Source organism: Streptomyces sp. P13-3-3 (assembly GCF_050571355.1).
GTDB classification, from domain to species: Bacteria; Actinomycetota; Actinomycetes; order Streptomycetales; family Streptomycetaceae; genus Streptomyces; species Streptomyces althioticus.
The window spans coordinates 4033441-4487402 of record NZ_CP192228.1; the positions used below are offsets into that span (position 1 = coordinate 4033441).

Below are 453962 nucleotides of genomic sequence, written 5' to 3' on the forward strand. Positions count from 1 at the left end.
ACCTCCTGGAGCTGCCCGCCCCGCACAGCACGCACGACCAGGCGATGGAGGCCATGTCCACCGAGCAGGCCCTCGCCCTCGTCGGCCGGCTGCCCCGCGACCAGGCCGAGGCGGTGCTGCTGCGCGTCGTCGTGGGCCTCGACGGGCCCGCCGCCGCCCGCGTGCTCGGCAAGCGGCCGGGCGCGGTACGGACGGCCGCGCACCGCGGTCTGCGGCGCCTGGCGCGGCAGCTCGCGGCCGACGGTGTGACGGATGAGGCCCCCACGACGCTGGGTGAGTCGACGTGACCGTGGGCCGGAACGGCGGTCACGCCGCACGGCACGGCCTCGACGGCCGCTGAGGCGGCTGAACGGGCCGGGCGGACGGAACGTATCCGTTTGTCCGGGACCCGCACGGCACCCCGCTGGTGGGAGGGGGTGCGCCGTCCGTCGGGCCTCGGACACGGGGCCGCGGGGCCGACGGACGGAACCGGGCAGGCCGGACAGGCCGGACACGAGCGAGCAGGGACGGAAACGGACATGGGTGAACGGCAGAGCGACGGCGGGCGGGCCGGCCGCCGGCGTGTGCACCCAGAGCGTTCCGCGTGCTCCGTGGGCGTGTCGGCCGCGTCCGGGCGTGCCGTACCCGTCTCCGTCGAGGGGTCGGCCGGTGACACGGCCCGGCTGGAGGCGCTGCTCGTCACCGCTCTGGTGCGTGACGGCGTGGACGCCGGGGCCGAGCAGCGGGCCGTCGCCGCGTTCGTGGCCGCCCGGGAGTCGGGGGCGCATGGCGCGCGCACCCGCCGCCGGGACGACTGGCGGGCCTCTCGACGGCGGTTCGGCGGGCGGTCGCTGCGGGCGACGCTGGGGGCGCTGGTCGCGGGCTGTGCCCTCAGCGGGGTGGCCTGGGCCGGGATCCAGGCGGCGGGCGTGCCGGGCGGTGGGAGGTCCGAGGACACGGGGCCGACCCGGGCGCCGTCCGCGAGCTCCGCGCCTGTCGTTCCGGACGCGTCCGGTGGCTCCGGCGCCTCCGGTGCCGGTGGGGTCCCGGAGGAGTCGGCATCGGCGTCCGCCGCGGAGACGGGGCGTGACGGTGCGCGGCGCGGCTCGGGGCCGACGGAGTCCGCGGGGGGCGTGGGGACCGCTGGAGCTGCGGGGGGTATCGAGGCGCAGTGCCGGGCGTACGAGCGGATCGCCGGGCAGGGGCGGGCGGCGGACGCGCCGGCCTGGGAGCGGCTGGTCGCCGCTGCGGGGGGCGCGGGGAAGGTCGAGGCGTACTGCGCGGGGCGGGGCGGGGGCGGGCGGCCCACGACTTCCGTGTCGGCGCCGGTGGGTGTTCCTCGCGAGACGGGGGCTGAAGCGGGTGCCGGCCGCCCCACGGGGGAGGCGGCCGACACCGACCCTTCCGACCTGGTCAAGGGGAAGGTGCGGAGGCCCTGAGGGCTGACGTGGGTCACCTGAACAGGGGTGTTCTCGCAGCCCGGCGCTCGCGGCGTGCCGTTGCCTGTGCGGCACGCATGCCCGAAGTTGCGGACGCCTCAGGGGCGCGGGGAACTGCGCGATCGGCCACGGACTGCCCGCACCCGTCACTCACGGGTGCTGCCCGCCTTCGCACCTGCCGCCCCGAGTGGAACGGCGTCGCGGAGACGGCCGGGGCCGCCACCCCCCACAGGAGAGGCCCCGGCCGTCGCGCGGTACGGGCCGCGCGCGACCCGTATCTTCTACAGCGCCGGGCATGCGTTTTCTGTCACACGTCCCGTGCCACGAGTTAGTTGCGTCTTGTACGGTCATGGACGGGGACCGGTTTCAGGTCGTAACGTGCCTTTCGCGCCAGGCCGCGGGAGGCAAACGACCACAACCTCCGCGAGCGGCCTTGAGACCGCAACGACCGACTTGAGCTATGACGACGGCGAGCAACCCGGTCCGCGAGAGCGGCGCCGGCTTAGGCGCAGAAGGGCGCACGCGTGCTGGGGGACGACGCGGAGCTGACCGCCGCGGTGCGCGCGGCACAGGACGGGGACGAGACCGCGTTCCGGACCGTGTACCGCGCCGTGCACCCGCGGCTGCTCGGGTACGTCCGGACCCTGGTCGGCGAGCCCGACGCCGAGGACGTCGCGTCCGAGGCCTGGCTGCAGATAGCCCGTGATCTGGAGCGCTTCTCCGGCGACGCGGACCGCTTCCGCGGCTGGGCCGCCCGCATCGCCCGCAACCGCGCGCTCGACCACATCCGCATGCGTGGCCGCCGCCCGTCGATAGGCGGCGACGAGACCGAGCTCACCGGACGGCCCGCCGAGTCCGACACGGCCGGCGAGGCGATCGAGGCGCTCGCCACCGACGGCGCCTTCACCCTCATCTCCCGGCTGCCGCAGGACCAGGCCGAGGCCGTCGTGCTGCGCGTGGTCGTCGGCCTCGACGCCAAGACGGCCGCGCAGACCCTGGGCAAGCGCCCCGGCGCCGTACGGACGGCCGCGCACCGCGGCCTGCGCCGCCTCGCCGAACTGCTCGGCGACGATCCGGACGGCCATCCGGAATCCGCGGGTGTGCTCGACGCCCTTCCACCCCAAAGAGAACCACGCCGTCGTACGGTGACGTCCGCGAGTGTGACGCAGTTGCGAGCGCGGACGCAGAAGGACTTGTGATGGCCGATGAGCGGTACAGGTGGCTGGACGCGGAGGCGGCGGAGCGCCTGCTGAGCGGAGAGCCGCCCAGGGCTGCCGATCCACCCGCCGGTGACCAGGCCGAACAACTCGCCGGAGTGCTCCGCGCGCTGTCCGCGCCTCCGCCCACGGCCGAGGACGAACTCCCCGGGGAGGCGGCCGCGCTGGCCGCCTTCCGCACGTCGAGGGACGAACGGACAGGACAGGCCGACTCGGCCCCGCACACCGGTCACGGCACCGGCACCGGGGACTCCGACGTCGGCCTGATCCGTCTCCACGCCCCGCGCACCGGCCGTAACGGAACGCCCGGCGGAGCCCGCGGACCGCGTCCCGCCCGGCTCGTGCTGGCCGCCGCGCTGGTCGCCGGCATGGTCGGCGGCACCGCCGTGCTCGCCGGGACCGGGCTGCTGCGCACACCCTTCGACGACTCCCGCTCCGGCCCCGCGGGTGCCGCCACGGCGACGCACCCCCAGCGCCCGCTGATCTCCCCGCCCGCCCAGGGCGTCACCCCGGACGACCGTCACGAGGACGACCTCGCCGACGGGGGCCGTGACGGCGCCCAGGGCGGCGAGGACCCCGGTCACACACCCGGGGCCCCGCCGCCCGGCGACGGCAAGGCCGCCCACGGAGCCCGCTGGAAACTCGTGGTCTCCGCGTGCCGGTCCTGGCACCAGGGCAGGCCGGTGAACGGCGAACGCCGTCGCGCCCTGCACGAGGCGGCCGGCGGCGCCTCCCGCGTCGCCGCGTACTGCCGCGGCGTCACCGCCAAGGAAGGCGCGGGCACCAAGGACGGCACGGCCGGCAAGGACGACAAGGGCGCCGGGGGCGGCATGCACGAGGCCGAGACACGCCTCGACGCCGACGAGGGCGAGCAGGAGAACACCCTCCCGGGCCAGGAAGCCGACCGCCCGGACACCGGCGACGGCGGTGAGGGCAAGGGCGACAACGGCAGCGGCAAGGGGAACGGGAAGGGCAAGGGGAACGGCGGCGGCCCCGGCAACAGCGGCTCGCACGCCGACGACCACCCCTCCAAGAGCCAGGGCAACGGGAACGGGAGCGGGAAGGGCAACGGGAACAACAGCCCCGGTAACGGGAACGGAAGCGGCAAGGGCAACGGGAACGGCAAGCAGGACCAGTAGGCGGGCAGGAATCCCGTCACCCCTCTGACCTGCATCAACGGCCCCGCGTCCCCCTTACGTACCGACGGGTGTGACACTTCCGGCCCTCGTGACGCAGTACTGAGTGAGCCGACTGGTCATCGGCCGTAGCACTGAGCCGGGGTTCCCCCCGTACCAACGGCTCGTGCACCTGGCGCGGGCGGGACACGTTCCCCCGGTCCCGCCCGCGCCCCTCTCTCCTCAGGTCGCGTCGCCCGCCTCGGGTCTCACCAGTGGACGACGACCTTGTCGCCGTCCCGCACCTGCTCGTACAGCCGCGCGATCGCGTCCTCGTCGCGTACGTTCACGCAGCCGTGCGAGGCGCCGGCGTAGCCCCGGGCGGCGAAGTCGGACGAGAAGTGCACCGCCTGCCCGCCGCTGAAGAACATCGCGTACGGCATCGGCGAGTCGTACAGCGTCGACACGTGGTGCCTGGACTTCCAGTAGACGCGGAAGACGCCCTCACGGGTCGGCGTGTACTCGGAGCCGAAGCGGACCGGCATCGTCGACACCGTGCGGCCGTCGACCATCCAGCGCAGGGTGCGGCTGGACTTGCTGATGCACATCACCCGGCCGGTCATGCAGCGCGGGTCGGGCGGGTCGGCCGGCTGGCCGCCCATCAGGTACAGGTCCCAGCGGCCCGGCTCCCGCGTCATCGCCAGCAGTCGCTGCCAGGTCACCGTGTCCGTCACGCCGGTCTGCGGCAGGCCGCGCTTGCCCTGGAAGCCGCGGACCGCTTCCGCCGTCAGGTCGTCGTAGGTGCCGGTGGGGCCGTGGAAGATCCAGGCGACCTGCCGCAACCGCGCCTGGAGTTCACGGATGTCCCGCCCCTTGTCGCCCGGTGACCACAGCACCCGGGCCGGCGTGGGACTGCTCGACGGCTTCGCGGGCGGAGCGGACGGCGACGGCTTCGCGGGCGCCTCCGGTGTCCGGCTCGGCGACGCGGGCCCGTCCGGCGCGTCCGGCGTCCGGGACGGCACCTCGACCCGCACCGGCGGCGCGCCCTTCCCGTCCGCACCGGCCGGCTGCACCGTGCACCCCGCCGTACCCACGGCCACCGCGCCCAGCACCGCCAGCACGGCTATGCCTGTTCCCCCCATGCCTGTCCCGCGCACCTCGGTCCCCCGTCGTCCCGCCGCACCGGGCCCGCCCGGTTGTCACCCCGTGTTTCTACCCCGGACGTGACCGGAGCGGAACAAGGAGGCAAGGTGGGGAGTGACCGGACGGGACGGCCGCCGGGGAAAGGCCTTGTGAGCGGGGTCCCACGGAGGTTGTGAGGAAGGTCCCAGCGTGTGACCCTCCACCAGGCCGCACGCGCACCGCTACAGTCCGTCGAAGGGTCGGCCTGTACTGGTGAGTAACCGGCGAGTGACCGGCGATCGGATCGAGCAACGCTGCTCAGCGGGAGGCATGCACATCATGGCGCGTGAGTCGGAGTCCGGACTGCCCATCGAACCGGTCTACGGGCCGGAGGCTCTCGAGGGCTGGGACCCGGCGGAGAAGCTGGGTGAGCCGGGCTCGTACCCGTTCACGCGGGGTGTGTACCCGACGATGTACACGGGCCGTCCGTGGACGATGCGCCAGTACGCCGGTTTCGGCACGGCGACGGAGTCCAACGCCCGGTACAAGCAGCTGATCGCGAACGGCACGATGGGTCTGTCGGTCGCCTTCGACCTGCCGACGCAGATGGGTCACGACTCCGACGCGCCGATCGCCTCGGGCGAGGTCGGCAAGGTGGGTGTGGCGATCGACTCGATCGACGACATGCGGGTGCTGTTCGGCGGGATCCCGCTGGACAAGGTGTCGACGTCGATGACGATCAACGCGCCCGCCGCGCTGCTGCTGCTCCTGTACCAACTGGTCGCCGAGGAGCAGGGCGTGAGCGCCGACAAGCTCACCGGCACGATCCAGAACGACGTGCTGAAGGAGTACATCGCCCGCGGCACGTACATCTTCCCGCCGAAGCCGTCGCTGCGGCTGATCGCGGACATCTTCAAGTACTGCAAGGCCGAGATCCCGAAGTGGAACACGATCTCGATCTCCGGCTACCACATGGCGGAGGCGGGTGCCTCGCCGGCGCAGGAGATCGCGTTCACGCTGGCCGACGGCATCGAGTACGTGCGTACGGCGGTCGCGGCCGGCATGGACGTCGACGACTTCGCCCCGCGCCTGTCGTTCTTCTTCGTGGCCCGCACCACGATCCTGGAGGAGGTCGCCAAGTTCCGTGCGGCCCGCCGGATCTGGGCGCGGGTGATGAAGGAGGAGTTCGGCGCGAAGAACCCCAAGTCGCTGATGCTGCGTTTCCACACGCAGACGGCCGGGGTGCAGCTGACGGCCCAGCAGCCCGAGGTGAACCTGGTGCGTGTCGCCGTGCAGGGCCTGGCGGCGGTGCTGGGCGGCACGCAGTCGCTGCACACCAACTCCTTCGACGAGGCGATCGCGCTGCCGACGGACAAGTCCGCCCGGCTCGCGCTGCGCACGCAGCAGGTCCTCGCCTACGAGACCGATGTGACCGCCACGGTCGACCCGTTCGCCGGCTCCTACGTCATCGAGAAGATGACCGACGACGTGGAGGCCGCCGCGAGGGAGCTGATGGAGAAGGTCGAGGACCTCGGCGGCGCGGTCAACGCCATCGAGCGCGGCTTCCAGAAGAACGAGATCGAGCGCTCCGCCTACCGCATCGCCCAGGAGACCGACTCCGGCGAGCGGGTCGTGGTCGGCGTCAACCGCTTCCAGCTCGACGAGGAGGAGCCCTACGAGCCGCTCCGCGTCGACCCGGCCATCGAGGCCCAGCAGGCCGAACGCCTCGCCAAGCTGCGCGCCGAGCGCGACCAGGAGGCGGTCGACACGGCGCTGGCCGCGCTGAAGAAGGCCGCCGAGGGCGAGGACAACGTCCTCTACCCGATGAAGGACGCCCTCAAGGCCCGCGCCACCGTCGGCGAGGTCTGCAACGCCCTGCGCGAGGTGTGGGGCACCTACGTGCCGAGCGACGCCTTCTAGGGGGCGTTCTCGCAGGTCGAGACGGTAGCGAGGAGTGTCGCACGGCGTGCGACACTCCTCGCTATGTTCGGTGTCGTCGACCTTCCCACCTACCTCGCGGGCCTGGTGCTGATCATCCTGCTGCCCGGGCCCAACTCGCTGTACGTCCTGTCCGTCGCCGCCCGCCGCGGAGTGCGCTCCGGCTACACGGCCGCCGCCGGCGTCTGGTGCGGGGACGCCGTCCTGATGACGCTGTCGGCCGCGGGTGTCGCCTCCCTGCTCCAGGCGAACGCCGTGCTGTTCGGCATCGTGAAGTACGCGGGCGCCGGCTATCTGGCGTGGCTGGCCGTCGGGATGCTGCGCGCCGCGTGGGGCATGTGGCGCGGGCGCGGCGAGGAACGCCCGGAGGAGACCGCCCCGGCCGCCGCGCCCGGTGAGCGTCCGTTCCGCCGGGCGCTGGTCGTCAGCCTGCTGAACCCGAAGGCGATCCTGTTCTTCATCGCCTTCTTCGTGCAGTTCGTCGACCCCGCCTACGCCTATCCGGCGCTGTCCTTCGTGGTGCTGGGGGTGTTCGCGCAGATCGCCAGCGTGCTCTACCTCAGCGCGCTGATCTTCAGCGGAACCCGGCTCGCCGCCGCGTTCCGCCGTCGCCGCCGGCTGTCGGCGGGCGCCACCTCGGCGGCGGGCGCCCTGTTCCTGGGCTTCGCGGCGAAGCTGTCCACGGCGAGCGCGTAGAGCCTGTCCGGCGGATCATGTCGGGGGTGCGCACAACCCGCCTGTGGTGCCGGCCGCGTGCGAACCAAGTCCCGGTGGGCGTCGGTCCGCACCTTCGCCTCGCGGCCGGGGGCCCGGACCCGGTGCACCTGGACGTGCCCGTCAGCGCGTCCCGAACCGGGCCAGGTAGGCGCCGAGCCCGTCCGGGGTGTCCCCGGTCCAGCCCACGTAACCGTCCGGGCGCACCAGGAACAGGCCGGTGCCGTACGTACGGTGGGACGGGCCGCGCACGAGCCGTACGCCCGCGGGCGGTTCGGGGGCGTCCGTGCCCAGCGCCAGCAGGGTCCAGTGCGGGCCGCGGAAGGCGTCGAAGAGGCGTGTGCCGTCCACGCGGCCGTCCGGGGCCCGGTCGCCCGCGCGCACCGGTCCCGGTTCGGTGCGGGTCTCCGCGCTGAGCGAGGAGTCCCGGTAGCCGAGGTCCAGTTGCAGGGTGGCCCCGCCGCGCCTCGCCTCGCCCCGGTGGATGCGGGTGGACAGGCCGAGCATGTCCGCGGCGACCGCCCGGCGCTCCTCCTCGTAGCTGTCGAGGAGGGACGGGTCCGCCCCGTCGGACAGCACCGCCCCCAGCTTCCAGCCCAGGTTGTAGGCGTCCTGCACGGAGGTGTTGAGGCCCTGGCCGCCGGCCGGGGAGTGCACGTGCGCCGCGTCCCCCGCGAGGAACACCCGGCCCGCGCGGAAGCGGTCGGCGAGCGCGGCGCGCGGCCGGAAGTCGGAGGCCCACAGGACCTCGGTGACGTCCTCGGCGGCGAGGTGCGTGCGGGCGGCCACGACCTGCCGTACGGCGTCGGGGGAGAGGTCCACCCGGGTGCCCTCGGTGAACCGGGCGACCAGCTGGAAGTCGTCCGTACCGGCGAGCGGGCAGAGGGTGAGGAACTCGTCGCGGCCCTCGCGGGGCGGGAACATGTGCCACCAGTCCCGGTCCAGGCCGGCGATCCGGACGTCCGCCACCAGCATCGGCAGCGGGTCGACGGCCTCGCCGGTCATGCCGGTGCCGACCGCCCGGCGCACCGCGGACCGTCCGCCGTCGGCCGCCACGAGGTACCGGGCGCGCAGCGGCGGCCCGGCGGCGAAGTGGGCGGTCACGACGTCCTCGTCCTGGGTGACGTCCGTGAGCTCGCGGCCGTAGGCGATCTTGCCGCCCAGTTCCTCCAGGCGGTCCCGCAGGATCCGCTGGGTGCGCCACTGCGGGATCATCAGGCCCTCGTACGGCGCCTCCTCGGTGGGCTCCACGGGCGGCGCCAGATGGTGCTCGCCGAGCTGCTCGCCGTCGCGCCAGAGCATGCCGACCGGGTAGCGGCCGCCGCCCGCCCGGACGGCGTCCAGCACGCCGAGGTCGTCGAAGACCTCCATGGTGCGCGGCTGGAGGCCCTTGCCGCGCGATCCGGGGAACAGTCCGTCCTCCCGTTCCACGACCAGCGCCGGGACTCCGCGCCGGGCGAGGTCGATGCCGAGGGTGAGGCCGGTCGGCCCCGCGCCCACGATCAGGACAGGGGTGTCGTTCATGATCCGTCTCCTTAACGCTGTTAAGTGACCCGCCGTCCGAGCGTCTCTCTAACGGTGTTAAGTTGTCAAGCGTGAGCACGGAACGACGCGCGCCGCTGGACCGCCGACGGGTCGCCGGGACGGCGCTGAAGCTGCTGAACGAGGTCGGCCTCGACGGGCTGACCCTGCGCGCCATCGCCAAGGAGCTCGACGTCAAGGCGCCCGCCCTGTACTGGCACTTCAAGGACAAGCAGGCGCTGCTGGACGAGATGGCGACCGAGATGTTCCGCCGGATGACCGACGGGGTCGAACTCGCCGCCGACGACACCTGGCAGGAGCGGCTGCTCAGGAGCAACCGGGTGCTGCGGCGGACGCTGCTCGCCTACCGCGACGGGGCGAAGGTGTTCAGCGGTACGCGGTTCACCGGTCTGGAGCACGCGGAGCAGCAGGAGGCGAACCTCCGGCTGCTCACGTCCGCGGGGCTCACCCTGGCCCAGGCGGCCCGGGCGCTGCAGACGACGTTCCTGTACACGCTCGGGTTCGTCGCGGAGGAGCAGGGGGTCGAGCCGGTGCCGGGGGAGCGGCGCGAGGGGTTCGACGTGGAGGCGCGTGCCCGTCTAATGGCCGATCATCCGCTCGCCGCGGAGGCGGGGGCGGCGCTCTTCGGCGACTACGACGAACAGTTCGAGGAGGGCCTCGCCCTGATCGTCACCGGCATCGAGTCCCGCTACGGGACGAACTGAGCGGGGTGGGCGGCCGTTCGCGCAGTTCCCCGCGCCCCTTTTGGGCGCGCTGCCCGACCGGCGCCCTGAAGGGGCGCGGGGAACTGCGCGAGGAACCCCCACCGGGCGTCGGCCGGGTGTCAACCGGGCGTGAAGTCGCCCCGAAGGGGCGCGGGGAACGGCGCGACCAGCCCTTACGGGCCCGCAGCCGAAGTGGCTCCCCGGGCCATGGGCGAGTGCGGGCCGGTGGGGGTCGCTCGCGTAGTTCCCCGCGCCCCTTCGGGCGCCCCCCGCCCCCGCCTACCGCCGGCCGCCCCGCCGCACCACCCGCCCCACCCTCCGCCTCGCCCGCGCAGCCCGCACCCTCGCCCGGGCCCCCGGGCCGCTGCCCGGGAGGCCCAGCTCGGCCAGGCGCAGGGCCGGGAAATACGGCGCGGGACTCCCCGCGAGACAGTCGCGCAGCCACGCCTCCGCGGATTCCCGCAGCGCCGGATACGTCCGCGGCTGCATGCAGAACCCCATCGTCCGCACCAGCGGCTCCAGCGACGCGGGCACCGCGCCCAGCACCGCCGGGGCCTCGTCCCGCTCCAGGTCCGGGACCAGGTGGTCGACCAGGGCCAGCGGGATGCGGTTGCTGTTCTCGTAGGGCCGCAGGCGGTCGAGGACCAGCGCCGTCCCCACCCGCGCCACGGGCACGCCGTAGTGGACGGACGCGGTCACCATCGCCGTGGAGAAGCAGCCGACGACCAGTTCCGGGCGGACCCGGTCGTACAGCGTCTCCGCGAGCAGCGGCGCGTCCAGCACGGTGAGCCGTACGCCCGCGTCGGCGGCCGCCTTGTGCAGGGCCGCCGAGTAACCGGCGGGGGCCGTCGGATGGGGCTTGAAGACGAGCGAGCGGTGCCCCGCCCGCACCGCCCCGGCGAGCATGCGGACGTGCAGGTCCTCCTCCTCGTCCGCGCCCAGGATGCCGAGCGCCGCGAGGTACTGCCCGAGCAGCACGGCCGTCGGCGCCTCCTCCCGTACGGGTGCGAGCCGCGGGTCGTCCGCCGCCTCCCGGGCGACCTCGTCCAGCACCGCGCGGAACGCCCCGTCCGGCACGACGACCGGCTCCACGCCGTACTCGGACAGCAGCATCGGGCGCAGACCGGGCAGCAGGTCGAGGTGCAGCAGGCGACGGACGCGCCGGCCGAGGGTCAGCGGCAGCTTCTCCCGGGTCGGGCCGTAGCTCATCAGCCCGTCCGCGTAGACGTCGACGGACGCCTCGGAGAAGATCGCGACCAGCGCGCGGGCCGGGTTGGCCTGGATCGACTCGACGGCCAGGTCGACCCGTTCGTCCTCGCCGATGCCCCACAGCAGCCGCAGCGCCCGCTGCCACAGCACCGTGTCGGCGCCGCGCGGCCCCCAGGCGCTCGGGTGGTACGGGCTGATCGCCTCGTTCCAGCTCACCACCTCGTCGAAGCGGGCGGCGAGCGGCCCGTAGCCGTGCATCTCGTCCAGGCGCATCGCGGTCTCCGGGACGGCGGCGTTGTGCGAGACCAGCAGGATCCGGCGGGACGGCCCCGCCGGTCCGAACAGGCCCGCGTCCAGCGCCGCCGCCAGGGTCGCGGCGCCGTACAGGGTCGAGACCTGGAAGATCTGGGTCGTGCGGTGCGTGCGGTGCATGGGTCAGGCAGCCTTCCGCCCGTCGCGCAGGCGGCCGAGCAGCCTGCTCCGGGTGCTGTCGAGGGTGGCCAGGGTCTCCTCCAGCGCGCCCTGCGGCATCCGCAGCAGCGCCTCCCGCGCCTCCTGCCGCAGCCGCCGCGCCGCCGACGGCTCGTACGCGTCCGCCTTGCCCAGATGAAAGGCGATCATGGCGCAGTAGGTGCGCACGGCCTTCGGCAGGAAGCGGTCGCACTCCGGGTCGGCCCGCACGTCCCGCAGCAGCAGGTCGTAGGCCGGGATGAAGTCGAGCTGGCGGGAGTCCTTGATCTGGGTGAGGGAGGTCGCGACGCCCCGCCGGTAGAACACCCCGTGCAGCCCGAGGGAGGCGTAGCTGCGCGCCGTGAGGTGCAGCCGCCAGATCCACAGCCGGTCCTCGGCGGTGCGCAGTTCGGTGACGAAGCGCATCCCGCCGTCGTCGAAGAGGTGCCGGCGGTAGACGCCCGCCCAGACGAACGGGTAGTCGACCATGGTCTCCGTGTCGGCGGGCGTGATCCCGTCACGCGGGTCCATCACCGCGTCGCGCACCGGGGCGGGAGGTCGCCTGACCACCCGTTCCGTGCCGGTGACCTGCACATGGTCGGTGCGGGCGAAGTCGCAGCCCAGCTCGTCCATCGCCCGCACCAGCGCGGCGAGGTGACCGGGCCCGTACCAGTCGTCGCCGTCGAGGAACGCCAGGTACTCCCCGTCCGCCGCGTCGATGCCGGAGTTCCGCGCCTGCGCGATGCCCTGGTTGGTGTCGTGCCGGATCACCCGCGCGCCCGGCAGCTTCTCCGCCCACCGGTCGATCACCCAGGGCGTGGCGTCCGTGGAGCAGTCGTCGACGATCAGGAACTCGACGTCCGGGTGCGCGTTGGCGGCGAGACCGCGCAGGGTGCTCTCCGCGAACGCCTCCACGTTGTGCATCGGGACGACGACGGACAGCTTGGGCACCTGAACCTCTTTCTCGGGCGACGGGCTACGGACCACGGCTACGGCTATGAACGACGGGCCGCGAACGACGGGCTGCGGGCGAATGTGCCCCGGCCGGGCGGTCCACCGGTGGCGCCCGGGTGGACACGGGGTGAACAGTCCCCGGCCAACGGCGAACCCGCCGCCGGGCGTTCGTACTCAGACGGCGCCCCACCGGGCCGGGCGCGGATACCCAGCCGCTTCTGAGCGCGTTCGCCCTGCCGGACCGGCTCCGCCCCCGGAACCGTGGTGACCGGCGGGACGGTCGACGGAGGGGGCGGGGCGCATGACGGCCAGGACGTGGCTGCGGATGCTGGCGGCCGGAGTGGCACTGCTCGGTCTGACCGGGTGCGGCGCGGCGGACAGGGCGGTGCTGGGCGCGCCCCCGTGCCCCGACGGGCCCGCCGCCCGCCCCGAGCCGCGGCCCGCCCGGCCGGGCGCCGTCTGGGCCTGGGCCCCGATGGACGGCGCCCCCGAGGGAACGGAGGCGCCGGCACCGGTGCCGGGCCTGACCGACGTCGTGTCCGTCGCGGACGGCCGCTTCACCACCGCCGCGGTCCGCGCCGACGGCACCGTCTGGACCTACGGCACCGACATCAAGGGCTCCCTCGGCCAGGGCGCCGCGGAACGCCGATACGCCGCCGTCCCCCGGCAGGTCCCCGGCGTGGACGACGTCCGAGCGGTGTACGCCGTCGGCCCCACGTTCTTCGTCGTACGGCGCGACGGCACCGTGTGGGCCTGGGGCGACGACCGCTTCCTCGTCGACGCGGGGAAGCGCGACGGACACGCGGGGGTGACCCGGCCGCGGGCCGTGCCCGGGGTGAAGGACGTCGTCTCGGTGGCGCCGGGCCCCCTCAACGCCTTCACCCTGCGCTCCGACGGCCGGGTGCAGGGCTGGGGCGTCAACCTCACGCAGGTCCTCGGCGAGTCGAACGGCACCCGGCTGACCACGATCAACGGGGTCCGCGGGGTCGTCGACGTGGCTCCGGCGGGCGGCGCGGTGGTCGCCGCCCGCGCGGACGGGCTGGTCTGCGCATGGGGGAACAACGCACACGGCCTCCTGGGCGTCGAGCCGCGCGGCGGCCAGACCGGCCGCCCGGTCCACGTCACCGGGCTGACCGGCGTCATCCAGGTCGCGGGCGGCCACGACACCGCCTACGCCCTGGACCGCGACGGGGTGGTGCACGCCTGGGGCCGGGGCGCCGGGGGAGCGCTGGGCGACGGCGACACCTCGGACCACAGCTCCGCCACCCCGGTGCGCGTGACGGGCCTGCCCCCGATACACGGGATCACCGCGTACGGGCTCGCGGGCCTGGCCGTCGACGTGCGCGGCGGGCTGTGGGCGTGGGGCTCGGGCCTCGCCCTCGACGGCGGCCCCGCCGCCCGCCCGGTGCGCGTCCGTCTCCCCGCGCCGGCCCTGGACGTCTCGGGCCGCCACGTGATCCTGGCGGACGCCGGTGCCTGACCGGGCTCAGCCCTTCACGGTCCTCAGCCCCCACGGCCCTCAGCCCCTCTCAGCTCTCAGCCCCACGGCCCTCAGCCCCCCCACGACTCTCAGCCCCTCACGGCCCTCAGCCCCTCACGGCCCTCCGCACCACCCGGGCCGCCCGCCGCGCGGCCCGGTTCCGCGCCAGGGACACCAACTGCCGTGGGACACCCCCGGGCAGCCCCAGCGCGGTGAGCCGTCGGCGCGGGAACCACCGCCGGTCCCACGCCCCCGCCGCGAGATACCGCTCGGCGTCCGTCCGCAGCGCGGGACGCACCTGCGGCCGCATGGTGAACGCGAGGGCGCTCAGCAGACCCCGCAGGTCCACGCCCACGGCCGTGTCACGCACCGCCTCCGCCAGCACCAAGGCGGCGCGCCGGGGGTGGTGATACGGCGTCAGCCCCTCCAACAGCCGCCCGGTGCCGACGCGTGCGACCGGCAGGCCGTACAGGGCGGACGCCGTGAACACGGCCGCCGACGCGCAGCCGACGACCAGCGCCGGGCGGGCCCCCTCGTACAGCGCCTCCACGGGGACGGGCGTGTCCAGGACGGTGAGGTCCACGCCCAGGCGTTCGGCCTCCGCTCGCACCGCGCCCGCGTGCCGTGACGGGGAGGCGGGGTGCGGCACGAACACCACGCGGTCGTGGCCGCGTCCGACGGCCGTCCGCACCATCTCCGCGTGCAGTGCGTCCTCCTCGCCCGCCGTGTCCGACGGCCGCTCCCCGACGACCAGCGCCGCCCCCTCCGGCACCCCCGTCACCGCCGAGGCGACCTCCCCCGTCACCGCGCGGAAGGCCTCCGCCGGAATCACCCTCGCGGGCGTACCGAACTCGGCGAGCAGCGCTGGTGTCAGACCCGGTATCAGCTCCAGGTGCAGCACCTGCCGCACCCGCGTGCCGAGCAGCGGGTCCAGCTTGCCGCGCGTGGGTCCGTAGTCCGCCGGTCCGCCCGCGCACACGTGCAGGGGCGCGCCCGTGAACACTCGGGCCACCGCCTGCGCCGGCGGGGTGTCCGGGGCGCCGAGGACCAGCTCCACCCGCTCGTCCCCGAGCCCCCACAACCGCCGCAGGTGCCGTTCCAGGAGGGGCACGTCCTCCGTGCGAGGCGTCCAGGCCGCAGGGTGGAAGGGCCGTATCGCCTCGTTCCAGGACAGGACCGCGTCGAAGCGGGCCCGCAGTCGCGCGAAGCCCGGCACCTCGTCCCAGGGCGGGGCCGCCTCGGGGACCGGCGCGTCGTCGCACACCAGCAGCACCCGCCGCCCCGCCTCCGGCAGCAGCCCCGCCTCGGCCGCCGCGGCCATCAGCACCACCGCCGACGGTCCGCTCGCGCAGAACACCTGCGTACCGACCGCCCTCACGCGGCCCCCCTCCCCGCGCGCAGGGGCGTCCTGCGCAGCCGTCGCAGCCGCGCCGCCCGCCCCGCGTCCATCGCGTCCAGCACCTCGTCCAGCACGTCCCGCGGCAGCCGCCGCAGCGCGTCCGCGCACAGCGCCCGCAGCCGCGCGGCCACCGCCGGCTCGAACTTGTCCCGCTCGGCCAGGTGACGGTCGATCACCGCGCAGTACGTGCGCACCGCCTTTGGCAGCAGCCGGTCCGCGTCCCGGTCCGCCGCCGTCTCCGCCACCACCCGGTCGAAGGCGGGCACGAAGTCCAGCTGCCGCTCGTCGCCGACACGGGTGAGGGAGGAGGCGACACCCTTCCGGTAGAACACGCCCAGCAGACCCACCACGGCGAACGACTCCGCCTCCCGGTGCAGCCGCCAGATCCACGGCCGGTCCTCCGCCGTGCGCAGCCCGTCCGGGAAGCGCAGCAGCCCCCGCTCCAGCAGTCGCCGGTGGTAGATCCCGGCCCACGCCTGCGGGTGGTCCACCGCGGTCGTCCGGTCGGCGGGCAGGATCGCCTCCCGCGGGTCCAGCACCTCGTCCCGCAGCCCCACCGGCACCCGGCGCACGGTCCGGGCGCGCCCGGTGACCCGGACGTGGTCCGTGCGCAGGAAGTCGCAGCCCAACCCCTCCGCCGCCGCCACCAGCCGGGGCAGATGCCCGGGGGCGTACCAGTCGTCACCGTCCAGGAAGGTCAGGTACTCGCCCTCCGCCACGTCCAGCCCGGCGTTGCGCGCGGTGGCGATCCCGCCGGGGCGCTCCCGGCGGACGACGCGCACCCGTGCGAGCCGGGACAGTTCCTCGGCGCCCCGCTCCACCAGGTCCGGGGTGTCGTCCTGCGAACCGTCGTCGACCAGAACGAACTCGAAATCCGGGCGGGCGTTCGCGCGCAGACTTCTCAGCGCGTCCGGCGCGTACGGCCGGACGTCACGGAAAGGGACGATCACGGAAAGCTTCGGCACGCGGAAAACACTAGAAGGCCGCCCGGCGCGCTTTCTTTCCGTCGGCCGTACGGACGGTGAACTCGATGTGTCGGTCCGGTGGACCGCTTCTTCCTCCGGACTTTTCCCAGGCCGGTTCGGTTCTCGGTGGGGTGTTGTTAACTTTTCGTTGAGGCGCGGTTGGGCAGTTCGCGGAATTCGATTCCTAGCGTCCCGGGTGTGCCAGCAAGTGCAAACAAGCCCCTCAGGGTGGCGGTCCTCGCGGATTCCGACACCCGCTGGAAATGGGGCACGCTCACCGCGAAACGCATCGCGCCGCGTGACATCCGCCTGGACGGATTCCTGCTGCGGGGCCGCGCCACGCCCACCGCCCGCCAGCTCGGCGAGGTCGGGGTCCGCGCGGACTCCTTGCGGGAGGTCACCGCGGCCGAGTTCCTGCGCGCCATGGACGAGGAGCCCTGTGACGTCCTCGTGCTCGCGCTGGTCGGCGGAGGGGTGCAGGCGATGCTGCACGGGCTGCGCCGCGTCTGGCAGGACAGGCCCCGCCGGCCGGTCGTCGTCACCGGCTACGTCGGCGTCGTCTACGAGAAGCTCACCGACGGCCTGCTGCTGCGCCACGGCGCCGACCTGGTGCTGGCCAACTCCCGCCAGGACGCGGAGCGTTTCCGCGCCGTGTACGAGGGCGTCGGCGCCGGCGCGGACGCGGTCACCGAGGTCGCGCTGCCGTTCCTCGGGGGAGCGCCCCACACCGGCGGCCACGCGCCGTACACGGTGGTGTTCGCCGCCCAGCCGTCCGTGCCGGACACCCGCGCGGACCGCACGTACCTGCTGAACCGGCTGGTGGAGCACGCCCGCCGGCACCCCGGGCGCGAGGTGCTGCTGAAGCTGCGCTCCCGGCCCGGCGAACACACCACGCACATCGAGGAACTGCCCTACCAGAAGCTGGCCCGCGGCCTCGGCCTGCCCGCCAACCTGCGCCTGGTGCACGGGCACATGGGCGAGGTCCTGGACCGCACCGACCTGCTCGTCACCGTCAGTTCGACGGCCGCCCTGGAGGCCCTGCACCGGCGCATCCCCACCGCGGTGCTCACCGACCTCGGCATCCGCGAGGCGCTCGGCAACCACCACTTCGTCGGCTCCGGGTGCCTCGCCTCCTGGGACCAGCTCGACGCCGGACACCTCCCGGCGCCCGACGAGACGTGGCTGGCCCGGCAGGGCGTCACCGCGGACGGCACGTACGAGACGGCCTTCGACACCGCGCGCGCCCGCATCGCCGCACTGCTCGACGAACCCGGCGGACTCCCGCCGCTCACCCCGTACTACACGCCCGTCACCGCGCCCGGCTATCTGCCCGGCGTCCTCGCCCGTCACCACCTCGGCCCCGACGGGACGCCGCTGCCCGGCGCGCCCGCCGCGGACCGGCAGCCGGGCCCGGTCCGGCGGATCGTGCGCCGCACCGCACGCGGCGCCTACCGCCACGGCGTGCAGCGCGTGGCCCCCGCGATCCGCCGCATGGGCGAGCTGTGACCGCCCCGCCCCCGTCCCAGGAGCTGACCCCATGTCCGACTCAACGCCCGCCGTCCGCCGGGTGCTCGCCGTGATCCCCGCACGCGGCGGCTCCAAGGGCGTCCCCGCGAAGAACCTCGCCCCCGTCGGCGGCGTGCCCCTGGTGGCCCGCGCCGTACGGGAGTGCCGCGCCGCCCGGCACGTCACGGACGTGGTCGTCTCCACCGACGACGCGGCCATCGCCGAGACCGCGCGGCAGGCGGGTGCCGAGGTCGTGCTGCGGCCCGCCGACCTCGCCGGGGACACCGCCACCTCCGAGGCGGCCGTGCTGCACGCCCTGGACGCCCACGAGGCACTGCACGGCGTCCGCGTGGACGTCGTCCTGCTCGTCCAGTGCACCAGCCCCTTCCTCACCCGCGAGGACGTCGACGGGGTGGCCGCCGCGGTCGCCCACGGCGACGCCGACACGGCGGTGACGGTCGCCCCGTTCCACGGCTTCGTCTGGCGCGAGACGGCCGCCGGGACGGCCGGCGCGACGGCCGGCGCGACGGCCAGTGGACCGGCCGGGACCGGCACTGCGGCCGCCGAGACCGCCGTGGTCACGGCCGAGTCCGCCGCCGGGAGCGCGGGGGGTGGAGCCCTGGCCGCCGGGCGAGCCGCGGGGCCGGCCGTGACCGCCGTGGTCACGGCCGAGTCCGCCGCCGGGCCGGCCGATACGACTTCCGGGCCGGCCGCGATCGCCGTGGGCACGGCCGGAACCGCCGCCGGGACCGCAGGGGGTGGAGCCCGGGCCGCCGGGCGAGCCGCGGGGCCGGCCGTGACCGCCGCGGTCACGGCCGAGTCCGCCGCCGGGCCGGCCGATACGACTTCCGGGCCGGCCGCGATCGCCGTGGGCACGGCCGGGACCGACGCCGGGACCGCGGGGGGTGGAGCCCTGGCCGCCGGGCGAGCCGCGGGGCCGGCCGAGACGGCCGTGGGCACGGCCGAGTCCGCCGCCGGGCCGGCCGGGACAGTCTCCGGGCCGGCCGAGTCCGCCGCCGCGACGGGCGCGCGGACCACCGGAGAAGGAGCCGCGGCGGTCCGCGGAGGCCACGGCGTCAACCACGACAAGTCCTTCCGCCCCCGCCGCCAGGACCGCCCCCAGGACTTCCTGGAGACCGGCGCCGCCTACGCCATGGACGCCGCCGGGCTGCGCGAGCACGGCCACCGCTTCTTCGGCCGCACCGGCCTCGTGCGCACCGACCCCGCGCGCGTCCTGGAGGTCGACGACCCGCACGACCTCGCCCGGGCCCGCGCCCTCGCGCCGCTCCTCGACGCCGGGCGCACCGGCCTGCCCACCGCCGACGACATCGACGCGGTGGTCCTCGACTTCGACGGCACCCAGACCGACGACCGGGTGCTGATCGACGCGGACGGACGGGAGTTCGTCTCCGTGCACCGCGGCGACGGCCTCGGCGTCGCCGCCCTGCGCCGCGGCGGCCTGAAGCTGCTGATCCTGTCCACCGAGCAGAACCCGGTCGTCGCCGCCCGCGCACGCAAGCTCCGGATCCCCGTGCTGCACGGCGTCGACCGCAAGGACCTCGCCCTCAAGCAGTGGTGCGAGGAACAGGGCATCGCGCCCGAACGCGTGCTCTACGTCGGCAACGACGTCAACGACCTCCCGTGCTTCGCCCTCGTCGGCTGGCCCGTGGCGGTCGCGAGCGCCCACGACGCCGTACGCGGCGCCGCCCGCGCGGTCACCACCGTCCCCGGCGGTGCCGGCGCGGTCCGAGAGATCGCCGGCTGGATCCTCGGTCCCTCTCTCGATTCCCTCCCCCAGTAAGGAAACCCCTGGTCATGAGCGACTCCCGTATCCGCACCCTCGGCAACCGCGAGGCCGGCCCCGGCCGCCCCGTCTACGTCACCGGCGAGATCGGCATCAACCACAACGGCGACCTCGACAACGCCTTCAAGCTGATCGACGCCGCCGCCGACGCCGGCTGCGACGCCGTCAAGTTCCAGAAGCGCACCCCGGAGATCTGCACCCCGCGCGACCAGTGGGACATCGAACGGGACACCCCGTGGGGCCGGATGACGTACATCGACTACCGGCACCGCGTGGAGTTCGGGGAGGACGAGTACCGGCAGATCGACGCGTACTGCAAGGAGAAGGGCATCGACTGGTTCGCCTCCCCGTGGGACACCGAGGCCGTCGCCTTCCTGGAGAAGTTCGACGTGCCCGCGCACAAGGTGGCCTCCGCGTCCCTCACCGACGACGAGTTGCTGCGCGAACTGCGCGCCACCGGCCGCACGGTGATCCTCTCGACCGGCATGTCCACCCCCAAGCAGATCCGGCACGCCGTCGAGGTGCTCGGCAGCGACAACATCCTGCTCTGCCACGCCACCTCCACCTACCCGGCCAAGGCGGAGGAGCTGAACCTGCGCGTCATCAACACCCTTCAGCAGGAGTACCCGAACGTCCCGATCGGCTACTCCGGCCACGAGACCGGCCTGCAGACCACGCTGGCCGCCGTCGCCCTCGGCGCGGTCTTCGTCGAGCGTCACATCACCCTCGACCGCGCCATGTGGGGCTCCGACCAGGCCGCCTCCGTCGAACCCCAGGGCCTCCAGCGCCTGGTACGCGACATCCGCGCCGTCGAGGCCTCCCTCGGCGACGGCGTGAAGAAGGTCTACGACTCCGAGCTCGGCCCGATGAAGAAGCTCCGCCGGGTGGCCGGTGTCGTCGCCGAGGCGGAGATCGCCACGGCCGCCGGCGAGCCCGTGTCGGTCTGACCCGCCCTCACCTCCACCCCTACGACGGGAACGGTCGTACGTCGATGAGCCCCCGCGCCGGCCGCAGCGGCCCTCGCACGCTCGCCTTCGTGGAGAGCCCGGTCCAGCTGCTCAACGTGCTGGAGTGGGCGCACGCCCACGCGCCCGGCGCGGGACTCGCCCTCGTGGTGCTGTCCCCGGTCGACCCGATGACCCGCGGCCAGCTCCGCCGCATGGCCGAACTGGCCCGCGAGGAGGGGCACGACGTCCGCTGGGAGGAGGCGCGCGGGGGAGTGTCCGCCCCGCTGCGCACCATGGGCGGCCTCGCCGTGCCGCTGCGCCGGGCGCGGCGGGTCGTCCTCGGCGACCCGTTCTCCCGCTACGTGCAGCTGCTGCTGACCATCACCCGGGCGCCCGAGGTGGTGGTCGTCGACGACGGCACGGCGACCATGGAGTTCGCCGGCCAGCTCGCCCGCGGCGAACGCCTGGTGCGCTGGCACCGCAAGGGCGGCCGCCCCGGGCCCCGCGACCTGGTCCTCGCCCCGGTGTCCGCCGCCGCCCGGCGCCGGCTCACCCCCGGCGGCGAACGCACCGTGGAGGTGTTCACCTCCATGCCGATGGCGGACGTCCCACCCGGTGTCACCGTCCGCGCCCACGCCTTCGCCTGGACCCGCGACCGTTTCGGACCGCCGCGCGTCACCCGCGGGGCCGACCTGGTGGGCACCTCCCTGGTCGAGACGGGCGTGGTCGACGCCGACGCCTACGTGGCGGCGGTCGGCGCCCTCGCCCGGACCCACGGCGCCCGGCGCTACTTCGCGCACCGCCGCGAGACCACCGAGAAGCTGCATCGACTGGCCGTCGAGACGGGCCTGGAGATCGTCCGTCCCGAACTGCCCCTGGAACTCGTCGCCCGCCGCGGCCCCGTGGGACGCACGGTCGTCAGCTTCCCCTCCACCGTCGTCCACACCCTGCCGCTCGCCCTGGCCGGAACAGACGTGCGGATCGCGGTGTGCGACATCGACCCGGAGTGGCTCACCGCCCATGCCTCCCCGCGCGCCCGGGGCTTCCTCGCCGACGTCGTCGGCACCGCGCGCGGCGCCCACCCCCTGCGCCCCGCCGCGCCCCCGGACACCGGCCCGCTGTCCGCCAGATGAACCGCTCGGCGTGGGTTGGGCCGGACGTGGTAACCGTGGAAGGACGGAAGGTGCCGACGCCCGCGCGGGGGCTGTGACCGACCTCATGGCCCGGCAGGCCGAGCGCCCCTACCCTCACAAAAGGGCGGTGAGTGTACCCATCTCGCTGAACGGCTATGCGTAGGGCGGCCGGATTTTCTCCCTCCAACGGGCTGATTTTTCTTGATCAGGGGTCGGTGGAGCGCTTCGGAGCCCTACTCTTCAAAGGGTGAAGCCACTGATGTCACTGGAGTCCGAGATCGATCTCCCCGGGGGAGCGGTGCTCCCCGGCGCGCTGCCCGAGGCACTGCGCGCGGAACTCGTGGCGTTCCGGCGAGACCTCCACATGCACCCGGAGCTGGGCAACCAGGAGTTCCGTACGACCGCCGCGATCAAGGAGCGCCTGCAGCGCGCGGGCCTGCGCCCCCGCGTACTGTCCAGCGGGACCGGGGTGATCTGTGACATCGGGACGGACGAGGAAGCCGGCACCGACGCCGCCATGCTCGCCCTGCGCGCGGACATCGACGCCCTGCCCATCCCCGACATGAAGGCCGGCTGCGCCTACCGGTCCACCGTGCCCGACCGCGCCCACGCCTGCGGTCACGACGTGCACACCACCGTGGTGCTCGGCGCCGGCCTCGTGCTGGCCGAACTGCACCGCCAGGGCCTGCTGCCCCGACCGGTCCGGCTGATCTTCCAGCCCGCCGAGGAGGTGCTGCCCGGCGGCGCCGCCGACGTCATCGCCGACGGCGCGCTGGAGGGCGTCGGCCGGATCCTGGCCGTGCACTGCGACCCGCGCGTCGACGCCGGGAAGATCGGGCTGCGCCAGGGCGCCATCACCTCCGCCTGCGACCGGCTGGAGATCGCCCTGGAGGGCCCCGGCGGCCACACCGCCCGCCCGCACCTGACCACCGACCTCGTCACCGCCGCCGCCCGGGTCGTCACCGACGTGCCCGCGCTGGTCGGCCGCCGGGTCGACACCCGCAGCGGGCTCGCCGTCACCTGGGGCCGGATCGAGTCCGGCCACGCGCCCAACGTCATCCCGCAGCACGCCGTACTCTCCGGCACCGTCCGCTGCCTGGACCTGGAGACCTGGCGGCAGGCGCCGGACGTCGTGGTCGCCGCCATCGACGAGGTGGCCAACCTGCACCGGGCCAAGTCGGAGATCAACTACGTGCGGGGCGTCCCGCCGGTCGTCAACGAGGCCGGGGCCACCGAGCTGCTGCGCGACGCGATGACCGCCCGCCGTGGCACGGAGGCCGTCGAGGGCACCGAACAGAGCCTGGGCGGGGAGGACTTCTCCTGGTACCTGGAGCGCGTCCCCGGCGCCATGGCCCGCCTCGGCGTCCGCACCCCCGGCGAGCGCATCGTGCGCGACCTGCACCAGGGCGACTTCGACGTGGACGAGCACGCCATCACCGTCGGCGTGGAGCTGTTCACCGCGGCGGCCCTGCTGGACGCGCTGCGCTAGACGGCGTACGCGTTCGCGCGGTTCCCCGCACGGTTGAGGGGCGTACCGCCCCAGCTGCGGGCAGTCGTGCCGCGGGGCGGCACGGGTGGGCGCGGCGGCACCTCTGCAGCACCGTGTGCGGGGCCTCCGTGGCTGAGCGCGCAGTTCCCCGCGCCCCTTAGGGGTGCTTCCCCCACGGTGGGCAGTCGTGCCGCGGGGGCGGCATGGGTGGGCGCGGCGGCATCGTTTCAGCGCCGTGTGCGGGCCGTCCGTGGCTGAGCGCGCAGTTCCCCGCGCCCCTCGGGGTGCTGATCGCACAGTTCCCCGCGCCCCTGAGGGGTGTGCACTGAACGGTGCCTGGAGGCGCCCTTTCGTATCGCACCTCCCCGGCCCATTCCGCTTGCGGCCCGCTCCCCGGAGGTGCAGCGTGGGGCGCGTGCAGACGCGTATGCCCGATTCGCCTCCCTGCGACCCCCTGGTTCACAAGGGCGTAACCGGCCATCGGCACGAATGGATAACGGCCCCGCACGACCCCGTTCCCAGGAGTGTCTACGCGCGTTAATGTGCGCCGAACCGAGCACCCGCTGCGGGGCTTTGGAGAATGGGGAACTTCAGATGCGTCGGATATCCAAACTGACCCGCGTAGCGGTGGGGGTCGCTTCGCTCGCGCTCGCCGCCACCGCCTGCGGCGGAACCAGCAGTGACAACGGTGACAGCGGCGGTTCCAAGGACGACCTCGGCGTCGCCATCGCCTACGACATCGGCGGCAAGGGCGACCAGTCCTTCAACGACGCCGCATTCGCCGGCCTCACCAAGGCCAAGGACGAATTCGGCTTCAAGACCGCCGACGTCGAGCCCACCGAGGGCGAGACCGACGCGGACAAGGAGCAGCGCCTGGCCTCGCTGGCCCGCCAGGGCTACAACCCGGTCATCGGCGTGGGCTTCGCCTACGGCCCCGCGATGGAGGCCGTCGCCGCCAAGTACCCCGACACCACGTTCGGCATCGTCGACTCCGTCGTCGAGGGCGAGAACGTCGCCTCCCTGGTCTTCGCCGAGGAGCAGGCCTCCTACCTCGCCGGTGTCGCCGCCGCCAAGGCCACCAAGAGCGACACCGTCGGCTTCGTCGGCGGCGTGGACATCCCGCTGATCCACAAGTTCCAGGCGGGCTTCGAGCAGGGCGTCAAGGACACCGACGCCAAGGTCAAGGTCGTCTCGCAGTACCTGACGCAGACCGCGGAGGAGGGCGGCTTCTCCAGCCCCGACAAGGGCAAGGCCGCCGCCGAGGGCCAGATCGAGAAGGGCGCGGACGTCATCTACCAGGCGGCCGGCCTCTCCGGCCAGGGCGTCATCGAGGCCGCGGCCAAGGCCAAGGTCTGGGCGATCGGCGTGGACTCCGACCAGTACAACCAGGAAGCCCTCGCCGGCTACAAGGACTTCATCCTCACCTCCGCCCTGAAGGACGTCGGCGGCGCGGTCTACACGCTGACCAAGTCCGTCCAGGACGGCAAGCCGCTCACCGGCACCCAGGTCTTCGACCTCAAGGTCAACGGCGTCGGCCTGTCCGACAGCAACCCCAAGATGGCCGAGATCCCGGGCCTGAAGGAGGCCGTGGACGAGGCCAAGAAGGGCATCACCGACGGCAGCATCAAGGTCAACACGGAGTGACCCCGACGCCGGACCCGGTCCGGCGTCGGCCTCCCGTACGCAGCGGGCGGGCGCACCTCGCGCCCGCCCGCTGCGGCGTACTCCCGGAAGAGGCCGTCCGGAAGCCGCCGGGAGGCTCCGGGCGCTCACCCACCGCCACCTTCCGTTCGCGAACAGCAACGCCCCGTCCCGGCAGGCGGAACCGGCTTGAACACGGGCGCATAACAAGGTGGACAGAAGGGGTTTTCAGGCAGGTCTACGCGCGTTAATCTGCGGCGAAGCCAGCGCCGTAGCCCGTACCGTTTCCCGGCGCTTGTACGACTAGGAGCACCACACATGCGCCGGATTTCCCGGATCACGGTCGCAGGCGCAGCGACCGCCTCCCTGGCCCTCGCCCTCTCCGCCTGCGGCGGCACCTCGACCTCCTCGGGCTCCTCGGAGTCGAAGGAGGGCAAGGGCCTCGCCATCGCCTACGACGTCGGCGGCAAGGGCGACCAGTCCTTCAACGACGCCGCGTTCGCGGGCCTGGAGAAGGCGAAGAAGGAGTTCGGCTACGAGACGGCCGACGTCGAGCCCACCGACGGTGAGACCGACGCCGACAAGGAGCAGCGCCTCGTCTCGCTGGCGAAGCAGGGCTACAACCCGATCGTCGGCGTCGGCTACGCCTACGCGTCCGCCGTGAAGGGCGCCGCGGAGAAGTTCCCCGACACCACCTTCGGCATCGTCGACGACGCCACCGTCGAGGCGAAGAACGTCGCCGACCTGGTGTTCTCCGAGGAGCAGGCCTCCTACCTGGCCGGTGTCGCGGCCGCCAAGAGCACCAAGACCGACGTCGTCGGCTTCGTGGGCGGTGTGGACATCCCGCTGATCCACAAGTTCCGCGCCGGCTTCGAGCAGGGCGTCAAGGACACCGACCCCAAGGTCAAGGTCATCTCCCAGTTCCTCACGCAGACCGCGGAGGAGGGCGGCTTCTCCAGCCCCGACAAGGGCAAGAGCGCCGCCGAGGGCCAGATCGAGAAGAAGGCCGACGTCGTCTACGCGGCCGCCGGTCTGTCCGGTCAGGGTGTCATCGAGGCCGCCGCCGCCAACAAGGTGTGGGCGATCGGTGTCGACTCCGACCAGTACCAGCAGGAAGCCCTCGCCAAGTACAAGGACTCGATCCTGACCTCGGCGATGAAGGACGTCGCCAAGGCGGTCTACAACCTGGCGAAGTCGGTCGAGGACGGCAAGCCCGCGACCGGTATCGTCAAGGGCGATCTCAAGACGGGTGAGGTGAGCCTGTCGAACTCCAACCCGAAGTTCGCGGACGACGCCGAGCTCCAGAAAGCCATCGAGACGGCCAAGGAGAAGATCATCAGCGGCGAGATCAAGGTCAAGTCGAGCTGAGTCACACCCTGAACCACCGCGGGGTCGCGACCGCTCGACGGGGTGCGAGGAGCCTGGCTCCTCGCACCCCGTCGGTCAGGTGTGCCACCCCTTTGTATGCCGAAGGGGCGCTACGCGCGTAGACGGCCCCCGTCCCCAGGAGAGTGCGTCATCAACGCGTCCAGCAGCCCTCCGGCCGGAGCGGCGGTCCACAAGACGGTGACCGCCGTGGAGCTCGCCGGGATCACCAAGCGCTTCCCCGGTGTCGTCGCCAACCACGACATCCACCTCACCGTCCGCAAGGGCACCGTCCACGCCCTCGTCGGCGAGAACGGCGCCGGCAAGTCGACCCTGATGAAGATCCTCTACGGCATGCAGAAGCCGGACGAGGGCACCATCACGGTCCACGGCGAACAGGTGAACTTCTCCTCGCCCGCCGACGCCATCGCGCGCGGCATCGGCATGGTGCACCAGCACTTCATGCTGGCCGACAACCTCACCGTCCTGGAGAACGTCGTCCTCGGCAGCGAGAAGCTCCACGGCATCGGCGGCAAGGCCCGCCGCCGCATCAAGGAGCTCTCGGAGCGCTACGGCCTGGAGGTCCGCCCCGACGTCCTGGTCGAGGAGCTGGGCGTCGCCGCCCGCCAGCGCGTGGAGATCCTCAAGGTCCTCTACCGCGGCGCCACCACCCTGATCCTCGACGAGCCGACCGCCGTGCTCGTCCCGCAGGAGGTCGACGCGCTCTTCGACAACCTGCGCGAGCTCAAGGCCGAGGGCCTGTCGGTCATCTTCATCTCCCACAAGCTGGGCGAGGTGCTGTCCGTCGCCGACGACATCACCGTCATCCGCCGCGGCACCACGGTCGGCACCGCCGTGCCCTCCGAGACCACCCCGCGCCAGCTCGCCGAGCTGATGGTCGGCAGCGAGCTGCCCACCCCGGAGACGGCCGAGTCCACGGTCACCGACCGGCCCGTCATCACCGTCGACAAGCTGCGCCTGGCCGCCCCCGGCGGCAAGGCCCTCCTCGACGACATCTCCTTCACCATCCACGAGGGCGAGATCCTGGGCATCGCCGGCGTCGAGGGCAACGGCCAGACCGAACTGGTCGACGCCCTCATCGGCCTGCGCCACGCCGACTCCGGCGTCATCCGGCTGGCCGACGAGGACATCACCGCCTGGGCCACCCGCAAGCGCCGCGAGGAGGGCATCGGCTACATCCCCGAGGACCGCCACCGCCACGGCCTGCTGCTCGAGGCGCCCCTCTGGGAGAACCGCATCCTCGGCCACGTCACCGAGAAGCCCAACGCCAAGGGCGTCTGGCTGGACCCGAAGGCCGCGCAGGAGGACACCCGCCGGATCGTCACCGAGTACGACGTCCGCACCCCCGGCATCGACGTCACCGCCGCCTCCCTGTCCGGCGGCAACCAGCAGAAGCTGATCGTCGGCCGCGAGATGAGCCACAAGCCGCGCTTCCTGATCGCCGCCCACCCCACCCGCGGTGTGGACGTCGGCGCGCAGGCCGCGATCTGGGACCACATCCGCGAGGCCCGCCGCGAGGGCCTGGCCGTGCTGCTGATCTCCGCCGACCTGGACGAGCTGATCGGCCTGTCCGACACCCTCCGCGTGATCTACGACGGCAAGCTGGTCGCCGACGCCGACCCGGCCACCATCACCCCGGAGGAACTCGGCACCGCCATGACCGGCGCCGCCGAGGGCCACCTCGAACACGAAGAGACCCCTGCCGAGACCCAGGCCGACGTGTCCAAGTCCGCCGAGTCTCCGGAAGACGAGGCCCGCTGATGAAGAAGTTCGACAAGGAGCGCGTGCTCCTCGCGGTGGCCGGCCCGGTCATCGCGCTCGCCGTGGCCTTCGTGCTGAGCGCGATCGTGCTGATCGCCTCCGGCAAGAACCCCGTCGAGCCGTTCGCCCTCATGTTCGAGCAGGCCGGGTACGCGGACGTCCAGGTGCTGATCCTCAACCAGGCCTCGATGTACTACATCGCGGCCCTGGCCGTGGCCATCGGCTTCCGGATGAACCTGTTCAACATCGGCGTCGACGGCCAGTACCAGCTCGGCGCGATGATGGCCGCCATCGTCGGCGCGCACGCCAGCCTGCCCGCGTTCCTCCAGGTGCCGCTGCTGCTGCTGACCGCCGTCTTCACCGGCGCCTTCTGGGCCGGCATCGCCGGCTTCCTCAAGGTCACCCGCGGCGTCAGCGAGGTCGTCGCCACGATCATGCTCAACGCGATCGCCACCTCGCTGATCGTCTACATGTGGAAGCCGGACGTCTTCGGCGTCAAGATCGGCAACAACAGCACCACCGGCGAGATGCACGAGTCCGGCTGGATCCCGGGCATCGACCTCGGCGCGGCCGGCGAGATCTACGGCCTGGTGATCCTCGCCGTGCTCCTCGGCATCGGCTACTGGGTCACCCTCAACCGCACCCGCTTCGGCTTCGACCTGCGCGCCTCCGGCGCGTCCAGCTCCGCCGCGGCCGCCAGCGGCGTCGACCCCAAGCGCATGGTCCTCACCGCCATGCTGCTCTCCGGCGCCATCGCCGGCCTGGCGGGCCTGCCGATCCTGCTCGGCGACTCGCACACGTACAACCTGAACTTCCCCACCGGCATCGGCTTCCTCGGCATCGGCATCGCCCTGCTCGGCCGCAACAGCCCGGTCGGGATCGTCTTCGCCGCCCTGCTGTGGGCCTGGCTCGACAAGGCGTCGCCCGAGCTGGACTTCCACGGCTACGACAAGGAGATCGCGGTCATCATGCAGGGCCTGATCGTCCTCTCCGTGGTCGTCTCCTACGAGGCCGTCCGCGAGTGGGGTCTGCGCCGCCAGCAGCGCCGGGTCGGCGCGGAGCTCGCCGCCGGTCACGTCCTCGGCGCCAACAACACCACGAAGGAGGTGGCCGGCCGATGACCGCTCCGACCACAGCGACCGACGTCAACCAGCCGTCGCTGGAACACGCCCCGAAGACCGGCCGCCGCCTGTCGCTGCCCGTCCTGATGCTGATCATCGCCGGAGCCCTGGCGCTGACCTCGATCGTGCGCCTGATCACCGGTGCCGACGGCATCACCAACGTCAGCCAGATGTCCACCGCCCTCCAGCTCGCCGTGCCGATCGGCCTCGCCGGCCTCGGCGGCCTGTGGGCCGAACGCGCGGGCGTGGTGAACATCGGCCTCGAGGGCATGATGATCCTCGGCACCTGGTTCGGCGCCTGGGCCGGATTCCAGTGGGGCCCGTGGACCGGCGTCCTCGTCGGCCTGATCGGCGGCTGCCTCGGCGGTCTGCTGCACGCCATCGTGACCGTCACGTTCAACGTCAACCACATCGTCTCCGGTGTGGCGATCAACATCCTCGCCCTCGGCGCCACCCGCTACCTGGCCCCCCTCGCCTTCGAGGGCCACCAGGGCGGCTCCGCCAAGCAGTCCCCGGCGGTCGAGTCCCTCGGCCACTTCACCGTGCCAGGACTGTCCGACTGGCTGACCGACCTCAACGCCAAGGGCTGGTTCTTCGTCTCCGACATCGCCGGCCTGCTCGGCGGCCTGGTCACCAACGTCTCCTGGCTGACCCTGATCGCCGTGGCGCTGATCCCCGGCACCTGGTGGATCCTCTGGCGCACCCCGTTCGGTCTGCGGCTGCGCTCCTGCGGCGAGAACCCGGTGGCCGCCGAGTCCCTCGGCGTCAACGTCTACAAGTACAAGTACCTCGCCGTGATCATCTCCGGCGGACTGGCCGGCCTCGGCGGCGTCTTCCTCTCCATCGTGGCCAACCCCTTCTACCTGGAGGGCCAGACCAGCGGCCGCGGCTACATCGGCCTCGCCGCGATGATCTTCGGCAACTGGATGCCGGGCGGCCTCGCCATCGGCGCCGGCCTCTTCGGCTACACCGACAGCCTCAACCTGCGCGGCGGCTCCACCAACGTGCACGCCCTGCTGCTGCTCGGCGCGCTGCTCCTGGTGATCGGCGCGATCTGGCTGGCGATCCGCAAGAAGTACGTGCAGGCGGCCGTCACCCTGGTCGTCGGCGCCCTCGTCTTCGCCTGGTACGCCGGCACCAACGAGGTCCCGAGCCAGGTCGTCGCCGCCACGCCGTACGTCGTCACCCTGGTCGTCCTCGCCCTCTCCGCCCAGCGGCTTCGCATGCCCAAGGCGGACGGCATGCCGTACCGGAAGGGACAGGGCAAGTGACCGCGGCCGCCGACGTCGACTGGGAGGCCCTGCGCGCGGCGGCGCGGGACGCCATGTCCCACGCCTACGCCCCCTACTCGGGGTACCCGGTCGGCGTCGCGGCACGGGTCGACGACGGACGCACGGTCACCGGCTGCAACGTCGAGAACGCGTCGTACGGACTGGGCCTGTGCGCCGAGTGCGGACTGGTCTCGGAGCTGCAGCGCACCGGGGGCGGCCGGCTCACGCACTTCACGTGCGTGGACGGCGGCGGCGAGATCCTCGTCCCGTGCGGCCGCTGCCGTCAGCTGCTGTACGAGTTCGGCGGGCCCGGACTGCTGCTGGAGACGCCCGAGGGCATCCTGCCCCTGTCCGAGATGCTGCCCCAGGCCTTCGGCCCTCAGCACCTCACCAAGTAACTCCCGTGCGGCCCCTCCCGACGACGCCCGGCACCCCGGGCGCCGTCGAGCGGAGGGGCCGTGCTCTTCGCACCCCGGAAGGAACGCCAGCCATGGCCATGGACGTCATCTCCGTCATCCGCACCAAGCGGGACCGCGGCGAACTCACCGACGAGCAGATCGACTGGGTCATCGACGCGTACACCCGCGGGGAGGTGGCCGACGAGCAGATGTCGGCCCTCGCCATGGCGATCCTGCTCAACGGCATGAACCGCCGGGAGATCGCCCGCTGGACCGCCGCGATGATCGCCTCCGGCGAGCGCATGGACTTCTCGTCCCTGTCCCGCCCCACCGCCGACAAGCACTCCACCGGCGGCGTCGGCGACAAGATCACCCTGCCGCTCGCACCGCTCGTCGCCGCCTGCGGCGCGGCCGTCCCGCAGCTCTCCGGCCGCGGCCTCGGCCACACCGGCGGCACCCTCGACAAGCTGGAGTCGATCCCCGGCTGGCGGGCCCTGCTCTCCAACGAGGAGATGCTGTCCGTGCTGGACACCACCGGCGCGGTGATCTGCGCGGCCGGCGACGGACTCGCCCCCGCCGACAAGAAGCTCTACGCCCTGCGCGACGTCACCGGCACGGTCGAGGCGATCCCGCTGATCGCGTCCTCGATCATGTCGAAGAAGATCGCCGAGGGCACCGGCTCGCTGGTCCTGGACGTGAAGGTCGGCTCCGGCGCCTTCATGAAGACGATCGAGGACGCCCGCGAGCTGGCCTCCACCATGGTGGGCCTCGGCACCGACCACGGCGTGAAGACGGTCGCCCTGCTCACCGACATGTCCACCCCCCTCGGCCTCACGGCGGGCAACGCCCTGGAGGTCCGCGAGTCGGTCGAGGTCCTCGCGGGCGGCGGCCCTTCGGACGTCGTCGAGCTGACGATCGCGCTGGCCCGCGAGATGCTGGACGCGGCCGGCATCCGCGACGCCGACCCTGCGAAGGCCCTCGCCGACGGCTCCGCGATGGACGTCTGGCGCCGCATGATCGCCGCACAGGGCGGCGACCCGGACGCGCACCTCCCGGTCGCCCGCGAGCAGCACGTCGTGAAGGCCCCGGCGTCGGGCGTCCTCACCCGCCTGGACGCCTACGACATCGGCGTCGCCGCCTGGCGTCTCGGCGCGGGCCGCGCCCGCAAGGAGGACCCGGTGCAGGCGGGCGCGGGCGTCCAGATGCACGCCAAGCCCGGCGACCAGGTCACCGAGGGCCAGCCCCTCCTCACCCTCCACACGGACACCCCGGACCGCTTCGACTACGCGCTCCAGTCCCTGGAGAACTCCTTCGACATCGGCTCCGGCACGGACTTCACCGCCACGCCGGTGGTCCGGGAGCGCATCGCCTGACCAGGGCTTTCTCCTTTCGGGTGAACGGGACCGGTGGACCCCTGCCGGTCCCGTTCGTCATGCTGTACTCGGCGACGTACCGATAGGAGACCGCCGTGAGCGCACTCACCGTGAGCCAGGACCCCGAGCAGAGCTGGGACGACCTCGTCCGGTTCTGGGAGGAGATGGAGTGGCCCGAGGGCAGCAAGGTGGAGATCATCGAGGGGATCGTCACCGTGTCACCCGCTCCCGCGTATCGCCACAACGTGATCGCGGCCCGTATTCAGCGCCGCCTCTACTCCGCGATCCCCGATGACTGGGAGATCTTCCAGACCCTTGCCATCGCCGTGCCGTCGCGCCTGGGCATGCTCATCCCGGATCTCATGGTCGCGCCCGTGCACGAGCACACCGAGTCCGAGACCCACATCCCCGCCGGTCTGGCCGAACTGGTCGTCGAGGTCACCTCCAAGTCCAACGCCCGCCACGACCGCGTCAGCAAGCCCGCCGCCTACGCCGCCGCCGGCATCCCCCTCTACCTGTTGGTCGACGCCTGGGCCCCCGACGGCCCGACCGTGACGCTCTACGGCGAGCCGAAGGACGACGTCTACCGGCCCCTGAAGAGCGTGAAGTTCGGCGAGCCGATCGAACTCCCCGCCCCCTTCGACCTGGTCATCGACACGGCCGAGTTCCCCGAGGCCTGATCACCTACCCCAGCACCGCCGCCACCGTCACCAGTACCGGTACCGACAGGGCCGTCGAGACGAGGATGGACTCGCGGGCCAGGCGCTCGCCGATGCCGTAGCTGCTCGCGTAGGTGAAGAGGTTCTGGGCGGCCGGGAGGGCCGAGGTGACCACCACGTCCAGGAGGTGGGCGCCGTGCAGGCCGAAGACGCCGGCGGCCAGGGCCCAGGCGGCCAGGGGCTGGCCCACCGCCTTCAGACCCACGGCCAGCAGCACCGCGCCCCGGTCACCGTTCCGCAGCGGCAGGGCACTGCCCCGCAGCGAGATGCCGAAGGCGAGCAGCACCGCCGGGACCGCCATGTTGCCGATGAGCTGCACCGGGTCCCACACCGGGCCGGGGATCTCCACCCTCGCCGCCGACACCGCGACCCCCGCGAGCGACCCCAGCGCGACCGGGTTGCGCAAAGGGGTCAGCAGCCGCCGCCACAGGGGCTGTTTCCCGCCCGCCGTGGACAGGTCGAGGATCGTCAGCGCGACCGGCGTGACCCCGACCAGCTGGAACAGCAGCACCGGCGCCACCAGCGAGGCGTCCCCCAGTACGTACACGGCGATGGGGATGCCCAGGTTGCCGGAGTTGACGTAGCTGGAGCAGAGGGCGCCGATGGTGGTGCGGCCCACGCCCCAGCCGCGCGCCACGCCCACCGCGACGAAGACGCCCGCCACCGCCGCCGTGCTCAGCGCGGTGACCAGCAGCCGCCCGGAGAAGACCACCGACAGATCCGCGCGGGCGAGCGTGGTGCACAGCAAGGCCGGGGACGCCACATGGAACGCCAGCTTGGTCAGCACCTCACTGCCCTGCGCGCCGAGATTCCCCCGCCGTCCGATGACGTAGCCGACGCCGATGACGACGGCGATCACCAGGAAGCCGCTCAGCACCCCCTGCACGGCGGCTCCCCGTGACGGCCGGGGGCACGGGACACCAGCGGGGACGATGATCTGTGGCGCATACAGGCAACCCTCCGGGGAGGGCCGCGCCCAGGTCAATGTGATCCTCGGCGCCGGGCGGCGGGACGCCGCCCGATGAGTTACGGGCGCCCGCCCGGTCTACCGCTCGTGGACGCCATGACACCGCCCGTACTCGTGCTCTGCGGCCCCCTCACCCCCGGAGAGGTGAGCGGGCCGTGCGAGGCGCTGCGCGCCCTGCTGGACGGCGGGGGGAGCGGCCGTGTCGTGGTGTGCGACGTCGCCGGGCTGGGGCCGCCGGGGCTGGCCGCCGTGAACCTGCTGGCCCGGCTGCAGCTCACCGCCCGCCGGGCCGGCGGGCGGATACGGCTGCGCGACCCCTCACCCGCGCTGTGCGCCCTGCTCGACCTCGTCGGCCTCCGCTTCGAGACGGAGGGGCAGCCCGAACAGAGGGAACCACCGCTGCGTGTCCAGGAAGCAGTGGAACCCGGTGATCCGGCCGTCTGAGATCTCCAGCGCCTGGATCGCCCACGGGACGAAGCCGCCGTTCTCCGGGTCGGGCTTGTACTGCGCGAACCCGGGCAGGCCGTTGACCCGCACCGGCACCAGCCGGGAGCCGGCGCACGGGGCGCCCAGCGTCGTGATGAAGCCCGTGATGTCGGCGGCGCCGGTGAGCCACAGGTCGAACGGCGGCATCGTCATGATGGCGTCCTCGTGCAGCAGCGCCGTGAGCGCCGACATGTCGTAGCCCTCGAAGGCGGCCACGTACCGGTCGAGGAGCTTCTTCTGGTCCTCGTCCAGCGGGTCGGAGACCGACGCGTCGGCACCCGGCTCCCGCCGCTCGGCAAGCGTCGCCCGGGCCCGCTGCAGCGCGCTGTTCACCGACGCGACGGACGTGTCCAGCAGCTCGGCGACCTCGCTCGCCTTCCACGCCAGCACCTCGCGCAGGATCAGCACCGCCCGCTGCTTGGCGGGCAGCCGCTGCAGCGCCGCCATGAACGCCAGCCGCACGGACTCCTTGGCGACCGCGGCCTCCGCCGGGTCGGCGGGCGTGGGCAGCACCCGGTCGTCGGGCATCGGCTCCAGCCAGGTGTGGTCCGGGCGGGGGGACAGGGCGGCCTGCGCGAGGGGCGTGGTCTCCGTGAGGTCCATCGGACGGGCGCGCTTGTTGCCCGCGGACAGCATGTCCAGGCAGACGTTCGTCGCGATGCGGTAGAGCCAGGAACGGAGACTGGAGCGCCCTTCGAACTTGTCGAGGCTGCGCCAGGCACGGATCATCGTGTCCTGCACCGCGTCCTCGGCCTCGAAGGACGAACCGAGCATCCGGTAGCAGTACCCGGTGAGCTCCACCCGGTACCGCTCCAGCGTGGCGTCCAGGTCCGTCGTCGCCGTGCCGTTCGTCATCGTCCACCCACCCCAAGCGGCCTCATGGCGGCGCGCCGTCGCGCCCACCACCTCGGAAGCTACCGCAGCCCACCGACAACGGCCCCCCGAGTGGACGAATCCGCAGGTAAAGGGTGGTGCGGACCGGCCGGGCGCGCGCCCCCGGCCCGCCGTCAGGCGGGGGCGGCCTCCCCGGTCCGCGCCGCCGCCCGGGTCCCGGCCAGGGTGATCGCCGCGACGCCCGCCACGGCCACCAGACCGACCGCCACCGTCCCGGACCAGCCGCCCGCGTGGAAGGCCAGCGCACCCACCGCGCTGCCCGCGCTCGACCCGATGTAGTACGCGGACTGGTACAGCGCGGCCGCCTGCGCCCGGCCCTCCGTCGCGGTCCTGCCCACCGCCGACGAGGCCACCGCGTGCCCCGCGAAGAACCCCGCCGTGATCAGCACCAGACCCAGCAGCACCAGCGGCAGCGTGTCCGCCAGCGACAGCAGCAGCCCGGCCGCGGTCGTCGCGCCGCCCGCGTACAGGGTGCCCCGGCGGCCCAGCCGGCCCACCAGCCGTCCGGCCGCGGACGCCGACACCGTGCCCACCAGGTACACCAGGAACACCGACCCGGCGACGCCCTGCGGCAGCGAGAACGGCTCCTCGGTCAGCCGGTACCCGATGACCGTGTACACGCCCCCGAACACCGTCATGAACAGCGCGCCGATCGCGAACAGCCGCCGCAGCAGCGGGTTCCCGAGGTGCCGGCGGACGGTGCCGGCCAGCACGCGCGGCGCGAGCGACCCGGCCTCGAAGTGCCGCGGCACCGGCAACAGCATCCGGAACGCCACCGAGCACGCCACCGCGACCAGCCCGATGACGCCGACGGCGGCCCGCCAGCCCCACTCCTGCGCCACCCAGCCGGTGATCACCCGGCCGCTCATCCCGCCGACGCTGTTGCCGGCCACGAACAGCCCGATCGCCGTCACCAGCGCCCTCGGCGTGACCTCCTCCGCGAGGTACGCCGTCGCCGAGGCGGGCAGCCCGGCCAGCGCCGCGCCCTGCAGCGCCCGCAGCGCCACCAGCGCCCCGAGCGACGGGGCGAACGGCACCAGCAGTCCGAGGGTGACCGCGACGGCCAGCGACGCGGTCATGACCGTACGCCGCCCGAACCGCTCGGACAGGGCGCTCATCGGCAGCACGAACAGCGCCAGGCCGCCGGTCGCCGCCGACACGGTCCAGCTCGCGTCGCTCGCGCTGACGGCGAAGTCGGAGGAGACCAGCGGCAGAAGGGCCTGGGTGGAGTAGAGGAGCGCGAAGGTCGCGACGCCCGCGAGGAACAGGGCGAGACTCATCCGGCGGTAACCGGGACCGCCCGGGGACATCCGGGTCTCGACGGAGGGCTGCGGGGCGGAGGGAACGGATGCGACGGCGTCCACGCGGGTGGACGCCCCGGTACTGGCGGGAGTCATGCCTCGAACGTACGGAGGTCTCCGCTGATCCGTCCAATGCATGGAATCGCCATAATCGTTCCCATGGAGCATCAGCAGAGGTCAGGCGGTCGCCTGTCACAGACCGGTGACACACGAGACAGGGAAGAGACGGCACGGCTGCTCGCCCCGCGCCTCGCCCACTTCGCCGGGGTGGCCCGCACCGAGCACGTCACGCGGGCCGCGCAGGAGATGCAGGTGCCGCAGTCCACCCTCTCCCGCGCCCTGGTCCGCCTCGAGGAGGACCTGGGCGTCGACCTGTTCGCCCGGCACGGCCGCACCGTCTCCCTCACCCCGGCGGGCCGCACCTTCTACGCCTCCGTCGACCGCGCCCTGGACGAGATCGGCCGCGCCGCCGAGGCGGTCCGCGCCGACGCCGACCCCGCCACCGGCAAGGTCGCCTTCGGCTTCCTGCACACCATGGGCGCCGAGACCGTGCCGGGCCTGCTGCACGCCTTCCGCGCCGACCACCCCGGCATCCGCTTCAGCCTCGTCCAGAACCACGGCGAGGCCATGCTGGAGGGGCTGCGCGGCGGCGAGCTGGACCTGTGCCTGACCTCGCCGGTGCCGTCCGCCCCGGACCTGGTGGCGCGCCGCCTCGACGAGCAGAAGCTGCGCCTCGTCGTCCCCGCCGACCACCGCCTCGCCTCCCGCCGCCGGGTCCGCCTGGCGGAGGCGTCCGACGAGACGTTCGTGACGCTGGAACCGGGCTACGGGCTGCGCCGCATCACCGACGACCTGTGCGCCGAGGCAGGCTTCGCCCCGCGCATCGCCTTCGAGGGCGAGGAGGCCGAGACCCTGCGGGGGCTGGTCGCGGCGGGCCTGGGCGTCGCCCTGCTGCCCCCGCCGCCCTTCCCGCGCCCCGGCGTGGTCGAACTGACGGTGACCGCCCCCAGGGCGGCCCGGGAGATCGGCGTGGCCTGGCTCGCGGGCCGCCCGGACACCCCGCCGGTGGCGGCGTTCAAGAAGTTCCTGCTGTCGAAGCGCGGGAGCCTGCTGCCGGGGTAGCGGGCCGGACTCAGTGCCGTAACGTCGTCCCGAACCCCGCCGCCAGCGGCATCCGCAGCCCCAGCGGCGGGGGAGCGGCCAGCGCGTCCTGCACCGGGCGGGAGAAGCCCCGGCCGAACAGCACGCCCATCGAGAAGTCCTCGGTCAGCGCCAGCACTTCGTCCCGGTACTGGTTCAACCCGTGTCCGTCCGCGTGCACTTCGAAGCGGCACACCTCGCGGTTCGCCTTCTTCGCGCGTGCCGCGAGACGGAACGACAGCTCGGGGTCGGTGCGCGCGTCGTTCGTGCCGTGCACGATCAGCACATGGCGGCCCGCGAGCTGCCTCACCGGCTCCGCCGGGGCCGTCCCGTCCTCCTCCGGCAGCCAGGGGGACAGCGCCACCACGGAGTTGACCGCGTCGTGGCCCGCCGCGCGCAGCGCCGCCCTGCCGCCCATGCCGAGGCCCACCAGGCAGACGGGCACGTCCCCGTAGCGCCGTACGGCCTCGTCGGCGGCCCAGGCGGCGTCGTGCGCGAGGTGCGCCTCGTCGCCGTTCCAGCCGCGGTAGCGGTAGTGGACGACATGCGTGGCCAGATGCTGGTCGCGACCCGCGCGGGCCAGGCGGCGGCCCAGGCCGCGTACGGAGACCGCGGCCAGCGGTGACGGTCTGCGGGCGGAGGACTCCTCGCCGTTCGGGAGCAGCAGCGCCACCCCGTTCACCGTGGCCGGCTCCGAGCCGAGCGCCCTCCCCAGCCGGGCCGTGCGTAGCGGCGTCGCTTGCTGTGCCATGGCAGAACATTCTCAGAAGACGCGGTGGACGCGACCCGTCCGTGCGGTCACCTTTCCGTATCGGCGCTTCCGGGCGCCGGGTGATCTACGCGCGTAGGAGTTATGGTGCGGAAATGACGAGCCAGACCATCGCGAACGCCCCCACCTCGGACCAGATCCGCCGGGCGCCCAAGGTTCTGCTGCACGACCACCTCGACGGCGGACTGCGCCCCGGCACCGTCGTCGACCTGGCCCGCGGGACGGGCTACACCGACCTGCCCCACACCGACCCCGACAAACTCGCCCTCTGGTTCCACCAGGCCGCCGACTCCGGCTCCCTGGAACGCTATCTGGAGACCTTCACGCACACCGTCGGCGTCATGCAGACGCGTGACGCGCTCGTCCGGGTCGCCGCCGAGTGCGCCGAGGACCTCGCCGAGGACGGCGTCGTCTACGCCGAGGTGCGCTACGCGCCCGAGCAGCACCTCGAAGGCGGGCTGACGCTCGAGGAGGTCGTCGAGGCCGTCAACGAGGGGTTCCGCCAGGGCGAGCGGCGGGCCAGGGAGAACGGCCACCGCATCCGCGTCGGCGCCCTGCTCACCGCGATGCGGCACGCCGCCCGCGCCCTGGAGATCGCCGAACTCGCCAACGCCTATCGCGACCAGGGCGTCGTCGGCTTCGACATCGCGGGCGCCGAGGCCGGCCACCCGCCCACCCGGCACCTCGACGCCTTCGAGTACCTGAAGCGGGAGAACAACCACTTCACCATCCACGCCGGCGAGGCGTTCGGGCTGCCGTCCATCTGGCAGGCGCTCCAGTGGTGCGGCGCCGACCGGCTCGGGCACGGCGTGCGGATCATCGACGACATCCAGGTACGCGACGACGGCACGGTCGAGCTCGGCCGGCTCGCCGCCTACGTCCGCGACAAGCGCGTCCCGTTGGAGCTGTGCCCCAGCTCCAACCTCCAGACCGGCGCCGCCTCCTCGTACGCCGACCACCCGATCGGGCTGCTGCGGCGGCTGCACTTCCGCGCCACGGTGAACACGGACAACCGGCTGATGTCCCACACCAGCATGAGCCGCGAGTTCGAGCACCTGGTCGAGGCTTTCGGATACACGCTCGACGACATGCAGTGGTTCACCGTCAATGCGATGAAGTCCGCATTCATTCCTTTCGATGAACGACTGGCCATGATCAATGACGTGATCAAGCCCGGATACGCAGAACTGAAATCCGAATGGCTGTTCCGTCAGACCGCTTCCACCAGCGCTTCTTCCCTCACGGAGGGCTGAAAGGGGCATCACTGGGAAAGGTGAACGCGCAACGCTTTCACCATCCGTCCGCATTTCGATGTTTGCGGCGGACCGGGGCGCCTGATTACGGTCGCAGCACCGCTCACATCCCCGTATCCCATTTCGAGGACGCCTTTCATGAAGCAGTCTGCTGCCAAGACCCTCGGTGTCGCCGCTCTCGGCGCCGCCTTCGCCGCCGCCGGTGCGGGCGCCGCCCAGGCGGCCCCGGCCCTCCCGGCCGCCCCGGGGCTGGACACCGTCACCCAGGCGCTGCCGACGGACCAGGCGGCCGCGCTGCCCGGCGCGGCCGAGGCGCTGACGACGGGCCAGGACGTGGCCGGCAAGGGGCTCGGCACCGCCGCGCCGGTCGCCGGCGAGCTCGGCTCCAAGGTGCCGGGCGCCGGCCTCCTCGGCGGGCTGCCGGTGAACCAGCTGCCGACCAAGGGCGTGAACGTCAACGGCCTTCCGCTCGGCGGCTGACCCTCCGGCCGGAGACAGGCCGATGGGGCGCACCCGGAAACGGGTCGCGCCCCATCGGTGTGCTCGGAGGTCCACGGTCCCGCGCGAGGCCTCAGGGAGATGATGCCGCGCAGGAACCGGGAGGCCGGCGTCGTACGGCGCCTCGGGGGTGAGGGCGCCGCGCGGGCCGCCCTACCAGGCCGTGCGGGCCTTGTCCTCCGAGGGCAGCAGGACCCACAGGGCCAGGTACAGCAGGAACTGCGGGCCCGGCAGCAGGCACGAGACCAGGAACACGACACGCATCGTCTTCGCGGAGGTGCCGAACCGCCGGGCCAGCCCGGCGCAGACACCGCCGATCATGCGGCCGTCGGTGGGGCGGGCGAGGCTGCTCATCGCGACTCCTTCGTGAACGGTGCGAGGCATCCCGTGCGGCTGCCCCCGTACCTCCACGTTACGGAGACGAAGGGGGCAAAGCGTCGCTCCACGGGGCGATCCCGACCCTGGGAATCGTCGGGGTCCGCCCCTGAAGGGCCTCCTCCCTCCGGACGGCCCCGTCCGCCGCCGGGAGGAGCGTCCGCCGGCGCAGCCAGGCGCGCCCGGCGGGCACCACGGCGGCGTGGGCCAGCGCGGCGCCCGCCGTGTTCAGCAGCAGCGAGTCGACGTCCACCACCTGGCCCGGCACCCCGGTCTGCAGCAGCTCCACGGCCAGCGACACCAGGGCGGTCGCGGCCGTGGTGCGGACCAGCGAACCCAGCCGGGACACCGACGGCCGGCCCCCGGCCATCGGCAGCAGCACGCCCAGCGGCGCGAGCAGCGCCATCGACTCCAGGGTGCGGCGCAGCCCCGTCGCCCAGCCCAGCGCGAAGTCGGCGCGGATCCCGTCCAGCGGCCGCAGATTGGCGGGCATCACCCACGGGACGTCCAGGGGGCGCAGCGTGTACCAGGCGACGAACGCCAGATGTGCGGCCAGGAGAACGCCTCCGGTCACACGGATACGGGATGCGGCGGTGCCGCCGATGAAGCCTTGACGCTGCACGATCCCCAAGACGCGGCGTGCGCCTCGGCCGGTTCCGGGATGTCACCCGTTCAACCGCTGAGGCGTGCACCACACTGCGGCGCCGCCCCGGCGGGCGCCCGCCGGGTCAGCTTCCGGTGGCCTCGGTGGACGGCGGCTTCCCGGCCCCCGGACGGGCCCGTACGTCGTCGGTGCAGCGGTAGCGGCGCGGTGCCGCGTCGTCGGGGCCGCCGAGGATCACCGAGCCGTTGCCCTCGGCCGCCGCCGAGTCGGAGAAGGTGCACACGATCTGGGCGAGCGCCGTCGCGGACAGCTCGGCGGGCGGGGTGCTCAGCCGCAGGGTGTCCTCCGGGTCGCCGGCCCGCGGCCCGGTCACGGTCGTGCCCTGCCGCACCCGTGTGGTGTAGCCGGCCTCCCGCTCGGGATCCGTCGGCTCCCGCGTCAGCTCGTCCATCAGGCCCTGCGCGACCAGCACCCGGCGCGCGTCCGTGGCCCCGTCGGCCACCCGCACCGCCCGGTCCACGGCCACCAGGGACGGCCCGCACACCAGGAACACCTGCACCGGCAGCCCGCGCTCGCCCTGGCCCGCGCCCTCGGGCTCGCCCAGCGAACAGCGCACCCGGGAGGGCGCGGGACCGAAGTCGGTCGGCACCTCGGTCGCCCGGATCCCGCACCCCGACAGCAGCGCGCCCAGCGCCACGACCCCCGCGAGGGCCGGCAGCGCGGCCCGGCGTCGTCCGTGTCGTCCGTTCATCAGGCGTCCCCCTCGGCGCCCTCGTCCCCGGCGTCGCCGGCCTTCTCCCCCTGCTCCGCCGCGGACACGTCCCGCGGCAGCCGCAGGGTGAACACGGCACCGCCCTCGTCCGAGTTGGCCGCCGTGATCTCACCGCCGTGGATGTGCGCGTTCTCCAGCGCGATGGACAGGCCGAGACCGCTGCCCTCGGAGCGCGGACGGGAGGCGCTGGCCTTGTAGAAGCGGTCGAAGACGTGCGGCAGGACCTCCTCCGGGATGCCCGGACCGTGGTCCCGCACCTGGATGACGACCGAGCCGCCCGACGCGTCCCCGTCGTCGCCCGGCTCCTCCCGCACCGCGACCCGCACCGGCGAGCCGCCGTGCTTGAGGGCGTTGCCGATGAGGTTGGCGAGGATGACGTCCAGGCGGCGCGGGTCGATCCGGGCGTGGATGCCGCGCGCGGCGTCCAGCTCCACCGCGTCCAGCCAGGCGCGCGCGTCGATGCAGGCGGTGATCTGGTCGGCGACGTCGACGTCGTCGAGCACCAGACGGGCGGTGCCCGCGTCGAAGCGGGTGACCTCCATCAGGTTCTCCACCAGGTCGTTCAGCCGCCGGGTCTCGCTCACCACCAACCGCACCGCGGGCTGGATCATCGGGTCGATGCCGCCGCCCTCGAACTCCAGCTCCTCCTCGAGGACTTCCGTCACGGCGGTGATGGCGGTCAGCGGGGTGCGCAGCTCGTGGCTCATGTCCGCGACGAACCGGCGGGACGCCTCGTCCCGCGCCGCCATGTCCGCGACGCGCTTCTCCAGCGCCTCGGCCGCCTTGTTGAACGTGCGTGACAGATCGGCCAGTTCGTCGGTGCCCGACACCCTCAGCCGGGTGTCCAGCTTCCCCTCCCCGAGCCGCCGCGCCGCGGTCCCCAGCCGCTGCACCGGCTTCAGCACGGTCGTCGCGGCGGCGTGCGCGAGGAGGGCGGAACCTATCAGCGCCAGCCCGGTGGCAATCCCCAGCGACCAGGCCAGCGAGCTGAGGTCCTTCGCCTCCGGCTCCAGCGACTTCAGCATGTAGCCGGTGGTGCCGCCGCCGATCAGCTCGGTCCCCGCCACCAGGTACGGGGTGTCGTCCTCGACGATCCGCTGCCAGTACAGATGGTGCGGGTACTTGTTGTTCGACGTGACCTTCTGCCGCTCGGTCACCGCCTCGCGCAGCGACTCCGGCACGTCCCCCAGCGAGAACCCGTTCAGCCCGCCCGAACTGCCGTACACCGTCTGGCCCTCGGGGTTCTCGGCGACGAGCAGCACGGTGAAGCGCTGACTGCTGTTGGCCATCTGGCCCGCCGTGCGCTGCAGTTCGTCCTGCGTGGGGTGCTCGGGCAGCGCGCCCGCGCGGTTCTGCATCTCCTGCTCGAAGGCGCGCAGCACCGCGTCCTGCGTACGCGTCAGCACCGACTCGCGGTTCAGCCAGTACGCGATCCCGGACGCGGACACGGCGGCCGTCAGCGCGACCAGGCCGAACACGACGACCAGCCGCAGGCGCAGGCTCGTGAAGCGCAGCCGCGACCAGACTCCCTTGCGTGCCGCGGACCAGCCGCGGCCTCCCCCTTGGTGCTCCTGTGTCACTGAGGCGGATCCAGCCGGTAGCCGACACCGCGGACGGTACGGATCAGCGTCGGGGACGACGGCACGTCCTCGACCTTGGCGCGCAGCCGCTGGACGCAGGCGTCCACCAGCCGCGAGTCGCCCAGGTAGTCGTGCTCCCACACCAGCCGCAGCAGCTGCTGCCGGGACAGCGCCTGTCCGGGCCGCCGGCTCAGCTCGAGGAGCAGCCGCAGCTCCGTCGGCGTGAGCTGGAGGTCCTCGCCGTTCTTCGTCACCGTCATCGCCGAACGGTCGATGACCAGACTGCCGAAGGTCGCCGAGTCGTTGGACTCGCGTTCCCCGCGCCGCAGCACCGCACGGATCCGGGCGTCCAGCACCCGGCCCTGCACGGGCTTGACCACGTAGTCGTCGGCGCCGGACTCCAGGCCGACCACGACGTCGATGTCGTCGCTGCGCGCGGTGAGCAGGATGATCGGCAGCTGGTCCGTGCGCCGGATGCGACGGCACACCTCGAAGCCGTCGATGCCGGGCAGCATCACGTCCAGCACGATCAAGTCCGGCCGCTGCTCGCGCAGGAGCTTCAGACCGTCCTCACCACTGGCAGCGGTCGCCACGCGATGACCCTGGCGCGTCAGTGAGAGCTCCAGGGCCGTGCGGATGGCGTCGTCGTCCTCGATCAGCAACAGGGAAGGCACGCGCTCATTCTGGCCCATGGAGGGCTTCCTGTTCGACCCGTGCGCGACGGGTGCCCCTTGGGCCCGGATACGTGCCGCTTTCGCCCCCGCCGAGCTGTGGAGGAAGTGTGCGGTCACGGTGACCGACCCCTGTGACACGTCTGTGACAGTCGGCGGACACGGCCATGAAGGTGGCGCGGCAAGCTTTTCGGCACAGCACAACCGCAGGCGGAAACACCGGAAGTCCACGACGGGGGGCGCGAGATGAACACGCTGCACGGCACCACCACCAGCGCAGTTGTCACGCGTCTGCACGACGTGCACCGGGGTTCCGAGAAGTCCGGCGCCGCGGGCATGCGGGGGTGCGCTCGCGGCGCCGGGCGTCAGCACACCGCGATCATGACGGTGGTTGACGCGTCCACGGGGGACACCGACGGGGGAAGCGCGTACAGGGAGGAACCGGGGGAGCGCCGCTCGGTGAGCGAGGCGGAGTTCACCGCCTACGTCCAGGAGCGCCGCGCCTCCCTGTACGCCACCGCCTACCACCTGACCGGCGACCGCTTCGAGGCCGAGGACCTGCTGCAGAGCGCGCTGTTCTCGACCTACCGGGCGTGGGACCGGATCAGCGACAAGGCGGCGGTCGGCGGATACCTCCGCCGCACCATGACCAACCTGCACATCAGCGCGTGGCGCCGCCGCAAGCTGAACGAGTACCCGACCGAGGAGCTGCCGGAGACGGCCGGCGACACGGACGCGATGCGCGGCACCGAGCTGCGCGCGGTCCTGTGGCAGGCACTGGCCCGGCTGCCCGAACTCCAGCGCACCATGCTGGTCCTGCGCTACTACGAGGGCCGCACGGACCCGGAGATCGCGGACATCCTCAACATCAGTGTCGGCACGGTGAAGTCCAGCATCTGGCGGTCGCTCCGCCGGCTGCGCGAGGACGAGGTCCTCAGCTTCGGCCGTGACGAGGAGAACGCCTTCGGGGAGCTCGTGGCCTGAAGGTCCGGGGGCAGGGGGAGCCCCGGGGGGGCTTCCAGGCCGGGGGGCCCGGGAGTGAGGGACGGGGGAGCCGTCAGGACGTCGGGGGGGGCGTCCGCGCGGTGGAACGGGGGATCGGGGGATCCGGGGGAACGCAAGAAGGGGGAACGGGGGAACACGGGGGGCACCACGGGGGTGCGGAAACAGCGGGACTGCGAGGGGCCGGGGGGCCCGTCACGCGGTCCCGCTTTTTCGTTGCGTCACGGCGCGCCCGTGGGCGCGGGCCGGCCGGCGACCGCCGCCGTGGCCAGCCGGCTGAGCGCCTCGTCGCGGTCACACGCGTGCGCGCCCAGCGCCGTCTGACGGGCGATGATCGACCGCTCCATACGCATCAGCCGCCAGCCGCGCCGCAGCAGGAACGGCACCGACTTGCGGCCCTCCTTCAGGTCCCGGAGGAACCGGCGCCGGAAGGTCCGCACCGGACCGCGGCTCAGGCACAGCGCGTCGGCCAGCAGACCCCGTTCGCGGCAGCGCTCCACGATCTCCGCCGCGAAGATGCCCTCGGCGATGAACAGCGGCGTCCCGCCGATGTCCACGGCCGCCTCACCGGTGCGGGCGCTCAACGAGATGTCGTACACCGGGACCTGCGTCGCGCGCGTCCTGCACAGCCGATCGATCGCGGCGACCGCGGCATCCGCGTCCCACGAGGCGGGGTCGTCCCAGTCGATGTCGGAGGTGCCCGCCACCAGCGGCAGCGTCGGGTCGTCGCCCTCCTTGTAGAAGTCGTCCAGGCGCAGCACCGGAAGGCCGGAGCGGGCCGAGACGAGGGACTTGCCGGAGCCGGAAGGGCCGCAGAGCAGCACGACTCGCGCGGATATGGGCGACTGGGAACTCACGGGACACCAGTGTGAGGCATCGCGCGGGTGGCGTACGACCCGGCGGCCCGACTTTGAAGCGCGCGTCACATGTCAACTACGCTGCGCGTCTGACCGTTGACCCTGCGAAGTCAAGAGGTGGCACAGCGATGGCCCGACACAAGGCACCCAGGACGCCCGTCGTCCGGCGCTCCATGGCCGTACTCGCGACGGCGGGAGCGGCACTCGGCGTCGCGGCGGCGGCAGCGTCCGCCGCGGAGGCGAACGTGCTGCCCGACAGCCCCGGGCAGGTCGTGGGGACGGTCGCGGACCTCAAGCCCAACCCGCTCGCCGGCACGGGCGTGGACCCGTTGGACAACGGCGTCGGCACGCAGGTCGCCGACTTCCGTGGGCTGGACTCCCGCGAGGTGACCGGCCCGGTCGCCCAGGCGGAGTCGGTCGGCTCCATCCCCGGGGTGGGCACGGTGACGGACGCCCTGCGCGGCTGACGCGCGCGTACGGCACGACGGAGCGCCGTGCCCGCTCCCGGACGGGGGAGGGGCACGGCGCTCCCGCCGTGGGGTCTGCGTGCGGCTCAGTAGGAGGAGCCGGACGCGCCCAGCGAACCCGTGGGGTGCCAGACCGTCTTGGTCTCCAGGAAGGCCGTCATGCGGTCCGTGCCGGGCGCGTCCGCCCAATCGTCCACAGGCTGTGGACGGAGCACGCGCTTCAGGTTGTCCGCCGCCGCGATCTCCAGCTCCTTCGCCAGCGCCTCGTCGGCGCCCGCGAGGTCGATCGCGTTGACGTCCTGGTGCGCGGCGAGCGGCGCGGCGATCTCCGCCGTGCGGCCGGAGAGGATGTTCACCACACCGCCCGGCAGGTCGGACGTGGCCAGCACCTCGCCGAGGGAGAGGGCGGGGAGAGGGGCCCTCTCGGACGCGATCACCACGGCCGTGTTGCCCGTCGCGATCACCGGAGCGACAACCGAGACCAGGCCCAGGAACGACGACTCCTGCGGGGCCAGGACGGTCACCACACCGGTCGGCTCCGGGGACGACAGGTTGAAGAACGGGCCCGCGACCGGGTTGCCGCCGCCCACCACCTGGGCGATCTTGTCGGTCCAGCCCGCGTACCAGACCCAGCGGTCGACCGCCGCGTCCACCTGGGCCGCCGCCTTCGACCTCGACAGGCCCTCGGCCTCGCCGACCTCCCGGACGTACTGGTCCCGGCGGCCCTCCAGCATCTCCGCGATCCGGTACAGGATTTGCCCGCGGTTGTACGCCGTCGCGCCGGACCAGGCGCCGAACGCCTTGCGGGCCGCGACCACCGCGTCACGGGCGTCCTTGCGGGACGACTGCGGTGCGTTGGCCAGCCACTTGCCCTTGGCGTCAGTCACCTCGTACACCCGGCCGCTCTCGGAACGCGGGAACTTCCCGCCGACGTACAGCTTGTAGGTCTTGAAGACGGAGAGGCGCTCGTTCTTCTCGGTCTTCTCGTTCTTGTCAGACATCGAGGTACGCCTCCAGGCCGTGGCGGCCGCCCTCGCGGCCGAAGCCCGACTCCTTGTAACCGCCGAACGGCGAGGTCGGGTCGAACTTGTTGAACGTGTTGGACCAGATCACGCCCGCGCGCAGCTTGTTCGCCACCGCCAGGATCCGCGACCCCTTCTCGGTCCAGATGCCCGCCGACAGGCCGTACGGCGTGTTGTTGGCCTTGGCGACCGCCTCGTCCGGCGTGCGGAACGTCAGGACGGACAGGACCGGGCCGAAGATCTCGTCGCGGGCGATCGTGTGCGCCTGGGTGACGTTCGTGAACAGCGTCGGGGCGAACCAGTAGCCGTTCTCCGGCAGGTCGCAGGCCGGGGACCAGCGCTCGGCGCCCTCCGCCTCGCCCTGTTCGGCCAGCGCGGTGATCCGCGCCAGCTGCTCGGCCGAGTTGATCGCGCCGATGTCGGTGTTCTTGTCCAGCGGGTCGCCGAGGCGCAGCGTGGACAGCCGGCGCTTCAGGGAGTCGAGCAGCTCGTCGTGGATCGACTCCTGCACCAGCAGGCGCGAGCCCGCGCAGCAGACCTGGCCCTGGTTGAAGAAGATGCCGTTGACGATGCCCTCGACGGCCTGGTCGATCGGCGCGTCGTCGAAGACGATGTTGGCGCCCTTGCCGCCCAGTTCGAGGGTGAGCTTCTTGCGGGTGCCCGCGACCGTGCGCGCGATCTCCTTGCCGACGGCGGTCGATCCGGTGAAGGCGACCTTGTTCACGTCGGGGTGGGCGACCAGCGCGGCTCCGGCGCGGCCGTCGCCGGTGATGATGTTGACGACGCCCTTCGGCAGGCCCGCCTGGCGGCAGATGTCCGCGAAGAACAGGGCGGACAGGGGCGTGGTCTCGGCGGGCTTCAGGACGACCGTGTTGCCGGTCGCGAGCGCCGGGGCGATCTTCCACGCCAGCATCAGGAGCGGGAAGTTCCAGGGGATGACCTGGCCGGCGACGCCGAGCGGCTTCGGGTTCGCGCCGTAGCCGGCGTGCTCCAGCTTGTCGGCCCAGCCCGCGTAGTAGAAGAAGTGCGCGGCGACCAGGGGGAGGTCCGCGTCGCGGGTCTCCTTGATCGGCTTGCCGTTGTCCAGGGTCTCCAGGACGGCCAGCTCGCGGCTGCGCTCCTGGATGATCCGGGCGATGCGGAAGAGGTACTTCGCGCGCTCCGAGCCGGGCAGCGCGGACCACTTCTCGAAGGCCTTGCGGGCCGCCCGCACCGCGCGGTCCACGTCCTCCTCGGACGCCTCGGCGACCTCGGACAGGACCTCCTCGGAGGAGGGGGAGACGGTCTTGAAGACCTTGCCGCCGGCCGCCTCGGTGAACTCGCCGTCGATGAAGAGGCCGTAGGACGGGGCGATGTCGACGACCGAGCGGGACTCGGGCGCCGGGGCGTAGTCGAAAACAGGTGCCATGGTGATCAGTCCACCGTCACGTAGTCGGGGCCGGAGTAGCGGCCGGTGGCCAGCTTCTGACGCTGCAGCAGCAGGTCGTTCAGCAGCGAGGAGGCGCCGAAGCGGAACCAGTGGTTGTCCAGCCAGTCCTCGCCCGCGGTCTCGTTGACCAGGACCAGGAACTTGATCGCGTCCTTGCTGGTGCGGATGCCGCCGGCCGGCTTCACGCCGACCTGGATCCCGGTCTGCGCGCGGAAGTCGCGCACCGCCTCCAGCATCAGGAGGGTGTTCGCCGGGGTCGCGTTCACCGCGACCTTGCCCGTCGAGGTCTTGATGAAGTCCGCCCCGGCCAGCATGCCGAGCCAGCTCGCCCGGCGGATGTTGTCGTACGTCGACAGCTCGCCCGTCTCGAAGATGACCTTCAGGCGGGCGTCCGTCCCGCAGGCCTCCTTCACGGCGGTGATCTCGTCGTACACCTTCATGTAGTTCCCCGCGAGGAACGCGCCGCGGTCGATGACCATGTCGATCTCGTCGGCGCCGGCGGCGACGGCCTCACGGACGTCCGCCAGCTTCACGGAGAGCGGGGCGCGGCCCGCCGGGAAGGCGGTGGCGACGGAGGCGACCTTGACGGTCGAACCGGCGACGGCCTCCTTCGCCGTGGCCACCATGTCGGGGTAGACGCAGACCGCGGCCGTGGCGGGCGCCGAGCGGTCGGTCGGGTCGGGGCGGACCGCCTTCGCGCCGAGCGCCCGGACCTTGCCCGGGGTGTCCGCGCCTTCCAGCGTCGTCAGGTCGACCATCGAGATGGCGAGGTCGATGGCGTACGCCTTCGCGGTCGTCTTGATCGAGCGGGTACCGAGGGAGGCGGCACGCGCCTCCAGGCCGACCGCGTCGACGCCGGGCAGCCCGTGGAGGAAACGGCGCAGCGTGCTGTCGGACGCGGTGACGTCGCTCAGAGCGTGGGGTGCAGTGGTGGGCATGGTCACCAGACGAGCATATCTACGCGCGTAGCGGCTGTACAGCCCCGGAACGGAAACGGAGCGGTGGGGTCCGGCCGGGAGGCCGAGGGGAGGGGGCGTGGGAGGGGGCGGGACGAGCGGCCTTCGGGTCCGGGGCGGGGGTCGTGCAGAATCGGGGGCATGACGACCCCCGACCCGTCGCGCGAGCCGGAGCCCACGAAGCCCGCCGGGACCGCGACGACGACCCCGTACAAGGACCGCGTCTACCGCTCGCCCGCAGGCGTCGTCGGAGGCGTGCTGGTGCTCGCCATCGTCGCCTGGCTCGGCATCGACGCGGTCGTCGTCGGCGAGGGCCGCACGCCGTGGCTCGCGCTCGCCGTCATGCTCTTCCTCGGGCCCGTGGTGTTCGCCTACACCCTGCGGCCCGCCGTGTTCGTCAACGACGACCGGCTGCGCATCCGCAACCCGCTGCGGCTGATCGTGCTGCCGTGGGGGCAGGTCGCCTCGCTGCGGTCCGGGTTCTCCAACGAGGTCGTCGACGAGTCCGGCACCAAGTACCAGCTGTGGGCGCTGCCCGTCTCCCTGCGGGCGCGCAGCAAGGCGGCGCGGCAGGACGCGCGGGCCGCTCGGGCGGCCGCGCGGGCGGACGCCCGTGGCGGGCAGGGTGGGTCCGGGTCCGGGCGCGGGCGAGGGGGCGCCGTGGGCGGGGGTGCCGTGGGCGCCGCCGATCTGGGGGCGGGCGCCGCCCTGGCCGCCGGCGGGCCGCGTCGGGCCGAGACGGACCGGGCCATGGACGAACTGCGTGAGCTGCACGAGCGGCGGCAGGGGGAGCCGGGGACGCAGGGGGAGGTCACCGTGCGGTGGGCCTACGAGATCATCGCGCCTGCGGTGGCGGGAGCCGTGCTGCTGGGTGTGTTGTGGGGGCTGGGCTGAGCGGGCGGTTGCGAGCAGGCGGTTGCTGTGAGCTGTGAGCTGTGAGCTGGGAGTTGTGAGCTCTGAGCTGGGAGTTGTGAGCTCTGAGCTCTGAGCTGTGCCGTTAGCTACGGCGGGGGCGGTCCGGGATCGGGCCGCCCCCGCTTGCTCAGATGCCCGCGGCTTCGGACAGGTCCCGCTTGATCGCGGTCAGGAGGGCCGTCGCCCTGGTGCGGGCCTCGGGGAGGTCCGCCTTGGCCGCCACCGGGATCACGACCTCCAAGTAGCACTTCAGCTTGGGCTCGGTGCCGCTCGGGCGGACGACGACCCGCGCGCCGTCCAGGGTGTAGCGGAGGCCGTCGGTGGGCGGAAGCGTGTCCGTGCCCTCGGTGAGGTCCTCGGTCCTGGTGATGCGCAGGCCCGCCAGTCCGGTGGGGGGCTGCTCGCGCAGGCGGCGCATCGCGGCGGCGATCAGCCCCAGGTCCTTCACGCGGACGCTCAGCTGGTCCGTGGCGTGCAGGCCGTGCTCCACGGCGAGGTCGTCGAGGAGGTCGAGGAGGGTGCGGTTCTCGGCTTTGAGCTCGGACGCCAGTTCCGTGAGGAGGAGCGCCGCCGTGATGCCGTCCTTGTCGCGTACGCCGTCCGGGTCCACGCAGTAGCCGAGGGCCTCCTCGTAGCCGTAGCGCAGGCCGTCGACGCGGGCGATCCACTTGAAGCCGGTCAGGGTCTCCTCGTACGGGAGGCCCGCCTTCTCGGCGATGCGGCCGAGGAGGGACGACGAGACGATCGACTCCGCGAACGTGCCGGTCGCGCCGCGGCGGACCAGGTGGGCGGCGAGGAGCGCGCCGACCTCGTCGCCGCGGAGCATGCGCCAGTCGTCGCCGTCCTTCACGGCGGCGGCGCAGCGGTCGGCGTCCGGGTCGTTGGCGACGACCAGGTCCGGGTCCGTCTCGCGGGCCTTCGCGAAGGCGAGGTCCATCGCGCCGGGCTCCTCCGGGTTGGGGAACGCGACGGTCGGGAAGTCCGGGTCGGGGTCGGCCTGCTCGGCGACGAGGTCGGGGGCGGGGAAGCCCGCGCGGGCGAAGGCGGCGAGGAGGACGTCCTTGCCGACGCCGTGCATGGCCGTGTAGACGGTGCGGGCCGTGCGGGGGGAGCCCTTGGACAGGACGGCGTCCGTGCGGGCGAGGTAGGCGTCCAGGACGGTGTCGTCGAGGGTGTCCCAGCCGGTGGTGAGGCGGGGGACGGTGGTGAGTGACGCCACGGCGTCGATCTCCGCGGCGATCTCGGCGTCCGCCGGGGGGACGATCTGGGAGCCGTCGCCCAGGTACACCTTGTAGCCGTTGTCGCGGGGCGGGTTGTGGCTGGCGGTGACCTCCACGCCGGCGACCGCGCCGAGGTGCCTGATGGCGAAGGCGAGGACGGGGGTGGGGAGGGGGCGGGGGAGCACCGCGGCGCGGAGGCCGGCGCCGGTCATGACGGCGGCGGTGTCCTCGGCGAAGGTGTGCGACTTGTGGCGGGCGTCGTAGCCGATGACGACGAGGCCGTTGTCGTGGCCCTGCTTCTTGAGGTACGCGGCGAGGCCGGCTGCGGCGCGGATGACCACGGAGCGGTTCATACGGAGGGGGCCGGCGCCGAGCTCGCCGCGGAGGCCGGCGGTGCCGAACTGGAGGGTGCCGGCGAAGCGGGCGGTGAGTTCGGCGTGGTTGCCGTCGTCGATGAGGCGGGCGAGTTCCTCGCGGGTGTCCGGGTCGGGGTCCTCGGCGAGCCATGCCTGGGCCTGTGCGATGAGCGCGTCGTGTTCCACGGTTCGGTCGGCCTCTCTCGGTCGGTGTGGTGTCAGGTTCGCATGGGGGAGGGGTGGGCTCCGCCCGGTGGGGGCTTGGGTCTGACGCCTGCGGCGCAGGGTTCTGTTCGGTGGGGGTTGCTGTAGCGCCTACGGGCGGTGGGTGGTGCGGGGCCGCGGTGGGGGCGGTCGTCCTCGGTCTGGCGCGATGAGGGTGCTTACGAGGGGGAGGGCGTGGACGCGCCAGCCGCTGCGGGCGCCCACCCCCACCCCGTCCCCTCCCGCCGTACGCGGCAACACCGACACCGGTGGCGCGCGGCGGCCGCATATGCGCCAGCCGTTGGGCGGGCGGCGGCCGCAACTGTCGCCAACCGCGGGCAATCGTGCCGCTGGGGCGGCACGGGTGGGCGCGGCGGCACCTCGTTGGCGCCGAGGTGCGCCGACTCCCCCCGGCCCGCACCATCGCCGGTGCCATCGGGGTAGGGGTGTGGCAGCACCCCTTGTGCGCGGGTGGTGTCGACGCCCCCGGCCTGCACCCGCGCCGGGTGTTACTGAACCCGCCCCCGCTGGTGCACAGCCCCGCTGTGAAGGAGGGGGTTACAGGCGGCCCAGCACCTGGGTGAGCAGTTCGCCCATGCGTGTCGCCGAGTCGCGTCCCGCCTGGAGGACCTCCTCGTGGTTCAGCGGCTCGCCGGTCATACCGGCGGCGAGGTTGGTGACCAGGGAGATGCCCAGCACCTCCGCGCCCGCCTCACGCGCGGCGATCGCCTCCAGGACCGTGGACATGCCCACCAGGTCCGCCCCGATGACACGCGCCATACGGATCTCCGCCGGCGTCTCGTAGTGCGGGCCGGGGAACTGGGCGTAGACGCCCTCCTCGAGGGAGGGGTCGATCTCCTTGCACAGCGTGCGCAGACGCGGCGAGTAGAGGTCCGTGAGGTCGACGAAGTTCGCGCCGACGATCGGCGACGTCGCCGTCAGGTTGATGTGGTCGCTGATCAGGACCGGCTGCCCGGGGCGCATGCCCTCACGCAGGCCGCCGCAGCCGTTGGTCAGCACGATCGTCTTCGCGCCCGCCGCCACGGCCGTACGGACGCCGTGCGCGACGGCGGCCACCCCGCGGCCCTCGTAGTAGTGGGTGCGGCCCAGGAAGACCAGGGCACGCTTCTGCCCGATGCGGTAGGAGCGGATCTTGCCTCCGTGGCCCTCGACCGCCGGCGGCGGGAAGCCGGGCAGCTCGGTGACCGGGTGCTCGGCCTCGGGGGTGCCGAGCGCGTCCGCTGCCGGGGCCCACCCGGAGCCCATCACGAGGGCGACGTCGTGGGTCTCGGCGCCTGTGAGTTCGCGCAGGCGGGCTGCGGCGGCGTCGGCTGCGGCGTACGGGTCGCCCTGGATGTCGTCCGGAAGAAGAGAAGCGTTCACGTCGACGAGGGTAGCCGCAATTCGCCTACGCGCGTAGATGTGGGAGGTGACGGGATGGCGATCGTTGTCTTGTCGTTTCCGTCAGCAGGGGCGCTTACGGAGCTCCATCACGTAGTCGTGGGGTGCCCCCGCGGACTCCGCCGCGTCGGCGATCTCGCCCAGGTAGCGGGCGGAGGGCAGGCCGCCCTCGTAGGAGTTCAGGACGTACGTCCAGGCGTGTTCCTCGCCGTCCAGGGTGTGCGCCCGGACCCGCGTGCGGCGGTAGATGTCCAGGCCCGTGCCCTCCCAGCGGTCCAGGGACTCCTCGTCCATGGGCGCGATGTCGTAGAGGGCGACGAAGACCTGGGAGAGCGGGTCCTCGACCAGGGTCGCGAGAGCGCCCTCCCAGCCCATGTGCTCGCCCCCGAACGTCAGCCGCCAGCCGTTGAGCCAGCCGGTGGCCCGCAGCGGCGAGTGCGGGGCGCGGCGGGACATCAGCCGGGCGTCGAGGTTGCCGGCGTAAGCGGCGTAGAGCGACATGGGGGAAGGGTACGGCAGGGGGTGCCGCGACGGTCGTGGCTCAGGGGATGCACCCCCGGGCGGGCGCACGGTGAAGTGTGCGGGACAATGGAGTACGTGACTCGGATCGTGATCATCGGTGGCGGACCCGGCGGATACGAAGCGGCGCTGGTCGCCGCGCAGCTCGGCGCGGAGGTGACCGTCGTCGACTGCGACGGCCTGGGCGGTGCGTCGGTGCTGACCGACTGCGTGCCGTCCAAGACCCTGATCGCCACGGCCGAGGTGATGACCACCTTCGACTCCTCCTACGAGGAGCTGGGGATCATCGTCGCGGACGACACCCCGCCGCTGGAGCAGGCCGCCCGGGTGGTCGGTGTGGACCTCGGGAAGGTCAACCGCCGTGTGAAGCGGCTCGCTCTCGCGCAGTCGCACGACATCACCGCCTCCGTGACGCGTGCCGGCGCGCGTGTCATGCGCGGGCGCGGGCGGCTGGACGGGATGCAGGCGCTCGACGGGTCGCGCAAGGTCGTCGTGACCGCCGCCGACGGGAGCGAGGAGACGCTCACCGCGGACGCCGTGCTCATCGCGACCGGCGGGCATCCCCGTGAGCTGCCGGACGCGCAGCCCGACGGGGAGCGGATCCTGAACTGGACCCAGGTGTACGACCTGGACGAGCTCCCCGAGGAGCTCATCGTGGTCGGTTCCGGTGTCACGGGCGCCGAGTTCGCGGGCGCCTACCAGGCCCTCGGGTCGCGGGTCACGCTGGTGTCCTCGCGTGACCGCGTGCTTCCGGGCGAGGACCCGGACGCCGCCGCCGTGCTGGAGGACGTCTTCCGTCGGCGCGGCATGAACGTGATGGCGCGGTCGCGGGCGCAGTCCGCCAAGCGGGTCGGGGACCGGGTCGAGGTGACCCTGGCCGACGGGCGCGTCATCACCGGCACGCACTGTCTGATGGCCGTCGGTGCCATCCCGAACTCCGCGGGCATGGGCCTGGAGGAGGCCGGCGTGCGGCTGCGGGAGTCCGGGCACATCTGGACCGACAAGGTCTCGCGGACCACCGCTCCCGGTGTGTACGCGGCCGGTGACGTCACCGGTGTCTTCGCCCTCGCCTCGGTGGCCGCCATGCAGGGGCGGATCGCCATGTACCACTTCCTCGGCGACGCGGTCGCTCCGCTCAATCTGAAGACGGTGTCGTCGAACGTCTTCACCGACCCGGAGATCGCCACCGTCGGCTACTCGCAGGCCGACGTGGACGGCGGGAAGATCGACGCACGGGTCGTGAAGCTGCCGCTGCTGCGCAACCCGCGCGCCAAGATGCAGGGCATCCGCGACGGCTTCGTCAAGATCTTCTGCCGCCCCGGCACCGGCATCGTCGTCGGCGGTGTCGTCGTGGCGCCGCGCGCCTCGGAACTCATCCACCCCATCTCGATCGCGGTCGACAACAACCTGACCGTCGAACAGATCGCGAACGCCTTCACCGTGTATCCGTCGCTGTCTGGCTCGATCGCCGAGGTGGCGCGGCAGTTGCACACGCGGAAGGCGGGCGGCGAGGCCTGACCCGGCCCTATACCACTTGCTGTGGGGCCGTGCGAACAACTTCTGCTATTCAGCGCAAACTGCTGAAAGCAGACGGTCGTCGGCGTTACTGTCAGTTTCGTGTTCGCTGCAGAACGTCGCCAATTGATCCTCGAAATGGTGCGAGCGAACGGGGCCGTGTCGCTCCGTGAACTCGCCCGCGTCGTCCAGACCTCCGAAGTGACCGTACGGCGGGACGTGCGCGCGCTGGAGGCAGAAGGACTCCTCGACCGCCGGCACGGCGGTGCGGTGCTGCCGGGCGGTTTCACACGCGAGTCCGGCTTCCCGCAGAAGTCGCATCTCGCCACCGCCGAGAAGACCGCCATCGCCGACCTCGCCGCGAACTTCGTGGAGGAGGGTGAGGCCATCGTGGTCGGCGCGGGCACCACCACGCAGGAGCTGGCCCGCCGGCTCGCCCGGGTCCCCGGGCTGACGGTCGTCACCAACTCCCTGCTGGTCGCCCAGGCGCTCGCCCACGCCAACCGGGTCGAGGTCGTGATGACCGGCGGCACGCTGCGCGGCTCCAACTACGCCCTCGTCGGCAGCGGCGCCGAGCAGTCCCTGCAGGGGCTGCGGGTGTCCCGGGCGTTCCTCTCGGGCAGCGGGCTGACCGCGGAGCGCGGGCTGTCCACGTCCAACATGCTGTCGGCGTCCGTCGACCGGGCGCTGGTGCAGGCCGCCGCCGAGGTGGTGGTCCTCGCCGACCACACCAAGCTCGGCACGGACACCATGTTCCAGACGGTGCCCACGGACCTCATCACCCGGCTGGTCACCGACGAGCCGCCCCCGCACGACGACCGCGCGGCGACCGAGCTCCAGGCCCTCGCCGACCAGGGCGTGCAGATCGCCGTCGCGGGGGCGCCGGGGGGAAACGGCAGCGCGGGAGGTGACGGCCCTCCGTCGGGGCGGCAGCGCCGTGACGTTCCGCTGCCCGGCCCGAGGCGCCAGGCCCCCGGCCTGCGCACGGCCGTCGCGCTGGGCGCCGCGTCCGACCAGGGACAGGGTGCCGAGCGGGCCGCCCGGGTGGCGGACATGCGGCGGCGCTGAACGGCGTACACGAAAGCGCCCGGCGCCCCCCGTGGGAGGACGCCGGGCGCTGTGACGTGAGCGTCAGTCCTTGATCTCGCAGATCGCCGCGCCGGACGTGACCGAGCCGCCGACCTCGGCGTTCAGGCCCTTGACGGTGCCGGAGCGGTGGGCGTTGATGGGCTGCTCCATCTTCATCGCCTCCAGGACGACGACCAGGTCGCCCTCCTTGACCTCCTGGCCCTCCTCGACCGCGACCTTGACGATCGTGCCCTGCATCGGGGAGGCGAGGGTGTCGCCGGAGGCCGCGGGGCCCGACTTGCGGGCGGCGCGGCGCTTCGGCTTGGCGCCGGCGGCCAGACCCGTGCGCGCCAGGCTCATGCCGAGCGACGCGGGCAGGGAGACCTCCAGGCGCTTGCCGCCGACCTCCACGACGACCGTCTCGCGGCCGGCCTCCTCCTCGGCGTCCGCGTCCACGGGCGAGGCGAAGGGCTTCAGGTCGTTGACGAACTCGGTCTCGATCCAGCGGGTGTGGACCGTGAAGGGCTCGCCGGAGCCGGTCAGTTCGGGGGCGAACGCCGGGTCCTTGACCACCGCGCGGTGGAACGGGATGGCCGTGGCCATGCCCTCCACCGTGAACTCCTCCAGGGCGCGCGAGGCGCGCTGCAGGGCCTGCTCGCGGGTGGCGCCGGTGACGATCAGCTTCGCCAGCAGGGAGTCCCACGCCGGGCCGATCACACTGCCGGACTCCACGCCCGCGTCCAGCCGGACACCCGGGCCGGACGGCGGGGCGAACGTGGTGACGGTGCCGGGGGCGGGCAGGAAGTTGCGGCCCGGGTCCTCGCCGTTGATGCGGAACTCGAAGGAGTGACCACGCAGCGGCGGGTCGTCGTAGCCGAGCTCCTCGCCGTCGGCGATGCGGAACATCTCGCGCACCAGGTCGATGCCGGAGACCTCCTCGGTCACCGGGTGCTCCACCTGGAGGCGCGTGTTGACCTCGAGGAAGGAGATCGTGCCGTCGTTGCCGACGAGGAACTCCACGGTGCCCGCGCCGACGTAACCGGCCTCCTTGAGGATGGCCTTGGAGGCGCGGTACAGCTCGGCGTTCTGCTCCTCCGACAGGAACGGCGCCGGGGCCTCCTCCACCAGCTTCTGGTGGCGGCGCTGCAGCGAGCAGTCACGGGTGGAGACCACGACCACGTTGCCGTGGCTGTCGGCCAGGCACTGGGTCTCCACGTGGCGCGGCTTGTCCAGGTAGCGCTCGACGAAGCACTCGCCGCGGCCGAAGGCGGCGACCGCCTCGCGCACGGCCGAGTCGTACAGCTCGGGGACCTCTTCCAGGGTCCGGGCGACCTTCAGGCCGCGTCCGCCGCCGCCGAAGGCGGCCTTGATGGCGATCGGCAGGCCGTGCTCCTCGGCGAACGCGACGACCTCGTCCGCGCCGGACACCGGGTCGGGCGTGCCCGCCACCAGCGGGGCGCCGGCGCGCTGGGCGATGTGCCGGGCGGCGACCTTGTCACCGAGGTCGCGGATGGCCTGCGGGGGCGGGCCGATCCAGATCAGGCCCGCGTCCAGTACGGCCTGGGCGAACTCGGCGTTCTCCGAGAGGAAGCCGTAACCGGGGTGGATCGCGTCGGCCCCCGACTCCCGCGCGGCCTTCAGCACCTTGTCCATGTCGAGGTAACTGGTGGCCGGAGTGTCACCGCCCAGGGCGAACGCCTCATCCGCGGCGCGGACATGCAGAGCGTCCCGGTCCGGGTCGGCGTAGACGGCAACGCTCGCGATTCCGGCATCCCGGCAGGCCCGGGCAACGCGGACAGCGATTTCGCCACGGTTGGCGATGAGCACCTTGCGCACGATTGAGGCTCCCTCCTTGAAACAAGCCGAGTTTAGGGACTGCCGACACGGCACTTCGACCCGTCCCCAGTGGTGAGCTTGCCCACACGGAGCGTGATGCGAGGCTCGCCCGACCCGCGAAATCCCTTGTCGCACCTCGGTACGCAGGACTCCTCCCGGAAACCCTAGCCCCGTCGTGTGGTCAAGGTCTCTGTGAGAGCGTGCTGCGGCCCACTTCGATTCTTTGTGGAGTCCCTACGAATGGCCCAATGATTCTTTGCCCGCCGCACGCCCCTTGTACCGAGGTTTACCCGTTAGTAGCCTTCGCGTCGTCCCGAACATACTCGGGGTAACCACAGTCGTGCTCGAAAGTGGGTGGGGGCCGGTGGTCCGCAGACCGGTGGCGTGGATCGTCGCGCTCGTGCTGTTCGCCGAGGCGCTGGGCGTACTGGCGGTGAACTGGTTCCTGGGTGTCGTCGTCGACCGGCAGGACATGTCACTGGCCGGCCTCGACCCGGACGTGATGTCGGTGTCGTCGAAGGCCGGCGGGGTGGTCTTCGGGCTCTACTTCGCCCTGTGCGGCGTGGTGGCCCTGCTGGTCGCGCTGCGCGACCGGGCCCCGGCCGGCTTCGGCAAGGTGCTGCTGATCAGCGCCGCCGTGGTGCACGCGCTGCTCGGCGCCTTCGCGTGGGGTCTGATCGGGTGGACGGCGTTCCTCTTCATGGTCGTCGTCCTCACGCTGATCGTGCTGCTCCTGATGACGTACGACGGGCGGCCGGGAAAGTCCGACGAGCCCGTCGACGCCGGGCCGCCCGTCAGTCCTCCCGCGGCGCCCACAGCTCCGTGATGCCGACGCCCAGCTCGGCCAGCAGGCGCCGTACGAGCGGCAGGCTGATGCCGATCACGTTGCCGTGGTCGCCGTCGATGCCGTCGATGAACGGCGCCGAGCGGCCGTCCAGGGTGAACGCCCCCGCCACGTGCAGTGGCTCGCCCGAGGCCACGTAGGCCGCGATCTCCTCGTCCGACGGCTGGCCGAAACGGACCACCGTGGAGGCGGTGGCGGAGGCGTAGCGGCCGCTGACGGTGTCGTGGACGCAGTGGCCGGTCTGGAGCGTGCCCGCGCGGCCCCGCATCGCCTTCCAGCGCGCGGTGGCCTCCTCGGCGTCCTCCGGCTTGCCGAGGGCCTGGCCGTCCAGGTCCAGCACCGAGTCGCAGCCGATCACCAGCGCGCCCTTCACCTCGGGCTTCGCCGCGACCACGGACGCCTTCGCCTCGGCCAGGGCCAGCGCCAGCTCGGCGGGGGTGGGGGCGGAGACGGCGTCCTCGTCGACGCCGCTGACGATCACCTCGGGCGTCAGTCCGGCCTGGCGGAGCAGCCCGAGCCGGGCCGGGGACTGGGAGGCGAGAACGAGGCGGCGACGCGGCTGATCTGTCATGCGGTCAGCGTATCGGCGTCCTCGGGACGGTTCGTCCGGCGTCGGTACGCCGGGTGGGGGCGCGGCTCACCTCACGCCGATCACCAGCATCGCCAGGACCATGGCCAGTGCCATGAGAACGCCCAGCCGCCGCAGCATCTCCTGCGTGTCACGCAGTTCCTTCGGCGGCTTGTTCTCGGGGTCGGACCACAGCATTCCACCAGCGTGCGGCGCAGCCGGCTCAGGGCGCCTGAGTACGCGTACTCAACTTGGCGACGGACGCCCCGGCACGTGCGGACGGGCCGTACGGGGTGCGTACGGCCCGTCCGGGGAGTGGAGCGGGATCAGCCGCCCGGCCAGTACGTCCGTGACCACGACGCCGGGCCGGGCTGGGGCACGCGGCGCGCGGCGATGCGGGACGGGTCGGACCAGGCGTCGGGGACCGTGGGCGGCGCGCCGGACGGCAGGGCGGCCGCCGCCGCGGCGCGCGCCCTGACCACCGCCAGTGCGGCGGCCAGCTCCTCCGGGGTCGGGTTGCCCCGTACGACCTTGATCGTCACAGCGGCTCCTTACAGGGGGATGTTGCCGTGCTTCTTCGGGGGCAGGCTCTCGCGCTTGGTCCGCAGCTGACGCAGCCCGCGGACGATGTGGCGGCGGGTGTCGGACGGCATGATCACCGCGTCGACGTAACCCCGCTCGGCGGCGACGTAGGGGTTGAGGAGGGCGTCCTCGTACTCCTGCATCAGCCGGGCCCGGGTCGCCTCGGCGTCGTCCGACTCGGCGATGGTGCGGCGGTGCAGGATGTTGACGGCGCCCTGCGCGCCCATCACCGCGATCTGGGCCGTCGGCCAGGCCAAATTGAGGTCGGCGCCCAGGTGCTTGGAACCCATGACGTCGTACGCGCCGCCGAACGCCTTGCGCGTGATGACGGTGATCAGCGGGACCGTCGCCTCCGCGTAGGCGTAGATCAGCTTCGCGCCGCGGCGGATGATGCCGTCGTGCTCCTGGTCCACGCCGGGCAGGAAGCCGGGGACGTCGACGAAGGTCAGCACCGGGATGTTGAAGGCGTCGCAGGTCCGCACGAAGCGGGCCGCCTTCTCCGACGCGGTGATGTCCAGGCAGCCGGCGAACTGCATCGGCTGGTTCGCCACGATGCCGACGGGGCGGCCCTCGACGCGGCCGTACCCCGTGAGGATGTTCGGCGCGAACAGGGGCTGCGTCTCGAAGAACTCCGCGTCGTCGAGGACGTGCTCGATGACCGTGTGCATGTCGTACGGCTGGTTCGCCGAGTCCGGCACGATCGTGTCGAGTTCGCGGTCCTCGTCGGTGACCGTCAGGTCCGCCTCCTCCGGGAAGGCGGGCGGCTCCGAGAGGTTGTTCGAGGGCAGGTAGGAGAGGAGCTGCTTGACGTACTCGATCGCGTCCTTCTCGTCGCCCGCCATGTGGTGCGCGACGCCGGAGGTCGAGTTGTGGGTGCGGGCGCCGCCGAGCTCCTCGAAGCCGACGTCCTCGCCGGTGACCGTCTTGATGACGTCCGGGCCGGTGATGAACATGTGGCTGGTCTGGTCGACCATGATCGTGAAGTCGGTGATGGCGGGGGAGTAGACCGCGCCGCCCGCGCAGGGGCCCACGACCAGGCTGATCTGCGGGATCACACCGGACGCGTGCGTGTTGCGGCGGAAGATCTCGCCGTACGCGCCGAGGGAGGCCACGCCCTCCTGGATGCGGGCGCCGCCGGAGTCGTTGATGCCGATGACGGGACAGCCCGTCTTGAGGGCGAAGTCCATCACCTTGACGATCTTCTGGCCGTAGACCTCGCCCAGGGCGCCGCCGAAGACGGTGAAGTCCTGCGAGAAGACGGCGACCGGGCGGCCGTCGACCGTGCCGTAGCCGGTGACGACGCCGTCGCCGTACGGGCGGTTGGCGTCGAGACCGAAGTTGGTGGAGCGGTGCCGGGCGAACTCGTCCAGTTCGACGAAGGAGCCCTCGTCGAGCAGGAGGTCGATCCGCTCACGGGCCGTCAGCTTGCCCTTGGCGTGCTGCTTTTCGACGGCACGTGCGGAGCCGGCGTGCGTCGCCTCTTCGATACGACGCTGGAGATCCGCGAGCTTGCCCGCGGTGGTGTGGATGTCAGGCTGCTGCTCTTCCGGCTCGGACATCGGGATGCGGCTCCCTGCCTGCTCAAAAGGGGGGACGGTTACTCATCCGTAGCGTAGTGGGGGGCTGTGTGTTCGGCAGTGCGGTGTTTCCCACACCTAGTGTGGGTTGCATGACACCCCGAGATGACTCCGAATCCCCTGAGCCGCGTCGTAGTCGGTGGTCCGATCTCGACCGGCCTCCCTTGAACGCCGCCGCGTTGCGGCGGGCTCTGGTGCGGGAGGGGGGTTTGTGGCGGGAGCTGGACGTGGTGCAGCGGACCGGGTCCACGAACTCCGACCTTGTGGCGCGGGCGGCTGCTGGTGGCGGTGGCGGTGGCGGTGGCGGTGGTGGTGCTGGTGGCGCCGGCGGTCGTGGTGGCGGTCGGGGGTTGGGGGAGGGGGTTGTTCTCGTCGCGGAGGAGCAGAGTGCCGCGCGCGGGCGGCTGGACCGGAAGTGGGTGGCTCCCGCTCGGTCCGGGTTGTTCTTCTCCGTGTCGCTGCGGCCCGGGGACGCGGGTGTGCCCATGGAGCGGTGGGGGTGGCTGCCGTTGCTGACGGGGGTCGCCGTGGCCACCGGGCTGGCTCGGGCCGGGGGTGTGGACACGGGGTTGAAGTGGCCCAACGACGTGCTGGTGACGGTGGGGGGAGAGGAGCGGAAGGCCGGGGGGATCCTGGCGGAGGCCACGGGAGACGGGGGAGTGGTGGTGGGCGTGGGGGTGAACGTCAGCCTGCGGGCCGACGAGCTGCCTGTGCCTACGGCGGGGTCGCTGGGGTTGGCGGGGGCGGTGAGCACGGACCGGGATCCGTTGCTGCGGGCTGTGCTGCGGGGGATCGAGGACTGGTACGGGCGGTGGCGGGCCGCTGGTGGTGACGCGGGGGCGTGCGGGTTGCAGGAGGCGTACGCGGCGGGGTGCGCGACGCTGGGGCGGGTCGTGCGGGCGGAGCTGCCCGGGAATCGGGCGTTGGTGGGGGAGGCTGTGGCTGTGGACGGGGACGGGCGGTTGGTGCTGGCTACGGAGGCGGGGGTGCAGGAGCCGGTGGGGGCGGGGGACATCGTGCATCTGCGGGCGGGGTGAGGCGGGGCGCGCCTGCGGCGCATTCACCTGTGCGGTGGGGGTTGTTGTAGCGCCCAGGGTGGGGTGGTGGTGCGGGGCCGCGGTGGGGGTGGTCGTCCTCGGTCTGGCGCGAGAGTGCGTCTCGAGTGGCGGAGGGCGTGGACGCGCCAGCCGCTGCGGGCGCCCACCCCCACCCCGTCCCCTCCCCGCCGCGAGCGGCTACACCGACACCGGTGGCGGGCGTCGCCCCGCCAACTGCGGGCATGCGTGCCGCCTGGGGCGGCACGGGTGGGCGCGGCGGTACCTCGTTGGCGCCGAGGTGCGCCGACAACCCCCGGCCCGCACCCACGCCGGGCGCCCTCGCGGCACCGGGGTGGGCAACACCCCACGCCCGCACAAACCCCGCGCCGGGTGTGCAACACCCACCCCGCCGCACGACCGTGGCTGAAAACGCACCCCCGGGTGCCACCCCCGGCGCGTATGGAGAGGCACGCGCCTCACTCCTCACCCACGGCCCAACCTGACGGAGTGAGCTACCGCACACCTGCCGTAGAGTTGAGCCCGGTCGAGACATGGCCGTGACAGATCGGAAGGGCAGCAACGCGTGAGCGTCGACGACTCGGGTTCCGGTGCGGACGCGCAGGGCGACGGCGAGGATCCGCTTGCTCTGCGCCTCGAGCAGCTCATTCTGGGCGCCGAGCGCCGTTACACGCCGTTCCAGGCGGCCCGCAGCGCCGGCGTCACGATGGAGCTCGCCACCCGCTTCTGGCGTGCCATGGGCTTCGCCGACGTGGGTCAGGCGAAGGCCCTGACGGAGGCGGACGTCCTCGCCCTGCGCCGCCTCGCGGGTCTGGTGGAGGCCGGTCTGCTCAGCGAGGCCATGGCCGTCCAGGTCGCCCGGTCCACCGGTCAGACCACCGCGCGTTTGGCCGAATGGCAGATCGACTCGTTCCTGGAAGGCCTCACGGAGCCGCCCGAGCCCGGCATGACCCGCACCGAGGTCACGTACCCGATCGTCGAGCTGCTCCTGCCCGAGCTGGAGGAGTTCCTGGTCTACGTGTGGCGGCGGCAGCTCGCCGCCTCGGCCGGGCGTGTGGTGCAGGAGGCCGACGACGAGGAGATGGTGGACCGGCGGCTCGCCGTCGCCTTCGCCGACCTCGTGGGCTTCACCCGCCTCACCCGGCGGATGGAGGAGGAGGAGCTCGGCGAGCTGGTCGAGGCCTTCGAGACGACGGCCGCCGATCTGGTCGCGGCGCGCGGCGGGCGGCTGATCAAGACCCTCGGCGACGAGGTGCTGTACGCCGCCGACGACGCCGGGACCGCCGCTGAGATCGCCCTGCGGTTGATAGAGACCATGGCGAACGACGAGACCATGCCGGAACTGCGCGTCGGCATGGCCTTCGGCACCGTCACCACCCGGATGGGCGATGTTTTCGGCACGACCGTCAATCTCGCCTCCCGGCTGACCTCCATAGCCCCCCGCGACGCCGTCCTCGTCGACTCCGACTTCGCCCTGGAGCTCATCCGCACCGGTGACGCGCCGGCCAGTGAGGCCGCCGCCGCCGAGGCGGCGGCCGCAGCGGAGAAGGAGGGCGAGGAGCCGCCGTCGTACCGGTTCGCCCTCCAGCCGATGTACCAGCGGCCCGTCCGTGGTCTCGGCGTGGTCGAGCCCTGGCTGCTCAGCCGGAGGACTCCCCCGGAGGAGGCCCCCGCCGACTGACCGTCGGCGTCGCCCTCAGCCGCCCAGGCAGATGTTCAGCAGGGGGAGGCAGAGCCCGCGGTCGTCGTCCTCGTCCTTGGCCTCGTCGCCGGGCGGCGGGGGCTGAGGCGGGGGTGTCGTGGTCGGCGGTGGCGGTGGTGTCGGCCGGTGTTCCGGTGGAGGTTCGGATGTGTGTGACGTCCGGGGTGCGGGCGGGGGCGTCATCGTGCGGGTGCTCTCCGACGGCGTCCGTGGCGGTGTCGGCTGCTGGGTGAGCGGCTCCCGCGCCTTCCCGCCCTGCGCTTTCGGTGACGTCGGGCGCGGGTCCGGGCGTGGGGTCTGCCGGGGGGTGGGGGCCCTGGAGGGACCCGCCGCCTCCGCATTCTCGCTCGGTGCCGTCGGGGCGCCGCTCTCCTCCGGGGAGGGGAGGGCGGCCGCCCGCGTGTCTCTCGGCGGGGCGTCCGGTGTCGACAGGTGGATGAGCGTCGCCGCGCCCGCCGTCAGGGTCAGGGCGCCCGCGGCCAGGAGGGCGCGGCGGTGGCGGGGTTTTCGGTGGCGTCCTCGGGGGACGGTGCGCGTCTCGTCGGGTGTCATCGTCTGTCTCCCCCCTGCGTGCGCCCCCGGCGCGCGCGGTGTGCGCACGGTATGCGCCGGGGGCGGTGCGGCTCAGGCGAGTCGGTCGTATGTCACTCGAACGGGTGGACCCTTTTCCTCGGTGGCTCGCGGCTGCCATGATCGGGGCGAGCCAAGTTAACCCGCGTTAACCGGAGGGTGTCATGAGTGAGGAACGGTTCGGGGAGTTCGTGCTGGTGCGGCGGCACGAGCGGGGGCATGTCGCGGAGCTCGTCCTCGACCGGCCGAAGGCCATGAACGCGGTGTCGACCGAGATGGCCCGTTCGATCGCCGGCGCCTGTGCGGCGCTGGGCGAGGACCGCGACGTACGGGCGGTGGTGCTGACCTCGTCGCACGAGCGGGCGTTCTGCGTGGGGGCCGATCTGAAGGAGCGGAACTCGTTCAGCGACGCTGATCTCGTGCGGCAGCGGCCTGTGGCGCGGGCTGCCTACACCGGGGTGTTGCAGCTGCCGGTGCCTTCCGTTGCCGCCGTGCACGGGTTCGCCCTGGGCGGTGGGTGCGAGCTCGCTCTGTCGTGCGACGTGATCGTGGCCGACCGTACGGCCGTCATGGGGCTGCCCGAGGTGTCCGTCGGTGTCATCCCGGGCGGGGGCGGTACGCAGTTGCTGCCCCGGCGGGTCGGGTCGGCCAGGGCCGCCGAGCTCATCTTCACCGCGCGGCGGGTCGAGGCCGAGGAGGCCCGGGAGATCGGGCTCGTGGATGTGCTGGTGGACGAGGGACGGGACCGTGAGGACGCGCTCGCCATGGCCGCGCGGATCGCCGGGAACTCGCCCGTGGGGCTGCGGGCCGCCAAGCGGGCGCTGCGTCTGGGACACGGGCTCGACCTGCCGGCCGGTCTCGAGGTCGAGGACGCGGCCTGGCGTTCCGTGGCGTTCTCCGGGGACCGGGCCGAGGGTGTGGCCGCCTTCAACGAGAAGCGGCGGCCGGAGTGGCCCGGCGAGTGACCTCGATGTCTCGATAAGCGGAAAATCTCCCTAATCTGGGGGAATGGGTGAGGAGAGCCGCCTGGCGGCCGTGGTGGCGCTGGCACAGGGCATGGCCGCCGCGCACAGTTCGCGGGAGGCGTGGCGGGCCGCCGCCGGCGGGGCTCGCCGGGCCCTGGGCGGGAGCTTCGCCGCGCTGTCCGTGTGGGAGCGGGAGCTCGGACGGCTGCGGGTGCTGGTGAACGTCGGGGAGCTCGCCGAGGGGGAGGAGGAGTTCCCCGAGGACGAGTCGTACCCGGTGCACCAGTTCGCCGAGATCACCGAGTTCCTGCACGAGCGGTGGGCCGGCGGCGGCGAGCCCGACGCCTGGGTGGAGACCGCGCAGGGCCCCGAGGAGGGGCGCGCCGGGTACTGCCACCAGCGGGTGGCGGCGCTGCGGCGGCGCGGGCGCGGCTGCTGCGTGGTCGCGCCGATCGTGCTGCACGGGCGGGCCTGGGGCGAGCTGTACGTGGCCCGGCCGGTGGGCGAGCCCGTGTTCGGAGGGGCGGACGCCGACTTCGCGACCGTGCTGGCCGCCGTGGTGGCCGCGGGCATCGCGCAGACCGAGCGTCTCGAGGAGGCGCGGCGGCTGGCCTTCACGGACTCGCTGACGGGGCTGGCGAACCGGCGGGCCGTGGACGCCCGGCTGGACGAGGCGGTCGAGCTGCACCGGCGGGACGGGGCCGTCGTCAGCCTGGTGGTGTGCGACGTCAACGGGCTGAAGCGGGTCAACGACACCCTCGGGCACTCCGTGGGGGACCGGCTGCTGGAGCGGTTCGGGAGCGTGCTGTCGCTGTGCGGGGCGATGCTGCCGGGCGCCCTGGCGGCGCGGCTCGGCGGGGACGAGTTCTGTCTGCTGGCGGTGGGACCGTCCGCCGACGAGGTGGTCAAGGCGGCCGACGAGGTGTGCCGGCGAGCCGTGGAGCTGGACATCGGCGACGGTGTGGCGTGCGGGGTGGCGTCCACGGAGGACCCGATCGGGCCGGTGCGCTCGGCGCGGCGGCTGTTCCGGCTGGCGGACGCGGCGCAGTACCGGGCCAAGGCCGAGCGGGCCGCACACCCCGTGGTGGCCGGGCGGGAGGGGCCGGACGACCCCGTGGTGCGGCTCGCGGACGAACCCTCGCGGGAGGCCGACGGGGAGCGGCGCCGGTTCCGCGGGCGGCACGCGCCCGGGTAAGGGGCGCGGCCCGGATCCGGTGGTGACAGTGAGGCATTCACTGCGTAGGCTCCTGAATATGGATATGCACACAGTGGTGGTGGGGACATCGGGCGTGACCGCGTCCGACGTGCTGGCCGTGGCGCGCGACGGCGCCCGCGTCGAACTGTCCGAGGAGGCGGTCGCCGCCCTCGCCGCGTCCCGCGAGATCGTGGACGCCCTGGCCGCCAAGCCGGACCCGGTCTACGGGGTGAGCACCGGCTTCGGCGCCCTGGCGACCCGGCACATCAGCCCGGACCTGCGGGCGCAGCTCCAGCGCAACATCGTCCGCTCGCACGCCGCCGGCATGGGACCGCGGGTGGAGCGGGAGGTCGTCCGCGCGCTGATGTTCCTGCGGCTCAAGACCCTCTGCTCCGGGCACACCGGCGTCCGGCCCGAGGTCGCGCGGACCATGGCCGACGTGCTGAACGCCGGGATCACCCCCGTGGTCCACGAGTACGGCTCCCTCGGCTGCTCCGGCGACCTCGCCCCGCTCTCGCACTGCGCCCTCGCGTTGATGGGCGAGGGGGAGGCGGAGGGCCCCGACGGCACCGTGCGGCCCGCCGGCGACCTGCTGGCCGAGCACGGCATCCGGCCCGTCGAACTGCGCGAGAAGGAAGGGCTCGCCCTCCTCAACGGCACCGACGGCATGCTCGGCATGCTGGTCATGGCCCTCGCCGACCTGGACCTCCTCTACCGGTCCGCCGACGTCACCGCCGCGCTCAGCCTGGAGGCGCTGCTCGGCACCGACAAGGTGCTCGCGCCCGAACTGCACGCCATCCGCCCGCACCCCGGCCAGGCCGCAAGCGCCGCCAACATGCTGGCCGTCCTCGAGGGTTCGGGACTGACGGGGCATCACCAGGACGACGCGCCCCGGGTCCAGGACGCCTACTCCGTGCGCTGCGCCCCGCAGGTCGCCGGCGCCGGGCGCGACACCATCGCACACGCCCGCCTGGTCGCCGAGCGCGAACTCGCGTCGGCCGTGGACAACCCGGTGGTCTTGGCCGACGGCAGGGTGGAGTCCAACGGCAACTTCCACGGCGCCCCCGTCGCCTACGTGCTGGACTTCCTCGCCGTGGCCGTCGCCGACCTCGCCTCCATCACGGAGCGCCGCACCGACCGGCTGCTGGACAAGAACCGCAGCCACGGACTGCCGCCGTTCCTCGCCGACGACCCCGGCGTCGACTCCGGGCTGATGATCGCCCAGTACACGCAGGCCGCCCTGGTCGGCGAGCTGAAGCGGCTCGCCGTGCCGGCGTCGGCGGACTCCATCCCGTCGTCCGCGATGCAGGAGGACCACGTCTCCATGGGCTGGTCCGCGGCGCGCAAGCTGCGTACCGCCGTCGACGGCCTGACCAGGGTCGTCGCCGTGGAGCTGTACGCCGCCGCACGGGCCGTGGAACTGCGCGAGGGCCTCACCCCCGCCCCGGCGACCCGGGAGGTGCTGAAGGCCCTGCGGGAGGCCGGTGTGGGCGGTCCCGGCCCCGACCGGTACCTGGCGCCCGACCTCGCCGCCGCGGAGGCCTTCGTCCGCGACGGGCGGCTGGTCGAGGCCGTGGAGCGGGTCACCGGGCCGCTGAGGTGAGACGGCCGGGGCCCCGCGGACGACTCCGCGGGGCCCCGGTACGCCGTGGCAGGGGCGCTCAGAACTCCAGGCGCTCCCGGCGGACCGAATAGACGACGAAGCCGGCGCCGAGGGCCAGACAGGCCGTGCCGCCGACGATGTACGGGGTGCTGTCGAAGCTGCCGGTGTCCGCGAGGCGGACCTCCTGGCCGGTGCTCTCCAGGTGGGCCGTCGTCGCGCTCGACACGCCTCTCGCCTGCTCGGTGACCTGCGGGGAGGGGCTCGCGGACGGCGCGGTCCTGGCCGGGGCGTCCGAGGTCGCGTTCGCGGACGGGACGAACCACAGGGCGCCGAGCAGGGTGCCCGCGGCGGTGGCGGTCAGCAACGGACGGAGCGCGGATGACACGGAATATCGATCCCCTTGTGGCGCTGGCGAATTGGCCGTGTGGGCTGATGGTAGTGAACCGCGCGGGTCACGGGAAAGTCACGGGAGCCCTTCCCTGTGCGCTCCGGGGCCGAGTCCGTGGAGTATGTGCCTGTTTGCCCGGTTCTGCCTGGAGGGGAGGGCGGGTAGCTGCTGAACAGGCTTGTGTGCAAAGGGTTGTGACCGAGGCCACAGTAAGAATCCCCGCGCTCTCTTACGTGTCCGTTCGTACTGGTCGGCGGGGATGGCGGGGGGCCGGCCGGGGCGGAGGGCGTGCGGCGGCCGGCGGTCGGATCACGACCCGTACTCGCGTGAAGGGGGAAGCGGCGACGAGGATGGCGACCGGTTCGACGAGGGCTGCGAAGACGAGTCCGACGACGAAGAGTCCCACCGCGACGACGCGTCCCCGACGGCGGGTTTCGCGCCGGCTGAGACGACTTGAGGAAATGTTGACCCCGGGAGGCAACCGACGCCCCGGGCCGGCACGTCTCAATCGGCGCACTGACCGGCGTTCCCGCGGTCCGCAACGGCGGACGTGGTGAGTCCCACATGCGTGGGATTCGGGAACCGGATCACCCGGTCGTAGCGTTGATGGTTGTGGACGAGGCGCCTCGGCTCCCGCCAGGGGCCTCGTGGGGTTGGGATTCTGGCAACGATGGAGAAGCGTGTGATGACGGACGGTAAGCGGCGGCGCAGGGGTCTGGCGGCCGCGTCCGCTCTGCTCGGCGGAGTTCTGGTGCTCTCGGCGTGCTCCGGCGGGGACGACGACGCCGCGGGCTCCGACGGCAAGGACACCTCGCAGGCGCAGGTCGACGAGGCGGCGGCCAAGAAGTCCTCCGAGGCGCAGATCAAGATCACGCCCAAGGACGGGTCGAACAACGCCTCCATCAACAACTCGGCCACGGTGACCGTCGACAAGGGCGAGCTCACCGAGGTCACGATGACCACCGCCGACGGCACCGCCGTCGAGGGCCAGATATCGGCCGACAAGAAGAGCTGGAAGCCCAGCGGCCAGCTCGAGCGCGCCACCACCTACAAGCTGTCGGCCTCCGCGAAGGACTCCGAGGGCCTCGTCGCCCACGAGAACGCGTCCTTCACGACGGTCTCCCCGTCCAACAGCTTCATCGGCAACTTCACCCCGGACGACGGCACCACGGTCGGCGTCGGCATGCCCGTGTCGATCAACTTCGACAAGGCCATCACCAACAAGTCCGCCGTGCAGAAGGGCATCGAGGTGTCCTCCAGCAGCGGCCAGGAGGTGGCCTGCCACTGGTTCAACGCCAACCGCATGGACTGCCGCCCCGAGCAGTACTGGCAGGAGGGCTCCACCGTCACCCTGAAGCTGGCGCTCGACGGGGTCGAGGGCGCCGAGGGCGTCTACGGCGTCCAGCAGAAGACGGTCACCTTCAAGATCGGGCGCAACCAGGTCTCCTACGTCGACGCCAAGACCAAGCAGATGAAGGTCACGCAGAACGGCAAGACCGTCAAGACCATCCCGATCTCCGCCGGCGCGCCCGAGAACAAGACGTACGAGGGCCAGATGGTGATCTCCGAGAAGTTCAAGGAGACCCGGATGAACGGCGCCACGGTCGGCTTCACCGACGACGACGGCAAGGGCGAGTACGACATCAAGGACGTGCCCCACGCCATGCGTCTGAGCACCTCCGGCACCTTCATCCACGGCAACTACTGGGGTGCGAAGTCCATCTTCGGCAGCGTCAACACCAGCCACGGCTGCGTGGGCCTCGCCGACGCCAAGGGCGCCAACGACCCGAGCACGCCGGGCGCCTGGTTCTACAACAACTCGATCGTCGGTGACGTCGTGGTCGTGCAGAACACCGGCGACAAGACCATCGCCCCGGACAACGGCCTCAACGGCTGGAACATGAGCTGGGAGCAGTGGAAGGCCGGCTCCGCGGTCTGACGCCCCCTCCGCCACGAGAACCCACACCACACGGCCGATGCCCTCGTCCCCTCCCTCGGGAGCGGTGACGGGGGCATCGGCCGTCCGCGTCCCTCCCGCCCCAACCGCGCGGTTGTGTAACGGAGTTCCGGCGGCCACATCACAGTCACCCGGCGACTTCCCGACCACTGCCGAACCCCCTTGAGCCGCTTGATCACCGGTCGGCATACTCCGAGCACCGGGGGGTGCGCGCAGGCGTACGAGACCACCCCCGGCCGGGTGACGCCTCTGCCGCCCGGGAATCTCGCTAGGGGGAACCTTGCGCAGACAAGTCAACAGAGCATGCGCGGCCACGATCGCCACGGCGACCGCGGTGGCGCTCGCGGCGGGCATGGCCGGCCCCGCGTCGGCGAGCGGGGAGAAGGGCACGGCCGCCGGCCCGTCCGCGAGCGCGGCCGCGCTCAAGGGGAAGCACCGGGTCACCCTCATCACCGGTGACCGGGTCGCACTGGACGCCAAGGGCCGCGTCGTGGGCCTGGAGCCGGCCGAGGGCCGGGAGCACATACCCGTCCAGATCCGTCGCGCCGACGGCCGCACGCTGGTCGTCCCGGCCGACGCCGCCCGGCTGGTCGCGACCGGCCAGCTGGACCAACGCCTCTTCGACGTCACCGAGTTGAACAAGGCGGCGACCCGCACCGCGCACCGCGGCGGTCTGAAGGTCATCGTCGGCTACCGGGGCGCCGCGAAGACCGCCAAGGCCGACGTCCGCGACGCGGGCACGGTCCGCCGGGCGCTGTCGTCCCTGAACGCGGACGCGGTCCAGACGCCGCACGAGGCCACCGCCGAGCTGTGGGACGCCGTCACCGACGGCGACCGCACCGCCTCCGGTGTCGCCCGCGTCTGGCTGGACGGCGTCCGCAAGGCGTCCCTGGACACCTCGGTCGGACAGATCGGCACCCCGAAGGCGTGGGAGGCCGGCTACGACGGCAAGGGCGTCAAGATCGCCGTCCTCGACACCGGTGTGGACGCGACCCACCCGGACCTCAAGGGCCAGGTGACCGCAGCCAAGAACTTCACCTCCGCGCCCGGCACCGGCGACGTGGTCGGCCACGGCACCCACGTCGCGTCCATCGCGGCCGGCACGGGCGCCCAGTCCAAGGGCACGTACAAGGGCGTCGCGCCCGGCGCGAAGATCCTCAACGGCAAGGTCCTCGACGACTCCGGCTTCGGCGACGACTCCGGGATCCTCGCCGGCATGGAGTGGGCGGCCGCCCAGGGCGCCGACATCGTCAACATGAGCCTCGGCGGCATGGACACCCCGGAGACCGACCCGCTGGAGGCGGCGGTCGACAAGCTGTCCGCCGAGAAGGGCATCCTCTTCGCCATCGCGGCGGGCAACGAGGGCCCGCAGTCGATCGGTTCGCCGGGCAGCGCGGACTCCGCCCTCACCGTCGGCGCCGTCGACGACAAGGACAAGCTCGCCGAGTTCTCGTCCACCGGCCCGCGCCTCGGCGACGGCGCCGTCAAGCCGGACCTCACCGCCCCCGGCGTGGACATCACGGCCGCCTCGGCGAAGGGCAACGACATCGCCAAGGAGGTCGGCGAGAAGCCGGCCGGCTACATGACCATCTCCGGCACCTCGATGGCCACCCCGCACGTCGCGGGCGCCGCCGCGCTGCTCAAGCAGCAGCACCCGGAGTGGACGTACGCGGAGCTGAAGGGCGCGCTGACCGCCTCCACCAAGGACGGCAGGTACACCCCGTTCGAGCAGGGCTCGGGCCGCGTCCAGGTGGACAAGGCGATTGCGCAGACCGTGATCGCGGAGCCGGTGTCGCTGAGCTTCGGCGTGCAGCAGTGGCCGCACGCCGACGACAAGCCGGTCACCAAGAAGCTCACCTACCGCAACCTCGGCACCGAGGACGTCACGCTGAAGCTGACGTCGACCGCGACCGGCCCGAGGGGCAAGGCCGCCCCGGCCGGCTTCTTCACCCTCGGCGCCTCCACCCTGACCGTCCCGGCGAACGGCACGGCTTCCGTGGATGTCACCGCCGACACCCGCCTCGGCGGCACGGTCGACGGCACGTACTCGGCGTACGTGGTCGCCACCGGTGCCGGCCAGAGCGTGCGCACCGCCGCCGCGGTGGAGCGCGAGGTCGAGTCCTACACCGTCACGCTGAAGGTCCTCGACCGCTCCGGCAAGGCCACCGCCAACTACACGACGTACCTGTCGGGCCTCAGCGGCCTCGGCAAGGACCGGTCGTTCGCGCCGTACGAGGCCGACGGCACCGTCAGCGTGCGCGTGCCCAAGGGCGGTTACGTCCTGGACGCCAGCGTGTTCGTGGGCGCCGACCCGGAGACGTGGCGGGGCGCCGACTGGCTCGCCCAGCCCAAGCTGGACGTCACCAGGAACACGACCGTGACGCTGGACGCCCGCAAGGCCAAGCCGGTCAAGGTCACCGTGCCCGGCAAGGCCGCCAAGGCGCAGTTCGCCGCGACCGACTTCACGATCGAGACGAACGACGGCGCGGTCTCCTACGGCTGGTGGCTGGACAGCTTCAGCGGCTTCCGCACCGCGCACCTCGGCCCGCAGATCACGAACGGCACGCTGAGCCAGCAGTGGAACGCCCACTACAGCAACGGCGCCAAGGCGCAGTACAGCGCCGTCAGCGGCGGCAAGGTGAAGAAGGTCGCCACCGGTTACACCCGTGCCTTCAAGGCCAAGGAGTTCGCCACCGTCCAGGTCGGCATGGGCGCCGCGGCGAGCGGCAAGAAGGGCGCCGTCAGCGCGTTCGGCTGGCTGCCCGGCGGCTCGGGCGCGTCCGGTTTCTCGCAGGAGCAGAAGCTGCCCAGCACCCGCACGCTGTACCTGTCCACGGTCAACGGCGTGACGTGGGACCTCGACTTCGAGCAGCTCGGCGGGGTCGACGAGGAAGGCTGGCCCGTCTACGAAGCCGGTTACAACATCGGTGCCGGCAGGACCTACAAGGGCGGCAAGACTTACAAGGAGACCGTGAACACGGCCGTCTTCGGCCCGCGTCTCACCTCGTCCTACGGTGTCTTCCGCGACGGCAACGCCATCTACGGCCTGATCCCGCTGTTCTCCGACGGCAAGGGCCACGTGGGCTCCTCCGACCACTCCTCGGCCGTCACGACCCTCTACCGCAACGGCAAGAAGGTCGGCTCCCACAACGACCCGCTGTCCGGCGAGGAGAGCTTCACCGTCCCGTCCGGTGACGCCGCCTACCGGCTGACCACCTCGGTCAGGCGGAGCGCCAAGGTCGCCGCCACGTCCACCCGCATCGACGCGAGCTGGACCTTCCGCTCCAAGAAGACGTCGGCCGAGAAGCAGCTGCCCGTCTCCTCGGCCCGGTTCGCCGCGGTCACGGGGCTGGACAGCAAGGTCCCGGCCGGCAAGAAGGCCACCTTCCCGGTCGTCGTGGAGGGCGCCGCCCAGGGCAAGAACCTCAAGTCCCTCGCGGTGTACGTCTCCTACAACGGCGGCAAGACCTGGCAGAAGACCAAGGTCACGAAGGGCAAGGTCACCGTCAAGAACCCCGCGAAGGGCAAGGCGGTCTCCCTCCGCGCCAAGATCACCGACAAGAAGGGCAACGCGTCCCTGATCACGATCCACAACGCCTACTACGGCAAGTAGTCCGGCGCCGGTGACGGCCCGTCGGAGGCACACGCCTCCGACGGGCCGTTCCCGTTCCCGCTGCCGGATCCGTCCCGCCGCTCAGGCGGCCGGCGTCCGGGGCCCGTCCGCCGGCGCGTCCGCGTTCCAGCTGCCCAGCAGGCGAAGCGCCTCGGCCGAGGGCGACCCGGCCTCCGCGAAGTACGTCACCAGCGACTGCTCGGCCTCGCCGGCCGGGCCGAGCGACTCCCACAGCAGCGTCAGTTCACCGACCAGCGGGTGCCGCAGCCGCTTCACGCCGTGGCTCTTCTCCTTGACGTCGTGCCGTGCCCACAGCGTGCGGAACTCCTCGCTCTTCACGGACAGTTCGCCCACCAGGGCGGACAGCGCGGGGTCGTCCGGGTGCCGTCCCGCGTCCATGCGCAGATAGGCGACCATGTCACAGGCCTTCTGCTCCCACTCCACGAACAGCTCGCGCTGCGCGGGGTCGAGGAAGACCATCCGCGCCCAGTTGCGCTCCTGCGGCGGCAGCGCGCCCCAGTCGCCGAAGACCGCCGTCGCCATCCGGTTCCAGGCGAGGATCTCCGAGCGCCGGCCCACCACGTACGCCGGGACCGTCTCCATCGCGTCCAGCAGCTGCCGCAGTGCGGGGCGGGCCTGACGGCTGCGGGGCTCCGCGCGCTTGCGGCGCCTGCCCGGCCGGGCGAGATGCGTCAGATGCGCGTGCTCGGCGTCGCTCAGCCGCAGCGCGCGGGCGATCGCGTCCAGGACCTCCGTCGACACGTTGCGTCCGTTGCCCTGCTCCAGGCGTGTGTAGTACGCCACGGACACCCCGGCGAGCTGCGCCAGCTCCTCCCGGCGCAGACCGGGCACCCTGCGGTGCCGTCCGAGGTCCGGAAGTCCCACGTCCCGCGGCTTCAGCCGGGCCCGCCGCGTGCGCAGGAACTCGCTCAGCTCGGCACGCGGGTCCAGGCCGCCCCGCATGCCGGCCGGGTCGTCCGTGTGCTCGTCCATATGTCCATGGTGCCCGTTCGTACGCACCATGTGCCTGTCCCCGCCAGTGGTAGGCACAGCGAGCGTAGGCAACCAGGAAGTCTGGGTACGCGCCGCCCGTTGTCGCAGGCTGGACCCCGTGCGGGCCCGGGAGGAACGATTCCGGGCGCACGACCCCCTCAGGAGGAGAAACTTCGTATGACCACTGTCGCCGCGTACGCCGCGCCCGCTGCCAAGGCACCGCTGGAGCGCACCACCATCGAGCGGCGGGCCGTCCGCGAGCACGACGTGCTGATCGACATCAAGTTCGCCGGGATCTGCCACTCGGACATCCACCAGGTCCGTGAGGGCTGGGGCGAGGCGATCTTCCCGATGGTCCCCGGCCACGAGATAGCGGGCGTCGTCTCCGAGGTCGGCCCCGGCGTGACCCGGTTCAAGGTCGGCGACCGGGTGGGCGTGGGCTGCATGGTCGACTCCTGCCGCGAGTGCGAGATGTGCCGGGCGGGCAAGGAGCAGTACTGCCTGAACGGCCAGACCCCGACCTACAACGGCATCGGCCGGGACGGCGAGCCCACCTACGGCGGCTACTCCGAGAAGGTCGTCGTCGACGAGAACTTCGTCGTGCGCATCCCCGACGGGATCGCCCTCGACGTCGCCGCGCCGCTGCTGTGCGCGGGCATCACCCTGTACTCCCCGCTGAAGCGCTTCGGCGCGGGCCCCGGCCGCAAGGTCGCGGTCGTCGGCATGGGCGGCCTGGGCCACATGGGCGTGAAGATCGCGCACGCGATGGGCGCCGAGGTGACGGTGCTGTCGCAGTCCCTGCGGAAGAAGGACGACGGGCTGCGGCTCGGCGCCGACCACTACTACGCCACCAGCGACCCGAAGACCTTCGAGGAGCTGCGCGGCTCCTTCGACCTGATCGTGTCGACGGTGTCGGCGCCGCTGGACTTCGCCGCGTACCTGTCGCTGCTCAAGCCCGAGGGCACCCTGGCGAACGTGGGCGCCCCCGAGGACCCGATCTCCCTGAACCTGTTCTCGCTGATCGGCGGCGGCCGGTCGCTGGCCGGCTCCATGATCGGCGGCATCGCCGAGACGCAGGAGACGCTGGACTTCTGCGCCGAGCACGGCATCGGCGCGGAGATCGAACTGATCGCCGCGTCCGAGATCAACGAGGCCTACGAGCGCGTCGAGAACAGCGACGTCCGCTACCGCTTCGTGATCGACACGGCCACGATCTGAGTCCGCGCACCGGGCCGTCGCGGCCGTGCCGCCGCGACGGCCCGGTGCGGGACGGACTACCGCGCCGTGGCCCGGGAAGGTGGCACGGTGACGAACAGCCCGCCAACCGGCCTTACCCGGCCGCAGCCGTCGCAGGAGGCCCCGGTGCAGGAAGGACCCGCCGCGCCCGAGGACGCGCCCGCCCCTCCCGACGCGGAGGAACCGGAGGAGGAGGGCCTGTCCCTGGACGCCCTGCCGCCCGCCTGGACCGCCTGAGCCGCCCGGCCCTCCTCCGGGAAGCGCCGTGCCCCCGGGCGTCAGGCGTCCGTGTACTCCACGTACAGGGGGCTCGCGACCAGCAGGCCGGGCAGCTTCGCGGCGGCGAAGCCCGTGGTGACGCGCGCGTAGCCGCGCATCGTCGCCGCGGTCTCCGGGTGGGTCTGGGCGTCGATGCGGGCCAGGAGGGCGTGGAGGGCGCCGACCAGCGAGGGACGGCGGCCGTCCGGGCCGGCGCCGAGGTCGTCGGACAGGGCGGCGAGCAGTGCGCCGGGCGCACTGGCGTCGGAGCCCAGCAGATTCCGCACGAGCGTGCCGGACCGGCGGGTCTCGTCGGTGACGCGGGCCGGCGGGCCCGCGATCAGATGGTCCACCGAGCCGTGCAGCAGCAGCCGCACCGAGCGGTCCGGATCCGGGGCGTCGGCGAAGAACACCATCGTCGGGTCGGCGCCGTCCAGGACGAAGTAGTTGAGCGGCGCCTCGAAGGCGATCCACTGCCCCGGCCGCACCCCCTCCTCGGTGTACCAGCGCGCCGACTCCTCGACCCGGCGCACCACCCGCAGCAGATGCCTGCCCCACAGGTCGGACGCGGGGCCGGGCGACGGGTCCACCTCCACTCCGCCGAACGGCGTGGAGACGCTGACCCGCTGCCGGGGCCACGCGGACCGCAGTCCGGGCAGAAACTGCGAGAGTTTCCGGTCGGACAGGTAGATGACTTCCTGCACTACTGCTCCGTTCTTCACACGTCCCCGTTCTTCACACGTCCCCGTTCTTCACACGTCACCGCTCGTCACACGTCACCGCTCGTCACACGTCCTGGAGACCGAGGAACTCGAACGCCGCCGGCGGCAGCAGTTCCGAGGGCCGGTACAGCCCGTCCGGGCCCGGCTCCATGTCCCCCACGATGCGGTCCAGCAGCTCGTCGAGGCCGGGACGCCCGTCCGGGTCCGGCCGCAGACAGGGCGCGACGACGTCCACGAAGGCGTCCGGCACCCCGCTCAGGTCGGGCGCCTCCGTCTGCATGCGGAGCATGGTGCGCACCGGGTCGCTGCCCGGGTACGGGCTGTGCCCGGTCGCGGCGAACACCAGCACCGCGCCCAGCGCGTACACGTCGCTCGCGGACGTCACCTTCCGGGCGTCCAGCGCCTGCTCGGGAGACATGAAGGCCGGCGTCCCCAGCGTGGTGTGCGCGACGGTCAGCTTGCTGGCCGCGGCGGCCGCCGCCAGGGCGAGCCCGAAGTCGATCACGCGCAGGCCGTCCACGCCGACCAGCACGTTGGACGGCTTCAGGTCGCGGTGGACGATGTCCGCCGCGTGCACCGAGCGCAGCGCCTCCACGAGTTGCGCGGCCACCCAGCGCAGCGCCGGCAGCGGCAGCGGCCCGCACGCGTCCACGAGGTCCTTCAGGGACGGTGCCGACACGTACGCCGTGGCCAGCCAGGGGATGTCCCCGGCGGTGTCCGCGTCCACGACGGGTGGTGCGTAGAAACCGTTCACGCCCCGCGCGGCGACCACCTCATGCCGGAAACGCCTGCGGAACTCCAGGTCGTCGGCCAGCTCCTCCTTGACGACCTTGACGGCGAGCAGCCTCCCGGCCGGGGTCCGCCCGAGGAACACCCGGCCCATCGACCCGCTGCCGATCCGCCGCAGCACCGTGTACGGCCCGACCCGGCGCGGGTCTAAGGGCTGCAGCGGCTTCCAGCGGGACGTGGGGTCCCACTCGTGGTGCGTCGGCCGCAGCACCGAACCGGCGGGCGGCGCCGCGGGCGACGGCACCCGGGGCAGGGACGCGGCCGTCTCCTGCACGACACCCAGGGCGTCGATCAGCTCCCGGACCACCGGCGCCTCGACGGTGGCCGACGCCGACCGTACGAAGTGGCCCAGCTCGGTCATCTTGTCCAGGACGACCTTGCTGTCGACCCCGACCTTCTTGGCCAGCTCGTGGACCCGTTCGTTCGCCACACCCGACTCCTCCACCGGAGGCCCGTCCTGGCCTCGCAGGGGTCAAGAATATGGGTGCGGACGGGTCAAAATACGGACAAACACCGGGGCGTCGCGCGGGTGTTGACGTCAGTGCGGCAACGTGGCCGGGCTGCCGCCGTTCGCCTCGTAGCCGGCGACCGCCAGGGCGCGGTACACCGCGAACTCGGCGGCCGGGTCCGGGGAGAGCGTCCACGGCAGGGCGCCGACATGCCCGTCGACGTGTATGAGCTGGTTCATCGCCTCCGCCCAGCGCTCGGCGCGCACCAGGAAGAAGATCAGCATGTGCCGCACGTGCGCGAGCATCGGGTCGTCCGGGCGGGCCGAGTGCGCCGCGTGCAGCGCGCCGTGGATCGCCTTGGAGACGACCTCGGTCTGGTAGAACCCGCTGACCAGGTTCACCTCGGGGAGGTGCTCGAACACCGCGAACAGCGGCATCGCGGCCAGCAGCGACCCCTCGGGCGCCCGCGCCGCCGCGGCCTCCGCGAAGTCGTACGCCTGCTGCCGCGAGCCGTGCCACTTCTCGCACCAGTAGTGCAGCGCGGCCAGGTGCGCGCCCATGTGCGCCGGGGCGCGGTCCAGGATCCTCAGCCAGACCTGCTCGAACTCCGGCCGGGAGTAACCGAGTCCGCGTGCCACGGACAGCTCCACGATGTACGGCACCGGGTCGCCGGGGGCCAGCAGCGCGGCCTCGCCGCACGCCGCCTTCGCCTCCTCCATGATGATCCGGAACTCGTCCGAGCCGGGCGCGGCCGTGCGCCACGCCTGCTGCACCAGGAACTCCGCGTGCACCGCGGCGCCGCCCGCGTCCTTGGGCATCTCGGAGCGCCACACCCGCAGCCACTGGCCGCCCGGCGCCTCGGAGACCCCGCCGGGCCGCTGCGCCAGCTCGAGGGACGCGGCGCCCGCGAACGCCTGCACCCGCTGCCAGCGCTGCTCGCCGTCCGCGGGCGTGCCCGCCAGCAGCTGCTGTGCCGCGCGGTAGTCCTGGGTGCGCTGGACCACGTCGAGGACGTCCAGCAGGTCCTGGTCGGGGCCGGGCATGCGGATGTCCAGCTCCTCCTGGCGCGCGAAGCCGTAGTTCGCCGGGTCCGCCGCGTCCGGGTGGCCGGCCGGGACGAGACCCACGGCGCCGCGCCGGCGCCGCAGGAACGGCAGCAGCACGAAGCCGATCATGAGGAGGGCGATCAGGACCCACAGAATCTCCATGTCACAAGCGAACCAGACCGCGCGGCCGAATGGCCAACCCGTGGCCCGTACCTGTGGAAAAACCCCGCCGCCCGCCCGAAAAGGCCCCTTCGCCCCGCCCGGACCGGCCGCGGACGTCATCACACCGTTCCGCGCACTACCCTCGGGCGCATGAGCGACAGGCACATCAGTCAGCACTTCGAGACGCTCGCGATCCACGCGGGCAACACCGCCGACCCCCTGACGGGCGCGGTCGTCCCGCCGATCTACCAGGTGTCCACCTACAAGCAGGACGGCGTCGGCGGCCTGCGCGGCGGTTACGAGTACAGCCGCAGCGCCAACCCGACCAGGACCGCGCTGGAGGAGAACCTGGCCGCCCTCGAGGGCGGCCGCCGCGGGCTCGCGTTCGCGTCCGGACTGGCGGCCGAGGACTGCCTGTTGCGCACGCTGCTCGCGCCCGGCGACCACGTGGTCATCCCGAACGACGCCTACGGCGGCACGTTCCGCCTGTTCGCGAAGGTCGTGGCGCGCTGGGGCGTGGAATGGTCGGTGGCCGACACCTCCGACCCGGCGGCGGTGCGGGCCGCGATCACCCCGAAGACCAAGGTCATCTGGGTGGAGACCCCCTCCAACCCGCTGCTCGGCATCACCGACATCGCCGCCGTCGCCCAGGTGGCACGGGACGCCGGCGCCCGGCTGGTCGTCGACAACACCTTCGCCACGCCGTACCTCCAGCAGCCGCTGGCGCTCGGCGCGGACGTCGTCGTGCACTCCCTGACCAAGTACATGGGCGGCCACTCCGACGTCGTCGGCGGCGCCCTGGTCACCGCCGACGCGGAACTGGGCGAGGAGCTGGCGTTCCACCAGAACGCGATGGGCGCGGTCGCCGGGCCCTTCGACTCGTGGCTGGTGCTGCGCGGCACCAAGACGCTGTCGGTGCGCATGGACCGCCACAGCGAGAACGCGACCCGCGTCGCCGACATGCTCACCCGCCACCCCCGCGTGACGAGCGTGCTGTACCCGGGCCTGCCCGACCACCCCGGCCACGAGGTCGCCGCCAAGCAGATGCGGTCCTTCGGCGGGATGATCTCCTTCCGCGTCGAAGGCGGCGAGCAGGCGGCCGTCGAGGTCTGCGACCGCGCGAAGGTGTTCACCCTGGGCGAGTCCCTGGGCGGCGTCGAGTCGCTGATCGAGCACCCGGGCCGGATGACGCACGCGTCGGTGGCCGGCTCGCAGCTGGAGGTGCCGGCCGACCTGGTGCGCCTGTCCGTCGGCATCGAGAACGTCGACGACCTGCTCGAGGACCTTCAGCAGGCCCTCGGCCGCTAGAACGCCGCCGGAAGCCGGGAAAGGGCCCGGTCACCAGCCGGTGAGGGGTGGGGTCGTGTCGGACGGCGGCTCCACCCAGGGCCGGGCGGTCAGCGCCCACACGGTGAACGCCACGGCCGCCGCGCACAGCAGCAGCCACAGCACGCGCCGGGCGTAGGTGCGGCGCCGGAGCATACGGGCGCCGCGCCGCACCGCCTCCGCCGCGAGGTCGGGCGGCAGCACCGGCGGGCCCGCCACCATCAGCCTCCGCACCCGCTCCTCACGGTCCGAACGGTTCACCGGCCGTCCGCCTCCCCGGTCATGACGGCACCGTGCCCGCGCGACGGCCCAGCGAGGGGGCAGGCCCGGGCTCGGGACGCAGCACGAGGGCCATCGCACGGTTCTGCACGGCCCGGACGCGCTCCGCCGGCAGGCCCAGCAGGGCCGCCGTCTGGTCCTCGCCGATGCCCTCGTGCAGCCGCATCACGAGGATCAGCCGCTCCTGCGGGCTCAGCCCGGCCAGCGGGCCGCCGGGCGCCGGCCGGAAGGGGAGCCGCGCGCCGTACCGCAGGGTGCCGAGCGCGAACCTGATCATCAGATAGCGCCGGGTGTGGTCGTACGGGTCCTCGCCGTGCAGCCGGTCCCAGCAGGCGTACGTACGGGCCAGGGCGAGGGCGAGCAGGCGCTGGGCGCGCGGGTTGGCGCCCGGGGGCTCGGCGGTCAGCAGGGTCGCGGTGTGCAGCAGGCGTCCGCCCGCGCCCGCCACGTACGCCCGGAACTCCTGGGCGCGACGGACGTCGTCGCACGCATGCCGTGGTCGCACCCGTACCTCCCGAAGCCCCCGCGGAGGGCCGCCCCGCGCCGTGCGGCGGACGGAGCCCTCTCCACATATCAGGCCAGGGCACGCTCCCGGGTCAAGAGGCGCGCACGGAGCGGAGGCGCGGCCGGGTCAGGAGTCGCCGCGGTCGTGCCCGGCCATCCGGGCGGACAGCGCGCCGTTGAACCGGGTGAGCAGCGCGCAGAACGCCTCCCGCTCCTCCGGCGCCCAGTCCTCGGTCAGCTCGGCCATCAACTGCCGCCGGGAGTCGCGTACTTCCTCCAGGCGGGCCTGGCCGCGCGGGGAGAGCTGGAGCACGACGGCGCGGCCGTCGTCGGGATGCGAGGTCCGCGTGACCAGGCCGGTGTCCACGAGCGGCGCCACCTGGCGGGTGACGGTCGAGGAGTCGATCCCCATGCTCGCGGCCAGGGCCTTGACGCCCATCGGGCCTTCCTTGTCGAGCCGGTTGAGCAGCAGGTAGGCGGCGCGGTCCATGGAGTTGCGCACCTGGCCGACCCCGCCGAGCCGGGTCTGTTCGGCACGGCGGGCGAAGAGCGCCACCTCGTGCTGCAGAGTGTCGAGAAGACCGGTGTCGCCGACCGCGGTCAGATCGGGCGTCATGTCCATCGACATTTCAGGTGTAGTGGGCATGGCGGGGGGCTCACTTCGTGATGGGCTGCTGATGGGACGACAGGGTACGCGGCCGGGGCGCGGACCGTACCGGGGCTGTGCAAAGCGGTCGTCCGCGGGTTGGTCACACCGGGGCCGTCCCTGTGGAAACTGCGATGCTGGAGACATGAGCTACAGCACGGCCGACCGGCTGCGCAGCGTCACCCTCGACGACGTGCGCGGCGCTCACAAGATGCTCTCCGGCGTGGCCCGCGCGACCGCGATGGAGGGCAGCCGGCACCTGTCGTCGCAGGTGGGCGCGCCGGTGCTGCTGAAGTGCGAGAACCTCCAGCGCACCGGCTCCTTCAAGCTCCGCGGCGCGTACGTGCGGATCGCCGGGCTGCTCCCCGAGGAGCGGGCCGCGGGGGTCGTGGCGGCGAGCGCGGGCAACCACGCGCAGGGTGTGGCGTTGGCCTCGTCGCTGCTCGGTGTGCGCTCGACGGTGTTCATGCCGAAGGGCGCCCCGCTGCCGAAGATCAGCGCGACCCGGGAGTACGGCGCCGAGGTGCGCCTGCACGGGCAGGTGGTGGACGAGTCGCTGGCCGCGGCGCAGGAGTACGCGCGCGAGACGGGCGCGGTGTTCATCCACCCCTTCGACCACCCGGACGTCATCGCCGGTCAGGGCACGGTGGGTCTGGAGATCCTGGAGCAGTGCCCCGAGGTGCGGACGGTCGTCGTCGGGGTCGGCGGGGGAGGGCTGGCGGCCGGGATCGCGGTCGCGGTGAAGGCGCTGCGGCCGGACGTGCGGATCGTCGGCGTGCAGGCGGAGGGCGCGGCGGCCTACCCGCCGTCGCTGGCCGCCGGGCGCCCGGTGTCGCTGAGCCACCCGGTGACGATGGCCGACGGGATCAAGGTGGGGCGGCCTGGCGACGTGCCGTTCGCACTGGTCGGCGAGCTGGTCGACGAGGTGTGCACGGTCACCGAGGACGAGCTGTCGGCCGCGCTGCTGCTGTGTCTGGAGCGGGCCAAGCTGGTCGTCGAGCCGGCCGGGGCGAGCCCGGTCGCGGCGCTGCTGAGCCGGCCGGAGGCCTTCGAGGGGCCGGTGGTCGCGGTGCTGTCCGGCGGGAACGTGGACCCGGTGCTCATGGAGCGGGTGCTGCGGCACGGCATGGCGGCGCAGGGCCGCTACCTGGCCGTACGGCTGCGGCTGACCGACCGTCCTGGCGCCCTGGCCTCGCTTCTGGGGGCGTTGTCAGTGGTCGACGCTAACGTCCTCGACGTGGGCCACGTGCGGACGAACCCGCGCCTCGGACTCACGGAGGCGGAGGTCGAGCTGCACCTGGAGACCAAGGGACCGGCGCACTGCGCCGAGGTTCAGCAGGCCCTGCGCGACGCGGGTTACACGGTCATGGGCTGACGCCGCACGAGGCTTCACCCCTTCGGGTAATCCCATGGAGATACGCGATACATCGCGTTATGGTGTGTGCTCTGTCACGGTGTGCCCGTCGGCGATCCCCGGCTTCCTCGCGGGGCGGCGCCCGGCACGCGGAGGCACACGAACCTAGGCTTTTCCGAAGAATCACGATGACGTGGAGATTCATATGCCAGGTGCCATCCAAGCCGAAGGTCTGGTGAAGACCTTCGGAGACGTCAAGGCACTGGACGGCGTCGACCTCGAGGTCCCGGAGGGGACCGTCCTGGGTCTGCTCGGGCCGAACGGCGCGGGCAAGACCACCACCGTCCGCTGCCTCACCACGCTTCTGCGTCCCGACCGCGGCAGGGCCGTCGTCGCCGGGATCGACGTACTGAAGCACCCCGACGCCGTGCGCCGCTCGATCGGCCTGTCCGGTCAGTTCGCCGCCGTCGACGAGTACCTCACCGGCCGGGAGAACCTCCAGATGGTCGGCCAGCTCTACCAGATGAGGGCCAAGGCCGCCCGGGCCCGCGCGGACGAACTGCTGGAGCAGTTCCACCTGGCGGACGCGGCCGACCGCACGGCCAAGACCTACTCCGGCGGCATGCGCCGCCGCCTCGACCTGGCCGCCGCCCTGGTCGTCCACCCGCCCGTGATGTTCATGGACGAGCCGACGACCGGACTCGATCCGCGCAACCGCCAGCAGCTCTGGGACGTGATCAAGGACCTCGTCTCCGGCGGCACCACGCTGCTGCTGACCACGCAGTACCTGGAGGAGGCCGACCACCTGGCGCACGACATCGCGGTCGTCGACCAGGGCAAGGTCATCGCCCAGGGCACCTCCGACCAGCTCAAGGCCCGCACCGGCGGCGAGCGCGTCGAGGTCGTGGTGCACGACCGCGAGCACATCCGCACCGCGGCCGCCCTCCTCGACAAGTACAGCCTGCGCGGCACCGGCCAGGGCGACACCACGGTCGAGGAGCACATGCGCAAGATCACCACGCCGGTCTCCGGCGGGGCCAAGCTGCTCGCCGAGATCATCCGCGAGCTCGACGCCGACGGCATCGAGATCGACGACATCGGCCTGCGCCGCCCCACCCTCGACGACGTGTTCCTCTCCCTCACCGGCCATGTCGCCGAGTCCGCTCAGTCCGACGACGAGGAGGCCGCGAAGTGAGTGCCGTCACCGAATCCGTGCGGGTCGCGTCCCCCGGGAACGCGTTCGGCCGCTCCGTCCGCGACTCGCTGGTCGTCGCCAAGCGCAACCTGATCCGCATGGTCCGCATCCCCGAGGTGGTCATCTTCGGGCTGATCCAGCCGATCATGTTCGTGGTGCTGTTCTCGTACGTGTTCGGCGGCTCGCTGGACATCGGCGGCTCCACCAGCCCGCAGGTCTACCGCGAGTTCCTGATGGCCGGCATCTTCGCCCAGACCGTCACCTTCGCCACGGCGGGGGCCGGCGCGGGCATCGCCGAGGACATGCACAAGGGGCTCATCGACCGCTTCCGCTCCCTGCCGATGGCGCGCGGCGCGGTGCTCACCGGCCGCACCCTCGCCGACATGGTGCAGACGGCGCTCACCCTGCTCGTGCTCGCCGTCGTCGCCCTGCTGGTCGGCTGGCGCACGCACACCAGCTTCGGCGAGGTGCTCGGCGCGTTCGGCCTGCTGCTGCTCACCGGGTACGCGTTCACCTGGATCGGCGCGGTCATCGGCCTGTCGGTGCGTACGCCCGAGGCGGCGACCTCCGGCGGACTGGTCTGGCTCTTCCCGGTCACGTTCGTGTCGAACGCGTTCGTGGACTCCAGCAACATGACGCCCTGGCTGCGGCACATCGCGGACTGGAACCCGTTCAGCGCCACCGTCCAGGCCTGCCGCGAGCTGTTCGGCAACCCGGGCGTCTCCACCTCGGACGCCTGGCCGATGCAACACCCGGTGTGGGCGTCGGTGATCTACTCGGTGCTGATCATCGCGATCTTCCGCACCCTGGCCGTGCGCAAGTACCGCTCGGCGGCGGCATGACGGAGCCCCCGGCGCCGCTGGGGCGCCGGGGGCCCGTGGAGACTCGCGCGCGGCGGGTCAGCCGCTGTACGGCACGGCCTTGAGGATCTTCACCGAGGCCTTCTTGCCGTTCGGCAGTTCGTACTCCGCCTCGTCGCCGACCTTGTGGCCCATCACGCCGGACCCCAGCGGGGACTGCGGGGAGTAGGTCTCGATGTCGGAGCTCGCGTACTCGCGGGAGGCGAGCAGGAAGGTCAGGGTGTCGTCCTCGTCACCGTCGAAGGCGATCGTGACGACCATGCCGGGCGCCACCTCGCCGTCCGTCGCCGGGGGCGTGCCCACCTTGGCGTTCTCGAGGAGCTGGGTGAGCTGGCGCACACGGAGCTCCTGCTTGCCCTGCTCCTCCTTGGCCGCGTGGTACCCGCCGTTCTCACGCAGGTCGCCCTCCTCACGCGCGGCGGCGATCTTGGCGGCGATCTCCGTGCGCGCGGGACCAGTAAGGTACTCAAGCTCGTCCTTGAGCTTGTTGTACGCCTCCTGGGTCAGCCAGGTGACGTTCTCGCTGGTCTGGGTCACAGGTGCTCCTCGTAGGTACTGGGAATACAAAGCATCGCCCTACCCGGAAGGATGGTCCCCCAGGGACGGGCGAAACCACGAGCCTAACAATTCAGTGCCCGCAGGGGGAGGACATAAGCCACTGTTCTCCCGCCGGCGCAGGTCAGTGGCCGGGTATTCCCCGCCCGGTCATTCGGCGTGACAGCCGACGAGCTCCGCACTGGTGCCGGGGGAGGTGGTGCGCAGCGTGACCACCTGGTCGATGCGGGTGGCGTCGCCGTCGAAGCGGAAGTCGGCCCGGCCGACCTCGGCGCCGTCCGAGGACTGCGAGCGCACGGTGCAGTAGCCGACGACACCGGCGTCCTTGTGCACCTCCAGGTGCACCTTCACCGCGTCCTGGCCGGTCTCGAAGCGGATCAGCTCGGCGCTGATCTCGTTCTGCGCGACGTAGTGGTAGCCGAACCAGCCGATCAGGGCGGTGAACAGGACGGCGAACACACCGCCGACGACCTTGAGGGTGCGGTCGGCACGCTGGTCCGAGGAGCGGCCGTAGCGGCCCTCGGGCAGCCGCGTGCTCGACGTACTCATGATCGTCTCCTCGGAAGGAAGGGACCGGCGTCCCCGGTCCGTCCCCGGGAGCGGCGCTCCGGAATTTTTCGCCCCCCGGTTCCGTCACTATAGAAGCCTGCGACTGCGCCGCCGCACACAGGGCGCCCAACGACTTGAGGATTGAGTCTTGACCGACAAGCTGCGACTGATGGCCGTGCACGCCCACCCCGACGACGAGTCGAGCAAGGGCGCGGCCACCATGGCGAAGTACGTGTCCGAGGGGGTGGACGTGCTGGTGGTGACCTGCACGGGCGGGGAGCGCGGCTCCATCCTCAACCCGAAGCTCCAGGGGGACCCGTACATCGAGGAGCACATCCACGAGGTGCGCAAGAAGGAGATGGACGAGGCCCGCGAGATCCTCGGCGTGAAGCAGGAGTGGCTGGGCTTCGTCGACTCGGGCCTGCCCGAGGGCGACCCGCTGCCGCCGCTGCCGGAGGGCTGCTTCGCCCTGGAGGACGTCGACAAGGCGGCGGGCGAGCTGGTGCGCAAGATCCGCTCCTTCCGGCCGCAGGTGATCACCACCTACGACGAGAACGGCGGCTACCCGCACCCCGACCACATCATGACCCACAAGATCACGATGGTGGCGTTCGAGGGCGCGGCGGACACCGCGAAGTACCCGGAGGACGAGTTCGGCCCGGCGTACCAGCCGCTGAAGGTGTACTACAACCAGGGCTTCAACCGGCCCCGCACCGAGGCGCTGCACAACGCGATGCTGGAGCGCGGGCTGGAGTCGCCGTACGGGGACTGGCTGAAGCGGTGGGACGAGTTCGAGCGCAAGGAGCGCACGCTCACCACGCACGTGCCGTGCGCCGACTTCTTCGAGATCCGGGACAAGGCGCTGATCGCGCACGCCACGCAGATCGACCCCGACGGGGGCTGGTTCCGGGTGCCGCTGGACCTCCAGAAGGAGGTCTGGCCGACGGAGGAGTACGAGCTCGCGAAGTCGCTCGTGGACACCTCCCTCCCCGAGGACGACCTCTTCGCGGGCATCCGGGACAATGGCTGACATGAGCGCAAGCGCAAGCCTGGCAATGACCCACCTGGTCCCCCTCGCCAAGGAGTTCGACGAGGACAAGGTCACCCCCGGTGTCCTCGGCTTCATCGTCTTCGCGGTGATGGCCCTGGCGGTCTGGGGCCTGATGAAGTCGATGAACCGGCACATGGGCCGCGTGAACTTCGCGCAGCCGGACGACAAGGCCGCGGGCGCCGCCGCGTCCGACGCGGACAAGTCCACGGCCTGACACCAGGCCGCGCATGACGGCACCCGGCGACCCGCCGGGTGCCGCAGCCGTGCGCCCGCGGGCGGTTCCGACGGCGGCCCGGGCGATGCCCGGCGCTGCGACGGCCCGTTCCCGTCCGCCTCGCGCGACCACGCCCCCCTGGCCGATCAGGCAAACGGTGCCCCTGCCCGGAAGCGGTGCACCACCATGGGGGAGTGATCTCGACGAACGGCAGTGAGCGCGCGGCGGGCATCAGCCTGTCCAAGGTGCAGGAGAAGGCGCCCGACCTGGTCAGCCTGTACAAGTCGGCCGGTGCCGGCGTGCGCCGGCACGGGCTGGAGGGCGTGCGGGCCGCGGTGTATCTCGTGCTGGACCGCTCCGGGTCGATGCGGCCCTACTACCGGGACGGCACCATGCAGCACCTGGCCGAGCAGGTTCTGTCGCTGTCGGCCCACTTCGACGACGACGGCGTCGTGCCCGTGGTGTTCTTCTCCACCGACGTCGACGGCTCCGCCGAGCTGACGCTCGGCGGGCACCGCGGCCGGATCGACAAGCTGCACGAGAACCTCGGTCACATGGGACGCACCAACTACCACTGGGCCATGGACGAGGTCGTCGACCACTACCTGGCATCCGGCAGCCAGGACCCCGCCCTGGTCGTCTTCCAGACCGACGGCGGCCCCACCAGCAAGTCCGCCGCCGAGCGCTACCTGTGCAAGGCCGCACACCTTCCTCTGTTCTGGCAGTTCATCGGCTTCGGCGACCCCGACGACAACGAGTTCGCGTTCCTGCGCAAGCTGGACACCCTCGCCGTCCCGGCCCGTCGCATCGTCGACAACGCGGGCTTCTTCCACGCCGGCCGCACGCCGAGAGCCGTCCCGGACGACGACCTCTTCGACCAGCTCCTGCAGGAGTTCCCCGACTGGCTGGCCGCCGCCCGCACCGCCGGCATCACGCGGTGAGACCCCCAGGGTCGGCCCCCGCGTTGACTCTCACGCCTCCAGCGTCACAGCCACCCCCATCACCTCCCGGGCGTGGCGGGTGGGGACCAGGCCCAGGTTCCAGGGCTGCCAGCCCGTGTCGAGGCTGACGCCCCGCTCCAGGAGGAGCTGGTAGGCGTCGACGCAGTCGGTGAGCTTCGGGTCGCGGGCCGGGTGGGGCGCGGCGGCCAGTTCCGTGAGTTCCTGCTGGGCCACCGCCGTACCGACCTCCGTGCCGCCCGGCGCCGCGTACGGCAGGAGCGTGCAGCGCAGGAAGCGCGCCCAGTCCTCGCCGCGCCGGTCGCCGTACGAGGCGAACAGCGCGACCGCCTCGTCGCACAGCGCCAGCGCCTGCTGGGTGCGCGCGTTGCCCGCGTCGACGACCGCCAGCTCCAGGCACGTCCACGCCTCGCCGTGCGCCACCCCGATCCGCTGGAAGTCGGCGCGCGCGTCCACCAGCAGCTGCCGGGCGAAGCCGGAGTTGCGCAGCGAGCCCGTCTGCGCCGCCCGCTGGTCGCGGGTGACCCGCGCCGAGTGGTGCCGGGCGCAGGCCAGGCCGTAGACGTCCCGCATGCGGGAGAACATCGTGCGGGCGCGTTCCAGCTCGCGCACCGCCCGGTCCAGGTCGCCGCTCTCCTCCAGGGCCTGCCCCAGGTAGTACAGGGTCCACGCCTCGCCGCGCGCGTCCTCGTTGTCCCGGTGCCGGGCGGCGGCCCGGCGCAGCTCCTCCACCGCGGGGCCCGCGTCCCCGTCGACCAGCCGGGCCCGCGCCAGCTCGGTCAGCGCCCACGCCTCGCCGCGCGCGTCCCGGGTGCGGCCGTACAGGTCGAGGGCGGTGCGCAGCTCGCCCTCCGCGCGCTCCACGTCCCCGCGCCGCAGATGCAGCTGCCCGAGCTGGAAGTGCGCCCACGCCTGCCCGTGCAGGGACTCGCCCGCACGGTGCAGCACCAGCGACTCGGTGAGCAGCGCCAGCGCCTCGGCCAGCCGGGCCCGGTCCCGCTCCACCGCGGCCAGCGCGTGCATCGTCCAGGCCCGGTCGGCGGCCAGCGCGTCGGACGCCTGGAGGTCCAGCGCCTCCCGCAGCCGCTCCGACGCCTCCGTCAGGTTGCCCTGGTGGTGCAGCGTGATGCCGAGCGAGGTCAGCGCCCGCGCCTGACCCGCCTCGTGCTGTGCCTCCCGGTACAGGTCCACCACCGACGTCAGCGTGGTCCGCGCCGTGTCCAGCTCGCCGAGCTGACGCGCCGCGATACCGGTGCGCCACTGCACCGAGCGGACCAGCAGCCCCTCGTCGACGGCCTGCGCCAGCTCGTTGATCTCGCCCAGCCGGTAGAGGTCGCCGCGCAGCAGGCAGTAGTCGCACAGCGCGCCCAGCAGGTTCAGCACCGCCCCCCGGTCGACGCCCTCGGCGTGCCGCAGCGCGGCGGTGATGAAGCTGGACTCGTCGTCCAGCCAGCGCAGCGCCTCGTCCAGCGAGGTGAAGCCGTACGGGCCGAACCGGTCGGAGCGGGTCGACATGTTGCCGTCGACCAGCCGCAGCACCGAGTCGGCGAGCTCGGCGTAGTTGACGATCAGCCGCTCCTGAGCGGCGGCGCGCTCGTCGGGGTCCTCCTCGTCGAGGAGGCGGGCGTACGCGAACGCCCGCACCAGGGCGTGCAGCCGGTACCGGCTGTGCCGGACCCGGTCGATCAGCCCGGCCCGGTGCAGCGCCTCCAGGTTCCGGGTGGCCTCCGCCTCGTCGGTGGACAGCAGCGCCGCCGCGGCGGCCGCGCCCAGCGAGGCGCGCCCGGCCAGCGCCAGCCGCCGCAGCAGCCGCCGTACGGTGTCCGGCTGGTCGGTGTAGCGCAGCCACAGGGCCCGCTCGACCGGCTCGACGGGACCGTAGGCGCCGAGGTCGGTGGCGAGGGCGAGCGTGGAACGCGGACCGAGGGCGGCGCCGGCCAGCCGCAGCGCCAGCGGCAGGCCCCCGCACAGCTCCCGCACCCGCTCCGCGGACTCGGCGTCGTACGGCCCGGAGGCGTCCTGCGCGGCGGCGGTCAGCAGCTCCTCCGCGCCCGCCGCGTCCAGCGGTTCCACCGGCAGCCGGTGCACCTGGGCGGGCAGGTCCTCGGGCAGCCCGAGCGGGGAGCGCGAGGTGACGAGCACCAGGCTGTCGGAGCGCTCCGGGAGGAGCGTGCGCACCTGCTGCGGGTCGGAGGCGTCGTCGAGGACGATCGTGACGGGCGTGCCGGTCAGATGCTGGTGGTACAGCTCGCTCAGCCGCTTGACCTGCTGGTCCGGGGAGGTCCGCTCGCGGAACAGCAGCTGCTCGCGGGGTGCGCCGAGCCGGTTCAGCAGATGCAGCAGCGCGTCCCGTGTGGACAGCGGGGGCTCGCCGGAGCCGTCACCGCGCAGGTCGACCACGCAGGCCCCGCGGAAGTAGTCCTTCAGCTCGTGCGCGGCCCGCACCGCAAGCGTCGTGCGGCCGCTGCCGGGCTCCCCGTGCAGCACCACCACCGTCGGCCGGGTCTCCGTGCTCGCGCGGGCCGACTGCACCCACTGCCGGATCCGCGCCATCTCCTGCCGCCGCCCCGCGAACGGGCCGTGCGGCTCCGGGAGCTGCCCGAACGACTGCTCCAGGACGCTTCTCCCCCGGGCCGCCGCACTCTTGTCGGTGCCGCGCAGCCGCGGCCCGGTCCGCTTGGGCGCCGTGGACGCGGCGAGGACCCGCTGCTGGTCGAGGAAGGGCCGGATGCCCCGCACCTCCAGCGCGGTCAGCCACTGCAGCCGCAGCTGCTCCACCCCGCCCGGCTGGCCCGCCGCGCCGGCGTGGTGGTGGGCGGCGGGCAGGTGCGTCCCGGCGACCTTCACCACGGTCGCCGCCGCCCCGGCCACGCCGACGGCCACCCCCGCGCCCAGCGCGGTCCCGGTGTCCGTGCCGAACGCCAGGTCGGCGACCACCGCCGCGACGCCCGCCACCCCGGCCACCAGTAACGGCGTCCCGCCGCCCTCGCGCGCGTACCGCTGCCGGAACGACAGCCGGCCCGCCTCCGCCGCGTCCAGGGCTCGGGTGTACGCCTCGTACTCCTCGGCCGCCGTGCGAGCCATCGCGTCCAGCGCCCCCCGCGCCCGTGACAGCAGCACCTTTCCGTCGGTACGCCCGCCCGACCGGCGCACCTCCTCCTCCACGGCCCGCGCCAACAGCCGTTCGGCGTCGGCCCGATGACCGTCTCTCATGTCCCGTCCCCCTCCGGCGGCGATCGTGTCGCTACGAGTGTCCTGCGGACACGCCCGCCGCGCGAGGGTGCGACGATCAACGGCCGCCCCGTCACGATCCCTTCACACGGCGGCGCACCCTGGGGGCGCACGACGGGCCGCGTCCCCTCCCGTCCCGCGCCGGGCGGGCGGAGTGCGTCAGGATGGACACATGGCGAACCGACTTGCGCAGGCCACGTCCCCCTACCTCCTCCAGCACGCCGACAACCCCGTCGACTGGTGGACCTGGTCCGAGGAGGCCTTCGAGGAGGCGCGGCGGCGCGACGTGCCGGTGCTGCTGAGCGTCGGCTACTCGAGCTGCCACTGGTGCCACGTCATGGCCCACGAGTCCTTCGAGGACCGGGCCACGGCGGACGCGATGAACGCGCACTTCGTCAGCGTGAAGGTCGACCGCGAGGAGCGGCCGGACGTCGACGCCGTGTACATGGAGGCGGTGCAGGCGGCGACCGGGCACGGCGGCTGGCCGATGACGGTGTTCCTCACCCCGGACGCGGAGCCGTTCTACTTCGGCACGTACTTCCCGCCGGAGCCCCGGCACGGCATGCCGTCGTTCCGGCAGGTGCTGGAGGGCGTCCGGCAGGCCTGGGAGGAGCGGCGGGACGAGGTCGGCGAGGTCGCCGGGAAGATCACGCGGGACCTGGCGGGCCGGGAGCTGTCCGTGGGCGGCGACGAGGTGCCCGGTGAGCAGGAGCTGGCGCAGGCGCTGCTCGGGCTGACCCGGGAGTACGACCCGCAGCGCGGCGGGTTCGGCGGGGCGCCGAAGTTCCCGCCGTCCATGGTGATCGAGTTCCTGCTGCGGCACCATGCCCGCACCGGCGCGGAGGGCGCGCTGCAGATGGCGGCGGACACCTGCGAGCGGATGGCGCGCGGCGGCATCTACGACCAGCTCGGCGGCGGCTTCGCCCGCTACTCCGTGGACCGCGACTGGGTGGTCCCGCACTTCGAGAAGATGCTCTACGACAACGCCCTGCTGTGCCGGGTCTACGCCCACCTGTGGCGGGCCACCGGCTCGGAGCTGGCGCGGCGGGTCGCGCTGGAGACGGCCGACTTCATGGTCCGCGAACTGCGCACACCCGAAGGCGGGTTCGCGTCCGCGCTCGACGCCGACAGCGACGACGGGACCGGGCGGCACGTGGAGGGCGCCTACTACGTGTGGACGCCGGAGCAGCTGCGCGAGGTGCTGGGTGACGCGGACGCCGATCTGGCCGCGCGGTACTTCGGGGTGACCGAGGAGGGCACCTTCGAGGAGGGCGCGTCCGTGCTCCAGCTCCCGCAGCGCGACGAGGTGTTCGACGCGGCCCGGATCGACGGCGTCAGGGAGCGGCTGCTCGCGGCGCGCGACCGGCGGCCCGCGCCCGGCCGGGACGACAAGGTCGTCGCCGCCTGGAACGGCCTGGCGGTCGCCGCGCTCGCCGAGACCGGCGCCTACTTCGACCGGCCGGACCTGGTGGAGGCCGCGGTGGCCGCGGGCGACCTGCTGGTGCGGGTGCACCTGGACGAGCAGGCCCGTATCGCCCGGACCAGCAAGGACGGGCAGGTGGGCGCCAACGCGGGCGTGCTGGAGGACTACGCCGACGTCGCCGAGGGCTTCCTCGCGCTCGCGTCGGTGACCGGCGAGGGCGTGTGGCTGGACTTCGCCGGCCTGCTCGTCGACCACGTCCTGAACCGCTTCCGGGACTCGGAGTCGGGCGCCCTGTACGACACGGCCTCGGACGCGGAGCGGCTGATCCGCCGCCCGCAGGACCCGACGGACAACGCCACCCCGTCCGGCTGGACCGCCGCCGCGGGCGCGCTGCTGGGCTACGCGGCGCACACCGGTTCCGAGCCGCACCGTACGGCCGCCGAGCGTGCCCTGGGCGTGGTGAAGGCGCTCGGCCCGCGGGTGCCGCGGTTCATCGGCTGGGGGCTGGCCGTCGCGGAGGCCGTGCTGGACGGGCCGCGCGAGGTCGCGGTGGTCGGGCGCGGCGCGGACGACCCGGCGACGGCGGAACTGCACCGCACCGCCCTGCTGGGCACGGCGCCCGGCGCGGTCGTCGCCCTGGGCACGGAGGGCAGCGACGAGTTCCCGCTGCTCACCGACCGGCCCCTCGTCGACGGCGCCCCGGCCGCTTACGTCTGCCGCAACTTCACCTGCGACGCCCCGACGACGGACGCGGGCCGGTTGCGCGCGGCGCTCGGAGGCCGGGGGTAGGAATGGCTGCCCTTCGAGGCAGCGGGCGGGCAACGCCCTCCAGAGGCGCGGGGAACTGCGCGAACGGGGGTCCGGGGGCGGAGCCCCGACAACGGGAGGGCAGGACGCCGAAGGCCACCTACGGCACGATCCGCCGGGAACGGAGGCCCGCAGGCGGAAGCCTCAGAGCCCCCGCTCCGCCCGGGACGCCACCGCCCGCTCGACGATCGCCTCCAGCTGCTCGTGGTGCGCGCCCTTCCAGTAGGCGCGCCCGCAGTCGGCGCACTGGGCGAACACGTCGTACGTGCGGTGGGTGCCCTCCTTGAGCTGGTCGGCGACGTCCTCCTTGCCGGCCGCGCGCAGCAGCCCGTTGCAGGCGGTGCAGCGGGTCCAGGGCCGCAGCTCGGGGTCGAAGCGGTCGAGGACGTACGGCAGTTGCTCCTCCGGGCGGGTGCTGTAGACGAAGGCGCCCGCCCACAGCTCGCGGCGGCGCAGCAGGCCCCGGTCGCGGCTCAGCATGACCCGCTTCTCGGCGGCGGAGCGGGCGGCCAGCGCCGGGTCGCCGATGTCGGTCGACTCGTACGCCGTGTCCACGCCCAGCAGCCGCAGCCGGCGGGCGAGGGTGCCGAGGTGGACGTCGAGCAGGAAGCGCAGGGGAGCGCCGGGCACCCGCTGCGGATGCGTGTGGGGGCGGACGGTCACCGACTCGCCCGCGACCGGGACGTGCCCGGTGGGCGTCTCGCGGCCGTCCACCAGCAGGGTGCCGACCTCGGTCAGCGGGACGCCGAGGGACTCGACGACGTGACCGAGGCCGGAGAAGCCGTCGGTGGCCGTCGTGAGGCTGCCCGTGGCGCGCGCCTGAGGGACGAAGACGAGCAGCTCGGGGGCGAACTCGACGTGGATCTCGGGACCGTTCACCGGGTCAGAATGGCATGTCCGACGTGCGTCGTCTCAGGATTTCGCGGCGGGCAGGCCGTGCTCGATCACGTCGATCGCCCGGTCGGCGAGGTCGGCGTAGTCCTCGCGGTGGCCGTGCTCGGCCCAGTACATCGTGGCTTCCAGCAGGCCGCCGATCAGGGACATCGCGTGCACCCGCACCTCCAGCCCGTCGGGGTCGAGCCCGGTGCGGCCGGCGATGGCGTCGGCGAGCGTTCGTCCGATGCCCGTGAGGGTCTCCCGCATCCGCGCGCGTACCGCGGGGACCTCCAGCATCAGCCGGGCGCGCAGCTCGGTGATCTCCGGCTGCTCGGTCATGGCGAGGCGGACGGCCTTGCGGATCACGTACCGGACGGAGTCGGTCCAGGGTTCGTCGGCGGGCCGTGCGGCGAGTTCGGCGAGCAGCGGCTCGTCGTACTCGTCGGTGATGACGATGTCCTCCTTGGTGGGGAAGTAGCGGAAGACGGTCGACGGGGACACCTCGGCGCGCTCGGCGATCTGCTCGATCGTCGTCGAGTCGTACCCCTGCTTCCCGACCAGCGCGTAGGTCGCGCCGCGGATGGCCTCCCGCGTCTTGATCTTCTTGCGTTCGCGCAGTCCGGGGCGCGGCGGGGCGTCGGGGGCGAGGGGGGATCGTGCGGCCGTCATGACGTTCATTGTCGGGCATCGGCCTCCGCCCCGGCCATGTCCTCGTCAGCGGTTCCCGTCGCCTTCGCGGGCCGGTGGTCGGGCAGGAACACCGCCACCAGCAGGGCGGTGACTGTGTAATCGTGACCGCTGGCATGAAATGAGAGTAACTTTCAAAAGATGGTGACTGTCAACGACTGGGGGGCGTGCGGGCACGGAAAAGGCCGCGGCGTCGATGCCGCGGCCTTGTGCGTGCGGGGCGGGGAGCCGCCCCTCGGTGTCTCCTACGCGTGCTGGTAGGCCACCAGGGAGATCCCCACGTAGTGGGCGATGAAGGCGGCCAGGGTGAAGGAATGGAACACCTCGTGGAAGCCGAACCAGCGAGGTGAGGGGTTGGGCTTCTTGATGCCGTAGACGATGCCGCCGGCGCTGTAGAGCAGGCCGCCGACCACGACCAGGACGAGGACGGCGACGCCGCCGGCGTGCATGAAGTCCGGCAGGTAGAACACCGCGGCCCAGCCCATCGCGATGTAGCACGGCGTGTAGAGCCAGCGCGGGGCGCCGACCCAGAAGACGCGGAAGATTATCCCGGCGGCCGCTGCGGCCCAGATGCCCCACAGCAGCCAGCGGCCCTTGGAGTCGGGCAGCAGCAGGATCGTCAGCGGGGTGTAGGTGCCCGCGATGATCAGGAAGATGTTGGCGTGGTCGAGGCGGCGCAGGATCCCGTCCATGCGGGGGCTCCAGTTGCCCCGGTGGTACAGCGCGCTCACGCCGAAGAGGAGGCAGGCGGTCAGGGCGTACACACCGCAGGCGAGGCGGCCGCGGGGGGAGTCGGCGAACGCGGTGAGGGCCAGTCCGGCGACCAGGGCGGCCGGGAACATGCCGAGATGGAGCCAGCCGCGCAACTTCGGTTTCACGGGGTGGGGCAGAGAGGTCGCCACCGGGCCCCGGCCTTCGGCCTGAGGGTCCTTGGGCGTATCGGGGGCGAACGCAGTCATGTCCGCATGGTACCTACGGGACCGTAAGTTACACCTCGGAGTGTCCTGTTGGCCCGCGCCGAGTGGCCATCGTCTCATGGCGGGCCGTGCGGGCCGTCACGCAAAGAATCGGTTTCGTTCACTCAACGTGCGTGTAAAGCCGCACGACAACCGTGGTCAGCGTCACGTTGCTCACCTGTGCGGCCCTCTGGACAGATGGGCGCGCGCGTCGGATGATCAAATGAGTGCGGTCGACACCGGATGAGCGCCAGAGTCACCACTTTCAGCATCCGGGTCGCAGCCCCCACGGGGCCTCCAACCACAAAAACCCCTCATTTAGGAGCAAACGTGGCGCGCGACATCGCGGAACCCGGCGTCCCCACCACCCACCAGGGACTGATCTCCTGGGTCGACGAGATCGCAGAGCTGACGCAGCCGGACCGCGTGGTCTGGTGCGACGGTTCGGAAGCCGAGTACGAGCGCCTGTGCGGGGAGCTCGTCGCCAAGGGCACGTTCACCGAGCTCGACCCCGTCAAGCGCCCCAACTCCTACTACGCCGCCTCCGACCCGACCGACGTCGCGCGGGTCGAGGACCGGACGTTCATCTGCTCCGAGAAGGAGGAGGACGCCGGCCCGACCAACCACTGGAAGGCCCCCGCCGAGATGCGGGAGATCTTCCAGGGCGAGAAGGGCGTCTTCCGCGGCTCCATGCGCGGCCGCACCATGTACGTCGTCCCCTTCTGCATGGGCCCGCTCGGCTCGCCGCTGTCCGCGCTCGGCGTGGAGATCACCGACTCCGCGTACGTCGCCGTCTCCATGCGCACCATGACCCGCATGGGACAGGCCGTCCTCGACGAGCTCGGCGACGACGGCTTCTTCGTCAAAGCCGTGCACTCCGTCGGCGCCCCGCTGGAGCCCGGCCAGGAGGACGTCCCCTGGCCCTGCAACCAGACCAAGTACATCTCGCACTTCCCCGAGGACCGCGAGATCTGGTCCTACGGCTCCGGCTACGGCGGCAACGCCCTGCTCGGCAAGAAGTGCTACGCCCTGCGCATCGCGTCCGTCATGGCCCGCGACGAGGGCTGGCTCGCCGAGCACATGCTGATCCTCAAGCTCACCCCGCCGCAGGGTGAGCCCAAGTACGTCGCCGCGGCCTTCCCGTCCGCCTGCGGCAAGACCAACCTCGCCATGCTGGAGCCGACGATCTCCGGCTGGACGGTCGAGACCATCGGCGACGACATCGCCTGGATGCGCTTCGGCGAGGACGGCCGCCTCTACGCGATCAACCCCGAGGCCGGCTTCTTCGGCGTCGCGCCCGGCACCGGCGAGCACACCAACGCCAACGCCATGAAGACGCTGTGGGGCAACGCGGTCTTCACCAACGTCGCCCTCACCGACGACAACGACGTGTGGTGGGAGGGCATGACGGAGGAGACCCCGGCCCACCTCACCGACTGGAAGGGCAACGACTGGACCCCGGAGTCCGGGACGCCGGCCGCCCACCCCAACGCCCGCTTCACGGTGCCCGCGTCGCAGTGCCCGATCATCGCGCCCGAGTGGGAGAACCCCAAGGGCGTGCCGATCTCCGCGATCCTCTTCGGCGGGCGCCGCGCCACAGCCGTCCCGCTGGTGACGGAGTCCTTCGACTGGAACCACGGTGTCTTCCTCGGCGCCAACGTGGCCTCCGAGAAGACCGCCGCCGCCGAGGGCAAGGTCGGCGAGCTGCGCCGCGACCCGTTCGCCATGCTGCCGTTCTGCGGTTACAACATGGGCGACTACATGGCCCACTGGATCGACGTGGCGAAGGACAAGGACCAGTCCAAGCTGCCGAAGATCTACTACGTCAACTGGTTCCGCAAGAACGACGAAGGCTCGTTCGTCTGGCCCGGCTTCGGCGAGAACTCCCGCGTCCTGAAGTGGATCGTGGAGCGCCTGGAGGGCAAGGCGGAGGGCGTCGAGACCCCGATCGGCGTGCTGCCGACGAAGGACGCCCTCGACACGGACGGCCTCGGCCTCTCCGACGGCGACCTCGACTTCCTGCTCACCGTGGACAAGGAGGTGTGGCGCGAGGAGGCCGCCCTGGTCCCCGAGCACCTCAACACCTTCGGCGACCACACCCCGAAGGAACTGTGGGACCAGCACCGGGCGCTCGTGGAACGCCTGGGCTGACCACGCCCGCACAGACCCCGCGGCCGGCCGGTATGAGGATGCCCTGACCAGCGATCGTCACGCCACGGCCGGCCGCGGAACACACCGGCGGGGCCCCGCACAACGGCGTGCGGGGTACCGGTCCCGGCGCCGCCCCTCCCGTCCGCCCCGACGGGAACCCGCGGCACCGGGCCCACCCCCGCCTCCTTCGGCACGGCCCGCCCAGGGGCTCACGAACGTGCCGAGACCCGACGGACGCCCCGGTCTTCTCAGGCCGGGGCGTCCGGCTGTGCGTGCGCTTTCGCGACGGGCGCTCAGGCCGCGTGATCGTGCGCGGTGAAGGTCACGCGCGTGTCGTCGTCGTCCAGGGCGATGTTCAGCGTCGCGTCGAGTGCCGTCGCCAGCTTGGCGAGCAGCGGCAGCGTCGGGACGGTGTCGGACCCCTCGATCCGGGAAATCTTCGCCTGGGTGAGACCCGCACGGTCGGCCAGCTCGGTCTGGGTCAGTCCGAGCTCGGCCCGACGGTCGTAGACGGCCTTCGCGAGCGCCATGGACAGCCGGATCTCGCGGCGGGCCTCGGCCACGTCCTCCGGCTCGGTCAGACCCTCCGCCAGCTTCCGCTCCCGCAAGCTTTTCCAGCGGCTATGGCTCATTGCCTCACCTCTCCCTGACCGACGGTTCGGATGAACTCCTCGTGCGCCGGTTCGTGTTCCGCCTCGCACACCTTCTGCGCGAGTTTCGCGCGCCTGACTTCGCCGTCCTCCCGCATTCTCGTCTTTCGGAAGACGGTCAGCAGGACCGCGGTGCGCTGAGGTGTGAACCAGTAGGTGACACGTATGGCGGCGCCGTCGAGCGTCGGACGCAGCTCTCGGACACCGTCGCCGAGGTACCGGGCATAGGGCTCGCCCAGCTCAGCACCCTGCTCCGCCAGCAGGCCGACGTACTCGTCGATCTTGAGGAAGTGCTTGGCCGGCAGGGTGTCGAGCCAGTCGCGCACTTCGGGTTCCAGCTCGATGGTGAACAGTTCATCCAGGCCGTCACGCTATATGTCGTCAACGACATACGCAACGCGCGGCAGCGCTCCCGCGCGTTCTCAGATCACGCGGAACAGGTCCGCCGTCGTGTGGACGTCCGTCAGGTCGTCGACCGTGCGGAGGTTGTCGCAGAGGGTCTCGAGGACGGAGCCGGAAGCGGTGGCCGTGTCGGGGGTGGCGATGGCGACGCCGAAGAGGCGGAAGTCCAGACGGCGTTTGATCTCGTTCCACAGACGGGTCCAGTTCTCCGAGACCTCGCAGGCGTCGTCGGTGATCAGGACGATGTCGCCGCGGGCGCGGGACGCGGAGTCGAACTCCTCCTCCAGGATCTTCGCGGCCGTGCCCAGCGGGCGCTGGAAGTCCGTGCCGCCGCCGAGGAACGTCTCCGCGAAGTCCAGCACGTCCGTGACGGGGGCCGGCCGGTCGCCCGGGAAGCGGAAGACCTGGAGCTTGTCGGCGGCGGAGAACAGGATGCCGACGAAGTCCCGTCCCGCGTGGCGCGCCTGGTCCAGCAGCGCCAGTGCGCACGCCTTCGACCACGCCTCCCGGGTGATCCCGCCGGGCCCCTCCGCGTACATGGAGTGCGAGGTGTCCACGCACGCGATCACCGCGCCCTTGCCGGTGCCCTGCTCGCCCCGGCTGTCGTACAGCATCAGCTCGCCGGCGGCGTACCGCGCGGCGAACACCGCGCGCAGTTCCGGCACGCCGAGGACAGCCAGCTCGGAGGGGATGACGCGGGAGAGGTCGTCGCCGAGGGTGACGCCGACCAGTTCGCCGGTGGCGTGCTCCACCTTGCGGGCGCGTTCGCCGGCCGCCATCTGCCGGAAGCGGCCGATCAGTTCGGCCCACCGCGCGAGCCGTCCCGAGCGCAGCCGTTCGGCGAGGCGGGCGCGCTCCTCGAACGGCATCCGTTCCGTCTCGCCCGCGTCCACGCCCCACGCCCGCATCAGCGCGGCCTCCTGCCGGACCGCCTCGGCCGCCGCCGACGCCGCGTTCCGGGCGGCGGACCGGATGCCGGGGACCGCCGCCGCCATCGCCTGCGCGGCGGCACCGTCCTCCAGCCGGGCGCTCTCCTCGGCCTCGCGAGCCGCCTCGGCCGCCCGGCGTACCGCGGCGGCGGCCGGCGCGGGCACCTCGCCCTGCGCGTCGGCCTCCTCGGCGGCCTGCCGCAGCGCCTCGCCGACGGCGGTCGCCGCGGCCTCGGCCTCCTGCCGGGCCCGGTCCGCCCGCCCGGTCCGCTCCCGCGCCTCCCGCGACCGCTCCAGCAGCCCGCGCAGCGCGGACCCCTGGGCGAGTACGGCCATGGCCGCGGCGTAGGCGTCGCCCGCCGTCTCCCGGTGCAGGGGGGCGAAGTCGGGGGACTGCGTCAGCGCGGTGACCACCTGGTGGTGGACCAGGTGGGACGGGGCCATGACGGCGCGCTCCCGCAGACGCGGGGCCGCCTGGTACGCGCACAGGAAGACGTCCGCCAGCAGGTCGGGCGCGTGCGCGTGCCGGGTGAGGAGCTGCGCCGACAGTTCACGCAGCGCCGCCGACCGCGCGTACACGTCCCGCCACGCCACCCGGTCGTACGGGCCCGCCACCACGGCCGTGGTGTGCCGTTCGGCGGGGGCGGCGGACAGGGCCAGCCACCGGCCGGCCTGCCGCGTGAGCGCGTCGAGCCGCTCGGGTTCGTCGTCCACGGGGCGCCTCAGAGCTGGGTCGGCACCATGGACGCGTCCACGCCCAGCGCCTCGGTGAGCACCCGGGCGCGGACCGCGCGCTGGCGGCCGGTCACCCGGTCGATGGTCGCCGTGGACCGTCCGGCGCTCGCCGCCTCCTCCCGCAGCCGCTCCAGCCGCCTGCCCGCCATGGCCAGCTTGTGGTGCGCGTTCTTGATGACCCACTCGCTCAGCGCCTCCCGCGACTGCCCGGCCATCGCGTCGAGCTGCGCCTCCAGTTCCTCGACGACGTCGGCGAGGTCGAGCGCCTCCCGGGCGTCCGGGTTCACCAGGTTCAGCACCTCGCGTTCCACGACCGGGCGCTGGGCGGGGGAGTCCCACAGCACGTGGGTCAGCACGGACAGGTCGGTCTCCGCGACCTCCGTCCGCCCGTCCAGGTACGCGGACGCCTGGAGCAGCCCGACCGCCTGCCGCCACCGCCGGTCGGAGGCGACGAGCTCCTTGCGGCGCAGGGCGGCCCGCAGCGTCACCACCGCGTCCACGATCGCGTCGGGCACCTCCACCGAGGGGACGCCCTCGGTCACCGCACGCTGGAGCGCGGCCAGTTCGAGGGTGGTGCGCGGGGCGGGCTCGGCGGGGCGTCCGACGGCGGACCGTACGAGCGCGGCAAAGTTCGAGGGGTCCTCCAGATAGCCGACCTCGATCCGCACCAGCAGCCGGTCGTAGATCGCGGCCGAGTCCTCCCCGTCCGGGAGTTCGTTGCTCGCGGTGATCGCGCCGATCAGCGGGCAGCGGATCGGGGCGCCGCCGTTCTCGGGGTGGTAGATCCGCTCGTTGAGATAGCCGAGCGTCTCGTTCAACGCGGCCGTGGAGCACTTGAAGATTTCGTCGACGAAGGCGATGTGCGCGGTCGTCGCGCGCCCGTCGTACACCTGCCGGTACTCGCCCCGCGCCAGCGCGGCCACGTCGATCGGCCCGAACATCCGCGTCGGCGCGGTGAACTTCGACAGCAGGATCTCCCAGTACGCGGCCCCGTCGATCCGGCCCGTCAGCTCCCGCGCCAGCTCGGACTTGGCCGTGCCGGGCGGGCCCAGCACCAGCGAGTGCTGCCCGGCCAGCAGCGTCACCACCAGCGTCCGTACGACGTCGTCCCGCTCGAAGAACCGTTCCGACAGCTCCCCGCAGACCGCCCGCAGCCGCCGCGCCGTCTCCTGCGCGTCCCCCGCCATGCCGTGTCCCTCCCCGTGCCCGCCCCGCTCAGGGGCGTCCTCGGTCACCCGTGCGGCCCACGCTACCTACCCCCGGGCCGGTCCGGGCGCGGGAAGCGGGCACGCACCGCGTCGATGCAGGTGTCGCGGGAGGTGGGCCCGCCGAAGCGGAGACGGTCGTATGCCGTGAACGCCGGTTCCAGGGCGTCGAGCTCGTCGACCAGGGCGTGCAGCCGCACCGCGTCGACGTCGGGCTCGTCCAGCGCGGCGCCGATCGCGGCCGTCAGCCGGTCCTTCCGTTGGATGGCGGCCGGGGTCACCGAGTGGAGACACACGTACTGTCCACTGAGGTACGCGTTCCACTCCGCCTTCCCGGCGACCGGGTCGGCCCAGTGGGCGGTGAACCACGCCTCGAGCAGGTCGACGCCGCCGGCCTCGTCGGCGAGCGCGAACAGGTCGGCCGGCACCATCTCGGCGCCGTCGGACCGCAGATAGCCGGGGAGAGGGAGGCGCCCGTCCAGCATCAGCCGCCGCACCGCGTCGGTGTCGCGGCCCCGCGCCGCGCACAGCTCCTCCAGGACGACGAACTGCGCGGTGACGTACGCGTCGTCCGCGGCGGTCATCGGATGGTCGCCGTTGACCTCCCGGAACCGCTCGGCGAGCTGCTGCTTCAGATCCGTCTCCGGCACCGGGCGCCTCCTGCGTCTGGGCGCGGGCGTCTCCCGCGCGGCACTCGGCACGCTACGGGCGGGACGGTTCGGCCATCACCGAACGGTGGACGGAGTCCCTCACATGGACAGACGGGGCGCCGGCGGCAGCGGAGTCGCCGCCTCCGGCGCCGGCGCCGCGCGGAACGCCTCGATGACGTAGGCCGCGTAACGGCGGGACGCGGCGACCCTGGCCGTGCGGGGGGTGTCCTGGAGGCCCCGGTGGGCCATCAGGATCAGCACCAGGTCGTCGACCACGAAGTCCGGCCGCAGCCGGCCGGTCTGCCGTGCCCGGCGGGCCAGTTCGGTCACCGCGCGCAGCGTCCGCTCCCGGTCCTCGGCGAAGTCCATCGCCTCGGGGAACGCCGTCATGAAGGCGTCCGCGAACCCCCGGCTGTGGGCGTGCAGCTCGCAGATCCGCTCGATCAGGTCGCAGAAGCCGTGCCACGGGTCGGGGTCCGCGAGGGCGTCGAGCACAGCCGTGCGACAGGCCCGCCGCTGCTCCGCGAAGGTCTGCGCGAGCAGGTCCCGCTTCGCCGGGAAGTGCCGGTACAGCGTGGCGGGACCGACCCCCGCCCGCCGCGCGACCTCACGCATCGGCGCGCCCAGACCCTCCTCGCCGAACACCGTGCGTGCCGCCTCCAGGATGCGGGCCCGGTTGTCGCGGGCGTCGGAGCGTACGGGGTGGTGAGGCACTTCGGTGGTCATCGTCTCTCACTTCGGTCGAGCGGACGGGGGCGTCCGTTACGTTCCGACGGCGGTGCTGCCACCGACTTTAAGGAGCAGAGATGAAAGCCGTGGTGATCCGGACGTTCGGAGCGCCCGAAGGGCTGGAGGTCGTCGACCTTCCCGCGCCCGTTCCCGGGCCGGGGCAGGTGCTGGTCGCCACCGAGGCGATCGGGGTCGGCGGGGTGGACGCCGTGATCCGCCGGGGTGCGCTCGCCGAGCACGGGTTCCGGGAGGGCCACCTCCTCGGGAGTGAGATCGCGGGGACCGTTACCGCCGTGGGGGAAGGCGTCGACGCCTCCTGGACCGGGCGGCGGGTGTGGGCGTTCACCGGGCTGTCCGGCGGATACGCCGAGCGGGCCGTCGCCCGCGTCGAGGACGTCCTCGCGCTGCCCGACGGGCTGAGCGGGGCGGACGCGGTGACCCTCGGCGGTTCCGGGATCGTCGCCCACTTCGCCCTGCGGAAGGCCCACTTCGCGCCCGGTGAGACCGTGCTCGTGCGCGGGGCGGCGGGAAGCATAGGGATCACGGCCGTCCAGCTCGCCGCACGGGGCGGCGCGGGCGCCGTGGTGGTCACCACCTCGTCCGAGGAGCGGGGCGCACGGCTGCGGGAGCTGGGGGCGACCCACGTGCTCGACCGCTCAGGGAAGAGCGGCGACGCGGGCGGGCCGACCGGCTTCGACGTCGTGATCGACGTGGTCGGCGGACCGGGGATGCCGGACGTCCTGGACGCGCTGCACGCCGACGGGCGGTACGTGCTGGTCGGGGTCGTCGGCGGACAGCCGCCGGAGGACTTCGGCATGCGGCTGATGCACGGCTTCCGCAAGTCGCTGTCGTTCGCCACCTTCAGCGCCGACACCGTGCCCGCCCCCGACCGTCAGGCCGTACGGGCGCGGCAGTTCGCCGAGGCCGCGCGCGGGGAACTGCGGACCGTCGTGCACGACGTGCTGCCGCTGGACCGGGCCGCGGACGCCCACCGCGCGATGGACGCGGGGGAGGTGTTCGGGCGGGTGGTGCTCACTCCGTGAGCCGGGTGGTGCTCACACCCTGAGGGGACGTGAGAGGGGTGAGCCGGGACGTGATGTGGCACCCGGTCCGCGCGTCGCTGCGGGTTGCGCGCGGACCGGGGCCGTACTGGGGGAGCCCGGTGAGGGGCTCAGTGCGCGGTGGACGCGAGCGGGCGCTGCTTCAGCGCCGCCGTGTGCGCGTCCATCCGCTCGGCGGCCAGGATCGCCGCCGCCGTGTCCGCGCGGGACGCGGCGACGACCAGGGCTCGTCCGGCGAGCGCGTGCGCCTTCCGGTGCAGGGCCGTCGCGTCCGGCTCGCGGCCGCGCGTGGACGTGGTCGCACGGGCCGGCGTACGTCCTCCCCGCAGGCGGGTGATCTCCTGGGTGAGCCGCTCGGCCGCCGTGTCCAGATCGGCCGAGGGAGCCGTCACCCGCAGCTCGTCGGTGACGGCGAGCAGCGCGGCGAGATGGCCCGCGAGCTGGATGTCCAGCTCCTCCTCGCGGGACCTGTGGGGGAAGTCGTCAGGGCCGGCCATCGTGCTGTGGACCGACTTGGAGCGGATCGGTTCGTACATGGATGGCCTCCTGGGTGCTGACAGGAAGCCATCCTAGCTTAGATTCTGTCTAAAGTTGAGCCGAGGTCGAAAGTGATCAGGCCTCCGTACGGAGTGCGTGGAGCTCAGTGCTGGCTGTAGCCGTCGAGGAAGCGGGCGATGCGGCCGACCGCGTCCCGCAGGTCCGTGACCGAGGGCAGGGTGACCACGCGGAAGTGGTCCGGTTCCGGCCAGTTGAAGCCGGTGCCCTGCACGACCATGATCTTCTCGCGGCGCAGCAGGTCCAGCACCATCCGCCGGTCGTCCTTGACCTTGAAGACCTCGGGGTCCAGGCGCGGGAACAGATACAGCGCGCCCTTCGGCTTCACGCAGCTCACGCCCGGGATCTGGGTCAGCAGCTCGTACGCCACGTCGCGCTGTTCGCGCAGCCGTCCGCCCGGCAGCACCAGGTCGTTGATCGTCTGGCGGCCGCTGAGCGCGGCGACCACCCCGTGCTGACCCGGCATGTTCGCGCACAGGCGCATGTTCGCCAGGATCGTCAGGCCCTCGATGTAGGAGTCGGCGTGGGCGCGCGGGCCGGAGATCGACATCCAGCCCACCCGGTAGCCGGCCACCCGGTACGCCTTCGACATGCCGTTGAAGGTGAGGGTGAGCAGGTCGGGGGCGACCTTCGCGGTCGGCACGTGCACCGCGTCGTCGTACAGGATCTTGTCGTAGATCTCGTCGGAGCAGACCAGCAGGTTGTGGCGGCGGGCGATGTCGGTGAGGCCCTTGATGACGGCCTCGTCGTAGACCGCGCCGGTCGGGTTGTTCGGGTTGATGATGACGATGGCCTTGGTGCGGTCGGTGACCTTGCGCTCCACGTCGGCCAGGTCCGGCATCCAGTCGGACTGCTCGTCGCAGCGGTAGTGCACCGCCGTGCCGCCGGAGAGGGAGACGGCCGCCGTCCACAGCGGGTAGTCCGGGGCGGGGACCAGCACCTCGTCGCCGTCGTCCAGCAGGCCCTGCATCGCCATCACGATCAGCTCGGACACGCCGTTGCCGATGAAGACGTGCTCGACGTCGGTCTCGATGCCGAGCGTCTGGTTGTGCATGACGACGGCTCGGCGCGCGGCCAGGAGGCCCTTGGCGTCCCCGTAGCCGTGCGCCGACGACACGTTGCGCAGTATGTCCTCGAGGATCTCGGGCGGGCACTCGAAGCCGAACGCCGCCGGGTTGCCCGTGTTCAGCTTGAGGATGCGGTGACCGGCAGCTTCCAGCCGCATCGCCTCCTCGAGCACCGGGCCCCGGATCTCGTAACAGACGTTGGCGAGCTTGGTCGACTGGATCACCTGCATGCTGGGAGCTTACGGCCCGGTATGGCCCTTCGGGCCGTGTTTTCCGCCACGTGAGACGCGTCGGTTCGGGTGGTTTTGTCCTCCGCGTGGCCCTCCGCGTGACGATCAAGGGCGCGCGCCTCCATCACCTCCACACCCAGCCTCCCCACGCCCGGCCCCTCTTTCCGCAGGTCCAGGGGCGACCCTGTAGGCCGTCCCGCGCCCGGTCGCCGGGAGGGCGCGTCGTGCCCGCCGGCCGGGGGACGCGCGCTGCCCGGCAGCCGGGGTGTGCGCCGCCCGGCCGTCACCGGGGAGAGCGCGTCCTTGCCCGCCCGGCGTCCCCGTGCTGACAATGCGCATGACAATTTTGTGGGCGGCCGGAGCGACCCGGCCGCCCGACGCCGCATTGAGGGGACCCCCATGAGAAAACCTCTCGTCGTCGCGCTCTGCGCCCTGGCACTCGCCGGCGCGGGCGCGACCCCCGCGGTCGCCGCCGCGCCTTCCCCCACGGGCGCGGACACGACCACGGGCACGGCCCCGGCCACGTCGCTGACGGACGTCGTCAACGACACGGTCGGGGCCGTCGCGGACACCCTGTCGGGGCTCACCGCGCCGAAGTCGGCCGCGGTGAACTTCGCGGGCACCGTCTCGCTGAGCAACTGCTCCGGCTCCGTCGTCCGCATGCCGGACTCGGCCGCCTCCGACCCGGCGCTGGTGCTGACCAACGGCCACTGCCTGGAGAGCGGCTTCCCCTCGCCCGGGCAGGTCCTCACCGACCGCGCGTCCAGCCGCACCTTCGGCCTGCTGAACGCCTCCGGCGCCAAGGTCGCCACCCTGCGCGCCGACCGGCTGGTCTACGCGACCATGACCGACACCGACGCGGCGATCTACCGCCTGAACACCACGTACGCGCAGATCAAGAGCTCGTACGCGATCGACCCGCTCACCCTCAGCAGCTCCCGCCCGGCCGCCGGCACCGCCATCAGCGTGGTCTCCGGCTACTGGAAGCGGATCTACAGCTGCTCCGTCGACGGCTTCGTCCACCGGCTGAAGGAGGGCGACTGGACCTGGAAGGACTCGGTCCGCTACACCTCCGCCTGCGACACCATCGGCGGCACCTCCGGCTCCCCGGTGGTCGACGACGCCACCGGCAAGGTGGTCGCCGTCAACAACACCGGCAACGAGGACGGCGCCCGCTGCACGGTCAACAACCCGTGCGAGGTCGACGAGAACGGCGGTGTCACGGTCCGCCGGGGCATCAACTACGCCCAGCAGACCTACCCCTTCACCGCCTGCTTCACCACCGGCAACCGCCTCGACCTGAGCGCGAGCGGCTGCACCGTGCCCAAGCCCTGACGGGCCCGGCGGGGCGGGCGGTCAGCGCGGGGTCCTGCGCACCGCCCGCCCCGCCAGCACGTCCGTGCGCCGCCCGTCCTCGATCACGAACCGCCCGTCGACCATGACGTACGGGATGCCCGTGGGCAGCGTGCGCGGCTCGGCGAAGGTCGACCCGGCGTCCACCGTGCGCGGGTCGAACAGCACCAGGTCCGCCTTGTACCCCTCGCGCACCAGCCCCCGGTCCGGAAGCCCGAGCCGCGCCGCCGGCCGCGAGGTCAGATGCGCCACGCACTCCTCCAGCGACAGCACCCCCAGTTCCCGCACGTAGTGGCCGAGATAGCGGGGGAACGTCCCGGACGCGCGCGGGTGCGGCTTGGCGCCCTGCAGGATGCCGTCCGAACCCCCGGTGTGCACCCGGTGGCGCATGATCGCCCGCACGTTCTCCTCGTGGCCCACGTGCTGGAGGATCGTCGGGGCCAGCCTGTCCTTCAGCAGCAGCTCCCGCGCCACCGCCCAGGGCGTCTCGCCGCGCGCCCGCGCCGACTCCAGCACCGTCCGGCCGACGTACTCGTCCAGAGCCGGGTCGCCGACCCCGGAGATCTCGATGGTCTCCCACTCCACCGGCACGCCGTGGCAGCCGTCCGATCCGGTGACCTCCAGGCCGTGCCGGATCCGCTCCGCCGTCGCCTCGTCCGCGAGCCGCCGCAGCACCGCCTCCGGGCCGCCCTCGCTCGCCCAGCTCGGCAGCAGCGCCACGAGAGTCGTGCAGCCGGGGGTGTACGGATAGGTGTCCAGGGTGATGTCGGCGCCCGCGTCCAACGCATCGTCGAGCAGCGCCAGCAGCTCGGGCGCCCGGCCCTTGTTCACCCCGAAGTTCATGGTGGCGTGTGCCAGATGCAGCGGGCAGCCCGCCTCCCTCGTGAGGGCCACCATCTCCGCGTACGCCTCCAGCGCGCCGGCGCCGTAGGACCGGTGGTGCGGGCAGTAGTAGCCGCCGTACGACGCCACCACCCGGCACAGCTCGGTCAGTTCGGCGTCCGGGGCGTACATGCCGGGCGTGTACGTCAGCCCCGACGACATGCCGACCGCTCCCTGCTCCATGCCCTCCGCGACCAACTGCCGCATCCGGTCCAGCTCTTCGGGCGTGGCCTCCCTGTCCTCCCAGCCGACGGCGAGCGCGCGCACCGTGCCCTGAGGGATCAGGTACGCCGCGTTCACCGCGACGCCCCGGTCCAGCCGGTCCAGGTACTCGCCCACCGACCGCCAGTCGACGTCCACGTCGTCACCCGGGCCGTTCCACCCGGCGATCGCCCGCCGCACCTCGCCCAGCGTCCGGTCGTCCACCGGCGCGTACGACAGGCCGTCCTGGCCCAGCACTTCGAGGGTGACGCCCTGCGCGGCCTTCGCGCTGTGGTCGGGATCCCGCAGCAGCGCCAGGTCACTGTGCGCGTGCATGTCGATGAAGCCCGGGGCCAGCACCAGCCCCTCCGCGTCCAGCTCGCGCCGCGCCTTCGGACGCTGGCAGCCCGCGTCCGCCGCCTCCTTGACGATGGAGACGATGCGTCCGCCGTCCACCACCACGTCCGCGCGGTAGGAGTAGTCGCCGGAGCCGTCGACGACGTCCGCGTCCCGGATGACGAGCTCTTCCACGGTCCTGCCTCCTAGAAGAAGGTGCGGATGTAGTCGACGACCGTGCCGTCCGCCTCCGCCACGGGGATGAGCAGCCACTTGTCGAAGGACGTGCAGGGGTGGGACAGCCCGAGCCCCACCCAGTCTCCCACTTCCAGATCCGCCTCCGAAGAGGTGCGCAGCCACGCGTGCTGGTCGGACAGACCGGTCACCTCGATGCCGGTGGCCGGCCGCTCCGCCCCGTCCCGGCGCACCACCCGGGCCACCGGAAGATCCAGGTCGTACGCGGCGTCCCGCTTGCCCGCGTTGGTGAACGCCTGCTCCGCCGACGGCCGCGACACCACCTGCGTCCACAGCCGGAACGCCGGCTCCAGACCGCCCTCGCCCGGCACCCGGTTGAAGGGCGTCAGCCGCTCGTAGTGCCCGTCGTCGTGCGACACGTACGCACCGGACCGCAGGAGCTTCAGCACAGGCGCCGACAGCTCCGGCACCTCCGCGAAGACGTCCGCGACCGCGTCGAACCAGGCGCTGCCGCCCGCGCTCACCACGATCTCGTCCAGCCCCGTGAACCTGCCCGCCTTGTCGAAGTCCACGGCCAGCGCCACCAGCCGCCGCAGCCAGGTCCGCACCCGCTCCGGGTCGGCCTGCGGCACCTCGCCCTCGTACCCGGCGACCCCGACCAGCCGCAGCGCCCGCGCCCCGGCCACGGCGTCGGCGACGGCCGCGCACTCCGCCTCCGTCCGCACGCCCGTGCGCGCGCCCTCGCCGGCCGCCAGCTCGACCACGACGTCCACCGGCCGGGACGCCCCGGTCAGCGCCGCGTCCATCAGCTCGACCCCGCGCACGGAGTCGACGTAGCAGACGAACCGGAACGCCGGGTCCGCGTCCTGTTCGGCGGCGATCCAGCGCAGGGCCGCCGCGTCCACCAGCTCGTTCGCCAGGAAGACCCGCTCGACCCCGAACTCCCGGGCCACGCGCACCTGATGGGGGACGGCGAGCGTGATGCCCCACGCGCCCCGCTCGATCTGGCGGTGGAAGAGCTGCGGCGCCATGGAGGTCTTGCCGTGCGGCGCGAACGCCAGCCCGTGCCGCTCGGCGAACGTCTCCAGCGCCGCCAGGTTGTGCTCGAGACGCTCGGCGGACAGCGCGAGCACCGGGGTGGTGAAGCCGCCGGTGAAAAGGTTCCGGCGCTGCGCGGCCAGCTCCCCGACCGTGAGGTCCGCGGCGTCCGGCGGGAGGCCCTTGAAGCGGTGACCGACCCGTTCCTCGGCGAGGCGGGCGAGAGCATCGAGGACCATGAAGCCTCCCTGATCAGGCGCGTTGCGCATCTTGCAACACTCATTGCGTATATCGCTCACCGCTGTCTAACATCTCCGCCACACGCGGTCAACGGACACCGCGCCCCCCGCCCCGACGAGGAGCCCCGCCATCGTGACCGTCACCGGAACCGGCAACGCCCCCGACGTCGTGGACGTCGTCGCGCTCGGCGAGTCCATGGTGACGTTCCTGCCCGCCCGGCCCGGCCGCCTCGCCGACGTCCCCGCCTTCCACCGGTCGATCGGCGGCGCGGAGTCCAACGTGGCGTGCGCCCTCGCGGCGGCCGGCCACACCACGCGCTGGGTCAGCCGCGTCGGCGCGGACGGCTTCGGCGACCACCTCGTCGAGGCGATCGGCGCGTACGGCGTCGACGTGTCCCACGTCCGCCGCGACCCGTCCCGCCCCACCGGCGTCTACTTCCGCACGGCGGGCGACCGGGCGGACGACGCCCACGAGGTCGCCTACTACCGCGCGGGCTCGGCGGCGTCGGCGATGTCGCCTGCCGGCGTGGACCTGGACGCGGTGCGCGCGGGACGCGTCCTGCACCTGTCGGGCATCACGGCGGCGCTCTCCCCGGACTGCCTGGCCCTGATGCGCGAGCTGACCGCCCCCCGGCCGGGGCGCCCGTTGATCTCCTTCGACGTGAACCACCGCCCGGGGCTGTGGCGCGGGAGGTACGGCCCGGAGGTCCTGCTGGACCTGGCTCGCGGGGCGGACATCGTGTTCGTGGGAGAGGACGAGGCAGAGGAGGCGTGGGGCGTCACGGGCGGCCCGGCGGCCATCCGGGAAGCCCTCCCCGAACCCCCGGTGCTGATCCTCAAGAAGGGCGCAGCAGGGGCGGTCGCCTTCTGTCGCCCCTCCGCGGGCGATCGTGCCGCTGGGGCGGCACGGGCGGGCGCGGACGGCACCCCGCGATCGCCGGGCTGCGACAACACCCCCCGCCCAGCCGCAACCGCCCCCGCCCTGAAAGTCGACGTAGTCGCCACAACCGGCGCAGGCGACGCCTTCGCAGCGGGCTTCCTCTCGGCCACGCTCCGTGGCCTCCCGCTGACAGCACGGCTGAGGCACGGCCACCTCATGGCAGCCGCCACCCTCACCACCCCTGGTGACCTCACCTCACCCCCGCCCCGCCCCCTCGCCGACCGCCTCGCCGCCCTCGACGCCCCCGCATGGGAGACACTGCGACTCGGCCCCGGCTGGACGGACGCCGACGCAGAGGCCGCAGAGGAGGCACCCACCCCATGAGCCAGACCGTAGACCGCGCCCTGAGCATCCTTCCGCTGCTCGCGGAGGGCCCCGCCGACCTCGGCCAGGTCGCCGACCGCCTCGGCGTGCACAAGTCCACGGCCCTGCGCCTGCTCCGCACCCTGCACGAGCACGGCCTGGTCTACCGCCAGTCCGACCAGCGCTACCGCCTCGGCGCCCGCCTCTTCGCCCTCGCCCAGGAGGCGATGGAGAACCTCGACGTGCGCGAGATCGCCCACGCCCACCTCGTACGCCTCAACGAGCAGTGCGGACACACCGTCCACCTCGCCGTGTACGAGGAGAACGAGGTCCTCTACATCGACAAGGTCGAGAGCCGCTACCCGGTCCGCATGTACTCGCGCATCGGCAAACCCGTCGCCATCACCGTCGCGGCCGTGGCCAAGCTGCTCCTCGCCGACCTGCCCGAACACGAGCGCCGCGCCCTCGCGGAGAAGCTCGACTACCCCATGTACACGCCCCGTTCGACGCCCCACGCGGCCGCGTTCCTCCAGGAGCTGGCCGCGGTGCGCGAACAGGGCTGGGCCACCGACCTCGGCGGCCACGAGGAGTCCATCAACTGCGTCGCCGCGCCGATCCGCGGCGCCGACGGCCGGGTGGTCGCCGCGATGTCGGTCTCCGCGCCGAACGTCGTCGTCACCGCCGACGAGCTCCTCACCCTGCTCCCTCTGGTGCGCCGTACCGCGGACGCCATCAGCGGCGAGTACTCCGGCCGGACCCCGGCAGAACCGACGTAAGGACACCCCCGCATGACCGAGAAAGTCGCGCTGACCCCGAAGACCCACACCACCCCGCCCGCGAAGTTCTCGCACGGCGTCCGCAAGGGCAACATCCTCCAGGTCGCCGGCCAGGTCGGCTTCCTGCCGGCCGACGAGGGCAAGCCGCCCACGCCCGCCGGTCCCACCCTGCGCGAGCAGACCCTCCAGACCCTCGCCAACGTCAAGGCGATCCTCGAGGAGGGCGGCGCGAGCTGGGACGACGTGATGATGATCCGCGTCTACCTCACGGACGTGGACCACTTCGCGGAGATGAACGACCTCTACAACACGTACTTCGAGGAGCAGGGCCTCACCCAGCCCCCGGCCGCCCGCACGACCGTCTACGTCGGTCTCCCCGCCGGCCTCCTCATCGAGATCGACGCGCTCGCCGTCCTCGGCTGAGCCGCCTCACCACCCGCACACCGTACGTCGTCACGGCACGGCGCCCCGCACCCCGGGACGCCGTGCCGCGATCCCCCCTGCCCGGCCGTGCCTTCCGGGGGGGGACCCCAGACCCCCGAGACCATGCCCTTACCCAGAGGACCCCCCGATGTCCCATCCGTCCCTCCCGCTCGCCGCCTCCGCGCCCGAGACACCACCGCACACCGGAGGACTGCTCCTCCTGATCGACGGCACCGCCGGCCTGCTCACCGTGGCCGCCATCGGTATCGCCCTGCTGCTCTTCCTGATCATCAAGGTCCGCCTCCAGCCGTTCGTCGCGCTGCTCGGCGTCTCCATAGCCGTCGGCCTGCTCGCGGGACTGTCGGTCACCGAACTCTTCGGCACCGTGCAGAAGTCGGACGCGGTGTCCACCATCGAGTCCGGGATGGGCGGCATCCTCGGCCATGTCGCGATCATCATCGGCCTGGGCACCATGCTCGGCGCGATCCTCGAAGTCAGCGGCGGCGCCGAGGTGCTGGCGTCCCGGCTGCTCGGGCTGTTCGGGGAGAAGCGGGCGCCGCTCGCGATGGGCCTGACGGGCCTCATCTTCGGTATCCCGGTCTTCTTCGACGTCGGCATCTTCGTCCTCGCGCCGATCGTCTACGCGGCCGCCAAGCGGTCCGGCAAGTCGGTCCTCCTCTACTGCCTCCCCCTCCTCGCCGGCCTCTCCGTCACGCACGCCTTCCTGCCCCCGCACCCGGGCCCGGTGGCCGCCGCCGGACTGCTGCACGTCGACCTCGGCTGGGTCATCCTCATGGGCGTCGTCTGCGGCCTCCCCGCCGTCGTCGCCGCGTGGGTGTACTCCGCCTGGATCGGCAAGCGCATCTTCGTCGCCGTGCCGCAGGACATGGTGGAGGCCGCGCAGGAGGCCAAGGACGCCGTCGCCGCCGAACAGCGCGCGTCGGGCGTGCGGCCGCGTGAGACGCCGGTGCCGCTCGGCACGGTCCTCGGCATCATCGGCACGCCGCTCCTGCTCATCCTCGCGGCGACCTTCTCCTCCATCGCGCTGGACGAGTCCACCCTGCGCTCGGTCATCGAGTTCTTCGGCCACCCGTTCGTGGCCCTCACCCTCGCCCTGTTCCTCGCGTACTACCTGCTCGGCATCCGGCGCGGCTGGTCCCGCAAGTCCCTGGAGACGGTGTCCACTTCCTCGCTGAAGCCGGTCGGCAACATCCTGCTGGTGGTCGGTGCGGGCGGCGTCTTCGGTGCCGTCCTCAAGGGAAGTGGGGTCGCGCAGGCGCTGTCCGACACCTTCAACGACGTCGGTCTGCCGGTGATCGTGCTGTCGTACCTGATCTCCGTGGTGCTGCGGGTGGCGCAGGGCTCGGCGACCGTCGCCATCGTCACCACGGCCGGCATCGTGGCGCCGCTGCTCTCCGAGGGCGACCACTCGCAGGCGTTCGTCGCGCTCGTCATCATGGCCATCTCGGCGGGCTCGATCTTCGCCTCGCACGTCAACGACGGCGGGTTCTGGATGGTCGCCAAGTACTTCGGCATCAGCGAGCGGGACACGCTGAAGTCGTGGACCGTGCTGGAAAGCGTGCTGTCCGTCGCCGGGTTCGTGGTCGCGGCGGCGCTGAGCCTGGTGGTGTGACCCCGGCGGGCGCGGTGACGCGTGGTGCCCGTGTAGGCGTCCGATAACGAAGTCGGGGCTGGCTGTGACACGCACAGGATCGTCGACCATACTCCTGCGGTGTGGAGCAGCGCATAGGTTCGAGCAGCAGCAAGCCCCTGGAAGGCGCCGGGGTCGACCCGGCCTTCGTCCCCGGGCTCACCGCGCCCGCGACCGGCCGCGAGGAGGACGCGAAGGACACGAAGGACACGAAGGACGCGCCCGGCACGGACGAGGACGGGGCCGTCGACGGCACCGCGACGGAAGCCGTCACAGAGGCCGAGGAGACCGGTGACGACGAGCCGGAACCCGCCCCCGACGGACCCGCCTTCGAGGCGTCCGACCGCCGTGCCGCCCTCGTCGCCGACCACCGCGGCGTGCGGCTGAAGCTGGACGACCAGGAGTGCGAGTTCCGCTGGGACGAGATCGGCGCGGTGGAGACGGAGACGGCCCGCTTCGGCAAGCGGTTCACCGTCACCGTCCACACCCCCGACCGGCGTTGGTACCCGATCGAGATCGAGGCCGACTCACGCCGCCGGTTCGCCGAGTGGGACGCCGCCCTGGACAAGGTCCTCGACGCGTACTTCGACGACGGCGCCGAGGCGGCGGACGGGTCCGACGACGCCGAGGCTGACGACGACGTCGAGGCGCCGCACGCTTCCGACGACGCCGAGGTCGACGACGACGCCAAGGCCGACGACAACGCCGAGGCGGCCGGCCGCGCCTAACGGCAGTACTGGCCCTCCTTGCCGATCACCCGGTACATGCAGTCGGCGTTCTCCAGGAGCTGGAGGACGGCGTCGCGGTTGCGGGACGTCTCCCGCTCGATGACCTCGTCGGGCGGGTAGAACCCGCCGCCGGACGCCGACCTCGGGTACATCTCGAAGGTGTAGCCGAAGATCTTGTGGGCGCCCCAGAGGTAGTCGTCGATGGACCCGTCGGTGATGTACAGGTCGCTGGACTGCTGGGCCGTGTAGCCGTTGCTCGCGGCCATCTTCTGGCCGACCGCCTTGAACGCGGCGTGGTCGTCGGCCGTCATGCCGGTGGTGGTGTCGGAGTAGGTGTAGCCGAACGGCCACAGCACCAGCTCGCTGTAGGTGTGGAAGTCGATGCCCGCCTTGATCTGCTGCGCCCCGCCGACGACCCGGCTGCGCACGAAGTCGGCGACCACCTTCACCTCGGGGGCCGACTCGGGCGCCGAACCCCGGTACGTCTCCGAGGACTTGCTGCCCGAGGAGCCGCCGCAGCAGCCCCAGCGGTAGTCCCAGTTGCGGTTGAGGTCCGTACCGACGGCTGTGGAACCGGAGTTGGGCTGGCGGTTCTTGCGCCAGGAGCGGTAGGAGCCGGTGGCGATGTCGTACTCGCCGCCGTCCGGGTTGAGGTCGGGGACGATCCAGATCTCCCGCTCCTGCACCATCCTGGTGATGCGGGCGTCGGAGCCGTACCCGGCGCCGAGCTCCCGCAGCAGGTACAGGGCCATCTCGACGGTCAGGTGCTCACGGGCGTGCTGGTGGTGGGTGAAGAGCACCTCGGGCTCGGCCTCGTCGGCGCCGACGTTGTCGCTGACCTTGACCGCGACGATGTCCCGGCCCTGGTAGGACTTCCCGATCACGCGCTTGCTCATGATCGACGGGTACGCCGCGATCCGCTGGTCGATCTCCGCGTTCATCTCGGCGTAGTTGTGATAGCGGGAGTCGGCCGAGGGGAAGTCGAACAGGCGCAGGCCGTCGGCGGCGGTGGAGCGGTCGGGGGCCGTGCCCAGAGGAGTGATCTCGTAGCCCTGGTCGCGGAGTCGGCGGATCTGGTCGGCACGGCCGGAGACGACCACGGTCTCCTCGTCGGCCTCGTCCACGGTGACGCCGGACCGCTGGATCGCCGTACGGGTCACGGGCGTGGTGCGCTGGTGGATCTCGTACTGCCGGATGTCGTCCGCCGAGGGGGCCGCCGCGCGTGCCCCGTCGGCGCCGGCCGGGGCGGCGGCGGTGAGCGACAGGGGTGCGGCGAGCGCGAGGGCGAGGAGAGCGGCGAGCGCGGCGGGGCGTCTGCCGCGGGAACGGAGTCGCATGAATTCTCCTTGTGAGGAGGTGGGGTGGTTCATGGCGACGTGCGTGGTGCGGTGCCGTCATCGTCGATACCTGACATGATCAGGTCAAGAGCGCGTCGGCCGCCCCGCCAGGGGGAACCGGTGAAGATCCCGGCACGCCCTCTTGTGGGACGGGCACCGGTCCGCTTTCTTGACCCCATGGCGGACACCACGGGAAACACCCAGGACATCGGGGCGACGGCCGGGGCCGGACCCCGGCCGCGCAAGTCCAGCTGGCGCTACATCGGCCCTGGCATCGTCGTCGCCGCGACCGGCGTGGGCGCCGGTGACCTCGTGGCCACCCTCATCGCCGGCAGCAACTTCGGCTACACCCTGCTGTGGGCCGCCGTCGTCGGCTGCCTGGTGAAGATCTCCCTCGCGGAGGCGTGCGGCCGGTGGCACCTGTCCACCGGACGCACCCTGTTCGACGGCTGGGCCAGCCTGGGCCCCTGGACCACTTGGTTCTTCGCCGTCTACGCCGTTATCTGGGGCTTCGTCTACGGCGCCGCCGCCATGTCGTCCAGCGCGCTGCCGCTCCAGGCGCTGTTCCCGAGCGTGATGGACCTGGAGTACTGGGGCATGGCCTGCGGCCTGGTGGGCCTGGTCTTCGTCTGGTTCAACAAGTACGCGGTGTTCGAGAAGGTCATGACCGTCCTGGTGGGCGTCATGTTCGTGGTCACCGTGTACCTGGCGTTCCGCGTCACGCCCAACCTGGGCGACGCCTTCGCCGGCCTCCTCCCCGTGGTGCCCGACGAGAAGGACTCCGTCCTCAACACCCTCGGCCTGATCGGCGGCGTCGGCGGCACCATCACACTGGCCGCCTACGGCTACTGGATCAACGCCAAGGGCTGGACCAACAGCGGCTGGATGAAGGTCATGCGGCTGGACAACCGGGTCGCCTACATCACCACCGGCATCTTCGTCGTCGCGATGCTCTTCGTCGGCGCGGAGCTGCTGCACTCGGCGAACATCGCCATCTCCGGCGGCGACCAGGGCCTCGTCCAGCTCGGCGACATTCTGGACGACCGCTACGGCACGACCACCGGCACCCTGTTCCTGGTCGGCTTCTTCGCCGCCTCCTTCACCTCCCTGATCGGCGTCTGGCACGGCGTGAGCCTGATGTTCGCCGACTTCCTCGCCCGGCAGCGCGGCGAGCGGCAGGCGCGCGCCGACGAGCTGGCCTCCGGCCGCCGGGAACGCTCCTGGACCTTCCGCGCGTACCTGCTGTGGCTGACGTTCCCGCCGATGATCCTGCTGTTCCAGGACGAGCCGTTCCGCCTGATCATCATCTACGGCGTGCTGGGCGCGGCGTTCATGCCGTTCCTCGCGCTGACCCTGCTGTGGCTCCTGAACTCCTCCCGCACCCCGCGCGAATGGCGCAACGGGTACCTCAGCAACGGCATGCTGGCGGTCGCGGGCCTGCTGTTCCTGGTCCTGGCGGTCAAGCAGATCTGGGACCAGCCGTGGTCGGAGTTCTTCTGACCGACCCGCCGTCCGGCCCGTCTCACACCCCCGCGTCCCACACCGTGCTCAGCGCGATCTCCCGCAGCTGTTCCATGGTGAGCGCGGGGGTGTCGCGTGTGGCGTCCTGGTGCTGCGCGGGCGTGTTGAAGGCGCTGACGACGACACGCAGTCCGTCGGGGCGCAGGGTGTCCACCGTCCACATGACGACGCCCTCGGCGCCCTTCTCCCCGGGCGACTGCCGGGTGGTGACCAGCCTGCCGTCGGCCAGCTCCTCGGCGTCGTCCCCGAACAGCATGCCGGCCATGTCCGACATGCCGGGCTGCACATTGATCTGCACGAGGCTCCCGCCCTTGCCGTCGTCGACGACGAGGTAGGCGTACTCGCCGCCCGGGCCGCTCCGGCCGGTCACCTTCAGGTTCTCGGGCAGCAGCCCGATCAGCGTCTTGGCGATCGCCCCGGACGGCCTGCCCTCCGGAGATGCCTCGTCGGTCACGGACGGCTCCGGGCTCCGCGGCATGGCGGCGGCGACCCGCTTCCACACCTCGGCGGTGACGACGTCCTCGAGCTGCTCGACGGAGAGCGGGGGCTGCGGCCGGGACACCGGAGCGTCCTTCTGCGCGGGCGCGTTCCACTCGCTCAGGGTCACGTGCACCCCGTCGGGCGTGACCAGTTCGGCGTTCCACCACTTGGTGTCCACCCGCCGGTCCGGGTACTCGTAGCCGCGGAGCACCATGAGCCGCGAGCCGTCCGGCCGTGTGGCGCTGGTGCAGTCGTCGTAGGCGACGATCTTCTTGTCCGGGCACGTCGTCCACTGGGCGGCCTGCTCGCCGCCGGGGTCCATCCGGTCGACGCTCAGCCCGAGTGCCGCCGCGCCCTGGCCGTCGTCGAACACGAGCCGCGCGTTCGGGGGCATGGCCGACCCCGTGCCCTGGGCCTCCTCCTCGCTGTACGTGCCCCGCGGCAGCAGTTCCTTGAGCGCGCGCAGCATGTCGTCGCCCGTGAAGGTCTCGGCGGGTGAGGGGCTCGCCGCCGACGAACTCGCGGTCGCGGCGGGACCGGCCGCCGCGGAGGTCCGCCGGGGGTCGTGCCCGCCGGACGGCAGGAGCAGCGTCGCTCCCACGCCGACCAGGGCGACACCGGTCATCCCGCCCAGCACGGCCGTACGCCGCAGGAGCTGCTTGCGCCGTCCGCGCACCTCGCCCCTGCCGACGAGGGCGGCCGGGTCGTCCGAGCGGAAGCTGTGGCCGGTGTTACGCAGTGCTGCGGCGAACCGGTCCTCGAAGGGGTCCTCGTGCTGGTTCTCGGGCATGACGAACCCACCTTTCTCGCGGGTGTGAGCGTATGAGGTCGTTGAAGCGGCCGGTGTCAGGAGCGGGAGAACTCGCGGAGGTCCTCGCCCAGCAGCTCCCTCAGCCGGCCGAGCGCGCGGACGCACCGGGTGCGCACGGCCGCCGAGCTGACGTTCAGCACGTCGGCGGTCTGCTCCACCGAGCGGTCCTCCCAGTAGCGCAGGACGACGACGGCGCGGTCCTTGGCGGGCAGCCGGGCGAGCGCGGCCATCAGCGTGAGCCGCAGCGGCGCGTCGCCGTCGGCGGCGCCCGGAAGGTCGGGAAAGGTGTCGGTCGCCCGCTCCCGGCTGCTGCGCAGCCGCCGGTGGGCGAGGAAGGTCCGGGTGAGCACGGTCTGCGCGTACGCGGCCGGGTTCTCCGCCCGAGAGACGCGCCCCCAGCGCACGTACAGCCGGCCGAAGGTCTCCTGGACGAGGTCCTCGGCCAGGTACGTGTCCCCGGCGGTGAGCAGGCACGCGGACCGGTACAGGTGTCCCGCCCGGGCGGAGGCGAACTCCGCGTAGTCCGCGCTGCGCTGCTGTCTCATTCCGTCCCCCGTCGTACTCCCCGAACCGCTCTCACCTCATTGATGCGGTGGACCCGGAGAAATGTTTCATGTGGCGGCGGACACACCGTGCGCGGTCCGTTGTCAGTGGCCGCTGCCAGGATGACGGCGTCATCGGCGCACACGAGCGCCGGGCCGTCGACCTGTGGGGGAGCCACCGTGGGCATGATCGGGGAGTACGCGCGCCTGACGGCCGCCGAGTTCGAGCGCGCGGTCGGCGACCCGGACTGGGCGTACGAGCGTGTCCAGGAGTTGAGCGAGCAGGAGTGGGACGCGGGGCTGCCCTGGGACCAGGCGCGCTGCCACGACACCGACAAGATGTGGCACGCCCTGGACTTCCTGCTGCGGCGCGTCGGCTTCCCCGTGGACGTCGTCTTCGGCGAGCAGCGGATACCGGGGGCGGACGACTGGAGCTACGGGCCGCCCCGCTGCCTCACCCCGGACCAGGTCCGTACCGCCGCCGAGGCCTTCGCCGCCACGCCCCCCGCCCGGCTCACCGAGGGTGTCACCCCGGCCGACCTGGCCGCGGCGGAGATCTACCCGACGATCGTCTGGGAGCGCGGTGAGCCGCTGGACGAGGTGACCGCCCACTACGAGGCCCTGGTGCCGTACTTCCGCGCGGCGGCCCGTGACGGGGACGGCGTCCTGCTCTGGATCAGCTGATCCGGAGCAGGACGCCGTCGTGGGGGGAGAGGGACGTGACGGTTACGGCAGTGAGTGGACGTGCGGGCCCACCGCGTTGGACCAGGCGTTGCCCGCCGTGGCGTCCCAGTTGGTGGACCAGGTCATCGCGCCGCGCAGGCCCGGGTAGGTCTTCGACGGCTTGAACGAGCCGCAGTTGGTGCCGCGGGTCAGGCAGTCCAGGGCGGCGTTCACCACGGACGGGGCGACGTAGCCGCTGCCCGCGCCCCGCGTGGAGGCCGGCAGGCCGAGGCCCACCTGGGACGGGTCGAGGCCGTTCTCCAGTTGGATGCAGGCCAGCGCGGTGAGGAAGTCCACCGAGCCCTGGCTGTAGACCTTGCCGTCGCAGCCCAGCATGGAACCGCTGTTGTAGTACTGCATGTTGACGACCGTGAGGATGTCCTTCACGTTCAGCGCCGTCCGGAAGTAGGAGTTGGACGTCGACTGCATGTCGATGGTCTGCGGCGCCATCGTCAGGATCATCGACGGGCCCGCCTTCGCGGACAGCGACCGCAGCGCCTGCGTCATGTACGTCGCGTCGAGGCCGTTCTCCAGGTCGATGTCGACGCCGTCGAAGCCGTACTCCTGCATCACGGCGTACACCGAGTTCGCGAAGTTCGTCGCGGAGGCGGAGTCGTTCACCGCGACGGTGCCCTTCTCGCCGCCCACCGAGATGATGACCTTCTTCCCGGCCGCCTGCTTGGCGCGGACGTCCGCCTTGAACTGGTCGACGGTGTAGCCGTTCAGCCCCGCCGAGTCCAGGTTGAAGGTGACGGCGCCCGGGGTGCCGGTGGCGTCGGCGAAGGCCACCGCGATGATGTCGTACTGGTCGGGCACGTCGGAGATCTTCTGCACGGCCGCGCCGTTGTCGAAGTTCTGCCAGTAGCCGGTCACCGCGTGCCGGGGCAGGTCTCCGCCCCCGCCGCCGCCGTCCTCCCGGGTGCGCACGGACACCGCCGCCGACTTGGCGGACTCACCCGCCGCGTTGGCCGCCGCGACCTGGAAGCTGTACGACGTGGAGGCCGCGAGCCCGGTCACGGTCGCCGAGGTGCCGGTCACGGCGGTCACCCGGGTGCCGTCGCGGTAGACGGTGTAGCCGGTCGCGCCGGACACCGCGTTCCACGTCAGCGTCGCCGACGTCGCCGTCGTGCCGGAGACGGTCAGCCCGCCAGGGGTGGCCGGGACCGTCGGCTCCGGGTCACCGCCGCCGCCCCCGTCGGGTCCGAGGACGGACACGTCGTCGACGTGGTAGGGCTGCTGGCCGTACCAGCCGTGGGTGTACACCGTCACCGACGTGGTGTTCGAGCCGGTGGAGAAGCTGGTCGACAGCTGCTTCCAGGTCGAGGAGTCGGGCGTCCAGGTGGACACGTCCGTCGTGCCGGTGCCGGTCACGCCCAGGTAGGCGTACCCGCCCTGCACCCACCCGGTCAGCCGGTACGTGGAGTCGGGCCGCACCGCGACCGTCTGGGAACAGCGGGCGTTGTCCTGGCCGGCGGGCGTGGCCTTCAGGGCGGCCGCGCCGCCGTGCACGGGGGAGGAGACGACGGCGCCGCTGTTCGCGGAACAGGTCCAGCCGCTCAGGCCCGACTCGAACCCGGCGTTCTTCGCGTTGTTGACGTCGGCCGCGGTCGCCTGGCCCGCTCCGGCGAGCGGGAGGGCGAGGGCCAGGGCGGAGACGAGGGCGGCCGCCCAGGGGCGTCTGCCGCGTCCGGGCGTACGGGGTGCGCGGTCCACTTGGGGCCTCCGGTGGGGGAGTTGGGGAGGGAAGCGACGGTGGCCACCGTTGATGCGTCACACCGTGGTCCAGACCAATCCGCTTGTCAATAGGTCCAGACCGGAAGGTCCGGGCCGGAAACGGGGGCGCCGCGCGCGAGTAGGGCGACGGGCGGCTGGGAAGCGTGGTCCGGAGGGTCCGGAGCGGGTCCGGCGTCAAGCCGGGTGCACCAAACCCACACGCTCGGTGCCGTATTGAGACCGGCGAGATGATCGACCTGCCCCGATTTGGCGCATTGTGAGGAGCAGGAGTTGCTGTCCGGCTGCACAAAGGCTGTTCTCCGGTCACAGACCCGCGGATACAGTGCTGAGGTAGTCACGCAGTGAAGTCACGAGGGTGCACCGGAGTAACACCCGGTGGGCCGACGGGCATGGGGAGAACGGGGAGCCGCGCGTGCCAACCGCCATTGCCGTGACCGGCGCCGACATGGCGCTGCCGGCGCAGGACGAACGGACCCTGCCCGCCGTCGTGCTGCGCGACGTCGACACCCGCCCGCTCGACGAGGTGCTGACCGAACTCCAGGCCGTCGTCGAGGCGCACGGCCATGTCGTCGTCGTGTGCTCCCCGGCCACCCCGGCCCCCGTCCTGCGGCGGCTCCACACCCTGCGCTCCCTGCTGGAGAGCGACCGGATAGCCCTGTTCCGCCCCGACCTGCCGCCGCTCGCCGTGGCCGTACTGGCCCGCCAGTTACGGCAGCTCGCCTCCTGCGACATCGGGCCCGGTGTGCTCGCCTCGGCCGGCCGGCTGCTCACCCACTACCTGCACGCCGGGGCGCTGCTGGGCTCCGTCACCCGCCTCGACCGGGTGCCCGTCGACCTCAAGCAGCACGCCAAGTCGTGGCTGCCCGGCAGCCAGTTCGCCGTCCTCGCCCACCCTCAGCCGCAGCTCGTCCGCCTCGGCCCCGACGCCAGGCTGGACGGGCCCGAGTTCGGCACCTGGATGCTCGTCGCCCGCGGCCAGCTCCCGTCCGACTGGGTCACCGCCACCCTGGCGCCCGCCTGGCGCGTGCAGGGTCTGCACGAGGTCCCGCCGCCCGCCGAGTCGCCCGCCTGGTGGGGCACCGGCAAGCTCGTCGAGTTCTGCACCTTCCTGCCCGACCTGTCCGTGCTCTACCAACTGGTCACGTCCGTACGGCGCGGCACCTGCCACTGGTGCGGCATCGACGTCATCGGCGACCGCTGCGTGTTCTGCTCGGCCACCCCGCCCGCCCCCGAGGCCAGACCGGCCCTCACCCGACGCACCTGACCCGTCCGTCCACCGCACGAGCCCGCATCGTCCCGCTCGACCGCCACCCCCCAACGAGGTTGCACGGTTCATGAACTCCCGTCAGCGCCGCGGCGTCATACTCCTCCTCCTGTCGGTCCTGTGCGCCCTCGGCGCGTTCGCCGGCGTGCTCTCCGTCATCAACGACGTGCGCTCCAAGGTCGGCCCCGAGGTCGCCGCCTACCGGCTGAAGACCGACATCGCGCCCTACACCACGCTCGGCGCCGACCAGTTCGAGCGGATCGAGATGCCCGAGCGCTGGCTGTCGGAGAACGCCGTCACCGACCTCGACGACCTCCGCGGCAAGATCGCCGTCACCACCCTGCGCAAGGGCTCGCTGCTGCAGACCGACATGGTCGTGGACCGCCCCGCCCTCGGGCCGGGACAGCAGGAGGTCGCCATCATGATCGACGCGGCGACCGGCGTGGCCGGCAAGATCACCCCCGGCTCCACGGTCAACGTGTACGCCACCTTCGAGGGACGGCGCGAGGGCGACCCCGACCAGTCGAAGATCATCGTCACGGGCGCCAAGGTCCTCGACGTCGGCCGGCTCACCGCCCTCCAGCCCGACGAGGACGACCGCCGAGGCCCCGCCGACGCCGTCCCCATCACGTTCGCGCTGTCCACCCTCGACGCCCAGCGCATCACCTACGCCGAGTCGTTCGCCCAGCGGGTGCGGCTCGCGCTGGTCGGACCCGGGGGCGACACGGGCGTCCCCGAGAAGGACCGGACGTACGAACTCGCGAAGGACAAGTGAGGGGCCCGCATGTCCACCAGGATCCTCCCGGCAGTCGGTGACGCGGACGCGGTCCGGTCCCTCACCACCCTGATCGGCCAACTCCCCGACGCGGAGCCGCTGGCCCCGGTGACCGACTCCACCCAGCTCGTCGACACCCTCTCCCGGCTGGCCGCCGAGTCCCTGGACGAACTGCCCGAGGTGGTCGTCGTCCACGAGCGGATCGGCCCCGTCCCCGCGCTGGAACTGATCCGCGAGGTCGCCCTGCGCTTCCCCGCCGTCGGCGTCGTCCTCGTCACCTCCGACGCGAGCCCCGTCCTCTTCCAGGCCGCCATGGACCACGGCGCCCGCGGCCTGGCCGCCCTCCCGCTGAGCTACGAGGAACTCGCCAGCCGCGTCCAGGCGGCCGCCCAGTGGTCGGCCGGCGTACGGCGCCACCTCGGCGCCGGCGGCGACCCGCTCCCCGGCGCCGGCGGCACCGTCGTCACCGTCAGCGGCGCCAAGGGCGGGGTCGGCGCCACCCTCACCGCCGTACAGCTCGCGCTCGCCGCGCAGACCTCCGGACGCTCCACCGCCCTGGTCGACATGGACCTCCAGACCGGCGACGTCGCCTCCTACCTGGACGTCCAGTTCCGCCGGTCCGTCGTCGACCTCGCCGCGATCAACGACATCTCCCCGCGCGTCCTCGCCGACGCCGTCTTCCGCCACGACAGCGGACTCGCCCTGCTCCTCGCCCCCGCCGAGGGCGAACGCGGCGAGGAGGTCACCGACCGCGCCGCCCGCCACATCGTCGGCGCGCTGCGCTCCCGCTACGAGGTCGTCGTCGTCGACTGCGGCGCGCAACTCGGCGGCGCGGGCGCGGCGGCCGTGGAGATGGCCGACCGGGCCCTGCTGGTCACCACCCCCGACGTCATCGCCGTACGGGGCGCCAAGCGGACCGTGCGGATGTGGGACCGGCTGCAGATCCGCAAGGCGGAGGAGACCACGGTCGTCGTCAACCGGCACACCCGGTCCACGGAGATCCAGCCGCCGCTCATCGCGCGGATCACCGGCACCGCGGTCGCCGCCACCACGGTCCCCGCCCACTTCAAGGAGCTCCAGGGCGTGGTGGACGCCGGGCGCGTGCACGAACTGGAGGCGAAGAGCACCGTGAAGCAGGCGATGTGGGCGCTGGCCGGCGAACTCGGCCTGGTGCGGGCCCCGCAGGCCGGTCATAAGGGCGGCCGGCCGCGCGGCGACCGGGGCGCGGTCAGCTTCCGGCGGCGCAGGGACGGCACGGGATGAGCGGCGGCAGGCGGGCGAGGGTGACCGGGCCGCACCGCGACCGGGGGCAGGTGACCGTCGAGTTCCTCGGCATGACCCCGACGATCCTCGTCACGCTGGTCGTGCTGTGGCAGCTCGTGCTCGTCGGCTACACCTTCACGCTCGCCGGGAACGCCGCGGACGAGGCGGCGCGGGCCGGCACCGCCGCGTCCCCCGGCGCGCGGCAGGGCGCCTGCCAGGCGGCCGGCACGGACAAGCTGTCGGGCGCCTGGGGCAGCGGCGCCACCGTGACCTGCGCGACCGGCGGCGGCATGGTCACCGCGGACGTGACGGTCAGGGTGCCGATCCTCTTCCCCGGCACCCTGTCGTTCCCGTTCGACGTGACCGGTCACGCGGGCGCGGTCGAGGAGGAGACGGACTGATGGCGCACCGACCCGACGTGCCGTACGCATCCGAGACGCCGTACGCGTCCGACGTGCCGTACGCGTCCGACGTGCCGTACGCGTCCGAGGCGCCGTACGCGTCCGACGTGCCGTACGCACCCGGCCGGCCGGACCGGCGCGGGGACGGCCGCCGCCGTGACTTGGGGCACGTGGCCCGTGACGGGGGGCAGGTGGCCCGTCACGGGGGGCACGTGGCCCGTGACCGGCGGGGCGTGGCGCGCGGCCGACGGGGCGTGGCGCGCGGCCGGCGGGGCGTGGCGCGTGACCGTGGGCAGGTGGCGATCGAGTACCTGGGGTTCCTGCCGGTCCTGCTGATCGTCGCGATGGCCGCGGTACAGCTCGGCCTGATCGCCTACACCGCCCAGCAGGCCGGCACCGCCGCCCGCGCGGGCGCCCGCAGCGCCTCCCTGGACCGGGGCGCCCAGGCCGCCTGCGCGGCCGCCGTCAGCTCCTGGCTGGCCGGCGGCACCTCCTGCGGCACGTCGGGCGGCGGCGACGAGGTCACCGTCACCGCCCGGGTCGACATCCCGTCGATCGTGCCCGGCTGGGACTTCGGAGCGGCGGGGAGGAGCGCCACGATGCCCGTCGACCACTGACCCCACCACCACCGGAGCGCCCGACGAACCAGGACCGGGACGAGGACGACGAGGAGCGAGCCACTCATGAGCCTGCGGGCACGCATCAACTCCCCCGAGGAGAGGACCGGGCGGGGCGAGGACGGCCACCTCGTCGCGTCCTTCCGCGCCAAGCTCCTGGAGGAGATCGACCTCGCGGAGATGAGCGCGCTGTCCCCGGCCGAGCGCCGGGCCCGGCTGGAGCGCGTCCTCGGCCACATCATCAGCCGTGAGGGTCCCGTCCTGTCGACGGTCGAACGCTCCCAGCTGATCCGCCGCGTCGTCGACGAGGCCCTCGGCCTCGGCATCCTCGAACCACTGCTGGAGGACCCCTCCGTCACCGAGATCATGGTGAACGGCCCGGACGCCGTCTTCGTCGAGCGGGGCGGCCGGGTCGAGCAGCTGCCGCTGCGGTTCGCCTCCCACGACCAGCTGATGCAGACCATCGAGCGCATCGTCTCCACCGTGAACCGCCGCGTCGACGAGTCCAACCCCATGGTCGACGCCCGGCTGCCGTCCGGGGAGCGCGTCAACGTCATCATCCCGCCGCTGTCCCTGACCGGCGCGGTCCTCACGATCCGCCGCTTCCCCCGCTCCTTCACCCTCCAGGAGCTGATCGGCCTCGGCTCGCTCGACGAGCCCATGCTGTACCTGCTGGCCGGACTGGTGCAGGCCCGCTTCAACATCATCGTCTCCGGCGCCACCGGCACCGGTAAGACGACCCTCCTCAACGCGCTGTCCGGGCTGATCCCCGAGGGCGAACGCATCATCACCATCGAGGACTCCGCCGAGCTTCAGCTCCAGCAGCCGCACGTCATCCGCCTGGAGTCCCGCCCGCCGAACGTCGAGGGCAAGGGCCGCGTCACCATCCGCGACCTGGTCCGCAACTCCCTCCGGATGCGCCCCGACCGCATCGTCGTCGGCGAGGTCCGCGGCGGCGAGTCCCTGGACATGCTCCAGGCGATGTCCACCGGCCACGACGGCTCCCTCGCCACCGTCCACGCCAACAGCGCCGAGGACGCCCTCACCCGGCTGCAGACCCTCGCCTCCATGTCCGACGTGGAGATCCCCTTCGTCGCCCTGCACGACCAGATCAACAGCGCCGTCGACGTGATCGTCCAGCTCACCCGGTTCGCCGACGGCGCCCGCCGCATCACCGAGATCGCCCTGCTGGAGAGCCACGGCGGGGAGCAGTACCGGCTGGCCACGGTCGCCCGCTTCGACGCGCTGCCCATGACCCACGACGGCCGCGTCCACGGCTCCTTCGTCCACCACCCCCTGCCCCGGCGGACCGCCGACCGCCTGTACATGGCGGGCCAGCCCGTCCCGCAGGCGTTCGGCATCGCCCACTCCGCCGACCAGCTCGCCACCCGAGAAGCCAGGTAGGTACCGCCCCCATGGAGCTGCAGACCCTGATCACGCTGACCACCGGCGTCACCCTGCTGACCTGCGTCCTCGCGGTCGCCGGCGTGCACGTCCACGCGGCCGGACGGGCGCAGCGGCAGGCACTGGTGGACCGGCTGTCGGCCACCGGTGAGCTTCCGTCCGGCGGCCGACGGCGCCGCTTCCCCACGCTGGACCGCCGGCTGCGCCGCACCCGCCTCGGCCGCAAGCTGGAGCTGCGTCTGCTCGCCACCGGACTGGACGTCACACCGGGCGAGTTCTTCGTGGCGATGCTCGTCACCGTCGCCGGACTGTGGATGGCCGGGCAGGCCGCCCTCGCACCCTTCTTCGGCCCGATCGCGGGACTGCTCGGGGTGTGGGCGGCCGTGCAGTTCCTCGACTGGCAGCGGCAGAAGCGCATCGAGCGGTTCATCAACCAGCTTCCCGAGCTGGCCCGCATCCTCGCCAACGCCACCCAGGCGGGCCTCGCCCTGCGCACCGCCATCGGCATCGCCGCGGAGGAGCTGGAGGCCCCGGCCGGCGAGGAACTCGCCAAGGTGGCCAACCAACTGGCGATGGGCGCCTCCATGGAGGACGCCCTCGGTGAACTCTCCGACCGGCTCCCCTCCCGGGAGCTCGTCGTCCTCGTCACCACGCTGGTGCTGGCCAACCGGGCGGGCGGCCAGGTGGTGAGCGCCCTGCGCAACCTCACCGAGACGCTGGAGGAACGCAAGGAGACCCGGCGCGAGGTCCGCACCCAGCTCTCCCAGGTCAGCATGACCTCGTACGCCGTGCCGGTGCTCGGCGTCGGCTCGCTGTTCCTGATGAACGGGGTGAAGGACGGCGCCCTGGAGCGCATGACCGGATCGACGGCCGGGCAGATCGCGGTCCTCGTCGCCTTCGGCCTCTACGCCGTCGGCTTCCTCCTCATCCGCCGCCTGTCCCGCATCGACGTCTGAGCCGGGAAAGGGGACGACGACATGGCACTCCTGCTCGCCGCGCTCATGGCCCTCGCCGTGTGCGGCATCTTCGCCGGCATCCGCATGTACCGGGCGGAGGCGAAACTCCCCGGCGACCTGATGCTCGCCCTGGAGGTCGGCTCCACCCGCACCGGCGCGGTCGACTCCCTCATCGACCGCATGGGCATGCGCTACGCCCCCGCCGTGATGCGCCTCATGGGACCGAAGCAGGTCGCCAGGTACCGGCGCAAGATCGACCTGGCGGGCAACCCCGGCGGCCTCACCATCCACCGTTACGCCGCCCGCCGTGCCGTCTACGGCGCCCTCGGCGGCGTCGGCTGCCTGGTGTTCCTGATGCGCGGCCAGCTGTTCGTGGCGCTGCTGCTGCTCGCGTTCGGCGCGTTCTGGACCGAGGTCGGCATCTGGTCGGCGATCCGTGTCCGCAAGGACGTCATCGAGCGGACCCTGCCCGACTTCCTCGATGTCCTCGCCGTCGTGGTCAGCGCGGGACTCGGCTTCCGGCAGGCCCTGGAACGCGTCTCCTCCCAGTACGAGGGTCCCTGGGCGGACGAACTGCGCATCACCCTGCGCCAGATGGACCTCGGCATGAGCCGTCGGCAGGCCTTCGCCGAACTGCGCCGCCGCAACGACTCGGAGCAGGTCGCCATGTTCGTCACCGCCCTCCAGCAGGGTGAGGAGCTGGGCGCGCCCATCGTCGACACACTGGTGGCGCTCGCCAAGGACATGCGCCGCACGGACGCGCAGAACGCCCGCCGCAAGGCGGCCCGCGCGGTCCCCAAGGCCACCTTGATGATCACCACGTTCATGGTCCCGGCCACGATGATCCTCCTCGGCGCCGGCCTGATCCTCGGCTCCGGCACCGACTTCGGCTCGCTCACGGGCGAGTGACGGGAGGCGCAGTGCGATGACGACGACTCGGACACGCAGCAGGCGGGCCTGGCGGCGGCGCCGCGGCCCGGCCGTTCGGCGGCAGGCGGGGGCGGGACCGTCCACGCCCGCCGGGCAGGGCACGCCGGTCGGGCAGGGCACGCCGGTCGGGCAGGGCACCCCGGCCGGGCAGGGCACCCCGGCCGGGCAGGGCACGCCGGTCGCGCCGGTGGCGGCACGGGCGCGGATGCCGCAGGGGGTGACGGGGGCGGGGGCCTCGGGTGGCGCGCCCGATGCCGCTCGCGTACCTCAGGAGCCGCCCGCCGTACCGGCCCCGCAGACCGTCCCGGACACGCAGCTCCAGGTGAACGCCCTTCAAGCGCTGTGCCGGCAGGCCTTCGGCTTCCGGCTCGCGATGATCGCCGTGGCCGCCCCGTCCGCCCTGCTCAACGCCGGCCCCGGCTGGGGCGTACGCCTGGTCGGCATCGCCGTCGTCGTCACCTTCATGGTGTCGTATGCCCTCTTCCGCGACTGGGAGCGCTTCGGTCCCCTCCTCCTGCGCCACCCCACCCTCCTCGCGGCGGACACCCTCTTCGGCGCCCTGCTGCTGGTCTCCGCCGGCCCCGACACCACCCTCGCCTACGTCAGCGTCTGCACGCCCCTGCTCGCAGGCCTCATCTACGGCTGGCGCGGCGCGGCCGTCTTCGCCTCCCTCCAGGGGGTGATCCTGCTGCTCGTCCACGCCACGCTCGACAACCCGCACACCGCACCCGCCGAGACGCTGATCCTGCCCGGCCTGTGCGTGATCGCGGGGGCGGTCGGCTCCAGCCTGCGCAAACTGATGCTCCACCTCGGCGAGGCGACCCGCGCCCTGGCCGCGGTCCGGGCCCGCCTCGCGGTCACGGAGGCGGTCGACGCCGAACGGGCCAGGCTGGCACGGGAGATGCACGACTCGGTGGCCAAGACGCTGCACGGGGTCGCCCTGGCGGCGGACGGTCTGGCCTGCTCGGCGGGAGCCGCCCGCATGGACCCGGCGCTGGTGAGACGCCAGGCGGAACTGGTGGCCCGGTCCGCGCGCAGGGCGGCAGCGGAGTCGCGGGAACTGCTGGCCGACCTGCGGCGGGAGGGGGAGCCGGGGCGGGAGGTGGACGTGCTGGCCGAACTGGCGTGTGCGGTGCGGGCCTTCAGGGCACGGAGCGGTGCGCCGGTGACGTATGCGAGGACGGGGGAGGAGCGGGCCTTCCCGGTCCCCCCGGCGGTGGCCCGCCAACTCCTCTCCATCACCGAGGAGGCGATGGAGAACGCCCACCGTCACGCGCGGGCGACGCGGGTGGAGGTACGCGCCGGCGTGCGGTGCGGGGTATTGACGGTCGGTGTCCGCGACGACGGCACGGGCCTGCCCGGCCTCCCCGCCGCTCCCGACCTCGACCGCCTCCGCCGCTCGGGCCACTTCGGCCTGGTGGGCATGGCCGAACGGGCCGCCTCCGTCGGGGCGCGCATCAGCTTCGGACGGGGAGAGCGGGGGCGCGGCACGGAGGCGCGTGTGGAGTGGCCACTCGCGTTACGGAGGACGGAGGCCGGCCATGACCGGTGAGGCGAACCCGTTCGGGGAGGCGCGGCCCCCGGAGGCCCTGCGGGTGGTCGTGGCCGACGACAACCCGGTGGTGCGCGCGGGGCTGACCGCCCTCCTGACGGCGAGTGAGGGGGTGGAGGTCGTCGCGGAGGCGGCGGACGGCAGGAAGGCGTACGAGGCGACGCTCGCCCACCGTCCCGACGTGGTCCTGCTGGACGTCCGCATGCCGGGGGTGGACGGCCTCACGGCCCTCCCTCACCTGGTGCCGCTGACGGCCGTGCTGATGCTGACGTACAGCGGTGAGTCGGACATCGTCCACGAGGCACTGCGCCGGGGCGCGAACGGGTATCTGGTGCACGGTGAGTTCACGCCGGACGAGCTGGTGACGGCCGTACGGGACGCGAGGCGGGGGAGGCCGCACTTGACGCCGACCGCGGCGGGAAGATTGCTGGCGCAATTGCGGGAGGGGGGTGCGGAAGATTCCGCTTTCGGTGGTGCGTCGGGCGGTAGTTGGCCGCACTATCCACCTACTTCTACGAAAAACCTTTCGCAACTGCAACCAGATGTGGCACAGTCGGTGTCCGACAGGTCGACGTACGGGCTGAGCGCGAGGGAGGCGGAGATCATGGACCTCATCGCGTCCGGCATGAGCAATCAGCAGATCGCCGCCACCTGCTTCATCAGCGAGAAGACGGTCAAGAACCACATCAACCGCATCTTCGCGAAGCTGCACAGCACGAGCCGCGCCGAGGCCGCGGCGAAGTGGCGCGGCGAGGAACGGAGTTCGGGCCGGGACGGGGGTGACCGGTGGTGAGGCGCACACCGACGACGCGATGGGCCCGCCTTTGGGTCCGGAAATGGGCCCCGGGGCCCTTGAGGGGCCTGACCGACCCCTCGTACGGTGCCGAGGTCGACAGCGGCCCCGCGACCCAGGCCGCCACCGCGTCAGTCGGAGGGGAACACCATGGGCAACTGGATCAACACGACGGTCAGGTACCTCCAGTCCCGCGCATCCCGCCGCGACGACCGGGGGCAGACGGCGGTGGAGTACCTGGGGATCATCGCGGTGGTGGTGGCGATCGTGCTGGCGATCACGGGGACGGACATCGGGCAGACGATCTTCAACGCCATCACCGACAAGATCAGCGAGGTCACCGGAATCTGACCCGTCGACGGCGCTTCGCCGATTCCGGGCAGGCCTTTCCCATCTACATCACGGTGGTGGGAGGTCTGCTCTTTCTCGCGTTCGCGTACCTGGCCGTCGGCCAGGCTGCCGCGAACCGGAACGGCGCACAGACCGCCGCCGACGCTGCGGCTCTCGCAGCCGCACAGGAGCGACGCGATCAGCTGGCCGGGGCGTGGGTGAAGAACCTGCTCGACCCCGAAAAGTGGCAGGACATCTTCGACGGTATGGCGGATGGGCTGACGCCGTCGTGCTGGAGGGCCGAGCAGCTGGCCGCCGCCAACGACGCCACGGCCGTGAGCTGCGAAGCGGACGGTCTTCTCGGCTACACGGTCGAAGTGCAGACGAACAAGACGGTCGGCGATTCCATCGTGCCCGGCACCGAGACGAAGAAGTCGCGGGCAAGGGCCAGCGCGGTGATCGAACCACGCTGTGGCTTCGAGCTCCCCGTTGAGCGCGAGAAAGCCGACGAAGAGGAAAAGCTTCCGGCGCTCAATTGCAAGGGCGGCATTGACTGGGAGCTTGACCTCGAGGCGCCGACGGATCTGCTGCCCAAGCCCGAGGACCTTTTCGACGTTCACCTGGCCGACTGACAAGCTAACGACGAGTGACTGAGGATGCAGGGTATGAGCGTTCGGTTCACAACGAGGGCCCGCAGCAGGGCCGTCGCGCTGGTTGTTGCGGCCGGACTGGCCCTGGGCGTGGCTGGCTGCGGCGGTGGCGGGGACGACGACGGCAAGCCGGAGGGAACCGCGTCCACATCGCAGGAGCGCGGGTCCGAACCGAGCGCTCAGGAGAACGAAGCCACGGAGACACTTGCGGAGCTCAGGGGGCCGGACGGCCTGTTGCTCCAGGTCACCTCGGCCGAGCGGGACGACGGCGGCTTCGTCACGGTCAACGGGACCCTGAAGAACGACAGCGACAAGTCGATGAACCTGCCCGCGCAGCTGAGCGGCAACGAGACAGAGGTCATCCGTAACGGCCGGTCGCTCGGCGGTGCGACGCTGGTCGACAGCAAGGGCAAGAAGCGCTACTACGTCCTGCGTGACACGGACGGCCGTCCGCTGACGACCACCGGCATCACCGGAATCAAGTCGGGTGAGTCGGTGCCGGTCTTCATGCAGTTCCCCGCGCCGCCCACCGACACGGCCGAGGTGTCCCTCCAGTTGCCCATGTTCGCCAGCGGCACCATCCAGATCTCTGGGTGAGGCCGGGATGACACACACGCGCCTCCTCCTCATCGGCACGGTCGCCACCCTGCTGGCCACCGGCCCGGCCGTGGCCCGGGCCGACGACGGTCCGAGCGTCCCGCCGGGCACGGAAGCCAGCGCCTCCGCGCCCGTGGAACTGGACGCCAACGACCCCGACCTGAAACTCCCCGACGGCGCCACCCTCGCCGAGCCCAAGGTGCTGGACATCAAGTCCGTCGTCGAGGACCAGAGCGGGGACGAGCGCCGCGAGGACACCAACACGAGCGTGACGTTCGCCCTCCAGGCGGAGGTCCTCTTCGGCAAGGACAGCGCGAAGATCTCCGCGCAGGCGAGGGCCCGTATCTCCGTCATCGCGAACGAGATCGAGACGCAGAACGCGACGCGCATCCGTGTCTTCGGCTTCACGGACAACCTCGGCTCGTCCGCGCACGGCGACGTGCTGTCCCGCAAGCGGGCCAACGCGGTGCACGGCATCCTCGAGCAGGAGCTGAGCGACGCGAACATCACGTACGTGGTGCGCGGTTACGGCGAGGACTACCCGATCGCGGACAACTCGACGGAGGAGGGCAGGAAGAAGAACCGGCGGGTGGAGATCTCGTTCCCGCGAGGGGCGAACTGAGCCGGCTCAGCGGGGGTCACGCACCTCCACCACCGTCCCCACATCGAGCCCCCACCGCTCCATGGCCCCCGCCTCGGCCTCGATGACATGCCGTGCCCGGACGCGCGGCCGCCCCAGCCGTCCGGGCGGCATGGTGCGCACGGCGAGGACGCGGAGGCGCCGGTCCAGGTAGGCGACGTCGATGGGCATGCGCATACGGAAGGTGTGGATGCTGTTGGCGGGCGAGAGCAGCAGCGCGCCTTCCAGGCGCTCCCGCCCGAGCAGTCCGCGCGTTCGCGCCCGATAGGAGGTCGCGATCTCGAGCGGCACCCGCGCGCTGACGCCCCCGTCCGGCGCCCCCCATACGACCAACTCCCCACGCCCGTCCTGCCACCGCACGACCATGCCTCCCCTCACCCCCGGCGAAGGTAACCCGCAATGCGCGGATGAAAGTGCGGCCAGGGATCCGCGTCCCAATTCGGTATTAGGTGTGTTGCAGTTGCTCCATTCGCTCTGGTGTCCCACTGCGGCCGCTGGATAGCGTTGGCGCACTGATGTGACGCCTCGCCCCACCGGGAGCCGACTGTGAACCGCCGTCCCACCCTGCTCGCAGCGCTTGCGCTGACCGCCACCGCGGCGTTGACGCTGTCCGCGTGCGGAAGCGACGACGACTCTCCCGCGAAGGACAAGGACACGATCGCGGGTGCCGACACAGGACAAGAGAAGTCGGCGTCGCCGAGTGTCTCCGCTTCCGCTTCGGCGGACCGACCCAAGATCGAGCTGCCCTCCGACGTGACCCATAAGTTCGAGTGGCCGAAGACGGGCGACAAGGACAAGGACGCCATCCTCAGCGACTCGGAAGAGCGGATCAAGGCGGTTGACATGGCGATCGCAGAGCAGGATCCGCTCCACGAGGCCTACCGTTTTTACACCGAGGGCACGGCTGCCGCGGGCAGCGAGAAGTTCATCCAGGAGTTCGTCGATCACAAGGCTCGCACCACTGGCGTGACGCGCTTCTACGACGCGAGTGTGACGGTCAATGAAGACGGAACGGCCGGTCTGGTGTACTGCGAGGACCAGGGCAAGGCGTACAACAAGTTCCTCGAAACCGGCAAAACCGATGTCACACCGGTGAGCAAGAACTCGTACGTCATCTATGCAGCCACGCTGCGCCAGAACAAGAACGGTGTGTGGGTAACTGAGCGTCTGACCTCGCAGAGGGGGAGCGAGAAGTGCCAGCCTTGATCAAGGGCAAGCATCTGCTGATGACTGTGGGACTCACCACGGCGATTCTCGTCGGCAGCACGCCCGCGTACGCCGAGACGGGGTTCGGCGGAAGTACGAACGGAGGTGGGGACGCCAATCTGTCCGACGACGGCAACCTCTCCGTCTCCGCCGGAGGCGTCCGTTTCGATCACTCCAAGAACGGCAAGGGCGGCAAGGTCGGCGCGCTCACGTCGAGCACCTCGTGGTCTCCTCCGCCCTGCTGGTACGCGCCCAAGTACTCCCCGGAGGAGCTGCAGGCGTACCTGGAGCCGATCTGGGAGGCCGGTTCGACCGGGCACGAGTGGGACAACGAGCAGCGGAAGAAGTACACGGACCCGGACGACCCGGAGAAGGACTTCAACAAGCACAAGTCCGGCAAGGGGTACTGGTGGGACTCGTACGTTGACAAGAGCTTCCCGCCCGGCTGGGACTCCTGCACCAAGGACTACTTCTGGGTGGACCAGGGTGACCCGCCGCCCGCGGACGTCGAGAACGCCGTCACGCCGGAGGTCCTCGCCGAACTCGCCTACTCCGAGATCCGCGTCCCCGGCACCGAGGTGACCCTCGCTCCCGCGCAGGCGACCAAGGTGAACCTGCCGACCTGGTCGTGGCTGGACGGCGCCGAGTTCCAGCCGGTGTCGGTGACCGCCTCCGTGCCGGAGATCGGCATCTACGCGACGGCCACGGCGGAACCGGTCACTCTGAAGATCGAGCCCGGCACCCCCGACGCCGAGACGTACCCCGCCTCCGGCGTCTGCGAGATCAACAACGGCCGGATCGGCGAGCCGTACGCCAAGGGCAAGGCGAACCGGACGCCTCCGTGCGGGGTGAAGTACCTCCGCTCCTCGGGCGACGGCACCTTCCCGCTGCAGGCGACCGTCACCTGGGAGGTCCACTGGAACGGCTCCGGCGGCGCGGGCGGCGACCTGCCCGACGGTGAGTTCGGAGCGACCCAGGACGTCGTCGTCCAGGAGATCCAGTCCGTCAACCGCTGACCGCACGCACACACGCACACCACCCCCCGCCCGCCCCGGCCGAGGTTTTCCGGGGCGGGCCCCCGTGGGTAGGTACACCCGCATGACGACGACACTCGGCGCCGTGTTCCGCCCCCAGCTCGCCCCCGAGCGGCTGCGTCCCGTCGTGCGTGCCGCCGACGCGGCCGGGCTCGAGGAGCTGTGGCTGTGGGAGGACTGCTTCCGGTCGGGCGGCATCTCCACCGGCGCCGCCGCCCTCGCGTGGAGCGAGCGCCTGCGCGTCGGCGTGGGACTGCTGCCCGTCCCCCTGCGGAACGTCGCCGTGACCGCCATGGAGGCCGCCTCCCTGTACCGGATGTTCCCCGGCCGCCCGATCCTCGGCGTCGGGCACGGCGTGCAGGACTGGATGGGGCAGGTCGGCGCGCGCGCCGGATCGCCCCTCACCCTGCTCCGCGAGCATCTGACCGTCCTCCGCGCCCTGCTGGCCGGCGAGACGGTCACGACCAAGGGCCGCTACGTCGCCCTCGACGGCGTCACGCTCGACTGGCCTCCGCCCGGCCCCGTCGACGTCCTCGCCGGCGGGATGGGCCCCCGCACCGTACGGCTCACCGGGGAGGCCGCCGACGGCACCATCCTCACCGCCGACACCTCCGCCGACGGCGTCCGGCAAGCATGCGCGCTGATCCGGGAGGGCCGCGTCGCGGCGGGGCGTGATCCGGACGGCCACCGTGTCGTCGTCTACCTGCTGACCGCGACCGGCGCCGGGGCGCGCGAGCGGCTGGAGGCCGAGCTGGTCGCCGAGGGGCACGCCGCGGACGCCGACCTCGGGGTCGCCGGGGACGCCCGCGCCGTCGCCGACGCCGTACGGCGGCTGGCCGAGGCGGGCGCCGACACGGTCGTCCTCCAGCCCACCGGCGACGAACCCGACCCGGAGGGCTTCGTCCGCTTCGCCGCGGAGGACGTACGGCCACTCCTCACATAGCCGACTCACATAGCCGACCCACATAGTCGACGCGGAAAAGGGCGCGACGAGCCGGCCCGCCCTCGGGCATCCTCGCCGCATGAGCCGCCCCCGACCCCGCACCCTTCCCCGTACGTTCGACGAACTCCTCGCCGAAGGCGCCTCCGTGCCCACCGAGGGGTGGGACTTCTCCTGGTTCGAGGGGCGCGCGACCGAGGCCCGGCCGTCCTGGGGGTACGCCACCACCGTCGCCCGCAGGCTGGGCCGGGCGGACGGGCCCGTGCTCGACGTCCAGACCGGCGGGGGAGAGGTCCTCGCGTTCTCCCTCGGCCGGGCGTCCCGGCGGCCCCTGCTGGTCGCGGCCACCGAGGGCTGGCCGCCCAACGTCCGCAAGGCCGCGCACACCCTCCGGCCGTACGGCGTGACCGTCGTCGCGGCGGCCGAGGACGCGTCGCTGCCCTTCGCCGACGCGTCCTTCTCCCTCGTCACCAGCCGGCACCCCGTGCGGCCGCTCTGGCACGAGATCGCCCGTGTGCTCCGGCCCGGCGGCGCCTACCTGGCCCAGCACGTCGGGCCCGCCAGCGCCTTCGAACTCGTCGAGTACTTCCTCGGCCCGCTGCCCGAGGAGAGCCGCACCGCGCGCGACCCCGAACGGGAGCGGCGGGACGCCGAGGCGGCCGGGCTGGAGGTGGTGGACCTGCGGGCCGAGCGGCTGCGCATGGAGTTCCACGACATCGCCGCGGTCGTGCACTTCCTGCGCAAGGTGATCTGGATGGTCCCCGGCTTCACGGTCGAGGCGTACCGGCCGCGGCTGCGGGAGCTGCACGAGCGGATCGGGGCCGAGGGCCCCTTCGTCGCCCACAGCTCACGGCACCTCGTCGAAGCCCGCAGGTCAGGGAGCCGGGCCCGCGGTCCACGCGCGTAGTGTCCGCATCGTTACGGTTGAGGGCTGGCCTCCGCGGCGGCGCATCGCTTAGGTTCGGACCAATTGATTCGCGCAAGCAAAGCTGCGCGGAAGGGTCACCGCGCAGTGGAGGGGGCTGCGCGGTGACCGCATTACCGGGCCCGCACCGCCCGCTTCCCCTCCTCCTGCCGCTTCCCCTCCTCTTGTCGCCTCGCCCGCCTCCGGGTCAAGCCGCGGCCTTCGCGGGGGTCACCCGTCGGGGGGACGGCCGGAAGAGTGGCCGGAAAGGTGCAGGGTTGGTGTCACACCGTGCACAGAGTCCCCTCAGCCCTCTTTTCCCGCGCGTTTTCGCCGGGTTCCGGCCACAAAGACCCCCTGAAACGGCCCCTCCGAGGGCATCCGGGCGTCGTCGGGCGGTTTCGGAGAGTAGTTGTGCCGCGCCGATGCACGCAGCATCACTTACGAAGGGTTATGGTGGAAACCCCCCCTCGGGCCGGTCCGTCTCCCCCCCACGGACCGGCCCGTTTTTTCATGCCCGCTTACCGGCCCGTTTCCGGCCCGCTTCCGGTCTGGACCTGGTCCGCTGCCCGGCCCTCCGCCGGACACCCTCCGGCGGCCCGCGGGACACCTCCGGCAGCCCGCCGGGCACCCGCCTGCCGCCCTCCACGTCGCCGCTTCCCCGGGTCGGGCCCCCCGCCCCACGGCCGTCCCCGCCCGCGCCGCGCGAACCGTGATGCTCGCGACGCACGGCCGGGATCGCCGTGCCGCCGTGACCGCCCAAACGGCGTGCTGCCGCAGCACAGCCGACAAAAGGCCGCCAGACCGGACGTTGGGGACCCCTGCCCCGGCGGGGGTACGCTTCGCCCCTGGGGACCGCCATACGGGCAGGGGCCGCCCGCGGCCGAGACCGGGCCGCTTGCCGCGCGACGCGGCGGGGTGCCGCGCCTGTCCGATCCGTACGGAGGGGCTGACGATCACGTGAACCTGCGCGACAAGCTGCGGAGCCTGCTGGTCAGGCTGTACGCGCGCCGGGTGGAAGGCCACCTGGACACCGCTCAGGTGCCGAAGCACATCGGCGTCATCATGGACGGCAACCGCCGCTGGGCGAAGGCCGCGGGTTCCAGCACGGTGCACGGCCACCGGGCGGGCGCCGAGAAGATCGAGGAGTTCCTCGGCTGGTGCTCCGAGACGGACGTCGAGGTGGTCACCCTGTGGCTGCTGTCGACGGACAACTTCGACCGGCCCAAGGAGGAGCTGGTCCCCCTCCTCGGCATCATCGAGGACGTGGTGCGCACCCTCGCCGCCGACGGGCGCTGGCGGGTCCACCACGTGGGCACCCTCGACCTCCTGCCCTCCGGGATGCAGACGGTCCTGAAGGAAGCGGAAGCGGCCACGGCGCACGTCGACGGAATAGTCGTCAACGTCGCCATCGGGTACGGCGGGCGCCAGGAGATCGCCGACGCCGTGCGCTCCATGCTCCTCGAGGCCCACGACAAGGGCGTCCCCATGGACGAGCTCGCCGAGTCCGTGACCGTCGACATGATCGGACGTCACCTGTACACCAAGGCGCAGCCCGACCCGGACCTCGTCATCCGCACGAGCGGGGAACAGCGGCTGTCCGGATTCATGCTCTGGCAGACGGCCCACTCGGAGTACTACTTCTGCGAGGTCTTCTGGCCGGCCTTCCGCAAGGTGGACTTCCTGCGCGCGCTGCGCGACTACGCGGCCCGCCACCGTCGCTTCGGCGGCTGAGCGCCCCACCCGGACCCCACCCGGCTCCCGCTCCCCGCCTCCCGCCCCACGCCTCCCCGCACCACCGCGCCGTCGCGTCACCGTGGGGCACCTCCCGCATCACCCCGCTCCACCCGCGCCCCCCTCGTGTCACCAGGGGTCACGCGCCGTTCACCGGCGCGCCGTCACAGGCCGTGGCATGGCAGCGCTTGTTCGAGGGCATAACTCAGTCAGGTCGACGCCCGAACCACGGGTGTCGGATCTCAGCGGACGGCACGGGAGCCGTCCGCCCGGGAGGCCCTTTGCACCAGCCCGACCGTGCGGTCACGGCACGGAAGAAGCGGCGGAGGGCCGGTTCTCGGCCCGTCGTGCATCAGGGCCGTCGACCGGTCCAGCTCCGCCTCGTCGCTCCCCGACCTCATCCGAGGGGGTTCGTCCTTCCGTGGTGACCAGCGCAAAGCGCCACAAGCCTGACCGGCGCACCTACGTTCTCGACACCAGCGTCCTGCTGGCCGACCCCCATGCCCCGAGCCGCTTCGACGAGCACGAGGTCGTGCTCCCCGTCGTCGTGGTCACGGAGCTGGAGGCCAAGCGGAACCATCCCGAGCTCGGCTACTTCGCCCGTCAGGCCCTGCGCCTGCTGGACGACTACCGGGTGCGGTACGGCCGTCTCGACGCCCCCATCCCCACCGGGGAGCTCGGCGGGACCCTGAGGGTCGAGCTCAACCACTCGGACCCCAGCGTGCTGCCCAGCGGCTACCGCCTGGGGGACAACGACTCCCGCATCCTCGCGGTCGCCCGCAACCTGCAGGCGGAGGGGTTCGACGTCACCGTCGTCTCCAAGGACCTCCCGCTCAGGATCAAGGCGTCCTCCGTGGGCCTCCTCGCCGAGGAGTACCGCGCGGAGCTCGCCATCACGGACTCCTCCGGCTGGACCGGAATGTCCGAACTGACCCTGCCCGGCGAGCAGGTGGACATCCTCTTCGAGGAAGGCCACGTGTATGTGCCGGAGGCGGCCGGGCTGCCCGTGCACACCGGGCTGACCATCCAGTCCGAGCGCGGCAAGGCGCTCGGCCGGGTCACCCCGGAGGGCAACGTCCGTCTGGTGCGCGGCGACCGGGAGGCGTTCGGCATCAAGGGCCGCAGCGCCGAGCAGCGGATCGCGCTCGACCTGCTGCTTGACCCGGACGTCGGGATCGTGTCCATGGGCGGCCGGGCCGGCACCGGCAAGTCCGCGCTCGCGCTGTGCGCGGGCCTGGAGGCCGTGCTGGAGCGGCGGCAGCACCAGAAGGTGATGGTCTTCCGTCCGCTGTACGCGGTGGGCGGGCAGGAGCTGGGCTATCTGCCCGGTTCCGAGGCCGAGAAGATGAGCCCCTGGGCGCAGGCCGTGTTCGACACGCTGTCGGCGGTCACCAGCCGGGAGGTCATCGAGGAGGTCACCGCGCGCGGCATGCTGGAGGTCCTGCCGCTCACCCACATCCGGGGCCGCTCGCTCCACGACGCGTTCGTCATCGTGGACGAGGCCCAGTCGCTGGAGCGGAACGTCCTGCTGACCGTTCTGTCCCGGATCGGGGCCAATTCCCGGGTCGTCCTGACGCACGACGTGGCGCAGCGGGACAATCTGAGGGTCGGCCGGTACGACGGTGTGGTCGCCGTCGTCGAGAAGCTGAAGGGGCATCCGCTGTTCGCCCACGTGACCCTGAACCGGTCCGAGAGGTCCCAGATCGCGGCCCTTGTGACCGAAATGCTCGAAGACGGTCACATCTGACCCTCGCGTCCCAACGCGGGGTGGTTACGCGCGAGTTGGCGCCGTCCGGGAAAGGCGTAGAGCCTAGCCGGGCGGCGTCGGCGCGTGTGCGGTTTTCCGGTAATCCCCAGGGCCAAACGACATGTGAGCTTTCACACGCAACAGAGAATTGCCTTGCGCCGCCCGGTTACGGCAGAGTCTCACTCCTGTCAGGCCCCGCATACGACACAGCTGCACCCCCAGCGGTGCAGAACCACATGAGAACACCGTTTCAACTCCATAGCGTCGTCGTATGCCGCCCGAGCACCACGCGGCGCTCCTGTCGAAGGAGTTGCCCACCGGGCCCGTGCCTCCCGTGACCCGTAGTTGGGGAGGCCAGTGCCAGGGGCACGATTGCGTCCGCGAGGGTCACCGAAGCGGGCGATGCTGGAAGGAAACCGTGTGAGCCGGATCTCGGTCCGGGGATTCGCAGTGGCCTCGGCCACGGCGGTCACCGCTGTCGGAAGCGTCGTCGGCGTTGCCTCGGGCAGCACCGCAGCGCAGAACAACGACGCCGAAGCGACGGCAGCCGGCACCACGCTGCTCGCGGACATCCCCGCAGGGCAGCAGGCGCAGGTGCAGACCGCGTCGCTGACGCAGCAGGCCCAGACGATGGCCATCGCCGCCGACGCGACCGCCAAGAAGGACGCGGAGGAGGCAGCCCGCAAGGCCGCCGCCGAGACCGCGATCGCGAAGAAGAAGGAAGCCGAGAAGGCCGCTCAGGAGGCCAAGGAGCGCGAGGAGCGCGAGAAGGCCGCCAGCCGCTCCGCCGTGCGCGACGCGTCCTCCTTCGCCGCCCAGGGCTCCTACTCGGTCGCCGACGTCCAGGCCATCGCCCGCCAGATGGTGCCCGCCGACCAGTTCCAGTGCTTCAGCAACATCGTGGACCACGAGTCCAGCTGGAACTACCAGGCGTCGAACCCCTCTTCCGGCGCCTACGGCCTCGTGCAGGCCCTGCCGGGCTCCAAGATGGCCTCCGCCGGCGCCGACTGGCAGACCAACCCGGCCACCCAGATCAAGTGGGGCCTCAACTACATGGACAGCCGCTACGGCAGCCCGTGCGGCGCCTGGGAGTTCTGGCAGGCCAACCACTGGTACTAGGTCCTTCGGACCGTCCCGCCGCCCCGCGGCGCGCTCGACTCCGCGACAGCCCCGCACCGTCCTACGGTGCGGGGCTGTCGCCCTGTACCGTCTGACCGACGGCGCCAGGGGGACTGGTGGGCGGAAACGGGGGAAGAGGACGGATCATGTCGCGACTGCCAGGGTGGCTCGACCGGGTCGGAGCCGGACTGACGAAGGTCGGCCAACGGCTGGAGGAGCGCCGCGCCGAAGTCACGCGCGACCAAGGGCCTGACGACGACTCCGCGCGCCACACCGCCGACCCCGACCGGACGTCCCAGCCCTCCGAGTACACCCAGGTGGTGCTCCCGGCGCGCCCCGACCCGGCGCAGGCCGTGCCCTGGGGCGTCAGGGTCGCCGCCGAGGCCGGCTGGCGCCTGCTGATCCTCGCGGGCACCGTCTGGGTGCTGATGCGCATCATCAGCGCCGTCCAGCTGGTGGTCCTGGCGTTCGTCGCCTCGCTGCTCATCACCGCGCTGCTCCAGCCCACCGTCGCCCGGCTGCGGCGGCTCGGGGTGCCGCGCGGACCGGCCACCGCGCTGACCGCGCTGTTCGGCTTCGTCGTGATGGGCCTCATCGGCTGGTTCGTGACCTGGCAGGTCATGGAGAACGTCGACACCCTCGCCGACCAGATCCAGGACGGCATCGACGAACTGCGCAACTGGCTGCTCAACAGCCCGTTCCACGTCACCGACAAGCAGATCAACGAGATCGCCAAGAACCTGCGCGAGGCGGTCGGCGCCAACACCGAGCAGATCACCTCGGCCGGCCTGGAGGGCGTCACGGTCGTCGTCGAGGCGCTCACCGGCATCCTGCTGGCGGTCTTCTCGACGCTGTTCCTGCTCTACGACGGCAAGCGGATCTGGCAGTGGTCGCTGAAGCTGGTCCCGGCCGCGGCCCGTCCGGGCGTCGCCGGCGCCGGTCCGGTCGCCTGGCGCACGCTCACCGCGTACGTGCGGGGCACGGTGGTGGTGGCGCTGATCGACGCCATCTTCATCGGCCTCGGCATCTACTTCCTCGACGTGCCGCTGGCGGTGCCGCTCGCCGTCTTCATCTTCCTGTTCTCGTTCATCCCGCTCGTCGGTGCGGTGGTGTCCGGCGCGCTGGCCGTCGTCGTCGGGCTCGTCACCCAGGGCGTGTTCACCGGTGTGATGGTGCTCGTGGTGGTGCTGGCGGTCCAGCAGATCGAGGGTCACATCCTCCAGCCGTTCATCCTCGGGCGCGCGGTGCGGGTCCACCCGCTCGCGGTGGTGCTGGCGGTGGCCTCCGGCGGTCTGGTGGCGGGCATCGGCGGCGCGGTGGTCGCCGTGCCGCTGGTCGCCGTCTCCAACACCGTCGTCGGCTATCTGCGGGCGTTCTCGCACGAGGCGGCCCTCGTCCAGTCGCCCCGGCCGCGGGGCGCGACGGCCATGTCGGCCCCGGACGCCCCGGTCCCGGCGCACCCCGAACCCGGGCCTCCGGCCACGGAGTCCGAGCGGTCCGGGGAGCCCGACCGGCCCTCGGACGAGCGCTGACGCGGAGCACCGGAGCGCGAGCGGCTGCCGCTCCCGGCGTCCGTCGGCGGGCACGCGCCCTGCGGACCGGTGCCCCCGATACGCGGGGAAACGGCGACGGGCCCGCCCACCCCGGCAGGGTGGACGGGCCCGTACACGACGGGGCGGGCGCGGAGTTACTCCGCGAGGGCCGCCTCGGCGTCGAGGGTCGCGGCGACGGCCTGGACCACCGCGGCGATCTTGAACGCCTCCTGGACGACGTCACGGTCCACGCCGGCCTTGCGCAGCACCTGCTCGTGCGAGTCGAGGCACATGCCGCAGCCGTTGATGGCGGAGACGGCGAAGGACCAGTACTCGAAGTCGACCTTGTCGACGCCGGGGTTGCCGATGACGTTCATCCGCAGACCGGCCCGCAGGTTGCCGTACTCGTGGTCCGACAGCAGGTGGCGGGTGCGGTAGAAGACGTTGTTCATCGCCATCACCGCGGCGGCGGCCTTGGAGGCCGTGTACGCCTCGGGCGACAGGTTCGCCTTGGCCTCCGGCTCCAGCTCGCGCAGCACGATCGGGGAGCGCGAGGCGATCGCGGTCGCCAGCACCGTGCCCCAGAGCTGCTGGGCGGGCAGGTCGGAGTTGCCGATGACCGAGCCCAGGTTGAGCTTCAGGTCCTTGGCGTAGTCCGGTATGCGGGACTTCAGGGAGTCGAGGGACATGTCAGCTCACTCCCCCGACAGCAGCGCGACCGGGTCCAGGGTCTCGTCGCCCTTGGACCAGTTGCACGGGCAGAGCTCGTCGGTCTGCAGGGCGTCCAGGACCCGCAGGACCTCCTTCGGGTTACGGCCGACGGAGCCGGCGGTCACCATGGAGAACTGGATCTCGTTGTTCTGGTCCACGATGAACACGGCGCGCTTGGCGTAGCCGTCCTCGCCCTCGATGCCGAGGTCGCGCATCAGCTCGTGCTTCGGGTCCGCCATCATCGGGAACGGCAGGTCGCGCAGGTCGTCGTGGTCCTTGCGCCAGGCGTGGTGGACGAACTCCGAGTCACCGGAGAAGCCGAGGACCTGGGCGTCGCGGTCGGCGAACTCGTCGTTCAGCTTGCCGAACGCGGCGATCTCGGTCGGGCACACGAAGGTGAAGTCCTTGGGCCAGGCGAAGACGACCTTCCACTTGCCCTCGTAGGTCTTGTGGTCGATCGTCTCGAACTCCTTGCCCTTCTCCAGCGAGACGCAGGCGGTCAGTTCGAACTCGGGGAACTTGTCACCGACAGTGAGCACGCGCTCTCCTTGCAGCGAAGAAACACCCCAATTGCGGGTGTTTCCCATGGGTTGGACTCGGTTGATGTTGGCACAGAGTGCATTGATCAGTGAAATAGCTACACTCGGTCGGGTTGATCGAAGGGACCTATCAGTGACTGTCGGTGACCGGCGCAGGCAGCCGAGCCTGGCCCAGCTGCGGGCGTTCGCGGCGGTGGCCGAGCATCTGCACTTCCGCGACGCCGCCGGAGCCCTGGGGATGAGTCAGCCCGCGCTGTCCGGGGCGCTGTCCGCGCTGGAGGAGACGCTCGGCGTGACGCTCGTGGAGCGTACGACACGCAGAGTGCTGCTCACCCCGGCCGGGGAGCAGCTCGCCGCCCGCGCGAAGTCCGTGCTCGCGGAGGTCGGCGCGCTCAAGGAGGAGGCGGAGGCGCTGCGGGCGCCCTTCACCGGGGTGCTGCGGCTCGGCGTCATCCCGACCGTGGCGCCGTACCTGCTGCCGACCGTGCTGCGGCTGGTGCACGACCGCTATCCCCGGCTCGACCTCCAGGTGCACGAGGAGCACACCGCGAGCCTGCTCGACGGGCTGGCCGCGGGACGGCTGGACCTGCTGCTGCTCGCCGTGCCGCTCGGCGTCGCCGGGGTCACCGAACTACCGCTGTTCGACGAGGACTTCGTGCTGGTCACCCCGCCCGGACACCGGCTCGGCGGACGCGACGGCATACCCCGCACGGTGCTGCGCGAGCTGAACCTGCTGCTGCTCGACGAAGGGCACTGCCTGCGCGACCAGGCCCTCGACATCTGCCGCGAGGCCGGCAGCGCGGGGGTCGCGGCCACCACCACGGCGGCCGGACTCTCCACGCTGGTCCAGCTCGTCGCGGGCGGCCTCGGCGTCACCCTGCTGCCGCGCACCGCCGTCGAGGTGGAGACCAGCCGCGCCGACCGCCTCCTCACCGCGCGCTTCGCCGACCCCGCCCCCAAACGCCGCATCGCCCTCGCCATGCGCACGGGCACGGCGAGGGCGACGGAGTACGAACAGCTGGCGGCGGCGCTCCGCGGGGCGATGCGCGACCTGCCGGTCCGCACGGTGGAGGACGGGGCGGGGGACCGACGCCCCCGCATCACTCCGTACGGAGACCGTCCGGGCGCATCATCTTCAGCAGGGGCGGGAGGCTGAGCAGGGTGACCAGGGCGACCACGCCCGCGCCGACGGCCGCCATCCCTGCCACGCTGCCCCAGTCCACCCGGACCGGTGTCGCGGTCATCCGCAGCAGCACCGCCCCGAGGACCGTGCCCACCAGCGAGGAGAGCACGAGCCCCAGGCCGATCGGAACCGCCGTCTGCCACAGCACCGACAGGCTCAGCGTGCGGCGGCGGGTGCCGAAGGCGACCAGGGCCGACAGCAGCTTGCGGCGCTCCCGCAGCTGTTCGAGCTGCGAGACCAGCAGACTCGTCCCGATGAGGAAGAGCACGGCGGTGGCGCCGACGAACAGGCCGGTGCGGATGGAGTCGAACCGGGTGACGCGCTCGGTGGCGACCCAGGTCGAGGCGTGGGCCAGCGGGTCGACGGAGGCGGCCGTGTTCCGCACCAGCTCCTGCGCGTCGGCCACCGACTCGTCGATGCCGAGCCACAGCCTTCCCGACATCAGCTTGTCGACGCCGGGCGTCACGGCGCCCGGCGTCAGCAGGAAGCCGCTGCTCAGCATCCCGGACGGGTCCTCGACGGCCGCCGCGCTCTTCACACCCTCGGGCACGGTCCAGACGACGTCCCGCTGAGGGGCGGCGGAATCGCCGTTCGGCTGCATGTGCAGGGTGCGGCCGGGCTTGTTGAGGAACGGCGTGTCCGTGTCGTAGTCGACGCCGGTGAGCGCGAAGACGTCACCGTCCCGGCAGTCGGGCAGCTTCGCGAGCGCGCGCAGGTCATCGCAGTCGCCGACGGTCAGCTGCGCCCCCCGCACCGCTTCCTCGGGGTCGTCGGTGAGCTTCTCGTAGGCGTATCCGTGGGACAGCGCCTGGATGTCGCGGACGCCCTCGGTCTTCTCGAACGCCGCCGCGGCCGGGGCCACCGGGACGCCGTCGGGCAGGTCGACCTGCATCTGCGCGCGGGACACGTCCTGTCCCGTGTCGCGGGTGTACTGGCCTTCGATGCCGGTGAACAGCATCTGCAGGGCGATCGCACCGGCCACCGCCACGGCGATGCCGTTGACCATGCGGGCCGCGGTGCCGCTGCTCAGCTGGAGGCGGCGCACAGCGAGCTGCCAGGCCAGACCGCCGGCGCCCAGCCGGGCCACGACCGTCTCCACGATCCACGGCAGCAGGGCCGTGACCCCGACGAGGAGGCACATCACACCGCCGACCACCAGGACCTGGTTGAAGTCGCCGTTGTCGCTGCCCTGGCCGATCATCGGCACGAGCATGGCGACGCCCGCGAGTGGCAGCAGCAGCCGCCACCACAGCCGGCGGCGGGCCGGCCGTGCCGTGCGGACCACGCCGAGCGGCTCGATGACCACGCCGCGCAGCGCGATCAGGGTGACCAGGACCGCGGCGGCCGGCACCGCGACCGCGACCAGCAGCGCAAGCAGCGGCGAGGGGTTGAGGTCACTGGGGAAGACGCTGACGCGGAACAGCTCGATGGATGACGCGAATGCGCGTCCCGCCAGGAAGAACAGGGTGCCGAAGACCAGCCCGAGCACCGCGCCGGCGAGGGCCTCGCCCGCGGCGATCCTCCGGGTCATCCGGCTGTCCGAGCCGACCAGCCGCAGCGCGGCGAGCCTGCGGTCGCGCCGCTCGCCGCCGAACCGCACGGCGGTGGCGATGAACACGCCGACCGGCACCAGCAGCACCACGAAGATGACCAGCGTCAGCATGACGAGGACGGGGTCCAGCGGCTCGGTGTACTGGCTGCGGTCCGCGCCGAAGGCGTCGATCCGCATGACCGTCGGGCCGTCCAGCCGCTCGGCGAGGCCTGTGGTGCCCGCGTAGAAGGCGAGTTCCTGGGAGCCGATCAGGCCGGGTTCGCCGATGGTGCCCACGACGTCGTACGGCAGCCGGTCCCGCAGCAGCTCGCCCTCGTCGGAGGCGAGGAGCTTCTTCAGGGCGGGGGAGACCACCATGGCGCCGGGCTTCGGGAGTTCGCTCACCCCGGGCGGCACCGGGGCGTTCGGGCCCTCGGCCTCCACCAGGCGGCCGCGGATATCGGTCTCCCTGAAGTCGCTGTTGGCGTGCGCGATGAGCAGGGTGTCGTCCGACGGGCGCAGGGTGTCCTGGGAGTACGCGTGGTCCTGGCGGGCGTCCTCCCTCCGGTCGCGTGCGTCGAGCAGGTTCGGCACGGCGGCGGTGAGCAGCAGCAGCGCCACCCCCAGCCCCACGCCCACGGCGGTGAGCAGCGCCCGGGTCCAGCCCTCGCGTCCGCCGGTGAGGGCGAAGCGGGCGCCGAGGGTGAGATCCCGGGCCCACTGACGGGCGCTCATACGGCCCGCTCCATGTCACGCGCCTTGCCGTCGCGGACGACGATCTCGCGGTCGGAGTAGGCGGCGACCCGCGCCTCGTGGGTGACGAGGACGACGGCGGCGTTGGTGGAGCGGGCGGCCTCGGTGAGCAGTTCCATCACGCGCTCGCCGTTCAGCGAGTCCAGCGCGCCGGTCGGCTCGTCGGCGAACACCACCCGCGGTCCCGTGACCAGCGCGCGGGCGACCGCGACCCGCTGGCCCTGACCGCCGGACACCTCGCCGGGCCGCTTGCCGCGGACGTCGTCGACCTCCAGGCGCTGCATCCAGGTGAGGGCGGTGCGCTCGGCCTCCTTGCGGGGGGTGCCGTTCAGCCGGAGCGGCAGCGCGACGTTCTCCACGCAGGTCAGCTCCGGCACGAGCTGGCCGAACTGGAACACGAAGCCGAACTCGGAGCGGCGCAGGGCGCTGCGCTCGGAGTCGTTCATCGCGGTCAGCTCGCGGCCGTTGTACGTGATGGACCCGGCGTCGGGGGTGACGATCCCGGCGAGGCAGTGCAGCAGGGTCGACTTGCCGGAGCCGGAGGGGCCCATGACGGCGACGACCTCGCCCGGGTGGATGGAGAACGCGGCCCCGTCGAGCGCCTTGGTCGGGCCGTACGTCTTCTGCAGGTCCCGAGCGGCGAGCAGGGAACCGGCGGGTGCGGACACGGTCATCGGGCCACCGCCTCACGGAGTTTGTCGAGGCGCGCGGCGGTCAGTTCCAGCCAGCGCAGGTCGGCCTCGAGGTGGAAGAGGGCGTGGTCGCAGATCAGCTGGTCGGCGAGGTCGCCCTTGCGCTTGCGGTCGGTGAGCACGCGCATGCTGCGCAGGTGCTCCGAGCGCTGCGTGTCGAGGATGTCGGCGGCGTCGCGCTCGGTGAGGAGGGCGAGGACGACCTTGGTGTAGAGCGTCGACTGGAGGTACGGCTCGGGCTTCTCGGGCGTGGCGAGCCACTGGGCGACGTCGGTGACGCCGGCCTCGGTGATGGCGTACCGCTTGCGCTCGGGGCCGCCGCCGGCCTCGATGCCGTCGACCTCGACGAGGCCGTTCTTCAGCAGCCGCGACATCGTCGAGTAGACCTGGCCGTAGTGCAGCGGCCGGTCGTGACCGAACTTCGCGTCGAAGGCGCGCTTCAGGTCGTAACCATGACGCGGCCCGGACTCCAGGAGCCCCAAAAGGGTGTGACCGATGGACATGCGGAGCACTCTACACACCGTGTATACGCGGTATGTATACACGCTGTGTGCAGACCACGACCGAACCGAGGACACCGCAGGTGAGGGCCTGTTGTCACGGTTCTGTCACTGGCGTCGGACGTGCGTCCGGCCCCCGCCTCGCGGGGCGGGGGCCGGTTCAGCCGGAGGGCTCGGAGGGCGGGGGGCCGCCCGACGGGGGGCGGGTGGCCGGGGGGCGGCCTCGGCGGGGGAGGGGGCCCGTCTCGCCGGGGAGACGGCCCGCCTCCGCGAGGGCGCGGCGCAGCAGGAACTCGATCTGGGCGTTCGCCGAGCGCAGCTCGTCACCCGCCCAGCGGGCCAGCGCCTCGTACACCGCCGGGTCCAGCCGCAGCAGCACCTGCTTGCGCTGCGGCCGGTGCTGCGGGGCCGGGTCCCCGGACGGTGCGGTCACTGGTAGAGCGTCCCGGTGTTGAGGACCGGCTGCGCCGAGCGGTCACCGCACAGCACGACCATCAGGTTGGACACCATCGCGGCCTTCCGCTCGGGGTCGAGGTCCACGATGTCCTGCTCCTGGATGCGGGCCAGCGCCGTCTCGACCATGCCCACGGCGCCCTCCACGATCTGCTGCCGGGCCGCGACGACCGCGCCGGCCTGCTGCCGCTGGAGCATCGCCGAGGCGATCTCGGGCGCGTAGGCGAGGTGCGTGAAGCGGGACTCGATGATCTGCACGCCGGCGGCCTCGACGCGCGCGTGCAGCTCGACCGCCAGCTTCTCGGTGATCTCCTCGGCGTTGCCGCGCAGCGACAGGCCGTCCTCGTCGTGGGCGTCGTAGGGGTACTCGATGGCGATGTGCCGCACGGCCGCCTCGGTCTGGGTGGAGACGAACTCGACGTAGTCGTCCACCTCGAAAGTGGCCTGCGCGGTGTCCTCGACCCGCCACACCACGACCGCGGCCAGCTCGATCGGGTTGCCGTAGGCGTCGTTCACCTTCAGCACCGCGGTCTCGTGGTTGCGCACCCGGGTGGAGATCTTGGTGCGGGAGGTGAAGGGGTTCACCCAGCGCAGGCCGTCCTGGCGGATGGTGCCCCGGTAGCGGCCGAAGAGCTGCACCACCCGCGCCTCGCCCGGCGCCACCATGTTCAGCCCGCACATCGCGATGAACGAGGCGAGCGCGACGAGGATGCCGCCGGTGATGAGGCCGGCCTTCGCGCCCGTGCCCTCGACCGCCGTGGCCACGATGATCATCGCCACGCCGGCCAGCAGTCCGACCAGGCCCAGCAGCAGGGCCAGTCCGCCGCCGATGCTGTGCGCCGGGGTCTCCCGCACGCGCGGGGCCGGCATCTCGGGCACGTCGGCCGTGACCTGCGGGTCGTGTGTGGTCATGGAGGATCCCCCGCTTCTCCGCGCGCTTCCGCGCGGTCTTCGTGTCTCTGTCGCGCCGTCTATCGACGTTCTAGCTAAGTGATATCACATTATCTGTTCATGGCAACCTCACGCGTCTCTCGTACGTCGGTTCCGTTGGAGCGGGTGCTGATTGTCACGCCCGTAAAGGCCGGATCGGCGGCCCTTTGTCATAGCTCCCGGTGTTAGCTTGCTGAGCTGACCTGAGCGGCGAACGTGTGTGCCGCATGAGCACACGGATACGAAGCGGAGCGGAACAGGCGTATGGGACGAGCGGAAGAAAGACGCGCACGACAGCGCGGCGGGCGCCGTGCGGCACCCAAGGGCCGCGCTGCCGCCGCGGGCGGCCGCACCGGCATACGCCGCCTCTTCACCTGGAAGAAGATCGTCGGCACCTTCTTCGCCCTGTGCCTGCTCGGCATGGGCGCCTTCATCGTGCTGTACATGATGATCGACATCCCGGAGGGGAACGCCGACGCCGAGCTGCAGAGCAACGTCTACGAGTACAGCGACGGCAGCCTCATGGCCCGCGACGGCGACCGCAACCGCGAGATCGTCGACCTCGCCCGGGTCCCCAAGCCCGTGCAGCGCACGTTCGTCGCCGCCGAGAACAAGACGTTCTACAAGGACTCCGGCGTCGACCTGAAGGGCACCGCCCGCGGTGTCCTCAACACCCTGTCCGGCAAGGGCGCGCAGGGCGGCTCGACGATCACCCAGCAGTACGTCAAGAACTACTACCTGACGCAGGAACAGACCGTCTCCCGCAAGCTCAAGGAGCTGGTCATCTCCCTGAAGCTGGACCGGGAGAAGTCCAAGGACTACATCCTCGCCGGGTACATCAACACCAGCTACTACGGCCGCGGCGCCTACGGCATCCAGGCCGCCGCCCAGGCCTACTACCGCGTCGACGCCGAGGACCTCACCGTCGAACAGGGCGCCTACCTCGCCGCGCTGCTCCAGGCGCCCAACCAGTACGACTGGGCCATCGCCAGCGACCGGGGCAAGAAGCTCGTCCAGGAGCGCTGGGACTACGTCCTGGACAACATGGTCGAGCAGAAGTGGCTGAACGCCGGCGAGCGCGCCGGCATGAAGTTCCCCGTGCCGAAGGAACCCAAGGCAGCCCCCGGCATGGAGGGGCAGACCGGCTACCTGGTCGAGGCGGCCAACACGGCCGTCAAGCAGCAGCTCGTCGAGCAGGGCGTCGCCGAGGACCTGGAGCAGGCCAAGGCGCTGCTGGACCGCGGCGGCTACACGATCACGCTGAACATCGACAAGAAGAAGCAGAAGGCGCTGGAGAAGGCGGTCAAGGACCGGCTCACCAGCAAGCTCGACCCGAAGAAGCGGGACGTCGACGCCGACGTCCAGGCCGGCGCCGTCTCCGTCGACCCGAAGACCGGCAAGGTCGTGGCGATGTACGGCGGCGTGGACTACGTGAAGCACTACACCAACAACGCCACCCGCAAGGACTACCAGCCGGCGTCCACGTTCAAGCCGGTGATCCTCGCGTCCGCCCTCGACGAGGGCGCCGAGACCCAGGACGGCGTGCCCATCACGGCCGACACGCTCTACGACGGCGACAGCAAGCGTCCCGTGGTCGAGGACGGCGAGAAGGTCGGCTTCGCCCCGCCCAACGAGGACGACCGCGACTACGGCGACATCACCGTCCAGGAGGCGATGAACAAGTCCGTCAACTCCGTCTTCGCGCAGATGGGCGTCGACGTCGGCATGACCGACGTGATGAAGACCGCGGGCGCGCTCGGCATGGACGAGAACCTCGACCCGTTCCCGGCGCAGACCCTGGGCACCATGGGCGCCAGCCCCATGCAGATGGCCGGCGTCTACGCCACCCTCGCCAACCACGGCAAGCAGGTCACGCCGTCGATCGTGAAGTCGGTCGAGCACAAGGACCGCACGATCGAGATGCCCGACCCGGTCGGCGGGTCGGTCATCAGCCGGCGGGCCGCCGACACGGTCACCTCGGTGCTCACCGGCGTGGTCGACGACGGTACGGCGCAGGCGTCCGTGCGGGACAACCCGCTGCGCGACGGCCAGCAGGTCGCGGGCAAGACCGGCACCTCCGACGACAACAAGTCGGCCTGGTTCACCGGCTACACACCCGATCTGGTCACCTCCGTCGGCCTGTTCGGCGAGGACGCCAAGAACGGCAGGCAGGTCCCGATGTACAAGGCGGGCGGCGTCGACTACCGCGTCAACGGCGGTGGCTTCCCGGCCGAGATCTGGTCCGCGTACACCTTCGGTGTGATGGACGAGGTCTCCACGTTCGACCTGGAGACCGAGCAGGGCGCGGGCGTGGCCCCCACCCGGAGCCCGTCGCAGTCGGAGACGGAGTCCGAGACGCCGTCGCAGACGCCGACGACGGAGGCGCCGACGACGACGGCTCCGCCGACCACCACGTCCCCGCCGGAGACGACGGAACCTCCGTCCCAGACGCCGACGTCACCCCCGCCGTCGCAGACGCAGACGTCCCCGCCCCCCACCTTCGACCTGCCGGGCGGCCCCCCGGACCTCGAGAACAACGACCGCGAATAAGGCACAACACGCGCAGTTCCCCGCGCCCCTGAAGGGGCACGGGGAACTGCGCGAGCAACCCACGACCAGCCGCACCCGCTAACCGTGGTTCAGCTCGAACCACACCACCTTGCCGGTGCTCAGCCGCGTCGCCCCCCACCGCCGGGCCAGGCGGTTGACCAGGTACAACCCACGCCCGCCCTCGTCCGTCGCCCGCGCCTGCCGCAGCCGCGGCAACTGCGGCACGTCGTCCCCGACCTCGCACCGCAGCACATCCGTCCGCAGCAACCGCAGCGTCACCGGCCGCGACGCGTACCGCACGGCGTTCGTCACGACCTCGCTGACCAGCAGCTCCACCGAGTCGCTCAGGTCCTCCAGGCCCCAGCGGGACAGCTGCCGCCGGGCGAGACGCCGGGCCCGGCCGGGCGCCGCGTCCTCCGGCTCCAGGAACCAGTACGCCACGTCGCTCGGCGCGATCCCGTCGAACCGGGCGGCGAGCAGCGCGATGTCGTCGTCCCGGTCGCCCGGGCCGAGCATGTCGAGCACCTCGTCGCAGAGCGCCTCCAGCGGCGGCGGATGATCGGGCCCGGTCAGCTGCGCGGTCGCGGCCAGCTTCTCCCGCAGCTGCTCGATGCCGGTCCACACGTCACGCAGCCGGGACTCCACCAGGCCGTCGGTGTAGAGCAGCAGGGTCGCCCCGGCGGGCGCCTCCAACTCCACGGCCTCGAAGTCCACCCCGCCCACGCCGATCGGGGCGCCCGCGGGCACCCGCAGCACCTCCGCGCGCCCGCCCAGGTGCAGCAGGACGGGCGGCGGATGGCCGGCGTTGGCGACGGTGATGCGGTGCGCGACCGGGTCGTACACCGCGTAGAGGCAGGTCGCCATGCGGTCCACGCCGAGCCGCTGGGCCTGCTCGTCGAGGTGGTGCAGCACCTCCTGCGGCGGCAGGTCGAGCCCGGCGAGGGTCTGCGCGGTGGTGCGCAGCTGGCCCATGATCGCCGCCGACGTCATGGAGTGGCCCATCACGTCGCCGACCACCAGCGCGACCCGGCTGCCGGGCAGCGGGATCGCGTCGTACCAGTCGCCGCCGACCCGGGCGGTCTCCGCGGCCGGCAGGTACCGCGACGCCAGCCGCACGCCGGTGCAGCGCGGCAGCGTCTCCGGCAGCATCGTCCGCTGGAGCTCGTCCGCGATGTACGCCTCACGCCCGTACAGCACCGCCTTGTCGATGCCCAGCGCGCTGTGCGTGGCGAGCTGGGCGGCGACCAGCAGGTCGTCGGCCTCGAACGGGATGCGCTCGGGACGCCGCAGGAACAGCGCCGCGCCGATCACCCGGCGGCGGCCGCGCAGCGGCGCGAGCACCGCCCGCTGGCCGTCGGGGACGGCCGCCGCGCCCTCCTCGCCGAGGAGTTCGGGCAGCGCCGCCCGCGCGGCCGGGGCGTCCGTGAACACCGGCCGGACCCCGCGCAGCACCTCGGCGAGCGCGCTGCCGGGCCGCACCGTGCACAGCTCCTCGCCGACCGCGTCCAGCTCGGACGGCTGCTCCGGCGGCGCGATCGGCATGAACCCGCCGCCCTCGGTGTCCCGTTCGGCCGGGATCCGGTCCGTGCGGCGCAGCCGCAGCACCAGCGGGCCCGTCGGCCGCTCGTCACCGACCGGCAGCGGGTCGCGAAGGTACACCAGGATCGCGTCGGAGAAGGTCGGCACGGTCGCCCGGCACAGCCCCATCACGATCTCGTCCAGGTCGATGCCGCGGGCGATCCGCCGGGTCGCCGCGCCGACGAAGCGCAGCCGGTCCCCGTCCCGCCGCATGGGCGTGGGACGGCCCGGCCGCGTCACCTGGCCGGTGCGGCGGTCGTTGCCGCCCGGGGGCCGGTCCACCCGGCCCTGCCCGTCGGCGGGCTGCACCGGGATGCCGTCCGGAGCGGGCCGCGGACGGGGAGCGTCCGGCTCCGCGTCCGGGCCGGCGCCCGGCTGGGAGTGCTCGGACGCGGGACCGTCCGCCGCGTCGGGCGCGCCCGGGGTGACGGCGCCGGGCGCGGGCGGCTCACCGCCGGAGCGGCCCTGTGCCGGTAAGGCGGCCCCCGTACCGGCCGTGGGAGCCGGGGAACGAGGGAACGCCCCGCGGGGATCCGCGGGGTCCACGCCCGGCTGGGGGCGCTCGAAGGAGGTCGGCTGCTCCGTCACGCGTGTCGAGTCCATCCGTCCGGCGCACGCCGTGCGCGCGGTTCGCTCCGCCGAAACTCCGATACCCGGAACAGGCGCCCCCGGAACGGATTTCGCGTGTGGTCAGAGGTTGTTCCTGCGACGCCGGCCGGCCGTCGTCGGCCCGTGCCGGTGTTTCCGTACCCCTCGCTCACGTCCTGCCGCCCCTCGGTGACGTCCGGTCAAGCTTCGCGCGCGCTCCGGTGGTTGCTGCTCCGCGCCCTTGCGGACGACGATCCTACGTTTCCTGCCCGGGGGCGCAGCAAGGGTCTCACGGGGACGCGTGCGCCGTCGTGCGGTCCCAGTCCTGTGGGAGTGACGGTACCGTCCAGGACGGATCCGGACGCCAGTTCTCCCACCCGTCCGAGAACGGCGGTCCCCAGGCGTCGATCACCGCGACCGCCGCGCGCCCGGCCTCGCGCACCCGCCGGGCCAGCGCGGGGTCCATCAGGCCGTCCCGCTGGGCCTGCGCGAACTCGTCCTCGTCCCGCCAGTGCCAGCCGCCGTCGGGCTGCACGGAGATGTCCAGGAAGTGGTCCTCGGAGTCCACCCCGCCCGCCCAGCGGACGAGCGGCTCCTCCAGGTTCACGTACCAGTTCTTGAACCGCCAGCCCGGCTCCCAGAACAGCCACACCGACCAGGGCTCGCCGGGCCGGGCCAGCTTCAGCACGCCGGTGCCGAACCAGCGGTCCTTCTGCACCGTGCGCGGCCTGGTGTACCGGGTGGCGAGGGGTTCCCGGTGGACCGGGGTGCCGTCGGCGAGGACGGGCTTCACGCACTCGGTGCCCGGCGCCATCCAGACGGCGAGCAGCTCCGAGTCGTCGCGCACGACCGTGACGGGGCGCGCGATGTGGATGCGCGCGCCGCCGTTCTCCCGGTACCGCCACAGGATCGGCGTCCCGGGCTCCCAGTGACGGGCCGCTCCGCCCGCGTGGCCGCGCATCGTGGTTCCACCCTCTGTCATGCGCAGATATTAGGTGGCCGGACCACCCAGCGCTGCGGCACCCGTCACGGTTCACCCCCGGCGCGCCAGGCTTTACGGCCGTGTCATCCGCAGGACATCCAGCGCCTCGTCCAGCTGTTCCACGGTCAGGTCGCCGCGCTCGACATAGCCGCCCTCGAGCACGACCTGACGGATGGTCCTGCGCTCCGCGAGCGACTTCTTGGCCACCTTGGCGGCCTCCTCGTAGCCGATGTACTTGTTCAGCGGGGTGACCACGGACGGCGAGGACTCGGCGTACTCGCGGGCCCGCTCCCGGTCGGCGACGATCCCGTCGACCGTGCGGTCGGCGAGGAGCCGGGAGACGTTGGCGAGCAGCCGCACCGACTCCAGCACGTTCTTGGCGATCACCGGCAGCATCACGTTGAGCTCGAAGTTGCCGGAGGCGCCGGCCGCGGCGACGGTCGCGTCGTTGCCCGTGACCTGGGCGCACACCATCAGCACGGCCTCCGGGATCACCGGGTTGACCTTGCCGGGCATGATCGAGGAGCCGGGCTGGAGATCGGGCAGGGCGATCTCGGCCAGGCCGGTGCGCGGACCGGACGCCATCCACCGCAGATCGTTCGCGATCTTCGTCAGGCCGACGGCGATCGTGCGGAGCTGCCCGCTGGTCTCCACCACGCCGTCCCGGGCGCCCTGCGCCTCGAAGTGGTTCCGCGCCTCGGTCAGCGGCAGCCCGGTCGCCCGCGCCACCTCCTCGATGACGGCGGCGGAGAACCCGGGCGGGGTGTTGATGCCGGTGCCGACGGCGGTGCCGCCCAGCGGCAGCTCGGCCAGCCGGGGCAGCGAGGCACGCAGCCGCTCCACGCCGTACCGCACCTGGGCGGCGTACCCGCCGAACTCCTGGCCCAGCGTGACGGGTGTGGCGTCCATCAGATGGGTGCGCCCGGACTTCACCACGTCCGCGAACTCCTCCGCCTTGCGCTCCAGGGCGGCGGCCAGGTGTTCGAGCGCCGGGACCAGGTCCCGGGTGACCGCGGCGGTGGCCGCGATGTGCAGCGACGAGGGGAAGACGTCGTTGGACGACTGCGAGGCGTTGACGTGGTCGTTGGGGTGGACGTCCCGGCCCAGCCGCTCGGTGGCGAGGGTGGCGATCACCTCGTTGGTGTTCATGTTGGACGAGGTGCCGGACCCGGTCTGGAACACGTCCACCGGGAAGTGGTCGTCCCACCGGCCCTCCGCGACCTCCGCGGCCGCCTCCTGGATCGCCGCGGCGATGTCCTTGTCCAGCACCCCGAGCCGGGCGTTCACCTTGGCCGCGGCGCCCTTGACGCGGGCCAGCGCCTCGATGTGGGCGCGCTCCAGGCGCTGCCCCGAGACGGGGAAGTTCTCCACCGCGCGCTGGGTCTGCGCCCGCCACTTGGCGTCCGCGGGGACCCGCACCTCTCCCATGGAGTCGTGCTCGATGCGGTAGTTCCGGTCGTCGTCCGTCGTCGTCATCGTTACCTCCGTGGAGCACAGCAGCGGTGTCGGACGAGCGTATTCCCCGAAAACGCCGTCCGCCCCGCCGCGCGTCGCGCGGCGGGGCGGGGGACCCGTGGGGGGTGTCAGGCGCTCTGCAGGCTCACGTCGTCCAGCAGGAAGCCGGTCTGCAGGCTGTAGTCCTCGGTGGCGGTGAAGGCCACGGTGACGGTCTGCCCGGCGTACGCGGACAGGTCGGCCGACCGCTGGATCCAGCCCCCGCCCGCGTGCACGTTGGACCAGGTCGCCAGTGTGGACCCGTTCACCCGGACGGTGAAGGTGTCGTACGCCCGGCTGCTCGACTCGGACGTCTCGATCTGCAGCCAGAAGACCAGCGACGCGCGCGTGCAGTCCGCCGGCACGGTCACCGTCTGGCTCAGCGACTCGGTGCTGGTGGAGCCGTTGCCGCCGAGCCAGGCGAAGCGGGTGCCGCCGTGCGCGGTGCGGCCGGAGTGGGCGGCGATGACCGCGGTGGTCCCGGTCCACGGCGAGGTCCCGCTCTCGAACCCGCCGTTGCCGACGGCCCCGGCCGGGTCGCAGGTGCCGCCTCCGCCGCCGGTGCCGACGGCCTGCTGCCACAGCGTGTACGCGATGCCGTCGGCGGCGCGGTCGAGACCGGTGGTGTTGATGTTGGTCAGCGTGTCGCACGCCCGGTGGTAGCAGGGGTCGTACGCCGAGCCGGAGGTGCCGCCCCACTTGGAGGCCTGCGCGGAGGTCTTGCGGGCGCTCGCGCCCATCGCGTAGCCGGACGTGGGGATGGAGTACCGCTCGAAGGAGTAGTCGTCGCTGCGGCCGGCGCCCTCGGTGTTCTCCTCGGGCCGCAGGCCGAGCGAGTCCCAGTACGCCTTCATCGGCGCGGCGGCCGCGGAGGTGATGTGGTTGATGAAGTAGCCGCCGTTGAGCGAGGCGACCATGTCGAAGTTGTAGTACGCCTTGATCCTGGCGCGGTCCGCCGAGGACAGGGTGCGGACGTAGAAGTAGCTGCCGTTGAGGCCCTGCTCCTCGTCGGTCCACCAGGCGAAGCGAACGCGGTTGCGCATGTCCGGGTTCTCCCGGGCGAGCGTCAGGGCGTTCTCCAGCAGGGCGGCGGAGCCGGAGCCGTTGTCGTTCATGCCGGGCCCTGCGGAGACGCCGTCGAGGTGGGCGCCGAACATGTAGACGTTGTTCGCGTCGCCCTTGGGCCATTCGGCGATCAGGTTGGGCCCGGCGCCGCTGGTGCAGCCGGAGGTGCAGGGCTGCTCGGTGACGGTGTAGCCGGCGGCCTGCAGCTTGCCCTTCACGTAGGCGACGGAGTCGCGGTAGCCCTGGGTGGTGGACCTGCGGTTGCCGCCGTTGCGGGCGGCGATGGCGCTGAGCTCGTCGAGGTGGGCCCGGACCGCGGTGACGCTGATGTCGGGGGCGGCGAGGGCGGTGGTGGAGGCGGGGGACGTGCCGGACGGGGTGGCCGCGGCGGGGAGTGTGCCGAAGCCGAGCACGAGGGCGAGCAGGGTGCCCGCCATGGCGAATCTTCGTTTCACCTGGACTCCTCCGGACGGTGGCTGTGGGGTTGCCACGCGGTGGCGAGGCATGGCATGCGCATGCCTGGCTGTCAGGAAGGGTCACAGTGGTTGTTGATCGAATCAACGGCATGGTGCCGGTCAGGCCCAGGTTGTCCGAAAGTGGCACGGGAGATCCGCTATGCGGACACGGGGCGCCGCCCCGGACCCCGCTCCTCGAACGCCGGAGGGGCTGATGGTCAGCCCGTCCGGCGTTTGAGGACGAGGCCCGCAGGGCCGAAGGGGGGTCCGGGGGCGCAGCCCCCGAACGTCAGGCGAGTCCGGGCCCTCGCACCGGAATCGACGTGAACGTCGGCTGGGGCGCCGGGTCCTGGAAGAAGTCGTTCCCCTTGTCGTCGACGACGATGAACGCGGGGAAGTCCTCGACCTCGATCTTCCAGACCGCCTCCATCCCCAGCTCCTCGTACTCGACGACCTCCACCTTCTTGATGCAGTCCTGCGCGAGCCGCGCCGCGGGACCGCCGATGGAGCCCAGGTAGAAACCGCCGTGCGCGGCGCACGCGTCGGTGACCTGCTTGCTGCGGTTGCCCTTCGCCAGCATCACCAGCGAGCCGCCGGCCGCCTGGAACTGCTCCACGTAGGAGTCCATCCGCCCGGCCGTGGTCGGCCCGAAGGAGCCCGACGCGTAGCCCTCCGGCGTCTTCGCGGGGCCGGCGTAGTACACCGGGTGGTCCTTGAGGTACTGCGGCATCTCCTGGCCCGCGTCCAGCCGCTCCTTGATCTTGGCGTGCGCGATGTCGCGCGCCACGACCAGCGGGCCGGACAGCGAGAGCCGGGTCTTCACCGGGTACTTGGACAGCTCGGCGAGGATCGCCTTCATCGGCTGGTTGAGGTCGATCTTCACGACGTCGCCGGACTCGTCGAGCTGCTCGTCCGTCGTCTCCGGCAGGAAGCGCGCCGGGTCCGTCTCCAGCTGCTCCAGGAAGACGCCCTCGGCGGTGATCTTCGCGACGGCCTGGCGGTCGGCGGAGCAGGAGACCGCGATGGCGACGGGGCAGGACGCGCCGTGCCGGGGCAGGCGCACCACGCGCACGTCGTGGCAGAAGTACTTGCCGCCGAACTGCGCGCCGATGCCGATCTTCTGGGTCAGCTCGAAGACCTTCTCCTCGAGCTCCTTGTCCCGGAAGCCGTGCCCGAGCGGGGAGCCCTCGGCCGGGATCTCGTCCAGGTAGTGCGCGGAGGCGTACTTGGCGGTCTTCAGCGCGTACTCGGCGGAGGTGCCGCCGACGACGATCGCCAGGTGGTACGGCGGGCAGGCGGCCGTGCCCAGCGAACGGATCTTCTCCTCCAGGAACTTCATCATGGAGGCCTCGTTCAGGACGGCCTTCGTCTCCTGGTACAGGAACGACTTGTTGGCGGAGCCGCCGCCCTTGGCCATGAAGAGGAACTTGTAGGCGTCGCCGTCCGTCGCGTACAGCTCGATCTGCGCGGGGAGGTTGGATCCGGTGTTCTTCTCCTCCCACATGGTGAGCGGAGCCATCTGCGAGTAGCGCAGGTTGAGCTTCTGGTACGCGTCGTAGATGCCCCGGGACAGGGCCTCCTCGTCGCGGCCCGACGTCAGCACGTTCTGCCCGCGCTTGCCCATGACGATCGCCGTGCCGGTGTCCTGGCACATCGGGAGCACGCCCGCCGCCGCGATGTTCGCGTTCTTCAGCAGGTCCAGCGCGACGAACTTGTCGTTGCCGGATGCCTCGCGGTCGTCGATGATGCGGCGCAGCTGGGCGAGGTGCGCGGGACGCAGGTAGTGCTGGATGTCGCGGATGGCCTCCTCGGCGAGCTTGCGCAGCGCCTCCGGCTCGACCTTGAGGAACGTCCGGCCGTCGGCCTCGAAGGTGGACACACCTTCGGAGGTCACCAGCCGGTAGGGGGTGGTGTCCTCTCCCATGGGGAGCAGATCGGCGTACTCGAACTCAGGCATCTCGCCCATTCCTCACTCGACGGAAGACCGCCCGCCTCCGTCGGCGGGCCTTCCCAGCCTAGGACCTGCCTCGGACGCCGATCCTGCGAGGTTGTCCTCAGTTGCCGGCGCCGCGGGGTAGTCGCGATCTATCGCGTTTCGGTACGCTGCTGCCGTGGACCTTCAGAAGCACGCCCAGCAGCCGGACACGACGCCGCGGAGCACCGAGCTGCGCGCCTCCGACGCCGACCGGGACCGCATCGTCGAGCTGTTGCACGACGCGCACGCCGAGGGCCGGCTCACCGCCGACGAGCACGCCGAGCGCGTCGAGGGTGCGCTGACCGCCAAGACGCTGGGCGAGCTGGAAGGGTTCATCCAGGACCTTCCCGCCGCCCACGAGCGGCGCGCGGCTCCCCTCTCCGCGCCCGGGCGCCCCGCCGCCGGCGTCTTCCCGGCCGACCCCGACGACAACGTCGTCGCGGTGTTCAGCGCCGCCGCCCGCAAGGGCCGCTGGCGCACCGGCCGCCGCATCCACGCGTACGCGGTCTTCGGCAGCGTGGAGATAGACCTCAGCGAGGCGCTGTTCGACCACCAGCAGGTGATGATCAAGGCGTTCTCCGTCTTCGGCAGCGTCGAGATCCGCGTCCCGGAGAACGTGTCGCTGCGCGGCACCGGCGGCGGCGTGCTCGGCGCCTTCGAGGTGGACCCGCAGGACTCGCCCGACGACAACGCCCCCGTGGTCTACGTCGACGGGTGGGCGATCCTCGGCAGCGTCGAGGCCCGGCCCAAGCGCGGCAAGCTCGTGAAGGACATCCTCGACCGCGTGCAGCGCACGGTCGACCGCAGCATGCGCAAGCACCTGGGGCACTGAACACGGCGCCGGCCGAGGCCGGTTGGGGACTCTGTGCATAGGCGCGCGCACATCGGGTAAGCCTTGACGCATCGTCTCCTTGGAGGGCGCCAGGGATTCACGCCGGGCCGACCCGTGTGCATCCACGGCACTCGCCAGCTCGCGAAGCCGTCGTCAGGAGTAGACCGTGCTGCAACCGCCGCATTCGTCCCTGCAGGTAGCCGCCGTTCCGGCCCAGCGAGTGGCAGCACGGGACAGGGACCAGGACGCCCCCTGGCACACCGAGGCGGTGTGCCGGCGTGACGAGGCGGGCCTGTTCTTCGCGCCGTCGAAGGAACCGACCGCCGCGCGGCTGTCCCGCGAGGAGGCGGCCAAACGGGTCTGCGCCCGCTGTCCGGTCATGGTGGAGTGCCGCGAACACGCCCTGCTCCAGCCCGAGCCCTACGGCGTGTGGGGCGGCCTGACCGCGGCGGAGCGCCGTGTCGTCCTGGCCCGCCGCAGGCGCCGCGAGATGGAACTGAAGAAGACCGCCCGCCAGAACCGCATACCCGCGGCAGGCTGACCACCAAGCACCAGAAAGGGCGTCCCCTCCGCACAGGGGACGCCCTTTTCAGCAGCGCTCACTTCCCGACACCGCCCGAAACAGCTCCTTCATGGGCGCGGGGACGCCGACGCTGTCCCGACACCGCCCGGAACAGCTCCCTCAGGGGTGCGGGGACGCCGATGCTGTCCCGACACCGGCCGGAACAGCACCCCCAGGGGCGCGGGGAACTGCGCGACCAACCCCCACGCACCCGCACTCGCCCGGCGCCGCAGGCACCGCGCCGCTACTTGGCGCGATCGAAGTCGATCGCACTGTACGCCCGCAGCTTGCTGAGCCGGTGCTCGGAGTCAATCCTCCGCACCGTCCCCGACTTCGACCGCATCACGATCGAGTCGGTCGTGGCCGTCTCCGACCGGTACCGGACACCCCGCAGCAGCTCGCCGTCCGTGATGCCCGTCGCCACGAAGAACACGTTGTCCCCGGTGACCAGGTCCTCCGTGGTCAGCACCCGGTCCAGATCGTGCCCCGCGTCGATCGCCCGCTGCCGCTCCTCGTCGTCCTTCGGCCACAGCTTGCCCTGGATCGTGCCGCCCAGGCACTTCACCGCACAGGCCGAGATGATGCCCTCGGGCGTCCCGCCGATGCCCAGCAGCAGGTCGATCCCCGTGCCCTCGCGCAGCGCCAGGATCGACCCCGCCACGTCACCGTCCGAGATCAGCTTGATGCGCGCCCCGGTCTCCCGGATCTCCTTGATGATGCCCTCGTGCCGAGGCCGGTCCAGGATCACCACCGTGACGTCCTCGGGGGTGACCCGCTTCGCCTTGGCGACCCGGCGGATGTTCACGCTCACCGGGGCGTTGATGTCGACGAAGTCCGCCGCCTCGGGGCCCGTGACCAGCTTGTCCATGTAGAACACGGCCGACGGGTCGAACATCGAGCCGCGCTCGGCCGCCGCCAGCACCGCGATGGCGTTGGTCATGCCCTTGGCGGTGAGGGTGGTGCCGTCGATCGGGTCGACCGCGATGTCGCACTCGGGGCCCGTGCCGTCGCCGACGCGCTCCCCGTTGAAGAGCATCGGGGCCTCGTCCTTCTCGCCCTCGCCGATGACGACGACGCCGTTCATCGAGACGGTGGAGACCAGCGTGCGCATGGCGCGCACCGCCGCACCGTCGGCGCCGTTCTTGTCGCCGCGCCCTACCCAGCGGCCCGCGGCCATCGCGGCCGCCTCGGTGACCCGTACGAGCTCCAGGGCGAGGTTGCGGTCGGGGGCCTCGGAGGGGACATCGAGCTCGGACGGCAGGTGGTGGTGTTCGGTCATCGGAGCGCACCTTTCTGTACGACGACGGCCGGATGAGGGTGTGGCCATGACTCTATCGCCAGGCAGACAAAATGAGCAGGGGACCCCACGGATGAGCGCTCCGGGCACCTGCGACGATAGGGGGCGTGGCAGGAAACAGCATGCAGAAGACCGCCAGGGACATGGTTCTCTCCCTGGCCCTCATCGTGCTCGCGGCGGGAGTGGTGTGGCTGTTCATCCCGCACACGGACGGTGAGCCCGAGATCAAGCGCGTCGACTACCGCGTCGACCTGCTGACCGCCCGCCGCGCCGCCTCCTACCCCGTGGCCGCGCCGGAGGGGCTGCCCGAGGCCTGGAAGCCCACCTCCGTGCGCTACCGCGGCGCCGAGGACGAGGCCTGGCACCTGGGCTTCCGCACCCCCGAGGGGGAGTACGCGGCGGTCGAGCAGTCCGCGGGCAAGCGCAGGAACTTCATCGAGGACAAGACGCAGCGAGCCGAGGAGACCGGCTCGACGCAGCGCATCGACGGCAAGACCTGGACGCGGTACGAGGGTGAGCAGTACGACGCCCTGGTGCTGGAGGACACCCCGGGCTCGACGACCGTGGTGACCGGCACGGCGTCCTTCGCGGAGATGGCGAAGCTGGCGGAGGCGCTGCGCACGGAGTGACCGGCGCGCACACGCACAGGGGCGGGGCCCCGGATCGGACGATCCGGGGCCCCGCCCCTGCGTGCCGGGCCGCTCGGGCTCAGACGGTGGTGACGACCTGCTCGTAGTCCAGGCGCGGGCTGCGCGGGAACCAGGCGTCGGGGCCGGGGCGGCCGATGTTCACGACCATCAGCGGGGTGTGGTCGTCGTCGAGGAACTCCTTGCGGATCCCCTCCATGTCGCAGCCGGTCATCGGACCGGCGGCCAGACCGGCGGCGCGCACGCCGATGATGAAGTACGCGGCCTGGAGGGCGGCGTTCAGCGCGGCGGAGGCCTCGCGGACCGGGCGCTCGCCGAAGAAGGCGTCCTTGGCCTGCGGGAAGTGCGGGAAGAGCTGCGGCAGCTCCTCGTGGAACTCGTTGTCCGCGGACAGGATCGCGACGAGCGGCGCCACGGCCGTCTTCGGACGGTTGCCCTCCGCCATGTGCTGCACCAGGCGCTCCCGCGCCTCGGGGGAGCGGACCAGCGTGACGCGCAGCGGCGACTGGTTCATGGAGGTGGGGCCGAACTTGACCAGCTCGTAGATCGCCCGCACCTGCTCGTCGGTCACCGGCTCGTCGGTGAACGTGTTGGCGGTGCGCGCCTCGCGGAACAGCAGGTCCTGAGCGGCGGAGTCGAGAACGAGAGACATGCGTGAACCTCATCGGGGATACGGCGGTCCGTAGGGGCATTAGCGGACCGCGGTCCGGTTTACCGCACCGAGAGTACCTCTATGAAGTTCAATGTTCAACAGCCTACTTCTCGCCGTCGTCCGCCTCCCCCTGCTCCTCCTCCGCAAGGGCCGCGTCCAGCCGGGCCCGCGCCCCGTCGAGCCAGCGCCGGCACACCTTCGCCAGCTCCTCGCCCCGCTCCCACAGCGCGAGCGACTCCTCCAGCGACGTACCGCCCGCCTCCAGGCGGCGCACGACCTCGATCAGCTCGTCCCGCGCCTGCTCGTAGCCGAGCGCCTCGGCCACCGCCGTCTGCTCCGTCTTTCCGGTCATTCCGCCCACCCTATGTATCGACCCGTACCGTGAACTCGCCCGCGGACACCCGTGCCCGGAGCACTTCGCCCGCCTCCACCTCGTCCGGCGCGCGCACCGCGTGCCCGTCCTCCCGCTGGAGCACGGCGTACCCCCGCTTCAGCGTGGCGGCGGGGGAGAGGGCCACCACGCGTGCGTGCGTGTGCGTCAGCTCGGAGTCCGCCCGGTCCAGCTGGTGGCGCAGCGCCCGTCGGCCCCGGTCCAGCAGCATCGAGACCTCCTCGGCGCGCGCGTCGATCATCCGGTGCGGGTCCTGTATCGACGGCCGGGCCAGCGCGTGCGCCAGTCCTCGCTCCTCCCGCTCCAGCAGGGCGCCCACACAGCGGCGCGCGCGGTCCCGCAGCATCCGCACCCGCTCGTACTCCTCGCCGACGTCCGGCACCACCTTCTTGGCGGCGTCGGTCGGCGTGGAGGCACGCAGGTCCGCGACCAGGTCCAGCAGCGGGCTGTCCGGCTCGTGCCCGATCGCCGACACGACCGGCGTACGGCAGGCCGCCACCGCCCGCACCAGCTGCTCGTCGGAGAACGGCAGCAGGTCCTCCACGCTGCCCCCGCCCCGCGCGACGACGATCACGTCCACGTCCTCGAGCGCGTCCAGCTCCTTCACGGCCTGGACCACCTGCGGCACCGCGTGCACCCCCTGCACCGCCACGTTCCGCACCTCGAAGCGGACCGCGGGCCAGCGGTGCCGCGCGTTCTCCAGCACGTCCCGCTCGGCCGCCGACGCGCGCCCGCACACCAGCCCGATCAGCTGCGGCAGGAACGGCAGCGGCTTCTTCCGCTCCGGCGCGAACAGCCCCTCCCGCGTCAGCGACTTCTTCAGCTGCTCCAGCCGCGCCAGCAGCTCCCCGACCCCGACCGGGCGGATCTCCGCGGCCCGCAGGGACAGCTGACCCCGGGGCGCGTACCACTCCGGCTTGCAGTGCACGACCACCCGCGCGCCCTCGCTCACGACGTCCGCGACGGCGTCGAACACCTGCCGGTAGCAGGTCACCCCCACCGAGATGTCGTACGACGGGTCGCGCAGCGTCAGGAACACCACGCCCGCGCCCGGACGCCGCGACAGCTGGGTGATCTGCCCCTCCACCCACACCGCGCCGAGCCGGTCGATCCACCCGCCGATGAGCCGCGACACCTCTCCCACCGGCAGGGGGGCTTCCGCGGACGTGTTCACAGCCATGCCGCGAGCGTAGTGCGCCCCGCCGACACCGGTGCGCCGCCACCGACGGCGCACCGTGCCCGGACCCCGCGGACACGGCCCGTACGATGGGACGCATGACCGCTTCGACTGGCCGCCGTGTCCTGCTCGCCGCCCCCCGGGGCTACTGCGCGGGGGTGGACCGCGCCGTGATCGCCGTCGAGAAGGCCCTCGAGCAGTACGGGGCTCCCGTCTACGTACGGCACGAGATCGTGCACAACAAGTACGTCGTGCAGACCCTGGAGAAGAAGGGCGCGATCTTCGTCGAGCGGACGGAGGAGGTGCCCCCGGGCAACATCGTGATGTTCTCCGCGCACGGCGTGGCCCCCGTCGTCCACGAGGAGGCCGAGCGCGGCCGCCTCGCCACCATCGACGCCACCTGCCCGCTGGTCACCAAGGTCCACAAGGAAGCCGTCCGGTTCGCCAACGACGACTACGACATCCTCCTCATCGGCCACGAGGGCCACGAGGAGGTCATCGGCACCTCCGGCGAGGCCCCCGACCACATCCAGCTGGTCGACGGCCCCGGCGACGTGGAGAAGGTCGAGGTCCGCGACCCGTCCAAGGTCGTCTGGCTCTCCCAGACCACGCTCAGCGTCGACGAGACCATGGAGACCGTCGACGCCCTCAAGGAGAAGTTCCCCCAGCTGATCTCGCCGCCCAGCGACGACATCTGCTACGCCACGCAGAACCGCCAGCTCGCGGTGAAGCAGATGGGCGCCGAGGCGGACCTGGTGATCGTCGTCGGCTCCCGCAACTCCTCCAACTCCAAGCGGCTCGTCGAGGTCGCCAAGCTGGCCGGCGCCCGCGAGGCGTACCTGGTGGACTTCGCCGACGAGATCGACGAGGCCTGGCTGGAGGGCGTCACCACGGTCGGCGTGACCTCGGGCGCCTCGGTGCCGGACGTGCTGGTCGAGCAGGTCCTGGAGTGGCTGTCGCAGCGCGGCTTCGAGGACGTGGAGATCGTCAAGGCGGCCGAGGAGTCCATCACCTTCTCCCTGCCGAAGGAGCTCCGCCGCGACCTGCGCGAGGAGGCCGCCGCGCTGGTGGCCGAGCGGGGCGGCGCGGGCAGCGACGCCTAGCACATCGCCCGCCCTCAGGGGCGGTTGCCGCCACGACGACCGGTGGGCTTCCCCCGGTCGTCGTAACGTGGTGCCATGGAGATCTTCGGCGTGGACATCGGCGGATCCGGCATCAAGGGCGCCCCGGTCGACCTCGACAAGGGGGACCTGGCGCAAGAGCGCTGCAAGGTCCTCACCCCGCACCCGGCCACGCCCGACGCGGTGGCCGACGGGGTGAAGCAGGTCGTCGACCACTTCGGCTGGACCGGCCCGGTCGGTGTCACCTTCCCCGGAGTCGTCACCGACGGCGCCACGATCCGCACCGCGGCCAACGTCGACAAGAGCTGGATCGACACCGACGCGCGGGTGCTGCTCGGCGACCGCCTGGGCGGCCTGCCCGTGACGGTCCTCAACGACGCGGACGCGGCCGGCGTCGCCGAGATGCACTTCGGCGCCGGACGCCACCGCAAGGGCACGGTGATCGTGCTGACCTTCGGCACCGGCATCGGCAGCGCCCTCTTCGTGGACGGCGTCCTCGTCCCCAACACGGAGCTGGGCCACCTGGAGCTGAAGGGCCACGACGCGGAGAAGCGGGCCGCCACCAAGGCCAAGGAGGACCACGACCTGTCGTGGGACGAGTGGGCGCGCCGCGTGCGGAAGTACCTCGCCCACGTCGAGATGCTGTTCTCGCCCGAGCTGTTCGTGATCGGCGGCGGCGTCAGCCGCAAGGCGCACAAGTTCCTGCCGAAGCTGGAGGGCATCAAGGCGGAGATCGTCCCGGCCCACCTGCAGAACAACGCGGGCATCGTGGGCGCGGCGATGCGGGCCGCCACGGGGGTGTAGGGAGGCTCAGGCGGGTGCCTTGCCCGCCCCACGGGCCGGCGCCTTGGCCTTCCCCCGGACCGGCGCCTTGCCCGCCCGGTCCGGGGCGGGGCGACGGCCCGCGGTTCTGGCCCGCCGCACCCGGCGCACCCGGCGGACGAGCACCAGCGCGCCCGCCAGCAGCGTCCCGCCGTAGAGCCAGCCGGCCTGGGTGGCGAGGCCGGTCACCATGCCCATCAGCCGGTCAGGCACGCTCCCGCCGCCCTCGTCGGCGACGGGCACCAGACCCACCGCGAAGGCGATCGGCACCACGACGGGCGCGATGAGCAGGTCCCCCTCGCGCACCCACAGCGCGGTCAGCACGCACACCGGCAGGAACAGCACCCCGTAGACGGTCAGGGAGGCGCCGAACAGCGCCTCGGTGAGCAGCCCGAGCGCCAGCATCACGGCCGCGCAGAACAGACCGCCGCCCAACCCGGTGAGCCGGGGCCCCGGCACGCGCCGCTTGGGCGGCGGGGGAGCGGGCCGGCGTCCGGGCGGTCGCGGGGGCCGCTGGGCGCGCGGGGACCGGGCGACCCCGCCGCCCGCCGCCCGTCCCGCCTGCGGGGGCAGGGGAGGGCCGTGCGGCCGTGACGTCCGGGGGGTCCCCGACGGGCCAGGCGCCGGCTCGCGTCGCGGTCCGTGCTGGGCGGGTCGCGTCCTGTGTTGCTCCACTGGACCAACTTAGGTCGTTTTATGTGTCCGGCAGCCCGTCAGACACGCCGGGATCCGGTCGTCGGCCGGGCGTTCGACACAGCGGCGGCTCGGTCGCGGGCACGCCGTAGACTGGTGGATCGGTCCACGCCGGCCGCTCGGCCGGCCCTCGCCCCCCTCCTCACGTACGGGAAGTCGCAACGTGTCGCTCACGATCGGAATCGTCGGTCTGCCGAATGTCGGCAAGTCGACCCTGTTCAACGCCCTGACCAAGAACGACGTGCTGGCGGCCAACTACCCGTTCGCCACGATCGAGCCGAACGTGGGCGTCGTCGGCGTCCCCGACCCCCGGCTGACCAAGCTGGCGGAGATCTTCGGCTCGCAGCGGATCCTCCCGGCCACGGTCGACTTCGTCGACATCGCCGGCATCGTGCGCGGCGCGTCCGAGGGCGAGGGCCTGGGCAACAAGTTCCTCGCGAACATCCGCGAGTCCGACGCGATCTGCCAGGTCATCCGCGCCTTCAAGGACGAGAACGTCGTGCACGTCGACGGCAAGGTCTCGCCGAAGGACGACATCGAGACGATCAACACCGAGCTGATCCTCGCCGACCTCCAGACCATCGAGAAGGTCCTCCCGCGTCTCCAGAAGGAGTCGCGGATCAAGAAGGACGTCGCGCCCAAGGTCAAGGCCGTCGAAGAGGCCAAGGAGATCCTGGAGAAGGGCGACACGCTGTTCTCGCAGGGCATCGTCCAGGGCACGGAGCGGGCGGAGCTCCTCCACGACCTGCACCTGCTCACCACCAAGCCCTTCCTCTACGTCTTCAACGTCGACGAGGACGAGCTGACCGACGAGGACTTCAAGAACGAGCAGCGCGAACTGGTCGCCCCCGCCGAGGCGATCTTCCTCAACGCCAAGCTGGAGGCGGACCTCGCCGAGCTGGACGAGGACGAGGCGCTGGAGCTGCTCCAGTCCGTCGGCCAGGAGGAGCCCGGCCTCGCCACCCTCGCGCACGTCGGCTTCCGCACGCTCGGCCTCCAGACCTACCTGACGGCCGGCCCCAAGGAGTCCCGCGCCTGGACCATCAAGAAGGGCGCCACCGCCCCCGAGGCCGCCGGTGTCATCCACACCGACTTCCAGAAGGGCTTCATCAAGGCGGAGGTCATCTCCTTCGAGGACCTGGTCGAGTCCGGCTCGGTCGCCGAGGCCCGAGCGAAGGGCAAGGCCCGCATGGAGGGCAAGGACTACGTCATGCAGGACGGGGACGTGGTGGAGTTCCGCTTCAACGTGTGACCGCCGCCGGGCCTACTTCTCCGCCCGCCGAGCACAGCCAGGCCTAACGGGGCCGGCCCGACCGAGGGCCGGCCCCGTCGCCGTGGCAGAGGCGGCCGACCCTCCACACACCGCGCGTCTGCGTCCCCGCCAGATCTCACTCACATCAAAGTTACTGACACTCGCGTTGGCCCCCCGCGTCTCACACCCGCCCCACCCGCAGCGCCATCACGTGCCAGTGCGTCTCCACGTCCTCCGGGGCCGACCTGACGCGGTCGTGGAGGGTGGTGGTGAAGGCGTCGGCGACCCTCTCGACGTCCGTCGTCGGGTCGAGGGCGCTCAGGAGGGACGGGGTGAACGCCGCCGTGAAGAAGGCCGTCACCGCGTCCGCGAAGCCGCCGGCGTCTCCCGTTTCGTGGAAGCGGTCCAGGTGGATGTCGGGGAGGCGGATCAGGTCGGACTCCTCCAGGCGGAGGGGCGACGCCGGCGGGCCCGACCCGAACGGGGCCAGGAACTCCTCCCGCGTGCGGTTCCACGTCGGGATCGTCATCCGCTCGTACTCGTCCCGCGTGATCAGGCCCTCGGACGTCAGCTCCCGGAGTGCCGCGTCCGCCGTGTCCATCAGGGCCTCCGCCCCGCTCGCACCGTCGTCCGCCGCCGCTCCGCCGAGGACGACCAGCTGACCGCCGGGGCGCAGTTCCCGGGCCCGGTGCGCGAGGAACCTCTCCCAGTCGACACGGGACTGCTCCCGCAGCGCCTCGCGGACGGCGCCCGTGGCCCGCGTGGAGAAGACGTGGTCCGGGACGGGCGCAGGCACCCGGGACAGCCAGTGCACCGCGATCGAGCTCCACGCCAGGTGCAGGTCGCCCGGCGGGAAGAGCGGCTCGTAGAAGGAACGGGCCTGGGCGTGGACGTGGACCTCCGGTTCGTGGGCGTACGAGCCGGGGGTGTCCATGATCGTGGCGAACGTGGTGTTGAAGTCGTTCGTCAGGATGTCCGTGTGGACCACCGCCACCGGTGTGTTCTCGCCGGTCCGGGCGCGGACGCCTTCCACCACCGTGCGCATCGGGTCCAGGGAGTTCGTCCCCGCGGCCACGCCGAGGTCCGCCGCCCGGAAGGGCGCGCCGTCGACGGGGAGGGGGACGGCCTCCAGGGCGCGGAGCAGCAGGGGCATGCCGTGGTCGGCGGCGCGGTGCTGGACGCGGGAGTGACGGCCGTAGCCGCTGCCCATGGTGCCTTCGGCCGCGGTGGTGGCCGGTCCGCTCATGGCGACCTCGCTCGACGGATACCGGGACCCGGTCGGGCCCCCCGCCGACCACGATAATCGCGGCCCCGCGGGGTGCCACCCGTACGACGGTCCCGCTCAGCGCGCGGAGCGCACCGCACACTCCGCCGCCGCCAGGACCGTGCGCGCCTGGAGGTCCACCTGGTCGCGCACCGGTACCCAGCGCAGGCCCAGGGCGCGGGTGAAGTCCTCGCACCAGGCCGTGAACAGGGCGTGCAGCTCGTCGTGGAGCGCGGGCGCGGCGGGGTCGGCGGACTCCGACAGCAGACGTAGCAGCAGCCCGGCCGCGCGCAGCGGCTGGCGGCGGGCCACCACGTCCAGGGCGAAGACCTGCGCCGTGGTGAGGTGCTCCCCGCCCTCGGCCGCCCGCCGTGCCAACGGCTGCCACGACTCGGCGACCAGGTCGTACAGACCGCCCGCCATCCACTCCAGCACGCGCCGGGCCGCGCTCTCCTCGGGTGGCGGCAGGAAGCCGCGCGCCTTGTCGAGAATCGCGGTCACCTGCTCACCCCCGTCCCGCACCAGCCGGGACAGCCCGCGCAGGGTGCGTACGGCGTCGGGGTGCGGGGAGGGATCGTCGGCCAGGGCGCTCGCCCACATCGGCACCTCGACGATCGCGGTGACACCGCCGTACCGCCGGGGCGCGCACCATGTGGACCGGCCGATGTTCTCGGAACCGGCCGCGAGCCGCCCCGCGCTCTCCGGCGGGGGCAGGACATGGACGCCGGGGGCCGGGTTCTCCCAGTACAGGGCGTCGAAGGTGCCGTGCTGCACCGGGACGGAAAGGCCGGCGGCCGCCGTGTGGAAGCGCTCGGCGAACCCCGGCAGGCCGTCCGTCAGCTGGGCGAAGGCGCCGCCGGCCTCGATGCCGTGCAGGGAGCACTGGAGGACCGGCCGCCGGGCGTCGATCAGGTCGAACAGGGCCCCGCTCTCCGGGAGGCGGGCCGACTCCATCGGCGCCCACTCGGGCTGCTCCGCCGCGACCGGTCGGAACGCGGTGCGGAAGTAACGCTCCAGGGCGGGCGCGGGACCGGCCGTCGCCTCCTCGAGGCCGTCGCTCAGCGCCGCCCCGTCCGGGTCGAGGCACAGCACGACGTCCCAGGTGACGCGCGCCGGATCGGTCGCCGGGGTGGGCCCGTCGCCGCGTGCCACCCGTTCGGCCAGGGCGAGCGCGGTGACGGCGCCGACCGGTTCGTCGGGGTGCGGACGGGCGACCACCAGGACGTGCGCGGGACCGTGCCCGACGGACAGCATCTCCAGCGGACGTCCCGCGCGGGACGTGCCGACACGGCGCAGACGGCCGGGCCCCGGGTACCGGGTGACCAGCCGCCGCGCCGCTGCCGAGACCTCCGCGACCGTGAGGTAGCGGTCGGACGTCATGGGCCGTTCCTCCTGCGGGCGCCGATGGGGGCAGAACCGGACGTTCGCGGGTCGGGCCGTGCTTGTCAACACGCCCTTGCGGCAAGTCGGTTGAGGATCCGACTCAGACCAGCTCGGGCCTGGCGCCCGTCGCGCCGGGGTCCTGGGAGTCGCCGGTCCCGGTGGACGCGGCTCCAGCGGCCCCCACCGCTTCCGCCGCTCCCACCGCCTCCGTCGCTTCCGCCGCTTCGGCCGTTTCCCCCGCCTCCGTCGAGTCGTCCGGCGCCGGCCGCTGCCCCGGCACCTCCGCCTTCGGTGCGCGGTCGCGTGCCGTCCGTGCCGACCGCGCCGTCCGGACGTACGCGTAGATCACCGCGCCCGTCACCAGCAGCAGGAGCGGGCCGTAGAGCCAGGGGCGGGCGGCCATCTCCGTGGGGAGCCAGCGGTACGAGGCCAGCAGGGCGGCGAAGACCGCCGTGCCGAGGGCGACCATGCGGACGCACGCGCGGTCCCAGCCGTGGGCGGAGCAGCGCATCGCCGTCTCGATGGTCAGGGCGAAGACCACACCGGCGAGCAGGTCGGCGCCGTAGTGGTAGCCGAAGCCGAGGGTCGCCGTGAGGGTGCCGGCCAGCCAGAAGGTGCCCGCCCAGCGCATCGCCCGGGAGCCGTCACGGGAGTGGACGAAGAGGGTGACCGCCCACGCGGTGTGCAGGCTGGGCATGCAGTTGCGCGGGGTGATGCCGTCGAACGGGATCGGCTGCGGGTCGGTGACCGGCGGCAGGATGTCCGGCCAGATGTTCGCCGTCGCCCAGGCGCCGCCCTCCGCGCCGTACGCGTAGACGGGGCCGACGACCGGGAAGATCATGTAGATCGCGGGGCCGAACAGGCCGATCACCAGGAAGGTGCGCACCAGGTGATGGGCGGGGAAGCGGCGGTCCACCGCCACCCGGCGCAGCTGGTAGAGGCCGACGAGGGCGGCGGCGAGCGGGAGTTGGCCGTAGACCACGTGCAGGATGCCCGTGCTGACCGGGGCGGTCGCGTTCAGGAAGCGGCCCACCAGCCACGACGGGTCGGCGAGTGCGTGGTCGGCGGCGGCCACGTAGGCGTCGAGGACGGTCGCGCGGGTCTTCGAGGTGATGAGCAGCCAGGTGTCGCCGGTCTTGTGGCCCGCCACCAGCAGCAGGCCGAGACCGGTGCCCTTGAGCAGCAGCAGCCGTTCCCGCCCGGTGCGGCGCGTGACGCCGAGGACCGCGACGCCCAGCACCACCCACAGCGCGCCGTTGCCGAAGTTCATGTCGGCGTCGAGCGCCCACCGCACCAGGAAGAACGCGACGTCCACGCCCGCCGCGATCCCCAGGGCGATCAGCCGCTGCCGCCAGGTGAGCACCACCATCGTCAGCGCCAGGCCGCCGTAGAGCAGCGGACCCGACTCGGGGGCGAAGATCACTTCCCGCGACTGCTCGGTGATCGGTCCCGAGAAGCCGTAGCCGCGCGCCACGATCTCCAGGGCGACGAGGAAGCCCAGGGTCACCACGCCCGCCGTGGTCCACAGGACCACGCGGGGCCGGCGCCACGGGGCGGGCTGCGTCCCGCGGTCGTCGTCCCGCGGCGGTATTCGAGTGGGTTCGGTCATCAAGTGGTCGCCTGGTGATTCGGGTGCGGGCAAGTGGCGCATCGCGCGGGAGGGCAGGGTCTTCCGGTGGACAGCCGGTGAATGAGGACATCCGTCGTGAGTTCGAACATGTTAACGGGGGTGGACGGGGAGTCCATGGGTCGGCTGTGCCGTCTCCGTGCCGGACGTCGGTGCGCGGTGGGGTCGCGGTGCCGGTGTCCGAATCGGAACGGCGAGGTCCGTAGGTCGCCGAGGCACTCTTGTGGAATTCCTGTGGAACCCTCAATCTTTCGGCTGACGCACCCGGACGCGGCGGCCGACCTTGTCATGCTCCCGACATAAAGGAGCCGTGCGCCCCTGCGTCACCGCACCACCCCCCACACGAACGCGCACCACCGATTGAGGAGGAACCCTCCATGGCAGTGATGCGTCACCCCCGGCGAAGACTGGCCGTCCTCGGCGCCGCGGCCTCCGCGGCCCTCGTCGCGAGCCTGGTCTCCGCACTCCCCGCGGGGGCCGCCCCGGCCGCACCCGAAGGCCGCATCCAGTACGCGGGCGCCGCGAACGCCGTCGCCGACAGCTACATCGTCACCCTGAAGGCCGACGCGGCCCGCTCGACCACCGCCAAGGGCCGCGCCCTGGCCGAGAAGTACGGCGCCGCCGTCGAGCGCACCTACTCCAAGGCGCTCAACGGCTACGAGATCGAGGCCTCCGAGGCCGAGGCCAAGCGCCTCGCCGCCGACCCGGCCGTCGCCTCGGTGGTCCAGAACCGCACGTTCACCATCTCCGCGACCCAGTCCAACCCGCCCTCCTGGGGCCTGGACCGCATCGACCAGCGCAACCGTCCGGTCAACAGCGCCTACACCTACCCGGATTCGGCCGGGCAGGGCGTGACGGCGTACATCATCGACACGGGCGTCCGGATCAGCCACAACGACTTCGGCGGCCGCGCCTCCAACGGCTACGACGCCGTCGACCGCGACAACGTCGCCCAGGACGGCAACGGCCACGGCACCCACGTCGCCGGCACCGTCGCGGGCAGCGCGTACGGCGTCGCCAAGAAGGCGAAGATCGTCGGCGTCCGCGTCCTGAACAACTCCGGCTCGGGCACCACCGCCCAGGTCGTCGCCGGCATCGACTGGGTGGCGCGCAACGCGGTCAAGCCCGCCGTCGCCAACATGTCGCTCGGCGGCGGCGCGGACAGCACGCTCGACGCGGCCGTCCGCAACGCCATCGCCGCCGGCGTCACCTTCGTCGTCGCGGCCGGCAACGAGTCGACCAACGCCTCCACCAAGTCCCCGGCCCGGGTGAGCGAGGCGATCACGGTCGGCGCGACCACGTCCTCCGACGCCCGCGCCAGCTACTCCAACTACGGCTCGGTGGTGGACCTGTTCGCGCCCGGTTCCTCCATCACCTCCACCTGGCGCACCAGCGACTCGGCCACCAACACCATCTCCGGCACCTCGATGGCCAGCCCGCACGTCGCCGGCGCCGCCGCGCTGTACCTGGCCGGCAACCCGTCGGCCACCCCGGCGCAGGTCTCGTCCGCGCTGACCTCGTCCGCCACCACCGGCGTGGTCACCAGCCCGGGCAGCGGTTCGCCGAACCGCCTGCTGTACGTGGGCTGAGCACGCAGGTGCCGGCTCCGGCCGGTCCGCGGACCGGCGCCCCGCCCCCGGGAGGCATCCCCGGGGGCGGGGCCCGTCACCGTCCGCTTACGATGCGCGTCGTGTCGATACCTCCGCCCGCCGGGCCGCAGTTCGAAGGCGGCGCCCAGCCGCCGCACTTCCCCCACCAGGGCCCGCCCGGTCCCGGGCCGTACTTCCCCTACGGCCCGTACGGGCCCCGGCCGCCCGCCGCCGTCAACGGTGTCGCCATCGCAGCCCTGGTCTTCGGAGTGCTGTGCTTCCTGCCCGCCGTGGGGCTCGTGCTCGGCGTGATCGCGCTGCTCCAGATCAAACGGCGGGGCGAGCGGGGGAAGGGCATGGCGGTCGCCGGCGTCACGCTGTCCTCGCTCGGGCTGGTGCTGTGGACGGTCGCGCTCGTCACCGGTGGCGCGGCGGCGTTCTGGGAGGGCTTCCAGGAGGGCGCGCGCTCCGACAGCGTCCTGTCCCTGCGCAAGGGCGACTGCTTCACCTCGCCCGGCGGACTGGAGGGCTGGACCGTCAAGGCCCACAAGGTGCCCTGCGCCGACGAGCACGACGGCGAGGTCTTCGCTCTCGTCTCCGTCCCCGGGAGCGACTTCCCCGGCGACGACAGCCTCGTCGAGCTGAGCGAGGACCGCTGCTACGAGCGGCGGAGCGCCTACGTCATGGACGGCTGGTCCCTGCCGGAGGAGATCGCCGTCTACTACTTCGCCCCGTCCGAGCAGAGCTGGGGCTTCGGCGACCGCTCCGTCGCCTGCGTGCTCGGCCAGGAGGACGGGACCCGTTTCAGCGGGTCGCTGCGCAGCGACGCGACCACCCTCGACGCCCATCAGCTGGCCTACCTGGAGGCCGCCGAGGTGCTCAACGTCGCGCTGGACGAGGTGCCCGCGTCCGACTCCTTCGACGACGACGTCAGCGACGACCGGGAGTGGGCCGGGCAGGTCGAGGAGGCGGTCACCGAGCAGGTGCGGCTGCTGCGCGCGCACACGTGGCCGGAGCGGGCGCGGGAGCCGGTGGACGAACTGGTCGCCGACCTGGTCGAGGCGCGGGTCGCCTGGGGGCGCGCGGCGGGTACGGCCGACCCGGACGCGTACTGGATCCGCGAGGAGGAGGCCTGGGAGGCGACCGACCCCTCCCTGTCGATCACCGTGCGCGAAGCTTTGGGGCTGGCCACTTCACCGCCCGCTTACGACGAGGAGGTCGAGCGGGAGCCGGAAGCCGGTGAGATGGAGGTGTGAGCGCCTCCATAGCGGGGAGAAAGTGCCTGCGTAAAGCCCTCCCACGGGAAAGGTCATCACATCGAGTGATTCTCTGGCCTTTGCTTGCTTCGGACAACCCAGGGTTGCCACTCTGTTGCTGTCTGTACAACCTGATGGGAGCGGCCAGTGACATTCGGTGAGCAGCCGGCGTACCTGCGCGTCGCGGGTGATCTCCGCAAGAAGATCGTCGACGGTCAGCTGCCGCCCCACACCCGGCTCCCCTCGCAGGCCCGCATCCGCGAGGAGTACGGCGTCTCGGACACGGTCGCGCTGGAGGCGCGCAAGGTGCTGATGGCCGAGGGGCTCGTCGAGGGCCGCTCGGGGTCGGGGACGTACGTGCGGGAGCGGCCCGTGCCGCGGCGGGTCGCCCGGTCCGGGTTCCGTCCGGAGCGGGGGGCGACGCCGTTCCGGCAGGAGCAGGCCGACATCGGCGTGCGCGGCACCTGGGAGTCCAGCAGCGAGCAGACGGACGCGAGCGCGTCGATCGCCCAGCGGCTGGGCATCGACGCGGGGGACCGCGTGATGCGCACGAAGTACCTGTTCCGGGAGGCCGGCGAGCCGATGATGCTCTCCACGTCCTGGGAGCCCCTCGCCCTGACCGGGCGCACGCCGGTGATGCTGCCCGAGGAGGGCCCGCTGGGCGGCATGGGCGTGGTCGAGCGCATGCGCGCGATCGACGTCGTCGTGGACAACGTGACGGAGGAGGTCGGGGCCCGCCCCGGCCTCGCGGAGGAGCTGATGCTGCTGGGCGGCGTCCCCGGTCACGTCGTCCTGGTCATCCAGCGCACCTACTTCGCGTCGGGTCGCCCGGTGGAGACGGCGGACGTGGTGATCCCGGCGGACCGCTACCGGGCGGCGTACCACCTGCCGGTGAAGTAGCAAGCCACGCCTGTCGGCGTCCGGGGGCCGGCGGTCGCTGAGGATCCGGCCGGCCCGCGCGGCGGCGGCGCCGGGCCGGCGATCTCCGGGCCCCAGCGGGAGAGCCTGCCGCGCTCGCGGCCGGCGACCGCGCGCACCGCGTGCGGGGCGGACGGCAGCAGCCGGAGAAGTCCACGCCGACGAGCGGGCCGCGGCGGTGAGGGCCGGCCACAGCGTGGCGAGCAGGGCTCCGGGCGACCTCCCTCACGTCCTCTTTCACCCCGCCCTGTTTCTCGCCCGTACCGCGGCCTCGCCCGCAGTACGCGCGTCGGCGTCGTCCCGTCCCGCCCAGGGCGCCGCGCCTCCCCAACCGCCCCATCGCCCCCTCGCGCTCCCCTTCGCGCCCCGCGTCCTGGCTCCGCTCCGGCGCGGGGCTCGGTCCGCGCCGGGTGGCGGGCGAAGGGATTTGGCCGTTCTTGCAGGTCGCCCCAGGGCCCGGGCGAGGCGGGCCATACGGCGCTGACCGGACATGTCGCCCCCGGCGCGCGGCGCATCCGCCACCGTGCGCCCCCTCCGTGCTGGCCGGTTGCGTGCCTGTTTGTGAAAAGGCGTATTCGCTCAGTGAAGGTAAGGCGTAGGCTCGGGCATATGCGGACTGCGGTTTCCTTACCGGGCGGGGCGCGGCACAGGTCGCGGAAGGCAAGTGGAGGGGAGCGATGAGCGACGGCACGGTGACTCTTCCCTGGCTCGTCGTGCGTCAGGACGACAACGGCAACCGCTACCGGGTGGGCCGCTACGCGACACGCGCCGAGGCGGAGAAGATCGCGGACAGCCTCGACGGCCGCGGCCACAAGCAGCTCTACTGGGTCGAACGCATCGGCCAGAGCGGCTCCACCGTCGGCCGGTCCGCCACCTGAGCCGTCCCGGAGCGCCGGCCCGTCTCCCGTAGGCTCCGCCGTATGAGCGAGCGGATCGTGGTGGTCGGTGCCGCCCTGTGGCACGAGGGGCGGCTGCTCGCCGCCCGCAGGAGCGCGCCCGCCGAGCTGGCCGGGCTCTGGGAGCTCCCCGGCGGCAAGGTCGAACCGGGCGAGGCCCCGGACGCCGCCGTCGTGCGCGAGCTGCGCGAGGAACTCGGCGTCGACGCCGAGCCCGGGGAGCGCGTCCCGGGTCAGTGGCCCCTGCGGACGCCGTACGTCATGCAGGTGTGGACCGCCCGCCTGCGACCCGGGTCCGCCGCCCCGCGCCCCCTCCAGGACCACGACGAGTTGCGATGGCTCACCCCCGACCGCGTCTGGGACGTCGACTGGATCGAGCACGACGTGCCCGCCGTGCGGGACACCCTCACCCACCTCGGAGCACGCGACGGCGGGTGACGCGATCCCGGCGCACCGCCGTGAGATGACGACCCGTGAGCGCGCCGTCGGCAGACGCCCGCGTGCGGGACGCGCGCCTCGCGCCGTTGTGCGCGGTACTCCGTCCGGGATATCGGGTATGTGGCTATTGACCACATGAAACCGGACACGGTCGGACTGCCTGACTCGCTCGGCGGGGGAGGTGATCCGCGTGACCGACACCGACGGCGACCGGGCCACGTGGACCTTCGCCGCGGACCCGAGCGCGGTGCGGGCCGCCCGTTGCGCCGTGCGCGAACAGCTCCGCCGGTGGGAGCTCGACGGCGTCGCCGATCTCGCGGAACTGCTGGTCAGCGAACTCGTCACCAACGCCCTGCGGCATGCCACCGGACCCGTCGGCGTGTGCCTGACCCGGCCCGCCGGACGGACCGGGGTGCTGCTCGTCGAGGTGTCCGACCCCGTCCCCGAACCGCCCCACGAACGCGTCGCCCGGCCCGACGACGAGGGCGGGCGCGGACTCCAGCTCCTGGCCCTCGCCTCCCGCCGCTGGGGGCACCGGTCCGGGCCGCACGGGAAGACGGTGTGGTGCGAACTCGTGGTCCCCCGGTGAGGTCCCGCACGGCCGTACGCAGGTGTGCGCGGGCCCTCGCCGCACCCCGTGACCGGTAACCGTCCATGACGGTTGTCGAACCGGGGGATTCGACGGCGTGTCCGCTGGTTAGAAGACTGGGAGTGTTCTCACGGCGTGGACCGAAAAGCATCGGGACCGTGCTGTGATCGTGAACACCGTGTTGCGCGGCGCCGTAGTGCTGGATACTGCGGGCAGCCGCCCCCGGTGACCGGTGCCGGACGCGGTGAGCTGGAGGGGACGGTTCGCGTGAGCGAGATACCAGCGAAGGCCACGGAGTCCGAGGACTCGTCGGGCGGCTCGAGGGACGAGGCCGCCGACGGCCTCCTATCCGGCGATGCTCCGTCCGGTGACGCCATGTGGCAGACCGCCCCGCCCGGCTCCATGTACGACTACATCAAGGTGGCGTCCTTCTCGATCGGCCCCGACGGGCTGGTCGACCAGTGGAGTCTGCGCGCCGAGCAGATCTTCGGGATCCCCGCGGAGCGCGCCGTCGGCGCCGACCCCATCGAGGCGTTCCTCGAGCCCGTCCGCAGGGAGCGCGGCCAGCGCAAGATGGCGGAGATCCTCGACGGCCGCGAGTGGACCGGCGTCGTGCCCTTCCGGCTGCCCGCCCACATGGCCGAGGACGACCGCGACCGCGAGGGCATCGCCGAGGTCTACGTCATGCCGACGCGGACCGAGGCGGGCGAGAAGGCCGCCGTCTGCATCGTCGTCGACGTCCGCACCCTGCGCCGCATCGAGACGGATCTGGCCGCCTCGCAGGCCATATTCGGCCAATCTCCCTTCGGCTTCGTGCTGATCGACCGTGACCTGCGGGTCCGCCGCGCCAACGAGCGGTTCGCGTCCCTCTTCGGCGGCGCGCCCGACGACCACCGCGGCAAGGGCGTCCACGACTACCTGCCGCGCGGCGAGGCCGAGCGGGTCGCGGCGACGCTGCGCAGGGTCCTGGAGACCGGCGAGTCCATCACGGACATGCACGTCACCGGGTTCGTCCCCGGCTCCGACGAGCGCCGCCACTGGTCCGTCAACCTCTACCGCGTGCACAGCGGCAGCGGCCGCCCCATCGGCATCGCCTGGCTGGGCATCGACATCACCGCCCGCCGCGCCGCCGCCCGTGAGGCCGCCGCCGCACGGCGCAATCTCGCCCTGCTGAACGAGGCCGGCGCGCGCATCGGCAACTCCCTCGACCTGGAGACCACCGCGCGCGAACTGCTCGACGTGGTCGTCCCCGGCTTCTGCGACCTGGCCACCGTCGACCTCTACCAGGGGCTGCTGGCCGGCGACGAGACCCCGCCCGGCCTCGCCGACGGCAGCGCCGAGGTGCGCCGCGTCGCCTTCGCCAGCGCCGTGTCCGACGGGCCCATCGGCGGCACCGGCGAGCCGGTGAAGCTGGGCGCCGTCCACCACTACCCGTTCAACTCGGCCTGCGCGGACGCCCTGCGCACCGCCCGCCCGCAGACCGTGCCCGGCGAGGACGGCGGCCTGGTGCAGTCCACGCTCGCCGTGCCGATGGTCGCCCACGACACCGTGGTGGGCCTCGCCCAGTTCGCCCGCACCAAGGGCAGCGAGCCGTTCGGCGACCGCGACCGCGACCTCGCCGTGGAACTGGCCGCCCGCGCCGCCGTCTGCATCGACAACGCCCGCCTCTACCGCCGCGAACACGAACGCGCGCTGATACTGCAGCGCTCCCTGCTGCCGCCCGGCGACCCGGAGGCGTCCGGTCTCGACATCGCCTGCCGCTACCTGCCCGGCAACGCGGCGAGCGGCCGCACCGGCGAGGTCGGCGGCGACTGGTTCGACGTCATCGAACTGCCCGGCCACCGCACCGCGCTGGTCGTCGGCGACGTCATGGGCCGCGGCCTGCGCGCCGCCGTCGCCATGGGCGAACTGCGCACCGCCGTACGGACGCTGGCGCAGCTCGACCTCGAACCGGCGGAGGTGCTCAGCCAGCTCGACGAGATCGCCCGCGGCCTGGGCGCTCCCGGCGGCCCTTCCCAGGCGTTCACCGGAGGCGTCCAGCAGGCCACCCGCGCCGCCCGCCGCCCCCGCGAGGCGGACCTCTCCGAGGTGTACCTGGCCACCTGCGTGTACGCCGTCTACGACTCCGTCACCCGCCGCTGCACGTTCGCCAACGCGGGCCATCTGCCGCCCGTCCTGGTCGAGCCGGGGGAGAACGCGCTGATGCTCGACGTGCCGCCCGGCATGCCGCTCGGCGTCGGCGGGGAGCCCTTCGAGGAGGTGGAGGTCGAACTGCCCGAAGGCGCCCTGCTCGCGCTCTACACGGACGGCCTGGTCGAAAGCCGCGACCACCCCCTCGACGAAGGCCTCCAGGCGTTCGTGGGCGCGCTCACCGACCCGTCCGCACCGCTGGAGGACGTCTGCGACCACGTCCTGAACACGCTCGACACCCATCACGGCGAGGACGACATCGCGCTTTTGATGGCACGTGTACAGGGCCTGCCCGCGAACTCCGTGGGCGACTGGACCCTGCCGCGTGAGCCGCGCAGCGTGGGCCGGGCCCGCGAGTACGCCCGCGCCCAGCTCCTCGCCTGGGACATGGAGCCGCTGGTCGACACCACCGAGCTGCTGGTCAGCGAGCTCGTCACCAACGCCCTGCGGTACGGCGAGGGGGAGATCAGACTCCGGCTGCTGCTGGACCGCACCCTGGTGTGCGAGGTCTGGGACTCCGGGTTGGTCCAGCCCCGCCGGCGGCGCGCCCGCGACACCGACGAGGGCGGCCGCGGCCTCCAGCTCGTCGGGCTGCTGAGCGCCGCCTGGGGCTCACGGCGTACGCCCCGGGGCAAGACCGTGTGGTTCGAACTGCCGCTGCCCGGGGCCGACACCGGCCTCACCGACCCGGCGGAGGCGCTGCTCAGCCTGTTCTGACGCCCCGTCGACCCGGCCGTGACCCTTCGTGATCATGAAGCCGTGGACGCAACCGCACCACCCGTTCCCCTCGTCCTCACCCCCAACATCCGACGACGAGGGGAACAGCGGCATGGACCACACGGAGTCGCGGGACGGCACGGACGAGCCCACGGACGGCACCCGGACAACGCCCGCGCCCGGACCCGCGCCTGCGCCCGCGTCCGAGCCCGCGTCGGCGTCGGCGTCCGGCCCCGTTCCCGCGCCCGGACCCGTTCCCGCGTCCGGACGCACCCTCGACCCCGAGCCCCGGCCCGACCCCGCGCCCCAGCCCCAGCCCCAGCCCGCGCCCGAGTCGGCCAAGAAGCGCCGCAGACCCTGGGTGCGCCGCGTCAGACGCACCGTCCTCGTGCTCGCGCTGGTGCTGATCGTGCCGCTCGCCGCCGTCGAGACGGCGCTGCGGGTCAACTACATGGGCGACCCGGCCGACGGCACCCACACCCGCAACCGGGACGCCATGTGGCTCGGCCACGCCTGGGTCGACGGACGCAAGAAGGACGCCGACGTCACCGCCCTCGCCGGCCGCCTCAGAGACACCGGCGTGCGGGACCTGTACGTCCACACCGGCCCACTGGAGCACGACGGCACCCTGCCGACGTCGGTGTATCCGCGCGCCCGCTGGTTCATCGACGCGGTGCACCGTGAGCTGCCCGGCGTCCGCGTCCAGGCGTTCCTCGGGGACGTCCTCGCCAACGGCGGCCCCGAAGGCCTGGAGTTGAGCGACGCCGCCACCCGGGCCGAGGTGGTGCGCAGCGCCGGCCAGGTCCTCGACACCGGCTACGAGGGCGTCCACATGGACCTGGAGCCCTTGCACTCCGACGACGAGCACTACCTCGACCTGCTCGACGACCTGCGGAAACTCACCAAGGACCGGGACGCGCAGCTCTCCGTCGCCGCCCACCAGATCGACCCGCTGCCGCACCTCCACTCCGTCGCGGGCCTCGTCGCCGACCACCCCAAGTGGTGGTCGCAGGAGTTCTTCGGCCAGGTGGCACGGCGCGTCGACCAGATCGCCGTGATGTCGTACGACACCGCGCGGCTCTTCGAGAGCACCTACGGCGGCTACGTGGCCCAGCAGACGTCGCTCGCCCTGGAGGTCACCCCGCCCACCACGCACCTGCTGATGGGGCTGCCCTTCTACTACGAGAACAACCCCAGCCACTGGGGTCACGCCGAGACGGTCGCCGCCGCCGTGCGCGGTGCCCGGCTGGGGCTGTCCCGCACCGACCCCGACCGGGAACTCTTCGGTCTCGCGCCGTACATCGACTTCGCGGCGACGGAGACCAACTGGAAGGAGTTCGAAGACGGCTGGGTCCGCTGACCCGTCAGGACCGGCGGCGGATCTTGTTCCCCAGCCACACCAGCGGGTCGTACTTGCGGTCCACCGCCCGCTCCTTCAGCGGGATCAGCGCGTTGTCCGTGATCTTGATGCCCTCGGGGCAGACCTCCGTGCAGCACTTGGTGATGTTGCAGTAGCCGAGGCCGTGGTCGTCCTGGGCCGTGCGCTTGCGGTCCAGGCCGGACTCCTCGGCCGCGTCCAGCGGGTGCATGTCCAGCTCGGCGACCCGCATCAGGAACCGCGGCCCGGCGAACGCCGGCTTGTTCTCCTCGTGGTCACGGACGACGTGGCAGGTGTCCTGGCACAGGAAGCACTCGATGCACTTGCGGAACTCCTGCGAGCGGTCCACGTCCTCCTGCATCATCCGGTACTCGCCCGGACCCACCCCGGCCGGCGGGACGAACGCCGGGACCTGCCGCGCCTTGGCGTAGTTGAAGCCGACGTCCGTCACCAGGTCCCGGATCACCGGGAACGCCCGCAGCGGCGTCACGGTGATCGTCTCCTCGCGGTCGAACACCGACATGCGGGTCATGCACAGCAGCCGGGGGCGGCCGTTGATCTCCGCCGAGCACGAACCGCACTTGCCGGCCTTGCAGTTCCAGCGCACGGCGAGGTCGGGGGCCTGGGTGGCCTGGAGGCGGTGGATGATGTCGAGGACGACCTCGCCGTCGTTCACCTCGACGCGGAAGTCCTCCAGGCCGCCCCCGTCGACGTCCCCCCGCCACACCTTGAAGCGGGCCTCGTAGCTGCTCACTCGTAGAGCTCCTCTTCGGCCAGGTACTTGACCAGCTCGTCCTTCTCGAAGAGGGCGAGCAGGTCGGGGCGGATGGGTTCGGTCGTCTCACGGGTCAGGGTGATCTGCCCGCGCACCGCGTCGGTGGCGGCGAGGCCTCCGGAGGGGTCGGTGAGCGCGCACAGCAGGTTGACGTTGCGCCAGGCGCGTTCCATGACGGCGTGGTCCTCGCGGGTGTGGCCGCCGCGCGACTCGGTGCGCTCCAGCGCCGCCCGGGCCACGCACTCGCTGACCAGCAGCATGTTCCGCAGGTCCAGCGCGAGGTGCCAGCCCGGGTTGAACTGCCGGTGGCCCTCCACGCCCGCGCGCCGGGCCCGCGCCCGCAGCTCGGCGAGCTCCTCCAGGGCCTGCCGCATCTCGTGCTCCCGGCGGATGATGCCGACCAGGTCGTTCATCGTCTGCTGGAGCTCCTGGTGCAGCGTGTACGGGTTCTCCGGCGGGCCGTCGGCCGGCTCCTCGCCCTCCGCCGAGAACGGCCGCAGCGCTTCCGCCGCGGCCGCGTCGACCTGGGCGTCGTCCGCGTGGGGCCGCGCCCCGGTCCTGGCGAGCGCGTGGTCCGCCGCGTGCCAACCCGCACGGCGCCCGAACACCAGCAGGTCGGACAGCGAGTTCCCGCCCAGCCGGTTGGAGCCGTGCATGCCGCCCGCGACCTCACCGGCCGCGAACAGCCCCGGCACCCCGCGCGCCGCCGCCGAGTCGGAGTCGACGGCGATGCCGCCCATCACGTAGTGGCAGGTCGGGCCGACCTCCATCGGCTCGGCCGTGATGTCGACGTCCGCCAGCTCCTTGAACTGGTGGTACATCGACGGCAGCCGGCGCTTGATCACCTCCGCCGGCATCCGCGTGGACACGTCCAGGAACACCCCGCCGTGCGGGGAGCCGCGGCCCGCCTTGACCTCGGCGTTGATGGCGCGGGCGACCTCGTCCCGGGGGAGCAGCTCGGGCGGGCGGCGGTTGTGGTCCGGGTCGTCGTACCAGCGGTCCGCCTCCTCCTCGGACTGGGCGTACTTCTCCTTGAAGACGTCCGGGACGTAGTCGAACATGAACCGCTTGCCCTCGGAGTTGCGCAGCACCCCGCCGTCGCCGCGCACCGACTCGGTGACGAGGATGCCCTTCACCGACGGCGGCCAGACCATGCCCGTGGGGTGGAACTGCACGAACTCCATGTTCAGCAGCGGCGCCCCCGCGAGCAGCGCCAGCGCGTGCCCGTCGCCCGTGTACTCCCAGGAGTTGGACGTGACCTTGAAGGACTTCCCGATGCCGCCGGTGGCGATCACCACGGCCGGGGCCTCCAGGACGAAGAAGCGGCCGGACTCCCGCTCGTAGCCGAAGACCCCGCTCACCTGGTCGCCGTCCTTCAGCACCCGGGTGACCGTGCACTCCTGGAACACCCTCAGGCGGGACTCGTAGTCGCCGGTCTCGGCGAAGTCCTCCTGCTGGAGCGCGACGATCTTCTGCTGGAGGGTGCGGATCAGCTCCAGGCCGGTGCGGTCGCCGACGTGCGCCAGCCGCGGGTACTCGTGGCCGCCGAAATTGCGCTGGGAGATCCGTCCGTCCTCGGTCCGGTCGAACAGCGCGCCCCAGGTCTCCAGCTCCCACACCCGGGCGGGCGCCTCCTGGGCGTGCAGCTCGGCCATCCGCCACTGGTTGAGGAACTTCCCGCCGCGCATGGTGTCGCGAAAGTGCACCTGCCAGTCGTCGCCGGAGTTGACGTTGCCCATCGCCGCGGCGATGCCGCCCTCGGCCATCACGGTGTGCGCCTTGCCGAACAGCGACTTGCAGATCACGGCCGTACGGGCGCCCCGCTCGCGCGCCTCGATCGCGGCGCGCAGACCGGCGCCGCCGGCCCCGACCACGACGACGTCCCACTCCTGTCGGTCGACCACGGACATGGATGAAGGCCCCCAGCTAGAAGAAGCGCGGGTCGTCGAAGACCCCGGACGCGACGAGATACACGTAGAGGTCGGCGACCGCCACGCTGATGAGCGACGCCCAGGCGAGCTGCATGTGGCGGGCGTTCAGCCGACTCACCCACTGCCACATCCGGTAGCGCACGGGATGCTTCGAGAAGTGCTTGAGCTTCCCGCCGACGATGTGCCGGCAGGAGTGACAGGACAGGGTGTACGCCCAGATCAGGACGATGTTCACCAGGAACACCAGGGTGCCGAGGCCCATGTGGCCCCATGCGTAGTCCTCGTCGCGGAAGGCGAGCACGGTGTCCCAGCTCAGCACGCAGGCGACCAGCAGCGCCGCGTAGAAGAAGTACCGGTGAACGTTCTGCAGGATCAGCGGGAAGCGGGACTCGCCGGTGTACTTCGCGTGCGGTTCGGCGACCGCGCAGGCGGGCGGTGACGCCCAGAAGCTCCGGTAGTAGGCCTTGCGGTAGTAGTAGCAGGTCAGCCGGAAGCCGAGCGGGAAGATCAGAATGATGATCGCCGGCGAGATGCCCCACCAGCCGCCGAACAGCTCCCAGTTCGGGCCGCCGCGCATCGGCTCGCAGTTCTCCGCGAGGCAGGGCGAGTAGAACGGCGACACGTACGGCGCCGCGTAGTAGTCCGCGTCGGCGAAGGCCCGCCAGGTCGAGTAGACGACGAAGGCGAGCAGCCCGGCCGCGGTGGCGGCCGGGGCCAGCCACCAGCGGTCGGTCCGCAGGTGCGGGGCGGAGATCGCGGCGCGCGTGCCGGATCTCACGCCGCCGCGGTGCTCGGGTTCGGTCGCAGGGGGTTCCGTACCAGTGGCCACGTCGTCCACTCCGGTAGGGGTCGGGGGCGCCGGGTCGGCGGGGCGGCGGTCGGGCGGGGGTCAGGGGGCGCGGCGGTCGCGGGCGCCGAGACCCTCGTCGTCGGTGTCCACCCACAGCGACACGTCGTAGGGGGTGTCGGAGATCGTCACGAGGTCGGGCCGCTTGGCCGGGCCCGCCGAGGCGACGGCGGTCTCCCGGAGCAGCGCGAGGCTCTCGCGCAGGTGGTTGGTGTCGGAGCGGACGCGGCGCAGTTCCAGACTGCCGCTGCCCAGCTGTTTCTCCAGGCGCCCCACCGACCTCATCAGGTCGTCGAGACAACGCTGGACGGTCGCCAGTTCATCGTGCACGGACATGACGTGACCTCACTTCCACGGGTCCTTCAGGCCCAAGGCGGTGCAACGGTCATGCGCCTGCGAGTGTTGCGCGTCACACCTTGCGCTGTGAAGGGATGTGCATCGATTGGCCGAGGCGCATGGGTGCATCGTCCGGTGCGCAGCCGCGTGGCGCCGGGTGCGTTGCGCCGCTCGGGTGGGCTTGGCGTCGGCGGCCGCCGTGTCGCCCGTGAATGCAGAACCCTTTCCTCTTCAGTGGGCCGCATACATCGGATGAACGCCCAATACCAAGTGTGATCACCATGCCCGCGGCTTTCCGGAGGTATCCAGAGATGTCCCACGACGGCATCGCCCCGCGCGCGGTCCTGCGCTCGGTCGCCTTCCTCACCGCCGGCATGCTCACGGTGCCCGTTCTGGCCGGATGCGGTTCCGACGATCCCGCGGGCGAGCCCCTCGCGGGCGCGGACACCGCGGGCGCGGACCGGTCCGACATCGCCGACGGCGGGACCCTGCGCTGGGCCGTGGACACCGTCCCGGACACCCTGAACACCTTCCAGGCGGACGCCGACACCACCACCGCCCGGATCGCCGAGGCCGTCCTGCCGTCGATGTACCGCTCCGACGCCCGGGGCCGGGCCGTGCGCAACGCCGACTACCTGGCCTCCGCCGAGGTCGTCGACACCGAGCCCAAGCAGGTCGTCGTCTACCGGCTCGCCCAGCAGGCCGTCTGGAGCGACGGCCGGGAGATCGGCGCCGCCGACTTCGCCGCCCAGTGGCGCGCCCTGTCCGGCAAGGACACCGCCTACTGGACCGCCCGCAACGCCGGCTACGACCGCATCGAGAAGGTCGAGCGGGGCAAGAACGACCTCGAGGTCAAGGTCACCTTCGGCCGCCCCTACGCCGACTGGAAGTCGTTGTTCAGCCCGCTCTACCCCAAGGAGGTCATGGGCACCCCGGACTCCTTCAACGACGGGGCGCGCAAGAAGCTCAAGGTCACGGCCGGGCCGTTCACGGTGGACAAGGTAAACACCAAGGAGGACGAGGTCGTCCTCGCCCGCAATTCCCGATGGTGGGGCGACCCCGCCAAGCTGCAGAAGATCGTCCTGCGCGCCGTGCCGCACGACAAGCGCGTCTCCGCCCTCAGCGACGGCACCCTCGACCTGGCCGAGATCGACCCCGAGGCCGCCCGGCGCATCACGGTCGCCGCCCTCCCGCAGGAGGGGAACACGCCCCTGATGGGCCCCGAGGCCGACCGCTCCGCCGCGGACGCGCTGCGCTCCTGGGCGGTCGCCAACGGCTCCGACGAGGACGCCGCCGACGAGGAGGTCTCCGCCCGCAAGAAGCTGCGCAAGAAGGCGGAGAAGTACGCACGGCAGCAGAAGGCGCTCGGCGGCTTCGAGGTGCGCAAGTCCCTGGAGCCCGCCTACACCCAGCTCGCCCTGAACGGCGCCGAGGGCCCCCTGTCCGACGAGCGGGTCCGCAGGGCCGTGGCCCGCGCCCTGGACCGCAAGGACATCGCCGGGACCGTGCTGAAGCCGCTCGGCCTGCCCGCCGAGCCCGTCGGCAGCCACCTCGCGCTGTCCGGCCAGGCCGCCTACGCCGACAGCAGCGGAGCCCTCGGCAAGCCGGACGCCAAGGAGGCCCGGGCGCTCCTCTCGGACGCCGGGTGGGTGCCGGGCGGCCCGGTCGAGGAGGAGAAGAAGGACACGAAGAAGGACGAGGGCGAGGAGGCGGCCGGCTCCGAGGCGGACAAGGAGGGCAAGGAGGACACGAAGGGCTCGGGCGGCTCGGAGGACTCCGACGACGGCGACGACGGCACGTACATCGTCGGCGAGGACGACGGCAAGAACCACGGGACGGGCGACGGCAAGGCCCCGCACGACTCCGGCACCGGCACCGGTCAGCTCAAGCAGGGCGGCGCCCCCGCGGGCGCCTACGCCCCCAAGGGCACCGCGGCCCCCGCCCGCGCCGACACCGCCCCGGTCGCCAAGGACGGCAAGGCGCTGGTGCTGCGGTTCGTGCTGCCGTCGGGGCCGGGCTCGAAGACCCTGGAGACGGTGGCCGGCCGGATCGCGGCGATGCTGGAGAAGATCGGCATCCGCACCGACATCTCCACGGTCGACGACGACAGCTACTTCAAGGACCACATCGCGTCCGGCGACTTCGACCTGGCCCTCTACTCCTGGCCCGCGACCGCCTTCCCCGCCACCGACGCACGCCCGGTCTACTCCAAGCCGGTCCCGGCCGCCGACGGCTCGCTCAACGTGGAGCAGAACTGGACCCGGGTCGGCACCGACCAGGTCGACCAGCTCTTCGACCAGGCCATCGCCACCCTCGACGACTCCGAGCGCCGCGACCTGATCCGCAAGGCCGACTCCCGGATCTGGGCGGCGGCCGGCTCCATCCCCCTCTACCAGCGCCCGCAGCTGGTCGCGGCCCGCAAGAACCTCGCCAACGCCGGCGCCTTCGGCTTCGCCACCCCCGTCTACGAGGACATGGGCTTCCTGAAGAAGTCGGCGCAGGGCCCGGAGGGCTCACCGGCGTCGAAGAAGGGCGGGTCCGGGAGCTGACCGGAACGGCCGCAGACGCGACGCGGCCCGGCGCCCCCACCAGGGGCGCCGGGCCGCGTCACGTGCGCGGTGCGGTGATCAGCCGTGCTTGGCGCGGCTCGCGGCGCGGGCGCGCTCGCGGGCGTCCAGGTTCACCTTGCGGATGCGGACGGCCTCCGGGGTGACCTCGACGCACTCGTCGTCGCGGCAGAACTCCAGGGACTGCTCCAGAGAGAGCTTGCGCGGCGGGACGATCGACTCGGTCACGTCGGCCGTGGACGACCGCATGTTGGTGAGCTTCTTCTCCTTGGTGATGTTGACGTCCATGTCGTCGGAGCGGGAGTTCTCACCGACGATCATGCCCTCGTACACCTCGGTGCCGGGCTCCGTGAAGAGCACGCCGCGCTCCTGGAGGTTGGTCATCGCGAAGGCGGTGACCGCGCCGGCGCGGTCGGCGACCAGCGAGCCGTTGTTGCGGGTGGTCAGCGTGCCGAACCAGGGCTCGTGGCCCTCGTGGATGGAGTGGGCGATGCCGGTGCCGCGGGTCTGGGTGAGGAACTCCGTCCGGAATCCGATCAGACCGCGGGAGGGCACCACGAACTCCATGCGCACCCAGCCGGAGCCGTGGTTCGACATGTTGTCCATGCGGCCCTTGCGGACGCCCATGAGCTGCGTGACCGCACCCATGTGCTCCTCGGGCACGTCGATGGTCATGCGCTCGACGGGCTCGTAGACCTTGCCGTCGACCTCCTTGGTGACCACCTGGGGCTTGCCGACGGTGAGCTCGTAGCCCTCGCGGCGCATCTGCTCGACCAGGATGGCCAGCGCCAGCTCGCCGCGGCCCTGCACCTCCCAGGCGTCGGGGCGCTCGGTCTCCAGGACGCGGAGCGAGACGTTGCCGATCAGCTCGCGGTCCAGCCGGTCCTTGACCTGGCGGGCGGTGACCTTGCGGTCCTTGACGGCCGCCTTGTTGTCGGCGCCCTTGCCGGTGCCGCCGCGGCCGACCAGCGGGGAGGTGTTGGTGCCGATGGTCATGGAGATCGCCGGCTCGTCCACCGTGATCAGCGGCAGCGCGACCGGGTTCTCCTGGTCGGCCAGGGTCTCGCCGATCATGATGTCCGGGATGCCCGCGACCGCGCAGATGTCACCCGGGCCGGCCTTCTCGGCGGGCTTGCGGGTGAGCGCCTCGGTCATCATCAGCTCGGAGATGCGGACGTTGGAGACGGAGCCGTCGCGCTTCATCCAGGCGACGGTCTGCCCCTTCTTCAGCTCGCCCTGGTGCACGCGCAGCAGCGCGATACGGCCGAGGAAGTTGTCGGCGTCCAGGTTGGTGACGTGGGCCTGGAGCGGGGCGCCCTCCTCGTAGGTGGGGGCGGGGATGTGCTCGAGGATCGTCGAGAAGAAGGGCTCGAGCGAGTCGGAGTCGCCGGGGACCGTGCCGTCGTCGGGCTTGGTCAGCGAGGCGATGCCGTCACGGCCGCAGGCGTAGACGATCGGGAACTCGATCTGCTCCTCGTCCGCGTCCAGGTCGAGGAAGAGGTCGTAGGTCTCGTTGACGACCTCGTCGATCCGGGCGTCGGGACGGTCCGTCTTGTTGATGCACAGGATGATCGGCAGCCGCTGCTGCAGGGCCTTGCGCAGCACGAAGCGGGTCTGCGGCAGCGGGCCCTCGGAGGCGTCCACCAGCAGCACGACACCGTCGACCATCGACAGACCGCGCTCGACCTCGCCGCCGAAGTCGGCGTGGCCGGGGGTGTCGATGATGTTGATCGTGATGGGCTCCCCGCCGTCCTTGGGGTGGTACTTCACCGCCGTGTTCTTGGCGAGGATCGTGATGCCCTTCTCACGCTCCAGGTCGTTCGAGTCCATCATGCGGTCGTCGACCTGGTCGAGCTGGTGGGCGGCGAAGGCGCCGGCCTGCTTGAGCATGCCGTCGACGATGGTGGTCTTGCCGTGGTCGACGTGGGCGACGATGGCGACGTTGCGGATGTCGTGACGCGTTACAGACGGTGCCATGAAAGGCGTACTCCCGGAGGTGGTGAAGGTTGCCCGCCGCAGACGTCTGTGGTGCGAGGGCCCTGCCGGGCTGGACACGCCTCGGCCTGCCTCCATGGTACGGGCCCGCCAGTACGTGTGCCCGCGCCCGCCGGGGGCCGGGGTCCGGGGCCGCCGGGGCCCCGGGGGCGGGGGACGTCTCCGGGCGGTCGCACGTGCTTCCGGCAAACGCAACATCTCGTTCGCATATCGGTGCTCGCGCATGCGGGTTTCGGACATGTAAACCGAAAACGCGCACCTAATGTCCGGATTGTCGAATTCCATTCAGAGGTGTCAAGCGCGCGCAGGTGTCGATCTCTGCAATATTTCCTCAAAAAAACGACGGTAGGGAGATCCCTATGTCGTACGCCCTTGACGCGCGTTGAGTCTCTTGGCGAAAGTTCCCCCAAACCGCAGAACCTGCCGGTATCTGCGCTGCGCTCAACTCTCCAACCCCCCGGGGGACGAACACGATGACCAGTCCAACTAAGGCTGAGGACTCCGGGTCCGCGGCTGTCTTGGACCCTGAGCTCACGGCGACCACCGATGTTGCCAAGGGCGAGAAGCAGCCCGAGGGCCGTTCCCCCGGCCAGTTGATGTGGCAGCGCTTCAAGCGCGACCGTACCGGAGTCGTCTCCGCGTGTGTGGTCATTTTCTTCTTCGTGGTGGCCGCGCTCGCGCCGGTGATCTCCAAGCTGTACGGCAAGGACCCCTACACGCTGTACAGCCAGGAGCCCGAGTACCCGTTCCTGCTCGACGACTTCGGTATGCCGAGCGGTGACTTCGGTGGCATCTCGGGCGACTTCTGGTTCGGTGTAGAGCCCAGGCTCGGCCGCGACGTGTTCAGCATGCTGGTGTACGGAATGCGGACGTCGCTGTACATGGCCGTGCTCGTCACGCTCCTGAGCGTGGTCACGGGTGTGATCATCGGCATGGTCGGCGGCTACTTCGGCGGCCGCGTCGACTACTGGATCGGCCGGGTGACGGACTTCTTCCTGGGCTTCCCCCAGCAGCTGTTCTTCATCGCCTTCATGCCGATCGTCACCGCGATGTTCGTCGACCCGCAGGACGAGACCCCCACCTACCTGCGGGCCGTGGCGATCATCTTGGTGATGTGGTTCCTCGGCTGGATGGGCCTGGCCCGTCTGGTGCGCAGCTCCGTGCTGTCGCTGAGGGACCGTGAGTTCGTCGAGGCGGCCAAGGTGTCCGGCGCCCCTCCCGGCCGCATCGTGCGCAAGGAGATCCTGCCGAACATCGTCACCCCGATCCTGGTGCAGGCCACGTACATCCTGCCCAGCACGATCCTGACCATCGCCTTCCTCTCCTTCATCGGTGTCGGCTTCGTCGAGCCGACCCCCGACTGGGGCCGCATGTTCAAGGTCGGCACCGAGGTGTACGAGCAGGACCCGATGTTCCTGCTCTTCCCCGGAGCGGCGCTGGTGATCTTCGTACTCGCCTTCAACCTTCTCGGAGACTCCGTCCGGGACGCATTCGACCCCAAGACCGGACGCTGATCGTCCATTGGTGGGTGGGGGAGCTGCCGCCCCCGGCCGGGCTACCGGACTGTCAGGCAGCAACTCGTGGACAACTATCGACAGGTAGGTGCATCGGCATCATGAAGCCCATCAGAACGCGTACCGCGCGCGCCATCGCCGTGGCCATCGTGGCGGGGTCCCTGACCCTGACCGCTTGCTCCGGCAGCGACAACGGTGGCGGCAAGGAGAGCGACGCGAAGTCCCAGAAGGACGCCGCCGAGCAGCAGGACCCTGTCGTCTACGGCGACGCGGCCGCGTCGACCGGCCCGGCGAAGGACGTCGCGGGCGCCAAGCCCGGCGGCTTCATCAACGTCTACATGCAGTCGGACCTGTCCCACATGGACCCGGGTCAGATCTACGTCAGCGACGCCGGCCAGTTCTCCAACCTCATCCACCGAGGCCTGACGAACTACCAGGAGGACGCCGAGGGCAACCTCACCGTCGTCGGTGACATCGCCACCGACGCCGGCCAGTCCTCCGAGGGCGGCAAGGTCTGGACGTACAAGCTCAAGGACGGCATCAAGGACGAGGACGGGAACCCGATCACCTCGGCCGACGTCCGCCACACCATCGAGCGTCTGTACTCGAAGGTCATCTTCGACGGCCCGACGTTCGTCCAGTCCTGGCTCTCCGGCAGCGACTACCGCAAGGCGCTGCCCGACGGCCCGTACAAGGGCAAGCACCTGCCGGACACCGTCCTCGAGACGCCGGACGACAAGACCGTCGTCTTCAAGTTCAGCCAGCCGCGTCCTGACCTGCCGCAGGCCCTGGCCATGGCCGGCTACTCCATCGTGCCCGCCAAGCAGGACACGAAGGCGAAGTACGACAAGGCCCCCGCGGCCCTCGGCCCGTACAAGATCGCCGAGTACAAGCCGGGCAAGTCCATGAAGCTGGTCAAGAACGACCAGTGGGACCCGAAGACCGACGCCGTGCGCCACCAGTACGTGGACGGTTGGAACTTCAGCAGCACGGTCTCCCAGCCCAGCCAGACCAAGCGTCTGATCTCGGACCAGGGCGAGGCCAAGAACGCCATCCAGTTCACCGACTCGGTGGACCCGGCGCAGATGGCCGACGTGGTCACCAACGCGGAGACCAAGAAGCGCACCATCGCGGGCTACCAGCCGTACGTGTGGCAGCTCACCTTCAACCTGGACCGCATCAAGGACAAGAAGGTCCGCGACGCGATCACCTACGCGATCCCGAACCAGTCCATGGTTCAGGCGGACGGTGGCCGCTACGGCGGTGAGGTCGCCGGCGGTCTGCTCGCCCCGACCCTGCCCGGCTTCGACGCCACGTACGACCCGTTCGGCAAGCTGAAGAAGCCCAACGGTGACCCGGAGAAGGCCAAGGAGCTGCTGAAGGAGGCGGGCTTCAAGGAGGGCACGAAGATCACCTACGCCTACTCCAACACGCCGCGCGGCCAGGCGCAGCAGGTCATCCTGAAGGACGCCCTGGAGAAGCTCGGCTTCGACGTCCAGTCGAAGGAGATCGACCGCGCCAGCTTCTACGAGCAGGTCGGCAAGCTCAACAACCCGTACGACCTCTACATGACCGGCTGGGGCCAGGACTGGCCGTCCCCGTCCACGGTCATCACCCCGGTCTACGACGGTGAGCTGGTCGCCGACGGTGCGTCGAACTACTCGCACATCAACGACAAGCAGGTCAACGAGCTCATCCAGAAGGCCCTGACGCAGGAGCCCGAGGAGGCGGCCAAGACCTGGGAGCAGGCCCACCACCGCATCGTGGAGGAGATCAACCCGGCTGCCCCGGTCTACTACTCGAAGCAGCTCCAGCTCTACGGGTCGAACATCGGTGGCGCTCGGTACAGCACCGAGTCGAGCTACATCAACATCACCGACCTGTACCTGAAGCAGCCGTAAGCCCTCAGTTCGGCTGACCGCGGGGGTGTGCGCCAGGCGGAGCACACCCCCGCGGACGGTACCCCTCACCTGCCGCCGCGTTTCGAAGAGAGCATCCACCCGCCATGCTTCAGTTCCTCATCCGCAGGCTGACCGGCGCCGTCGTCATCATGTTTTTGATCGGCGCCTTCACGTTCTTCCTGTTCTACACAGTTCCTCAGGACTTCGCTGCGCTGTCCTGCGGCAAGAACTGCTCGCCCCAGAACCTCGCGGTGATCCGCGAGAACCTGGGCCTGGACAAGCCCCTGCCCACCCAGTTCTGGGAGTTCATGTCGGGCATCGTGGCCGGCCGCGACTTCCCGCAGGGGCACTGCTCCGCGCCGTGCCTGGGTATCTCCTTCGAAAGCGGCGAGTTCGTCTGGGACTCCATCATCGACCGCTTCCCGCTGACGCTGTCGCTGACCGTCGGCGGTCTCGTGATCTTCCTGATCCTGGGCCTCGGCTCGGGTCTGCTGGCCGCCTGGAAGCGCGGCACCGTCGTCGACAAGATCGTCAGCGGCACCTCGATCGTGCTCAGCTCCTTCCAGATCTACCTGCTCGGCCCGATCGTCCTCGGCCTGCTGGTCTACAGCACGGGCATCATGGACTTCCCGAAGGAGCACAGCTTCACCGAGGAGCCCGGAGCCTGGTTCCTGGGGCTGCTCATCCCCTGGGTGGTCATGGCCACCATCTTCACCGCGCAGTACACCCGTATGTCCCGCTCGACGATGATCGAGCAGCTCCAGGAGGAGCACGTCCGCACCGCGCGTGCCAAGGGCATGAAGCAGAGCTACGTCTTCTTCCGGTACGCCTGGCGCGGCTCCCTGATCCCGATCGTCACCATCCTCGGCATGGACCTCAGCGCCCTGCTGTCCGGCGCGGTGGTCACCGAGTTCACCTTCGACCTGGCCGGCATCGGCCGTCTCGCGGTGGACTCGTCGCTGACGAAGGACCTGCCGGTGACCATGGGTGTCATGCTGTTCGGAGCCTTCTTCATCCTGCTCCTGAACATCCTCGTCGACCTCGCCTACGCGTACATCGACCCGCGCGTACGGCTCAGCTAGGAGAAACACCGTGACCACACTGACCAAGACCGAAGGCGAGAAGGCCCCGACCGGGCCCGACTCCTTCCTCTCGGTCCGCGACCTGCGGGTGCGGTTCTCCACCGAGGACGGCATCGTCAAGGCGGTCGACGGGCTGTCCTTCGACGTCGAGCGCGGCAAGACCCTGGGCATCGTGGGCGAGTCGGGTTCCGGCAAGTCCGTGACCAACCTGACCGTCCTCGGGCTGCACAACCCCAAGACCAGCACGGTCGAGGGCGAGATCCTCCTCGAGGGCCAGGACCTGGTGACCACTCCTGAGAAGGAGATGGAGAAGCTCCGCGGCAACAAGGTCGCGATGATCTTCCAGGACCCGCTGACGGCGCTCTCGCCGTACTACACGGTGGGCCGTCAGATCGCCGAGCCGTACATGAAGCACACCGGCGCCTCCAAGAAGGAGGCCCGGGACCGGGCCATCGAGATGCTCACCAAGGTCGGCATCCCGCAGCCCAAGACCCGCGTGGACGACTACCCGCACCAGTTCTCCGGCGGTATGCGCCAGCGCGCCATGATCGCCATGGCCCTGGTCTGCGACCCGGACCTGCTGATCGCGGACGAGCCGACCACCGCCCTCGACGTGACCGTCCAGGCCCAGATCCTCGACCTGCTCAAGGACCTCCAGCAGGAGTTCGGGTCGGCGATCATCTTCATCACCCACGACCTCGGCGTCATCTCCGACATGGCCGACGACCTGCTGGTGATGTACTCCGGCCGGGCCGTGGAGCGCGGCAGCGTCCGCGAGGTGCTGCGCGCGCCGCGCCACCCCTACACCTGGGGACTGCTCAGCTCGATGCCGCGCCTTGGCGGCAGCACTTCGCAGCCCCTGATGCCGATCCCCGGCTCGCCGCCCAGCCTGCTCAACCCGCCGTCCGGCTGCCCGTTCCACCCCCGCTGCACGTTCAAGGACCAGGTGTCGGGCGACCGCTGCAGCACCGAGCGGCCCGCGCTGGGCGAGGGACGCGCCAGTGCCTGCCACCTGACGGCGGAGCAGAAGCAGACCATATTCATCGACACGATCCAGCCCCGGCTGCGCTAGGGAGAGATCCGAGACATGAGCGACAACCTCACCCTCCCCGCACAGCAGGGCCCCACCGGCGCGTCCACCGAGGCGCTGCTGAAGGTGGAGGGCCTGACCAAGCACTTCCCGATCTACGGCGGCTTTCCGATCAAGCGGAAGGTCGGCGCCGTCCAGGCGGTCGACAACGTCGACCTGACCGTCGGCGTCGGCGAGAGCGTCGGACTGGTGGGTGAGTCGGGCTGCGGCAAGTCGACCACCGGCCGGCTCATCACCCGGCTTCTGGAGCCGACCGGCGGCAAGATCGAGTACGCGGGCCAGGACATCACGCACGCCAAGCGCAAGCAGCTGGCGCCGGTCCGGTCCGAGATCCAGATGATCTTCCAGGACCCGTACTCCTCGCTGAACCCGCGCCAGACCGTCGGCACGATCATCAAGTCGCCGATGGAGGTCAACGGGATCAACCCCGCGGGCGGCCGGGAGAAGCGGGTCCGCGAGCTGCTCGAGCTCGTCGGCCTGAACCCGGAGCACTACAACCGCTTCCCGCACGAGTTCTCCGGCGGTCAGCGCCAGCGCATCGGCGTCGCCCGCGCGCTCGCGCTCAACCCGAAGCTGATCGTGGCGGACGAGCCGGTCTCCGCGCTCGACGTGTCGATCCAGGCGCAGGTCGTCAACCTGCTGCAGAAGGTCCAGGACGAGCTGGGCATCGCCTTCCTCTTCATCGCCCACGACCTCGCCGTCGTGCGGCACTTCTCGCAGCGTGTGGCCGTCATGTACCTGGGCAAGGTGGTCGAGGTCGGCGACCGCGACTCCATCTACAACCGCCCGCGGCACCCCTACACCCACGCCCTGCTCTCGGCCGTGCCCGAGGTGGCGATGGACGACGAGACGGAGAACCGCGAGCGCATCCGCCTCGCCGGTGACGTCCCCTCGCCGATCTCGCCGCCGTCCGGCTGCCGCTTCCGCACCCGGTGCTGGAAGGCGCAGGACAAGTGCGCCACCGAGGAGCCGCCGCTGCTGCAGATCGGCGGCAACACCGAGGGCCACCTGACGGCGTGCCACTTCCCGGAGGACCCGAGCACCGAGGCCCGCTCCGAGGACGTCGTGATGGACCCGGCCCTGAAGGCGATGGAGAACGACGGGAACGTCTCCAAGAGCTGACCCCTTCCTTCGAAGGACGCACGGCCCTGAGGACCGGGGGCGGGAGGACACCTCCCGCCCCCGGTCCTTTCGCGTGCCCCGGTCCACCCGGGGGGGCCAGTCCGCGCCCCCGCCGTGCGCCCGTCCGGTGGATCTTGCGCCCCGTACGGCCCCGGCGGGCGTGCGCGCCGGGGCCCCCGCTTCCAGGCTGACCCGGTAAGGGACCCGGGTACGAGGAGGCACCCCATGCGCACCACCACGCACGCCAGATGGGCCGTCTGCGCCATGGCGCTCGCCCTCGCCACGGCGGGGTGCGGCGGCGGGGGAGACAGCGGCGACTCCGAGGCCGTGCTGAGCGCCTCGTGGGGTGACCCGCAGAACCCGCTGGAGCCCTCGAACACCAACGAGGTGCAGGGCGGCAAGGTCCTCGACATGATCTTCCGTGGCCTGAAGCGGTACGACCCGGAGACCGGCGAGGCCAAGGACATGCTCGCCGAGAGCATCGAGACCGACGACTCGCAGAACTTCACCATCACCGTCAAGGACGGCTGGACCTTCAGCAACGGCGAGAAGGTCACCGCCCAGTCCTTCGTGGACGCCTGGAACTACGGCGCGAGCCTGCGCAACAACCAGCGCAACGCGTACTTCTTCGGCTACATCGAGGGCTACGACCAGGTGCACCCCGAGGAGGGCGAGCAGACCGCGGACACCATGTCCGGACTGAAGGTCACCGGTGACCGCACCTTCACCGTCAAGCTCACCCAGAAGTTCTCCACCTTCCCCGACACCCTCGGCTACGCGGCCTTCGCGCCCCTGCCGCGGGCGTTCTTCGACGACCACGACGCCTGGGTGAAGAAGCCGGTCGGCAACGGGCCGTACCTGGTCGACTCGTACACCCGCGGTTCGCAGATGGCGCTGCGCAAGTGGGACGACTACCCGGGCGACGACAAGGCGGAGAACGGCGGCGTCGACCTGAAGGTCTACACCGACAACAACACCGCCTACACCGACCTGCTGGCCGGCAACCTCGACCTGGTCGACGACGTGCCCGCCGCGCAGCTCAAGAACGTGAAGAACGACCTGGGCGACCGGTACCTCAACACTCCCGCCGGCATCATCCAGACCCTCGCCTTCCCGTTCTACGACCCGGCGTGGAACACCGAGGACGCCAAGAAGGTCCGCCAGGGCCTGTCCATGGCGATCGACCGCAAGCAGATCACCGACACGATCTTCCAGAAGACCCGCACCCCCGCCACCGACTGGACGTCCCCGGTGCTCGGCGAGGACGGCGGCTTCCAGGACGGACTGTGCGGCGAGTTCTGCGAGTTCAAGCCCGACGAGGCGAAGAAGCTGATCGACGAGGCAGGCGGACTGCCCGGCGGCAAGGTGACCATCACCTTCAACGCCGACACCGGCTCCCACCGCGAGTGGGTCAACGCCGTCTGCAACTCCATCAACAACGCCCTGGACAACGAGCGCGCCTGCACCGCCAACCCGGTCGGCACCTTCGCGGACTTCCGCAACCAGATCACCGACCGCAAGATGACCGGGCCGTTCCGGGCCGGCTGGCAGATGGACTACCCGCTCATCCAGAACTTCCTCCAGCCGCTGTACTACACCAACGCCTCGTCCAACGACGGCAAGTGGTCGAACCAGGAGTTCGACGACCTGGTGAACCGCGCCAACCAGGAGACCGACACCGCCAAGGCCGTCGACCTGTTCCAGCAGGCCGAGGAGGTCGTCCGGGACAACATGGCGGCGATCCCGCTCTGGTACCAGAACGGCAGCGCCGGCTGGTCGGACCGGCTGTCCAACGTCAAGCTGAACCCCTTCAGCGTCCCCGTCTACAACGAGATCAAGGTCAGCTGATCCGCCATGGGACGCTACGTCGTCCGGCGACTGCTCCAGATGATCCCGGTCTTCATCGGGGCCACGCTGCTGATCTTCCTCATGGTCAACGTGATGGGCGACCCCATCGCGGGCCTGTGCGGGGAGCGGGAGTGCGACCCGGCGACGGCCGCCCGCCTCGAGCAGGAGTTCGGCCTCGACAAGCCGGTCTGGCAGCAATACCTGACGTACATGGGGAACCTCTTCACCGGCGACTTCGGTACGGCCTTCAACGGCCAGGAGGTCACCGAGCTGATGGCGACGGCGTTCCCCGTCACGATCCGGCTCACGCTGATCGCGATCCTCTTCGAGATCGTCATCGGCGTCGCCCTCGGCGTGGTCACCGGACTGCGCCGGGGCCGGCCGGTGGACACCGGGGTGCTGCTGCTGACCCTCGTGGTGATCTCCGTGCCCACCTTCGTCACCGGTCTGCTGCTGCAGCTGCTGCTCGGGGTGAAGTGGGGCTGGATCCGGCCCTCGGTGTCCTCCGAGGCGCCCTTCGACGAGCTGATCCTGCCCGGCCTGGTGCTGGCGTCGGTCTCCCTCGCCTACGTCACCCGGCTGACCCGCACCTCCATCGCGGAGAACCGCCGTTCCGACTACGTCCGCACCGCGATCGCCAAGGGCCTGCCCCGGCGCCGGGTCGTCGTCCGGCACCTGCTGCGCAACTCCCTGATCCCCGTGGTCACCTTCATCGGCGCCGACATCGGCTTCCTGATGGGCGGCGCGATCGTCACCGAGCGGATCTTCAACATCCACGGCGTCGGCTACCAGCTCTACCAGGGCATCCTCCGGCAGAACACGCAGACGGTGGTCGGCTTCGTCACCGTGCTGGTGCTGGTCTTCCTCGTCGCCAACCTCGTCGTCGACCTCCTGTACGCCGTACTCGACCCGAGGATCCGCTATGTCTGACCGTCACGAGGAACCCGAGGCCGCCATCGCCGGCACCAGCATGGGCGGCGCCATGGATCTGGGCGTCGACGAGGCCGAGACGCTGGAGAAGACACCGGCCGGCCCGGACGGCGCAGGGCCCGAGGACCGGCCGCGCTCGCTGTGGTCGGACGCCTGGCGGGACCTGCGCCGCAACCCGGTGTTCATCGTCTCCGCGCTGGTCATCCTGTTCCTGGTCTTCATCTCCCTGTGGCCGTCGGCGATCACCTCCGGCTCCCCCCTGAAGTGCGACCTGTCCAAGGCGCAGGAGGGTTCCCAGCCCGGTCATCCCTTCGGTTTCGACGGGCAGGGCTGCGACGTCTACACCCGGACCGTGTACGGGGCCCGCACCTCCGTCGCGGTCGGCGTGCTCGCCACCCTCGGGGTCGCCGTCCTCGGCAGCGTGCTGGGCGCGCTCGCCGGGTTCTTCGGCGGGCTCTCCGACTCGGTCCTGTCCCGGATCACCGACGTCTTCTTCGCCATCCCGGTCGTGCTCGGCGGTCTGGTGCTGCTGTCCGTCATCACCAGCAACACCGTCTGGCCCGTCATCGGCTTCATCGTGCTGCTCGGCTGGCCACAGATCTCCCGCATCGCCCGCGGAGCCGTGATCACCGCCAAGCACAACGACTACGTGCAGGCCGCGCGGGCGCTCGGCGCCTCCAACTCCCGGCTGCTGCTGCGGCACATCGCGCCCAACGCGGTCGCCCCGGTCATCGTCGTCGCGACCATCGCGCTGGGCACGTACATCGCCCTGGAGGCGACCCTGTCGTACCTCGGGGTCGGGCTGAAGCCGCCCAGCGTCTCCTGGGGCATCGACATCTCCTCCGCCTCGCCGTACATCCGCAACGCCCCGCACGCGCTGCTGTGGCCCTCCGGGGCCCTGGCGATCACGGTCCTGGCGTTCATCATGCTCGGCGACGCGGTGCGCGACGCCCTCGACCCGAAGCTGAGGTGAGCCGCGGTGCTGCTGGAAGTGCGCGACCTGCACGTGGAGTTCCGGACCCGGGACGGCGTGGCGAAGGCCGTCAACGGGGTCAGCTACGGTGTGGACGAGGGGGAGACCCTGGCCGTGCTGGGCGAGTCCGGCTCCGGCAAGTCCGTGACGGCCCAGGCGATCATGGGCATCCTCGACGTCCCGCCCGGCCGGATCACCGGCGGCGAGGTCGTCTTCCAGGGCCGGGACCTGCTGAAGCTCAAGGAGGAGGAGCGCCGCAGGGTCCGGGGCGCCGAAATGGCGATGATCTTCCAGGACGCGCTGTCCGCGCTGAACCCGGTGCTCACCGTCGGCGACCAGCTCGCCGAGATGTTCACCGTGCACCGGGGCATGTCCCGCAAGGACGCGCGGGCCAAGGCGGTCGAGCTGATGGACCGGGTGCGCATCCCGGCCGCGCGGGAGCGGGTGCGGCAGTACCCGCACCAGTTCTCCGGCGGCATGCGCCAGCGCATCATGATCGCGATGGCGATCGCCCTGGAGCCGGCGCTGATCATCGCCGACGAGCCGACCACCGCCCTCGACGTCACCGTCCAGGCCCAGGTGATGGAGCTGCTCGCGGAGCTCCAGCGGGAGTACCGGATGGGGCTCATCCTCATCACCCACGACCTGGGCGTGGTCGCCGACGTCGCCGACCGCATCGCCGTGATGTACGCGGGCCGGATCGTGGAGTCGGCGCCGGTGCACGACATCTACAAGGCCCCCGCGCACCCGTACACCCGGGGCCTGCTGGACTCCATCCCGCGCCTGGACCACAAGGGGCGGGAGCTGTACGCCATCAAGGGCCTGCCGCCCAACCTCACCCGCATCCCGCCGGGCTGCCCGTTCCACCCGCGCTGCCCGCTGGCCCGGGACGTGTGCACGACCGACGACCCGCCGCTGTACGAGGTCTCCGGCACGCGCGGGAGCGCCTGCCACTTCTGGAGGGAGTGCCTGGATGGCTGAGCCGATCCTGGAGGTCAGCGGCCTGGTCAAGCACTACCCGCTGACCCGGGGCATCGTCTTCCGCAAGCACGTCGGGGCCGTGAAGGCGGTCGACGGTGTGGACTTCCACCTGGACGCGGGCGAGACGCTGGGCATCGTGGGGGAGTCCGGCTGCGGCAAGTCGACGGTCGCGAAGATGCTGGTCAACCTGGAGCGGCCGACGGCCGGTTCGATCCGCTACAAGGGCGAGGACATCACCCGGCTGTCCGGCAAGGCGCTCAAGGCGGTGCGCCGCAACATCCAGATGGTCTTCCAGGACCCGTACACCTCGCTCAACCCGCGCATGACGGTCGGCGACATCATCGGTGAGCCGTACGACATCCACCCCGAGGTGGCGCCGAAGGGGGACCGGCGGCGGCGGGTGCAGGACCTGCTGGACGTGGTGGGTCTGAACCCGGAGTACATCAACCGCTATCCGCACCAGTTCTCCGGTGGCCAGCGCCAGCGCATCGGCATCGCGCGGGGCCTCGCGCTGCGCCCCGAGGTGATCGTCGCCGACGAGCCGGTGTCCGCGCTGGACGTGTCGGTGCAGGCGCAGGTCATCAACCTGATGGACCGGCTGCAGGACGAGTTCGACCTGTCCTACGTCTTCATCGCGCACGACCTGTCGATCGTGCGGCACATCTCCGACCGGGTCGGGGTGATGTACCTCGGCCGGATCGTGGAGACCGGCACGGACTCCGAGATCTACGACCACCCCACGCACCCCTACACGCAGGCGCTGCTGTCGGCGGTGCCGGTCCCCGACCCGCGGGCGCGGGAGCACCGGGAGCGGATCGTGCTCACCGGGGACGTGCCGTCGCCGACGAACATCCCCTCGGGCTGCCGGTTCCGCACCCGCTGCTGGAAGGCGCGGGAGCGCTGCGCGGTGGAGGTGCCGCTGCTGGCGGTGCCGGAGTGGCTGGAGGGGGGACCCGCGGCGCACGCCTCGGCGTGCCACTTCGCGGAGGAGAAGCACGTGGTGCCGGCGGAGGACGGGCCGAAGTGAGGGCGCCTCGGCCGGGGAACGGGTGACGGGCCGGGGTGACATGGCGCACCCCGGCCCGTTTCACGGCACCCGCACGGCCGTACGCTGACCAGCCTGCCGTGTCCGTATATCGGTACCGCTTCCGTCGAGTTGCCCCGGTGTTAACGCGTGGCGGGTGTGTCCGGGAGGGACAGGGCGCGCCTGAGGAAGCCGAGCTGGAGGCGGAGCAGGTTCTCCGCGACCTCCTCCTGCGGGGTCATGTGCGTGACGCCGGACAGCGGCAGCACCTCGTGGGGGCGGCCGGCCGCGAGCAGTGCGGAGGACAGCCGCAGGGAGTGGGCGACCACCACGTTGTCGTCGGCGAGGCCGTGGATGATCATCATGGGCCGGTGCCGGTCGGCCGCGTCCACCAGACCGGCGTCGTCGATCAGCGAGTTGCGGCGGTAGACCTCCGGCTGCTCGTCCGGGTGCCCGAGGTAGCGCTCCTGGTAGTGGGTGTCGTACAGGCGCAGGTCGGTGACCGGGGCGCCGACCACGGCCGCGTGGAACACGTCGGGGCGGCGCAGGGCGGCGAGGGCGGCCAGGTAGCCGCCGAAGGACCAGCCGCGGATCGCGACCCGGTCCAGGTCCAGCGGGAAGTCCCCGGCGAGCGCCTGGAGCGCGTCGACCTGGTCCTGGAGGACGACGGCCGCGATGTCGTCCTTGACGGACTTCTCCCAGGCGGGGGAGTGTCCCGGGGTGCCGCGCCCGTCGGCGACGACCACCGCGAACCCCTGGTCGGCGAACCACTGGGAGGTCAGGTACGGGTTGTGGGCGGCCGCGACCCGCTGGCCGTGCGGGCCGCCGTAGGGGTCCATGAGCACCGGCAGGGGGGTGTCCCCGGCGTAGTCCCGAGGCATAAGCACGGCGCACGGGATGCGGCGTGCGCCCCCCTGTGTCAGCGTCACGCGAGGGGACATACCGGGGTCTTCGGCGTGACTCGGGACAGTCGCCGTCTGTTTCCCGTCACGGAGCACCCGGACCCGGGAACCTGGCCGATCCAGGGTCGCCGAGACGAGCACCGTGACCCCTCCGGAGCGCACCGCGGTGTGCACGCCGGGCTCCTCCGAGACGCGCTCCACGCCCAGTTCGTTCACCCGGTAGACATGGACCTCGCCAATTTCCGGAGCGGCCGCCTCCGCCCCTGCCGACGCCGAGACCAGCACGTCGTCGTCCGAGACGTCGAGCACCGCACGGATGTGCAACTGCGGTCCGGTGAGCGGACGTTCACCGACGGCGAGGCGTCGGGCGCCCCCCTCGTCGGCGATCCGGACCAGCTGCCCCGAGGGGCTCCAGCAGGGCACACCGGGGAAAAGTTCCAGCCATTCCGGATCTTCGTCGGCGTGCACCATCCGGGTCGCCCCGGTGTCGGGGTCGACGGCCAGGATGAGCTGCGCCCGCTGGTCGCGCGCCTGTACGAGCAGCAGCGGGGCACCCGCCGCTGACCAGTGCACTCGCGCCAGATAGGGGTAGCGCTTGCGGTCCCAGGAGACCTCCGTGCGTGTGCCTTCGAGGTCCACGACGAACAGCCGTACGTCCGCGTTCGGGGTGCCGGCCGCCGGGTAGCGGACGCTGTGCGGTGCACGGTCGGGGTGGGCCGGGTCGGAGATCCACCACTGCCGCACGGGCGTGTCGTCCACCCGTGCCACCAGCAGCCGGTCCGACTCGGGGGACCACCAGAAGCCCCGCGAACGGCTCATCTCCTCGGCCGCGACGAACTCGGCCAGACCGTAGGTCACGTCCTCCGCCTCGGGGGTGGTGAGCGCGCGGTCGGCCGCCCCCTCCGCCGAGACGACCCGCAGGGCGCCCCGCGCGACGTACGCGACATGACGTCCGTCGGGCGACGGACGGGGGTCGATCACCGGTCCCGGCGTGGGCAGTTCACGCGCCGTGCCGGCCCGCAGCTCGGCCGTGTAAAGCCGCCCTGACAAGGCGAAAGCCGCCAACTCCACCGCCGCGTCGGTGGCGTAGCCGACGATGCCGGCGCCTCCCTCACGGCTGCGTTCGCGCCGCGCGCGCTCCTCGGCGGAGAGCTGCTCGGACGCGCCGCCGAGGAGGGCGCGCGGGTCGGCGGCCACGCGCTCCCCGCCCCCGTCCGTGTCGAGCACCCACAGGGCGTTGGCCCGGTCCGTGCCGGAACCCGAGCGGAGGAACACGACTCGTGAGCCGTCGGGCGCCACGCTGAAGGAACGGGGCGCGCCGAGCGTGAAGCGGAGGGTGCGGGCGTGCCGCCGGGGGAAGGAGTCCGTCTCGGTCGTCATGCCTTGACCATATTGGCCATGCGCCCCCTTGTGCGGCCGTGCGCCGATCGATGCGCACGTACGGATAGTTATGATCGTTAGCGCATAGTGGGTATGAACCTGCTGCCTGCTGTGTGGACGTACTGCCCCCATATTCCTGACCCCCCGCGCCCTGGGATCCTTGGAGGTGAGCCGCCGTGGCACTCTCGATTTCGGCGGTGGTGCTGCTGGCGATCATCGTCTTCCTGCTGATCAAGAAGTCGGGACTGAAGGCAGGGCACGCGATCGTGTGCATGCTGCTCGGCTTCTACCTGGCCTCGTCGACGATCGCGCCCACGATCAACGAAGTCACCTCCAACATCGCGGGGATGATCGGCAGCCTCAACTTCTGAGCGCGGCCGTCGCCGGCCTCTCGCGTGTTACCCGTCGGTAAGCAATGATGGGCGGACCAGCATCCACGCGCGCAGGGCGGAGCCGACGGTGACGACATCCGAGGAACAGAGCCAGGGACGCGAGCAGGCGCGGACCACGGTCCACGTCTTCCGTGACGACGCCCTGGGCGACCTGGACGCGGTGGGCCTCGCCGCGGCGATCCGCCGGGGCGAGGTGAGCGCCGCCGAGGTCGCACGGGACGCGGCGGCCCGCGTCCGGGACGCCGACGCCCGGCTCGACGCCGTGCAGGTGCACCTCGACGTCCCGGCCCACCACGACGCGGACGGCGGCGCGTTCGCCGGGGTGCCGACCTTCGTGAAGGACAACACCGACTTCGCGGGGCTGCCCACGGGCCACGGTAGCGCCGCGTTCGTGCCGCGCCCGGCCCGGCGGCACGCCGCGTTCACCCGCCAGTTGCTGAGCACGGGCGTCACGGTGCTGGGCAAGACGCGGCTGCCCGAGTTCGGCTTCAGCCCCTCCACGGAGTTCGAGGAGGGCCCGCCGGTCCGCAACCCCTGGAACACCGCGCATTCGGCGGGCGGTTCGTCCGGTGGCAGCGCGGCCCTGGTCGCCGCGGGCGCCGTGCCGGTCGCGCACGCCAACGACGGCGGGGGCTCCATCCGCATCCCGGCCGCCGCCTGCGGCCTCGTCGGCCTCAAGCCGACCCGCGGCCGGACCGTGCCGAACGCGCAGGGCCGCCAACTGCCCATCGACATCGTGGTGGACGGTGTCGTGAGCCGCACGGTGCGGGACAGCGCGGCGTTCCTCGCGGCGGCGGAGCTGCACCACCGCAACCCGAAGCTGCCCTCTCTCGGGCTGGTCGAGGGCCCCGCGGACCGCCGGCTGCGGATCGGGCTCCTCGTCGACTCCCCGAACGGCGCCCGCACCGACGACGCCACCCGCGCGGCCGTCACCGACACCGCCCGGCGCCTGGAGGGACTGGGCCACACGGTGACCCCGGTCGAGTTGGCCATCGACCCGCGCTTCACCGAGGACTTCCTCACCTACTGGGGCCTGCTGTCGTTCCTCATCGGCGCCACGGGACGCACCATGGGCGCGGAGTTCGACCGCCACCGCATGGACGGCCTGAGCCGCGGCCTGCGCGCCACCTACGTCGCCAACTGGCGCCGTACGCCCGGGGTGGTGCGGCGGCTGCGGCGGACCCGGGAGGCGTACGCGGCGGCGTTCCGGGGTCAGGACGTCATCCTGTCCCCGGTGCTGGCCCACACCACCCCGCCGCTGGGCCACCTCAACCCGTCCGTCCCGTACGCCACGCTGATCGAACGCATCCTGGCCTACGTGGCGTTCACGCCGGTCAACAACGTCGTGGGCACGCCGTCGATCTCCCTCCCGGCCGCGTCCACGACGCCGGACGGCCTGCCGGTCGGCGTGATGTTCTCCGGCCGCCCCGGCGCCGAACGCACGCTGCTGGAGCTGGCCTTCGAACTGGAGGCGGACCGGGCCTTCCCGAGCATCAAGGACGCCTGAGGATCTCGGCGGCGTCCTCGTCACAGGAGGAGCATCACCGCCGCGCCCCAGAGGACCGTCAGGGCGACCAGCGGCGGCCCCACGGGCATGCCCTGGCGGTCGGACGCGGCCTCGCCCGCCGGGCGGAGGTCCGGGCGCAGGAGGAGGGCGCGGAGCTCGTCGACGACGCGTTGCGCGCCGGGCTCGCGGCCCAGGCGGCGCTCCAGCCATGCCCAGCCGGTGGGGGACACACGCACGGCGTCGTCGTCGGCGCGGCCGATGAGGATGCCGTCGTCCCGGAGCGACACGGAGAGGACGGCTTCCCAGGGGACGCGCCGGACGCGCCAGGCCGTCGTCACCCACAGCCCGTCCCGGTCGGCGGTGATCCGCCAGGTGGTCGCCGTCGCCACGGACGTCACCAGCCACGGCAGCGTCACGGCGAGCAGCAGCCAGTGCCAGGACGGCCCGTCCTCCAGCGCGGCCCACACACCCCCGCCCTGCACCACCAGCAGCCCCAGGCCGACCGCCCGTGAGAAGCCGTGCGCCCGCCACACCCGAGGCTCCGCCGAGGGCGTCAGACCGGCGGCGACCTCCTCGACCGGCCGCCGGGGGTGCTTCCGCCCGCGCGCCGACGGTTCGCCCGTGTTCCACAGGGGGACGGCCGGCCTCACCGAGGTGACGCTGCACTCGACCGCGACCTCCGGGTCGTCCTCGTCGTCGCGTGCGACGAAGGCGACCTCCGCGCCGGTGCAGGGGGCGCCGTAGAGGACGGCCTCCCGCAGGGGCGGGGCGGGCGCGTCGGCGCGCAGCACCTGAGCGACCTTGTCCAGGCCGAAGTCGCCGTCGTCGTCGGCCGTTTCGAGGTCGTCCTCGTCCTCCTCACCGCCCTCGGCGTCGGCGTACAGGGAGTGGAACCACAGCACGGGCCGGCGGCCCTCGGTGTCGTCGGCCGCGAACACCCAGGTACGGCCGTCCTCCTCGCCCTCGCGCACCAGCACGCGCAGCACCGGCAGGGGCCCGCGCCGCAGCCGCCGCGCGCCGAGCCGCCCGGCCACGCCGTTCACCAGGAACGCGAGCCCGGTCACCGAGCCGGCCAGCACCAGGACTTCCCACCCGAACGCGTCGTACGGCTCGGCGACCAGCACGGCTCCGTCGCCGTCCACGACGAGATCGACGCGGGTGTCGGCGGGGAAGTCCTCCGGGAAAGCCGTCTCGATGCGGTAGGTCCGCCCCTCGGCGGTCACGGTGAGGAGGCCGTCATCCGCGTCCACGGCGGTGACTTCACCGGAGAGGTGGGAGGCGGTGGCGGCGCGTTTGTCGTACGCGTCGGCGACCCCGAGGGCCCGGTGGACACCGAACCCGGCGACGACAAGGAAGACGGCGGCCGGCACGAGGGACATCCGTCCCCGGCGGAACGTCCGCGCGGCGTCGGGCAACGGCTGCGCGGCAGCCCCGGCCGCCTCCAGCGCCAGCGCCCGCTGCCGCCCGGCGACGGTCAGCCGGTGCACGAGCCCGGCCACGGCGAACCCGGCGGCGGTCAGGTACGCGAGAGCGGACGGCCGGGCGAAGGCGGTGACGCCCTCCTCGACGGCGAGCGCCACCACGGTGACCGCGAGCCCGCCGATCGCGAGCCGGGGCTGCCGCCACACCCAGTACAGCGACAGCACGAGAACGACGGCCACCGCGAGCCCCGGCCAGTCGCTCCCGCACGGCTCGGCCGACGTACAGGCGGGCACGGGAGCGGCCGCCACCTCCCACGCGACGGAGACGGCCAACGCGAGGAAGGCGAACAGCGGGTGGGCCCAACGCGCGGGTACGGCACCGAGCCAGCGGAGGGCGTCGGCGGTCCGCCACGCGGGCGTCCCGGGCGGTATGTGCTCGGCCGGCAACGGCACGGGTTGTCTGGACACCCGCGCATTATGGCCGGACCTGGGGGTCTGTCCGTGTTCGCCTCAGACGACCGTGAAGTACGGCTGCCCGTGCAGGGCCCATACGCACAGGGCGCCGTTCTCCTGCCGGAGTTGCCCGAGGGACTTCTCGCCGTGACGCCGGGTGAGCCGAGCCCACAGGGCGTCGTGCGCAACCTCGACGGTGACCTTCCGCTCGTCGGTGTCCCCGTGCAGCGACTCGCTGATCCCGACGGGGGAGAGCCCGTCCGGCGGCGGGAACGTGCGGTGGATCTCCGCCACTGCGTCCTCGGGATCCCCGTCCGGGGAGAAGACGATGAACGCGGACATCCGGCACGTCATCGACTTCTTGGACGGGCCCGCACCGAAGAGGCTGATGTGGTGGCCACGGACGTCCACGCACTCGTCGCGGATGACGACATCGAGCGGCCGCAGCCACGGCACACCCGCTTCGATCTCCCGCACGCGGGCGAGCAATCCCTCGGCGGCCGCCTCCCGCTCGGCCCGCACCTCGGCGGAGGCGGCGATCCGCCTCAGCTTCCACTTCGGCGGCCAGACACGGGAGAACCCCACGATGGTGAACAGGAGCAGAAGCCCGAACGCCTCACCGGTCCTGCGCCGCAGCGACCTCACGCCGGACCGTCGTGCCCCACGGAGGTGAGAAATCCGGCCCAGGCGGCCGGGGCGAAGGTGAGGCGGGGGCCTTCGGTGTTCTTGGAGTCGCGGACGTGGACGGTGGTGGGGTCCGTGGCGATCTCGACGCAGGAGTCGGTCTCCGCCCCGCTGCTGTAGCTGCTCTTGAACCACGTCAGTTCGCGGATCATGTCTCCCCCAACAGCCGCTCGATGAAGGCGGTCGACTCGAGTGGAGTGAGCGCCTGCGCCCGGATGATGCCGTAGCGCAGTTCCAGGATACGGAGCTGCCGTGGGTCGGTGACCGGGCGACCACCGGCCACTGCCGGGGAGCGCCCGCACGCCGTCCCGTCGTCGAACTTCAGCACTTCGATCCCGCCGTCCGCCCCGGCGTGCTCCTCGCGGTCCATCGGCATCACCTGGATCTCGACGTTGGGCAACTGGGCGACAGTCAGCAGGTGCTCCAGCTGCGCGCGGACAACGTCCAGGCCGCCGAGGCGCCGTCGGAGCGTCCACTCGTCCTGGACGAAGCTCAACTCCGGTGCCGCCTCACGGTCGAAGACCGCCTTGCGGGCCACGCGTGCCGCCACTCCGCGCTCGATCTCCTCCTCCGCGTAGCGCGGTCGCCGCATGCGGAACAGGGCTCGGGCGTACTCAGGCGTCTGCAGAAGCCCGTGAAGGTTCACGGGATCGTAGAGCTGAACCTCCACCGCCCGCGCCTCCATCTGCGCGAGATCCCGCACCTTCTTCGGGTATCGGACCTTCCTCACGTCCTCCTTCATCGCCGCGACGAGACCGCCCGCCCCCAGGACCTCGTCCGCCGTGTCCAGGTACTCGGGGCGGGGGATCCGCTTGCCGCTCTCGATCTTGTAGACGAGGTCCTCGCCGTACCCGACCGCCACCGCGAACTCGGGCACGCGCATGCCCGCGGCCTCCCGCCGGAGCTTCAACTGCCGTCCCACGGTGGCCACCACGGCCAGCGCCCAGTCGTCGTCCGGGTCCACCTCCCAGCCCGGCTCGTCCGCCCGGCCCGTACCGGGTCCGACCCGTACCGCCTCACCGTTCACCGACATGCGCGTGCCCCTCCGTGGTGCCGTTCCGTGATCGCGAGCCCCGCGTGCCAGGACCGGCCGACAGTCCGGACACCCCCGGACAAGCAGTGGACGGTCACTCTACGCAGCGCCGCGATCACTCATCACGGTACGGCCGTTCGGCCACGCTGAGTCACGTGAACCAGAAAATCGCCCTCGCGGGGACCATGCGTCCCGATGGCCAAGTGCGGCACGTCAGCATGCTGTTGTCGTCGACCGCGCGGGGTGCCCGCCTCGCGCGGCTCCTCGCGGTGGACGCGCTGCGGAGCTGGGAGGTCCCGTACGAGACGGCCGGCCAGGTCGTCGCCGAACTGGCCGCCAACGCCGCCACGCACGGGCGCGTGCCCGGCCGCAGCTTCCGGCTGACGCTGTACGTCGTCGGCACCACGCTCCGCATCGAGGTCACCGACACGCGTGGTGACCGCCGGCCCGTCCTGCGCGAGCCCGACGGCATCGAGGAGTCGGGCCGCGGGCTGTTCCTGGTGGACGCGCTCGCCGATCGCTGGGGAGTCGCCGAGGGGCGCCACCCCCGTAAGACGGTGTGGGCGGAGATCGACCTCACGACGTCACCGGAACGCGGAACCTCGCGCTTCGGTGACGTCGGCGGCTAGAAGACCAAAGAACTCGGGGGAAAAGCACCCCACCAAGCCCCACCCCTCCCGCCCGCGATCTCGCTCACTCGGGCGGGTGAACCGTGTCGAACCGGCTGGATTTCCTCGCCGCCCAGGCCCCACGCTCAGCGCAGGGCAACGCACAACGCCCCACCACAACCGCAGACATGAGACGGCCCCCGCCGGGACGGCAATCCCAGGGCGAGGGCCTGACCACCGAGGAAGATAAGGGCTTCCCGTGGGTATCCAGAACCCTAGCGTGCCCCTGCGCACGCCGACCCGCCTTGCGGGCAACAAGCACCCGAACCGGGCCCACCGCACCACCGGCGGGCTCGAGCACGACAACACCCGCCACGCCACCCGCTTCGTGGTGATCGGCAACCACCTGGCCCAGCACCCGGAGCTCTCGCTCCTCGCGATCGGTCTCGGCACCCACATCCAGTCCCTGCCGAAGGGCGCCCCGGCCGACATCAAGACCCTCGCCGCACGCTTCCCCGAGGGGGCCACCCGTATCGCCGCCGCGCTGCGGGAGTTGGAGTCCCACGGCTATCTGCGGCGGGAGCGCGTCCGTACGCCCTCCGGCCGCATCGTCACCCGCACGATCTCCTGCAACCAGCCGGCCGCCGTCCGGCAGCGGGCGGAGCAGCCGTGCCGGGAGAGCACGCCGTCCGCACCGCGCGAGAAGCCTGTCCGGACACGCAAGGCCCTCCCGGCCGTGCCGCGCCCCGCGTACTCCGGCCCCGGACTCCTCCAGGCCGCCACCGACCTCTTGGCCGACCTGCGCCGTCACGACTCCCGCCTGCTCCTCTCGGCCGACGACACCGCCCACCTGGCGCCCGGTGTCGCGGCCTGGCTCGAACGTGACGTGACCCCCGCGGCCGTACGCCGCGCCCTGACGGCCGACCTCCCGCCCGAGGGTCTGCGGCGTCCGGCGGCCCTGCTGGCCCACCGCCTCGCCGCCCAGCTCCCGCCGCCCGCTCCGTTCCGGGCCCAGGCCACCGCCCCGCCGCCGCCCGTCCGCCACCCGCTCCGCACCTGCGACGGCTGCGACCGCGCCTTCCGCGCCCCCGCCCCCACCACCCACTGCCGCGACTGCCGAACCGACCTCCAGGAGGCCGCCTAGCATGAACGTGACGACTCTTGCCCCGGGGACAGACCACGAGGAGCGAGCGCCATGACCACCGCACCCGGCGACGCTCGGCAGAACGCCTCCCACGTGTACCGGGCCATGCGCGACTTCGTGCAGTCGATGGACGACACGCTGCCCGGGAAGTTCGAGATCACCAAGCAGGGGATCGTCCACGACATGGTGGCGCCCGTGAAGCAGCACGAGTTGACCGTGCTGCGTCTCCGGAAGCGGCTGGAGAAGGTCATGCCGGAGGAGATCGTCGCGCACACGGGCGAACCCGATGTGGAGGGCGAACCCGAGGGGATCATGCGCCGCCCCGACGTGATGGTGATCGCCGAGGGGGACATGGAAGGGGACGGCGCCGTCGATCCCCGCACCCTGGTGGCCGCGGTCGAGATCGTCTCCCGGCCCAACCCCGACAACGACTGGGTCGGCAAGACGCGTGACTATCCCCTGCTCGGAGTCCCCGTCTACGCGGTCTTCGACCCCCGCACCGCCACCGGCGCCGTCTTCACGGACATCCACCCGACCCCGCACGGTCCCCGCTACGCCACTCGCAAGGACTTCGTCTACGGCGAGGACGTCACCATCGGCGACTGGACCATCCCCACGGACGGCCTGCATCGCTACCGCGACGAGGAGAGCGGCCAGGCCTCGGCGGCGAGCGGTTGACCCGCCTCCACCGGACGGGGCCGCCGGACGCGCCCCGCGCCACATAGGCTGGAGCCCATGACGGAACTGCCCGAGCGGCGTCTGATGCTGGTGCACGCGCACCCGGACGACGAGTCGATCAACAACGGCGCGACCATGGCGCGTCACGCGGCCGAGGGCGGCCACGTGACACTGGTCACCTGCACCCTCGGTGAGCGCGGCGAGGTCATCCCGCCCGAGCTGCGGCACCTGAGCGGCGCCGCCCTCGGCGGACACCGGCTGGGCGAACTGCGCGAAGCCATGGCCGCGCTCGGCGTCACGGACTTCCGGCTGCTCGGCGGGGCCGGGCGGTACAGCGACTCCGGGATGATGGGGCTGCCCGACAACGACGACCCCGGCTGCTTCTGGCAGGCCGACGTCGACCAGGCCGCCGGACTGCTCGCCGACGTGATCCTCGAGGTGCGCCCCCAGGTGCTGGTCACCTACGACGACAACGGCGGCTACGGCCACCCCGACCACATCCAGGCCCACCGCGTCGCCATGCGCGCCGTCGAACTGGCCGCCGCCCGCGGCTGGGACGTGCCCAAGGTCTACTGGAACCGCGTACCGCGCTCCGTGGCCGAGGAAGCCTTCGCCCGGCTGGAGCGCGACCTGCCCGACCTCCCCTTCGACACGTCGGCCTCGGTCGGCGACGTCCCCGGCGTGGTCGACGACGAGCGGATCACCACCGCCGTCGACGGCACCGCGTACGCCGGCGCGAAGGCCGCCGCCATGCGCGCCCACGCCACCCAGATCACCGTCGCCGACGAGCGGTACTTCATGCTGTCGAACGAGCTCGCGCAGCCGCTGTTCACCACCGAGTACTACGAACTGGTGCGCGGCGAGCGCCCCGCGGGCCGTGAGGACGACCTCTTCGCCGGCGTCACCACGGGAGAGCCGTCGTGAGCGGTGACCGCGCGCCCCTGATGGCGCAGCCCCTGCGCCCCCCGTCCGCGGGACGCGCCGCCGCCCTGCTCGGACTGCTGGTGCTCGGCGCCCTGGTCGGCGTCGCCGGGGCGCTGGTCCAGCCCGCGTGGTTCCCCGGCGGGCTGCTGCTCGCCCTGGCCGGCGAGGCGGGGACGGTGCTCGGAGCGGCGCGGCTGACCCGGAGCCGGTCCGGCGGGATCGCCGTCGCCGCAGGCTGGATGATCATGGTCGTCCTGCTCACGGTCAGCCGTCCGGAAGGCGACTTCCTGTTCGCCGCGGGCAGCGGCTCCTACCTCTTCCTCCTCGGTGGCATCGCCGTGGCTGTGATCTGTGCCACCTTCGGGCCCGGGAAGCAACCGGACGGGGACCCCGCCCGACTTCGCAAGTGACGTACCACTTCGCCGTACCAGGGGCGTGATGGTCCGGTGTGGGTTTCCCCGGCGGTACTGGGATACGGGCCGGATATGGCCAGTAAGGTGGTGCGCGCCGCCGAGCCTCCCTCGAACCCTCGGCCTCGCCCGAGCTGGGAGGACCCCCACCGTGAGGTCGTGACGGGCGGCGGAGCCAACCGGGAGAACCTGCCTTGAGTCGTGAAACTGACACTCCGTCCTCCGGGCCCAACGGGCGCGGCGGAGCCGCCTACCCGTCGGGCACCCCGCCCTACGGGATCCCGGCGATTCCGGACGAGGGCACGGACGCGGGCCGTCCGGCCGCGCGGCCGGAGGAACGCAAGACCGAGACCACGCTGACGACCCGGATCCGGATCAACATCCCCGGGTCGCGCCCGATTCCGCCGGTCGTCGTCCGCAAGCCCGTCACGGACGCGGACGGCAAGAAGGCGGCCGCCGACACCGAGGCAGCCGCCGGGCCCGCTCCCGCCGCACCCGCCGCCGACCCCGTCGAGCCGCCCGCGCGGCCCGAGACGGCCGACAGGCCCGCGGCCGAGGAGAAGCCCGCGAGCGACTGGTTCGCGCCGCGCAAGTCCCCGGCCGGCAAGCCCGGTCAGGCCGGCGGCGCGGCCAACGGCGCGCCCGCGCCCGGCACTTCCGGCGCGCCCTCGGGCGCCGCTCCCGGGACGCCCCCCGGCGCGCCGTCGGGCGCGGCTCCCAAGGCCCCGGGTACTGCTCCCAAGGCCCCGGGCGCCGCTCCCAAGGCCCCGGGCGGCCCGTCCGCCCCGAACGGCTCCGGCGCGGGCCGTCCCGGCGGCGTTGTCGGCTCCATGGGCGCGCCCGGCGGACCCCGGCCCGGCGGCCCGAAGGCGCCCGGACCCACCGGAACGGCCGGCGCGACCGGCGGACCCGTGGCCCCCGGACACGGCGGCGGCACCGGCTCCTTCGACGTGACCGAGGCGCTGGCCGGCGCTCCCGGCGGCAACCGCGCCGACCGCGGCGGCGAACCCCGCCGCGACGACCTGCCGTACTTCGCCGACGACGCCAAGGGCGGCCCCCGGCCGGGTCCCGGCGCCCCCGGCGCCCCCGGAGCCCGCCCGGCCGGCGGCGTGCCCGGGCCCGGGCGTCCCGGCGGCCCGCAGGCGCCCGCCGGGCCCACCGGCGGCCCGGTCACCGGCGACGGCCCGATGACCCCGCCCGGCGGTGGCGCGCCCTTCACGGAGGAGCGCACCGGCTCGCACGCGATGCCCGGCGGCGGCCTGAGCGACGACACCGCGATCCTCACCCCGCAGAAGCCCGCCGTGCCCGGCGACCGCGGCTACCCGCGCCACGACAACGTCTCCGGGCAGACCGTGACCAGCGGCATCCCGGTGATCCCGCCGAGCGCCTCCTTCGACGCGCCCGGCACGGGCCAGAACGCCCCCGGACCGCACACCCCGCCCAAGCTGCCCGAGCCGGTCAGCCCGCCCCCTTCGGGCTCGGCCAAGGCGCCGAAGAAGAAGGGCCGCAGCAAGCTGGTCCTCCTCGCCACCGGCGTCGTCCTCGTCGCCGGCGTCGCCTACGGCGCGGGCCTGCTGATGAACCGTTCCGACGTGCCCAAGGGCACCACGGTGCTCGGCATCGAGATCGGCGGCGGCACCCGCGACGAGGCCGTGAAGAAGCTCGACGGCGCGCTCGACGGACGGCTGAACAAGCCGCTCAAGCTGTCCGTCGACGGCAAGACCTTCGAACTCCAGCCGGACAACGCGGGTCTCCAGGTCGACGTCGACGCCACCGTCGGCAAGGCCGCCACCAGCGACTACAACCCGGTCAACGTGATCGGCTCGCTGTTCGGCCAGTCGCGCGTCGTCGAGCCGGAGATCCCGGTCGACCACGAGAAGCTCCAGGCCGCCCTGGAGAGCGCCGCGGGAGGCGCCGGCACGGTCAAGGAGGGCTCGATCACCTTCGAGTCCGGCAAGGCCGTCCCGGTGTACCCGCAGGCGGGCAAGGGCGTCGACGTCGCCAAGGCGGCCGACGTGGTCGCCGCCGCGTACCGCACGCAGGTGGAGACCGGCACCGCCGCCGCGGTGAACGTGCCGACGACGAGCCGGCAGCCGAAGGTCACCAAGGCCGAGGTCGACCGGATGATGAAGGAGTTCGCCGAGCCCGCGATGTCCGACCGGGTCACCGTGCAGACCGACCCCGCGCACTCGGTGCCGATGAGCCCCGAGAAGTCGCTGTGGAAGTTCCTGCGCGTCGAGGCGGTCAACGGCAAGCTCGTCGAGAAGCCCGACCTGAAGGCCCTGGAGAACCTGTACGGCCAGGCCTTCGACGGCGTGCTCATCACCCGCGGCAACGGCGAGAAGACCCCCGTCACCCCGCAGGACGTCTACGGCGCCCTGCGCCAGGCGCTGGTCAGCAAGGGCGACCGCACGGCCGTCATCGAGACGAACGCGAGCTGACGCAACGACGGAAGCGGCGCCGCACTGTCCCGTGCGGCGCCGCTTCCGTGCGTGCGGGGCCCGCTGCGCGGCGGCGGCCGTACATGACATCCGTCATGCCGGGCCCACGACCGCCGACACTGCCGGGCGCCCGCCCCCGGCCGCGACGATGGCCGCATGACGACGACGGACACGGTCGTGTTCGACCGGGTGACCAAGAGATACGGCGACGTGCGGGCCGTGGACGACCTGACCCTCACCCTGCGGCCCGGGGAGACCGTGGCGCTCCTCGGCCCGAACGGCGCCGGCAAGTCCACCACCCTCGACCTGCTGCTCGGCCTGAAGCGCCCCGACAGCGGCAGCGTCACCGTGCTCGGCACCGGCCCCCGCGAGGCGATCGTCGCCGGACGGGTCGGGGCGATGCTGCAGAGCGGCGGACTGATGGGCGAGGTGACCGTCGCCGAACTGGTGCGGCTCGCCTGCGGACTGCACCCCCGGCCGTACCCCGTCCCCGACGTGCTCGCCCGCGCCGGGCTCACCGCGATCGCCGGCCGCAGGGCCGACAAGCTGTCCGGCGGCCAGGCCCAGCGGGTCCGCTTCGCGCTCGCCACCGCCGGGGACGGCGACCTGATCGTGCTCGACGAACCCACCACCGGCATGGACGTCACCGCCCGCCGGGCCTTCTGGGCGACCATGCGCGACCAGGCCGACCGGGGTCGCACGGTGCTGTTCGCCACGCACTACCTGGAGGAGGCCGACGCGATCGCCGACCGGGTGCTGGTCCTGCACCGGGGCCGGCTGCTGGCCGACGGCACCGCGACCGAGATCAAGGCGAGCACCGGGATGCGGCGCGTCTCCTTCGACCTGCCCGGCGGCACGCCGGACGAGACCGCCCTGCGCCGGCTGCCCGCCGTCACGGCCGTCTCCGTGTCACCCGGCGGCACGGTCAGGATGCGGTCGAAGGACGCCGACGCCACCGTCCACGCCCTGTACGGCCTGGGCTTCTACCCCCGCAACCTGGAGGTCGCCGGGCTCGGGCTCGAGCAGGCCTTCGTCGCCCTCACCGGGACCGAGGAGGCCGTCGCGCCGTGAACGGGCTGATCCGACTCGAGGTGCTGCGCGTCCTGCGCAACCGCAAGTTCCTGTTCTTCTCCGTGATCTACCCGAGTGTGCTGTTCCTGCTGGTCGCGGGCACCGCCGACCCCACCGCGACCCTCGGCGGCACGGGCCTGACCCTGCCCGCCTACATGATGGTTTCCATGGCGTCCTTCGGCGCCCTGACGGCCGTGCTGATGGGCAACAGCGAACGCATCGCCAAGGAACGCGAGAACGGCTGGGTGCGCCAGCTGCGGCTCACGCCCCTGCCCGGCCGGGGGTACGTGCTCGCCAAGACCGCCGGCGCCGCTGTGGGCGCCCTGCCGGCGATCGTGCTGGTCTTCGTCGTCGCCGCCGTGGTGAAGGACGTACGGCTGGACGCCTGGCAGTGGCTCGCGCTGACCGCGGCGATCTGGGCGGGCAGCCTCGTCTTCGCCGCCCTCGGGGTGGCCATCGGCTACGCCGCCACCGGCGACGCCGTACGGCCGATCACGATGATCGTCTACTTCGGGCTGTCCCTGCTGGGCGGCCTGTGGATGCCCACCACCACGTTCCCGCGGTGGCTCCAGGATCTGGCAGCCTGGCTGCCCACCCACGCGTACGCCGCACTGGGTCGGGCGATCGAACAACAGCACGCGCCGGGCGTACGGGACGTCGCCGTCCTGCTGGTCTTCCTCGTCCTCTTCACCGGCTGCGCGGCCCGGCTGTACCGGAAGGACACCTCGCAGGCGTGAGCGGCATCGGCGTCAACATCGGGCAGCGCCCGCGCAACCTCAGGCAGCGGGCCGTCAAGGTGCTGTGGACGGCCATCTGGCTGGTGTACCTGAGCGCGCCCGTCAGCGACCTGCTGCACGGCGGACACCCCGCGGGCGTGCGCGCCCTCGGCTGGCTCGGGCTCGCCGTGTTCGTCACCTGGTACATGCTGCTGGTCTTCCGCGCGGGACGCGGCGACCGCACGGCGCTGGTGCTCGGCTCCCTCGCCGTGCTCACCGCCCAGTCCGCCCTGCTCGCGCTCACCCTGGGCCGCGAGTGGCTGGTGCTGTTCGTGTACGTCTCCATCGCGTCCGGCGCGGCCCTGCCCTCCCGGCTGTCCCGCTGGTCCGTGCCCGGGGCGTGCGCGCTGATGACGGCGGCCGCGTTCGCCGTGCCCGGCGGCAGGGACCTGCTGTGGGGGCTGCTCGTCCCCGCGCTGCTCGGCGGCTTCGCCATGACCGGCGTACGCGAACTCATCCGCACCACGATCGCGCTGCGCGAGGCCCGCGCCACCGTCGCCCACCTCGCCGCCAACGAGGAGCGGCTGCGGCTCGCCCGCGACCTGCACGACCTGCTCGGCCACTCCCTGTCCGTGATCACCCTCAAGAGCGAGCTGGCCGGGCGGATGCTGCCCGACCACCCGGACCGGGCGGCGCGGCAGGTCGCCGACATCGAACAGGTCAGCCGGCAGGCGCTGGTCGACGTCCGGGAGGCCGTCACCGGCTACCGGCGCCTGCGCCTCGCGGGCGAACTGGGCGGTGCGCGGGTGGCGTTGCGCGCGGCGGGGATCGTACCGGAGCTGCCCGGCGCGGACGCCCTCGGCGAGGTCCCCGAGGATGCCGAGTCCGCCCTCGCCTGGGCGCTGCGGGAGGCCGTCACCAACGTCGTCCGGCACAGCGGCGCCCGGCGCTGCACGGTGGAGGTGGCGCGCCGCCACACCCGCGACGGCCAGGTCCTCGAACTCTCCGTGGAGGACAACGGTCCCGGCGGCTCCGCCACCGGCCACGGCAACGGTCTGCGGGGGCTGCGTGAGCGGCTGGCGGCCGTGGGCGGAACACTGGAGGCCGGGCCCGTCCGGCACGGATTCCGGCTGGTGGCCCGCGTACCTGTGGAGACCGCCGCCGGGCGGGGAGGGGGGACCGCGTGATCCGCGTGCTGCTGGCCGAGGACCAGGCCATGGTCCGCGAGGCGCTCGCCGCGCTGCTGGGCCTGGAGCCCGACCTCGAGGTCGTCGCGCAGGTGGCCCGCGGCGACGAGGTCCTGGCGGCGGCCCGCGCCCACGACGTCGACGTGGCGCTCCTCGACATCGAGATGCCGGGCGCGACCGGCATCGAGGCGGCGGCGGTGCTGCACCGCGAACTCCCGGACCTGAAGCTGGTGGTGCTGACCACCTTCGGACGGCCCGGCTATCTGCGCGGCGCGATGGAGTCCGGCGCCGACGCCTTCCTCGTCAAGGACGCCCCGGCGGCGCGGCTCGCGGAGGCGATCCGCCGGGTGCTGGCGGGCGAACGGGTCATCGACCCGGCCCTGGCCGCCGCGGCCCTCGCCGAGGGCGCCAACCCCCTCACCGACCGCGAACGCGAGGTCCTCCGCGCCGCCGCCGACGGCTCCACCAACGCGGACCTCGCCGCCACCCTCCACCTCTCCCCGGGCACGGTCCGCAACTACCTCTCCACCGCCATCCAGAAACTGGCGGCCCGCAACAGAACGGAAGCGGTCCGCATCGCCCGGGACAAGGGCTGGCTGTAGCCGGCCCACGGGGCCCGCGCCGGCCGCCTGCGGCGGGGCTGCGGACGCATGGCGCAACGTCGTCGCCCGCCAGGCAGACCGCCAACCGGACAGATCCCGCACGCCGTCGGCTCCGTCGGCACGGCACGGCGGTGGTGGCGAGGTCAGTTCAGCAGGGCCCGCGCGGCCAGCGCCTCTCCTCGGATGCGGTCCGCGGCCGCCGGGTCCACCGCCGCGACGACCTCCGCGTACGCCTCCAGTTCCGCCGCGCCCGTCGTGAACTCGCCGCGCTGGACGAGGAGCTGGGCGCGTTCGTAGCGCAGGCGGGCCGGGTGGGAGGGGAGGAGCAGGGCGAGGTCCAGGGCCCACAGGCCGACGTCGGTGCGCTCGGGGCGGGTCGCCGCCCAGGCCCGGACGTTGTTCAGGATGCGCGCGACCACCTCCAGCGTCCCCGCCGGGACCAGCATGGACGGCTCCAGCGAGCCCCCGGTGGCCCCGGCGACCAGCAGCTCCGCGTCCGGTCCCGTCAGCACCCGGCCCCCGTCGAACGGGTCGGCCAGCACCTGCCCGGCGCCCGGTCCCTCCGAGGCGCCGAAGCCCACGACGAAGTGCCCGGGCAGCGCCACGCCGTACACCGGCGCGCCCGCCCGCCGGGCCACCTCGATCCACACCACCGACAGCAGGATCGGCAGCCCGCGCCGCCGCCGCAGCACCTCGTGCAGCAGCGAGGACTCCAGCCGCCGGTAGTCGTCCGGCAGGCCGTGGAAGCCGTACCGCTCGCCCAGCAGGTCCCGCAGCGCCACCGCCCACGCGTGCGGCGAGCCCGGCCGGTGCGGCAGCTCGCCCGCCAGCCGGTCCAGCTCGATCTCCACCGCGTCCATGCCGGCCTCGTCGAGCCGGCCGTCGCCCTCCGCGGCCACCAGCAGGCACAGCGCGGACAGGCCGGGCCGCTCGCTGCGCAACTCCTCGGCGAACCGCTCGCGCAGTTCGGCGGAGCGTGCCGGGGGAGGGGGACAGGGGGACGGCATACCCGGTTCGTGCCCGCTCACGACGCCCCGTCACCCACCGGGGCCGACGAATCCGGAGCGGATCCTTCCGATACAGGCTCCTCCGGTGCGCGGTAGTGGTGGTACGCGTGGTGCGGGGCGAAGCCCAGACGGTCGTACAGCGCCCGCCCGCCCTCGTTGTCCGTCTCGACCTGCAGCCAGGCCGCCGAGGCGCCCTCCTCCAGCGCACGGGCGGCCAGCGCCGCCATCACGGCCGTGGCCAGGCCCTCCCGCCGCCGCGCCGGATCCACCTCGACCGCCGCGAACCCCGCCCACCGGCCGTCCACGACACACCGCCCGATCGCGGCCGGCGCCTCGGCGCCCGGCTCGCCCGGCACGGTCGCGAACCACACCGACGGCTCACCCGGGGCCGGGGCGCCCGGGGATCCTCCGCCCAGCACCCGCAGGGCCACCTCGCTCACCCCCTTGCGCCGGTACCGAGCCAGCCACGCCTCGTCCGCGTCCCGGGACAGCAGCACCCCGGACGTGCCGTCACCCAGGTCGGCGACCGGGGCCAGTCCGCCCGTCCACAGCTCGGCGGTCACCTCGCGGACCCACCCGCGCCGCTCCAGCTCGGCGCACAGCAGCTCCTGCGTGCCCTCCGCGCCGGTCGCGGTCTGCACGTACGCCGGCAGCCCCCGGGCCGCGTACCAGCGGCGTACGGCCGTCAGCGCGTCGTCGAGCGGCAGGCCCGGGTCGCCCAGCGGCAGCACCGAGTTGGCCCGCCGCGTGAAACCCGCGGCCGCCCTCAGCTCCCACTCGCCGAGCCGCTCGCTCTCCACCGGCCGCCAGCCGCGCGCGGCCACCCGCGCCAGTTCCCCGTAGGACGCGGCGGGCCCGCGCCGACGCGCCGGGGCGGCCGGAACGACCTTCCCCGCGACCAGCGCCGACTCGGCGACGCGCACACTTTCACCGCTCTTCCTTGTGATCCGCAACACACCGTTGTCCCATGATGTGAGAACCCCGAGCGTGTCGCTGAACTTCTCACCCGAGGGACCATGTTCGATCAAGCTCCTCACGGAGACCCGTTTTCCCACGTCAGCAGCGGTGATACGGACCTCGAGGCGCCCGGCGGCCGATATTTCCACAGGTCAGTTCACCCCTCCTGTTCGGATCATGCTCCGGAACGGAGATACTAGGGGCGGGCATCGACGACGCCGCGCTCCCGCGCGCCAGGCGGCGGAGCCTGAGGAGGCCCGCCAGCGCCCTATCGAGGAGGAACGACAGCGTGACCTACGTCATCGCGCAGCCTTGTGTCGACGTCAAGGACAAGGCGTGCATCGAGGAGTGCCCGGTCGACTGCATCTACGAGGGCCAGCGGTCCTTGTACATCCACCCGGACGAATGCGTCGACTGCGGCGCCTGTGAACCGGTCTGCCCGGTCGAGGCCATCTTCTACGAGGACGACACCCCGGAGGAGTGGAAGGACTACTACAAGGCGAACGTCGAGTTCTTCGACGAGCTCGGCTCCCCGGGCGGCGCCAGCAAGCTCGGGCTGATCGAGCGGGACCACCCGTTCATCGCCGCGCTGCCGCCGCAGGCCTGATCGTCCCGCAGCGGTCCCGCACCGACGCGTCGCCCCCGGTCCCGTACGGCCTGCCCGCCGTACGGGACCGAGGCGTTCGCCGAACCAGAAAGTGAGCCCCCGCCCGTGTCCGCAGTCTCCGACCGGCTGCCCGCCTTCCCCTGGGACAAGCTGGAGCCGTACAAGAAGACGGCCGCCGCGCACCCCGACGGCATCGTCGACCTCTCGGTCGGCACGCCCGTCGACCCGGTGCCCGAGCACATCCAGAAGGCGCTGATCGACGCGGCGGACTCGCCGGGCTATCCCACGGTGTGGGGCACCCCGGAACTGCGGGACGCGCTCACCCGCTGGGTGGAGCACCGGCTCGGCGCCCGCGAGGTCACCCACCGGCACGTCCTGCCGGTCGTCGGCTCCAAGGAACTCGTCGCCTGGCTCCCCACCCAGCTCGGCCTCGGCCCCGGCGACCAGGTCGCCTTCCCGCGCCTGGCCTACCCGACGTACGAGGTCGGCGCCCGCCTGGCGCGCGCCGAGCACGTGGCGTACGACGACCCGACCGAGCTGGACCCCACGCGGCTGAAGCTGCTGTGGCTCAACTCGCCGTCCAACCCGACGGGCCGGGTGCTGTCCAAGGCGGAGCTGACCCGGATCGTCGCCTGGGCCCGCGAGCACGGCGTCCTCGTCCTCTCCGACGAGTGCTACATCGAGCTCGGCTGGGAGGCCGACCCCGTCTCCGTGCTCCACCCGGACGTCAACGGCGGCTCCTACGACGGCATCGTCGCCGTCCACTCCCTGTCCAAGCGGTCCAACCTGGCCGGCTACCGCGCCGCGTTCCTGGCCGGCGACCCGGCCGTGCTCGGCCCGCTGCTCCAGATCCGCAAGCACGGCGGCATGATGACGCCGGCGCCCACCCAGGCGGCCGTGGTGGCGGCCCTCGGTGACGACGAGCACGTCCGCGTCCAGCGCGAGCGGTACGCGGCCCGCCGCACCGCCCTGCGCGACGCGCTGCTCGCCCACGGCTTCCGCATCGAGCACAGCGAGGCCAGCCTCTACCTGTGGGCCACGCGCGACGAGTCCTGCTGGGACACCGTCGCCCACCTCGCCGACCGCGGCATCCTGGTCGCCCCCGGCGACTTCTACGGCCCCGCCGGCGACCGCTTCGTCCGCGTGGCCCTGACCGCGACGGACGAACGGGTCCGGGCGGCGGTCACCCGCCTCACCGCCTGACCGCACCGAGACCGCTCCGGACACACCGAAGGGGCCCGGGGGGAGAGATCCCGGGCCCCTTCGGCTTCGCCGGGGGTCGCCTTCGGCGGAGGGGTCAGCCGAGAGGCAGGCCCTTGACCGGCAGGTTCTTCGTCGGGCCGCCCTTGCCGAGGGAGTCGGTCGGCAGCTCCTTCACCACCGGCACGGCCTTCTTCACGGTCTTGCCCGCGGCCGGGGCCACCTCGGTCGCGTCCGGGGTGGTCTTGCCGACGCCCCGCGTCACGTTGTCCACGGTCTTGCCGGGCGCACCGTCCAGGGCGCTCAGCCCGAGGTTCGGGGCGGACGGCAGCGCCGGCGCCGCGCTCGCGGAACCGGCCGCACCGACCCCGGCGGCCGCTCCCGCAGCGACGAGCAGCGCGGCACGGGCGATCCGACGGGTCAGGGGGAGGGACATGGTGCTCCTTCGACGGCAGACAACGATGGTGTCCGGGCGGCGGGTCAGGACCGGCCGCCCGGACGCACTGATTACCGCCCGACCGCCAAGAAGGTTGCGCGCGTGTCCGGCAAAGAGTCGGCAATGCGGCGCAATGTCGGACCCGCGCAACGCCTCCGGGTGATCACCCGTACGCCTGCTCGGCAACGCCCGCGCGCCTACCGCCCCGTGGTGATGCGGACCGCGTCCGCTTCCCCGTCCGGTCCCGCCGGCGCCTTGCCGTCCAGCGGCCGCCACCGACTGTCGGTGTGCCCGGCGACCCACTCCCGGCCGGCGTAGGAAACACTCCGTATGTGCAGCTCGGAGGCGTTGGCCACGGCCCAGTGGGCCAGCTGCCAGCCCCGCGCCCCGGCGTCCCGCCGGTCGCCGGCCACGGCCGTGACCGGCAGCGTCACGGTGCCGTCGCCGGATTCCGCTTCCGGGGTGGGCGCGGTCGACGAGGACGACTGCCCCTTGCCGTCGTCCACCTCGGCGCCCGCCGGCGCCAGCACGTCCCGCCCGAAGTCCCGGGCCAGCGCGGCCCGCACCGCGTCCGCGCCCTTCGCCCGGGTCGCCGCCGGACGGCCGTCGCACGTCAGCGTCGCCCCCGAGCGCCCGGTGAGGGCGGCGGCGAGCAGCGTGGCGTCCGGCTCGTGCTTGGCGTACGCCTGCGGGAAGCCGCTGCGCTGCACCTTCTGCGCGGCCACGGTGAGCGGCAGCCGCGTGTAACCGGGCACCTTCTCCAGGTGCTCGTAGAACTTCTCCGACGCGTACGCCGGGTCCATGATCTGCTGCGGCGTCCCCCAGCCCTGCGAGGGGCGCTGCTGGAACAGGCCCACCGAGTCGCGGTCGCCGTAGTCGATGTTGCGTAGCGCCGACTCCTGGAGGGCGGTCGCCAGCGCGATGGTCACGGCCCGCTCGGGCAGGTCGCGCGCGGTGCCCACGGCGGTGATCGTCGCCGCGTTCACCGCCTGCTCGGGAGTGAACTCGTAGGTCGCCCCGTCGCCCTTGCCGGACACGACCTTGCAGCCCGGGCCGCCCGTGCCTCCGGTGACGTACTGCACCACGAGGTAACCGGCGACCGCTGACAGCACCGCGAAGGCCGCGCCGCAGCGGAGCAGACGGCCGCGGCGCTTGCGCTGGGGAGTGGGGGACGGCTCTGGCACGCGTACAAGGTACTGGAGAGTACGTTCTTGTGTGAGCCGGGTGTGGACAGTGGTCCGTGAGCCGCCCGCGCTAGGGTCGACGGCATGGCCGACACCGCGCTTGACCTCACGCTGGACGCCGCGCGCCTCACCGCGCAGCTCGTCGACTTCCCCTCCGAGAGCGGCACCGAGAAGCCGCTGGCGGACGCGATCGAGACGGCGCTGCGCGCGCTGCCGCACCTGACGGTCGACCGGCACGGCAACAACGTCGTGGCCCGCACCGGCCTCGGCCGCCCGGAGCGGGTGATCCTCGCCGGCCACATCGACACGGTGCCGATCGCCGGCAACGTGCCCTCGCGCCTCGACGAGGACGGCGTCCTGTGGGGCTGCGGCACCTGCGACATGAAGGCGGGCGTCGCCGTCCAGCTCCGCATCGCGGCCACCGTCCCCGAGCCCAACCGCGACCTCACCTTCGTCTTCTACGACAACGAGGAGGTCGCCGCCGACCTCAACGGCCTGGGGCACGTCGCCGACGCGCACCCCGAGTGGCTGGAGGGCGACTTCGCGGTCCTCCTGGAGCCCTCCGACGGGCAGGTCGAGGGCGGCTGCCAGGGCACCCTGCGCGTGCTGCTGAAGACCTCCGGCGAGCGCGCCCACTCCGCGCGCGGCTGGATGGGCTCCAACGCCATCCACGCCGCCGCCCCGATCCTTCAGCGCCTCGCCTCCTACGAGCCCCGGTGGCCGGTCATCGACGGCCTGGAGTACCGCGAGGGCCTCAACGCGGTCGGCATCTCCGGGGGCGTCGCCGGCAACGTCATCCCCGACGAATGCGTCGTCACGGTGAACTTCCGCTACGCACCCGACCGCACCGAGGAGGAGGCCCTGGCGCACGTCCGGGAGGTCTTCGCGGACTGCGGCGTGACCGACTTCGTCGTCGACGACCACAGCGGCGCGGCCCTGCCCGGCCTGTCCCACCCGGCCGCCGCGGCCTTCATCGAGGCGGTCGGCGGCACCCCGCAGCCCAAGTACGGGTGGACCGACGTCTCCCGCTTCTCCGCGCTGGGCGTCCCCGCCGTGAACTACGGCCCCGGCAACCCCCACCTGGCCCACAGGCGGGACGAGCGCGTCGACACCGCCAAGATCCTCGCGGGGGAGGAACGGCTGCGGTCCTGGCTGACCGCCTGACCCCCGTACGGGCGGGTGCGCGTTTGGAACGCTCTCCCGTGGACATGCTGACGTCCCCCGCACGTAACCCGCGTAGATCTACGCTGAGGCGGTACGACCTGGCAAACGGAGGGAGCGCACATGGCTACGGGCAACCCTGAGGGGAAGCGGCAGCCGCCGGAGGAGAAGCGCCTGGGGCCGGTCCTCCGCCGGCGCGGTCAGGTGGACTCCAGCACCACCGACCAGCGGCTGCTGGACGAGCGCGCGCCGAGCGACTGGGTGCACACCGACCCCTGGCGGGTGCTGCGCATCCAGTCGGAGTTCATCGAGGGCTTCGGCACCCTGGCCGAACTCCCGCCCGCGATCAGCGTCTTCGGCTCCGCCCGCACCCCCGCGGAGTCGCCCGAGTACGAGGCCGGGGTGCGGCTCGGCCGCGGCCTGGTCGAGGCGGGCTTCGCCGTCATCACCGGCGGCGGCCCGGGCGCCATGGAGGCGGCCAACAAGGGCGCCCTGGAGGCCGACGGCGTGTCGGTCGGCCTCGGCATCGAGCTGCCCTTCGAGCAGGGCCTGAACCGGTACGTCGACATCGGCCTGAACTTCCGGTACTTCTTCGTCCGGAAGATGATGTTCGTCAAGTACGCGCAGGGCTTCGTCGTCCTGCCCGGCGGCCTCGGCACGCTCGACGAGCTCTTCGAGGCGCTCACCCTGGTGCAGACGCAGAAGGTCACCCAGTTCCCCATCGTGCTGTTCGGCACGGAGTACTGGGGCGGCCTCGTCGACTGGCTGCGCAAGACGGTCATCGCCCAGGGCAAGGCGGCCGAGAAGGACCTGCTGCTGTTCCACGTCACGGACGACGTGGACGAGGCCGTGGCCCTGGTTTCCAAGGAAGCGGGCCGCTAGGGCCTTTCGTTCGGATCACCCCGGCGTCGCGGGGTCTGGCACGCACTCCCCCACTGCCCTGAACGGGCGTGGGGGTGCCCCCAGCGGCGTTGTCGTCGGTTGCCAACGCTCCGCGTTGACGCCCTCCTCCGCCTTGCAGCTGCACGCACCAGACCCCGCTCGGGTCGGCCAAAGACGCACCGCGTCTCACAACCGGCCTGATCCAAACGAAAGGCCCTAGACGCCCGCGGGGGCGGCCGGGTCGACGACCCCGCCGCCCCGGCTTCCGTCACGCCAGCCCGCGCCGCGCCACCGCCGGCTCCCGGTCCCCGGCGATCGACGACACCATGTCCAGCACCTGACGGGTCTCGGCGACCTCGTGCACCCGGTACACCCGGGCGCCCAGCCACGCCGACACCGCCGTCGTCGCGAGCGTCCCCACGACCCGCTCCTTCACGGGGCGGTCCAGCGTCTCGCCAACGAAATCCTTGTTGGACAGCGACACCAGCACGGGCCAGCCGGTGGCCACCATCTCGCCGAGCCGCCGGGTCGCCTCCAGACTGTGCCGGGTGTTCTTCCCGAAGTCGTGCCCCGGGTCGATCATCACCGACTCCCGCGGCACGCCCAGCTCCACCGCCCGCTCGGCCAGCCCCAGGGTCACGTCGAGGATGTCCGCCATCACGTCGTCGTACGTCGCCCGGTGCGGCCGGGTCCGCGGTTCGGCCCCTCCCGCGTGCGTGCACACCAGCCCCGCGCCGTACCGCGCGGCCACCTCCGCCAGACGCGGGTCCACCCCGCCCCACGCGTCGTTCAGCACGTCCGCGCCCACCTCGCACACGGCCTCGCCGACCTCGTGCCGCCAGGTGTCCACGCTGATCACCACGTCCGGGAAGCGACGGCGCACCTCGGCCACGAAACCGACCGTCCGCCGCACCTCCTCCTCGGCCGACACCTCCTCGCCGGGCCCCGCCTTCACCCCGCCGATGTCGATGATCGCGGCGCCCTCGGCCACCGCGTGCTCCACGCGCGCGAGCGCCGGCTCGTCGCGGAAGGTGGCGCCCTGGTCGTAGAAGGAGTCCGGGGTCCGGTTCACGATCGCCATGATCACCCGCTCGTGCGGTGCGAATTCCCGCCTGCCCAGCCTGAGCATCCCCTGGAACCTCTCCTCGTCCGGCCGTCCGGGCCGCCTCCGTCCGCCCGGCGGTCCCGACTGTCAGACTCGCATGGCACGATCGGAGCCACACATCCGACTCCGACTCATCCGACCGTGGGGGCCCCGGCGATGGTTATGTTCCTGTTCCTGGTCGTCGCGCTGGCCGTCGTGGTGGGCGCGGTGACCCTCGCCGTGGTGGGCGGCGGCGACAACGCCCCGCTGCCCGAGGCGGAGCCGGAGCGGCTTCAGGACTCCCTGCCGCCCGACCGCCCGGTCAGCCGCGCGGACGTCGACCGCCTGCGCTTCCCGCTCGCCGCCCGCGGCTACCGCATGACGGACGTGGACGACGCCCTCGGCCGCCTCGCCGCCGAACTCGCCGAGCGGGACGCCCGGATCGCCGACCTGGAGTCCGCGCTGGCCGGCGCCCGCGCCGCCGCGGCGCACCTGCCCATGGACAAGCCCGCCGCGCACCCGGAGGACGATCACCGGTGAGCGCCCCCGCCGGCGGGACGCCGCTCGGTCCGGACGGCCTGCCGCGCTGCCCCTGGGCGCTGTCCGCCCCGGACTACCTCGCCTACCACGACGAGGAGTGGGGCCGCCCGGTGCACGGCGACGACGCCCTCTTCGAGCGGCTGTGTCTGGAGGCGTTCCAGTCCGGGCTGTCGTGGATCACGATCCTGCGCCGCCGCCCCGGCTTCCGCGCCGCCTTCTCCGGCTTCCGCGTCGCCGACGTCGCCACCTTCACCGACGCCGACCGCGAGCGCCTGCTGGCCGACACGGGCATCATCCGCAACCGCGCGAAGATCGACGCCACACTGGCGAACGCGCGGGTGCTGGCCGAGTGGAAGCCCGGCGAGCTGGACACCCTGATCTGGTCCCACGCCCCCGAGAAGCCCGGCCCGGCCCCCCGCACCCTCGCGGACGTCCCCGCGGTGACGAAGGAGTCCACGGCCCTGGCCAAGACCCTCAAGAAACAGGGCCTCCGCTTCGTGGGCCCCACAACGGCCTACGCCCTGATGCAGGCGTGCGGCCTGGTCAACGACCACCTGACCGATTGCGCGGCAAGAGAAACGCCCTGAAGGGGCGCGGGGACCTGCGCGCCAAGCCACCCCCCAGGGGCGCGGGGAACTGCGCGCCAAGCCACGACGAACCGCCACGCGCGGGCCTGCCGCAGCCCCCACCCCCAGGGGCGCGGGGAACTGCGCGACCAGCCACGACGGAGCCGCACATCCACGACCCCGCCGCAACCACCCCTCACCGCCCCAAATACTCCGGCTTCTCCTTGTTCACGAACGCCCGAACCGCAATCCCGTGATCCTCGGACGACCCCGCCCGACTCTGCAGCTCGTCCTCCTTCTCCAGCGTCTCCTCCAGAGAGTGGCTCATCCCGTAAGCCACCGACTCCTTCAGCGCCGCGAAGGCGACCGTCGGCCCCTGGGCCAGCCCCCGCGCCACCTTCTCCGCCTCCGCGCGCAGCTCGTCCGCCGGCACCACCCGGTTCGCGATCCCCAGCTCGTACGCCTCCTGCGCGGAGATGTTCCGCGGGAACAGCAGCAGATCCGTCGCCCGGCTCGGCCCGATCACCCGCGGCAGCGTCCAGGAGATGCCCGAGTCCGCGGTCAGCGCGACCCCCGCGAACGACGTGTTGAACTTCGCCGTCTCCGCGACGATCCGGTAGTCCGCGGCCAGCGCGAACCCGAACCCGGCCCCCGCCGCCACGCCGTTCACGGCGGCCACCACCGGCTTCGGCGCACCCGCGATCGCCCGCACGATCGGGTTGTAGTGCTCGCGCACCGTGGACATGGTCTGTCCCGACCCGTTCTCCCGGTCGGCGGCCAGCAGCCCGATGTGCTCCTTGAGGTCCTGCCCGACGCAGAACGCCCGCTCGCCGGCCGCGGTCAGCAGCACGGCCCGCACGGCGTCGTCGTCCGCGGCGGCCCTGACCGCGTCCCGGAGGGCGACCTTCGCCGCGACGTTCAGCGCGTTCATCGCCTCGGGGCGGTTCAGCGTGATCGTCGCGAGCCCGTCGCTCACCTCGTAGAGCACGGTGTCGGCCATGGTCGTATCCCTCCGTGTGCGGCTCGGGACGTACTGCTGAGTACGTCCTCTTCCGGAGGACAGCATGACCCAGTTCACGGGTGACGGCCGACGGCCCGGGTGTGACCTGCGTCAAACAATCGTGTCGGGATTCCGGCGCCCGAATGTCCATGCGACGGCGCAGTATGGCAGCCACATCGCCGAATTGAGTGGTTTTGCTCGCGTGCGTTGCCCAAGCGATGCCAACTGATGTTGGTCATCGGGTCCCGCCATGCGGGATAATGGCCTGGAAGCAATGTGTTCGATGCCGGTGGCGTGTGTCCTGCTTCGGGGACCGCAGGTGCCCTTCAGTGGGCCGTCGGCTCAGACGGTTTAGCTGGGTTTCAGGAAGGGGAACGAGCATGGCGGCCATGAAGCCGCGGACGGGTGATGGCCCGCTCGAGGTGACCAAGGAGGGGCGGGGCATCGTCATGCGCGTTCCGCTCGAAGGCGGCGGTCGGCTCGTCGTCGAGCTGACCCCGGACGAGGCCGACGCGCTCGGCGACGCCCTCAAGAAGGTCGTCGGCTGACGCGCAAGCGACCATACCCTTTCAGCCGCCCCGGTGCCGCACGCGGTGCCGGGGCGGCTGTTTGCGCACACGTCCGGGGGAACCGACGGCAGAGGAATGCCGTGACACGGCAGGTCACCGCTTCACGGCGCACAGCAGCCCGTCCCCCACGGGCAGGAGCGACGACACCAGCTCCTGGCTCTCGCGAACGGTCCGCACCAGCTCCCGCAGCCGCAGCACCTCCGTCGGCTGGGGGCCGGAGTCCACGGTGCGCCCGCTCGCGAAGACGCCTTCGAAGGCGACCAGGCCTCCAGGGCGCAGAAGGCGCAACGATTCGGCGAGATAGTCCTGGTACTCCTGCCGGTCGCCGTCGCAGAACACCAGGTCGTAGCCCGAGTCCGCGAGACGGGGCAGCACGTCCAGCGCGGGGCCGGGGATGAAGCGGGCCCGGTTGCCGGCGAAACCGGCCTCACGGAAGGCCTGCCGGGCCGACTGCTGGTGCTCCGGCTCCTGGTCGACCGTCGTCAGCACCCCGTCCGGGCGCATGCCGTGCAGCAGATGGATCCCCGACACGCCGCAGCCGGTGCCGATCTCCGCGACCGCCTTGGCGTCCACGCTGGCCGCGAGCAACCGCAGGGCCGCGCCCGTGCCGGGCGACACCGAGCGCAGGCCGGCCTCACGGGCCCGGTCGCGGGCCCAGTGCAGCGCCTCGTCCTCGGCGACATAGGCGTCGGCGAACGCCCAGCTCGTCTGCCGGTTGGCGGTAATGACCCTCTCCTGTCCCCGTGGTTGCCTGGGCGTGACTGTATCCGTTGGCGTCGGGAACCCGCAGATGGGACCAGTCGTTCAAAGGGACAAGAGAAAGGCGTGTGCCGGAAAGGGGGGGCGAGGAGTGGACGCGGACGCCGAGCAAGTGCGGGCGCAGTCGTACGAGCCGTGGCAGCCCGAATCAAATTCTCGTAAAACCGCTTATCCGGAGCTAACGGGCGAGGTGGCTATGGTAGGGGCTCCACTGGACACCACCAGAGCCGACAGGGGAGGTGCGGCTGCGCCTGTGGATCGTGCAGGAGGGCTGCGGCGCTTCCTCGGATCGGCGGGCAGGCCGAAATCCGTGAACAACACCGCTGCTGACCATGACCGCGCCGGCGACCCGGCCCAGACCGCGACCTTCTCCAGCGACGCGGACGGGCAGGCGTGGACTCCGCCCACGTGGGAGGAGATCGTCAGCATGCACAGCGGCCGGGTCTACCGGCTCGCCTACCGTCTCACGGGCAACCAGCACGACGCCGAGGACCTCACGCAGGAGGTCTTCGTCCGTGTCTTCCGCTCCCTGTCGACGTACACGCCGGGCACCTTCGAGGGCTGGCTGCACCGCATCACCACGAACCTGTTCCTGGACATGGTCCGCCGCAAGCAGCGCATCCGCTTCGACGCGCTCGGGGAGGACGCGGCCGAGCGGCTCGCCAGCAAGGAGCCCTCGCCGCAGCAGGTCTTCAACGACGCGCACTTCGACGCCGACGTCCAGCAGGCCCTCGACACGCTCGCGCCCGAGTTCCGCGCCGCCGTCGTCCTGTGCGACATCGAAGGACTGTCGTACGAGGAGATCGCGGCCACCCTGGGCGTGAAGCTCGGCACCGTCCGGTCCCGTATCCACCGCGGCCGTTCCCAGCTGCGCAAGGCCCTCGCGCACCGTTCGCCCAAGGCGCGCGCGGACCGCCCCTCCTTCGTGCCGCGTGTCCCCGCACTGGGAGGAGGGGGCGCGAGCGCGTGAGCAGTTCACTGCCGAAGTCCCCCGAGGGGCACCTCGCGGAGCATCACCTGGGAGACCGGCTCGCCGCCCTCGTGGACGGGGAGCTGGGTCATGACGCGCGTGAGCGCGTACTGGCGCATGTCGCCACCTGCGCCAAGTGCAAGGCGGAGGTGGACGAGCAGCGCCGCCTGAAGAACGTGTTCGCGGCCGCCGCACCGCCGCCGCCCTCCGAAAGCCTCCTGGCGCGCCTGCAAGGGCTGCCCGCCGGAGGCGGATTCGGCGACGGCGGCTCACCCCTGGGCGGCTCCGCGCTGCCGGGCGGCTCCACCCCGGGCGTTTTCGGGGCGCGGCGCGGCGAGCGCTTCGAGTTCGCCTACGCGCCCGTACGGCGCCACCAGCCCGCGGCCGCCGCTGACGGCCTCGCCGCCGCCCGGCCGTCCTCGCGCGGGCTGCGTCTCGCGTTCGTCGCCGCCGGAGCGGTGTCGCTGGCCGCGATCGCCCTCGGCGGCGTCTCCACGGTCACCCCGGCCGACGCGGAGGCGCGCGGCCAGGGCAAGGGGAGCAACGTGACACCGGCGCGCACGCAGGGCACGGGCGCGGCCACCACGCCGGACTCCCGGCGCCGAGGCGTCGGCCCGCTCCTCGGGCAGGTCGCCGGCGGTCAGAGCGCCCTCGGCTCGGGCCCCGTCGTCCCCACCGGCGTCGCGGCCCCGCTGCTGCCCGGCATCCCGTCGCCCCCGCAGGGCGGCGCCACGGCGGTGTCCCCGCACATACGCCCGCTGAACCCGGCCACGCCGTTCGGACTGGGCGCCTGGGCGTCGGCGGCCGGACTGAAGAGCCCCGGCCTGGTCACGGCCGCGCCGTCACCGGCACCCTCGCCCACGCACGGCGCGCGGACCGCCCGCTGACCGGGCCCCTGCGCGGGGGCGCGCGAACCTGATTAGATTCCGGGTGGCGCGCCCGGGCCCACTGCGGCCGGGCGCCGAGCCGGGCTCCACCGCGCGGGCGGACCGGAGCACGGTGCCGACGATCCGTGCCGGTCCAGCCGTGGGGAGAGCATGAACGAGGGGAAGCCGGGCACGCCCGAGGCGTCCGAAGGACCCGACGGCGACTTCGAACTCGCCCGCCCGAACGGCATGCGGTCCCCCCGCACGGGACCCGACGGCGACTACGAACTGGGCCGCCCCCTGAGCGGGGCCCCCGGCGGCGGTGCGACCGCCGACTCCCCGGCGTGGGACCGCCCCTCGGACTCGGACACGGCACCGGGGCGCGGTACTGCGACCGGCTCGGGCGCGGAGTCCGTCGCGGATCACCCGGCGGGCGCGGCGGACACCACGTCCGGCAGTGAGCCCGGCGCCGCCGGTACGGGCATCGAACACGTCGCCGACGGCGCGGCCGGACAGCCCACCGCGTCCGCCCCACACGCGGCCTCGCCCGAGGCACCCGCCTCCGCCTCCGGCGCCGCAATCCCCGGGCAGGGCGCCGGTACCGTGCCCGCACCGAGCGCGGATGCGCCCACCGCTCCCGCCCCGGCCGCTGAGGCCGCCGGGCCGGGTGTGACCGGTGCCGTGCCTGCCCCGGCCGCTGAGGCCGCCGGGCCGGGTGTGACCGGTGCCGTGTCCGCCCCGGCCGCTGAGGCCGCCGGGCCTGGCGTGACCGGCACCGTGCCTGCCCCGGCCGCCGATGCCTCCGCGCCGGGTGCGACCGGCAGCGTTTCCGCCCCCGCCTCCCACGGCACCCCACCCCCCGCTGGCGAGCAGCCCAAGCCCCTGCATGACCCCGACCCCTACAGCACCCCGCCCTACGGGGAGCCCGGGCCCTGGGCGCCCGCGCCGCCTGTGCAGCATCCGGCCGCTACCCCCGCGCACGGCGTGCCCATGGGCGCGCCTCCCTCGGCCCCGGAGGCCGCCCCGGGCGCGGGCGCGCCCTCCGTGCCCGCGCCGCCTGTGCGGCATCCGGCGGCCACGCCCGCGCACGGCGTGCCCATGGGCGCACCTCCCGCCGCCTCGAAGGCCGCTTCCGGGCCTGGCGGGCCTTCCGTGCCCGCGCCGCCTGTGCAGCATCCGGCGGCCACGCCCGCGCACGGCGTGCCCATGGGCGCACCTCCCGCTGCCCCGGAGGCCGCTTCCGGGCCGGGCGGGCACGCCACGGTGCCGGAGCCCGGCCCCGCGGCTCAGGACGCCCCCGTGGCCGGTCCCTGGGCGCGCTACGACCCCTGGGCAGCCCCGACGGCCGTCGCCCCGTTGCAGCAGGCCGACCCCGTCGAGGAGGACGTGAAGCGGCGGCGCGGCCGCCGCAGGCGCGCGCTGGTCGGCGGCGCCCTGGTCATCGCCCTCGTGTCCGGCGTCGCCGGCGGTGTCGTCGGCGTGCAGCTGGAGCGGAACGGCGGCATCGGCGCCGTGGAGCTGCCGCAGGCCGGTGTGGAGGCGCCCGACCGCGACCCCGACAGCGTCGCCGGGATCGCCGCGCAGGCGCTGCCCAGCGTCGTCACCCTGCACGTCAGCGGCGGCGGCAAGGCCGGCACGGGCACCGGCTTCGTGCTGGACGACCGGGGCCACATCCTCACCAACGACCACGTCGTCGAGCCCGCCGGGAAGAACGGCGACATCACCGTCACCTTCCACAGCGGCGACACCGCCGAGGCGACCGTCGTCGGCCGGGACAGCGGCTACGACCTCGCCGTCGTACGGGTCAAGGGCGTCCGAGGGCTCACCCCCCTGCCGCTCGGCAACTCGGACAACGTGCAGGTCGGCGACCCCGTCGTCGCCATCGGCGCCCCCTTCGACCTGGCCGGCACCGTCACCTCCGGCATCATCAGCGCCCGCGAACGGCCCATCACCGCCGGCGGCGAGGACGGCGACGGCAGCGACGTGTCGTACGTCGACGCCCTGCAGACCGACGCGCCCATCAACCCCGGCAACTCCGGCGGACCGCTGCTCGACGGCAAGGGCCGGGTGGTCGGCATCAACTCGGCCATCCGCTCGGCCGACGGCGGACTGGACCCCGAGGGCGGCCAGTCCGGCTCCATAGGACTCGGCTTCGCCATCCCGATCAACCAGGGCAAGCGGGTCGCGGAGGAACTGATCGAGCACGGCAAGGCCGCGCACCCGGTGATCGGCATCACCCTCGACATGGCGTACAGCGGCGACGGGGCCCGCGTGGCGGCCGAGGGCGGCGACGGCGGGCCACCGGTCAGCACCGGCGGCCCCGGCGCCAAGGCGGGCATCCGCCCCGGCGACGTCATCACCGAGGTCGACGGCCGCCCCGTGCGCTCCGGCGAGGAACTGATCGTGAAGACCCGCGCCCACCGCCCCGGCGACCGGCTGGAGCTGACCCTGGAGCGGAACGGCGAGGAACGCACGGTGTCCCTGGTGCTCGGCTCCTCGGACGGCGACTGATCCACCGGCGGCGACCGGCATGTCACCCGTGCGACGCCGTCGGGACGCCGGGACGGTACCGGTGGTGCGGGAGGTCCGGGTACCGTGGACCCGGCCCGGACCACGGAGGGCGAACGACCGGCACCGAGGGCCGAGGACCGAAGGCATCGCGAGGAGCTTCAGGTGTTCAATGACATAGGACCGCTCGAGCTGGTGACGCTCATCGTCCTCGCCGTGCTCATCTTCGGTCCGGAGAAGCTCCCCAAGGTCATCCAGGACGTGACCCGCACGATCCGGAAGATCAGGGACTTCTCGGAGAGCGCCAAGCAGGACATCCGGCAGGAACTGGGCCCGGAGTTCAAGGACTTCGAGTTCGAGGACCTCAACCCCAAGACGTTCATCCGCAAGCAGCTGGACAACGACGATCTGGGGCTGAAGGAGATCCGCAACGGCTTCGACCTGAAGAAGGAGATGGCCGAGGTCACGGACGCCGTCCACGGGCGCGACACCGATCCGTCCCCCTCGCCCGCCACCCCCGGCGGCCGGGTGGACATGACGAAGAAGCCCGAGAAGCCGGCGGCCGACGACCGTCCGCCCTTCGACATGGACGCCACCTGACCGGTCCCCGGGGCGTGCGCCGGCGCGTACGTGACGCGTTTCATACTCCACCCGAGCTGCGGACGGCCTGATCCGGGCGTCCGAACGCCCTACGCGCCGGGCGGTTTCCCTGCCTGTGGCGGCAGGGTGGTTATGCTGCCGAGTTGTTGTGCGGAACGGACGAGTACGCCCGAAAGGGGGGCGGGCCGCCCGGTCCGACGAGAGCGAGGAGGCGTCCGGGCACATGGAGACGACGAGTTCGGCAGTCGCGCAGGCGCCGGCCGCGGAGGACGGACAACCAGTCCCCTCCGCCCGGCGTACGGTCGACGGCTACCTGCGTGCGCCCTTCCCCTGGTACGGCCTCGACGAGGCCTTCACGGGGCCGCGCTGGCTGATGCAGGTCGGCCTCTCGGCCGACGGGGCCGTGGAGCACGGATCGGTCGGACACGGCGACGAGCCGTCCGTCCGCAGCGAGTTCGCGGCCGGGGGCGACCAGGACGCCAAGGAGAAGTTCGCGGTCGTGGTGACCGTCGCGGCCAACCCGGTCCGCCGCAGCGCCGACGGCACGGGGGTGCTGGAGGCCACCTCGGTGTCCTCCGCCGCCTGGCTCGCCGGGGTGGGGCTGCTGTCCTTCACCTGGCCGGGCCAGATGGACCACTCCCTGCGCGACGACTGGCTGGAGCAGCAGACGGAGACCGCCTGGGTGCTGGCGGACGACCTGGAGGGCGAGGACTGGTCGACGCTCTCCCTGCCCGTGGACGGCGTGCCCACGCCGTTCCACTACCGGGAGTCCGAGTACGGCTGGGTGCTCGCCGGCTCCACCCAGCAGGGCGTCCACGTGGGCGCGTACGGCCGGGGGATGAGCGCGTACGGGCTGGGCTTCGCCGTGGTGAAGGACATCGCCGCCTACCAGGGCTGAGCGAGCCGCCCGGGAACGCCGGAGGGCGCCGTCCGCTGCGGACGGCGCCCTCCGGCGTGTGCACGGGTCTCAGAACTTGTTGCGCGGGGTGATCCCCAGCGACATGCCCGACAGGCCGCGCTGACGGCCGCCCAGCTTGCCGGCGATGGAGCGCAGCGCCGAACCCGCGGGGGAGTCCGGGTCGGACAGCACCACGGGCTTGCCCTCGTCGCCGCCCTCGCGCAGCCGCACGTCGATCGGGATGGCGCCCAGCACGGGCACGTTGGCGCCGGTGGTGCGGGTCAGGCCCTCGGCGACGGTCTGGCCGCCGCCGGTGCCGAACACGTCGACCATCTCACCGCAGTGCGGGCAGGGCAGCCCCGACATGTTCTCCACCACGCCGACGATCTTCTGGTGCGTCTGCACGGCGATGGATCCGGCGCGCTCGGCCACCTCGGCCGCGGCCTGCTGAGGGGTCGTGACGACCAGGATCTCCGCGTTCGGCACGAGCTGCGCGACCGAGATCGCGATGTCGCCGGTGCCGGGCGGCAGGTCGAGCAGCAGCACGTCCAGGTCGCCCCAGTACACGTCCGCGAGGAACTGCTGGAGCGCGCGGTGCAGCATCGGGCCGCGCCACACCACGGGCGCGTTGCCCGGGGTGAACATGCCGATGGAGATCACCTTCACGCCGTGCGCCGACGGCGGCATGATCATGTTCTCGACCTGGGTGGGACGCCCGTCGGCGCCCAGCATGCGCGGCACCGAGTGGCCGTAGATGTCGGCGTCCACGACACCGACCTTCAGCCCGTCGGCCGCCATCGCCGCCGCCAGGTTCACCGTCACCGAGGACTTGCCGACGCCGCCCTTGCCGGACGCCACCGCGTACACCCGGGTGAGGCTGCCCGGCTTGGCGAAGGGCACCTCGCGCTCGGTCTGGCCGCCCCGCAGGGCGTTCGCCAGCTCCTTGCGCTGCTCGTCGCTCATCACGTCCAGCGTCACGTCGACCCGGGTCACGCCCTCGACGCGGGAGACCGCGTCCGTCACGCGCTGCGTGATGGTGTCGCGCATGGGGCAGCCGGAGACCGTCAGGTACACGGTGACCGCGACCGCACCGTCCGCACCGATCTCCACCGATTTGACCATCCCGAGCTCGGTGATGGGCCGGTTGATCTCGGGGTCGTTCACCGTCGCCAGTGCTTCGCGCACCGCGTCTTCCGTAGCCATAAGGACGATGGTACGGCTCCGGGTACACCGGCCGGTAAGGACGTCAGCGGTCGTCTGCGTCACGTCCCGGCGGGTGTTCCGCCCGCATCGCCGGATGCGTACCGTGATGCTCCTTGTGGCCGTTCTGCCGGATCTCCAGCTCCTTGACCAGGTCCTCCAGCTCCGAACGGATCCAGTCCCGGGTGGCCACCTCGCCGAGCCCGATCCGCAGCGCGGCGACCTCACGGGTCAGATACTCGGTGTCGGCGATCGACCGCTCGTTCTGCTTGCGGTCCTGCTCCAGGTTGACCCGGTCGCGGTCGTCCTGCCGGTTCTGCGCGAGCAGGATCAGCGGGGCCGCGTAGGAGGCCTGGAGGGACAGCGCCAGCGTCAGGAAGATGAACGGGTACTCGTCGAACCGCAACTCCTTCGGCGCGGACACGTTCCACAGCACCCACAGGATGATGACGACCGTCATCCAGACGATGAACCGCCCGGTGCCCAGGAAACGCGCGATGCGCTCCGAGAGCCGGCCGAAGGCGTCCGGGTCCCACTCGGGCAGGATCCGCCGCCGGGGAGGGCGCGGCTGGTCCAGCCGCGGCGCGCGCGGCCGTCCCGCCGCCGTGGCCCCGGCCAGGGTCCGCTCCCGCACGGCGTCGCGTTCACCCGCCATCGGGCACCTCCCCCTCCTCCAGGTGGAACTCGGTCTCCCGCCAGTCGCCCGGCAGCATGTGGTCCAGCACGTCGTCCACGGTCACCGCGCCCAGCAGCGACCCGGCCTCGTCCACGACCGGCGCCGCCACCATGTCGTACGTGGCGAAGAACCCGGCGACCACGGGCAGCGTCGCCTCCGGGTCCAGCGGCCGCAGGTCGTCGTCCAGCATCGAGCCGACCAGCGTGTAGGGGGGATCGCGCAGCAGCCGCTGGAAGTGCACCGTGCCCAGGTACTTGCCGGTCGGGGTCTCCTCCGGCGGCCGGCACACGTACACCTGGGCCGCGTGCGCGGGCGACAGGTCGGGCTCGCGGATCCGGGCGAGGGCGTCGGCGACGGTCGCGTCCGGCCGCAGGATGATCGGCTCGGTGGTCATCAGACCGCCCGCGGTGTGCTCCTCGTACGACATCAGACGGCGCATGTCGGCCGCGTCCGCGGGCCGCATCAGGCTCAGCAGGCGCTCCTTGTCCGCCTCCGGCAGCTCGCCCAGCAGGTCGGCCGCGTCGTCGGGGTCCATCGCCTCCAGGACGTCCGCGGCCCGCTCCTCCGCCAGTACGCCCAGCACCTCGATCTGGTCGTCCTCGGGAAGCTCCTCCAGGACGTCCGCGAGCCGCTCGTCGTCCAGGGCCGCGGCGACCTCCGCACGCCGCTTGGGGGAGAGGTGGTGCAGCACGTTGGCCAGGTCGGCGGGGCGCAGTTGTTCGAAGGTGGCGAGCAGGTTCTCCGCGCCCTGCCCGGCCTCCTCCAGCGAGAAGCCGGTGACGGCGGACCACTCCACGGTCAGCGTCTCGCCCTTGCCGCGCCGGAACGCGCCGCCCTTCTTCCCCTTCCGCACGAAGACCCGGTCGATCTCCCACTCGCGCCGCGCCTGCAGTTGATGCACCGACAGGTCCAGGACGGTGACCTCCTCGCCGGTCTCCACGAGGGTGACGCGCCGGTCGAGCAGCTCGCCGAACACCAGCCGCTCCGTCGGCCGCTGCTCGAAGCGGCGGACGTTGAGCACCCCGGTGGTGATGACCTGGCCGGCCTGCACGGAGGTCACGCGGGTCATCGGCAGGAAGATGCGGCGCCGGGTGGAGAGTTCGACCACCAGGCCGAGCAGCCGGGGCGGACGGCGGCCGGGGCGCAGGATGACGACGAGATCGCGCACACGGCCCACCTGGTCACCCGCCGGGTCGAAGACGGCGACGCCGGAGATGTGGGAGACGAAGAACCGGGGTGCGCCCGATGCCATTCCGGCGGCTCCTTTGCGTGCGTGCGGAGGGCTTTCGTGCCGTGTACTGCCTGGTGCGTCTGTGTTCCGGATTGCCCGCTCGGACGGGCTTCAGGCTAGCCCGTCCCGATCGGTGCCGCGCTGGCGGCCGGTCCGGACGGACTGACTCCGTCCCGCCCCACGCGCCCCGGTACTCTGCGGTACGCCGTTCAGGTCCCCCGTCAGAGAGGCAGCCCACCTGTGATTCCGATCTCCCCGGGCCGTTCCCGCAGGGCCACGCTGGCCGGCGCCGTGTGCGCGCTGCTCGTGGCGGGGACGGCGCTCACGGGATGCTCCGAGGATCCGAACGAGGGAACGAACGGCGTCGGCAGGCTCCCCGCCGACCAGATCCAGAACAAGGCGCAGAAGGCGGCGGCGTCCGTGGGCACCGTGCGGCTGCACGGCTCGGTGCGGACGAGCGGCCGCAGCTACACCCTCGACATGCGGCTGAAGCCGCAGGGCGGCATCGGCTCGGTCAGCACGGAGGGGGAGACCTTCCGGCTGCTGCGGGTCGGCCAGGAGCTCTACCTGAAGGCCGACGCCGCCTTCTGGGGCAAGGGCGGGGACGGGGACGGCGACTCCAAGGCGGCGGACAAGCTCGCCTCGAAGTACGTCAAGGTGCCCAAGGGCGACCCCTCGTACACCAAGTTCATCGGCTTCACCGACAAGAACGTGCTGCTCGGCGGGTTGCTGACGCTGCACGGCGAGCTCAGCACGGACGGCCACCACGAGCAGGACGGGACCCGCACGATCCGGGTCACCGGCGACGACGGCGCCGGCGGCACCCTGGACGTCTCCCTCGAAGGCAAGCCGTACCCGCTGCGGCTGGTGCGCGCCGGGGAGGCCGGCACGCTCACCTTCTCCTCCTGGGGCGCCGACTTCAAGCTGGAGAAGCCCGCCAAGGGGGACACCCTCGACTACGGCAAGCAGCTCCCGACGTCCTGACGCGGAACCGGGTCGAGACCGGTCACCAGCCCGTCGGCCGGTGCTGCCCGGCGCCTGGTGGAGATCAGCCGTATGAACCGGACCGGGGCGGGACGACTGCCCCCGTGACCGCGGCCACCTGACGCCGAGCCCGCCCCGCCGGGGGGCATCAGCTGCCGGGCGGGGTCCAGTCCGCGGGCAGGCCGGACTCACTCAGAATCTCAGTCCGGTTGTAGTAGTCATTGCTCGAGTGGATCAGGTTGCCGCGCAGCCGCAGTACGGTCACGAGCGGTACCTCGAACGGTCGGGGTGCGCCGACGATGTGGCCGCTGAACACTCCCTCGACCACGATCCCGTCCCGCCCGCGGAACCCTCCGGTCGCCTCGAACTCGAGGTTCTCGATGAGCTTGTGGGACCCGCTCTCCCACTCCTCGACCCCCTCACGGCCGTGGAACACCAGGTTGACGGCGAGGTCGGTGTAGACGGCGTCCTTGGTGTACAGACGGGCGAGATCGCGGGTGTCGGCCGTCGTCCAAGCGGCAGCCCAGCGCCGCCCTATCGCCGGCACCTCGTCCTTCCCGTGCTTCGCCGCGCCCACGACCTGCTGCACCCCGGCCTGGGCGGCCCGCTGACCGGGCGACGCCTCGGAAGAGGCTGCGGTGCCGGCGCCGGCGGTCCCGGCTGTCAGAGCCGCCGCGGCCACCACGACAGCGAGGCCGGGAACGAGGGTACGTATGCGCATGTGGGTCTCCTTGCCCTGGGACGGCGCGGCGACGGTCCGCCACGTCCATCTAACGCCGTTAGATTTCCTAACGCCGTTAACTTACGGAGCGTCGGGCGACGCCGTCAAGGCGGACCGCACCCGGGCGAGGCGCCGAACCCCGGCACCACAGCCACACCGGCCACCGGCTGAGACCGGCCGGAGGAGACGACAGGCAGGTCGCTGCGGAAGGCGGCACGGGCAGGATCGCCACGGCGGACGACGGGCCAGCCCGAGGGACCGACAACGAGCCCCACGGCGATCAGGCGCACCCGGCCGACAGGCCAGACCTCCTCGCGTCCGGTGAGGGCGAACCGGCCGAGGGCCGCGACCGTGCCCCCGAGCAACCCGCAACCCGCAACCCGCAACCCGGCATGCATCGGGGCCGGTCGCCGTCCGAGGCCGTGACCTGGAGGAGGAGTGCGCCGCGAAGAGAGAGTGGAACGTGCGTCCAGGGGGTCCCCTGAGTGACCCGGGCCGCTGTCGAGCCAGCCGCGCCGCCCGCGCCTGCCCAGCAGGCGCGGCAGCCCGGCCGGCATCGGCGTCCGGGTCGTCGCCGGGGTGGGCAGCGGGGCCGCGGAGAGGTCGCCGTCGGGCAGGACGCCCGTCGCGCCGGTCGGCTCCAGACGCACCACCCGGCACTCGCGGGCCCAGCGCTCCGGCATGGCCTCGCCGTCGGGGGCGTTGAGCCGCTTGCCCTTCAGGGCGTCGACGGCCGCCGTCCACTCCTCGGAGCCGGACGTCAGCGCGCGGACCGTCGCGGTCCAGGTGACCAGCCGGCCGCCCTTGTCCTTGCTGCGCACCGTCACCTCGGCCCGCGCCCCGTCGGCGAGACCCGTCAGGGGCTGTTCACCGGGGCCGTCGCCGACCAGGCAGGCGGCGCCTTCGTGCCACACGTGCCACAGCGGCCGGGCCGGGACGCCGGGGCCTTCGACCCAGATGAGGCCGGACTTCTTCGAGGCCTCCTCGATGAGGGCCCGGTCGAGCAGCTCGCCAGTCATGCGCCCAGCCTATCCAGGCGGGGCGGGCCGTCTCAGAGCCAGCCGTTGCGCTTCAGCGTGCGGTGGATGCCGAGGCAGATGGCGACCGTGACGCCGAGGACCACCGGGTAGCCGTACTTCCAGTGGGTCTCGGGCATGTAGTCGAAGTTCATGCCGTACACCCCGCAGACCATGGTGGGGACGGCGATGATCGCGGCCCACGAGGTGATCTTGCGCATGTCCTCGTTCTGCGCGACGGACGCCTGGGCGAGGTTGGCCTGGAGGATGGAGTTCAGCAGCTCGTCGAAGCCGACGACCTGTTCCTGCACCCGGGCCACGTGGTCGGCGACGTCCCGGAAGTACTTCTGGATCTCCGGGTCGATCAGCCGCATCGGCCGCTCGCTGAGCAGCTGCATCGGCCGCAGCAGCGGCGCCACGGCCCGCTTGAACTCCAGCACCTCGCGCTTGAGCTGGTAGATCTCACCGGCGTCGGTGCCGCGCGGGGTGCCCTTGCGGCCGGGGGAGAAGACCTTGGTCTCGACCTCGTCGATGTCGTCCTGGAGGGCGTCGGCGACCGCGATGTAGCCGTCCACGACGTGGTCGGCGATGGCGTGCAGCACCGCCGAGGGGCCTTTGGCCAGCAGCTCGGGGTCGTCCTGGAGGCGGTGGCGCAGGGCGCGCAGGGAGCCCTGGCCGCCGTGCCGGACGGTGATGAAGAAGTCCCGTCCGGTGAAGCACATGACCTCGCCGGTCTCCACGATCTCGCTGCCGGAGGAGACGCGGTCGTGGTCGAGGTAGTGGACGGTCTTGAAGACCGTGAACAGGGAGTCGTCGTAGCGCTCCAGCTTGGGCCGCTGGTGGGCCTGGACGGCGTCCTCCACGGCCAGCGGGTGCAGCCCGAACTCGGCGGCGATTCCCGCGAATTCGGCCTCCGTGGGCTCGTGCAGGCCGATCCAGACGAAGCCCCCGTCGCGGCGCACCCGGCGCATCGCCTCCTGGGGGCCGAGCGGGCCGTCCTCGTTCTCCAGGCGGCGGCCGTCCCGGTAGACGGCGCAGTCGACGACGGCGGTGGCCGCCGCGCGCTCGCGCGAGGGCTCGTACGGGCCGCTCCCCTTGCGGAGCGAGATGCGGGAGGCGGGACGGACCACGGCGCGCAGGTCGCGGATCATCGACATGGCGGGCTCCTTCGCGAACGGGCAACGAAAGGCGCCGGGGCGACGGGTGGAACAACCCGGAATGAGGACGTCCTGGACTGCGCATGTTTGGCACGTCCACAAAGCGGGGAGCACCGCACCGTCGCGGTGGCGAGCTTCGTCGCTGATACAGCTACTGGGGCAGATCAGTCAGAACGAAACGAGTGCTCTTCCGATGAAGACGCGCGAAGCGAAAGGCGGGAGCCGAAAGGAGAACAGCTGCCTCAGCGGGCGGAAGAGCGGGTGATACTGCACGGTCGACTTCGGTCCATGCCAGCCCCACCTCCTCCGGCCGGTCCCTCGTGAGGGACGATCACGATCCCCTGAGGGGATTCCCCTATGAGCGGGGAGTGTCACACAGGCGTTCAGGCAGTGTCGGAACGCTTGACGCGTGCTGCCCGAACCACCGGCCAAGCGTATCAGCCGACTGCTGTGTCAAGGCTCTGCTTTGCCCGGTGGTGACGAGTTCTATGCTCGCCGCATGGCTGATGTTCTTCCCCTGGTCGAGGCCCGGCTGCGCAGCGCGCTGGGCGAACCGGACGCGCGCGCCGCGGTCACCTTTCTGGGCACGGACCGCATCGAGGTGCTGCGGTTCCACGAGGGGGACATCGTGCGCTACGCGTCCCTCGGCATGTCCGCGCAGCCCATGGCGGACCCCACGGCCGTGATCGCCGACCCCGTGGCGGGGCCCCGGGCCGAGCTGGTGCTGTCCGTGCGCGGCGGCGTCGCCGACACCGACAAGGTGCTGCGTCCGCTCGCCGTGCTCGCCGCGTCCCCGCAGGTCGAGGGCCTCGTCGTGACGCCCGGCGCCTCGCTGGACGTGGGGGAGCCGCTGTGGCCGGGCGCCCCGTTCACCTCGGTGCTGGTCGCCGAGCCGGGCGGCCTGGTGGAGGACCTCGAACTCGACGCGCCCCTGGAGCCCGTGCGCTTCCTGCCGCTGCTGCCGATGACGCCGAACGAGGCCGCCTGGAAACGCGTGCACGGTGCCCAGGCGCTCCAGGAGCGGTGGCTGAACCACGGCACGGACCTCCGGGACCCGTCCCGGAAGTCCGTGCCGCTGGACTAGCGCCTGTCCGGGCACCGGAGTGAGGAAGCTCACCAACGGCCGCCCGGAAAGGCTCAGTTGGCGAAGACGCCCACGCCGTCCTCGGTGGCGTGCACGGGCTGGAGCTCCTCGGCCTCGGCGGTGAGCGACCGGCGCCGCACCAGCACCACCAGCGCTCCCAGCACCGCCGTCACCGCGGCGACCGTGAACGGCATGTGGACGTCGCTCCACTCCTCGATCTTCGGTGCGAAGAACGGCGCCGCGGCGGCGGCGAACCAGCGCACGAAGTTGTACCCGGCGCTCGCCACCGGACGTGGCGCGTCCGACACCCCGAGCGCCAGTTCCGTGTACACCGTGTTGTTCACGCCGATCAGCGCCCCGGACAGCACGGTGCACACGACGGCCGCGGTGTGGCCCCCGTAACCGAGCACCAGCACGTCCGCCGCGAGCAGCACCAGCGAGCCGCCCAGCACCTTCAGCGAACCGAACCGCTTCTGCAGCCGGGGGGCCACGATCACCGAGAACACGGCGAGCAGCACGCCCCAGGCGAAGAACACCGCGCCGGAGCGGTAGGGGGACATGTTCAGCACGAACGGCGTGAAGGCCAGCACGGTGAAGAACGTGTAGTTGTAGAAGAACGCCGAGACGGCCGTGGAGGCCAGCCCGCCGTGCCCGAGCGCCTTGACCGGGTCCAGCAGGGAGGTCTTGCGGGCCGGCCGGGGCTGCTCCTTCAGGAAGGCGGCGATGCACACGAAGCCGACCGCCATCAGGGCGGCCGTGCCGAAGAAGGGGTAGCGCCAGCTCGCGTCGCCGAGCAGCGCGCCCAGCAGCGGGCCGCAGGCCATGCCCAGGCCCAGGGCGGACTCGTACAGCAGGATGGCGGCCGCGCTGCCGCCGGCCGCGGCGCCGACGATGACGGCGAGGGCGGTGGAGACGAACAGCGCGTTGCCCAGTCCCCAGCCGGCGCGGAAGCCGACCAGCTCGCCGACCGACCCCGAGGTGCCGGAGAGCCCGGCGAACACCACGACCAGTGCCAGGCCCAGCAGCAGCGTCTTGCGTCCGCCGATGCGGCTGGAGACGAAGCCGGTCACCAGCATCGCCAGCGCGGTGATCAGGAAGTACGAGGTGAAGAGCAGGGAGACCTGCCCCGCTGTCGCGTCGAGGCCCTCGGCGATGGACGGCAGGATCGGGTCGACGAGGCCGATGCCCATGAAGGCGACGACGGACGCGCCGGCGGTCGCCCACACGGCTTTCGGCTGCTTGAGGATGCTGCCCGATCCCGTGTCGATGGGGTCCATGGGTGCTCCAATCCCGGGACGTGGGGGGAGGACGGCTGCCGGAAGGAAGGCGTCGGCCGTCCGCGAGGAATGATTGGCGTATACACAGGATAGGTTAGCCAATCTAATTAATGCAAGCTACATCTATCTTGGTCCGTGGTCCCCGTTCCGCCCGGTCGGGTGATCGTCCTTGACGTGGCGCCGCGGACCTAGGACCGTGGGGCTCTATGAGGGGCGAACCCAGTTGCCCGAAGTGCGGTGGCCGGGTCAGGGCTCCCGGCCTCTTCTCGGATGCCTGGCAGTGCGACGTGCACGGCACCGTGCACCCGCTGCAGCCCGTGATACCGCCGAGCGTCGAGGCCCTCGAGGTCGTCGTGCACCGCACCAAGGTGCCGGTGTGGATGCCGTGGCCGCTGCCGGTGGGCTGGCTCTTCACCGGTGTCGCGTCCGCGGGGGACGACCGCAGCGGGGGCCGGGCGACGGCCGTCGCGTGCACCGGACCCGGACCGCTCGGCGGGATGGGCGAGCTCATCCTGGTCGCCGAGGAGCTCGGCGTAGGACTCGGCGCGCGGTACGCGGGCATCGACGGCCCGGACCCCGGGCCCTACATGGACGTCGGGAAACCGCCTCAGGCCAAGGTGCTGGCCGCCGGCCGCCCCACCCCGCTCTGGCACGTCGCCCGCACGCCCGACGACCGTGCCGTCTTCGCGGGCGAGGCACTCGGCCTGTGGCTGTGGGCGGTGGTGTGGCCCGAGCAGTCCGGCCTGTTGATGTACGACGAGCTGGTGCTCGCCGACCTGCGGGACGCCGGCGCCGAGGTCGAGCTGGTGCCGTGCGGGGCGCTGTCCCCGCGCCTGCTGGAGAAGTAGCGGGACGCCGTCGGTGATGTAGGGGGCGCCCGCCGGGTTCGGGTGTGACAGGGGTGGCCGAAAATCCGGTTATCCTGGAGCGTCCCCGTCCACCCCGTCCCGCTTGGAGTACCGCGTCGTGCGCATCGACCTGCACACCCACTCCACCGCGTCCGACGGTACGGACACCCCGGCCGAGCTGGTCCGCAAGGCCGCCGCGGCCGGACTCGACGTCGTGGCCCTCACCGACCACGACACCACGCGCGGCCACGCCGAGGCGCTCGCGGCGCTGCCCCAGGGACTCACCCTGGTCACCGGCGCCGAGCTCTCCTGCCGCCTCGACGGCGTCAGCATGCATCTGCTGGCCTACCTCTTCGATCCCGAGGAGCCCGCCCTGCTCGCCGAGCGCGAGCTGGTCAGGGACGACCGGGTGCCGCGCGCCAAGGGCATGATCGCCAAGCTGAACGAGCTGGGCGTGCCCGTCACCTGGGAACAGGTCGCGCGGATCGCCGGGAACGGCTCGGTGGGCCGCCCGCACGTCGCCAGCGCGCTGGTCGAGCTCGGCGTGGTGGACAGCGTGAGTGACGCCTTCACGCCCGAGTGGCTCGCCGACGGCGGCCGGGCGTACGTGCCCAAGCACGAGACCGACCCCTTCGAGGCGGTCCGGCTGGTGAAGAACGCGGGCGGCGTCGCCGTCTTCGCGCACCCCGCCGCGGTGAAGCGGGGCAGGACCGTGCCGGACTCCGCGATCGCGGAACTGGCCCGGGCCGGTCTGGACGGCATCGAGGTCGACCACATGGACCACGACCCCGGCACCCGGGCGCGGCTGCGCGGCCTGGCGGGCGAGCTGGAGCTGCTGGTCACCGGGGCGAGCGACTACCACGGCAGCCGGAAGACCTGCGTCCTCGGCGAGTTCTCCACCGACCCCGAGGTCTACGGCGAGATCACGCGGCGCGCGACCGGGGCGTTCCCGGTGCCGGGGACCGGCGGAGCGGTCTGACAGTCGCGGTGACCGCCAGGTAAGGCCGGCGTCCCGCTCCCACACCCCTGTTCTCTTTCACTTTCGTTCTCGCGCTAGGCAGTCATGTTCGACGTCGCCGTCTTCGGCTCTCTCTTCCTGACCCTTTTCGTCATCATGGATCCCCCCGGGATCACCCCGATCTTCCTCGCGCTGACCGCCGGCCGTCCGGCCAAGGCGCAGCGGCGCATGGCCTTCCAGGCGGTGTGCGTGGCGGGCGGCGTGATCGTCGTCTTCGGTCTGCTCGGCCACCAGATCCTGGACTACCTGCACGTCTCCATCCCGGCGCTGATGATCGCCGGCGGTCTGCTGCTCCTGCTGATCGCGCTGGACCTGCTCACCGGCAAGACCGACGAGCCCCAGCAGACCAAGGACGTCAACGTCGCGCTGGTCCCGCTGGGCATGCCGCTGCTGGCCGGTCCCGGCGCGATCGTGTCGGTCATCCTCGCCGTGGAGAAGGCCGACAGTGTGGCGGGGCAGGTCTCCGTGTGGTCGGCGATCCTCGCCATCCATGTCGTCCTGTGGCTGGTGATGCGCTACTCGCTGCTGATCATCCGGGTCATCAAGGACGGCGGCGTGGTCCTGGTGACGCGGCTCGCGGGCATGATGCTCTCCGCGATCGCCGTGCAGCAGATCATCAACGGCGTCACGCAGGTGATCCAGGGCGCGTGACGTCCGGCCGCGAGCACACCGGAGCCCCCGTACCCGAGTGGTACGGGGGCTCCTCAAGCAAGCGCACAGATTACGAGGCCGGTGTGTCGGCCGGGCGGATCCACAGACGCCGCCCGACGGCGGCAGCCTGCTGAACGATGCGGTTGACGGAGGCGGCGTCCACAACGGTCGAGTCCACGGTCGTGCCGTCGACGTCGTCGAGTCGCATGATTTCGAAGCGCAAGGGCTTCTCCCTTCGTCTGGTCATCCTCCTGAAGGAGAACTACTGGGTGAAGGCTCACGGACCGGACGGGCCCGTGTGCCGCACATGGTTCAACGGGCTGTGTGGTGCAAACATTCCCTACGCTAAGGAAAATTTTCGAGCAACTAAATACTGGCGAGTAAGGTTTTTCGAACGGGACCGACCGGGACCGGTTGTGTTCGTAGCGTGACCGGCGGAACAATAAGAGGCGATGAACGACGACCTCGCGGCCCTGCACGCGCGTATCGACCGTACGAACGAGCTGCTCCAGCGCATGCTCGCCGAGGTGGCCAAGACGCCCTCGACGCACGCGATCTTCGTGGACGCCGGCTACCTCTACGCGGCCGCGGGGCGGCTCGTCGCGGGGACGGAGGACCGCCGCGCCTTCGACCTGGACGCCGAGGGACTGATCGACGCGCTCATCGACCTCGCCCGCACCGTCTTCGCCGACAGCAGGCTGCTGCGCGTCTACTGGTACGACGGCGCCAGGCGCCGCATCCACACCGCCGAGCAGCAGTCCATCGCCGAGCTGCCCGACGTGAAGGTACGCCTCGGCAACCTCAACGCCAACAACCAGCAGAAGGGCGTCGACTCCCTGATCCGCTCCGACCTGGAGTCACTGGCCCGGCACCGCGCCATCAGCGACGCGGCCCTGCTCGGCGGCGACGAGGACCTCGTCTCGGCCGTCGAGGCCGCCCAGGGGTACGGGGCCCGCGTCCACCTGTGGGGCATCGAGGCACCGGAGGGCCGCAACCAGGCCGATCCGCTGCTCTGGGAGGTCGACAGCCAGCGCACCCTCGACCTCGACTTCTTCAAGCCGTACGTCTCCCGCCGCACGGCTGCCGCGTACGAACCGGCGGGCGGCCGGCCCACCCGCGAGGACGTGCGCTTCGTCGGCGCCCAGATCGCCGCGAAGTGGCTGGGCTCGCGCGGACGCGAAACCCTGATGGAGCTGCTCCCCGGCCACCCCTACCTGCCCGGGTCCGTCGACCAGGACCTGCTGGTCGAGGCCGAGGGGCTCCTCCAGTACTCCCTGCGCGGTCAGGCCGACCTGCGCCGCGCCCTCCGCGACGGCTTCTGGGACCACCTGCAGGCGCAGTACTAGGACCCTTCGCCGGGGCCCCGCTGCCAGATGGAGGGGTCCTCCTCCTCGGCTTCTCCCCGGCCGACGGAGCCTGCCCAGGTCACGCCGGGCGGCGCGGTCACGTGCACGGTTCCGGCCAGACGGGCGGCCGGGACGGCGAAGTCGACGCCCCTCTCGGGGAGGTCCCCTCTGTCGCACTGGACCGGGAAGTTCGCGTGGAGTACGGGAACGCGCACCTTGAGGGTCCCGGAGCCCTGGCACCGGAAGGAGAAGCGTATGGAGTCCTCCCGGGCGCCGGGTGCGTCGTAGCTGAAGACCGCGCTGTCACGGGCCGGACCGTACGCGCCGGCTCGGCCGTCGACTCGCGGAGGAGCCACCGTGTCGTTCGGCAGTGGGTCGGGGCTGACACCGGCGGTCGAGGACGCCGGAGGTGAGGAGGCCGGAGGTGAGGAGGCCGGAGGCTCGGGAGCGGCCGCCTCGGACGTGCAGCCGACGGCTGCCGTGAGCAGGAGGAGTACGGCCGCGCCGCGGGCGTGACTCATCGGACCGCCAAGGTGTCGAAGAAGTCGGCGAGGGACTGCGCCGTCGGGGTGGGGCGGTCGATCATAGGGGTGTGGCCGGCGCCCTCGACCACCGTGCGGCGGGCCCCCAGGCGGCGGGCCATGGCGTCGAGGCCGGGGACCGGCCAGGTGTCGTCGTGCGAGCCGGAGAGCACGTGGAACGGCAGCGGGACGGCGGCCAGTTCCGCGACCCGGTCCGGCTCCGCACACAACTGTGCTCCCGTAGCCAGCAGTTGGGCCGGCTTGGTGGACAGCCAGCGGTTCCGGAGCTGCTCGGGACCGCCGATGCCCCGTGCGGGTCCGCCCACTTCCTCCGGCGGACCCATCGCCAGGATCGCCTCCCAGCACTCCTCCATCGACATCACCGCGAGGGCGTCCCGCAGTAACGTCACCCGCTGCTCCTGCGAGGCGGAGATGCGCGCGGCGCCCGAGGAGACGAGCGTCAGCGAGCGGAAAGGGCTGTGGTCCAGAAGCACGGCCGCGCGGGCGATCTGGCCGCCCATCGAATGCCCCACGAGATGCACGGGGGCGTCGACGCAACGCGCCTGCGCCAGCACGTCCTTCGCCAACTCGTCCTGCGCGTAGGCGGCTTCGTCGCCGGCCGGGCCGTCCGATCCGTGCTGGCCGCGCCCGTCCACGGCGACGGCACGATAACCGCGCGCGGCGAGCGGTCCGAGGACCAGCGTGAAGTCCTCCTTGCTGCCGGTGTACCCGGGCAGCAGCAGCACGGTCCCCCGCACTGTCGCACCGGCGGGAGGCGGCACGTCCAGGACGGCGAACTCGCCCCGCGTGGTGAGGAGTCGGCGAGGGCTCAGCTCGGGGAGGTGAACGGGGGAGAGGGCGGTGATCACCCGGGTGAGGGTAGCGGCTGCGCACACGCCGACGGCCCGGCCCCCCACGAGCGGGGACCGGGCCGTCGGCGTCGGTGCTGTGTCAGCTCTCCGCGGACTCCGCGGGAGCCGCGGCCTTACGGGTGCGGCGCGCCTTCGGCTCCGCCGCCTCCGTGGCCTCCGGCGCGGACGCGGCGGCCTTACGGGTCCGGCGACGCGGCGCGGCGGCCGCCTCGGCGACCTCCCCTTCCGGAGCGGTCTGCGCGGGCACCGTCTTGCGGGTGCGGCGCGGCTTGGCCTCGGCGCCCTCGGCCGTGTCGACGGCGGCCTCCGCCTTCTTGGCGGCGGTCTTCCGCGTCCGCTTCGGCTTCTCCTCGGCCTCGGGCGCGGACTGGGCCGGGATCTCCACGGCCTCCGCCTCGGCGGCCTTGCGGGTCCGGCGGCGCGGCTTGGCCTCGGCGCCCTCGGCCGTGTCGACGGCGGCCTCCGCCTTCTTGGCGGCGGTCTTCCGCGTGCGCTTCGGCTTCTCCTCGGCCTCGGGGGCCTCGGTCGCGGCGTCGGCCTCGGCCGCCGCCGCCTTCTTGCGGGTGCGGCGCGGCTTGGCCTCGGCGGGCGTCTCGACGGTGCCTTCGGCGGTGTCGACGGCGGTCTCCGCCTTCGCGGCGGCCTTCCGCGTGCGCTTCGGGGCGGCCTCGGCCGTCTCCGTCGTGCCCTCGGCGGTCTCGACCGCCGTCTCGGCGGCCTGGGCCGCCTTGCGGGTGCGGCGACGACGCGGCGCGGCCTCCTCCACCGGGGCGGACTCCGCCGCGACGGGCTCGGCGGCGGGCGCCGGAACCGACGGCTGCTCCGTCACGGCCGGGGCCTGCTCGGCCGGCCGGCGCGTGCGGCGACGGCGCGGCTTCTCGACGGTCTCCACCGACGGGCCCTCGGCCGTGTCGACGGCGGCCTCCGCGGCCCCCTGCTCCACCGTGCCCACGGCGGCGGTGACCCCGCCACGGGTGCGGCGACGACGGCGCGGGGTGCGCGAGGCCTCACCGGCCTCCGCCTCCTCGGCGCCCACGGCCGCCTGCGCGGCAGGCTGCTGCCCGGCCGCGTCGAGCGGCGCACCGCCACGGGTACGGCGACGGCGGCGCGGCGTACGCGTCGAGGCCTCGCGCTCGTCGGAACGGTCGGAACGCTCGTTGCGGTCGGACCGGCCACCGCGGCGCCCGTCACGGCCGTCCCGGCCGCCGCGCCCGCGCGGCCCGCGACCGCCGACCTCGCCCAGGTCCTCGATCTCCTCCGCGTCCAGACCGGCCCGGGTGCGCTCGGAGCGGGGCAGCGTGCCCTTGGTGCCCTCGGGGATGCTCAGGTCCGTGTACAGGTGCGGAGAGGTGGAGTACGTCTCGGCCGGGTCGCCCAGACCCAGGTCCAGCGCCTTGTTGATCAGCTGCCAGCGCGGGATGTCGTCCCAGTCGACCAGCGTGATCGCCGTACCCTTCGCACCCGCGCGGCCGGTGCGGCCGATGCGGTGCAGGTACGTCTTCTCGTCCTCGGGCGTCTGGTAGTTGACGACGTGCGTGACGCCCTCGACGTCGATGCCGCGCGCGGCGACGTCGGTGCAGACGAGCACGTCCACCTTGCCGTTGCGGAAGGCGCGCAGCGCCTGCTCGCGGGCGCCCTGGCCGAGGTCGCCGTGGACCGCGCCGGAGGCGAAGCCGCGCTGCTTGAGCTGGTCGGCCAGGTCGGCGGCGGTGCGCTTGGTGCGGCAGAAGATCATGGCCAGGCCACGGCCGTCGGCCTGCAGTATCCGCGCGACCATCTCGGGCTTGTCCATGTTGTGCGCGCGGTAGACGAACTGCTTGGTGTTCGCGACCGTGGCGCCCTCGTCGTCCGGCGACGTGGCGCGGATGTGCGTGGGCTGCGACATGTAGCGGCGGGCCAGACCGATGACCGCGCCCGGCATGGTGGCCGAGAACAGCATGGTCTGCCGCTTCACCGGAAGCAGGTTGATGATCTTCTCGACGTCGGGCAGGAAGCCAAGGTCGAGCATCTCGTCGGCCTCGTCCAGGACGAGCGCCCTGACGTGCGACAGGTTGAGCTTCTTCTGCCCGGCGAGGTCGAGCAGGCGGCCCGGGGTGCCGACGACCACGTCGACGCCCTTCTTCAGCGCCTCGACCTGGGGCTCGTAGGCCCGGCCGCCGTAGATCGCGGTGACGCGCACGTTCCGCACCTTGCCGGCGGTCAGCAGGTCGTTGGTGACCTGCGTGCACAGCTCGCGGGTGGGGACGACGACCAGCGCCTGCGGCGTGTCGGTGAGGTCCTCGGGCTTCGCGCGGCCCGCCTCGACGTCGGCGGGGACGGTGACCCGCTCGAGGAGCGGAAGACCGAAGCCGAGCGTCTTGCCGGTGCCGGTCTTGGCCTGGCCGATGACGTCCGTGCCCGTGAGGGCCACGGGGAGCGTCATCTCCTGGATGGGGAAGGGGGTGGTGATGCCGACGGCTTCAAGGGCTTCGGCTGTCTCGGGAAGGATCCCGAGCTCTCGGAACGTCGTAGTCAGGGTGCTGCCTCTTCTGTGTGCGCGGTGCGAGGCGAGCGCGGGGGTCGTGTAGGGACCGTGCCGGGGACGACGGCTGCCATACGGTCGAGGCCGTAGGACACGGGACCACTGCCGACGCTCGAGCGCTCGTACCGCTGAGGTGTCCCTCCGCATCCCGTACGCGATGTGCCGTACGAACAGAGGGCTGTCGGGTCGGAGCCGATCGGGCCACCGACCGGGCATCCTCATACATGCTGCGGCCCGTCGAACACATCCGAGTACGTCAGAGTGCTCAGCAGGCGCATTACCACCATACCCCGGATTCGCGCACACGCCATGGCCGATTTGGTCACGTAGTCGTCGTCACACTGATCGACCAGGACCTTCCGGGGCAGGCCGAGCGGGCTATTGTGCGCTGCATGACGAGCTCTGACAGCCCTGACAACGCCGCGGAAACCCCCGAGACCCCTGCCGCACGGACCGGCGTCGCCGCCATGGACTGGGCGGCCGCCTCCGCCGACCCCCAGTACCGTGCCGCTGTCGTGGATCTGCTCGGCGCGCTCGCGTACGGGGAGCTGGCGGCGTTCGAGCGGCTCGCGGAGGACGCCAAGCTGGCGCCCACGATGGGGGACAAGGCGGAGCTGGCGAAGATGGCCTCGGCCGAGTTCCACCACTTCGAGCGGCTGCGGGACCGGCTCGCCGAGATCGGCGAGGAGCCGACGCAGGCCATGGAGCCGTTCGTGGCCGCCTACGACGGCTTCCACAAGCAGACGGCGCCGTCGGACTGGCTGGAGGGCCTGGTCAAGGCGTACGTGGGCGACTCCATCGCCAGCGACTTCTACCGCGAGGTCGCGGCGCGCCTCGACTCCGACACCCGCGCGCTGGTCCTGGCCGTCCTGGACGACACGGGGCACGGCGGCTTCGCCGTGGAGAAGGTGCGCGCGGCCATCGAGGCCGACCCGCGCGTCGGCGGCCGGCTCGCCCTGTGGGCACGCCGCCTGATGGGCGAGGCCCTGTCCCAGTCCCAGCGCGTGGTCGCCGACCGCGACGCCCTGTCGACGATGCTCGTGGGCGGCGTGGCGGACGGCTTCGACCTGGCCGAGGTCGGCCGCATGTTCTCCCGCATCACGGAGGCGCACACGAAGCGGATGGCAGCACTGGGTCTGGCTGCCTGACGGCAGCCCGCTGTACGACCGAAGACCGTCCGGTCCTCGGGGCCGCACCTCGGGCGCGGCCCGCCGACGGCCCTGCCGCCACGGCCCTCGCCCGCCAGCGCCCGCCCTACGGCCGCTCGGACGGGCCGCGCCCTTGGGCCGGTCCGGGGTGCGGCCTGTCTGCGGCTTTGTCGTCGGAGCTGCCGGGGTGGGTTCATGCCGGACTGCGTGCGCTGTAGGGCCGATCGGACGGGCGCGCTCTTGGGCCGGTTTAGGGTGCGGCGCGTCTGCGGCTTTGTCGTCGGAGCTGCCGGGGGCGGGTTTATGCCGGACTGCGTCTGCTGTAGGGCCGATCGGACGGGCCGCGCCTTTGGGCCGGTTTAGGGTGCGGCGCGTTTACGGCTCTGTCGTCGGAGTTGCCGGGGGCGGGTTTATGCCGGACTGCGTCCGCTGTACGGCTGCTCGGCGTCGGGCCCTGTGGGCAGTTGTGAGCGTGACAGTCCGCCTGGCCAGCGGAGGGAGCCCGGTCCCGCCACCCGGAAGCCGACGGGCCGACCGCCCCGGCAAGACGGGCGGCCCGAGAAGCAGCGCCCGGCGGTCGCCCGTTGGCCGCCAGGCCGGGCAGCACGACCGTTCGCCGGGCCGACGGCGGCCGAGGTGGCCGGGCTGTGGGGCCGTCCGTGGTGGCGGAGTCGGAGCGGCTGGGTCAGGCTGTCGGCGAGTCGGCGCACTGCCGCGGGCGACGGGCCGAGGGCGGTCAGGCCGTGGCCGAGTGGTGGAGTCTGCCCGCCGGGCGCAGCAGCAGGGAGAGGGAGGCGGTCGAGACGATCGCCGCGCCCACCAGCATCGTCAGCAGATTCCCCGCGTCCAGCGCGGTGTTCATGACGAAGGCGCCGAACAGCGCCCCGGCCACACCGGTCGCCAGCACGAGGGCGCGCCGTGGGAGCCGGTGGGACAGGCGGTGGTACGCCCCCCAGGCCAGGGCCAGGCCGAGAATCGCGGAGCTGAGCGCTTCCAGAAGCATGTCGGGGTCCCTCCCACACGGCCGGCCTGCTCGTCCCTGTCTTGGTCCTGTCCCGGTTTACCCCTGACCTGCGGAATCCAATCCTCCCCACAGCGCCTCGCCCGTAGGCCGAACGGGTGTTTCGAGGGCGCCTCCCCTCAGGCACGCAGGCAAGCCGAAGGCACGCAGAAGGGCCCGGCGGTGACAACCGCCGGGCCCTTCTCCCATGCACACAGCCCTACAGCGCGCCGAAGCCCACCTTGCGCGGGGCCGGCTCGCCGATCTCGACGTAGGCGAGACGGTCGGCCGGGACCAGGATCTTGCGGCCGTGCTCGTCCACGAGGCTCAGCAGCTGCGACTTCCCGGCCAGCGCCTCGGCCACCACGCGCTCGACCTCCTCGGCGCTCTGACCGCTCTCCAGAACGATCTCGCGGGGCGCGTGCTGCACGCCGATCTTGACCTCCACGGCTATGTCCCTCCGACGGTCAGTGAAGTGCGCGACCTTCCGCGCCGTACCTGCACACATTAGCCCGGTGAGGGGATCCGTACGCTCAGCCCGGCAACGCCAACAGCGAACAGCCGACGGGAACAAACGACCGTCGGCCGTGCCGGTCAGTGCTGCTGGTCGCTGCCGTGCAGCGGGAACCCGGCGATGCCCCGCCAGGCCAGCGAGGTCAGCAGCTGCACCGCCTGGTCGCGCGGCACGCTGCGGTCGCTGTGCAGCCACGAGCGGGCCACCACCTGGGCCAGCCCGCCGAGCCCCGACGCCAGCAGCATCGACTCCGCCCGCGACAGGCCGGTGTCCTCGGCGATGACGTCGCAGATGGCCTCCGCGCAGTCGTTGGTGACCTTGTCGACCCGCTCGCGCACGGCGGGCTCGTTCGTCAGGTCGGACTCGAAGACCAGGCGGAACGCTCCGCCGTCGTCCTCGACGTACGCGAAGTAGGCGTCCATGGTCGCCCGCACGCGCTGCTTGTTGTCCGAGGTCGACGCCAGCGCGTGCCGCACCGACCGGATCAGCGCCTCGCAGTGCTGGTCCAGCAGCGCCAGGTACAGGTCGAGCTTGCCGGGGAAGTGCTGGTACAGCACCGGCTTGCTGACACCCGCGCGCTCGGCGATGTCGTCCATCGCCGCCGCGTGGTAGCCCTGCGCGACGAAGACCTCCTGGGCGGCGCCCAGCAACTGGTTCCGCCGGGCACGGCGCGGAAGGCGTGTACCCCTCGGGCGTACCGCGTCCGTCTGCTCGATGGCTGTCACGCCGCCTCCCATAGTCGTCCACATGCGGGATCAGCCGCGTCGCCATCGTACTTTTCGGTAATCCTGATGTGCGCGGTGCACGTGCAGAATTTCACGGACCGGACAGCGGGAAAAGCGGCACGGACGGTTTCAGAAGCTGTCAGAGCGGGCAAAACGTGTCCCCTTCCGGACGGCTTTCGCCCCGGCCGGCGCACCTCTCATCGGTAGTCGTCCTCGTCGAGCTGGACGACGCGCGCCTGTTCCACCAGATCCGCCTCGTTCGCGCGGTCGGGGTCGACCTCCTCCAGCGGGTCGTCCTCCTCCGGCCGTACCGCCGTCTGCTGCTCGGCCGCGTCCACGACGGGCGCCTCCACGTCGTACTCCACACCCTCCTGCACGTCCTCGTCCTCCTCGAACGTCTCGGGGTCGGTCGGATCCACGGCCATCACCGGGCTCCCTTCCTGGTCACGCCCCTGAGGCAGGCAGGGGCCACGTACGGGTGCCCTCGGTACGAGGTTAGGAGACACCCGATTCGGACGCCATGCCATCCTGTGACGCCGAACACATGAACCACGGCGTGATCGTCTCGTAACATTGCCGCATGTCTTCGACCGAGCTGCCGTCCGTGCCGCCGACCGGCGTACTGCCCGAACCGGCGGCGGTCCGGGTGGCCGAGGGCGAGCGGCTGAGGTCGGTGCGGGTGCCCGGCGCCACGCTCACGGTCAGATCCCGGCCACCGGCCCGCGAAGGGCTCCCGCCCGCCTTCTACGTCCACGGACTCGGCGGCTCGTCGCTCAACTGGTCGCCCCTGATGGCCCTGCTGGAGGGCGTCGTCGACAGCGAGGCCGTGGACCTCCCCGGCTTCGGCGACTCCCCGCCGCCGGACGACGGCGACTACTCGATCACCGCGCACGCACGCGCGGTGATCCGCTGTCTGGAGGCGTCCGGCCGCGGAGCGGTGCACCTCTTCGGCAACTCCCTCGGCGGCGCGGTCGCCACCCGGGTCGCCGCCGTGCGCCCCGACCTGGTCCGCACCCTCACGCTCGTCTCCCCGGCCCTGCCGGAGCTCCGCGTGCAGCGCTCCGCCGTCCCCACCGGTCTGCTGGCCGTGCCCGGCGTCGCACCCCTGTTCACCCGGCTCACCCGTGAGTGGACGGCCGAGCAGCGCGTCCGAGGCGTCCTGAACCTCTGTTACGGCGACCCGTCACAGGTGACGCCGGAAGGCTTCCGGCACGCCGTGCAGGAGATGGAGCGGCGCCAGCGGCTGCCGTACTTCTGGGACGCGATGGCGCGCTCCGCGCGGGGCCTCGTCAGCTCCTACATGCTCGGTGGCCAGCAAGGACTGTGGCGTCAGGCCGAGCGGGTGCTCGCCCCGACCCTGCTCGTCTACGGTGGCCGCGACCAGCTCGTCGGCTTCCGCATGGCGCAGCGGGCCGCCCGCCACTTCCGGGGTTCCCGGCTCGTGACACTCCCGGACGCGGGCCACGTGGCGATGATGGAGTGTCCCGAGACCGTGGCGTCGGCGTTCCGTGAACTCCTGAGGGACGCGACCGGTCCCGCGGACGAGGGCGATACTGTGCAGCCGGACGCACAAGGCGATCCGGGTCCGTCCGCCGACACCGGTGGCCCGACCGCCACGACCGAGACGACAAGGGGCTGAGGCGCGACGTGGGACGCCACAGCCGGCGCGGGCCCGCCCCCAAGGGCGACACCGCGGACACCACCGCAGCGGACGCCGCCCGCGGCGTACGTGACGCGCCCGAGGCGCGGTACGACGACCGCCGGGGCGATGGCCAGGGCGCGGCGCTGCCGCGGCAGCAGGCGCAGGGCACTCCGCCGTACGGCACGCCACCGCACGGCACCCCGGTCCACGGGTACGGGTCGCCGGGCCGCGGGCCGGCCCCGGGCGTGCCGCCGGTGCCGGACGGATGGCAGCAGAGCGGGACCCCCGCACACGGTGTCCCCCGGTACGGCGGTCAGCCGCAGGGTGCGCCCGGGTACGGCGGTCAGCCGCAGGGCGCCCCCCGGTACGGCGGTCAGGCCGCGGGCGGGCCCGGTCACGGCGACGGCACTCCGCCGCGCGGGGTGCCCCAGTACGGCGAGGGGACTCCCGCACACGGTTTCCCGCGTCACGGGAACGCGGCTCCCGCGCAGGGACAGCCCCGCCCCGGGAGCGGACCCCCTCCGCAGAGCGGACCGCGCCGCGGCGACGGAACTCCTCCGCACGGTGTCCCCAGGTACGGGGACGGGACTCCTCCGCACGGTGTCCCCAGGTACGGGGACGGGACTCCTCCGCACGGTGTCCCCAGGTACGGGGACGGAACTCCTCCGCACGGTGTCCCGAGGTACGGGGACGGAACTCCTCCGCACGGTGTCCCGAGGTACGGGGACGGAACTCCTCCGCACGGTGTCCCCAGGTACGGGGACGGCACCCCTCCGCACGGTGTCCCGCGCCATGCGGACGGCACGCCCGCGCACGGCACCCCCCGGGTCCGCGGCGGGCACCCCGAGCAGCAGGAGACCGGGGGCGGCTGGGGGAACCCGCACGGACGCACCGCCGACGGCGCCGGGTACGGCGCGCCGGCCGCCGGGCAGGGCGTGCCCCTGCCGAGGCAGCGCCAGGCGCCCGCGGGAGGACCGCGCCGGGACTACGTGGAGGCGTTCGACGGGAGCGACGACCTCTTCACCCCGCGCAAGCCCATGACCCGCAGTCCCGCGGACCCCTACGCCGCCGTCACCGACCGGGACGGCGCCCCCGGCTCCGGCGTCCTCTCGGACTCGGACACCGACGCGGACACGGACGCCGGCACCGTCGTCGACGACGGGCCGCCGACGGGCGTCCCCGCGCAGACCAGGGGCGGCAAGGGGCGCGCGTTCACCGGCATAGCGGCCGCCGCCGTCACCACCGTGCTGGCCGTCGTCGTCGCGGGACAGGTCGCCGACGAGCACGACAGCCCGGGTGTCCAGTCGCAGTCCGCCGGCGAGCAGGCGCGCGACGCGCGCGAGCCCGCCTCGCGCGGCGACGACCGGGCGACACCCGGCGCGCCCCCGGCGAAGCCGCTGACGTACGAGCAGCAGATGGACCGCGCGTTCCCGCTGGCCGCCACCCGCGCGGGCACGGGCAAGTTCTACGCCGTCAAGGGGATCGACAAGGCGCCCGGCAAGGGGCGGAAGGTCACCTACCGGGTGGACGTGGAGCGCGGGCTCGACCTGGACGGCGCGCTGTTCGCCGAGGCCGTGCACCGGACGCTCAACGACAGGCGGAGCTGGGCGCACGACGGTCTGGCCTTCGAGCGGATCGAGACCGGCGACGCCGAGTTCGTGATCACCCTGGCCAGTCCCGGGACGACCGCCGACTGGTGCGCCAAGTCGGGCCTGGACACCACCGAGGACAACGTCTCCTGCGACTCCGCGGCCACCGAGCGGGTGATGATCAACGCCTATCGCTGGGCGCGGGGCGCCGAGACGTACGGCGACAAGATGTTCGCGTACCGCCAGATGCTGATCAACCACGAGATCGGCCACCGCCTCGGTCACAACCACGTCACCTGTGACAAGAACGGCGACCTGGCCCCGGTGATGCAGCAGCAGACCAAGTTCCTCGAGTACGACGGGATCAGCTGCCGGCCCAACGCCTGGCCCTACCCCAAGGGCTGACCGGCCCGGCCCTCCACTGCGGGGCGCGCCGGGTGGTGGTCCCGAAGCGGCTCGCGCCCGTCGTGCGCCCGTCGCGCGCCGGTCTCAGCACGGCGAACGCGATCCGCGCGGGAAAGTTACGCGCGTTCACCCCTTTTGGTGGCGTGATGGACAACCGTCCATCACGCCACCGTCCTGTCCGCATACGTTCGTCCCGCTGCGAGCCGCCGGGTCAACGGCGGCTCCCGACGGGAGAACGGGGGTGCACACGTGCGCATCGGACTGCTTACGGAGGGTGGCTATCCGTATGTGGGCGGTGAGGGCGGGGTGTGGTGCGACCGCCTGGTGCGTGGGCTCGACGGACACGAGTTCGACGTCTACGCGTTCAGTGTCGGCCAGGGCCAGGAGGACGCCGGCTGGGTCGAGCTGCCGCCCCAGGTCCGGCGCGTGCGCACGGCGCCGCTGTGGGCCGCCGAGGAGGACGGGGTGGTCCACGGCCGCCGCGCCCGCCGGCGTTTCACCGAGCACTACGGCGAACTGACCGCCGCCCTCTGCACCTCCGCCGAGCCCGGCGCTGCGGAAAAGCCTGGCACCGCTGAGGCGGACCGTTTCGCCAACGCGCTCCACGGGCTCGCCGAGCTCGCCCGCGACGAGGGCGGGCTGGTCGCCGCGCTGCGCTCCGAGCAGGCCGTGCGCGCCCTGGAGCGCGCCTGTCGTGCGCCCGGAGCGCGCCGCGCGGCGCGCGAGGCCCGCGTCTCCGACCTGCTGACCGTCGCCGACCATCTGGAGCGCGCCCTGCGCCCCCTCTCGCTCGACTGGTACGAGGAGGACGGCCTCGGCGCCGTCGACCTCTGCCACGCCGCGTCCGGCGGCATCGCCGCGCTCCCCGGTCTGCTCGCCCGCCACTTCTTCGGCGTCCCGCTGCTGGTCACCGAGTACGGCGTCCGCCTGCGCACCCACTACCTCACGCGCCCCGACGCCTCACCCGCCGTACGGTCCCTGCTCGCCGCCTTCCACGGCCTGCTGACCGCCGAGACCTACCGCGCCGCGTCCTACCTCGTCCCCGGCAACGCCCACGCCCGCCGCTGGCAGGAGCGCTGCGGCGCCGACCGGACCAAACTGCGCACCATCCACCCCGGCCTGGACGCCACGCCCTTCGCGCGCGTCGGCGAGGACCGCCGGGAGGAGGAGCGGGAGAAGAGCGAGAAGCAAGAGAAGCGGGAGACGCGGGGGAAGGGGGAGACGCGGGAGCACGCCGAGCCGCACACCCTCGTCTGGCTCGGCCGGGTGGAGCCCGCCAGGGACCTGGTCTCGCTGCTGCACGCCTTCGCGGAGGTCCGCGCGGCCGAGCCCGGCACCCGGCTGCGCATCGTCGGGCGCCCCTCAGGACCCGAGGGCGAGGCGTACCTCGGCCACTGCCGGGCCCTGGCCGCCCAGCTCTTCCCGGACGAGGCCGACGGCCCGCACGCCGTCGGGCGCAACCCGGTGTCCTTCGAGGAACTCGGCGGCCCCGGCGCGGAGACCACCGCCGACGTCCACGCCGGCGCGACCGTCACGGTGCTGTCCAGCGTCGTCGAGGGGTTCCCGGTCGGGCTGATCGAGGCGATGTTCTGCGGACGCGCGACGGTCTCCACGGACGTCGGCGCGGTCGTCGAGGTGATCGGCGGAACCGGCCTCGTCGTACCGCCGCGCAATCCGCGGGCGCTCGCCGAGGCGTGCGTCTCGCTGCTGCGGGACCCCGAGCGCCGTGCGCGTCTCGGAGCGGCCGCGCGCGCCCGGGCGCTGGAGCTGTTCAGCGTCGAGCAGAACGTCGCGGCGTTCCGCGGCCTCTACCTCGAGACCGTCGCCCGCACCCCGGTACGCCGGCCCGTCCTCGACGGCGCCGGAGACCCGCAGCCCTTCGCCGCGCCCGCCGAGGCCCATGTCCCCGGCCACTGGACCGAACCCACCCCCCGCGCCGTCCCCACCTGGGCCGTGGAGACGCCGGAGCCCGTCACGGAGACCGTCCGATGACCGACCTCAGCGAACTCGACCGCGGCGCCGCCCCCGGAGCGGCCGACCCGGTCAAGGTGCTGCTGCACCGCCACCGCGAGCTGTGCGAACGCGCCGTGGACCCACTGGAGATCGCGGCGGGCCTGGAGGCCCACGGCATCACCGACCGGACCGCCGCCCGCTTCCGCCACCGGGACGTCTTCTCCCTCGCGGAGGAGCTCTACGCCCGCGTCCCGCGCGACGCCGACACCGCGTCCGACGCACCCGCCGCACCGGACGCCCCGGCCCGCGAGAACGACCGCCGCCGGTCCGTCGCCGTGCTCCTGCTCCCGCTGCTGCCCGGCACGCTGTGCGCCGCCGCGCTGATCGCGCTGGCCCGCACCCACGGCCAGACCCGCCTGTACGCGGCCGCCGCCGGCCTGGTCGCCGTCGCCCTCGCCCTGCGGGCCACGCTGCGCCGCGGACCGCTGGCCCTCACCGACGCCCTCGCCTCCCGGTCGGCGACCGGCACCTGGACCTGCCTGCTCCTCGCCTACGCCGTGCTGGGCGACGGCCTGCTGCGCACCGCCGTCACCGGCGGCCCCGACGGACTGCCCGACGGCACCACGGGCGGCGACTGGCCCCTGGCCCTCGCGCCGCTCCTCGCGCTCACCCTCGCCGTGGCGCCCGCTACCTGGACGGCCGGTCTCTTCCTCACCCACGCGCGCCGCAAACTCGCCGCCAGCCGCGGCCTGGAGGACTTCGCCGCCTCCGTCCGGCCCGTACTGCTCGGCACCGTCGCCCTGTTCCTGGGGGCGCTGGCCGCGCTCGTCGCCCTGTGCGCGCCGTTCCTGGACGCGGAGCCCGTCTCCCCGTCGGTCCTCGCCCTGGGCGCCCTCCTTCTCGTCGCCCGGCTGCTCACCGTGCACGGCTTCACCCACGCCCCGCGCGTGATCCTCATGCTCACCGCCGGCGCGCAGGTGCTCGCGCCCGCCACCGTCTTCGCGGCCCGGCTGCCCGGCTGCGCCGCACTGGGCGCGCCGGTGGAGGCCCTCACCGCCGCCTGGGGACCCACCGCCGTACCCGTCCTGGCCTGCGGCGCGGGCGCCTCGATCCTGCTCGTGCACGCCTCCCGCACCCTCGCCCGCGCCTCGGCGCACCTGCGGCCGGAGCAGGCGCGGTGACCGGCCGCGACCGCCGCGCGGCCCGGACGGCCGCGGCCCCCGAGCCCTCGACCCCCCTTGAAGGAGAACCCCGCATGACCTGCCGTCCCGTCACCGACCGCCGCGAAGGAGCCGACCGATGAGGGTCCTGCTGATCGGAGCCAACGGCTACCTCGGCCGCTTCGTCGCCGACCGCCTGCTCGCCGACCCCGCCGTCCAGCTCACCGCCCTCGGCCGGGGCGACGACGCCGACGTCCGCTTCGACCTCGCCACCGGCAGCCCCGGCGCCCTCACCCGCTTCCTCGACGCCGTCCACCCCGGCGTCGTCATCAACTGCGCCGGCGCCACCCGGGGCGGCGCCCGCGAACTCACCCGGCACAACACGGTCGCCGTCGCCACCATCTGCGAGGCGCTGCGCCGCAGCGGCTGCGGGGCGCGGCTCGTCCAGATCGGCTGCGGCTCCGAGTACGGACCCAGCCAGCCGGGATCCTCCACCGCCGAGGACGCCGTCCCCCGCCCCGGCGGCCCGTACGGCGTCAGCAAGCTCGCCGCCACCGAACTGGTCCTCGGCTCCGGCCTGGACGCCGTGGTGCTGCGGGTCTTCTCGCCCGTCGGACCCGGCACCCCGGCCGGCTCCCCGCTCGGCCGCCTCGCCGAGGCGATGCGCCGCGCCATGCAGTCCGGCGACGGCGAGCTGAAGCTCGGCGGCCTCGGCGCCCAGCGCGACTTCGTCGACGTCCGCGACGTGGCCCGCGCCGTGCACGCCGCCTCGCTCTCCGCCGCACAGGGCGTCATCAACATCGGCTCCGGCCGCGCCGTCCGCCTCCGGGACGCCGCCGGGATCCTCGCCCGGGTGGCCGGCTACGGCGGCGCCCTCAACGAACTCGACGGCCTGCCCCACCCCGGACCCGTCCACGCCACCCACACCGCCCACGCGACCCACCTGCGGGCGACCATCGGACACCCGCGCGCCGAGGCGGACCACCACCCCGCCGCCACCTCGCCCGCCGCGTTCCCGTACCCGGACGGGTGCGGGGCCTGGCAGCAGGCCGATGTACGCACCGCCCGCGACCGCCTCGGCTGGCGCCCCCGCATCAACCTCGAGGAGTCCCTCGCGGACATCTGGATGGAGGCGGCGTGCCGTATCTGACCCGGACCAGACAGGGCCCCACCGCCACGGGGTTCGGCACCGGCCTCGGCGTCCCGGGCGTCGCCCACCCGCTCCTCGCCCCCGACGAGTGGAACCGGCTGGGCCGCCCCGGCACGCCCCTGCACTGGGTGGTGCTCGACGTCGCCGACGGCCCCGGCGTCCAGCCCGACCCGCACTGCCTGGAGGCGGCGGGGCGGCTGCGCAACGCGGGCGTCCGCGTCCTCGGGCGCATCGACGCCGCCTACGGGCTGCGCGGCTTCGGGGAGATCGTCTCGGACGCCCACCGCTTCCACGACTGGTACCGGGTCGACGGCTTCCTCCTGGACCGCTGCCCCGCCGGCCGCGAGGACCTGCCCGAGGTACGGCGCTCCGTCGCCACCCTCCGGGTGATCCACGAGGACGCCCACGTCGTCCTCGGGCACGGCACCCATCCGTACCCCGGCTACGCCGAGCACGCCGACCAGCTGGTCACCTTCTCGGGGCCGTGGAGCGACTACCGCTGGTCCCAGGTCGCCGAGTGGACCGCGGACCATCCGCCGGAGCGGTTCTGCCACTTCGTGCACGGCGTGCCCCGGCCGCATCTGGAGGAGGCACTGCGCATCGCCCGCTGGCAGGGCGCCGGAACCATCTACTTCACCGACCACTCGGACCGGGGCTCCGGCCGCGCGGCACCGGCGGACCCGTGGGGAGCGCTGCCCGGCTACTGGGACGACATCGTCTCGCGTGTCGGAACGGGTGTCTCGGAATGAAAAAGGGCATGGCAGTGTTGAGCGGAGAACAACCGTAGTGATTGACCGACCAACGGAGTCCCCGTGTCGCTGCCACCCCTGGTCGAGCCGGCCCCCGAGCTCACCGTAGACGAGGTCCGCAGGTACTCCCGCCACCTGATCATCCCCGACGTGGGCATGGACGGGCAGAAGCGGCTGAAGAACGCCAAGGTGCTCTTTGTGGGCGCCGGCGGCCTGGGCTCGCCGGGGCTGATGTACATGGCCGCGGCGGGCGTGGGCACGCTCGGCATCGTGGAGTTCGACGAGGTCGACGAGTCGAACCTGCAGCGCCAGATCATCCACAGCCAGTCCGACATCGGCCGCCCCAAGGCCGAGTCCGCCCGTGACACGATCAAGGGGATCAACCCCTACGTGAACGTGGTCCTGCATGAGGAGCGGCTCGAGGCCGACAACGTGATGGACCTGTTCAGCCAGTACGACCTGATCGTCGACGGCACGGACAACTTCGCGACCCGCTACCTGGTCAACGACGCCTGCGTCCTGCTGAACAAGCCGTACGTCTGGGGTTCCATCTACCGTTTCGACGGCCAGGCGTCCGTCTTCTGGTCCGAGCACGGCCCTTGCTACCGCTGCCTCTACCCGGAGCCCCCGCCCCCCGGCATGGTCCCCTCCTGCGCCGAGGGCGGCGTCCTGGGCGTGCTCTGCGCGTCCATCGGCTCCATCCAGGCCAACGAGGCCATCAAGCTCCTGGCCGGCATCGGCGAGCCGCTCGTCGGCCGCCTGATGATCTACGACGCCCTGGAGATGCAGTACCGCCAGGTCAAGGTCCGCAAGGACCCCGACTGCGCGATCTGCGGCGAGAACCCGACCGTCACCGAGCTCATCGACTACGAGGCCTTCTGCGGCGTCGTGTCCGAGGAGGCCCAGGCGGCGGCCGCCGACTCCACGATCACTCCCAAGCAGCTCAAGGAGTGGATGGACGACGGCGAGAACATCGAGCTCATCGACGTCCGCGAGCCGAACGAGTTCGAGATCGTCTCCATCCCGGGCGCCCGGCTGATCCCGAAGAACGAGTTCCTCATGGGCAACGCCCTGGAGAGCCTGCCGCAGGACAAGAAGATCGTCTTGAACTGCAAGACGGGTGTCCGCAGTGCGGAAGTCCTCGCCGTCCTGAAGTCCGCGGGCTTCTCCGACGCCGTCCACGTCGGCGGCGGCGTCATCGGCTGGGTCAACCAGATCGAGCCGGAGAAGCCGGTCTACTAGGCCGTACCGGCCGGAAAGGTCCACGCGACCGCTCCGGCCGTCACCGGGTCCTCGTCGGGGGCTCCGGGCACCACCTCGGGGTGTGCCCGGAGCCCCCGACGCCGTTACGGTCGGCGCCGTTACGAGCAGACCTTGCCGTCCTGCGGCACCGTGCCGTCGAGCAGGTAGGCGTTCACCGTCGAGTCGACGCAGTCGCTGCCGCTGCCGTAGGCGCCGTGGCCCTCGCCCTTCCAGGTGAGCATCACCCCGACGCCCTTGCCCAGCTCGTCCGCCATCCGCCGCGCGCCCTCGTAGGGGGTGGCCGGGTCCCCCGTGTTGCCCACGACCAGGATCGGCTCCGCGCCCGGCGCGCTCACCTCCGGCGTCTCGAACTGGCCAGGCACCGGCCAGTCGTGGCACCAGCCCGCCGTGTCCCAGCCCAGGAACGGCCCGAAGACGGGGGAGAGCTTCTCGAACTCGGGCAGCAGCTTCCTGGTCTCCTCGACCGTCGGCCGCTGCTTGTCGTCCAGGCACGATATGACCCGCTGGGCGTGGGTCGTGGTGCCGTAGCCGCCCGAGGCGTCCCGCTCGTTGTACGCGTCCGCGAGGGCCAGCAGCTCCGTCCCGTCGCCGTCCTCGGCCGCCTCCAGCGCGCTGGTCAGCGCCGGCCAGCTGGCCTCGCTGTAGAGGGGAAGCACGATGCCGATGATCGCCAGCGACTGTGTCAGCTCGCGGCCGGAGGAGGACGTCGGCAGCGGTTCGGCGTCGATCCGGTCCAGCAGGTCCGCGATCTCCCGCGAGCCCTCCTCCGGGTCGCGTCCGGTGGACCGCAGGTAGTTGTCGAGGGCGGTCTGGAAGCCGCGGGTCTGGTTCTTGGCGTGGCCGATCGCGTCGGCCGTCGGATCGACCACCGCGTCCAGCGTCATCCGGCCGACCTTGTCGGGGAAGAGATGGGCGTAGACCCCGCCGAGCTCGGTGCCGTAGGAGATGCCGAAGTAGTGCATCCGGTCGTCGCCGAGGGCCTGCCGGATGCGGTCCATGTCACGGGCCGTGTCGGTGGTCGAGACGTGCGCCATCAGCTTCCCGGCGGCCTTCTGGCAGCCCTTGCCGAAGTCGGCCGCGTCCTCGAGGAAGACCCGCTCCTCCGCCGGGGTGTCCGGTGTCCAGTCCACGGCGGACTCGGCGGCCTCGATGGCCTTGTCGTCGCGGCAGCGGACACCGCCGCTCGCGCCCGTCCCGCGCGGGTCCCAGCTCACCAGGTCGTAGCGCTCGCGCAGGTCGGCGGCCATGTCCGCGTACGCGGGGAGGGTGGAGACGCCCGAGCCGCCCGGACCGCCGAAGTTGAACAGCAGGGAGCCGATGCGGTCGTCGCCCGTCGCCTCGGCGCGGATGAGGGCCAGGCCGATCGTCCCGCCGTCCGGCTTCGACCAGTCCAGCGGCACCTCGAGCGTGGCGCACCGCCATGCGTCGCCGGGCGCCGGACCGTCCTCGGTCGCCTCGCAGCGCTTCCAGTCGAGTGCGCTGCCGCCGCTCGCCCTGTCGTCCTTGCCGGAGTCGTCCTTCGACGGTCCGCCCCCGCTGCAGCCGGCCGTCAGCAGCGCGGCGGCGGCGGTCAGGGCCGCCCAGCGTGTGAACCGGGTCATCTGCCACATCCCCCCTCGTGGACCGTCCGCTTCGTGCGGCGAACGGCTGTCCCGACATCGTAGGCACGTCCGGCGTCGGCCGGGGCGGCCTGTGGAAAACCCTCTGAGCTGGGCTTTTGTCGGCGGTCCCGGCGCCACCCGGCCGTCTCACGGCCGGAAGTGCCGGAGCCGGGCGGGTCAGGGGCAGACCGCTCCGGCCTCCGGCACCTTGCCGTCCAGCAGATAGCCGTGGACCGCGTTCCGCACGCAGCGGTCCTCGCTGTTGTAGGCGCCGTGCCCCTGCCCGTTGTACGTGAGTTCCACGCCGACCCCCTCACCGAGCGCCTTCGCCATGCTGCGCGCGCCCTCGTACGGGGTGGCCGGGTCGCCGGTGTTGCCGATCACCAGGATCGGGTCCGCGCCGGGAGCGCTGACGTCCGGATGGTCGGCGGCGCCCGGCACGGCCCAGTCGGTGCAGGTGATCATTCCCCAGGCCATGAAGTCCCCGAAGAGCGGTGACGCCTCCCGGAACTCGGGCAGCAGCCGCTCCACGTCCGCCGGCGTGTAGCGGGGTTTGGCGTCGGCGCAGTTGATGGCGACGTTGGCGGGCACCAGGTTGCTGTACTCGCCGTTCTCGCTGCGTCCGTTCATCGAGTCGGCCAGCACCATCAGGATCGTGCCGTCTCCGTCGTACGCCTGCTCCAGGCCGTCGGTGAGGAAGGGCCAGAAGTCCTTCGAGTACAGGGCCTGGGCGATGCCGCTCGTCGCCATCGTCTCGGTGAGCTGCCGCGGGAAGACACCGGGGATGGACTGCCGGTCCAGGTCCCGCAGCAGCTTGGCGATGCGGTTCTTCACGTCCTCGACGCTGTCGCCGACGGGGCACTCCTCGACCTGGGAGACGCAGTCCTCGGCGTAATTGTCGAGGGCGCGCTGGAAGCCCCGGGCCTGTCCGAGCGAGGCCTGCTCGTAGTCCAGCGCCGGGTCGACGACCGCGTCGAACACCGCCCGGCCCACCTTGTCGGGGAAGAGGTGGGCGTAGACCCCGCCGAGTTCGGTGCCGTAGGAAATGCCGAAGTAGTACAGCTTGTCGTCACCGAGGACCTGGCGCATCAGGTCGAGGTCGCGGGCGGCGTCGGTGGTGCGCACGTGCGGCAGCACGCGCCCGGAGTTGTCCTCGCAGGCCGCGTTGAACTCCTTGGTACTGTCCAGCAGTTCCGTGCGTTCGGCGTTGTCGTCGGGGGTGCCGTCCTGCTGGAAGAACTGGTCGAGCTCCGGGTCGTCCTCGCAGGTGACCGGTGCGCTGCGGCCCACCCCGCGCGGGTCGAAGCTCACCAGGTCGTACCGGGTGCGCAGGGTGGCGTAGTCCTTGCCGAACGCGGGCAGCGTGGTGACGCCCGAGCCGCCGGGCCCGCCGAAGTTGAAGATCAGCGAGCCGATCCGCTCGCCCTCCGGGCCGCTCGACCGGACGCGGATCAGTGCCAGGCCGATGGTGTCACCGTCCGGGTCGTCCCAGTCCAGGGGCGCCTTCATCGTCGCGCACTCCCACCGGCCCCGGGCACCTGGCAGGGGCGACGGCGACGCACCTCCGCCCTGGGCCTCGTCCGGGGCGGGGCAGGCCTTCCAGTCCAGCTTCTGCCGTGTCAGGTCCTGGGCCGGGCCGTCCCCCTCGGCACAGCCCGCCAGCAGTGCGGGCAGCAGGAGGGCACAGGCGGACAGGGCTGCGGCACGGAGCCGGAAGGGGCGGGGCATGTCCCCATCCTGCGGTCGCCCGCGCCGTGGCGCGCGGGACACGGGCCGTCCGAGGGAGGTCGCCGGCCGGCCGCCGTCTCAGCCGGTCACAAGGCCGCTTTGCGGGTGAGGTGGTTGAAGGCGAGCCAGCCCGGCAGCACGGGCAGCCACAGGGTCAGCAGCCGGAAGAGCAGCACGGCGGGCGCGGCGACCTCCTTGGGCAGGCCGACCGCGATCAGACCGACGGTGAGGGTGGCCTCCACGGCGCCCACACCGCCCGGCGTCGGCGCGGCGGAACCGAGGGCGTTGCCCGCGAGGAAGACGACGGCGACGCTGGCGAGGCTCACCGAGGTCGACTCGTCGCCGAACGCCCGGATCGAGGCGTCCAGGCACATCACGAAGCAGGCGGTCAGCAGCAGCATGCCGCCGATGCCGGTGACCAGCTTCTGCGGCCGCTGCAGCACGTCGAGCATGCGCGGCACGACACCCGCGAACAGCGACCGCACGCGCGTGACGACGAACTTCCGCAGGAACGGCACCGAGGTCACCACGAGCACCAGCACCGCGACCGTCAGCAGACCGCCGATGACCGTGCGGGACGGCGACAGCGAGGGCGTCTTCTCGGTACCGGTCAGATAGCCGAACGCCAGCAGCATCAGGATGTGACAGCCGAGCCCGAACAGCTGCGACGCGCCGACGCTCGCCACCGCGAGCCCAGGACGCACCCCCGCGCGCTGGAGGAAGCGGGTGTTCAGCGCGACGCCGCCGACCGCGGCCGGGGCGACGATCTTCACGAAGGAGCCGGCGACCTGCGCCGCCACGGTGCGCGGGAACGGCACCCGTTCCGGCACGAACCCGAGGAGCGCCATCGCGGCCGCCACGTAGCTCAGCGCCGAGAACAGCACCGCCGCGGCCACCCAGCCCCACTCCGCGTTGGAGATCAGCGGGCCGAACTCGATGTGGGTGAGCTGTGTCAGCAGGAAGTACGCGCCGATCGCGCCCGCGATGAGGCTGATCAGCGTGCGGGGGCGCACCCGCTCCAGCCGGGCCGGCTCGACCGGGGCCTGCGGCCTGATCCGCAGCACCTCCTGCCGGATCTGGCTGAGCAGATCCTCCTCGCGTGCCTCGTCGAGAGCCTCGTCGATGGCCCGCTTCTCGGCCCGCTGCTCCGCCCGTACGGCCTTCTTGTCCGCTTTGTCGAGCACGAGGGGGCCGGAGTCGTCCTCCTCGCTCGCGCGGGCCGGACGGGAGTGGCGGGAGGCCTCCAGGACCGCCTCGCGTTCCCGCTCGGCGCGCTCCCGGGCGAGCCGGCGCAGCGTCGCGCGCGTGGAGCGGCTCAGCGCGATCGGCTGGAGCATCGGCAGGCAGTCCGCCACGGCGTCCGGGCCGAGGACGCTCAGCGCGGAGGCCACCGCGCGCTCGGCGCCCACCCGCAGCCCCAGCGTCACCAGCAGCTGCGAGACGTCCATCCGCAGCAGCAGGTCGCCGGCCGCGATCTCCCCGCCGCGCAGGTCGGTGAGGATCACCGTGCCGGAACGATCCACCAGGATGGCGTCGCCCACCAGCCTGCGGTGCGCGATACGGCGGGACTGGAGCGCCTTCACCTGGTGCCAGGTGTCGCGCAGCAGCTCGTCGGTGATCTCCTCGTCGTCCAGCGAGTCCAGCGTGCGCCCGCCGGTGTGCTCGTAGACCAGCATCACCGCGTCGGGGCCCAGCTCCGACGTGGCGATCAGCTTGGGCGCGTTGGCGCCGGCCGCGATGGCCGCGTAGGCCAGCAGGGCCTCCTGCTCCAGCGCCTGGCGCAGCGACTGGAGGCTCCGGCGGGTGGCGAAGCCGCGCAGCGCCAGGTTGCGCCACGCGCGGTAGAAGAAGCCCTGCGCCTGCTGCTCGCGGTCGACGACGGTGACGTCCAGGGGCGGGCCGTCGTCCAGGGTGACGAAGTAGCGCCGCCCCCGGTCGCCTCCCTCGGCCGCGTCGGCCGCCTCCTCGCGGGACGCGGTCACGGGGCGGAAGCCGACCGTGCGGAGGCCCGCCATCAGGGTGCGGCCGGTGGGCCGGACGTTGGGCGAGCCGACGGCGTAGAGCGTGCCGTAGGCGACGGTCCAGCCGATCAGCACCGTGAGGATGATCGAGAACGGGGTGGTGTACCCCGTGACCAGCATCGAGAAGGCGTCGAGCAGCAGCACCACCCACAGGACCGCGCGCCACCGTGGTCTGCGGGACATGCCGACGGCGGTCATGTACGCGATGACCGGCGCGAGGTAGCCGTGCACGGGGTCGGTCAGGGCGTGGATGTCGCCGGGGGAGGGCTGGGTGAGCGCGTCCTGGATCGAGTCGGGGGCGGCCCGCGCGACCCACAGGTCGGTGGCGAGCGTCACCCCGTGCGCCAGCACGGCGGCGAGCACGCCGTCGGCGATCCGCAGCCCGTCCCGTTTGATCAGACGTTCGATCGCGAAGGCGACCGGGACCAGCAGGATCGCGATGCTGGAGGCCAGGCCCGCGATCTTGATGAGCAGGTCGGGCGCCTGTCCGGTGCCCTTGTTGATGTCCTGTTCGAGACCCGAGGTGGTGCCGTGGGCGAACGCGGCGATCGCCAGCAGTACCACGACCGCGAGCAGGCCGCCCACCAGCCGCATGAGGTCGGACGGGCGGTGCACGCGCGCGGGGAGCAGCGGTTCGTCGCCCTCCACCTCGTCGATGTGCGCGACGTCCCGGTGTGCTCCGCCGGGCTCCCGCGCGGTGTCCGGGCGCGACGAGGCGTCAGGGGTGCCCTCCGTGTCCTCGGGGTGCGCACCCTGCTGCTTCATCGTCTCTTCTCGATCTCGTATCACCGGTCACCGCCCGCACGATGGTGGCATGCCGTACCGCCACAAGGGGGCATCAGGGTCCACAAGCGGGGCGGCACAGTCTGCCCGAAGCGGTGCTCGGGGGCGAGTCGCCCGCCCGTGTCCGCGGACGCGCTGCGTTGTCGGTGCGGTGGGGCAGGATGGTCCGGATGAGCCAGGAGAGTCTTCCGTCCGAGGGGGGTCCGGAGCACCCGGACGCCCTGCCGGCGTACGCCGAGCGGGTCCTGGAGGTCGCCGAGCTGATCCCGCCGGGCCGCGTCATGACGTACGGGGACGTGGCCGAGTGGCTGGAGGAGGGCGGGCCCCGGCAGGTGGGGCGTGTGATGGCGCTCTACGGCGGCGCCGTCCCCTGGTGGCGCGTGGTCCGCGCGGACGGCGTGCTGCTGCCCGGACACGAGCTGCGGGCCCTGGGCCACTACCGCGCGGAGGGCACACCTCTGCGGGAGGCGGGCCGGGCGGCGGAGGGCCATGTGCCACGCCTCGACATGAGACGCGCGCGGTGGGACGGCGGCGCGGACACCGGGGGTCACACCTGACAGCTTCCGCCATCCCCGCGGCCGCCGTGTGACGTGTGATCCTTCAGGGGGACATGAGGCACATCCGCGGCATGACGTACGTTCGAGGGTCGAGGGGCGTGGGTGCCAGGAGCGACGGGAGGGAAGAAGCGGAAACGCTGCTTCCGCTCCGGTCCCCGGCGTAGCGTCGGCTGCGCGTGGCCCCCTCACCCTCCGACCACCGCCCCGCACACGCGGCGCAGCGCCCCACAGCACACCCACCAGGACCGGCGAACCACGTGAGCTCCTCTTCCTCCACCAGCGGCCTGTCGCACCCCCCGGTGCGGCGGGGGAGCCGTGGCGCCTATCGACTGGTGCGTACCCCGCCGGCCCGCGTGGATCCCCCTCCACTGGACGCCGCCCAGCGTTCCGTGGTTGAGCACGGCTCCGGGCCGCTGCTCGTCCTCGCCGGTCCCGGCACCGGCAAGACCACCACACTCGTCGAGTCCGTGGCCGCCCGCGTCGCGCGCGGCGGCGACCCCGCGCGCATCCTGGTCCTCACCTTCAGCCGCAAGGCCGCCGTCGAGCTGCGCGACCGCATGGCGCTGCGCATCGGCGCGGCCCGCGCCCCGCAGGCGACCACCTTCCACAGCTTCTGCTACGCCCTGGTCCGCGCCCACCAGGACAGCGACCTGTTCGTGGAGCCGCTGCGGCTGCTCTCCGGACCCGAGCAGGACGTCACCGTGCGCGAGCTGCTCGCCGGCCAGGTGGACCTGGAGCGGCTCGGGCTGTCCCACGTGCGCTGGCCGGACGACCTGCGCGCCTGCCTGACCACCCGCGGCTTCGCCGACGAGGTCCGCGCCGTGCTCGCCCGCAGCCGCGAGCTCGGGCTCGACCCCGACGCCCTGGACGCCTTCGCCCGCCGTATCGGCCGCCCCGACTGGCGCGCCGCGTCCGCCTTCCTCGCCGAGTACCTCGACGTCCTCGACCTCCAGGGCGTCATCGACTACGCCGAGCTCGTCCACCGCGCGGTGCTCCTCGCCCGCCGGCCCGAGACCGCCGGGCAGCTCGCCGACCGCTACGACGCCGTCTACGTCGACGAGTACCAGGACACCGACCCCGCCCAGGTACGGCTGCTGCACGCCCTGGCGTCCGGCGGCCGCACCCTCGTCGCCCTCGGCGACCCCGACCAGTCGATCTACGCGTTCCGGGGCGCCGACGTCGGCGGCATCCTGGAGTTCCCGCACGCCTTCCCGCGCGCGGACGGCCGCCCCGCGCCCGTCCAGGTGCTGCGCACCTCCCGGCGCTCCGGCGCCGCGCTCCTCGAAGCCACCCGGCGGATCACCCGCCGTATGCCGCTGCCCCGGCTGCCCGCCGAGAAGGTCCGCCTGCACCGCGAGCCGGCGCCCGTGCGGGAGGGTGGCCGGGTCGAGGTGTTCACCTACCCGACGGCCGGCACCGAGCTGGACAACATCGCCGACATCCTGCGCCGCGCGCACCTGGAGGACGGCGTCCCCTGGAACGACATGGCGGTCCTGGTCCGCGCGGGCGCCCGCACCCTGCCGGTGGTCCGCCGCGCCCTCACGTCCGCGGGCGTCCCCGTCGACGTCGACGGCGACGACCTGCCCCTGCGGCACGAGCCGGCCGTCGCCCCGCTGCTGACCGCCCTGCGCGCGGTGGCGAGGGCGGAGGAGGAACGCCGGCCGGGCGCAGGGGACGCGGCGGGCGCCGGATCGGGCGCAGTGGACACCGGGTCGGACGCGGCGGATGCCGGTGCCGACGAGGCGGACACCGGGAACGGACCCGGCTGGCTCGACACCGAGACCGCTCTCACCCTCCTCACCTCCCCCCTCGCCGGCATGGACGCCGCCGACCTGCGGCGGCTCGGACGCGCGCTGCGTGAGGAGGAGCGGGCGGCCGGGAACCCCCTGCCGCCGCCCTCGGACGAACTGCTCGCCCGCGCGCTGGCCGAGCCCGAGCGGCTCGCCGTGCACGACCCCGTCTACGCGCGCGGGGCGCAACGGCTCGGCGCCCTGCTGCGCCGGGCCCGCGAGTGCCTGGCCGGCGGCGGCACGGCCGAGGAGGCCCTCTGGGAGCTGTGGGACGGCACCCCCTGGCCGCAGCGCCTGGAGCGCGCGGCCCGGCGCGGCGGCGCGGCCGGGCGCAACGCCGACCGGGACCTCGACGCCGTGTGCGCGCTGTTCGCCACCGCCGCGCGCGCGGAGGAGCGTACGGGCGGGCGCGGCGCCCTCAACTTCCTCGAGGAGATCGAGGCCGAGGACATCGCCGCCGACACCCTCACCCGCCGAGCCGCACGCCCCGACGCCGTACGCCTGATGACCGCGCACCGTTCCAAGGGCCTGGAGTGGGGCCTCGTCGTCGTGGCCGGCGTGCAGGAGGGCCTGTGGCCGGACCTGCGCCGCCGCGGCTCCCTGCTGGAGGCCGACCGCATCGGCCGCGACGGGCTCGCCGAGCCGCTCACCCCGGGCGCGCTGCTCGCCGAGGAGCGCCGCCTGTTCTACGTCGCCGCCACGCGCGCGCGTGACCGCCTGGTGGTGACGGCCGTGAAGGCGCCGTCCGACGACGGCGACCAGCCCTCCCGCTTCCTCACCGAGCTCGGCGTCGAGCCCCGGGACGTCACCGGACGCCCGCGCCGCCCGCTGTCCGTCGCCGCGCTCGTCGCCGAACTGCGCGCCACCACGGTCGACCCCCGCGTCTCGGACGCCCTGCGCGAGGCCGCCGCCCGGCGGCTGGCCCGGCTCGCCGCGCTCGCCGACGAGGACGGCCGCCCCCTGGTGCCGTCCGCGCACCCCTACCGCTGGTGGGGCATGTACGAACCCACGCACAGCAAGGTGCCGCTGCGCGACCGCGACCAGCCCGTGGTGCTCTCCGGCAGCGCCCTCGACCAACTGGCCAACACCTGCGCCCTGCAGTGGTTCCTCGGCCGCGAGGTGAAGGCCGACGCGCCCGCCACCGCCGCCCAGGGCTTCGGCAACGTCGTCCACGTCCTCGCCGACGAGGTCGCCTCCGGGCACACCCCCGCCGACCTCGACGTCCTCATGGAACGCCTCGACTCCGTGTGGAACGCCCTCGCCTTCGACGCGCCCTGGAAGTCGGCGCAGGAGAAGGAGAACGCGCGCGTCGCGCTCGAACGCTTCCTGAAGTGGCACGTCATGGACCGCACCGGCCGCACGCCGGTGGCCAGTGAGCACGACTTCGACGTCACCCTGGAGTCCGGCGACTACCAGGTCCGCATCCGGGGCCAGATGGACCGCGTCGAGGCCGACGGCGAGGGCCGCGCCTACGTCGTCGACTTCAAGACCGGCAAGCAGGCGCCCAGCTCCAAGGAGGTGGAACGCCACCCCCAGCTCGCCGTGTACCAGCTCGCCGTCCGCGAGGGCGCCGTCGACGAGGTCTTCGACGGGACGCGCCCCGAGCCGGGCGGTGCCGAACTCGTCCAGCTCCGGCAGGGCGCAGCCAAGCGGGACGGCGGCGAGACCCTGCCCAAGGTGCAGGCTCAGGAGCCGCTGGAGGGGGAGTGGGTCGGCGACCTGCTGGCCACGGCAGCCGGCAAGGTCCTCGACGAACGCTTCACCCCGACCGCGGGCCAGCACTGCGCGCACTGCGCGTTCCGGGCGTCGTGCAGCGCCCGCCCCGAGGGCCGCCACGTCGTCGAGTGAGGCGTCGGGCGAGACCTCGGGCGAAGCGCTGCAGGGGCGCGCGTGACGTATCGCACCACCCCCGCCGACCTGCGCTTCTTCCCTCACGGCGGGCCCGGTGGGCCCGGGCTGTCGGTGGGCGCCGCTAGATTTTCGGTGTGCCCGCGCGTATCACCCACCCCGACCAGCTCAAGGAGCTGCTCGGGATCCCGTTCACCCCGGAGCAGACGGCCTGCATCATCGCGCCGCCCGCCCCGCAGGTGATCGTGGCCGGAGCGGGTTCCGGAAAGACGACGGTGATGGCGGCCCGCGTGGTCTGGCTGGTCGGCACCGGACAGGTCGCCCCCGAGCAGGTCCTCGGCCTCACGTTCACCAACAAGGCCGCCGGTGAACTCGCCGAGCGCGTCCGCACCGCCCTGATCAAGGCCGGCGTCACCGACCCGGACGCCATCGACCCGGACAACCCCCCGGGCGAGCCGGTGATCTCCACGTACCACGCCTTCGCCGGCCGGCTGCTCACCGACCACGGGCTGCGCATCGGTCTCGAACCGACGTCCCGGCTGCTCGCCGACGCCACCCGCTACCAGCTCGCCGCGCGCGTGCTGCGCGAGGCGCCCGGCCTCTACCCGGCCCTCACCCGTTCCTTCCCCGACCTGGTGGGCGACCTCCTCACCCTCGACTCGGAGCTCTCCGAGCACCTGGTGCGCCCCGAGACCCTGCGCGCCCACGACGCCGAACTGCTGCGCGCCCTGGAGAACGCCAAGCTCAGCAACGCCGACCTGCGCAAGGTCCCCGAGGCCGCCGCCGCCCGCCGTGAACTCGCCGAGCTGGTGGAGCGCTACCGGACCGCCAAACGCGAACGCGATCTGCTCGACTTCGGCGACCAGATCGCCCTGTCCGCCCGGCTCGCCGGCCTGCCCGAGGTGGGCCGCGTGCTGCGCGACGAGTTCAGGGTGGTCCTCCTCGACGAGTACCAGGACACGTCGGTCGCCCAGCGCGTCCTCCTCGCGGGCCTCTTCGGCGGCGGCACCGGCCACCCGGTGACCGCCGTGGGCGACCCCTGCCAGGCCATCTACGGCTGGCGCGGCGCCTCCGTCGCCAACCTCGACGACTTCCCCGAACACTTCCCGCACGCCGACGGCCGCCCCGCCGCCCGCCAGTCGCTCAGCGAGAACCGCCGCAGCGGAGGCCGGCTGCTCGACCTCGCCAACGGCCTCGCCGAGCCGCTGCGCGCCATGCACGCGGGCGTGGAGGCCCTCCGCCCGGCGCCCGGCGCCGAGCGCGACGGCATCGTCCGCTGCGCCCTGCTGCGCACCCACGCCGAGGAGATCGACTGGCTCGCCGACTCGATCGCGCACCTGGTGAACACCGGCAAGGCGCCCGGCGAGATCGCCGTCCTGTGCCGGACGGCGACCGACTTCGGCGAGATCCAGGCCGCGCTGGTCGCCCGGGACGTACCCGTCGAGGTCGTCGGCCTGTCCGGGCTGCTGCACCTGCCGGAGATCGCCGACCTGGTCGCCGTCTGCGAGGTCCTCCAGGACCCCGGCGCCAACGCCTCCCTGGTCCGGCTGCTGACAGGGCCGCGCTGGCGGATCGGCCCCCGCGACCTCGCCCTGCTCGGCCGCCGCGCGCGGCGGCTGGTGTCCCACGCGCGCGTGGACGGCGACGACGACCCCGACCGGCGGCTCGCCGAGGCCGTGGAGGGCGTCGACCCCGCCGAGGTGATCTCCCTCGCCGACGCCCTCGACACCTTCCTGGAGACCCCGATGGAGGGCGGCGGGGACGACGACGGCCTGCCCTTCTCGCCCGACGCGCGCGTCCGCTTCGCCCGCCTCGCCGCCGAGCTGCGCGACCTGCGCCGCTCCCTCGCCGACCCGCTGATGGACGTACTGCACCGGGTGCTCGCCGTCACCGGACTCGAGGTCGAGCTGTCCGCGTCCCCGCACGCGCTGGCCGCCCGTCGCCGGGAGACCCTGTCCAACTTCCTCGACGTCGCCGCGTCCTTCGCCTCCGGAGACAACGAGGCCACCCTGCTCGCCTTCCTCGGCTTCCTGCGCACGGCCGCGCAGTACGAGAAGGGCCTGGACAACGCCCTGCCGGGCGGCGAGAACACCGTCAAGGTGCTCACCGCCCACAAGTCCAAGGGCCTGGAGTGGGACGTCGTCGCCGTCCCCGGCCTGGTCACCGGAGCCTTCCCCAGCGACCGGGGCCGCGAGAAGTGGACGGCGCAGGGCAAGGTGCTGCCGCACGCGCTGCGCGGTGACGCCGACACCCTCCCGGACGTGCCGTCCTGGGACTCGCGCGGCCTGAAGGCCTTCCACGAGGCGATGAAGGAGCACCAGCACACCGAGGAACTGCGCCTCGGCTACGTCACCTTCACCCGCCCCCGCTCCCTGCTGCTCGGCTCCGGCCACTGGTGGGGTCCCAGCCAGAAGAAGCCGCGCGGCCCCTCCGAGTTCCTGCTCGCCCTCCACGACCACTGCGCCGCCGGCTACGGCGAGATCGAGGCGTGGGCGGAGGAGCCCGAGGAGGACGAGGAGAACCCGGCGCTGCGGGAGGCCGGCGACGTCCGGGCGTGGCCGCTGCCCCTGGACGACGCGGCTCTCGCCCGGCGCCGCGCCGCCGCCGCGACCGTCCTCGCCCACCTGGACCGTCTCGCCGCCGGCCCTGACGCCGCTCCGGCCGTCCACGACCCGGGCGCCCACGACGACCCGGACTGGCCGCCCCCGCCGGACGACGAGGAGCCGTACCCGGAGGACCACACCGACGATCCGTACCCGGAGGAGCCCGGCGCGGCGGACGCCGTCGACTGGGACTCCCTGCCCACCGAGCGCCCCGTCGTCCCCCACCAGGCGACCGCCCCGGACGAGTCCGCACGGTCCCGGCCGGACCTGCCCGCGCCCGCCGTGGCGCACCTCACCCCCGAGGAGGCCCGCACCGTCGCCTCCTGGGACCGCGACCTGGACGCCCTCACCGGGGAGCTGCTGCGCGCCCGCGACACCGTCACCGAGGTCCGGCTGCCCGCCTCCCTCACCGCGTCCCAGCTGCTGCGGCTCGCCGACGACCCCGATGCCTTCGCCCGGGAGCTGGCCCGCCCCATGCCGCGGCCGCCCCAGCCCGCCGCGCGCCGGGGCACCCGCTTCCACGCGTGGGTCGAGGCGCGCTTCGAGGAGCTGACCCTGCCCATGCTCGACCCGGACGAGCTGCCCGGTGCCGACGCCGAGATCGCCGACGAGCGCGACCTGGAGGAGCTGAAGGAGGCCTTCGAGCGCACCGAGTACGCCCACCGCACGCCCTACCGCGTGGAGGCGCCGTTCCAGCTGTCGATCGCCGGCCGGGTCGTCCGGGGCCGCATCGACGCCGTGTACCGGCACGAGGATCCCGACGACGGCGACACGGTGACGTACGAGATCGTCGACTGGAAGACCGGCCGGGGCCGCACCGCCGACCCGCTGCAGCTGGCGGTCTACCGGCTCGCCTGGGCCGAGCAGCAGGGCGTCCCCCCGGAGTCGGTCACCGCCGCGTTCCTGTACGTCCGCACCGGCGAGGTGGCCCGCCCGGAGCGGCTGCCCGGCCGTGCCGAGCTGGAGCGGCTGCTGCTCGAGGAACCGGACGACGGGACACCGCACCCCGGACGGTGAGACACCGCACGTCGCACGGTGAGATTCCGCACTCCGAGGACACCCCCGCGTGCCGATAGGCTCGTAGACATGAGCCAGCACGTTGACAATGCCGTCGACGCCGTCCGTACGTACATCGCAGACCACCGCACGGCGTTCCTCGACGACCTCTCCGCGTGGCTCCGCATCCCGTCCGTCTCGGCCCAGCCCGATCACGCCCCGGACGTGCGCCGCAGCGCCGACTGGCTGGTCGCCGCCCTGAAGGACACCGGCTTCCCGGCCGCCGAGGTCTGGGACACCCCCGGCGCCCCGGCCGTCTACGCCGAGTGGCCCAGCGACGACCCCGGGGCGCCGACCGTCCTGGTGTACGGCCACCACGACGTGCAGCCGGCCGCCCGCGAGGACGGCTGGAACAGCGACCCCTTCGAGCCCGTCGTCCGCGGCAACCGCCTCTACGCGCGCGGCGCCGCCGACGACAAGGGCCAGGTCTTCTTCCACACCCTGGGCGTGCGCGCCCACCTCGCCGCCACCGGCCGGACCAGCCCCGCCGTCCACCTCAAGCTGCTGATCGAGGGCGAGGAGGAGTCCGGCTCCCCGCACTTCCGGGAGCTCGTCGAGCGGCACGCGGACCGGCTCGCCGCCGACGCCGTGATCGTCTCCGACACCGGCATGTGGTCCGAGGACACCCCGACCGTGTGCACCGGCATGCGCGGCCTCGCCGAGTGCGAGATCCGCCTGTACGGCCCCGACCAGGACATCCACTCCGGCTCCTTCGGCGGCGCGGTCCCCAACCCGGCCACCGCGGCCGCCCGGCTGGTGGCCGCCCTGCACGACGAGCAGGGCCGGGTGGCGATCCCCGGCTTCTACGACGGGGTCGTCGAGCTCACCGACGAGGAGCGCGAGCTCTTCGCACGGCTTCCCTTCGACGAGCAGCGGTGGCTGCGCACCGCCAAGTCGCACGGCACGGGCGGCGAGGCCGGCTACAGCACCCTGGAGCGTATCTGGGCGCGCCCCACCGCCGAGGTCAACGGCATCGGCGGCGGCTACCAGGGCCCCGGCAGCAAGACGATCATCCCGTCCTCGGCGATGGTGAAGCTGTCCTTCCGGCTGGTCGCGGGCCAGGACCCCGCGCACGTCCGGGACGCGGTCGCCGCCTGGGTGCCCGGCCGGCTGCCCGAGGGCGTCCGGCACGAGATCAGCTTCAGCCCGGCCACCCGCCCCTGCCTCACCCCGCTCGACCACCCCGCCCTCCAGTCGGTCGTCCGCGCGATGGGCCGCGCCTTCGACACACCCGTGCTGTTCACCCGCGAGGGCGGTTCCGGACCGGCCGCCGACCTCCAGGACGTCCTCGGCGCACCGGTGCTCTTCCTGGGCATCTCCGTGCCCTCCGACGGCTGGCACGCCCCCGACGAGAAGGTCGAGCTGGACCTGCTGCTCAAGGGCGCCGAGACCAGCGCCCACCTCTGGGGCGACCTCGCCGAGCACTGGCGGCACGCCCCCTGACCACCCGCGCCGTCCGAAGCGGGCGCCCGCGCGCGGCACACTGGAAGAGCCGCGCCACCGCCGCGCCCGCAGGACCCGGTCCCTCCCGCCCTCGTCCGCCAGACCGCCCGCGACCCGATCCGTTCCCCCGGGGGAGTTGGAAGCACCCGTGACCACCAGGACCGACCACACCGCCGACCGACCCATCTCGCTCACCGCCCCGAGCGGCATCGACCGCGCCGCGCACCACCGGCTCGACGAGGCTTGGCTCGCGGCGGCGTGGAGCCACCCCTCGACCCGCTGCTTCGTGGTCTCCGGCGGCCAGGTCCTCATCGACGAGGCACCGGACGGGCGCACCGAACTCGTCATGACCCCGTCCTTCGAGGCCCCGCTCACCGAGGCCCACCGCTACTTTCTCGGCATCGACGAGGACGGCGTCAGCTACTTCGCCCTGCAGAAGGACTCCCTGCCCGGCCGCATGGACGACTCCGCCCGCCCGGCGGGCCTGCGCGAGGCCGGGCTGCTGCTGTCCCCGCGCGAGGCCGGTCTGATGGTGCACGCCGTGGCGCTGGAGAACTGGCAGCGCCTGCACCGCTTCTGCTCCCGCTGCGGCGAGCGCACCGTCATCGCCGCCGCCGGCCACATCCGCCGCTGCCCCGCCTGCGGCGCCGAGCACTACCCGCGCACCGACCCCGCGGTGATCATGTCGGTGATCGACGACAAGGACCGCATCCTGCTCGGCCGCCAGGTCCACTGGCCCGAGGGCCGTTTCTCCACGCTCGCCGGGTTCGTCGAACCGGGCGAGGCCATCGAGGAGTCGGTGCGCCGCGAGGTGCACGAAGAGGTCGGCATCGCCGTCGGCGAGGTCGAGTACGTCGCCAGCCAGCCCTGGCCGTTCCCCTCCAGCCTGATGCTCGGCTTCGTCGCCCACGCCACCTCCTCCGAGATCAACGTGGACGGCGACGAGATCCACGAGGCCCGCTGGTTCTCCCGCGACGAACTGCGCGCCGCCTTCGAGTCCGGCGAGGTGCTGCCGCCCTACGGCATCTCCATCGCGGCCCGGCTGATCGAGCGCTGGTACGGCGAGGAGCTGCCCACCCGCAGCGCCTTCTGAGCCGGGAGGCCCGCACACGACGAAGCGGGCGGCCGGCCCCGTGAGGGACGGCCGCCCGCTTCGTGCGTCCGCGGGACGCTCAGACGCCGATCTTCTGCTTGACCTGCGCGAGCGAGGGGTTGGTGAGCGTCGAACCGTCGGGGAACAGCACGGTGGGCACCGTCTGGTTGCCGCCGTTCGCCTTCTCCACGAAGGCCGCCGACTCGGGGTCCTGCTCGATGTTGATCTCGGTGTACGCGATGCCCTCACGGTCCATCTGGCTCTTCAGCCGACGGCAGTAGCCGCACCACGTGGTGCTGTACATCGTCACAGTGCCCTGCATGCCTCTCGCGCTCCTTCGGCGGCTCGGGGAAGTCCTCGGTCTGTCGGGGGAACGTACTTGAAAGGGAAGGCATTCCCACCGGCCCCCCTCCGCAGGAGCCGGTGACGTGACGCTTGTCGCATTTGTACGACCGCGAGCCTTTCCCTGTGGACAACCGGCTCACCTGTCCCGGGCGACCTGGCAGCATGGCGGTGTGACAGCAGCAACGCACTCCACCCTCTTCCCGCGGGTCCCGGACTCGGCCGACGCGGTGCTCGAAGGTCTCGACCCCGAGCAGCGCGCCGTCGCCACCGCGCTGCACGGACCGGTGTGCGTGCTGGCGGGCGCCGGCACCGGCAAGACCAGGGCGATCACCCACCGCATCGCCTACGGGGTGCGCGCCGGAATCCTCCAGCCCTCCAGCGTCCTCGCCGTCACGTTCACCAACCGCGCGGCGGGGGAGATGCGCGGCCGCCTGCGCCAGCTCGGGGCCGTCGGCGTCCAGGCGCGGACGTTCCACTCCGCGGCCCTGCGCCAGCTCCAGTACTTCTGGCCCAAGGCCGTCGGCGGAACCCTGCCCCGGCTCGTCGACCGCAAGATCCAGCTGGTCGCCGACGCGGCCGCCGCCTGCCGGATCCGTCTCGACCGGGGCGAGCTGCGGGACGTCACCGCCGAGATCGAGTGGTCCAAGGTCACCCAGACCGTCCCCGCCGACTACACGGCCGCGGCCGCCAAGGCCGACCGGGAGACGCCCCGCGACCCCGCCGAGATCGCCCAGCTCTACACCGCCTACGAGGAGCTCAAGCGCGAGCGCTCCGTCATCGACTTCGAGGACGTCCTGCTGCTCACCGTCGCCGTCCTCCAGGACCGGCCCGACATCGCCGAGCAGGTCAGGGCGCAGTACCAGCACTTCGTCGTCGACGAGTACCAGGACGTCAGCCCCCTCCAGCAGCGCCTGCTGGAGCTGTGGCTCGGCGACAGGGAGAACCTGTGCGTGGTCGGCGACGCCAGCCAGACCATCTACTCCTTCACCGGCGCGACCCCGGACCATCTGCTCGACTTCCGCGTCCGTCACCCGGGCGCCACCGTGGTCAAGCTCGTCCGCGACTACCGCTCGACCCCCCAGGTGGTCCGCCTGGCCAACGGCCTGCTCGCCCAGGCGAAGGGCCGCGCCGCCGACCACCGGCTCGAGCTGGTCTCCCAGCGCCCCGCGGGACCCGAGCCGGTCTTCACCGAGTACACCGACGAGGCCGCCGAGGCCGAGGGCGCCGCCCGCCGCATCCGCGAGCTGATCGACTCGGGCGTCCCGGCGAGCGAGATCGCCGTCCTGTTCCGCACCAACTCCCAGTCCGAGACCTACGAGCAGGCCCTCGCCGATGCGGGCGTGCCCTACCAGCTGCGCGGGGCCGAGCGGTTCTTCGACCGTCCCGAGGTGCGCAACGCCATCACCGCCCTGCGCGCCGCCGCCCGCTTCGGCGGCAACGACGCGCTCCTCGACGACGCCCCCGACCTGCCCTCCCAGGTGCGGGCCGTGCTCTCCGGCAAGGGCTGGACACCCCAGCCGCCCGCCGGGTCGGGCGCGGTGCGGGAGAGCTGGGAGTCCCTCGCCGCCCTGGTGCACCTCGCCCAGGACTTCGCCGCCGCCAGGGCCGGCGCCACGCTCGCCGACCTCGTCGTCGAACTGGACGAACGGGCCGGCGCCCAGCACGCCCCCACGGTGCAGGGCGTCACGCTCGCCTCGCTGCACGCGGCCAAGGGTCTGGAGTGGGACGTCGTCTTCCTGGTCGGCGTCGCCGAAGGCATGATGCCGATCACCTACGCCAAGACGGACGAGCAGATCGAGGAGGAGCGCCGTCTCCTCTATGTCGGCGTCACCCGTGCCCGTGAGCACCTCCACCTCTCCTGGGCGCTCGCCCGCTCCCCGGGCGGCCGCGCGAACCGGCGCCCCAGCCGCTTCCTCACCGGACTGCGCCCCGGCTCGCAGGCCGTCGCCGGCCGCGCGGGCGCGGCGGGAGCGGGCGGAGTGGAGCGCGGCTCCTGGACGGCCGCGGCCACCGCGGTCCCCGAGCAGGCGCCGCGCCGCAGGCAGCGCACGCCCGCCCGCTGCCGCGTCTGCGGCCGCACCCTGACCGACGGCGGCGAGATGAAGCTGATGCGCTGCGAGGACTGCCCCTCCGACATGGACGAGGGCCTGTACGAGCGGCTGCGCGACTGGCGCGGCGAGCAGGCGCGACGCAGCGGCCAGCCGGCCTTCTGCGTCTTCACCGACAAGACGCTGATCGCCATCGCCGAGGCGGTCCCCGACGACGAGCACGAACTGGCCCGCATCCCCGGGGTGGGCATGCGCAAGCTGCGCCGTTACGGCGCGGACGTGCTGGCTCTCTGCGCGGGCCGGGACCCCGCCGAGGGGCAAGATCAGGACTGATCCGAACTCGTCGGAAAAATAGTTTGCGCATGCCCCGGGAATCCCCATAGGTTCTTAGCCACGGGGACAGCGGCCTTCTCGGAGGCCCTGATTCCGTGTTGTACTTGCATATCCGCGGACCGGTTCGCCCGGTCCCCCGAGACGCCGAGAGGAGGCGAGTCCAGTGATCAGCATCAACACCAGCACCAGCGTCAAACTGACCGATCGCTCGGCCGTCTCCCTGTGCATTCTCGGCGCCTCGAACCAGGGCACCGGTCTGTCCGGCATTCGTGCCGTCCGTCCGGCGTCCTCCCTCGCTCCCGCGGGCCTTGTCGTCCGTGAGCGCGATGAGCGACCGACCAAGGCACTGGAAGCAGCAGTAGTGGCACAGGCGCAGGCCTATGCCTTTGCGGCGGCCGGTGCCGGATTCCGGAAGCAGACGACGCAGCACCACCTGATGTGGGCCTTCCGTGGGCCAGAACCCTGGAGTGATCCAGCCTGATGTATCAGGCCGGCGCCTTCAGGGCCGCGGAACCCCACCCGGGATCCGCGGCCCTTCTGTTTGCCCGAACGGGGAGACAGGACAAGGCGCCTCGGGACAAGAAAAGAACCCGGTACCAGCCGCACACCCGGCCGACCGGCCGGAAACGACCAGACGAGGAAGACCAGCCGTGCAACTCGAAGCGCACGCCCCGTCCGTACCGCCTTCCGACACGATCCCCAAGCCCGGCTCCACGGAGGACCCGACCTTGACTCCGCTCACCGCGCTCACCGCGCTCGACGACGCCATCGAGAACCTCGGCGTACCCGTCCCGTGCCGCTCCTACGACCCGGAGGTCTTCTTCGCCGAGTCGCCCGCGGACGTCGAGTACGCCAAGTCCCTCTGCCGTACCTGCCCGCTGGTCGAGGCCTGCCTCGCCGGCGCCAAGGAGCGGCGTGAGCCCTGGGGCGTCTGGGGTGGCGAGCTGTTCGTCCAGGGTGTCGTCGTCGCCCGGAAGCGGCCGCGTGGCCGCCCGCGCAAGAACCCGGTCTCGGCATGAACACCCCCGGAACGATCGACCGCCCCCTCACGCACGACCCCCAGAAGCAGGCCCCGATGACGCCGTCCACCCACGAGCCCGCAGGCTCCGCGACCGAAGACTTCACCACCAGCGGTGCGAACGACTCGCGCCAGAACAGGACCCGAGAGATGCAACTCATCCCAGAAGCCCTGGCTCGTGCGCATATGCACGACCGACTGCAGGAGGCGCAACGGGAGAGGCAGGCCAGCGGCCTGCTGACCGCGCGCCGGATGCAGCGCCGCGCCGAGCGCGCCTCGCGGCGCGCCCGCCGGGCGCTCGCCATGGCGGTCATGCAGTAGGGCACACCGCCTGAAGCGACGGCCTCCCCAGCCGGAGGCCCCGATCTTCCCCGCGGGGGCCGGTCCGTGTGAACGGACCGGCCCCCGCGGTGCGTTGTGGAAGCGGTGCGCTCGGCACGGGGTTATCGTCGCCGCGTGACCAGTCCTCACGAAGGTGACGACGAGGGCTCCGCCGCGGAGACCGAGACGCTTGCCTGCGCCCGGTGCGGTGTCCGCGCCGACGGCCCGCCGCCGACCTGGGCCCTCTCCGTGGAGAACGGCGTCCGTCTGCACTACTGCGAACGCTGCTCCCGCGAGAACCTGCGCGCGATCGAGGGGCGCCTCGACTCGCGGTGGTGGTGAACACCCTGCCCCCCGACTCGGGCCCGCCCGGCCCGGGCGCGGTCAGGCCTGTGCCGCTTCCTCCTCCTCGCCCGGCTCCCCGGCGACGAACTCCGGCAGCCAGTCCTCCAGTTCGTCCCGCAGCCGCACCGTCGCCCCCAGCTGGCACAGCACGCCGATGGTGCTCAGCGTGACCCGGTGGATCAGCAGATAGGCCGGCGGCAGGTTGAGCTGCTTGGCCAGCTGGTGGGCGGGGGAGCGGACGTCCGCTATCCGGGCCGCCTGACTGCGCATCCACCCACGGGTGAAGGTGAACGCCTCGGCCCGGGCCGGCTCGATGATCGGTTCCAGGTAGTCGAGGACCGCGTCCGGGTCCAGTGCGACGGACTCCTTGACGAAGCCCTCCGCGCAGAGCATCTCGTAGACGGCCTCCGCCTCGCCGTCCAGCGTCATCCGCAGCGCCTCGCCGATGGGGGCGGGCAGCCCGCCCGGGAGCCGGTCGACCGTGCCGAAGTCCAGGACGCCCAGGCGCCAGTCGTCCTCGCCGCCGGAGCCTCCGGGCAGCAGACGGAAGTTGCCCGGGTGCGGGTCGGCGTGCAGCAGGCCCGTGCGGGCGGGCCCGGAGAACAGGAAACGGGCCAGGAGCTGTCCGGCCCGGTCGCGCTGCTCGTCGGTGCCGTCGGCGATGACCTCCGACAGCGGGGTGCCGTCGATCCACTCGGTGACCAGCACCTGCTCGCACTGGTGCACCACGTCCGGCACGACCACGTCCGGGTCGCCGGCGAACTCCTCCGCGTGCGCCCGCTGCGCCTGCGCCTCCAGGCCGTAGTCCAGTTCCTCTGAGACCCGGTCCTTCAGCTCCGTGATGAGCGGCTTGACGTCCATGCCGGGGACCAGCGGCCCCAGCAGCCGGGCGAAACGGCTCAGCTGGTTGAGGTCGGACAGCAGGGCCTCGCCGGCGCCCGGGTACTGCACCTTGACCGCGACCTCACGGCCGTCGTGCCACACGGCCCGGTGTACCTGGCCGATGGAGGCCGCCGCGGCCGGCTTGTCGTCGAACGTCCGGAACAGCTCCTGCCAGTCCTCGCCCAGCCGCTCCGCCAGCACCCCGTGGACCGTGCGGGTCGGCATCGGAGGGGCGGCCTCCTGAAGCTTGGTCAGTGCGGCGCGGTAGGGCCCTGCGACCTCCTCGGGCAGGGCCGACTCGAAGACGGACAGGGCCTGGCCGAACTTCATGGCGCCGCCCTTGAGCTCTCCCAGCACCTTGAACAGCTGGTCGGCGGTGCGCTGCTGGAGCTCCCGGCCGACCAGCTCCGCGGACTCGCCCACGATCCGCTTGCCGAGTCCCCAGGTGGCCCGCCCGGCGAAGCCGAGCGGGAGCGCGGCCAGCTTGGCGGTGCGGGTGACCGCCTTGCGGGGAAGATCAGACATGCGCCCTCCAGGTCCCTGCCGGCCGCTCCGCGTCCGCCTGACGGCGCGACTCCTGCGACGGCCCGTGCCCGGCCATTGTCTCGTGCGACCCCCCGTCGGCGGAGGTGTGTTCTCCCTTACCTTTCTCCGGGCCCCCGTCACTCCCGTCCGGTCCGGCGCCCGCGGCTCCGCACGGGCAGCGGCGGTGCGGCGCGACCGGCCGGGGCTGCCCATGGAGCTGAGGCAGGGACACCTCCCAGCGGGCGCCCGCGCTGGACGGGACCCGTCCGTCGAGGAAGGCCAGCGCGTGCGCGGCGGCCAGTCCCGCGACCGTCGCGGCCAGCCCGAGATCGCAGGCGCTCACCCTGCGCTGCCGGCCCGATCGCCACTGGGCCACCAGCCGCGGCCACGCCGGATCCCGGTCGATCCGGCCCTCCTGGAGACAGCCCGCGCACGCCGTCTCACCGGGCAGGACGAGCGGCCCCACCACACCGGTGCCCTCCACCACCCCGGCGTGGAGATGCGGAGTACCCGATGCCAGCAGAGGTTCGGCCGACACCGGATCCGGCGCGTGCACGGCGACGTCGTCCCGCGGGGCGAGCACCACCAGGGAGTGGCCGGTGACATCCTCGGCCAGGGGCGAACGGACCGTCCCGCGCGGAGGGCGGTCCGGCGCGCACCGGCGTACGAGCCGACGGGCCGCCTCCTCCCTGCGCTCGCCGACCGCCTCGGCCGGCAGCCCGCCCGGCGCCACGTCCCACGGCTCCACCCGGCCGACGTCCCGCACCTCGACCTGGCCGACGCCCGCTCCCGACAGCAGCGCCGCCACCGCCGCGCCCACCCGGCCCACACCCCGGACCTGCACCCGCATGCTCCGCCGCGCCGCCAGCACGCGCAGCGGGTCGCCCGGCCCGGCGGTGGTCAGGCCGAGCGACGCCCAGTCCGGACGGAGCCGGTCCAGCACCTCGGGTTCGCCGCGCAGGGCGTCGGCGGCCGGACCGCCGCCCCGGGAGTCGTCCAGCAGCCCCGCCCGGGACAGCCGCCGCACCAGCCGGTCGACATGACCGTCGGGCAGCTCCATGCGCCGGCCCTCCTCGCGCAGCAGCTCCAGTCCTCGTGTGCCGTCGAGCAGCTCGAGCAGGCTGCCCGTGGCCGTGTCCACCGGGCCCAGGGTGAGCGCCTGGGCCGGCGTCATCCCGAACTGCACGGTGTTCCGGTCGCGCCAGCCGCGCCTGAGGGCGGGCTTGAGCATCGGATGCATGACTGACCCCCGTCTGTCCTGAAACGTGCCTGATCCCTCGGCGACCAGGTGTGACACCTCTCACCGGCAACCCGGGTCCGTCACGGGTCCCGGCCGGCGCTGCCAGCATGCCCGGGCCCGTCGACAGGACGTCGAGAGTTGTCCACAGGTGCCCGAATTCGTCGCACAAATCCGGCGCTCGGTGACGGGATCGCCGGAGAAGCGTCCCGGAGCCGGGACTTCCCCCGGTCCAGCGGGTACGGTCGGGACGTGCCCGCCGACCCACTGCACCGCGCCGGAACGTCTCAGCGCAGCGCGAAGAGCCCGCCGACGGACGGCTCACGGGCGAGCGCGATCGAGGTCCGCAGGAGTGCCCGCCGACGCCGGACGGTCTCCGCGTACCGCGAGGGCGATCGCACCGTCGTGCTCATCCCCGCCCGCATGTCCGAGGCGGAGGAGCAGCGCTGGGTGCGCGTCATGCTCGACAAACTCGCCGCCCAGGAGAGCAGGCGGACCCTCGGGGACGCCGAGCTGGCCGAGCGCGCGCGGCGTCTGTCGGAGCAGTACTTCGACGGACGGGCCCGCCCCCGCTCGGTGCGCTGGGTGACCAACCAGAACACGCGCTGGGGTTCCTGCACCCCGTCCGACGGGAGCATCCGCCTGTCCCACCGGCTCCAGGGCATGCCGGAGTACGTCGTCGACTACGTGCTCTGCCACGAGCTGGCGCACCTTCTGGTGCCCGGGCACGGACCCCGGTTCTGGCGGCTCCTCGAGGCGTACCCGCGGACCGAACGGGCCCGCGGATACCTCGAGGGCGTGGTCGCGGCCGAGCGCCTGCCGCACGTCCCCGGCGCCCGGGACGAGTGACACCGCCCCGCACCGGCCCGCCCGGACGCCTCCCGGTGTGAACGCGGAGCGAGGGCTCCTGCGCGTTGTGTACCGGGTCTGTACCGACTTCATCCGCTGTCGGGGATTGCCGTTAGCCTGGCGCGACGCACTCACATACGGGATGGGGGACGGTCGTACGTATGGCCAGGGAATTCCAACGCGGCCACAAGGCCAGGATCAGTGACCTCACCGCGGGCACGGACCTGTACGTCGGGGTACAGATCGCCGGCCCGGGGCTCAGCTTCGACATCAGCTGCTTCGGACTCGACGCCGACGAACGGCTCTCCGACGACCGGTACTTCATCTTCTACAACCAGCCGAAGTCCCCCGAGGAATCCATCCAGCTGCTGGGCGCCCAGGCGGGCGACACGGAGTCCTTCCGCGTGACGCTGGACCGGATCCCGCAGCAGATCAAGAAGCTCTCGTTCACGGCGACCGTCGACGGCGCCGGGCAGATGTCGCAGGTCGGTCCCGGGTACATCCGTATCGTCGCCGGCGGCGAGGAAGTGGCGCGGTACCCGTTCAACGGCTCGGAGTTCAGCACCGAGCGTGCCGTGATGCTCGGCGACTTCTACTTCAAGGACGTGTGGCGGTTCGCCGCCGTCGGACAGGGCTTCGACGGCGGTCTCGACGCGCTCCTGCGGAACTTCGGCGGCGAGGTGGCCGAGGACGAGCCGGCGGCGCCCGAGCCGCAGCAGGCCCCGCAGCCGCAGGCCCCGCAGGCCGCGCCCGGTTTCGCCCCGCCCGCCTTCGGCGCCCCCGGAGGCGGCGCGCCGGCCCCCGCTCCCGCTCCCGAGCCGCAGCCCGCCCAGGGGTTCGCGCCCCCGCCGGCCCCCGCTCCCGCCACGCCGCCGGTGCACTCCGCGCCGACCATCGTGGCGCCCATGCAGACCCCGCCCGGCGGCTCGCCGGTGCCGCCCCCGGCCCCCGCGCCCGCCCCGTACGGCGGCCAGACGCCTCCGCCGCCCCCGGGTTACGGACAGCCGCCCGCCCCGCCGCAGGCCCCTGCCCCGCCACCGGGCTACGGCGGGACCCCGGCCGCGCCGCAGGCCCCCGCGCCTCCGCCCGGCTACGGCATGCCGCCCGCCGCCCCGCAGGCGCCCGCCCCGCCGCCCGGCTACGGACAGCAGCCCCCGCCCGGACAGATGCCGCCGGGTCAGATGCCTCACCAGCAGGCCCCCTACGGCGCACCCCAGGGCATGCCGCACGGCGCACCGCAGGGCATGCCGCCCGCCGCACCGCAGACGCCCGGCGTCCTCGGCGCGCTCCAGCAGTTCAAGGAGACGCCCACCGGACAGCGCTGGACCCAGCAGAACAAGAAGCTGGTCCGCGCCGACCTGAGCATCGGCGGCACCCCCGTGCTGGCCCGCCAGGGCAGCATGGTGCTCTACCAGGGCAAGGTCGACTTCAGCTACAAGGGCGCCGGCTTCACCGGCCGTCTCGTCGGCAACGCCACCGGTCAGGAGATGCAGCTGATGCGCTGCACCGGCCAGGGACAGGTGTTCTTCGCCGAGGACGCCACGATGCTGCACCCGATCGAGCTCCAGGGCGACGCCGTGTGCGTCTCCGCGGAGAACGTCCTCGCCTTCGACGAGGGCCTCCAGTACGAGGTCCGCCGCATCGAGGGGCACGGCATTCCCGGCGGCGCGCTGTTCACGATGCAGTTCCAGGGCACCGGCACGATCGTCGTGAAGACGCACGGCATCCCCGTGGTGCTGCCCGTCACGCCCACCACGTTCGCCGACGCCAACGCCGTCGTGGCGTGGTCGGCCGCCGCCCAGGTGGTCGTCTCCAGCCAGGTGCGGATGCGCCGCGACTCCTACCCGGGCGCCACCGGCGAGAGCGTGAACCTGCAGTTCCGGGGAGCGCCCGGCAACTTCATCGTCGTCCAGCCGTACGAGATCTGAGGGAGCCCGTCATGAACCAGCCACTCGCGGGCTACGCCCCCGCACCCGTCACCGCCCGCATGGAGAACCACGGCAACCACATGCTGAAGGTCGCCATGCAGACCGGGCACGACCTCTTCGCGCGCGTCGGCTCGATGGTCGCCTACGAGGGTTTCATCCAGTACGAGCCCAGCCCGTCCGCCGTCCGCCAGATCGCCAGGGACTGGGTCACGGGTGAGGGCGCGCCCCTCATGAAGTGCACCGGTGACGGCCTGCTGTACCTGGCCGACTACGGCGCCAACGTCGTCGTGATCAACCTCAACGGCGAGGGCATCTCCGTCAACGCCACCAACCTGCTCGCCTTCGACGCGCATCTGACCTGGGGCGTGGAGCGGGTCAAGGGCCTGGCGAAGTTCGCCGGACAGGGCCTGTGGAACACCAAGATCTCCGGCCAGGGCTGGGTCGCGCTGACCTCGCGCGGCAAGCCCATCGTCGTCGACTGCGGAGGCGGCGAGGACGAGACGTACGTCGACCCGGACGCGCTGGTCGCCTGGTCCCCGAACCTCAAGGTCAAGGGCAAGCGCAGCTTCCGCGCCCAGTCGCTGATCGGCCGCGGCAGCGGCGAGGCCTACCAGATGGCCTTCTCCGGTCAGGGCATCGTCGTCGTCCAGCCCAGCGAGGACAGCACCGACCGCCTCCGGGTCCGGGGCTGAGGGGGAACAGCACACCATGCAGAGTCCGCTTTTCGCGCACAACGAGCAGCAGACCCAGGACCGCTGGAGCCTGCAGAACGGGCAGATGCTCAGGGTCGCCCTCGAGGGGACCGACGACATCCTCGCCCGCAAGGGCGCCATGGTCGCCTACCAGGGGCTCGTCGAGTTCGACGCCGAGTACCGGAGCAACCAGCAGGCCCGCGCGCGGGCGCACACCGGTGAGGGCCTGGACCTGATGCGCTGCCACGGGCAGGGCACCGTCTACCTCGCCAACCTCGCCCAGCGCATCCACATCATGGACGTCGAGCAGGACGGCCTGACGGTCGACAGCAGCTACGTCCTGGCGATGGACTCCTCGCTGCACCACGAGGTCATCGCCGTCGACAGCCTCTACGGCATCTCCGGCTCGGGGAAGTACCAGCTCAACATCACCGGCCGGGGCAAGGTCGCGCTGATGACCTCGGGCATGCCGCTGCTGCTCCAGGTGACGCCGGACAAGTACGTCAACTGCGACGCCGACGCCATCGTCGCCTGGTCCACGTCACTGCGGGTGCAGATGCAGGCCCAGACGCACTCCTCCGGGGTGTGGCGGCGCCGCGGCAGCACCGGCGAGGGCTGGGAGCTCAGTTTCATGGGCAACGGGTTCGCGTTGGTCCAGCCGAGTGAACTCCTGCCTCCGCAGAACGCCCAGATCGGCGGCGGCCTCGCCGCGCAGTACGGCATGGGCCAGCAGGGAGCCCGTGGGCAGAACCAGGGCAACGTCTGGAGCTGAGGCCCCGGACATCCGAAAGGGGCCGCGCCTTCCACGAGGCGCGGCCCCTCTCGCGCGTCTCAGGCGCCGAGCCTCGCGCGCGTGGCGTCGAGCAGCCGTACGACCGAGTCGTCCGCCACCTGGGGCACCTCGTCGTACGGGAACCAGCGCACGTCCAGGGACTCGTCGCTGACCGCGTGCACGGCGTCCGGCGTGGCCAGGGCCGCGTACTGCACGTCGAAGTGGAAGTGGCAGGGCGGCGGGATGGGATGCCGGTCCAGCCGCACCGGACCGCCCGGCAGGAGCGTCAGACCCGCGACGCCGGACTCCTCGGTCGCCTCCCGCAGCGCCGCCGCCGCGAGGGTGGCGTCACCGGGCTCGCAGTGGCCGCCCATCTGGAGCCACATCCGCAGCTTCCGGTGCAGGGTCAGCAGCACCCGGCCGCGCTCGGGGTCGACCACCAGCGCGCTCGCCGTGAGATGCCCGGCCCCGCACGCCTTCCACAGGCCGTCCGGATGCGCCGCCAGATGCTCCAGGTAGGCGTCCCTCAGGTCGGTCTGGTCCTCGTACGCCTTGAGGACCAGCACCGCGTCGTCGTGCAGGCTCACTCGGTGCCGTCGCCCTTGCCCTCGTCGCCCTTGCCGTCCTCGTCCGCGGCGTCCGCGTCCTCCCCGGCGTCCTTCTTGCGCAGGTCGGGCCTGTCGGCGGCCTCGCCAAGCATCTTGTCCAGCTCGGAGAAGTCAATCTGCTCCCGGTGCACGAAGCCGTCCGGGTCGTCCAGGTCGGTCGCCGTCGGCAGCATGTCCGGGTGCGCCCACAGCGCGTCCCGGCCGTCCACCCCGCGCGCGTCGGTGAGCGAGGCCCACAGACGCGAGGCGTCGCGCAGCCGGCGCGGACGCAGCTCCAGGCCGATCAGCGTGGCGAACGTCTGCTCGGCGGGACCGCCCGATGCGCGGCGGCGGCGCAGCGTCTCCCGCAGGGCGTCCGCCGACGACAGGCGCGGCTTGGCCGCCGCGTGCACGACCGCGTCCACCCAGCCCTCGACGAGCGCCAGCGCCGTCTCCAGACGGGCCAGGGCGGCCTTCTGCTCGGGCGTGTCCTCCGGCTGGAACATGCCCTGCTGGAGCGCCTCCTGCAGCTGCTCCGGGTTCTGCGGGTCGAACTGGCCGACCACGTCCTCCAGCTTGCCGGTGTCGACCTTGATGCCGCGGGCGTAGCCGTCGACCGCGCCGAACAGGTGCGACCGCAGCCACGGGACGTGCGCGAAGAGACGCTGGTGGGCGGCCTCGCGCAGGGCCAGGTACAGCCGCACCTCCTCCTGCGGGACGCCCAGGTCCTTGCCGAAGGTCTCGATGTTCAGCGGCAGCAGCGCGGCCTTGCCGGCCGGGCCCAGCGGCAGGCCGATGTCGGACGAGCCGACGACCTCGCCGGCGAGCACGCCGACGGCCTGGCCGATCTGCGTGCCGAACATGGCGCCGCCCATGGAGCGCATCATGCCGATCAGCGGGCCGGCCATGGCCTGCATCTCCTCCGGCAGGACGTCGCCCATGGCGTTCCCGACGCGCTCGGCGACCGGGTCGACCAGCTCCCGCCACGCGGGCAGGGTCGCCTCGACCCACTCCGCGCGGCTCCACGCCAGCGCGGAGTTCGCACCGGACGGCAGGGAGGTGGCGTCGTCCAGCCACAGGTCGGCCAGCCGGACGGCGTCCTCCACGGCCCTGCGCTCGGCGGGGCCCACGCTGGCGTCCTTGGAGCCCTGCGCGGTGCCCTGGGCGACCGTCTGGCGGGCGATCTGCTTGGCCATGTCCCAGTTCACCGGCCCGCCCTCGTAGGAGAGCATCTGGCCGAGCTGCTGGAACGCGGCGCCCAGATCGCCCGGGTTCATCGACCCGAACATCGCGGCGAACGGATTGTCCGCGCCGGAGCCGCCAAAGCCGCCCGCCCCGGGCGTGCCGAAGCCGAACGGGTTGGCCGGGCCCTGACCACCGCCGCCCTGCGGGTCCTTCTTCTTGCCTTCGTCGCCGTCGTCCGGCTCCTCCGGCGGAAGGCCGAATCCGAATGGGGTGTCACTCACGGGTTTCCTCGGCTTGTAGGGCCACCGGTTCTTTCCGGCGGCACGGCTGCCCGACAACACCACCCAGCGTAGACACCTGAGACGGTTCGGGCCTCGGTGCTTCGCCGACAGGAGGCCTGCGGCAGGATGGATGCCACCTGGTACGTACGCGTCGCTTGCGCTCGTACTGAAGACAACCGCTGGAGACGCCCGGTGAGTTCCCCAGATCCGCAGGTTCGCGCAGCGCGAAACAAGTCAACCAGTCCTCCGCCCCGCGGGCCCGTCGTGGCGGTCACCGGTGCCGCCTCCGGCGTCGGGGCCCTGCTCACCGAGCGGCTCGCCGCCTCGGAGGAGGTCAAGCAGGTCGTCGCCATCGACGAGCGGCGCGGCGAGTGCGCCGAGGCCGAGTGGCACATCCTGGACGTCCGCGACCCGGCGATCGCGGACCGGCTGCGCGGGGCCGACGTCGTCGTCCACCTGGCCCTCGACCTGGACCTGGAGACCGACGCGGCCGCCCGGACGGCCTACAACGTGCGCGGCACGCAGACCGTGCTCACCGCGGCCGCCGCCGCGGGCGTGCACCGGGTCGTGCTGTGCACGTCGACCATGGTCTACGGGGCGCTGCCCGACAACGAGCTGCCGCTGTCCGAGGACGCGGAGCTGCGCGCCACCGCCGAGGCCACGGGTGTCGGCGACCTCCTGGAGGTGGAACGGCTGGCCCGCCGGGCGCCCCGCGCGCACCCCGGGCTCAACGTCACCGTGGTGCGCCCCGCCGTGCTGGTCGGCGGCACCGACACCGCGCTGACCAGGTACTTCGAGTCGCCGCGGCTGCTGGTGGTGGCCGGTTCCCGGCCGGCCTGGCAGTTCTGCCACGTCGACGACCTGTGCAGCGCCCTGGAGTACGCGGTGCTGGAGAAGGTCGACGGCGAGCTGGCCGTGGGCTGCGACGGCTGGCTGGAACAGGAGGAGGTCGAGGAGCTCAGCGGCATCCGGCGGATGGAGCTGCCGTCGGCGGTGGCGCTCGGCGCGGCCGCCCGGCTGCACCGCATCGGACTCACCCCGTCCCCGGCCGGGGACCTGGCGTACACGATGTACCCCTGGGTGGTCAGCGGCAGCAGGCTGCACGACGCGGGGTGGCGTCCCGCGTACACCAACGAGGAGGTGCTCGCGCAGCTGCTCGACGAGGTGTCCGGACGGCACACGGTCGCGGGCCGCCGCCTGGGCCGCAAGGACGCCACGGCCGCGGGCGCGGCGGGCGCGACGGTCGCGCTGCTCGGCGCGGCGGCGGTGGTGCGCCGGGCCCGGAAGGCGCGCCGCCGGATCTGACCTCGCCGCCGCGGAGGCGTCTCCTTGGAGAACCCTCCGAGGCACCACGCGCGCGTCATGGGCGATCCGGCTGTTCCGCGGTGTCGGCGGGGTGGGGCACGATGGGGGCATGGCACCCGTGACGGACCACCCCGGTGAGCAGCCCGCCCAGGACCCGATCAAGCTGATCGCGATCCGCGACACCGCGCTGTCGGTGGACGAGATCCTGCGCGCGGTCGGCGACGACGCGGCCGGCGGCACGGCACTCTTCGTGGGGACCGTGCGCAACCACGACGGCGGCGTGGACGTGGACGAGCTGGGCTACTCCTGCCATCCGAGCGCCGAGGACGAGATGCGGCGGATCGCGGAGAAGGTCGCCGCGGACTTCCCCGTGCGGGCCCTGGCCGCGGCCCACAGGGTGGGCGACCTGAGGGTGGGGGACCTCGCCGTGGTCGCCGCCGTGTCGTGCGCGCACCGGGGCGAGGCGTTCGAGGCCTGCCGCCGGCTCGTCGACGACATCAAGCACGGGGTGCCCATCTGGAAGCACCAGCGCTTCTCCGACGGCACGGAGGAGTGGGTCGGCGTCTGACACGCCTTCCTTCTCGGTGCGGCACGCCGTTCCCGTGCGGCACGCCCTTGCCGTGCGGTTGCGTAACCGCACCCCTGAGGTGAGCGTTGTCACTGCGGATGGTTAATCTGCTGATCAGTCAGTGTTGCGGACGCTCATGGGGTTGGGAGGTCGGCATGGCGGCGCTTGCCTGGTTGCTGATTCCGCTGGTGGCCGCGGTCGGAGCGGGACTGTGGGGCAGTTGGGCCAATCGGACCCGCAAGGTGCGCAGCGACGGTCCCGAACTCGTCGGCTACGCCCGTTTCCGTGAGGCGATGGAGCGGGAGCGGACGGGCGGCTGATCCCGCACGCCGTGTGCCTGGACGGACTGCGGGGCCGGGGCCGCTCGACCGGGCGGCCCTGACGGTGCGCTGACAGGTCCGTCCCGTACTGTCGAGGCATGCCACGCCGTACGGCGACGATGCTCGCCTCCACCCTGATGCTGATCGCGCTCCTGTGCGCGGGAGTCTTCATCCCCGTGCCCTACGCGGAGATGTCGCCGGGGCCGACGGTGAACACACTGGGCGAGCACGACGGCGAGCCGGTGCTCCAGATCGCGGGACGCAAGACCTACCCGACGGACGGTCACCTCAACATGACCACCGTGCGGGTCACCAGCGCCGACTACCGGATGAACCTGGTCGAGGCCGTGTACGGCTGGCTCGCGCACGACACCAAGGTCGTCCCGCACGACACCCTCTACCCGGACGGCAAGACGGAGGAGGAGTCGACCCAGGAGAACGCCGAGGAGTTCAGCCAGTCCCAGGAGAGCGCCAAGGTGGCGGCCCTGAAGGAGCTGGACATCCCGGTGAAGTCCTGGGTGATCGTCTCCACGGTCGTCAAGGACGCGCCCGCCGAGGGCAAGCTGCACGCGGGCGACGTGATCAAGGCCGTCGACGGCAAGCCGGTGAAGGAGCCCTCCGACGTCGCCGACCTGGTGACCGAGCACCGGCCGGGCGAGGACGTCGTCTTCACCATCGTGCCCGCCAAGGAGCAGGCCGTCGCCGAGAAGGAGAAGCGGACGGCGGTGAAGACGGAGAAGGTCACCATCACCACCCGGGCCTCCGACGACGCCGGCGAGAAGCGCGCCGTCGTCGGCATCTCGGCCGGGACCGACCACACCTTCCCGTTCACCGTCGACATCAAGCTCGCCGACGTCGGCGGCCCGAGCGCCGGCCTGATGTTCGCGCTCGGCATCTACGACAAGCTCACCCCGGGCAGCCTCACCGGCGGTTCGTTCGTCGCGGGCACCGGCACCATCGACGACGAGGGCAAGGTCGGGCCGATCGGCGGCATCGAGATGAAGACGGTCGGCGCGCGCGACAAGGGCGCCGAGTACTTCCTCACGCCCGCCGACAACTGCGCCTCCGCCGCCAAGGACACCCCCGACGGCCTCACCCTGGTGAAGGTCGGCACGATCGACGACGCCCTGGACGCCCTGAAGGACATCCGCTCGGGCGACACCGCCGACCTGCCGACGTGCACCGCGTCCTGATCCCGGGAACTAGTCCTCGAACGTCGCCGTCAGCGCCTGGGCCAGACCCGGCACCAGGTCCGAGCCGGTGAGCACCTCGGTCGGGGAATCCTTCTCCCGCAGCCGCAGCGCCGACTCTCGGGAGCCGTCGCGCAGCACCGCGACCGTCATACGCACCTCCTGACGCTCCGGGTGCTCCGCCACCCACGTGGTGAGGGCGGCCTCGTCGAGGTCCTTCGGCACCTGCGCCTCCGCGGACGGCGGCAGCATCAGCCGCTCCACGGTGAGCGCGCAGCCGGTGACCGCGTCGGGCCAGGCGATGGTGCCGAGGAACTCGTCGAGCGGTTTGCCGGCGGGAATCTCCTCCTGCTCGATCGGGGTGAGGGCGGCGGCCTGCTCCCCGCCGTCGAGGCCGAGGCGGTCCGCGAGGGAGGGCTGTTCCGCCCGAAGCCGGGCAGTGTCTACGAGGGCGAACAGTCGGGCGGGCTGGTCCCAGCCCAGTCCGGACACGTACTCGTCGATCTCGAGCACGGCCCGGGTGAGGGGGTTCGCGGCCATGGGTGTGTTGGACATGGTCACAATCCTCTCTCGTTCCTGGCCGGAATCGGGAACCGAGTAAAGGGTGAGTAAGTTGCATAGGGTGTGGGCCCGCGATCACGGGGGCCCACGACGGTCCGTGAAGACGCGGGCTCGACGAATCAACAGCGAACTTCGAGGTGCCTACCTTGGCTTTCCAGATGCCGGACCGCGGCGGAGGCCCGACGGGGCCACGGATCAGAGTGGGCCGGCCGTCCCGACGGGTCCGGACCCTGCTCATGACACTGGGCGTCCTTGCCGTCCTCGGCATGGTGTTCACCATGTTCGCGGGGTTCTGGACCGACTGGCTGTGGTACCGGTCGGTCGACTACTCGTCGGTCTTCACGACGACCCTGTCGACCAAGATCGGGCTGTTCTTCGTCTTCGGTCTGCTCATGGCCGTCTCGGTCGGCTTCAACATCTGGCTGGCGCACCGCCTGCGGCCCCCGCTGAGCGCCATGTCGATGGAGCAGCAGAACCTCGACCGGTACCGGATGGGGATCGCGCCCTACAAGAAGTGGCTGCTGCTCGGCATCACCGCGCTGGTCGGCCTGATCGCCGGCGCCTCCGCCTCCAGCCAGTGGCGTACGTGGCTGATGTGGGTCAACGGCGTGTCCTTCGGTCAGAAGGACCCGCAGTTCAAGCTGGACGTCTCCTTCTACGCCTTCGACCTGCCCTGGTACCGGTTCCTGCTGGGCTTCGGTTTCGCCGCCGCCATCCTGGGGCTGATCGCCGCCGCGCTCACGCACTACCTGTACGGCGGACTGCGCGTCACCAGCCCGGGCGCGCGCGCCACGGCCGCCGCCACCGGTCACCTGTCGGTGCTGCTCGGCATCTTCGTGGCGTTGAAGGCGGTCGCGTACTGGCTCGACCGGTACGGACTTGCCGTGAAGTCCAGCGACTTCAAGGCCACGGACAGCTGGACGGGTCTGCGCTACGTCGACGCGAACGCCTACCTGCCCGCGAAGACCATCCTGTTCTGCATCGCCGTGATCTGCGCGCTGCTGTTCTTCGCCACCCTGTGGCGGCGCACCTGGCAGCTGCCGGTCATCGGCTTCGGCCTGATGGTGCTGTCGGCGATCCTCATCGGCGGCCTGTACCCGGCGATCGTGCAGAAGTTCCAGGTCCAGCCCAACGAGCAGGCCAAGGAAGCGCCGTACGTCGAGAAGAACCTCGCGGCCACGCGTGAGGCCTACGGCATCGACGACTCGCAGGTCACCGAGTACCCGGGCATCGCCGAGACCAAGGACCAGGCCAAGCTGCGGGACGACGTCGCGAACGCGGCCAGCATCCGCATCATGGACCCGAACATCGTCTCGCCGACGTTCCAGCAGCTCCAGCAGATCAGGAACTACTACGCGTTCCCGACCAACCTGGACGTCGACCGGTACGCCAAGGACGGCAAGGAGCAGGACACCGTCATCGGTCTGCGCGAGCTGAACTACGCGGGCATCCCGAAGCGGAACTGGATCAACGACCACTTCCGCTACACCCACGGCTACGGCGTCGTCGCCGCCGAGGGCACCAGCGCCGACTCCGGCGGACGCCCGGCGTTCACCGAGTCCGACCTGCCGTCCAAGGGCGACCTCGGCACGTACGAGCAGCGCGTCTACTACGGCGAGCGGACGACCACCTACTCGATCGTCGGCGGTCCCCAGAAGGAGATCGACTACTCCGACGACAGCGGCGAGAAGACGTACAGCTACAAGGGCGACAGCGGCGTCAACCTCGACAACCCGGTGAACCGGGCCGCGTACGCGGTCGCGTTCGGCGAGCCGCAGATCCTCTACTCCGGCGCCATCGGCGAGGGTTCGCGGATCCTGTACAACCGCACGCCCAAGGAGCGCGTCGAGGCGATCGCGCCCTGGCTGACCATCGACGGCGACGCCTACCCGGCGGTCGTCGAGGGCCGGATCCAGTGGATCGTCGACGCCTACACGACGACCAACGGCTACCCGTACGCGTCCCGGACGACGCTCGGCGACACCACGGCCGACTCGCTGACCGCCACCAACGACCAGCGCGCGGTGGTGGCCCAGCAGAACCAGGTCAACTACATCCGCAACTCGGTGAAGGCGACCGTCGACGCGTACAGCGGCGAGGTCAAGCTCTACCAGTGGGACACCCAGGACCCCGTCCTGAAGACGTGGATGAAGGCGTTCCCGGACACCGTGGAGCCGCGGAGCGAGATCTCCCAGGACCTGATGGACCACCTGCGGTACCCGCAGGACCTGTTCAAGGTCCAGCGTGAACTGCTCACCCGCTACCACGTGAAGGACGCCAACACGTTCCTCTCCGGCAGCGAGGTCTGGCAGGTGCCGGACGACCCGACGAACAAGACGGGTGAGACGGTTCCGCCGTACTACCTGAGCATGAAGATGCCGGACCAGAACGAGCAGGTGTTCTCGCTCACCACGACGTTCACGCCGAACGGCCGTGACAACCTGAGCGCGTTCATGGCGGTCAACGCCGATCCGGGCACCCAGGACTACGGCAAGATCAGAATTCTGAAACTGCCGACCAGCACCACGGTCTCCGGACCCAAGCAGGTGCAGAGCCAGTTCAACTCCCAGCAGGACATCGCCGAGACGATCAGGCTGCTGCGAGGCGGCGACTCCGAGGTCGAGTACGGCAACCTGCTGACCGTCCCGCTGGACGGCGGACTGCTCTACGTGGAGCCGGTCTACGTACGCGGTGGCGGACTGAAGTACCCGCTGCTGCGCAAGGTGCTGGTGACCTACGGCGGCCAGACGGCGTTCGAGGACACGTTGGAGCAGGCGCTCGACAAGGTCTTCGGCGGCGAGGGCACGCCCGTCGAGCCGCCGGCCGACGAGGGTGAGGACGAAGGCACGGACGAGGGCACCACGCCTCCGCCGCCGAGCACTCAGGAGCCCTCGACCGCCCAGGAGGCCCTGAACGACGCGCAGAAGGCCTTCGAAGCCGGCCAGGAAGCCCTGAAGAACAACGACTGGGAGGCCTACGGCCGGGCGCAGAAGGACCTCGAGGACGCGTTGCGCAGGGCCGAGGACGCGCAGTCCGGCGGGGCCGGCGGCGCACGGAGCAGCCCGAGCGCGACCTCGAGCCCGAGCACCAGCTCGAACAGCTGATCCGAAGGCCTGGTCACAGGCCCACCCCGCGCCGTGCTACGGTTGCAACACAACGGCGCGGGGTGGAGCAGCTCGGTAGCTCGCTGGGCTCATAACCCAGAGGTCGCAGGTTCAAATCCTGTCCCCGCTATTGACGTCGCGACAGCGACACCGAAGGCCCGGATTCCCAAGGGAATCCGGGCCTTTGTGGTGGGCGAACGCATGTGCCCCGCTTCTCGACGGCCCTGCCGCCGACGGGAGTTGAGCGATCTGTGTTTGACTTGTCTCTCTGTGGGCATGTCGACAAAACGCTGTAGTGACCTCACTGACTGCGGTATACCAGGTGTACCCAGGTTGCAGGTGGTGCGACGATGGATGTTATGGGGGACAAGGCAACTCTGTTCGAGTCAGGGCGTTTTGTGCAGTCCTCCCCTCGGGAGGAACATCCCCACGACGACGCCGGGGAAGCGGCCGACGAAGCGGCGGAGGAGCTGCGCCGACGGCTCGCCGCCGAGTCCGGCGACGTCGAGGCGATGAGCGTCCTCGGCGCCATGCTGCTGCGCCGCGGTGACCTCGACGGTGCCGAACCCCATCTGCGTGCCGCCACCGCCGCGGGCGACCGCGCCGCCGCCAACAACCTGGGCGTCCTGCTGCACCAGCGGGGCTACCCCGACGAGGCCGCCGGATGGTGGCGGATCGCCGCCGTCGCCGGTTCCACGGCCGCGGCCCACGCGCTCGGCCGGCACCACCGCGAGCGCGGCGACGAACCCGCCGCCGAGTACTGGCTGCGCCAGTCCGCCGAACAGGGCCACACCCTCGGCGCGTACGCCCTCGCCGATCTCCTGGAGCACCGGGGTGACGCGGAGGGCAGCGAGCGCTGGATGCGGGCCGCCGCCGAGCGCGGCCACCGCGAGGGCGCCTACCGGCTCGCCCGCGCCCTGGACCGCAAGGCCGCGCGGGCGTCCGGCGAGGCCGGCACCGCGCTCGTCGAGGAGGCCGAGCAGTGGTACCGGCAGGCCGCCGCGCGCGGACACCGCCGGGCCGCCCTGCACCTGGGCACGATCCTGGAGAAGCGCGGAGAGCTGAAGGAGGCCGGGCGCTGGTACCTGACCTCCGCCAAGGACGGTGAGCCGCGCGCCGCGTGCGCGCTGGGCTTCCTGCTGCGCGACGCCGGGGACACCGAGAACGCCGCCGTGTGGTGGCTGCGCGCCGCCCAGGACGGCGACGGCAACGCCGCCAACGCGCTGGGCGCCCTGCACGCGGAGCGGGGCGAGACGCAGACCGCCGAGCGGTGGTACCGGTCCGCGATGGACGCGGGCGACATCAACGGCGCGTACAACCTCGGTCTGCTCTGCGCCGACCAGGGCCGCACCACCCAGGCCGAGCAGTGGTACCGCCGCGCCGCCTACGCCGGGCACCGTGAGGCGGCGAACGCGCTGGCGATCCTGCTGCTGCGCGCCGGGGACGAGACCGGCGCGGAGCCGTGGTTCTCCAAGGCCGCGGAGGCCGGCAGCGTCGACGCCGCGTTCAACCTCGGCATCCTGCACGCCGGCCGGGGCGAGGACGTGGCCGCGCTGCGCTGGTACGAGCGTGCCGCGGCCGCCGGGCACACCGAGGCGGCGCTCCAGGTCGGCATGGCGCGGCTGCGGGACGGCGAGGAGGGCGAGGCCGAGCGGTTCCTGCGGTGCGCGGCGGGCGGCGGCAGCGCGGAGGCCGCGTACCGGCTGGCGACCGTGCTGGACGCCCGCCGGCCGCCGGAGCCCGCGCACGAGCTGGGGGAGCCGGTGCACCGGCGCAGCGAGTGCGAGGAGTGGTACGAGCGGGCGGCGTCCCAGGGGCACCGGCGGGCGCAGGTGCGGGTCGGCATGCTGGCGGCGGCCCGCGGGGACGTCGTCGAGGCGGCCCGGTGGTACCGGGAGGCCGCGGAGGCCGGCTCACGCAACGGCGCCTTCAACCTGGGGCTGCTGCTGGCGCGGGAGGGGAGCGAGCCGGAGGCGGCGGTGTGGTGGACCCGGGCGGCGGACGCGGGGCACGGGCGTGCGGCGCTGCGGCTGGCTCTGGTGTACGCCCGGCGGGGCGAGCTCGCGGAGGGGCAGCGGTGGGCGGACCGGGCGGCGGAGCTGGGGCCTCCGGCGGTCACCGAGAGGGCTGCGCGGTTGCGCGACGCGCTTCGGGAGGAGCTGTCGGCCTAGCGCGGGCGGATTCGGGGGCCAGCCCCCGGACCCCCTTCGCGCAGTTCCCCGCGCCCCTGTCGGGCTGAGCTCACGGGCCCCTTGCGCGTGGGCCCCGCGCTCCCTGGAGCGCTGCCCCCAGGTAATGGATTTGCTTCTGTCGAGCACCTTGACGTAGCTTTAAGACATCGCCGCGGGGTGGAGCAGCTCGGTAGCTCGCTGGGCTCATAACCCAGAGGTCGCAGGTTCAAATCCTGTCCCCGCTACTGATGGCCGAGGGCCGGAATCCGAAAGGGTTCCGGCCCTCGGTCGTTTCTGTGCCACGGCCGTTCCCGTGACGCCACACGTCCGGCGTCCGCGCATGACGAAGAGCCCCGGACACTCGGAAGTGGCCGGGGCTTCGTGCGAGCCCTAGGTGCCGGTCAGGCCGACGCGCAGTTGGGGCACAGACCGCGGTACGTCACCTCGACGTCGGACACCGTGAAACCGAACCGCTCCGTGTCGGGCAGGTCGGCCAGCGGGTCGCCGGTCGGGTGGACGTCGCGGATCGACCCGCACTGTGCGCACACCAGGTGGTGGTGCGGACGGTGCGCGTTCGGGTCGTAGCGCTTGGCCCGCTTGTCCGTCGCGACCTCCAGCACCTCGCCGAGCGAGACCAGCTCGCCCAGGGTGTTGTAGACGGTCGCCCGGGAGATCTCGGGCAGCTTGGCGACAGCTCTGGCGTGCACCTCGTCGGCCGTCAGGTGGACGTGTTCGCCGTCGAGGACCTCGGCCACCACACGGCGCTGCGCGGTCATCCGCCAACCGCGTCCGCGAAGTCGTTCCAGAAGGTCACTCATAGGCACCAGCCTAACAGCAGGGGGGAGTCGGATCCCGAACGGGTGTGACTTTGGAGCTCTACTTGACTTAGACAATGTCCATTGTAGGATCGAGCTCGGCTTTAGCCAAGGCACAAGTTGCAGTGATGACGCAGGAGGCGCACGTGACGCAGGGACCGCTTACGACGGAGGCCGGAGCTCCGGTCGCCGACAACCAGAACAGCGAGACCGCGGGCGTCGGCGGCCCCGTCCTCGTCCAGGACCAGCTCCTGCTCGAGAAGCTGGCCCACTTCAACCGTGAGCGCATCCCGGAGCGCGTGGTCCACGCCCGCGGCGCCGGTGCGTACGGCACCTTCAAGGTGACCGCCGACGTCACGAAGTACACCCGGGCCGCGTTCCTGTCCGAGGTGGGCAAGGAGACCGAGGTCTTCCTGCGCTTCTCGACCGTGGCGGGCAACCTCGGTGCCGCCGACGCGGTGCGTGACCCGCGCGGTTTCGCGGTGAAGTTCTACACCGAGGAGGGCAACTACGACCTCGTCGGCAACAACACCCCGGTGTTCTTCATCCGGGACGCCATCAAGTTCCCCGACTTCATCCACACCCAGAAGCGCGACCCGTACACGGGCTCGCAGGAGGCGGACAACGTCTTCGACTTCTGGGGCCTGTCGCCCGAGTCGACCCACCAGGTGACCTGGCTGTTCGGCGACCGCGGCATCCCGGCGTCCTACCGCCACATGGACGGCTTCGGCTCCCACACCTACCAGTGGACCAACGAGGCCGGCGAGGTCTTCTGGGTCAAGTACCACTTCAAGACGGACCAGGGCATCAAGAACCTGACCGCCGAGGAGGCCGAGGTCCTCGCGGGCAAGGACCCCGACTCCCACCAGCGCGACCTGCGCGAGGCCATCGAGCGCGGCGAGTACCCGTCCTGGACGGTCTACGTCCAGGTCATGCCGGCGGCCGAGGCGGCCACCTACCGCTTCAACCCGTTCGACCTGACCAAGGTCTGGCCGCACGCGGACTACCCGCTGATCGAGTTCGGCAAGCTGGAGCTCAACCGCAACCCGGAGAACATCTTCGCCGAGGTCGAGCAGTCGATCTTCAGCCCCGCCCACTTCGTGCCGGGCATCGGTCCCTCCCCGGACAAGATGCTCCAGGGCCGTCTCTTCGCGTACGGCGACGCCCACCGCTACCGCGTCGGCATCAACGCCGACCACCTGCCGGTGAACCGTCCGCACGCCACCGAGGCGCGCACCCATTCCCGTGACGGCTACCTGTACGACGGCCGCCACAAGGGCGCGAAGAACTACGAGCCGAACAGCTTCGGCGGCCCCTTCCAGACGGACCGCGCGCTGTGGCAGGGCGTCCCGGTCACCGGGGTCACCGGCGAGACGGTCACGCCCGTCCACGCCGAGGACAACGACTTCGTCCAGGCGGGCAACCTCTACCGGCTGATGTCGGAGGACGAGAAGGAGCGCCTGGTGAAGAACCTGGCGAACGCCATCTCGGGGGTGACGCGCGACGACATCGCCGAGCGCGCGATCAACAACTTCCGCCAGGCCGACGAGGACTTCGGCAAGCGGCTGGAGGCCGCGGTGCAGGCCCTGCGCGGCTGATTCCAGCGCTGGACCGTTTGCCGATCGACGGGCCGGATCCCCTCACGGGGGTCCGGCCCGTCCTCGTGTCCGTCAGGCGGGCACCTGCGGGGCGGGCACCCGGGCGGGCGCCCAGAGGCGGATGATGTCGCGGACCGACACGATGCCCGCGGGCTCGCCCCGGTCGAGGACGATCAGATGCCGGAAGCCCCCGTGGGCCATGGCGGCCGCCGCCTCCTCGACGGTCCAGGAGGGGGTGGCGAAGACGACGTCGGTGGTGGTGTGGGCGTGGGCGCGCTCCGCGTCCGGGTCCTGGCCCAGGCCCACGGAGTTGAGGACGTCCCGTTCGGTGAGGATGCCGATCCCGGTGCCGTCGGGGTCGAGGACCACGGCCGCGCCCACCCGGCGCGCGGACATCAGGGCGGCGGCCTGGCGGAGCGTATGGGCGGGGCCGATGGTGAGGACCACGGTGCTCATGGCGTCACGGACGAGCATGGATGGAGCCACCTCCTACCGGAAAACACGTGGCCACGGGCTCGGACGCCCGCTCGTTCGCGTTTTCACAAGTTCACAAGTGGGGGGGCTCTCAGAGTGGCAGGCAAAGCGGGGGTCAACAAGGGGGCGTGCGCGGTCGCCGGGGGGCGCGCGATGCGGCCGACCCCGCTGTGGACGCCGCCACGAGCGGGGCCGGCCGGTGTGGTCAGGCGGCCCGGTAGGCCGTCAGCCAGGCGCGTATCTCGTCCGCGTCCATGCGGTCGAGCAGGCCGTTGATCTCCTGGACGAGTTTGGTGTCGCCGGCCTTCTGTGCCGTGCCGAGGAGGACGAAGAGCGCGAACCGGTCGTCCTCGGCTTGTGCGAGCGGGTAGCCGGTTTCGAGCCACTCGCGGATCTCCGCGGGGTCGTTGCGGTCGAGGAGTTCGGTGATCTCCTGGGTGACCCGCTTGTCCCCGTTCTGCCGTGCCGGACCCAGCATGCGGAAGAGGCGGACGAGGTCGTCCTCGGCTTGTGCGAGCGGGTAGCCGGTCTCGAGCCACTCGCGGATCTCCGCGGGGTCGTTGCGGTCGAGGAGTTCGGTGATCTCCTGGGTGACCCGCTTGTCCCCGTTCTGCCGTGCGGGACCCAGCATGCGGAAGAGGCGGACGAGGTCGTCCTCGGCCTGCGCGGCCGGGTAGCCGGTGGTCAGAAACGTCCGCATGTCGTCGACGGTGCCGTTGAGGGCCCGGGTGGCCGCCTCGGTGACGCCCCTGCCGGTGGCCTCGGCCTCCAGGATCGCGGTGATCGCGGCGCGCAGCTCGTCCTCCGTCATCTCGTCCACCGGCGTCTCGGACGAGACCGCCACGGTGGTCGCGGTGGCGGGTGCGGACGACGGGCCGGCGAAGGCCGGGGTGGGGAGAAGGAGGGCCGGGGCCAGGGCCGTGGCCGCGACCAGCAGGAACGCGCGGTGCTGTCTCACGAGTGTGCCTCCCGTTGCGTGGTGGACACCGTGATCTTCACCGATCACACAGCTCGAACACACTGCCGGATTCGGGCAGTGTTCCGGCCCCGTTGTCTGCCTGTGCGCGCGCCGAATGACTAGTAGCGCTGGTATTGAACCGGCTCTCCGGTGGGGTGCGGTGTTCCTCCGCATCCCACCGGAGAGCCGGGCTAATGCTGTTCATGCCTGTCGTCATCTGTTGTCGTCGGCCGCCCTCGGACGGCCCAGAGACGGCCCGAGCGGGGGTGTCGGAGTGCGCCCCTCGATGCGAACTACGGGCGGGGACGTCGTTGCGGTCGGCCGAGCACGTCAGCCGGTCGCCTGCGGCTGGCAACGCTCGGTGGCGGCCGTGGCGGTTGCTGTACTTCCGTGCTGTACAGCACCGAGGCAGGTCGAGTGCGGCAGGATAGGGAACCAACAGGGCTCCTGCACTGGCAGACTGAGGCTTCGAACACCTCACCCAACGGCGGGGGAGACCAGCCCTATCCGTTGCGGGCACCAAGGTCATCACCCGATCGGTGGCCACACTGAAAAGGCTCACTTGTGCGCGGCAAGAGCCCCGTGAGCTTCGGATCAATTACGGATAGCCGCTGTCAAAAGGGGCCCCTGAAGGACTTCTCTGTCGACTGTGATGCCGTAGTTCTCAAAGATGACGTTGGTGAGGGCGGTTATGGCCTGCCGACCCCCTGTATCAGGCTGAAACATTTCCCGAAGGATTTCCGAAATGAGGAAGGGGCCATCGCCGGAGACATCGATCGGATTTCTTGGTTCGAAAGCTTCGAGGCGTCTACCGTTCTTCATTCGTTGGAAGAAGTTTGTTCCATCTCCGCCCTTGAGAATCTCGAGGGTTTCCGTGTTGCGAGAAACGTGTTCGCGCACCTCTTTGGTCATTCCCAGGGGGATTCTGTCTTCGTAGGCGAAAGACCAGCCTTGCAATCCTCCCACTCTGATCAGATGATCTACCTTGTCGTACGGAAAGGCTTCCTCCGCTTCCTCCAGTTTCATCATGTCCCCTATTTTTTGCGGGGGTGCACCGTAGTCTTGAAGGAGCTCTTCCGGTGTTTTTGATCTGGCTAGCACGATGCAAAAACTTGGATAGCGTGATTCAGTGACCCAGCTCCACCCAGCGGACATTCCTTACTCCTTTACGAACCGCTCCGATGCGCCCAGGGGCGGACGCCGTCGGCGTCCGCCCCTTCTGTCATAACAGACTACGCGGGAATGCGTACCGTGTAGGCGTCGAAATCTATCATGCGCTGAGCCTGGACCAGTCGGCCGAGCTCTTGACCGGCCGCCGAGTTCAAGTCGAGCGGCACATGTCCGCGAGAGCACTGAGCTTCCTTGAAGAGAGGCTTGGTCGAATTAGCCTGCGCGTAGATCCACTCTCCATCGACAAGTTCGAATTCAACGTCGTTGCAGTAGGCGCCAGGAGTGCCGCCCTCCAGCGATGCAGCGAAGGGGTATTCGTCGCACGAGTCGTCCGGGATTTTGCTGGACTTGCGGACGAACAGTTCCGGGGTTTCGACGGCTCCCTCTGCTGCGACGACGCATGTCCTGTCGCGGTTCGCCTCCTGCGCATCGAGGTTAGCAAGCCGGTGGAGCGGTTCATCCTTGGTGCCCAGAGGGTGATCTGAGTACTGCTGCTGGAAGAGATACGTCGCCGCAGCTTCCTTGTAGGTACTGAGAGGTAGGACCAGTTCCGGTGTGATGTGCGGGTAGACGCACCCGGGAACGTTGCTCACCTCGTCGTCGCACCGGATGGTGCGGGGGTTCGACCATGTGGCGTTCGGCTGGATGGGGACGGTGCCGGCCTGCATCACGTTGATTTTGTAGTTTGTGGTGATGCCGCCGTTGAATCCAGAATTTGGTGTGGCGACATTGTATTCGACGTCACCCGAGAGCGTCTGCTTGGGTGCGAGGCTGAGATGCCCGGTCCACGGGGAGGCAGTAGTCATCTTGCAGGACTTGTTGCATCCTGCTGTGAAGGCGACGTGGAAGGTGTTGGTGGTCAGCTTACCCTCGAAGGACTCGTACTTGATGCTAATGCTCTCCTTCCAGCTGAGCTTTGCGCGGTCGAGAATCAGGCGCGAGCTGACGTGCAGAAGGGCGCTGCCGACCGGATTACCGTCTTTCAGCTCGGTGAGTTTGATCGGACGGTTCCCAAGACAGGAACCGAACCTGTCATAGGTGTATTCGGTAGGCGCGGTGGAGCAGACCAACTCGTTCGCCCCGCTGTTCGGAGCCGCCTCCGTCAGTGCGACTGCAGAAGCGGTGGTAGCGTGAGGGGAGTTTGTCGCACTGCTTCCCTGTGTGACGCAAAGCTCCCGACCTGCTGTCGTTGGCGAACAGGATGAAGACTCCTCCTTGATCGACGCCGTATCGAACGCAGTCGCCGGGAACTCAGCAGGCCTGAGAATTCCGGATTCCCTATTCGTATTTGGATTCTCGAAAGCGCTGGCCGAACTTGCCGCAAAGCTCACGGTCAAAAGGAACGCAGCTATTCCTACTGCTATTTTTCGCAAGGGGCTCTCTCGCTCTTCCGAATTAGCCATTTCCTTGCCAGGCTATGAATCAATAGGATGCCGAAGCAATGCACTTTTCGGCCATCGATCCACGATGGCCGACCGCAAGGCATAATGTGCCGAATTACGGTAAAAGATCTTGTGGAGATCGGTTTGCTGACCTGAAGAGCCCCCAGGCGCAGTCATGGGGTGCAGCATGCCGTGACTCGCGGCGGCCATGGCTGGTTTCCGTGACGAAGACATGCGACAAGACACGAGTGTCAGCGCGATGCCGGCGCATCGAGAGAGGAAGACCAACAAGGAGCGGCCTACGGCCGCGCGTCCCTTGGCAGCTCGCTGCGCTCGCGTGCCCGCCGCCCGTCCGGGGTGCGAGGCTGCGAGCCTCGTGCATGTACGTGGCCTTCCAGAGGGGATGCGGCAGGACGGGGAGGATAATCGGGCCCGCCCCCGCTTGGAAGGCCCCACGGCTCTTCAGGAGAGGGATGGACAGCCGTTCGTGCTGCGTTGCTGACCCACCTGAAGAGCGCTCCTCCCTCCCTCTCCTGTCCTAGGAGAGTTGAGGGAAGACAGCGTCCGCAGCGTCCGCCGGGCATCCCTCGCTCCTTTTGACCTGCACTGTTCCTGCGGACGCTAAACAAATTGTTGAGCGTCCGCAGTGTCCGGTCACGTTCCGCTACTAGAGCGTGTCTTCGCAGGTCAAGGCCGCTCTTAGACGGGGGAGGGGTGCGGACGCTGAGCGCTCCGAAACGCCGAAGAGGAGCACCCCCGCGCCGGACGGGGGGTGCTCCTCTTCGATGTGCCGCCCGCCACCAGGGGCGCGACGAACGGTCGGAGCTTACGGGCATTGCCGCGCGCGAGCGCAGCGAGCTGCCAAGGATCGCGCGGCCATAGGCCGCACCTTCTATCCCTCGCTTTGCTGGGCAACCTCGTTCAGCGCCTTCATTACCGACTCCGGATCGCCGTTGTACACAAGGTGTGCTTCGTCTGGCTCCGGAGGGACGAACCGGGTGCGGTAGCGGAGCAAGTCGCTTTCGGTGAAGTAGATCGAGTTTGGGTCGGCCGCATGGCGCGCATTCCGCTCGCTGACACGGGCCCACAGTTCCTCGTGGCTTGCTTCTAGGTAGACGAGCAGCGTGACCGCTCCCGCTTCAGCCGCGATCGACCGCCAGTGAGCGCGGTCTCCCGGCGTCCAAAAGCCGTGGTCCACCACTACGTCATGTCCGGCCCGCAGTTGCTCGCTGAGCTCCAGGGCAGTCTCTTCGAGGACCGGGCGTTCGAGGGTCGGGAAGACGCCACGGGGAAAGTCGACCCCGTAGACGCCATGCCGGCGGAACATCTCTTCGTCGGGGCAGAGCCGGAGGAAACCGCGGGCCGTGAGGGCGCGGGAAAGCGTCGTCTTGCCTGAGCCGGGCAGTCCCGCCATGAGGACGCAGGACGGCCGGGCCACGTGGCCAGCGGCCGTCACGGGGTGACTTCCGATTCCGTGCGCCACGTACGACCGGGGCCCCCGAGGTCAACGCCGTACTCCACCACGTTGCTCTCACTGTCAACGAACTTCGCTGTCATCACGACTACGGGATCCGCTGGGGGGTGCGCGGGGTCCAACTCCAGGAGTCGCGCATCCTCAGGCGTAAGGAGGCGTGCCGACGCGGTGTCGATCCGGTGAGTGATCGGGTGGCCCGTGGCCTGCGCGATGAGCTGTAGCGACGTCCCACCGGTCAAGCGGTCGCTCTCCATCAACTGCGGGATCAACCGTCCGTACCGCACGGGGATCCATGACGTGGAGTGCGCGACGATTCCGTGCCGGTCGCGGTACACCCGGCGTCGCCTGATCACCTCGGAACCGGGCGCGATGTCCAGTGCCCCCGCCACATCCGCAGGCGCCGGCACTACGGCGGCCTGGTGGGAGTCGGACCGCTCACCGGATCCCCAACTTGACCCGCTGCGGCGGCCCCGGTCCTGGCGCTGAGAGCCGGACGACATGGGGGAGGGGCGGTCCAGCACCTCTGTTCCGATGCCGTGAATTCCCCTGACCAACCCTTCGGTGCGCAGCTTCCGCAGCGCCTTTTCGGCGGTCGCGGTGCTGACTTTCCACTCCTGCGCGAGGTTCTTGATGCTCGGCAGGAGCGAGCCCGGCACCAGTTCGCCGGACGTGATCAGCTCCGCATAGTGGGCGGCAATCTGCGCGTATGGCGCTCGATTGTCGGCCTGCTCCGACATCTCCGTAGCTCCCTTGTCTGAGTGGACGCCATGCCTACTGTACCCCTTGACACCCTAGGGTGCCCTAGGGAACCTTAGGGATGTGCCCGCCGGTCGGATGGCTCGATCGGAGACCGCCTGTCCGGCGTGCGCTGAACCTCGAAAAGCCCTGGTCAGCCCCAGGGCAAAGCAAGGAGCGGCTCCCTACCGCCAAGCAGATAGCCGCTCCCTGACCCTCGAAGGGCACTCCAATCATGCCTGGAACCATCACGGAACGGACGGCCAGCCAGCGCAAGACGCGTGTGGGCGAGATCGTGCCGTTAACGGCAGAGCAATCGGACCTGCTGGCTTCGCTGTACGAGGAGTACGGGTCCCGGCTGGTGCGCTACGCGTACTCGCAGCTCAGGAAGTGGGACCGCGTGGGCGGGGACGTGTGGACGCTCGCTGAGGACATCGCCCAGGGGACGTGGGTGCAGGTGGCCCGTGAAGGCGCCCGCGGTCCGCTGGGTGAGGCGTCGGTGGAGAACATGGGCGGCCTGCTGTTCTACCGGGTGAGGCAGGAGATCAGCCGCCACTTCAAGCTGTACTCCACTGGTGAGAAGGTCGTGGACTTCGCCGACCCGGTGACCTGCAACTGGCTCTGCCCGATGATGCCGAGCGGGTGTGCCCTGGTCGAGCTGCCCGCCTACCTGGCCGCGATGGTCGAGGCGCTGCCGGAGCAGGAGCGCGCGGCCCTGCTGTTGATGCTGGACGGACTGGACCCGCGTTCCATGGCCGAGCACCTCGGCTGCGGCGACACGGCAGCCGTGCTGCGGGCCAGGGCGGCCGTGCTCCGGCTCCAGATCGACAATCCGGAGCTCTCGCGCGAACCGGTCGCGTTGGCGTCGCTGCCCGAGTGGGAGCGGCGGGCGCTGTCGGAGCTGAGTCCGGCCCGGCGTGAGGCGCTGCTGCGGCTGGAGTCGTCAGAACGTCAGGCGTTGCTGCTCAAAGAGCAGGGGCTGAGCAAGCGGGAGATCAGCGAGCGACTGGGGCTGTCTCATGACGCGGTGGCCGCGGTTATCCGGTGTGTGTCTACTCCCCGCGCCGCACGCAAGCCCAGGGCCACCGGCCGGCGGGCGAACTCGAAGTTTGCTCAGGTCGCCGACGCGCTGCGGGAGGACATCAAGGCTATGCGGCCTGGTGACCGCTTGCCGCGCCGGGTGGACCTCATGGCGCGCTTCGCGGTCGGTAGCCGCACGATCGACAACGCCTGGGCCGTGCTGCGCGGTGAGGGCCTGATCGAGTCCAACGGCCTGTACGGCTACTCCGTCACCCGCAACCAGGACGACATGGAGCAGGCGGCATGAGGCACGGACACCCGCTCAACTCCGCGCGGCGGCGCGTGCGCAAGGAACAGCTCGCGCGCCGCCACGGGCAGCGCTGTGCCTACTGCTGCCGCCCGTTCGCCGACCTGAGCGAAGCCACCCTTGATCACATCGTGCCGTGCTCGCTATGGCGGTCGTGGTCGGTCATGTCGCTGATGCTGGCGTGCGTCGACTGCAACCAGGCCAAGGCGGACCGACTCCCGCTCACGCTCGCACTGATGCTGCTGGGGTGGGCCGACCCGACGCGGCCGATCGTTCGCCCGGTCGACGTGCTGCTGTTGGCTCGACTCGCGCACGTCCGGGAGGCGGCGCTCACCAGTGTGACGACCTGCGTCACACCCCACGTCACGCCCCGACCGGCAGCCGTTGGATCGGCCGACCCGACTGGCGCACGGTCGACCCGCAGCCTGCACGGATCGACTCCGCACTGCCCCGACCGTCGGTCGGCCGTGCGGCCCGACTGTCTACGCACGCCCCGATCGGTGCGGGTGTGCGCGGGCCACTCCGGAGAGGCGGTCCCCGCATGACGGCAACCCGATCCGACCGACCCGTCAACGGTCACAACCGACCCGGCACCAGTCGGGTCGGCCCGACTGATCGAGGCACGAGTCGACCGGCCCACGGCAAGCCGGACGACGGGGGCAAGCAGCCGCCGGCCGCCGCGCGGATCGTGGCCATGGCGCGTGAGGAGTACCGGTTCGTCATGTCCACCGACGGCCGCCCGTATGCGGTCGCCCTGGACGGCCCGAACGTCGCCGTGCCGCTGAGGGGCAAGGCCGGACTACGCCAGCGTCTGGCGCGACGGTTTGCGGACGCCTACCCGGGCGAGGTGGCCTCACAGTCCGCGCTTGCGGACGCGATGACCGTGTTGGAAGGCATTGCCGAGGACAACGACCCGGTGCCGGTGAACCTGCGCGTCGGGCGGGCCCCGGACGGCGCCATCGTGGTCGACCTCGGCAGTGCCGACGGCCGCGCGGTCGTGGTGTCCGGTCTCGGCTGGCAGGTCGTAGAACGCTCCCCAGTGCTCTTCCGCCGCTCCGGTGCCATGGCTCCGATGCCTGAACCGGTGTTGGACGGTGACGGCCTGGCCAAGTTGCACGCGCTGCTGAACATGGACGAGTCCGCGTTCCATCAGCTTGTGGCATGGCTTGTAGCGGCGTGGATTCCTGACATCCCACACCCGGCGGTGGTCTGCAAGGGCGAGCAGGGCACGGGCAAGTCCAAGGCCGCACAGATGTTCATCAACCTCATCGACCCGTCCCCGGCCGCCAAACGCAGCCAACCGCGGGACGAGAAGGCATGGTCCCGGCAGGCGTTCAGCTCTTGGGCGCTGTGCCTGGACAACGTAAGCACGATCCCACCGTGGCTGTCGGACACCCTGTGCAAGGCGGTGACGGGTGACGGCGTGGTCGACCGCGCCTTGTACACCGATGACGACGTCGTGGTCCTCACCTTCAAGCGGGTGTTGGCCATGACCACGATCGACGCGGGAGCTCTCGCCGGAGACCTGGCTGAACGCGTGCTGCTGCTCGACTTGCAACTCATCGACTCCCGCCGCCGTCGCTCCGAGGAAGAGTTGGACGCCACCTTCGAGGCGGTCCGCCCGGCGGTACTCGGGGCTCTGTTCGATGTGCTGGCATGCGCGCTCGCCGTGCTGCCGGCGGTGCGGCTGGAGGCCATGCCGCGCATGGCCGACTTCGCGCGCGTGCTCGCGGCTGTCGACCAGACACAGGGCTGGAACACCCTGGGTGACTACCTGGCGACGTCTGCGAACGTCGCCACGGATGCGCTGGAAGGCGACCCGTTCGCCATGGCCATCGCGACCCTGGTCGACCAGGCGGGAACGTGGCAGGGCACGGCCGGGCAGTTGCTCGACACGCTGCCCGTGCCAGGCCCGGTCCGGCCACCGAACTGGCCCAAGGACGCCACCCGTGCCGGCGGGCGCGTGAAGCGGCTCGCACCGCTGTTGCGGTCCATCGGGATCACCGTGGACGACACGCAGCGTAGCCGTGACCGGACCCGGCACAAGCTGCTGATCCTGTCCCGCGCACCTGACGGCGACGCGTCAGCGTCCGCACCCGACCAAGGCGCGCTCTGGCCGGACGTGGCACCCATCGGACAGGGCAGAACACTGCCTGACCAGACCTGACGTAGCCGGAACACCGCCGGGCCGGGCCGCACATCAGCGGCCCGGACACGTCCCATGCTGCGGACGCTCCAGCCGTCCAGCGTCCGCACTAGCGTCCGCACCCAACACCCACCCTGGCCTGCCCGAATACGGCCGCGCGGACGCTGGGACGCTGCGGACGCTGAAATACACCAACTCTCCAGGACGGCCACCGGCACCACTCCCACGCACCGCCCGACGGACACGAGGAGTCACCACCGCCATGGCCACCACCGAGCCCACCGACCCGCGCGCGATCCTGCGCGGCGGCCTCCCGGACCGCTACCTGACCCCCGAGGACCTGGTCACCATGTTCAGCCTCCCGAGCGTCGAAACCGTCTACCAGTGGCGCCGCAAGCGCATCGGCCCGCCCGGCTTCCGCGTCGGCCGGTACCTGCGCTATGACCCCGCCGCCGTACGCGCCTGGGTGACCGACCAGGGCGCCCTCGACGACGCAGCTTGACGCACCGGCCGGCGGGGAGGGACCCGACGCCGGGCCGGGGAGGCGGGGAGAACTCCCCCTCCGCCTCCCCGGCCCGAACTCCCCCCGCTGAGCAGCGTGAACGGCACTTCGGGGAGGCGGGGAGGCGCCGCCGGAACCACCCCGAAACTCGGCCCGGCAGAGCACTCGGGGCCCCTGCCGTTGCCTCCCCCGCCGGCCTGGAAAGCGCCGCGCGCGACAGGGAGGAGCACTGCCTCGGCCCAGGGAGACAGGGAGAACTCCCTGACCGCCTCCCTGGCCCGCCTCCCTCGCCCTGATCAGCGGAAACAGCCTCTCAGGGAGGCAGGGAGGCACACCCTCAGCACCCCCGAAAACCCCTTCCAGAAGCCACCCGCCACCCCCTGTCGCTGCCTCCCTGAGGCACCGCACCAGAACATCCCAGAGAAGGGACCCCGGCCCCATGGCTGGCCACATCCAAGACCGCTGGTACAAGACCGAAACCAACGCTGACGGCAAGGCCGCTCGCGTCAAGACCGACCGGCACGGCAGTGGCTTGCGCTACCGGGCCCGGTACATCGGCCCCGACGGCACCGAGAAGTCCAAGAGCTTCCCCGACGGACAGAAGCGCCTTGCCGAGAAGTGGCTGAGCGCCATTGAGGCGGACATGACGCGCGGGCAGTACATCGACCCGCGCGCCGGACGCCTCACCGTGCGGCAGCACGCCGAACGGTGGTTGGCGTCGCTCACCATGGACCCCGGCACCTACGTGAGCACCGAGCAGCGGATTCGACTGCATGTCCTGCCGCACCTGGGTAGTCGCTCGCTCGACTCGCTGAGGCCGACGCACGTGCGTGAGTGGCTGCGGAAGCTCCACGACGGGGGAGTGGCCCCCGCCTACCAACGGGTCATCTTCGCGAACCTCAGCGCGATGCTCGCGGCGGCTGTTGACGACCGGTTGATCCCGCATAATCCGTGCCGTTCGTCGTCCGTGAAGGCACCCAAGGCGGAGCCGCGGCGCGTCGTGCCGTGGCGGCCTGAGCGCGTGCTCGCTGTCCGGGCGGAGCTCCCGGAGCGGTACCGGGCCACGGTGGATCTGGCCGGCGGGTGCGGCATGCGGCAAGGCGAAGTGTTCGGCCTGGCCGCCGATGACGTGGACTTCGTCCAAGGAGTCGTTCACGTCGTCCGTCAGGTGAAGCTCATCGCCGGACGACAGGTGTTCGCGTTGCCCAAGGGTGGCAAGACGCGCACGGTCCCGCTGCCCGAAAGCGTCATGCGGTCGCTCGAAGCCCACATCGAGAAGTACCCGCCCATGCCTGTGTCGCTGCCGTGGCGGTCGGTCGACGGCTCCCCGGTCGCGGTGCCGGTCCTTTTCCGCAACGCAGAGGGGCGCGCGGTGAACCGCGTCGTCTTCAACCACAAGGCGTGGCGGCCCGCCCTTGACCGTGCGGGTATCCCGCGTGGCAGGGAGAACGGCATGCACGCGCTGAGGCACTTCTACGCGTCCGTGCTCCTGGACGCGGGCGAGAGCATCAAGGCCCTGTCGGAGTACCTCGGCCACCACGATCCTGGGTTCACGCTGCGGACGTACACGCACTTGATGCCGAGCAGTGAGAAGCGGACGCGGGAGGCGGTGAACCGGGCCTTTGACGACGGCCCGGCCACCGATGACGGCCCCACGACGGCCCAGGGGCACTGAGAATGGAGGGAACGGGCAGGTCAAGCCGCTACTGACGTCAGTAGCGCTGGTTCAGATACCCCAGCAGCTCGTCGTGGAGCAGGCCGTTCGACGCGGCGGCGTTGCCGCTGTGCGGGCCCGGGCGGCCGTCGAGGCCGGTGAAGGCGCCGCCGGCCTCCGTCACCACGATCGCCGTGGCCGCCATGTCCCACAGCGACAGCTCCGGCTCCGCGCAGATGTCCACCGAACCCTCGGCGACCATCATGTACGGCCAGAAGTCGCCGTACGCGCGCGTGCGCCACACCTCGCGGGTGAGGTCGAGGAAGCCGTCCAGCCGTCCCTGCTCCTCCCAGCCGGTGAGCGAGGAGTACGCGAAGGAGGCGTCGGAGATCCGCGAGACGCGGGAGACCTGGAGGCGGGTGGCCGAGGACAGGCTGCGGCCCGCGTAGGCGCCGTGGCCCTTCGCCGCCCACCAGCGGCGGCCCAGGGCGGGCGCGGACACCACGCCGACGACCGGCTGGAAGCCGCCCTCGCCCGCCTCCATCAGCGCGATCAGCGTGGCCCAGACGGGCACGCCGCGCACGTAGTTCTTGGTGCCGTCGATCGGGTCGATCACCCAGCGGCGCGGGCCGGTGCCCTCCACGCCGTACTCCTCGCCCAGCACGGCGTCGCGCGGGCGGGCGCGCTGGAGGTGACCGCGGATCAGCTCCTCGGCGCCCTTGTCCGCCTCGCTCACCGGCGTCATGTCGGGTTTGGTCTCCACCTTGAGGTCGAGAGCCTTGAACCGGTCCATGGTCGCGGCGTCGGCGGCGTCCGCGAGGACATGGGCGAGACGCAGGTCGTCGAGGTAGTCGGGCATGCAACGAACGGTATCGGCCGAGATCGGTCCGGGGCCACCGGGGGCCGGTTCCGCGACCCCTTGACAGCCCCCGACACCCCGTCAAATCTGAACCGCAGGGTCCCGGCCGCTCGCCCCGAGGGAGGCGATGATGCCTGCAGCGCGGGAATCACTGCTGGACGCCGCGTACACCGCTCTCGCCCGCCGTCCGTGGTCCGCCGTGCGGATGGTGGACGTCGCCGCCGCGGCCGGGGTCTCCCGCCAGACCCTCTACAACGAGTTCGGCAGCAAGGACGGTCTCGCGCGGGCCCTCGTCCGCCGGGAGGCCGACGGCTACCTGGCCGGGGTCGACCGGGCCCTCACCGCGCACGCCGACCCCCGGGACCGCCTCACCGCGACCGCGGAGTGGACCGCGCTGAGCGCCCGCGAGAACGTGCTGGTGCGGGCCATGCTCACCGGCTGCTGGAGCGAGCGCCTGCCCACGCCCGGCCTCGCGGCCGTCGCGTCCGGATCACCGGTGCCCGCGCAGCGCCGCGCCGACGGGCCGCTGCCCTCACCCTCCGACCTCGTGCACCTGGTCCGGGACCGGGTCGTCGCCGTGCTCGCCGGTCCGGGGCACGCACGCGCCGACACCGCCGACCTCGCGCGGTCCTGCGAGCTGGTGATCAGACTCGCCGTGTCCTGTGTCGTCGCACCCCCGCCGGACGACGGCGTGGGCGAACTGGTCCGGGGCGCGCTGCACCGGCAGCCGGTGCCGTAGCGAGGGACCCTTCAACGAGTCCTTGCAACTGGTCCCTTTCAGCGGGTCCACCACCCCGGAGGACCGCTCAGTGCGCCGAGCCCGAGAGCTGGAGCCCGATCACCCCGACGATCACGAAGGTGATCGAGATGATCTTCAGGGTGGACACCAGGTCCCCGAGGAACACCATCCCGTAGATGGCCGTCCCCGCCGCCCCGATGCCCGTCCACACCGCGTACGCCGGCCCCACGTCCAGCTTCTTCAGCGCCAGGGTGAGCAGTCCGAAGCTGCCCAGGGCGAACGCGCAGAAGGCGACGGTCGGCCACAGCCGGGTGAACCCGTGCGACAGCTTCAGACACACGGCGAAACCGGTCTCGAGCAGCCCGGCGACGATGACCAGCAGCCACGCCATGTGTGTCCTCCCGCATTCCCCGCGTACAGTGACCGCTTCGTCTGGTTCGTGTCCGGCTCGGTGCGATTATGCACTTACCGACGACACCACGGGGCAAACACGACGCGGGTCAGTCCCCGTCGGTGCGCTCCCGCGCGGCGAGCAGCCGCCGCAGCGAGTACAGCCGCGCCGGGTCCGCGTGACCCTCCGCCACCCAGTCGTCCAGCGCGCAGTCCGGCTCGTCGTGACTGCACGCGCGCGGACAGCCCTCCGTGCCCGGCTCCAGGTCGGGGAAGGCGTGGATGACCCGCGACGGATCGACGTGCGCAAGACCGAACGACCGCACGCCCGGGGTGTCGATCACCCAGCCCTCGGCGCCCGCGAGCGGCAGCGCCAGCGCGGACGTCGTGGTGTGCCGGCCCCGCCCGGTGACCGCGTTGACGTGACCGGTGACGCGCCGCCGCTCCTCCGGCACCAGCGCGTTGACCAGGGTAGTCTTGCCGACGCCCGAGTGACCCACGAACGCCGTGATCCGGCCGTCGAGCTGCTCGCGCACCCGCTCCACCGCCTCGCCGCTCTCCAGCTCCGCGCGGCTGGTGACGACGTACGGGATGTCCAGGTCGCCGTACAGCTCCAGCAGCTTGTCGGGCGGGGCCAGGTCGGACTTGGTCAGCACCAGCAGCGGCTCCAGGCCGCCGTCGTAGGCGGCCACCAGACAGCGGTCGATCAGACGCGGCCGGGGCTCCGGGTCGGCGAGGGCGGTGACCACGGCGAGCTGGTCGGCGTTGGCGACGACCACCCGCTCGTACGGATCGTCGTCGTCGGCGGTGCGGCGCAGCACCGACGAGCGCTCCGCGATGCGCACGATCCGGGCGAGGGTGTCCTTCTTGCCGGACAGATCGCCGACGAGGGCCACCCGGTCGCCCACCACGGCGGCCTTGCGGCCCAGCTCACGGGCCTTCATCGCGGTCACGACACGGTCTCCGACGAGGCAGGTCAGCCGGCCCCGGTCGACCGTGAGCACCATGCCCTCGGCGGCGTCCTCGTGCTTGGGCCTGATGTGGGTGCGCGGCCGGTTGCCCTTGCGGTTGGGGCGCGAGCGGATGTCGTCCTCGTCGGTGTGCTTGCCGTAGCGGCGCATCGTGAACCCCTACGCCCCGAGCATCCCGGTCCACAGCTCGGGGAAGTCCGGCAGGGTCTTCGCCGTGGTCGCCACGTTCTCGATCTGCACGCCGTCGACCGCCAGGCCGATGACCGCGCCGGCGGTGGCCATGCGGTGGTCCTCGTAGGTGTGGAAGACGCCGCCGTGCAGCCGGCGCGGGCGGATGTGCAGGCCGTCGGCCGTCTCGGTGACGTCGCCGCCCAGCTCGTTGATCTCCTTGGTGAGGGCGGCCAGCCGGTCCGTCTCGTGCAGCCGCAGATGGGCCACGCCCCGCAGGGTCGACGGGGAGTCCGCGAGGGCCGCGACCGCCGCGATGCCCGGCGTCAGCTCGCCCACCTCGCCGAGGTCCACGTCGATGCCGTGCACCGCGCCGGAGCCGGTGAACACCAGCCCGTACTCGGTCAGCTCGCAGGAACCGCCCATCTCGGTGAAGATCTCCCGCAGCCGGTCGCCGGGCTGGGTGGTGCGCGCGGGCCAGTCGGGGATCACCACCTTGCCACCGGTGATCAGCGCGGCCGCGAGGAACGGCTGGGCGTTGGACAGGTCCGGCTCGACCGTCAGGTCCCGGCCGAGCAGGGCGCCCGGCGTGACCCGCCAGACGTTCGGCTCGCCGCCCGCCTCGGGGGTGTCCACCTGGGCGCCGACCGCGCGGAGCATGTCGACCGTCATCCGGATGTGCGGCATCGACGGCAGCGTCGACCCCGTGTGCCGCACCTCGACGCCCTGGTTGAAGCGCGGCGCCGACAGCAGCAGGGCGCTGACGAACTGCGACGACGAGGACGCGTCCACCTCGACCGTGCCGCCGTCCAGCGCGCCCCCGCCGTGCACCGTCATCGGCAGGGCGCCCCGCTCGTCGTCGTCGATCCGGGCGCCCAGCCCGCGCAGCGCGTCGATGACGCCGTTCAGGGGACGCTCGTAGGACCGCGGGTCGCCGTCGAAGCGCACCGGGCCGTCCGCCAGGGTGGCCACCGGGGGCAGGAAGCGCATCACCGTGCCCGCGTTGCCCACGTCCACGGTGGCCGGACCGCGCAGACCGGCCGGCACCACACGCCAGGCCTCGCCCGTCCCGTCGGGACCGACGCCCTCCTCGATCTCCACGCCCATCGCGCGCAGCCCGCCCGCCATCAGCAGCGTGTCGCGCGAGCGCAGGGGACGGCGCAGCCAGCCCGGCTCGGAGGCGAGGGCGGCGAGGACGAGAGCACGGTTGGTGACCGACTTGGACCCGGGCACGTGGACCGTCGCGTCGACGGCTCCGCTCGCGTGCGGGGCGGGCCAGAGGGCGGTGTGCGTGGGGTTCGGGGCCATGGGGCCACTTTATAAGGGAGTGAGGAGCCCGGCCGTTCCGTGCCCGCCAGGCGGAACGCCGTCCGGTCGACCGACCGCAGGCCCGGTCACAGACCCAGCAGCCAGCGCCCTCCGCCCAGCAGCGAGCACACCGACACCGCGTGGAAGAGGAACAGCCACAGCCCCGCCGGCACGTGCGTCAGCCGGGACAGCTGGTCCGCGTCCGAGTCCCCGGCGCCCCCGTGCCGCCGCTTGGCCTGGAGCTCGAACGCCGGACGCACCCCGCCCAGCAGCAGGAACCACACCACGGCGTACGCGAACGCCGCCTGCACCTGCGGGCCGGCGAGCCACGACACCAGCACGAACGTACCCCCGGTGACCAGCACCGACACCGCGCCGTAGGCGTTGCGGATCATCACCAGCACCGCCAGCAGCAGCGCGGTGGCCAGCCACAGCAGCAGCGTGATGCGCCCCGCGCCGAGCAGCGCCGCCCCGCCGAGGCCCAGCAGCGGGGGAGCGGTGTAGCCGGCGGCGGCCGTGAGGATCATGCCGATGCCGGTCGGCCTGCCGCGGCTGACGGTCAGGCCGCTGGTGTCGGAGTGCAGGCGTATGCCCGTCAGGGTGCGGCCGGTGAGCAGGGCCACCAGGCCGTGCCCGCCCTCGTGCGCGATGGTGATCGCGTTCCGCGCGATCCGCCAGGGCGCCTGCGGGACCACCACGGCGAGGGCCGCCACCAGGGTCGCGACGACCACCCACAGGTCCGGGTCGGGCTGGGTGCCCGCGACCTCGTCCCAGAGGGAGGCGAGGGACGCGGACGCGGTGCTGACCATGCTCGTCATGTGTGTTGGATCGCTCCCTGTGCGCGTGCGGAGTCTGGCAGTGTTGCACGTATGTGCGGACGGTATGCAGCGAGTCGGAGGCCCGAGGATCTCGCCGGGATCTTCGAGATCGAGAAGTGGGAGCCCGAGGAGACCCTGGAGGCCGACTACAACGTGGCGCCGACCAAGGAGGTCTACGCCGTCCTCGACCGTCCTCTGAAGGACGCGGACGACCCCCGCCCGGTTCGGCAGCTGCGCACGCTCAAGTGGGGACTGGTGCCCTCCTGGTCCAAGACCCCCGAGGGCGGCGCCCGGATGATCAACGCGCGCGCGGAGACCGTCCACGAGAAGCCGTCGTACCGCCGTGCCTTCACCTCCCGCCGCTGCATCCTCCCCGCCGACGGCTACTACGAGTGGGTCACCGGCAAGCAGGAGCGCGACCTGGAGGTCGAGGGCAAGAAGAAGCGGCCCCGCAAGCAGCCCTACTTCGTCACCCCGGCCGACGGCTCGGTCTTCGCGATGGCCGGGCTGTACGAGTTCTGGCGCGACCGCACCCTGCCCGACGACCACCCGCGGGCCTGGTGGGTGACCTGCTCGGTGATCACCACCGAGGCGGAGAGGAGCCCGCTGGCCGTGGCCCCGGCGGAGGGCCCGCACACCCTGGCCGAGATCCACCCGCGGATGCCGCTGATGCTCACCCAGGACCGCTGGGACGCCTGGCTCGACCCCTCCCGCACCGACCCCGAGGACCTGCGCGGCCTGCTCGCCCCGCCGGAGCCCGGCCTGATGCGCGCCTACCCGGTCACCACCGCCGTCAGCAACGTCCGCAACAACGGTCCGGAGCTGCTGAAGGAGCTGGCCGCCCCGGAAGAGGGCACACTCTTCTGACGTGACCACCGAGCCCGCAGCGACCCCCGAGTCCGACGTGACCGACGTGACCACCGAGACGATCCCCACGGACGCCGGCGACGCCCGCATCACCTGGCACCACGCCGGGCGGCCGCGCCTCGTCCTCGCCGCGAGCCACGGCGCGGGCGGCGGCATCGAGGCCCGTGACCTCGTCGCGCTCGCCGCCGTCCTCCCCGCGCACGGCGTGACCGTCGCCCTCGTCGAGCAGCCCTGGCGCGTGGCCGGCAAGAAGGTCGCCCCGGCGCCGAAGACCCTGGACACCGGGTGGCGCGGCGTCTGGCCCGCCCTGACGCAGCCGGGCCTGCCGGTGATCTCCGGCGGGCGCAGCGCCGGCGCCCGCGTCGCCTGCCGCACCGCCGTCGAACTGGACGCGCACGCCGTGCTCGCGCTGAGCTTCCCGCTCCACCCGCCGGGCAGGCCGGAGAAGTCCCGCGCCGACGAACTGCTGGGCGCGGGCGTCCCCACGCTCGTCGTCCAGGGCGGCAACGACCCCTTCGGGAAACCCGCCGAGTTCCCCGCGGGCGACCACGAACTGGTGGAGGTCCCGCGGGCCGACCACGGCTTCGCCGTGCCCAAGCGGGCGGACCTCACACAGGAGGAGGCCCTCCGGGTCGTCACGGACGCGGTCGTGCGGTGGACGGCGGGCCTCGCCTGAGGAGCGCCGGGAATGCGTGGACCGTCCCCGCTGTTGTGGGGTGCGTACGTGCCGGTCGAACGGCACCGCCGCCGTAGGAGAGGAAGTCCACCGCATGGGTTCCACGTTCTGCCCGAGCCGCAGTGCCCGCGCCGACCTCGACTGGACGGTGCTGCACGCGGCCAAGACCGCCCCGATTCGGGCGGCGGGCGGACCGGATCGTCGTCTATCCTCCGATTCGGGTGAGGCCGGTCTCGGTCTCACGACGACACTTGAGGAGGTGGGTCCGGTTCCCGGTACCGACGCAGGGACCGAACACGGCCAGGCGGAGCAGCCCGAGGGCCAGGGCGACACGCGCGCGGAGTCGACCGCGGAGCGCAGCGCGCGCTTCGAACGGGACGCGCTCGAGTTCCTCGACCAGATGTACTCGGCAGCGCTGCGCATGACGCGCAACCCGGCCGACGCCGAGGACCTGGTGCAGGAGACCTACGCCAAGGCGTACGGGTCCTTCCACCAGTTCCGTGAGGGCACCAACCTCAAGGCGTGGCTGTACCGGATCCTGACCAACACCTTCATCAACTCGTACCGCAAGAAGCAGCGCGAACCCCAGCGCTCCGCGGCCGAGGAGATCGAGGACTGGCAGCTCGCGCGCGCCGAGTCGCACATGTCCACGGGTCTGCGCTCCGCCGAGTCGCAGGCGCTGGACCACCTGCCGGACTCGGACGTGAAGGAAGCCCTGCAGGCGATCCCGGAGGAGTTCCGCATCGCGGTCTATCTCGCCGATGTCGAGGGCTTTGCCTACAAGGAGATCGCCGACATCATGGGGACACCCATCGGAACGGTGATGTCCCGCCTCCACCGGGGACGTCGCCAGCTGCGCGGCATGCTCGAGGACTACGCCCGCGAGCGCGGACTGGTCCCGGCCGGTGCCGGAGAGTCGAACGAAGCGAAAGGCTCGGGGTCATGAGCTGCGGAGAGCCGCACGAGACGGATTGCAGCGAAATCCTCGATCATCTCTACGAGTTCCTCGACCGTGAGATGCCGGATGCCGACTGCCAGAAGTTCGAGCACCACTTCGAGGAGTGCTCGCCCTGCCTGGAGAAGTACGGGCTCGAGCAGGCGGTCAAGAAGCTCGTGAAGCGGTGCTGCGGGCAGGACGACGTGCCGGGCGACCTGCGCTCGAAGGTCATGGGCCGCATCGAGCTGATCCGCTCCGGACACAACGTGCCCGAGAAGGACGTCACGGCCGCTCCGCAGGAGTCCTGACACCTCCCCACCCCCGGGGCCGCGTCACCCGATTGTGCTAATCCGCGGGCGGTACGCCCGCGGCGGCGCCCTCCCCCGCCCTAGGCTCCAGGAGCCGGCGGGCGACGGAAGGCGCGCGGCACGGTCGGGGGAGGGGCTCATGGAGGCGTTACCGGCGCGGGCCCGGGTGTATCTCGTCGGCGTCACCCTGCTGGGACTGTGCTGTCTGCTCCCGCTGCCGGGCGTTCCCCGGCCGGGGGTGCTGTCGTCCCTGCCCGACCCGCGTGTCCCCTGGTGGCCGGTCGTCCTGCTCGCCGCCCTGTACGCGGGCTGCGAGCGCCTCGCCCGGTCCCGTCTCGTCGCCGGACCGCACCCCGGGGGCGCCTTCCACCCCGTGCTGCTCGCCGGGGCCTTCCTGCTGCCGCCCACCGCCGCCGCCCTCGTGGCGCTGCCCGGGGCGCTGCTGCTGCCCGTCGAGCACGGTCCGCGTCTCGCGCGCCGGCTGTGGCGCACGGGCCGGCTCGTCGTCGCCGTGTGGGCCGCCAGCCTGGTGCATCTGAAGACCGGCGGCAGGGACGCGGTGGCGCACTGCGACATGCCGGGCGCCCTCGCCACGGCGGGCGTCGCCGTGCTGGCGTTCTGCCTCGTCCTCACCCTGCTCGACGGCGGTGTCCTGGTGCCCGCCCCCGGCGGGCTGCCGCGCAGCCGTCCCGTGGCCGCCTGGTGGCGGCTGTTCCTCGGCTCCCTGGCACCGCTCACCGTGCACGGCCTGGCCGGGCTGATGATGGCCCTGCTGTGGCGCAGCCCCTACGGGCCGGTCGCGGCGCTGCTGGTGCTGCTGCCGATGGGCGTCTCGTGGTGGGCGTTCGCCCAGTACCACCGGGAGCGCGCCGCCCACCAGGCCACGATCCGCGCGCTGGTGCAGGCCGTCGACATCAAGGACGGCTACACGCGCGGTCACAGCGAGCGCGTCGGCCGCGCCTCCATGCTGATCGCGCGCGAACTCGGCATGGACGACGAGCGGGTCGAGACGCTGCGCTTCGCCGGCATCCTGCACGACGTCGGCAAGCTCGGCGTGCCCACCCGGCTGCTCACCAAGAACGGCCCGCTCACCCCCGAGGAGCGGCGGGTCATCGAACTGCACCCCGAGTACGGGCACGAGATGGTGCGCGGCATCTCCTTCCTCGGCGAGGCCCGCGCCGCCGTGCTGCACCACCACGAGCGCCTCGACGGCACCGGCTACCCCTACGGGCTGGCGGGCGGTCAGATCCCGGAGTCCGCGCGGGTGGTCGCGGTCGCCGACGCCTTCGACGCGATGACCTCCACCCGCAGCTACAGCAGGGCGCGCCCGGTGCCCGTGGCGCTGGAGGAGCTCGAGCGGTGCGCGGGCACGCACTTCGACCCGCGGATGGTCAAGGCGCTCGTCACCGCGATCGGCCGCACCGGCTGGCACCCCGCGGTGACCGCCGACGAGCCCCGGCGGACGGCCGTGCCCGGTCCCGCCGGACACGTCACCGGCCGTCCCGGGGCGCGCCGGTGAGGCCCCGCGCGCACACCGTCCCGCTGCACACCGTCGTGCATCTGTGCGCCGCCGTCCTCGCGGCCGGCTCGCTGGGCACGACGCTGTACCACGGCGTGGACGACCGCTCCACCGCCCTGGCCTTCGGCACGCTCGTCGCGGTCGGCGAACTCACCCGGCGGGGCGGCCGGGGGATCCGGGAGCCCGCGCCGGTGGCCGCGGCCGGCTCGCTGGCGTACGCACTGCTCGGCGAGGTCGCGGGGCGGCCCGCCGGGCACGGCGCCGCCCAGGTCGTCACCGTGGTGCTCGCCGCGTCGCTGCTGGGCAGCGTCCCGCACGTCGGGCGCGGCGACGGGCCCGCCCTGGACCCGGTGACCCGCAGGGTGCTGACCGTGGGCTTCGTCGCCGTGTGCTTCCACCCGCTGCACGCCCGGGGCGCGTTCGAGGACTTCAGCGGGCCGGGACACGCGCTGCTGCTGCTCGTCCTGCTGACCCTGACCGCGCTGTGCGACGCGGTGCTCGCCGCCGCGCTGGCCCACTCCCGCACCGGCTGGCCCTTCCCGCCGCTGCTGCGCGACGAGCTGCGGGCCGTGCCCGGCATCGGCGCCGCCGTCGTCGCCACCGGCGCGGTGATGGCGCTGGGCGCGGCGGTCGTGGGGCTGTGGGCGCTGCCCGTGTTCTCCGTGCCGCTGCTGCTCGCGCAGCTGTCCCACCGGAGGTACACGGCGGTGCGCGCCACCTACCGGCAGACCATCGCGTCCCTCGCGCGGGCCACCGAGATCGCCGGGTACACCCCGCACGGGCACTCGCGCCGGGTCGCGGCGCTCAGCCAGGCGGTGGGGCGGGACCTCGGGCTGACCGAGCCGGAGCTGACCGTGCTGGAGTACGCGGCGCTGATGCACGACATCGGGCAGCTCAGCCTCGTCGACCCGGTGCCCGAGGGCGCCACCGCCGGACTGCCGCCCGCCGAGCAGCGGCGGATCGCGCTCCTGGGCGGCGCGGTGGTCCGGCAGACCGGGGTGGACCCCCGGGTCGCCGGGATCGTCGAGCGTCAGGCCGACCCGCACGCCGAGCAGCCGCTCGCCGCCCGTATCGTCCGGGTGGTGAACGCGTACGACGAGAAGTGCAGGGAAGGAGGGCCCGGAGGGCCGCTGACCGCGCTGGAGGAACTGCGGCTGGGGGCCGCCGGGGAGTACGCGCCGGAGGTCGTCGAGGCCCTGGCCAGGGTTCTGTCCCGGGACACGGAGGGGACGCGTGAGCAGGTGGACCGGTCGTGGTGAGAGGGCGGACCGGGCGGTCTGGTTCCCGGCCGAGCTGGGTAACCCATGGGTAATGAGCGCCCTCGCGGCCGTACGTGGTTGGATGCGAAGGAGAGGGTGTCCGGGGGTGCCGATCGCTGCGGCCGGCCCACCGAACGGAACTGGCAGGCGGGAATCGTGAGGATCTTCGGCAAGGGACGTCACCGGCCCTCCGCCTCCTGGCGGCAGGCCACGGACCGCGCGTTCACGCTCATCGGCGACGGCCGGTACGAGGACGCGGGCGCGCTGCTGACCCGGGCCGCCGACCTGGAGCCCTGGCTGTCGGAGTCCTGGTTCAACCTCGCGCTGCTGCACAAGTTTCGGCACGACTGGGAGCAGGCGCGCGCGGCCGGACTGCGCGCCGTCGCCCTGCTCGACCGCGACACCGGCGCCCCGGACTGGTGGAACGTGGGCATCGCGGCCACCGCCCTCCAGGACTGGCCGCTGGCCCGCCGCGCCTGGCAGGCGTACGGGCTGAAGGTGCCCGGCCCCGCGACCGACTCGGGCGAGCCCCTCGGCATGGACCTGGGCAGCGCGGCCGTACGGCTGTCCCCGGAGGGGGAGGCCGAGGTGGTGTGGGGGCGGCGGCTCGACCCCGCCCGCATCGAGGTGCTGTCCATCCCCCTGCCGTCCTCCGGCCGCCGCTGGGGCGAGGTCGTTTTGCACGACGGGGTTCCGCACGGCGAGCGGAGCACCGCCGCCGGGCACACCTACCCGGTGTTCGACGAGATCGAGTTGTGGGCGCCCTCGCCGGTGCCGACCTGGGTGGTGCTGCTGGAGGCCGCGTCCGAGGCCGACCGGGACGCGCTGGAACAGCTCGCCTCCGACGCCGGGTTCGCGGCCGAGGACTGGTCGTCGTCGGTGCGGCTGTTGTGCCGGATGTGCTCGGAGTCGCGGATGCCGTCGGACGAGGGTGACGGGGAGCACCTCGATCCGCACGATCACAGTGAGCCGGGGCATCCCGGGCCGTTGGGGCATCGGACGGACGGGCAGTTGTGGGTGCCGGAGCGGGAGTGCGGCATCGCTGCCCCGGCTTCTCTGGTCCGGGGGTTGCTGGACGGGTGGGTGGCTGACAGCCCTGATTCCAGGGACTGGCGGGATCTCGAAGAGGTTTGTTGAGGCTCGCGGTCGGCTGCGGGGCCGTGGCGGCTGATCGCGCCCACGCGGCGGAGCCGCACGTCGACGCTGCCCCGCGCCCCTTGAAGGAGCGCTGCACTTACCCTTGTCACAGCAGTCTCGGTCATCTCAGGAAGGCACACGTCGGTCATGGCTCAGCAGGACACCGATCAGCAGCACGCGGGCGTGCTCCCCGTCGACGACGAGGGCTACGTCATCGACACGGAGGACTGCGAGAAGCGCGAGGCGGAGTGGCGGGAGCGCGGCACCTCGCGCCCGATCACCGTGGTCGGCAACCCGGTGCTGCACAAGGAGTGCAAGGACGTCACGGACTTCGGCGAGGAGTTCCAGCAGCTCGTCGCCGACATGTTCGCCAGCCAGCGCACCGCCGAGGGCGTGGGTCTGGCCGCCAACCAGATCGGTGTCGACCTGAAGGTCTTCGTCTACGACTGCCCCGACGACGAGGGTGTGCGCCACGTCGGCGTGGTCTGCAACCCCAAGCTGGTCGAACTGCCCGCCGAGCGGCGCCGGCTGGACGACAGCAGCGAGGGCTGCCTGTCGGTGCCCACCGCGTACGCGCCGCTGGCCCGGCCCGACTACGCCGAGGTGACCGGTCAGGACGAGAAGGGCAACCCGATCCGGGTACGCGGGACGGGGTACTTCGCGCGCTGCCTCCAGCACGAGACGGACCACCTGTACGGCTACCTGTACATCGACCGTCTGTCGAAGCGCGAGCGTAAGGCCGCGCTCAAGCAGATGGCCGAGAACGAGCCGCGCTACCCCGTGGTCGCCAACGACTGACCGCCTTCACGGCTCCCCTCACATCCCGCGCACGGCGCCCGATCCGGCACATCCCGGACGGGCGCCGTTCGTCTGTGCGCATCCAAAGGTAGTGAAAGAAGCAAATCCGTTCCCACAACGGTCAGTTGTGGTGCTGAATGGAGGTACGGGGATACGCACGGCGTACGCCCGGCTCGGGGGGCGGGCGCTCAACTGGCGGCTGAGAGGGGAATGTTCGTGCATGCTTTGTCACACGGCTCCACATCGACACCGACCACCATCGCAGTTCCACCGGCGCTGTCTCTTCCGGTGATCGAGGCGGCGTTTCCCCGGCGACTCCACCCGTATTGGCCGAAGCTCCAGAGGGAGACCCGGGCATGGCTGCTCGAAAAGCGGCTCATGACCCCGGAGAAGGTGGAGGAATATGCCGACGGCCTGTGCTACACGGACCTCATGGCGGGCTACTACCTCGGCGCGCCCGACGAGGTCCTCCAGGCGATAGCGGACTACAGCGCCTGGTTCTTCGTCTGGGACGACCGTCACGATCGCGACATCGTGCACGGCCGGCCCGACGCCTGGCGGCGGCTGAAGGACCTGCTGCACAGCGCCCTCGACCGCCCCGGTGACCACCTGGGTCACCAGGACCCCGTGGTCGCGGGCCTCGCCGACAGCGTGCGGCGGCTCCACGCATTCCTTCCGGACACCTGGAACGCGCGGTTCGCGCGTCACTTCCACGCCGTGATCGAGGCGTACGACCGGGAGTTCCACAACCGCACCGAAGGCGTCGTCCCGACCGTCGAGGAATACCTCGAACTGCGCCGCCTCACGTTCGCGCACTGGATCTGGACGGACCTTCTGGAACCGAGCGCGGGGTACGAACTCCCGGACGCGGTGCGGAAGAACCCGGCCTATCGGAAACCGGCGCTGCTCAGTCAGGAATTCGCCGCCTGGTACAACGACCTCTGTTCGCTGCCCAAGGAAATCGCCGGGAACGAGGTGCACAATCTCGGCATCAGTCTCGTCACCCACGAGGGAATGACCCTCGAAGAGGCGATCGCTGACATACGGCGCCGCGTCGAGGAATGCATCAGCGAATTCCTGGACGCGGAACAGGAGGCATTACGGTTCGCCGACCGGCTCGACGACGGGACGGTGGGCGGAAAGGAGACGAGCGCCGCCGTACGCGCCTGCGTCGGCAACATGCGGAACTGGTTCAGTTCCGTCTACTGGTTCCACCACGAGTCCGGCCGGTACCGGGTCGACAGCTGGGACGACCGGTCCACGCCCCCGTACGTCGACAACGCAACGGAAGGTGAGAAATGACCGTCGAGTCCGTACGCCCGGAGGACACCGCCGCGACGGCCGAGCCGCCCGTGGCGGGCGGTGCCGTCCCGCTCCTCGGTCACGGCTGGCGCCTGGTGCGCGACCCGCTGGCCTTCCTGTCCCAGCTGCGCGACCACGGTGACGTGGTGCGCCTGAAACTGGGTCCCAAGACGGTCTACGCCGTCACCACCCCCGCCCTCACCGGAGCGGTGGCGCTCAGCCCGGACTACATCATCGCCGGGCCCCTGTGGGAGTCGCTGGAGAGCCTGCTCGGCAAGGAGGGCGTGGCCACCGCCAACGGCCCGCTGCACCGCCGCCAGCGGCGCACCATCCAGCCGGCGTTCCGGCTCGACGCGATCCCCGCCTACGGTCCGATCATGGCGGAGGAGGCCTACGCGCTCGTGGAGCGCTGGCGGGACGCGGACGGGGTGCTGGACATCACGTACGAGTCGTTCCGCGTGGCCGTGCGGGTCGCCGCCCGCTGCCTGATGCGCGGCGGCTACATGGACGCCCACGCCGACCGCATATGCGCCGACCTCACCACCCTGTTCGCGGGGATGTACCAGCGCATGGTGGTGCCGCTCGGACCGCTCTACAAGATTCCGCTTCCGGCCAATCGGGAATTCAACCGCGCCCTGTCCGATTTGCATGTCCTGGTCGACGAGATCGTGGCCGACCGACGGGCGAGCGGTCAAAAGCCGGACGATTTGCTGACGGCTTTGCTGGAGGCGAAGGACGACAATGGCGACCCCATCGGGGAGCAGGAGATCCATGATCAGGTCATCGCCATCCTGACCCCCGGCGCGGAAACCGTCGGTTCCACGATCATGTCGCTCCTCCTGGTTCTCACCGAGCACCCGGAACTCGGCGACAAGATCCGCGACGAGGTGAAATCCGTGGTCGGCGACCGCCCGGTCGCATTCGAGGACGTGCGGAAGCTGACGTACACCGCGAATGTCGTCACGGAGACCCTGCGGCTGTATCCGGCCGTCTGGATATTGACCCGGCGCGCGGTCGCCGACACAGAACTCGGCGGTTACCGCATTCCGAAGGGTGCGGACCTCATCTACAGCCCGTTCGCGGTCCAGCGCGACCGGCGGTCGTACGAGCGGAACGAGGACTTCGACCCGGACCGCTGGCTCCCGGAGCGGTCGAAGGACGTGCCCAAGTACGCGATGAGCCCGTTCAGCGTGGGCAACCGCAAGTGCCCCAGCGACCACTTCTCCATGGCGGAGCTCACGCTCGTCACCGCCGTGGTCGCCCACGCGTACGGCTTCGAGCACGCGTCGGACTCCGATCCCCGGCCCCGCATCGGCATCACGCTGCGGCCCCGCCGGCTGATGCTGCGGGCGCTGCCCCGCTGACGCCCCGCCGACCGGCGCGCGGTCAGGCGGCCTCCGGGCCCCTGAACGCGCGCCGGTAGGACTGCGGGGTGGTCCCCACCGCGCGCACGAAGTGGTGGCGCAGCGCGGCCGCGTTGCCGAAGCCGGCGCGGCCCGCGATCGCGTCCACCGTCTCGTCCGTCCGCTCCAGCAGATGCTGGGCGAGCAGCACCCGCTGGCGCAGGATCCAGCGGTAGGGCGTGGTGCCGGTCTCCTGCTGGAAGCGGCGGGCGAAGGTGCGCGGCGACATGAGGGCGCGGGCGGCGAGCTGCTCGACGGTGACCTCCTCGTCGAGGTGCTGCTCCATCCACACCAGCACCCCGGCGACCGAGTCGCCCCCGGGCTCCGGCAGCGGACGTTCGATGTACTGGGCCTGCCCGCCGTCGCGGTGCGGGGGCACCACCATCCGGCGGGCGATCCGGTTGGCCACCTCAGGGCCCTGTTCCTTGCGCACCAGGTGCAGACAGGCGTCGATGCCCGCGGCGGTGCCCGCCGAGGTGATCACCGGGTCCTCGTCGACGTAGAGCACGTCGGGTTCGACCGTCAGATGCGGATAGCGGCGGCTCAGCTCCTCCGCGTGCTTCCAGTGCACCGCGGCCCGCCGGCCCTCCAGCAGCCCGGCGGCGGCCAGCACGAACGCCCCGGAGCACACGCTCAGCACCCGCGCGCCCCGGTCCACCGCCCGGCGCAGCGCGTCCAGCATCTCGGGTGGGAACTCCCGGGAGGTGTAGGAGGCGCCGGCGGGCACGGTGATCAGGTCGGCCGCGTCCAGCCGGTCCAGGCCGTGCTCGGTCTGGAGCGTGAAACCGGCGCTGGCGCGCACCGAGGCCCCCTCCGCAGAGACGACCGCGAAGTCGTACACCGGCAGCCCGTCGTCGCTGCGGTCGATGCCGAAGACCTCGCAGACCACGCCGAGTTCGAACGGATTCACGCCGTCGAGCAGGACGGCCGCCACATTCCGGAGCATGGCTCCAGTGTGCCTCGCCGTTGGCAGTAAATCGAGGGTGCACGACAGTCCTGCCACTCCTCGTAAGGAGCGTCCGGCGGCACAGTGGTGTCCATGAACACGACGCAGACAGAAGCACTGATCGCGATGGTGGCCGTTCTCGGCCTGTTCGTCCTCATGGTCGCGCCCGCCGTGATCGGCATCCTGCGCGACCGCCGCATCGACCGGCAGATCCGGCGGGCCCGGGCCACCCTGGTCACCGAGCCGCCCGGTATGCCGGCCGCGTCCCGGCCGGAGCACCGGGCCGCCTCCCGCCGCCACGCACGCGCGGCGTGAGACGGCCCCGGCGCCCGGGCCCTAGAAGTCCTCGTCCAGGTCGACCGTGCCCTCCACGGCGACCTGGTACGCGGACGGACGGCGTTCGAAGAAGTTGGTCAGCTCCTGCACGCCCTGCAGCTCCATGAACGAGAACGGGTTCTCCGAGCCGTACACCGGCGCGAAGCCCAGCCGCACCAGACGCTGGTCGGCGACGCACTCCAGGTACTGCCGCATCGACGCGGTGTTCATGCCGGGCAGCCCGTCCCCGCACAGGTCACGGGCGAACTGCAGCTCCGCCTCGACGGCCTCGCGGAGCATGTCGGTGACCTGCCGCCCGAGCTCCTCGTCGAACAGCTCCGGCTCCTCCTTGCGCACGGTGTCCACCACGTCGAAGGCGAAGCTCATGTGCATCGTCTCGTCGCGGAACACCCAGTTGGTGCCGGTCGCCAGCCCGTGCAGCAGACCCCGGCTGCGGAACCAGTAGACGTAGGCGAAGGCGCCGTAGAAGAACAGCCCTTCGATGCAGGCCGCGAAGCAGATCAGGTTCAGCAGGAAGCGGCGCCGGTCGGCCCGCGACTCCAGCCGGTCGATCTTCTCCACCGAGTCCATCCACCGGAAGCAGAACTCGGCCTTCTCCCGGATGGACGGGATGTTCTCCACGGCCGCGAACGCCGCCGCCCGGTCGTCCGGATCGGGCAGGTAGGTGTCCAGCAGGGTCAGGTAGAACTGGACGTGCACGGCCTCCTCGAACAGCTGCCGTGACAGGTACAGCCGCGCCTCGGGCGAGTTGATGTGCTTGTACAGCGTCAGCACCAGGTTGTTCGCCACGATCGAGTCGCCGGTGGCGAAGAACGCCACGAGCCGGCCGATCAGATGCTGCTCCTCGGGCGTCAGCTTCGCCAGGTCGGCGACGTCCGAGTGCAGGTCCACCTCCTCGACATGCCAGGTGTTCTTGATCGCGTCCCGGTAGCGCTCGTAGAAGTCCGGGTAGCGCATGGGGCGCAGGGTCAGCTCGAAGCCGGGGTCGAGCAGGTTCTTGGTCGTGCTGGTGGTCACTGGCAGGCCTCGCAGGATTCGGGGTTCTCGAGGGAGCAGGCGACGGCCTCGGGGTCGGCCGGCTGCTGGACGGGGACGGCGGCGCGGGCCGCGCGGGCGATCCGGGTCGCCGGACGGGAACGCAGGTAGTAGGTGGTCTTCAGCCCCTGCTTCCAGGCGTAGGCGTACATCGAGGAGAGCTTCCCGATGGTCGGCGTCTCCAGGAACAGGTTGAGCGACTGCGCCTGGTCCAGGAACGGGGTCCGGGCGGCGGCCATGTCGATCAGGCCGCGCTGCGGGATCTCCCACGCCGTGCGGTACAGCCGCCGTACGTCCTCGGGGATCCACGCGAAGTCCTGCACCGAGCCGTTCGCCTCGCGCAGCGCCTCACGGGTGCGCGCGTCCCACACGCCCAGCCGCTTGAGGTCCTCCACCAGGTACGAGTTGACCTGGAGGAACTCCCCGGACAGCGTCTCGCGCTTGAACAGGTTGGACACCTGCGGCTCGATGCACTCGTACACGCCCGCGATCGATGCGATGGTCGCGGTGGGCGCGATCGCCAGCAGCAGCGCGTTGCGCAGGCCCGTCGCGGCGATCCGCGACCGCAGTGCCTCCCAGCGCTCCGGCCAGGCGAGCTCGACTCCGTAGTGGTCGGGGTGCAGCACGCCCCGCGCGGTGCGGGTCTTCTCCCAGGCGGGCAGCGGACCGTGCCGCTCCGCGAGACCGGCGGACGTCTCGTACGCGGCGAGCATGATGCGCTCGGCGATCCGGGTGGACAGCGCCTTCGCCTCGGGGGAGTCGAAGGGCACGCGCAGCCGGAAGAACACGTCCTGCAGCCCCATCACGCCCAGACCCACCGGGCGCCAGCGGCTGTTGGACCGGGACGCCTCCCCGGTCGGGTAGAAGTTGATGTCGACCACCCGGTCCAGGAACGTCACGGCGGTGCGGACCGCCGCGTCCAGGCGCTCCCAGTCCATGCCGTCCGGGCCCGCGAAGGCCGCGAGGTTGACCGAGCCGAGGTTGCAGACCGCCGTCTCCCCGTCGTCGGTGACCTCCAGGATCTCCGTGCACAGGTTGGAGGAGTGGACGACGTGACCCGGTTCGGCGGTCTGGTTGGCGGTGCGGTTGGCGGTGTCCTTGAAGGTCATCCAGCCGTTGCCGGTCTGCGCGAGGGTGCGCATCATCCGGCCGTACAGCTCGCGCGCCGGGAGCGTCCTGCGGGCCAGGCCCTTCGCCTCGGCGGCTCGGTAGGCCGCGTCGAACTCCTCGCCCCACAGGTCGACCAGCTCGGGCACGTCGACGGGGGAGAACAGCGACCATTGGGCGTCTGCGTCGACCCGGCGCATGAACTCGTCCGGGACCCAGTGCGCCAGGTTCAGATTGTGCGTACGGCGGGCGTCCTCACCGGTGTTGTCGCGCAGCTCCAGAAACTCCTCGACGTCCGCGTGCCAGGTCTCCAGGTAGACCGCGGCGGCGCCCTTGCGCCGGCCGCCCTGGTTCACGGCGGCGACCGAGGCGTCCAGCGTCTTCAGGAACGGGACGATGCCGTTGGAGTGCCCGTTGGTGCCGCGGATCAGCGAACCCCGGGCGCGGACGCGGGAGAAGGACAGACCGATGCCGCCGGCGTGCTTCGAGAGGCGGGCGACCTGGTGGTAGCGCTCGTAGAGGGAGTCCAGCTCGTCCTTGGGGGAGTCCAGGAGGTAGCAGGACGACATCTGCGGGTGGCGGGTGCCGGAGTTGAACAGCGTGGGGGAGGAGGGCAGGTAGTCCAGCCGGCTCATCAGCCCGTACAGCGCGGCGACGTCCTCCAGCGCCCGCTCGCTCTCGTCCTCGGCGAGCCCGCAGGCCACCCGCAGCAGGAAGTGCTGGGGCGTCTCGACGACCTTGCGGGTGACCGGGTGGCGCAGCAGGTAGCGGCTGTGCAGGGTGCGCAGGCCGAAGTAGCCGAACCGGTCGTCGGCGTCCGTGTCGACCAGCGCGTCCAGACGGGCCGCGTGGAGCCGGACGAACGCGGCGGTGCGGTCGCCGATCAGGCCCTCCCGGTGACCGGCGGCCACCGAGCCGGTGAACGAGGTGACGCCCTGCGAGGCGGCCTCGGCGCGGATGCCGAGGGTGAGCAGCCGGGCGGCGAGCCGGGAGTAGGCGGGGTCCTCGGAGATCAGCCCGGCCGCCGCCTCGGTGGCCAGGTCCCGCAGCTCCGCCTCGTCGGCGGAGGCGGACCGGCCGCGCAGCGCGGCCGCGGCCACCCGGCCGGCGTCGGCGTCGGGCAGGTCGGCGGTCAGCTGGGTCAGGGTCCGCAGCAGCGCGGCCCCGGGGCCGTCGCTGTCCTCGGTCACGCGGGTCGCTGAAGCCGGATCGGCTGGCGCGATGGTCACGTGTGGCTCTCCCTCGCTCGGCACGGGGGCCTCGAAGAGCGCAGGGGGCAGCACACGAACGCACGCGGCGTCGCGTCCACCGGCCCATTCCGCGAGGCCCGGACGTCAGGGCACCCGGACCGGAAGGGCCGGGCGCACTGTCGGCAGGTCCTCGGACTGACTCCCGTGCGCGCCCGTGGGCAGGCATGGGTACACCGTTGCGGGACAGTTCCGGATTCGCACCGGATTCCCCTGCGGCGACAGCGAGCATGAGCATACATCTTGTGCCGGGTGTCGCCGACGGACCCATATGTTGTGTCGCGCTGGGGTTATGGTGGGGTCGGACGGAAGGGCTGCGCCCGGCCGTCAGAGCGTCAGTTCGTAGACCAGCAGCATGATGTCGTCGAGCTCCGGCAGCGGGTTCCAGTCCCGCCCGGGGGCCCGCGTGAAGCCCAACCGCTCGTACACCCGGTGCGCGGAGTGCATCGTGCGCTGCGTGGACAGCACCATGCGGGTGCGGCCGAGCGCCCGCGCCCGGTCGACGCAGGCGCGCACCAGGGCCTCACCGGCGCCCCGGCCGCGGTGGGCGGGGGAGACGGCCAGCATCCGTATCTCCGCCTCGCCGGGCTCCGCGATGTCGGCCATGGGCCCGGGGCCGGGCACGAAGGTCACCCCGCCCAGCAGCGCGCCGTCCGCCACGGCGACCAGCACCTCGGCGGCCGCCGCCCGCTTGCCCACGTCCCGCAGCTCGTCCAGGTAGGAGTCGGACTCCCCGAAGTCCAGCAGCCCGTCGCCGAGATAGGCCTGAGCGGTGATCTCACCGAGGTCCGCGTGCTCGCCGGGCGTCGCCGGCCGGATGACGATGTCCATGCGGGGGAGTCTGCCGCACGGGCACGACAGCGGGCCGCCGGTTTTCCACCGGCGGCCCGCTGCCCTGTGCGTGAACGGCGTCAGTGCTTGCTGTCCGCCGTGGCCGGCGGGAGCTCCACCTGCACGCCCGGGTCGCCGGCGTCCGCCGTGTAGTCGCGCGGCTCGGTCTCGTCGACGCCGTCCGGCGCCTTGACCGCCCGCATGACGAAGGTCAGGACGACCGTGACCAGCACGTTGATCACGAAGGCGGTGAGACCGATGTAGCCGATCTCCCCGATGCCCGGGATCTCCTTGGCGGAGCCGCCGAAGTGCTTCTGCGTCGGCGACGCCACCCCGTACGCGGCGACCGTGCCGTAGATCATGCCGACCGCCCAGCCGCCGATCAGCGCCCAGCGGTGGAACCAGCGGGTGAACAGGCCGCCCACCAGCGCCGGGAAGGTCTGCAGGATCCAGATGCCGCCCAGCAGCTGGAAGTTGATCGCGACGGTCTTGTCCATGGTCAGGACGAAGACCAGCGCGCCCACCTTCACCAGCAGGGACACGATCTTGGAGACTGCGGTCTCCTGCTTGGGCGTCGCGTCCGGCTTGATGAAGTCCTTGTAGATGTTGCGGGTGAACAGGTTCGCCGCCGCGATCGACATGATCGCCGCCGGCACCAGCGCGCCGATGCCGATCGCCGCGAAAGCCACCCCGGCGAACCAGTCCGGGAACATGTTCTCGAACAGCTGCGGGATGGCCAGCTGGCCGTTCTGCACCTTCACCCCGGCCGCGATCGCCATGAACCCGAGCAGCGCCAGCAGGCCCAGCATCAGCGAGTACAGCGGCAGGATCGTGGTGTTGCGGCGGATCACCTCACGGCTGCGCGAGGACAGCGTCGCGGTGATCGAGTGCGGGTACATGAACAGCGCGAGCGCCGACCCCAGCGCCAGCGTGGCGTACGTCCACTGGCCCGCCTCGCCCGGCACCAGGGCGCCGCGCGGGGCACCGGTGGCCGGGTTGGTCTCGCTGTACGCCTCCTGCGCGGAGGCGAAGATCTCGTCGAACCCGCCCAGTTTGATCGGGATGTAGATGATCGCCACCGCGATCACGATGTAGATCAGCGTGTCCTTGACGAACGCGATCAGCGCGGGCGCCCGCAGCCCCGACGAGTAGGTGTACGCGGCCAGCACACCGAAGGCGAGGAGCAGCGGCAGGTCCTTGATGAACCAGTTGGTGTTCTCGCCGCCGCCGACGCCCATCACGTCCAGCACGGCCTGGATGCCGACCAGTTGCAGCGCGATGTACGGCATCGTCGCCAGGATGCCGGTGACCGCGACGGCCAGCGACAGCCCCTTCGAGCCGAACCGCCCGCGCACGAAGTCGGACGTCGTCACATAGCCGTGCTTGTGCGACACCGACCACAGCCGGGGCAGGAAGGTGAAGATCAGCGGATACACGAGGATCGTGTACGGCACCGCGAAGAAGCCGGCCGCGCCCGCCGCGTAGATCGCCGCCGGGACGGCCACGAAGGTGTACGCGGTGTACAGGTCGCCGCCGAGCAGGAACCAGGTGACCCAGGTGCCGAACGACCGCCCGCCCAGGCCCCATTCGTCGAGAGTGTGCTCGTTGGCGGCCTTGCGCCAGCGTGCGGCCAGGAAGCCCATCACGGTGACGAGCACGAAGAAGAAGATGAAGACGGCGAGTGCCACGCCGTTCACGCCGTCGTTCACTGCTCGGCACCACCCTTCGCGGCGGAGCGGGCGCGCTGGTCACGCTGCCAGAGCTTGTACGCGATCATCGTGAGCGCGGTCGAGATCAGCACCCACAGCATCTGGTACCAGTAGAAGAACGGGATGCCGATGAACACCGGGTCGGTCTTGGCGTAGGACCCGACCCACAGCATGGCGACGAATGGTGCGAGCAGACAGAGGCCGATGACGACGCGCATGGGCGTCACCACCGGCCCTGGTGTTGTTTGCGGGGTTTGCGACATCAGACGGCTCCCGTCCCCTCACTGATCGCCGACGTTGGCTCGCGGCAATGTAGGTGAGGGCGCGGGGCGGTCGTAACCCCCCGTAAGAGGGGCGGTATGCAGCAGCAGCGCAACCGCAAGGCAACAGCAACGAAAATCCTGTCAACCGCCCGGTCTGTCGGGTTTTGCGGTGACGTCGGCGGCTGTCCGTCAGTCCTGGGGGCGCTTGAGGCGCGCGACGAACTTGTACCGGTCGCCCCGGTACACCGACCGCACCCACTCCACGGGCTGCCCGCCCCGGTCCAGCGAGTGCCGGGACAGCATCAGCATCGGCAGGCCCACGTCGGTGCCGAGCAGGCCCGCCTCGCGCGGCGTGGCCAGGGACGTCTCGATGGTCTCCTCGGCCTCCGCGAGATGGACGTCGTACACCTCGGCGAGGGCCGTGTAGAGAGACGTGTACTTGGTCAGGCTGCGGCGCAGCGCCGGGAAGCGCTTGGCGCTGAGGTGGGTGGTCTCGATGGCCATGGGCTCGCCGTTGGCCATGCGCAGCCGCTCGATGCGCAGCACGCGGCCGCCGGCGGTGATGTCGAGCAGCCCGGCCAGCCGGTCGTCGGCCGTGATGTACCCGAGGTCGAGGAGCTGCGAGGTCGGCTCCAGGCCCTGCGCGCGCATGTCCTCGGTGTACGAGGTGAGCTGGAGCGCCTGGGACACCTTGGGCTTGGCGACGAAGGTGCCCTTGCCCTGGATGCGCTCCAGACGTCCCTCGACCACCAGTTCCTGGAGCGCCTGGCGCACGGTGGTGCGGGAGGTGTCGAACTCGGCCGCCAGCGTGCGCTCGGGCGGGACCGGGGTGCCGGGGGGCGCCGTCTCGGTCATGTCGAGCAGATGCTTCTTCAGCCGGTAGTACTTAGGCACGCGTGCCGTACGGACCGCGGTCCCACCCTCGTTCTCCGTACTGCTGACGTCGGTGCTCATGCTCTGCCTTCCCGGCTCCGGCTGCCGAAGCGGCCGACAGACCGTCGGCCACGGCTGACATCGTGGCACGGCTCCGGGCGGGGGCGGGCCCCTCGCGCGCTCCGTGATCCCTTTTGTATACCCCTGTGACCAGTGATGGTCCAGACCACGGGCGGTGGTCAGATGCCCTGCCACTCCGGCTTGTTGACGTAGGCGTGGCGGAAGTAGTCGGCGAGCTTCAGCTTGGAGGCGGCCGCCTCGTCGACCACCACGGTGGCGTGCGGGTGCAGCTGGAGCGCGGACGCCGGGCACACCGCGGCGACCGGGCCCTCGACGGTGGCGGCGACCGCGTCCGCCTTGCCCTCGCCGGTGGCCAGCAGCACCAGGTGCCGGGCCTCCAGGATGGTGCCGATGCCCTGGGTGATGACGTGGTGCGGCACCTGGTCGATGTCGCCGTCGAAGAAGCGGGCGTTGTCCACCCGGGTCTGCTCCGTCAGCGTCTTGATCCGGGTGCGCGAGGCGAGCGAGGAGCACGGCTCGTTGAAGCCGATGTGCCCGTCGGTGCCGATGCCGAGCAGCTGGAGGTCCACGCCGCCGGCCTCGGCCAGCTCACGGTCGTAGCGCTCGCACGCGGCCTGCACGTCCTCGGCCGTGCCGTCGGGACCGAGGAAGGCGTCCATCGGGATGCCGAGCTGTTCGAGGACCTCGCGCTTCACCACGGAGCGGTAGGACTCGGGGTGGTCGGCGGGCAGCCCCACGTACTCGTCGAGCTGGGCCACCCGCGCCCGGGAGGTGTCCACGGCGCCTGAGCGGACCTTGGCGGCCAGTGCCTCGTAGACGGGAAGCGGCGTGGAACCGGTCGCCACGCCGAGGAGGGCGTCGGGCTTGCGTCGCAGCAGCTGTGCCATGGCCTCGGCGACGAGCTCGCCTCCCGCCTGGGCGTCCGCAACGATGACAACTTCCACGGTGGGCCTGCCGATCTTCCGGTGGACTCGACTGGGACGGACCCCGGAGCACCGGGGCCATGTGGTTTAGACCAATCTCAATCTAGCAGAGGGCCGCCCGCCCGCCGAGGCGAAACCGGCACCCGTGCCGAAACCGCTCCCCGCGCCCCGGGTGCCCCGAAAACGTGGCGTCCGACCGGCCCCGCGCACACTCCTGTCGGGTTAGGCTGCGTGGTGGACCCGTCTGCGTCCCCCAGGGGCGCGGGGCGACCGTCGAAGAACGCCGTACGACGCATTTACAGGCGCAGTGGTCTAGTCCACAATGCGTAGCAGGACACACAGACCTGCCTTCCCCGCACAGGAAGGCGGACCGAGGATCCGAGGCTCTCTGCCCTGACTGCCCCGGCTCCTCATCCTTCGGCCGACCGGGACCGCACACCCCACCGGCCGATATTGCTCCGGGCTGCGGTGCCGGGAGGGTTGAGGGTCCCTCCCAGGCGCCGCGGCCCGCGGGTGTTTCCAGGGGTCACAGGCACACAGGTACGCTCGCTGACGTGCCCTCCATGAACGAACTCGTACGCCAGCACACCGCCCTCGACGACACCGACCTCGAGTGGCTCCACCTGCTGGTCTCGGAGTGGCAGCTGCTCTCCGACCTCTCCTTCGCCGACCTGGTCCTGTGGGTCCCCACCCGCGACGGCACGCGCTACGTCTCCGTCGCCCAGATGCGGCCCAACACCGGCCCGACCTCCTACCAGGACGACATGGTCGGTCATCTGGTCCCGCGCGGCCGCCGGCCCATGCTGGACGCGGCCCTGGACGAGGGCCGCATCGTGCGCGAGGGCGACCCGGAGTGGCGCGAGGAGGTCCCGGTCCGCGTCGAGTCCATCCCGGTGCGGCGTGAGGGACGGGTCCTCGGCGTCATCGCGCGCAACACCAACCTGCTCACCGTGCGCACCCCCAGCCGGCTGGAGCTCACGTATCTGCAGAGCGCCTCGGACCTGGCCCAGATGATCGCGGCCGGCGCCTTCCCGTTCGCCAACCAGCAGCTGGAGATGGACGCCTCGCCGCGCGTCGGCGACGGACTGATCCGGGTCGACGCCGACGGCGTCGTCCAGTACGCCTCGCCCAACGCCCTGTCCGCCTACCACCGCCTCGGCCTGGCCGCGGACCTGGTGGGCCATCACCTCGGGCAGACCACCGCCGAACTGGCCCCCTCGCGCGGGCCGGTGGACGAGGCGCTGGCGAAGGTGGCGAGCGGCTGGGCGCCCCGCGAGTTCGAGATCGAGTCCGACGACGGCGTCATCCAGTTCCGCGCGATCCCGCTGAAGCCGAAGGGCACCCGCATCGGCTCCCTGGTGCTCCTCCGGGACGTGACCGAACTGCGCCGCCGCGAACGCGAGTTGATCACCAAGGACGCCACCATCCGGGAGATCCACCACCGGGTGAAGAACAACCTCCAGACCGTGGCCGCCCTGCTGCGGCTCCAGGCCCGCCGCATCGGCTCGGAACGCGGACGGGCGGCGCTGGAGGAAGCCGTGCGGCGGGTGGGGTCCATCGCCATCGTCCACGAGACGCTGTCCCAGAACCTGGACGAGCGTGTGGAGTTCGACGAGATCGCCGACCGGGTGCTCGCCATGGTCGCGGAGATCTCCCCGGGCAAGGTCACCGGCCGGCGGTCGGGCCGCTTCGGGATACTCGACGCCGAGGTGGCCACGCCCCTGTCGATGGTGCTGACCGAAGTGCTGCAGAACGCGCTGGAGCACGGCTTCCGCGAGGGCGAGACGGGAACCGTCGAGGTGTCCGCGGTGCGCGGCGGCACCTCACGGGAGGCGCGCCTGCTGGTCACCGTGCAGGACGACGGCGTGGGCCTGCCCGAGGGCTTCGACCCGCACACCGCGGGCAACCTGGGCCTGCAGATCGTACGGACGCTGGTGGAAGGGGAGTTGGGCGGCACCTTCGACATGGTCCCGGCGCCGGAGCGGGGGACCCGGGTGATCCTCGACATCCCGGTGCAGGCGGACTCCTGACCGCCGGGGCCCGGTGCGCCCGGGCCCCGCACACCCTCAGGCCGGTGACAGGCCCCGGAACAGCAAAAGACCCCGGACCACGGTCCGGGGCTGATGCTCGTTCCTCGCTTCCCCTGCCCGATCGGGACGGGCGTCGGGGGAACTTCGCGCTGCGGCTCGGGGCGGGAGATGCGTGTGCGCCGTCCACGGAATCATCCGGACGGGCGCACACGCGCCGCCAAGCTCAGGCTGTTTGCTGGGGCGGGGTCGTCAGGCGGAGGCCTGACGCGCCCGGTTGCGGGCAGCGCGGCGCTTCATCGCGCGACGCTCGTCCTCGCTGAGACCACCCCAGACGCCGGAGTCCTGACCGGACTCGAGCGCCCACTGCAGGCACTGCTCGATCACCGGGCAGCGGCGGCAGACGGCCTTGGCTTCCTCGATCTGCAGCAGCGCGGGACCGGTGTTGCCGATGGGGAAGAAGAGCTCGGGGTCTTCCTCGCGGCAAACGGCGTTGTGACGCCAGTCCATGGCTGCTACCTCTCCTTGGTATTACTGCAGGTGCTTGTGAATGTGAACGCTTTCACGAATCCCCCAACAAGTGAAGGGCCGACCGCCAGGGTGCCTGGCGTGGTCCTTGGGTCTGAAGAGGGGTTCCGGTGATCTGTGGAGGCCGGTGTTGCGGGCCGTCCCGATCGCCAAGAAGAGACTCGCAAACCTCGGCGGCGGATACAACCCCTTCCGGAAAGTTTTTTTTGATTCTTCGGTGTCGACTAGGTCACAGCCGTACTTCCATGGGGTGGACCCTGGCCTAAACGTTCGACTGAAAGGACTTTGGCCCTTTCTGCTCACACAATCACACGCAGTGCACGGCGAACGCCTGTGAACGTCACGCTGGTACGCAGCCCCAGGTGGTCACCGTCCATCTGAAGGGGCAGCGGCACCTTCGAATGCAAGGTGAAGCGTGTCAGATCGTGCCGCGTCACGGCGTGCTTGCCGCGGGGTCCGCGCTCCGGGGACGAAGTGAGCAACTGCGTGCCATACCGGGCAACCGCGGGGGTGGACATCCGGGTGAGACCGAAGAGATCGAGTCCCGTGTCGAACGACGCCCGCGGCGAGGCGTAGATCGGACGGTTGCCGAGGAACGTCCACGGCGAGGTGTTCGAGACTATGGACAGCACCAGGTCCTCGACCGGCTCCTCGCCCTCGAGGTCCAGCGTGATCACGCCGTTGCGGCGGTGCGGGTCGCCCAGCAGCTGACGCACCACCTGGCGCATGTACAGCGCGTGCGTCGACCGCCGGCCGCGCTCCCGCTGCTGCTCCACCCGGCCGACCACGCCGGCGTCGAAGCCCAGCCCCGCGTTGAAGGTGAACCAGCGGGCGGGCACCGCCTCGTCCTCGGTGCCCGGCGTGCCCGAGGTCAGCCCCAGACCCACCGTCCGCTCCCGGCCCTCGCGCAGCGCGTCCAGCAGCGCGCCGGTCGCCTCCACGGGCTGGTTGGGAAGACCGAGGGCGCGGGCGAAGACGTTGGTGGAGCCGCCGGGGACCACGGCGAGACCGGGCAGGTGCTCCGGGTCGGGCCCCGCGTGCAGCAGGCCGTTGACGACCTCGTTCACCGTGCCGTCGCCGCCCAGGGCGACCACCAGGTCGACCTCGCCGCTCTCCGCCGCCTGCCGGCCCAGGTCGCGGGCGTGACCGCGGTACTCCGTGGTCACCGCGTCGAGTTTCATCTCACTGGCGAGCGCGTGGATCAGCACGTCGCGCGTGCGCGCACTGGTGGTGGTTGCCGCCGGGTTGACCACGAGAAGTGCACGCATGACGTGCAGGGTACCTACTCAGCGGTACCCGGCCCAGAGAGAGGTCCTTCCCTGTGGACGGCGCGGGCGTGAACCTCGCCACGGGACGGCTCCCCGGCGGCGGCTACCCTGCAGGGGTGAGCAGCGAGCAGACCCCCGTCACCGGCCCCGACGACACCGGCGCCCGTCCGCGCCGCCTGACGTACGCCGCGGTCCTCGCCGCGCTGGAGGGGCTCGCGCTGGTCGTCGGCGGTGTCTGGCTGCTGGCGCTCGGTCTCGCGGGCGAGCCGGACGACCGGCAGCAGTCCGTCACCGGCGGGGTCACGCTGATCGTGCTGGCGCTGCTGCCGCTGCTGGCCGCGCGCGGCCTGTTCGCCCGGCGGAGCTGGAGCCGCGGGCCCGCCGTCATCACGCAGCTCGTGGCGCTGCCCGTCGCCTACAACATGCTGATGTCGGACGGCGCGGCCATCCCCGCCGGAATCGTGCTCGCCGTCGTCGCCGTGACCGCGCTGGTGCTGCTGATCAACGCCGAGACCACCCGGGCCCTCGGCATCCGCGGACCCGGGAACGCGGGCGACGCCGCGAAGTGACGCGCCGCGCCGGCGCCTACTCCTCCACGAGCAGCTTCTCCCGCAGCTGGGCCAGGGTGCGGGCCAGCAGCCGGGAGACGTGCATCTGCGAGATGCCGACCTCCTGCGCGATCTGGGACTGGGTCATGTTGCCGAAGAAGCGCAGCAGCAGGATCCGCTTCTCGCGCGGCGGGAGGTCCTCCAGCAGCGGCTTGAGCGACTCCCGGTACTCCACGCCCTCCAGCGCCTCGTCCTCCGCGCCGAGGGTGTCGGCGACCGCCGGGGACTCGTCGTCGGTGTCGGGGACGTCCAGGGACAGCGTGGAGTAGGCGTTCGCCGACTCCAGGCCCTCCAGGACCTCCTCCTCCGAGATCGCCAGCTTCTCGGCGAGCTCGTGCACCGTGGGGGAGCGGCCGTGCAGCTGGGACAGCTCCGCCGTGGCCGTGGTGAGCGCCAGCCGCAGCTCCTGGAGCCGCCGCGGCACCCGCACCGCCCAGCCCTTGTCGCGGAAGTGCCGCTTGATCTCGCCGACGACCGTAGGGGTGGCGTACGTGGAGAACTCCACGCCCCGGTCCGGGTCGAAGCGGTCGACGGACTTGATCAGTCCGATGGTGGCGACCTGGGTGAGGTCGTCCAGCGGCTCGCCGCGGTTGCGGAAGCGGCGCGCCAGGTGCTCGACGAGCGGCAGATGCATCCGCACCAGCCGGTTGCGCAGCTCCGCGTACTCGGGACTGCCGGCCTCCAGTGTGCGCAGTTCGAGGAAGAGGGCGCGCGCCCCGCTGCGGTCCTGCGGGTCGTGGTGCGCGTGCGTGCCCGGCACACCCGGTGTGCTCCGTGCGCCGGAGGCAGGCGCCGCCTGCTCCTCGGCCTCTCGCTCGTGCTCGCTCATCGTCCCGCCCGTCGCCCTTCCCCGAGCGCTCGCCTCGTCCCCCGCCGCCGGCTCGGCCAGGGCGGGGGCCTCCCCGCCGGGAGCGGCCGGCCCGGCCGCGGACGGGTCCCGCGCGGCACCGCCGGCCTGCCCGCCGCCCGGTCCGACGCCCCCCGTGGAGTCGTCCTCCGGATGCGGCCGGGCCTGCTCGGGGATGCCGTCGATACCGTCCGGCACGCGCTCGGCCGGCAGCTCCCGTGTGCCGCGTTCTTCGTCCCGCACCGGCCCGTCCTCGCTCCTCACGCCGGCCCGGGTCCCGCGCCGCGCTGTTTGTAGAGGCTGATCGACACGGTTCTGTCCTCGTCCACGGCGGAGGAGACCTTGCCCGCGAGCGCGGACAGCACGGTCCAGGCGAAGGTGTCCCGCGACGGGGCGTGGCCGTCCGTGGTGGGCGCCGAGACGGTGACCTCGAGCGAGTCGTCGACGAGCCGGAAGACGCAACTGAGCACCGATCCCGGCACGGCCTGCTGCAGCAGGATCGCGCAGGCCTCGTCGACCGCGATGCGCAGGTCCTCGATCTCGTCGAGGGTGAAGTCCAAACGGGCCGCGAGGCCGGCCGTGGCCGTACGCAGCACCGACAGGTAGGCCCCCGCGGCCGGCAGCCGGACTTCCACGAAGTCCTGGGTCGCGGGCTCGCCAGCGATCTGGGACACCCTCACCTCCAAGGTGGTACAAGCGTTTCAGGGCCTGTGTTCGCCCCCGGGCAACGCGCTACGTGGTTCAGCGGTGACGCTATCGCGCTCCCGGCGGTCCTGTCGCCGGGACCCCGACCCGTTGCCGTCACTCATAGTAAAACTGCGAACACGCTCCGTGGCTAGGGGTCTGCGACTGCCAAATGGGAAGAGCGCGCGCCGCATTGACGTACCCAGGCGCCGGACCGTCGAACCGTCCGGCACCGTGGTCCCGCCACGTCACACCAGTACGTGGTCGACGAAGCACCAGCGCCAGTCCTCACCCGGCTCGAAGGTCCGCATCACGGGATGGCCGGTTTCCCTGTGGTGACGCGTCGCGTGCCGGTTCGGCGAGGAGTCGCAGCAGCCGACGTGACCGCAGGTGAGGCAGAGGCGGAGCTGCACCGGGTCCGTCCCTTCCAGCAGGCACTCCGGACACGTCTCATCGAGCGCGGCCGGTTCCGGGTGCGGCAACGCCTCGACGTGCGTGCACTGTTTCATGATTGCCAGATTACGACGGTCGTGCGGACGGCCGCGCGGAAAAACGAGGGTGGGCCCGACATGGACGTGATGCCCCTGCTGCTCCTGGTCGCGGGCAGCGCCGCGGTGGCCGCCGCCGCCCGGCGCACGCCGGTGCCGCCGCCGCTGGTGCTGGTCGCGGTGGGTCTGGCGGTCAGCTACGTCCCGGGCGTGCCGGACTACGCGCTCGACCCGCACATCGTGCTGCCGCTGATCCTCCCGCCGCTCCTCTACACGGCGGCCGTGGACAGCTCCTACCTGGACCTGCGGGCGCAGCTGCGGCCGGTGGCGCTGCTGTCCGTCGGGTACGTGCTGTTCGCGACGCTCGCCGTCGGCTGGGTGCTGTACCTGCTGGTGCCGGACCTGCCGCTCACCGCGGCGCTGGTGTTCGGCGCGGTGGTGGCGCCCCCGGACGCCGTCGCGGCGACGGCGGTGGCCCGCCGGGTCGGCCTGCCCTCGCGGATCACGACCATCCTCCAGGGCGAGTCGCTGTTCAACGACGCCACCGCCATCACCGCGTTCCGGGTCGCCGTGGCCGCGTCCGTCGGCGAGGGCGTGAGCTGGGCCGGAGGAGTGGGGGAGTTCCTGCTGGCGGCCGTCGGCGGCGTGGTGGTCGGCCTGGTGATGATGGCGCCGCTGCACTGGCTGCGCACCCACCTGCGCGAGACGCTGCTGCAGAACACGCTGTCGCTGCTCATCCCGTTCGCCGCGTACGCCGTGGCCGAGCAGGTGGAAGCCTCCGGGGTGATCGCCGTCGTGGTGGTCGCGCTGTACCTCGGGCACCGCGCGTGGGAGGTCGACTTCGCCACCCGGCTCCAGGAGAGCGCGGTGTGGGGCATGGTCGCGTTCGTCCTCGAGTCCGCGGTGTTCGCCCTCATCGGGCTCCAGCTGCCCGTCGTCATGCGCGGGCTCGGCGAACACGAGGGCATCGCCTCCGTCTGGTACGCCGTGGCCGTCTTCGCGGTGGTCGTCGCGGTGCGGTTCCTCTGGGTCTACCCGGCGATCTGGCTGCCGTGGCTGGTCTCCGCGCGGATCAGGGCGCGCGAACGGAGGCCCGGCTGGAAGGGGCCGTTCGTGATCTCGTGGGCGGGGATGCGCGGGGTGGTGTCGCTCGCCATCGCCTTCTCGATCCCCGTCACCGCGGAGGGCGAGGACTTCCCGCACCGGTACCTGCTGCTCTTCCTGACCTTCACCACCGTCATCGGCACCCTGGTCGTACAGGGCCTCACCCTGCCCCCGCTGATCCGGCTGCTGCGGCTGCCCGGGCGCGACCCGCAGGCAGAGACCCTCGCCGAGGCCAACGCACAGGCGCAGGCGTCCCGGGTCGCCGAGGAGCGCCTCGACGACCTGCTCGCCGACGAGCGCAACGCCCTCCCCGCGCCGCTCGCCGACCGGCTGCGCGGCGTCCTGGAGCGCCGCCGCAACGCCGTCTGGGAGCGGCTCGGGCAGGCCAACCCCGTCACCGGGGAGTCGGTGGACGACACCTACCGGCGGCTGTCCCGGGAGATGATCGGCGCCGAGCGCGAGGTCTTCGTGAAGCTGCGCGACGGGCGCTACATCGACGACGAGATGCTGCGGACGCTGCTGCGCCGGCTGGACCTGGAGGAGGCCGCCGCCTACCGGGAGGCGGAGTAGACCTTCCCGGAGCGACACGCGGTTCAGGGGAACGGCCGCCCCGTGATCACCGCGGCGACCGTGCTCCCGCGCGGGAAGGCGCCCTCCGCGGCCAGGGTGACAAGGGCATGAAGCAACTTGGCGACATAGATACGTTCCACGGGGACGCCGTGACGCTGTTCGAAGTCCGCGGCGAACGCCTCCAGGTCCGCCGGCACGCGCGCGTAGCCGCCGTGGTGGAACCGTTCGTCGAGGCTCCACGCCCCGCGCGGCCCGCCGAACGCCTCCGTCTGCAGGGCCCGTATCCCCGCCGTGAGGAAGCCGCCCTTGAGCACCGGTATGCCGAGCGTCCGCGCGCTCCCGCCGAGCCCGGCGGCCAGTCCCGCGAGCGTGCCGCCCGTGCCGCACGCCACCGCCGCCACGTCCGCCGCGCCCGCCAGCTCGCGGCCGAGCTCCACGCACCCGCGCACCGCGGCGGCGTTGCTGCCGCCCTCGGGCACGACGAGGGCGTCCTCGGCGTCCGCCGCGCGCAGCACGGCCGCGAGCGTGTCCGGATCGGTCTTGCGGCGGTACACCGAGCGCGTGACGAAACACAGCCGCATGCCGTCGGCCGCGCAGCGCGCCAGCGACGGGTTGAGCGGCCGGTCCGCCAGCTCCTCGCCGCGCACCACGCCCACCGTGCGCAGCCCGAGCAGCCGGCCGGCGGCGGCCGTGGCCCGCAGATGGTTGGAGTACGCCCCGCCGAACGTGAGCACCGTCCGCCCGCCGGCCGCCGCCAGGTTCGGGGCGAGCTTGCGCCACTTGTTGCCGACCAGCTCCGGGTGGACGAGGTCGTCCCGCTTCAGCAGCAGCCGCACCCCGTGCCGCTCGAACCGCGCGTCGACGGCCTCCTCCAGCGGCGAGGGAAGCCGCGGGCGCAGGCCGGCGAGGGCGTCGGAGCTGGTCATGCGGGCCATTGTCGCCCGAGGCGGGGGCAGGCGCGGGCGCCGGTGTTCCGCGTGGGGGGTGTCACGAGGGCGGAACACCGGCGACGAGCGCCTCGGCGCCTGTCACGTCGGGCGGTCATGCGGGCCGGTCACACGGGCCGGTCACACCGTCCGGTCACTTCAGACGGTCTCGGATCCGCTTGCGCATCGACGCCATGGTGAACCCGCGCGGGTCCACCTTGCCCGGCTGCCACTCCAGGTGGCCGATCACCGACTGCTCGTTCCAGCCGTGGTAGCGGCAGACCGCCGCCGCGGCCTTCTCGATGGCCTCCAGCTGCGCCGCCGGCCACGGGTCCTTCCCGTCGCCGAGGTTCTCGCACTCGAAGCCGTAGAAGTGCCGGTTGCCGTCGGTGTTGGCCTCGTTGTCCGGAGGGAACGTCTTCTTCTCGGCGATCACCGCCCGCAGCACGTCGTCGTCGCCGAGCCCCGCGTGGTTGGCGCGGCCGTACCCGACGAGGTGCACCCGGCCGTCCTTGGTGATCACGCCGTGGCACAGCGGCCCCGGCAGACCCGAGTAGCCCTTGCGGCAGATGTCGACCGTCGCCTTGCTGCCCTTGGTCACGGTGTGATGGATCATCACACCGTTCACCGGCCCCCACGGGCCCTTGTGGTTGCGGTTGTGGTCGCGCCAGTCGCCGACCTCGACGACCGTGAGACCCTCCGCCTTGAGCGCGCGCAGGAACGCGCTCGCGGACATGGGTGGGGCCATGCCGCCCTCCTTCGTACCGGACGACGGCCGCCCGGCGCGGCCGTCTGGTACAGGGCCTATAGCCGGAAGTCGGGCTTTCAAGTACTCGTTCGGCTGCTGTGCGAGCCGATCCGGACAATCTCCTTCCGCCCGGCCGCCGTTGTCACCGTCGGCAGGCCGGTCAGTCTGCCCACACCCGCCAAGATCCAACCCCGCTCGATCGGGTAATGGCGCGGGCACGGTGCGTGAGGAACGCTTGATCACGCACCACGACGTCCGGCACGGCCGGGCGTGGATCTATTGGGGAGGGCAATTCTCTATGTCGGTAGGCGAAGAGGTCCGCACGGAGCAGACCGGGCAGCAGCAGAGCCTCGGTACGGCGGCGGCGCGGAACCTGGCCACCACGACCAAGTCCGTGCCGCAGATGCAGGAGATCAGCTCGCGCTGGCTGCTGCGGATGTTGCCCTGGGTCGACGTGCAGGGCGGCACGTACCGGGTCAACCGGCGGCTGACCTACGCCGTGGGCGACGGCCGGCTGACCTTCGTGAAGACGGGCGACCGGGTGGAGATCATCCCCGCCGAACTGGGCGAACTGCCCGTGCTGCGTGACTACGAGGACGAGGAGGTGCTCAACGAGCTGGCCTCCCGCTGCCGGCAGCGGGAGATCGAGGCGGGCCAGGTCATCGCCTCCTTCGGCAGCCCCGCCGACGAGGTGTACCTGCTGGCGCACGGCAGGGTCGAGCGCGTCGGCACCGGCCCGTACGGGGAGGACGAGTCCCTCGGGGTGCTCGCCGACGGCGCGTACTTCGGCGAGCAGGCCCTCCAGGACGACGACGCCATCTGGGAGTACACGGCCCGCACCCTCACCGCGTGCACGGTCCTGGTGCTGCCCCGTGACGCGGTCGACCAGGTCGCCGAGAGGTCCGAGACCCTGCGCGAGCACCTGCGCCGCCGGGCCGACATCCCGCAGCAGCCCACCAACAAGTACGGCGAGAAGGAGATCGACCTCGCAGCCGGCCACAGCGGCGAGCCGGACATCCCTCACACGTTCGTCGACTACGAGGCCCGGCCCCGCGAGTACGAACTCAGCGTCGCCCAGACCGTGCTGCGCATCCACACGCGCGTGGCCGACCTGTACAACCAGCCGATGAACCAGACGGAGCAGCAGATCCGGCTGACCGTCGAGGCGCTGAAGGAGCGCCAGGAGCACGAGCTGATCAACAACCGCGACTTCGGCCTGCTCCACAACTGCGAGTACGACCAGCGGATCCAGCCGCACGACGGGGTGCCCAGCCCCGACGACATGGACGAACTGCTCAGCAGGCGCCGCGGCACCAAGCTGCTGCTCGCCCACCCGCGCGCCATCGCCGCGTTCGGCCGCGAGCTCAACAAGCGGGGACTCGTCCCGGAGACGCTCGACGTCGGCGGCAACCGCATCCCCACCTGGCGGGGCGTGCCCATCTACCCGTGCAACAAGATCCCGGTGACCGAGGCCCGCACCACCTCCATCATCGCGCTGCGCACCGGCGAGGAGGACCAGGGCGTCATCGGCCTCCGCGCGGCCGGCATCCCCGACGAGATCGAGCCGAGCCTGTCGGTGCGGTTCATGGGCATCAACGAACAGGCCATCATCAAGTACCTGGTCACGGCCTACTACTCGGCAGCGGTGCTGGTCCCGGACGCGCTGGGCGTCCTGGAGAACGTCGAGATCGGCCGGTGGCGGTGACGGTCCGCCGGCTCGCGCGGCGCGCGCCGTGTCCCCGTCCGCCCGGGCGGGTACATCAGGGGGGAACGTGCTCGACGGGTGCGCAAGCGCCGCCCCTCCGTGCCTCCACCGAGACGCTCCCAGGGGGAAGCCGATGACGGAGTCCATGGCCCGGCCGGCCACGGGCCGCCCGGAGCAGCGCACGGCCCGCACCGCGCCCGACAGCAGGACCGGACCGGAGCCGCACGGCGGGGACGGGCACGAGGCGGCCGCCCTGCTGGAGCGGACCCGGGCCGCCGTCGACCCGGTGCTGCGCACGGCCCTCGGATCCCTGCCCGCGCCGATGCGCCGCCTCGCGCTCTACCACTTCGGCTGGCAGAACGCGGACGGCACCCCGGCCGCCGGAGGCTCGGGGAAGGCGCTCAGACCCGCCCTGGTGCTCGCGGCGGCCTCCGCCCTCGGCGGTTCCGCCGCACGTACGGCGGCCCTGCGGGCGGCGGCCGCGGTGGAACTGGTCCACAACTTCACGCTCGTCCACGACGACGTGATGGACCGGGACACCACCCGCCGCCACCGCCCCACCGTGTGGACGGTCTTCGGGGACGCCGACGCGATCCTCGTCGGGGACGCCCTCCAGGCGCTCGCCCTGAGGCTGCTCGCCGAGGACCCCCACCCGGCCGCCCCGGCCGCGGCCGCCCGCCTCACCCAGTGCGTGGTCGAGCTGTGCGCCGGGCAGCACGCGGACACGGCCATGGAGCGCCGCGCACCCGACGAGGTCTCCCTGGAGGAGACCCTCGCCATGGCGGAGGCGAAGACCGGGGCCCTGCTCGGCTGCGCCTGCGCCCTCGGCGCGCTGTACGCGGGCGCAGGGGACGCGGAGGTGGCGGCGATGGACGCCTTCGGCCGGGAGGCCGGGCTGGCGTTCCAGCTGATCGACGACGTCATCGGCACCTGGGGCGACCCGCGCCGCACCGGCAAGCCGGCCGGTGCGGACCTCGCCGCCCGCAAGAAGTCGCTGCCGGTCGTCGCCGCGCTCACCTCCGGCACCCCGGAGGCCGCGGAGCTCGCCGCCGCGTACGCCGCCCCGCACCGGCAGGAGGAGGTCGAGGAGCTCACCCGGCTCGTGGAGCGGGCCGGCGGCCGTGACTGGGCGCAGACCCAGGCGGCGGACCGGATGGCCCGCGCGATGCAGGAGGTGGCCCACGCGGTGCCGGACCCGGAGGCGGCGGGAGGGCTGCTGGCCCTCGCCGAGTTCGTCACCCGGCGCACCACCTGACGGGACGGCGCAGGCCGTCACCCGACCCCGGGACCACGTGCCGCCGTGCGGACCCTGACCCGTACGGCTCCCGTGCGCCCGGACCGGCGGGTCCCGCACTTCCCCACGGTGTGCGGGGCCCGCCCCCAGTTCCCCCGCCCGGCCCGGCTAGTCTCAACCCCCGTACGGGCAACGACGGTTGGGACGAAGGGGCGGACATGGGCGTGGCGATCCGGACGGCCGGCGAGGACGACCGGGAGCTGGTGGTCCGGCTGCTGGACGAGGCGTTCCAGGACGATCCGGTCAGCAGCTGGGTGTTCCCCGGCGCGGAGTACCGGCGTGCGACGCACCACCGGCTCATGGCCGCCTTCACCGACGCCACCCTCGCCGACGGCCGCGTCGACCTCGTCGAGGACGGCTCGGCGTGCGCCCTGTGGATGTCCGTCCCGGCGGAGGACCCCGGCCACGGCGAGGCGGACGGCGGCGAGGACGAGTTCGCCGGACTGCGTCACGCCGTCGACCCGGACAACGAGCGGGTGGAGATGATCGGCCGGCTCACCGCGGGCATCCACCCCCAGGGCCGCGCCCACGAGTACCTGTGGATGATCGGCGTGGCCCCCGGCCGGCAGGGCGAGGGGCTCGGCACCGCGCTGATCGGCACCGTCCTCGACCGCTGCGACCGCGAGGGCCGCGCCGCGTACCTGGAGGCGAGCAGCGAGCGCAGCGTCCGGCTGTACCGCCGGCTCGGTTTCGAGCTCACCGGCGAGCCCCTGCGTCTGCCCGACGGCCCGCTCATGTACCCGATGTGGCGCGAACCCCGCGCCGCCGGCGCGCAGGGCTGACCCGCCGCCTCCCGCCTCGCGGATGAACCCCCGCCGTACAGGGACGTTCGGCCCTGTACGCCGCCTCGCACGCCCGGCTTCACTGGCCCCCGGACGGAGGATGAGCGGAACGGGGCGCACATGGGGCCGGCGGCGCACGGGGACATCGCGGTCGTGGGACACCACGATCTGACCCCTGGATCACTGCGGTTGGTGGAGTCCGCCCTGCGGACCCGGCTGACGCGGGGCCCCGAGCGGGCGAGGGTGACGGTCCGCGCCGCCGCGGGCACGGCGCCGGCGACCGGACGCGCCGCGCGCGCCTCGGGCTGCCCGCTGGCCGTGGTCATCCCCACCAGCATCGGCGTCCCCGCGCTGCCGCCCCCGCGGGACCGCCCGGCCACCGGCGAACTGCTCACCCTCGCCGACCAGGTGAGGCTCCTCGACTACGACCCCACGGACCGCGACTCCTGCGTCGGCGCGGACGAGAGGCTCGTCGCGGCCGGATCCCTGCTGCTGGCCGTCTGGGACGGCTCCCCCTCCGACGGCCGGGACGCCACCGCCCACCTGGTGACCTACGCCCGCGCGCGTGGCATCCCGGTGGAGGTCCTGTGGCCCGAGGGCGCCGCCCGCGACCGGACGCCCCGCACCCCCAAGCACCCCACCCGCTTCCGGTTCTGACGCCGCGGCACGGGACCTTCGGCCCCCGGCCCGGGACCCGCGCGGGGACCCTTCGACCCATGTGGAGCCTTCCTCCCCCCGCCGATCATGGGCGCGCACCACACATGGGGAGGAAGACGTCCGGTGGACGAGATACGCACGCAGCACGTGGAAGCCGCCGTGGACACCCGGCCCCGGCCCGCGCCGGAGACGGACGGGGCCGGGCGGCCGGCGCCGCAGCCGCCCGCGATGCGCCGGGCCGCCTGGGTGGACTGGCTGACGACCACCGACCACAAGAAGATCGGCACGCTCTACCTGGTGAGCGCGTTCGTCTTCTTCGTCGTCGGCGGCGTGATGGCGTTGATGATGCGCGCCGAACTCGCCCGTCCCGGCCTGCAGATCATGTCGAACGAGCAGTTCAACCAGGCGTTCACCATGCACGGTTCGATCATGCTGCTGATGTTCGCCATGCCGCTCTTCACCGGCTTCGCCAACTGGATCATGCCGCTCCAGATCGGCGCCCCGGACGTGGCGTTCCCGCGGCTGAACATGCTGGCGTTCTGGCTGTTCCTGTTCGGCTCCACGATCGCGGCGGCCGGCCTCCTCACCCCGGGCGGAGCCGCCGACTTCGGCTGGTTCCTGTACGCGCCGCTGTCGAACGAGATCTACTCGCCGGGCATCGGCGCCGACCTGTGGATCATGGGCGTGGCGCTCTCCGGTTTCGGGTCGATCCTCGGCGCGGTCAACTTCATCACCACCGTCATCTGCATGCGGGCACCCGGGATGACGATGTTCCGCATGCCGATCTTCACGTGGAACGTGCTGCTCACGGCGCTGCTCGTGCTGATCGTCTTCCCGGTGCTGGCGGCGGCGCTGTTCGCCCTGGAGTGCGACCGGAAGTTCGGCAGCCACATCTTCGACGCGGCCAACGGCGGGGCGCTGCTGTGGCAGCACCTGTTCTGGTTCTTCGGCCATCCCGAGGTGTACATCCTGGCGCTGCCGTTCTTCGGCATCGTCTCCGAGGTGATCCCGGTCTTCTCGCGCAAGCCGATGTTCGGGTACATGGGCCTCATCGGCGCGACCATCGCGATCGCGGGTCTCTCCGTGACGGTGTGGGCGCACCACATGTACACCACGGGCGGTGTGCTGCTGCCGTTCTTCTCGTTCATGACGATGCTGATCGCGGTGCCGACGGGCGTGAAGTTCTTCAACTGGATCGGCACCATGTGGAAGGGCAGCCTCTCCTTCGAGACACCGATGCTGTGGACGCTGGGCTTTCTGGTGACGTTCCTCTTCGGCGGTCTGACGGGTGTGCTGCTGGCCTCGCCGCCGCTCGACTTCCACGTCTCCGACACGTACTTCGTCGTCGCGCACTTCCACTACACGGTGTTCGGCACGGTGGTGTACGCGATGTTCGCCGGATTCCACTTCTGGTGGCCGAAGTTCACCGGCAAGATGCTCGACGAGCGGCTCGGGAAGATCACCTTCTGGACGCTGACGGCCGGCTTCCACATGACCTTCCTGGTCCAGCACTGGCTGGGCGTGGAGGGCATGCCCCGCCGGTACGTCGACTACCTGGCCGCGGACGGCTTCACCGCCCTCAACACCCTCTCCTCCGTCGGCTCGTTCCTGCTCGGCCTGTCGGTCCTGCCGTTCTTCTACAACGTGTGGAAGACCGCGAAGTACGGCAAGCCGGTCGGCGTGGACGACCCCTGGGGCTTCAGCCGCTCCCTGGAGTGGGCCACCTCCTGCCCGCCCCCGCGCCACAACTTCGTCTCCCTGCCGAAGATCCGCAGCGAGTCCCCGGCGTTCGACCTGCACCACCCCGAGGTCGCCGCCCTGGAAGCGGGGCGGTGAGCCGTGGCGGAGCCCGTCCTCGCCCTCGGGTGCGCGCTGGTCACCGGCGCCGGCTGTGTCTGGTACCTGCCGGCCCTCGCCGACCTGCGGGCCGGGGCGGCCGACCGGCCGCCCTCCCGCAGGACCGGGGCGCTCGCCTGCCTGACCGGCTGGGCCACGGTCGCCGTCGTCGGGCTGACCTTGCTGGTCACGGGGTCGTGGTGGGCGCCGTGCGCGGTGTCGGCACTCGGCGGCGCGGCCGCCTCGGGGCTGGGCGTCCGGGCGGCGGTGCGCCGCGCCGGTGAGCGCCGGGAGGCCGCCCGTCTGTGGGACCGCCTGACTCCCGGCGACCCGCCCCCGCCGGGCACGGTCCGGCGCGCGGCGGTCGCCGCCCTGACCCTCGCCCTCCCGGCCGCGGTGACGGCGGCGCTCCTCGTACCGGCCGCGGGCATGGCCCTGGCCCGCTGAGGGCGTTCAGTCCGCGGGGCGCTCCAGGAAGCGCACCATGTTCCCCGCCGGGTCGCGGAACGCGCAGTCCCGCATCCCGTACGGCTGGTCCACCGGCTCCTGGAGCACGTCGAAGCCCGCGGCCCGGACCCGCTCGAAGAGGGCGTCGCAGTCGGTGGTGGTGAAGTTGACCCCGCGCAGGATGCCCTTGGCGAGCAGTTCGGCCATCGCCTGCTTGTCGGCGGGGGAGATGTCGGGGCTCGCGGCGGGCGGCTCCAGGACGATCTCCACGTCCTGCTCGGGGGAGGCGACGGTCACCCAGCGCATCCCCTCGAAGCCCACGTCGTTGCGCACCTCGAAGCCCAGCACGTCGCAGTAGAAGGCCAGCGCCTTGTCGTGGTCGTCGACCGCGACGAAGCACTGGGCGAGCCGTACGTCCGTCGCCCTGTCCATACGTGTCCCGCCTTCCTAGAAGTTCCCGCTCGGGTCGACCCGCCGCCGGACCCGGACCGGCCGGGTGTACGTCCGCACGACGCACGGCGGGATGACCGCGCTCTCCTCGTGCGAGCGGGCGCGATACGCGCTCGGCGTCTCCCCGACCAGCTCGGTGAAGCGCGAGCTGAACGAGCCGAGCGAGGTGCAGCCGACCGCCAGGCACACCTCGGTCACCGACAGGTCACCCTTGCGCAGCAGCGCCTTGGCGCGCTCGATGCGCCGCGTCATCAGATACGCGTACGGCGTCTGCCCGTACGCGGCCCGGAAGCTGCGCTGGAAGTGGCCCGGAGACATCAGCGCCGTCCGCGCCAGCTCCGCGACGTCGAGCGGCTCGGCGTACTCGCGGTCCATCCGGTCCCGGGCCCGCCGCAGCCGGACCAGATCCTCCAGCTCCATGGGCCCAGCATCCCACGGGCCCCGCGCACGGCGCCGGGAAACACCGAAGGGGACCCGCCGCGTGAAGCGACGGGCCCCCTTCCGAAAAGCCCCAGGACCTGCGATGGTGCACCGATCGCCGGCCGCGCGGAGCGGCGAGGCCGGGTCAGGCCTTCTTGGTCTCCCAGAAGATCTTGTCGATCTGGGCGATGTAGTCCAGCGCCTTCTGGCCGGTGGCCGGGTCGGTCGACGCCTTGGCGGCCGAGAGGGCCTTCAGGGTGTCGTTGACCAGCTGGTGCAGCTCCGGGTACTTCTCGAAGTGCGGCGGCTTGAAGTAGTCGCTCCACAGCACGGAGACGTGGTGCTTCGCCAGCTCGGCGCGCTGCTCCTTGATGACCGTGGCGCGGGCCTGGAAGTGCGGGTCGTCGTTGCCGGCCATCTTCTCCTGGACAGCCTTGACCGACTCCGCCTCGATGCGGGCCTGGGCCGGGTCGTACACACCGCAGGGCAGGTCGCAGTGCGCGCTGACCTTGACCCTGGGGGCAAACAGGCGGGAAAGCATGAAGCGTTTCCTTCCTCGTGATCGTCTTCTCACAGGGGACATTACTCCGTGACGGACCGGTTTTCGCGAGTGCCCCCGTGGGCTTAGGACAAAAGTCCGGGGTCAGACTGAGACTGGTGGAGGAAGAACCGGGGAGGTGCCGGGAGATGCCGGAGCTGTCGCAGGACGCCGAGCGGGTGAGGGCGCCGCTGCCCTTCGGGGTGGCCGAGGTGACCGGACCGTCGATGGTGCCCACGCTGCGCCACGGGGACCGGCTCCTGGTCCACTACGGGGCGCGGGTGAAACGCGGCGACGTGGTCGTGCTGCGCCATCCGTTCCAGCAGGACCTGCTGGTCGTCAAACGGGCGGCCGAGCGGCGCGACGGCGGCTGGTGGGTGCTCGGGGACAACGCCTACGCGGGCGGCGACAGCACCGACTACGGCGTCGTCCCCGACGAGCTGGTGCTGGGCCGGGTCCGCTTCCGCTACCGGCCGCGCTCCACGACGCGGCGGTCGCTGCCGTCGCTGCTGGTCTGGCTGCTGACGTCGGCCCGTCCCGTGTTCTCCGACCGGTCCGCCTCCAGGCGTTTGCGGGCCCGGTAGGCGGCCACGTTCGCACGGGTGGCGCAGCGGTCCGAACAGTAACGCCGGGAGCGGTTGGTCGAGGTGTCCAGGTAGGCGTTGCGGCAGGGCGCCGCCTCGCACAGACCGAGGCGGTCGACGCCGTACTCGGTGAGGTGGAAGGCCAGGCCCATCGCGGCGATCGCGGCGTAGCCCGCGGTGGCGTTGGACGGGTGGTCGGCCAGGTGCATGTGCCACAGCGGGCGGCCGTCGTCGTCGCGGACGTCGTGGCCCGAGATCTGCGGGCTCACCGGGAACTCGAGGAGCAGGGAGTTCAGCAGGTCGACGGCGAGGGTCTCGTCGCCGCCGTTCGCCGCCTCGAAGACCGACCGGAGCCTGGCCCGGACCGAGCGGAACCGCGTCACGTCCGCCTCGGTGGCCCGCCGGGCGGCCGACCGGTTGCCGCCGAACAGGTCGCGCACGGCCTCGACGGAGGTGAGCACGTCCGTGCCCCGGACCGGCTCCTCGGTGTTCACGAGGCGTACGGCGTAGTCCGAGTAATAGGCCAGTTCCACTTGTAGTCCTTACGCAGGGGCTCTATGGTCGTGCGTGCGGTCGGGTAACAGACGATCGTGCGTCCAGGGTATTACGGAGTGCCTTGCGAGGGAGGGGCCATGACGGACTCGCACACCACCACGGCCGGCGCCGACTGGCAGGCCTGGCAGGAGAGCTGGGACCGGCAGCAGGAGTGGTACATGCCCGACCGGGAGGAACGCTTCCGGGTCATGCTCGACATGGTGGAGGCCCTCGTCGGCACCGCCCCGCGCGTCCTCGACCTGGCCTGCGGCACCGGCAGCATCACCGCCCGGCTGCTCGACCGCTTCCCCGACGCCACCAGCACCGGCGTCGACCTCGACCCGGCGCTGCTCGCCATCGCCGAGGGCACCTTCGAAGGCGACGAGCGGGTCACCTTCGTCACCGCCGACCTCAAGGACCCCGGCTGGGCCACGCAGCTCCCGCACGACTCCTACGACGCCGTGCTCACCGCGACGGCCCTGCACTGGCTGCACCGGGAACCCCTCGCGGACCTCTACGGACACCTCGCGGGCCTGGTCCGCGACGGCGGCGTCTTCATGAACGCCGACCACATGATCGACGAGACCACCCCCCGCATCAACGCGGCCGAACGCGCCCAGCGCCACGCACGCATGGACCAGGCGAAGGAACAGGGCGCCCTCGACTGGTCGGAGTGGTGGCAGCTCGCCGCCAAGGACCCGGTCCTGGCCGGCCCCACCGCCCGCCGCTTCGAGATCTACGGGGACCACGCCGACGGCGACATGCCGAGCCCCGCGTGGCACGCGCGCGTCCTGCGCGAGGCGGGCTTCGCCGAGGCCCGCCCGGTGTGGTGCTCGCCGTCGGACACGCTGCTGCTGGCGCTGAAGTAGCGGGCCCGGAGCACAGGGGAAGGGGCGGTACGGAGAACTCCGTACCGCCCCTTCGCCGTGCGGGCGCCGAGGTCAGAGGACCTTGGACAGGAACGACTTGGTGCGCTCGTGCTGCGGGTCGGTCAGCACGTCCCGGGGGTGGCCGGACTCGACCACCACACCGCCGTCCATGAACACCAGGCTGTCGCCCACCTCGCGGGCGAAGCCCATCTCGTGGGTGACGACGATCATCGTCATGCCCGACTCGGCCAGGTCGCGCATGACGTCGAGGACGTCACCGACCAGCTCCGGGTCGAGCGCCGAGGTCGGCTCGTCGAACAGCATCAGCTTCGGGTCCATGGCGAGCGCCCGGGCGATCGCCACCCGCTGCTGCTGGCCGCCGGAGAGCTGGGAGGGGTAGTTCCCGGCCTTGTCGCCGAGGCCCACGCGGTCCAGCAGCTCCAGCGCCCGCTGCCGGGCCGCGGACCGGCTGAGGCCCTTGACCTGGACCGGCGCCTCCATGACGTTCTCGACGGCCGTCATGTGCGGGAACAGGTTGAAGCGCTGGAAGACCATGCCGATGTCCCGGCGCTGCTGGGCGACCTCGCTGTCCTTCAGCTCGTAGAGCTTGTCGCCCTTCTGGCGGTAGCCCACCAGCTCGCCGTCGACGTAGAGCCGGCCGGCGTTGATCTTCTCCAGGTGGTTGATGCACCGCAGGAAGGTCGACTTGCCCGAGCCGGAGGGGCCGATGAGGCAGAACACCTCGCCGGTCTTCACCTCCAGGTCGATGCCCTTGAGGACCTGCACACCGCCGAAGGACTTGTGGACGCCCTCGGCCTTCACCATGGCCGTCATACCGTGCTGCTCCTCTCGCGGCTGAAGGCCATCATGTTGACCTTGATCTTCTGCCACGGGGTCGGGGGCAGGTTCCGGGACGAGCCGCGCGCGAAACGGCGCTCCAGGTAGTACTGGCCGACGCTGAACACGCTGGTGATGACCAGGTACCAGATGCACGCCACGAACAGCATCTCCATCACCGCGTACGACGTGGAGCCGATCGTGGAGGTGGCGCGGAGCAGTTCGTTGTACGTCACCGCGTACACCAGCGACGAGGTCTTCAGCATGTTGAGGAACTCGTTGCCGGTCGGCGGCACGATCACCCGCATCGCCTGCGGGATCACGATGCGCCGCAGCGTCTTGCCGTGGCTCATGCCCAGCGCGTGCGCCGCCTCGGTCTGGCCGTCGTCGACGGACTGGAGGCCCGCACGGCAGATCTCGGCCATGTACGCCGCCTCGTTCAGGCCGAGCCCCAGCAGGGCCGCCATGAACGGCGTCATGACGTCGACCATCTCGTCCTTGTAGAGCGGGCCGAGGTTCAGCACGGGGAAGATCAGCGCCAGGTTGAACCACAGCAGCAGCTGCACGTAGACGGGGGTGCCGCGGAAGAACCAGATGTAGACCCAGGCGACCCAGCTGGTCACCGGGTTCTTCGACAGCCGCATCACGGCGAGGACCACGCCGAGGACCACGCCCATGACCATGGCCAGGACGCTGATCAGCAGCGTGCGGCCGGCGCCGGCCAGCACGGTGCTGTCGAAGACGTAGTCGCCGACGGCCTGCCACTGGATCTTTTCAGCGGTGGCGAAGGCGTTGATCAGCAGGCCCACCAGGGCCAGCACGACGACGGCGCTGACGTAGCGGCCGTAGTGACGGACCGGGATGGCCTTGATCACCGCGGGCGCCACGGAGGCGGGCCCGTCGTCCTTGGAGACGGCGGCCGCCGGTCGGGCGCCGCCCGTCCCCTTGTCGAGTTTGTCGGTCACTGTGACTGCCCTTCAGTCGTGCCCGGGACCGTCACTTGCCGCCGTTGACCACGGCCTTGTCGATGGCGCCGGTCTCGGCACCCCACTTCGCGAGGATCTTCTTGTACGTGCCGTCCTCGATGATGGCGTTGACGGCGGCCTCCAGGGCCTCCGTGAGCTGCTTGTTGTCCTTGTTGACCGCGATGCCGAACGGACCGGCGTCCACCTGCTCGCCGACGATCTCGAAGGCGTTGCCGTTGTCGGCCTTGCGGGCCAGGTCGACCGCGACCGGGTAGTCGTTCACGCCGGCCACCGCGCCGCCGGACTTCACACGGGTCTGGGCCTCGGTGTCGTTCTCGAACGACTGGATCTTGACGGCCTTCTTGCCGGCGTCCGTGCACTTCTTGGACTGGTCCTGCAGCGCCTTCTCGTACGTGGTGCCGCGCTGCACGGCGGCCGGCTGCCCGCAGAGGTCCTCGATGGAGTTGATCCCCTTGGGGTTGCCCTTCTGGACGTACACGGCGGTGCCGGCCACGAAGTAGTCGACGAAGTCGACGCCCGGGCCGAGCTTCTTGCCCTTGTCGTCCAGGCCCTCCTGGCGCTGCTTGTTGTCCGTGATGGACGACATCGCGATGTCGTAGCGGCCCGAGTTCAGCGCGGTGATCAGACCGTCGAAGTTGCCGGAGGTGAACTCGACCTTGACACCCAGCTTCTCGCCCAGCGCGGCGGCGATGTCGGGGTCCACACCGACGATCTTGCCGCCCTCCTGGAACTCCATCGGGGCGTACTCGGCGTTCGTGCCCGCCTTGAGGACGCCGGCGTTCTGGATGTCCTTGGGCAGCTTGTCGAACAGCGGGGCGGAGTTGGTCTTGCCCGACTCCTTGGTGTCCGAGCCTCCGCTGCCTTCGGTCTGGTCACCGCAGCCGGTGAGAAGCAGTGCGCCTGCGACCGCGATCGCGCCGACCGCTGCAATCCGTGAGCGCGCGGCGGTGGTACGACGGGTGGTGCTTGCGGTCATGGTGGGTTCCTCCGGCGGATGGGTGGAGTGCCGATGGGGCCGGCGACTGCCTGTCGGCATCGCCGCGGGGTCGACAGGGGCACACACCTTCGAGTGCCGCGACCTCGTGTGATTACCGCATCTTGCCATTCGGATTGGACCGTTCAGGGGGCTTCCGATGTCAAAATCGGATAACGGCGCGTCCTCGAACCCGGCCACTTGGGTACAACGCGACCGCAGACTCTTCGGGAATCCGTCATTCCGACCGCAAGATCTTCGTCGATACCCCTGTTGCGCGGGCGACCCGCCGAGTCGGAGGGGTACTTGCGGGCTTGCTGGGACTTCGTCCAGGTCTTGTCCTGATATCGGACGATGCTTCACGGCGTCGGCATGTGACCTTCGCGTTATGGACTCGTCGCCGACCGCGTCCGTCCGGTAAGAAGGTTCTTTACACCCCTCATCCGGGGCTCAGGGCGCGTGTGCGGCGCGCCCGTCGCGTTCGGCCCGTAAGCAGTAACCCCTCCGGGCCTGGCGCGGTCCCGCCCACCCCTCACCAGGAGTGGCAACCCTCAAACAATGAACACTTAAGGGGTAAAACCAAGTGGCAGCGGAGATTGTCAATCCTCGCAGCGACAGCGAGAACCGGGACGCTTCCGAGCGGGACGGCGGGGCAGAGCCCCTGGAGTCCTTCGACCCGGCGTTCGCGCTGCACCGCGGCGGCAAGATGGCCGTGCAGGCCACCGTGCCGGTCCGCGACAAGGACGACCTGTCCCTGGCGTACACGCCCGGCGTCGCGAAGGTGTGCAGCGCGATCGCCGAGCAGCCGGAACTGGTCCACGACTACACGTGGAAGTCCTCGGTCGTCGCCGTCGTCACCGACGGCACGGCCGTGCTGGGGCTCGGTGACATCGGCCCCGAGGCCTCCCTCCCGGTGATGGAGGGCAAGGCCATCCTCTTCAAGCAGTTCGGCGGTGTGGACGCGGTCCCCCTCGCGCTGAACTGCACCGACGTCGACGAGATCGTCGAGACCGTGGTCCGGCTCGCCCCCTCCTTCGGCGGGGTGAACCTCGAGGACATCTCGGCGCCGCGGTGCTTCGAGATCGAGCGGCGGCTCCAGGAGCGCCTGGACATCCCGGTCTTCCACGACGACCAGCACGGCACGGCGGTCGTGACGCTGGCGGCCCTGCGGAACGCGGCGCGGCTCAGCGGCCGTCCGCTGGGCGAGCTGCGGGCGGTGATCTCCGGTGCGGGCGCGGCGGGTGTCGCGATCGCCAAGATGCTGGTCGAGGCCGGCATCGGGGACGTCGCCGTGGCCGACCGCAAGGGCGTGGTCTCGCGGGACCGCGAGGACCTCACGCCGATCAAGGCGGAGCTGGCGTCGTTCACCAACAAGGCCGGGATCTCCGGCACGCTGGAGTCCGCGCTGGCGGGCGCCGACGTCTTCATCGGCGTCTCCGGCGGCACGGTCCCCGAGCCCGCGGTGGCGTCGATGGCGGAGGGCGCCTTCGTCTTCGCCATGGCCAACCCGAACCCGGAGGTGCACCCGGAGGTCGCGCACAAGTACGCGGCCGTCGTGGCCACCGGCCGGTCGGACTTCCCCAACCAGATCAACAACGTCCTGGCGTTCCCCGGCATCTTCGCCGGCGCGCTCCAGGTGCGGGCCTCGCGGATCACGGAGGGCATGAAGCTCGCCGCGGCCGAGGCGCTGGCCTCCGTCGTCGGTGACGATCTCGCCGCCGACTACGTCATCCCGTCCCCGTTCGACGAGCGGGTCGCCCCCGCGGTGACGGCCGCCGTGGCCGCCGCCGCCCGGGCGGAGGGCGTCGCCCGGCGCTGAGCGCACAGGTGTGAAAGCCCCGTCCGCGACCGCGGACGGGGCTCACGCGTGTCCGGGCTCTTCCGTGCGGGCCCGGCCCGGCGCAAGAGGGCGTGTGTCACAGGGGGGCATGGTTCCTTCGGCGGGGCGCGGAACCTATCGTCAAGGTCATGTTCGCCGTCTACGCCGCCCGAATCGACCGCGACCAGCCGCTCACGGGACTGGAGTCGGGAGAGCGACCCGCTCCCGAGTCCCGGCCGGGCTGGAGCACCGTCACGGTCAAGGCCGCCTCCCTCAACCACCACGACCTCTGGTCCCTGCGCGGCGTCGGCCTCGCGGAGGACAAGCTGCCGATGATCCTCGGCTGCGACGCAGCGGGGATCGACGAGGACGGCAACGAGGTCGTCCTCCACTCGGTGATCGGCCAGACCGGTCACGGTGTGGGACCCCGGGAGTCCCGCTCCATCCTGACCGAGCGCTACCAGGGCACCTTCGCCGAGCAGGTCTCCGTGCCCACCTGGAACCTCCTGCCCAAGCCGAAGGAGCTGTCCTTCGAGGAGGCGGCCTGCCTGCCCACGGCCTGGCTGACCGCCTACCGGATGCTGTTCACCAACGCGGGCGTACGCCCCGGTGACTCCGTGCTGGTGCAGGGCGCCGGCGGCGGGGTCGCGACCGCCGCGATCGTCCTCGGCAAGGCGGCGGGGCTGCGGGTCTTCGCCACCAGCCGGGACGAGGCCAAGCGCAAGCGGGCGCTGGAGCTGGGCGCCGTGGAGGCCGTCGAGCCCGGCGCGCGGCTGTCGCAGCGGGTCGACGCGGTGATCGAGACCGTCGGCGCGGCCACCTGGTCCCACTCGGTGAAGTCGCTGCGCCCCGGCGGCACGCTGGTGATCTCCGGCGCCACCAGCGGCGACCGCCCCTCCCACGCCGAGCTGACCCGCATCTTCTTCCTGGAACTGAAGGTCGTGGGGTCGACGATGGGCACCAAGGACGAGCTGGAGGACCTGCTGTCCTTCTGTGCCGCGACCGGGGTGCGGCCCGTCATCGACGAGGCGCTGCCCCTGGACCGGGCCCGCGAGGGCTTCGAGCGGATGGCGTCCGGCGAGCTGTTCGGGAAGATCGTGCTCACCAACCCCTGACGTGCGTCTCCCTGCTTCCGCGGCCGGCCCGGTGCTCCGGGCCGGCCGCAGTTATGTCAACTGTGGTTGACAGTGCGAGCATGTCAACGTAAGTTGACATCATGACTGAGGCAACGGATCTCGCCGAGCGGGCGGGCGACCGCGATCCGCGAGTCGGCCTGCGGGCCGTCGCCGCGCTCCGCAAGCTGCTCGAACAGCTGGAGGCCGTGCAGGTGCGCAACGCGCGCAACCACGGCTGGTCGTGGCAGGAGATCGCCACCGAACTCGGAATCAGCAGGCAGGCCGTGCACAAGAAGCATGGGAGGCATTGATGTTCGAACGGTTCACCAAGGACGCCCGGGACGTGGTCAAAGAGGCCGTCGCCCACACCGAACGGACCGGAGCGGCCCGCGTCGGCGCCGAGCACCTGCTCCTCGCCCTGCTCGACCGGGAGGGCAGCCGCGCCTCCTTCGCCCTGACCGCCCTCGGGCTGGACGAACGCCGCGAGCCCCTACGGGAGGCCCTCGAGCGGGCGCGGCGGCGGGGCGGCCTCACCCAGGCCGAGACCGACGCCCTCGCCGGACTGGGCATCGACGTCCCCGAGATCGTCGCCCGGGTGGAGGACACGCACGGCCCCGGCGCCCTGTCCACGGCGCCGGGCCGCCCCCGGTGGCGGGGACACCGCCCCTTCGACCGGGCGGCCAAGGACGTCCTGGCCGGCGCCCTGCGCACCGCCACCGCCCGCGGCCATCGCCACATCGGCGACGAGCACCTGCTGCTCGCCCTCACCGCCCGCCCCGGCCTGCCCGCCGAGGTCCTAGCCGACCACGGCGTCACCCACGCGTCGGTCACCCGCGTGCTCTACGGCGACGGCGAGGCCAAGGCGGGCTGAGAGCCCCTCAGGGCTCCGGCCTCCGGGTACCGGCGTCAGGGCCTCGGCGACCGCAGCAGCGCCCCTATGCGAGCGGCGGCCTCCGACAGATGCCGCCGGGCGTCGCGCAGCTGCTCCTCGGTGACCCCGTGGTCCCGCGCGGCGTCCCGGACGTCGTCCCGGAAGCGGTCCAGCAGCCGCTCCAGGTCGCGCGCCGGGTCGCCCGTGGACTCCGCGGCGCTTGCGTGGCCCCAGGCGGGCGCGTAGTCGGCCGGGAAGTCCTCGGGGGTCGTCGAGTACGACGGACGGGACTCCGGACCCTCCGCGGAGCCCGTACCGCCGAAGCCGAAGTCCTTCCCGAACTCGCCCAGCTCCTTGGCCAGTTCACCCAGGCCCTCGCGCAGTCCGGACGGCCAGTCGCCACGGGCGAAGTGCCCCTGCACCTGCTCCTGGACCTGCCGGGCGATGCGCTGCACCTGCTCCTGTGCCCGGTCCTGGGCCTCCCTGGCCTGGCGGCGGGCGCGCTGGGCCTCCTCGCGGGAGCGCCGGCTCTCGTCCTTGGCGCGCCGGGCCTGCTCCTTCCACTCCTGCTTGGCGCGGCGCATCTCCTCCTTGGCGGCCCGCCAGGCGTCCTTGTCGCCGAACATCGAGAAGTCGCCGAGGTCGAAGTCGCCGAAGGGGGCGTCCTTGCCGCCGGACGCGGAGCCGCCGCGCGGCTGGCGGGCCCGCCCGGCCGCGGCGCGCATCTCGCGGCGCAGGTCGCCCGCCGCGCCACTGACGTCGGCCCGGATTTCGGCGGCCAGCTCGGCGACCGACTCGCGGATCTCCAGCTCCAGGTCGGCCAGCTCACCGCTGCGGTCGGCCAGTTCGGCCCGGCCGGCGTCGGTGATCGAGTAGACCTTGCGCCCGCCCTCGGTGGTGTGGGTGACGAGCCCTTCCGCCTCGAGCTTGGCGAGCCGCGGGTAGACCGTGCCCGCGGACGGCGCGTACAGCCCCTGGAAGCGCTCCTCGAGGAGGCGGATCACCTCGTAGCCGTGCCGGGGGGCCTCGTCGAGCAGCTTCAGCAGGTAGAGGCGGAGGCGTCCGTGGGCGAAGACGGGGGGCATGTCAGAGCACCTTCTTGTCGGTCGTACCGGCATTGTCTCCCGGGCCGCCCCGCGGGTCGGGCTCGTCCTCGCGGGGCGGGCGGCGCAGCAGGGCGATGGAGCCGGAGACGGTGGTGGCCCGCAGCTTGCCGCTGCCCGCGCCGAGGCGGCCGGTGAGCTTGTGGGCGCCCCACATCCCCTGCACCCGCAGGGTGTCGAAGGCGTTGGAGATGGCGCCGCTCGCCGTGTTGGCCTCCACGTCGGCGTCCGCCGGGTCGGGCAGCCGGACGGCGATCTCGCCCGAGACGCTGGTCAGCCGGACGTCGGTGGGGCCCTCGGGGTCGAGGTCCACGATCATCGAGCCGCTGACCGTGTCCGCCCGGACGGAGGGGCCGGACCCCTCGACGACCGTGAGGTCGCCGGAGACCGACGCGAAGTGGAGGTCGCCGGTCACCGACTGGGCCTCCACGCTGCCGGAGACGGTGTCCGCGCGGACGGGACCCGACAGGGCGACGAGGGTGGTGTCGCCCGCGACGCCCTTCACGGCGGCGGGGCCCCGGATGCCCGAGACGACGGCGCCGGCGCCGACGACGCCGACCTCCACGCGGGTCCGTGCGGGGACCGCGAGGGAGACCACCGCGCTGCGGCGCCAGCCCTTGGGGTCGAGCCACTTGAGGAAGCCCTTCCAGGGGAGGTCGTCGTAGGCGACGGTCAGGACGCCGTCCTCGTGGGTCACGACGAGGGGCGGGCCGTCCACGTCGGAGACCTGGAGGTGGGCCTCCGGGTCGTCCGTGCCCACGACGTTCACCGTGCCGTTGACGATGCGGACGTTGAGGCGGGTCAGGGGGGCGTCGAAGGTGAGGTTCGTTTTGTCCTGGACGGACCACTCGGGCATGGACGGCCTCCTGATCGCGGGATGCCCGGCGGTGGCGCCGTGGCGTTGCGTCATATCGCGTATTACTCGATTCACGATATATCGCGGCAGACAGAAGTCAAGGCACGCGTTCGGGTGAACGGTGCCTTGGTTCGCGATATGGGGAGGGTGTTGCTGGGGGAGGCACGACTGCCCGCGACGCGAACGCGAACGCGAACTGCCCGCGGACTGCGCTACTCGTCGTCCTCGTCGTCCAGGCGGGCCAGCCACGTCGCCAGGCGTTCCACCGGGACCTCGAAGTCGGGGTTGAGGTCGACGAAGGTGCGGAGCTGCTCCGCGAGCCACTCGAAGGTGATCTCCTCCTCGCCGCGCCGCTTCTCCAGTTCCTCGATGCCACGGTCCGTGAAGTACATGAGGTCAAGGATATGTGGCGGGAAACGGAGCGGGCCGCACCCCCGGGAAGGGGTGCGGCCCGCTCACGTACCGCGTACCGGTGCGGGTCAGGCCTCGAAGACCTCGCGCACCAGCTGCTCCTGCTCGGCCTGGTGGCGCTTGGCGGAGCCGACCGCCGGGGACGAGCTGTGCGGCCGCGAGATGCGGCGCAGACGCTCGTCGTGCGGCAGGTCGGCGCCGACCGCCAGGTCCAGGTGGTCGATCAGGTTGAGCGCGATGAACGGCCAGGCACCCTGGTTCGCCGGCTCCTCCTGCGCCCACAGGTACTTCTCGGCGTTCGGGTACTTCTTGATCTCCGCCTGGAGCTCGGCACCCGGCAGCGGGTACAGGCGCTCGATGCGGATGATCGCCGTGTCGTCCGCGCCGCGCTTCTTCCTCTCGGCGGCCAGGTCGTAGTAGACCTTGCCGGCGCAGAAGACGACCTTCTTCACGGCGGCCGGGTCGACCGTGTCGTCGCCGATGACCGGGCGGAACTGGCCCGTCGTGAACTCGTCCGCCTTCGCCGCGGCGGCCTTGAGGCGCAGCATCGACTTCGGCGTGAAGACCACCAGCGGCTTGTGGTGCGGGTTGTGCACCTGCCACCGCAGGAGGTGGAAGTAGTTCGACGGCGAGGTCGGCATGGCGACCGTCATGTTGTTCTGGGCGCAGAGCTGCAGGAAGCGCTCCGGGCGGGCCGAGGAGTGGTCCGGGCCCTGGCCCTCGTAGCCGTGCGGGAGGAGCAGGACCACACCGGAGGTCTGGGCCCACTTCTGCTCGGCCGACGAGATGAACTCGTCCACGACCGTCTGCGCGCCGTTGACGAAGTCGCCGAACTGCGCCTCCCAGAGCACGAGCGCGTCCGGGCGGGCCAGCGAGTAGCCGTACTCGAAGCCCATGGCCGCGTACTCGGACAGCAGCGAGTTGTAGACGTTGAGGCGCGCCTGGTCCTCGGAGAGGTACTGGAGCGGCGTGTACTCCTCGCCCGTCTTGTTGTCGATGATCACCGCGTGGCGCTGGCCGAAGGTGCCGCGCTGCGAGTCCTGGCCGGCCAGCCGGACCGGGACGCCCTCCAGCAGGAGGGAGCCGATGGCGAGGGTCTCGCCCATGCCCCAGTCGATCGTGCCGTCCTCGACCATCGTGGCCCGGCGCTGCAGCTGCGGCAGCAGACGCGGGTGGACGGTGACGTGGTCCGGGATGTTGACCTGGGACTCGGCGATCCGCTTCACGATCTCCGAGCTCACCGCGGTGTTCACGGCGACCGGGAACTCGGCCTGCGGGTCCGACGGGACGGCCGTGGCCGGCTGCGAGGTGGCCTCGCGGACCTCGGTGAAGACCTTCTCCAGCTGGCCCTGGTAGTCCTGCAGCGCCTGCTCGGCCTCTTCCAGGGTGATGTCGCCGCGACCGATGAGGGACTCGGTGTAGAGCTTGCGCACCGAGCGCTTCTTGTCGATCAGGTCGTACATCAGCGGCTGGGTGAAGGCCGGGTTGTCGGACTCGTTGTGACCGCGGCGGCGGTAGCAGATGAGGTCGATCACCACGTCCTTGTTGAACGCCTGGCGGAACTCGAAGGCCAGGCGCGCGACGCGCACCACCGCCTCCGGGTCGTCGCCGTTCACGTGGAAGATCGGGGCCTCGATCATGCGGGCCACGTCCGTCGCGTACATGGAGGAGCGCGAGGACTCCGGGGCCGCGGTGAAGCCGACCTGGTTGTTGATGACGACGTGCACGGTGCCGCCGGTGCGGTAGCCGCGCAGCTGCGACATGTTCAGGGTCTCGGCCACCACGCCCTGGCCCGCGAAGGCCGCGTCGCCGTGGATGGCCACCGGCAGGACGGTGAAGTCCGTGCCGCCCTTGTTGATGATGTCCTGCTTGGCGCGGGCGACGCCCTCCAGGACCGGGTCGACCGCCTCCAGGTGCGAGGGGTTGGCGACCAGCGAGACCTTGATCTGCTCGCCGTCCAGGCCGGTGAAGGTGCCCTCGGCGCCCAGGTGGTACTTCACGTCGCCGGAGCCGTGCATCGACTTCGGGTCGAGGTTGCCCTCGAACTCGCGGAAGATCTGCGCGTACGACTTGCCGACGATGTTGGCGAGGACGTTGAGGCGGCCGCGGTGGGCCATGCCGATGACGACCTCGTCCAGGCGGGACTCGGCGGCCGAGTCCAGCACCGCGTCGAGCAGCGGGATGACGGACTCGCCGCCCTCCAGCGAGAAGCGCTTCTGGCCGACGTACTTGGTCTGCAGGAAGGTCTCGAAGGCCTCCGCCGCGTTCAGCCGGCGCAGGATGCGCAGCTGCTCCTCGCGCTCCGGCTTGGTGTGGCCGCGCTCCACGCGGTCCTGGATCCACTTGCGCTGCTTGGGGTCCTGGATGTGCATGAACTCGATGCCGGTGGTGCGGCAGTACGAGTCGCGGAGCACGCCGAGGATGTCGCGCAGCTTCATCATCGACTTGCCGGCGAAACCGCCGACGGCGAACTCGCGCTCCAGGTCCCACAGGGTGAGGCCGTGCTCGACGATGTCCAGGTCGGGGTGCTTGCGGACCTTGTACTCGAGCGGGTCGGTGTCGGCCATGACGTGGCCGCGGACCCGGTAGGAGTGGATCAGGTCGAAGACCCGGGCGGCCTTGGTGACGTCGTCGTCGTGGCTGGCGTCGATGTCCTTGAGCCAGCGGACCGGCTCGTAGGGGATGCGCAGGGCCTCGAAGATCTCGTCGTAGAAGTTGTTCTCGCCGAGGAGGAGGTTCGCGACCTGGCGCAGGAACTCGCCGGAGGCGGCGCCCTGGATCACCCGGTGGTCGTAGGTCGACGTGAGCGTCATGACCTTCGAGATGCCGAGCTTGTTCAGGGTGTCCTGGGAGGTGCCCTGGAACTCCGCCGGGTAGTCCATGGAGCCGACGCCCATGATCACGGACTGGCCGGGCATCAGACGCGGCACGGAGTGGACGGTGCCGAGGCCGCCGGGGTTGGTCAGGGAGACCGTGACACCGGTGAAGTCGTCCATCGTCAGCTTGTTGTCGCGGGCGCGACGGACGATGTCCTCGTAGGCCTGCCAGAACTCGAAGAAGTTCAGCGTCTCGGCCTTCTTGATCGCCGCGACGACGAGCTGGCGGTCGCCGTTGGGCTTGACCAGGTCGATGGCGAGACCGAGGTTGATGTGCTCCGGCTTCACCAGGGTCGGCTTGCCGTCCACCTTGGCGTACGAGTTGTTCATCGACGGCATGGCCTTGATGGCCTGCACCATGGCGTAGCCGATGAGGTGCGTGAAGGAGATCTTCCCGCCCCGCGCGCGCTTCAGGTGGTTGTTGATGACGATGCGGTTGTCGAACAGCAGCTTCACCGGGACCGCGCGCACGGACGTGGCCGTGGGCAGCTCCAGCGAGGCGTCCATGTTCTTGGCCACCGCGGCGGACGGGCCGCGCAGGGTGACCTGCTCGGGACCGCTCTTCGCCTCGCCCGCGGGCTCGGCCTTCCTGGCCGGCGCCGGCTTGGCGGCGGGAGCGGCCTGCTTCGCCGGCTGGGCCGGGGCCTTCGCCTGCGCGGGGGCCTGCGTCTGCGCCGGGGCCTTGGCGGCCGGGGCGGGCTGCGCGGGCGCCTGGGCCTTCGCGGGCGGGGCCGGCTGGGACGGAGCGGTGGGGGTCACCGCGGCCCCCGCGGCCGCGTCACCCGCCGGAGCCGAGGACGCGGGAGCGCCCGGCTTGTAGTCGGCGAAGAAGTCCCACCAGGCTCGGTCCACCGAGTTCGGGTCCTGGAGGTACTGCTGGTAGATCTCGTCGACGAGCCATTCGTTGGCACCGAAGGCCGCAGCGGGGTTCTTTCCCGCTTGGTCGGTGTCGGTCGAGATGCTCGAGTTACTGGGGGACTGTGGCGACACGGCGTCAACCGCCCTCTTCCGCTTCGCAAGATGATGGACAGCGGAAATAAAGGCTACGCCTCCCCGCGCGAGAAGGTCAGGCCGGGCCCTTGCAACGTCGTGCACATCACATCTCAGCGGGTGTTTCGGCGCTGGAATTGGCGGGAAACAAGCGAGGTTCCGCTTCTTCCGACCGTATCAGGCATCGCTCGACCAGGGCCCGTCGCGCCCCGCGCGCGGGCCTGTGCCTGATCACACGTGTCCGCCAGGGCGAACGCAGATGGATCTTGAGGCTCCGGTTCGAACTTTACGTCAACTTGGCACAGAAGAGGGCCCCGGAAGAGTGATCAGAATCCGGCAACCACGCTCGGATTCCGCCACCCCGATCCGGCCGCCGTGCAGATCCACGGCCCAGCGGGCGATCGCGAGGCCGAGACCGGTGCCGCCGTCGCTGCCGGGGCCGTGCGGCCGGTTGACGCTGCCGCGGTTGAACCGCTCGAAGACCCGGTGCCACTCCGTGCGCGGGATGCCCGGACCCTCGTCCAGCACCTCCAGCTCCAGCGACTCCGGCTCGGCACCCTGCCGGGCCCGCACGGTCACCCGGCCGTGCGGCGGGCTGTGCTTGACCGCGTTGTCGATCAGGTTGGCGACCACCTGGTGGATCCGCTCCGGGTCGGCGTGCGCCACCAGCTCGGGCGGCGAGACGTCCAGGTGCAGATGCACGTCCGTACGGGTGTGACTGCCCGAGCCGGAGGCCATGCTCGCGCGGGCGGAGGCCACCATGTTGGCCTCCTTCAGCACGCCCGACAGGTACGGCCACACCTCGAAGCGGCGCCTGCGCAGGGGGACCACGCCGTTGTCCAGGCGCGAGAGGTCCAGCAGCGTCTCCACCAGGCGGCCGAGCCGCTCGGTCTGCTTCAGGGCCGTGCGCATCGTCTCCGGGTCGGCCCGGGTGACCCCGTCGACGATGTTCTCCAGCACCGCGCGCAGTCCCGCGATGGGCGTGCGCAGCTCGTGGGAGACGTTGGCGACCAGCTCCTTGCGCTGGCTGTCCTGCGCCTCCAGCTCGTCGGCCATGACGTTGATCGTCTGCGCCAGGTCGCCCAGCTCGTCGCGGCGGCTCTCGCGCACCCGTCGTGTGTAGTCGCCGTGCGAGATGGACCGCGCGACGGCGTTCATGTCGTCCAGCGGGGCGGTGAGGGAGTGCGCCACGAACTGGGTGATCAGCAGCGTGGCGATCATCGAGAAGACCGTGATGAAGCGCAGCTCCGTCTTGGTGTGCACCGCGATCACCGAGAGTCCGGTGGTGATCAGGACCGAGACGACGACCAGCGCGCCCAGCTTGGTCTTGATCGAGAACGGGCGCACACCGCCCCAGGGCTGCTGCTTCTTCCGCTGTCCGCGTCCCGCCGGACCCCCGCTCATGGCGTCGGCGTCTCCAGGGCGTAGCCCACGCCGTGCACCGTGCGGATGCGCTCCGCGCCGATCTTCCGGCGCAGCGCCTTGATGTGGCTGTCCACGGTGCGGGTGCCGGAGGCGTCGGCCCAGTCCCAGACCTCGGCCAGCAGCTGCTCACGGGAGAGCACCGCGCGCGGGGTGTTGGCCAGGCACACCAGGAGGTCGAACTCGGTGGGTGTCAGGTGGACGTCCTCGCTGCGCACGCGCACCCGGCGCTGCGCGTGGTCGATCTCCAGCTCGCCCAGGCGCAGGATGCCGCTGCGCGGGGTGGTGGCCGCGAGGGCCGCGCGCTCCATGCGGCGCAGCAGCACGTGCACCCGTGCCGCCAGCTCGCGCATGGAGAACGGCTTGGTCATGTAGTCGTCGGCGCCGACGCCGAGGCCCACCAGCATGTCGGTCTCGTCGTCGCGTGCGGTGAGCATCATCACCGGCACCGGCCGCTGGGCCTGCACGCGCCGGCAGACCTCCAGGCCGTCGAAGCCCGGCAGCATGATGTCGAGGATCAGCAGGTCGGGCTGCCAGGCCTCCGCCGTGTCCACCGCGGACGGGCCGTCGCCCGCCGTTTGCACGAGGAATCCCTCGGCGCGCAGGCGGGTCGCGATGGCGTCCACGATCGTCGCGTCGTCCTCGACCACCAGGACCCTGCGCTGTGCGCCGGGGGTGGTCGTCGCCGTGCCGTTGTGGGAGGTGTGTGTCTGCTCCATCGCCCGCCCCTGAGGTGTGCTTATCCGGAATCCGTGGGGTGATCCGTCGTCTGCGCATCACTGCGATTGACGCTTGAATGATCCGCGTCAGGGCAGCAGCGTACGGGGATTCACCACGGCTTTGCTATCCAGGGCGGACGCCGATGTGCACGACGTCCGGAACGCCCCGGGCAACGGGGATCTCTTCGGTACGCACCTGCCGGAATCCGGCATTCCGCAAGGTTCCCTCGAATTCCGGGGAAGGCTTCGCGGACCATACCGCGAGGATCCCGCGCGGCTTCAACACCCTTGCACATGCCGCGAGTCCGTCCGGCGAGTAAAGGCCCTCGTTGCCCTCGTCGACGGTCCAGTCGGGGCCGTTGTCGATGTCGAGGCACAGCGCGTCGAATGTGTCGGACGTCTCCTTGAGGTAAGCGATCAAGTCCTGCTCGACGACCTCCGTCCGCGGATCGGCGAGCGCCGCGCCCGACAGCTCGGCCAGCGGTCCCGAGCGGTGCCACCCGATGATCGCGGGCTCCCGCTCCACGACCGTGATCCGGCCCCAGCGCTCCTGTCCGGCCGCGTGGGCCAGGGAGAAGCCGACGCCCAGCCCGCCGATCAGCACCGAGGGGTCCGTGACCTCCGGGTCCAGGGCCGCCAGGGCCGCGTCCACGAGCAGCCGCTCGGAACGCCCGTCGGAGGTGTCCATCAGGAAGCAGCCGTTGGCGATGATCTGCAGCAGACCGCCGTGTCTGCGCAGCACGACCTCGCCGTACGGGCCCTCGCGACGGTCCAGGACTTCAGGAGCTTCGGGAATGTCGTAGGGGGTGGACATGTGTTCATCCTGGCAGGTCCCGCGGTGCGGGGGTCCGGCCCCTCGGAGCCCGGCCCGGTGATCGCTCAGAGCGAACGCGCCCCCGGGAACATTCGGCCGCTCCCCTGCATTGAGTCGACATAGCTCAACTTGACTGCCGAAGGGGAGATCATGGCTGCTGAGTCCACACCGCTCGCCCTGCCCGTGCTGCCGCTCGACGACGAGGTCGTGCTGCCGGGGATGGTGGTTCCGCTGGACCTGAGCGATTCCGAGGTGCGCGCGGCGGTGGAGGCCGCCCAGGCCGCCGCCCGCGACGAACCGGGCAAGCCGAAGGTGCTGCTCGTGCCGCGCGTCGACGGCACCTACGCCGGGATCGGCGTGCTGGGCACGGTCGAGCAGGTCGGACGGCTGGCCGACGGCGACCCGGGCGCCCTGATCCGCGGCCGGGGACGCGTGCGCATCGGCGCCGGCACCACCGGGCCGGGCGCGGCGCTGTGGGTGGAGGGCACCCGCATCGACGAGAGCGTGCCCGACCCCCTGCCGGGGAACGTGGCCGAACTGGTGAAGGAGTACAAGGCGCTCGCCACCGCCTGGCTCCGCAAGCGCGGCGCCTGGCAGGTCGTGGACCGCGTCCAGGCCATCGACGACGTCTCCGCGCTCGCCGACAACTCCGGCTACTCGCCGTTCCTCACCACCGACCAGAAGACCGCCCTGCTGGAGACCACCGACCCGGTGGCCCGGCTGAAGCTCGCCACCCAGCAGCTGCGCGACCACCTCGCCGAGCAGGACGTCGCCGAGACCATCGCCAAGGACGTCCAGGAGGGCGTCGACAAGCAGCAGCGGGAGTTCCTGCTCCGCCGCCAGCTGGAGGCGGTCCGCAAGGAGCTGCGCGAGCTGAACGGCGAGCCGGACGGCGAGGAGTCCGACGACTACCGGGCCCGTGTCGAGGCCGCCGATCTCCCCGAGAAGGTCCGTGAGGCCGCCCTCAAGGAGGTCGACAAGCTGGAGCGCTCCTCCGACCAGTCGCCCGAGGGCTCCTGGATCCGCACCTGGCTCGACACGGTCCTGGAGATGCCGTGGAACGAGCGCACCGAGGACGCCTACGACATCCGCGGCGCCCAGCAGGTGCTGGACGCCGAGCACGCGGGCCTGCAGGACGTGAAGGAGCGCATCACCGAGTACCTGGCCGTGCGCAAGCGGCGCAGCGACCGGGGTCTGGGCGTCGTCGGCGGGCGGCGCGGCGGCGCGGCGGCGCGGTGCTGGCCCTCGTGGGCCCGCCCGGCGTCGGCAAGACCTCGCTCGGCGAGTCGGTCGCCCACGCCATGGGCCGGAAGTTCGTCCGGGTCGCCCTCGGCGGCGTCCGTGACGAGGCCGAGATCCGCGGCCACCGCCGCACCTACGTCGGCGCGCTGCCCGGCCGGATCGTGCGGGCGATCAAGGAGGCCGGCTCGATGAACCCGGTCGTCCTGCTCGACGAGATCGACAAGGTCGGCTCCGACTTCCGCGGCGACCCGGCCGCGGCCCTGCTCGAGGTCCTCGACCCGGCGCAGAACCACACCTTCCGTGACCACTACCTGGAGGTCGAGCTCGACCTGTCCGACGTGGTGTTCCTCGCCACCGCCAACGTCCTGGAGGCCATCCCGGAGGCCCTGCTCGACCGCATGGAGCTGGTCCGCCTCGACGGCTACACCGAGGACGAGAAGATCGTCATCGCCCGCGACCACCTGCTCCCGCGTCAGCTGGAGCGCGCCGGCCTCCAGCCGGACGAGGTGACGATCGAGGAGGGCGCGCTGCGCAAGCTCGCCGGCGAGTACACGCGCGAGGCGGGCGTCCGCAACCTGGAGCGGTCCGTCGCGCGGCTGCTGCGCAAGGTCGCGGCCCAGCACGAACTGGGGGAGCGGAAGCTGCCGTTCGCCGTGGCCGAGGGCGACCTGCGGGACCTGATCGGACGGCCGCACCACGTGCCGGAGTCCGCCCAGGAGCCGGCCGAGCGGCGCACCGCGGTGCCCGGCGTCGCCACCGGGCTCGCCGTGACCGGCGCCGGCGGTGACGTCCTCTACGTCGAGGCGTCCCTGGCCGACCCGGAGACGGGCGCGGCGGGGCTGACCCTGACCGGCCAGCTGGGCGACGTGATGAAGGAGTCGGCGCAGATCGCGCTGAGCTTCCTGCGCAGCCACGGCGCCGAGCTGGAACTCCCGGTCGGCGACCTGAAGGACCGGGGCGTGCACATCCACTTCCCGGCGGGCGCGGTCCCCAAGGACGGCCCGAGCGCGGGCATCACGATGACCACGGCCCTGGCCTCGCTGCTCTCCGGACGCCTGGTCCGCACGGACGTGGCGATGACCGGCGAGGTGTCGCTGACCGGGCGGGTGCTGCCGATCGGCGGGGTGAAGCAGAAGCTGCTCGCCGCGCACCGGGCGGGCGTCACCACCGTGATCATCCCCAAGCGCAACGAGCCCGACCTGGACGACGTCCCGGCGGAGGTGCTGGAGAAGCTCGACGTGCACGCCGTCACCGACGTCCGCCAGGTCCTGGAGCTGGCGCTGTCCCCGGCGACGAGCGGGGCTGCGCCCGAGGTTCCGGTGGCCGCGTGACGGGGGCCGCCGGATGAGGGGAGGCCCGGGCTCCGTGAGGGAGGCCCGGGCCTTTCCCGTACCGCCGCGCGGTCAGCTCCCGGCGGCGAAGATCCGCACCCCGTCGAGGGTGCCGTTGAAGCGGTCGTGGTCGCCGACCGTCGGACCCGTCGAGGTGTACTGCCACATCGTGTACGTGTCCCAGCCGGCGGGCAGTTCGCCGACGGTGGAGGCGTACCGGGCGATCCACAGCGGGGTGGTGGAGGCGAAGCCGGCGTAGTTGCCGGTGCACTGCTTCCACCAGCTCGTCGCGGTGTAGATGACGGCGTCGCGGCCCGTGCGGGCGCGGTAACGGTCGAGGAAGTCGCGGATCCAGCTCACCATCGAGCTCGCCGACTTGCCGTAGCAGTCGTCGCCGTACGGGTTCCACTCGATGTCCAGGACACCCGGCAGCGTGCGCCCGTCGGCGGACCAGTCACCGCCGCGGTCCACGAAGTAGTCCGCCTGCGCGGCGCCGCTCGTGGTGTCGGGGGTGGCGAAGTGGTAGGCGCCGCGGACCATGCCGACGTCGTACGAGCCGTTGTACTGCTGCGCGTGGTACGGGTTGGTGTAGTACGTGCCCTCCGTCGCCTTGGCGTAGGCCCAGCGCACCCCGCTGTTCCACAGGGTGCTCCAGGCGACGTTGCCCTGGTGGCTGGAGACGTCCACGCCCTCCGTCTGGGTGGAGCGGGAGGTGGGCAGGCCGGCCTGGCCGTCGTGGGCGAGGACGCCCATGCCCATGTGGGCGGAGCCGCGCGGCGGGACGGAGGGGGAGGCGCCGTCGGCGACGGCGGAGGTCCCCGGGAGGGCGAGCAGCGTGAGCAGGACGGCGCCGGCGGTGCCGAGCGCGCGTATGCGGACGAGTCGGTTTCTGTGCACAGGCATGACGCATCTCCGAACGGTCATGGGGCGAACCCGGAATGTGACCCACATCGCATGTGGTGGGCATGCCACGTATCGGCCTGGTAGAGAAACTGCGGGCGCCGACCGCGGCGGCGGACGGGGGCGCCGCGCACTGCCGTTGGTCTACGCCTGCGAAATACTTATGGAGCTGGGGCGACGCCGCCACTCGGCCAGAACTTTCAGAACGGGAAACCGAGGCAGGGGCCAACGTGCACGAAGACGGAAACGGCGGCGAGAGGCACGCCGGCTCGCCGGAGCCCGCGTCCGGCGTCGAACAGCCCGCGTTCCTGGCGCTGGAGCGCGAGTTGACGGTCCTGCTGCGGCGCGCCCGGGCCAGCCAGGGGGAGATGGCGCGCGAGGTCCACCCCGACCTCGAGCCGTCCGCGTACGGGCTGCTCGTCCGTCTGGAGGAGTGCGGGCGGCAGCGGGCCACCGAGCTCGCCTCCTACATCGGCGTCGGCAAGGCGACCATGTCGCGGCAGCTGCGCGCCCTGGAGGAGCTCGGGCTCGTCGGGCGTGAGCCCGATCCCGCCGACGGGCGCGCCTGGCTCGTCACCCTCACGGAGGAGGGCCGCCGCCGGGTCAGCCGCGTCCGGGAGGCCCGCCGCGCCCGCTACGCCGGCCGGCTGGCCGACTGGGACCCGGAGGAGGTCGACGAACTGGCGCGACTGCTGCACAGGCTGAACAGGGGCATGGAGAAGTAGGGGTCCCTGCAACCCCCTCAGGGGCGCGGGGAACTGCGCGCCCAGCCCCCACCGGCCCGCACCCCGCGTCGGAGGGGGTGCCGCTGCGCCCACCCCCGGCTGCGGCGTCCCTCAGGGGCGCGGGGAACTGCGCGCTCAGCCACGGCGGTCCCGCACCCGGCGTCGACGGGGTGCCGCTGCGCCCACCCGTGCCGCCCCAAGCGGCACGACTGCCCGCAGCTGCGGCGTCCCTGAGGGGCGCGGGGAACTGCGCGCTCAGCCACGGAGGTCCCGCACCCGGCGTTGAGGGGGTGCCGCTGCGCCCACCCGTGCCGCCCCTAGCGGCACGACTGCCCGCAGCGGGGGCGTCCCTGAGGGGCGCGGGGAACTGCGCGATCGGCCACGGACGTCCCGCACCCGGCGTCCTCGCAGCTGGGGCGGTACGCCCCTTCAGGGGCGCGGGGAACTGCGCGAGCGGACCCCATCGGCCCGCAGCCGCGGGCCGATGCGCCGTCCGGGTGACGAACCCCCACCCCGTCAAAAGTGAGGCGCCGTCACCCGTCGGCCGTCCGGGTGATGTCGCCGGCGACATCAAGCAGACGGCAGCTCCACGTGGACGACCGTCGCGTCGTCATGCCTCTTCCCCCCGAGGAGACGCCCGCGCTCCAGCGCGCGCACCCTCCGTACCAACCCCCGCGCCCCCTCCTCGCGGATCACCCCCACGCAGTCCCCCCAGTCCCCCTCCCCGAACCGCTCCACCCACCGCGACGCCCCGTCCGTCAGGGCGGTCAACGCCCGTACCCGGTCGCGGGGCAGGGAGACGGTCACGGCGCGTGACGACACCGCCGGATCGGCCGCGGCCGTGAAGAAGCCGCCCTCCTTGTTCCGCAGCGTCGTGTCCACGACCGTGTGGCTGGACAGGGCCGACCGGGGCAACCGGTCCAGCCGGTCGTCCCGGACCGCCGTGACCGTGCCGTCCGGCGACTCGACCAGCAGGACCGAGTCCGACAGCACCAGACACTCCACCGAGTCGGGTGACCAGCGCGCCATCACCACCGTTGCCTGCGGTGTTCGGGGGTGAGAAAGGTCACAGGTCGAGGCGTGACTCTCGGCCGTGCGCGCGATCCCCCGGGACAGCAGCCCGGCCGGCGGCACATCCGGGAGGGAAACGGTCAGTTCGGTCAGCGCGCCGCCCAGCCGGGCGGTGAACCAGGGCACCGAATGCAGACACCCGCCCCCGTCCGACGGCGGCGTCACACCGTCCAGGACGACGAGCGCCCCGCCCTGTCCGGAGGCCGGGAGCGCGACGCTCGCGAAGTCCTCGTTGGGACGCCCCGGATCACCGGGTTCCGAAACAAGCTCCGTGCGCATCCGGCCAGTCTGCACGAGCTCCCCACAACGACCGCCGGAGCCCGGCAATTGACGCCCGTTCTCCACAGGCACGCAGGTCAAGCGCCTGATTTGGGAGGGAATGAAGGCCTCCGGGAAGGCGTGGCGGCGAATATTGCCACCGCCCGCCGCAGACGTCCAACCGGCGTACCGCCCAGGTCCACTGCGGCGCACAACGGAACTTGCCCCTCAACTCGCCTCCGATGTTCACTCCTTCGAGTGGCGGGTCAGGTGATGCGCATCCACTGTCCACGGGCACTGGGAGGGTCGGGGAGCGTTGGGGGCGCCTCACGGTCCGAGCGCGGCCAGCGGCTCGGGGAGAGCGCCCGCGCCCGTTGACGGAGCGTCACCCGGGCCCACGGGTACACGAGTCAGGAATGCGAGCACCGGTGCAGAAGACGCGGCCTCGTCGCAAGGACAAGCAGGCGGCCCTGGCGGGGGACGCGCAGCAGACGCCCACGGTCGGCAAGGGCCGCCCCACCCACGTACGCAACCGTCTCGTCGTCGCCGTCGCCGTGGTGGCCGCGGCGATCGCCGGGGCGGGAGCGCCGTCCGTGCTGGCGGCGTCCCAGCAGCTCCACGACTCCCAGGAACTGGTGACGCTCGCCGAGCGCACCCAGGACGCGCTCACCCTGGCCCACTCCCTGGCCGACGAGCGTGACGAGGTCGTCCCCTACATCGCTGCGGGCCGCCCCAAGTCCAAGGCGCCCTCCGAGGAGCACAGCGCCCGGGTCGACCGGCAGGTCGAGGAACTGCGCGCCGACGAGGACACCTCGCAGGCGCTGCGCGACGAGCTCGACGCCGTCGCCGCCGTGCGCCGCGCCGCACTCACCGGCAAGTCCGGCCCGCTGGAGGCCCACCAGGCGTACTCCGACGCCATCTCCCAGCTGCACAAGCTCGCCGCGCGGCTGGCCGACGCCACCCCGCCCCGCGCCGGCTCCGGCGCCCACGCGCTCACCGAGCTGGACACCGCCGTCCAGCAGGCCGCCGCCACCCGCGGGCTGCTGCTCGCCGCGCTGAACGTGCCGAGCTCCACCGAGACCGTGATCGACCCGATCACCGGACTGCCCGTCACGGCCTCCAGCACCTCCGAGGAGGACGAGGAGCGGCGTGACGCGCTGTCGGCCGCCGCGCTCCAGGCCCGCGTCCGCTCCGACGCGGCCCTCGCCGACTTCCGCGACGCCGCCCCGAAGGCCGCCCGCGCCTCCTACGACTCCACGGTCACCGGTCCCGAGGTCGACACCGCCGACAAGTACCTCGGGAAGCTCACCGACAAGCCGACCCTCTCCGACGGCGAGATCAAGACCAGCCCCAAGAAGCTCGCGGCGGCGCTCACCGCGCGGATCGACATGATGCGCGGCGTCGAGGCCTCGCTGTTCGAGCAGCGCACCAAGGACCTCGCCCAGCTCCGCGACGAGGACGTCACCGAGCTGGAGATCCGCATCGCCGTCCTCGGCGCCCTGCTGCTGCTCTCGGTCGGCGTCGCCACCGCGATGGCCCGCACCCTCACCCGGCCCCTGTCGGTGCTGCGCCGCGGCTCCGCCCGGCTCGCCGAGGCGGAGGACCCGGCCGCCGAGGAGCCGATCACCTTCACCGGCCGCAACGACGAGTTCGCCCAGGTCGTCCGCTCCGTCAACGCCCTGCACGCCCACGCCGCCTCACTCGCGCAGCGGATCGCCACGCTGGAGGCCGACCGCAAGCACCTCGTCGGACAGCGGCAGAAGATGGCCGACGCCCGCGAGGAGCTGCGCGGCGAACTCGCCGAGGCCACCGCCCACATGGAGCGGATGCGGCACAGCATCGGCGGCACCTTCGTCAACCTCGCCCTGCGCACCCTCGGCCTGGTCGAGCGGCAGCTCGGCGTCATCGAGGGCCTGGAGGAGCGGGAGGACGACCCGGACCGCCTGGCCACGCTGTTCAAGCTCGACCACTTCGCCACGGTCATGCGCCGGCACAGCGAGAACCTGCTGGTCCTCGCCGGCACCGAGCACGGCCGGCACACGGCCGGCCCGGTCCCGCTGGTCGACGTCGTACGGGCCGCGGTCAGCGAGATCGAGCGGTACGAGCGGGTGCGGATCGCGGCGCTGCCGCCGCACGCGCACATCGCCGGGTTCGCCGCGGACGACCTGTCGCACCTGCTCGCCGAACTGATGGAGAACGCCACCGCGTTCTCCCCGCCGGACATGCCCGTCGAGGTCTCCGCCTGGCTGATGGAGAACGGCGAGGTGATGCTCTCCGTGCAGGACGAGGGCATCGGCATGGCCGAGGACCGGCTGGAGCGGCTCAACACGCGGCTCTCCGAGTTCGACCCGGAGGCCGCGTACGACGCCGAGTCCGAGGAGGGTCTCGGCCTCGGCCTGTACGTCGTCGCCCGGCTCGCCCACCGGCACGGGGTGCGGGTGCAGCTGCGCAAGCAGAAGCAGGGCGGGATCGCCGCGGTGGTCGTCCTGCCGGACCCTCTTCTGGCGCCTGCCACCCCCACGGCCGTCCCCGCGTCCGTCCCGGGCTCCGCCCACACGGTGTCCCTGCCGGGCGCCGACGCGGAGGCCAACTCCAACGTCCTGCGCGGCCGCGGCACGTCGGGCGACCCCTTGGTCGACCTGGCGGAACGCTCCATCGAGGCCCGAGCGGAGGCGGAGGCGGATGCTCCGGGCTCCGCCCACGCCACCACCCATCCGGACGCCGCCCCGGCGGCCGAGTCCGAGGCGGGCCCGTCGGCCCCGTCGGCCCCGCACGGGACTGCTCCCGGCGCCGCCTCGGAGCCGCCGCAGGCGGGCGCTCCCGCACACTCGACCGGGGCGCCTGCCGCTGACCCCGCGCCGGCTTCTGCCCCCGCCCCCGTTGCGGACCGGGAGGACCCTGCCGCGTCGGCCGGCCTGCACGAAGGCGTCCGGGTCGCGCCGGAAGGGCCGCAGCAGCAGGCCGGAGCACCCGCGCCGTCGGACGCGGCGACTCCAGGCGTCCCCGCCGACGGCCGGACGGATGCCGCTGCCCCGCCCGCCGAGCACGGGACTGCTCCCGGCGCTGCCGTCGAGCCGGCGACGGACGGGACCGCACCTGCCGCTGCGGAGGAGTCGCGGACCGGCGCCTCCTCGATCTCAGCCGACCTGGGGGAGGCCGGTCCTGCCGCCGGCACCGCCGGTCAGAACGGGACTGCCGCACCCGGCGTACCCGCCGGTGTCGACGAGGCTCGGTCGCACGACGTTCCGCCTGCCCGGTCCGGTGAGCCGGAGGCCCCCGTGGAGCGGCTCGCCGAGACCACCATGGAGCTGTTCATCCCGGCGCAGCCGGACGGCCGTGCCCCGGCCGCCGAAGGGCACGGCGCCGGATCGGCCGCGCCCGCCGACGAGGACGTACGCCCCGGTGCCGGGCACGCGCCCACGTCCACACCCGCGCCCGAAGCCGCACCGGCACCCGGCGGCCCCGCCCCCGAGTCCACCGCACCGGCACCGGGGACCCCCGGACCCGCGCCTGAAGCCCCCGCGCCCGGAGCGGCACCGGCGGCACCCGGCGGCCTCGCCCCCGAGTCCACCGCACCGGCACCGGGGACCCCCGAACCTGCGCCCCAAACCGCACCGGCACCCGGGGCCCCCGCCCCCGAGTCCACCGCACCGGCACCCGGCGGCCCCGCCCCCGAGTCCACCGCACCGGCGCCCGGGGCCCCCGCCCCCGAGCCCACCGCACCGGCGCCCGGGGCCCCTGCCCCCGAGTCCACCGCACCGGCGCCCGGGGCCCCCGCCCCCGGCGCTCCCGCCCCCGACACCCCCGTCGGCAGGCCCGAGCACGCGCGGGTGGCCGACGGGGCCGGGGACGGGGTCGGCGGCGACGAGCCCGTCACCGCCAAGGGGCTGCCGAAGCGGACGCCGAAGATCACCGCGCCGGTCGCTCCCCCGCGGCCGCGGTCCGGTTCGGTGGACGCCGAGGCCCTGCGCAGGCGGCTCGGCGGGTTCCGCCGGGGCGCGGACGCCGGGCGGCGGGACGTCGAGGCGGAGCTGGCGGCCGAGCGGTCCCGCGGGGACGACACAACCGAAGAAGCCACGGGGGGCACTGTCGAGGAGGCAAGCAGTTGACCGCGCCCAGTACCTTCGGACTGAGCAGTGAGGCCCGCAACCTGCACTGGCTGCTGACGAACCTCGTCGAGGAGGTGCCCGGCATCCAGTCCGTCGCCGTGGTCTCCTCCGACGGCCTGCTGCTCCTCTCCTCGGACGAGACGCTCGCCCGCGCCCGCAGCGGCCCGGGCGCGCAGGGGCGGGGCCCGCGCGGCTCCTCCGCCGACCTGGCCACCGTCGTGTCCGGCATCGGCAGCCTCACCGTCGGCGCCTCGAAGCTGATGGACTACGGCCCGGTCAAGCACACGATGGTCGCCATGGACGAGGGCAGCCTCTTCGTGATGTCGATCAGCGACGGCTCGCTGCTCGGCGTGCACGGCTCGGCGGACTGCGACATGAGCGTCGTGGCGTACCACATGGCCCTGTTCGTCGGCCGCGCCGGCCACGTCCTGACCCCCGACCTCCGCAGCGAGCTCCGCCGGAACCTGGAGACCGCGAAAGGCGCGGAGCACGAGTCCGCCGGGAGCCCCCGATGACCAGCGCCCAGAGGAAACACCTCCCCGTCCGCGGCGGGGACCGTAAACCCGCCCGCGTGCGCCCCTACTCGCTCACCGGGGGCCGCACCCGCTTCGGCCACGTGCTGCTGGTCGAGACGTTCGTCGGCGCCACCGCCGGCACGGCCGCGCTGGAGGCCGCCGAGAACCGCAAGGAACTCACCTCCGGCGGCCTCGCCCGGGTCATGCCCGAGGTGCGCGCCATCGTCGAACTGTGCCGCCGCATGCGGACGGTGGCCGAGATCGCCGCGCTGCTGCACATGCCGCTCGGCGTGGTCCGCGTCCTGCTGAGCGACCTCGCGGACCAGGGAAAGATCCGTGTCTACGGGACGGGGACCGGCCACGGCACGGGCCGCCCGGACCGCGCGCTGCTGGAAAGGGTGCTGAGTGGACTCCGCCGTCTCTGACGCCGCACCCGGCGTCACCCCGCTCGTCGAGGGGGACGAGCCCCTGCTGCCGTGGCAGACGGACCCCACCCGGGCGCCGATCGCCACGAAAATAGTCGTGGCCGGCGGTTTCGGCGTCGGCAAGACCACCCTCGTCGGCTCCGTCTCGGAGATCACGCCTCTGCAGACCGAGGCGCTGATGACCGAGGCGAGCGAGGGCACCGACGACCTCACCGCCACGCCGGGCAAGTCGACCACCACCGTGGCCATGGACTTCGGGCGCATCACGCTCGACGACGACCTGGTGCTGTACCTGTTCGGCACGCCCGGCCAGCAGCGGTTCTGGTTCATGTGGGACGACCTGGTGCGCGGCGCGATCGGCGCCGTGGTGCTGGCCGACACCCGCAGGCTGAAGGACTGCTGGCCCGCGCTGGACTACTTCGAGAGTTGCGGACTGCCGTACCTCGTGGCCGTGAACCACTTCGACGGCACTGAGCGGTACGAACCGGAGGACGTGCGGGAGGCCCTCACGATCCCCGCGCACATACCTGTCATGATCATGGATGCGCGCCGCCGGATCTCGGTCATCGAGACCCTCTTGTCCCTCGTGGGCCACGCGCTCGACGAAACCCCCGAGTAGCCCCCTTAGGAGCGTCCCCCGTATGCGGAAGATACTCGTCGTCGGGGCCGGCCAGTCCGGTCTCCAGCTCGCCCTGGGACTCCAGTCGCACGGGTACGAGGTCACCCTCATGTCCAACCGGACCGCGGACGAGATCCGCACCGGACGGGTCATGTCGACGCAGTGCATGTTCCACACCGCGCTGCAGCACGAGCGCGACCTCGAGCTGAACTTCTGGGAGTCGCAGGCCCCGAAGATCCAGGGCCTCGGCGTCTCCGTCGCCGCCCCCGGCTCCTTCGACCCGGGCCCCTCGCAGCGGGCGATCGACTGGCTGGGCCGCCTCGACGGGTTCGCGCAGTCGGTGGACCAGCGGGTCAAGATGGCCGGCTGGATGGAGACCTTCGCGCAGCGCGGCGGACAGCTCGTCATCCACGGCGCGGCCGTCGGCGACCTCGACTACCTCTCCCGCACCTACGACCTGGTGCTCATCGCCGCGGGCAAGGGCGAGCTGGTGCAGATGTTCTCCCGCGACCCCGAGCGCTCCCCGTACAGCACCCCGCAGCGCGCCCTCGCCGTCGCCTACGTGCACGGCATGGGCCCGCGTCCGGAGCACCCGGACACCGAGGCCGTCCGCTGCAACCTGGTCCCGGGCGTCGGCGAGATGTTCATCATGCCGACGTACACCACGTCCGGCCGCGCCGACATCCTGTTCTGGGAGGGCGTCCCCGGCGGCCCGCTCGACGCGTTCGCGGACGTCAAGGACCCGGCCGAGCACCTCTCCCTGACCCTGGAGCTGATGGAGAAGTTCCTGCCCTGGGAGTACGCGCGCGCCACCAAGGTCGAACTGACCGACGCCGGCGGCACCCTGGCCGGCCGCTACGCCCCGACCGTCCGCAACCCCATCGGCCGGCTGCCCTCGGGCGGTCTGGTGCTGGGCGTCGCCGACGTCGTCGTCGCCAACGACCCGATCACCGGGCAGGGCTCCAACTCCGCGTCCAAGTGCGCCGCCGCCTACCTCGCCTCGATCCTCGAGCACGGCGACAAGCCGTTCGACGAGGACTGGATGCGGCAGACCTTCGACCGCTACTGGGACACCGCCCAGCACGTCACCAAGTGGACGAACGCCATGCTGGCCCCGCCGCCGGAGCACGTCCTGAACCTGATCGGGGCCGCCGGCCAGCTCCAGCCCGTCGCCGACCGCTTCGCCAACGGCTTCGACAACCCGGCCGACTTCGAGAACTTCTTCTACGAGCCGGACAAGACGAACGCCTACCTGGCCGAGGTCTCCGGCGCGGCCGGCGCGTAGACGGCGCCGTACCCCTCGTCGGACCCGTCCGTCGCCTCCTCGGGGAGCTCCGGCGGCACATAGTGCCCCAAGGGCTCCCCGCCGGGGTCGGGCCGCACCGCGCCCAGCACCGGATTGGCCGCGATCGGCGACACCTTGATCCGCGCGCCGGGCCGCGGCGCCTGCACCACCATCCCGTCGCCCAGGTACAGGGCGACGTGCGTGGCGTCGTGGAAGTACACGACGAGGTCGCCCGGCCGCAGGTCCACCAGGTCGATCCGTTCCAGCCGCGCCCACTGCTCCTGGCTGGTCCGCGGCACCTCCGCGCCGGCCGCCCGCCACGCCTCGGAGGTGAGCCCCGAGCAGTCGTACGTCTCCGGGCCCTCCGCGCCCCACTCGTACGGCTTGCCGAGCTGCTCCACCGCGTACCGCACGGCCCGCTCACCGGCGGCGGACGGGGCGTTGGCGCCGCTCAGCGCGCCGGACGCCACCAGCTCCCGCTGCGCCTCGTCGACCCGGCTCCGCTCCAGCTCGGCCAGCTCCGCGAGCTGCTCCCGGGTGAGCGACGCCAGCAACTCCTCGACGTCCCGGAGCCGTTCCACCACCTGGTCGCGCTCCTTCCCGCGCCGCTCGGTGAGCGCGATCCGCGCGTCCAGCGCCTTGCGCGCCCGGCGCGCGAGCTCGTCGGCCTGTTTCGTGTCCCCGGTCAGCCGGCCCACGGTGTGCGCACGCTCCCGCGCGAGCTGCCCGATCACATGCCCCTGCTCCAGCGCCCGCTGCGGGTCACGGGCCAGCAGCAGACGGACGTAGGGGGAGAGGCCGCTCAGCGACTGGTACTGCTGCCGGGCGAGCCGTCCGGCGGCGCCCTTGCTGTCGTGGAGGGAGAGCCGGGTGCGGGCCAGCGCCTTCTCCAGCCGCTCCGTCGTGGCGCGCTGCTCGTCGAGCGCCTCCTCGGTGGCGTTGTAGCGCTCGGTGGCCTTCTCGGCCTCCCGGTAGAGAGTCTGAAGATCCGTCAGCAGTTCGGGGACGGAGCGGCCGCCGGCCGCGGCGGCGCCGCCGCCCGGCTCCGGGACGGCCGCCGCGGGCAGGGGCGCCAGCACGGTCCCGGCCGCCAGCGCCGCCGTACACACCAGACGCAGAAGCATTCCTGACACACCATCACCTCCGACGCGGGGCGGCTCGTCCGCTCCGCACCGCGAGCATCAGGGGGGCGTGCGCGGTCCGCTCGCCGAGTGTGCGCGGTTCGGCGCAACGGCGTCACCCGTCGGCGTCGTCCGGCTTGCCCTGCGGCGTGGCGTCCGGATGCGGCGCGGGCCTCGACCACGGCCAGCGGCGGTCGCTCCCGGCCCGGCCGGTGGGGTCGTAGAGGTACTTCCAGCGGGCGGTCAGACCGGTGAGCCTGCCGCTCCCGCGCGGCACCCTCCGGTACACCAGCACGGTGGGCGGGCCGCCGTCCGGGGCGGGGACCGGGATGCGGTACGTCTTGGGCGGGTGCCCGGTCATGCCGAGCAGCACGGGCAGGACGCGCCCGTCCATGGGGCCGCCCTCGAAGGGGGTGTCTTCGCTCTTCACCCCACCAGTCTCGGCCATCGGCCGGGGCCCCGGCCCGAGGTCACAGGTCCGCGGCCAGCGCCTGCACCAGGGTGTCGGTCTGCGCGTCCCGCCGCGCGGTCACCGTCAGCACCGCCACGAACTGCTCGACCAGCCAGTCCCGCAGCTCCTCCAGGGGCGGCTGCTTGTCCTCGTCGAGCCAGATCAGGGAGGCGGCCTCCACGGCCGTGATCCACATGCGGATGGTCATCCGCAGCCGGGGCCCGGGCTCCTCCACGCCGAGGTGGCGCAGGATGTGCTCGGCCGCGGCCCGCCGCACCCCGTCCACGATCGCGGTCGTACGGGAGGTCTCCACCACGCTGCCGCCCTGGAGCAGGGCGCTGAATCCGGCGTCGTGCCGGCCGACGAAGTCGAGGTAGCGCTCCACGGCCCGGGTCAGCCGGGGGACCAGCGGGCCCTCCTCCGGTTCGTCGAAGCAGTCGCGCAGCTCGTCGGCGGCGGACTTCAGGGCCGCCTCGTAGAGCTGCTGCTTGCCGCCGGGGAAGTAGCGGTAGACCAGGGGCCGCGACACACCGGCGGCCTCCGCCACGTCGTCCAGCGACACCTCCTCCGGCGCCCGGTGGGCGAAGAGGGACAGCGCGGCCTCCAGCAGCTGGCTGCGGCGCTCCTCGACGCTGAGGCGCCGGTAGGCGGGGGTGGAGGCCTGCGAGGTCATGCCCGCAGCGTAACCGGCCGTGGCGGGCGCACGCCGGGCGCGGTCGCCCGCCCCGGCCGGATTCCGACCTCGGGCGCCCGCCCGGTGGAACGCCTGGTCAGGCCAGCAGGCCGGAGGAGCGCCAGAGCCGGCGGCCCACACCTCGCAGCACGCCGATGTCGTCGAGGAAGTCCGTCAGCTTCTTCGCGCCCTGCTGCATCACCTCGCGCCGGTGACCGCTCGCCCGCACCCGGGCGACCGCCTCGCGCCGGTCCAGGCCGACGTTCGTGTAGACCTCCGGGTTCACGAACGCCACCGAGAACACCCGCGCGAACTCGCCCGAGGAGACCCGGGTGAACTCCTGCGACCAGCGCGGCGCGGTCATCATCTGCCGCCGCAGCTCCTCACGCGCGTACCGCACGTGCCGCGCCTCCTCGATCACGTGGATGCGCGTGACGCCCCGGATCAGCGGCTGCACCCGCTCGTCGGGGAAGGTCAGCCGCTGCATCCAGTCCAGCACCTCCTCGCCGAGGAGGGTCGCGGTGAACGAGCCGGGCGTGGTGGAGATCGTCTTGAACAGGCGCCCCAGGTTGTGGTGGACGCGGGTCACCGGGTACCAGGGGGTGCCGCTGTGCGCGATCACCCGGGCGAACATCTTGGAGTGCCGGCACTCGTCCTCGATCTCGGTGAGGGCGTACCGCACGTGGGCGCTGGTCGCGGACTTGTCGTAGATGTGGCGGACCAGCAGCTGCATCAGGATCAGCTCGAACCAGATGCCGAGGGAGGCGAGCGCGGCGGCCTCGTGCCGGGAGAGCAGCATCCGCTGCTCCTCGCTCATCCGCCGCCACAGCGGGGTGCCGTACAGCGACACCAGCTCCGGCGGCCAGAACCATTTCCCGTCCTCGAAGGGCGCGTCCCAGTCGAGCTCCGTGTCCGGGTCGAAGGAGTGCTTCGCGGAGGACTCCAGCAGCCGCAGGGCCACCGTCTCCCGGTTCTTGAGCTGCCCGAGGGCGTCCCGCAGGCCGTCGAGCGCGTCGGTCTCCGACAGGGTCGTCATGACGGTTCCACCTCGGGGCGTCTCGGGTTACCGGCAGGTCACCTTTATGAGACTGCCTGTCAGCAAGCCCGTCAATCCCTCACGCAGGACTTGTCGCCGGCCGGTCCGCGCCCCGCGTCCCCCCGGCCGCGCCGGGCGGGAAGGAGGTGCGCAGGGTGAAGGCGTACGGGGTCGGGCCGTGGGCGCGCAGGTGCAGCAGCCGGTCCTCGGCCTCCGTGACGGTGGGGCGGTGGCCCGCGGGCACCCACCACAGCGTGGTCATGGCCTCCTCGACGCGCTCGAACCACTCGCGCCTGCGGCCGAGCATCTCCCGGTGCCGGCCCTGGTACATGAACGCCGTCAGCGCGTCCGTGTCCCGCCACACCGACAAGTTGACGATCAGCCACGGGTCGTCGAAGACGGAGATGGCCGTGGCGTCGCCCTCGTCGCTCTGTAGCCGCCACACGAAACCGCCGGCCGCGTCCGCGTCCGCGTTGACCGGGTCGAGGTTGTCGACGAAGTCCTTCAGCAGGGGAGTGTCCAGCGGCGCCTTCAGCCGGGCGATGTTCACCTGGGCGAGTTCGTATGCGGTCATGGACCGAACGTTAGGTCGGGAGTGCGGGGCCGGGCACCCCCGTCTCACCAACTGAGCACCGTGATGGGGAAGTTCGGTCGGGCCCTTCACTCGGGCCGCAGCACCGCCTCCATCACCGCCCGCGCCACCGGGGCCGCCGTGCCGCCGCCGCTGATCTCGCGCCGGCTGCCCTCGCCGTCCTCCACCACCACGGCCACCGCCACCTTCGGCTCCAGCTCGTCCTCGCGCTGCGCCCAGGAGATGAACCAGGCGTACGGCATCCCCGAGTTGCCCAGACCGTGCTGGGCGGTGCCGGTCTTCCCGCCGACCACGGCGCCCTCGATCGCCGCCTTCCCGCCGGTGCCGTCCTCCACCACCCCGCGCATCAGCTCCCGCAGCCGGCTCGCCGTCGCCGGGAGCATGGCCCGCCGCACCGCGCCCGACCCCGCCGCGGACACCGTGCCGCCGCTCGCCCGCGTGGTCCGCTCCACCAGGTACGGCTCCCGCACCTGCCCGCCGCTCGCCACGGCCGCCGCGACCATCGCCATCTGCAGCGGCGTGGCCCGCGTGTTGTACTGCCCGATCGACGACAGCGCGAGCTGCGCCGCGTCCACCGTGGTGTCGAAGGTGCTGGGCGCCACCGGGAACGGGACGCGCAGGTCCGCGTCGTTGAAGCCGAAGCTCTCCGCCGTCCGCCGCAGCCGCTCCACCCCGGTGGCGACCCCGAGCTGGGCGAACACCGTGTTGCAGGACCGCACGAACGCGTCCCGCAGTGTGGCGTTCCGGCACCTGTCCGTCCCGTTGACCAGCCGGGTCGTCGTCCCCGGCAGCAGATACGGGTCGGGGGAGCGGGTCGGCTCGTCGACGCCCTTCACCACGCCCGCGTCCAGCGCCGCCGCCGCGGTGACCACCTTGAACGTCGACCCCGGGGGATAGGTGCGCTGCACCGCCCGGTTCAGCATCGGCCTGTCCGGGTCGGCGTTCAGCCGCGCCCAGGCCTCCCGCGCAGTCCTGCCGTTCCCCGACAGCGGCTCCGGGTCGTAACTCGGCACCGACACCAACGCCAGGATCCGCCCGGTCGACGGCTCCACCGCCGCCACCGCGCCCTTCCGCCCCCGCAGACCCTCGTACGCCGCCCGCTGCGCCCGCGGGTCGATCGTGGTCAGCACGTCGCCGCCCGCGCTGCGGGAGCGGGTGAACTCGTTCCACAGCGGCAGCGGCTGCAGCACCGGGGCGGCCCCCGACAGCACCGCGTCCTCCGTGGCCTCCAGCAGCGTCGTGCCGTACTCCTGCGAGGCGAAGCCCGTCACCGGCGCGTACAACGGCCCGTCGCTGTAAGTCCGTTCGTACCGCAGATGCTCCCCGGTGTCCCGTGACCCGGTGACCGGGCGGCCGTCGACCCAGATGTCACCGCGCGGCTGCTGGTACCGCGTGATCGTGGCACGCCGGTTGGCCGGGTTCGCCTCGTAGTCCTCCGCGTGCAGCACCTGCACCCGGGCCGCGTTGACCAGCAGCGCCACCAGCAGCAGCGCGCAGAACAGCGCCGCGTGCCGGATGTGCCGGGTCACCGGAGCGCACCCGCGGCGTCCTGCCGCCGCGCGCTGTCGCTGAGCCGGACCAGCAACGCCACGATCGCCCAGTTGGTCACCACCGAGGAGCCGCCCTGCGCCAGGAACGGCATGGCCATCCCGGTCAGCGGGATCAGCCCGGTCACCCCGCCCGCGATCACGAACACCTGGAGCGCCACCAGCGAGGCGAGCCCCACGGCGAGCAGCCGCCCGAACGGGTCGCGCAGCGCCAGCCCGGCCCGGTAGCCCCGTTCCACCAGCAGCCCGTACAGCAGGATGATCGCGGACAGCCCGGCCAGGCCCAGCTCCTCGCCGGCGGTCGCCAGGATGAAGTCGGACTTCACGGCGAAGCCGATCAGCACGGAGTGTCCGAGCCCCAGCCCCGAGCCCAGGATGCCGCCCTCGGCGAAGGCGAACAGCGACTGGGCGATCTGGTTGGGGCCCTCGCCCGCCTCGATGGAGGCGAACGGGCGCAGCCAGGTCTCGATCCGGTGGTGCACGTGCGGCTCCAGCCGCCCCACCGCGACCGCGCCCAGCGAGGCCAGCAGCAGCCCCACCGCGATCCAGCCGGTGCGGCCGGTGGCGACGTACAGCAGGACCACGAACAGCCCGAAGAACAGCAGCGACGTGCCGAGGTCACGCTCCAGGACCAGCACGCCCACGCTCACCAGCCACACGGCGACGATCGGCCCGAGCACCCGCCCGGTGGGCAGCTGCATCCCCCAGACGCGGCGGCCCGCGTACGTCAGTGCGCTCCGGTTCGCGGCCAGGTACGCGGCGAAGAACACCGCCAGCAGCACCTTCGCGAACTCACCCGGCTGGATGGAGAAGCCGGCCACCCGGATCCAGATGCGGGCGCCGTTCACCGCGGGGAAGAGGATCGGCACGGTCAGCAGCACCAGCGCGACGGTCACGCACAGGTAGGTGTAGCGCTGGAGCACCCGGTGGTCGCGCAGCACCAGGATCACCGCGATGAACAGCGCCACCCCGAGCGTCGACCAGATCAGCTGGGCGGGGGCGGCCCGGTCACCGGGCGTCTCCAGGTCCAGCCGGTAGATGAGCACCAGACCCACCCCGTTGAGCAGCACCCCGATCGGCAGCGGCAGCGGGTCGGCCAGCGGGGCCCGCCAGCGCACCGCCAGATGGGCGAGCACGGCGAGCACACCGAGCCCGGCGCCGTAACCGGCGGCGCCGGGCGGGACGGTGCCGTTCCTGGCGAGACCGACGGCGCAGTAGCCGTACACCGACAGTCCGACGGCCAGGACGATGAGGGCGAGTTCCACGCCCCGGCGCCCGGTGGGACGGACGGCGGGCGCGGACGGGTCCGCCGTCGCCAGGGTGATACCGGCCTTGCTCATGTCCGGAACTTACCCATGTGCGACGCTTCGCGTGGTGCGCTCATCAGCACCAGCGTGGCGCGGGACCGATGTTGTCGATGTAGCGGGCCGGGCCCCAGGCCCAGGTGCCGTCGGTGAGCAGGTACCAGAGCGGGTTGCCGTCCACGGTGTCGCCGGGCACCTTGCAGAAGATCGAGACGACCTCGCCCTTGTGGGCGTACCGGATGACCTGGGAGCCGCGGTTCGGGGCGCTGCGCAGGGCCAGCTTCTGGGCCGTCACCACGCCGCGGTACTGGCCCTGGTCGCCGTGGTTGCCGCCGGCCTGGTTGCCCCAGTCGCCGCCCTGGTTGCCGCCGCTCTGCTGGTGGGAGCCGGAGTTGTTCCCGGAACCGGTGTTGTTGCCGTTGCCGGAGCCCGTGTTGGTGCCGTTGCCGCCCTGCTGGCTCCAGTTGCCCTGGCCGCTCTGGCTGTTGCCCTGGTTGCTCTGGCCGCTCTGGTTCTGGTGGCCCTGGCCCGGGTCGTCGGCGGCGAGTGCGGGGGTGACCACGGTCGCGACCGCCAGGGCGCCGGCGGCGAGCGCTATGGGCAGACGGCGGGTCAGCGGGGGACGCGGGCGTCGCAGGGACATGGCCGTACCTCCATGGGGGGAGACAACAGGTCGAAGGTGACTTGTCGCCACATTAGGAGCGCCCCCCTGCGCCCGCCCGCCCTGCTGCGCCATCGGGGAGGGCGCTCCGCCTACCGGGTCACGCACGCCCGGTACGGAGGCGGAGCCCCGTCACTCCGTCAGCTCCTCCAGCATCCGCGCGGTGGCGAGTCCCGCCCGCAGGTAGTCGACGAACAGGCCGTTGTGCAGGGCCCAGGGGGAACGGCGGGCCCGGATCAGCCGGATCGCCTCCTCCGCCGAACGCCCCCTGCGCATCAGGGCGTGCGCGACCACCAGACCCGACCGGTTGTAGCCGTGGAAGCAGCGGACCAGGACCGTGCGCCCCGCGTCCAGGGCCTCGCACGCCGCCTCGGCCAGCCGGATCACGCCCGCGAGCTGGGTGCCGTCGAGCGGCCCGTCGGGGATGGGCCACACCTGGTGCTCGACCCCCGGGTCGGGGCCGTGCTCCGGCAGCCGCAGCAGGGTCTGCACCAGGTCGAACTGGCGGTGCACCACCACCTGCTCCACCCGCCCGGCGGGCCCGCGCACCTGGTGACCGCCCATCCACAGGCCGGGCTCGATCTCGTCCCACGGGCTCTCGGGAGCCGGTACGTCGGGTTGACTCTCGCGGGTACGCAACGGCGCCTCCCACTCTCATCGCCAACTCCTGTCCACGGTATCCGGCTTCTTGCCCGCGCAGCACCCCGCCTGTTCCCATGGAGGCGGGGTGATGGCGCATGGACCGACCACGCGTCGTGCCGACCCGACGGCACGGCAGGGACCGGCTCTGCGTCCGCCTCCCGGACGGCAGGAACATCGCCTGGTACGACCGTGAGGCGGCCCGTGTGAACCTGCTCGACGCCGAGCACGAGGAGGAGGTGCTCGCCGCCCTGGGCCCGTACCTCACCGGCCCGGTCGCCGTCGGCCCGCCCCCGGTCCCCACCCCCGCCGACCTCGCGCGGCTCTCCCTCCACCCCGACGACGACCTCGCCCCGAACCGTCCCGGCGAGGCCCTGCTCGTCGACCTCGACCGCGACCCCGGCCCGGCCCGCCGCCTGCGCCCGGACCCGCGCCGCGCCGAACTGGACGCGCAGCGGACCGTCGGCGACGCCCTCGACGCGATGGGCGACGCCGGCTGGCACGCCCTGCACTCCCTGCCGCTCCCCGGCAGCCACCACGTCCACCACCTGCTGATCGGCCCCGGCGGTCTGTACGCCCTGCACGTCCGGTCCGCCCACGGGCGGCGGGTGACCGTCGCGGAGCCGCAGGTGCGCATCGGCCGGCGCCCGCCGGAACCCGTGCTGCACCGGGTGCGTGCCGATGCCGACCGGGCCGCCCACGCCCTCACCGCCGAGGTCCGCCCGGTGCTCGTTCTGGCCGGCGCCCGCCGCGTGACGGTCGTGGCGGCGCCGCGCGGGGTGCGGGTCCTGACGGACGCGGACGTACCGGGCTGGGGCGGGGTGGGGGTGTGCTGAAGCCCACGGACGTCGAGGCGCTGTACGCGGCGGCGCGGGACCGGGGGACGTGGGCGGGGGTGTGAGGGGGTGGGGCTGAGTCCGGTGCAGGGGGACGTCAGGGCAGCGTGCCCGCCTCGTCCGGGTCCAGCAGCGGTGCCAGCAGGTCGCCGAAGTCCTGCAGCCGTGGGGGGATGTCGGGCGCTTGCAGCGCCATCCCGCCCGGCGACCGGCACTCCTCGACCTCCTGCCAGGTCACCGGCGCCGACACCAGCGGCTCGGCGCGGGCCCGCAGCGTGTAGGGGGCGGCCGTGGTCTTGCGCGCCGCGTTCTGGCTCCAGTCGACGAAGACCTTCCCCGGCCGCAGGCTGCGCTTCATCTGGTGCAGCACCAGCCGGGGCATCGCCTTCTCCGCCTCCACGGCCAGTGCCTTCGCATAATCGGACACCTGTTCGGATGAGGAGCCCCGTACCGCCGTCAGCAGGTGCAGCCCCTTCGACCCGGACGTCTTCGCGTACGCCTCGAACCCGTCCTCGGCCAGCCGCTCCCGCAGCCACAGCGCCACCTCGCAGCAGTGCACGACCGTCGCCGGCGGGCCCGGGTCCAGGTCGAACACGATGCGGTCCGCCTGTCCCGGGTCGGCGATCCGCCACTGGTGGGTGTGGAACTCCGCGACCAGGTTCGCCGCCCACATCAGGCTCGGCAGATCCTCCACCAGCACCATCCGCGCGGGCCCCTCCGACCTCGGCACCTCGGCGGTCGTGACCCAGTCGGGCGTACCGGGCGGCACGTTCTTGGTGAAGAACACCTGCCCGTCGGGCCCGTCCGGATACCGCAGGAACGACACCGGCCGCTCCCGCAGATGCGGCAGCAGCACGTCGGCCACGGTCGCGTAGTAGTGCAGGACCTCCGCCTTGGTGAAGCCGGTGGCGGGATACAGCACCTTCTCCAGATTGCTGAGCGGGAGCCGTCGCCCCTCCACCTCCGTGATGGGAGCCATACGATGAGAATCTCACGCAAACCATGACAAAGGCTCCGACATCGATCGGCGGACGACCGGAGAGGTGCTGCACGTGAGGTCCATCTGGAACGGCGCGATCTCGTTCGGGCTGGTCAGCATCCCGATCAAGCTGGTGAACGCCACCGAGAACCATTCGATCTCCTTCCGCCAGATCCACACCGAGGACGGCGGCCGGATCCGCTACCGGAAGTACTGCGAGCTGGAGGACCGGGAGGTCAGCAGCCAGGAGATCGGCAAGGGCTACGAGGACTCGGACGGAACGATCATCCCGATCACCGACGAGGACCTGGCCGGGCTGCCGATCCCGACCGCCAAGACGATCGAGATCGTCGCCTTCGTGCCCGAGGACCGCATCGACCCGCTCCAGATGGACGCCGCGTACTACCTCCAGGCGGGTGGGGCTCCCGCGGCGAAGCCGTACACGCTGCTGCGGGAGGCGCTGAAGCGGAGCAAGAAGGTCGCGATCACGAAGTACGCCCTGCGCGGGCGGGAGCGGCTCGGCATGCTCCGCGTCGTGGGCGACGCGATCGCCATGCACGGCCTGCTGTGGCCCGACGAGGTGCGCGCCCCGGAGGGCGTCGCGCCGGACACCGACGTCACCGTGCGCGACAAGGAGCTGGACCTCGCGGACGCGCTGATGGACACGCTCGGGGAGGTCGACCTGGAGGATCTGCACGACGAGTACCGCGAGGCGGTGGAGGAGGTCGTCGCCGCGAAGGCGGCGGGCGAGACGCCCAAGGAGGCGCCGGCCCCGGAGGCCGGTGGCGGCAAGGTCCTGGACCTGATGGCGGCCCTGGAGAACAGCGTCCGGGCGGCGCGGGAGTCGCGGGGGGAGGAGGCGGAGGTCAAGCAGCTTCCGCAACGCAGGACGAGCCGCTCGTCGCCGAAGGACACGGGGGGTAAGAAGTCGACGTCGACGGCGAAGAAGAAGACGACGTCGTCGCCGCGGAAGTCGACGTCGAAGACGTCGAAGGCGTCGCAGTCGGAGAAGAAGGCGACGGCGAAGAAGACGCCGGCGAAGAAGAGTGCGGCGAAGAAGACGGCATCCCGCAAACGCTCGGCCTGACCCGCCTGGGTGGGTGCGGGTTGCTGTAGCGCCTACGGGCGGTGGGTGGTGCGGGGCCGCGGTGGGGGCGGTCGTCCTCGGTCTGGCGCGAGAGTGCGCGCTGAAATGGTTCAGGGGGTGGACGCGCCAGCCGCTGCGGGCGCCCACCCCCACCCCGTCCCCTCCCCGCCGCAGGCGGCTACGCCGACACCGGTGGCGTGCGCCACCTCCCCGCCACCCGCGTGTGCGAGGGCGGGGAGGCGGCCGTCAGTCCCGCCAACCGCGGGCATTCGTGCCGCCTGGGGCGGCACGGGTGGGTGCGGCGGCACCTCGCTGGCGCCGAGGTGCGCCGACACCCCCCGGCCCGCACCCACGCCCGGGCGCTGAAAACCGCGCCCCGCGCTAAGACACCCGCCGCAACGCCAGCACCGCGTTGTGCCCACCGAAGCCGAAGGAGTTGCTGAGCACAAGATCGCCGCTGTCCGGCAGCGCACGCGGACCGTCGCGGACGACGTCCAGGTCGATCCCGTCGTCCATCTCCCCACACCCCACCGTGGGCGGCACCACCCCGTGGTGCAAGGTCAGTACCGCCGCCACGGCCTCGACCCCACCCGCAGCCCCCTGCAGATGCCCCAGGTGTCCCTTCAGCGCCGTCACCGGCACAGACCCCCCACGCTCACCGAGCACCCCCCGCAGCGCCCTCGCCTCCGCGAGATCCCCCTCCACCGTCGCGGTGGCATGCGCGTTCACGTGCACGACGTCCGCCACCTCACCCCCCGCGTCCCGCACAGCCCTCCGCAGCGCGAGCGCGATGCCGTCGCCGGACGGGTCCGGGGCCGCGACGTGATACGCGTCGGCGGACAGCCCCCACCCCGCCGCCTCGCAGTAGATCCGCGCCCCGCGCGCCCGGGCGTGCTCCTCGGACTCCAGGACCAGTACCCCCGCGCCCTCACCGTTGACGAACCCGTCCCGGTCCTTGGCGAAGGGACGTGAGGGCGACCCCTCCGACGGATCGCCCTCCGCCAGCGCCCGCATCGCCGCGAACGACGCCATGATCGCGGGCGTGATCACCGCCTCGGCGCCGCCGGCCAGCGCGACGTCGACCCGGCCGTACCGGATCCGGTCGACGGCCTGCCCGATCGCCTCGGTGCCGGAGGCACAGGCGCTGGTCACGGTGCGTGCCTCACCGGTGACGTGCAGGTCGAGCGACACCTGCGAGGCGGCCTGCGACGGCACCGTCATCGGCGTGGTGAGCGGGGAGACACCGCGCGGGCCCCGTTCCCGCAGCTTCCGGTCGCCGCCGACCAGCACGGACGCGTCGCCGAGGATCGCGCCGAGGCTGACCCCGACCCGCTCCGGGTCCAGCCCGCTCTCCCGGGTGCCGCCGGCGGCGTACCCGGCGTCGGACCACGCCTCGCGCGCGGCCAGCACCGCGAACTGCGCGGCCCGGTTCATCCGGCGCGCCGCCTGCCGGGGCAGCAGCGAGGCCGGGTCGACGGGCACCGTGCCCGCGGTCCGCACCGGCAGCCCGTCGAACTCCGGGTCCGTCAACTCCCGTATGCCGTGCCGCCCTTCGAGTAGCCCCTTCCACAGCTCGCCGGTGCCCACGCCCAGCGGGGTGACCGCGCCGAGCCCGGTGACCACCACGCGCCGGGGCCCGGCCGCCCGCGCCTGACGTACGGGACGCGGCTCGTGCCGTACGACCGTGCCCTCGCGGGCGGCGTCGGCGGCCCAGCGGCGCACCTCCGCGTCGGACGCGGCCTCGGCGTCGGCGGACTCCGTGGTGTCCCGGTGCCAGGCGCCCCAGCGGCGTACGTACGTCACCTCGGCGGCCAGTGGGTCCACCGCCCGCAGGACGGTCAGCCGGTCGCCGTCGCGGAACTCCGCGCCCTCCAGGGTCTCCGGCTCCACCAGCGGCACCGCGTCCACGTCGACCCGCCGACCGGCGACGGTCACCGTCCGCTCGCGCCGCAGGTCCTCCTCGTGGTCCACCCCGCCGAGCGGCGGCCGCAGCGTGACCCGGATCACCTCGGGGGAGACGGGCAGGGTGTGCGTGACGACGTGCCAGCGGCGTTCGGCCGCGTCCTCTGCGGTCAGGGCGAACAGGTCGCCGGGGACGACCTCCGCGGCGGTCACCTCGTGGGGCCGTATGGGTACTGCAGGCATTTCGGGGGAGTGGGTCATGGCCGAGCATGCTCTCTTTGGTCCGAACTGTCGTACTGCGGGCGGTTCCGAGTGTTCTGTACGGCTCGGAACGGGGCCACGATCCACTTCGAGGGGTGTCCGATTCGTCCCGGTCTACCAGGCGGGTGACGCGGAACACATTCGCCAAGACGCCGATGGATGGGCAGAGTTACCGGAACGTACTCGCACTGTGGAAAACGTCACGAAGCCCGTGTGTGCGGCCGGGGCCGCCCCCGCGAAACGAGGCGCGCGTCACGTTCCGCGCGGCCGCCCCACCGGGCTCCGTCCTCACCGGCACGGCGGTCCGACTGATCCCCGCAGCCGGTTCCGGCGTCTTCCCACGGGGGCGCGTTCCGAAGTACGCGACCTGCCGGGCCGTCCCGCGGGACGGCGGCGGGCGGGCCGCGCAGGCGATCACAGACTGCGGTGGAGGGCATGGACGAGGACGAGTTCGACGCTTTCTACGCGGCCGCCTTCCCCCGTCTCACCGGCCAGCTCTTCGCCTTCACCGGAGATCTCGGCGAGGCCCAGGACGTGGTGCAGGAGGCGTTCGTGCGCGCCTGGGACCGGCGCCACCGGCTGATGGCCGACGAGGCGCCGGAGGCCTGGGTGCGCACCGTCGCCATGCGTCTGGCCGTGAGCCGCTGGCGCCGGGCCAAGCGCTGGCTGGAGCTGGTGCGGCACTCCCCGCCGCCCGAGACGACGCCAGGGCCCGGCCCCGACCGCACCGCCCTGGTCGCCGCCCTGCGTCAACTTCCCGAATCCCAGCGGATGGCCGTCGTACTGCACCATCTGTGCGACCTCAGTGTCGAGCAGGTAGCCTCCGAGACCGGCGCGCCGGTCGGCACGGTCAAGGCCCGCCTGTCCCGGGGGCGGGCGGCACTGGCCCGGCATCTGGCGGTGGACGAGGCCGAGGAGCCGGCCTGGGAGGAGGGCGGCCGTGTCGGATGAACTCAGCGGCGCTCTGCGCGAGTTGGCCGCACGGCACGAGACCCCGCCGCCCCTGCCCGCCGCCGAGGTCCGGGACCGCGCCCGGCGCCGCTCACGCCGCCGCAGGGCCGGACTCGCGCTCGGCACGGCGGCCACGGCCGCCTGCGCGGTCACCGTGGTGACCCTCGCCCTGCACACCGACCACCCCGCCGGGAAACGGCACCATCCCGGCGCCACCCCGGTCACCTCGCCCGCCCCCGCACGGACCCCCACCGCCTCGCCCCGTCCCTCCGGCCGGCTCGACGTGGACCTGCGCACCCTCACCCTCGCCGACCGGGTGCTGCGGGTCGACCTGCGCGCCGCCGGCCGCTTCCCGCCCGGCACCCGGCTCACCGTGGTCGCCCGGACCTCCGGCGCGGTGCTGCCGCTGAGGAGCAGGACCGAGGTCCGCGAGGTGAAGGTGCCGTACCTGGTGGAGCTGCGCGCCCCCGGCGGGCGGCCCGTGTACGCGGGCGCCCTCTCCTTCGACGCCAAGGTGCTGCGCGCCCTGTCGGGCACCACGGGCTGGGTGGGGCTCAGCGCGCGGGACGCGGAGTGGCTGCACGACCGGCTGCGTGACGGCGACCAGATCGAGCTCGCCGACCGGTGAACCTCCGTGGAGGGGAGCTCAGTTGACCAGGCCGCGCCGGTACGCGTACACGACCGCCTGCACGCGGTCGCGTAGCTGAAGCTTGGACAGGATGCGGGACACGAACGTCTTGACCGTCTCCTGGCTGATCACCAGCGCCGCCGCGATCTCGCTGTTGGACAACCCGTCCGCGATGAGCCGCAGCACCTCCAGCTCGCGCGGCGTCAGCGGGACCTCCCGGTCGCCGCCGTCCTCGGACGGCCGGATCCGGGACGCGTACCGGCCGACGAGCTGCCGGGTCACCTCCGGGTCGAGCAGCGCCGCGCCCGAGGCCACCGTCCGGATGCCGTGCAACAGCCGGTCCGGCGGGGCGTCCTTCAGCAGGAAGCCGCTCGCCCCCCCGCGCAGCGCCTCGTACACGTACTCGTCGAGGTTGAACGTCGTCACCACGAGCACCTTCACGGGATCCGGCACCCCGGATCCGGCCAGCAGCCGGGTCGCCTCGATGCCGTCCAGCACCGGCATCCGCACGTCCATCACCACGACGTCCGGCCGCTCCTTGCGGGCGAGGTCGACGGCGGCGCGTCCGTCCGCGCACTCGCCGGCGACCTCCATGTCGGGCTGGGCGTCGATGATCGTGACCAGTCCGGTGCGCACCAGCATCTGGTCGTCGCACACCACCACCCGCACCGGTCGGCCCGGCGCACCGCTCACGGCCGGCCCCCGGTGGGTATCCGCGCCCGTACGGCGAACCCGCCGCCGGGACGCGGCCCCGCCTCGAACTCGCCGCCCAGGACGTCCACCCGCTCACGGAGGCCGGCCAGCCCCCGCCCGCTGCCGCCCGGCGAGGTGACGGGCCGCGTCCCCGAACCGTCCGTGCCGACCTCCACCGTGATGTCCCTCTCGCTGTGCTGCACCAGAACCGAAGTAGCCTGCCCGTGAGCGTACTTGAGGGCATTGGTGAGGGCCTCCTGCACCACCCGGTACGCCACCAGGTCCGCGCTCCCCGTCGAAGCCGCCGGAGTGCCCTTCTCGGTGAACTCCACCGGCTGCCCGGCCCGGCGCGTCTGCTCCACCAGCGTGAGCAGCCGGCCCACGGGCGGGGTCCGGGAGCCCTCGCCGTGGTCGGGGTTCAGCAGGTCGAGCAGGTGCCGCAGGTCGGCGACGGCACGCCGCCCGGTGTCGGTGACCGCCGTCAGCGTCTCGTCGAGCCGTTCCGGTGCCGCGGTCAGATAGCGCGCGGCCTCCGCCTGCACCACCATCGCGGTCACATGGTGGGTCACCACGTCGTGCAACTCACGCGCGATGCGCGCCCGTTCGGCGGCCCGCGTCTGCTCCGCCACCTGGTGACGCCGCTCCGCCTCGGCGATCCGCGTCGACCGCAGCCACGCCCCGCCGCCCCACAGCAGACACATCGCCACGTAGAACGACACCAACTCGGCCACCGGTTCGTCCGTTCCGCGCCGCATCAGCTCGGCCACGAACAGCACGTACGCCACGGAACCCACGGCGACGGTGGTCCGCCGGTACCGCTCCAGATGCGCGCCCGTGCTGAGCAGCGCCAGCGGCAGCGCCGTACCCGCGACCGTGTGGTAGCCCTGCAGCTGGTCCAGCACGAAGCCGGCCGCCACCAGGGACAGGCAGACGGCCGGCCACTGCCGCCGCAGCGCGAGCGCGAGGGCCTGCAGGCCGATGGCGGCGACGGCCAACACGTCGTACGGGCGCTCCGCCATCGCACCGATGTCGGTCCCGCTGCCGCGCAGGCTCGGCACGAACGCGAGGAAGCACAGCAGCACGGCGAACGGCAGGTCCCGGGCCGTGACGTGCAGTCGGCCCCAGACCTGCCGCAGTCCGCGCAGACGGTTCACGGGACGAGCGCGACCGTGTCGGTCCGCTTCGAGCGGCGGGGCGTCATCTGGCCGCGCCGGCGGGCCAGCCACAGGAGACCGACGGTCACCAGCGCCCAGAACACCAGCGTGTACAGGCTGGCCTCGGGCCCGAACTCACCGCCGCTGATCAGGGTCGGCCCGGACGTGGACGCGTCCAGCAGACCCTGCTGGGTGTCGTTGCCGGAGACCTCGGTGCTGAAGATGCCGGACGCGGCGAAGTTCCACCCGAAGTGCAGACCGATCGGCAGCCACAGACTGCGCGTCGCGACGTACGCGGCGGCCAGCATCGGACCGGCCGACAGCGCGATCACGGTGGCGCCCCACAGGCTCGCGTCCGGGTTCAGCAGATGCCACGCGCCGAACAGCACACTGGTCGGGATCAACGCCCCCCACGTACCGAACCGCTCCTCCATGGTCCTGAACAATACGCCCCGGAACAGGAGTTCCTCCGTGACGGAGGCGCCGGCCATGAACCCGGCCAGCCCCACCGCGCCGGTGTACGACCCCCAGCCGTCCACCTCGTAGTGCCCGAGGAGGGCGATGTTCGCGACGACGGACGCGAACACCAGCGTCCCGAGCAGCACACCCCGGACGACCGCGCCGACGGCGCCCTGCCGGGACACCTCCGCGACCGGGCGCTTCTCCGTGCGGCCCACCACCCAGGCGTAGACGTACACGGACAGCACCGCCGTCACCAGGCCCAGGCCGAGCGTGGCCCACGGATTGTCCTGGACCGCGGCCACACTCTGTCCCCCGACCAGGGACACCACCACCACGGCCAGCAACTGCCAGAACACGCGCACGACTTCACTCCTCGACAAGGGGGGACGCGGCGGCGAACCGGCCGCCGCTCCGACCACCCGAACGCTACGGAGACACGCCGCGGGACGCGTCACCAGCGAGTGGGCACCCTCGCGTAGCTCCTACGGGGGACAGGGAGTGAGCTGTCCCCCGTGAGGGGGGACCCCCCGGGTGGTCTCAGCCCTTCACGGCACCGGAGGTGAGGCCGCGGATGAAGGACCGCTGGAGCGCGAGGAACGCCAGCACCGACGGCAGCATCGCGAGGAACGCGCCCACCAGCAGCACGCCGATGCCCACCTGGTCGTCGGAGCGCAGGGAGCGCAGCGCCAGCGGGAGGGTGTACTGGGCGGGGTCGGTGGCGACCAGCAGCGGCAGCATGTACTGGTCCCAGATCATCGTGAAGCCGAAGATGCCGATGACGCCCAGCGCGGGCCGGCACAGCGGCAGCACGACCTGCCAGAACACCCGGAACTCGCCCGCGCCGTCCAGCCGCGCCGACTCCTCCAGCTCCTTCGGGATCTCCTTCATGAACTCGGTCATCACCAGGATGGAGAACCCCCAGGCCGCCACCGGCACGATCATGCCGACGAGTGAGCCGACCAGGCTGACGTGCAGCAGCGGCAGGTCCGCGAGCAGCACCGACAGCGGGACGGCGAGGACCTCCTCGGGCAGCATCATCGTCGCCAGGACGAGCACCAGCACGACCGCCGACCCGCGGAACCGCTTGCGGGCGAGGGCGTACCCGGCGAACACGCTGACCAGCACCTGGAGCGCGAGCCCGCCGCCCACGACGAGGAAGGAGTTGAGCAGGTAGTCCAGGACGTTGCGGTCGACCGCCCGCTCCAGGTTGCCCAGGGACAGCCGGTCGGGCCACAGGGTGAACTGGGTGGGGTCCACGGTCGGGGTGAACGCGCCCACCATCAGCGCGAGCAGCGGCCCCGCGAACACCATGAACAGGGCGGTGTACAGCACTAACCGCAGCACCCGCGCCCAGGGACCGCGCGCCTCCGCCAGCCCGAGCGCCGTCTCGTTCCTCATCGGACCTCCCTCCGGCGCAGCCGCGAGGCCACGGTCAGCACCAGCAGCACCAGGAACAGCAGCACGGTCCCGGCCGCCGCGACACCCAGCTCGTTGCGTTCGAGGCCGAGTTTGTACGTCAGGGTCAGCAGCACCTCGGTGGAGCCGTCGGGGCCGCCGTTGGTCAGCAGGAAGACCTCGGTGAAGACGCGCAGGCCCCGGATCGCCGCGAGCGTGAGCAGGATGGCGAACACCGGCCGCAGTCCCGGCAGGGTGACGTGCCAAATCCGCCGCCACCGCGAGGCGCCGTCGACGGCGGACGCCTCGTACAGCACCCGGTCCACCCCCGCCAGCCCGGCGAGGAAGATCATCATGTCGTACGGGGCGCCGCGCCAGATGCCGACGAAGGCGATGGAGGTGAGGGAGCTGTCGGGGGAGTTGAGGAATTCGCTGGGCCCCAGTCCGAGCACGCCGAGCACGGAGTTGAGCGCGCCGCCCTCGGCCGGGTAGTACATGACCCGCCACACCTCGGCGACCACCGCCATGGCGGTGACGACCGGCAGGAAGACGGCCGAGCGGACGAACCACAGCGAGCGGGTCTGCCCCTCCAGCAGGAGCGCCAGTGCGAGGCCCAGGAGGATGGAGCCGGCCGTGGTCGCGACCGCCAGCACGACCGTGTGCCACACGGCGGCACCGAAGTCGGAACTCCCGGCGATCTCGGCGTAGTTCTCGCCGCCGACGTAGGTGTTGCCGAGGAACGGCCGCACTTCCTGGAAGCTCATCCGCACGGCCTCCGCCATGGGGATGAACTTGAAGTACAGGAAGAGCAGCAGCGCCGGTGCGAGGAACAGCCACGGCGTCGCGCCGCGCCGCAGCCGTGACCGCAGCGGGGGAGCCGTACGGGCCGGGCGCCGCGCCTGCGTCTTCCGCGACGCCGCCCGCGCCTCGGTCACCGCCATCAGCCCTTGGCCCCCTGCTTCTCGAGCTCGGCGTCGATCTCAGCGGCGAGTTCGCCCATGGCGCCGGCGACGTCACGGGAACACTCGGAGACCACGCCGTTCAGGCCCTCGGACGAGATCTGCCGGACGGTCGCCCAGTTGGGGAGCGCGGGGGCGTTGCGGCCGTGCTCGTCGTACACCTTCTGGAAGACGTCCCAGCGGGGGTCCTTGCGCTCGGCGGCGCCGTCCACGGTGGTGTTCACCGGCAGCCGGACGATGATGCCGCCGTTGTCGAGCCCGAGGCCGATCTTCTGCCCGGCGGGGGAGGCGGCGAACTCGGCGAACGCCTGCTGCCCCTTCTCGTTGCCGGACCCGGCCATCAGATAGACGTTCTCGCCCTCGGCGAGGGCGGCCGCCTCGCCGCCGGCGCCGGGCGGGGCGGCGACGACCTCGTACGTGTCCTTGCCGAGCGAGCCGTCGAACCTGGGCAGCATGTACGGCCCGGTCAGGTAGATGCCGCCCTTGCCGCTCTCGAAGACGGTGTGGGTGGTGGCGGAGTCGGCGGTGCTGGCGCCGGGCTGCACGACCTTGGAGTCGCAGAACATCGCCTGGAGCTTCTCGACGGCCTTGACGGAGGCGGGGTCGTCGACGGCGGCGGTGTACCCGTCCCCCTGCTTCTTGACGAAGTCGCCGCCCTCGGACCAGAGCATGGTGGAGAACCACCAGGTCAGGTAGCCGCGGGTGGTGCTGCCGGGCACCACCATGCCGGCGGTGTCGTTCTTGCCGTTGCCGTCGGGGTCGTCGTCGGTGAACGTGACGGCGAGCTGGATGAGCTCGTCCCAGGAGGAGGGCAACTGGGCGTTGACTCTCTCCCGCCAGTCCTTGCGTATGAGCAGGGCGAAGGCTTGCGAAATTGAAGGGCACGCCGTAGTACTTCCCGTCGTACCCCTGAGCGGCCTCCCAGGCGCGGTCGGCGATGTCGCCGCTCCCGGCGACGCCCTCCCGGTCCACCTCACGCACGAGCCCCTGGGTCACCAGGTTGCCCAGCTGGCCGGTGTCGTTGATGACGATGTCGGGGAGGTCCTTCTGCGCGGTGCGCTGCTGGAGCTTGGTCTCGAAGTCGTTGACACCGACGGCGACGAGCTTCGCCTCGATGCCGCTCTCCTCGGAGAACGCCTTGGTGAGCGCCTCGGCCGACTCCGCGGCCGGACTTCCGGCGTCCTGCCGGATCCAGACCTCCAGCGGCGCGGATTCATCCTGCTGTTGACCTGAGGAGCCCGAGGAACACCCGGTGGCGGTGACGGCGGCTGCGACGACCACGGCGGCGAGCGCGCCGAGCCGCCGCCTTCGTACTGGCGTGCGGAGTTGCTTCGACACGGGAGGCTCCGTCCATTGCGTACGGGCGAGGTGGCGGGACTCTATGCAGAGAGGTTGTGTCGAATCAATAAAATGAACAGTATTTACATACATGAACAATGAAGTGGGTGCCTCACGGGTCCCAATGGGCGCGGTTATCGCAGAGATGGGGCGGGGCGCGGCAGGGGAGGGCATGATGAGGCCCGCTCGGCCGATCAGAACCACGTCCAGGAATGCGCCAAGGTTCACGCTGCCGAACCGGCGGCGGAGGGGCTCAGGGGCACGGGACGGGGGAGGGAGAAGGGTGAGGATGCCTGACGATTACGGCGACCTCACCCGCGAGCTGACGGACCTGCCCAACAACGTTTGTGGCATCTTGCACGGCCACAGGGACGTCGGCCCCGTGGCGTCGCGCTTCGAACGGCTCGGTTGGAGGGTGAGCTCATCCTCCTGGCACGGCTACGAGGTGCGCACGACGTGGTGCGAGGTGGAACTCGAGCCCGCCGAGGTCCCGGACGTCCTCCTGAACGGAGTCGTCGACCCGTCCCGCTTCGACGACCTGGCCACCGTCCTCACGCGCTGCGGCGCGGGGACGTACAGGTTGGAGCTGTACGACGAGGACGGCGGCCTGCTCAGGGAGATGCGTGTGTGACCCCGCAGGAGGCCGGCCACGGCCAGGCCGCCGGACCGGGAATGGGCGGCCCGCTGAACGATGGCCTACAAGAGGTGGTCAGCCTTCCCGGCCTTGATGTCGGTGATGAGGGTGCGCAGCGCCTCGATGGAGTCGGTGAGGGGGCGCTCCTCCTGACCGACGACGGCTATGTACCCGTTGCCGTCGGCATCGGTACCGAGCCGGAAGCAGGAGCTGCCCTCCCCGCAGAACGGGGCTTCCCAGGTGATGTCAGCCATGTGGTCACTCCTCATAGGTGATGAGCGATCTCGCGGATGAAGTCGCGTGACCGTTCCGGTGACAGTGCCAGACCTTCCAACAGGTCCAACTGCGCACGGTATTTCGCGAGCTGGCCCTCCGCGTACAGGAAATCCGGCCCGTGGGAGTTGTCGATCTGCACGGTATCGAGCTGCCGCACAGGCCCTTCGGCGTAGACGACGGTCTGTCCCGCCCCAGGGAATGCGCCGTGGTCGAAGGGAATCACAAGCACGGTGACGTGATCCCATTCCGACACTTCCAGCAGGTACTTCAACTGTCCTCGGGCAACGTCCCGCCCACCGAACTGCATCCGAAGCGCCGCTTCATGGATGACGGCTACATACGGGACCGGATCGTCGCGGGTGATCACGCTCTGGCGCTCCGTACGGTGGGCCAGCCGGAGAGCGACCTCATGCTCGGGAAGCTGCGGCACGACGGCGCGGAAGATAGCCATCGCGTGCTCAGGCGTCTGCAACAGCCCGGGCACATGGACGGTGTTCGCACCCCGCAGGCGTACCGCATACGCCTCGGTCTCCGAGATGTCCAGTAAACCCTGAGGCAGGCTGCCCCGATAACGCTCCCACCACCCCGCCTGACTCGGCTCTGCCATCTCGACCAAGGCCTCGACGTACGCCTCGTCGGTGCAGTCACAGTTGCAGGCCAGCTTGCGCAGCCGTTCGGCGTTGATCCCGCGCTGTCCGGACTCCATGTTGGAGATGCGGCTCCGGTCGACACCCAGGAGCCCGGCGGCGTACTCCGCGGACATACCGGCCGCGGTGCGCATCCTGCGCAGTTCACTGCCCAGACGCTTCTGACGCTGTGTGAGAACCGTCCTCGGGGGCATGACGTTTCCTTCCGTACGGAGTGGCGTCCGGATCAGTCCTATAAGCACAGTTGCACCGCATCGAGGCCATTGTTCCGGACCGCATGGCAAATATGACCCCTGCTGCTCTACCGTCAGTATTGCGCAAGTTACACAACGCGATGCCGGAAGTGCACCGCGCGGACGCGCCCGCCTGCCCTGGGACGGGTGTGTCCGCGACCAGGGCGGCAGGCCACCGGCGATCCCAACCCCTCCACACCCGAACGGAGTTCGCCGTGCCCGAGATCCCCCTGGTACCCCTCCACTGGCATCTCCCCGCCCATCCCAAGTCCGTACGACGGGCCCGCCATGCAGTGACGGAGTCCCTACCATCCGCACTCCGCCCGAACCTGGGCGACGACCTCGGGCTCCTGACCTCCGAACTGGTCACGAACGCGATCCGCCACGGAGCGGACGGCAGGGACGATGACCTGATCGAACTCGTCCTGTGGCCGGCGGACGGCCACTACTGGCTTGCCGTCTCCGACCCGGGTATGGGAAAGCCGGCGCTGGCACACCCGGGCGCGGACGCGGAAAACGGCCGCGGCCTGCTCCTGGTCGACCACATCGCCGCCGCGTGGACCGTCCGCTCCCGCCCTACTCGGGGTACCTCCGTGGTCGCCGGCCTCTCATACAGCTGAGAAGGTTGACCAGGCGGAGCGATCGGCCTGTTGGCACGGTTCGTACCGCGTTGACAGGCCGAGCGTGCCAACGGAGCGGAACGCAATTCGTCGAGCGTCTCAGGACTCCCTGGTGTCCCACCAGGGGCCGCCTGCAGCCAAGCGTCTCAGCTTGTTGGAGAGCAGATCCCCGCCATGTTCTCCGACAGATACCCAGCCGATGCCTGTGATCAACGGGCGGACCGGTCCTCCGGTCAACAGGCGGGAGCCCCGGCTCTGGCCGCATAGACCCCACTGTCATCCGAAACCGGCGGCAGTCCCTCAGGCACTGTTAGCGCACGTCAGAGGACGCAAGCTTCACGAAGTGCTCCAGCGACTCTCGTGCCTGGTTGCCACGCGCACTCAGTTCCGTCTTGTCGGATGCCTTGTGTGCCCTGGCCGTCAGCTCGTAAGCCTGCTGTGCGGCGTCGATCACCGTCTGGCTGCTTGCGATGAGCTGGACTCGGAACAAAGCGTGGAGGGCGATCCCGCGAAGGCGGTACGCCTCGAGGCGAGCCTCGAAACAGGCGGGGCCATCCGGTTCCTCGTCCTTGCGATGCCAGCGGTCGTGTTGGCCTCGCCGGAACTCGGTCACTGCCCCGGCGAAGTCGCTGTATACCGTCATCCGCTCGGAGCGAAGTTGCTGCTGAGCCGCGAACATCTGATCACGAGCAGCCGCTCGACGCTGGAACAGGTGCGTCACGGAAACACCGAGCAGAGTCCCCAGGACTGCGATCAAGGCTGAGAGAACACCGGTCACGGGAAGCAGGACACCACAAGTTCTTCCATGTGCCCAGACGTACATGCCTTCGCACGGCGCGGGACCGTGGCCGCACCTGCCAGAAAGTGCGCCACAATCATCACGCGGCTATCAGTGCTCGTTGTCATGGCGCTGCATCCAGCCGTGTTCGGTGTGTGTGCGGAATCAGACGCCGCACCTGGCGGACTCGCTGTAGCAGGATCCTCAGGCGCTTCACGAGAGCGCCCGGCGGAAGTTGAAGCTGCGCATACGGCTCCGGAGGGCCCTTCGGCCTCAGACGTGTGCGCAGGTCACAGCTCTCTTAACTGCCCCTAGCAGCTTGCTTGTCCATGGATAGTCCGCAACTGCGGTCGGCGTCGTGTGCACGCTGCACGTCGGCCTTCCCGTCATGGATGTACGCCTTGGACCGTTGCGTGTGCTGGCCGTTGCTGTCCCCCCACTGCTATGCCGCTGGCACCAGCACTCAGGAAGCTGCGGTTCTCATGGACCGTACGCCGAAGTGGGCGCGCGACCCTCGCCCTCCAGGGCTCGTCGACAGGCAAGCTGAGGCAGCCGCCCGCGACTTGACACACTGTCAGTTACAAAGTATTCACAATCCCTACGCGTGGTGAACGTCGTCCCCAGCTTGACGCCGCGGCCATCGTTGCCCACGCAGCCAGCTGCTACGAGATGAGGCAAAGTGCCCGAGTCGGCTTCCACTCGCACCACCTATCAGCTCGATGGCCGTCGGGTCACTGTCGCTGACCTCCTGCAAGCAGGCCTGCTCCAGGAAGGAGAGCCGCTGACCTTCGAGCGGCCGCGAATAGGCAAGACCTATAGCGCGCTTGTCACCGATCGCGGCTGGATCCAACTTATGGACGGCCGGGAGTTCCGCTCGCCCTCACGCGCCGCAGCCGCTGCTGTGGGCACGGGCACCTTCGACGGATGGCACGCCTGGGCGCTCTCCGATGGGCAAACCTTGGATCAACTGCGGCAGCGCTTTCTGGACGCAGCCGCGGAAGGTTCCGCTCAGGAACCGCAAGACGACGGTGTGACAACCACAGTGAGAGCCCGCCACCAGCGTCTCAAGAACGCGCGGGAACAGGCTGAGGCGGGCAATCCAGAGTCCCTGACTGTGAGCGATCTGCTGGGCTGGTGGGGCGTGCAGAGGCGTGGGAGCTTGATCACTCAGCAGATCCGCGCCGAGCTGGACAACCACAGCCTGCTTACCTCGCCGGCCTTCGACAAAGTGCCCATCGACGCCACGGTTCATCTCGTCGTCCCACCGAGCAACGACGTGCCCACGATCGACGAGTCGGATGCCGTCGCATCGGTGGTCGATACGGCTGGGTCAGAGGATGAACGTCCCGAAGTCGGACTCCCTGTCGGCAGCCTTCACTCTGCCCTCGCAGGCGTCGATTCGTTGCCGCCTTCAGCCACCTTCGAGCAGGCAATCACGATGATGGCCATCAACGACTATTCGCAGATCCCGATACTCGAAGGTCCCCGCAAGCTCCGAGGCGCTGTCACTTGGAAGTCGATCGCCAAGACGCGTCATGTCAGTCCCGAGGCGAAGCTTTCCGATGCGGTCGTCGACGCGTCCGTTGTTTCCTACTCCCTCGACCTGATCGACATTCTTCCCCTTCTGGAGGAATCCGAGTTCGTCCTTGTCAAGGATGAGACGAACAAGATCGCGGGCATCGTCACGGCGAGTGATGTAGCGGGAGCCTATGGCAGCATGGCCACCCCTTTCTTTCTCGTGGGTGAACTCGATCAACGTCTGCGCCAGGTCATTGCGGATAGCTTTGAGGTGAAACAGGTCATCGAGTGGTGCGATGCCGATAATTCGCGCGGTATCACTTGCTTCGACGACCTGTCTTTCGGTGACTACCTGCGGGTATTGAGAAACCCTAAGGCGTGGGAACTGCTCGGCTGGCCTTTGGACCGCAAGATCTTCACCGATCGGCTAGACGAGATCCGGGAGATACGCAACGACCTCATGCACTTCAACCCGGACCCGCTGCCCGACGACGCTGTGCAAAAAATCCGCTACGCAATCAATCTGGTTCGAGAGTGCGCAGAGTCTGCGCGTTGACACTCCGCCCTGATCCCAAACTGTGCCGACCAATGGAAGACGCGGATGCCGAAGGGTCCCGAACATGATCGGTCGGGGCCCTTATTTGGCTAAGGAATGGCTCCACTCCATCCTCGACTATCGGCCGCTGATCGTGTCGTAGACCAAAGCGGTCAGGGCCTTCAACGATGGGTCGTTCTCGTCCCCCACAGTGCTGTAGACATTATGGTTCATCTTCTCGAACGAAACTTCGCGGTCGGTCAGTGTGGACACTAGGGCAATGTGTATGCCGGGAGATTCGGCGAATTGTTCCTTAGGATTCGCTAGCACCTGACTAACGAGGCCCTCGTTTTTCATCACTGCATTCAGCAGGCTCGCCAGTCAGGACACCTGAGATGCTTCGGGGATGCGGTTTCCGTGCCTCGGCAATGTTCTCAGCAGTGTTCACGAAATCCGCGGCCTGGATCATCTGCGATGTATTAATCGTGCTGTGCTTCGTGACATGAATGCGGTTGAGGCGCGAAAGCGACTGCACGCCCATGACGCCGGACAGCTTCTTGTTCACGTACATGCTGCACAGCAGGGGCTGGTCGAAGCCGGTCTGGAACCTATTGGCCACAAGCAGCACACGATTAAGGTCATCCTTGAACTCGGTGTGCAGGTCGCGCACTCCCGGTTTCTCGGCGGCCTCGGTGTGCTCAGCATCACGGCTGTCCGCTGGCAGAAGCCGAAGGTGTCCAATCAGGTCGATCCTCGGGTTGTCGCCAACCCGGAGCAGGCGCGAGATCCCCTGGCGGCGGTCTCCCGCGTATGCGGGTACCGGTGTGCCCGTGGTCGTCGCCTCGTGGGTCTGTTCGCCGCCATGCACGTTGGCGGTCTCCGGCCGGCGGAAGCGGTCGGCCCCGTCGAGACCGACCTGAACCTTCCCGGGCAGGGCTGGGGGCTCGGCGCTGCTCCACCGGACCCGTCTGTCCGCCGGCAAGCAGTGGACCGACCTTCGGCACGGCGGACGACGGGCGGCTGTTCTTCAGTGAGAAGGGCTCGGTCGTCCCGTCCTCGACCTACTACCGCGTGTGGCAGGAGGCCCGGCTCCTCGCGCTTCCGCCGGCCGTCGCGGCCTCGCCGCTCGCGAGTCGGCCGTACGACCTCCGGCACTCGGCGCTGTCGACGTGGCTCAACGCCGGGGTCGATCCGACAGAGGTGGCCGAGCGTGCCGGCAACAGCGTCGAGGTCCTGATGACCCGCTACGCGAAGTGCCTCGACGGACGACAGGACGTCGCCAACCGGCGTATCGAGGATCTGCTGCGCGAGTACGAGTGAGACAACCCGCACCCACACTGAGGCCTCAGGCACGCCGCCTGGGGCCTCAGTCGTTTCATGCTCTACCTGGGACGGTGCCTCATCTGGAAAGAGCAGGTTCGGCTGCGCCCCTTGCCCTGCGGTCTTGTGGCCTTCCCTCGCTTGCTGCTGGCATGTCGGCAACGTCAATGCGAGAGCACAGGGGGGCCTTGTGGAGCTGCGCGTCACGCGCTGGAAGCGGTACGGGCGTGATCGCCTGTATGCCAACCTGTCGGACGGCACCGCGGCCGGTTGGGCAGATGTCATGACGGGGGACATCACGGTTTTGCGGGCGGAGTATCACGACGACGTGATTACCGTGCTCACACAGCACTTACAGAAGCTCACGGAGCCGGTTTCGCCAGACAGTGCGCCCGGGGTTGCAGAGCGTCCGACGCTGCCGCCTCTGACGCCGGCGGACGATCTGGCCGTGAACCCTCCCGGGGCCTCCTTGCGTGATCTGCTCGACGAATCCGGACCGGGACTGCTGGGGCGAATGATCGCGCGGGTTCTTCGGCGACCCACTGAGTGGGATTCCTGGCGGAAGGGGTTGGAGGGGGAGCGGCGAGTGGGAGCCGAGCTGAACCGCTTGGGGCGCCACGGTTGGCGTGTCCTGCACTCCATCCTCCCCTTGGCCAACAAAGTGGATATCGATCACTTACTGATCGGGCCTGGTGGGGTGTTCAGCATCAATACGAAGCACCACCACAAGAGGGCCGTGTGGGTCGGGGACGATTCCGTGAAAGTCGATCACGGGAAACCAGCGCCCTACGCGCGCAAGAGCCGGGCGGAGGCCAACCGGGTCGTCCGGGTGCTTGAGCGTTACTGCGACTTCTCGGTACCGGTGGAGCCGGTGCTCGTCTTCGTCGGTGTCTCCGAGCTGAAGGTGGTTGCCACACAGCTCAGTGTCCGGGTCTACGAGGAGCGCCAGGTAGCGGCACTCGCTCCGCTCTCAGGCGTGCTCACGGCTGACCAGGTGTACAGCGTTGCTCGTCATCGTCAGGCTTGGGCCCGGGCCTGAGCTGGCGGCCCCGCGGCGTGACTATGGGGTGGGGCGACCGACATTGATGCGGCCTCGCCTTTTCCCGGACCTCACCTGCGGCGATGCTCCAAGATCCCGTCCACGCCTCGTCCACAGACCCCGACATACGCCCGCTCCGGGCCGCACACGCCTGCACATACGCGAAGACCCCGGCCTCAGCGTTTCCGCTGGTGACGGGGTCTTTGGGCACCTCATGCTGGGTGCCCCCGGCAGGATTCGAACCTGCGCACACGGCTCCGGAGGCCGTTGCTCTATCCCCTGAGCTACGGGGGCGTGTCAGTCGCGGTGATCGCGGCGACGGGTAGAACACTACCAGTTCTCCCGGGGTGGTCATGAACCACTTTTCGCGTCCCGCGGCGTCCGCCCCGGTCGGCTCCCCGTGCGGCCCGTACCCCGGTCGGGGTGGAAGTGGGGAAACGCCGGACGCGGTGGCCGGTCCCGACCTACTCTCGAGTCGTGCCGAGCACTTCGGGCCGGGTTCTTGTCGTCGACGACAACAAGGTCATCCGGCAGTTGATCAGGGTCAACCTCGAGCTGGAGGGCATCGAGGTGGTGACCGCGGCCGATGGTGCCGAGTGTCTGGAAGTCGTGCATCAGGTGCGGCCCGACCTCATCACCCTGGACGTCGTGATGCCCCGGCTCAACGGGCTCAGAACCGCCGGGCGCCTGCGGTCCGACCCCCGTACCGCCGGCATCCCCCTCGCCATCGTCAGCGCCTGCACCCAGCAGGAGGTCGAGAGCGGGCTCGATGTCGGCGTCGACGCCTTCCTCGCCAAGCCCTTCGATCCGCAGGAGCTCGTCCGGGTCGTGCAGTCGCTCATCGACTCCCCGGCCGGCCGAGTGCGGGGGAGTGGAGACACCGAGGCCGCCGCCGGGCACGCCTAGCTGTTCACCCCCGTCCGCGCACGTCCACCCCCGTCCGTGCACGTTCACGCCCGTCCGCGCCCGACCGGCCCCGTCCACCCCCGTCCACATCCCGGGACACCCCCCCAAACCCGTTCGCATACCCACCCCCCTCCTCGCCTACGCTTGTCCCGTGACCCCCGTCGAGCTCTCCCGCACCGTGCTGCACGCGGTGCGCCGTGCCGTCGACGAGGGGGAACTCGCCGTGGCCGTGGTGCCCGAGCGGGTCGTCGTCGCACCCCCGGGGCCTGGCGGCTGCGGCGACTACGCCACCAACGTCGCCCTCCAGCTCGCCCGCCCGGCCGGACAGCCCGCCCCCGCCGTCGCCGAACTCCTGCGCACCCGGCTTCTCCGTACCGACGGCATCAGTGACGTCGTCGTCACCGGACCCGGGTTCCTCAACATCTCCCTCGCCGGCGGCTCCGACGCCCGCCTCGTGGGCGACATCCTCCGCGCCGGCCCCCGGTACGGGCACAGCGACGCCCTCGCCGGGCAGACGATCGAGCTCCACGCCGCCCCCGAGGTCCGCGCCCTCGTCCTCATGGACTCCGTCGCCCGCGTGCTGCGGTCCCAGGGCGCCCGCCCCCAGCTGCACTGCACCCGCCCTCCCGAGGACGCCTGGGTCCGCGTCCTCGGCGTACCCGAAGACATCCGCGTACGGCCCGGCACCGACCCCCTCCGGCCCGTCCCCGCCCCCGCCGACCCCACCCCCCTCGGCCGCGACGCCGCCCGCTGGGCCCTGCTCCACCCCGCCCCGCACGACCGGCCCCGCATCGAGGACGAGCATCTGGTGCAGCGTGAGAGCAACCCGCTGTTCCGCGTGCGGTACGCGCACGCCCGGAGCCGGGCCGTTGTGCGCAATGCCGCCGATCTCGGGTTCGGGCCCGAGCCGGGGCCCGTCAACGCGTCCGCGTTGCATCAGGCCCTCGCCGACCACCCCCGCGTCCTCGCCGCCACCGCCGCCCACCGCGCCCCCGACCGGCTCGCCCGGCACCTCGTCGCCGTCGCCGACGCGCTCGCGCCCCTGCTGCCCTCCGTCCTGCCTCTCGGCGACGAGAAACCCTCGGCCGCCCACCGTGCCCGGCTCGCCCTCGCCGAAGCCGCCGGGACGGTGCTGGCCGGCGGCCTGTCCCTGCTCGGCATCGACGCACCCGAACATCTCTAGGAAGCCCAAGACCTGCCATGAGCCGTTCCGCACACCCCGCCGGGCCCCGTCACGCCGACGTCCTCCCCGAGGGGCACTACTCCGCGCCGCCCGCCGACCTCAACTCCCTCGACCCCAAGGTGTGGTCCGAGACCGTCACCCGTGACGCCGACGGCGTGCTCACCGTCGGCGGGATCGACGTCAAGCGGCTCGCCGAGGAGTACGGCACCCCCGCCTACGTCCTCGACGAGGACGACTTCCGCTCCCGGGCCCGCGCCTGGCGCACCGCCTTCGGCGACCACGCCGACGTGTTCTACGCCGGCAAGGCTTTCCTGTCCCGGGCCGTCGTCCGCTGGCTGAACGAGGAGGGGCTGAACCTCGACGTCTGCTCCGGCGGCGAGCTGGCCACCGCGCTGTCCGCCGGGATGCCCGCCGAGCGCATCGCCTTCCACGGCAACAACAAGTCCGTCGCCGAGATCCGCCGCGCCGTCGAGGCCGGCGTCGGCCGGATCGTGCTCGACTCCTTCCAGGAGATCGTCCGCGTCGCCCACATCGCCCGCGAGCTCGGCACCCGGCAGCGCGTGCAGATCCGCATCACCGTCGGCGTCGAGGCGCACACCCACGAGTTCATCGCCACCGCCCACGAGGACCAGAAGTTCGGCATCCCGCTGGCCGGCGGTCAGGCCGCCGAAGCCGTGCGGCGCGCGCTCCAGCTCGACGGGCTCGAAGTCATCGGCATCCACTCGCACATCGGATCGCAGATCTTCGACATGTCCGGCTTCGAGGTCGCCGCGCACCGCGTGGTCGGGCTGCTCAAGGACATCCGCGACGAGCACGGCGTCGAGCTGCCCGAGATCGACCTCGGCGGCGGCCTCGGCATCGCGTACACCAGCGACGACGACCCCCGCGAACCGCACGAGATCGCCAAGGCGCTCACCGAGATCGTCACCCGTGAGTGCGAGGTCGCGAAGCTGCGCACCCCCCGCATCTCCGTCGAGCCCGGCCGCGCCATCGTCGGCCCGACCGCGTTCACGCTCTACGAGGTCGGCACCGTCAAGCCGCTCGACGGGCTGCGCACGTACGTGTCCGTCGACGGCGGCATGTCGGACAACATCCGCACCGCCCTCTACGACGCCGAGTACAGCGTCTCCCTCGTCTCCCGCTCCTCCGACGCCGAGCCCATGCTGACCCGGGTCGTCGGCAAGCACTGCGAGAGCGGTGACATCGTGGTGAAGGACGCGTTCCTGCCGGGCGACCTGGCACCGGGTGACCTGATCGCCGTGCCGGCGACCGGGGCGTACTGCCGCTCCATGGCCAGCAACTACAACCACGTGCTGCGGCCGCCGGTGGTCGCGGTGAAGGACGGCCAGGCGCGCGTCATCGTCCGGCGCGAGACGGAGGAGGACCTGCTGCGGCTCGACGTCGGCTGAGACGCCCCCGAAGAACAGGGCCCCGGACAGGGCCCCGGACAGGGCCCCGGGCAGGGTTCCGTACAGGGCCCTGAACGGGGTGTCCGCGCCGGCGGAAGATCTTTCGTCGGCGCGGACATGTAAATGAAATAGACGTCTCACGATCCGGACTTTGCACAGAAAGTCCCGTTCGGTGAGTGAGACTGGTGCAACCGAGACGGTAATCAGGAAACGAGGTCGGATGATGCGTACGCGTCCGCTGAAGGTGGCGCTGCTGGGCTGTGGAGTGGTCGGCTCAGAGGTGGCGCGCATCATGACGACGCACGCCGACGACCTCGCCGCCCGCATCGGAGCCCCGGTCGAGCTCGCCGGCGTGGCCGTACGGCGCCCGGACAAGGTGCGCGAGGGCATCGACCCCGCGCTGATCACCACCGACGCGACCGCCCTCGTCAAACGCGGCGACCTCGACATCGTCGTGGAGGTCATCGGCGGCATCGAGCCGGCCCGGACCCTCATCACCACCGCCTTCGAGCACGGCGCCTCCGTCGTCTCCGCCAACAAGGCCCTCCTCGCCCAGGACGGCGCCGCGCTGCACGCCGCCGCCGAGGAGCACGGCAAGGACCTCTACTACGAGGCCGCCGTGGCCGGCGCCATCCCGCTGATCCGTCCGCTGCGCGAGTCTCTCGCCGGCGACAAGGTGAACCGGGTGCTCGGCATCGTCAACGGCACCACCAACTTCATCCTCGACAAGATGGACAGCACGGGCGCGGGCTACCAGGAGGCCCTCGACGAGGCCACCGCCCTGGGGTACGCCGAGGCCGACCCGACCGCCGACGTCGAGGGCTTCGACGCCGCCGCCAAGGCCGCCATCCTCGCCGGCATCGCCTTCCACACCCGTGTGCGCCTCGACGACGTCCACCGTGAGGGCATGACCGAGGTGACGGCCGCGGACTTCGCCTCCGCCAAGGAGATGGGCTGCACCATCAAGCTGCTCGCCATCTGCGAGCGGGCCGAGGACGGCGCGTCGGTCACCGCGCGCGTGCACCCGGCGATGATCCCGCTCAGCCACCCGCTGGCCTCCGTGCGCGGCGCCTACAACGCCGTGTTCGTCGAGTCCGACGCCTCCGGGCAGCTGATGTTCTACGGCCCCGGCGCGGGCGGCTCCCCGACCGCCTCCGCCGTGCTCGGCGACCTGGTCGCGGTCGGCCGCAACCGGCTCGGCGGCACGACGGGGCCCGGCGAGTCCGCCTACGCGGCGCTGCCCGTCTCGCCGATGGGCGAGGTCGTCACGCGCTACCACATCAGCCTGGACGTGGCCGACAAACCGGGCGTCCTCGCCCAGGTCGCCACCGTGTTCGCGGAGCACGGTGTCTCGATCGACACGGTCCGCCAGCAAGGCAAGGACGGGGAGGCGTCGCTCGTCGTCGTCACCCACCGTGCGTCCGACGCGGCCCTCGGCGGGACCGTGGAGGCGTTGCGCAAGCTCGACACCGTGCGTGGTGTCGCCAGCATCATGCGGGTTGAAGGAGAGTAACCAGCAATGACCCACCAGTGGCGCGGAATCATCGAGGAGTACCGGGACCGGCTTCCGGTGTCGGACACCACGCCGGTCGTGACGCTCCGTGAGGGCGGTACGCCGCTCGTGCCCGCGCAGGTGCTCTCCGAGCGCACCGGCTGCGAGGTCCACCTCAAGGTCGAGGGCGCGAACCCGACCGGGTCCTTCAAGGACCGCGGCATGACGATGGCCATCTCCCGGGCCAAGGAGGAGGGCGCGAAGGCGGTCATCTGCGCCTCCACGGGCAACACCTCCGCGTCCGCCGCCGCGTACGGCGTGCGCGCCGGCATGGTCTCCGCCGTGCTGGTGCCGCAGGGCAAGATCGCGCTGGGCAAGATGGGCCAGGCCCTGGTGCACGGCGCGAAGATCCTCCAGGTCGACGGCAACTTCGACGACTGCCTGACGCTGGCCCGCTCGCTGAGCGACAACTACCCGGTGGCGCTGGTCAATTCGGTCAATCCGGTGCGCATCGAGGGCCAGAAGACCGCCGCCTTCGAGATCGTGGACATGCTGGGCGACGCCCCCGACATCCACGTCCTGCCGGTGGGCAACGCGGGCAACATCACCGCGTACTGGAAGGGCTACAAGGAGTACGCCGCCCACGGCGTCAGCTCCCGCACCCCGCGCATGTGGGGCTTCCAGGCCTCCGGCAGCGCCCCCATCGTGCGCGGCGAGGTCGTGAAGGACCCCTCGACGATCGCCACCGCCATCCGCATCGGCAACCCCGCCTCGTGGCAGCTCGCGCTCGCCGCGCGGGACGAATCGGGCGGCCGCATCGACGAGGTGACGGACCGTGAGATCCTGCGCGCCTACCGGCTGCTGGCCTCCCAGGAGGGCGTCTTCGTCGAGCCCGCGTCCGCCGCGTCGGTCGCCGGTCTGCTGAAGGCCGCCGAGCAGGGCAAGGTCGACCCGGGCCAGAAGATCGTGTGCACGGTCACCGGCAACGGTCTAAAGGACCCCGACTGGGCCGTCGCCGGCGCCCCGCAGCCGGTCACGGTGCCGGTCGACGCGGCCACCGCCGCGCAGCGGCTCGGTCTCGTCTGACCCACGGCCTTCCGGGCTCGGCCGACCCACGGCCGCTCGGGCCGGGCGGCCCATGGCGACTCGGGTCGCCCAGCCCACGTTGGCCCCGGCGCGTCCGGCCCGCGCCGGCCCCGGTCCGGTTCGTCCGGCCGACGGCGACCCGGGCCGCCGTGGGCCGGCCGACCCACGGCCGCTCGGGCCGCGCGGCCCATGGCGACTCGGGTTGCCCGGCCCGCGGCGGCCCCGGCGCGTCCGGCCCGCGCCGGCCCCGGCCCGGTTCGTCCGGCCGACGGCGACCCGGGCTCGTCCGGTCCACGGGGCCTCGGCTCGTGCGGCCCATGGCGACTCGGGTCGCCCGGCCCGCGGCGGCCCCGGCGCGTCCGGTCCACGCCGGCCCCGGCCCGGTACGTCCGGCCGACGGCAACCCGGGCTCGTCCGGTCCACAGGGCCTCGGCTCGTCCGGCCCGTGCGGCCCGTGCGGATCCGCGTGCTCACATCGACGCGGATCCGCCGGAACCGGCGTAAGGACGCGCCCGTCCGGGGACGCTCTCTACGGGGGGTGCACAGGGGGCTTGCGACACGCATCGTGCGCCTCCTGTGCGCCCTATGTCGCAGGTGAACCTTCCTTCGATAGGCTGTAGGGAACCCGCCCGCCGCATATGCCGCGGCAGTGCGTCGTCCCCAGGGTCCCGCCAGTGCCCCAGGACGGCCCGGAAGCGGCCGGCCAGCCCGGTCGGCGGCGGCCCCAGGGTTCTCGTACGTCATCGAATGTCCGTCGAACGTCATTCGACAGTCCACGCAGCTACAGGAGAGTCTTCGAGCGATGGCCGGTCCCGCGTTCCGCGCCGCCGCCGTCCGGGTGCGCGTCCCCGCCACCAGCGCCAACCTCGGCCCGGGCTTCGACGCCCTCGGCCTGGCGCTGGGCCTTTACGACGACGTCGTCGTCCGGGTGGCCGACTCCGGGCTGCACATCGACATCGCGGGTGAGGGCGGCGAGACCCTCCCGCGGGACGAGAGCCACCTTCTCGTACGCTCCCTGCGCACCGCCTTCGACCTGCTCGGCGGGCAGCCGCGCGGCCTGGAGATCGTCTGCGCCAACCGCATCCCGCACGGCCGGGGCCTCGGCTCCTCCTCGGCCGCCATCTGCGCCGGGATCGTCGCCGCCCGCGCCGTGACCATAGGCGCCGAGAACAAGCTCGACGACACCGCGCTGCTCGAGCTGGCCACCGAGATCGAGGGCCACCCCGACAACGTCGCCGCCTGTCTGCTCGGCGGCTTCACCCTGTCCTGGATGGAGGGCGGCGCCGCCCGGGCGATCAGGATGGAGCCCGCCGATTCCATCGTTCCGGTGGTTTTCGTGCCCGCGAAGCCGGTCCTCACCGAGACCGCGCGCGGACTGCTCCCGCGCACCGTGCCGCACGTCGACGCCGCCGCCAACGCGGGCCGTGCCGCCCTGCTCGTCGAGGCCCTCACCCGGCGCCCCGAGCTGCTGCTGCCCGCCACCGAGGACCGTCTGCACCAGGAGTACCGCGCCCCGGCGATGCCGGAGAGCGCCGCACTGGTGGAGCGGCTGCGCGGGGACGGCATCCCCGCGGTCATCTCCGGCGCCGGACCGACGGTCATGGCGCTGGCCGACGCGGGCACGGCCGACAAGGTCGAAGCGCTCGCCGGCACCGACTGGGCCGCCAACCGGCTGAGCCTGGACGTCCAGGGAGCGAGCGTCCTTCCGCTCGCCACCTGACACGGTTGCCGGATTTGGAGAGGGGGAATGTTTGTTGGATCCGGTAGTGTTAACCTCAAGTCTGCACCCGACCCCACCATGGCGAGGTGCCTCGTGTCCCCGTCCGGGACAGACATTCTTCCGGGAGCCCCCCAAGCCGCACTGTGTTCACTGCGACGTACGCGGGCAGTACGTCGTACGCGGACACTGAACGGCCCGCAGGTGGGGGCACCCCCTCTGGGGGAGCTTCGGAATCGGTGCGACCACGCCACGTGACACCGGGTGCCACGGCTCGAGGTAGCGCCATCACCAGATATCTCTTCCGCCGCGCAGGCGGACAACCGCCCCGGCACGGTCCACACATCAGGGAACGATGCCGGACAGCACAACCGGTCGCCGAGCCAGACAGGCCGACGTCCGCTCCAGGGAAGGACCCTTCGTGAGCGACACCACCGATCTGATGGGCGCACGTGTCGAGGAGACCGCTGCCGCGCCCGCCACGGACGCTTCCGCGCCTGCCTCCGGTGCCGGCTCCCGGCGGCGCCGCGGTACCGGCCTCGAGGGCATGGTGCTGGCCGAGCTGCAGCAGGTCGCATCCGGCCTCGGCATCAGGGGCACGGCGCGCATGCGCAAGAGCCAGCTGATCGAGGTCATCAAGGAGGCGCAGGCCGCCGGTGGAGGCACCCCTTCCGGGGACGCCCCGGCCAAGGCCGAGTCCACCGAGACCAAGCCCAAGCGCCGCGCGACCTCCCGCACGCGCACGGGTGACACGGCCGAGAAGGCCGAGAAGAAGACCGAGGCCAAGGACGAGCAGGCGCCCGCCGACAAGGCCGCGGCCCAGCAGCAGATCGACATCCCCGGTCAGCCCTCGCCGAAGGCGTCCGCCGCCGAGCAGGCCGCGGAGGGCGCCCCCGAGCGCCGCCGCCGTCGTGCCACCGCCGACGCGGGCGCCCCGGCCGCCGCGACCGAGACGGTCACGGCCGAGGCGAAGACCGAGACCAAGTCCGACGCCCCGGCTCAGCAGCAGCAGTCGCAGCAGCAGAACCAGCAGGGCGAGGGCAAGTCCGACCACGACGGCGGCGAAGGCCGCCGCCGCGACCGCCGTGAGCGTGGCCGTGACCGCGACCGCGGTGACCGCGGGGACCGTGGCGACCGCCGCAACAAGGGCGACGACCAGCAGCAGAACCAGGGCGGCGGCCGTCAGCAGAACCAGCAGGGCGGCGGGGGCCGTCAGGACGACGGGTACGACGACGACGGAGGCGGCCGCCGTGGCCGTCGCGGCCGCTACCGCGACCGCCGTGGCCGCCGTGGCCGCGACGACGTGCAGGAGCCGCAGATCAACGAGGACGACGTCCTGATCCCGGTCGCGGGCATCCTGGACATCCTCGACAACTACGCCTTCATCCGGACCTCCGGCTACCTGCCCGGCCCGAACGACGTGTACGTCTCCCTCGCCCAGGTCCGCAAGAACGGCCTGCGCAAGGGCGACCACATCACCGGTGCCGTCCGTCAGCCCAAGGAAGGCGAGCGGCGCGAGAAGTTCAACGCGCTGGTCCGCCTGGACTCCGTCAACGGCATGGCGCCCGAACACGGCCGCGGCCGCCCGGAGTTCAACAAGCTGACCCCGCTGTACCCGCAGGACCGGCTCCGTCTGGAGACCGACCCGGGTGTGCTGACCACGCGGATCATCGACCTCGTGTCGCCGATCGGCAAGGGCCAGCGCGGTCTGATCGTGGCCCCGCCGAAGACCGGCAAGACCATGATCATGCAGGCGATCGCCAACGCGATCACGCACAACAACCCCGAGTGCCACCTGATGGTCGTCCTCGTCGACGAGCGTCCGGAAGAGGTCACCGACATGCAGCGGTCGGTGAAGGGCGAGGTCATCTCCTCGACCTTCGACCGCCCGGCCGAGGACCACACCACGGTCGCCGAGCTGGCCATCGAGCGCGCCAAGCGCCTGGTGGAGCTGGGGCACGACGTCGTCGTGCTGCTGGACTCGATCACGCGTCTGGGCCGTGCGTACAACCTGGCCGCCCCGGCCTCCGGCCGCATCCTGTCCGGTGGTGTCGACTCGACCGCCCTGTACCCGCCGAAGCGCTTCTTCGGTGCGGCCCGCAACATCGAGGACGGCGGCTCGCTGACCATCCTCGCCACCGCCCTGGTGGACACCGGGTCCCGCATGGACGAGGTGATCTTCGAGGAGTTCAAGGGCACCGGCAACATGGAGCTCAAGCTCGACCGGAAGCTCGCCGACAAGCGCATCTTCCCCGCGGTGGACGTGGACGCGTCCGGTACGCGTAAGGAAGAGATCCTGCTCGGCAACGAGGAGCTGGCGGTCGTGTGGAAGCTGCGCCGGGTGCTGCACGCGCTCGACCAGCAGCAGGCGATCGAGCTGCTCCTCGACAAGATGAAGCAGACCAAGTCGAACGTCGAGTTCCTGATGCAGATCCAGAAGACGACGCCGACGCCGGGCAACGGCGACTGACGTCACCCGCTTCTCCGGCCCCCGCGGGGGCACGCGAACGGCCGTCCCTTCACGGGACGGCCGTTTTTCGTACACAACTGTCGTCGGACAGGTGTACGATCACGCTGCTTCGAGCTGTCCCTGAACAGGGTGTGACGCTCGAACTCAGCTTCCCGAGGGGGGAATTGCATGGCTATACCCATGTCCGGACCCGGCCGTCGCAGACGCCGGTTCGCCGTGGCCGCGGCCGGTGCCGCCGCGGCCGTCGGAGCGGCGCTGCTGTCGGCGCCGGCGGCCCAGGCGTCGCCCGGGCTGCCCGAGCCGAACGTCACTCCGGCGATGGAGTCACCGTCGCAGTCCGAGCTGATCAGCCGCGTCGTCAAGGCGATGGCGGCGGACGAGGCCGGCCGGGCCAAGGAGAAGGCGTCGCTCAGCGCGAGCGGCAAGGCCGGCTCCGGCATCGACGCGAAGATCATCGGTGGCACCACCACCACGATCTCCGCGGCGCCCTGGATGGCGCAGCTGCACTACTACGACCCGTACACCGACGAGGGCTTCTTCTGCGGTGGCGTCGTCGTCGCGCCGACGAAGATCCTCACCGCCGCGCACTGCGTCAAGGGCTACAACTGGTACCTGAACGGCGCCGTCGTCACGGGCGCCACCCAGCTGCCCTCGGCCGACGGTGACATGCACGGCGGCACCGTCTCCTACGTCTGGCGGCAGTGGAACAACCCGGCGTACAACGCGGCCACCATCGACAACGACATCGCGCTGCTCACGCTGCCGAAGCCGGTGAAGGCCACGCCGCTGCGCATGACGACCGCGGGCGACACCGCGTCGTACGCGGCCGGAACCAACGCCCGGGTCTACGGGTGGGGGCGCACCAGCTCCACCAACAACGAGATCTCCGACTACCTGAAGACGGCGACGCTGCCGATCCAGTCGGACGCCACCTGCGGCGCCTACTGGGGCAGCGACTATGTCCGCGGTCACATGGTCTGCGCGGGCGCGCCGGCCACCGGCAGCGACGCCGGCACTACCACCGCCTGCAACGGCGACTCCGGTGGTCCGCTGGTGGTCAACAACCGGATCGTGGGCGTCGTCTCCTGGGGCATCAAGGACTGCGTGGAGAAGGGCGCCTTCGGCGTCTTCACGAAGGTGACGAACTACGTCGGCGTCACCTACCCGCGCATCGACGACACCGACATCAACGGCGACCACCGCGCCGACCTGTGGGCCCGCAAGAAGTCCACGGGTGTCGGTTACTCCCGGAACTCGCTGAGCTCCAAGTTCGCCGCCCAGGAGGAGTGGGGGGACTGGAGGGGCGTCAACGTCGTCCTCCAGACCGACCTCGACCGTGACGGCTACCAGGACCTCGTCTACCGCGCCACGGACGGGTCCCTGTACTGGGCGCACTACGTGATCTCCAGCGAGAGCTGGGCCACCAAGCGGCTCAGCACCGGCTGGAAGTCCGTCCGCCAGATCGTCACCCCCGGTGACGTGACCGGCGACTACGTGCCCGACCTGCTGATGGTGGACTCGGCGGGCGTGCTGTGGACCTACCCGGGCAAGGGCAACGGCACCTTCTCCACCCGTCTGAAGACGGGCACGGGCTGGGCCGGGTTCGACGTCCTGCGCGGCCACGGCGACTTCACCGGCGACGGCCGGGCCGACCTGGTGGCCCGCGTCCGCAGCACCGGCGACCTGTACCTGTACAAGGGCACGGGCAAGGCCGGCGCCGGCTCCTTCACGGGCCGCACCAAGCTGGCCACGTGGAAGAGCACCACGTACAACGCCGTCGTCACCGTCGGTGACGTCAGCGGCGACGGCAAGGCGGACCTGCTGGCCCGCACGCCGAGCGGCACCCTGTACGCGTACCGGGGCACCGGCCGCAACGCGGCGCCGTTCTTCTCGACGCGCGTCTCCATGGGCACCGGCTACCAGAACTACGACCTGCTGGGCTGAGCACGACGCCGTCCGCGAGGACGCAGGGGTGGCCCCGGGAATGATCCCGGGGCCACCCCCGTTTTGGGAGACGGCGCCAGTCCTGGCAGACTGGTACGTCGGCCCCGGTTCACGCTCCCGCATCCCGCGGGCGGCGACCCGGCGCCCTCCCGAAACCTAGGAGACACCTTGAAGCGCGACATCCACCCCGAGTACGTCGAGACGCAGGTCAGCTGCACCTGTGGCGCGTCGTTCACCACCCGCAGCACGATCACCGGCGGCAACATCCGCGCCGAGGTCTGCTCCGAGTGCCACCCGTTCTACACGGGCAAGCAGAAGATCCTCGACACCGGTGGCCGTGTGGCCCGCTTCGAGGCCCGCTTCGGCAAGGCTGCCGGCTCCAAGAAGTAGCGAGCACCGATTCGCCGGTCCACGGCCGCGTCCCCGCCCGGGGGCAGGCCGGGACCGGCGTTTTTGGTCGCCCGCCCTTCACCCCCGTACCAGCAGCAGGAGCCCACCATGTTCGAGGCCGTCGAGGAACTCGTCGCCGAGCACGCCGACCTGGAGAAGAAGCTCGCCGACCCGTCGGTCCACGCCGACCAGGCCAACGCGCGCAAGCTGAACAAGCGCTACGCCGAACTCACCCCGATCGTCGCCACGTACCGCTCCTGGAAGCAGACCGGTGACGACATCGAGGCCGCGCGCGAACTGGCCGCCGACGACCCGGACTTCGCCGCCGAGGTCAAGGACCTCGAGCAGCAGCGCGAGGAACTCACCGAGAAGCTGCGGCTGCTGCTGGTCCCGCGCGACCCCAGCGACGACAAGGACGTCATCCTCGAGATCAAGGCGGGCGCCGGCGGCGACGAGTCCGCCCTGTTCGCGGGCGACCTGCTGCGCATGTACCTGCGCTACGCCGAGCGCGTCGGCTGGAAGACCGAGATCATCGACGCCACCGAGTCCGAGCTGGGCGGCTACAAGGACGTCCAGGTCGCGGTGAAGACCCGCGGGCAGACCGAGCCCGGCCAGGGCGTGTGGGCCCGGCTGAAGTACGAGGGCGGCGTGCACCGCGTGCAGCGCGTGCCGGCCACCGAGTCGCAGGGCCGCATCCACACCTCCGCCGCGGGCGTCCTGGTGACCCCGGAGGCCGAGGAGGTCGACGTGGAGATCAACCCCAACGACCTGCGCATCGACGTCTACCGCTCCTCGGGCCCCGGCGGACAGTCGGTCAACACCACCGACTCCGCCGTGCGCATCACGCACCTCCCGACCGGCGTCGTCGCCTCCTGCCAGAACGAGAAGAGCCAGCTGCAGAACAAGGAGCAGGCCCTGCGTATCCTGCGCTCCAGGCTCCTCGCCATGGCCCAGGAGGAGGCGGAGCGCGAGGCCGCCGACGCCCGCCGCAGCCAGGTCCGCACCGTCGACCGCTCCGAGAAGATCCGGACGTACAACTATCCGGAGAACCGCATCTCGGACCACCGCGTCGGCTTCAAGGCGTACAACCTGGACCAGGTCCTGGACGGCGACCTCGACGCGGTGATCCAGGCCTGCGTCGACGCGGACTCGGCCGCCAAGCTCGCCGCCGCCTAAGCACCCGAAGACAGTCCGGAGGACCAGTGAACCTGCTGCTCGCCGAGGTGGCCCAGGCCACCCAGCGGCTCGCCGACGCGGGCGTGCCCTCGCCGCGCACCGACGCGGAGGAGCTCGCCGCGTTCGTGCACGGCGTCAAGCGCGGCGAGCTGCACACGGTCAAGGACGCCGACTTCGACGCCCGGTACTGGGAGGTCGTCGCCCGCCGCGAGGCCCGCGAGCCGCTCCAGCACATCACCGGACGGGCGTACTTCCGCTACCTGGAGCTCCAGGTGGGCCCCGGAGTCTTCGTGCCCCGCCCGGAGACCGAGTCGGTGGTCGGCTGGGCCATAGACGCGGTGCGCGCCATGGACGTGGTCGAGCCGTGCATCGTCGACCTGTGCACCGGCTCCGGCGCGATCGCCCTCGCGCTCGCCCAGGAGGTGCCCCGGTCCCGTGTGTACGCCGTGGAGCTGTCCGAGGACGCCCTCAGGTGGACCCGCAGGAACATGGAGGGGTCCAGGGTCGAACTGCGTCAGGGGGACGCCCTGACGGCCTTCCCGGACCTCGACGGCCAGGTCGACCTGGTGGTCTCCAACCCGCCGTACATCCCGCTCACCGAGTGGGAGTACGTCGCCCCCGAGGCCCGCGACTACGACCCCGAGCTGGCCCTGTTCTCCGGCGAGGACGGCCTCGAACTGATCCGCGGCCTGGAGCGCACCGCGCACCGGCTGCTGCGCCCCGGCGGCGTGGTCGTCGTCGAGCACGCCGACACCCAGGGCGGGCAGGTGCCGTGGATCTTCGCCGAGGACCGCGGCTGGACCGACGCGGCCGACCACCCCGATCTGAACAACCGCCCGCGGTTCGCCACCGCACGCAAGGCGCTGCCGTGACCGGCACGGCGCATACTTCTTCCCCCCAGCAGCACCCGTACGAGGAGGCCCGCTAGATGGCTCGGCGATACGACACCAACGACGCGACCGACCGCACGACCGGTCTGCGCGAGGCCGCGTCCGCCGTGCGCCGGGGCGAGCTCGTGGTGCTGCCGACGGACACCGTGTACGGCATCGGCGCCGACGCCTTCACCTCGGACGCCGTCGCCGACCTGCTCCGCGCCAAGGGCCGCGGCCGCAACATGCCCACGCCCGTCCTCATCGGCTCCCCGAACACCCTGCACGGCCTGGTCACGGACTTCTCCGAGATGGCCTGGGAGCTGGTCGACGCCTTCTGGCCGGGCGCGCTGACGCTGGTCGCCCGCCACCAGCCGTCCCTCCAGTGGGACCTCGGCGACACCCGCGGCACGGTCGCGGTGCGCATGCCGCTGCACCCGGTCGCCATCGAGCTGCTCACCGAGGTCGGCCCGATGGCCGTGTCCTCCGCCAACCTCACCGGCCACCCGGCGCCGGAGAACTGCGACGCCGCGCAGGAGATGCTCGGCGACTCCGTCTCCGTGTACCTGGACGGCGGTCCCACCCCGGGCAACGTGCCGTCCTCCATCGTCGACGTCAGCCGCCCGGTGCCCGTTCTGCTGCGCGAGGGCGCGCTCCCGGCCGACGAGCTGCGCAAGGTGGTACCCGATCTCGAGGTGGCGAATTGACGGCCCCTGAGGCGGGGCGTGGCATAGGCAGCGGGGAACGGCCCGCGGAGATCACCACCACCTTCGTAGGGCTCCCGCGCGACACCTTCCGGATCCTCCACGTCAGCACCGGAAACGTGTGCCGCTCGCCCATCACCGAGCGGCTGACCCGGCATTTCGTGCACCAGCGCCTGGGCGTCCTCGGCGGCGGGCTGATCGTCGAGAGCGCCGGCACCTGGGGCCACGAGGGCGCCCCGATGGAGGCGCACGCGGAGACCGTCCTCGCGGAGTACGGCGCGGACGTTTCCGGCTTCACCGGCCGGGAGCTGCTCGACGAGCACGTCATCCGCGCCGACCTCGTGCTGACCGCGACCCGCGACCACCGCGCCCAGGTCATCTCGATGGGCCACTCGGCGGGGCTGCGCACCTTCACGCTGAAGGAGTTCACCCGCCTGGTGAACGCGATCGACCCGGCCACCCTGCCGCCGCTGGAGGACGGCCTGGTCATGCGCGCCCGCGCCCTGGTCCGCGCGGCCGCCGCGCTGCGCGGCTGGCTGCTGGCGCCCACGGCCGAGGCCGACGAGGTGCATGACCCGTACGGCGCTCCGCTGACCTTCTTCCGGTCCATCGGCGACGAGATACACCAGGCGCTGGACCCCGTGGTCACGGCGCTGACCGGAGTGCCCGCGCGGACCTGAGCGCCCCGCGACGCCCGCGGGACGGTTGCGGGAACTCGGGCGTACCGGGACGGGCGGGCCTACATTGGTCGTACGTCAGTGCCGACGTCCGGGAGTCCACCATGACGGTCACCCCTGCGCGCGAGGCCGATGTCCTGCGCCGCCAGGACCCCGAGCTCGCCGAGGTGCTGCTCGGGGAGCGCGAGCGGCAGGCGACCACGCTCCAGCTGATCGCCGCCGAGAACTTCACGTCGCCCGCGGTGCTGGCCGCCCTGGGCTCGCCGCTGGCCAACAAGTACGCCGAGGGCTACCCGGGCAACCGGCACCACGGCGGCTGCGAGATCGTCGACGTGGCCGAGCGGCTCGCCGTGGACCGCGCCAAGGCGCTGTTCGGCGCCGAACACGCCAACGTCCAGGCGCACTCCGGCTCCTCGGCGGTGCTCGCCGCCTACGCCGCCCTGCTGCGCCCCGGCGACACCGTCCTCGCGCTCGGTCTGCCCTACGGCGGCCACCTCACCCACGGCTCGCCGGTCAACTTCTCCGGCCGCTGGTTCGACTTTGCCGGCTACGGGGTGGACGCGGAGAGCGGCCTGATCGACCACGAGCAGGTCCGCACCCTGGCCCGCGCCCACCGCCCCAAGGCGATCGTGTGCGGCTCCATCTCCTACCCGCGCCACATCGACTACGCCTTCTTCCGCGAGGTCGCCGACGACGTGGGCGCCTACCTGATCGCGGACGCGGCGCACCCCATGGGCCTGATCGCCGGGGGAGCGGCGCCCAGCCCGGTGCCGTACGCGGACGTCGTCTGCGCGACCACGCACAAGGTGCTGCGGGGGCCGCGCGGCGGAATGCTGCTGTGCGGCGCCGAGCTGGCCGAGCGGGTGGACCGGGCGGTGTTCCCCTTCACGCAGGGCGGGGCGCAGATGCACACCATCGCCGCCAAGGCGGTCGCCTTCGGGGAGGCGGCCACCCCGGCCTTCGCCGCGTACGCCCACCAGGTGGTGGGCAACGCGCGGGCGCTGGCCGCCGCGCTCGCCGCCGAGGGGCTGACCGTCACCACCGGGGGGACCGACACCCATCTGATCACCGTCGACCCGGCCCCGCTCGGTGTCGACGGGCGCACCGCACGCGGCCTGCTGGCGGCGGCGGGCATGGTCCTCGACTGCTGTGCGCTGCCGCACGACGACGACCGGGGGCTGCGGCTGGGCACCGCGGCCGTGACCACGCAGGGCATGGGTACCCGGGAGATGACGCTGGTCGCCGGGATACTGGCGAGCGTGCTGCGGGGCGGCACGGACGCGGCACGGGCCCGGGAGGACGTCCGCGACCTGGTGGCGGCCTTCCCGCCGTACCCGGGCTGAGCCGTTCCCGGCCGCTTCGCGGGCCGGTCCGTGCAACCATCGTCACCACCCGGCAGTCCCCACTCGTATCCGCCCCTCGCTAGGGTGTGGGGCTGTGAAGGCCAGCGAGATCTGTGGGGAAGCCCGTGCGTGAATACCTGCTGACGCTCTGCATCACGGCCGCGGTGACGTACCTCCTGACGGGACCGGTGCGGAAGTTCGCGATCGTGGCGGGGGCGATGCCGGAGATCCGGGCACGTGACGTGCACCGGGAGCCCACTCCGCGGCTCGGCGGGATCGCGATGTTCTTCGGCCTGTGCGCGGGTCTGCTGGTCGCCGACCACCTGACGAACCTCAACACGCTCTTCGAGAAGTCCAACGAACCGCGGGCGCTGCTCTCCGGGGCCGCGCTGATCTGGCTGATCGGCGTCCTGGACGACAAGTTCGAGATCGACGCGCTGATCAAGCTGGGCGGGCAGATGATCGCCGCCGGCGTGATGGTCATGCAGGGTCTGACGATCCTGTGGCTGCCGATCCCCGGTGTCGGCTCGGTCGCGCTCACCCAGTGGCAGGGCACGCTCCTCACCGTCGCGCTGGTGGTCATCACGATCAACGCGGTCAACTTCGTGGACGGCCTGGACGGTCTCGCGGCCGGCATGGTGTGCATCGCGGCGGCGGCGTTCTTCCTGTACGCCTACCGCATCTGGTACTCGTACGGCATCGAGGCGGCCGCCCCGGCGACGCTGTTCGCGGCGATCCTGATGGGCATGTGCCTGGGCTTCCTGCCGCACAACATGCATCCGGCGCGGATCTTCATGGGCGACTCCGGCTCGATGCTCATCGGGCTGGTGCTGGCGGCCGGCGCGATCTCCGTGACCGGGCAGGTGGACCCGGACGCCCTGAAGCTGTTCGCCGGTTCGGAGAAGGAGGCCGTGCACCAGACGGTGCCGGTGTACATCCCGCTGCTGCTGCCGCTGACCATCATCGCGGTGCCGGCCGCCGACCTGATCCTGGCGATCGTGCGGCGCACCTGGCGCGGGCAGTCGCCGTTCGCCGCGGACCGGGGGCATCTGCACCACCGCCTGCTGGAGATCGGGCACTCGCACAGCAGGGCGGTGCTGATCATGTACTTCTGGTCGGCGCTGATCGCCTTCGGCGCCCTGGCGTACTCGGTGAACTCGGCGTCGATGTGGATCGTGCTGAGTGTGGTCTTCCTCTCGACGATCGGCCTGTTGCTGCTTCTGATGCCGCGCTTCACCCCGCGCGCCCCGCGCTGGGCGGAGGCGTTCGTGCCGCCGCGCTACCGGCGCGGGAGCGCGGCGGAGGCCGCCGACGTACCGGAGGCCGCCGACACCGCCGCGGAAGCGGGCGCACAGGCCGTGGAGGGGCCCCAGGAGGCCGCCGCGGGGGACCGCACGCCGGTGGCGGCCGGTGTCTCCGGCGTCAACGGCGCGAGCGCCGTGGGACCCCGCGCACGCCTGGCCGACCGATCACGGTCAAGGTAAGAATTCGACTAGAGCATTGCCAAGTCGTGGGGGACCGATGGGGCGGAGTTGGGTGCACCAACCGCCCCAATATCAGACATAGGGGTCCGGTGCGCGCTCAGACGCGCAGGTTCACCCTCATGTGTGATACCGCGCACACGATTCAGGTAAAGACTGCATCAAATAGTTTGTGATACCGTTCACGAGTCCCCGGAAAGAGCCGACGAGCCGCCCTCTGACGGCTCACCGGTGCGGTGAAATCGCACCCGGCCCGGGGGTTTACGCTCGTCCATGACGACACCACGCCCCCTGTGAATTGCGGAGTTGCCGCCATGCCGTCCAATGACGCCCGGATTCTGGCCCAGGCCGCCGTGCCCACGGCTGCCGTCGGAGCCGTTGCCGCGCTCGTCAGTGGTCTGACGGTCGGTGGCAAGGGAGCGATCGGCGCGGTCGTCGCCACCGTCGTGGTGATCCTGTTCATGGGCATGGGCCTCTACGTCCTGCAGCGCACCGCCAAATCACTCCCTCACCTGTTCCAGGCGATGGGGCTGATGCTCTACGCGGCGCAGATCCTGCTGCTGTTCGTCTTCCTGGCCGTGTTCAAGAACACCACGCTGTTCCACCCCAAGGCCTTCGCGATCACGCTGCTCGCCGGCACCCTCGCCTGGATCGCGGCGCAGACGCGGGCCCACATGAAGTCCAAGATTCTCTACGTCGAACCCGAGTCGACGACGGACACGAAGTCCGAAAAATCGGGGCACTCGTCGTGACGGGTAGGGCCGGGATAAAGAGGCATGTACAACCCTGCTATCGTCCGGTGCCAACTGCGGCATCGCGGGCGCGGGCATCCCAGCTGACGCCTGCTCAATCGCGAGGCGAGATGCCCCCCAGCCGCCCCCACATCCGTAACACCAGTCCCGTGCCGAACCGCGGCTCAGCGCCGCGCCGACACAACGAGGTTGCCGTACCTATGCGCCACGCTGAAGGAGCCCGCGGTGAGTGCTGACCCGACGCAGGTGCTCGCCTTCGACACCAACTGCCACCTCTTCGACGGGTGTGGCTTCGCGGAAGTGTCTCCGGGCCTGCACTCGTTCCTGTTCCAGCCCCTGTGGGGCGACGGAGACAGCAACCTGTACTTCAACAAGACGATGCTGCTGGCGCTGCTCGGCTCGGTGATCATCATCGGCTTCTTCTGGGCCGCCTTCCGCCGTCCGCAGGTCGTCCCCGGCAAGCTCCAGATGGTCGCGGAGGCGGGTTACGACTTCATCCGCCGCGGCGTCGTCTACGAGACGATCGGCAAGAAGGAGGGCGAGAAGTACGTTCCGTTCGTCGTCTCCCTCTTCTTCTTCGTCTGGATGCTGAACCTCTGGTCGATCATCCCGGTCGCCCAGTTCCCGGTCACGTCGATCATCTCGTACCCGCTGGTCCTCGCCCTGGTCGTCTACGTCACCTGGGTCGTGCTGACCTTCAAGCGACAGGGCTTCGTCGGCTTCTGGAAGAACGTCACCGGCTACGACAAGTCGCTCGGCCCGGTGCTGCCGCTGGCCATGCTGATCGAGCTCTTCTCGAACCTGCTGATCCGGCCGTTCACCCACGCCGTGCGACTCTTCGCGAACATGTTCGCGGGCCACACCCTGCTGCTGCTGTTCACCATCGCCACCTGGTACATGCTGAACGGCATCGGCATCGCCTACGCGGGTGTCTCCTTCGTCATGGTCGTCGTGATGACCGCCTTCGAGCTGTTCATCCAGGCCCTTCAGGCGTACGTGTTCGTGCTGCTCACCTGCACGTACATCCAGGGCGCCATGGCTGAACACCACTGAGCCCTCTGCCCTCCACCTCTCAGATCGTCCGGTGGCCAACCCCCACCGGTCCGTAAAGAAAAGGAAGAACTGGCATGTCCCAGACCCTTGCCGCTGTTACCGGCTCGCTCGGCTCCATCGGTTACGGCCTCGCCGCGATCGGCCCGGGCGTCGGCGTCGGCATCATCTTCGGTAACGGCACCCAGGCGCTGGCCCGTCAGCCCGAGGCCGCCGGCCTGATCCGTGCCAACCAGATCCTCGGCTTCGCCTTCTGTGAGGCGCTCGCCCTGATCGGTCTGGTTATGCCGTTCGTCTACGGCTACAACTAAACCGCCCCGGGACCAGCCGACTAGACGAAAGGCACTCACATGAGCAACCTGCTCATCGCGGCGAGCGAGGGGGAGAACCCCCTCGTCCCGCCGATCCCCGAGCTCGTCATCGGCCTGATCGCCTTCGCCATCGTCTTCGGCTTCCTCGCCAAGAAGCTCCTCCCGAACATCAACAAGGTTCTGGAAGAGCGCCGCGAGGCCATCGAGGGCGGTATCGAGAAGGCCGAGGCCGCCCAGACCGAGGCACAGAGCGTTCTGGAGCAGTACAAGGCCCAGCTCGCCGAGGCCCGGCACGAGGCCGCGCGTCTGCGCCAGGAGGCGCAGGAGCAGGGCGCCGCGCTCATCGCCGAGATGCGTGCGGAAGGCCAGCGCCAGCGCGAGGAGATCGTCGCCGCCGGTCACGCCCAGATCGAGGCCGACCGCAAGGCCGCCGCGTCCGCGCTGCGGCAGGACGTCGGCAAGCTCGCCACCGAACTGGCCGGCAAGCTCGTCGGCGAGTCCCTCGAGGACCACGCCCGGCAGAGCCGCGTGATCGACCGCTTCCTCGACGAGCTCGACCAGAAGGCAGAGGCCGCACGATGAACGGAGCGAGCCGCGAGGCCCTGGCAGCCGCACGTGAGCGTCTCGACGCGCTGACGGACTCCACGTCCGTGGACGCGGCCGCGCTCGCCGACGAGCTGGCCGCCGTCACCGCGCTGCTCGACCGCGAGGTGTCGCTGCGTCGGGTCCTCACCGACCCGGCGCAGGCCGGTGAGGCCAAGGCCGACCTGGCACGGCGTCTGCTCGGCTCGCAGGTCAGCGGTACCACCGCCGACCTGGTGGCCGGCCTGGTGCGCTCCCGCTGGTCGCAGTCCCGCGACCTGGTGGACGCACTGGAGGAGCTGGCGAACACCGCCGACCTCACCGCCGCCCAGAAGGCCGGTGCGCTCGACGACGTCGAGGACGAGATGTTCCGGTTCGGCCGGATCGTCTCCTCCAGCACCGAACTGCGCGCCGCGCTCACCAACCGCAGCGCGCCCGCCGCCTCCAAGAGCCAGCTGCTGCGCAGCCTGCTCGGGGGCAGGGCGAACGCGGCCACCGAGCGTCTGGTGACGCGCCTCGTGACCGCGCCGCGTGGACGTAGCCTGGAGTCGGGACTCGAGTCCCTGTCCAAGCTCGCCGCCGAGCGCCGGGACCGCATGGTGGCCGTCGTCACCTCCGCGGTGCCGCTCAGCGACCAGCAGAAGCAGCGCCTGGGCGACGCCCTGGCGAAGCTCTACGGCCGCCGGATGCACCTCAACCTCGATGTCGACCCCCAGGTCGTCGGCGGGATGCGGGTGCAGGTCGGTGACGAGGTCATCAACGGCTCCCTGGCGGACCGGCTCGAGGACGCGGGCCGCCGCCTGGCGGGCTGAGCACCACATTCTTAATAGGCAGTACGTACTTACGGCCCTGGTTGGGCCGTGCAGAGGATTCACCTCCTGTAGGGGGGAGTCCCCATCCCCCCCAAGTGAAACTTCGGGCCCAACAAGGAGAGCAGGGAACTCAGATGGCGGAGCTCACGATCCGGCCGGAGGAGATCCGGGACGCGCTGGAGAACTTCGTCCAGTCGTACAAGCCGGACGCGGCCTCGCGCGAGGAGGTCGGTACGGTCACCCTGGCCGGCGACGGCATCGCGAAGGTCGAGGGCCTGCCCTCGGCCATGGCCAACGAGCTGCTGAAGTTCGAGGACGGCACCCTCGGCCTCGCCCTCAACCTCGAGGAGCGAGAGATCGGTGCCATCGTCCTCGGTGAGTTCAGCGGCATCGAGGAGGGCCAGCCGGTCACCCGCACCGGCGAGGTGCTGTCCGTCGCCGTCGGCGAGGGCTACCTCGGCCGTGTGGTCGACCCGCTCGGCAACCCGATCGACGGCCTCGGCGAGATCGAGACCGAGGGCCGCCGCGCCCTCGAACTGCAGGCCCCCACGGTCATGCAGCGCAAGTCGGTGCACGAGCCGATGGAGACGGGCTACAAGGCCGTCGACGCCATGACCCCGATCGGCCGTGGTCAGCGTCAGCTGATCATCGGCGACCGCCAGACCGGCAAGACCGCGCTGGCCGTCGACACGATCATCAACCAGCGTGACAACTGGCGCTCGGGCGACCCGAAGAAGCAGGTCCGCTGCATCTACGTCGCCATCGGCCAGAAGGGCTCCACCATCGCGTCGGTCCGCCGCGCGCTGGAGGAGAACGGCGCGCTGGAGTACACGACCATCGTCGCCGCCCCGGCGTCCGACCCGGCCGGCTTCAAGTACCTGGCGCCGTACACCGGCTCGGCCATCGGCCAGCAGTGGATGTACGAGGGCAAGCACGTCCTGATCATCTTCGACGACCTGTCGAAGCAGGCCGACGCCTACCGCGCCGTGTCGCTGCTGCTGCGCCGCCCGCCGGGCCGCGAGGCCTACCCGGGTGACGTCTTCTACCTGCACTCCCGTCTGCTGGAGCGCTGCGCGAAGCTCTCCGACGACATGGGCGCC

General features: G+C 72.0%; 409 protein-coding genes, 3 tRNA genes, 8 pseudogenes and 1 riboswitch (2 of these 421 only partly in view). Of the genes and pseudogenes, 237 read left to right on the forward strand and 183 right to left on the reverse strand.

Annotated elements, in window-relative coordinates; genetic code table 11:
• From ACQZOG_RS18555 to ACQZOG_RS18570, 4 genes are all read left to right on the forward strand, one after another.
• Nucleotides 1-287: the final stretch of an RNA polymerase sigma factor gene (locus ACQZOG_RS18555; RefSeq protein ID WP_391604911.1), read on the forward strand. It extends 331 nt beyond the left edge of the window; only the last 287 of its 618 coding nucleotides appear in the window; its start codon lies off the left edge, out of view; it ends in the stop codon at nucleotides 285-287.
• A 231-nt stretch (nucleotides 288-518) separates the two neighbouring features.
• Entirely contained in the window at nucleotides 519-1418 is a 900-nt protein-coding gene (locus ACQZOG_RS18560; protein ID WP_430741666.1) for a hypothetical protein, read from the forward strand.
• 524 nt (nucleotides 1419-1942) lie between these two features.
• Nucleotides 1943-2617, forward strand: coding sequence for an RNA polymerase sigma factor (locus tag ACQZOG_RS18565; protein WP_191881140.1), 675 nt, complete (start codon nucleotides 1943-1945; stop codon nucleotides 2615-2617).
• Nucleotides 2617-3774, forward strand: coding sequence for a hypothetical protein (locus ACQZOG_RS18570; RefSeq protein ID WP_359597474.1), 1158 nt, complete (start codon nucleotides 2617-2619; stop codon nucleotides 3772-3774). Before ACQZOG_RS18565 ends, ACQZOG_RS18570 begins: the two co-directional genes overlap by 1 nt.
• A 245-nt stretch (nucleotides 3775-4019) precedes the next feature.
• On the opposite strand, the gene ACQZOG_RS18575 is transcribed toward ACQZOG_RS18570, so the two are convergent.
• Nucleotides 4020-4892 (reverse strand): L,D-transpeptidase family protein, encoded by an 873-nt coding sequence (locus ACQZOG_RS18575; RefSeq protein ID WP_430741667.1) that lies wholly within the window; start codon nucleotides 4890-4892, stop codon nucleotides 4020-4022.
• A 319-nt stretch (nucleotides 4893-5211) separates the two neighbouring features.
• On the opposite strand from ACQZOG_RS18575, the gene ACQZOG_RS18580 reads away from it, so the two are divergent.
• Both ACQZOG_RS18580 and leuE read left to right on the forward strand, forming a co-directional pair.
• Complete coding sequence (locus tag ACQZOG_RS18580; RefSeq protein ID WP_033272689.1) at nucleotides 5212-6792, forward strand: acyl-CoA mutase large subunit family protein; 1581 nt, start codon at nucleotides 5212-5214, stop codon at nucleotides 6790-6792.
• A gap of 63 nt (nucleotides 6793-6855) precedes the next feature.
• Nucleotides 6856-7506: a leucine efflux protein LeuE gene (leuE, locus tag ACQZOG_RS18585; RefSeq protein WP_033272329.1), complete on the forward strand. Its 651-nt coding sequence runs from the start codon at nucleotides 6856-6858 to the stop codon at nucleotides 7504-7506.
• Nucleotides 7507-7647: 141 nt separating this feature from the next.
• Here the strand turns inward: leuE and ACQZOG_RS18590 are convergent, their stop codons facing one another.
• Entirely contained in the window at nucleotides 7648-9048 is a 1401-nt protein-coding gene (locus ACQZOG_RS18590) for an FAD-dependent oxidoreductase (protein ID WP_058916835.1), read from the reverse strand.
• Between the two features lie 71 nt (nucleotides 9049-9119).
• On the opposite strand from ACQZOG_RS18590, the gene ACQZOG_RS18595 reads away from it, so the two are divergent.
• On the forward strand, nucleotides 9120-9770 hold the full coding sequence (locus tag ACQZOG_RS18595; protein WP_033272327.1) for a TetR/AcrR family transcriptional regulator C-terminal domain-containing protein: 651 nt from the start codon (nucleotides 9120-9122) through the stop codon (nucleotides 9768-9770).
• 279 nt (nucleotides 9771-10049) lie between these two features.
• Here ACQZOG_RS18595 and ACQZOG_RS18600 read toward each other — a convergent pair whose 3' ends face one another.
• Both ACQZOG_RS18600 and ACQZOG_RS18605 read right to left on the reverse strand, forming a co-directional pair.
• Nucleotides 10050-11411 carry a polysialyltransferase family glycosyltransferase gene (locus ACQZOG_RS18600; RefSeq protein ID WP_359494530.1) on the reverse strand — a complete coding sequence of 454 codons (1362 nt, stop codon included), beginning with the start codon at nucleotides 11409-11411 and terminating at the stop codon, nucleotides 10050-10052.
• A 3-nt stretch (nucleotides 11412-11414) separates the two neighbouring features.
• Entirely contained in the window at nucleotides 11415-12380 is a 966-nt protein-coding gene (locus tag ACQZOG_RS18605) for a glycosyltransferase family 2 protein (protein ID WP_033272325.1), read from the reverse strand.
• A 304-nt stretch (nucleotides 12381-12684) separates the two neighbouring features.
• On the opposite strand from ACQZOG_RS18605, the gene ACQZOG_RS18610 reads away from it, so the two are divergent.
• A complete protein-coding gene (locus tag ACQZOG_RS18610) occupies nucleotides 12685-13863 on the forward strand; it encodes an RCC1 domain-containing protein (RefSeq protein ID WP_033272324.1) in 1179 nt (392 codons plus the stop codon).
• 106 nt (nucleotides 13864-13969) lie between these two features.
• On the opposite strand, the gene ACQZOG_RS18615 is transcribed toward ACQZOG_RS18610, so the two are convergent.
• Both ACQZOG_RS18615 and ACQZOG_RS18620 read right to left on the reverse strand, forming a co-directional pair.
• On the reverse strand, nucleotides 13970-15241 hold the full coding sequence (locus ACQZOG_RS18615) for a polysialyltransferase family glycosyltransferase (protein ID WP_079031515.1): 1272 nt from the start codon (nucleotides 15239-15241) through the stop codon (nucleotides 13970-13972).
• Complete coding sequence (locus tag ACQZOG_RS18620; RefSeq protein WP_430741668.1) at nucleotides 15238-16227, reverse strand: glycosyltransferase family 2 protein; 990 nt, start codon at nucleotides 16225-16227, stop codon at nucleotides 15238-15240. The genes ACQZOG_RS18615 and ACQZOG_RS18620 overlap by 4 nt, the downstream gene beginning before the upstream one ends.
• A gap of 198 nt (nucleotides 16228-16425) precedes the next feature.
• Here ACQZOG_RS18620 and ACQZOG_RS18625 point away from each other — a divergent pair, with 198 nt between their 5' ends.
• From ACQZOG_RS18625 to ACQZOG_RS18690, 14 genes and pseudogenes are all read left to right on the forward strand, one after another.
• Nucleotides 16426-17733 (forward strand): DUF6716 putative glycosyltransferase, encoded by a 1308-nt coding sequence (locus ACQZOG_RS18625; RefSeq protein ID WP_058916836.1) that lies wholly within the window; start codon nucleotides 16426-16428, stop codon nucleotides 17731-17733.
• Between the two features lie 31 nt (nucleotides 17734-17764).
• Nucleotides 17765-18259: pseudogene (locus ACQZOG_RS18630) on the forward strand (cytidylyltransferase domain-containing protein); the annotation flags it as partial.
• 93 nt (nucleotides 18260-18352) lie between these two features.
• Nucleotides 18353-19534, forward strand: coding sequence for an HAD hydrolase family protein (locus ACQZOG_RS18635; protein ID WP_430741884.1), 1182 nt, complete (start codon nucleotides 18353-18355; stop codon nucleotides 19532-19534).
• 14 nt (nucleotides 19535-19548) lie between these two features.
• Entirely contained in the window at nucleotides 19549-20484 is a 936-nt protein-coding gene (locus ACQZOG_RS18640) for an N-acetylneuraminate synthase family protein (RefSeq protein WP_037641261.1), read from the forward strand.
• A 44-nt stretch (nucleotides 20485-20528) separates the two neighbouring features.
• Nucleotides 20529-21617, forward strand: a complete 1089-nt coding sequence (locus ACQZOG_RS18645) for a hypothetical protein (RefSeq protein ID WP_351035385.1) — start codon at nucleotides 20529-20531, stop codon at nucleotides 21615-21617.
• 259 nt (nucleotides 21618-21876) lie between these two features.
• Nucleotides 21877-23106 carry a M20 family metallopeptidase gene (locus tag ACQZOG_RS18650; protein WP_033272316.1) on the forward strand — a complete coding sequence of 410 codons (1230 nt, stop codon included), beginning with the start codon at nucleotides 21877-21879 and terminating at the stop codon, nucleotides 23104-23106.
• 594 nt (nucleotides 23107-23700) lie between these two features.
• On the forward strand, nucleotides 23701-24750 hold the full coding sequence (locus ACQZOG_RS18655; RefSeq protein WP_033272314.1) for a BMP family lipoprotein: 1050 nt from the start codon (nucleotides 23701-23703) through the stop codon (nucleotides 24748-24750).
• A gap of 315 nt (nucleotides 24751-25065) precedes the next feature.
• Entirely contained in the window at nucleotides 25066-26115 is a 1050-nt protein-coding gene (locus ACQZOG_RS18660) for a BMP family lipoprotein (RefSeq protein ID WP_033272313.1), read from the forward strand.
• 198 nt (nucleotides 26116-26313) lie between these two features.
• The gene (locus ACQZOG_RS18665) at nucleotides 26314-27894 is read left to right on the forward strand and encodes an ABC transporter ATP-binding protein (protein ID WP_033272312.1); all 1581 of its coding nucleotides are present in this window, start codon (nucleotides 26314-26316) and stop codon (nucleotides 27892-27894) included.
• Entirely contained in the window at nucleotides 27894-29015 is a 1122-nt protein-coding gene (locus tag ACQZOG_RS18670) for an ABC transporter permease (RefSeq protein ID WP_033272311.1), read from the forward strand. The genes ACQZOG_RS18665 and ACQZOG_RS18670 overlap by 1 nt, the downstream gene beginning before the upstream one ends.
• Complete coding sequence (locus ACQZOG_RS18675) at nucleotides 29012-30286, forward strand: ABC transporter permease (RefSeq protein WP_163085920.1); 1275 nt, start codon at nucleotides 29012-29014, stop codon at nucleotides 30284-30286. Before ACQZOG_RS18670 ends, ACQZOG_RS18675 begins: the two co-directional genes overlap by 4 nt.
• On the forward strand, nucleotides 30283-30684 hold the full coding sequence (locus ACQZOG_RS18680; RefSeq protein ID WP_033272309.1) for a cytidine deaminase: 402 nt from the start codon (nucleotides 30283-30285) through the stop codon (nucleotides 30682-30684). Before ACQZOG_RS18675 ends, ACQZOG_RS18680 begins: the two co-directional genes overlap by 4 nt.
• A gap of 98 nt (nucleotides 30685-30782) precedes the next feature.
• Nucleotides 30783-32057, forward strand: a complete 1275-nt coding sequence (locus tag ACQZOG_RS18685; protein WP_430741885.1) for a thymidine phosphorylase — start codon at nucleotides 30783-30785, stop codon at nucleotides 32055-32057.
• Between the two features lie 95 nt (nucleotides 32058-32152).
• Nucleotides 32153-32737, forward strand: a complete 585-nt coding sequence (locus ACQZOG_RS18690) for a Uma2 family endonuclease (protein WP_203550236.1) — start codon at nucleotides 32153-32155, stop codon at nucleotides 32735-32737.
• A gap of 4 nt (nucleotides 32738-32741) precedes the next feature.
• On the opposite strand, the gene ACQZOG_RS18695 is transcribed toward ACQZOG_RS18690, so the two are convergent.
• Complete coding sequence (locus ACQZOG_RS18695) at nucleotides 32742-33662, reverse strand: AEC family transporter (protein WP_430741669.1); 921 nt, start codon at nucleotides 33660-33662, stop codon at nucleotides 32742-32744.
• Between the two features lie 177 nt (nucleotides 33663-33839).
• On the opposite strand from ACQZOG_RS18695, the pseudogene ACQZOG_RS18700 reads away from it, so the two are divergent.
• Nucleotides 33840-34040, forward strand: a pseudogene (locus ACQZOG_RS18700) (STAS domain-containing protein); the annotation flags it as partial.
• A 21-nt stretch (nucleotides 34041-34061) separates the two neighbouring features.
• Here the strand turns inward: ACQZOG_RS18700 and ACQZOG_RS18705 are convergent.
• Both ACQZOG_RS18705 and ACQZOG_RS18710 read right to left on the reverse strand, forming a co-directional pair.
• On the reverse strand, nucleotides 34062-35084 hold the full coding sequence (locus ACQZOG_RS18705) for a sigma-70 family RNA polymerase sigma factor (RefSeq protein ID WP_033272305.1): 1023 nt from the start codon (nucleotides 35082-35084) through the stop codon (nucleotides 34062-34064).
• A gap of 152 nt (nucleotides 35085-35236) precedes the next feature.
• The gene (locus tag ACQZOG_RS18710; RefSeq protein WP_430741670.1) at nucleotides 35237-36520 is read right to left on the reverse strand and encodes an MFS transporter; all 1284 of its coding nucleotides are present in this window, start codon (nucleotides 36518-36520) and stop codon (nucleotides 35237-35239) included.
• Between the two features lie 63 nt (nucleotides 36521-36583).
• On the opposite strand from ACQZOG_RS18710, the gene ACQZOG_RS18715 reads away from it, so the two are divergent.
• Nucleotides 36584-37546 (forward strand): LysR family transcriptional regulator, encoded by a 963-nt coding sequence (locus tag ACQZOG_RS18715; RefSeq protein WP_037641271.1) that lies wholly within the window; start codon nucleotides 36584-36586, stop codon nucleotides 37544-37546.
• A 10-nt stretch (nucleotides 37547-37556) separates the two neighbouring features.
• Here the strand turns inward: ACQZOG_RS18715 and ACQZOG_RS18720 are convergent, their stop codons facing one another.
• Nucleotides 37557-38315 carry a dienelactone hydrolase gene (locus tag ACQZOG_RS18720; RefSeq protein WP_033272302.1) on the reverse strand — a complete coding sequence of 253 codons (759 nt, stop codon included), beginning with the start codon at nucleotides 38313-38315 and terminating at the stop codon, nucleotides 37557-37559.
• 113 nt (nucleotides 38316-38428) lie between these two features.
• Here ACQZOG_RS18720 and ACQZOG_RS18725 point away from each other — a divergent pair, with 113 nt between their 5' ends.
• Both ACQZOG_RS18725 and ACQZOG_RS18730 read left to right on the forward strand, forming a co-directional pair.
• Complete coding sequence (locus tag ACQZOG_RS18725; protein WP_037641274.1) at nucleotides 38429-39586, forward strand: adenosine deaminase; 1158 nt, start codon at nucleotides 38429-38431, stop codon at nucleotides 39584-39586.
• Between the two features lie 138 nt (nucleotides 39587-39724).
• Entirely contained in the window at nucleotides 39725-40066 is a 342-nt protein-coding gene (locus ACQZOG_RS18730) for a hypothetical protein (protein ID WP_033272300.1), read from the forward strand.
• Nucleotides 40067-40237: 171 nt separating this feature from the next.
• On the opposite strand, the gene ACQZOG_RS18735 is transcribed toward ACQZOG_RS18730, so the two are convergent.
• From ACQZOG_RS18735 to afsQ1, 5 genes are all read right to left on the reverse strand, one after another.
• Entirely contained in the window at nucleotides 40238-40438 is a 201-nt protein-coding gene (locus tag ACQZOG_RS18735; RefSeq protein ID WP_033272299.1) for a PspC domain-containing protein, read from the reverse strand.
• Between the two features lie 58 nt (nucleotides 40439-40496).
• The gene (locus tag ACQZOG_RS18740; RefSeq protein ID WP_058916843.1) at nucleotides 40497-41081 is read right to left on the reverse strand and encodes a VanZ family protein; all 585 of its coding nucleotides are present in this window, start codon (nucleotides 41079-41081) and stop codon (nucleotides 40497-40499) included.
• A 106-nt stretch (nucleotides 41082-41187) separates the two neighbouring features.
• Nucleotides 41188-41814: a hypothetical protein gene (locus tag ACQZOG_RS18745; protein ID WP_033272297.1), complete on the reverse strand. Its 627-nt coding sequence runs from the start codon at nucleotides 41812-41814 to the stop codon at nucleotides 41188-41190.
• Entirely contained in the window at nucleotides 41814-43415 is a 1602-nt protein-coding gene (locus tag ACQZOG_RS18750; protein WP_033272296.1) for an ATP-binding protein, read from the reverse strand. Before ACQZOG_RS18750 ends, ACQZOG_RS18745 begins: the two co-directional genes overlap by 1 nt.
• Nucleotides 43412-44089 carry a two-component system response regulator AfsQ1 gene (gene afsQ1 / locus ACQZOG_RS18755; RefSeq protein ID WP_158698222.1) on the reverse strand — a complete coding sequence of 226 codons (678 nt, stop codon included), beginning with the start codon at nucleotides 44087-44089 and terminating at the stop codon, nucleotides 43412-43414. Before afsQ1 ends, ACQZOG_RS18750 begins: the two co-directional genes overlap by 4 nt.
• A gap of 243 nt (nucleotides 44090-44332) precedes the next feature.
• Between afsQ1 and ACQZOG_RS18760 the strand changes: the two genes are divergently transcribed.
• Nucleotides 44333-45070 (forward strand): SigE family RNA polymerase sigma factor, encoded by a 738-nt coding sequence (locus ACQZOG_RS18760; RefSeq protein WP_033272294.1) that lies wholly within the window; start codon nucleotides 44333-44335, stop codon nucleotides 45068-45070.
• A gap of 239 nt (nucleotides 45071-45309) precedes the next feature.
• On the opposite strand, the gene ACQZOG_RS18765 is transcribed toward ACQZOG_RS18760, so the two are convergent.
• Complete coding sequence (locus tag ACQZOG_RS18765) at nucleotides 45310-46014, reverse strand: uridine kinase (RefSeq protein ID WP_193455621.1); 705 nt, start codon at nucleotides 46012-46014, stop codon at nucleotides 45310-45312.
• Between the two features lie 59 nt (nucleotides 46015-46073).
• On the opposite strand from ACQZOG_RS18765, the gene ACQZOG_RS18770 reads away from it, so the two are divergent.
• Nucleotides 46074-46412 (forward strand): hypothetical protein, encoded by a 339-nt coding sequence (locus ACQZOG_RS18770; protein ID WP_033272291.1) that lies wholly within the window; start codon nucleotides 46074-46076, stop codon nucleotides 46410-46412.
• Nucleotides 46413-46498: 86 nt separating this feature from the next.
• Here ACQZOG_RS18770 and ACQZOG_RS18775 read toward each other — a convergent pair whose 3' ends face one another.
• The 3 genes from ACQZOG_RS18775 to deoC are packed head-to-tail and all read right to left on the reverse strand — an operon-like array spanning nucleotide 46499 to nucleotide 49801.
• Nucleotides 46499-47413: an aldehyde dehydrogenase family protein gene (locus ACQZOG_RS18775; RefSeq protein ID WP_037641281.1), complete on the reverse strand. Its 915-nt coding sequence runs from the start codon at nucleotides 47411-47413 to the stop codon at nucleotides 46499-46501.
• Entirely contained in the window at nucleotides 47406-48842 is a 1437-nt protein-coding gene (locus ACQZOG_RS18780; protein WP_058916848.1) for an aldehyde dehydrogenase family protein, read from the reverse strand. Before ACQZOG_RS18780 ends, ACQZOG_RS18775 begins: the two co-directional genes overlap by 8 nt.
• A gap of 5 nt (nucleotides 48843-48847) precedes the next feature.
• Nucleotides 48848-49801, reverse strand: coding sequence for a deoxyribose-phosphate aldolase (deoC, locus tag ACQZOG_RS18785; RefSeq protein ID WP_033272286.1), 954 nt, complete (start codon nucleotides 49799-49801; stop codon nucleotides 48848-48850).
• A gap of 159 nt (nucleotides 49802-49960) precedes the next feature.
• Here deoC and ACQZOG_RS18790 point away from each other — a divergent pair, with 159 nt between their 5' ends.
• A complete protein-coding gene (locus ACQZOG_RS18790) occupies nucleotides 49961-50713 on the forward strand; it encodes a PH domain-containing protein (protein ID WP_058916850.1) in 753 nt (250 codons plus the stop codon).
• A 148-nt stretch (nucleotides 50714-50861) separates the two neighbouring features.
• On the opposite strand, the gene ACQZOG_RS18795 is transcribed toward ACQZOG_RS18790, so the two are convergent.
• From ACQZOG_RS18795 to ACQZOG_RS18805, 3 genes are all read right to left on the reverse strand, one after another.
• Complete coding sequence (locus ACQZOG_RS18795; protein WP_359518666.1) at nucleotides 50862-52496, reverse strand: phospho-sugar mutase; 1635 nt, start codon at nucleotides 52494-52496, stop codon at nucleotides 50862-50864.
• A 576-nt stretch (nucleotides 52497-53072) separates the two neighbouring features.
• Entirely contained in the window at nucleotides 53073-53897 is an 825-nt protein-coding gene (locus ACQZOG_RS18800) for a purine-nucleoside phosphorylase (RefSeq protein ID WP_058916851.1), read from the reverse strand.
• 81 nt (nucleotides 53898-53978) lie between these two features.
• On the reverse strand, nucleotides 53979-54416 hold the full coding sequence (locus ACQZOG_RS18805) for a gamma-glutamylcyclotransferase (protein WP_033272281.1): 438 nt from the start codon (nucleotides 54414-54416) through the stop codon (nucleotides 53979-53981).
• An 87-nt stretch (nucleotides 54417-54503) separates the two neighbouring features.
• Here ACQZOG_RS18805 and ACQZOG_RS18810 point away from each other — a divergent pair, with 87 nt between their 5' ends.
• Nucleotides 54504-55952, forward strand: coding sequence for an NAD(P)H-quinone dehydrogenase (locus ACQZOG_RS18810; RefSeq protein ID WP_033272280.1), 1449 nt, complete (start codon nucleotides 54504-54506; stop codon nucleotides 55950-55952).
• A 99-nt stretch (nucleotides 55953-56051) separates the two neighbouring features.
• A complete protein-coding gene (locus tag ACQZOG_RS18815; protein WP_063833240.1) occupies nucleotides 56052-57017 on the forward strand; it encodes a DeoR/GlpR family DNA-binding transcription regulator in 966 nt (321 codons plus the stop codon).
• A gap of 63 nt (nucleotides 57018-57080) precedes the next feature.
• Here the strand turns inward: ACQZOG_RS18815 and ACQZOG_RS18820 are convergent, their stop codons facing one another.
• On the reverse strand, nucleotides 57081-58853 hold the full coding sequence (locus ACQZOG_RS18820) for an acetyl/propionyl/methylcrotonyl-CoA carboxylase subunit alpha (RefSeq protein ID WP_058916852.1): 1773 nt from the start codon (nucleotides 58851-58853) through the stop codon (nucleotides 57081-57083).
• 364 nt (nucleotides 58854-59217) lie between these two features.
• On the opposite strand from ACQZOG_RS18820, the gene ACQZOG_RS18825 reads away from it, so the two are divergent.
• The gene (locus tag ACQZOG_RS18825) at nucleotides 59218-59679 is read left to right on the forward strand and encodes a hypothetical protein (protein WP_078492991.1); all 462 of its coding nucleotides are present in this window, start codon (nucleotides 59218-59220) and stop codon (nucleotides 59677-59679) included.
• Here the strand turns inward: ACQZOG_RS18825 and ACQZOG_RS18830 are convergent.
• From ACQZOG_RS18830 to ACQZOG_RS18845, 4 genes are all read right to left on the reverse strand, one after another.
• Entirely contained in the window at nucleotides 59648-60268 is a 621-nt protein-coding gene (locus tag ACQZOG_RS18830) for a Maf family protein (RefSeq protein ID WP_033272276.1), read from the reverse strand. The two genes, ACQZOG_RS18825 and ACQZOG_RS18830, sit on opposite strands and share 32 nt — an antisense overlap.
• Nucleotides 60269-60334: 66 nt before the next feature.
• A complete protein-coding gene (mmpB, locus tag ACQZOG_RS18835; RefSeq protein ID WP_086703397.1) occupies nucleotides 60335-60463 on the reverse strand; it encodes a morphogenic membrane protein MmpB in 129 nt (42 codons plus the stop codon).
• A 128-nt stretch (nucleotides 60464-60591) separates the two neighbouring features.
• Entirely contained in the window at nucleotides 60592-60807 is a 216-nt protein-coding gene (locus tag ACQZOG_RS18840; protein ID WP_033272275.1) for an acyl-CoA carboxylase epsilon subunit, read from the reverse strand.
• A 9-nt stretch (nucleotides 60808-60816) separates the two neighbouring features.
• Complete coding sequence (locus ACQZOG_RS18845; RefSeq protein ID WP_033272274.1) at nucleotides 60817-62406, reverse strand: acyl-CoA carboxylase subunit beta; 1590 nt, start codon at nucleotides 62404-62406, stop codon at nucleotides 60817-60819.
• A gap of 110 nt (nucleotides 62407-62516) precedes the next feature.
• Between ACQZOG_RS18845 and ACQZOG_RS18850 the strand changes: the two genes are divergently transcribed.
• The 5 genes from ACQZOG_RS18850 (at nucleotide 62517) to hutH (ending at nucleotide 69514) form a co-directional block, all read left to right on the forward strand.
• Nucleotides 62517-63461, forward strand: coding sequence for a biotin--[acetyl-CoA-carboxylase] ligase (locus ACQZOG_RS18850; protein ID WP_391604922.1), 945 nt, complete (start codon nucleotides 62517-62519; stop codon nucleotides 63459-63461).
• Between the two features lie 583 nt (nucleotides 63462-64044).
• Nucleotides 64045-65160, forward strand: a complete 1116-nt coding sequence (locus ACQZOG_RS18855) for an adenylate/guanylate cyclase domain-containing protein (protein WP_351035359.1) — start codon at nucleotides 64045-64047, stop codon at nucleotides 65158-65160.
• A 755-nt stretch (nucleotides 65161-65915) separates the two neighbouring features.
• Nucleotides 65916-66716, forward strand: coding sequence for an enoyl-CoA hydratase/isomerase family protein (locus tag ACQZOG_RS18860; RefSeq protein ID WP_225626121.1), 801 nt, complete (start codon nucleotides 65916-65918; stop codon nucleotides 66714-66716).
• A gap of 43 nt (nucleotides 66717-66759) precedes the next feature.
• On the forward strand, nucleotides 66760-67911 hold the full coding sequence (locus ACQZOG_RS18865; RefSeq protein ID WP_058916855.1) for a GGDEF domain-containing protein: 1152 nt from the start codon (nucleotides 66760-66762) through the stop codon (nucleotides 67909-67911).
• Nucleotides 67912-67975: 64 nt separating this feature from the next.
• The gene (gene hutH, locus ACQZOG_RS18870) at nucleotides 67976-69514 is read left to right on the forward strand and encodes a histidine ammonia-lyase (RefSeq protein ID WP_430741886.1); all 1539 of its coding nucleotides are present in this window, start codon (nucleotides 67976-67978) and stop codon (nucleotides 69512-69514) included.
• 58 nt (nucleotides 69515-69572) lie between these two features.
• On the opposite strand, the gene ACQZOG_RS18875 is transcribed toward hutH, so the two are convergent.
• Nucleotides 69573-69899, reverse strand: a complete 327-nt coding sequence (locus tag ACQZOG_RS18875) for an LAETG motif-containing sortase-dependent surface protein (RefSeq protein ID WP_191881091.1) — start codon at nucleotides 69897-69899, stop codon at nucleotides 69573-69575.
• Nucleotides 69900-70587: 688 nt separating this feature from the next.
• Here ACQZOG_RS18875 and ACQZOG_RS18880 point away from each other — a divergent pair.
• Together ACQZOG_RS18880 and ACQZOG_RS18885 are read left to right on the forward strand one after the other, a co-directional pair.
• A complete protein-coding gene (locus ACQZOG_RS18880) occupies nucleotides 70588-71841 on the forward strand; it encodes a L,D-transpeptidase (RefSeq protein WP_033272687.1) in 1254 nt (417 codons plus the stop codon).
• Between the two features lie 370 nt (nucleotides 71842-72211).
• On the forward strand, nucleotides 72212-75472 hold the full coding sequence (locus tag ACQZOG_RS18885; RefSeq protein ID WP_430741887.1) for a S8 family peptidase: 3261 nt from the start codon (nucleotides 72212-72214) through the stop codon (nucleotides 75470-75472).
• An 81-nt stretch (nucleotides 75473-75553) separates the two neighbouring features.
• On the opposite strand, the gene ACQZOG_RS18890 is transcribed toward ACQZOG_RS18885, so the two are convergent.
• Nucleotides 75554-76465, reverse strand: coding sequence for a helix-turn-helix domain-containing protein (locus tag ACQZOG_RS18890; protein WP_093546956.1), 912 nt, complete (start codon nucleotides 76463-76465; stop codon nucleotides 75554-75556).
• 177 nt (nucleotides 76466-76642) lie between these two features.
• Here ACQZOG_RS18890 and ACQZOG_RS18895 point away from each other — a divergent pair, with 177 nt between their 5' ends.
• Entirely contained in the window at nucleotides 76643-77683 is a 1041-nt protein-coding gene (locus ACQZOG_RS18895; RefSeq protein ID WP_058916858.1) for an NAD(P)-dependent alcohol dehydrogenase, read from the forward strand.
• Nucleotides 77684-77979: 296 nt separating this feature from the next.
• Here ACQZOG_RS18895 and ACQZOG_RS18900 read toward each other — a convergent pair whose 3' ends face one another.
• The 3 genes from ACQZOG_RS18900 to ACQZOG_RS18910 form a co-directional block, all read right to left on the reverse strand.
• On the reverse strand, nucleotides 77980-78663 hold the full coding sequence (locus tag ACQZOG_RS18900) for a DUF1830 domain-containing protein (protein WP_261675545.1): 684 nt from the start codon (nucleotides 78661-78663) through the stop codon (nucleotides 77980-77982).
• Between the two features lie 82 nt (nucleotides 78664-78745).
• Complete coding sequence (locus ACQZOG_RS18905; RefSeq protein ID WP_430741671.1) at nucleotides 78746-79900, reverse strand: translation initiation factor IF-2 N-terminal domain-containing protein; 1155 nt, start codon at nucleotides 79898-79900, stop codon at nucleotides 78746-78748.
• A 108-nt stretch (nucleotides 79901-80008) separates the two neighbouring features.
• Nucleotides 80009-81127: a hypothetical protein gene (locus ACQZOG_RS18910; protein WP_033272263.1), complete on the reverse strand. Its 1119-nt coding sequence runs from the start codon at nucleotides 81125-81127 to the stop codon at nucleotides 80009-80011.
• Between the two features lie 150 nt (nucleotides 81128-81277).
• Here ACQZOG_RS18910 and ACQZOG_RS18915 point away from each other — a divergent pair, with 150 nt between their 5' ends.
• Nucleotides 81278-82435, forward strand: a complete 1158-nt coding sequence (locus ACQZOG_RS18915; RefSeq protein WP_033272262.1) for a cystathionine gamma-synthase — start codon at nucleotides 81278-81280, stop codon at nucleotides 82433-82435.
• A gap of 30 nt (nucleotides 82436-82465) precedes the next feature.
• Here ACQZOG_RS18915 and ACQZOG_RS18920 read toward each other — a convergent pair whose 3' ends face one another.
• The 3 genes from ACQZOG_RS18920 to ACQZOG_RS18930 form a co-directional block, all read right to left on the reverse strand.
• Nucleotides 82466-82714 (reverse strand): hypothetical protein, encoded by a 249-nt coding sequence (locus ACQZOG_RS18920; RefSeq protein WP_033272261.1) that lies wholly within the window; start codon nucleotides 82712-82714, stop codon nucleotides 82466-82468.
• A 19-nt stretch (nucleotides 82715-82733) separates the two neighbouring features.
• The gene (locus ACQZOG_RS18925) at nucleotides 82734-83237 is read right to left on the reverse strand and encodes a sigma factor-like helix-turn-helix DNA-binding protein (RefSeq protein ID WP_033272260.1); all 504 of its coding nucleotides are present in this window, start codon (nucleotides 83235-83237) and stop codon (nucleotides 82734-82736) included.
• 126 nt (nucleotides 83238-83363) lie between these two features.
• A complete protein-coding gene (locus ACQZOG_RS18930) occupies nucleotides 83364-83882 on the reverse strand; it encodes a MarR family winged helix-turn-helix transcriptional regulator (RefSeq protein ID WP_203550215.1) in 519 nt (172 codons plus the stop codon).
• A gap of 145 nt (nucleotides 83883-84027) precedes the next feature.
• Here ACQZOG_RS18930 and ilvA point away from each other — a divergent pair, with 145 nt between their 5' ends.
• The 3 genes from ilvA (at nucleotide 84028) to ACQZOG_RS18945 (ending at nucleotide 87273) form a co-directional block, all read left to right on the forward strand.
• On the forward strand, nucleotides 84028-85257 hold the full coding sequence (ilvA, locus tag ACQZOG_RS18935) for a threonine ammonia-lyase (protein WP_193455631.1): 1230 nt from the start codon (nucleotides 84028-84030) through the stop codon (nucleotides 85255-85257).
• Nucleotides 85258-85441: 184 nt separating this feature from the next.
• Nucleotides 85442-86431 (forward strand): daunorubicin resistance protein DrrA family ABC transporter ATP-binding protein, encoded by a 990-nt coding sequence (locus ACQZOG_RS18940; RefSeq protein ID WP_033272258.1) that lies wholly within the window; start codon nucleotides 85442-85444, stop codon nucleotides 86429-86431.
• Nucleotides 86428-87273, forward strand: a complete 846-nt coding sequence (locus tag ACQZOG_RS18945; protein WP_033272257.1) for an ABC transporter permease — start codon at nucleotides 86428-86430, stop codon at nucleotides 87271-87273. Before ACQZOG_RS18940 ends, ACQZOG_RS18945 begins: the two co-directional genes overlap by 4 nt.
• A 57-nt stretch (nucleotides 87274-87330) precedes the next feature.
• Here ACQZOG_RS18945 and greA read toward each other — a convergent pair whose 3' ends face one another.
• Nucleotides 87331-87828, reverse strand: a complete 498-nt coding sequence (gene greA / locus ACQZOG_RS18950; protein ID WP_033272256.1) for a transcription elongation factor GreA — start codon at nucleotides 87826-87828, stop codon at nucleotides 87331-87333.
• 168 nt (nucleotides 87829-87996) lie between these two features.
• Nucleotides 87997-88395, reverse strand: a complete 399-nt coding sequence (locus ACQZOG_RS18955) for a DUF4307 domain-containing protein (RefSeq protein ID WP_203550213.1) — start codon at nucleotides 88393-88395, stop codon at nucleotides 87997-87999.
• A gap of 148 nt (nucleotides 88396-88543) precedes the next feature.
• On the opposite strand from ACQZOG_RS18955, the gene mca reads away from it, so the two are divergent.
• The 3 genes from mca to ACQZOG_RS18970 all read left to right on the forward strand — a co-directional run bounded on the left by mca (nucleotide 88544) and on the right by ACQZOG_RS18970 (nucleotide 90601).
• Nucleotides 88544-89425 (forward strand): mycothiol conjugate amidase Mca, encoded by an 882-nt coding sequence (gene mca, locus ACQZOG_RS18960; RefSeq protein WP_033272254.1) that lies wholly within the window; start codon nucleotides 88544-88546, stop codon nucleotides 89423-89425.
• Nucleotides 89418-89660, forward strand: coding sequence for a hypothetical protein (locus ACQZOG_RS18965; protein ID WP_063833239.1), 243 nt, complete (start codon nucleotides 89418-89420; stop codon nucleotides 89658-89660). Before mca ends, ACQZOG_RS18965 begins: the two co-directional genes overlap by 8 nt.
• 194 nt (nucleotides 89661-89854) lie before the next feature.
• Entirely contained in the window at nucleotides 89855-90601 is a 747-nt protein-coding gene (locus ACQZOG_RS18970) for a vWA domain-containing protein (protein ID WP_193455632.1), read from the forward strand.
• A 30-nt stretch (nucleotides 90602-90631) separates the two neighbouring features.
• On the opposite strand, the gene ACQZOG_RS18975 is transcribed toward ACQZOG_RS18970, so the two are convergent.
• Entirely contained in the window at nucleotides 90632-93832 is a 3201-nt protein-coding gene (locus tag ACQZOG_RS18975; protein ID WP_430741672.1) for a tetratricopeptide repeat protein, read from the reverse strand.
• A 190-nt stretch (nucleotides 93833-94022) separates the two neighbouring features.
• Between ACQZOG_RS18975 and ACQZOG_RS18980 the strand changes: the two genes are divergently transcribed.
• The gene (locus ACQZOG_RS18980; protein ID WP_033272250.1) at nucleotides 94023-96062 is read left to right on the forward strand and encodes a thioredoxin domain-containing protein; all 2040 of its coding nucleotides are present in this window, start codon (nucleotides 94023-94025) and stop codon (nucleotides 96060-96062) included.
• A 162-nt stretch (nucleotides 96063-96224) separates the two neighbouring features.
• On the opposite strand, the gene ACQZOG_RS18985 is transcribed toward ACQZOG_RS18980, so the two are convergent.
• The 3 genes from ACQZOG_RS18985 to trhA form a co-directional block, all read right to left on the reverse strand.
• Nucleotides 96225-96959 carry a Mut7-C RNAse domain-containing protein gene (locus tag ACQZOG_RS18985; protein ID WP_359574606.1) on the reverse strand — a complete coding sequence of 245 codons (735 nt, stop codon included), beginning with the start codon at nucleotides 96957-96959 and terminating at the stop codon, nucleotides 96225-96227.
• Nucleotides 96960-96992: 33 nt separating this feature from the next.
• The gene (locus ACQZOG_RS18990) at nucleotides 96993-97625 is read right to left on the reverse strand and encodes a TetR/AcrR family transcriptional regulator (protein WP_391604928.1); all 633 of its coding nucleotides are present in this window, start codon (nucleotides 97623-97625) and stop codon (nucleotides 96993-96995) included.
• A gap of 263 nt (nucleotides 97626-97888) precedes the next feature.
• Nucleotides 97889-98602 (reverse strand): PAQR family membrane homeostasis protein TrhA, encoded by a 714-nt coding sequence (gene trhA / locus ACQZOG_RS18995; RefSeq protein WP_033272247.1) that lies wholly within the window; start codon nucleotides 98600-98602, stop codon nucleotides 97889-97891.
• 327 nt (nucleotides 98603-98929) lie between these two features.
• Here trhA and ACQZOG_RS19000 point away from each other — a divergent pair, with 327 nt between their 5' ends.
• Nucleotides 98930-100750: a phosphoenolpyruvate carboxykinase (GTP) gene (locus tag ACQZOG_RS19000; protein ID WP_403261996.1), complete on the forward strand. Its 1821-nt coding sequence runs from the start codon at nucleotides 98930-98932 to the stop codon at nucleotides 100748-100750.
• A gap of 293 nt (nucleotides 100751-101043) precedes the next feature.
• Here the strand turns inward: ACQZOG_RS19000 and ACQZOG_RS19005 are convergent, their stop codons facing one another.
• The 6 genes from ACQZOG_RS19005 to ACQZOG_RS19030 form a co-directional block, all read right to left on the reverse strand.
• Nucleotides 101044-101382: a helix-turn-helix domain-containing protein gene (locus ACQZOG_RS19005; protein ID WP_033272245.1), complete on the reverse strand. Its 339-nt coding sequence runs from the start codon at nucleotides 101380-101382 to the stop codon at nucleotides 101044-101046.
• Nucleotides 101379-101762 (reverse strand): type II toxin-antitoxin system RelE/ParE family toxin, encoded by a 384-nt coding sequence (locus tag ACQZOG_RS19010; protein WP_033272244.1) that lies wholly within the window; start codon nucleotides 101760-101762, stop codon nucleotides 101379-101381. Before ACQZOG_RS19010 ends, ACQZOG_RS19005 begins: the two co-directional genes overlap by 4 nt.
• Before the next feature lie 60 nt (nucleotides 101763-101822).
• A complete protein-coding gene (locus tag ACQZOG_RS19015) occupies nucleotides 101823-103445 on the reverse strand; it encodes a VWA domain-containing protein (RefSeq protein WP_382004758.1) in 1623 nt (540 codons plus the stop codon).
• 8 nt (nucleotides 103446-103453) lie between these two features.
• Nucleotides 103454-104653, reverse strand: coding sequence for an AAA family ATPase (locus ACQZOG_RS19020; protein WP_037644078.1), 1200 nt, complete (start codon nucleotides 104651-104653; stop codon nucleotides 103454-103456).
• A 62-nt stretch (nucleotides 104654-104715) separates the two neighbouring features.
• Nucleotides 104716-105321, reverse strand: coding sequence for a DUF6058 family natural product biosynthesis protein (locus tag ACQZOG_RS19025; protein WP_033272240.1), 606 nt, complete (start codon nucleotides 105319-105321; stop codon nucleotides 104716-104718).
• A 99-nt stretch (nucleotides 105322-105420) separates the two neighbouring features.
• The gene (locus ACQZOG_RS19030) at nucleotides 105421-106047 is read right to left on the reverse strand and encodes a TetR/AcrR family transcriptional regulator (protein WP_033272239.1); all 627 of its coding nucleotides are present in this window, start codon (nucleotides 106045-106047) and stop codon (nucleotides 105421-105423) included.
• An 80-nt stretch (nucleotides 106048-106127) separates the two neighbouring features.
• Between ACQZOG_RS19030 and ACQZOG_RS19035 the strand changes: the two genes are divergently transcribed.
• Complete coding sequence (locus tag ACQZOG_RS19035; protein ID WP_359671734.1) at nucleotides 106128-107093, forward strand: zinc-dependent alcohol dehydrogenase family protein; 966 nt, start codon at nucleotides 106128-106130, stop codon at nucleotides 107091-107093.
• A 128-nt stretch (nucleotides 107094-107221) separates the two neighbouring features.
• Here ACQZOG_RS19035 and ACQZOG_RS19040 read toward each other — a convergent pair whose 3' ends face one another.
• Together ACQZOG_RS19040 and ACQZOG_RS19045 are read right to left on the reverse strand one after the other, a co-directional pair.
• The gene (locus ACQZOG_RS19040) at nucleotides 107222-107647 is read right to left on the reverse strand and encodes a hypothetical protein (protein WP_033272237.1); all 426 of its coding nucleotides are present in this window, start codon (nucleotides 107645-107647) and stop codon (nucleotides 107222-107224) included.
• Nucleotides 107648-107751: 104 nt separating this feature from the next.
• Nucleotides 107752-108963, reverse strand: coding sequence for a pyridoxal phosphate-dependent aminotransferase (locus ACQZOG_RS19045; protein WP_033272236.1), 1212 nt, complete (start codon nucleotides 108961-108963; stop codon nucleotides 107752-107754).
• 399 nt (nucleotides 108964-109362) lie between these two features.
• Here ACQZOG_RS19045 and ACQZOG_RS19050 point away from each other — a divergent pair, with 399 nt between their 5' ends.
• Nucleotides 109363-110298, forward strand: a complete 936-nt coding sequence (locus tag ACQZOG_RS19050; RefSeq protein WP_058916867.1) for a S1 family peptidase — start codon at nucleotides 109363-109365, stop codon at nucleotides 110296-110298.
• Nucleotides 110299-110319: 21 nt separating this feature from the next.
• Here ACQZOG_RS19050 and ACQZOG_RS19055 read toward each other — a convergent pair whose 3' ends face one another.
• Nucleotides 110320-111930 carry an N-acyl-D-amino-acid deacylase family protein gene (locus tag ACQZOG_RS19055; protein WP_430741673.1) on the reverse strand — a complete coding sequence of 537 codons (1611 nt, stop codon included), beginning with the start codon at nucleotides 111928-111930 and terminating at the stop codon, nucleotides 110320-110322.
• Between the two features lie 11 nt (nucleotides 111931-111941).
• Complete coding sequence (locus ACQZOG_RS19060; RefSeq protein WP_230229148.1) at nucleotides 111942-113207, reverse strand: alanine racemase; 1266 nt, start codon at nucleotides 113205-113207, stop codon at nucleotides 111942-111944.
• A gap of 133 nt (nucleotides 113208-113340) precedes the next feature.
• Between ACQZOG_RS19060 and ACQZOG_RS19065 the strand changes: the two genes are divergently transcribed.
• The 5 genes from ACQZOG_RS19065 (at nucleotide 113341) to ACQZOG_RS19085 (ending at nucleotide 118028) form a co-directional block, all read left to right on the forward strand.
• Complete coding sequence (locus ACQZOG_RS19065) at nucleotides 113341-114471, forward strand: sugar kinase (protein ID WP_430741674.1); 1131 nt, start codon at nucleotides 113341-113343, stop codon at nucleotides 114469-114471.
• Nucleotides 114468-115226, forward strand: a complete 759-nt coding sequence (locus ACQZOG_RS19070; protein ID WP_033272232.1) for an IclR family transcriptional regulator — start codon at nucleotides 114468-114470, stop codon at nucleotides 115224-115226. Before ACQZOG_RS19065 ends, ACQZOG_RS19070 begins: the two co-directional genes overlap by 4 nt.
• A gap of 12 nt (nucleotides 115227-115238) precedes the next feature.
• Nucleotides 115239-115649, forward strand: coding sequence for a RidA family protein (locus ACQZOG_RS19075; protein WP_058916869.1), 411 nt, complete (start codon nucleotides 115239-115241; stop codon nucleotides 115647-115649).
• A gap of 148 nt (nucleotides 115650-115797) precedes the next feature.
• Nucleotides 115798-117282 carry a GntP family permease gene (locus tag ACQZOG_RS19080; protein ID WP_033272230.1) on the forward strand — a complete coding sequence of 495 codons (1485 nt, stop codon included), beginning with the start codon at nucleotides 115798-115800 and terminating at the stop codon, nucleotides 117280-117282.
• A 101-nt stretch (nucleotides 117283-117383) separates the two neighbouring features.
• Entirely contained in the window at nucleotides 117384-118028 is a 645-nt protein-coding gene (locus tag ACQZOG_RS19085) for a hypothetical protein (RefSeq protein WP_430741675.1), read from the forward strand.
• Here ACQZOG_RS19085 and ACQZOG_RS19090 read toward each other — a convergent pair.
• Entirely contained in the window at nucleotides 118025-119365 is a 1341-nt protein-coding gene (locus ACQZOG_RS19090) for a M14 family metallopeptidase (RefSeq protein ID WP_163089747.1), read from the reverse strand. The genes ACQZOG_RS19085 and ACQZOG_RS19090 overlap by 4 nt on opposite strands.
• Before the next feature lie 177 nt (nucleotides 119366-119542).
• Here ACQZOG_RS19090 and ACQZOG_RS19095 point away from each other — a divergent pair, with 177 nt between their 5' ends.
• Entirely contained in the window at nucleotides 119543-120865 is a 1323-nt protein-coding gene (locus ACQZOG_RS19095; protein ID WP_230229151.1) for an Nramp family divalent metal transporter, read from the forward strand.
• Between the two features lie 22 nt (nucleotides 120866-120887).
• Here the strand turns inward: ACQZOG_RS19095 and ACQZOG_RS19100 are convergent, their stop codons facing one another.
• Nucleotides 120888-122156: a hypothetical protein gene (locus ACQZOG_RS19100; protein ID WP_359518622.1), complete on the reverse strand. Its 1269-nt coding sequence runs from the start codon at nucleotides 122154-122156 to the stop codon at nucleotides 120888-120890.
• 56 nt (nucleotides 122157-122212) lie between these two features.
• Complete coding sequence (locus ACQZOG_RS19105) at nucleotides 122213-122722, reverse strand: SigE family RNA polymerase sigma factor (RefSeq protein ID WP_163089744.1); 510 nt, start codon at nucleotides 122720-122722, stop codon at nucleotides 122213-122215.
• Nucleotides 122723-122905: 183 nt separating this feature from the next.
• Here ACQZOG_RS19105 and ACQZOG_RS19110 point away from each other — a divergent pair, with 183 nt between their 5' ends.
• Nucleotides 122906-123403, forward strand: a complete 498-nt coding sequence (locus ACQZOG_RS19110) for a YfbM family protein (protein ID WP_430741676.1) — start codon at nucleotides 122906-122908, stop codon at nucleotides 123401-123403.
• Between the two features lie 42 nt (nucleotides 123404-123445).
• On the opposite strand, the gene ACQZOG_RS19115 is transcribed toward ACQZOG_RS19110, so the two are convergent.
• A complete protein-coding gene (locus ACQZOG_RS19115; RefSeq protein WP_033272226.1) occupies nucleotides 123446-125155 on the reverse strand; it encodes a chitinase in 1710 nt (569 codons plus the stop codon).
• A 466-nt stretch (nucleotides 125156-125621) separates the two neighbouring features.
• Between ACQZOG_RS19115 and ACQZOG_RS19120 the strand changes: the two genes are divergently transcribed.
• The 14 genes from ACQZOG_RS19120 to ACQZOG_RS19185 all read left to right on the forward strand — a co-directional run bounded on the left by ACQZOG_RS19120 (nucleotide 125622) and on the right by ACQZOG_RS19185 (nucleotide 137330).
• Nucleotides 125622-126440: a hypothetical protein gene (locus ACQZOG_RS19120; protein WP_372453470.1), complete on the forward strand. Its 819-nt coding sequence runs from the start codon at nucleotides 125622-125624 to the stop codon at nucleotides 126438-126440.
• 70 nt (nucleotides 126441-126510) lie between these two features.
• On the forward strand, nucleotides 126511-127215 hold the full coding sequence (cpaB, locus tag ACQZOG_RS19125; protein WP_037641327.1) for a Flp pilus assembly protein CpaB: 705 nt from the start codon (nucleotides 126511-126513) through the stop codon (nucleotides 127213-127215).
• A 9-nt stretch (nucleotides 127216-127224) separates the two neighbouring features.
• Nucleotides 127225-128478 carry an AAA family ATPase gene (locus tag ACQZOG_RS19130; protein WP_037641329.1) on the forward strand — a complete coding sequence of 418 codons (1254 nt, stop codon included), beginning with the start codon at nucleotides 127225-127227 and terminating at the stop codon, nucleotides 128476-128478.
• Nucleotides 128475-128879 carry a TadE/TadG family type IV pilus assembly protein gene (locus tag ACQZOG_RS19135; RefSeq protein WP_193455647.1) on the forward strand — a complete coding sequence of 135 codons (405 nt, stop codon included), beginning with the start codon at nucleotides 128475-128477 and terminating at the stop codon, nucleotides 128877-128879. Before ACQZOG_RS19130 ends, ACQZOG_RS19135 begins: the two co-directional genes overlap by 4 nt.
• Nucleotides 128880-129133: 254 nt before the next feature.
• The gene (locus ACQZOG_RS19140; RefSeq protein WP_037644083.1) at nucleotides 129134-129496 is read left to right on the forward strand and encodes a TadE/TadG family type IV pilus assembly protein; all 363 of its coding nucleotides are present in this window, start codon (nucleotides 129134-129136) and stop codon (nucleotides 129494-129496) included.
• A gap of 66 nt (nucleotides 129497-129562) precedes the next feature.
• The gene (locus ACQZOG_RS19145) at nucleotides 129563-130900 is read left to right on the forward strand and encodes a CpaF family protein (RefSeq protein ID WP_033272221.1); all 1338 of its coding nucleotides are present in this window, start codon (nucleotides 129563-129565) and stop codon (nucleotides 130898-130900) included.
• Nucleotides 130901-130911: 11 nt separating this feature from the next.
• A complete protein-coding gene (locus tag ACQZOG_RS19150) occupies nucleotides 130912-131856 on the forward strand; it encodes a type II secretion system F family protein (RefSeq protein ID WP_033272220.1) in 945 nt (314 codons plus the stop codon).
• A gap of 21 nt (nucleotides 131857-131877) precedes the next feature.
• Complete coding sequence (locus tag ACQZOG_RS19155; RefSeq protein WP_033272219.1) at nucleotides 131878-132765, forward strand: DUF5936 domain-containing protein; 888 nt, start codon at nucleotides 131878-131880, stop codon at nucleotides 132763-132765.
• A gap of 16 nt (nucleotides 132766-132781) precedes the next feature.
• Complete coding sequence (locus tag ACQZOG_RS19160; RefSeq protein WP_380825904.1) at nucleotides 132782-134338, forward strand: sensor histidine kinase; 1557 nt, start codon at nucleotides 132782-132784, stop codon at nucleotides 134336-134338.
• On the forward strand, nucleotides 134328-135131 hold the full coding sequence (locus ACQZOG_RS19165; RefSeq protein WP_380825901.1) for a response regulator: 804 nt from the start codon (nucleotides 134328-134330) through the stop codon (nucleotides 135129-135131). Before ACQZOG_RS19160 ends, ACQZOG_RS19165 begins: the two co-directional genes overlap by 11 nt.
• Before the next feature lie 150 nt (nucleotides 135132-135281).
• The gene (locus tag ACQZOG_RS19170) at nucleotides 135282-135482 is read left to right on the forward strand and encodes a Flp family type IVb pilin (RefSeq protein WP_048455871.1); all 201 of its coding nucleotides are present in this window, start codon (nucleotides 135282-135284) and stop codon (nucleotides 135480-135482) included.
• Nucleotides 135479-136093, forward strand: a complete 615-nt coding sequence (locus tag ACQZOG_RS19175) for a pilus assembly protein TadG-related protein (protein ID WP_359518784.1) — start codon at nucleotides 135479-135481, stop codon at nucleotides 136091-136093. The genes ACQZOG_RS19170 and ACQZOG_RS19175 overlap by 4 nt, the downstream gene beginning before the upstream one ends.
• 33 nt (nucleotides 136094-136126) lie before the next feature.
• Nucleotides 136127-136708: a hypothetical protein gene (locus tag ACQZOG_RS19180; protein ID WP_359494645.1), complete on the forward strand. Its 582-nt coding sequence runs from the start codon at nucleotides 136127-136129 to the stop codon at nucleotides 136706-136708.
• Between the two features lie 7 nt (nucleotides 136709-136715).
• The gene (locus ACQZOG_RS19185) at nucleotides 136716-137330 is read left to right on the forward strand and encodes an OmpA family protein (protein WP_430741677.1); all 615 of its coding nucleotides are present in this window, start codon (nucleotides 136716-136718) and stop codon (nucleotides 137328-137330) included.
• Nucleotides 137331-137336: 6 nt separating this feature from the next.
• Here ACQZOG_RS19185 and ACQZOG_RS19190 read toward each other — a convergent pair whose 3' ends face one another.
• A complete protein-coding gene (locus ACQZOG_RS19190; protein ID WP_033272214.1) occupies nucleotides 137337-137714 on the reverse strand; it encodes a DUF192 domain-containing protein in 378 nt (125 codons plus the stop codon).
• 180 nt (nucleotides 137715-137894) lie between these two features.
• Here ACQZOG_RS19190 and ACQZOG_RS19195 point away from each other — a divergent pair, with 180 nt between their 5' ends.
• From ACQZOG_RS19195 to ACQZOG_RS19230, 8 genes are all read left to right on the forward strand, one after another.
• On the forward strand, nucleotides 137895-138554 hold the full coding sequence (locus ACQZOG_RS19195) for a hypothetical protein (protein ID WP_033272213.1): 660 nt from the start codon (nucleotides 137895-137897) through the stop codon (nucleotides 138552-138554).
• Between the two features lie 20 nt (nucleotides 138555-138574).
• Nucleotides 138575-139570 carry a hypothetical protein gene (locus ACQZOG_RS19200; RefSeq protein WP_391604953.1) on the forward strand — a complete coding sequence of 332 codons (996 nt, stop codon included), beginning with the start codon at nucleotides 138575-138577 and terminating at the stop codon, nucleotides 139568-139570.
• 82 nt (nucleotides 139571-139652) lie between these two features.
• A complete protein-coding gene (locus ACQZOG_RS19205) occupies nucleotides 139653-140531 on the forward strand; it encodes an LLM class flavin-dependent oxidoreductase (RefSeq protein ID WP_033272212.1) in 879 nt (292 codons plus the stop codon).
• Nucleotides 140532-140610: 79 nt separating this feature from the next.
• A complete protein-coding gene (locus ACQZOG_RS19210; protein WP_193455655.1) occupies nucleotides 140611-141435 on the forward strand; it encodes a class I SAM-dependent methyltransferase in 825 nt (274 codons plus the stop codon).
• 957 nt (nucleotides 141436-142392) lie between these two features.
• Nucleotides 142393-143166, forward strand: a complete 774-nt coding sequence (locus ACQZOG_RS19215; RefSeq protein ID WP_033272210.1) for an isoprenyl transferase — start codon at nucleotides 142393-142395, stop codon at nucleotides 143164-143166.
• Nucleotides 143167-143587: 421 nt separating this feature from the next.
• Complete coding sequence (locus ACQZOG_RS19220; protein ID WP_033272209.1) at nucleotides 143588-144913, forward strand: PhoH family protein; 1326 nt, start codon at nucleotides 143588-143590, stop codon at nucleotides 144911-144913.
• 420 nt (nucleotides 144914-145333) lie between these two features.
• Nucleotides 145334-146032, forward strand: a complete 699-nt coding sequence (locus ACQZOG_RS19225; RefSeq protein WP_033272208.1) for a transglycosylase SLT domain-containing protein — start codon at nucleotides 145334-145336, stop codon at nucleotides 146030-146032.
• Nucleotides 146033-146178: 146 nt separating this feature from the next.
• Entirely contained in the window at nucleotides 146179-147564 is a 1386-nt protein-coding gene (locus ACQZOG_RS19230) for an AI-2E family transporter (protein WP_033272207.1), read from the forward strand.
• Nucleotides 147565-147719: 155 nt separating this feature from the next.
• On the opposite strand, the gene ACQZOG_RS19235 is transcribed toward ACQZOG_RS19230, so the two are convergent.
• Together ACQZOG_RS19235 and ACQZOG_RS19240 are read right to left on the reverse strand one after the other, a co-directional pair.
• The gene (locus tag ACQZOG_RS19235; RefSeq protein WP_193455657.1) at nucleotides 147720-148253 is read right to left on the reverse strand and encodes an alkyl hydroperoxide reductase; all 534 of its coding nucleotides are present in this window, start codon (nucleotides 148251-148253) and stop codon (nucleotides 147720-147722) included.
• Between the two features lie 6 nt (nucleotides 148254-148259).
• Entirely contained in the window at nucleotides 148260-148814 is a 555-nt protein-coding gene (locus tag ACQZOG_RS19240; protein WP_033272205.1) for a peroxiredoxin, read from the reverse strand.
• A 133-nt stretch (nucleotides 148815-148947) separates the two neighbouring features.
• Here ACQZOG_RS19240 and ACQZOG_RS19245 point away from each other — a divergent pair, with 133 nt between their 5' ends.
• A complete protein-coding gene (locus tag ACQZOG_RS19245) occupies nucleotides 148948-149970 on the forward strand; it encodes a LysR substrate-binding domain-containing protein (RefSeq protein ID WP_351082032.1) in 1023 nt (340 codons plus the stop codon).
• Here the strand turns inward: ACQZOG_RS19245 and ACQZOG_RS19250 are convergent.
• The 5 genes from ACQZOG_RS19250 to ACQZOG_RS19270 form a co-directional block, all read right to left on the reverse strand.
• Nucleotides 149915-152263, reverse strand: coding sequence for an ABC transporter permease (locus ACQZOG_RS19250; protein WP_033272204.1), 2349 nt, complete (start codon nucleotides 152261-152263; stop codon nucleotides 149915-149917). The two genes, ACQZOG_RS19245 and ACQZOG_RS19250, sit on opposite strands and share 56 nt — an antisense overlap.
• Entirely contained in the window at nucleotides 152260-152955 is a 696-nt protein-coding gene (locus tag ACQZOG_RS19255) for an ABC transporter ATP-binding protein (RefSeq protein WP_193455658.1), read from the reverse strand. Before ACQZOG_RS19255 ends, ACQZOG_RS19250 begins: the two co-directional genes overlap by 4 nt.
• Nucleotides 152952-153476 carry a PadR family transcriptional regulator gene (locus ACQZOG_RS19260; protein ID WP_033272677.1) on the reverse strand — a complete coding sequence of 175 codons (525 nt, stop codon included), beginning with the start codon at nucleotides 153474-153476 and terminating at the stop codon, nucleotides 152952-152954. Before ACQZOG_RS19260 ends, ACQZOG_RS19255 begins: the two co-directional genes overlap by 4 nt.
• Nucleotides 153477-153633: 157 nt before the next feature.
• On the reverse strand, nucleotides 153634-153906 hold the full coding sequence (locus ACQZOG_RS19265) for a hypothetical protein (protein ID WP_193455659.1): 273 nt from the start codon (nucleotides 153904-153906) through the stop codon (nucleotides 153634-153636).
• A complete protein-coding gene (locus tag ACQZOG_RS19270; protein ID WP_033272202.1) occupies nucleotides 153903-154838 on the reverse strand; it encodes an SPFH domain-containing protein in 936 nt (311 codons plus the stop codon). The genes ACQZOG_RS19265 and ACQZOG_RS19270 overlap by 4 nt, the downstream gene beginning before the upstream one ends.
• Before the next feature lie 282 nt (nucleotides 154839-155120).
• Between ACQZOG_RS19270 and ACQZOG_RS19275 the strand changes: the two genes are divergently transcribed.
• Nucleotides 155121-157406 (forward strand): transglycosylase domain-containing protein, encoded by a 2286-nt coding sequence (locus ACQZOG_RS19275; protein ID WP_193455660.1) that lies wholly within the window; start codon nucleotides 155121-155123, stop codon nucleotides 157404-157406.
• A gap of 78 nt (nucleotides 157407-157484) precedes the next feature.
• On the opposite strand, the gene ACQZOG_RS19280 is transcribed toward ACQZOG_RS19275, so the two are convergent.
• The 5 genes from ACQZOG_RS19280 to ACQZOG_RS19300 form a co-directional block, all read right to left on the reverse strand.
• Nucleotides 157485-159587, reverse strand: coding sequence for a SpoIIE family protein phosphatase (locus ACQZOG_RS19280; protein ID WP_387757680.1), 2103 nt, complete (start codon nucleotides 159585-159587; stop codon nucleotides 157485-157487).
• Between the two features lie 274 nt (nucleotides 159588-159861).
• Nucleotides 159862-160554, reverse strand: coding sequence for a cytidylyl-2-hydroxypropylphosphonate hydrolase (gene fomD / locus ACQZOG_RS19285; protein WP_051724321.1), 693 nt, complete (start codon nucleotides 160552-160554; stop codon nucleotides 159862-159864).
• A gap of 72 nt (nucleotides 160555-160626) precedes the next feature.
• Nucleotides 160627-162030 (reverse strand): class II fumarate hydratase, encoded by a 1404-nt coding sequence (locus tag ACQZOG_RS19290; protein WP_033272198.1) that lies wholly within the window; start codon nucleotides 162028-162030, stop codon nucleotides 160627-160629.
• A gap of 107 nt (nucleotides 162031-162137) precedes the next feature.
• On the reverse strand, nucleotides 162138-163550 hold the full coding sequence (locus ACQZOG_RS19295; protein ID WP_051724320.1) for a M28 family peptidase: 1413 nt from the start codon (nucleotides 163548-163550) through the stop codon (nucleotides 162138-162140).
• Between the two features lie 307 nt (nucleotides 163551-163857).
• Nucleotides 163858-165534 carry a fumarate hydratase gene (locus ACQZOG_RS19300; RefSeq protein WP_106963321.1) on the reverse strand — a complete coding sequence of 559 codons (1677 nt, stop codon included), beginning with the start codon at nucleotides 165532-165534 and terminating at the stop codon, nucleotides 163858-163860.
• Nucleotides 165535-165679: 145 nt separating this feature from the next.
• Here ACQZOG_RS19300 and ACQZOG_RS19305 point away from each other — a divergent pair, with 145 nt between their 5' ends.
• Nucleotides 165680-166375 carry a DUF1707 SHOCT-like domain-containing protein gene (locus tag ACQZOG_RS19305; protein WP_033272196.1) on the forward strand — a complete coding sequence of 232 codons (696 nt, stop codon included), beginning with the start codon at nucleotides 165680-165682 and terminating at the stop codon, nucleotides 166373-166375.
• 166 nt (nucleotides 166376-166541) lie between these two features.
• A complete protein-coding gene (locus ACQZOG_RS19310) occupies nucleotides 166542-166916 on the forward strand; it encodes a WhiB family transcriptional regulator (RefSeq protein WP_026243435.1) in 375 nt (124 codons plus the stop codon).
• A gap of 265 nt (nucleotides 166917-167181) precedes the next feature.
• Here the strand turns inward: ACQZOG_RS19310 and glpX are convergent, their stop codons facing one another.
• The gene (glpX, locus tag ACQZOG_RS19315; protein WP_033272195.1) at nucleotides 167182-168216 is read right to left on the reverse strand and encodes a class II fructose-bisphosphatase; all 1035 of its coding nucleotides are present in this window, start codon (nucleotides 168214-168216) and stop codon (nucleotides 167182-167184) included.
• 140 nt (nucleotides 168217-168356) lie between these two features.
• Here glpX and ACQZOG_RS19320 point away from each other — a divergent pair, with 140 nt between their 5' ends.
• Nucleotides 168357-168863, forward strand: coding sequence for a DUF4245 domain-containing protein (locus tag ACQZOG_RS19320; protein ID WP_193455676.1), 507 nt, complete (start codon nucleotides 168357-168359; stop codon nucleotides 168861-168863).
• A 79-nt stretch (nucleotides 168864-168942) separates the two neighbouring features.
• Here the strand turns inward: ACQZOG_RS19320 and ACQZOG_RS19325 are convergent, their stop codons facing one another.
• The 3 genes from ACQZOG_RS19325 to xseA form a co-directional block, all read right to left on the reverse strand.
• Complete coding sequence (locus ACQZOG_RS19325; protein ID WP_033272192.1) at nucleotides 168943-169533, reverse strand: malonic semialdehyde reductase; 591 nt, start codon at nucleotides 169531-169533, stop codon at nucleotides 168943-168945.
• Between the two features lie 103 nt (nucleotides 169534-169636).
• On the reverse strand, nucleotides 169637-169885 hold the full coding sequence (locus tag ACQZOG_RS19330) for an exodeoxyribonuclease VII small subunit (protein WP_033272190.1): 249 nt from the start codon (nucleotides 169883-169885) through the stop codon (nucleotides 169637-169639).
• Nucleotides 169886-169895: 10 nt separating this feature from the next.
• On the reverse strand, nucleotides 169896-171104 hold the full coding sequence (gene xseA / locus ACQZOG_RS19335) for an exodeoxyribonuclease VII large subunit (protein WP_037641358.1): 1209 nt from the start codon (nucleotides 171102-171104) through the stop codon (nucleotides 169896-169898).
• Between the two features lie 86 nt (nucleotides 171105-171190).
• Here xseA and ACQZOG_RS19340 point away from each other — a divergent pair, with 86 nt between their 5' ends.
• Complete coding sequence (locus tag ACQZOG_RS19340) at nucleotides 171191-172204, forward strand: 4-hydroxy-3-methylbut-2-enyl diphosphate reductase (protein WP_093548195.1); 1014 nt, start codon at nucleotides 171191-171193, stop codon at nucleotides 172202-172204.
• A gap of 75 nt (nucleotides 172205-172279) precedes the next feature.
• Nucleotides 172280-173026, forward strand: a complete 747-nt coding sequence (gene ppgK, locus ACQZOG_RS19345) for a polyphosphate--glucose phosphotransferase (RefSeq protein WP_033272187.1) — start codon at nucleotides 172280-172282, stop codon at nucleotides 173024-173026.
• 6 nt (nucleotides 173027-173032) lie between these two features.
• Here the strand turns inward: ppgK and ACQZOG_RS19350 are convergent, their stop codons facing one another.
• A complete protein-coding gene (locus tag ACQZOG_RS19350; RefSeq protein WP_359671751.1) occupies nucleotides 173033-173719 on the reverse strand; it encodes a DUF6542 domain-containing protein in 687 nt (228 codons plus the stop codon).
• A 181-nt stretch (nucleotides 173720-173900) separates the two neighbouring features.
• Between ACQZOG_RS19350 and ychF the strand changes: the two genes are divergently transcribed.
• A complete protein-coding gene (ychF, locus tag ACQZOG_RS19355) occupies nucleotides 173901-174989 on the forward strand; it encodes a redox-regulated ATPase YchF (protein ID WP_033272186.1) in 1089 nt (362 codons plus the stop codon).
• A 181-nt stretch (nucleotides 174990-175170) separates the two neighbouring features.
• Here ychF and ACQZOG_RS19360 read toward each other — a convergent pair whose 3' ends face one another.
• From ACQZOG_RS19360 to ACQZOG_RS19370, 3 genes are all read right to left on the reverse strand, one after another.
• On the reverse strand, nucleotides 175171-176235 hold the full coding sequence (locus ACQZOG_RS19360; RefSeq protein WP_430741678.1) for a hypothetical protein: 1065 nt from the start codon (nucleotides 176233-176235) through the stop codon (nucleotides 175171-175173).
• A 96-nt stretch (nucleotides 176236-176331) separates the two neighbouring features.
• Complete coding sequence (locus ACQZOG_RS19365; protein WP_430741679.1) at nucleotides 176332-177633, reverse strand: M14 family zinc carboxypeptidase; 1302 nt, start codon at nucleotides 177631-177633, stop codon at nucleotides 176332-176334.
• Nucleotides 177634-177736: 103 nt separating this feature from the next.
• The gene (locus tag ACQZOG_RS19370) at nucleotides 177737-179248 is read right to left on the reverse strand and encodes a phosphatase PAP2 family protein (RefSeq protein ID WP_430741680.1); all 1512 of its coding nucleotides are present in this window, start codon (nucleotides 179246-179248) and stop codon (nucleotides 177737-177739) included.
• A gap of 392 nt (nucleotides 179249-179640) precedes the next feature.
• Between ACQZOG_RS19370 and ACQZOG_RS19375 the strand changes: the two are divergent.
• From ACQZOG_RS19375 to ACQZOG_RS19410, 8 genes and pseudogenes are all read left to right on the forward strand, one after another.
• A pseudogene (locus ACQZOG_RS19375) lies at nucleotides 179641-180849 on the forward strand (S8 family peptidase); the annotation flags it as partial.
• 95 nt (nucleotides 180850-180944) lie between these two features.
• Nucleotides 180945-182108, forward strand: coding sequence for a DUF4190 domain-containing protein (locus tag ACQZOG_RS19380; RefSeq protein WP_430741681.1), 1164 nt, complete (start codon nucleotides 180945-180947; stop codon nucleotides 182106-182108).
• A 147-nt stretch (nucleotides 182109-182255) separates the two neighbouring features.
• Nucleotides 182256-183008, forward strand: a complete 753-nt coding sequence (locus tag ACQZOG_RS19385; RefSeq protein ID WP_033272181.1) for a GntR family transcriptional regulator — start codon at nucleotides 182256-182258, stop codon at nucleotides 183006-183008.
• A gap of 695 nt (nucleotides 183009-183703) precedes the next feature.
• On the forward strand, nucleotides 183704-183904 hold the full coding sequence (locus ACQZOG_RS19390) for a hypothetical protein (protein ID WP_033272179.1): 201 nt from the start codon (nucleotides 183704-183706) through the stop codon (nucleotides 183902-183904).
• A 42-nt stretch (nucleotides 183905-183946) separates the two neighbouring features.
• Complete coding sequence (locus tag ACQZOG_RS19395) at nucleotides 183947-184360, forward strand: (deoxy)nucleoside triphosphate pyrophosphohydrolase (protein WP_037641367.1); 414 nt, start codon at nucleotides 183947-183949, stop codon at nucleotides 184358-184360.
• A 190-nt stretch (nucleotides 184361-184550) separates the two neighbouring features.
• Nucleotides 184551-184949, forward strand: coding sequence for an ATP-binding protein (locus ACQZOG_RS19400; RefSeq protein WP_430741682.1), 399 nt, complete (start codon nucleotides 184551-184553; stop codon nucleotides 184947-184949).
• Between the two features lie 267 nt (nucleotides 184950-185216).
• Nucleotides 185217-187856, forward strand: coding sequence for a SpoIIE family protein phosphatase (locus ACQZOG_RS19405; protein WP_203550171.1), 2640 nt, complete (start codon nucleotides 185217-185219; stop codon nucleotides 187854-187856).
• 112 nt (nucleotides 187857-187968) lie between these two features.
• Nucleotides 187969-189216: a glycosyl hydrolase family 18 protein gene (locus tag ACQZOG_RS19410; protein WP_203550170.1), complete on the forward strand. Its 1248-nt coding sequence runs from the start codon at nucleotides 187969-187971 to the stop codon at nucleotides 189214-189216.
• A gap of 4 nt (nucleotides 189217-189220) precedes the next feature.
• Here the strand turns inward: ACQZOG_RS19410 and ACQZOG_RS19415 are convergent, their stop codons facing one another.
• From ACQZOG_RS19415 to ACQZOG_RS19430, 4 genes are read right to left on the reverse strand one after another with little or no spacing between them, the layout of a single operon-like run.
• Nucleotides 189221-189988, reverse strand: coding sequence for a succinate dehydrogenase/fumarate reductase iron-sulfur subunit (locus ACQZOG_RS19415; RefSeq protein WP_033272172.1), 768 nt, complete (start codon nucleotides 189986-189988; stop codon nucleotides 189221-189223).
• The gene (locus tag ACQZOG_RS19420) at nucleotides 189985-191919 is read right to left on the reverse strand and encodes a fumarate reductase/succinate dehydrogenase flavoprotein subunit (protein ID WP_430741683.1); all 1935 of its coding nucleotides are present in this window, start codon (nucleotides 191917-191919) and stop codon (nucleotides 189985-189987) included. Before ACQZOG_RS19420 ends, ACQZOG_RS19415 begins: the two co-directional genes overlap by 4 nt.
• A 16-nt stretch (nucleotides 191920-191935) precedes the next feature.
• The gene (locus ACQZOG_RS19425; RefSeq protein WP_037644097.1) at nucleotides 191936-192769 is read right to left on the reverse strand and encodes a hypothetical protein; all 834 of its coding nucleotides are present in this window, start codon (nucleotides 192767-192769) and stop codon (nucleotides 191936-191938) included.
• Nucleotides 192770-192829: 60 nt separating this feature from the next.
• Nucleotides 192830-193123, reverse strand: a complete 294-nt coding sequence (locus ACQZOG_RS19430; RefSeq protein WP_033272169.1) for a hypothetical protein — start codon at nucleotides 193121-193123, stop codon at nucleotides 192830-192832.
• A gap of 311 nt (nucleotides 193124-193434) precedes the next feature.
• Here ACQZOG_RS19430 and ACQZOG_RS19435 point away from each other — a divergent pair, with 311 nt between their 5' ends.
• The gene (locus tag ACQZOG_RS19435; RefSeq protein WP_430741684.1) at nucleotides 193435-195672 is read left to right on the forward strand and encodes an ABC transporter family substrate-binding protein; all 2238 of its coding nucleotides are present in this window, start codon (nucleotides 193435-193437) and stop codon (nucleotides 195670-195672) included.
• 78 nt (nucleotides 195673-195750) lie between these two features.
• Here ACQZOG_RS19435 and typA read toward each other — a convergent pair whose 3' ends face one another.
• Nucleotides 195751-197667 carry a translational GTPase TypA gene (typA, locus tag ACQZOG_RS19440; RefSeq protein ID WP_033272166.1) on the reverse strand — a complete coding sequence of 639 codons (1917 nt, stop codon included), beginning with the start codon at nucleotides 197665-197667 and terminating at the stop codon, nucleotides 195751-195753.
• Nucleotides 197668-198158: 491 nt separating this feature from the next.
• Here typA and ACQZOG_RS19445 point away from each other — a divergent pair, with 491 nt between their 5' ends.
• The 10 genes from ACQZOG_RS19445 to ACQZOG_RS19490 all read left to right on the forward strand — a co-directional run bounded on the left by ACQZOG_RS19445 (nucleotide 198159) and on the right by ACQZOG_RS19490 (nucleotide 210153).
• Nucleotides 198159-199199: an ABC transporter permease gene (locus ACQZOG_RS19445; protein ID WP_033272165.1), complete on the forward strand. Its 1041-nt coding sequence runs from the start codon at nucleotides 198159-198161 to the stop codon at nucleotides 199197-199199.
• 101 nt (nucleotides 199200-199300) lie between these two features.
• A complete protein-coding gene (locus tag ACQZOG_RS19450) occupies nucleotides 199301-201100 on the forward strand; it encodes an ABC transporter substrate-binding protein (RefSeq protein ID WP_193456427.1) in 1800 nt (599 codons plus the stop codon).
• Nucleotides 201101-201204: 104 nt separating this feature from the next.
• On the forward strand, nucleotides 201205-202182 hold the full coding sequence (locus tag ACQZOG_RS19455) for an ABC transporter permease (RefSeq protein WP_033272163.1): 978 nt from the start codon (nucleotides 201205-201207) through the stop codon (nucleotides 202180-202182).
• A gap of 10 nt (nucleotides 202183-202192) precedes the next feature.
• Entirely contained in the window at nucleotides 202193-203254 is a 1062-nt protein-coding gene (locus tag ACQZOG_RS19460; RefSeq protein WP_033272162.1) for an ABC transporter ATP-binding protein, read from the forward strand.
• 15 nt (nucleotides 203255-203269) lie between these two features.
• Nucleotides 203270-204394: an ABC transporter ATP-binding protein gene (locus tag ACQZOG_RS19465; protein WP_037641375.1), complete on the forward strand. Its 1125-nt coding sequence runs from the start codon at nucleotides 203270-203272 to the stop codon at nucleotides 204392-204394.
• A gap of 225 nt (nucleotides 204395-204619) precedes the next feature.
• Nucleotides 204620-206242, forward strand: coding sequence for a peptide ABC transporter substrate-binding protein (locus ACQZOG_RS19470; RefSeq protein ID WP_033272160.1), 1623 nt, complete (start codon nucleotides 204620-204622; stop codon nucleotides 206240-206242).
• 6 nt (nucleotides 206243-206248) lie between these two features.
• Nucleotides 206249-207172, forward strand: a complete 924-nt coding sequence (locus ACQZOG_RS19475; RefSeq protein WP_033272159.1) for an ABC transporter permease — start codon at nucleotides 206249-206251, stop codon at nucleotides 207170-207172.
• Entirely contained in the window at nucleotides 207165-208145 is a 981-nt protein-coding gene (locus ACQZOG_RS19480) for an ABC transporter permease (protein ID WP_033272158.1), read from the forward strand. The genes ACQZOG_RS19475 and ACQZOG_RS19480 overlap by 8 nt, the downstream gene beginning before the upstream one ends.
• Nucleotides 208146-208151: 6 nt before the next feature.
• The gene (locus tag ACQZOG_RS19485; protein ID WP_033272157.1) at nucleotides 208152-209126 is read left to right on the forward strand and encodes an ABC transporter ATP-binding protein; all 975 of its coding nucleotides are present in this window, start codon (nucleotides 208152-208154) and stop codon (nucleotides 209124-209126) included.
• Nucleotides 209119-210153, forward strand: coding sequence for an ABC transporter ATP-binding protein (locus ACQZOG_RS19490; RefSeq protein WP_397829151.1), 1035 nt, complete (start codon nucleotides 209119-209121; stop codon nucleotides 210151-210153). Before ACQZOG_RS19485 ends, ACQZOG_RS19490 begins: the two co-directional genes overlap by 8 nt.
• A gap of 140 nt (nucleotides 210154-210293) precedes the next feature.
• On the opposite strand, the gene ACQZOG_RS19495 is transcribed toward ACQZOG_RS19490, so the two are convergent.
• Nucleotides 210294-212432, reverse strand: a complete 2139-nt coding sequence (locus ACQZOG_RS19495; RefSeq protein WP_351035040.1) for a prolyl oligopeptidase family serine peptidase — start codon at nucleotides 212430-212432, stop codon at nucleotides 210294-210296.
• A 176-nt stretch (nucleotides 212433-212608) separates the two neighbouring features.
• Here ACQZOG_RS19495 and ACQZOG_RS19500 point away from each other — a divergent pair, with 176 nt between their 5' ends.
• On the forward strand, nucleotides 212609-212803 hold the full coding sequence (locus ACQZOG_RS19500) for a hypothetical protein (RefSeq protein WP_006132006.1): 195 nt from the start codon (nucleotides 212609-212611) through the stop codon (nucleotides 212801-212803).
• A gap of 88 nt (nucleotides 212804-212891) precedes the next feature.
• On the forward strand, nucleotides 212892-214331 hold the full coding sequence (locus ACQZOG_RS19505) for an amidase (RefSeq protein ID WP_037641385.1): 1440 nt from the start codon (nucleotides 212892-212894) through the stop codon (nucleotides 214329-214331).
• A 20-nt stretch (nucleotides 214332-214351) separates the two neighbouring features.
• Here ACQZOG_RS19505 and ACQZOG_RS19510 read toward each other — a convergent pair whose 3' ends face one another.
• From ACQZOG_RS19510 to ACQZOG_RS19525, 4 genes are read right to left on the reverse strand one after another with little or no spacing between them, the layout of a single operon-like run.
• The gene (locus ACQZOG_RS19510) at nucleotides 214352-216220 is read right to left on the reverse strand and encodes a hypothetical protein (RefSeq protein ID WP_430741685.1); all 1869 of its coding nucleotides are present in this window, start codon (nucleotides 216218-216220) and stop codon (nucleotides 214352-214354) included.
• A 42-nt stretch (nucleotides 216221-216262) separates the two neighbouring features.
• Entirely contained in the window at nucleotides 216263-216850 is a 588-nt protein-coding gene (locus ACQZOG_RS19515; RefSeq protein ID WP_033272153.1) for a hypothetical protein, read from the reverse strand.
• Nucleotides 216847-217041, reverse strand: a complete 195-nt coding sequence (locus ACQZOG_RS19520; RefSeq protein ID WP_037641389.1) for a DUF397 domain-containing protein — start codon at nucleotides 217039-217041, stop codon at nucleotides 216847-216849. The genes ACQZOG_RS19515 and ACQZOG_RS19520 overlap by 4 nt, the downstream gene beginning before the upstream one ends.
• A complete protein-coding gene (locus ACQZOG_RS19525; protein ID WP_051747680.1) occupies nucleotides 217038-217922 on the reverse strand; it encodes a helix-turn-helix domain-containing protein in 885 nt (294 codons plus the stop codon). Before ACQZOG_RS19525 ends, ACQZOG_RS19520 begins: the two co-directional genes overlap by 4 nt.
• Before the next feature lie 185 nt (nucleotides 217923-218107).
• On the opposite strand from ACQZOG_RS19525, the gene ACQZOG_RS19530 reads away from it, so the two are divergent.
• The 10 genes from ACQZOG_RS19530 (at nucleotide 218108) to ACQZOG_RS19575 (ending at nucleotide 227703) form a co-directional block, all read left to right on the forward strand.
• On the forward strand, nucleotides 218108-218551 hold the full coding sequence (locus tag ACQZOG_RS19530; RefSeq protein WP_380828679.1) for an ATP-binding protein: 444 nt from the start codon (nucleotides 218108-218110) through the stop codon (nucleotides 218549-218551).
• 238 nt (nucleotides 218552-218789) lie between these two features.
• Complete coding sequence (locus ACQZOG_RS19535; protein WP_430741686.1) at nucleotides 218790-219674, forward strand: helix-turn-helix domain-containing protein; 885 nt, start codon at nucleotides 218790-218792, stop codon at nucleotides 219672-219674.
• 51 nt (nucleotides 219675-219725) lie between these two features.
• Nucleotides 219726-220352 carry a Uma2 family endonuclease gene (locus tag ACQZOG_RS19540; RefSeq protein WP_430741687.1) on the forward strand — a complete coding sequence of 209 codons (627 nt, stop codon included), beginning with the start codon at nucleotides 219726-219728 and terminating at the stop codon, nucleotides 220350-220352.
• A gap of 57 nt (nucleotides 220353-220409) precedes the next feature.
• A complete protein-coding gene (gene mshB, locus ACQZOG_RS19545; RefSeq protein ID WP_193456436.1) occupies nucleotides 220410-221276 on the forward strand; it encodes an N-acetyl-1-D-myo-inositol-2-amino-2-deoxy-alpha-D-glucopyranoside deacetylase in 867 nt (288 codons plus the stop codon).
• 20 nt (nucleotides 221277-221296) lie between these two features.
• Nucleotides 221297-221686, forward strand: coding sequence for a DUF6113 family protein (locus tag ACQZOG_RS19550; RefSeq protein ID WP_033272667.1), 390 nt, complete (start codon nucleotides 221297-221299; stop codon nucleotides 221684-221686).
• Between the two features lie 194 nt (nucleotides 221687-221880).
• Nucleotides 221881-224127: a hypothetical protein gene (locus ACQZOG_RS19555; protein WP_058916903.1), complete on the forward strand. Its 2247-nt coding sequence runs from the start codon at nucleotides 221881-221883 to the stop codon at nucleotides 224125-224127.
• Nucleotides 224128-224283: 156 nt separating this feature from the next.
• Nucleotides 224284-225198 (forward strand): ABC transporter ATP-binding protein, encoded by a 915-nt coding sequence (locus ACQZOG_RS19560; protein WP_193456437.1) that lies wholly within the window; start codon nucleotides 224284-224286, stop codon nucleotides 225196-225198.
• Complete coding sequence (locus ACQZOG_RS19565) at nucleotides 225195-225935, forward strand: ABC transporter permease (protein WP_193456438.1); 741 nt, start codon at nucleotides 225195-225197, stop codon at nucleotides 225933-225935. Before ACQZOG_RS19560 ends, ACQZOG_RS19565 begins: the two co-directional genes overlap by 4 nt.
• On the forward strand, nucleotides 225932-227101 hold the full coding sequence (locus tag ACQZOG_RS19570; protein ID WP_033272145.1) for a sensor histidine kinase: 1170 nt from the start codon (nucleotides 225932-225934) through the stop codon (nucleotides 227099-227101). Before ACQZOG_RS19565 ends, ACQZOG_RS19570 begins: the two co-directional genes overlap by 4 nt.
• The gene (locus ACQZOG_RS19575) at nucleotides 227098-227703 is read left to right on the forward strand and encodes a response regulator transcription factor (RefSeq protein WP_193456439.1); all 606 of its coding nucleotides are present in this window, start codon (nucleotides 227098-227100) and stop codon (nucleotides 227701-227703) included. The genes ACQZOG_RS19570 and ACQZOG_RS19575 overlap by 4 nt, the downstream gene beginning before the upstream one ends.
• A gap of 143 nt (nucleotides 227704-227846) precedes the next feature.
• Here ACQZOG_RS19575 and ACQZOG_RS19580 read toward each other — a convergent pair whose 3' ends face one another.
• A complete protein-coding gene (locus ACQZOG_RS19580) occupies nucleotides 227847-228710 on the reverse strand; it encodes a transglutaminase-like domain-containing protein (protein WP_193456440.1) in 864 nt (287 codons plus the stop codon).
• A gap of 17 nt (nucleotides 228711-228727) precedes the next feature.
• Entirely contained in the window at nucleotides 228728-229816 is a 1089-nt protein-coding gene (locus tag ACQZOG_RS19585; RefSeq protein WP_230229176.1) for a GNAT family N-acetyltransferase, read from the reverse strand.
• A gap of 140 nt (nucleotides 229817-229956) precedes the next feature.
• Here ACQZOG_RS19585 and fdxA point away from each other — a divergent pair, with 140 nt between their 5' ends.
• Nucleotides 229957-230274, forward strand: a complete 318-nt coding sequence (fdxA, locus tag ACQZOG_RS19590) for a ferredoxin (protein WP_004926152.1) — start codon at nucleotides 229957-229959, stop codon at nucleotides 230272-230274.
• A gap of 105 nt (nucleotides 230275-230379) precedes the next feature.
• Complete coding sequence (locus tag ACQZOG_RS19595) at nucleotides 230380-231477, forward strand: bifunctional succinyldiaminopimelate transaminase/glutamate-prephenate aminotransferase (RefSeq protein ID WP_033272140.1); 1098 nt, start codon at nucleotides 230380-230382, stop codon at nucleotides 231475-231477.
• A 94-nt stretch (nucleotides 231478-231571) separates the two neighbouring features.
• Here ACQZOG_RS19595 and ACQZOG_RS19600 read toward each other — a convergent pair whose 3' ends face one another.
• Nucleotides 231572-231910, reverse strand: a complete 339-nt coding sequence (locus ACQZOG_RS19600) for a hypothetical protein (protein ID WP_033272139.1) — start codon at nucleotides 231908-231910, stop codon at nucleotides 231572-231574.
• Between the two features lie 197 nt (nucleotides 231911-232107).
• Nucleotides 232108-233094: a heavy metal transporter gene (locus ACQZOG_RS19605; RefSeq protein WP_359518554.1), complete on the reverse strand. Its 987-nt coding sequence runs from the start codon at nucleotides 233092-233094 to the stop codon at nucleotides 232108-232110.
• Between the two features lie 84 nt (nucleotides 233095-233178).
• Here ACQZOG_RS19605 and dapE point away from each other — a divergent pair, with 84 nt between their 5' ends.
• Together dapE and ACQZOG_RS19615 are read left to right on the forward strand one after the other, a co-directional pair.
• A complete protein-coding gene (dapE, locus tag ACQZOG_RS19610) occupies nucleotides 233179-234258 on the forward strand; it encodes a succinyl-diaminopimelate desuccinylase (RefSeq protein WP_033272138.1) in 1080 nt (359 codons plus the stop codon).
• 120 nt (nucleotides 234259-234378) lie between these two features.
• Complete coding sequence (locus tag ACQZOG_RS19615; protein WP_037641408.1) at nucleotides 234379-235137, forward strand: TIGR00730 family Rossman fold protein; 759 nt, start codon at nucleotides 234379-234381, stop codon at nucleotides 235135-235137.
• A gap of 268 nt (nucleotides 235138-235405) precedes the next feature.
• On the opposite strand, the gene folP is transcribed toward ACQZOG_RS19615, so the two are convergent.
• Entirely contained in the window at nucleotides 235406-236266 is an 861-nt protein-coding gene (folP, locus tag ACQZOG_RS19620; RefSeq protein WP_430741688.1) for a dihydropteroate synthase, read from the reverse strand.
• Between the two features lie 132 nt (nucleotides 236267-236398).
• On the opposite strand from folP, the gene ACQZOG_RS19625 reads away from it, so the two are divergent.
• Nucleotides 236399-236761: a DivIVA domain-containing protein gene (locus ACQZOG_RS19625; RefSeq protein ID WP_033272136.1), complete on the forward strand. Its 363-nt coding sequence runs from the start codon at nucleotides 236399-236401 to the stop codon at nucleotides 236759-236761.
• On the forward strand, nucleotides 236758-237348 hold the full coding sequence (locus ACQZOG_RS19630) for a DNA-3-methyladenine glycosylase I (protein ID WP_037641413.1): 591 nt from the start codon (nucleotides 236758-236760) through the stop codon (nucleotides 237346-237348). Before ACQZOG_RS19625 ends, ACQZOG_RS19630 begins: the two co-directional genes overlap by 4 nt.
• Nucleotides 237349-237523: 175 nt before the next feature.
• Here the strand turns inward: ACQZOG_RS19630 and ACQZOG_RS19635 are convergent, their stop codons facing one another.
• Nucleotides 237524-238327 carry an enoyl-CoA hydratase/isomerase family protein gene (locus ACQZOG_RS19635; protein WP_033272134.1) on the reverse strand — a complete coding sequence of 268 codons (804 nt, stop codon included), beginning with the start codon at nucleotides 238325-238327 and terminating at the stop codon, nucleotides 237524-237526.
• A gap of 380 nt (nucleotides 238328-238707) precedes the next feature.
• Here ACQZOG_RS19635 and ACQZOG_RS19640 point away from each other — a divergent pair, with 380 nt between their 5' ends.
• The gene (locus ACQZOG_RS19640; RefSeq protein ID WP_003966491.1) at nucleotides 238708-238875 is read left to right on the forward strand and encodes a DUF3117 domain-containing protein; all 168 of its coding nucleotides are present in this window, start codon (nucleotides 238708-238710) and stop codon (nucleotides 238873-238875) included.
• 114 nt (nucleotides 238876-238989) lie between these two features.
• Here ACQZOG_RS19640 and ACQZOG_RS19645 read toward each other — a convergent pair whose 3' ends face one another.
• On the reverse strand, nucleotides 238990-239688 hold the full coding sequence (locus ACQZOG_RS19645; RefSeq protein WP_078493001.1) for an O-methyltransferase: 699 nt from the start codon (nucleotides 239686-239688) through the stop codon (nucleotides 238990-238992).
• 277 nt (nucleotides 239689-239965) lie between these two features.
• Between ACQZOG_RS19645 and sigE the strand changes: the two genes are divergently transcribed.
• From sigE to ACQZOG_RS19670, 5 genes are all read left to right on the forward strand, one after another.
• Nucleotides 239966-240625, forward strand: a complete 660-nt coding sequence (gene sigE, locus ACQZOG_RS19650; RefSeq protein ID WP_033272132.1) for an RNA polymerase sigma factor SigE — start codon at nucleotides 239966-239968, stop codon at nucleotides 240623-240625.
• Nucleotides 240622-241512 carry an anti-sigma factor family protein gene (locus ACQZOG_RS19655; protein WP_033272131.1) on the forward strand — a complete coding sequence of 297 codons (891 nt, stop codon included), beginning with the start codon at nucleotides 240622-240624 and terminating at the stop codon, nucleotides 241510-241512. The genes sigE and ACQZOG_RS19655 overlap by 4 nt, the downstream gene beginning before the upstream one ends.
• 150 nt (nucleotides 241513-241662) lie before the next feature.
• The gene (locus ACQZOG_RS19660) at nucleotides 241663-244002 is read left to right on the forward strand and encodes a trypsin-like peptidase domain-containing protein (protein ID WP_430741689.1); all 2340 of its coding nucleotides are present in this window, start codon (nucleotides 241663-241665) and stop codon (nucleotides 244000-244002) included.
• A gap of 162 nt (nucleotides 244003-244164) precedes the next feature.
• A complete protein-coding gene (locus ACQZOG_RS19665; protein ID WP_033272130.1) occupies nucleotides 244165-244599 on the forward strand; it encodes a sec-independent translocase in 435 nt (144 codons plus the stop codon).
• A gap of 223 nt (nucleotides 244600-244822) precedes the next feature.
• Nucleotides 244823-245497 (forward strand): hypothetical protein, encoded by a 675-nt coding sequence (locus ACQZOG_RS19670; protein WP_191880574.1) that lies wholly within the window; start codon nucleotides 244823-244825, stop codon nucleotides 245495-245497.
• 69 nt (nucleotides 245498-245566) lie between these two features.
• On the opposite strand, the gene ACQZOG_RS19675 is transcribed toward ACQZOG_RS19670, so the two are convergent.
• From ACQZOG_RS19675 to ACQZOG_RS19685, 3 genes are read right to left on the reverse strand one after another with little or no spacing between them, the layout of a single operon-like run.
• Entirely contained in the window at nucleotides 245567-246700 is a 1134-nt protein-coding gene (locus ACQZOG_RS19675) for an Mrp/NBP35 family ATP-binding protein (RefSeq protein ID WP_033272127.1), read from the reverse strand.
• Between the two features lie 43 nt (nucleotides 246701-246743).
• Nucleotides 246744-247352 carry a DUF1003 domain-containing protein gene (locus tag ACQZOG_RS19680; protein ID WP_033272126.1) on the reverse strand — a complete coding sequence of 203 codons (609 nt, stop codon included), beginning with the start codon at nucleotides 247350-247352 and terminating at the stop codon, nucleotides 246744-246746.
• Entirely contained in the window at nucleotides 247342-248625 is a 1284-nt protein-coding gene (locus ACQZOG_RS19685) for a magnesium transporter MgtE N-terminal domain-containing protein (RefSeq protein WP_058916911.1), read from the reverse strand. Before ACQZOG_RS19685 ends, ACQZOG_RS19680 begins: the two co-directional genes overlap by 11 nt.
• A 219-nt stretch (nucleotides 248626-248844) precedes the next feature.
• Here ACQZOG_RS19685 and ACQZOG_RS19690 point away from each other — a divergent pair, with 219 nt between their 5' ends.
• A complete protein-coding gene (locus ACQZOG_RS19690) occupies nucleotides 248845-249588 on the forward strand; it encodes a hypothetical protein (RefSeq protein ID WP_387757715.1) in 744 nt (247 codons plus the stop codon).
• A 148-nt stretch (nucleotides 249589-249736) separates the two neighbouring features.
• On the opposite strand, the gene ACQZOG_RS19695 is transcribed toward ACQZOG_RS19690, so the two are convergent.
• The 3 genes and pseudogenes from ACQZOG_RS19695 to ACQZOG_RS19705 form a co-directional block, all read right to left on the reverse strand.
• Nucleotides 249737-250309 carry a nuclear transport factor 2 family protein gene (locus ACQZOG_RS19695; protein ID WP_354796088.1) on the reverse strand — a complete coding sequence of 191 codons (573 nt, stop codon included), beginning with the start codon at nucleotides 250307-250309 and terminating at the stop codon, nucleotides 249737-249739.
• A gap of 512 nt (nucleotides 250310-250821) precedes the next feature.
• Nucleotides 250822-251328 (reverse strand): annotated as a pseudogene (locus ACQZOG_RS19700) (hypothetical protein); the annotation flags it as partial.
• Nucleotides 251329-251360: 32 nt separating this feature from the next.
• Nucleotides 251361-252482 (reverse strand): magnesium and cobalt transport protein CorA, encoded by a 1122-nt coding sequence (locus tag ACQZOG_RS19705; protein ID WP_033272120.1) that lies wholly within the window; start codon nucleotides 252480-252482, stop codon nucleotides 251361-251363.
• Nucleotides 252483-252981: 499 nt separating this feature from the next.
• Here ACQZOG_RS19705 and ACQZOG_RS19710 point away from each other — a divergent pair, with 499 nt between their 5' ends.
• Entirely contained in the window at nucleotides 252982-253566 is a 585-nt protein-coding gene (locus ACQZOG_RS19710; RefSeq protein ID WP_058916914.1) for a suppressor of fused domain protein, read from the forward strand.
• A 53-nt stretch (nucleotides 253567-253619) separates the two neighbouring features.
• Here the strand turns inward: ACQZOG_RS19710 and ACQZOG_RS19715 are convergent, their stop codons facing one another.
• Nucleotides 253620-254843 carry an MFS transporter gene (locus ACQZOG_RS19715; protein WP_033272118.1) on the reverse strand — a complete coding sequence of 408 codons (1224 nt, stop codon included), beginning with the start codon at nucleotides 254841-254843 and terminating at the stop codon, nucleotides 253620-253622.
• 206 nt (nucleotides 254844-255049) lie between these two features.
• Here ACQZOG_RS19715 and ACQZOG_RS19720 point away from each other — a divergent pair, with 206 nt between their 5' ends.
• The 3 genes from ACQZOG_RS19720 (at nucleotide 255050) to ACQZOG_RS19730 (ending at nucleotide 257360) form a co-directional block, all read left to right on the forward strand.
• Nucleotides 255050-255691: a DUF6758 family protein gene (locus tag ACQZOG_RS19720; protein WP_033272117.1), complete on the forward strand. Its 642-nt coding sequence runs from the start codon at nucleotides 255050-255052 to the stop codon at nucleotides 255689-255691.
• Nucleotides 255692-255809: 118 nt separating this feature from the next.
• Nucleotides 255810-256670, forward strand: coding sequence for a PHP domain-containing protein (locus ACQZOG_RS19725; RefSeq protein ID WP_430741888.1), 861 nt, complete (start codon nucleotides 255810-255812; stop codon nucleotides 256668-256670).
• 84 nt (nucleotides 256671-256754) lie between these two features.
• Nucleotides 256755-257360 (forward strand): MarC family protein, encoded by a 606-nt coding sequence (locus tag ACQZOG_RS19730; protein ID WP_033272116.1) that lies wholly within the window; start codon nucleotides 256755-256757, stop codon nucleotides 257358-257360.
• Between the two features lie 70 nt (nucleotides 257361-257430).
• Here the strand turns inward: ACQZOG_RS19730 and ACQZOG_RS19735 are convergent, their stop codons facing one another.
• Nucleotides 257431-257583 (reverse strand): hypothetical protein, encoded by a 153-nt coding sequence (locus ACQZOG_RS19735; RefSeq protein ID WP_430741690.1) that lies wholly within the window; start codon nucleotides 257581-257583, stop codon nucleotides 257431-257433.
• 229 nt (nucleotides 257584-257812) lie between these two features.
• On the opposite strand from ACQZOG_RS19735, the gene ACQZOG_RS19740 reads away from it, so the two are divergent.
• Nucleotides 257813-258706, forward strand: a complete 894-nt coding sequence (locus tag ACQZOG_RS19740; protein ID WP_430741691.1) for an NYN domain-containing protein — start codon at nucleotides 257813-257815, stop codon at nucleotides 258704-258706.
• On the opposite strand, the gene ACQZOG_RS19745 is transcribed toward ACQZOG_RS19740, so the two are convergent.
• The 3 genes from ACQZOG_RS19745 to ACQZOG_RS19755 form a co-directional block, all read right to left on the reverse strand.
• A complete protein-coding gene (locus ACQZOG_RS19745) occupies nucleotides 258703-259227 on the reverse strand; it encodes a hypothetical protein (RefSeq protein ID WP_430741692.1) in 525 nt (174 codons plus the stop codon). The two genes, ACQZOG_RS19740 and ACQZOG_RS19745, sit on opposite strands and share 4 nt — an antisense overlap.
• Entirely contained in the window at nucleotides 259224-260096 is an 873-nt protein-coding gene (locus ACQZOG_RS19750) for an alpha/beta fold hydrolase (RefSeq protein ID WP_430741693.1), read from the reverse strand. Before ACQZOG_RS19750 ends, ACQZOG_RS19745 begins: the two co-directional genes overlap by 4 nt.
• A gap of 82 nt (nucleotides 260097-260178) precedes the next feature.
• On the reverse strand, nucleotides 260179-262509 hold the full coding sequence (locus ACQZOG_RS19755; RefSeq protein ID WP_245657515.1) for a DEAD/DEAH box helicase: 2331 nt from the start codon (nucleotides 262507-262509) through the stop codon (nucleotides 260179-260181).
• 503 nt (nucleotides 262510-263012) lie between these two features.
• On the opposite strand from ACQZOG_RS19755, the gene ACQZOG_RS19760 reads away from it, so the two are divergent.
• Entirely contained in the window at nucleotides 263013-263768 is a 756-nt protein-coding gene (locus ACQZOG_RS19760; protein ID WP_078493169.1) for a ferritin-like fold-containing protein, read from the forward strand.
• A gap of 736 nt (nucleotides 263769-264504) precedes the next feature.
• On the opposite strand, the gene ACQZOG_RS19765 is transcribed toward ACQZOG_RS19760, so the two are convergent.
• From ACQZOG_RS19765 to ACQZOG_RS19780, 4 genes are all read right to left on the reverse strand, one after another.
• Complete coding sequence (locus ACQZOG_RS19765; protein ID WP_033272112.1) at nucleotides 264505-264771, reverse strand: hypothetical protein; 267 nt, start codon at nucleotides 264769-264771, stop codon at nucleotides 264505-264507.
• Between the two features lie 217 nt (nucleotides 264772-264988).
• Complete coding sequence (locus tag ACQZOG_RS19770; RefSeq protein ID WP_019522837.1) at nucleotides 264989-265216, reverse strand: DUF3107 domain-containing protein; 228 nt, start codon at nucleotides 265214-265216, stop codon at nucleotides 264989-264991.
• A 146-nt stretch (nucleotides 265217-265362) separates the two neighbouring features.
• Nucleotides 265363-266007 (reverse strand): TetR/AcrR family transcriptional regulator, encoded by a 645-nt coding sequence (locus ACQZOG_RS19775; RefSeq protein WP_033272660.1) that lies wholly within the window; start codon nucleotides 266005-266007, stop codon nucleotides 265363-265365.
• A 197-nt stretch (nucleotides 266008-266204) separates the two neighbouring features.
• Nucleotides 266205-266432, reverse strand: a complete 228-nt coding sequence (locus ACQZOG_RS19780; RefSeq protein ID WP_033272111.1) for a hypothetical protein — start codon at nucleotides 266430-266432, stop codon at nucleotides 266205-266207.
• Nucleotides 266433-266587: 155 nt separating this feature from the next.
• Between ACQZOG_RS19780 and ACQZOG_RS19785 the strand changes: the two genes are divergently transcribed.
• The 7 genes from ACQZOG_RS19785 to moeZ all read left to right on the forward strand — a co-directional run bounded on the left by ACQZOG_RS19785 (nucleotide 266588) and on the right by moeZ (nucleotide 275897).
• Entirely contained in the window at nucleotides 266588-267646 is a 1059-nt protein-coding gene (locus tag ACQZOG_RS19785) for an alpha/beta fold hydrolase (protein ID WP_033272110.1), read from the forward strand.
• A gap of 425 nt (nucleotides 267647-268071) precedes the next feature.
• Nucleotides 268072-269643: a DUF3152 domain-containing protein gene (locus ACQZOG_RS19790; protein ID WP_401457923.1), complete on the forward strand. Its 1572-nt coding sequence runs from the start codon at nucleotides 268072-268074 to the stop codon at nucleotides 269641-269643.
• A 249-nt stretch (nucleotides 269644-269892) separates the two neighbouring features.
• Nucleotides 269893-271635 carry a DUF3492 domain-containing protein gene (locus ACQZOG_RS19795; protein WP_351031670.1) on the forward strand — a complete coding sequence of 581 codons (1743 nt, stop codon included), beginning with the start codon at nucleotides 269893-269895 and terminating at the stop codon, nucleotides 271633-271635.
• Nucleotides 271632-272777 carry a hypothetical protein gene (locus ACQZOG_RS19800; RefSeq protein ID WP_033272108.1) on the forward strand — a complete coding sequence of 382 codons (1146 nt, stop codon included), beginning with the start codon at nucleotides 271632-271634 and terminating at the stop codon, nucleotides 272775-272777. The genes ACQZOG_RS19795 and ACQZOG_RS19800 overlap by 4 nt, the downstream gene beginning before the upstream one ends.
• 118 nt (nucleotides 272778-272895) lie before the next feature.
• Nucleotides 272896-273906 (forward strand): NAD-dependent epimerase/dehydratase, encoded by a 1011-nt coding sequence (locus ACQZOG_RS19805; RefSeq protein ID WP_033272107.1) that lies wholly within the window; start codon nucleotides 272896-272898, stop codon nucleotides 273904-273906.
• Complete coding sequence (locus ACQZOG_RS19810; RefSeq protein WP_033272106.1) at nucleotides 273894-274655, forward strand: spherulation-specific family 4 protein; 762 nt, start codon at nucleotides 273894-273896, stop codon at nucleotides 274653-274655. The genes ACQZOG_RS19805 and ACQZOG_RS19810 overlap by 13 nt, the downstream gene beginning before the upstream one ends.
• Before the next feature lie 63 nt (nucleotides 274656-274718).
• Nucleotides 274719-275897, forward strand: a complete 1179-nt coding sequence (moeZ, locus tag ACQZOG_RS19815) for an adenylyltransferase/sulfurtransferase MoeZ (protein ID WP_033272105.1) — start codon at nucleotides 274719-274721, stop codon at nucleotides 275895-275897.
• Between the two features lie 119 nt (nucleotides 275898-276016).
• Here the strand turns inward: moeZ and ACQZOG_RS19820 are convergent, their stop codons facing one another.
• From ACQZOG_RS19820 to ACQZOG_RS19830, 3 genes are all read right to left on the reverse strand, one after another.
• Nucleotides 276017-277519 (reverse strand): alpha/beta hydrolase, encoded by a 1503-nt coding sequence (locus ACQZOG_RS19820; RefSeq protein ID WP_033272658.1) that lies wholly within the window; start codon nucleotides 277517-277519, stop codon nucleotides 276017-276019.
• A 177-nt stretch (nucleotides 277520-277696) separates the two neighbouring features.
• Nucleotides 277697-279247, reverse strand: coding sequence for an alpha/beta hydrolase (locus ACQZOG_RS19825; protein ID WP_359495126.1), 1551 nt, complete (start codon nucleotides 279245-279247; stop codon nucleotides 277697-277699).
• 86 nt (nucleotides 279248-279333) lie between these two features.
• A complete protein-coding gene (locus ACQZOG_RS19830; RefSeq protein ID WP_193456453.1) occupies nucleotides 279334-282033 on the reverse strand; it encodes a lysylphosphatidylglycerol synthase transmembrane domain-containing protein in 2700 nt (899 codons plus the stop codon).
• A 188-nt stretch (nucleotides 282034-282221) separates the two neighbouring features.
• On the opposite strand from ACQZOG_RS19830, the gene ACQZOG_RS19835 reads away from it, so the two are divergent.
• From ACQZOG_RS19835 to nudC, 5 genes are all read left to right on the forward strand, one after another.
• Complete coding sequence (locus tag ACQZOG_RS19835) at nucleotides 282222-282608, forward strand: MGMT family protein (RefSeq protein ID WP_033272102.1); 387 nt, start codon at nucleotides 282222-282224, stop codon at nucleotides 282606-282608.
• 257 nt (nucleotides 282609-282865) lie between these two features.
• Nucleotides 282866-286246: an ATP-dependent helicase gene (locus tag ACQZOG_RS19840; protein WP_430741694.1), complete on the forward strand. Its 3381-nt coding sequence runs from the start codon at nucleotides 282866-282868 to the stop codon at nucleotides 286244-286246.
• A 137-nt stretch (nucleotides 286247-286383) separates the two neighbouring features.
• Complete coding sequence (locus tag ACQZOG_RS19845; RefSeq protein ID WP_430741695.1) at nucleotides 286384-289866, forward strand: UvrD-helicase domain-containing protein; 3483 nt, start codon at nucleotides 286384-286386, stop codon at nucleotides 289864-289866.
• A gap of 69 nt (nucleotides 289867-289935) precedes the next feature.
• Entirely contained in the window at nucleotides 289936-291348 is a 1413-nt protein-coding gene (locus ACQZOG_RS19850; protein WP_193456456.1) for a dipeptidase, read from the forward strand.
• Between the two features lie 148 nt (nucleotides 291349-291496).
• Nucleotides 291497-292441, forward strand: a complete 945-nt coding sequence (gene nudC, locus ACQZOG_RS19855; RefSeq protein ID WP_058916921.1) for an NAD(+) diphosphatase — start codon at nucleotides 291497-291499, stop codon at nucleotides 292439-292441.
• Nucleotides 292442-292520: 79 nt separating this feature from the next.
• Here nudC and ACQZOG_RS19860 read toward each other — a convergent pair whose 3' ends face one another.
• The gene (locus ACQZOG_RS19860; protein WP_033272097.1) at nucleotides 292521-292763 is read right to left on the reverse strand and encodes a mycoredoxin; all 243 of its coding nucleotides are present in this window, start codon (nucleotides 292761-292763) and stop codon (nucleotides 292521-292523) included.
• Between the two features lie 193 nt (nucleotides 292764-292956).
• Between ACQZOG_RS19860 and ACQZOG_RS19865 the strand changes: the two genes are divergently transcribed.
• From ACQZOG_RS19865 to ACQZOG_RS19885, 5 genes are all read left to right on the forward strand, one after another.
• Nucleotides 292957-295167: an ATP-dependent DNA helicase UvrD2 gene (locus tag ACQZOG_RS19865; protein WP_430741696.1), complete on the forward strand. Its 2211-nt coding sequence runs from the start codon at nucleotides 292957-292959 to the stop codon at nucleotides 295165-295167.
• Nucleotides 295168-295330: 163 nt separating this feature from the next.
• Nucleotides 295331-295648 (forward strand): hypothetical protein, encoded by a 318-nt coding sequence (locus tag ACQZOG_RS19870; protein ID WP_078493004.1) that lies wholly within the window; start codon nucleotides 295331-295333, stop codon nucleotides 295646-295648.
• A gap of 169 nt (nucleotides 295649-295817) precedes the next feature.
• Nucleotides 295818-296186, forward strand: coding sequence for a WhiB family transcriptional regulator (locus tag ACQZOG_RS19875; protein WP_006134966.1), 369 nt, complete (start codon nucleotides 295818-295820; stop codon nucleotides 296184-296186).
• Nucleotides 296183-296506: a hypothetical protein gene (locus ACQZOG_RS19880; protein WP_019522857.1), complete on the forward strand. Its 324-nt coding sequence runs from the start codon at nucleotides 296183-296185 to the stop codon at nucleotides 296504-296506. The genes ACQZOG_RS19875 and ACQZOG_RS19880 overlap by 4 nt, the downstream gene beginning before the upstream one ends.
• Before the next feature lie 135 nt (nucleotides 296507-296641).
• A complete protein-coding gene (locus tag ACQZOG_RS19885) occupies nucleotides 296642-296848 on the forward strand; it encodes a hypothetical protein (RefSeq protein WP_430741697.1) in 207 nt (68 codons plus the stop codon).
• A gap of 42 nt (nucleotides 296849-296890) precedes the next feature.
• On the opposite strand, the gene ACQZOG_RS19890 is transcribed toward ACQZOG_RS19885, so the two are convergent.
• Together ACQZOG_RS19890 and ACQZOG_RS19895 are read right to left on the reverse strand one after the other, a co-directional pair.
• Nucleotides 296891-298258 carry an ABC1 kinase family protein gene (locus ACQZOG_RS19890; protein WP_399606369.1) on the reverse strand — a complete coding sequence of 456 codons (1368 nt, stop codon included), beginning with the start codon at nucleotides 298256-298258 and terminating at the stop codon, nucleotides 296891-296893.
• On the reverse strand, nucleotides 298251-299498 hold the full coding sequence (locus tag ACQZOG_RS19895) for a ThiF family adenylyltransferase (RefSeq protein WP_430741698.1): 1248 nt from the start codon (nucleotides 299496-299498) through the stop codon (nucleotides 298251-298253). The genes ACQZOG_RS19890 and ACQZOG_RS19895 overlap by 8 nt, the downstream gene beginning before the upstream one ends.
• Before the next feature lie 249 nt (nucleotides 299499-299747).
• Between ACQZOG_RS19895 and ACQZOG_RS19900 the strand changes: the two genes are divergently transcribed.
• The 4 genes from ACQZOG_RS19900 (at nucleotide 299748) to ACQZOG_RS19915 (ending at nucleotide 303736) form a co-directional block, all read left to right on the forward strand.
• Nucleotides 299748-300344 carry a M48 metallopeptidase family protein gene (locus ACQZOG_RS19900; RefSeq protein WP_037641447.1) on the forward strand — a complete coding sequence of 199 codons (597 nt, stop codon included), beginning with the start codon at nucleotides 299748-299750 and terminating at the stop codon, nucleotides 300342-300344.
• Nucleotides 300345-300505: 161 nt separating this feature from the next.
• Entirely contained in the window at nucleotides 300506-302272 is a 1767-nt protein-coding gene (locus ACQZOG_RS19905; RefSeq protein ID WP_354796153.1) for a TerD family protein, read from the forward strand.
• An 11-nt stretch (nucleotides 302273-302283) separates the two neighbouring features.
• Entirely contained in the window at nucleotides 302284-302964 is a 681-nt protein-coding gene (locus ACQZOG_RS19910) for an AIM24 family protein (protein WP_033272090.1), read from the forward strand.
• Between the two features lie 16 nt (nucleotides 302965-302980).
• Complete coding sequence (locus tag ACQZOG_RS19915) at nucleotides 302981-303736, forward strand: AIM24 family protein (RefSeq protein ID WP_033272089.1); 756 nt, start codon at nucleotides 302981-302983, stop codon at nucleotides 303734-303736.
• A 59-nt stretch (nucleotides 303737-303795) separates the two neighbouring features.
• Here ACQZOG_RS19915 and ACQZOG_RS19920 read toward each other — a convergent pair whose 3' ends face one another.
• Entirely contained in the window at nucleotides 303796-304323 is a 528-nt protein-coding gene (locus ACQZOG_RS19920; RefSeq protein WP_033272088.1) for an NUDIX hydrolase, read from the reverse strand.
• Entirely contained in the window at nucleotides 304320-305789 is a 1470-nt protein-coding gene (locus tag ACQZOG_RS19925) for a zinc-dependent metalloprotease (RefSeq protein ID WP_033272087.1), read from the reverse strand. The genes ACQZOG_RS19920 and ACQZOG_RS19925 overlap by 4 nt, the downstream gene beginning before the upstream one ends.
• Nucleotides 305790-305981: 192 nt before the next feature.
• On the opposite strand from ACQZOG_RS19925, the gene ACQZOG_RS19930 reads away from it, so the two are divergent.
• The 4 genes from ACQZOG_RS19930 (at nucleotide 305982) to ACQZOG_RS19945 (ending at nucleotide 309175) form a co-directional block, all read left to right on the forward strand.
• A complete protein-coding gene (locus ACQZOG_RS19930) occupies nucleotides 305982-307094 on the forward strand; it encodes an SDR family oxidoreductase (protein WP_033272086.1) in 1113 nt (370 codons plus the stop codon).
• Nucleotides 307095-307203: 109 nt separating this feature from the next.
• Nucleotides 307204-307662: a molybdenum cofactor biosynthesis protein MoaE gene (locus ACQZOG_RS19935; RefSeq protein ID WP_058916924.1), complete on the forward strand. Its 459-nt coding sequence runs from the start codon at nucleotides 307204-307206 to the stop codon at nucleotides 307660-307662.
• A gap of 155 nt (nucleotides 307663-307817) precedes the next feature.
• Nucleotides 307818-307982, forward strand: a complete 165-nt coding sequence (locus ACQZOG_RS19940; protein ID WP_167338163.1) for a hypothetical protein — start codon at nucleotides 307818-307820, stop codon at nucleotides 307980-307982.
• Nucleotides 307983-308080: 98 nt separating this feature from the next.
• On the forward strand, nucleotides 308081-309175 hold the full coding sequence (locus tag ACQZOG_RS19945) for a YlbL family protein (protein ID WP_193456461.1): 1095 nt from the start codon (nucleotides 308081-308083) through the stop codon (nucleotides 309173-309175).
• A gap of 9 nt (nucleotides 309176-309184) precedes the next feature.
• Here ACQZOG_RS19945 and ACQZOG_RS19950 read toward each other — a convergent pair whose 3' ends face one another.
• Nucleotides 309185-309727 carry a PPA1309 family protein gene (locus ACQZOG_RS19950; RefSeq protein WP_058917970.1) on the reverse strand — a complete coding sequence of 181 codons (543 nt, stop codon included), beginning with the start codon at nucleotides 309725-309727 and terminating at the stop codon, nucleotides 309185-309187.
• A 164-nt stretch (nucleotides 309728-309891) separates the two neighbouring features.
• On the opposite strand from ACQZOG_RS19950, the gene ACQZOG_RS19955 reads away from it, so the two are divergent.
• From ACQZOG_RS19955 to ACQZOG_RS19970, 4 genes are all read left to right on the forward strand, one after another.
• Nucleotides 309892-312837 (forward strand): UPF0182 family membrane protein, encoded by a 2946-nt coding sequence (locus tag ACQZOG_RS19955; RefSeq protein ID WP_203551653.1) that lies wholly within the window; start codon nucleotides 309892-309894, stop codon nucleotides 312835-312837.
• A gap of 56 nt (nucleotides 312838-312893) precedes the next feature.
• Nucleotides 312894-312967: transfer RNA gene (locus ACQZOG_RS19960), tRNA-Met, on the forward strand.
• 220 nt (nucleotides 312968-313187) lie between these two features.
• Entirely contained in the window at nucleotides 313188-315008 is a 1821-nt protein-coding gene (locus ACQZOG_RS19965; RefSeq protein WP_193456463.1) for a tetratricopeptide repeat protein, read from the forward strand.
• A gap of 171 nt (nucleotides 315009-315179) precedes the next feature.
• Nucleotides 315180-315253: transfer RNA gene (locus ACQZOG_RS19970), tRNA-Met, on the forward strand.
• 156 nt (nucleotides 315254-315409) lie between these two features.
• Here the strand turns inward: ACQZOG_RS19970 and ACQZOG_RS19975 are convergent.
• Nucleotides 315410-315826: a Fur family transcriptional regulator gene (locus tag ACQZOG_RS19975; RefSeq protein ID WP_351031630.1), complete on the reverse strand. Its 417-nt coding sequence runs from the start codon at nucleotides 315824-315826 to the stop codon at nucleotides 315410-315412.
• A gap of 143 nt (nucleotides 315827-315969) precedes the next feature.
• On the opposite strand from ACQZOG_RS19975, the gene ACQZOG_RS19980 reads away from it, so the two are divergent.
• Nucleotides 315970-317421 (forward strand): catalase, encoded by a 1452-nt coding sequence (locus ACQZOG_RS19980; protein ID WP_230229190.1) that lies wholly within the window; start codon nucleotides 315970-315972, stop codon nucleotides 317419-317421.
• A gap of 72 nt (nucleotides 317422-317493) precedes the next feature.
• On the opposite strand, the gene ACQZOG_RS19985 is transcribed toward ACQZOG_RS19980, so the two are convergent.
• The 6 genes from ACQZOG_RS19985 to ACQZOG_RS20010 all read right to left on the reverse strand — a co-directional run bounded on the left by ACQZOG_RS19985 (nucleotide 317494) and on the right by ACQZOG_RS20010 (nucleotide 323616).
• Nucleotides 317494-317895, reverse strand: coding sequence for a CBS domain-containing protein (locus ACQZOG_RS19985; protein WP_033272078.1), 402 nt, complete (start codon nucleotides 317893-317895; stop codon nucleotides 317494-317496).
• 205 nt (nucleotides 317896-318100) lie between these two features.
• Nucleotides 318101-318853, reverse strand: a complete 753-nt coding sequence (locus tag ACQZOG_RS19990; protein ID WP_359568650.1) for an ALF repeat-containing protein — start codon at nucleotides 318851-318853, stop codon at nucleotides 318101-318103.
• Nucleotides 318854-319447: 594 nt separating this feature from the next.
• On the reverse strand, nucleotides 319448-320008 hold the full coding sequence (locus ACQZOG_RS19995) for a DUF6461 domain-containing protein (RefSeq protein ID WP_230229192.1): 561 nt from the start codon (nucleotides 320006-320008) through the stop codon (nucleotides 319448-319450).
• A gap of 77 nt (nucleotides 320009-320085) precedes the next feature.
• The gene (locus ACQZOG_RS20000) at nucleotides 320086-321354 is read right to left on the reverse strand and encodes a NucA/NucB deoxyribonuclease domain-containing protein (RefSeq protein WP_157842146.1); all 1269 of its coding nucleotides are present in this window, start codon (nucleotides 321352-321354) and stop codon (nucleotides 320086-320088) included.
• A gap of 943 nt (nucleotides 321355-322297) precedes the next feature.
• Nucleotides 322298-322819, reverse strand: coding sequence for an AAA family ATPase (locus tag ACQZOG_RS20005; RefSeq protein ID WP_078493171.1), 522 nt, complete (start codon nucleotides 322817-322819; stop codon nucleotides 322298-322300).
• Between the two features lie 38 nt (nucleotides 322820-322857).
• Nucleotides 322858-323616 carry a GntR family transcriptional regulator gene (locus ACQZOG_RS20010; protein WP_033272075.1) on the reverse strand — a complete coding sequence of 253 codons (759 nt, stop codon included), beginning with the start codon at nucleotides 323614-323616 and terminating at the stop codon, nucleotides 322858-322860.
• Nucleotides 323617-323849: 233 nt separating this feature from the next.
• On the opposite strand from ACQZOG_RS20010, the gene ACQZOG_RS20015 reads away from it, so the two are divergent.
• From ACQZOG_RS20015 to ACQZOG_RS20035, 5 genes are all read left to right on the forward strand, one after another.
• A complete protein-coding gene (locus ACQZOG_RS20015) occupies nucleotides 323850-324941 on the forward strand; it encodes a GntR family transcriptional regulator (RefSeq protein ID WP_078493006.1) in 1092 nt (363 codons plus the stop codon).
• Complete coding sequence (locus ACQZOG_RS20020) at nucleotides 324938-325486, forward strand: HNH endonuclease (RefSeq protein ID WP_078493007.1); 549 nt, start codon at nucleotides 324938-324940, stop codon at nucleotides 325484-325486. Before ACQZOG_RS20015 ends, ACQZOG_RS20020 begins: the two co-directional genes overlap by 4 nt.
• Entirely contained in the window at nucleotides 325483-327108 is a 1626-nt protein-coding gene (locus tag ACQZOG_RS20025) for a hypothetical protein (RefSeq protein ID WP_033272071.1), read from the forward strand. The genes ACQZOG_RS20020 and ACQZOG_RS20025 overlap by 4 nt, the downstream gene beginning before the upstream one ends.
• A 241-nt stretch (nucleotides 327109-327349) precedes the next feature.
• Nucleotides 327350-327589, forward strand: coding sequence for a helix-turn-helix transcriptional regulator (locus ACQZOG_RS20030; protein ID WP_033272070.1), 240 nt, complete (start codon nucleotides 327350-327352; stop codon nucleotides 327587-327589).
• Nucleotides 327590-328028: 439 nt separating this feature from the next.
• Entirely contained in the window at nucleotides 328029-329264 is a 1236-nt protein-coding gene (locus ACQZOG_RS20035; protein WP_033272069.1) for a tyrosine-type recombinase/integrase, read from the forward strand.
• 37 nt (nucleotides 329265-329301) lie between these two features.
• Here ACQZOG_RS20035 and hisN read toward each other — a convergent pair whose 3' ends face one another.
• A complete protein-coding gene (gene hisN / locus ACQZOG_RS20040) occupies nucleotides 329302-330102 on the reverse strand; it encodes a histidinol-phosphatase (RefSeq protein WP_033272068.1) in 801 nt (266 codons plus the stop codon).
• Nucleotides 330103-330229: 127 nt separating this feature from the next.
• Between hisN and ACQZOG_RS20045 the strand changes: the two genes are divergently transcribed.
• Nucleotides 330230-330841 carry a TetR/AcrR family transcriptional regulator gene (locus ACQZOG_RS20045; RefSeq protein ID WP_058916928.1) on the forward strand — a complete coding sequence of 204 codons (612 nt, stop codon included), beginning with the start codon at nucleotides 330230-330232 and terminating at the stop codon, nucleotides 330839-330841.
• Between the two features lie 67 nt (nucleotides 330842-330908).
• Here ACQZOG_RS20045 and ACQZOG_RS20050 read toward each other — a convergent pair whose 3' ends face one another.
• The 4 genes from ACQZOG_RS20050 to ACQZOG_RS20065 form a co-directional block, all read right to left on the reverse strand.
• Nucleotides 330909-331232 (reverse strand): DMT family transporter, encoded by a 324-nt coding sequence (locus ACQZOG_RS20050; protein WP_033272066.1) that lies wholly within the window; start codon nucleotides 331230-331232, stop codon nucleotides 330909-330911.
• Between the two features lie 109 nt (nucleotides 331233-331341).
• Nucleotides 331342-332352, reverse strand: coding sequence for a ribosome small subunit-dependent GTPase A (gene rsgA / locus ACQZOG_RS20055; protein ID WP_193466595.1), 1011 nt, complete (start codon nucleotides 332350-332352; stop codon nucleotides 331342-331344).
• Between the two features lie 9 nt (nucleotides 332353-332361).
• Nucleotides 332362-333678, reverse strand: a complete 1317-nt coding sequence (aroA, locus tag ACQZOG_RS20060; RefSeq protein WP_033272064.1) for a 3-phosphoshikimate 1-carboxyvinyltransferase — start codon at nucleotides 333676-333678, stop codon at nucleotides 332362-332364.
• Nucleotides 333679-333764: 86 nt separating this feature from the next.
• Nucleotides 333765-334487 (reverse strand): M50 family metallopeptidase, encoded by a 723-nt coding sequence (locus tag ACQZOG_RS20065; RefSeq protein WP_033272656.1) that lies wholly within the window; start codon nucleotides 334485-334487, stop codon nucleotides 333765-333767.
• A 60-nt stretch (nucleotides 334488-334547) separates the two neighbouring features.
• Here ACQZOG_RS20065 and ACQZOG_RS20070 point away from each other — a divergent pair, with 60 nt between their 5' ends.
• The 10 genes from ACQZOG_RS20070 (at nucleotide 334548) to ACQZOG_RS20115 (ending at nucleotide 344663) form a co-directional block, all read left to right on the forward strand.
• Nucleotides 334548-335363 carry an SOS response-associated peptidase gene (locus tag ACQZOG_RS20070; RefSeq protein ID WP_033272063.1) on the forward strand — a complete coding sequence of 272 codons (816 nt, stop codon included), beginning with the start codon at nucleotides 334548-334550 and terminating at the stop codon, nucleotides 335361-335363.
• A 1-nt stretch (nucleotide 335364) separates the two neighbouring features.
• The gene (locus ACQZOG_RS20075; protein ID WP_033272062.1) at nucleotides 335365-336039 is read left to right on the forward strand and encodes an alpha/beta hydrolase family protein; all 675 of its coding nucleotides are present in this window, start codon (nucleotides 335365-335367) and stop codon (nucleotides 336037-336039) included.
• A gap of 259 nt (nucleotides 336040-336298) precedes the next feature.
• The gene (gene sigR / locus ACQZOG_RS20080) at nucleotides 336299-336985 is read left to right on the forward strand and encodes an RNA polymerase sigma factor SigR (protein ID WP_033272060.1); all 687 of its coding nucleotides are present in this window, start codon (nucleotides 336299-336301) and stop codon (nucleotides 336983-336985) included.
• Nucleotides 336982-337284: a mycothiol system anti-sigma-R factor gene (rsrA, locus tag ACQZOG_RS20085; RefSeq protein WP_033272059.1), complete on the forward strand. Its 303-nt coding sequence runs from the start codon at nucleotides 336982-336984 to the stop codon at nucleotides 337282-337284. Before sigR ends, rsrA begins: the two co-directional genes overlap by 4 nt.
• Nucleotides 337285-337423: 139 nt before the next feature.
• Nucleotides 337424-338803: an HD-GYP domain-containing protein gene (locus ACQZOG_RS20090; protein ID WP_033272058.1), complete on the forward strand. Its 1380-nt coding sequence runs from the start codon at nucleotides 337424-337426 to the stop codon at nucleotides 338801-338803.
• A complete protein-coding gene (locus tag ACQZOG_RS20095; RefSeq protein ID WP_193466594.1) occupies nucleotides 338800-340062 on the forward strand; it encodes an HD-GYP domain-containing protein in 1263 nt (420 codons plus the stop codon). The genes ACQZOG_RS20090 and ACQZOG_RS20095 overlap by 4 nt, the downstream gene beginning before the upstream one ends.
• 156 nt (nucleotides 340063-340218) lie before the next feature.
• Complete coding sequence (locus ACQZOG_RS20100; RefSeq protein ID WP_019522890.1) at nucleotides 340219-341199, forward strand: tetratricopeptide repeat protein; 981 nt, start codon at nucleotides 340219-340221, stop codon at nucleotides 341197-341199.
• A gap of 147 nt (nucleotides 341200-341346) precedes the next feature.
• A complete protein-coding gene (def, locus tag ACQZOG_RS20105; RefSeq protein WP_033272057.1) occupies nucleotides 341347-341997 on the forward strand; it encodes a peptide deformylase in 651 nt (216 codons plus the stop codon).
• 216 nt (nucleotides 341998-342213) lie between these two features.
• A complete protein-coding gene (cyc1, locus tag ACQZOG_RS20110; RefSeq protein WP_033272654.1) occupies nucleotides 342214-343299 on the forward strand; it encodes an epi-isozizaene synthase in 1086 nt (361 codons plus the stop codon).
• Entirely contained in the window at nucleotides 343296-344663 is a 1368-nt protein-coding gene (locus tag ACQZOG_RS20115; protein ID WP_430741699.1) for a cytochrome P450, read from the forward strand. The genes cyc1 and ACQZOG_RS20115 overlap by 4 nt, the downstream gene beginning before the upstream one ends.
• Before the next feature lie 22 nt (nucleotides 344664-344685).
• Here ACQZOG_RS20115 and ACQZOG_RS20120 read toward each other — a convergent pair whose 3' ends face one another.
• Nucleotides 344686-345648, reverse strand: a complete 963-nt coding sequence (locus ACQZOG_RS20120; RefSeq protein WP_037641485.1) for a GlxA family transcriptional regulator — start codon at nucleotides 345646-345648, stop codon at nucleotides 344686-344688.
• Between the two features lie 93 nt (nucleotides 345649-345741).
• Here ACQZOG_RS20120 and ACQZOG_RS20125 point away from each other — a divergent pair, with 93 nt between their 5' ends.
• Entirely contained in the window at nucleotides 345742-345963 is a 222-nt protein-coding gene (locus tag ACQZOG_RS20125) for a hypothetical protein (protein ID WP_203550129.1), read from the forward strand.
• A gap of 21 nt (nucleotides 345964-345984) precedes the next feature.
• Here ACQZOG_RS20125 and ACQZOG_RS20130 read toward each other — a convergent pair whose 3' ends face one another.
• From ACQZOG_RS20130 to nagB, 7 genes are all read right to left on the reverse strand, one after another.
• Entirely contained in the window at nucleotides 345985-346941 is a 957-nt protein-coding gene (locus tag ACQZOG_RS20130) for a ribonucleotide-diphosphate reductase subunit beta (RefSeq protein WP_203588083.1), read from the reverse strand.
• 56 nt (nucleotides 346942-346997) lie between these two features.
• The gene (locus ACQZOG_RS20135) at nucleotides 346998-349355 is read right to left on the reverse strand and encodes a ribonucleoside-diphosphate reductase subunit alpha (RefSeq protein WP_193466592.1); all 2358 of its coding nucleotides are present in this window, start codon (nucleotides 349353-349355) and stop codon (nucleotides 346998-347000) included.
• Between the two features lie 125 nt (nucleotides 349356-349480).
• Nucleotides 349481-349651: riboswitch (cobalamin riboswitch) on the reverse strand.
• Nucleotides 349652-349700: 49 nt separating this feature from the next.
• A complete protein-coding gene (locus ACQZOG_RS20140) occupies nucleotides 349701-350204 on the reverse strand; it encodes a GNAT family N-acetyltransferase (protein WP_033272051.1) in 504 nt (167 codons plus the stop codon).
• A gap of 80 nt (nucleotides 350205-350284) precedes the next feature.
• Nucleotides 350285-351913: a monocarboxylate uptake permease MctP gene (gene mctP / locus ACQZOG_RS20145; protein ID WP_033272050.1), complete on the reverse strand. Its 1629-nt coding sequence runs from the start codon at nucleotides 351911-351913 to the stop codon at nucleotides 350285-350287.
• Entirely contained in the window at nucleotides 351910-352131 is a 222-nt protein-coding gene (locus ACQZOG_RS20150; protein WP_051724313.1) for a DUF3311 domain-containing protein, read from the reverse strand. The genes mctP and ACQZOG_RS20150 overlap by 4 nt, the downstream gene beginning before the upstream one ends.
• 234 nt (nucleotides 352132-352365) lie before the next feature.
• Nucleotides 352366-353130 carry a GntR family transcriptional regulator gene (locus ACQZOG_RS20155; RefSeq protein ID WP_033272048.1) on the reverse strand — a complete coding sequence of 255 codons (765 nt, stop codon included), beginning with the start codon at nucleotides 353128-353130 and terminating at the stop codon, nucleotides 352366-352368.
• Between the two features lie 158 nt (nucleotides 353131-353288).
• Entirely contained in the window at nucleotides 353289-354074 is a 786-nt protein-coding gene (gene nagB, locus ACQZOG_RS20160; RefSeq protein ID WP_191880521.1) for a glucosamine-6-phosphate deaminase, read from the reverse strand.
• 542 nt (nucleotides 354075-354616) lie between these two features.
• On the opposite strand from nagB, the gene ACQZOG_RS20165 reads away from it, so the two are divergent.
• Nucleotides 354617-356083 carry a sensor histidine kinase gene (locus ACQZOG_RS20165; protein ID WP_033272046.1) on the forward strand — a complete coding sequence of 489 codons (1467 nt, stop codon included), beginning with the start codon at nucleotides 354617-354619 and terminating at the stop codon, nucleotides 356081-356083.
• 249 nt (nucleotides 356084-356332) lie between these two features.
• On the opposite strand, the gene ACQZOG_RS20170 is transcribed toward ACQZOG_RS20165, so the two are convergent.
• A complete protein-coding gene (locus tag ACQZOG_RS20170) occupies nucleotides 356333-356590 on the reverse strand; it encodes a WhiB family transcriptional regulator (protein WP_003992873.1) in 258 nt (85 codons plus the stop codon).
• Nucleotides 356591-356907: 317 nt separating this feature from the next.
• Nucleotides 356908-357876 (reverse strand): diacylglycerol/lipid kinase family protein, encoded by a 969-nt coding sequence (locus tag ACQZOG_RS20175; protein WP_058916933.1) that lies wholly within the window; start codon nucleotides 357874-357876, stop codon nucleotides 356908-356910.
• Nucleotides 357877-357992: 116 nt separating this feature from the next.
• On the opposite strand from ACQZOG_RS20175, the gene ACQZOG_RS20180 reads away from it, so the two are divergent.
• Nucleotides 357993-358445 (forward strand): hypothetical protein, encoded by a 453-nt coding sequence (locus ACQZOG_RS20180; protein WP_033272653.1) that lies wholly within the window; start codon nucleotides 357993-357995, stop codon nucleotides 358443-358445.
• A gap of 16 nt (nucleotides 358446-358461) precedes the next feature.
• On the opposite strand, the gene ACQZOG_RS20185 is transcribed toward ACQZOG_RS20180, so the two are convergent.
• The 3 genes from ACQZOG_RS20185 to ACQZOG_RS20195 form a co-directional block, all read right to left on the reverse strand.
• Nucleotides 358462-359574, reverse strand: a complete 1113-nt coding sequence (locus ACQZOG_RS20185) for an RNA polymerase sigma factor SigF (protein ID WP_079031530.1) — start codon at nucleotides 359572-359574, stop codon at nucleotides 358462-358464.
• 17 nt (nucleotides 359575-359591) lie between these two features.
• Nucleotides 359592-360005, reverse strand: coding sequence for an anti-sigma factor (locus tag ACQZOG_RS20190; protein WP_006136266.1), 414 nt, complete (start codon nucleotides 360003-360005; stop codon nucleotides 359592-359594).
• 258 nt (nucleotides 360006-360263) lie between these two features.
• Entirely contained in the window at nucleotides 360264-360524 is a 261-nt protein-coding gene (locus ACQZOG_RS20195; RefSeq protein ID WP_033272042.1) for a UBP-type zinc finger domain-containing protein, read from the reverse strand.
• 60 nt (nucleotides 360525-360584) lie between these two features.
• Between ACQZOG_RS20195 and ACQZOG_RS20200 the strand changes: the two genes are divergently transcribed.
• Nucleotides 360585-362177 carry a Na+/H+ antiporter gene (locus tag ACQZOG_RS20200; protein ID WP_033272040.1) on the forward strand — a complete coding sequence of 531 codons (1593 nt, stop codon included), beginning with the start codon at nucleotides 360585-360587 and terminating at the stop codon, nucleotides 362175-362177.
• 23 nt (nucleotides 362178-362200) lie between these two features.
• On the opposite strand, the gene ACQZOG_RS20205 is transcribed toward ACQZOG_RS20200, so the two are convergent.
• Nucleotides 362201-363103: a 1-aminocyclopropane-1-carboxylate deaminase/D-cysteine desulfhydrase gene (locus tag ACQZOG_RS20205; RefSeq protein WP_261675602.1), complete on the reverse strand. Its 903-nt coding sequence runs from the start codon at nucleotides 363101-363103 to the stop codon at nucleotides 362201-362203.
• Between the two features lie 154 nt (nucleotides 363104-363257).
• The gene (locus tag ACQZOG_RS20210; protein ID WP_063833237.1) at nucleotides 363258-363839 is read right to left on the reverse strand and encodes an N-acetylmuramoyl-L-alanine amidase; all 582 of its coding nucleotides are present in this window, start codon (nucleotides 363837-363839) and stop codon (nucleotides 363258-363260) included.
• A gap of 310 nt (nucleotides 363840-364149) precedes the next feature.
• On the opposite strand from ACQZOG_RS20210, the gene ACQZOG_RS20215 reads away from it, so the two are divergent.
• From ACQZOG_RS20215 to ACQZOG_RS20240, 6 genes are all read left to right on the forward strand, one after another.
• A complete protein-coding gene (locus ACQZOG_RS20215; protein ID WP_033272037.1) occupies nucleotides 364150-365556 on the forward strand; it encodes a family 2B encapsulin nanocompartment shell protein in 1407 nt (468 codons plus the stop codon).
• A gap of 133 nt (nucleotides 365557-365689) precedes the next feature.
• A complete protein-coding gene (locus tag ACQZOG_RS20220; RefSeq protein ID WP_033272036.1) occupies nucleotides 365690-366811 on the forward strand; it encodes a family 2 encapsulin nanocompartment cargo protein polyprenyl transferase in 1122 nt (373 codons plus the stop codon).
• 197 nt (nucleotides 366812-367008) lie between these two features.
• Nucleotides 367009-367632, forward strand: a complete 624-nt coding sequence (locus ACQZOG_RS20225; protein WP_430741700.1) for a GNAT family N-acetyltransferase — start codon at nucleotides 367009-367011, stop codon at nucleotides 367630-367632.
• Between the two features lie 120 nt (nucleotides 367633-367752).
• Nucleotides 367753-368289 (forward strand): hypothetical protein, encoded by a 537-nt coding sequence (locus tag ACQZOG_RS20230; RefSeq protein ID WP_391605970.1) that lies wholly within the window; start codon nucleotides 367753-367755, stop codon nucleotides 368287-368289.
• A gap of 123 nt (nucleotides 368290-368412) precedes the next feature.
• Nucleotides 368413-370125 carry an aa3-type cytochrome oxidase subunit I gene (gene ctaD / locus ACQZOG_RS20235; protein ID WP_193456171.1) on the forward strand — a complete coding sequence of 571 codons (1713 nt, stop codon included), beginning with the start codon at nucleotides 368413-368415 and terminating at the stop codon, nucleotides 370123-370125.
• 3 nt (nucleotides 370126-370128) lie between these two features.
• Nucleotides 370129-370572, forward strand: a complete 444-nt coding sequence (locus tag ACQZOG_RS20240; protein WP_193456170.1) for a hypothetical protein — start codon at nucleotides 370129-370131, stop codon at nucleotides 370570-370572.
• Nucleotides 370573-370578: 6 nt separating this feature from the next.
• Here the strand turns inward: ACQZOG_RS20240 and ACQZOG_RS20245 are convergent, their stop codons facing one another.
• The 3 genes from ACQZOG_RS20245 to sodN form a co-directional block, all read right to left on the reverse strand.
• Nucleotides 370579-371004, reverse strand: coding sequence for a VOC family protein (locus ACQZOG_RS20245; protein WP_037641514.1), 426 nt, complete (start codon nucleotides 371002-371004; stop codon nucleotides 370579-370581).
• 15 nt (nucleotides 371005-371019) lie between these two features.
• Nucleotides 371020-371442, reverse strand: a complete 423-nt coding sequence (locus ACQZOG_RS20250; RefSeq protein WP_033272030.1) for a helix-turn-helix domain-containing protein — start codon at nucleotides 371440-371442, stop codon at nucleotides 371020-371022.
• A gap of 145 nt (nucleotides 371443-371587) precedes the next feature.
• A complete protein-coding gene (sodN, locus tag ACQZOG_RS20255; RefSeq protein ID WP_006136256.1) occupies nucleotides 371588-371983 on the reverse strand; it encodes a superoxide dismutase, Ni in 396 nt (131 codons plus the stop codon).
• A gap of 146 nt (nucleotides 371984-372129) precedes the next feature.
• Here sodN and sodX point away from each other — a divergent pair, with 146 nt between their 5' ends.
• On the forward strand, nucleotides 372130-372564 hold the full coding sequence (gene sodX, locus ACQZOG_RS20260) for a nickel-type superoxide dismutase maturation protease (protein ID WP_078493010.1): 435 nt from the start codon (nucleotides 372130-372132) through the stop codon (nucleotides 372562-372564).
• On the opposite strand, the gene ACQZOG_RS20265 is transcribed toward sodX, so the two are convergent.
• On the reverse strand, nucleotides 372447-373097 hold the full coding sequence (locus ACQZOG_RS20265) for a CGNR zinc finger domain-containing protein (protein ID WP_033272029.1): 651 nt from the start codon (nucleotides 373095-373097) through the stop codon (nucleotides 372447-372449). The two genes, sodX and ACQZOG_RS20265, sit on opposite strands and share 118 nt — an antisense overlap.
• A 99-nt stretch (nucleotides 373098-373196) precedes the next feature.
• Here ACQZOG_RS20265 and ACQZOG_RS20270 point away from each other — a divergent pair, with 99 nt between their 5' ends.
• On the forward strand, nucleotides 373197-373967 hold the full coding sequence (locus ACQZOG_RS20270) for a class I SAM-dependent methyltransferase (RefSeq protein ID WP_033272028.1): 771 nt from the start codon (nucleotides 373197-373199) through the stop codon (nucleotides 373965-373967).
• A gap of 72 nt (nucleotides 373968-374039) precedes the next feature.
• Here ACQZOG_RS20270 and ACQZOG_RS20275 read toward each other — a convergent pair whose 3' ends face one another.
• Genes ACQZOG_RS20275 through ACQZOG_RS20285 form a run of 3 tightly spaced genes read right to left on the reverse strand, consistent with a single transcriptional unit; the run spans nucleotide 374040 to nucleotide 376766 of the window.
• A complete protein-coding gene (locus ACQZOG_RS20275) occupies nucleotides 374040-374801 on the reverse strand; it encodes an amino acid ABC transporter ATP-binding protein (RefSeq protein WP_033272027.1) in 762 nt (253 codons plus the stop codon).
• Nucleotides 374798-375769 (reverse strand): amino acid ABC transporter permease, encoded by a 972-nt coding sequence (locus ACQZOG_RS20280; protein WP_203550124.1) that lies wholly within the window; start codon nucleotides 375767-375769, stop codon nucleotides 374798-374800. Before ACQZOG_RS20280 ends, ACQZOG_RS20275 begins: the two co-directional genes overlap by 4 nt.
• Before the next feature lie 31 nt (nucleotides 375770-375800).
• Nucleotides 375801-376766, reverse strand: coding sequence for an ABC transporter substrate-binding protein (locus ACQZOG_RS20285; RefSeq protein WP_033272025.1), 966 nt, complete (start codon nucleotides 376764-376766; stop codon nucleotides 375801-375803).
• A gap of 580 nt (nucleotides 376767-377346) precedes the next feature.
• Between ACQZOG_RS20285 and ACQZOG_RS20290 the strand changes: the two genes are divergently transcribed.
• The 4 genes from ACQZOG_RS20290 to ACQZOG_RS20305 all read left to right on the forward strand — a co-directional run bounded on the left by ACQZOG_RS20290 (nucleotide 377347) and on the right by ACQZOG_RS20305 (nucleotide 380568).
• Nucleotides 377347-378582: an NAD(P)-dependent malic enzyme gene (locus ACQZOG_RS20290; protein WP_033272024.1), complete on the forward strand. Its 1236-nt coding sequence runs from the start codon at nucleotides 377347-377349 to the stop codon at nucleotides 378580-378582.
• Nucleotides 378583-378731: 149 nt separating this feature from the next.
• Complete coding sequence (locus ACQZOG_RS20295; RefSeq protein WP_391605972.1) at nucleotides 378732-379697, forward strand: zinc-binding dehydrogenase; 966 nt, start codon at nucleotides 378732-378734, stop codon at nucleotides 379695-379697.
• A 101-nt stretch (nucleotides 379698-379798) separates the two neighbouring features.
• A complete protein-coding gene (locus ACQZOG_RS20300) occupies nucleotides 379799-380008 on the forward strand; it encodes a helix-turn-helix domain-containing protein (RefSeq protein WP_033272022.1) in 210 nt (69 codons plus the stop codon).
• Nucleotides 380008-380568 (forward strand): Clp protease N-terminal domain-containing protein, encoded by a 561-nt coding sequence (locus ACQZOG_RS20305; protein WP_193456167.1) that lies wholly within the window; start codon nucleotides 380008-380010, stop codon nucleotides 380566-380568. The genes ACQZOG_RS20300 and ACQZOG_RS20305 overlap by 1 nt, the downstream gene beginning before the upstream one ends.
• Before the next feature lie 35 nt (nucleotides 380569-380603).
• Here the strand turns inward: ACQZOG_RS20305 and ACQZOG_RS20310 are convergent, their stop codons facing one another.
• The 7 genes from ACQZOG_RS20310 to ACQZOG_RS20340 all read right to left on the reverse strand — a co-directional run bounded on the left by ACQZOG_RS20310 (nucleotide 380604) and on the right by ACQZOG_RS20340 (nucleotide 389759).
• Nucleotides 380604-381653, reverse strand: a complete 1050-nt coding sequence (locus tag ACQZOG_RS20310) for a PadR family transcriptional regulator (RefSeq protein ID WP_193456166.1) — start codon at nucleotides 381651-381653, stop codon at nucleotides 380604-380606.
• Between the two features lies 1 nt (nucleotide 381654).
• The gene (locus ACQZOG_RS20315; RefSeq protein WP_033272019.1) at nucleotides 381655-382527 is read right to left on the reverse strand and encodes a DUF4097 family beta strand repeat-containing protein; all 873 of its coding nucleotides are present in this window, start codon (nucleotides 382525-382527) and stop codon (nucleotides 381655-381657) included.
• 212 nt (nucleotides 382528-382739) lie between these two features.
• Nucleotides 382740-382919 carry a DUF6104 family protein gene (locus ACQZOG_RS20320; RefSeq protein ID WP_028420339.1) on the reverse strand — a complete coding sequence of 60 codons (180 nt, stop codon included), beginning with the start codon at nucleotides 382917-382919 and terminating at the stop codon, nucleotides 382740-382742.
• Nucleotides 382920-383006: 87 nt separating this feature from the next.
• Nucleotides 383007-386804 carry a multifunctional oxoglutarate decarboxylase/oxoglutarate dehydrogenase thiamine pyrophosphate-binding subunit/dihydrolipoyllysine-residue succinyltransferase subunit gene (locus tag ACQZOG_RS20325; RefSeq protein ID WP_058916939.1) on the reverse strand — a complete coding sequence of 1266 codons (3798 nt, stop codon included), beginning with the start codon at nucleotides 386802-386804 and terminating at the stop codon, nucleotides 383007-383009.
• A 291-nt stretch (nucleotides 386805-387095) separates the two neighbouring features.
• Nucleotides 387096-388208 carry a sensor histidine kinase gene (locus ACQZOG_RS20330; protein WP_033272017.1) on the reverse strand — a complete coding sequence of 371 codons (1113 nt, stop codon included), beginning with the start codon at nucleotides 388206-388208 and terminating at the stop codon, nucleotides 387096-387098.
• Nucleotides 388205-388945, reverse strand: a complete 741-nt coding sequence (locus ACQZOG_RS20335; RefSeq protein WP_030223674.1) for a response regulator transcription factor — start codon at nucleotides 388943-388945, stop codon at nucleotides 388205-388207. Before ACQZOG_RS20335 ends, ACQZOG_RS20330 begins: the two co-directional genes overlap by 4 nt.
• Nucleotides 388946-389069: 124 nt before the next feature.
• The gene (locus tag ACQZOG_RS20340) at nucleotides 389070-389759 is read right to left on the reverse strand and encodes a spermidine synthase (RefSeq protein ID WP_033272016.1); all 690 of its coding nucleotides are present in this window, start codon (nucleotides 389757-389759) and stop codon (nucleotides 389070-389072) included.
• A gap of 150 nt (nucleotides 389760-389909) precedes the next feature.
• Here ACQZOG_RS20340 and lon point away from each other — a divergent pair.
• Nucleotides 389910-392332: pseudogene (gene lon, locus ACQZOG_RS20345) on the forward strand (endopeptidase La).
• 72 nt (nucleotides 392333-392404) lie between these two features.
• Here the strand turns inward: lon and ACQZOG_RS20350 are convergent.
• Nucleotides 392405-393235, reverse strand: coding sequence for a lysozyme (locus ACQZOG_RS20350; RefSeq protein ID WP_037641536.1), 831 nt, complete (start codon nucleotides 393233-393235; stop codon nucleotides 392405-392407).
• 227 nt (nucleotides 393236-393462) lie between these two features.
• On the opposite strand from ACQZOG_RS20350, the gene ACQZOG_RS20355 reads away from it, so the two are divergent.
• Nucleotides 393463-393957 carry a MarR family winged helix-turn-helix transcriptional regulator gene (locus ACQZOG_RS20355; protein WP_033272013.1) on the forward strand — a complete coding sequence of 165 codons (495 nt, stop codon included), beginning with the start codon at nucleotides 393463-393465 and terminating at the stop codon, nucleotides 393955-393957.
• Nucleotides 393958-394527: 570 nt separating this feature from the next.
• Here the strand turns inward: ACQZOG_RS20355 and ACQZOG_RS20360 are convergent.
• Nucleotides 394528-395307: a hypothetical protein gene (locus ACQZOG_RS20360; protein WP_033272651.1), complete on the reverse strand. Its 780-nt coding sequence runs from the start codon at nucleotides 395305-395307 to the stop codon at nucleotides 394528-394530.
• 407 nt (nucleotides 395308-395714) lie between these two features.
• Here ACQZOG_RS20360 and ACQZOG_RS20365 point away from each other — a divergent pair, with 407 nt between their 5' ends.
• The 5 genes from ACQZOG_RS20365 to ACQZOG_RS20385 are packed head-to-tail and all read left to right on the forward strand — an operon-like array spanning nucleotide 395715 to nucleotide 402239.
• On the forward strand, nucleotides 395715-399395 hold the full coding sequence (locus ACQZOG_RS20365; protein ID WP_430741701.1) for a nitrate- and nitrite sensing domain-containing protein: 3681 nt from the start codon (nucleotides 395715-395717) through the stop codon (nucleotides 399393-399395).
• Nucleotides 399392-399910 carry a roadblock/LC7 domain-containing protein gene (locus tag ACQZOG_RS20370; RefSeq protein ID WP_033275581.1) on the forward strand — a complete coding sequence of 173 codons (519 nt, stop codon included), beginning with the start codon at nucleotides 399392-399394 and terminating at the stop codon, nucleotides 399908-399910. The genes ACQZOG_RS20365 and ACQZOG_RS20370 overlap by 4 nt, the downstream gene beginning before the upstream one ends.
• The gene (locus ACQZOG_RS20375; RefSeq protein WP_033275580.1) at nucleotides 399907-400335 is read left to right on the forward strand and encodes a DUF742 domain-containing protein; all 429 of its coding nucleotides are present in this window, start codon (nucleotides 399907-399909) and stop codon (nucleotides 400333-400335) included. The genes ACQZOG_RS20370 and ACQZOG_RS20375 overlap by 4 nt, the downstream gene beginning before the upstream one ends.
• Nucleotides 400316-400954, forward strand: coding sequence for a GTP-binding protein (locus ACQZOG_RS20380; protein WP_033275579.1), 639 nt, complete (start codon nucleotides 400316-400318; stop codon nucleotides 400952-400954). The genes ACQZOG_RS20375 and ACQZOG_RS20380 overlap by 20 nt, the downstream gene beginning before the upstream one ends.
• A gap of 22 nt (nucleotides 400955-400976) precedes the next feature.
• Nucleotides 400977-402239, forward strand: coding sequence for a styrene monooxygenase/indole monooxygenase family protein (locus tag ACQZOG_RS20385; RefSeq protein WP_033275578.1), 1263 nt, complete (start codon nucleotides 400977-400979; stop codon nucleotides 402237-402239).
• Here ACQZOG_RS20385 and ACQZOG_RS20390 read toward each other — a convergent pair.
• From ACQZOG_RS20390 to ACQZOG_RS20430, 9 genes are all read right to left on the reverse strand, one after another.
• On the reverse strand, nucleotides 402203-403363 hold the full coding sequence (locus tag ACQZOG_RS20390; protein ID WP_430741702.1) for an NlpC/P60 family protein: 1161 nt from the start codon (nucleotides 403361-403363) through the stop codon (nucleotides 402203-402205). The two genes, ACQZOG_RS20385 and ACQZOG_RS20390, sit on opposite strands and share 37 nt — an antisense overlap.
• Before the next feature lie 112 nt (nucleotides 403364-403475).
• The gene (locus tag ACQZOG_RS20395; RefSeq protein ID WP_033275576.1) at nucleotides 403476-403790 is read right to left on the reverse strand and encodes a hypothetical protein; all 315 of its coding nucleotides are present in this window, start codon (nucleotides 403788-403790) and stop codon (nucleotides 403476-403478) included.
• A 40-nt stretch (nucleotides 403791-403830) separates the two neighbouring features.
• Entirely contained in the window at nucleotides 403831-404484 is a 654-nt protein-coding gene (locus tag ACQZOG_RS20400) for a TetR/AcrR family transcriptional regulator (protein WP_193456160.1), read from the reverse strand.
• Nucleotides 404485-404581: 97 nt separating this feature from the next.
• Complete coding sequence (locus tag ACQZOG_RS20405; protein ID WP_354795182.1) at nucleotides 404582-405520, reverse strand: AurF N-oxygenase family protein; 939 nt, start codon at nucleotides 405518-405520, stop codon at nucleotides 404582-404584.
• A 79-nt stretch (nucleotides 405521-405599) separates the two neighbouring features.
• Nucleotides 405600-406094: a DUF3291 domain-containing protein gene (locus ACQZOG_RS20410; protein ID WP_193456159.1), complete on the reverse strand. Its 495-nt coding sequence runs from the start codon at nucleotides 406092-406094 to the stop codon at nucleotides 405600-405602.
• Nucleotides 406095-406180: 86 nt separating this feature from the next.
• On the reverse strand, nucleotides 406181-407641 hold the full coding sequence (locus tag ACQZOG_RS20415; RefSeq protein ID WP_193456158.1) for a penicillin-binding transpeptidase domain-containing protein: 1461 nt from the start codon (nucleotides 407639-407641) through the stop codon (nucleotides 406181-406183).
• A complete protein-coding gene (locus tag ACQZOG_RS20420; protein ID WP_163087597.1) occupies nucleotides 407638-408999 on the reverse strand; it encodes an FtsW/RodA/SpoVE family cell cycle protein in 1362 nt (453 codons plus the stop codon). The genes ACQZOG_RS20415 and ACQZOG_RS20420 overlap by 4 nt, the downstream gene beginning before the upstream one ends.
• A 43-nt stretch (nucleotides 409000-409042) precedes the next feature.
• Nucleotides 409043-409606, reverse strand: a complete 564-nt coding sequence (locus ACQZOG_RS20425; RefSeq protein ID WP_354795174.1) for an SH3 domain-containing protein — start codon at nucleotides 409604-409606, stop codon at nucleotides 409043-409045.
• Between the two features lie 150 nt (nucleotides 409607-409756).
• Nucleotides 409757-410263 (reverse strand): protein-tyrosine phosphatase family protein, encoded by a 507-nt coding sequence (locus ACQZOG_RS20430; RefSeq protein ID WP_351031543.1) that lies wholly within the window; start codon nucleotides 410261-410263, stop codon nucleotides 409757-409759.
• A gap of 98 nt (nucleotides 410264-410361) precedes the next feature.
• Between ACQZOG_RS20430 and ACQZOG_RS20435 the strand changes: the two are divergent.
• Nucleotides 410362-411164: pseudogene (locus ACQZOG_RS20435) on the forward strand (NERD domain-containing protein).
• A gap of 32 nt (nucleotides 411165-411196) precedes the next feature.
• Here ACQZOG_RS20435 and ligD read toward each other — a convergent pair.
• Complete coding sequence (gene ligD, locus ACQZOG_RS20440; RefSeq protein ID WP_397666784.1) at nucleotides 411197-412078, reverse strand: non-homologous end-joining DNA ligase; 882 nt, start codon at nucleotides 412076-412078, stop codon at nucleotides 411197-411199.
• A gap of 64 nt (nucleotides 412079-412142) precedes the next feature.
• Between ligD and ACQZOG_RS20445 the strand changes: the two genes are divergently transcribed.
• Nucleotides 412143-413165 (forward strand): Ku protein, encoded by a 1023-nt coding sequence (locus ACQZOG_RS20445; RefSeq protein ID WP_391605977.1) that lies wholly within the window; start codon nucleotides 412143-412145, stop codon nucleotides 413163-413165.
• A gap of 381 nt (nucleotides 413166-413546) precedes the next feature.
• Here the strand turns inward: ACQZOG_RS20445 and ACQZOG_RS20450 are convergent, their stop codons facing one another.
• Nucleotides 413547-415310 carry a beta-ketoacyl-[acyl-carrier-protein] synthase family protein gene (locus tag ACQZOG_RS20450; protein ID WP_430741703.1) on the reverse strand — a complete coding sequence of 588 codons (1764 nt, stop codon included), beginning with the start codon at nucleotides 415308-415310 and terminating at the stop codon, nucleotides 413547-413549.
• Between the two features lie 453 nt (nucleotides 415311-415763).
• Here ACQZOG_RS20450 and ACQZOG_RS20455 point away from each other — a divergent pair, with 453 nt between their 5' ends.
• Nucleotides 415764-416279 carry a SigE family RNA polymerase sigma factor gene (locus ACQZOG_RS20455; RefSeq protein ID WP_033275564.1) on the forward strand — a complete coding sequence of 172 codons (516 nt, stop codon included), beginning with the start codon at nucleotides 415764-415766 and terminating at the stop codon, nucleotides 416277-416279.
• Nucleotides 416269-416907 (forward strand): hypothetical protein, encoded by a 639-nt coding sequence (locus ACQZOG_RS20460; protein WP_058916947.1) that lies wholly within the window; start codon nucleotides 416269-416271, stop codon nucleotides 416905-416907. Before ACQZOG_RS20455 ends, ACQZOG_RS20460 begins: the two co-directional genes overlap by 11 nt.
• 18 nt (nucleotides 416908-416925) lie before the next feature.
• Here the strand turns inward: ACQZOG_RS20460 and ACQZOG_RS20465 are convergent, their stop codons facing one another.
• From ACQZOG_RS20465 to ACQZOG_RS20495, 7 genes and pseudogenes are all read right to left on the reverse strand, one after another.
• A complete protein-coding gene (locus ACQZOG_RS20465) occupies nucleotides 416926-417600 on the reverse strand; it encodes a response regulator (RefSeq protein WP_430741704.1) in 675 nt (224 codons plus the stop codon).
• Entirely contained in the window at nucleotides 417597-418754 is a 1158-nt protein-coding gene (locus ACQZOG_RS20470) for a sensor histidine kinase (RefSeq protein ID WP_382003962.1), read from the reverse strand. The genes ACQZOG_RS20465 and ACQZOG_RS20470 overlap by 4 nt, the downstream gene beginning before the upstream one ends.
• Complete coding sequence (locus tag ACQZOG_RS20475) at nucleotides 418751-419578, reverse strand: CPBP family intramembrane glutamic endopeptidase (protein ID WP_037641560.1); 828 nt, start codon at nucleotides 419576-419578, stop codon at nucleotides 418751-418753. Before ACQZOG_RS20475 ends, ACQZOG_RS20470 begins: the two co-directional genes overlap by 4 nt.
• Nucleotides 419579-419753: 175 nt before the next feature.
• Nucleotides 419754-420614: a carbohydrate ABC transporter permease gene (locus ACQZOG_RS20480; RefSeq protein ID WP_037641562.1), complete on the reverse strand. Its 861-nt coding sequence runs from the start codon at nucleotides 420612-420614 to the stop codon at nucleotides 419754-419756.
• A complete protein-coding gene (locus tag ACQZOG_RS20485) occupies nucleotides 420611-421552 on the reverse strand; it encodes a carbohydrate ABC transporter permease (protein WP_203550114.1) in 942 nt (313 codons plus the stop codon). Before ACQZOG_RS20485 ends, ACQZOG_RS20480 begins: the two co-directional genes overlap by 4 nt.
• Nucleotides 421552-422385, reverse strand: coding sequence for an extracellular solute-binding protein (locus ACQZOG_RS20490; protein WP_430741705.1), 834 nt, complete (start codon nucleotides 422383-422385; stop codon nucleotides 421552-421554). Before ACQZOG_RS20490 ends, ACQZOG_RS20485 begins: the two co-directional genes overlap by 1 nt.
• A 112-nt stretch (nucleotides 422386-422497) precedes the next feature.
• A pseudogene (locus ACQZOG_RS20495) lies at nucleotides 422498-423082 on the reverse strand (hypothetical protein); the annotation flags it as partial.
• Between the two features lie 115 nt (nucleotides 423083-423197).
• On the opposite strand from ACQZOG_RS20495, the gene ACQZOG_RS20500 reads away from it, so the two are divergent.
• Complete coding sequence (locus tag ACQZOG_RS20500) at nucleotides 423198-423539, forward strand: hypothetical protein (protein WP_193456153.1); 342 nt, start codon at nucleotides 423198-423200, stop codon at nucleotides 423537-423539.
• Between the two features lie 65 nt (nucleotides 423540-423604).
• Here the strand turns inward: ACQZOG_RS20500 and ACQZOG_RS20505 are convergent, their stop codons facing one another.
• A complete protein-coding gene (locus ACQZOG_RS20505; RefSeq protein WP_058916952.1) occupies nucleotides 423605-423796 on the reverse strand; it encodes a hypothetical protein in 192 nt (63 codons plus the stop codon).
• Between the two features lie 11 nt (nucleotides 423797-423807).
• A complete protein-coding gene (locus ACQZOG_RS20510) occupies nucleotides 423808-424659 on the reverse strand; it encodes a helix-turn-helix domain-containing protein (protein WP_193456152.1) in 852 nt (283 codons plus the stop codon).
• 254 nt (nucleotides 424660-424913) lie between these two features.
• On the opposite strand from ACQZOG_RS20510, the gene ACQZOG_RS20515 reads away from it, so the two are divergent.
• Entirely contained in the window at nucleotides 424914-425318 is a 405-nt protein-coding gene (locus ACQZOG_RS20515; protein ID WP_193456151.1) for an ATP-binding protein, read from the forward strand.
• 310 nt (nucleotides 425319-425628) lie between these two features.
• Here ACQZOG_RS20515 and ACQZOG_RS20520 read toward each other — a convergent pair whose 3' ends face one another.
• The gene (locus tag ACQZOG_RS20520; protein ID WP_193456150.1) at nucleotides 425629-426096 is read right to left on the reverse strand and encodes a hypothetical protein; all 468 of its coding nucleotides are present in this window, start codon (nucleotides 426094-426096) and stop codon (nucleotides 425629-425631) included.
• A 679-nt stretch (nucleotides 426097-426775) separates the two neighbouring features.
• Here ACQZOG_RS20520 and ACQZOG_RS20525 point away from each other — a divergent pair.
• Complete coding sequence (locus tag ACQZOG_RS20525) at nucleotides 426776-428170, forward strand: CBS domain-containing protein (protein WP_430741706.1); 1395 nt, start codon at nucleotides 426776-426778, stop codon at nucleotides 428168-428170.
• Between the two features lie 313 nt (nucleotides 428171-428483).
• On the opposite strand, the gene ACQZOG_RS20530 is transcribed toward ACQZOG_RS20525, so the two are convergent.
• Nucleotides 428484-428819, reverse strand: coding sequence for a type I restriction enzyme subunit R domain-containing protein (locus ACQZOG_RS20530; protein ID WP_193456148.1), 336 nt, complete (start codon nucleotides 428817-428819; stop codon nucleotides 428484-428486).
• 9 nt (nucleotides 428820-428828) lie between these two features.
• Between ACQZOG_RS20530 and ACQZOG_RS20535 the strand changes: the two are divergent.
• Together ACQZOG_RS20535 and ACQZOG_RS20540 are read left to right on the forward strand one after the other, a co-directional pair.
• A pseudogene (locus ACQZOG_RS20535) lies at nucleotides 428829-429469 on the forward strand (tyrosine-type recombinase/integrase); the annotation flags it as partial.
• A 190-nt stretch (nucleotides 429470-429659) separates the two neighbouring features.
• On the forward strand, nucleotides 429660-430508 hold the full coding sequence (locus ACQZOG_RS20540) for a nuclease-related domain-containing protein (protein WP_430741707.1): 849 nt from the start codon (nucleotides 429660-429662) through the stop codon (nucleotides 430506-430508).
• Nucleotides 430509-430730: 222 nt separating this feature from the next.
• Here ACQZOG_RS20540 and ACQZOG_RS20545 read toward each other — a convergent pair.
• Nucleotides 430731-430802 (reverse strand) — tRNA-Arg (locus ACQZOG_RS20545).
• A 135-nt stretch (nucleotides 430803-430937) separates the two neighbouring features.
• Between ACQZOG_RS20545 and ACQZOG_RS20550 the strand changes: the two genes are divergently transcribed.
• From ACQZOG_RS20550 to atpA, 21 genes are all read left to right on the forward strand, one after another.
• On the forward strand, nucleotides 430938-431414 hold the full coding sequence (locus tag ACQZOG_RS20550; protein WP_430741889.1) for a response regulator: 477 nt from the start codon (nucleotides 430938-430940) through the stop codon (nucleotides 431412-431414).
• Nucleotides 431415-431565: 151 nt separating this feature from the next.
• Nucleotides 431566-432597 (forward strand): ArgS-related anticodon-binding protein NrtL, encoded by a 1032-nt coding sequence (nrtL, locus tag ACQZOG_RS20555; protein ID WP_430741708.1) that lies wholly within the window; start codon nucleotides 431566-431568, stop codon nucleotides 432595-432597.
• A gap of 17 nt (nucleotides 432598-432614) precedes the next feature.
• Nucleotides 432615-434006 (forward strand): diaminopimelate decarboxylase, encoded by a 1392-nt coding sequence (gene lysA, locus ACQZOG_RS20560; protein ID WP_359672832.1) that lies wholly within the window; start codon nucleotides 432615-432617, stop codon nucleotides 434004-434006.
• 220 nt (nucleotides 434007-434226) lie between these two features.
• Nucleotides 434227-435519, forward strand: a complete 1293-nt coding sequence (locus ACQZOG_RS20565; protein ID WP_033275537.1) for a homoserine dehydrogenase — start codon at nucleotides 434227-434229, stop codon at nucleotides 435517-435519.
• Between the two features lie 6 nt (nucleotides 435520-435525).
• Nucleotides 435526-436584: a threonine synthase gene (gene thrC / locus ACQZOG_RS20570; RefSeq protein WP_033275536.1), complete on the forward strand. Its 1059-nt coding sequence runs from the start codon at nucleotides 435526-435528 to the stop codon at nucleotides 436582-436584.
• An 802-nt stretch (nucleotides 436585-437386) separates the two neighbouring features.
• Nucleotides 437387-438304 carry a homoserine kinase gene (thrB, locus tag ACQZOG_RS20575; protein WP_033275535.1) on the forward strand — a complete coding sequence of 306 codons (918 nt, stop codon included), beginning with the start codon at nucleotides 437387-437389 and terminating at the stop codon, nucleotides 438302-438304.
• A 418-nt stretch (nucleotides 438305-438722) separates the two neighbouring features.
• Nucleotides 438723-440771 carry a transcription termination factor Rho gene (rho, locus tag ACQZOG_RS20580; protein WP_033275534.1) on the forward strand — a complete coding sequence of 683 codons (2049 nt, stop codon included), beginning with the start codon at nucleotides 438723-438725 and terminating at the stop codon, nucleotides 440769-440771.
• 168 nt (nucleotides 440772-440939) lie between these two features.
• Nucleotides 440940-442715: a trypsin-like serine protease gene (locus ACQZOG_RS20585; protein WP_230229219.1), complete on the forward strand. Its 1776-nt coding sequence runs from the start codon at nucleotides 440940-440942 to the stop codon at nucleotides 442713-442715.
• 168 nt (nucleotides 442716-442883) lie between these two features.
• Nucleotides 442884-443105: a 50S ribosomal protein L31 gene (rpmE, locus tag ACQZOG_RS20590; RefSeq protein ID WP_024884511.1), complete on the forward strand. Its 222-nt coding sequence runs from the start codon at nucleotides 442884-442886 to the stop codon at nucleotides 443103-443105.
• A 108-nt stretch (nucleotides 443106-443213) separates the two neighbouring features.
• The gene (gene prfA / locus ACQZOG_RS20595) at nucleotides 443214-444281 is read left to right on the forward strand and encodes a peptide chain release factor 1 (protein WP_033275532.1); all 1068 of its coding nucleotides are present in this window, start codon (nucleotides 443214-443216) and stop codon (nucleotides 444279-444281) included.
• A 26-nt stretch (nucleotides 444282-444307) separates the two neighbouring features.
• Entirely contained in the window at nucleotides 444308-445153 is an 846-nt protein-coding gene (prmC, locus tag ACQZOG_RS20600) for a peptide chain release factor N(5)-glutamine methyltransferase (protein WP_033275531.1), read from the forward strand.
• Between the two features lie 56 nt (nucleotides 445154-445209).
• Nucleotides 445210-445857, forward strand: a complete 648-nt coding sequence (locus ACQZOG_RS20605; RefSeq protein WP_037641591.1) for an L-threonylcarbamoyladenylate synthase — start codon at nucleotides 445210-445212, stop codon at nucleotides 445855-445857.
• On the forward strand, nucleotides 445854-446534 hold the full coding sequence (locus tag ACQZOG_RS20610; protein ID WP_033275529.1) for a low molecular weight phosphatase family protein: 681 nt from the start codon (nucleotides 445854-445856) through the stop codon (nucleotides 446532-446534). Before ACQZOG_RS20605 ends, ACQZOG_RS20610 begins: the two co-directional genes overlap by 4 nt.
• A gap of 101 nt (nucleotides 446535-446635) precedes the next feature.
• Nucleotides 446636-447874 (forward strand): serine hydroxymethyltransferase, encoded by a 1239-nt coding sequence (gene glyA / locus ACQZOG_RS20615; RefSeq protein ID WP_430741709.1) that lies wholly within the window; start codon nucleotides 446636-446638, stop codon nucleotides 447872-447874.
• Between the two features lie 125 nt (nucleotides 447875-447999).
• Complete coding sequence (locus tag ACQZOG_RS20620) at nucleotides 448000-449358, forward strand: MraY family glycosyltransferase (protein WP_058916960.1); 1359 nt, start codon at nucleotides 448000-448002, stop codon at nucleotides 449356-449358.
• A gap of 311 nt (nucleotides 449359-449669) precedes the next feature.
• Entirely contained in the window at nucleotides 449670-450107 is a 438-nt protein-coding gene (locus tag ACQZOG_RS20625) for a hypothetical protein (protein WP_033275526.1), read from the forward strand.
• A 225-nt stretch (nucleotides 450108-450332) separates the two neighbouring features.
• The gene (gene atpB / locus ACQZOG_RS20630) at nucleotides 450333-451160 is read left to right on the forward strand and encodes a F0F1 ATP synthase subunit A (RefSeq protein WP_033275525.1); all 828 of its coding nucleotides are present in this window, start codon (nucleotides 450333-450335) and stop codon (nucleotides 451158-451160) included.
• A 74-nt stretch (nucleotides 451161-451234) separates the two neighbouring features.
• Entirely contained in the window at nucleotides 451235-451468 is a 234-nt protein-coding gene (gene atpE, locus ACQZOG_RS20635) for an ATP synthase F0 subunit C (protein ID WP_033275524.1), read from the forward strand.
• Nucleotides 451469-451507: 39 nt separating this feature from the next.
• Nucleotides 451508-452050 (forward strand): F0F1 ATP synthase subunit B, encoded by a 543-nt coding sequence (locus ACQZOG_RS20640; protein ID WP_033275523.1) that lies wholly within the window; start codon nucleotides 451508-451510, stop codon nucleotides 452048-452050.
• Complete coding sequence (locus tag ACQZOG_RS20645; RefSeq protein ID WP_033275522.1) at nucleotides 452047-452862, forward strand: F0F1 ATP synthase subunit delta; 816 nt, start codon at nucleotides 452047-452049, stop codon at nucleotides 452860-452862. The genes ACQZOG_RS20640 and ACQZOG_RS20645 overlap by 4 nt, the downstream gene beginning before the upstream one ends.
• 134 nt (nucleotides 452863-452996) lie before the next feature.
• Nucleotides 452997-453962 carry the 5' portion of a F0F1 ATP synthase subunit alpha gene (gene atpA, locus ACQZOG_RS20650; protein WP_033275521.1) on the forward strand. 624 nt of this gene lie beyond the right edge of the window, so only the first 966 of its 1590 coding nucleotides appear in the window; it begins with the start codon at nucleotides 452997-452999; its stop codon lies off the right edge, out of view.

What these genes read in the sequence shown, in the direction of transcription:
- ACQZOG_RS18560 (WP_430741666.1), top strand. Translation starts at nt 519, where the DNA reads ATGGGTGAACGGCAGAGCGACGGCGGGCGGGCCGGCCGCCGGCGTGTG.
- ACQZOG_RS18570 (WP_359597474.1), top strand. Translation starts at nt 2,617, where the DNA reads ATGGCCGATGAGCGGTACAGGTGGCTGGACGCGGAGGCGGCGGAGCGC.
- ACQZOG_RS18575 (WP_430741667.1), bottom strand. Translation starts at nt 4,892, where the DNA reads ATGGGGGGAACAGGCATAGCCGTGCTGGCGGTGCTGGGCGCGGTGGCC.
- ACQZOG_RS18580 (WP_033272689.1), top strand. Translation starts at nt 5,212, where the DNA reads ATGGCGCGTGAGTCGGAGTCCGGACTGCCCATCGAACCGGTCTACGGG.
- leuE (WP_033272329.1), top strand. Translation starts at nt 6,856, where the DNA reads ATGTTCGGTGTCGTCGACCTTCCCACCTACCTCGCGGGCCTGGTGCTG.
- ACQZOG_RS18590 (WP_058916835.1), bottom strand. Translation starts at nt 9,048, where the DNA reads ATGAACGACACCCCTGTCCTGATCGTGGGCGCGGGGCCGACCGGCCTC.
- ACQZOG_RS18600 (WP_359494530.1), bottom strand. Translation starts at nt 11,411, where the DNA reads ATGCACCGCACGCACCGCACGACCCAGATCTTCCAGGTCTCGACCCTG.
- ACQZOG_RS18610 (WP_033272324.1), top strand. Translation starts at nt 12,685, where the DNA reads ATGACGGCCAGGACGTGGCTGCGGATGCTGGCGGCCGGAGTGGCACTG.
- ACQZOG_RS18640 (WP_037641261.1), top strand. Translation starts at nt 19,549, where the DNA reads ATGAGCGACTCCCGTATCCGCACCCTCGGCAACCGCGAGGCCGGCCCC.
- ACQZOG_RS18645 (WP_351035385.1), top strand. Translation starts at nt 20,529, where the DNA reads ATGAGCCCCCGCGCCGGCCGCAGCGGCCCTCGCACGCTCGCCTTCGTG.
- ACQZOG_RS18650 (WP_033272316.1), top strand. Translation starts at nt 21,877, where the DNA reads ATGTCACTGGAGTCCGAGATCGATCTCCCCGGGGGAGCGGTGCTCCCC.
- ACQZOG_RS18655 (WP_033272314.1), top strand. Translation starts at nt 23,701, where the DNA reads ATGCGTCGGATATCCAAACTGACCCGCGTAGCGGTGGGGGTCGCTTCG.
- ACQZOG_RS18660 (WP_033272313.1), top strand. Translation starts at nt 25,066, where the DNA reads ATGCGCCGGATTTCCCGGATCACGGTCGCAGGCGCAGCGACCGCCTCC.
- ACQZOG_RS18670 (WP_033272311.1), top strand. Translation starts at nt 27,894, where the DNA reads ATGAAGAAGTTCGACAAGGAGCGCGTGCTCCTCGCGGTGGCCGGCCCG.
- ACQZOG_RS18675 (WP_163085920.1), top strand. Translation starts at nt 29,012, where the DNA reads ATGACCGCTCCGACCACAGCGACCGACGTCAACCAGCCGTCGCTGGAA.
- ACQZOG_RS18685 (WP_430741885.1), top strand. Translation starts at nt 30,783, where the DNA reads ATGGACGTCATCTCCGTCATCCGCACCAAGCGGGACCGCGGCGAACTC.
- ACQZOG_RS18705 (WP_033272305.1), bottom strand. Translation starts at nt 35,084, where the DNA reads ATGACGAACGGCACGGCGACGACGGACCTGGACGCCACGCTGGAGCGG.
- ACQZOG_RS18710 (WP_430741670.1), bottom strand. Translation starts at nt 36,520, where the DNA reads ATGACTCCCGCCAGTACCGGGGCGTCCACCCGCGTGGACGCCGTCGCA.
- ACQZOG_RS18715 (WP_037641271.1), top strand. Translation starts at nt 36,584, where the DNA reads ATGGAGCATCAGCAGAGGTCAGGCGGTCGCCTGTCACAGACCGGTGAC.
- ACQZOG_RS18720 (WP_033272302.1), bottom strand. Translation starts at nt 38,315, where the DNA reads ATGGCACAGCAAGCGACGCCGCTACGCACGGCCCGGCTGGGGAGGGCG.
- ACQZOG_RS18725 (WP_037641274.1), top strand. Translation starts at nt 38,429, where the DNA reads ATGACGAGCCAGACCATCGCGAACGCCCCCACCTCGGACCAGATCCGC.
- ACQZOG_RS18730 (WP_033272300.1), top strand. Translation starts at nt 39,725, where the DNA reads ATGAAGCAGTCTGCTGCCAAGACCCTCGGTGTCGCCGCTCTCGGCGCC.
- ACQZOG_RS18735 (WP_033272299.1), bottom strand. Translation starts at nt 40,438, where the DNA reads ATGAGCAGCCTCGCCCGCCCCACCGACGGCCGCATGATCGGCGGTGTC.
- ACQZOG_RS18745 (WP_033272297.1), bottom strand. Translation starts at nt 41,814, where the DNA reads ATGAACGGACGACACGGACGACGCCGGGCCGCGCTGCCGGCCCTCGCG.
- ACQZOG_RS18760 (WP_033272294.1), top strand. Translation starts at nt 44,333, where the DNA reads ATGAACACGCTGCACGGCACCACCACCAGCGCAGTTGTCACGCGTCTG.
- ACQZOG_RS18770 (WP_033272291.1), top strand. Translation starts at nt 46,074, where the DNA reads ATGGCCCGACACAAGGCACCCAGGACGCCCGTCGTCCGGCGCTCCATG.
- ACQZOG_RS18775 (WP_037641281.1), bottom strand. Translation starts at nt 47,413, where the DNA reads ATGTCTGACAAGAACGAGAAGACCGAGAAGAACGAGCGCCTCTCCGTC.
- ACQZOG_RS18780 (WP_058916848.1), bottom strand. Translation starts at nt 48,842, where the DNA reads ATGGCACCTGTTTTCGACTACGCCCCGGCGCCCGAGTCCCGCTCGGTC.
- deoC (WP_033272286.1), bottom strand. Translation starts at nt 49,801, where the DNA reads ATGCCCACCACTGCACCCCACGCTCTGAGCGACGTCACCGCGTCCGAC.
- ACQZOG_RS18790 (WP_058916850.1), top strand. Translation starts at nt 49,961, where the DNA reads ATGACGACCCCCGACCCGTCGCGCGAGCCGGAGCCCACGAAGCCCGCC.
- ACQZOG_RS18805 (WP_033272281.1), bottom strand. Translation starts at nt 54,416, where the DNA reads ATGTCGCTCTACGCCGCTTACGCCGGCAACCTCGACGCCCGGCTGATG.
- ACQZOG_RS18810 (WP_033272280.1), top strand. Translation starts at nt 54,504, where the DNA reads ATGGAGTACGTGACTCGGATCGTGATCATCGGTGGCGGACCCGGCGGA.
- ACQZOG_RS18830 (WP_033272276.1), bottom strand. Translation starts at nt 60,268, where the DNA reads ATGACAGATCAGCCGCGTCGCCGCCTCGTTCTCGCCTCCCAGTCCCCG.
- mmpB (WP_086703397.1), bottom strand. Translation starts at nt 60,463, where the DNA reads ATGCTGTGGTCCGACCCCGAGAACAAGCCGCCGAAGGAACTGCGTGAC.
- ACQZOG_RS18845 (WP_033272274.1), bottom strand. Translation starts at nt 62,406, where the DNA reads ATGTCCGAGCCGGAAGAGCAGCAGCCTGACATCCACACCACCGCGGGC.
- ACQZOG_RS18850 (WP_391604922.1), top strand. Translation starts at nt 62,517, where the DNA reads ATGACACCCCGAGATGACTCCGAATCCCCTGAGCCGCGTCGTAGTCGG.
- ACQZOG_RS18860 (WP_225626121.1), top strand. Translation starts at nt 65,916, where the DNA reads ATGAGTGAGGAACGGTTCGGGGAGTTCGTGCTGGTGCGGCGGCACGAG.
- ACQZOG_RS18865 (WP_058916855.1), top strand. Translation starts at nt 66,760, where the DNA reads ATGGGTGAGGAGAGCCGCCTGGCGGCCGTGGTGGCGCTGGCACAGGGC.
- hutH (WP_430741886.1), top strand. Translation starts at nt 67,976, where the DNA reads ATGCACACAGTGGTGGTGGGGACATCGGGCGTGACCGCGTCCGACGTG.
- ACQZOG_RS18880 (WP_033272687.1), top strand. Translation starts at nt 70,588, where the DNA reads ATGACGGACGGTAAGCGGCGGCGCAGGGGTCTGGCGGCCGCGTCCGCT.
- ACQZOG_RS18885 (WP_430741887.1), top strand. Translation starts at nt 72,212, where the DNA reads ATGGCCGGCCCCGCGTCGGCGAGCGGGGAGAAGGGCACGGCCGCCGGC.
- ACQZOG_RS18890 (WP_093546956.1), bottom strand. Translation starts at nt 76,465, where the DNA reads ATGGACGAGCACACGGACGACCCGGCCGGCATGCGGGGCGGCCTGGAC.
- ACQZOG_RS18895 (WP_058916858.1), top strand. Translation starts at nt 76,643, where the DNA reads ATGACCACTGTCGCCGCGTACGCCGCGCCCGCTGCCAAGGCACCGCTG.
- ACQZOG_RS18910 (WP_033272263.1), bottom strand. Translation starts at nt 81,127, where the DNA reads ATGGAGATTCTGTGGGTCCTGATCGCCCTCCTCATGATCGGCTTCGTG.
- ACQZOG_RS18915 (WP_033272262.1), top strand. Translation starts at nt 81,278, where the DNA reads ATGAGCGACAGGCACATCAGTCAGCACTTCGAGACGCTCGCGATCCAC.
- ACQZOG_RS18930 (WP_203550215.1), bottom strand. Translation starts at nt 83,882, where the DNA reads ATGCCCACTACACCTGAAATGTCGATGGACATGACGCCCGATCTGACC.
- ilvA (WP_193455631.1), top strand. Translation starts at nt 84,028, where the DNA reads ATGAGCTACAGCACGGCCGACCGGCTGCGCAGCGTCACCCTCGACGAC.
- ACQZOG_RS18940 (WP_033272258.1), top strand. Translation starts at nt 85,442, where the DNA reads ATGCCAGGTGCCATCCAAGCCGAAGGTCTGGTGAAGACCTTCGGAGAC.
- ACQZOG_RS18955 (WP_203550213.1), bottom strand. Translation starts at nt 88,395, where the DNA reads ATGAGTACGTCGAGCACGCGGCTGCCCGAGGGCCGCTACGGCCGCTCC.
- ACQZOG_RS18965 (WP_063833239.1), top strand. Translation starts at nt 89,418, where the DNA reads ATGGCTGACATGAGCGCAAGCGCAAGCCTGGCAATGACCCACCTGGTC.
- ACQZOG_RS18975 (WP_430741672.1), bottom strand. Translation starts at nt 93,832, where the DNA reads ATGAGAGACGGTCATCGGGCCGACGCCGAACGGCTGTTGGCGCGGGCC.
- ACQZOG_RS18980 (WP_033272250.1), top strand. Translation starts at nt 94,023, where the DNA reads ATGGCGAACCGACTTGCGCAGGCCACGTCCCCCTACCTCCTCCAGCAC.
- ACQZOG_RS18990 (WP_391604928.1), bottom strand. Translation starts at nt 97,625, where the DNA reads ATGACGGCCGCACGATCCCCCCTCGCCCCCGACGCCCCGCCGCGCCCC.
- trhA (WP_033272247.1), bottom strand. Translation starts at nt 98,602, where the DNA reads ATGACTGCGTTCGCCCCCGATACGCCCAAGGACCCTCAGGCCGAAGGC.
- ACQZOG_RS19005 (WP_033272245.1), bottom strand. Translation starts at nt 101,382, where the DNA reads ATGAGCCATAGCCGCTGGAAAAGCTTGCGGGAGCGGAAGCTGGCGGAG.
- ACQZOG_RS19020 (WP_037644078.1), bottom strand. Translation starts at nt 104,653, where the DNA reads ATGGCGGGGGACGCGCAGGAGACGGCGCGGCGGCTGCGGGCGGTCTGC.
- ACQZOG_RS19030 (WP_033272239.1), bottom strand. Translation starts at nt 106,047, where the DNA reads ATGACCACCGAAGTGCCTCACCACCCCGTACGCTCCGACGCCCGCGAC.
- ACQZOG_RS19035 (WP_359671734.1), top strand. Translation starts at nt 106,128, where the DNA reads ATGAAAGCCGTGGTGATCCGGACGTTCGGAGCGCCCGAAGGGCTGGAG.
- ACQZOG_RS19040 (WP_033272237.1), bottom strand. Translation starts at nt 107,647, where the DNA reads ATGTACGAACCGATCCGCTCCAAGTCGGTCCACAGCACGATGGCCGGC.
- ACQZOG_RS19045 (WP_033272236.1), bottom strand. Translation starts at nt 108,963, where the DNA reads ATGCAGGTGATCCAGTCGACCAAGCTCGCCAACGTCTGTTACGAGATC.
- ACQZOG_RS19050 (WP_058916867.1), top strand. Translation starts at nt 109,363, where the DNA reads ATGAGAAAACCTCTCGTCGTCGCGCTCTGCGCCCTGGCACTCGCCGGC.
- ACQZOG_RS19060 (WP_230229148.1), bottom strand. Translation starts at nt 113,207, where the DNA reads ATGGTCCTCGATGCTCTCGCCCGCCTCGCCGAGGAACGGGTCGGTCAC.
- ACQZOG_RS19070 (WP_033272232.1), top strand. Translation starts at nt 114,468, where the DNA reads ATGAGCCAGACCGTAGACCGCGCCCTGAGCATCCTTCCGCTGCTCGCG.
- ACQZOG_RS19075 (WP_058916869.1), top strand. Translation starts at nt 115,239, where the DNA reads ATGACCGAGAAAGTCGCGCTGACCCCGAAGACCCACACCACCCCGCCC.
- ACQZOG_RS19080 (WP_033272230.1), top strand. Translation starts at nt 115,798, where the DNA reads ATGTCCCATCCGTCCCTCCCGCTCGCCGCCTCCGCGCCCGAGACACCA.
- ACQZOG_RS19090 (WP_163089747.1), bottom strand. Translation starts at nt 119,365, where the DNA reads ATGCGACTCCGTTCCCGCGGCAGACGCCCCGCCGCGCTCGCCGCTCTC.
- ACQZOG_RS19095 (WP_230229151.1), top strand. Translation starts at nt 119,543, where the DNA reads ATGGCGGACACCACGGGAAACACCCAGGACATCGGGGCGACGGCCGGG.
- ACQZOG_RS19100 (WP_359518622.1), bottom strand. Translation starts at nt 122,156, where the DNA reads ATGCCCGAGAACCAGCACGAGGACCCCTTCGAGGACCGGTTCGCCGCA.
- ACQZOG_RS19105 (WP_163089744.1), bottom strand. Translation starts at nt 122,722, where the DNA reads ATGAGACAGCAGCGCAGCGCGGACTACGCGGAGTTCGCCTCCGCCCGG.
- ACQZOG_RS19110 (WP_430741676.1), top strand. Translation starts at nt 122,906, where the DNA reads ATGATCGGGGAGTACGCGCGCCTGACGGCCGCCGAGTTCGAGCGCGCG.
- ACQZOG_RS19120 (WP_372453470.1), top strand. Translation starts at nt 125,622, where the DNA reads ATGGCGCTGCCGGCGCAGGACGAACGGACCCTGCCCGCCGTCGTGCTG.
- cpaB (WP_037641327.1), top strand. Translation starts at nt 126,511, where the DNA reads ATGAACTCCCGTCAGCGCCGCGGCGTCATACTCCTCCTCCTGTCGGTC.
- ACQZOG_RS19130 (WP_037641329.1), top strand. Translation starts at nt 127,225, where the DNA reads ATGTCCACCAGGATCCTCCCGGCAGTCGGTGACGCGGACGCGGTCCGG.
- ACQZOG_RS19135 (WP_193455647.1), top strand. Translation starts at nt 128,475, where the DNA reads ATGAGCGGCGGCAGGCGGGCGAGGGTGACCGGGCCGCACCGCGACCGG.
- ACQZOG_RS19145 (WP_033272221.1), top strand. Translation starts at nt 129,563, where the DNA reads ATGAGCCTGCGGGCACGCATCAACTCCCCCGAGGAGAGGACCGGGCGG.
- ACQZOG_RS19150 (WP_033272220.1), top strand. Translation starts at nt 130,912, where the DNA reads ATGGAGCTGCAGACCCTGATCACGCTGACCACCGGCGTCACCCTGCTG.
- ACQZOG_RS19155 (WP_033272219.1), top strand. Translation starts at nt 131,878, where the DNA reads ATGGCACTCCTGCTCGCCGCGCTCATGGCCCTCGCCGTGTGCGGCATC.
- ACQZOG_RS19160 (WP_380825904.1), top strand. Translation starts at nt 132,782, where the DNA reads ATGACGACGACTCGGACACGCAGCAGGCGGGCCTGGCGGCGGCGCCGC.
- ACQZOG_RS19165 (WP_380825901.1), top strand. Translation starts at nt 134,328, where the DNA reads ATGACCGGTGAGGCGAACCCGTTCGGGGAGGCGCGGCCCCCGGAGGCC.
- ACQZOG_RS19170 (WP_048455871.1), top strand. Translation starts at nt 135,282, where the DNA reads ATGGGCAACTGGATCAACACGACGGTCAGGTACCTCCAGTCCCGCGCA.
- ACQZOG_RS19180 (WP_359494645.1), top strand. Translation starts at nt 136,127, where the DNA reads ATGAGCGTTCGGTTCACAACGAGGGCCCGCAGCAGGGCCGTCGCGCTG.
- ACQZOG_RS19185 (WP_430741677.1), top strand. Translation starts at nt 136,716, where the DNA reads ATGACACACACGCGCCTCCTCCTCATCGGCACGGTCGCCACCCTGCTG.
- ACQZOG_RS19190 (WP_033272214.1), bottom strand. Translation starts at nt 137,714, where the DNA reads ATGGTCGTGCGGTGGCAGGACGGGCGTGGGGAGTTGGTCGTATGGGGG.
- ACQZOG_RS19200 (WP_391604953.1), top strand. Translation starts at nt 138,575, where the DNA reads ATGACTGTGGGACTCACCACGGCGATTCTCGTCGGCAGCACGCCCGCG.
- ACQZOG_RS19205 (WP_033272212.1), top strand. Translation starts at nt 139,653, where the DNA reads ATGACGACGACACTCGGCGCCGTGTTCCGCCCCCAGCTCGCCCCCGAG.
- ACQZOG_RS19210 (WP_193455655.1), top strand. Translation starts at nt 140,611, where the DNA reads ATGAGCCGCCCCCGACCCCGCACCCTTCCCCGTACGTTCGACGAACTC.
- ACQZOG_RS19230 (WP_033272207.1), top strand. Translation starts at nt 146,179, where the DNA reads ATGTCGCGACTGCCAGGGTGGCTCGACCGGGTCGGAGCCGGACTGACG.
- ACQZOG_RS19235 (WP_193455657.1), bottom strand. Translation starts at nt 148,253, where the DNA reads ATGTCCCTCGACTCCCTGAAGTCCCGCATACCGGACTACGCCAAGGAC.
- ACQZOG_RS19250 (WP_033272204.1), bottom strand. Translation starts at nt 152,263, where the DNA reads ATGAGCGCCCGTCAGTGGGCCCGGGATCTCACCCTCGGCGCCCGCTTC.
- ACQZOG_RS19255 (WP_193455658.1), bottom strand. Translation starts at nt 152,955, where the DNA reads ATGACCGTGTCCGCACCCGCCGGTTCCCTGCTCGCCGCTCGGGACCTG.
- ACQZOG_RS19260 (WP_033272677.1), bottom strand. Translation starts at nt 153,476, where the DNA reads ATGTCCATCGGTCACACCCTTTTGGGGCTCCTGGAGTCCGGGCCGCGT.
- ACQZOG_RS19270 (WP_033272202.1), bottom strand. Translation starts at nt 154,838, where the DNA reads ATGACCACACACGACCCGCAGGTCACGGCCGACGTGCCCGAGATGCCG.
- ACQZOG_RS19275 (WP_193455660.1), top strand. Translation starts at nt 155,121, where the DNA reads ATGGGACGAGCGGAAGAAAGACGCGCACGACAGCGCGGCGGGCGCCGT.
- ACQZOG_RS19280 (WP_387757680.1), bottom strand. Translation starts at nt 159,587, where the DNA reads ATGGACTCGACACGCGTGACGGAGCAGCCGACCTCCTTCGAGCGCCCC.
- fomD (WP_051724321.1), bottom strand. Translation starts at nt 160,554, where the DNA reads ATGACAGAGGGTGGAACCACGATGCGCGGCCACGCGGGCGGAGCGGCC.
- ACQZOG_RS19290 (WP_033272198.1), bottom strand. Translation starts at nt 162,030, where the DNA reads ATGACGACGACGGACGACGACCGGAACTACCGCATCGAGCACGACTCC.
- ACQZOG_RS19295 (WP_051724320.1), bottom strand. Translation starts at nt 163,550, where the DNA reads ATGGCGGGCACCCTGCTCGCCCTCGTGCTCGGCTTCGGCACACTCCCC.
- ACQZOG_RS19300 (WP_106963321.1), bottom strand. Translation starts at nt 165,534, where the DNA reads ATGGGCGAGATGCCTGAGTTCGAGTACGCCGATCTGCTCCCCATGGGA.
- glpX (WP_033272195.1), bottom strand. Translation starts at nt 168,216, where the DNA reads ATGACCGAACACCACCACCTGCCGTCCGAGCTCGATGTCCCCTCCGAG.
- ACQZOG_RS19320 (WP_193455676.1), top strand. Translation starts at nt 168,357, where the DNA reads ATGCAGAAGACCGCCAGGGACATGGTTCTCTCCCTGGCCCTCATCGTG.
- ACQZOG_RS19325 (WP_033272192.1), bottom strand. Translation starts at nt 169,533, where the DNA reads ATGTCTCTCGTTCTCGACTCCGCCGCTCAGGACCTGCTGTTCCGCGAG.
- ACQZOG_RS19330 (WP_033272190.1), bottom strand. Translation starts at nt 169,885, where the DNA reads ATGACCGGAAAGACGGAGCAGACGGCGGTGGCCGAGGCGCTCGGCTAC.
- xseA (WP_037641358.1), bottom strand. Translation starts at nt 171,104, where the DNA reads ATGGCTGTGAACACGTCCGCGGAAGCCCCCCTGCCGGTGGGAGAGGTG.
- ACQZOG_RS19340 (WP_093548195.1), top strand. Translation starts at nt 171,191, where the DNA reads ATGGGACGCATGACCGCTTCGACTGGCCGCCGTGTCCTGCTCGCCGCC.
- ppgK (WP_033272187.1), top strand. Translation starts at nt 172,280, where the DNA reads ATGGAGATCTTCGGCGTGGACATCGGCGGATCCGGCATCAAGGGCGCC.
- ACQZOG_RS19360 (WP_430741678.1), bottom strand. Translation starts at nt 176,235, where the DNA reads ATGAGCGGACCGGCCACCACCGCGGCCGAAGGCACCATGGGCAGCGGC.
- ACQZOG_RS19365 (WP_430741679.1), bottom strand. Translation starts at nt 177,633, where the DNA reads ATGACGTCCGACCGCTACCTCACGGTCGCGGAGGTCTCGGCAGCGGCG.
- ACQZOG_RS19380 (WP_430741681.1), top strand. Translation starts at nt 180,945, where the DNA reads ATGCGCGTCGTGTCGATACCTCCGCCCGCCGGGCCGCAGTTCGAAGGC.
- ACQZOG_RS19390 (WP_033272179.1), top strand. Translation starts at nt 183,704, where the DNA reads ATGAGCGACGGCACGGTGACTCTTCCCTGGCTCGTCGTGCGTCAGGAC.
- ACQZOG_RS19395 (WP_037641367.1), top strand. Translation starts at nt 183,947, where the DNA reads ATGAGCGAGCGGATCGTGGTGGTCGGTGCCGCCCTGTGGCACGAGGGG.
- ACQZOG_RS19410 (WP_203550170.1), top strand. Translation starts at nt 187,969, where the DNA reads ATGGACCACACGGAGTCGCGGGACGGCACGGACGAGCCCACGGACGGC.
- ACQZOG_RS19420 (WP_430741683.1), bottom strand. Translation starts at nt 191,919, where the DNA reads ATGTCCGTGGTCGACCGACAGGAGTGGGACGTCGTCGTGGTCGGGGCC.
- ACQZOG_RS19430 (WP_033272169.1), bottom strand. Translation starts at nt 193,123, where the DNA reads ATGTCCGTGCACGATGAACTGGCGACCGTCCAGCGTTGTCTCGACGAC.
- ACQZOG_RS19435 (WP_430741684.1), top strand. Translation starts at nt 193,435, where the DNA reads ATGTCCCACGACGGCATCGCCCCGCGCGCGGTCCTGCGCTCGGTCGCC.
- typA (WP_033272166.1), bottom strand. Translation starts at nt 197,667, where the DNA reads ATGGCACCGTCTGTAACGCGTCACGACATCCGCAACGTCGCCATCGTC.
- ACQZOG_RS19445 (WP_033272165.1), top strand. Translation starts at nt 198,159, where the DNA reads ATGACCAGTCCAACTAAGGCTGAGGACTCCGGGTCCGCGGCTGTCTTG.
- ACQZOG_RS19450 (WP_193456427.1), top strand. Translation starts at nt 199,301, where the DNA reads ATGAAGCCCATCAGAACGCGTACCGCGCGCGCCATCGCCGTGGCCATC.
- ACQZOG_RS19455 (WP_033272163.1), top strand. Translation starts at nt 201,205, where the DNA reads ATGCTTCAGTTCCTCATCCGCAGGCTGACCGGCGCCGTCGTCATCATG.
- ACQZOG_RS19465 (WP_037641375.1), top strand. Translation starts at nt 203,270, where the DNA reads ATGAGCGACAACCTCACCCTCCCCGCACAGCAGGGCCCCACCGGCGCG.
- ACQZOG_RS19470 (WP_033272160.1), top strand. Translation starts at nt 204,620, where the DNA reads ATGCGCACCACCACGCACGCCAGATGGGCCGTCTGCGCCATGGCGCTC.
- ACQZOG_RS19475 (WP_033272159.1), top strand. Translation starts at nt 206,249, where the DNA reads ATGGGACGCTACGTCGTCCGGCGACTGCTCCAGATGATCCCGGTCTTC.
- ACQZOG_RS19480 (WP_033272158.1), top strand. Translation starts at nt 207,165, where the DNA reads ATGTCTGACCGTCACGAGGAACCCGAGGCCGCCATCGCCGGCACCAGC.
- ACQZOG_RS19490 (WP_397829151.1), top strand. Translation starts at nt 209,119, where the DNA reads ATGGCTGAGCCGATCCTGGAGGTCAGCGGCCTGGTCAAGCACTACCCG.
- ACQZOG_RS19495 (WP_351035040.1), bottom strand. Translation starts at nt 212,432, where the DNA reads ATGACGACCGAGACGGACTCCTTCCCCCGGCGGCACGCCCGCACCCTC.
- ACQZOG_RS19520 (WP_037641389.1), bottom strand. Translation starts at nt 217,041, where the DNA reads ATGATCCGCGAACTGACGTGGTTCAAGAGCAGCTACAGCAGCGGGGCG.
- ACQZOG_RS19525 (WP_051747680.1), bottom strand. Translation starts at nt 217,922, where the DNA reads ATGTCGGTGAACGGTGAGGCGGTACGGGTCGGACCCGGTACGGGCCGG.
- ACQZOG_RS19530 (WP_380828679.1), top strand. Translation starts at nt 218,108, where the DNA reads ATGCGTCCCGATGGCCAAGTGCGGCACGTCAGCATGCTGTTGTCGTCG.
- ACQZOG_RS19540 (WP_430741687.1), top strand. Translation starts at nt 219,726, where the DNA reads ATGACCACCGCACCCGGCGACGCTCGGCAGAACGCCTCCCACGTGTAC.
- mshB (WP_193456436.1), top strand. Translation starts at nt 220,410, where the DNA reads ATGACGGAACTGCCCGAGCGGCGTCTGATGCTGGTGCACGCGCACCCG.
- ACQZOG_RS19550 (WP_033272667.1), top strand. Translation starts at nt 221,297, where the DNA reads ATGGCGCAGCCCCTGCGCCCCCCGTCCGCGGGACGCGCCGCCGCCCTG.
- ACQZOG_RS19560 (WP_193456437.1), top strand. Translation starts at nt 224,284, where the DNA reads ATGACGACGACGGACACGGTCGTGTTCGACCGGGTGACCAAGAGATAC.
- ACQZOG_RS19580 (WP_193456440.1), bottom strand. Translation starts at nt 228,710, where the DNA reads ATGCCGTCCCCCTGTCCCCCTCCCCCGGCACGCTCCGCCGAACTGCGC.
- ACQZOG_RS19600 (WP_033272139.1), bottom strand. Translation starts at nt 231,910, where the DNA reads ATGTCCCTCCCCCTGACCCGTCGGATCGCCCGTGCCGCGCTGCTCGTC.
- dapE (WP_033272138.1), top strand. Translation starts at nt 233,179, where the DNA reads ATGGCCGACACCGCGCTTGACCTCACGCTGGACGCCGCGCGCCTCACC.
- ACQZOG_RS19615 (WP_037641408.1), top strand. Translation starts at nt 234,379, where the DNA reads ATGGCTACGGGCAACCCTGAGGGGAAGCGGCAGCCGCCGGAGGAGAAG.
- folP (WP_430741688.1), bottom strand. Translation starts at nt 236,266, where the DNA reads ATGCTCAGGCTGGGCAGGCGGGAATTCGCACCGCACGAGCGGGTGATC.
- ACQZOG_RS19625 (WP_033272136.1), top strand. Translation starts at nt 236,399, where the DNA reads ATGGTTATGTTCCTGTTCCTGGTCGTCGCGCTGGCCGTCGTGGTGGGC.
- ACQZOG_RS19635 (WP_033272134.1), bottom strand. Translation starts at nt 238,327, where the DNA reads ATGGCCGACACCGTGCTCTACGAGGTGAGCGACGGGCTCGCGACGATC.
- ACQZOG_RS19640 (WP_003966491.1), top strand. Translation starts at nt 238,708, where the DNA reads ATGGCGGCCATGAAGCCGCGGACGGGTGATGGCCCGCTCGAGGTGACC.
- ACQZOG_RS19660 (WP_430741689.1), top strand. Translation starts at nt 241,663, where the DNA reads ATGAACGAGGGGAAGCCGGGCACGCCCGAGGCGTCCGAAGGACCCGAC.
- ACQZOG_RS19670 (WP_191880574.1), top strand. Translation starts at nt 244,823, where the DNA reads ATGGAGACGACGAGTTCGGCAGTCGCGCAGGCGCCGGCCGCGGAGGAC.
- ACQZOG_RS19675 (WP_033272127.1), bottom strand. Translation starts at nt 246,700, where the DNA reads ATGGCTACGGAAGACGCGGTGCGCGAAGCACTGGCGACGGTGAACGAC.
- ACQZOG_RS19680 (WP_033272126.1), bottom strand. Translation starts at nt 247,352, where the DNA reads ATGGCGGGTGAACGCGACGCCGTGCGGGAGCGGACCCTGGCCGGGGCC.
- ACQZOG_RS19685 (WP_058916911.1), bottom strand. Translation starts at nt 248,625, where the DNA reads ATGGCATCGGGCGCACCCCGGTTCTTCGTCTCCCACATCTCCGGCGTC.
- ACQZOG_RS19695 (WP_354796088.1), bottom strand. Translation starts at nt 250,309, where the DNA reads ATGCGCATACGTACCCTCGTTCCCGGCCTCGCTGTCGTGGTGGCCGCG.
- ACQZOG_RS19705 (WP_033272120.1), bottom strand. Translation starts at nt 252,482, where the DNA reads ATGTCGATGATCCGCGACCTGCGCGCCGTGGTCCGTCCCGCCTCCCGC.
- ACQZOG_RS19710 (WP_058916914.1), top strand. Translation starts at nt 252,982, where the DNA reads ATGGCTGATGTTCTTCCCCTGGTCGAGGCCCGGCTGCGCAGCGCGCTG.
- ACQZOG_RS19715 (WP_033272118.1), bottom strand. Translation starts at nt 254,843, where the DNA reads ATGGACCCCATCGACACGGGATCGGGCAGCATCCTCAAGCAGCCGAAA.
- ACQZOG_RS19720 (WP_033272117.1), top strand. Translation starts at nt 255,050, where the DNA reads ATGAGGGGCGAACCCAGTTGCCCGAAGTGCGGTGGCCGGGTCAGGGCT.
- ACQZOG_RS19730 (WP_033272116.1), top strand. Translation starts at nt 256,755, where the DNA reads ATGTTCGACGTCGCCGTCTTCGGCTCTCTCTTCCTGACCCTTTTCGTC.
- ACQZOG_RS19740 (WP_430741691.1), top strand. Translation starts at nt 257,813, where the DNA reads ATGAACGACGACCTCGCGGCCCTGCACGCGCGTATCGACCGTACGAAC.
- ACQZOG_RS19745 (WP_430741692.1), bottom strand. Translation starts at nt 259,227, where the DNA reads ATGAGTCACGCCCGCGGCGCGGCCGTACTCCTCCTGCTCACGGCAGCC.
- ACQZOG_RS19760 (WP_078493169.1), top strand. Translation starts at nt 263,013, where the DNA reads ATGACGAGCTCTGACAGCCCTGACAACGCCGCGGAAACCCCCGAGACC.
- ACQZOG_RS19765 (WP_033272112.1), bottom strand. Translation starts at nt 264,771, where the DNA reads ATGCTTCTGGAAGCGCTCAGCTCCGCGATTCTCGGCCTGGCCCTGGCC.
- ACQZOG_RS19780 (WP_033272111.1), bottom strand. Translation starts at nt 266,432, where the DNA reads ATGGCCGTGGATCCGACCGACCCCGAGACGTTCGAGGAGGACGAGGAC.
- ACQZOG_RS19785 (WP_033272110.1), top strand. Translation starts at nt 266,588, where the DNA reads ATGTCTTCGACCGAGCTGCCGTCCGTGCCGCCGACCGGCGTACTGCCC.
- ACQZOG_RS19800 (WP_033272108.1), top strand. Translation starts at nt 271,632, where the DNA reads ATGACCGACCTCAGCGAACTCGACCGCGGCGCCGCCCCCGGAGCGGCC.
- ACQZOG_RS19805 (WP_033272107.1), top strand. Translation starts at nt 272,896, where the DNA reads ATGAGGGTCCTGCTGATCGGAGCCAACGGCTACCTCGGCCGCTTCGTC.
- ACQZOG_RS19820 (WP_033272658.1), bottom strand. Translation starts at nt 277,519, where the DNA reads ATGACCCGGTTCACACGCTGGGCGGCCCTGACCGCCGCCGCCGCGCTG.
- ACQZOG_RS19825 (WP_359495126.1), bottom strand. Translation starts at nt 279,247, where the DNA reads ATGCCCCGCCCCTTCCGGCTCCGTGCCGCAGCCCTGTCCGCCTGTGCC.
- ACQZOG_RS19830 (WP_193456453.1), bottom strand. Translation starts at nt 282,033, where the DNA reads ATGAAGCAGCAGGGTGCGCACCCCGAGGACACGGAGGGCACCCCTGAC.
- ACQZOG_RS19835 (WP_033272102.1), top strand. Translation starts at nt 282,222, where the DNA reads ATGAGCCAGGAGAGTCTTCCGTCCGAGGGGGGTCCGGAGCACCCGGAC.
- ACQZOG_RS19850 (WP_193456456.1), top strand. Translation starts at nt 289,936, where the DNA reads ATGAGCCAGCACGTTGACAATGCCGTCGACGCCGTCCGTACGTACATC.
- ACQZOG_RS19860 (WP_033272097.1), bottom strand. Translation starts at nt 292,763, where the DNA reads ATGCAGGGCACTGTGACGATGTACAGCACCACGTGGTGCGGCTACTGC.
- ACQZOG_RS19880 (WP_019522857.1), top strand. Translation starts at nt 296,183, where the DNA reads ATGAACACCCCCGGAACGATCGACCGCCCCCTCACGCACGACCCCCAG.
- ACQZOG_RS19890 (WP_399606369.1), bottom strand. Translation starts at nt 298,258, where the DNA reads ATGTCTGATCTTCCCCGCAAGGCGGTCACCCGCACCGCCAAGCTGGCC.
- ACQZOG_RS19895 (WP_430741698.1), bottom strand. Translation starts at nt 299,498, where the DNA reads ATGCATCCGATGCTCAAGCCCGCCCTCAGGCGCGGCTGGCGCGACCGG.
- ACQZOG_RS19905 (WP_354796153.1), top strand. Translation starts at nt 300,506, where the DNA reads ATGGCCAGGGAATTCCAACGCGGCCACAAGGCCAGGATCAGTGACCTC.
- ACQZOG_RS19910 (WP_033272090.1), top strand. Translation starts at nt 302,284, where the DNA reads ATGAACCAGCCACTCGCGGGCTACGCCCCCGCACCCGTCACCGCCCGC.
- ACQZOG_RS19915 (WP_033272089.1), top strand. Translation starts at nt 302,981, where the DNA reads ATGCAGAGTCCGCTTTTCGCGCACAACGAGCAGCAGACCCAGGACCGC.
- ACQZOG_RS19935 (WP_058916924.1), top strand. Translation starts at nt 307,204, where the DNA reads ATGGCACCCGTGACGGACCACCCCGGTGAGCAGCCCGCCCAGGACCCG.
- ACQZOG_RS19940 (WP_167338163.1), top strand. Translation starts at nt 307,818, where the DNA reads ATGGCGGCGCTTGCCTGGTTGCTGATTCCGCTGGTGGCCGCGGTCGGA.
- ACQZOG_RS19945 (WP_193456461.1), top strand. Translation starts at nt 308,081, where the DNA reads ATGCCACGCCGTACGGCGACGATGCTCGCCTCCACCCTGATGCTGATC.
- ACQZOG_RS19950 (WP_058917970.1), bottom strand. Translation starts at nt 309,727, where the DNA reads ATGTCCAACACACCCATGGCCGCGAACCCCCTCACCCGGGCCGTGCTC.
- ACQZOG_RS19955 (WP_203551653.1), top strand. Translation starts at nt 309,892, where the DNA reads ATGCCGGACCGCGGCGGAGGCCCGACGGGGCCACGGATCAGAGTGGGC.
- ACQZOG_RS19965 (WP_193456463.1), top strand. Translation starts at nt 313,188, where the DNA reads ATGGATGTTATGGGGGACAAGGCAACTCTGTTCGAGTCAGGGCGTTTT.
- ACQZOG_RS19975 (WP_351031630.1), bottom strand. Translation starts at nt 315,826, where the DNA reads ATGAGTGACCTTCTGGAACGACTTCGCGGACGCGGTTGGCGGATGACC.
- ACQZOG_RS19985 (WP_033272078.1), bottom strand. Translation starts at nt 317,895, where the DNA reads ATGCTCGTCCGTGACGCCATGAGCACCGTGGTCCTCACCATCGGCCCC.
- ACQZOG_RS19995 (WP_230229192.1), bottom strand. Translation starts at nt 320,008, where the DNA reads ATGTCCGCTGGGTGGAGCTGGGTCACTGAATCACGCTATCCAAGTTTT.
- ACQZOG_RS20005 (WP_078493171.1), bottom strand. Translation starts at nt 322,819, where the DNA reads ATGGCGGGACTGCCCGGCTCAGGCAAGACGACGCTTTCCCGCGCCCTC.
- ACQZOG_RS20010 (WP_033272075.1), bottom strand. Translation starts at nt 323,616, where the DNA reads ATGTCGGAGCAGGCCGACAATCGAGCGCCATACGCGCAGATTGCCGCC.
- ACQZOG_RS20015 (WP_078493006.1), top strand. Translation starts at nt 323,850, where the DNA reads ATGCCTGGAACCATCACGGAACGGACGGCCAGCCAGCGCAAGACGCGT.
- ACQZOG_RS20020 (WP_078493007.1), top strand. Translation starts at nt 324,938, where the DNA reads ATGAGGCACGGACACCCGCTCAACTCCGCGCGGCGGCGCGTGCGCAAG.
- ACQZOG_RS20025 (WP_033272071.1), top strand. Translation starts at nt 325,483, where the DNA reads ATGACGGCAACCCGATCCGACCGACCCGTCAACGGTCACAACCGACCC.
- ACQZOG_RS20030 (WP_033272070.1), top strand. Translation starts at nt 327,350, where the DNA reads ATGGCCACCACCGAGCCCACCGACCCGCGCGCGATCCTGCGCGGCGGC.
- ACQZOG_RS20035 (WP_033272069.1), top strand. Translation starts at nt 328,029, where the DNA reads ATGGCTGGCCACATCCAAGACCGCTGGTACAAGACCGAAACCAACGCT.
- hisN (WP_033272068.1), bottom strand. Translation starts at nt 330,102, where the DNA reads ATGCCCGACTACCTCGACGACCTGCGTCTCGCCCATGTCCTCGCGGAC.
- ACQZOG_RS20045 (WP_058916928.1), top strand. Translation starts at nt 330,230, where the DNA reads ATGATGCCTGCAGCGCGGGAATCACTGCTGGACGCCGCGTACACCGCT.
- ACQZOG_RS20050 (WP_033272066.1), bottom strand. Translation starts at nt 331,232, where the DNA reads ATGGCGTGGCTGCTGGTCATCGTCGCCGGGCTGCTCGAGACCGGTTTC.
- rsgA (WP_193466595.1), bottom strand. Translation starts at nt 332,352, where the DNA reads ATGCGCCGCTACGGCAAGCACACCGACGAGGACGACATCCGCTCGCGC.
- aroA (WP_033272064.1), bottom strand. Translation starts at nt 333,678, where the DNA reads ATGGCCCCGAACCCCACGCACACCGCCCTCTGGCCCGCCCCGCACGCG.
- ACQZOG_RS20065 (WP_033272656.1), bottom strand. Translation starts at nt 334,487, where the DNA reads ATGGTCAGCACCGCGTCCGCGTCCCTCGCCTCCCTCTGGGACGAGGTC.
- ACQZOG_RS20070 (WP_033272063.1), top strand. Translation starts at nt 334,548, where the DNA reads ATGTGCGGACGGTATGCAGCGAGTCGGAGGCCCGAGGATCTCGCCGGG.
- rsrA (WP_033272059.1), top strand. Translation starts at nt 336,982, where the DNA reads ATGAGCTGCGGAGAGCCGCACGAGACGGATTGCAGCGAAATCCTCGAT.
- ACQZOG_RS20090 (WP_033272058.1), top strand. Translation starts at nt 337,424, where the DNA reads ATGGAGGCGTTACCGGCGCGGGCCCGGGTGTATCTCGTCGGCGTCACC.
- def (WP_033272057.1), top strand. Translation starts at nt 341,347, where the DNA reads ATGGCTCAGCAGGACACCGATCAGCAGCACGCGGGCGTGCTCCCCGTC.
- ACQZOG_RS20115 (WP_430741699.1), top strand. Translation starts at nt 343,296, where the DNA reads ATGACCGTCGAGTCCGTACGCCCGGAGGACACCGCCGCGACGGCCGAG.
- ACQZOG_RS20120 (WP_037641485.1), bottom strand. Translation starts at nt 345,648, where the DNA reads ATGCTCCGGAATGTGGCGGCCGTCCTGCTCGACGGCGTGAATCCGTTC.
- ACQZOG_RS20125 (WP_203550129.1), top strand. Translation starts at nt 345,742, where the DNA reads ATGAACACGACGCAGACAGAAGCACTGATCGCGATGGTGGCCGTTCTC.
- ACQZOG_RS20130 (WP_203588083.1), bottom strand. Translation starts at nt 346,941, where the DNA reads ATGCGCTACCCGGACTTCTACGAGCGCTACCGGGACGCGATCAAGAAC.
- ACQZOG_RS20140 (WP_033272051.1), bottom strand. Translation starts at nt 350,204, where the DNA reads ATGGACATCGTCATCCGGCCGGCGACGCCCGGCGAGCACGCGGACCTC.
- ACQZOG_RS20150 (WP_051724313.1), bottom strand. Translation starts at nt 352,131, where the DNA reads ATGCGCGTCGTCATCGGCCTCTGTCTGCTCGCACCATTCGTCGCCATG.
- ACQZOG_RS20155 (WP_033272048.1), bottom strand. Translation starts at nt 353,130, where the DNA reads ATGAGCACCGACGTCAGCAGTACGGAGAACGAGGGTGGGACCGCGGTC.
- ACQZOG_RS20165 (WP_033272046.1), top strand. Translation starts at nt 354,617, where the DNA reads ATGAACGAACTCGTACGCCAGCACACCGCCCTCGACGACACCGACCTC.
- ACQZOG_RS20170 (WP_003992873.1), bottom strand. Translation starts at nt 356,590, where the DNA reads ATGGACTGGCGTCACAACGCCGTTTGCCGCGAGGAAGACCCCGAGCTC.
- ACQZOG_RS20175 (WP_058916933.1), bottom strand. Translation starts at nt 357,876, where the DNA reads ATGCGTGCACTTCTCGTGGTCAACCCGGCGGCAACCACCACCAGTGCG.
- ACQZOG_RS20195 (WP_033272042.1), bottom strand. Translation starts at nt 360,524, where the DNA reads ATGAAACAGTGCACGCACGTCGAGGCGTTGCCGCACCCGGAACCGGCC.
- ACQZOG_RS20200 (WP_033272040.1), top strand. Translation starts at nt 360,585, where the DNA reads ATGGACGTGATGCCCCTGCTGCTCCTGGTCGCGGGCAGCGCCGCGGTG.
- ACQZOG_RS20205 (WP_261675602.1), bottom strand. Translation starts at nt 363,103, where the DNA reads ATGACCAGCTCCGACGCCCTCGCCGGCCTGCGCCCGCGGCTTCCCTCG.
- ACQZOG_RS20210 (WP_063833237.1), bottom strand. Translation starts at nt 363,839, where the DNA reads ATGTCCGCGAGCGCGTTCCTGCGCGCGCTCAAGGCGGAGGGTCTCACG.
- ACQZOG_RS20215 (WP_033272037.1), top strand. Translation starts at nt 364,150, where the DNA reads ATGTCGGTAGGCGAAGAGGTCCGCACGGAGCAGACCGGGCAGCAGCAG.
- ACQZOG_RS20220 (WP_033272036.1), top strand. Translation starts at nt 365,690, where the DNA reads ATGACGGAGTCCATGGCCCGGCCGGCCACGGGCCGCCCGGAGCAGCGC.
- ACQZOG_RS20225 (WP_430741700.1), top strand. Translation starts at nt 367,009, where the DNA reads ATGGGCGTGGCGATCCGGACGGCCGGCGAGGACGACCGGGAGCTGGTG.
- ACQZOG_RS20230 (WP_391605970.1), top strand. Translation starts at nt 367,753, where the DNA reads ATGGGGCCGGCGGCGCACGGGGACATCGCGGTCGTGGGACACCACGAT.
- ACQZOG_RS20245 (WP_037641514.1), bottom strand. Translation starts at nt 371,004, where the DNA reads ATGGACAGGGCGACGGACGTACGGCTCGCCCAGTGCTTCGTCGCGGTC.
- ACQZOG_RS20250 (WP_033272030.1), bottom strand. Translation starts at nt 371,442, where the DNA reads ATGGAGCTGGAGGATCTGGTCCGGCTGCGGCGGGCCCGGGACCGGATG.
- sodN (WP_006136256.1), bottom strand. Translation starts at nt 371,983, where the DNA reads ATGCTTTCCCGCCTGTTTGCCCCCAGGGTCAAGGTCAGCGCGCACTGC.
- sodX (WP_078493010.1), top strand. Translation starts at nt 372,130, where the DNA reads ATGCCGGAGCTGTCGCAGGACGCCGAGCGGGTGAGGGCGCCGCTGCCC.
- ACQZOG_RS20270 (WP_033272028.1), top strand. Translation starts at nt 373,197, where the DNA reads ATGACGGACTCGCACACCACCACGGCCGGCGCCGACTGGCAGGCCTGG.
- ACQZOG_RS20275 (WP_033272027.1), bottom strand. Translation starts at nt 374,801, where the DNA reads ATGACGGCCATGGTGAAGGCCGAGGGCGTCCACAAGTCCTTCGGCGGT.
- ACQZOG_RS20285 (WP_033272025.1), bottom strand. Translation starts at nt 376,766, where the DNA reads ATGACCGCAAGCACCACCCGTCGTACCACCGCCGCGCGCTCACGGATT.
- ACQZOG_RS20295 (WP_391605972.1), top strand. Translation starts at nt 378,732, where the DNA reads ATGTTCGCCGTCTACGCCGCCCGAATCGACCGCGACCAGCCGCTCACG.
- ACQZOG_RS20300 (WP_033272022.1), top strand. Translation starts at nt 379,799, where the DNA reads ATGACTGAGGCAACGGATCTCGCCGAGCGGGCGGGCGACCGCGATCCG.
- ACQZOG_RS20305 (WP_193456167.1), top strand. Translation starts at nt 380,008, where the DNA reads ATGTTCGAACGGTTCACCAAGGACGCCCGGGACGTGGTCAAAGAGGCC.
- ACQZOG_RS20310 (WP_193456166.1), bottom strand. Translation starts at nt 381,653, where the DNA reads ATGCCCCCCGTCTTCGCCCACGGACGCCTCCGCCTCTACCTGCTGAAG.
- ACQZOG_RS20315 (WP_033272019.1), bottom strand. Translation starts at nt 382,527, where the DNA reads ATGCCCGAGTGGTCCGTCCAGGACAAAACGAACCTCACCTTCGACGCC.
- ACQZOG_RS20320 (WP_028420339.1), bottom strand. Translation starts at nt 382,919, where the DNA reads ATGTACTTCACGGACCGTGGCATCGAGGAACTGGAGAAGCGGCGCGGC.
- ACQZOG_RS20330 (WP_033272017.1), bottom strand. Translation starts at nt 388,208, where the DNA reads ATGAGCGGGGGTCCGGCGGGACGCGGACAGCGGAAGAAGCAGCAGCCC.
- ACQZOG_RS20335 (WP_030223674.1), bottom strand. Translation starts at nt 388,945, where the DNA reads ATGGAGCAGACACACACCTCCCACAACGGCACGGCGACGACCACCCCC.
- ACQZOG_RS20340 (WP_033272016.1), bottom strand. Translation starts at nt 389,759, where the DNA reads ATGTCCACCCCCTACGACATTCCCGAAGCTCCTGAAGTCCTGGACCGT.
- ACQZOG_RS20350 (WP_037641536.1), bottom strand. Translation starts at nt 393,235, where the DNA reads ATGCCTGTGCACAGAAACCGACTCGTCCGCATACGCGCGCTCGGCACC.
- ACQZOG_RS20360 (WP_033272651.1), bottom strand. Translation starts at nt 395,307, where the DNA reads ATGCGCACGGAGCTTGTTTCGGAACCCGGTGATCCGGGGCGTCCCAAC.
- ACQZOG_RS20375 (WP_033275580.1), top strand. Translation starts at nt 399,907, where the DNA reads ATGACCAGCGCCCAGAGGAAACACCTCCCCGTCCGCGGCGGGGACCGT.
- ACQZOG_RS20385 (WP_033275578.1), top strand. Translation starts at nt 400,977, where the DNA reads ATGCGGAAGATACTCGTCGTCGGGGCCGGCCAGTCCGGTCTCCAGCTC.
- ACQZOG_RS20390 (WP_430741702.1), bottom strand. Translation starts at nt 403,363, where the DNA reads ATGCTTCTGCGTCTGGTGTGTACGGCGGCGCTGGCGGCCGGGACCGTG.
- ACQZOG_RS20400 (WP_193456160.1), bottom strand. Translation starts at nt 404,484, where the DNA reads ATGACCTCGCAGGCCTCCACCCCCGCCTACCGGCGCCTCAGCGTCGAG.
- ACQZOG_RS20405 (WP_354795182.1), bottom strand. Translation starts at nt 405,520, where the DNA reads ATGACGACCCTGTCGGAGACCGACGCGCTCGACGGCCTGCGGGACGCC.
- ACQZOG_RS20410 (WP_193456159.1), bottom strand. Translation starts at nt 406,094, where the DNA reads ATGACCGCATACGAACTCGCCCAGGTGAACATCGCCCGGCTGAAGGCG.
- ACQZOG_RS20420 (WP_163087597.1), bottom strand. Translation starts at nt 408,999, where the DNA reads ATGAGCAAGGCCGGTATCACCCTGGCGACGGCGGACCCGTCCGCGCCC.
- ACQZOG_RS20425 (WP_354795174.1), bottom strand. Translation starts at nt 409,606, where the DNA reads ATGTCCCTGCGACGCCCGCGTCCCCCGCTGACCCGCCGTCTGCCCATA.
- ligD (WP_397666784.1), bottom strand. Translation starts at nt 412,078, where the DNA reads ATGGCTCCCATCACGGAGGTGGAGGGGCGACGGCTCCCGCTCAGCAAT.
- ACQZOG_RS20450 (WP_430741703.1), bottom strand. Translation starts at nt 415,310, where the DNA reads ATGCCTGCAGTACCCATACGGCCCCACGAGGTGACCGCCGCGGAGGTC.
- ACQZOG_RS20455 (WP_033275564.1), top strand. Translation starts at nt 415,764, where the DNA reads ATGGACGAGGACGAGTTCGACGCTTTCTACGCGGCCGCCTTCCCCCGT.
- ACQZOG_RS20480 (WP_037641562.1), bottom strand. Translation starts at nt 420,614, where the DNA reads ATGAGGAACGAGACGGCGCTCGGGCTGGCGGAGGCGCGCGGTCCCTGG.
- ACQZOG_RS20485 (WP_203550114.1), bottom strand. Translation starts at nt 421,552, where the DNA reads ATGGCGGTGACCGAGGCGCGGGCGGCGTCGCGGAAGACGCAGGCGCGG.
- ACQZOG_RS20500 (WP_193456153.1), top strand. Translation starts at nt 423,198, where the DNA reads ATGCCTGACGATTACGGCGACCTCACCCGCGAGCTGACGGACCTGCCC.
- ACQZOG_RS20505 (WP_058916952.1), bottom strand. Translation starts at nt 423,796, where the DNA reads ATGGCTGACATCACCTGGGAAGCCCCGTTCTGCGGGGAGGGCAGCTCC.
- ACQZOG_RS20510 (WP_193456152.1), bottom strand. Translation starts at nt 424,659, where the DNA reads ATGCCCCCGAGGACGGTTCTCACACAGCGTCAGAAGCGTCTGGGCAGT.
- lysA (WP_359672832.1), top strand. Translation starts at nt 432,615, where the DNA reads ATGAGCCGTTCCGCACACCCCGCCGGGCCCCGTCACGCCGACGTCCTC.
- ACQZOG_RS20565 (WP_033275537.1), top strand. Translation starts at nt 434,227, where the DNA reads ATGATGCGTACGCGTCCGCTGAAGGTGGCGCTGCTGGGCTGTGGAGTG.
- thrC (WP_033275536.1), top strand. Translation starts at nt 435,526, where the DNA reads ATGACCCACCAGTGGCGCGGAATCATCGAGGAGTACCGGGACCGGCTT.
- thrB (WP_033275535.1), top strand. Translation starts at nt 437,387, where the DNA reads ATGGCCGGTCCCGCGTTCCGCGCCGCCGCCGTCCGGGTGCGCGTCCCC.
- ACQZOG_RS20585 (WP_230229219.1), top strand. Translation starts at nt 440,940, where the DNA reads ATGGCTATACCCATGTCCGGACCCGGCCGTCGCAGACGCCGGTTCGCC.
- prfA (WP_033275532.1), top strand. Translation starts at nt 443,214, where the DNA reads ATGTTCGAGGCCGTCGAGGAACTCGTCGCCGAGCACGCCGACCTGGAG.
- ACQZOG_RS20605 (WP_037641591.1), top strand. Translation starts at nt 445,210, where the DNA reads ATGGCTCGGCGATACGACACCAACGACGCGACCGACCGCACGACCGGT.
- glyA (WP_430741709.1), top strand. Translation starts at nt 446,636, where the DNA reads ATGACGGTCACCCCTGCGCGCGAGGCCGATGTCCTGCGCCGCCAGGAC.
- ACQZOG_RS20625 (WP_033275526.1), top strand. Translation starts at nt 449,670, where the DNA reads ATGCCGTCCAATGACGCCCGGATTCTGGCCCAGGCCGCCGTGCCCACG.
- atpE (WP_033275524.1), top strand. Translation starts at nt 451,235, where the DNA reads ATGTCCCAGACCCTTGCCGCTGTTACCGGCTCGCTCGGCTCCATCGGT.
- ACQZOG_RS20640 (WP_033275523.1), top strand. Translation starts at nt 451,508, where the DNA reads ATGAGCAACCTGCTCATCGCGGCGAGCGAGGGGGAGAACCCCCTCGTC.
- ACQZOG_RS20645 (WP_033275522.1), top strand. Translation starts at nt 452,047, where the DNA reads ATGAACGGAGCGAGCCGCGAGGCCCTGGCAGCCGCACGTGAGCGTCTC.